Source organism: Vibrio sp. GJ43-1 (assembly GCF_055808835.1).
Map to the genome: position 1 here is coordinate 57,672 of NZ_CM147885.1, position 461,373 is coordinate 519,044.

Below are 461,373 nucleotides of genomic sequence, written 5' to 3' on the forward strand. Positions count from 1 at the left end.
TAGACTACACAAAAATACAATCAAAAACCAAGCAATCGCTTCACGGTGAACCGATCGCTTAGTGATACTACTTTACTGTTGGGTTTAAACACTAAAACCCAATATTGAACTGTTCGCTATTTAAGCGCGTCCCACGTTTTCTGAATGTCGTCCGCCACTTCTTGTGCTAGGTTTGCCACCGCTGTAGTCCACCATACTCGGTCCAGAACGCACCCGCGCCAATCTTACCTGGCATTAAGTCTGAACCATCAAAGCGGAAGGTCGTGGCATCCAGCAAAATTTGCCCCTGCTTCTTCAAGGTATCATTGCCATAAGTCTCAACATTGGCGCCTTTATGAGGCGTTAAGAAACCAGATTGCGCCATCCACACTTCGTGTGCCAATGCTGACTGTAGGTATTCCATGAAGGCACGAGACGCTTTTGAGTCTTTAGTAATACTCCACAACGTACCCGCCCCTAAGACTGGCTTACCTAACTCTTTTGACTCATAAGAAGGGAAATAGAAGAAGTCTGCATCTTCGCCTAACTCTGTTCCTTCAGGGAAAAAGCTTGGGATAAATGAGGCTTGGCGATGCATGTAGCACTTCGCAGGAGACGTAAACAACCCTTTTGGTGAATCACGGAAATCCGTCGCTGCTACCGCACGTGCACCACCATCAACAAACTTGTCATTACGTGTGAACCAGCCATATTCTTCAATTGCCTCTACCACTTTCTTATCGTTAAATTTAAGCTCGTTGGTCGTCCATTTGTCGTAATCCGCTGGAGACTGCGTACGTAACATCATGTCTTCTACCCAGTCTGTCGCTGGCCAGCCAGTCGCGCCACCAGAACCCACGCCAACACACCATGGTGTTTCACCATCATCTACGATTTGTTGAGTTAACGCTTTCAGCTCTTCCATTGTCTCTGGAACGTCATAGCCAGCATCTTCGAAGTTCTCTGGCACATACCAAACCAGCGATTTCAAATCCACTTTGTAGAAGAAGCCAAACAATTGTTCATTGCCCTTTTCGTCTGGGAAAGTACCCAAATCTACCCAAGAAGAACCAGCGGCGTAGTTTTCTTCAATCCATTCACTCGTTTTAGGATCGAGTGGGGACAAAAACCCTTTCGACGCCAGATCGGCGGCAAGGCCCGGTTGCGGGAAGATAACAATGTTAGGTGCGCTGCCAGCCTGAACATCAATGGCGATTTGTTGCTCGAATGAGTCGGAGCCTGAATACTTAACATCAGCTCCCGTCGCGGCTTCAAAATACGCAATTACGCTTTCAACCAACTCTTTATCTTCGGTCAACCACGGACCAAAAATGGTGACAGTTTCGCCCTTGAGATCCAGTTTCTTCAGCTCTTCGTAGTTTTGCCACGTAAAGCGGTCATCATCACCCGGGGTAAATTTAAGATCAGCAGCGAATGCGGAAGAAGCAGAAATCGCAACAGCTACTGCAGTAGCAAGTAGGGAGGTTTTCATCGGTCAGACTCCATGTATTAGATACTCTGGTTTAGTAAGTCAGTGCTTTGACTCTTTTTATAATATGTCGCTTGGTTTAAATCGGATTGCTCTGGCGTTTTACTGTATGCCAAAGAAGCTCAGACATCACCGTTTATATCCACGGTTAATTGGCTAAACCTATAAATCACACATTAAAACCTTATTGATACTTCAACCAGTTCTTATCTGAGTGTTGTGCCTGAGATCATGTTTTACAAACTGCCATCCACCATAGGGTGATGGAGTTCATAATAATAGCCAGCGCCATGAAATTTCATCCGCTTTATGTTGCTTGAACCCCTTAGACTGTTTGATAAAACTTAGATAACCTAGCCATTATTCCAGTGAATTAGATATTAGAATATACCTCTTCTCAACCAAGAATTATCCGTTAGATGTATAGACGTCATTCGATGTCACTCTCTTTTGAAGGAGCATAACAATGAGTATGGAACCAAGATGGTGGCACGACGCTGTCGTTTATCAAATCTATCCACGCAGCTTTAATGATTCAAACGGTGATGGTATTGGCGATATTCCCGGCATTATTGAAAAGCTAGATTATATTCAGTCCCTCGGTAGTAACGTTATTTGGCTTAGTCCTGTCTACCAATCGCCAATGGAAGATAACGGCTACGATATTTCAAGTTACCGTGACATTGCCCCTGAATTTGGAACCATGGCGGATATGGAAAAGCTATTATTCGAAGCTGACAAGCGGCAAATTAAGATCGTGATGGATCTTGTGGTCAACCACACCTCTGATCAACACCCATGGTTCCAAGAGTCTAAAAGCAGTAAAGACAATCCCAAACGAGATTGGTATATATGGAAAGATCCTAAATCAGATGGTACGCCTCCTAACAATTGGGAGTCTTTTTTTGAGCCACAAGCGTGGACCTTAGATGAAGCAACAGGTCAGTACTACTTACATCTGTTTAGCCACCAACAACCCGACTTAAATTGGGCAAACCCAGACGTTCGTCACGCGGTTTATGACATGATGCATTTCTGGCTTAAAAAAGGCTTAGGCGGTTTTAGAATGGACGTCATTAACATGATCGGTAAGCCGTCAGACTTCCCAGATGCGACCATTTTTGATGCTGGCGTCGCGGGCTGGGAGCATTGGTCAAACAACCTACTTGCGCACCAATACCTGCGCGAAATGCATGATCACGTGCTGCAGCACTATGATGTGCTCACCGTTGGTGAAACACCCTTTACCACTACTTTAGATGGACGTTACTACTCACACCCTGATCGCAACGAAATTAGTATGATCTTCCAGTTTGAGCACGTGAGTATCGATCGCGAAGAACATAACGCCGTGAAAAAACCGTTTGACCTAGTGCAGTACAAAGAGATCATGTCACGATGGCAGCAAGACCTTTATCAAAAAGGTTGGAACAGTGTTTACTGGAGCAATCACGACCAACCTAGGGCAGTATCTCGTTATGGTTCAGACTGCCCTCAGTATCGCGTTGTCAGTGCTAAAATGCTCGCCACCACGCTTCATTGCATGAGCGGCACACCTTATATTTACCAAGGTGAAGAGCTTGGGATGACAAATAAGCACTTTGAGTCTATTGAAGAATTTAATGATCTCATGGCGAAATTTCATTATGAAAAAATGATGAAGAAAGGTCTGTCGCCAGAAGAAGGGCTAGCGTTTCTTAATGACTTTTCTCGTGATCATGCCCGTGTGCCAATGCACTGGGACAGTAGCAACAATGCTGGATTTACCAACGGACAACCTTGGCTACCATTAAATAGCAATTATACCGAGATCAATGCGCAACAAGCCGTCGACGACAAAACGTCGATCTATCATCACTACCGCCAACTGATTGAATTGCGCAAAGCATCCCCTTATAGAGATGTGATTGTTTATGGACGTTATGAGCTCATCGAACCGGAAGACGCACACGTTTATGCCTATTTGCGCCGTCATGAGCAACGAGCATTGTTAGTTATAAGCAACTTTACCGACCAACTTCAAACTCGTCATTATTCATTCAACATCGAAAAAATGGTGCTAAACAATTACTCTGATGATGAACTCAATTGGACATCACTCAAGGCGGTGACACTAAAACCGTATCAATCGGTTATTATCGAAGTCGCTTGTTAGCGATTAATTGATTATTTAAAACGCAAATATCAAGATCATGAAAAGCCGTTCACGCCGCGGCTTTCTCTTTTCATTCACTTACAACACCGCAAGGCTCTATCGTCGGTCCTCAAACTATTGTCATCCAGCCGACTAGCCACTCCATTAAAGATACCGATACTTCCCCCCCAAAAAATAACCATTTCCGATACGTCCACGTAGCGTCACATGAGCAATTGTAAGTGAAATGTTATTGTTGATGACAAGTCGTTACCAATAATGACCTTTGTCACCCGATAACAAAGAAAATGGAGTTTACATGTCTCAAAGAGAAGTTGTTGTACTGAGCGGTGTACGTACCGCAATCGCAGATTTTGGTGGAGCATTGAAAGATGTGGCTCCCACTGATCTTGCTGGCCAAGTAATCGCAGAAGCCGTAAAAAGAGCCAATATCGCCCCCGAAGACGTGGGACACTGCGTTATCGGCAGCGTCACGCATAGTGATCGACGTGATATGTATATGAGCCGTGTCGCTGCGCTCAAAGGAGGCTTACCAATAGAAACGCCAGCGCTAACCGTAAATCGACTATGCGGATCCGGGCTTCAGTCTATTATCTCTGCTGCACAAATGATTTTGCTTGGCGATTGTGACGCCGCCGTTGCTGGCGGAGCGGAGTCGATGACGCGCGTCCCTTACTGGTCACCTAGCGCACGATTTGGCTCAAAAATGGGGGATACTCAACTGATCGACCCAATGGTCGGCGCCCTCACCTGCCCAATTAACGATACCCACATGGGGATCACCGCTGAAAACTTAGCCGATCAGTACAATATTAGCCGAGAAGAGCAAGATGCTTGCGCATTAGAAAGCCATCGACGGGCGCAACGCGCCATTGAAGAACAGCGCTTTGGCGACCAAATCCTCCCTATTGCTCTAAAAACTCGTCGCGGAACCACACTCTTTGATACAGACGAACACGTCCGCTTTGATGCCGAAGTAGGGAACTTTTCTAAATTGCGCCCCGCCTTTAAAAAAGAAGGAACCGTCACCGCTGGTAACGCATCAGGAATCAACGATGGCGCAGCGGCACTAGTGCTTATGGAAAAAAGTGCAGCAAAAGCTAAGGGGCTAAAGCCCATGGCAACCATGTTAGGCTACGCTATCGCGGCCGTTGACCCAGCGGTGATGGGCATTGGTCCTGTGCTGAAGCTGTTCGACAATTACTCGATAAAACGGGGGTGAGTGTCGATGACATCGACATCTGGGAAGCCAACGAAGCATTCGCCGCGCAAGCCCTTGCAGTGACCAAAGGACTAAACCTAGATCCTGAAAAAGTGAACCCTAATGGCTCAGGGATCAGCTTAGGCCATCCAATTGGAGCTACGGGGTCACTGATTTCCGTTAAAGCCCTTTACGAGCTTCAACGCACCAACGCTCGCTATGCCGTTGTCACCATGTGTATTGGTGGCGGCCAAGGAATTGCTGCACTTTTTGAGCGATATCAAGACTAGCGCCAAGATTATCATTCTACAGATAGACGCTATTCAGCGTCTATCTCATTCCAGTTCATATGTTTACACGTTTACACACCGTCTCTACCTCGCTGTCGGAAGACAATAAAGATAGATCGTTTTGGTACTATTAAGTTAGACGGGGCTTAGGTGAGCAAAACAGCTCTGCCCCAGAGTTTGTTAGTACTGCTCTTCGTTCAATGAATTTCACGATTTTGAACTAATTGTAGGCAAATGACTGGATCTGCCCCCATTACCTGCGATACGCCTCTAGTTTTAGCGTATGTGATGTTAACATACCAAATACGCATGGAATGACCTCTAATATACTGATTAACTACAATATGACCGTAACTTATCGCGCAATAAAACAAGATGAATTTGCCATGATGGCGCAGCTAGAACAGCAATGCTTTGGCGCTCATGCTCTGCCAGATTTCTTTTTTCGTCAGTCTTACGATTGCTGGCCAAAAGGATGCTTTGCTGCGTTTCAAGAGCAAAAGATGCAGGCTTTTTTGATCCTCGCGCAAAGTGAAACGCAAGATATCGGTTGGATTCTATCTGTGGCAGTGTCGCCTGAACTGCAAGGTCAAGGCATTGGGCGCAAGCTACTGACTCGATTACTGGAGCAACAGAATTACGCTCGTGTGCGCTTAACTGTTGACCCTGCAAATCCCGCGGCGCTGCGTCTATATCAATCACTTGGCTTTAGTAAAATTGCTGAAGAAGCAGATTACTTTGGACCTAACCAAACGCGGTGGGTGATGGAATATAGTCTCAACTTATTAATATGAGAGCTTACTAACACGTGACTTGTGACAGTTAAGGCATTCTAAGTGCAGAGAAGAAAAGGATTCTATTAATGTTAAAAAGCACCAAGCTTGATAACGAAGATAAACTGGTTAAAAAGGCACTAGTGAATAGCCACTAACTTGATAAACGCGATCGAATTAGACTCAGTGCTTCATTTACCCAAAGTCAGCTTATCCGAAAGAAGTCGACTTGAGCGTCAACTCAAAAACGTTTTAAAAACTAATCAATTTTTATTGTTTCTGTTAGCATCAAAAAAAGCTTAGCCTTTACAGACTAAGCTTTTATACAGCGATGAAATTTAGCATTCATCTTAATCAACAAGCATGCCTTAATTTTCGAGCGTAGACTAATTAGGAAGCATAACCGTCGCTTCACCCTGTATTGCCACCTGCCCCTCTTCAGTCAACACTTCCGTGAGCAATGTAACAATCGGTTTATCTTCACGGATGTGTTTTACTTCCACGCGTGCTGTCACCGTTTCTCCAACACGAATTGGGCAAGTAAACTTCAACGTTTGTCCCAGATAAATCGCGCCAGGGCCCGGTAGTTTTGATGCTAATAATCCCGAGACTAAGCTCGATGCCAACATGCCGTGTACAATCGGCACCTCAAACGGCGTCATAGCAGCAAAGGTTTCATCTAAGTGAACGGGGTTGTAATCTTCCGCCAGTGAAGCAAACGCTTCGACAGCGGCTTTATCAAGCGTCTTAGTAAGACTTGTATGTTGACCAACCTCAAGCGACATCTTTCTTTTCCTCATCGTTGGCTAGGACTTCTTCAATACGTTGTTTCACGTAAGTGCCAGGAGCATCAAGATCACCCGTCAGCGTTCTTGGGTCTAACTTTTCAGAGAAATTACGCGTATCCAACCACTCTTGCCAGTGCGGCCACCATGAACCCGTTTGCTTGTCTGCGGCTTCTAACCAAGTATCGGCGTCAGTTTTCACGTTCGGGTTGGTCCAGTAGCCGTATTTAGTTGAGTTAGCATGATTCATAGGACCTAAGCAATATGTCCGCTTTCTGCTAACACAAATGTGCTCTGTCCGCCTAACAGTTCAGTCCCTTTATACGTTCCTTTCCAAAGGGCAATGTGATCCTCTATGGCAGATAAGAAGTAGATTGGGGATTTCACTTTAGACAAATCAATACCCACACCATCAATCTCTATGGCATTAGGTTGGCTCAGTTTATTCTCCAAATAGAACTGACGGAGCATTTGGTTGTGACAAGCCGCAGGAACGTTGGTGTTATCACAGTTCCAATGCAGTAAGTCAAAAGCAATCGACTTCTCACCTTTTAGATAATTCGTCACGTAATAATTCCAGTACAAACTGTTTTCACGTAACAAACTAAATGACACCGCCATCTGGCGACCATCCATATACCCTTTAACGGAATTTTGCGCTTCAATTGCCGAGATCATCGCATCGTTAATGAAGATACCTAGCTCTCCAGGCTGCTTGAAGTCCAAGATAGTGGTGAGTAGCGTTGCGGACTTTATCCGTTGTTTACGCTTTTTCCCTGCCATGTAGGCCATCGTGGCGGTCAATAAGGTGCCACCGATACAGTAACCCAAACCATTAACTTCACGCTCTCCGGTTGCGGCCTCGATTGCATCCAGCGCTGGGATCAGGCCGTCAGTGACGTAAGTACCGAAATCAGTTTCACTGTATGTTGCATCTGGATTAATCCACGACACCATAAAGACGGTGTGTCCTTGATCGACCAACCACTTCACAAATGAACGCTTTTGACTCAGGTCCATAATGTAGTACTTGTTTACAAACGGCGGCACAATCATCATTGGGCGCTTGTAAACATTTTCTGTTGTCGGCTGATATTGAATCAACTCAAACATATGATTCTTAAAGACGACCTTACCCGGTGTCGCAGCAATATTCTCGCCAAGCGTAAAGGCTTCAGCGTCTGTCATACGAATATTTAGCATGTCTACACTACGAGTCATGTCTTCTTGCAGTTGCTCTAGCCCCTTAATCAAATTAGACCCATTGGACTCCAATGTGAGCTTCATAATTTCTGGGTTAGTGGTTACAAAGTTGCTTGGTGACATCGCATTAAGAAACTGACGAGAGAAAAATTCCAAGCGTTCCTTTGCATCAGGGTCGAGATCTTGCGCTTCATCAATGGTTTGTTGTACAGACTGGCAAACGAGTTTGTAGCTTTCTTTGATATAATGATAAAGCGGATTAGATGCCCAGCTTTCATCTTTAAAGCGGGGATCTTTTTCAGGTGCGTTAGGATCGCCAACGCCTAAAATACAGTCATTGAAGAGATTGATTTGTTGATTCCACCAATTCATCTGCTGCTCTAGCACCGTTGTTGGATTTTTAGTGACGGATTGCGCTAATGCACTCCAATCTTCAACCTGTGACTTAAAAATCGTCGATTGAGTTGGTTGTTGGAAGTTGCCGAGCCAGCTCTCACTTGCTTGAAAGTAACTGTTTATAATGTCTTGAAAGGGTGCGTTGTTATTCATCATCTCATCCCTGTACTGTGAATGAAGTGGCGGCCCTGCTCTACGACAAAAGAGTTATAAAATAGCGGAGCTCTACTGCACAATCGCTCAACCTAAATAGCTCGAAGCATAGACCGCCTAAGCATTACTTGCTTTTTGCAGCGTTGATAGACGTTGCTGAAATCTCATCGACTGCAGCTTTGAATTCATTGCCAATTTCGCTAAGTTTTTGACCATCTTCAAGTAGACGCTGGCTAACTTTGCTAATGATTTCTAGTTGCTTGCTGCCGTGATTAGCAAGATCTTGTGGCTGCTTAATTGCCACTAGGCTTTGTAGGTTTTCATTTGACAATTCACTGTATGCCGTTAGCGTTTCCAGTTGCATTTTCGACAATGTTTCCATGTTTTTTGCAACGAGCGAACCAAAGTTAGCAAATGGGTTAATAACAGTTTGTAGCTGTGCGTTTACTGCTTCGAATGCGGCTTGGTTAGACATAATATGTTCCCTTTTAAATGTGGCCAGCGGCGTACCGCGCTAAGCTCTGATTGACTTTACTTATGTTCATTGATCTTCATCAATAAATATTCAAACAAGCGTTTGAATATGTTCATTCTGTACAAACCATCACATGTTGTCACCCAAAATAATCGTGAAAAAATGACAGGAAAACACGATGTTTATAGTTACTTCGTTTGAATAAAAATAGGAAAAAGAATAGAAAATCTTAGTTAACAAAGAACTTACAACCAAATCAATGCGTCATCCCGTTTGAATTTCAACATATGCAACCGATATAAAGTTATAAAAAATAAAACATGCATCACAGTTTCACATCCTGCTCTCATTTTGTTTCATGCGCACAAGCCATGAATTTACAATCTAATATTCGAAAGTTAAATAAAACACACTGCGTGATATTTAAATATCAAATACTAAGGCAGCAATTTATCCACCCAGTAAATACCCAGTATTTACTAGCAGCACAACCCATTCCCCCTGGATATTATGTATTAAACAACAATAACCTAGCGTTATTCAAACAAGAAATTAAAACTTAACCTGCTGATTTAAAACAAAATAAATACAAATTAGAATTTAAAGAACGGTAGTGGAAAATATTTTTACTACGAAAAACACTTATGTTTCATATAGTTAATAGTTAAACAAATTACATACACATTGTTAAATTTAAAAATTTGATGTTAATCACTTGTTGAGTTAATTTTTAACCCGTAGTATTAAAACATATGTTTAATACGAGTGTTTAAATCACATGGAATATAAAACAGAAACAAGAGACAAAATATTAGACGTCGCAGAGACTTTATTTACTAAACATGGTTACAAAGGCACATCCTTACGTACCCTAACCAGTAAAGCAAAGGTTAATGTTGCTTCTGTTAATTATCACTTCGGAGATAAGAAAAGTTTAATTCGTCAGTTGTTGAATCGTTATTTAAGCGAACTAATGCCCGCCATTCACGATTCGCTTGAGCGTTTAAATCAGCAGGCACACTTCACATTGGAAGACGTATTCAAAGCGGTCAAAGGGCCATTATGTTCATTGAATAGCATCAAGCCGAATGGGATGAGTCGCTTCCTGCTGCTACTAAGTAAAGGGTATTCCGATATCCAAGGTCATTTACGCTGGTTCATTCTGACACGATACAAAAAGACATTAGATTTGTTTGTTACATCCGTCCGCGCAAGCTGCGGAGAAATCGATGACGCAGAGCTATTCTGGCGACTTCATTTCTCGCTCGGTACTTTTATTTTTGCTATCGGCTCTAGCAAAGCGCTCACGGAAATCGCATCCAGCACATTTAATCAACATAATGCTGATGCGGAAGCGATTATCGATAGGCTAATCCCCTATTTAGCGGCAGGTATTGTCGCCGAACCGAATGCAACGCTCTCGACCCCTACGCCATCAATATAAATAGAACTTTTACACCGATCACGAGTGACAAAGCTACCGCTCTAATCATTAAACAATGACTCAATTGAACAAAAGGAACAGTACTTATGAGTTTTATCAGCCAAAAATTAATCAGTGAACCTAAGCATTTAGCTTGTTTAAAAAAGTACTTCCTCCGCTGTCTGCGACAGAGCGAGAGGCAATGGAAGCCAGTAGTGTATGGTGGGACGGTGAGCTATTCTCTGGCAACCCTAACTTCAACACACTTCATCAATACCCTACACCGACGTTAACGGAAGAAGAGCAATCTTTTATCGATAATGAACTAGAAACGCTGCTTGCGATGCTTGACGATCATAAAATGGTCAAAGAAGATCGCGACCTTCCAGAGGCAGTCTGGGCCTACCTTCGTAAAGAGCGCTTCTTTTCTTTGATTATTTCCAAAGAATACGGAGGCCGTCATTTCTCTGCACTTGCCAACTCGACCATCGTTGCCAAGATCGCCTCACGTAGCATGAACGCCGCCATCACCGTAATGGTACCTAACTCACTCGGACCCGGTGAACTGCTTTCACACTATGGAACACAAGAACAAAAAGATTATTGGTTGCCACGCCTTGCTGATGGAACCGATACGCCATGTTTTGCTCTAACTGGCCCAGAAGCGGGCTCAGACGCTGGCGGGATACCAGATACCGGTAAGGTTTGCTATGGCATGCACGAAGGCAAAGAAGTGCTGGGTATTCGCTTAAGCTGGAATAAACGCTACATCACCTTAGCACCGATTGCGACGGTGATGGGCCTCGCGTTTAAGCTTGAAGATCCCGACCAACTGCTAGGTGATAAGAAAAATATCGGCATTACGTGCGCCTTAGTACCAAGCGATCACGAGGGCGTCATTATCGGTGAACGCCATGATCCTATGCATCTCGCATTCATGAACGGCACCATTCGCGGCAACGATGTCTTTATCCCTATGGATTGGCTGATTGGTGGTGCCAATTACGCCGGACGTGGTTGGCGTATGCTGGTGGAGTGTTTGTCAGCAGGTCGTGGTATTTCTCTACCCGCGCTGGGGACGGCTGTCGGCCATTTAACCGCGAGAACCACGGGTGCTTATGCTTACGTACGTAAACAATTTGGCATGTCTATTGGTAAATTTGAAGGTGTCGCTGAGGCCATGGGGCGCATTGGAGGCATGACATACTTGCTAGAAGCCAATCGCACACTAACGACTACCTCACTTGATATGGGTGAAACTCCGGGAATCGTCACCGCCATTGCTAAATATCATATGACTGAGATCTCTCGCACTATTCTTAACGACTCAATGGACATTCACGCGGGTCGCGCAATTCAGTGTGGTCCAATGAACTACCTTGCTTCCGCTTACATGTTCATGCCTGTCTCTATTACCGTTGAGGGGGCGAACATTCTAACTCGTAACCTTATGATCTTTGGACAAGGCGCGACCCGCTGTCACCCTTACGTCCTACAAGAGATGGAGGCTGCTGCGAATCCAAATCATGCAGAAGGCGCAAAAGCATTCGACAATTTGTTGTTTAAACATATTGGTCATGCCACAAAGAACTCCATTGGTGGCTTGTTTGCTGCGCTAACGGGTTCAGCCTTTACTTCATCACCGATTTCAGGCGAAACCGCACGTCATTACAAGAGTCTGAAACGTCTGAGTAAAGCACTTGCAGTGAGTGCCGATTTCGCCATGCTCACACTTGGCGGCGAACTTAAGCGCAAAGAATTAATTTCTGCTCGGCTAGGTGATGGACTGGCGTATCTCTACATGGCGTCAGCTGTATTGAAAAAGTTTCATGATGAAGGCCAGCCTGCTGCCGATCTTGATTACGTGCATTACGCCGCCGAGCATTGCTTTTACCACGCGGCAAAGTCTCTCAATGAGGCGTATCGCAACTTCCCAAGTGGCTTTGCTGGGAAAACACTTAAGGCGCTGCTTTTCCCACTAGGCAACCACTTTAAGCAACCGGATGATAGCCTAAGCCTCAGAATTGCCGAAAAACTCATGGTGCCGAGTGAAGACCGCGACCGCCTAACACACCTGTGTTACATCGGAGACCATGACGACGACAATGTCGGCATCATGGAGCGTGCATTCGTCGCCATGTATGACATTCGAGATCTAGAGAAGAAGCTCTTTAAAGGGGTTAAGGCAGGCAAAGTGGCGAAGAAAGGTATTCTTGCAGACCGCCTACAACAAGCCCTAAAAGCGGATGTTTTAACGCAAGCTGAAGTGGATAAGATTGTTGCAGCTGATGCGCTTCGTTATCGTGCAATTCAAGTGGATCATTTTAGCCACGATATGAAAGAGACGTTAACCAACCAACCTGACACGCCAAACCTTACACATGTCGCATAAATAATGTGGTCACGCTCAAGTTAGCTTGAGTAATTACCCCCCTATCCCCAGTGCAGACTCATCGTCTCTCTGGGGATTTTTATGGCACGTTCAAACAAAACCGAGACGACATCCTGGCATTGCTTGCCGAAACCCTTGCACCATTTAGACAAAAAACAACCGCTATCATTTCGGTGACCAATACATGCCTTTATAAAAAACTCGCGCTATTGTGCCGAAACTTTGGCCTATTTCTTTCATTAAAACACAAAAAATATAGAGGTAAGACCAGCTAACGATCTTGAGTCGCGCCAATACCTGATCTTTCCTTGACCACCGTCAGCTCAAGCTTGTGGCGTATTTTTTACTTTTCACTACTCATTTTGTGCTTACACTTAATACGTCGCTTACAAATACGCGGGGATGATTATTTCAATAATCATCATCTGTAATAAAAATAAAAAGTAACACCAAGTGAGTAAATTCAAACAAAAATTATCACTTTAATAAATAGTTCTCTATTTCATACATAGAGACTCAGCCGCTCAATAACAAAAGGAAGCTCCATGAATATTAAAGATTCCGTTGTCGTCATCACAGGTGGCGCCCAAGGCCTCGGTTTTGCCACTGCTAACATGCTCTCCAAAGCAGGTGCTCACATTGCCATCATTGATAGCAATGAAGAACAACTGGTCTCTGCTGCTGCAGACCTGCAAGCGAATGGGACACAAATAGGCACCTACTGCGCGAACATTACCGACGAGACAGCAACAATTAATGTGTTTGAGCAAATAGTAAAAGACTTTAGTAAAGTGAATGTCTTAATCAACAATGCTGGCATCTTAAGAGATGGCTTAATGGTAAAAGCGAAAGATGGCGAGATACTGGATGAAATGTCCTTAGATCAATTTAATGCCGTCATTAACGTCAACCTTAGCGGGACGTTTTTATGTGGTCGAGAAGCCGCAAAAGCTATGATTCGCTCTAACCAACCTGGTGTTATCATCAATATTTCTTCAGTGGCTCGCGACGGGAATATGGGACAAAGTAACTATAGCGCAGCAAAAGCGGGCGTAGCATCTTTAGCGATGGTTTGGGCTAAAGAACTGTCCCGTTACAACATTCGCGCCGCGGCTATCGCGCCTGGCGCTTGTTACAGCGCTATGACTGCGTCTATGAAGCCAGAAGCGCTCAGCAGACTTGAACAAATGGCTCCCGTTAAACGCCTTGGGCAAGATGTCGAAATAGCGAAATCCGCACAATTCATCATCGAGAATGATTTCTATAACGGTAAGGTTTTGGCTGTCGATGGGGGGCTTGTACTGTAATACTTTTAGTAAACAAGCAGAGCCTCATCTGACTTCACAAGGCAAGGTGATCGCGTTTGATTCACCTTGCCTTAGACTCCTCTGAACCACGACCCGACACCGCTACACGGGTTTAATGCTCGTTCAATAGTTAAGCAACCTGCTCACCATTCCATCAAGCACAAATAAAACTAACGCTTTGGATTAGAAATTGTCGTGCTCACACCCCACACAATACGGCCACATCTCAATATGTAACATATCGTGTCTGTTACTCTACAGTCAGTTTTATAAACTAGTTTTCATTAACAGTTAAGGGTTTTATTATGTGGAATAAACTAAATAAGTCCATGATGTTCTGCCAGATGATGTTTGGTCTGTCGTTCTATGGTGTCATGGTTATCCTCACGCGATTTTTCTTAGAAAACTTGGGTTACAGCGAAGCTGACACCATGATGGTAGTTGGGGCATTTTCATCAATTGGCCCTCTCTTTGCTATTGCTTAGGTGGATTTATTGCCGATAAGTTCTTAGGGGCATATCGCTCGCTTAGCATCGCCTATTTCGGGTTTAGTGCTGGTTACGTTCTATTAGTACTTGGCGCGTCTACCATCAACGTTCCAATGAGTTTGGCTGGTATTGCTCTCGCCAGTTATGCACGTGGCTTAATGTCCCCTTCTTATCCAAGCCTTTATAAGCGCACGTTCAAAAGCCAAGAAGATTTTGAGAACGGCTACCCAGTAAACTATTCTGTGAACAATGTTGGTGCACTTCTCGGCCAGTACTTATTCCCTATGTTTGTCCTTGTTATTGGGTTTTACGGTAGCTTCCTATTGTCAGGATTGCTTGCCTTCGCCGCTTTTTGCATGCTTATTCTCTTCCGAAAACAGCTTCAAGGCGTTGGTGCAGACATCGATCAGGCTGCAGTTTCAACTAAAAACTGGATACTTTTTGCCATCACCTCACTTGCCATGATCGGTATGGTATTTTTCATGTTCTCTAACATGGATATTGGTAAAAATATCGTTTATGCCATTGGGCTCGCGGCCATTGGCTACTTCATCTCGTTGATGCTAAAAGCGGAAAAAGCCGACAGTTTGCGTATGGGTACCATTCTTATCGTCACGGCGCTGACTACTGCATTTTTTGTCTATTATGGTCAAATGATGACGTCTATGACCATGGTAACGATCAACACCATGCGTGGCGATTTATTCGGTCTGATCCCAATTGCGCCAGAAGCCTCCATGTCAATGAACCCGCTATGGTGCATCGTCGCAGGCCCAGTGATTGCAGGTACGTTTTCTAGTTTAGAAAAGCGTAACATTCACTTTACCACTGCTACAAAGATAGGGTTTTCCTTTATCTTGACCGCTATCGCCTTTGGTATTCTGGCGTTCGCAGTGAAGAACATTGGCGAGAGTGTCGTCATTCGACCAGAAGTGTTCTTAGTGATTCACTTCTTCCAAGCCTTTGCTGAAGTCATTGTGGGCTCGCTTGTTGTGGCGTTTATCTTATCTGTTGCACCAAAGCACATTGAGAACTTTTCCGTCAGCTTATTTTCAGTTGCGATTGCCTTATCTGGCATTGTTGGCGCAGTATTCTCCACGTCAATTGCAGCGGAGAAAGGACAAGAAATTACTCAAGAGTTTGTACAGCAAGTGTATGGTGGTTACTTTTCATTACTGACTGTATTAGCAGTTGTCATGGTGTTGGTGGCATTTATTGCCTCAATTGCGATTCGCAAAATGTTGGCGGCCGCCGATCAATCAAAACCTCAACAAAACATGGAGCTTAATGACGCTGAAAGCTAACTAATACAGTATTCAACATCATAGACTGCTCAAAAGCCCCCGCGTGAATCACGTAGGGGCTTTATCATTTCAGTTACGCCTCACCTAAATGATGTCAATTAGGCAACGTATTAGGGGGATTGAGTCGCTTACTGCATACGTGCTAGTTTCTAGGTTCTGGTTTCTAGGTTCTACACACTAAATAAACAAACGTTCTGGCCTTTGGGGCTTACTGAATAAATAACCCTGACCGTATTCGCAGCCTTTTTGTTTTAAATATTCAGATTGCTGTGAGCTTTCTACCCCTTCAGCAACGACTGTAAGGCATAGCGCCTGCCCCATTGCTACAATGGCATTTACAATGGCATTACTGTCATTATTGTCTGGCACGTCTTTTACAAATGATTGATCTATTTTAAGTTTGTTAATGGGTAAACCTTTTAAATAAGACAATGACGAATAACCCGTGCCAAAATCATCAAGTGAAATCTCTATCCCCAATGAACTCAACTGCTCCAATGTTGCAATCGCTTTCTCTGGGTTAAACAGTAAAAATGTCTCGGTAATTTCAATATCGAGTCGCTTCGCTGGAAAACCGGTTTCCTCTAATACTGCTTCAAGCACAGGAAAAAAATCTGAATTTTGTAGTTGTAATGCAGACACATTGACAGCGATACGGCCAAAATCCCGACCTTCAGCCAACCAGCGATTGCCCTGAAGGCAAGACTCTCTTAGCACCCAAGCACCAATTTTTTGAATTAAACCTGTTTTCTCGGCAATCGGGATAAAGCTACTCGGCGGGATAAGACCTAAATCAGGATGTTGCCACCGGAGCAGAGCTTCCACGCCAATTAAGCGATTATCCGCAAGTGAGTATTGAGGCTGATAAACCAAGTAGAACTGATTCTTTTCCAACGCCTCATGGAGTGCAGATTGAATCCGAACGTGTAGTACCGAACTTTTCGTCAGATCCGGAGAGTAGAATGCATACCCATTGCGTCCATTCTTTTTCGCAAGGTACATCGCCGTATCGGCATTCTTTAACAAAGTTTCGCTGTCGTGGCCATCTTTAGGATATAAGGCGACTCCGATACTCGCAGAGACTCTTAGTGACTCGTTTTGGTCGAATACAAATGATGAGTTAAACACCCCCATAATACCATCAATCGTATCAAGGAGTTCAGCCTCAGAATTAAAGTCGGATAATACAACGACAAACTCGTCACCACCAAGACGAGCAATATTCGCTCGATGTTCGAGTACTGTATTCAACCTCTGGGCAACCTGCTCTAACAACTGGTCACCGTATAAATGCCCTTTGCTATCATTGATATGCTTAAAGTGGTCTAAGTCTAGAAACAAAGTAGCAAATGACTTGTGATACTTACGCCCTAGGTCAATATGCTGCTCCAATAGACTACTTAGATGAGCACGATTGGGTAAATTGGTCAATGGGTCGTAGAACGCCATTCTTCGCAAGCTCTCTTCATCCGCCTTTTGATCTGAGATATCTTCAAACACACAAATATGATGCATTAACGTATTGTCTTCATCCTTTAGGACACTGATTGTTGTCATTTGAGGATAAATCGAGCCATCTTTTTTGCGGTTGATAAACTCACCCCGCCATTGACCATCCGTCATCAACTTTTCCCATAAACCTTGATAGAACGTGATGTCATGGTGGCCAGATTGAAGAAAACGGGGATTCATGCCAATGACATCCGACAATTCATAGCCCGTAATGCGGACGAAGGCGCTATTGACATCCAAAATGTTGCCGACGTCGTCGGTAATAAACATACCTTCCTGGAAATTATTAAAAATCTCTGATGTCACCGATAGCCAAGTTTCAACAACCTTACGACGAGTGACGTTGCGAGTCATACCCAACACCCCTACCAATGAACCGCTGTTATCTCGGATGGGGGATTTTATTGTCTCCAACCAGATTTTATTTTGCTGTTCATCTAGCACAGGACATTCTTCGATGGTGACTTGTTGATCCGCGTCTATCACGGTTTTATCAGCGGTAATATACTGTTCTGCGCGCTCGGACTCAAATAACTCTTCATCCGTTTTCCCGTGAACTTGAGCGCAACTGTAGTCCCATGCTTTTTCTACACTATGATTGATCATGACATAACGACCATCGGCATTTTTGACCCATGTATGATCGTCTAGTGCATCAATAAATTCCTGTAAGGTGGGGACTCGGCTCGACGCTATCTCGGCATCTATTGAAATGCCTTGCTTCTTCACAGTTACTTCATTGGAACTATTTTTCTGCGCACGAACATACATATCAAAACTGACTTGCCCAGCAACAGACGCCATCAAATGCTGTGGCTTACCATGCTGTGAATTACTATGCTGTGGATCATAGCTATGCGGCAAACAACTATGGTGTGGAGTGGCTGGGGACAGCGCGAGCACCGCTGAAAGCTGATCGTCGCCACCCCATATAGGCGCGAGGTATAGGGTTGTACTAGCTTTGGTTTTAACCAATACGTCAAGGTGAGGAAAGCGAAATTCTCGAAGAGTCGCTAACAACATGTCGTCGTCGACACCATTGTCTGTTGCCGATACGTTACACTCACAAAAACACGACCAGTTCATTGACCTATCTAATATCAATAATCGACCATTAGATTGTGTCGCCAGACAAAGTTGTTCTAAAGAAGATTGCCAACTAATCTTGAGTTCGGGTGATAGCGTCGCACAGTACATGAGTTAATAGACCAAGAGCAGGGCTGCGTATTTGCCCTTTATTCATTTAATGATCGGACTATCCTACTCAATACAACACAAAATGCCAAAGTAACCCGCTCCAATTAGTGAACTAACCGACAGCAATACGGGTTAGTTCTTAGTCAAATAATGGCTCAGCATGCGGTCCACATCGTACCATCATGCCGTTCGTGATCCTCTTTCTTCGTCAGTCGGCTTCAATCAATATTAATTAACATTGATATTTTGATCTCGTTCGTCATACATATCTGGTGTGGTATGCAAACCGCCCGTATAACCCGCCTTTTCAAGCGTCTCTCTTACCTGCCTGACCTGGTCTCGGGTAACCGGTATTTCACGTGCTCCCAAGTGTATTCGCACAAAAGAAATCAACTCAGCTAAAGCTGTATCCGATAAAACATCATTGAAACTCACCATCGGCATAAAGTTACGTTCTTCATCTAGATAGCTTGGCTGCAGTCCCCTCAACGTTACTGCAATAGTGTTGAAAGGGTCACTGTGCATGATGATGCCATTGTTTAATAACGTCGGTGCAATAGGGTCACGCCCTTTACCATCTTCACCATGACAGGCACCACAGGTTTGATTGTAGGTTGCGTAGACTTCATTGGCGTAAGCTGCGTCAGTAAACCCGGTTGGTTCTAGTACAACCGTCTCGTTGTGAATAACGTTATTCGTATCCCCAATTAGTAGATAGTAAGACATGGACTCGATGTCTTCTCGAGTCATTCGGCTCAAACTATTCTTAATAACATCCGCCATACCAGGCAAAGGCCGAACCTTTGTCTGAATGTCCTGTGTGTAAAAAATCTGACAGTGACTTTTCGTCCCAACCATCCATATAGAGCTCGTTAGCACTGATATTAGGAGCATTCCAACCATCAATAAGGTTGCCTTGAAAGATCCTATCCGTGTCCAACGCTTGAGCGATATTTCTCGGTGTATGGCATTCAGAACAGTGCCCGAGCCCTGCGACCCAGTACTTACCTTTCTGCCATTTTTCGAGATCAGAAATGTTACCTTTCAGTTCACTAGGAGGTTGGTAATCAAGTACGGCGGTATCCATAAACACGAGATTCCACCCCAACAAACCAAGACGAATATTGGCAGGAAACATCATTTGATTACGATCATTCTGCCTTGAGACTGCGGCGATAGATTGCATGTATTCCCACAACGCGAGCATGTCTTGATCAGTCATATATTGATAAGACGTGTAAGGCATTGCAGGGTATAGATAGCCATGTAACCCCTTCCCAGCAACTAGGGCGGCTTTGAAGTCTTCATAGTCATACAACCCTATCCCTTCTGACGTATGAGGGGTAATGTTGGTTGAATAGATAGTGCCGAATGGCGTAACAAATGGCAGTCCACCAGCAAAAGGTTCTCCCCCTTCGGCGCTATGGCAAGCCACGCAATCTCCGGCGTAGGCCAAATACTCGCCTTGCTGCACTAACGCAGGATCCAAACTTGCCAATTTCGCATCCTCATCCAATCGAGACTTCGTCATATAGGCGCCAATCGCCAAGATTTCGTCTTGAGAAAGCTGCTGACCGAAGGCCGAGCATTACGTTATTGAGACCATTTCGAATCGTATGTTGAATCTCTTCAATACTACCGCCATGCAACCAGACATGATCAGAAAGGTCTGGCACACCGAGCTGACTATTGGCTACAGAGCCATCGCCATGACAAGAGGCACAATACTGAGTGAATAGCCCCTTTCCCAACGCGACTTTCACGGCTGGCACATCGGTGTGTCGCTGATTTAATGACGCTAAATAGTAGGAAATTTTGGCAATATCATCGGGGTTAATCGCATCTACCCATCCCGGCATCGCGCCATTTCTACCCAGAGTAATAGAGTGAATAATTTCCGCATCACTCCCCCGTAAAGCCATTCATTATCGATTAAATTAGGAAAATGCTTAGCACCTTGGGCATTATTTCGGTGACAAGCCGCGCAATGAGTTTGAAACAGTCCTCGACCCGAACTCACAACGTCAGGATTCATTGCCAAGTTCACTAAGCGTTTATCACTGATGTCCGCTATCTGATTACTCAAGCTCGTGTTCACTTGGCTTAATTTGTCGTCACTTTGCTGCCAGTTGATTAACCCTTGCCAGTTACCCAGTCCAGGGTAGAGAACTAAGTAGCCAAGTGAGAGGCTAAAAGCGATAAAATAAGAGACAAACAGTAGCTTAGGGGGAGGCGCATCGTTTTCATCGATACCGTCAAAGGAGCCAATTGTGTGATGCTCATCTGCATGGTGATTACTGCGCCAATATTTAATCACCACACCTACCATCAGTACAAAGAACACAACAGTTCCTACCACGGCCCATAGATTCCAAAACCATTCAATTCAATTGAATCCATTACAGTGCCTCCTCTGAGGTATCAACACCTAGACTTTGAAGGTATCGAATGAGTGCTTCCCCTTTTGTTTTACCTCGGACCTGTAATCGCGCATCCGCGATGTCTTCAGCTGAGTATGGAACACCAAGATCACGAAGCGTCTCCATTTTTCCAGTGATATCATCACCCGACAGTTTTTGCTCAAACAGCCACGGGTAAGACGGCATGATGGACGTAGGGACAACTTGACGGGGGTTGATAAGGTGGATGGTATGCCATTGGTCTGAATATTTTCTGCCCATATTGGTGAGATCGGGCCCGGTACGCTTCGACCCCCACAAATTGGGAAACTCATAAATGTCATCCGATTCTTTGTTCGCGCGACCATTCCGGGCAATCTCAGGATCAAGCGGACGCACCATTTGCGTGTGGCAGACGTGACAGCCTTCGCTAATATAAATATCTCGCCCAGCGACTTCTATTGCCGTCAACGGCAGTGCCGCGCTTCCGATCGCAATCTCAGGTCCTCTGACAATATTAGGCACAACCCAAACCAGTAAAGAAAAGGAAGCCACGACCACCGTGCTTACAATCAGTATGCCTACAGATTTAGTGAAATCAGCTGTCATCTCAAGCCTCCTTTGCAACAACAGTGGCTACACGAGCGAACCGTTTTGAATAAATTGAATGCCATCAGAAATAAGCCAAGTACAAATAATGCGCCACCGAAGAAACGTAAAAACAGCCAAGGTGCCTTATAATCCATTGCTTCAACAAAGCTATATAACAGTGACCCGTTATCGCTTTGCGCCAACCACATATACCCTTCACCGATGCCAGCGACCCAAAGGGCGATGGCATAAATCGCCACACCAGCATGGGCCAACCAGAAGTGCCATTTTATTAGCCTATTTGACCACAGCGTTTCTTTACCCCACAGCCTCGGAATGAAGTAGTAAAACACCGCAATGCCCGACATCCCCACCCAACCTAGCGCCCCGGAATGCACGTGACCAATGACCCATTCCGTATTGTGCGCCACCATATTGAACCAACGAATCGCAAGCAGAGGCCCTTCAAACGTCGCAAGACAGTAATAGAGAATGGCTGAAAAGAAGAACAGCATGATGTAGTCTGATTTCAATTTTTTCTTATTTTGCAGTAACGTCATCGCACTATTGAAAGCCCCCCCCATGACGGTAGCCAAAGGATAAGAGACATGACTATGCCGATGTTTTGTACCCAGACCTAAGCACCGAAGAGTAAATAAGATGGTGCGTCCCCGCCCAAGTGTAAAATCCCACCAACCCCCAAAAGTGGATCACCGACAGTCGATAGGAATAAATGGGTCTTTCCGACACTTTAGGTATGAAGTAATAATTCATGCCTATGACACCTGCCGTTAGGAGAAAACCAACCGCATTATGACCCCACCACCACTGTACGATGGCATCTTGAGCGCCAGCAAACACCGAATAGGACTTCATAAACGAGGCTGGCATGGCTAAGTTATTCACCACAAAAATCATCGCAACAACAATGATAAATGCCGCAAAAAACCAGTTGGCCACAAAGATATGCTGCACTTTTCGTTGACCGATGGTACCGAAAAACAGTACGGCATAGAGCACCCAAACCAATACAATGAGTAAATCAATCGGCCATTCAAGTTCAGCGTACTCTTTTGATGTGGTATAGCCCATTGGCAGTGTTAACACCGCCAGTAGTAATACTAATTGCCACCCCCAAAAAACCATCCAAGCTAGGCTTTTGTTATAAAGATTGCATTGACCAGTGCGTTGCGCGATGTAGAGTGATGTCCCCATCAAAATATTCACGACAAACCCATAGATAACGCCCGACGTATGCAAAGGACGCAATCGACCGAACTGTATGTATTGTGAGTCAAAATTCAACACTGGCCAATATAACTGCGCCGCCAAAACCACCCCAATAATCATCCCTAAAATGGCCCATATTAGCGAAGCGACAATGAAGTATTTAACGACGTTAATATTGAATTGCGCGGACGTATCTTCCATGTGACGCCCCCTAATCAGATGTGCCAGAAACAGGCAGATTTTCATCGCTATTTGAATGACTCGCCTTATCTGTACTCTCACTGATGGAACCAAGCATTGAGTAGTAGTAAGCAATGTCCGACATGTCTTTGTCTGATAATGCATCGGCCTGTTGCTGCATTAACACAGCCAGTCCAGCGGAGCGTTCTCTCGACTGATAGCTCTTAAGTGAAGTGATGAGATAAGCCATCTTCTGCCCTCTCAAATTGGGATAGGATTCAATACTGGATATACCATTCACACCATGACACGCCATACAGACTTTGGCTTTCTGCTCTCCAAGAGTAAATTTTTCATCCGCACTTGAGAGGCTCGGCGCACCAAAGAGTAATACACACAACACAATGAGCAACAGCTTGTCGCCCATTCTGTTTGCAACCCAATTTTTTCCCATCACACACTTTCTTCCCATGACACAAATCCTTGATAGGTACGTTTTTTGATAGAAACGCTGTGTTGCTGAAGCTACTACGAAGAAATCTGCTTCAATCTATTTACCGACATCCTCTGGTTTCAGCGCAAAAAGCAACCCGACATTAGCATGAAGACGTAACCGCTTAATCCGTCTTACAAGCCTGTTGTACGCACCAAAACACGCGGATGGACAAAAAGTAACTGTGACTAAAACCATAGGAGGGGGAGTGAGGTTTAGCAAATGAACTGCGAATTTCGGCTAAGATGCTCATCATGACGCAAAAATCCCAGCTTATTTTTCAACTTAACATGCCATTTTGCCGCTAAGTAAGGTATAACGATGCGATGAAAATACCTAAACGAATACAGCCCTTGGTTGACGACGGTCTCGTCGACGAGGTGACAAGCCAACTTATGAGTGGCAAAGAAGCGTCCGTGTACATTGTACGCTGTGGCGAAACCATCCGTTGTGCGAAAGTGTACAAGGAAGCAAGTCAGCGCAGCTTTAAAAAAGCGTCTGCTTATCGTGAAGGCCGTAAGGTGCGTAATAGCCGTCGCGCGCGCGCGATGGAAAAAGGATCTGGCTTTGGTCGTGAACAGCAAGAGAAAGTTTGGCAAAATGCGGAAGTCGATGCGTTATACAAATTAGCCGAAGCTGGTGTTCGAGTCCCTTCTCCCTATGGTTGCTTTGATGGGGTTCTACTGATGGAGCTGATCACCGATGATGAAGGCTATGTTGCCCCTCGACTCAACGACGTGACCATGTCCGCCGAGCAAGCCGTTGAGGATCACGATGTAATGATGGGTTATATCGTCAAAATGCTTTGTGTTGGGCTTATTCATGGTGATTTGTCTGAATTTAATGTGTTAGTGGATGAATATGGTCCGGTTATTATCGACTTACCACAAGCAGTCGACGCCTCTGCTAACAACAATGCTGAATGGATGTTAACGCGTGATGTCAACAATATCCGTGATTATTACAGCCAATTCGCACCAGAATTGTCCAAGACAGAGTATGCCAAAGAAATGTGGGCGCTGTACGAAAAAGGCGAACTTACACCGGAAATTGAACTCACCGTAGAAGTGCAAGAGAATACCGTTGAAGCGGATTTGGCAGCCATCATGCAAGAAATCGACGCCGCACGTAACGAAGAACGCTTCCGTCAAGAACGATTGAAAGAAGCAAAAGACGGCGTTGATGAAAGTAAATTTAACTGGAGTGAGAATTAACATCCACAATATAGCGATGTTATCCAATCTAGTCTGAACTCATATAAATAATGGTAGGCGCTGCCACGTCTACCATTATTGAAATACCGCTACACTAACTCACTACACCATCCTCACTATTTTTTCTCATCAAACGTAATAGAGTATTCCCCTAGACCTTCATATTGAATCAATGTCGGCTGGTCAAAATCCACTTCAACAACCCCGCAATACGATCCAGTAATAATCGCCTCACCTGCTGCAAACTCCATCCCGCGACGCGTCATGGTATTGATCAACCAGTAGATAGGGTTTTGCGGTAACGAGTTAGGGTGCTTGCCAGAAAAGACTTGAACCAGATCTTCTTGAGTTATCGAGATGCCCACCTTCGCCGCCAAAAATGCTTTATCTCGTTCAATTTCTGGGCCGATAAACAAACCTTGGTTGACTAAACAATCCGCTAATACTTCATAAAATTCAGCGCCACTGTCCTCTGCAAAGCGAGCTTGAATCAACTCTAAAGCCATATGGCAAGAACCAATCGCATCATTAATTTGCGCTTCAGAGTACCCTGCAGGGTTAGCAGGTAATGACTTAGCTAAAACAAAGGCAATTTCGGGCTCGACCCGTGCCTGGCTATTATCAGCAAAAAGTTCGCACCGTTCGCCTCGCTGTATACTATTGGCAAAAATTGGCGCTACTATAAATTTGTCTTCAGATAACGGAAGTAAACACTTCCACCCGCCCACTTTATCGCTATGCCGCGCAATCATTGCAGACTGAATTTCCAGAGCCTCTTCAAGCGTGTTTGGACGCAACAACTCACTCATTCGTGGTGCTTTCATGCCAGCAACTCGGTGACTTAACAACTCACGAGCGGCCTGATTACTATTACTGTTCATTGTGTACTACCTAAGATCAATTTTTTTGATTGTATCCAAATCTCAACACAATGAATATAAGGTAAATCATAGATATATCTATGTGTTAATAGGAAATTATCATTGGGCGAGATAGCCATTATGAACAGCAGAAGCAGGACATTTAATGACGAAAAATAAGGTAAAAAAAAACCGCGCTTAATAGCGCGGAAACTTGGGCAGTTTACAGGGTAAACGTTTTACTATCTGGACGGCTTCTATCGTGAAGCTCTTTATTGTTGAGCTTTTAGTTTCAAGCGCATTGCATGCAGTACAGGCTCTGTGTACCCACTTGGCTGCCCACAACCTTCAAACACCAACTGACACGCCGCGGAAAAAGCAATGCTCTCTTTATAGTCCGGAGCCATATTTTGATAACTTGGATCATCGGCATTTTGTTCATCGACCACTGCCGCCATACGTTGCATGGTTTCCATTACTTGCGCTTTTCCACAAATGCCATGGCGTAACCAGTTAGCAATATGCTGGCTAGAAATTCTCAGTGTTGCACGGTCTTCCATCAAACCAACATTGTTAATATCCGGTACCTTTGAACACCCCACGCCTTGGTCAATCCAACGCACTACATAGCCAAGAATCCCCTGCGTATTGTTGTCCAATTCATTCTGAATATCTTTTGCTGTTAACTTTTGCTTACCTAACAGTGGAATAGTCAAAATATCATCGACGTTTGCTCGAACACGTTCACGGAGCTCTTTCTGACGACTCGGTACACTTACTTTATGATAGTGAAGGGCGTGTAACGTCGCTGCTGTAGGCGATGGCACCCACGCCGTATTGGCTCCTGCTTGCGGATGACCAATTTTCGCATCCATCATTTTTGCCATGTTATCTGGCTCAGGCCACATGCCCTTACCAATCTGAGCTTTGCCTTGCAACCCACACGCTAAGCCTAAATCCACGTTTTGATCTTCATAGGCTCCGATCCATGTCATTGACTTCAGTTGCACCTTCGGCGCAAATGGACCTAGCTTCCATACTGGTATGAATCTCATCGCCTGTACGATCTAAAAAGCCAGTGTTGATAAAGACCACACGCTCTTTTGCTGCTCGAATACACTCTTTAAGGTTGACTGAAGTTCGACGCTCTTCGTCCATAATGCCCACTTTAATGGTATTACGTTCAAGACCTAGAGCCTCTTCAATGCGACCAAATAATTCATTGGTAAAGGCCACTTCTTCAGGACCATGCATCTTAGGTTTTACAATATTAATACTGTTCGCCGTCGAATTTTGATACGCGCTGTTGCCTCTAAGATCGTGCATCGCGATAAGCGACGTAATCATGCCATCCATAATACCCTCAGGCACTTCATTCCCATCAGCATCAATGATCGCAGGGTTAGTCATTAGATGGCCAACATTACGGATAAACAGCATACTGCGACCTTTTAGCGAAATTTCTCCGCCCGTCACACTGGTATAATGACGGTCCGCATTAAGTCGTCGCACCATGGTTTTACCGTTTTTCTCAAGCGACTCTTGCAAATCACCCTTCATTAAACCGAGCCAGTTTTGGTACGCGAGCGCTTTATCTTCACCATCGACGGCAGCAACGGAATCTTCACAGTCCATAATCGTGGTTAACGCCGCTTCCACAACCACATCCTTAATTCCCGCCGCGTCCACACTGCCAATTGGGGCGCTTGGATCAATCTGAATTTCAATATGCAGGTTATTATGCTTAAGAAGAATGCAAGAAGGCGCGGTTGCCTCACCTTGGTATCCGATAAATTGGGTGCCGTCCATTAACGTCACTTCCTCACCGTTCCCCAGCGTCGCCGTTAAAGTATTACCAATGCTCACGTCTGAAATACTGTATTGCGTGACATCTTTATGTGAAACGCCGTTTAGTGGCGCGGCTTCATCCAAAAATTCTCGTGCATAGGCGACAACTTTGGCGCCACGGACTGGGTTAAAGCTACCGCCTTTTTCAGCGCCATCTTCTTCGCTGATAACATCCGTACCATAGAGCGCATCATACAAACTTCCCCAGCGGGCGTTGGCTGCATTCAGAGCGAATCGAGCATTCATTATCGGTACAACCAATTGCGGTCCCGCTTGAGTGGCAATTTCAGGCTCTACATTCGCGGTTTCGACTTGGAAGTCTTCGCCTTCCGCAACCAGATAACCAATCTGTTGCAAAAACGCTTTATATTCTGCCGCATCAAGGGCATGCCCTGCACGTTCTTGATGCCACACATCTATCTGATGCTGAAGATCATCACGCTTAATGAGTAACGCCCTATTCTTTGGGGCCAAATCATTAAGAATCGTTTCAAACGACTGCCAAAATTCATCAGCATTAATCCCTGTTCCAGGGATAGCTTGTTCATTTACTAACGCGTAAAGGGAGCTATCAATGCTCAAGCTTCCCTGTTGAATACGATTGCTCATAGGATCTCTCTCGAATTTACCGATTACGTATAAAGAAAACTCTACGTAATGGATGATAATTTAGCTAATTTATGCCACTTATAGTGAACATTCATATAATAAATACCCAATTAAGGGGACTATTCCGTCACACCACTCTCTATTTCATTCGCGACGCTTTTAATCAATCGACGCATCCATTGGTGATCAGGATTACTCTGTAATAAAGGGCTCCATGCCATCTTTACTTCAAATGGTTCGATGGCAAAAGGCGCGGGTTTAATCATGAGTTTGGGGTTATTACGCTGTGATTGCGCTGCTTTGCTCGGAATAGTCAGAATAAGATTTTTCTGTTGTGCAAAAAGCACTGCCGACAGGTAATGGCGAGTAAATACGGTAATATTACGCGTCTTACCGATTCGCATTAATGCTTCGTCGATCCAGCCTAGCTTCTGCGCTTCACTCGGGTTTATACCCACGCCTGTCCCCATTCCGGTTTTGCTCACCCAAATATGCTGCGCCTTTAGATAAGAGAAGATATCGAAGTTTTCTGCAATCGGATTATCTCGGCTAAATAAGCAAGAGAAGCCGTCATGCCACAGGCTCATCTGATGGAATGACTGGGGAATGTCATCGAAACGGTTAATAATTATATCGACGGTGCCCTGCTCAACATCTTGATAGCTCACATCACTGGGCGTCATGATATCAAGGCGTATTTTAGGTGCGATTTCACTTAGACGTTCCAATAAAGGCTGAATAAGTGTCGACTCCGCGTAATCACTAGCCATGATCCTAAAAACTCGCTCACTGTCTTCTGCACTAAATTCAGTAGTGGGTTGCAGTGCTTTCTCAACGTTGGCGAGTACATTTCTAATCACAGGCTGTAGCTTTTGCGCCCGCTCGGTTGGAATCATACCCTCGCTCGTTCTCACCAATAAAGGGTCGTCAAATACATCCCTTAATCGACGTAGTCCATTACTCATTGCTGGTTGAGTGATCCCCAACTGATTCGCTGCTCGGGTTACGTTTCGCTCTCTAAGCAAAGTGTCTAAATACACAAGTAAATTAAGGTCTATACGAGCAATATTCATAAAATAAATACCGAATATAATAACTATAAATTAACAAAATTATCACACAATCGCTTACGCTTTGTCCATGGTTAAGATTTAGCCCAGTAGTAGGTTTGGCCACATATCCAACTGAAACTAAGGAAGAGTTATGTCGCAAATCACACAAGATATCGAAATGATCGAAGTTGCTAAACGCACTGCTGGTGCTCCGTGGGATGCTATTAATCCAGAATCTGCGGCTCGTATGCGTGCTCAAAATAAATTCAAGACAGGTCTAGATGTCGCGCAATATACGGCAGATATTATGCGTGCTGATATGGCGGCTTATGACGCAGATAGCTCTCAGTACACACAATCACTAGGTTGCTGGCATGGTTTCATTGGTCAACAAAAAATGATTTCTATTAAGAAGCATTTTGGTGGCAAAACAGACCGACGCTACCTTTACCTTTCTGGTTGGATGGTGGCGGCACTTCGCTCTGACTTCGGCCCACTACCAGACCAATCTATGCATGAAAAAACCTCGGTTGCTGGTCTTGTTGAAGAGCTCTATACCTTCTTGCGCCAAGCCGACGCCCGTGAGCTCGGTGGTCTATTCCGTGCACTAGACGATGCCCGTGAAGCAGGCGACGTGAGTGCACAAGATGCGATTCAAGACCAAATTGACAACCACGTCACACACGTAGTACCAATCATCGCTGATATCGATGCTGGTTTTGGTAACGCTGAAGCGACTTACCTAATGGCAAAACAAATGATTGAAGCGGGCGCGTGTTGTCTACAAATTGAAAACCAAGTTGCGGATGAAAAGCAATGTGGTCACCAAGACGGTAAAGTAACGGTGCCTCACGCCGATTTCCACGCCAAGCTACGTGCGCTTCGTTATGCTTTCCTTGAACTGGGTATCGACAACGGCATCATTGTTGCGCGTACCGATTCACAAGGTGCTGGCCTTACTAAAGAAATCGCGGTAGTTAAAGAGCCAGGTGACCAAGGTGACGTTTACAACTCTTACTTAGATGTAGAAGAAATCGATGTAGCGGACATGGCAGAAGGCGACGTATGCTTTAACCGCGACGGCAAGCTAGTTCGTCCTAAGCGCCTACCTTCTGGTTTGTACCAATTCCGTCAAGGTACCTGGTGAAGACCGCTGTGTATTTGACTGTATCGAAGCAATTAACGCAGGTGCCGACCTACTGTGGATTGAAACTGAAAAACCACACATTGGTCAAATCAAGGAAATGATGGATGGTGTTCGTGCAGTTCACCCTAACGCGAAACTGGTTTACAACAACTCTCCATCGTTCAACTGGACGCTTAACTTCCGCCAACAAGCGTATGACGCAATGGTTGAAGCGGGCGAAGATGTATCAGCCTACGACCGCTCAAACCTAATGAGCGCAGAGTACGATGAAACCGAACTGTCTACTCGTGCTGATGACCGCATTCGCACCTTCCAAGCAGACTCTTCACGTGAAGCAGGTATCTTCCATCACCTAATCACACTGCCAACGTACCACACAGCGGCGTTGTCTACGGACAATCTGGCTAAAGAGTACTTCGGTGACCAAGGTATGCTTGGTTATGTTGCAGGCGTTCAACGTAAAGAAATCCGTCAGGGCATTGCTTGTGTGAAACACCAAAACATGTCTGGCTCAGATATTGGTGATGACCACAAAGAGTACTTTGCTGGCGAAAATGCACTAAAAGCTGGCGGTGCGCTGAATACTTCTAACCAGTTTAACTAATCACTGATTGAACAAATCACTGAGTTAAACAAATTGAAGTAATGGATAAAAGCGGCTTTCGGGTCGCTTTTTTATCTCTAAGACTTTGTTAAAGTGGTAATTACGGCTTTTACTATTCACATTCATTACGACCATTAACATTCATTATTTGTTGAGAATGCCTATGACTGATACGCCTTTCTATCTTCAAGATACAAAACAATTACTGTCTAGCGATGGTTTTGCCACCAGTGACATTTGGTATCACGGCACGTCATCAGCACTGCTCTCTTCCATCCAAGGTCAAGGGCTGAAACGCTCTGGTGACAAAGCGCTAAATAAAGCGGCTAGAAATACCATGGCAACGATCGGCAATAACTATACGGAATCCGTCGAACCAGGTGTTTTTGACGCAGAGTAAAGAGCTGGCTTATTACTGGGCCAAGCAAACCGTAAGAGAGCGAAGTGCACGATTTGAAGGTTCAGAGCAGCCTATTGTACTTGCGGTGAAGTTGTCAGAAAAACAAAATGCCAATGTGAAACCCGACGTGGGTGCAATGAGTCTATTACTTATGGACAGTGGCGAGCAATTTATGGCGCACTTAGTAAGCCTCTATGAGAAAAATGGCTTCTCTGTCCCTAATATAGATTTAAGAAACGCCGATCGCATGGCATTTCTTAAGCAACTTGGTATGGCTTACATCAACCAAGATATTAGCTTAGCGTGTGTGACAGCACTATCAGACCCAAACGCTGAAGCCATAAAGTAACAGCTTTACCTTATCTCGCGGTATAGGTCTCTATCCTACGTACAAATAACAACCCACGCTCACAGAGTCATCTCGACACCGACTCTATGGACGTGGGTTCTGTCTTACTGCAAGCTCCTGTATCTCATACGTAGACTTTGAATGCGCACTATTGAGTTACCCCCCACACTTCAATTTCTTGGAAGTTATTCCAACGAACTAATCCAGTATTAACGGAATCATTATTGCCATTACATGTCAGTCGAATAATTCTCGCTTCATGAGTGCCCAAATCAATATCAACGAACCCCGTATTATCACCGGGAGAGAGATAGCTCAGCAGAGGCGTAAATGTCACGCCATCGCCACTCACCGATATGTCCATCAGATACTGCCGCACATCTCCTTTAGCCTGCGATACTCTGAGAACATTGACCATCGCCAAATTCGTTAACGTAATATCGAACTGTATCCCTAAACCTTTCGCCGTCCATTTAGTCGTAGGATCGCCATCAATCGCCATTTGGGGCGTATGATCCGCTCGCGTCTCTGAAGCGCTCACTTGAGCAATGTCTAAGCGTTGACTTTGTGCTAAGTCACTGCCTAAAAAGCTCAAATAACGACTAGGGAATGGATTGTCATTATCTGGCGACAGCGTCGGGAAAATATAATCAATTCCAGCATCTGATAACCCAAACCAACGACATAGCGTCGCCGCATATTGCTCCGATGCCGTAGTTGGAATAAATTTATTGCCCACAGCATCAGGGCCATCTTTAACAAACGTCGGGTATCGCCCGTAAGCCTTGCCGCCTTTAACACTACCGCCAACCACAAGCTGATTACTACCCCAACCATGATCGGTGCCTTGATTACTGTTGTTCTCGATAGTTCTACCAAAATCGGACATCGTAAATGTGGTCACGCTGTCCTCCAAACCATCGGCTTGCAATGAGGCATAAAAGGCAGACAGTGCATCATCAATCGTGGCGAGTAAGCCATCATGCTTACCGCGTTGATTACTATGATTATCAAAGCCACCCATTGAAATAAAATACACTTGTCTAGATTGGTTCAACCCTTGACTCGCCTGAATCAACCTTTTCACCATCTTAAATTGCCCCCTAAATAGCCAGCAGGGATCGTCGGGTCTTCAGGGTGCTGCTCAAGCATATCTCCGAGCGTGGTTTGAAAATCTAAAATATCTTGAAAACGCTGCAAATACGCCCGACCAAACGCCGAGGCATTATTATCTGCTAGCAATTTACCAATATTGTTGTTCACTGAATTTACCGCCAAGGATGACATGGCACGAATACCCGAAGCACTAACACGTAAGTCTTGTATACCCTGCCCATTCATCAGTTCATTGCCTGAAAAAGACATATTGGGTGAAATGGTCTCAGCGCCAGAGGCGAGAATGTCCATCATCATACCCGCCCACCCATAAGGGTGATATTGTCGTGTGCCCCACCCTCTTTGCCACGCCAATTGTTGCTTATTATGCGCCCCTAAGTTGGGTGAACGTGCCACATTACTGTAATTGGCTTTGGTGGTTGGTTCTAATAACGTCCCCACATTGACAATGCTAGTCGCCACCTTCTCTTCGAATAAAGCCGCAATTTTAGGCATCGAACCATTAAGAACCAGATTATTTTGCTGGTCATCGAGTAGTTTACCCACCGTTGCCTTCTCATGGTCCCACAGCTGTATTGCAGGTCGAGCATTACGATAATTGTCTACATTCTCGCCTGAATCCGGAATTAACATATTAAAAGAATCGTTACCACCGAACAGAAACAAGCAGACCAGCGCTTTATAATCTCCCTCCGTGTTCGCCAAAGCACTTGAAGGCAGTGACAACGTCAACGGAATTGATGTTGCAGCAGAGCCATATACGGCATTTTTTAAAAAATTACGTCTTGATAATTTCATAGCCACTTACTCCTGAATCATAAAGTTAGGGGAAATAAAAGCAAAATAGAGCATGGCGGATATCGCATAGGGCTTATTGCTACTGCTTTTGGCATTCCATAACGCTTCAAGTCTCGGAGCAATATCTAGCGGCATTTCTCCACCATAAAAACGGTCAGAAAACAAACGACTCAGTGCCTCAAAATCCCCCGCGGCAGCAACAAAATCAGATACATCCGGATATATCTCATTAGTACTGTTTGAATTCGTTTTGTATCCGTTATCCGCCACCAGCTTCCATGCAATGTTGCTCATTTTAATCGTTTGATTCCAGTCCATAATGGCCAGCTCCGGTGAAGTTAAACCCAGCCCCTCTAGCTCTCCTGCTGGCATATAGTCGGGAGAATAAAAATTAAATACCGACGGTGAACCGAGTGGATACTGCCCAAACGTTTCTTGATATAACATGGCATTTCGAACGGTAGCGCCCCCACCTCCCGGTCGGCTATCGAGTGCTCGATAAAGAAAACTCATCGCCAAGATCGGCTCACGAACCTTAGCTTGTTGGTTCATCCCCTCGCTTAACAGTGAATCATCAAGTAGAACCGCTTTAATGACTTCAGATAAATCCCCCTGAGTCTGACGAAATACCGTGGCCACTCGCTGGACATAACTAGGTTCTGGATTGGAGGTAACAAAACGCTTGATCAAAAGCGTGGCAATATGAGGCGCAGTACTGGGGTGATCGACTAATACCTGTAGCACATGCTGCAATTCTTCTTCAGCACCAACACCCGGTGGAAATGTGACCCCGAGCACCTGCTTTTCGTCTATATCATGGTAGGCATCATTCGCTACCATTGGCTCCGACATACTGCTATTAGACATAAACCAACCAGTGAAAATTCTCGCCATACTTTCTACGTCATCGTCCTCATAATTCGCTTCTGGTTCACCGAATTCATTAAGATATACCGAACCATCATCATTAAGCCGATTCAATCCAACGGTAAAAAGCTGCATCACTTCGCGAGCATAGTTTTGGTCCGGGTTAACGCCAGTTTGACTCTTTGGTAAGTTACCCACCATTGTCAGGTATGTCCCCATCACAGGCGAACGGGTCACATGATAAAGCAGCGTTTTATAGTCACTAAATGCATGGGCCGTTAGAAGATCATAGTAGTTTGCAAGCTCCAACGGATAAGCGGCCAATTGTGCATCGCGATCCCCCACAACTAAGATTTGGCTCAACGCAAACGACATCCGCTGCCTCAATTGCGCGAGATCCCAAAGCGCCATGTCAAACCAGCCACATACTCTCATTTCCGGCGTGACTGTACTGGCACCCCGCTCTTGCTGTTGAGCTTGGGCTCTTGATACGTGAGTGGTATAAGGTTCTAACATTTGTTTTTCTATCCAATCATGTCGATCATTCGTTAATAAAAACTCACTCACTTCACCTTTTCTTATTCCCATTGTTGAACAATCTAAAAATCGAAATGCCTGCTTATATGACAAACCATCCATAGTTTATTTCCTCACAAGTTTTAGTTACATCGATGACGCACTTATAATCGTAGTATTTCACCCTCTCTAAAACCATTAACAGATAAAAATAAAATCAAATAATAACAATAAGTTAAAAAATAAAACAAACCAATTCAGCAAGTTAATAAACATTAATGTCAGATAAGAAACATAATATTACTTCGATATAAAAATAGAATAATCACTTTATTAATAATTAATTCAACATATCTAACTAAATATTATACATATATTTAAAAGTCATTTTATTGACGAGAGAGCCATTATTATGACACCTACTAACATAGCAATATAAATACGCTAAATAATACAATACATAGCGGTAATTATTCCCCCCCAATACCATCAATGTATCAATCTCAACAAGAGATACGCGTTTAGTCGTACCCTAGGCTTGTATTGCTATCCATTTCGATGTACAAATTTACTAAGGAATATTACTTTGGTGCATGTCCATGGTTACATTAGAGCAACAGCTTTCTCGGTTAGATCTCAATTTGTTAGTTTCGCTGAGTGTGTTACTTAAAGAAAAAAACGTTACCCGAGCCGCGCAGACCTTATACCTATCCCAACCCGCAATGAGCCGCACATTAAGTCGCCTACGAGACTTATTTGATGATCCTCTTTTTTATCGGGAATCGAATGGCCTAGTACCCACACAAAAGGCATTGGAGTTGGAAGCACCACTCGCAGAATTATTGCGTGCCACGCAATCACTCGTTGCAAAATCAGCCTTCGCACCAGAAAAATGTGAGCAAACTTTTGTTGTCTCTATCCCCCCATTGATGAGTAGCTTTCTCTCCGCACCTCTGACTACTGCGCTGATTAAACAGGCACCACGCGCAAGTCTGGTTGAATTCCCTATTACAGCAAATCCAGTACAGCAATTAGCGTCACGCGATGTCGACTTCTCAATACATATTGACGCACCCGCCGATAGCATAGAGTTCCCATACCAAAAGATAGGAACGACTTACCCTGTTTTTTATGTCGCAAAAAACCACCCGCTTGCTCGAGCAGAGTCCGTCGCACTTGAGGATTGTCTAAGCTATCGATTTGTCGACATGAGCTTAGACATTCGTTCCGCTATCGGCATAAGTAACCCCGTTGATGTTCACCTTGCTAAAAAAGGTATTGCTCGTGACATTGTCTTTAAAAGCGCACAATTGTTTACCCTGGTTGAACTCATGCAGCATACTGACACCGTGATGGTCGCTTCTCACAGACTTACGGATTTAAGCCACATTGGCGATCACCTTGTTCCCGTCTTATCGCTTAATAATGAGCCCGAGCTCGCCGTTGACCTTTACCTCATAGAACACAAAAGAACCGCAACAAGTGCGGCTCATCAATGGCTAAAACAATTAATTATCTCTACTACTCAAGACGCAGTGCTTCCCTCAACAAATGATGAGGCATAGCTTACTAGTCAACATCAACTTCGCAGCAGAGCTTAGGTGGCAAGTATCGAGCCGCCTAACGTTAATTTAGCGCGACATAGTGTTTATCAATCATACAGTTACGTAAAACCGTCTTATACGAAGCCTCCGCTTGTTCTTGATTAGCCTTATTCTCTTGGCGAGCTGACAGCCTGCCGCCCACAACACCAATGGCCGCTCCAGTTTTTGCCGCATCTGTGCCACTGTTACCACTGACCGACCCAACGACCGCACCAGCTGCAGCCCCTTTCGCCGCGCCTCTAGCACCTGATCCTCTTGTTTGTGTCGTGGGTTGCGTGCTTGCTTGGGACGCAATAGACACGCATTCATTAAGTTCGGCTTGAGCCACATCCTGAGTCACATTGTCATAGTCAAAAGCTAAGTTGCTGTGGGGATCCACTAACGCGCCTCCATTTGAATAGGATGCCGTAGACCAAGCCATCATTGCCGTGACGAAAAGGGATTGATATCGCAAGTTGTACCACCTCATTAGTTACATTCTGGGCACTCAATAACTCATTGAGTTAAGCCCTACCGATGAGGAAAACATACGTTAATGCGGCACGGGCTGCGAATCGTATTAATGCATAGCACTTATGCGTGTAGGTTATATCGAAGCTATGCCGCTCGGGCCACATTATGTGTCGTGTAACTGTTCGTGAGCCACTTTAACTTTATGATTATTAGAGGATATACACTAAGAACATGACTGATATCCGTGGATATCATTTCAAATCATACTCATTGGCCGTTAATGTCACGACTAGATGACGAACAGCGTACTTATTAAGCGCGATAAGTGATTAGGATTCACACGTAAAGTTTACGTCAACGGACTTGCTGGATTCATCGGACTCATTAGTAAAAAGCGCCCTTTTACTTCAAGTAAAGCCAAACACTGAGAGAACTACTATGAACATTGCCAATATCGCTACGTTAAGCCTAATCGCAAGTGCCTTTATCACAAGCTCGGTTGTTGCTGCCGACACAACGCAGACACACGACACGCAAACCATCAAGATCACTGAACAAAACTTTACCCATGCAGAAACCGCGCGTAACTATCGTAACTGGGCAAGCAAAGGCGCGACTCACGAATTTGTCAAAATGCAAGGGCTGCCTCCACGCGGTAAAGCTGCGCCTACGGTGCAAATGAATGATGACACGTTATACGGCGTAGCCATTGTCAAAGCCATCGATGGCTTTGTGACGTTCTCTATTCCTAAAACGAACAACTACATGGCGGTTCAAGTCGTCACAGAGCGAGGACATGGACAGCACTATGTCGTGGAAGATGGGCACTACAGTGTGAGTGTGGAATCTGAATATGCATTCGTGCTGTACCGTTCGGGAACAGAAAACGGCATCTCACAAGCAAAAGCGGAACTCGATAAAATTGATACTTCCGACTTTAACTTTGCAACAGACTATCAAGTCCAGCCTTATAATTATGATGATGTCGAAGCCTGGGTCAAAAAGTACACTCAGGAAGTGAACAACCTGAAAAACTTCACTTACACGTTCCCAAGAACCAGTGACAAAGTCACCGACCTTCACCAATGGAATCTTGAAAATGCGGCTGGCTGGGGTGGTGCAAGCCCAGAAGCCTTAGTGGGGAACAAATACTCCAACAGCCCAAAACTGAAGGCGAACGTCTGCTACACCACCACATTTGCAGACCCAGAAAACCAATTTTTTACCTCAATCACCGCCTATGATGCAGACAAATATTTAATCGAAGGCGTTCGTCATGTGAGTTCAAATACATGGCAGAAAAACGCTGACGATTCTGTAACGGTTTCTTTCAACTGTGGCGACTCTGCTAAAAATAATATTGATACGAAGGGCAAAGACTTTACCTTTACTTCACGTCACTATGGTGTCACCCCTAAAATCATGGCAGCAAAGCAAGATCCTGTCATTTCAGCGCTTAAAACGTCAGCGCTTACCACTCAATAACCCTTAGCTTACGACTTAGACATTCAACAATAGCGGCTAGTGGCAGAGCTAAATGCTCTGCTCACTATTCACTTATCCTTAATAAAATCAAGCCTTAGTAAAGTAATTAATCGTTCATTGTCGCACCACATCTTTTCATCACAAAATACACACTTACTAACAAAACCTATCCCCCTACAAGGCAATAACCTACCTAAACACCCCCACATACCGCTGCTTTATGAGTACAATAGAACACTACCCTAGCAACGATTGAGGAGAGTCTATGACCGCTAAACACAATGCCAGCCAGTTTGTTTCTATTGTTTCCGTCATCTTAGTGCTTGGTTTAGCCATTTATCTAGGCAACCTTGTAAAGTCGGTTGATACCATCGAAGAAAAGCTCAGCCATCAAGCGCAACAAATTGAAAGGGCTGCGATTGCACCCACGAGTCAAAACACCACAGGTCATGGCACAAAAGGCGCCTATGTGCCCGTTTACTCTCACATTTATACCGATGGTGGTAAAGCGGTCTTACTGGAATCGACGCTCGTAATTCGCAATACCGACCCAGATAACACCATTAACATTCATAGCATTGATTACTACGACACCAGTGGTAAGCGTGTCAGGCAGTTTATTTCCGAAGGATACGAGCTCAACGCGATGTCTAGTGCCGAGTACTTAGTTGAAAAGCGCGAAGTCAGCGGCGGCGCTGGTGCTAACTTCTACATTCAGTGGTCCAACCCAAATAGCGCATCTGCCCCTATTTTCGAAGCGGTCATGATTGGCGCGGGTGAAGGTAACAATATCTCATTCACTAGTCGCGGCGTGAATTAACGACTAGCAATCATCTCGCTCATTCTTATCTCCGCTCTAGGAGCTTAGCGTTCAAATAACCTAACCGTCATTAACCGGTCAGCAGCGCCTAAAAAAGTGTAACGCTGACCGAATGCTTCTTTTTTGCGTTATCGCCCCCACCGCCCCTCTAAACGAATGAACTCAAGATATATTTCACCGTGAGTCACATTCATCTAATTTAGTATGCATGTAATTTGGGAAACGGACTTCTGTCATCCTAATATGATTACAACACACCTAGCACCATAAAATATCGTCTGTTTCATTGCATTGAGCCGTTCTCTACTTCTTAAGGAATACCTATGAGTCGCTATGTTTTTTTAGCTTTGATTGCTTTCACTATCCACGTCCCCGCTAGCACTCTAGTTGTAAACCAATTGGGCTATCAACCTAACACCCATAAAAAAGTTTATGTCCTTGAGCCGACATCCGAGCACATCACTCTCATCTCTATGCCCAGTAATAAGGCGCTGAAAACGTTAACGCTAAAGTACAACAGTAAATTAGCCGACGGGAGAAGTGTCCATGTCGCCGATTTTTCAGCTCTCAATAAGCCTGGTTGGTATTATTTACGGGCGGGTGAAGACACTTCCGTTCCATTCGAAGTCCGCTCAGATGTGTATCACAGCTTAACTCAGGGTCTGGTACACGCTCTTTATTTACAGCGTTCAGGAGAAGCCGTCTACTCACCGATTACCGGTATGGCAAGGCCGCCTAGTCACATGCATGATGGGATCATATTTAGACGTGATGAGATTAACCCACAAGGCACCTATATTAACGCGGCTGGAGGTTGGTATGATGCGGGCGACTTTGGTAAATACATATCCACTGCGACTATCACCATCGCCAGACTGCTAGAAGCGTATCGCCAAGCTCCAGACCTGTTCAGTGCAACTAGCCCTGAGACAATGCCCACCATTCTTCGCGAAGCCCAATATGGATTGCTGTGGATGGAAAAGATGCAACGCTCTGACGGAGCGGTATATCGCAAGCTTTCAGGGCTGGCATGGCTAAGCAAAAATACCACCTTGGTTAGACAATCAAACTCGCTACATTTTTGGCGTCAGCACACCAGACACAGCAAAATACGCCGCCACAATGGCGTTTGCTGCTCGCATTTATCAAAACTATGATGCCAAACTCGCCGCGCGGTGGTTACGCTCTGCACAATCTGCATGGGCGTATTTACAAACTCAGCCTACCCAGTATATCGACTGGCAAAAAGCAGACGATAGTGGCTCTGGTCCCTATATTCGAAATGAACATGACATGGAAGAATCCCTCGCGACCGATATCGACGACAGAATGTGGGCTGCAGCAGAGCTTTACTTAACAACAAACGATACGTCGTTTCTTGACTATTTTGACCACCACTATCACGAGACTATTGGCGCAAACATCGCACTGTTTGACTTTTTTGAATGGAAAAACCCAGCCATTATGGGCATTTGGCATCTGATGCAAGCATTAGATAGCCCGCTCTCACATCTGATGCAAAACGATTTACACGCGCTCGCTGAACGCTACGCGACGCTCGCCACACAGTCGCCATTTTTCGTTGCAAATCAGAATTTTATTTGGGGATCCAATAAAATGGTGGCAGAAGTCGGCATTGTGCTTGCTTGGAGTGACATGATATCAAACAGTACACAACATCGCTGGCTCATCCAATCGCAAATCGATTACCTACTCGGTGCCAATGCCTTCAACATGAGTTTTGTCACGCAGTTTGGGACGCACAGCGTTCGTCACCTTCATCATCTGTATCGGATCGGCACGGGAGTCAGCCTACCCGGCTTTCTAGTAGGCGGACCTAATATCAAAGCGCAAGCTGATATCGCGCCAAAAGACATGGGGATGCTTAGCTATATCGACAGCGAAAAATCGTACGCTGTCAACGAGTTCGCTATCGACTATAATGCTGCGCTAATTGGTTTATTGGCGATTCAATCGACCTATTCAGGCAATAGTGATCATTAGGTTCGTCGCTGTTAACACAGTGTCATCGCTATATAACAGCACCACTACATCGCTAAGCAATCAAAATTTGCTGTAATTGCTGCAATGAATTCACTTCATAGTGAGGCTCAATACCTTGTGGCTTTTCTTGTCCTTGCGTATTTAGCCAGCACGTTTCAATACCAAAATTGAGCCCGCCTAACACGTCTGAATGCGGGTTATCCCCCACCATTAGTACGCGTGTTTTGCATGGATTCCCCATCAGGGTCATGGCGTGAGAGAAAATGCCTTCATCTGGCTTGGCGATGCCCACTTCTTCAGAGATCACCACATGATCGAAGTAATGCGTCATGTCGGTGCGCGCTAATCGAATCGCTTGAAGTTCAGTAAAGCCATTAGTAATGATACCCAGCTTCGCCTTACCCGATAACGCATCCATCAGTTCCCGAGCACCCGGCAGCAAGGTACAAATGTCCGCCATCGCATCTAAAAAGGCGCTATTCAAAACAAGTGGCGTGGTATCAAGCTTCTCTGCCCACCCTTCAAAGCGAATCTGTTTTAGTTGCGCAGCGGTGATTTTTCCATCTTGATAGTCAACCCAAAGCGGCTTATTAACTAACTGATACTCTGCGTAATCATCACGAGTGAAATCCACACCGAGCCTTTCAAACATCAACCTCATGCCAGCAAATGCATCGAAGTTAAAAATGGTTTCATCAGCGTCAAACAAAATCCAATCGTATTTCATCAATCGTGTTCCTTGGGTCATAAGCGGGGGCGATAAGTGCACTGGATTTTGCTACAACAGGAATATTTGTCAATCGGCTATTACAAATATTCCTCCTCTCACTGTCGCCACACATTAACGTTCTGGAGCGTTGTATGACAGAGTTCGATTATTGACGAATCACACGCTACACCACCCTTAGTTTTCTAACGAGACTGACCTACTTTTTCTAATCTTGGCACTTACCAAATACACCTCTGTAGAATTAATGCTTACGTCTCTGCTTCTAAACGGTGCTGCTTAATCGTTTTGTACAACTTATTGAGAAGCTCAATGTCAGAGGGTTCAGCAGCAAGCATCTCATCTAAGAACTTTAAAGAGCTAGCAGGTAATGGCACTAAATTAGGGTGTTTTCGATCCACATCATCGATAGGGAGCAATTGTACAATACTGATATCAAATGACTTAGCGATACGAAACAATTCAATGATGGTGAAATAGCTTTGTTCGTTCTTATCCATCTTCTGATATAGGCTTGTTTTTGGTAGACCAGCGAGTTTCGCCAGTTGGTTTTTAGACAGACTCTGGTGAGCAAGTAAAACCTCAAGCCGTTCAATAAGCTGTTTCCTAAACCACTTTTCACTGTCACCAAAAAACTCAAAACCTCGAGTATCAAATTCATTCATGATTTACACCAATACCATTTCCCAAATACGAACAACATATAGGTTAGCTTACCGCATTTAGGAAATCGAGATGAATATACTTTCTCCCGTTAGCAAATCACTTTCAAATAAATCGAGAGAGGTCATCATGACATTAATTAAACGCAAACTAGCATTAGTACTTGGTACAGCATTGATCACAGGCTCTCTGCAGGCTGCTTCAATAAGTATTGAAAACACTGCACCACTTTCCAATCAATCCATCATTAATATCGACAACTGGCAGCAACAACGCGCCGCTGGCTTAGACAAGCTAGAGAAAATTATGCCCAATGTTATGTCGGTCAATGCCCAAGATGTTTACCCGCTTGAATATCAGGCCACTCACTATGATTTATATGAAATTCCGAGTGTGAAACGTCTGATAGACCATCCGGCGGTTGCTTCTATCGTGGTCACTAAAGGAAACGAAGTGATACTGGAGCACTACAAGAATGGTTATGACCGAGCCTCCGTATTTTCGGCACAGTCTTCAACCAAAACCATCATGTATATGTTACTTAACAAGGCACTAAAAAAGGGGGCTTTGTCAATGGATGACAAAGTGGAACGTTACCTGCCTGATGTAGGGCCGGGTTTTCGAGGCCGCACCATTGGTAACCTAGCTGCAATGGCGGTAAATCATAATGTTGCAGAGCTAGCGGCCTACTTAGGTGACAAGCAAGCCGAAGAGATGTTTGACCGCGATGAACAAGTGATTGGCTTACGTCGAAATGATGATCGCGAAACCACAGCGCAATTTGTAAAAGAGATTGATATTGCGCCAGGTTCAACTTCTAATGAGTGGACTAAAGGCCACGCGAACTACGCGTCCATCAATACCGCAACGCTTGGTTTAATTGTTGAGAAGGCCACTGGCGTTCCATTGCAAACTCAGGTGCGTAATCTGATGCATCGTATTGGTGGCCAGCATACTGTACATATGGGTACCGATTATGCGGGTTACCCTTCAGTGAGCGCATCAATGTTGGCGTCAACGGTGGATTTTGCACGCTATGGCCGCTTGCTCATTGAAGATAAAAAACAGTACGAAAACGATCTTGAAGCAGCCAAGCAGAACGGCGAATTTGTTCCGGCTGAATGGCATTACGTTGATAGCCATTACTACAAATCAGCCATCTTTAATGATTACGGTATCGGCCACGGTGGATGGGCTGGCCAGCTAATCTGGGCTGACCCGCAATCTGACACGGTAGTTGCAATATATAGCCAGATGAATGCCAAACTGCCTAATCCATCGTCTCACCACTATAAGTTAAACAACGCCGTTATCGATGTTGTAAAGCAATTACGTGCAGATCAGGCGCACGGACAAAAATAGAGGACTCCGTTCGCCACTAGTCACCGTTCTCTAGGTCCAAGGAGAGGACCTCGTGTCGAAATCTTGAAGTAAACCGACATCCTATCACCGTTATAGTATGACTGTTCACGCGCCCTAGCCCTACTTGCGATAAAACGACATGATTTATCGCCTAGTAAAAGAACGACTCAATATAAAAGCGCCAAAGGAAGCCTCACAACTTAGAGCAACATAGATAGACGACCGCCGTGCAAGAAATACGTCACTTACCGTCTGGTGTGAAGTAGCCCAACGGCATTAAGAATGGCGTCTTTCGTGCACACATCCACAACCTTGATGTTCTTAAATCGCTCAGGCTCTTGAATGGCGACATCATGCGCCAATATCACCATTCTTGCGTGCTCTACATCTTTCGCTGTTAGCCAATTATTCACCCCATCAATTAAAAGCAATCAAAAGGACATACACCAAAAGTATGGCAATCCGACGAATGAAATGCTAGATGGCATCCCCTTTCGTCTCATCGACTACATTGAGTTAGTAGACTGGACTGCACGTCTATTTCGCGAAGACAAAGCCTGTATGGATGATAATCAACCCGCTATTTTGGCGCGTTTAAATTTCAATCAAAAGAATTGGTTAACGATATGTGCTGCATTAGAAAACACGTTCGACAGCGGTGGGGAGTCTCGTTCATACAACCCAAGCTAAGGCTGCCTTAAAAAGAGAAAGATGCACATCTATCAACTAGAATAAGCCCCTCTTTCACCGCTACTCCTACCCCATAGGCCAGTGATAATTCTGGATACTGTCGTTCGCCCAATTCCTAGCCGTAAGTAACGTCCCTTGAGAAACTAGACAGCTTCACCAAAATATATTGAAGAAAGCTAAAGTATGCAGTTAATTGCCGCTTTGAGTACGGAAGTGCTTTTGATTTCTTTTTAAGTGTGTGTCCTTTTAATCCGTCCTCAAGCTTTAATAGGGTTCAATACTGAATGAGGCTCAGCCCATAAGATACTTAAATAGAACTAACGACCCTACACCACTCGCTACGACCCACACTAAGTTGAATCTAAAGCTCACAAGTGTACACACTATAGCAGCCAGTATCTTTGGGTTTTCTAGGCTAAAATGCATATTTGAACCGCTACCCAAAATCTCAACGGCAATAATTGCAGGCAAGACGGTTACTGGAACGAATCGCAACGTCTTTTTTAGCTTTTCTGGCATTTCAAATGAACCAGCCATGCCTATTACCGAGAATCGAATTAGGTATGTGATTGCTGTCATACCTAATGTAATAAGTAAAAATGTAGACCACTGCATAATTAAGCCCCTTCTACGCCGTGCTGTTGACTTGCTTCAATAGGTTGTGAGGTATTGGCACCAATAGCACTCTGTTCTTTCGCTTCTTTTTCACTCGCGTTGTCCATCATGTAGCCAGCCATTACACCGAGTACTGATGCGACTACTAGGCCCAAAGAGTGAGGCATTCCAGAAAGAAGAACACCTGAAATCGCAGCTACAACAGCAGCAACAATACATTCTCTGCTTTTCACTTGAGGTATAACAATGGCGATAAACGCAGCCACCATGGCAAACTCTAGGCCGTAGTTGGCGATATTCGGGAATGAGCTACCTACGAGCGCACCAAGGAAGTTTGCAATTACCCAGTTCGCCCAAAATCCAAACATTACACCTAAGTAGTAAATGTGTCGATTTGGTTTTTCTTCACGCATTTCCGTAATGCTTGCCGCGTAGACTTCATCCGTTAACCCACAAGCCATCAACATTCTAACTGGTAAAGAGCAATCCTTTGAATATTCTGAAATAGATGCGCTATAAAGGACATGTCGCAGGTTTACAATAAAAGTCGTAAACATAATGACCAAGATACCAGTACCATTTTGCATAAGGCCCAAAGCCACCATTTGGGCAGAGCCCGCAAAAACGGTAAATGACCACAGTGTACTTTGAATGACATCCATGCCCGCTTGAATACTCAAAGCGCCAACAATAAAGGAAAACGGGAATGCTCCGATACATAGAGGGCTTATAGCTTTTAACCCTTTTCTGAAGAGGTAGTTCTTATTCATAGGACCTTACTCAGGTTAATTAATTTTATTGGTTTCCCTGATTCCCCAATCACCGCAATCAGAAAAACGCTATTTGCTTACACGTTTACATTGGAATTTTAATTGTGTGACAATACCTATAAAACACGGCACCAGAACACGCGTAAATCTTCGTTCTTAGAGAGATCTTTTTCAAAACACACTCTGAAACAGTTTAATTACGGTGTGTTGAAAAAAGCATCCTATATTGTCCTATTTATAATCATGCGAATACGATATGGGTAACACTAGGTTATTGTTTCCTTTGTTCTTTCCTCAAAATTGCAGTCAAGGATTAAAATAGAGAATTAAAAGGACACACACCAAAAGTATGAAATTAGTCTGATTTTATTGAATTCGCTAAGCTCACCAACAATTCCATTAAAAGAGAACTGCTAAGTTATTTAAAACCTTCATAGCGGACCTCATTTTGACAACAGCCAGAAAACAGCTTATCTCCGTGGATGCGACGTCGTATTACCACTGCGTATCACGTTGCGTGAGGCGTAGCTTTTTGTGCGGGGAAGACCCGCTCACCAACACTAGCTACGAACATAGAAGAGAGTGGATAGAGCGAAAAATTCACGCTCTAACGCACGTATACAGCATCGATGTTTGCGCCTACGCCATTATGAGTAATCACTATCACTTGGTGCTGCATATCAATAAAGACCGAGCGTTAGCGTTGTCACTGCATGAAGTGGTTGAGCATTGGGGGCGTGAACATAAATTACCCGTACTAATAGAGCGTTGGCAGAATAAGCGACTCACTCACCAAGCAGAAGAAGACAAGTGTATTGAACTGATTGAAATATGGCGAGAAAGGCTGTGGAACTTAAGTTGGTTCATGAAAGAGCTCAATTACGACATAGCGTGTAGGGCGAACAAAGAAGATAACTGCACAGGGCACTTTTGGGAAAGCCGCTTCAAAAGCCAAGCGCTACTAGATGAAAAAGCGCTTGCTGCGGCAATGGCGTATGTCGACTTGAACCCCATTCGAGCAGGTATTGCCAAAACCCCTGAAACGTCCGAGTTTACCTCGATAAAAGCCAGAATCGATGCGCTGGGTAAAAACTTAGCGACAGCCCCATGTTTACACCCTTTTATTGGTAATTCAGCGGATGAAATGCTAGATGGCATCCCCTTTCGTCTCATCGACTACATTGAGTTAGTAGACTGGACTGCTCGTCTATTTCGCGAAGACAAAGCCTGTATGGATGATAATCAACCCGCTATTTTGGCGCGTTTAAATTTCAATCAAAAGAATTGGTTAACGATATGTACTGCATTAGAAAAAACACGTGCGACAGCGGTGGGGAGTCTCGTTCATACAATCCAAGCTAAGGCTGCCTTAAAAAAGAAAAAGATGCACATCTATCAACTAGAATAAGCCCCACTTTCACCGCTACTCCTACCCCATAGGCCAGTGATAATTCTGGATACTGTCGTTTGCCCAATTCCTAGCCGTAAGTAACGTCCCTTGAGAAACTAGACAGCTTCACCAAAATAGATTGAAGAAAGCTAAAGTATGCAGTTAATTGCCGCTTTGAGTACGGAAGTACTTTTGATTTCTTTTTTAGTGTGTGTCCTTTTAATCCCGAGCTCTTTCATGAACCAACTTAAGTTCCACAGCCTTTCTCGCCATATTTCAATAAGGTCAATACACTTGTTTTCCTCTGCTTGGTGAGTCGGCGAATTGGACAAAATCAAACTAATTTCATACTTTTGGTGTGTGTCCTTTTAATCTTCATTAATCTTTTACTTAAATACTATGTTAGCAGACAACCTAAACCGCGAGTTTAAGCCCTTCATGTGTCGCTTTGAATCCAAGTTTCTCATAGAACCTAATTGCATCAGGACGCTGCTTGTCACTTGTTAACTGAACGATTGTACAGCCTTTGTTTTTTGCCAGTTCAATAGCATATTCGAACATTTGCTCACCAAAACCTTGTCCACGATAGTCACTATGGATTCGAACACCTTCGATAAGACAACGCCAACTCCCAATATGCGTCAGGTAAGGAATAAATGTAATTTGAAGCATCCCAACTAGAGAGTTTTCCAGTTCAACAACCAGTAATTCGTTGTTTGGGTCTCGCGCAATTGCTTCGAACGCTTCAAGATACGCACTATTCAACGGAACAGATGCATCTTCTCTTTTACTACCTAGCGGGTCATTTGAAAGCAAAGCAACAAGACTTTCCAAATCTTCAAAATCAGCTGAACGATACTTTAATTCCATTTATAGATCCTTATTACTTCTGACTGCTAACGCTAATTAGACGGCTAACACCCGCCTTTAACTCTCACATAATGCCGTCTTTCACTTACTGACTCAATTACACATCGATACCTTATCAACAATGCAAGGAAGTTAGGTGCTAAGAGGTCCATAATTCCCAGATTAGCGGTGTTCGCATAACTTGCTGTAGTACAAATTTACACTAACAAGATATGAATGAGTATTTACTCTGAATGATTTTGGGGGCAAAAGTGAGTTAAACCGTAACCTTATGCTCTGTGACCTTATGCTCTGTGACCTTATGCTCACACAGTATTCTGTAAATGCTGTAGAGTAGAATCCTGCCGTGTAGGCACACGGCTAGTAGAATGACTATATTTGGTCTTGGGTTCTTTCTGTCAGTAGCTCCGAAACGGGCGGCTCGGTGTCAGAGCAAGCTTGCTCTGACATTACGGGGGTATTCTTAAAGTGTGTGTTCCTTTAAGTACTTAATTATAACTCACGCACCTATTCTTAAGGTGGGCATATACACCTAAAAGTGTTCATCTATTTATGATTTCATCACTATTTAAAAGGTTCACGATATTGGACACCTCAGCGAGTGCTGTTAGATGTACCTGTTGAGCAGGAATCATCTGTTCAAAAATAGATAATGAGCATGTCGTACATGCATCATGAACGATTGTGGCATTCAGGCCGTACTCTACTGTTGCGCGAGCGGTGCTACTGATGCACATGTGCGTCATCATCCCTGCTAGAACTACATCTGTAACTCCTAGTTCGCTTAAAACATTGTTTAGGTTAGTGCCCGCAAATGAATTGGGGTAACGCTTGATAATCAAGATCTCGCCTTCCAGTGGTTTTACACTCGAATGAATTTGCTGTCCTTTTGTTCCCTCTAACATAAACCCAAGTTCTGGTTTAGCGGCTAAATGTTGAATATGAATTATATTTTTTTGGATTTGCGAAAGTGATTCAATAATTTTGCGGCATTTTCTGCCGCCTTTTCTGGATAACTCAAAGGCATAGCGCCGCCTTCGAAGTAATCATTTTGGATATCGATAATAATCAGTGCTTGGCTCATGGTCGTTCTCCTTGATTTGATACTGACTACTTTACACTCAACCTACTGGTTGTATAATGTCCAAAACAGACTAAACCAAGTCATGTATGGACAATCACACAATCAAGGTAACCGTCCTCGCTACCGAGCATGCGATGGCTTCCGCTGTCACTGGTATTGGTGACATTTTATCCATTGCAAATCATGTAACAGACACCCTCCTTTTTGACGTACAAACCGTATCGCCGTCCCAAGTGGATGCTAGCCATATCCCAGATTTAGTTTTTATTCCCCCAGGAAAGCTCGGTTCGTTCAATCAGTATGATGACGAGATACTAGAGATGCTCAAGCGTTGGCACATGCAGGGCTGCACTTTAGCCGCCAATTGCGCCAGCGTATTCTGGTTAGGTCATGCAGGGTTACTTAATCAGCGCGCCGCAACGACACATTGGAAGCTATGCGAGCAGCTCTCCGATGAGTGTCCTTTAATAGTAGAGGTAAAACACCATGAGATGATCGTTGATGAAGGCAGTATTATTACACGGTTCTGGACTATTCGCTTTTCAAGATTTAACACTACATATAATTGCACGCTATGCTGGATTTGAATTAGCCACAGAAGTCGCTGATATTTGCCTGTTAGATTTCTCTGGGCGACTACAGGCCCATTACGAACGATTTATACCTGACTACAGTCATGGTAATTCAATAGTTTTGAAAGCACAAAAGTACTGTGAGCAAACTCCATGGAATGAGCAAAATAACCAAGTTATGGCCAACCTTTGTTGCGTAAGTGAACGGACATTAACTCGTGCATTTAAGAAGGTGTTGCGCTTAACCCCACAGCAATATCGATTGCGTTACAAAATGGATGTCGCTAAACGGGAGATTAATGTCAATAAACGTACAATTGAACAAGTCGCTTTTATGCTTGGATATAATGATGTAAGTAACTTTACACGCGTTTTCAAAAAAGTTGTTGGAATAACCCCTACTCATTACCGTTCACGTTTTTCAGCTGAGTGAACAGTTTAGGTAAAAAAGTTCTACGGAATATTGGGGCTATTGGTTGAACAGGGATAGTTCATATTGAGAGCATGAGGCCAACTTCCCCCGATATTCTACTTCTGATGCATAGATGATACCGCCAGTGATACAATGTTTCGGTTAGAAACCTACACATAATTAGTTGAGAAACAATATGACCGAATTCGAAAAAATGCTTTCAGGTGAGGAGTTTGACGGGGGCGCAGAGAGTGTTATCAATATTCGGCAAAATGCTTCGAATTTGTTGCATGCTATTAACCAAGAATACAGATGACGACCAACGTAGTGAACTGTTTCAACAGTTAATGAGCAATATTTCCGCTTCTAGCATCGTCCGCTCTCCATTTTACTGTGAATTCGGCAAGACGATCTCTATTGGAGAAAAGACCTTCATCAATATGAACGTGACCATGCTAGATGGCGCTAAAATCACTATTGGCAATAATGTGTTGATTGGTCCAAATACGCAACTTTACTGTGCTAGCCACGAACTGAACTATCTCAAACGTCGTAACTGGAAAACAATCTGTGCTCCAATTACCATTGAGGATGATGTGTGGATAGGTGGCAATGTTGTGATCAACCAAGGTGTGACTATTGGCGCTAGATCTGTGATTGCCGCTAACTCGGTCGTCAATTCTGATGTACCACCTGATTCTCTGTATGGTGGGACACCTGCCAAGTTAATTCGGGTGATTCATGAAAATGATCAGGGACATGAAAAACGATTTGCGGAGCAAATAACGAGGTAACCCATGTCATATTCAAAACTAAAACAAGGCGAGTCAATACCATTTAGTGAAACGCTGTCTATTCAGTTAATACAACAGAAAGATCTCGTTGATATCTTCAAGATGCTCGCAGACGAAAACGTTAACCAGTACCTGTTCTTTGCACCAGCAGACGAAAGCGTATACCAAGGCTTTTTTGGTCCTATCGTTGAGAACACTGAAGCAGCACTTAAAGAACAACAGTGGCCAGACAATCCAACATTTGTCATTAGAAATCATCAGGGCCAGTACATGGGAATGACCGCGATTACTCAAGTGATGTTCTTAGACGGCAATCGTGAAGTAGGCTATCAACTTCCAGTTCATGCATGGGGTCAAGGCATCGCTACCCGCGCGTGCCAGCTCATGACTGAATTAGCGTTTAAAGCGCTAGGCTGTCATAAGGTGTGTGCGGACTGCTATGGCTCAAACATAGGCTCGTACACAACACTTGAAAAGTGTGGCTTTGTTCAAGAAGGTGAACATACTGAATATTACAAAACTGCACAAGGGTTTGACTCTAAGCGGTTCTATGGCCTCACTAAGCAGCAGTACTTAAACAACGGTTGATAGCCTTGCCTACCCACTTAGTGAACGTGAAGTGGTTAACATAGTCAAACAAGCTTTTTGCTCTTTAACCACTTCAACCCTTCTCTTTTGGCAAGCCCTTCGATTTTCTCTGTTTCTATAAACCGAACGACAGATTCTGCATCGGTTTTTGAGTACTCTCTTAACACCCATCCAATGGCTTTTTGAATGAAAAACTCTTTGTCTGAGCGATTCTCTCGAATAAGTTCAAATAGTAGATCTTTGTCGGTATCTTGTTTGAATTTAAGCTGATAAAGCAATGTAGCGCGGCGTAACCAAATATTATCCGAAAGGCGCCAGCGCTCAATTACCTCAGCCGTTTTTTCAGGAAAGCGAACAAAGAAGCTCGCAACGATGTGAGTCGCTAACATGTCCACCGTATCCCACCAGGACTTCGTCGTGATCCAACGCTCTAAGCCCTCTAACATAGCTAACGGCAATTGGTTCTTTAGTTTGATAAGCAGGTCTACCGCGACCATTTGAAACTCTCGTTCGGGCTGTGCCCATAACTCATCAATCACGTCAGGAAGCTCATCGAAAGAAGGGCGTTGGCTTTTAGCAAATAACGGCTTCAATGCCGTTCTTCGTGGCATCGACTGAATACCAAAGAACTGATATTGGTCGCGCATGTATGCTTTCATAAAACAGGCATTTTCAACGTTCGCCAGAGGTACTAGCGCCAGTTTTACAGATTGGTTCCATGAATGCATCGCTTAACTCGACCCTTCGATAATACTCTTTAGGTTAGCATGTTAGTCTCGCCATTCTAGGATTTCAAACCCAAGCGTTGATTTAGGTGCGCACCTAGCGCATTAAGAAACTCGGCCGTAGCAACGACTGAGCCCGAGTAATTGACTTACACGATGCAAGAAAACCCTCTTTGTTGCCGTGTCGTAAAATGGCAATTATCCCCCATTGGACAAGGTTATGATCTCTTCATCAGCTAATCGCAGTCCACTGGGGAATCTAATATGAACAAGCTAATTACCAACGCTAATGTCTTTAACGGTACAGATAACAAACTGATTGAAAACGTCTCTATTTTAATTGAAGACAACCTGATTACTAAAATTGGTCACATTGACCCAACGCTCGCAGATGAAATCATTGATGCTCAAGGTGGCACTGTGATGCCGGGTCTTATTGATGCGCATGTACACATTACGCTATCGGGTGGCTTCACCATGATGGATTCGATGACTCACGATGAAATAGCGATTCGATCTGCAAAAATTTCACAAGAAATGCTCATGCGTGGTTTCACCACTTGTCGCGATGTCGGTGGTAATACGCTGGGTCTTAAAAATGCGATTGATAGTGGCTACGCTACTGGCCCACGCATTCTTCCTTCACAAGCGGCCATTTCTCAAACCTGTGGGCATTCGGACTATCGCCAGAATCAAGCTCAAGAGCGTTTAACCAATGGGCATGAAGATTCACCACTCATGAAAACAGGCACCTTTAAAGTGGCAGACGGTCGCTCTGAAGTGCTTAAAGCGGTGCGTGAACAGCTCTTCATGGGCGCGTCTCAAATCAAGATCATGGCAGGTGGAGGGGCATCATCCACATTCGATCCATTAGATACGCTGCAATACACGCTTGATGAAATGAAAGCAGCAGTAGAAGCCGCCTCAGACTACGGCACGTATGTCGCGGCGCATATCCATACGACGCCCGCGATGCACCGCGCAGCAGAAGCTGGCGTGATGTGTTTTGAGCACGCGACCATCATGGATGACGACATTGCCAAGGTCATTAAAGATAAAGGTATTTGGGTTGTCCCGTCTTACTTTACCTCTTCATTGATTGCTGAGCGTAAGATTCCCCTACCCAATGAGGAGACTTACAAAAAAACCGAACGCGTTGGTAAAGCGATGTTCAAATCAGCGGACTTGATTAAGAAATATGGTATTGAAAATCTGGCTTACGGCACAGACTGTGTGGGTACCGCGAATGTTCATGAAACCCAAATGCAAGAGCTCGGTGCGATTGAAAAAACATTCGATACGATTACCGCGCTTCGTATGGCGACGTCGAACTGTGGTCGCTTATTTGAAATGTCGACATACCAACACCCCTACCAAGAAGGCAAGTTAGGTCAAATTGTTGAAGGCGCTTACGCAGACCTTTTAATCATTGATGGTAACCCGTTAGAAGGCGTTGACTGTGTGATGAGTGACGATGCGAAGAAAGTGATCATGAAAGACGGCGAAATCTACAAAAATACTCTATAACCCTAAATACAAAAAGAGTGAATAATCTGAAAGCAAAAAGAGCCTAGTGATAGGCTCTTTTTGTACGCGACAACAATAGACTATTCATGATAGTTAACGACCGATGAAGCACTGAGTTGATAGCCCATCGTCACATCGGTATCCCCATCAACAAGATAGACATTATCTGTCTTTAAGTGAGAGGAAATCACCCCTTCAACCCAAACAGGATACTGCACAGTTTCTACTTCATACCCTTGCGGGTAAGAGACCCTAACAATTTGATTCGCTGGAGGGGGTGGCATATGAATGCACGCCCCAGCGGTAGGAACCAGCAAAAACTCCGTTGCGACTAAAGGCGCGCTAAATTCTATTGGAACGAGAAATCCCGGAATTCTAACATTTTTCCCATCAAAATCAGACGTTACCGCTTCTGCGGCGCGTTGTTGCTTTTCGATATACTCAGCGCGAAGTGTTAATAATCCATCGGCATCTAGCCCGTCAGCTCTTAAGGTTGCTTTTAGTTCAACTAAATCTTTATTGGTCTTAGGAGCATCATACTGGCTAAGCGTGAATATTTGCTGAAGAATCATTTTTTGCTGATAGCTTAACTCTGGCAACACCATTTGATTTTGCGCTTGGGCTGGTTTTAGATCCTGCCAATCTAATTGGGTTGGTTCACCAGAAAAACTACAAAATGAAACTGTCGATAATGAAACAATCGATGCAAAGAGGACAAAGAATCTATTCAATGCTTGGGTTCACTTATTGGTTGGTGGGAGGTCATTTCGAGGACTTCATCGGCTTAATAACAAGCCGATGAAGCATACCATGCGACTTAAAGAGCATTTTTATATATAACGCCATCTTTCATAATCAATGCGATTGATTCTGGAGACTCCGGTCGTTTGTCTGCGCCAAACCATTGATCACCCGTTCCCACAACAGAGAAATCTTCAAACGGGTTACCATCAAGAAGCAAAATATCGGCGTACGCCCCTTTTTCAATCACACCTAACTTAGCGTCTGGGTACGGGTTCATGAAATCACCCGATAGCGTGGCAATTTCACCCCCTACGGAAGTGAGTGTTTTCAAAGACTCATAGGCACCAAAAAAATCATTATTTAGCTTTTTCTCATAAGCAATTTGAATATTACAGGCATCAACTGAGCCTACACAGTCCGTTTGGAAGCCACGAGGCGCTGGACATTTTTTCATGTTTGGAATGTAGTCTTTAAACGCGGCAGAGGCCGATTTTGCTTTAGCCAAACTAGACGGAACGCTTTTCACCGCTGGAATTTCTAAAAGATTAGGGTCAAACGCCGTTAGGTTAGTCGTGATATACGCGCCTTTTTCCTTCATTAAATCTGAAATCTCACAGTCAAACATAAAGCCATGTTCGATTGATTTCACCCCGGCTTCTAGCGCCGCTAAGATGGCTTCTCTTCTGTAAGAGTGAGCCATAACATAGCTTCCATAAGTATTCGCCACCTCTACAGCCGCGCCTACTTCTTCCGGCGAACCCGCTAACAACTGCCAAGGGTCAAAGGCAGAAACGACCCCACCCGACTGCATGTACTTCAGCTGGGTTGCTCCCATGCGAAAGTTATTACGAGCATACTTCTTCACGTCGGCAACACTGTCAACTTCTTGAGCCATGTTTAAACGACTGAAGTTCGTTTCTTGCCCCACAGGCGCTGTGTAGTTTGCAAAATCTGCATGGCCACCACGAGTACCTAAAAATGCACCCGATGGGTAATAACGAGGACCGACAATTTCCCCCGCATCAATCGCTCTTCTTAAACCACCATTAGCACCACCAGCGTCACGAACAGTGGTGAAACCTTGCATCAAGTACATTTCAGCCATGCGTGTGCCATGTATTGCAAAGTCTTCCCACGTCGTATTCGACTCCATGGCGGGTAGCGTCGGCCCCATCAACATTAAATGGGCATGATTTTCTATAAAGCCAGGCGTCAATGTTTTACCGGATCCATCTATGATAACGGCATCATCACGCACTTCGATCGTTTTGGCTGAGATCGATGCGATCTTATTGCCTTCAACTAACACAAAATGATCTTCGTATAACTTGTCTTCAGTACCGTTAAATATGTCCACATTTTGGAATAATGTTTGTGGAAGTTGCGTCTCTTGCGCAGCGCTGCCTTCTTCCGTAGCAAAGCTAAATGACGTCATCAACGCTAAAGATGAGGCGAGTAAAGTCTTCTTCATGATATATCCTTATAGTGAAGTCCTTCGTTATGTTCAGATGATTCCTAACCGCTTCAGGGAATGACTTAAGCTAAAATGACTTAGCTAAATAAACACCCTTGCCCTTATACCCATTACCCACGCCGAACTCTCGCTGGAGAAAGAAGGGTCTTTGATGTATTGAATATCAGGCGTAACTTGCAAGTAATCTCCAAACTGCATGTTGTAGTACAGTTCAGCGGTCCACTGTTGTTCTGAGTTGGCGATTGGTTGCAATATTTCTTCATTTATCTGCGACCAATTCATGGCAAAGCCTAGATTATTGGTTGGCGCACCCAGACCAAAATAGCCAAGCCCCGCGCTCAAAGATTTGTCGTAAAGGGCTACTTGTCCATCAGAGATACCGCCACGAACGAACGGCATTATTTGCGGTGTTATAAACTGACTCCAAGAAATATTGACGCCTTTGCCTCCATCGGTAAAACCCGGTGTTGGATAATTCAAATTGTGTCTTGTACCCTCACCAAAATCCCATAACGTCACATGAAAGTTGTCGGTATAGATCTGCTCTTGTGAAGCCGTCCAACCCAACTCTATTGTAGAGAAGTAAGCCGCGTCATTACCAAAAGCGCTATTAAAGCCGTCAAAAATATCCTCGGACTTACCATTAGCATCGGCGATACCACCGACGACATAAAAGTTATCTCCTAGCATATGACCCACCGACAGTGCCAATATGCCGTCATCAGGCAATCCCATGACACCCGAACCCGTGGAAAATGCGAGGTTAGTAAAGCCAGACCATGGACTCGCTAAGGCATACACGTCGACATAATTGGTGACATCTTGCCAACCTACTATGATGGTGCCTTTACCATCGTTGACTTTTTGCTTCCAATTTAAATCTGTGACTCGAAAGCCTTGGTCGCTAAACGCAGGCGCGATCAAGCCTGCATATCCAAGGCCATCTTGTCCTGAGAAATTGTCGATAAACGCAAAGTTCTTGGGCGAACTGTCGCCATAGGCATGACGATGCTCGACCTTCCAAACCAAACTACCACTTTCATTACTGCCTTTATTCAATAAATGCCAAGAACCATAAACCCGCGCGACGCCAGAAGACGCACTTACCGAGTTACCCTCAGAGCCGTTAGGTGAGGTTAACCCTAATGCAAAATAATCAGCCCCAAAGGTAAAACCATTCTCCGTGAGTTGTTCACGCCAATTGAGCTGCTGTGTTTTTTGTTGTGCGATGGTATTTTCTACCGAATTTGGACCTTCAAAATTGGCACTATTCGCAGAGGTGAGCATAAAAGAGGTAGAAGCCGCTATGCATAGACACGCTATTCTTGTGTGATTAAAGATCGTTGCCATTCAGCCGAGTTCCTTTCGATGAAATAAACGTAACTCTATAAAACTAGCACATTTTCTCCTATGTGCTCCGGCTAACACATAATACTCCCCCTCCCCGTTTAAACACAACTTTGGTCGCGTAAGCGATGAATGATGACTAAAGGAAGGCGTTCTCTTCAAAAATAGCAGAACCTCGAACACCCAAAGTTCTGCCATGTGACAAATTAACGCTCTAGACTCGACGTTTTTTAAACGCATGCCAGCCCGCGCTTAACATCGTTTTCACCACTACGCCAAGCGCACTTAAATGAGGATCGGCATTTTTCCCCGCGGCAATCCGCCACATTTGATGCTCGTACCAAACCAACCCGACCATCGCCATTTTATCCAAGGCGGGTTTACCGGTCGTCGGGGCAATGAGTGGCATACCGTAGTCTGGGTTGTCGATGAGCTTATTGGGGAAATCGGGATCCACCGCCATGGTGCGTGCTAGACCAATAAAATCCGTCACGGAAGTGGATAACGCTTCATTCATTGCGGGCGCCGTGCGAAAACCGCCCGTGACCACTAGCGGTGTGTCTACCAGCTTTCTCACTTTTTCCATGTAATCCAAAAAATACGCTTCGCGTTTTACTGTGCTGGCCTTAACGGGTTTATCTTTATCTTTAGAGCCCATCATGGACGGGCTTTCATAAGTCCCACCTGATATTTCGATGAGATCGATGCCATTTGCACTGAGCGCTTGCACTACCTGCATAGACTCTTCTTCAGTAAAGCCCCCTTCATAAAGTCGGCGCTATTGAGTTTAATACCCACCGGAAAGTCATCACCCACCTCGCGACGGATCGCCTGATACACGTCAACGACAAAACGAAGTCTATTCTCTAGTGTTCCTCCCCATTTATCCTGACGCTGGTTGTGCCTGGCAGATAAAAACTGACTAACCAAATAACCATGCGCACCGTGAATTTGCACCCCTGTAAATCCGGCTTGCTTCGAAAGTTTGGCACTTAATGCAAATTTATTGATAATGTCATAAATTTCAGTTTCACTCAGCTCACGTGGTGTATTGAAGCCTTTTTCTAATCCACGTCCGAGTGAAATAGCAGAAGGAGCAACTAAGCTCATCACATAAAAATTTCGGGATCTGCTTGCCTGGGTGGTTAAGTTGCATCCATATTTGAGTACCACTTTGTTTTCCAGCTTTTGCCCACGCCCTAAAGCGTGCTAAATCACTTTTCTCATCTAACACCACGTTTTTAGGTTCGCCCAACGCACGTCGATCCACCATAACATTACCGTTAATCGCTAAGCCGATACCGCCTTTAGCCCAACGTTGATAAAGGGTTACTAAGCCTAAGCGGTAGGGTTATGTTGCTTGTCAGCGAGCTGTTCACTCATCGCCGATTTAAACAACCTGTTTTTAATCGATTGACCATTAGGTAGGGAGAAAGGTTCGCTGAGATTAATTGAATTCATATGTGCTCTTATCTGCTATCTGGCTTGATTTGGTTGATTGGTTGATTGATTGATTGGTTGGTTGGTCGAGTGCGATAGTGTCGAACCGAGGGTATCGCAAATATTATTATTGAGAAACATCATGGGCGGTGTCGCCCACTTCAGAACATCGACAATCGATACGCTACACTCTTTAACAAAACTCGGTCAACTCATGATGCGTTAATTGAGACACGATCCGCCTCTCTTCATCGCCGACATGAGACCCAGAATGTTCAAATAAGGACACCTTTAACTCTCGTAATGTGGTTGAACAAGAGCAAAGCACGGACCCGATAAAACGCCATGGTCTAAAATATGTCACTGACCTTCGATCAGTGACATCCCCTACTCTCTATGCATGTCCTATGCATGCTTCATTTTGGTAGCAAGCGCAAATCGGTTCCAAGCATTGATCATTATGACTTGCATCATGGCTTGAGCGACGAACTCTTCACCTAAAAGTTCAAGGCACTGCTGATAAGTGGATTCCGATACGCCAGAGTTGGCGATCAGTGTCATTTCATCAGTAAGCGTTAGTAGCGCCTTTTCTGTTTTGCTAAACAATGGTGACTCTTGCCACGCTGCAAGCGCAAATAATTTCTGTTGTTCAATGCCTATCTTCATCGCTTCCGTCGTGTGCATTTGAATACAGTACGCACACTGATTTATTAAGGAAGCTCGTATCTTAATCAGCTCTTTTAGCTGACTGTCTAACTCGGTTTCCGTTAGATAATTTTCTATCGATAGCATTGCGACTAGTGCTTTTGGTTGAACTTCTGCAAGATTTATACGTTTAGCCATTGTTACACCCTCATAGGATTATTTAGCATCGCCTTAATACGATGTTGGTATTGTGCATCATTCGATTTAGTCGCAGAATATGTGATAAAACTGAATCAGTTTTGCATAAAACGCAAAGGTAGGGTCATGTTAGAGTTAATCAAAGTATTTGATCAGGTGGTGGAGTCAGGAAGTTTCTCTCAAGCAAGTAAAGCGCTCAATATGGCGCCCTCCTCTGTTGCACGAAATATTGATAGCCTTGAAGCTAGAATTAAGACCACGCTTTTTAAGCGCAGCACTCGCCAACTCATACTGACTGAGGAAGGGCAATATTTTCACCAACAAGCGTCGCAACTATTACACGATAGCGATAAGCTACTGGCAGAAATGCGCGGGAACCATGGTGTACCAGAAGGCATGCTACGCATTTCGGTTTTTGAGAGCTTTGGGAATTTGTGCCTCACCCCATTGATTCCAGAATTTCTTGAACGCTACCCGAAAATACACATTGAATTAGAGCTAGATAACAACGTCGTAGATTTACACAGTGACAATATCGACATCGCCATCCGCATCGGAACGCCACAAGATAGCCGCCTCAAAGCCCGTCATTTGCTGACCAATTATACGTCCTTGGTCGCGTCACCCTCGTACATAAAGCAGCATGCGCCCATAGAAAAGCCTGATGACCTTCAAGATCATAACTGCTTACTCATAAGCCATGAGCGGCAACGACACTACTGGCACTTCAGTAAAAAATCCGTGAATAAAAAGGTGTCAGTCAAAGGAAACTTAATTTCTAAAGGTGGCTCACCGTTGCTGTATGCGGCATTACAGGGAAGCGGTGTTCTACTACTGTCGGACTGGATGCTAAAACCGTACTTAGAAAATAATCAACTAGTAAAACTGCTACCTGTTTGGACAGCAACCCATGGTGAGCAAAGCAGCGGAGAAATTTTTGCTATCTATAAAAGCACCCAATATCCCAAGCCTCATATTCGCGCCTTCATTGACTTCTTGGTGGAGAAACTGCAATCCATGACACTCTATTATTTAACCTATAGCTAATGACAAGTCGCAAACGGTCATCTACGGCAGGAACGCAGCGCAACTGAACGACTCATTGATAGATTACACGGTGCTGTCCAAAGTGATTTAGGTCGATCTTGGATAGATCGATCTTCTGTTATCGAAAGTATTCAGCAGACACTCTCCACCTCTTTACGTTTAATGTCGATAACATTAGGTCTCACCTTTATACTGTGCTTATTCAGTTCACCTCATACATTTCATCACTGGAAGCGAGGCAAGCTTGCCCGAAGTCGTGTCAACGCTTAGACCCAAACTAGTCTATGCATTTTATGCATAGACTAGTTCACATAATATCATTTGAGTCACCTCTTTCATCTCATTACACTGCGCGCTCTTTTTTATCACCATAACATCACGATTGAGCGCCATGTTTTCACAATCAATTTTGGCTCAACTGTTTAGGATGCTTGCACTGCTTACCGTCACACTGGTTGCTGTGCATCATTCCCCGACATTACTTGAACTGCTTGCTGGGCAAGCCATTAATTCTGGCTGCCACCAACAAAACCCAACGGGTGAACCTCATCATTCACACCAATCAACACACCGCCATCATTAGAGCCTGATTTTTATGAGTATTTTCCGCTTTCCTATTTTAGTTTGGCTCGGTATTGGCATTTTAATTACTAGCCTAGGTATCCGTCAGTCCTTTGGCATTTTTATGATGCCCATTTCTGAGCATTTCCAAACTGGACGCGAATTTTTTAGCTTCGCCATTGCCTTACAAAACCTCATGTTTGGCGTATTTCAGCCGTTTGTTGGCATGGCTGCCGATAAATGGGGGTCGAAGCGCATTATCTTAATGGGGGCTATCGCGTACGCGGCGGGATTATATCTAACGTCTATTGCCACAATTCCTTCGCAACTCTACTTCTCGCTAGGCGCGTTAGTCGGGCTTGGTTTAAGCGCCACTAGCTACGTCATTGTACTCGGCGCAGTCGCCAAGGTTGTCCCAGCACAACACGCAGCGAAGGCCTTTGGGCTGACGACAGCAGCAGGATCCTTTGGTATGTTTGCCATGATCCCCGGTGCACAAATGATGCTAGAAACGATTGGTTGGCAAGGCGCCCTGCAAGCGTTTGCTATGCTTTGTACTATGATGATTGCGTTTGCGTTGTTTATGAAATCCAATAAAGCAACAAGCGCTTCGCAAACACACCAAGTTGAAGAGCCCGAGCAAACACTGGGTCAAGCACTCAAAGAAGCCTTTAACAATAAAAGCTATTGGCTCATTCATGCTGGCTTCTTTGTTTGTGGCTTCCACGTCATGTTTATTGCCACCCACTTACCCAGCTATCTAGCAGACAAACACTTGCCTGCCAGCAGCGCTGCTTTAGCACTGGCATACGTCGGTATTTTCAATATCTTTGGTTCCTACTTTTGGGGCGTGATGGGGGATCGTTTCAGTAAACGTCACGTGATGTCTGCGCTTTATTTAGTTCGCACTGTCGTTATTGCTTGCTTCGTCACGCTGCCCGTCACAGAAAGCACAGCGGCTATTTTTGGGGGGGCCATTGGTTTTTGTTGGTTAGGCACGGTTCCGCTTACATCAGGGCTTGTTCGCCAGATTTTTGGGGCGCGCTACCTCTCAACGCTTTATGGCTTGGTTTTCTTCACTCACCAAATCGGTAGCTTTTTAGGGGCATGGGTTGGTGGCCGTATCTATGATTACTATGGTTCTTATGAGCCTATTTGGTGGTCAACGGTCGTATTGGCCTTCCTAGCGGCGCTAATTCATTTACCTATCAATGACAAACCACTGCGCACCTTCAAACCCTTAGCTGTGGCTTAACCAAGTATCATCCCTTTCTCATAGCCTCTCTTAGGAGAGGCTATCTTTAGAACCTATCCAATCTCTTCTAGCTGACTGTGCAACCAATCCGAAAAAACGCGATACTTCGAACGATGTTGCATGCCTTGCGGGCAAACTAAGTCATAGCCTTTACCTGAGTCAACCTGTGCAAAAGGTGCAATAAGGACACCTTCTTCAATTAATGGTTTAATGAATTCGTATCGACCTAAGGCCACCCCCATCGACCCGCATGCCGCCTCTATTGCCAAGCGATTATCACTGTACAGATCACAACAACGTTGACAGTCAATGCTCCATTCCCCTTCCTGCAACCAATGCTGCCATGACCGACTATCACCACTATGAATAAAATTCGCATCGGCTAGCCGTTCAACCCCAGCCATTAGATCCAATTGATTTGCATATTCAGGCGAACAAACCGGGGTTCGGACACCATTAAATAGCCGCGTGCTGTAATGATTAGGGTAATGACCGTCACTATAAAATATCGCCACATCATAAGGATCAAACTGGAACTCAATTTGGTTCTGTTTTGTCTGCAGCTTAATACTTAAATGCGGGTACAAACGCCGAAACGAGTTAAGTCTTGGCATTAACCACGCCGACGCAAAATAAGGCGAGGTCGCAATATAGATCTCCCCAGTAAGTTCACCGTTTTGGATATCACTTAGCTCATTAAAAATGAGTTCAAACGATGTGTTTAACATCGCAAGGACTCTTTCACCTTCAGGAGTCAATGCCAGCTTACGCGTTTTACGGACAAACAGGCGAAAGTTGAGCTGCTTCTCCAACTTTTTGATTCGGTGACTGACCCCGCCTTGAGTCAGGAATAATTCATCAGCCGCCAAGGTAAAACTTAAATGCTTAGCCGCAATACTGAACGTATGCAATAACGCTAGCAGCTGTTGACGATTTGAGAATGACACAATGCATTACCTCCAGTAATCCATAACAGCAAATTATGAGTTTGTAGAGTATATCCAATCCGATTTAAATTAAACCACGTAATCCAAATAACATTAACTACGAGGTTATTCTATGAATCCTAACCAAACTCTAAAAGTCGTTGTCATCGGTAGTGGCTCAAGCTATACACCTGAACTCGTTGAAGGTTTACTCGCTCGCCACCATGAACTGCCGATTGCGGATCTATGGTTAGTCGATATCGATGCTGGAATGGAAAAAGCCCACATCATCGCCGACCTAACAAAAAGAATGATTGCAAAAGCTGGTTGTGATATTCGAGTTCACCTTACAACTAATCGAAAACAAGCGCTAGAAAATGCCGATTTTGTGTGCTCTCAGTTCAGAGCTGGTCGTATGGAAGCACGCTTAAGAGATGAACGCATCGCTTTGAAATATCGCATGATTGGTCAAGAAACTAATGGTCTTGGCGGGTTTTCAAATGCTTGCCGTACTATTCCCATCGCATTAGACATTGCCAAAGAAATGGAAGTGCTCTGCCCCAATGCGTGGCTACTTAACTTTACCAATCCCTCTGGTATGGTGACCGAAGCACTGTTGAAATACTCCAACATTAAAACCGTTGGTCTTTGTAATGTCCCCGTCAATATGGAGCGCGGCGCGGCCAAAATGCTTGGCGTCGAACGAGAAGATATCACGATGCAAATTGCCGGGCTAAACCACTTAGTCTGGGCTCGACAAATCCTGCACGATGGTCAAGATAAAATCGCCCAAGTCACTCAAGCCTTGCTCGATGGTAATGACCAAATGACGCCCAAAAACATTCCTCCATTTCGCTGGGATCCAGAATTAATTACCAATATGGGTATGGTGCCATGTGCGTATTTACGCTATTACTACCAATCTCGAGACATCATTAACAAAGAGTTCGCGGCATCAGAGTCAAAATCGAATCGTGCTGATCTTGTCGCTGAAGTTGAAGAACAGCTATTAGAAATCTATCGAGATCCGACATTAGACACGAAACCGAAAATACTAGAAGAACGTGGCGGTGCTCACTATTCTGAAGCCGCCTGTGAATTGATGAGCAGTATCTTCAACAATAAGCGAAGCATTATGCACGTAAATACTCGCAACAACGGCGCGATTCAAGGTTTACCTGATGATTGCGCGGTCGAAGTCAGTGCTGTCATCACCAGCAGTGCGATAATACCGCTTAATGTTGCCCCCTTTGATCAAGATACGCTGAGGTTAATACAGCTGATGAAGGAATTCGAAACGCTCACTGTAGAGGCCGCGATTAATGGTGATACCAACGCCGCTAAACGAGCGCTAATTCTTAATCCTATTGTTGACAGTGGCAGCCATATTGACGAAGCGATCAAAGAAACGGTGCAAAAGAATATTGAATTCATGCCTGCATTCGCTCACGTTCTTAATCGATAGACGGAAGGTAATCGTATGAAAATCATTCTCAATGCTGATGACTTCGGTTTAACCGAAAGCGTCAACAACGCTATCGTCGACTGCTTTAAGATGGGCATCGTTAAATCGACGACCATCATGATGAATCAACCTGGTACACAACATGCTGTGGATTTATATCATCAGGGGTTAATTCGCGAAGTAGGGCTGCATTTCACTGTCACGGCAGGAAAACCCATTTTAGATGCGAAGCAGGTATCCACATTGGTTGATGAGCAAGGGTATTTCCTAAAACGACGTGAATTATATCGTAAAACCGACGTCTGCTCAGAGCAAGTCTACCAAGAGATTAAAGCGCAATATCACGCTGCAATCAATGCAGGCTTGGCTATTAACCACCTCGACACACATCACTTTGGCGGTATATTTCCTCGCCTAAAAGCGGCGTTTACCCGCTTTGCAAACGACGTTAACTTACCAGTACGGCGCACTGACAGCATCATCGTCGGGCAAGATGTATTAAAAGTCACGACTCCCGATGCGTTTGATCTCGGTTTTTATGACGAAGGGGCAAACCTAGAGCACCTCAAAGCAATGCTCATCAGCTATCAGCATAAAATGCCAAGCGGTATTGTGGAGTTCATGTGCCACCCGGCAAAGACCGTCACAACCGAGCTTGAACAGCTATCAGGATACACGGATAAACGCGTTAACGAATTCGATATCCTCACTTCTATCGAATTAAAGGATTGGCTAGCCGCGAACAATATCGAGTGCATTGGGTTTGATGCGCTGCACTCGAACTAAAGATTAAAGCGATTACATTCAAACAAACCAAGCACATATACTCTGTTCAACAAGAACATAAGCCCCCTTTTAAAAGGGGCTTATGTATGTTAATAGCTCACTTGAATATTAATAGCTCACTGAGTGTTAATAGTCCACTTGATAATTCAGAGCAAAAGTACGACCTCGCCCTTTGTAGTTATAACGCTCACCACCGCGATATAGGATTTGAGCTTTTTGCCCCCAGACTGTGGTGTAATCCTCATTAAATAAGTTATTAACCGAGAATGCTACGCTGCCAACGGGTAATTGAACCGTTGTTAAGAAGTCAACCGTGGTATAGCCATTGAGCTTGCCGCCTTGATCGTCTTCTCTGTCCAACATCGTTTGGCTTTGTAAGCGAGCAGAGTAACTGTCTTGTGCATATCCAAGCCAAGAGCCGACTTTAGAGGCACTGGAGTACCCTACACCCACTTTCTTCCATTCGCCTATGGGTCTGGTCTTTATCTTCCGTTTCGACAAGGTGACCGTTGGCACCAATACTCCAATTATCATTGATGTAGTAACCCACCGACGCCTCTAGGCCATAGGTTCTCTTATCTTTATTTTCAACGATAACATCGTAGTTTTTCGTCTTAATTGATTTATCCGATAACGCATAGTACGCCGCCGTTTGAATACTCAAGCGATTCATATCTATGCGGTAGCCTATTTCATAGCTATTCGTTTTAACGCCTTCTAAACGAGCGGAGTCAATATCATAGGCTTGAACCAGCTTTCTATGCCCCGGATTCGCCGCGTCATCTTCGTACTTACCTTTACCGTAATATTTAGCGGCATCGGGTAAATCAAAGCCTTGCGAGAAGTTCGCCCAAACCTGACTGTCATCCGTGAGCTTATAAAGAGTGCCTGCGTTAAACAGCCCGATGTTATAGTCCGTCGACCCGCCTTTGACTGCGTCTGCAGACGTGGCTGATCCCATCGCGATATTGACTTGCTCGTTCGCCGCAATGAAGTCATCCACTTTATTGTGCATATATTGGAAGCGATAGCCCCCTTCCACACTCCATTTATCCGTGATCTGGTAGCCCAATTGAGCAAAAGCCGCTACCGATGAGGTTTCCACACCAGGGTAACGCCCTATCGTATGAGCGGTGTTATTCACCATGCCACCAGAAGCAGCGCTCGTCGCCTGATCAAAAATAACCTGATTCGACTCTAACGTGTCCATATAGCCATCCAAGCCATAGTTTAGGCTCAGTTTATCAAAGTCTTTTACTAGTGCTGTTTTAAAGCTAATTACTTGAGTTTTCTGCTGGGAAGCTCTGAGATGATCGTTATTTCTTGAATCTGAATAAAGGTAAGGAGCGAAAGTGTAATCTTCATTTCTAAACGACAATTGAGCTAAGAGTTGCTGTTGCCCAATGAAATCCGTATCGGAGTATTCGGCGTTAAGTAGCACTCTTTTCGTGCCTTGCTGACGATCAGAGGAAAAGCCATCAGAAACCGTTGGATTAGTCTTGTTGGCAAAATTAGGGCCGTAGTTTAAGCCATAAGGGCTGGACTGCTGGTTACTGTAATACTGAGCCAATAAATTAACGGACTTTGAATCAGCAAGGTCAAACGTTAATGAGCCCATGGTGTCGAGCACTTCATTGAACTGCGACGAACCTTGCGTGGTATCCGGCACCACCATTTTGCCATTGGCATCATAAAAGGCTTGGGTTTTACCATAAACGACCGATGCACGGCCTCGTACCTTGTCATTGCCGCCACTCACCGACTGAGCAATTTTAAAGTCTCCATCCTCGCTGGAATTAAATCCAGATTGACCACTCACAAACGACTCAAATTGTAGCGCTTCCGAATCGGCTTTCTTAGTAATGATATTGACCACACCACCTGTCGCGCCCGCCCCATAAATGGCTGTCGCACCAGATAACACCTCAATTCTTTCAATATTAAACGGATCAATCGAATCTAACTGGCGACTCACCGCTCTTGATGAGTTCATAGAGACACCATCAATCATGACAAGCATTGGGCGACCACGAAGGTTTTGTCCGTAGTTGGTTCGGCCTTCCGTTGAAATATCCAGTGAAGGGACTTCCTGAGCTAAAATTTGACCGAGACTTTTACCACTGCGGTTACCACGCTCTATCGCCTCATTGTCTACGTACCAAACTGTAGCTGGGATTTCACTAATACTTTTAGGGGCACGACTCGCCACCACCACTAATTTTTCATCTGTTTTGCGTTCAACACCCGATGTATCCGATTCAGCCTGTGCTGACATGGATACACTAAAACCTGAAGCAACCATCGTTGCCAGAATGCCGTTGAGCGCAAATTTCCTTGAACTGATTTTCATTATTTTCTCTTATTATTTAACCACTAACACTAATGACTACCGGATGTAGCACGCCACAATCCAACCCTCGCAAAATCATAAATGATAAGCATTATTATTTCCATTTATATTTGTACTTTTATTTTCCTTAATTATATAAATGCGAGAGTTGAGTGGATGATTTTTGCTATTCAATTAAGCAAACTGATGATTTTCGTCATGATTCATTGATAAGCTAGTATTACTAGGCGTATTCCAATCGATAAAGTCACCTCGGCTGCTAATATCAAATATCAGCGAATTTGCCACCAAATTAATGATCTTAGCCGCTCGCCACGCCGCCAAGCTTAGTTGTGGTTCAGCGATACCGTGACTATGAATTCCTGCATTAACAACAAAGACCTCGCCGTAATTTTGTTGATCGAATTGAGCAATATTGAATCCTTGACCAAGGCAAATATGCTGGTTGTGATCGCGTTGAAAATGCGCTTCTAGCGGTTTGGCGCAGCTGGGTAAACTCCCTGATAGCTCGGTCGCCAGAATAACAATATCCGTGTCTTCCTGTTCAGCACCGCTAGTTAGACCATTTTGATAATGTAATCTAAAAGCGTCCCCTACTTGGTTCATCTCAACCATCGTCCTATGTGGCAGTAAATGCACCCAACGTTCTTCACCAGCGACATCAAACCTTTGATAGAGCGCTTGGTAAATCTCCAGTAAGCACTTCTGGGTCACCCCATCCGAAGTTAACTTCTGGCTGGCCACCTCTTTTTCCTTAATGGCATGATTTAACTTATAAAAGTTTTCAACGTAGTCTGGAGTAAAGTACTCATTAGTGAAGGAAGCTTCATCCAAGGGTTGATAATTGGCTCGTCTCGAGATCCAGTTAAGTCTCGCTGGTTTACCCCATTTCTCATTAAGAATATTAAGGAAAATATCCGCACCAGATTGACCACCGCCAACAATCGTCACTTTACGCCCCGAAAAGTCTCGGTCACGCAAGGCAATCTCTGCGGCATGAAACACGTTAGCTCCCAAAAACGGCTTAGCTGATTCGGGGAAAAATGGCGTTTTCCCTGTTCCCAAACAAAGGTGTCTTGCTTTAAATATTTGTCCATTAGAGTGAACATGATAAAGACCGTCACGCTTTTCAATCTGCTCGACCGGGTGATTAAACTGTACGTTAGGCATTTCATTACTGGCCCAGTGCAGATAATCGGAAAACTCTTGCCTGCTGATACAGTTTTGCTCTGTACTTAAAAAACGATAATATTTTTTCTTGGTCACTAGATAATTGAGAAATGAATATGGACTCGTCGGACACACCGCACTCACGAGATCTTTCAGAAAGTGAGTTTGCATGTGTGCATTATCTAACAACAGGCCAGGATGCCAAGAGAACTGGCCTCGGGCCTCTAGAAAAAGACTTTTTACCGTGGATGTTTCATTAACCAACGCGGCAACACTTAAATTAAATGGGCCAGCTCCTACGCCAATCAAATCGTATATCTCTTGATGAACTGTGGTGTGTTTCATTTAATGTTCCTTATTGTTCGACAATATAAAGTGGGTTGTCCATATATCGATCCATATCCGGTAGCATGCGATCGCTGCTCTTATCGGTGTTGTGTCGGAATTTAGACAAGTTCAGCCCCAGTCTTAGGATTTTTGGCTTGAATAGATCAAGGCGTTCAAACCGTTCAGCAAGATCAGGGTGTCGATGTTGGTACTGTCTAATAACTCGAGAAAGGCAGCGGTAAAATTCCAGCTCTGACACATCTAAATGATGAAGAAGTGGTGAAATAAACCGCAAAACCGTAACAAAGTGCCCCGTCTGCAAGTCATGAATAATCAATTCTTCAGGAAGGCGAGTTGTCACTTGCCTAACAATATCGGGAAGCCCGTCAAGTTCAGGGATATCGGATTTAACTAATCGCATATCACCTTGAAAGTCTTTCAATAGAATGCGCTGAGGTATATTGTCCCGGCAGATAAGCGTCACATTCTGACCATGAGCAATTAAGGAAATACCGTGCTTCGCTAACAAGTGGTAATAAGGGATCACCACGACTTCAAATAGCTTATTTAGCCATTGTTTTGGCGCAAGCCCTGATCGCTTGATCAACTCAACAATGACCGAGTTACCATGACTGTCCTGCTCAAACAGCATCGCCATGACATACGCATGCTCGCCTTGTTTTATTTGGCTTTCTGCCGACTCCCGCCAAATGACTCCCAGTAATTCATGATAGCGATACGGGGCGTTCGTTAACGGCGAATAACACTGAGCGTTAATGTAGGCACTGGCTGGCTCCTCCAATGCCTGTGTCCCAAGGCGTTGCAATTCACTATCGTTGCTGCACAGTGCCTTAATCCAACTTGACGCATAAGGTCCAGCCTTGATATATCGCCCTGGTATACCGCGATAGCAAGAGGTATTCATTATCGTCAGCGGCAACTTAATATCATAGTGTGGCGCAGTCGTATTCGCGCCGGATGGGTGAACTGATAATGTTCGAATCGATAACTGAGATGAAACGAAAGCCCCCGCTTCACCTAAATAAATCAGTGTGTGGTCGCTCAGTTCCTTGATAAAAGCTAACGATACTTTGTTGCGCCATTGCCATGGGTGCACGGGTAAAATCACGTAGCTGGCAATATCCATACCCAAGGCATGGATTTGTTGGTGAAACTGCGACCATTCTTTGGCAGAAAGCACACTCGAATTCAAGTGTTCATTCCAATCGAGGTGGCAGGCAATACCCTGCTGCAATGTGTCGCGACATACTGCAACCCACATTAGTTGAAACTGGGCTTGATACTCAGGCGCGTAAGCTTGTAAGTCATTAATTCCCCATCCTCGTCGGCCTTTATTGAAAGCAAATTTGGGATGACCATTAACGATGGCTTGCTGCTGTAACAAGGAAATTTCACACAAACGCTCTACCGAGTAATCGGCTCTATTTGCCATCATACGACAGTCCGAATAGAGCGTAGCGTTCATGTCCTCAACATGTTCTGCAACTTGCTCATCGGTCATTGGTAAATGATGTTTTAGATCTTCAAGCAGATGAAGCGCGTCGATAGTGTCGCTTTCCGTGCCATTATCTATCCGGCGGATCGATGCAGGATCAATCTGGATATTGTCCCATATATACCATTGGCCTATAAAAAGATACTTAGACTCACCAACCCACGCGTAATACTCTTGCGTGTTGACGAATGCTTCACTTCTACCAATATCAAATGCGCCTTCATAATAAAATTCACTTAATATTTTTGCGACCATTTGCCGATTCGCGGCCGCCCAATAACAAGAGATAGCGGTCATATCATCCATTGCGCGCCTCCGTAAAAAAGCGATCTCTTCGCATCATCATGAGTGCCGATCTTTTATGAGGAAAATTAAACTCAAAGCGCTTTTCAAAACAGGTGTTCGTTAAGCGATGAAATAACTTTGCATTGTCAACTCTAGGCTCCATGACGATTTGCGTGGTGCGAACATCATCTAGAAAAATATAGTGGCATAGCGCCCATAGCCACGAGTCAAAATGCGCTTTTCCTCGAAAACTATTTTCACCCACTAAAAGGTGTATGCCCCTATCAAAGGTTTGGCAGTCGTAGTAAGGCGCGAGTCGATCCTCTTGAACCCAATAGACTTCAAAATACCCAAAAGGCTGACCATTAAACTCTCCGATTAACGGCAATGTGAAAGAATCAGAGAGTCGCTCAAGAATAAACGCTTCGAGTTTATCTTTGGTCCATGCTTGCTCCCAGAACTCAGCGACTCTGGCATCATTCATCCACTTTTCAAACCTATCCATATCGCGATTTGGATCGAAGGTACGAAACGAAATTACCTTGTCTAGCGTGACGTCAAAACGGCTGTAGACCTCCCCTGTTGGCTTCGCAGGGCGAAGCGGGTTATAGCCCTTTCGTGGATCTCGCTGTTCCAGTATTAAAGGAAAGCGATCAGAGGGTTGATGTTTGTGTCCAGTAGCCGTCAATTGATAAAAGGCGGCTTTAGACAGTTCGTTATTCTCAAGCCAAGATGGACATAGATTTAGGCGACGGCATTCATCGTCAGAAAGTGCAACGCCCTCATTGTTTGTTGAGTAGGTTAACTGCGCTTCTATTTTTTTAACTAATGCATCAGAGTTCATCGACTCACTCCTGTGTTTCGACGAGAGGGTTATTCAAATCAAAGTAAATAATGGACGGATCAGGAATCGAGTTCTCATTAAGTCCATGTAAATAGCAGAAAAAGTTACCTTTACAGCACAAGTTCGGCGAGGTCAGTACGTACTTCAAGCACTCATGATCGGCTGGGTTACTTTCATACAGCGCGAGTAACCGCAATCTTAATATCATGAATAGTTGATCTTCATCCACCAAGCTCGATAGGCTGGCAATGACACCATAAGCGGAGTTAATAATGAGGTAGTAGGGAAAGTAACGATTCACTTTATCGTCATTCCAATAATTATCGGTCTCAGTCGGATTGCCTAAATTAGGGAATAGACTAAACGCCAATTTCGTCAGCCCAACGCCTTGACAGTCTCTAAAGTAGCTCTGAGTTGGCAAGCCCTCTTCCATTTCGACAACGATATTTTGCTGGTGGGCTAATAGCACGATGCCCAGTTGGCTCTGAAGCGTAAAAATAGGCAACACAACCTTGTCACAAAACCGCTCGAACCACTCCAGCGCAACAGACTCAGGGGAAACCTTTTTCCTCTTACTTTGGGTATGAATCATAGATGACAACACAGAGCTATCACTGGAGTAAGGCGTTTGCTGGCACAATGTGGCTAGCACGGCTTGGGAGCGATGAGCGCACTCAAGTGATACCCTAAAAGGGTTCTCACGAATGGTAAGCAGCGATTCGTCAATGATCAGCCCATCGCCATCAGCTAACCCCATATAGGCGGGTTCTTGTAAAATCCTAAGCTCATGGCTGATGAGTTCATTTTGCGATGGAGTGAGATGTTCACAAATAGAAGCCAAAGCAACGCCGCGTTTTACTTCTTTTTCAGAGAGTAAACGAATCGAATTCGTCAGTTTGACACTCAAAGAGTATTTGAGCATGAAAGGAGAGTCTGGATTAAACAGTGCACGTGTTGAGGATGTAGCAGACCAAGATTGTCCAGCAAAACCTAAATCAACTAACTGGCCCGATTTCACATGCGGCTGTATGCTGCTAAGCGCCAACATTTGCTCCGCCTGCCACGGGTGCATTGGAAAGACATTCCATCCCTGATGGTGGTCATACTCATGTATCTCATCTGGCAAACTACTGTCACTTTGTCGCAATTTAAGCAAATAATCTTGCCAGCTTTCAGTCCCAGCTGAATCGCCGACCATAATGTCATCAGAAGCTGCAAACCACCTTAGACAAAATGAAGCTTTCAGTTCTGGTGAAAGTTGCTGGCTTAGCTCGATACTCAGATTCGAGCGACTCTTTGGCGCTGGGTGCATGGAGTGACCAATGAACAAACTTTGTTCAGCTTCAAGAAACTGCCACATTTTACCGTCCTGATGATGGCCATATCGATCCAAGGCAACCCAAGTATTTCTGTGACTTTCCATCACCGCATCCAAAAATGCAGATTTTTGCGGAGCGGAAATATCGCCCACGAGCTCCGCGTTTGAAAGAATACACTCAACCGCACGCTCGAATGTGATGAACTCCCACCACTTACCCTCGCTATCACCTCGAACAATCGTCGATGAATAACAATTCATGCCCGTTTTAGACATTCGTAACACTTTGACTCGTATGTCACTATTGCTGCCTATCGGTATCGTTAAAAACCTAGTCTTCGCCTACCGCAACAATACTCGCTAAGCGAGACTCTCGATAAAGCCCGTTAAAGAAACAATTTGCCGCTACATCCGTAGTACGTGCTTGACTAGGATTCATCTGTCATTACCTCTATAAGTTGAACCACAAACAACAATGCGAATGCTAATTATTATCATAATCAATTACAATAACTTTGTTGTGCGGGTAATTTGAGGAATAAGCCGTATTATCGAGATTGGGACGAACTGATGACGAGAAATGGTCGAAATGTAAACGTAACGTCGGGGAACTGACGTGCAACAGGTTGATAGAACCATCAAAAAGACCAATAAAAAAGGCACGTTTTCGTGCCTTTTTTTGTGACTTTACTCACATGATGATTATTGCTAATTTGAGTTCATAGTACTATTCACTCATCGAGTTACTCTCAAACTCATAGCGAAAAGGACTCACTCCAACCATAGTATTAATTCTTACGCAGCAGCAAAAGAAAGTATCCACCGCCCACGACTGACGCCATCAACCCTGCCGGAAACTGCCAAGGGAACCATACTGTACGGCCAAGCCAGTCAGCTGTAACCATTAAACTCGCGCCCACTAAGCAGCTAACCACCAATTGATGGCGAGCTCGATATTGACCAAGCCCCCTGGCAATGTGCGGAGCAAGTAAGCCAACGAAACTCAGTGGACCTATCACTAATGTGGCTAATGCCGTCAGCAGTGATGCCATGATTAGCAATACTAAACGCGTTCGTTTCGTGTTGATGCCAACGGAAACGGCAGAGGTTTGCCCTAAATTGAGTATGTCTAACCATCGGCAGGACAAATACGCCCCTCCTCCCAGAACCAACACCCCCAACGCTAACGCCAGCACATCTTGATAACTCGCTAAATAAGTAGACCCCGAAAGCCAGGTAAGTAACGCTTGCACATTATCTTGTCCCGATGACAAAGCGACCCTCAAAATGGCGTCAAGCGCTGCGCTAACAGCGATACCCGTCAATAACAACTGGGTGGGTTCATAATTGGATCGCTTGCTAAATTGAAGAATTGCCATCATCACCAACGCCGCGCCAATGCCACCATAAAGAATTTGTTCCGCTCTGGTTGGCGTTAAACCCAACCATGCACATAGAACCAAAGCAAGTGCCGCACCTGAGCTAATACCCATCACTTCCGGGCTTGCCATTGGGTTAACGGTAATCCTCTGCACAATCGTTCCAGCCAGCGCCAGTCCACAACCTGCAAATATCGCCCCCAGTACCCTAGGGAGCCTTAGGTCAATAATGCGCCAATCATAAGAGAGCTGCCATCCTGTTTGAGTTCGCCCTAAAAACACAGCAATACAAAAGAGTGCAACTAATAACAAACAAAGGAGGCTCGATATTCGTAGAAAGGAGCGAGGATGATAGCGCTTCGTCGCGACATTTTCGGCTTTAAAGCTCGCTGAGAACTTGTTGGTTGCGAGCAGCCATAAAAGACAAGGTGCGCCTAGCAACGCGGTTATTGCCCCAGTGGGAAGTAACTCACTAGAGACGCCAGAGAATGGTTGAATCAGTAAATCAGCAAAAAGCAGCAACAACGCGCCAACAAGAGCACTGATGAAAACACGATGGATAAATCGGCGAGCACCCAACATTTTAGCGACCGTTGGTGCAACTAAGCCAATAAAACCAATCACGCCCACCGTTGCAACAACGATAGAGGTAATGAGCACCGATATGGTCAGCCCAAATAATCTGACTCGAGCGACATTCACCCCTGAAGACTCAGCCACCTCACTACCGAGTCCAAGCGCTGCAAGTGGTCGCTGAATCACCACAATCACCACAATAGTAAGCGTAAGAATAGCCAAAACGAGTTGCGTATTTCCCCAACCTTGCTGAGTGAGTGCGCCTGCGCCCCAAACAAACAAACTGGTTAACTGTTGCTCATTTAGCATCACTAGCATCATGTTCGTCGCGCCTAGAAACAGCGTCACAACCATTCCTGCTAATACCATTTGTAGTGGTGCGAAGCCTTTTTTAGCGGTTAGCAAAAACACTAAGCCCGCCGCAAGCAGTCCTCCGGAGAAAGCAAACATATATTGAGTGAGCCCACCAGCGACGGAGCCCACGAGTAAGCTTGCGGTCATACCCAGCTCAGAACCTGCCGCGACACCCAATGTCGTTGGAGAAGCCATGGGGTTTTGCAACAAGTGCTGCATTAAACACCCGGCAACGGCTAATGATGCACCGCAAACCAAGGCCATGGATAAACGTGGGAAGAAGGTAAAATGCAGAATCAGTTGTCTAAAGTCGCTATCGTCACGATGGAACAGAAAGGTCTGCCATTCAGATAACGTTAACTGATAGGGAAGCGCGTGAACCAACAGCCAGCCTAGGACTAACAGCGTCATAAACGCCAATAGATGAAACCTGCTCTGTTGTGTTTTTAATGAGGAAATGGCTAATTGCATCATCAGCCCTATTGCGCATTCAGCGCTGCAACGCGAGTGACCACTTCATCACTCAACCTTTGCATTGCGATTAAACTACCAAACGTCCACACCTTGGGAACAATGGCCACGCGCTGCTCTCGGGTAAATGCCATCGCACCCCATAATGGCGATCCATTGAGCGTCGCTTGTTCCTGCTCACTCAAAGGACCAAAGATCAACACATTACTGTTTTGATGCTTCGCTAACTGTTCAACGCTAGCAGAAGAGAAACCCCAGCTGTTAGTGGGACCTTGCCAGCCGTTGGTCATCGACATCGCCGCTATGGTGTCGTTCATGAGTGAGCCATCACTATGGATCCTAACGTGTTTGTCACCAATGAAACGAATCATGATAAATGAACGACTATCTTGCCACTGCGCCACTTTCTCTCCGTTCGTTGCCAATTTAGCGGCGGTGTCATCAATCAACCTCTGCGCGGCTTGTTGGCGTTCAAAAACATCACCGAATGTCTGGATGACACGCTTGGCATTTTGATACGGCTGTTTGCTATCGTTATAAATAGTGAGGGCCAGCGTGGGCGCGATCGAGTTAAGTTTTTCATAAGCAGGCGCGAGGTGGGCACTCATAATAATCAGATCAGGTTTTAAGCTGGCAATCAGCTCCAAATTTGGTTCTCGACGAGAGCCCACATCCACCGTGTCTGAAGGTAATGTCGGCACCCCTACCCAATCTTGGTAGCCTGGAACATCAGCAACGGCTAGAGGCTGAATGCCTAATGCCAGCACAGATTCCGCCAAAGCCCAATCCAGCACGACAATTCGCTTTGGGATGCCTTTAAGCGCTTGCTCACCTAAATCATGCTGAATCATGCGGGCAAACGTCGACGTTGAAAGTAAAAGACATAGCGTCATAAAAAATGTAGAGATAATTCGAGTTAACACGTTGGCATTCCTAATTCTGTTTCTGTTTCTATTTCTATTTCTATTAACGAACGTAACTGATGAGGTTGCAAGATTCAGGGTCTTTAAAAATACGTAATGGCATGCCGTAAATTTCACTCAGCGATGCCTCTGTCATCACATCATTCGGGGCACCATCAACAACGATTTTGCCTCGCTTGAGTGCCACTAGCCTGTCGCTAAACCGAGCGGCCATATTGACGTCGTGTATCACCATGATCACGGTGAGTCCTAAACTTTGATTAAGCTCGCGGATCAGCTTTAGTAATTCATATTGATGGGTCACATCCAATGCTGACGTAGGTTCATCTAGCAAGATGCACGACGTTTGCTGAGCCAATAGCATAGCGACCCATGCCCGTTGGCGCTCTCCTCCAGAAAGCGTGCTGACAAATCGATCGGCGAATGCCATTAAGCCCACTCGGTCAATCGCTTCTTCAACAATACGATGGTCATCGTGGGTATACCGCCCTAACACTCCTTTCCAAGGATAGCGGCCAAACATCACTAACTCACGAACGGTCACGCCATCCGTGACAGGAGGGTGCTGAGGAAGGTATGCCACTTTTTTTGCAAACTCTTTTGCTGTCAGACCCTCAATATCTTGATCTTCTAGCATGACTTCACCTGAAGACACTTGGTTTTGACGGCTTAACAATTTAATCAGACTTGATTTTCCACTGCCATTGTGTCCAAGCAAAGAGGTCACTTCACCCGCGTTAAAGCTCAAATCAAACGGCGCTAATATTTCATGCGACCCTATGTGGTAACTGGCTTGCCTTAATGAAAACATAATCTAGGAGCTATCTCGCGCTATGCGCAACGTTAATTAATGACGAAATTAATTTGATTGCGAATGAGAAAAATTTGTATCCGCATTATAATTACTTTAAAGTCTGCTGTCATTACCCTATGAAAACTCATTGATATGCTTAACGATACGTCCATTGCTGGTAGTGCACGAGCTTCAAATACATCGCTCTACACTATTTGTTTATTTGCGTCACTTATTGGGTTTGGGCAAAACGCTCTTCTTGTCTCATTGCCAACGCTGGTGGCAACCACAGACATCACCATCGCAAGTTGGTCTGTGCTAATTGCCATTGGAACCGTGTTGTTCATCCCTACCGCACCTTACTGGGGAAAACGCAGTGATCGACGTGGTCCTAAGTCTATTGTCTTAACCGCGCTATTGGGGCTTTCTCTATGCTTTTCAGGTATGGCCGCGATCTTGTATGCCCTCGATAAAGCGTTACTGACAACCACCGCAGCGCTAGTGCTGCTCGCAATGCTAAGAATCGTTTATGGGGTTACTGTCTCTGGGTTGGTCCCAGCATGCCAGCATTGGGCGATATTAACGGTTGGGGAACAACATCGATTATCCGCTATCACTTCCGTCAGCGCATCGCTAAGTATGGGCCGAGTTCTTAGCCCTGTATTGGCCGTTGCTCTGATAAAACTCGACCCTTTGTTCGCCATCACAGTGGTCGGATTCGCCGCTTTAGGGTTGTTCGTTGTCTGCCTCATGACACCAGCATTGACACCAAAACCCATGGCACACACCGTGTTAGATAAGCCAATAACCATGACGATTCCACGCTATCTCATCATTGCACTGTTACTTTGTTCGGCCCTGGGTGTGCTGCATTACTCTCTCACTCCTTTACTAAGCGCAGTCTCTTCCCTTTCGGCTGAATCTCTCTCTGATTGGGTCGGATACTTGTTAACCCTCAGTGCGATCGTCACACTCGCAACCCAGATAGGGGTTGTCAAAAAGAAAAAACTGTCTCTGGAGCAAATGCTATTTTGGGGTGGCCTGTTACTCATGATCGGCTATTCACTATTTCTCTTTGCCAACATCACCGCCTATTTAATCGGCATCAGTATATTGTCTGTGGGCAATGCCATCTTGACCCCGGCCTACACGACCAAAGCCATGAGTAAACAAAGTGGTCATCAGGGACAGATCAGTGGTTTACTGGCCACCAGCCACACCTTAGGCTTTGCTCTCTCGGCGCTCTTTGTCGCCGCAAGCACTTCACTATTCATTAACCCCCTATGGTTTAGCGTATTATTTGCTGTTGCGTTATTTACCACCATCACATCCATGTCCTTTCAGCGAGGGCTAGAAACTAGAAACTAGAAACTAGAAACTAGAAACTAGAAACTAGAAACTAGAAACTAGAAACTAGAAAAAATAATCGCTACCCAAAAAATACCTACTTACAAGACAAAAAAAGCCCCTCATATAGAGGGGCAAAAGTTCCATCGCTTATAGTTATAGTGATTATTTAGCTTGAGTTATCTTAATTTGTGCGCTCATCCGCTCCATCAAGATAACGACAAAAACGTTAAAGTTAACCAAAGTCACCGTTCACGTAACCTTGAGTGCGATCATCGCTAGGGTTAGAGAAGATCACTTGAGTATCGTTATGCTCAACCAACTCACCCATTAAGAAGAAAGCCGTGCGATCTGAAATTCGACGAGCTTGCTGCATCGAGTGAGTCACAATAACAATGGTGTAGTCTTTTTTCAGCTCTTCCATCAACTCTTCGATCTTATGCGTTGCGATAGGATCGAGTGCCGACGTTGGCTCATCCATTAAGATGACATCCGGCTCCATTGCAATAGTACGCGCGATACACAAACGTTGCTGCTGACCGCCAGAAAGACCAAATGCGTGCGACTTAAGACGGTCTTTTACCTCATCCCAAAGCGCCGCGCCGCGTAATGAACGCTCAACGACCATGTCGATGTGCTTCTTGTCTTTAATGCCTTGAGCACGCAAACCAAACGCCACGTTCTCGTAAATACTCATTGGAAATGGGTTTGGTTTTTGGAATACCATGCCCACTCGGATACGTAAATCTGATACATCGATATTGCCGTAGATGTCTGTGCCATCCATTTCAAGCAAACCGTTAATTTTAACGCCTTCAATCAAATCATTCATACGATTCAAGCAACGCAGCAATGTTGACTTGCCACAACCAGAAGGGCCAATCAGCGCCGTCACTTGACGGGTTGGGATAGGCAAGTTGATCGATTTAAGCGCTTGGTTCTCACCATAAAATAGGTTTAGGTTTTCAATGTTAAATTTGTTCATTATCTATAATCTCTTCATTCTTAATGTCGTGGTTTTGCAACGTGCACTCTTTGTGTTCTGGTGACGTTGCAGACGTTCTGCTATTCGAACTGGCGTGTCTATTAATAGGTTGCCGTGTTAAAGCGGCTTGCAATCAACTTGGTTACCATGTTGATTAGTAGCACTAATACGATAAGCACTGTGGCGGTACCGTAAGCTTGGTTCCACTCTTCAATGGTAAACAGCTCAGTCGTGAGTTTGTATAAGTGAACCGTTAAGGTACGGCCTGAATCCAATAGTGAATCTGGGATTCGGGCTACCATGCCTGCTGTTAAGAACACAGGCGCTGACTCACCAATGACACGACCAATACTAAGAATGACCGACGTTAAGATACCTGGCATTGCACTTGGCAAGATTAAGCGCCAGATAGTATAGATTTTTGAGGCACCCAAACCGTAAGACCCTTCACGGTAAGTTTGTGGTACCGACATTAAGGCTTCTTCAGTAGTACGAATAATGACCGGAAGAATCAAAATACTTAATGTAAGCGCACCGGACAAAATCGAGAAGCCAAGGCCTAGAATGGCAACGAAGAACGTCATACCAAACAAGCCAAAGATAATCGATGGAATACCTGCTAGAGACTCGGTACAGAAACGAATCACTTTAACCAATTTACTGCCAACTTTGGCATATTCGGTCAAGTAGATTGCTGTCATGATGCCTAAAGGCGCGGCCACTGCAATAGACGCAATCACCATGTAAATTGTTGAGATGATCATCGGGAAAATGCCGTGCTCATCGCCGGTACGAGTGTAATCGTCGGTAATGAAACTCCAGCTTACATGTTGAAGACCATTGGATAAAATGTACCAAATAATCCAAAACAAAAATCCAACGGTAAGGGCTGCAGACGCCCAAACAAATACACTCAGCAACGTATCTTTATTCTTACGTGCTTGTTTTAGTTTTACAGTATCCATAATCGTTACTTCGCTTTTTCACGGTTCAAGTACAATAGTGCAGCATTGAGCATCATAATGAAGACCAATAACACAACGCCCGTCGCGTACAGTGCATTGGCGTGAATGCCACTTGCATAGGACATTTCAATGGCAATGTTCGCTGTCAGGGTACGAGCAGAGTCTAAAATCCCTTCTGGCATCGCAGGGGCATTACCCATCACCATGATGATTGCCATGGTTTCACCCAATGCACGACCAATACCCAAAATGACGCCCGTCATGATGCCGGAACGCGCCGCATGCGGTACGAGTAGCTTAAAGATAGTGAATATCTTTGAAGCCCCTAACGCTAAAGACCCTTCTTTATACGCATGAGGTACCGCACGAATTGAGGTTTCAGAAACCGTAATAACCGTTGGGAGAATCATAATGCCCAACACGATAATACCGACTAGGATCGTGTTACCTGCTGGTACTTGGAAAACTTGCTGAATCAACGGAACGATAATAACCAGACCGAAGAAGCCGTACACCACTGAAGGGATACCCGCTAACAATTCTACGGCTGGACGAATGATATCCGCCACTCGTTTCGGGGCAATTTCAGCAATAAAGATGGCCGTTAATACGCCAATTGGCACACCAACTACAACGGCACCAAGCGTGGATACAACGGAAGCAACAATCATCGTTGCAACACCGTATAACGCAGGTGGTAACCAGTTTTGACCTAGGACGATTCCAGAAACACCCGCAGCTTGGAACGCTGGAATACTTTCTCGAACAATGAAGTAGGCGATAACGGCAAGGGAAACAATGCCAATCACTGCGCTGGATAAAAACAGTCCGTGGAAAATACGTTCTTTCCAGTCGACTTTTTTCTTGGCCTTCAGGCTACGTGCTGCAGCTTGAGTCGCTTGTTCGCTCATAAGCTTCTCACTATTTGTTGCGATGGTCATAATTAAACTTCTATTTGTCGATAATTCGAAAGATAGAGAAAAGGCCCAGCCCCAAAGTGTGGGCTGAGCAATATTGATTCTTTACTTACAGATTAGTTTACTGAGATGTAACCTTTCTGTTCTACTAGCGCTTGAGCGTCATCTTCAAGCATCCAGTCTAGGAATTTTTGAGTTTCTGCTGAAGGCTTACCTTCTTTGTATAAGACAAGGAATGGACGCGCTACTTTGTAAGAGCCGTTTTTCACGTTGTCTACTGTTGCTGGTGTGCCATCGATTTCTAGAGCATGAACGGATTGGTCAACCGTGCCTAGAGAGATGTAACCGATAGCGTATGGGTTGCTTGCTACCATTGTTTTTAGTGCGCCGTTACCGTTAGCAACTTGAGCACGCTGAGAGATAGCAGTTACTTTCATGCCACTGATTTTTTGCTTAAGGCTCATGATGTCTTCAAATGCACCGCGAGTACCTGACGCTGTGTCACGAGTGATAGCAACGATAGGCTTATCAGCACCGCCAACATCTTTCCAGTTAGTCACATCACCTTTATAGATAGCCGTTACTTGCTCAGCTGTCAGACCCTTTAGGTCGTTCGCTGGGTTAACAACAACCGCGATGCCGTCACGAGCAACAACTTCTTCTACTAGAGTCGACTCTTTTTCTTCCGCTTTAAGGTTACGAGAAGACATGCCTAAATCAGCAGAGCCGTTTTTCGCTGCTTTAACGCCTGCAGAAGAACCCGGTCCTTGGACTTCAATGTAAACGTTTGAGTGTTGCTTCATATATGTTTCTGAGAAAACTTCCATCAGTGGCGTTACGCTGCTAGAACCTACCGCAGAGATAGTTTCTTTAGCTGAAGCTGGAGTCACTGCGAGTGCGCCTAGTAGTGCGATAGCACCGATAACTGTCTTTTTCATCACAATTTCCTTTATTGGCTTGATTGCCTGTTTCATTTCAACGAGGTCAAGATTAGAGGCTAAATATGACAGTTGTGTTTCACTAAATTGAAAGGTGTATGACAGTGCCATTTTTTTTACGCGGAGAAAAAACAGTCATTAACCATAAATTCAGTAAGTTGCAGACAGTACTGATGCTTTTATCGCCAAAAAGATGACTTTCAACTGAGTATAGTTGTCACATTTCTCGACCATTTAACCTGTTGGCTGTCATAAACCAGAGTCGTTGCGTCTCTTTACTGCTTAGGCAACGCAGTCATCATTCAATTGATTTAAATCAACAATAGCTCCGATTTGTTTTTATGGTCGCTTGATAACCAGGATGAATAGAATTTCGGACAAATTGCTTTGTGGCTCTATACTTAAGTAATGATAGTTACGTTAGTTGTAAATCTATGAATATTGATGCGAGATATCATCAATCTTATCCAGCTTATTTAAGACTACGATTTCCGCTTCTATTCTAAACTCGATTTTTTGTGAACAACTACATAGTTACTTTCATCCATTAATCATAAACTACCTGCACTAACACTTCTTAATACAAGAAGTTTGCTTTCTATATTTATATTATTAGTTTCAACGTGGTACTTGATATAACTTAATATATTCTACTGGCGTTCTATTTGGTGGTCACTGGATAGAATAAGGAGAAAGCTATGACTACACAAACGATACCCCAAAAAACCAATAAACGGGGGTTCTTTGCTAATTTCAAGTTCCCATCCGCTTATACCATTCTATTTATCTTAATTGCACTCGTGGCAATGTTGACTTGGATAATTCCTGCTGGGCAATATGACCGAGTAATGAACGATGACCTAGGTCGTGAAGTGCCTGTCACCGGAACGTATCAATCTGTTGAAAGTAATCCACAAGGTGTCATTGATGTCTTACTGGCACCCATTGATGGTTTCTACGACCACAATACCTATGAAGCCGCCGCTATTGATGTCTCTTTATTTATCTTAGTTATTGGTGGTTTTCTAGGGTTGGTGACGAAAACTGGCGCCATTGATGCAGGTATTGAACGTGTCACCGCTCGGCTACATGGCCGAGAAGAGCTCATGATTCCAATCCTGATGGCGTTATTCGCGGCGGGTGGCACAGTGTATGGCATGGCGGAAGAGTCTCTCCCCTTTTATACCTTGTTAGTCCCAGTCATGATGGCGGCTCGCTTCGATCCATTGGTCGCTGCGGCAACCGTACTCCTTGGTGCTGGTATAGGCGTACTAGGCTCAACCATTAACCCATTTGCGACGGTTATTGCTGCCAATGCTTCGGGAATACCCTTTACCGACGGTATAATGCTGCGCGTATTCATGTTGGTTGCCGTACTGGGGGATTTGTGTCGCCTATGTCATGCGCTACGCTAGAATGGTACAAAAAGACCAAACTAAGTCGATCGTATACGACAAATATGAAGAGAACAAAGCACATTTCCTTGGCAATCAAAACGGAGAAAAACTCGAATTTACCATGACACGCAAAGTCATCTTAGCTATCTTCGCGGGTTCTTTTGCTGTCATGATTTATGGTGTATCTGTCGCTTGATTGGTGGATGGCCGAAATATCTGCGATGTTCCTCGCCGCGACTATTCTGGTTGGGCTCGTCGCAAGAATGAGCGAAGAAGATTTTACCAATAGCTTTATTGATGGCGCACGAGACCTTCTTGGCGTTGCACTCATTATTGGTATCGCCCGCGGCATCGTCGTGATTATGGACCGTGGAATGATTACAGATACCATTCTGAATTCAGCAGAGCATATGATTACCTGCATCTGTCTTCAGTCGTATTTATTAATGTGATGTTCTTTTTAGAAATACTGCTGTCATTCCTAGTACCATCAACGTCGGGACTTGCTGTTCTTACCATGCCAATCATGGCGCCATTAGCCGATTTTGCTGGCGTTGGACGTGAGCTCGTGATCACGGCATATCAATCAGCATCGGGACTGGTCAATCTCATCACCCCAACATCCGCCGTGGTTATGGGTGGTCTTGCGATTGCCAAAGTGCCCTATGTTCGATGGGTTAAGTGGGTCGCACCATTACTCGGAATTTTGACCGTATTTTGTGTCATCGTGCTCAGTATCGGTGCGCTAATCGCGTAATGAAACGCAGCTAATACAAATACGCCTAAATACAAGGCTCCTCTATATTGCAATTTTAGTTAACCACTACAAATATATAGCGGACACGACCTAACGCAATACATCGCTCTATCAGGATGTGTTGCGTTTGTATATCGCTAACCTTAGCCCTTCATTACATCTCTCTACTCACATCTAAACGCGAACACACCGTGCTAAACGCTAAATCCTACTAAGGTACAGAAAAAACCTTAAAGCGACCGCGTGCGGCTCACCAGTGCCATAGGCTTAGACCACGCGCTTTTATACGTTCTCTTTCATCACACCAATTAAGCTCATTGGCAAATATATTCGCTTCAACTTTGTCATTTTACTATCGAACTTAATTCGATACTCTATCAATAAAGAATCCTGTTAATATTTTTTTACCTTGGAATTAATATAGGTAAGTCATATTAATTAGAATTTTTAATGACACATCTTAAAAACTGAAACCCCACCAGCATAAAACTGTGATATAAGTAACAAATTACCACACTAAGTTTGTTGCAAAATTATTAATTCACATTGAAAAATAATATATCTAGCGGTTATGAGTGCATAAATACTCTCACAGGTCGCATTTTAGTGATTTTGCAATTGCATGAAATTCTGTCTGCAAACCAAAACAACTCTCAGATTGAATGAAATATGAATATTATTCCACTCAACTAGCCATTAAATTTTAGCAAGCGTAAATCCACGCTGAATACATATTGTTATTTAACAGGTCATTTCAGGTTTTGAGCAATAAAATACATTTGTGATTGAACTCAAATAATCACTTCGAATATTGAGTAATATAAATAACACCACGACAAAGCTAATAAATAAAACGTACCCTAACTATGGTGGTTTATTAACAATCAATAACCGTCATATAATAAGAGAGATAAGATCATGAATAAACTTTATGTCGGTTCAGAAGTTGGTCAACTACGTCGCGTACTCATTCATCGCCCAAGACGCGCTCTTACTCACTTAACGCCTTCTAACTGCCACGATCTGCTGTTCGACGACGTATTGTCCGTAGAGCGCGCTTAGCGATGAGCATGATGTATTTGCACAAACGTTAAGAGACCAAGGCGTTGAAGTCTTACTACTCACTAATTTACTTGCAGAAACACTTGCCGTACCAGAAGCAAAAGAATGGTTATTGAATACACAAATCTCTAATTATCGTTTTGGTCCTACCTTTGCCAATGACGTTCGTTGTTACCTTGGCGATATTCCTAATCTAGAGTTAGCAAAAATTCTGACGGGCGGCTTATCCTTTGGTGAAATGCCAATGAAATCTTCCTCTATATTGCAGTCTATGCACAAGCCAACAGATTTCATTATCGATCCACTGCCTAACCATTTATTCACTCGCGACACATCTTGCTGGGTGTATGGCGGCGTTTCTATCAACCCAATGGCTAAGGTGGCTCGTCAAAGAGAGACCAACCATGTCAGAGCTATCTATCGCTGGCACCCAACCTTTGCTGGCCAAGATTTTGTCAAATATTTCGGAGACGAAGAGAAATCCTATGACCGCTCTACCATTGAAGGTGGCGACGTACTTGTCATCGGCAAGGGCTCAGTATTAATCGGTATGTCTGAAAGAACCACTCCTCAAGGGGTAGAACAACTGGCATCCGGGTTGTTCAAACACGGCCAAGCGAAACAAATTATCGCCCTTGAACTCCCGAAAGATCGCTCATGCATGCATTTAGATACCGTTATGACACACATGCGTGAAGATACCTTCTCCGTTTACCCAAATGTCATTCCTGACGATGTGAAATGCTGGAGTCTAACGGGTGATGAATCCGGTTTTGTCAAAGCCAGACAGCAAGACTCCTACATTCATACGATTGAGAAGGCCCTGCAAGTCGACAAACTCAACCTCATCACAACAGGTGGCGATAACTTCGAAGCAGAGCGTGAACAGTGGAATGACGCGAATAACGTGCTGACGGTGAAGCCGGGTGTGGTTATCGGTTACGAACGTAATACCTATACCAATGAGAAATACGACAAGGCTGGTATCACAGTACTACCAATTCCTGGCGATGAGTTAGGGCGTGGACGTGGTGGTGCTCGCTGCATGAGCTGCCCAATTGAACGAGATGGCATCTAAAAAGCACGAATAGACAAGACTACGTCACTCTCATATATCTCTATGGGCAAAGCGAACCACTTTGCCCTAGTAATAGGAAGTTAAATCATGACTAAACAAACCATTGTTGTTGCCCTTGGTGGAAACGCATTATTGCGCCGAGGCGAGCCACTAGAAGCTGACGTGCAACGTCATAATATAGAAATTGCCGTAAACACCATTTCCAAAATTGCCGAAGAATATAATGTCGTCCTCGTTCATGGCAACGGTCCACAAGTAGGATTACTGGCGCTACAAGGCCTGGAGTACAAGAAAGTCAACCCGTACCCACTTGACGTACTAGGCAGTGAAACCCAAGGCATGATTGGCTACATGCTGATGCAAGAGTTCAAAAATCAAATGCCTGCAGTTAATGTTACATGCATGCTGACACAAATGACGGTTGATCCAAACGATCCCGCTTTTGCTGACCCGACCAAACCGATTGGCCCGGTTTATAGCAAAGAAGAAGCGTGCGAGTTAGCCGAGAAATTCAACTGGACCGTAAAACCCGATGGCGAATTCTTCCGCCGCGTCGTCCCTAGCCCTCAGCCTACTGGCATCGTTGAACATGAGGCAATCACTACGCTCATTGACCAAGGACACTTGGTCATTTGTACTGGCGGTGGTGGTATTCCAGTCAAAAGAGAGAATGGCAAGCTTGTTGGTGTCGAAGCCGTCATCGACAAAGACATGTCAGCGGCGTACCTAGCAAGACAACTCAACGCCGATGCGCTATTGATCCTAACCGACGCCGACGCCGTCTACCTTGATTGGGGTAAACCAACCCAACACGCGCTGCGCTCAACCACACCAAGTGAACTCGCGAAACACCAATTCGATGCAGGCTCAATGGGACCCAAAATTGAAGCCTCATGTGAATTCATCAACCATGGCGGAAAAGTAGTTGGTATCGGTTCACTAGAGCAAGGAATTAAGATCCTAGAAGGGACTGCTGGCACCAATATTGTCAAAGGCTAACCGCCTATTTACAAACAAATCACTAGATAGAGTTCAACATACTCAATACCTAACTGAACTCTATCATCACATAGATAATATCGGTCGCATGCATCGCGACTAATCAAAAAGGAAATCATCATGGCTTTTAATCTTCGTAACCGTAACTTCCTTAAACTACTTGATTTTACTCCACGTGAAATTCAGCACTTTTTAGACTTGTCAGCTGAGCTTAAAAAAGCCAAATACAATGGCTACGAGCAGCCGCGCCTAAAAGGCAAAAATATCGCTCTCATCTTTGAAAAAACATCCACACGTACGCGCTGTGCATTCGAAGTCGCGGCGTTTGACCAAGGCGCTCAAGTTTCTTACCTTGGCCCAACAGGCTCACAAATCGGCCACAAAGAATCCATGAAAGACACAGCTCGCGTTCTAGGCAGAATGTACGATGGCATTGAGTATCGTGGCTTTGGACAAGAAATCGTCGAAGAGCTAGGTGCTTACGCTGGCGTTCCAGTTTGGAATGGTTTGACGGATGAATTCCACCCAACTCAAATCCTCGCTGACTTCTTAACGATGATGGAGCATGGTCGTGGCAAGCAATTGCATGAAATCAAGTTTGCTTACTTGGGTGATGCTCGTAACAACATGGGTAATTCATTGATGGTGGGCGCGGCGAAAATGGGTATGGATATTCGCCTTGTCGCACCAAAGCAGTTCTGGCCTGAAGCTTCTTTAGTGGCTCAATGCCAAGAGATTGCGACGCAGACTGGTGCGAAAATCACGCTGACAGACGACGTAAGCGAAGGCGTTCAAGGCTGTGATTTCCTTTATACTGACGTTTGGGTATCAATGGGAGAAGCAAAAGAAGCGTGGGCTGAGCGCATTAACTTAATGCTTCCGTATCAAGTGAACATGGACATGCTAAAGGCTACGGGTAACCCACACGTGAAGTTTATGCATTGCTTACTGGCTGTTCCATGGCGAAGATACCGTTGTTGGTAAATCTCTTGCTAAAGACTACCCTATCTTGGCGCAAGGGTGTGAAGTCACTGATGAAGTAGTGGAATCTGAGCACTCGATTGTTTTTGATGAGGCAGAAAACAGAATGCACACCATCAAAGCGGTGATGGTTGCAACGCTAGGCGACTAATTATTATCTCGTTTACAAGCCGAGCCTTATTTACAAATATACCATTAAGGTAAGTATGAATAAGGCTCGCATAATTTTTCACTTTCCCTTACTGACATCCCCTTTATTCTATTCATCAATATAGATAAACAAGGCCTCTGGCAGGGATTAAAAAGGATGGCAGTTTGGATAATTATCCAATTTATGGATACTTTACCAAGCATATTGAACGATAGTAATTTCACCGTATAATCTATATAAATTGACGAGAGATTATTCATGAAAAATAAGACCCACCCACTTATCGACTCTAAAAATAAAAACTCAACAAATAATCTCTTTCATTGTTGTTGTACTAAATAGCCTCCTCTTCATAGGAGGCTTTTTTATATCTAATTGGCTATAATTAAGGAGAAATGTGTCATGCCACATTCACTATTTAATAAACACATCATTTCTATACCGGAGCTTAGTCGTAAAGAGTTGGAGCTGATTGTAGAAACCGCTACACGCCTCAAGGCGGAGCCCAATCCGGAGCTGCTTAAAAACAAAGTCATCGCCAGTTGCTTCTTCGAGCCATCAACTCGAACCCGCCTCTCTTTTGAAACTGCTGTCCAGCGCTTAGGAGGAACGGTCATTGGCTTCGATAATGGCGGCAACACCTCCCTAGCTAAAAAAGGCGAAACTCTTGCAGATTCAGTTCAAGTCATCGCTTCTTACGTCGATGCTTTTGTCATGCGTCATCCTCAAGAAGGTGCTGCAAGACTCGCCTCTGAGTTTTCCAATCACGTTCCTATCATTAATGGCGGGGATGGGGCTAACCAGCACCCAACCCAAACCTTGCTCGACCTGTTTTCTATCTATGAAACACAAGGGACGCTTGATAACTTGAACGTAGCTTTTGTCGGGGATCTAAAATACGGACGCACCGTGCACTCACTCACCCAAGCGCTGGCTAAATTTAATAACATTCGCTTTTTCTTTATCGCACCTGATGCTTTAGCGATGCCAGATTATATCTGTGAGGATCTTGACCAAGCCGATATCCGTTACAGCCTGCACTCCAACATAGAAGACGTCGCACCTGAGCTGGATGTACTGTATATGACCCGAGTGCAAAAAGAACGATTTGACGAATCTGAATACGCTCATATTAAGTCTGCCTTTATACTCACAACGGAGACGTTAAAAGGAGCACGGCCTAACTTAAGAGTGCTTCATCCGCTTCCTCGTGTCGATGAAATCACAACCGATGTTGATAAAACACCACACGCCTATTACTTCCAACAAGCAGAGAATGGGGTTTACGCCCGAGAGGCTCTGCTTGCCCTTGTTCTATCTGAATCTCTACACGTGTAAAAGGAGCCGAACTATGACTAAGCAAACCAAACTTCAGGTAGAAGCCATTCGCAATGGTTCAGTTATCGACCATATCCCTGCTAATGTAGGCATAAAAATACTAAAACTGTTCAAGATGCACAAAAGTGAACAGCGGGTCACCATTGGCCTCAATCTTCCGTCATCGGCACTAGGTGCCAAAGATATCATTAAAATAGAGAATATTTATCTGACCGAAGATCAGGCGAATCAGCTTGCACTATATGCTCCTCAAGCTACCGTTAATCAAATAGAAGAGTACAATGTCGTCAATAAGCTCACGCTTGAATTACCCCACCAAATTGAAAGTATATTTCAATGCCCGAACAGTAATTGTATTTCGCATGGCGAACTAGGTTGAGAGCCGCTTTTATGTCGTAAATAAAAACCGTGATATTCAATTAAAATGTCATTATTGTGAAAAAGTATTCTCTCGAAGCATCGTAAAAGAGAAAAAATAATCCAGATGGCTTAATGTTGATTATGGATATTTATCCTAAAAGCTGAATAAATATCCATTTCAACACAAAAACAGAGAATATCAATAATGTTAACTCACCGTCACTTATTAATAACCATTAAGTGTTAGAATACCAGAAGATCTACAAAGTTTAGGAAGCTAAGATCAGATTATACGGTTGCAAAGCACTTTAATTAAAACAGACTATTTGGCTAGCTCTGCATCCGGACTTCTTGGCTTCATATAAAAGATTTTCTCACTCCAAGGGCTTGGAGTGTGTCACGACAAGGAAAGGTTCGTTCATTCCATATAAGAAGGAGTTACTATGAACGAGACTCTTGAATTAACCGAAGCCGATGACAAAACACTCACGGCTGCGTGCAAGAAACTATTACAGCAACAGAGCTTTACGACCCAGAATAAGTTACGAGAAGCCTTAGTCAGTATCGGCTTTGTTGGAATAAGCCAATCCACCGTATCGCGATTGCTTTCCCAACTAGGGGTTATCAAAGTCCAAAATGCATGTGGTAAAAAAGCATACTGCTTAACCGTCGAGAATGCGCCAGTACGCGTTGAATCTTCGATCTCATCGCAGATAGAGTTCATTACCCATAACCAAGCCGTCGTGGTCGTCAAAACTCACCCAGGTAGCGCTCAACTTATCGCTAGATTAGTTGATATCGACCCCCATAATGAAATTCTGGGTACGGTCGGCGGTAATGATACTGTGCTGGTGATCCCTAAAAGCATCGCTGAGATTGATAAATGTGAACAGATCGTGCGAATTCGGTTAGGGGTACAATAGGCTAGATAGAGCAAACATCGATGTAAACACCTTTTATAAACAACCCATAAAAAAAGCCTCTAACGAGGCTCTTTTTATTTATTCAGATTCAGGGGTTGGTTTTGGCTTTTTCTTTGGAATAAAGACCGAATCACCCACTGCTACGTTTTGGTAGAACGCTTTATCACGCTTAACAGGCTTCTTAGTACCCGTTTGTTTTTTCTTCTTCTGAGCTGGTTTTGCTGCAGTGTTCTTAGCAAAGGCAGGCTTACGCGGACGTAACCCTTTAAATTTACCTTTTAAACCTTCGAGTTCAGAGAAGGTAATGTCTTGTTGTAAGAAAGCTTCGACACGCTTCAAGCTGTCCCAGTCTTTTGGACCAACCAATGAAATGGCGTCACCCTTGTTACCCGCTCGACCAGTACGCCCAACACGGTGAACATATTCCTCGGTATGCTTTGGCATATCAAAGTTGATCACGTGCGTAACGGTATTAATATCGATACCACGTGAAGCCACATCCGTGGTCACTAGGATCTTAAAGACATGACGCTCAAACTGACTCATGATGTTATTTCGCTGAGTTTGGTTTAAACCACCACTTAGCGCCACAACTTTCAGTTTTTTCTCATTTAGCCAAGTTGCCAATCGCTCGGTATCTGCACGAGTCGCGGTGAAGATCATGACTTGTGTGTAGTCTGCTTCTTGTAAAACACGCTCTAAAATGGCTTCTTTATGATCTAAATGATCACACAAGTAAAATTTTTGCGTGATGTCTTTGTGCTCTTCGTTAGAAACCCCAACTGAAATGCGCTTAGGAGCATTAAGCATTTCATTCGCGATCTCATTCATTTCCGCATGATCAAGCGTGGCAGAAAACATCAATGTCTGACGACGACGATGCTTCGCTGCGCGATGAATACGCATAAGTTCAGGTGCGAAGCCTAAATCCAGCATGCGGTCTGCTTCATCCAGAATTAATGTTTCTAAGCCATCAAGAAACAATGAACGATGCTCTAAATGGTCAGCAAGTCGTCCTGGTGTCGCAACAATAAATTTAGGATAGCGACGTAGAGCTTTCACTTGGTCATTAAAGTTTTCGCCACCTAAGATCAGGGTCGCGTCGTAAGTTAATCCGCCCAACATCGCTCTTAACTCGCTGTATACCTGCTTTGCCAATTCACGAGTTGGCGCTAAGATAACTGCACGTGGGTCCTTTGCTGAAAACGACTTACTCTTCAAAGACTTGTGAAGCATAGGCAATACAAATGCCAAAGTCTTACCTGAGCCCGTTTTCGAAGAGGCAATCAGATCCTTACCCGCAATCGCGACTGGAATCGCCTGCTTCTGGATATCTGTCGCTTTTTTGAAGTCATAGTGCTTCAGATTCTTCAATAAACGGTTATCAAGACCAAGATCTTTAAATTGCAAAGGTTATACTCCTAACAGGATGGGACGAACTAAAAAATGAGGGGCGCATAATACATGATATTTACCCTTGCCACCAGCATATAGCCAAATGACATCAAGATGCAGGATTAAGCGCATCTAGATGAGTCTACGATAAGAATATTTTCTTCACCTTGATATGGCTTGTATATAATGCATATCAACGCAAATCCCTGAATGACTCCCACTCATGTAGGCTAATTCTGATATACATTACCGTTCCAAGGTTTTATCCTTACAATCGCCTTGTAAACAATGTGTTAACGTCAAGAAGCACCGAGGGCGTGATATGCATCACATTTCGATGATATCTCAGTTTCTCATAAATAAGACAAACCAACTTTAACGTTAAAATCGCGTAATTTTTTGGTTTTTCTGACTTTTAAATAGTTTGCGTTCTTAAAATAAGGCACTAAACTCAAAAATAGCCTTATTGCCTAGATGTAGCAGGGCTGTTTGAAATAATAATCCTCAAGGAGCTTATAATGAATAAAGTGTTAATTGCAGCAGCAGCATCGTCGGTTCTACTACTAGCTGGTTGTGCATCAGGTCCAGACGAAGCAACAACAGCAAAAATGGACGATCTAAACAATCAAGTAAGCCAACTAAGTGCAGACGTACAAGCACTTAAAGATGAAGTTCAAATGGGCAACAAAAACGCTATGGCTGCGCAAGAAGAAGCTTCTCGTGCAAACGAGCGTATCGATAACATCGCTCAGTCTTACACTAAGTAAGTAGAAGTAGATTTAAAATTCGATATTAATCAACAGGTTACATTTAGAATATCAGCCTAATGGCGATAAAGTGGCGACATGATTTCATGTCGCCACTTTTGTTTTTATGTATGTACTACCACATCAGAATCGCAACGCAACAAATCCGGCTTAAGCCTACTTTTTCTTACTAACCAATTTCCATTACGGTGGTTGATAATGTGGTCTTACTGCCCTAGCAAATGAAAATTCCATAAAAACAGGATGTTAACTAAAATAAGACATCAGCTTGTCCCAAAAGTGTCCACACCATAATATGCTATTCTTGTTAACTCCAATTCAGCTTGTAGACAAGATAAGCAACAATTAGCCCAGCAATAACAGCAGCAATGAGCGCTCCAAGCACATTATCCTTTAGCCAATCCAACCACGAGTTCGTATCGCTACCTGATGTCTTAACTTCATTCCCTTTGGCTTTGAATTCATCAACATTCTTGATTTTTGCAATTTGTTCTTTGTCTGTTTTATTGTCTTCTAACTCAGCTGTATTACAGTCTTCTATGTCAAACATCGGCATCTAAGCTCACCTCCCACTTTGACTTTATGAAGTTAATCAGATTTAGGCTTGGTTTCTTTATTACCTTTCGCTTTTAAGGTGTCAACTTCTGATACCTTTATGGATGTCTCTGTATCAACAAATTCCATTTCATTGATTGAAACCTCGCCGCATGATTCCACTTCCAGCGCAGTCTCGAAATTACTCATTTTCCCGCCGTTAATTGTAACCTTATTACAATTACCTATATACCCACCTGCCATACTATCCTCCGTTACAATCATATGTTCATATCAACACATAAAAACACAATATCCCTAATAATCAGGATTTTAGCATTACAATATAAAGCCATGCCGACAAAATATCCACGAGCTAAAAGACCAACCTTGCCACAATTGATTGTAGTTATGCTAAAAAAGATACAAGCCACTTATATAAAGGGAGTAGTGTAAACCGATGCAAAGCTGATACCGAAGCTGCTATAGCAATCACACCTATTGTTAAGTCATTTCTTTCTAAAAAGTTTCTAACCTTAAATTCAACCTTCTTGCTTGAGTTCTTCCACTCCTTTCCATTGTGATAGGTGAAATAATACTCTAACGCATAGTTACCAGGTTTAAGTGATTTTTTTGTTTTTAGGCAATACTTAAATGGTGCTTCTTCCTGCTTCGTTTCTGTAAGTATCATTGGAAGATCACTATCTTTTTCAGTTACATCAAAAAAAGTGTTGATTGGTCCCATCCAGGATGGCGCAAACCGGAGTTTGTCAAAATAAAAGTAATGCCTGTTTCTTGGAAACTCTTTCTCGTTTTACCAAAGCAAAAGTTCCCATCCTCATTTTCATATAAATCTTGTAAAACATAGGATTCCTCAGAACAGAAAACGTCATCACTTGGGTAAAAAGTGAGCTTTGAAGAAGTTATTTGCCCGTATCCTGTGAACAATTGTTCTACTATGACTTGATCTCCCGGATCGACTACAGGAGTAAGCATACGCAATACCATTTCATAGGCTCCTGAGTCGCTGGCGTATTTTCCATTTCTCGGTTTTTCCCAAACTTCTACATGTTTAATTTCAGCGCTCATAACCTACTATCATATTCAACCAATTAATTACTTATCAATATGCCACTATAGTCACACGAAACCAACAACATAAACCCTTAGTTTCAATTTGAATCCCACTTCTTCTCTTCTAATTCTCCATTCCTTCTTTCGAAATTTTTGTTTTTGGTTTTTCCGGCTCTAAGCCTTGTCCTATATGACCTCGACGCCAGCAAGAGAGATCCTCAACTTACACATTAGATCTTCAAAAAACTGACGAAAAACACATCAAATATTTAAAAATCAATAAGTTACAAAAACAAACAAGATCGTTGCAGATCGTTATAATTGCAATTTATCGAAAAAAAACGCAGTTATTGAAATTTTCTTAAGCTCTCTACAAGGCGTTTCTAGCGGCTTTTCATATCACCCGAAACCCTTACAGCAAAAGGCTTTATCGCGTGCTCTACGCTTCACCTAGCCCTGTAAATTTTCACTAAATCAAAATTTCGAAAAAACCAGTTCGAAAACGTCGTAGGTGGGGAGGAGGAGTGCGGATTCCGTCACCAAAAGTTTAATGATGCATGTTGGAGGTCAGGCATAGGGCATAGTTGCGTTGGTGTGTTTTTTTGATAGGTAGGCTAGATACAACAAAGCGCTCTTATTTGAGCGCTCAATATTGCTTTGTTTTTTAGTAATTGACTAGTATTTGGTAAGCTCCTAAAAAACAAGCTACTACGCCAAAAGCGAGGGGTAGGTAGAATTCCGCGAGTTGAACGCGGGTATTTGGACGCGCCACCTTATTAAGTTGATTAAACAGCTTTTGATAAGTATTTATGTTGCTCTGAGCTTGGTGCTCAATGTATACCTTCCATTCTTCATTCGCGCGTATTATGTTATCTAGCCTATCAATAGCATTTTTTTCTAGAGTTCTCTTTAAGTGATCTATTTTTCTTTCCACTTCCTTCTGGAACCTATCAACTCGGTTCTCTATTAGCTCTGATTCTGTAACGTCATATTTATTTATGATACCTCTTGTCTCTTCATCAGTTTCTTGAAGAATCATTGCACTATATTTCAGCTCACCTCGAAATTGCATGTGAGCTTGTGATAGTAATGAGTTAGAACTATCTATCGCTTGTTGAATTGCTTGCATCAAAGCATCACTGTTTTCAAATTCATAAGATATAAGTTCTATTTCTTCAAATTTCTTTAACTCTTTTATTCCATTCTCATCTATCCCTTTTGTTACAGAATCACCAAACCAATGGCTCTCACACAGTTTTTGGTATGAAAACAGCATTATTGTTTCCCAAAAAGAAACCAATGACATAAAACCAATGACTACCGTGAAGGAAATCCCTGTTGATAAGCTATTTACTTCATGACTCTGCTGAGCAGCACTACTATCGACTAACTTAAATCCGAATAATGATGAAAACTCTTTAGCTGGTACAGGAATTATATCTAGGTTAAAAATAGATAGAACCAAAACCACAAAAGACGCATACATCAAGTTTCTTCTGTGCTTTTTTGCGCTATCCGTTAAGTAATCTTCCACACCTGAAGCAAAGTAAATATTGCGTGTGTGACTATTTTTAAACCATCTCATGCAAAAGGCCAAATTTGACAAATTATTCTATATATCAATCATATATAATCACATTTCCTTTGTCGAATTGTTACTTCTAGCTATCTGTTGTGATTTGATCGCTTGTCTCATAGCGTAATACAAAACTATCAAGTAACTTTATACGTCCCGACTGAGCTGCCGCCTGTTACTGGCACTTGGGCATTCTGAGTAATTTCGTCCACTACTGCGTTAGCAATGGCTTCTGCCATCTTCCCTGCCATAGCAAATTCACCTTCAAGAACAAAACCTTGTGCTTTCAGTTCATTTTTTAACTTCTGTTTCAATGATGCTTTGCTTAGTGCCATATTACTTACCTGCAAATACGGTGGTTGATACATCTACATGCGGTTTCCCCATAAACGGGCAAATACTTGCGCCTGTGCATACTCCTTTACCACCATTCATCTTTATTGAATCTGCATTCTCGGTGATATTCTTAGCCGTGATTGCCTTATTACCTTTGACGGTTTCCTTGTGGTCACCACCAATTTCGGCTAAACGGTTTTCCAATACTTTGATGCGTTGGTTAAGACATTCCAGTTTGTCATCTTTATCTGTCTTTCGCTCAAAGTTTCCGTCTTGGTCTACCAACTGGTAAACGCCTTGCCGTTGTTGGTATCGGCTTTCACCTTCTTTGATACCAGGTAACTTGAACCCAAGTGGAAGAACACACCGAATAAAAGGTTTGTCCGGTTGGCCGAACATAAAACCTAACTCTACAATGCAGCCAATAGCAGGCGGCTCTAATCTGCCAGCATGATCACCAAGACCAGGAACCGGAAGCGGTACCGCCTGCAGTGGTGGTTTGTCTTCGTATTCCATGCCCTTTTCATCGAGTAACTGAACATCCACGGCATAGTGAGGATAAAAGCGATCAGACAAATCACCTTCTTCTGGCAATTCTGGCAATGCGACCACCTTGCCCCATCTTGGCAAATGCCACTGACCTGTGAATTCTGGAAACAACCTAAAGATAATGCGCTTAATAACATTCACATCCATGTTAGCTTTGCCTCCGTTCCTTCAAATTCTACACCAACTAAGCGAAGTCCATTCACTACAACACCTGGTTTTAGTTTTGGAATAGTCAGTATCTTTACCGACTTGTTGGCCGTGTGGTTTGTCATAAGTTCATTGGGTATGGTAACGGGCTTATTTGCCCAGAATGAATCCTTCCAACTGCCTACGTAAATTTGCCCGTTGCCCTGTTGCTGCCAGAATAAGCCATCAATGCTGAACGCTTGAGCTAATTCGTCTATGACTCGATAGCCGTTGCCATCGCTATAAAAACAAGGAATGGCCGTTTTGCTGTAGGCTTTCTCTGGTACCACAAATTGAAGGCCCGTTTTATTGGTCACTTCGCTAAGCAGCTGCATAAGTGTTGGGTGGCGCATGATGATGTTAATTGGCTTGTAAAGTATTGCCGCTAATTCGCGGCAAAACACTTTTGACCAACCTTTTTCGGCTGGCTGAACACGTTCGATGTAACCAAGGAAGACCCGATCGATTGAATCACCCCAACCAATATCCACCGCGATAATGGTGTTTACCTCGTGGCTTCCTTCTAATGCCAGCTCACATCGCCCTGGCGTATTTTCACTAAAGACAATTCGGTGGCTTTTTACTTTGGCTTTGTCTTTACCAACATAAGCACGACACAAAAACTTATTGTTCGCTGTCATAATCCACCACTAAGCTAAAGCGTTATCAGCAGCTTTAAGTATTTTCATAAAGCCTGTTAGCTCCACGTCGGTACCTGGCGGTACATCGTCACTTTGCCCAGCTTCAACCGGAGTATTCACACCTTGCACTTTTTGCTGTACCGCAGGTTTGTCTAGTTGGCGTTGCTCGACTCGCTCTGGCACCGATAGATGCTCTACCAATTCAAATGAAACACTCCATTGCCTATGAGAATCTTGCTCATCGGCACGAACTGCGCCTTGGAATTTCACCTGGCGAATTTTCAAGGCTTCTGCCGTTTTATTGCTAATGCGGTAGATTTGGCGAGCATCGTTTTCTTGTGCTTCCGCCATGCTGAACAAATTGGTTAATAGCTGTTTTTTGGTAAAAGGGATCACGCCTTTCACGGTCAGAATTTTACCTTTACTACCTGTTTCCGCTTGGTCGGTTGCCGAGGTCTGGCCGGACATATCCTGTCCGGCCAATTGCTGACGAACGCTAATGCGTAAGTTCTTTAGTGGGAGTTGGGCGCCGTTTAAAGTTAGCATCTAAGTCAAATTCCTTAGGCAGGGAGAGACGATAAATATTCTTTGAAGCTTGATGCCATAACACTGGCAAATCTGACAGTTCCATCCATTTCTCTCCCACCAAAGAAACCGCCATCTCCATTGGCAACCAGAAACTCAATTGGAGACTGGCCATTTCGTCTCAAAATTTTCCACTCTGTTCTGATATTTGCATAATCCATATCAGGGAAACGTAAGCGTACAGGAATCTCTTGCGAGTCAATTCGAACAATATCTACATCACTAGAAACTGAAACATCATAATTTGATTCTTGCTTAAATAGACTACTGTCATAACTACCTGGAGAGGACTCACCTTCCCATTCGTAAAAAACGGAACCCACTTTAACAACCATACCATGATTTAACTGGTTTAGGTTTGCTTGATAATGGGTGTCTCTATCTGAAGCATCTGCATAAGTTGCTTTCGTTCTTGCATCGACAATCTGTATTAATCGATCCTGGATAAGTGAATTCTGTCCATCAGATGTTCTAATAGGAACATTGTTTGTACTGTCGTGATTATTCACTCCTAATTGCAACGTTGTGCCATTACCAGCGCTAATCCAAGGGTTATCACCACATCCCCAACAAGAATTTCCATCTACCCAAACCTTACCGCCACCATTGATTCGAATGGCTCCTGAGTTTTTATCCTTATGGTCATAACTAGTGTTGTTAGATATGGACGTTGCTTTACCGTTAACAAACAACATATACCCGCATTCACGAGTAACCCCGCCAGATACCACGCCATAACCTAACGGATACTCTTCCGTTTCGGGTGGATTACCATCATCACGTAAGTCCACACTAGCGCTAAGCATAGGAACAACCAATCGCAATCCAGTTAGTAATTTTATAATTTCGGCAATTCTTACCTACGGTTGGACCTCGGTTAATATTTAGGAATATTCCACCTTTTTCATGCACCGTATCACACGTATAACAGTTAGACCCTGTCGTAGGAGCTCCTTCAAATGTCCCTCCATCACGGGTAACCTTTCTAAGATCAGAAGCAAAATACAAGCTACCGCGCGAGCCACAGCTTGGAGATGAAACCATGCCAACGAACTCAAACTCACCGACAAAGCGCCAAAACGATCCGGCATCGGCTGCTGGGTCTCTGGCTCCATAAATGTGAGGACCATAATCAGCACGGTCATAATTATGACGTCTCAAATATCCGTAGTCATTTTGTAATGGACCCGTTGAACCACGAATTAATTTACCATCAATGATTTCGGGAAGTTCGACAGAACGAATAACTGTTGGCCCGTTGACGTTAAAAACATTAACGTTAGTGAACTTTGGTAAGTGATTTCGAGAACAAATACCACAGCCATAATCCAACTTAGCCATATCCAAGTCTAACTTTGAGCCATATACTTCTGGTTCTCCAGAAAATACTAAGCCAGCTTGCATTTCCTGTGTTGCTGTTATTTTTGTATCCGAAGTGACGTTCCAGTTTATATCTGATGAGAACTCACATAACTTTGATATTTGATAATCACCTCCATCAACATCAATATATGTTTTTATGACGCGAGAGCCCAACTTAATAAGCAAATCAGAAATATCAGCGCCATTTTTGCAGCCAATACGTTTTAAGCTAGGTTTTCCTACGGCTGAAAATTCACGGCCATTTACATCATAAATAAGAAACTCAGACGCTAAATAATCTGAACTAGCGGCCCTTCCTTCGATAACACTCCCTGTAAATATAAAATCCCATGCACCACCATCACCCTCCACTGCATAGCCATTGGTTTTAAGAGCGCGAGCTAGTCCTGTTTCTTTGACTGTTATAGCCAGTGTACTTTTTTCATTTGGTACATGGTTTTGTGTAACCCAGCTCTTCCCAGCACTCTCACCCTCAGGCCTTAAATCACTAACGCTTCCGTCAGCCAACACTTGAGCAATCTTGCAAACAAAGTGCTTCACGCCATTTGCGTCGATGTAATCGTCTTTCTCTTCTGCAGTTACCACAAAATCAAACAGCGTGACTTGTTCGCCTGTTGGTGTGCCTTCGCGGTGCGCGTCTACGTAGATGAATGAAGGCTTGTTAGGGACTTGAACATTGCGGTCAAATTCTAGAGTGACACGGTTGCCCGACACATAGCCAAGCACCCGCTTTGATATTGAACGCACTCGCTTGAGGTGTAACCAAGAAACCGTCGTCGATAAACCAATCTTTGCCGTTCTGGTCGATGATAGCTTGGGCCACATCATCATCCATTTTCTTCATACGTGGCGTTGCGTTGTACTGCCATGATGAAGCGTCCACCGTGATGTTGGTGATTTCAGCAATGTCTTTGTACTCAAGTACGACAGAGCGCACCAAAGTATTACCTGCAATACCTGGTTCGTCAGCTGACTTTGGTGTTAGTGCATGATGGTCGATAGTGACCAATACGCCATATTCAGAGCAGTACGCACCCGTCCAGTTAAATTCGAACGGGCCAACATCACTGGTCAATGTCGTGCTGTAAATTACCGAGTCTGCAGATAGTCGGCCACGCTGCTCAACACCTTCTTGGTGAACGACATGATCAGTGGGTACCACATCATCTGGCTGTGGGAACTCTGGGCGATTAGGCACATTGGCAAAAATCATCTTGTCGATGATCAGTGGCTTTTCTTCGGCATTAAGTTGCGCCAACAGTGCTTTACCTGCGGCTGTTAAAATTGACTTATCAGTGGTATTTGCCATTTTTATTGATTCCTTAGCCCTTCACTGTGGCTTGGTAATATTCACAATCGACATTGAGCACACTTGGTAACATGCCAACGTTTAGTCGTGTCTTAACGTGTGACGCTGAGTATTGCGCTTCAATGTTCTTGCTTCGCGCTGCCAACGGCATTTCGACATAACTGGTGTATTGATAGCGGCGACAGGTACGCCCGTATTGACGTACTACTGTGTCTAATAACTTCGGGACATTGGTTAAATCACCGTCTCGGATTTTCAGGCTGATCACATCCCAATCGACGTTTACTAACCTTTCATCTTGAGCAATGTGCGGATAACCAAGCTTTACAAACATGTCTTCCCAGCCAGATACCGAACCTGCATCACGGGCAAAACCATAGGCATGAGCTACACGGATACGAAACAGTTCTTCGGGCTCTTGACCGAGCTTTTCCACTCCACGCTGCCAAGCCAAAATATTGATCAAAGCAATTGGGGCGGTCAGTGGGTCATGCTGTTGCAGCGGCATTTCAAATGCGGCTTTCACATGCTCCCAGTAATTACGCATTGCTCGAGCGAACTTGGCGAGTTCGCCTCTACCCATCCAGTAACGCAGGTTTATCTCAGGTATTTTCAATGGATACCTCCAGCGTTTGAATGCGTGGCACCGTTATGTTGTTAATGATGTCGGCGTTATCGAATTCTAGTGATTCAATCTGTACAAACTGGCCATGTAGCTCTTGGCCCAACTTGGAGAAACTAAAGCGCAATACCGGATTGGTTACTGTTGGCGAATAATCGGTGTTCTCGCGGAATGCCGCACCAATGAACTTCTCAACGGCTGCTTTTAACTGGGTGCGCTCATCCATCGTGAGTGAGCGAAGCGGCCACACACGGCAAACAATATCGGTTTGAGTTTCTGGCATTGCCATCACCTGCAAATCATCACCATGACCGTGTTGCCCTTGATTACGAATGTAGGTGTTTAAGTCGGTCAGCATTTCCGGTGATGGTTCACCCGTATCAAGCAAAATATAAGCGTTCGCGGTACCTGGTCCACGTGGAGCGTTATGCTCAAAATACACGTTGTCATCATTGATGCCTGCGCGACTTGTTAGCAGTGAACGGTAAGCCGCATCAATGTGCCATTTAGCCACCGCGCTCCATTGGTTACGGATACGTAAGCGAAGCTCATCGTTGCTTTCTTTGTCTGCGCCTGCAGCGGTTAGCCATTCGGCTGGGTTCGTTGCTGCTGCAATGCCTGGAATCGCAGTAGGCAAAATATGGTAGTAACCTTCGCCAAGGTTGTAGGCAGCACCTTCACTTTCCGCGTCAACATCGACCATGATCATGGTTTCGTTTTCTGCCAGTGTGTTATCAGCGAGCACACGAACACGGTAGATATTGCCGTTAATTGGTTCGGTCTGAATCCATGTATCTTTGGGAATGACTAACGCAGGCCCTTTCGCTGCAGCGCGTTGGAAAGCGATCAGTCCTTTAGCTTTAGTTGCCCCTTTACGAGTAAGCTTGCACTGCCAAGCAAGTAGGTCTAACCATTGGTCGACAGCGGTTGCCACAAACATGTTTGGCAGAACGTAACCCACCAATAAAGTAGTGATGAGCCACAAGGTTACTTTCACCACTGCCGATTCAATCAAGCGCCAGAACGGGGAGAAAGGCGAATCGTTAGAGATAATGCACTCTTCCTTTTCCATTTCCTCTTTAAGCACTTTTTTCCAACTGGCTTCATCGGTAGGGATACCGGATTGCTTGACCAGCTCGGCGTAATCTGGCTTAGGAATCTCAGACATTGGTTGTCTCCGAAGTTTTTATATCAAGTGTGACGTCGCCAAAGTCTGCAGTCGTGGCGAAAACATAAATCGTGCCTTCTGTTGGTTCTTCTAATCGCACAGTACCAGGTACCAAACGAACGTCCTCTTCAACCAACAATTCCAACTTGGTGCGAATATCGGCTTTCTTTGATGGACTGCGCTCTGCAATGAGCTCAACTGCTAAATTACTTTCAATGATGGCGTGTTTAATATCTTGGGCGATCACGGCTCGATCTTGAATCAATACCGGGTTACGGCCTGCATCTAGCACCACATCACCGTTTTCAATCAGCAAGTCTTGGTATTTGAAATTTTCCATTAGCCTGCCGCCATTTCTAGTTCACTCGCCATGTCTTGTGGGTCACTCATGTAGGTGGGATAAATCGCCACGCCACCGTAATTGGTGGAACTGGTTTGATAGTTGGCAATACTCTTGGCCGCGCCACCTTGCGGAATTTGTGCGTAAGGGGTCGCGCTTTGTACTGACTTAGATTTCACTTGAATAGATTCATCGTCACCGCCAAAACCTGGTAGCCAATCAACTAACCCTTTCAGGTTTTCCCAAATACCCGCTAACTTCTGAGTGAACCAACTAAACACGCTTCCAAAAATGTTTCGCATCGATTCGGCCATTTCTCCTATGAAGGCAAAGCCACTGGTATCGGTGAAGCCACTCATCACCCATTGCCAACCTGCTGATAGGAATTGGAATAATTTCTGGAATGGCAAGGTAATGAGCTCAATATACCCTTCTAAAATTTGGAACCACGTTGTGTCACCGAACGATGCTTTAAGATCACCCCAGTAGTAAATCAGAGCACCCACGGCAGCGATGGCAGCAATGACAGCGCCAACAATTAGGATGATTGGGTTCGCGACTATGGCAATATTTGTGGCAAGCATCACTACGCGCAGCCCTGCCATACCTTTAGTCAGTAGAAGATTCACACCTGTAAACAGCTTCATTGTGAGCATGTAAGTTGCCATCGCTTGTTTACCTACGCCCATCATTAACGTAAATGCACCACCCGCTGCCGCTGCGGTTAAAATTCCTATCGCAGCAAAGCCAGTATATTTCGTGAGGTTCGGGAACATCTCGGTCCATTCGATGATTTCCATACCACCATCAGCTAAGCTTGAAATCACTGGTAGCAGTGCAGGGAGTAACGCAGCTCCAAACGCGGTGCGAACCGCAAATACACCTTGCTCAAGTCTTTCCCATTGGTCGGTCATGGTGTGCGCCATATTGACGGCGGTATCTAAATTCGCGGCATTGTTTAGGCTGGATACATTAGACTTTAGATCGTTCGTTTTGCCGATTAAGTCCGTGATAACCAATAGCGCTTGGTCACTACCAAATGCCTTTTTCAGCTTGGCCATCTCCATTGAATCCAGCTCACCGAACTCATTACGAAGCTTGTTCATAATGTCGAACATGGGCAGCATCTTTCCGTTACTGTCAGTAAAGGAAATGCCTAGGTCATCTTGAGCTTTCACTACGCCACTCAAAAACGCTTTGTAACGAGTCCCTGCTTCGCTGCCTGACATCGAGCCCTGCAGCATACCGAGGATAGCCATTTGTTCTTCCATGGCGACGCCGTGAGTTTTACCCAATGCGCCCACCCCTTTGAAAGCATCAGACATGCCTTGCCCGTTGGTTTTAAATAGCTCCACGGACTTCGCGGTTTGCCCTGCGACGCGTTCTGCCCAGTTATCTTTGCCAATGTCATCCGCTTGGTCTTTGAATACCGAGTACATGGTGCCCATGTAGTTGGTAATCGTGGCGGTATCCGCTTTGGTCGCGGCGGCCAAAATAGCAGAGCTTCTTGTTACGCCTGCCAGTTCATCACCGCTCATATTGCCCATCGCCGATTTAATATCGTAAGACGCGGCCACAAAGTCAGTCGCGGACTTACCGTATTCAACCGAAAATTTCATCGCGGTAGACGTAAGAGTTTTCAATTGGTCATCAGCCACACCCAAAGACTTTACTTCGCCTAACGCTCTATCCATTTCAATCGCTGGCATCAACGCTTTTTGCAATGCGAAACCTGCACCCACCATGCCAGCCGCACCCGCCATCATGGTATGGGTACCTTGACGATAGGTATTGGTGACATCATCCAGATGACGTTGAATATTGCCCAGAGGTTTTGAGATCTGGTCAATCAATCCAACTTGAAATCTGAGTGCTTCTGGTAACATTACTGGTCCCTGTTAACAAATAGGCTTAGGCGCCAAACCCTTTCGCTACACCGCTAGCGGTGACGGCTTGCATGTTTTCCCAATGGTTTGTCTCTAACCAAATCGCGTAAGCAAGGTTCTGATCAGTATCCGGCTCATTAGGTAGCCACTTTCGCCGCCACGCATACATCTTTTGCCTGTCGCTGCTTTCTACAGCCGCGACAAGCGCATCTATTTTTTTACTGAGATAGCGAGCTTAGGCGCGTACTCTTTAAGAACGGCGCCATAAATCTGTGTCGCCGCCCCTGCGTTTTTATTAGTAATTTCGCGTAACGCATCTTTTGAATCTTCACTGACACAGCTCATTAAGAAGTTGTGCGCCGCGCTACTCGCATCACCTTGTAGAATGGTGTTTTGCGCTTCATCGTACTCGGCAGGGGTTGGGATAAATTCAATATCGGTATTGCCGACAGTTAGTACAATTGACTTGCTCATTGTTGTGTCTCCTGTTCGTGCATCGCACGCCATTTTAAATATTCATCGGGTTGTTTTGCACACTCTCCGAGTGCGGCTTTTAAATTGGGTATGTCATCGGTCACCACCTCTGGCCATGTACCGAACACTGTGGGTTTATAGCAAGGCTCGATCAAACCAGCAGGTGGCAGCTTCACGATCACTTCGGTTGCTGTCGTCTTAGTAGTGCTCGCGCAAGCGGTCAGTAACAGCGCTAGGAATAACGCATTCAATACCTTCCATCTGTTGTTTGAGCTGCTGTACTTCATCTTCTAGTTCCTGACGCTGAGTAATTTGTCGTTTCTTGCGAGCAACCAACACTTGGTTAATGTGCTGGTTATCCTGTTTAAGCGTGTTAATCGTGCGTTGATTGGTTTGGTTGTCCTGCTCTGCCTTATCTAACTTGATTTGAAGAAGATCTTGCTTGGCGTAACTCGCCTTAAGCGCAAACCCCTGCAGTACCAATAAACCAATGAACAACGCGAGCCCACCCCACTTAATCCACTTCCATGCAGCGAGCATGCTCCGCCCTCCGCCGTTTCACTAAACCAGGTAGCTTCTTCCCTGCACCATAAACCCATCGCGGCAATTGATTGCACGCTTGTTGATAACGACTCGCCAAAAGGTGACTATAAATGCGAGTTTTGGTGCCATTTCGATTACGTTCAAAACGGGGGCATCCCGTGTTAAAAGCAAAAGAGACAAAGGCATCAAATTGGCCCTGAGATAACGCTACCCCCGACTGTTTCTCGGCTCTTGCAATGCAGCGCTCTGCACCTTGCAAGTTCTTCACCCAATCCTTGGCCACTTGGTTCATGGTAATGATGAGATCCGGCACATCGTGCGTATTGCCAATGCCATTGGTTGTTAAACCTGATGGGCAGGTGTATGGGTCTAATCGGCACCCTTCCATATTGCCAACAATCGCTAGCCCTTTCGGACTGATTCGAAGTTCGCCTAGCGCTTCATTAGCAACCACCACTTGCCCTGTAGGTGCCACTGAATGGGTACCTAATGTTGCCCCGCCCGTAATTAAGGCGATGACCACACCAACCGAACACACTATCTTTTTAGCCAGCTTCATTGATGACTACTCCCTTTTCCTTGGCAATGCGCTGCATATTGCGCTTATGCCAAATGTTAACCCCCGCCATAATTACCCCGAGCACGATAGAAGACAGGAAATACCAGTGTTCCATCGTCATTTGGCTGACAGCGATACCGAATACAGAACACAAATACGCTATGCCTGCGGTGATTTTATCTAGCCAGTCGCGCATTCATCACTCCCTTGAGGATTGGCACTGAGTGCAGTATTGACACCCTGGCACTTTTTGACGGCGTTGCTCAGGGATTGGGTCGCCACATTCTTCGCAATCCTGTGCACTTTCCCGTTGTTCATTTTGCTTAGCCCTTGCCAGGTGGTGAGCAAGCGCCACTTGTGTGAATTGGGCTTCAAGGCCACTGGCATGGTCGATAACATCAGACATTACGCCTCCTATCTATTAAGCAAAAAGTTACTGAACCAAGTCTTCGGTTTCATCTGGTCGCAGGTATGGGACACCATTGATTTTGATGAAATCTGGGCTGGTCACTTCAAACGGCAACTTATGAACCAATGCATTCGCACCATTGGAATCCACATCAAGCAGATCAGAGATTTTGATACGACAACCAAAGGCTTCTACTTTCAGTTCGTCTTTATCAATTTTGCCGTAGAACAGCGAATCAAAATCCGGCAGTCCACGCCAAGAGTCGACTTGTTTGGCTGCCTTGCTCATTTGGTTGAACTGCTGAGTGGTCAGCTCCATTTCACCGCTTGCTTCTACATCGCCATCTACCCAACCATCAGGTACACCAGAGGTTTTGTTCACGGCTGAATTGTCGGTAATAGATAGGGTGACTTTTTGCGCTTTTAGCTTGTAGTCGCCCATTGAAAAGTGCATGTTCTTGCCAGAAATACGCATGCTCATTGGTTATGCCTCCACATCGGCAGGGTTAGAGAGATCAAGCCCAATGTTGACCACAATGTGTTTCGGGCAGTTATGAGGGCGAACCATTAAGCCAATGTTGACTTTGGTTTTCGTCATCCACTGAATCGACACATCTTCATCGCGTGGGGGCATGATTTCACCTGGGAACGGAATGCCGCCAATCTCAGTGGTCTTGGACATATCGCGCATGTCTTTACTGAAGTAAGTGCGGTTGAGCTCAATACTTGGTGGAGTCGAATTAAGGATTCGGTCAGCAATACGGCGTATCGCCTTAATACGAACACGGCGATTAAGCTTGTGAACCGGACGAACGTATTCAAGGTATTGGAAGTCGCCACCTTTGGCTTCTAGCGTGCAACCATCCGTCCAGTACACCCCTTCCATATCCGCATACCATTGCGGTAATGAGTAACGGGCATCAGCTAATGCTGAAATAGTGCTCATCTCCAATGGCTTACCCGTACTATCAATCGGCATTGCACCCAAGCCAAGCAAACTGCCTGTTGCGACTCGCATTGGGCTATCGGCCACGGTGACCGCACGGTCACATAAACGGCCACCCAAAACACCCATGTTATTGCCGTTAAGCATTGGTACTGGCGTGACCATGTTTGCCGCCACATCTTTCACTAGGGCTAGCATGGCGGTTTCATAATCCGACCAGGTTTGATCATCGGCATCAATGCCAGGACACGCAGCCAAGAAGAACACCCAACGGCCAAGTTTGCTCGTGAGCTCTGTTGCTTTGTCTTGCATGGCCGTGAACTGCGCTTTATCGGTCACCACATCAACAATGCAAACGCCTTCAAACGAGTCAGTACGGTTGGCAATGTCTACGGCTTCTTGCCAAGTATCATCCACGGCCAAACCGAAGATGGCACCCGTCCAGTTTTGTTTGCCATTAAGCTGCGCGGCTTTGATGTTTGCGCCTAACACATCATCTGCCACCACTTCATCAAGGTTGGTCATGTTGTTTACGCGCGTGACCTTGCCTTGCAGTTCCGCTTTATCGGTGCGCCCGATATAGAGCAAGTGGCGTTCTATTTCTGGTATCCCGCCTTGCCCTAAATTGAGGTTGTTTACCTCTACCTTTCCGGTTGCCATTGGTTGTTTCCTCGCTTATTTTCGCGTCTTGGCCTGCTCAAAAATGGTGATGAGTTGGCGGGTGACTTCGCGTTCTTTACTGCCTAATATTTGGCGTTGTGCTAACGGGATATCCCAAGCGGTCACACTGGGCTGATTGCTCAGCTCTCGAATAATTTTCCCTGCTTGCCCATGGGTAACGGTGTCCATTAACAAACGAAGGCTAGGCTTTTTCCGCCCTTTGCCGCTTTTCCTTGGTACCGTGTAGCCCAGTTCCCTTAGCTTTCTCGCCTGCCCTTTGGAGCAAGGCGCAGAGTAGTCTGGTGTTCCCCATCGCTTTTGCATTTGCCGTGCGGTCATTTTTTGCTTTTGACCCACATGGTGTCTGGCTGCAATTTTTGCGGTGAGTTTGTTATTCCAAGTTAGGTCTAGCCTGTTGGCGTTTCGTACATAAGGGGTTAGTCCTTTCGCCATACGGCGCATCACTTTGCCGCGTTTCTTACCTTTTTGTGGCGCAAGTGCTTTCCCGTGAATGTCTTTTTGTTGCTGAATCCGTTTACGCGTATTGGCTTTTTCCCAGCGCCCTAACGTTTTCAAAATCCAAATGCGCTTTTTAGGTGGAAGGGCTAACATGGCAAGCTTCTCTTGCATGTTGAGCACATCCCTTTTATTCGCACTAACCGTCGGTTTCATTCACCAACTCCGCTTCTTCTGCGGTATAAATTTCTACAGCTTGAACTCGATATTTAATGCCGCGCCAGGTAATCATTCCGGCTTCTGAATCTGGTACCAACTCGATAGGTTCCATCAACTCAAGCTCTATACTCACATCCGCCAGTTCACTACTGATCACATCTACCGACAGCGTTGGGTCTTCTAGTTCCTGTTCGTTTCGGTCTTCTTCATGGTCGCTTAACCAACAGGCAACCAGAGCTAACAAGCAACGTGGGTCTAACTTCTGGTGCGGAAATTCTTCAACCGATACCACGGCGTTGTATTTCCAATAACACGCGATATAACCGTTGTTTCCGCGGTCTTCACCGCTTGGCACTATCGAACCGTTTTCTTGCCAAGCATCAATTTTGTTATTAAGCACATTGCTGTTTAGGTGGCTGACAATGTAACCAGTTAAATGCTCAAGCTTGGTTTTGTTGTAAACCGTGTCACTCATATCGAACCAATCCCATTGGCACTGCGGCCAAGTAGCAAACGCACATCCTGATTACTTTGGGTGATAAAACGAGCCTCTTGCTCTGGTTCATCCGTTGCTACGCTTTCACCTTCCTTTCGGCGGTCCTGCGTGGCGAACTCTGGTAAAAGATCAGCATGGGCCAAACCATAAACTGCGCGCTTATATACGGCTGTTTTTTCTGCGCTTAGCACTGGCGGGTTGGCATCAACCAACAGGCTTTCAAGTCGCTGCTGAATATTCAAAGCCGCAATACTCACGGCTGCAGCCATAGAATCGTTATCAAAGGTGTGGGGAATACGGCGCAATTGGCGGAATTCATCGGTTGATAAATCCGGCCAACCTTCACCTGGTAAGGCGGCATTTACTGCGCTGTTCACTTTCCCACCAAAGCTCATTTCGATTCCTTGCTTTCCAATTACGAAATAGGTGCGCCTCTAGCCACTGGGTCAACGAGTCACAATGAGCGTTTGCTATTGCACTCTTGCCAGCCGAGGCGCGGTGGCGTAGGAGTCTTTTCTATTACTGACTAAAGATTCGTACCGTCTCTAATGGCACGAATGCGTTGTTCGATTTTCTTTATCTGCGTGCCCACACCCACTTTGCAGTGCTTATTGTGTGCGTGTTGAAGTAGGCCCAAAGCCTTTTCCAACGTTTCCAAATTACCAACTGCTGTGGCTTGCGGTTGGCCGTCTTCATTTCGAATCAGATACAAACCCGCGAACTTGAACCACTTGGCTTCCACTTTTTCATGCAGGCGCCACTCTTTCTCAACCTTCTCAAATACTTTGGAGAAGTAAGGTTCAATTGAATTACCACGTTCTGATTCACTTTCAGCCCACGCTAGAACTTCATCGGCACAGAATGTCGGCCAGTTACGACGGAAGTTTTCTGGTGTTGGCAGGTCACGTTCTATGGCCGTCATGCACCAATCAATCGCGGTATCCAACTCTTTAATGTCGAATAGCCAGATCACCAAATTGGTAAAGATTGGGTTTTCAAATTGCTCACCACTTTCCAAATAGGCTTGAACATACGGCTTGTATTTCGGAACCAACACATTGCGTTTATGCTCAACACGGTCAGCAATCGCATTAAAAGTGCGTAAATGCTTGCGGTCTTCTTCGAAGTCAATCAGCTTGATGTGCAAGCTATTAGTGTCTGCACCAGAAACAACCTCCGGTGCAAACTGGCTAGCCTGTTTTTCAAGTAATTGCTTCCGCTGTTTTGCTAATGGGCTAACCATTTTTCACTCCATTAAGCCGCTGGCTCTATAACAGTTACTGATTCAATTGCAGCGAATTTAGATAGTCGGCCAACTGCATAACCTTCCATACGAATATGGTTACTCTCAAATCGCATACGATCAGTGTTGTTCTCTTGCTTACGCCACTGCGTACCCGACTGAGTAAGGATTTGTAGATTCTTCAAACTAGTTACCCAAACCGCATCCGCAGGGAAGAACGGTGGGGTGTATGCTTTTTTGCCAGCAATAGTCTTCGCCAGGGATTGAGCCGCTTTATGCTCAGTCGGTGTGTCTGCTGATTCCAGTAGTCGGTGCTGCTCTGCTGCGACCAAGTTCGAACCGATCACCACAACTAGGTCATCATCTTGGCGAGATTGCTCGGCGATGGTTGTGTTGATTAGATCTTGGACTAGCGAGTCCAAGTTTTTGTAGGCATCTCCCGTTGCACCTGTTGAGTCAAGCTTTGCTGCCGCAAGAACTTGTGCGGGTGCTTTCTCTTTAACAAGCGTAAGCCAGCCCTTGTTAACGTCCTGTCCAAGTGGATTAGCAGCGGGGTCGGTGGTGTTTGCAACACTTGTACCGTTAAAGCCAATACGAAGCATGTCTAGTGCAAAGCGTTTAGTGATGGCACCTTTCATTAGGTTCATCCACTGCCCTTTACTGCCAGAATTAATCCACTGGGTCATAAGTTCCCAAGGGATATGCGCTCCAGAATCCGTTTTTACTAACTGGTAGGTATTACCATCTTGCCCGACTTCCACACTGAAGCGACCAGCCGCACGGCCAGTAGATAGACCGTCGTCACCCACATCAACAACTTGACCTTGGATTTGGTCAACAAGCCCGGTGTGGATCATGCCGAGAAAAGCATGAGAATGTTTTAGTGCTTCACGAAGTTTGGTTTCCATTACTGGTGTAATAGAAAACATCTTCTCGTCTGCCTCGGCACTCGCAGCTTTAAGAGTGCCGCTGATAAATTCTGCTAAGTAGGTTTTAAAATGTGCCTTGCTCATTTAGAAGAACTCCATAGTGGTGTTTGCGCCCTCGCCTTCCGGCTCTTGACCCGGCACTTCTTGTGAAAGGTCGTTGAATTTCTTTTCTAAGCCAGCCACTTTCTCAACGAGTGGATTAAGTTTTTCTTCCAGCGCTGCAGAAAACTGCTCTACTGTTGTGCCTTCTGGTTTAACTTCCGGCTTTGTTTCTGGCTCAGATTCTTGCTTACTAAACTCTTGCTTGAGTTCGTTGGTAAGTTCGGTTTTTAACTCACCTTTAAAAGCACTAAATTGCTTTTGTAGTGCGGCTTGTAGTTGCTCTTCGGTCACGTCGCTATCCTCTGGTTGCGATGAATTCTCTGGCCTATCTTCGCCAGAGGAAAAGAATTGATGGCACATCGAAAAAAATCGCTCACTGCGGGTAAAACATTCATCAAGATTGATTTCTTCAAGGTGACTACATTCAAGGCGAGTGGTTTCGCCCTCTTTACGGGAGAATTGAAGTAGCGAAGTACCAGTGGATGCTGGGGAGTCAGTCGCAGCTAGGCCCATTAAGTAACAACGTCCTTCGCCCTTGTAATCAGGATTTGGCTCAATAGAAGTGAATAATTTTTGCTTTTTACGGTTGGCTTCAAGCATGTAGTCATTAGGCTCTAGCTTGGCAAAAAGACGCATTTTCCCGTCTTTTTCTTCCGCTTTAAGCTCAACAACCTTGCCCCAGTTTTCACCAAACCCATAAAATCTACGGTGCTCTGGCCAAATCAATGCAGGATATTCGTCAAGTGAATAGCACTCCGCCATTTGGGTTAACCATTCACGGGTGATTTTTCGCCCATCTACGGTTGGCCCTTCTGTCGCTACGATTTTCCAGTCACTCGTCTTAGGCATTTACGTACTCAAATTCGTTATTCACATTTTCATTTGAGCCAACAATACGCCTTTGACTTAGTGCTTTCAGCCACTTCAATTCCGAGAAATTCGGATTTTATCCGTATCCGAATTCATCCGAATTTTGGTTAGTCATTTGCGCATTTTCAGCGCGTATGATGCGGCTATGGCATATTCAGATGAAATAAAAGAGGCCGCGAAAAAGCTTTATTTACGCGGAGTACCTCCAAAAGAAATAGCGGCGCAACTTAACTTAAATAGTGACCGCATCATTTATACCTGGGCGGAGAAATTCGGCTGGGCTTTGTTGTTAAACGAACTGTCCGTAGAGGAAATGATTAACCGCCGATTGGCCGTGTTAATTGATAAAGACGAGAAAAGCGATCAGCAGCTTAAAGAGATGGATAAACTCATAGACCATCACGTCAAACTGCTAAAAGCGAATGCCGATGCAAAAGCCAAAGCAGAGCGAATGCTTTCGCAAGGCAGCTCAAAGACAAACAGCTCCGAATCATCTAATAAAAACCGTAATGGTAATGGCGGAAGTAAGAAGAAAGGAAAAGGCAAAAATAACATTGAACACCTTGGCGAAGGTGACTTTGTAGCCTGGCATGAATCATTGTTCGAATACCAACACACCATGCGTAACAACATAAAGCAGCGTATTCGAAACATCCTTAAGTCACGCCAAATCGGGGCCACCTATTACTTCAGTGGTGAAGCACTAGAAGACGCTATCCTAACGGGCGATAACCAAATATTCCTTTCTGCCTCTCGCGCTCAAGCAGAGGTTTTCCGCAGCTACATTATTGCCATTGGCAAAGAGTTTTTAGACATCGAGTTAACCGGCAACCCGATCATTCTTTCAAACGGTGCCGAACTTCGCTTTTTATCAACCAACAGCAAAACCGCCCAGAGTTACCACGGCCATGTTTATGTGGATGAATACTTCTGGATACCCAAATTTGATGAGCTGAACAAACTCGCTTCCGCAATGGCGACACATAAGAAGTGGCGTAAAACCTACTTTTCTACACCGTCGTCAAAAATGCACCAGGCTTACCCATTCTGGACAGGTGACCAATGGCGCAAAGGCAAAGAATCTCGCGAGAAAATTGAATTCCCAACGTTTGAAGAATTTCGCGACGGTGGCCGACTCTGTGACGATAAACAGTGGCGTTATGTAGTCACCATTGAAGATGCCGCCAACGGTGGCTGTGACCTATTCGACATTGACGAACTGCGTGAAGAATATAGTCAAGACGACTTCAACAACCTATTCATGTGCATATTTGTTGATGGGTCACTTTCTGTCTTCAAGTTCTCAGACCTTGAAAAAAGCATGGTGGATGCCGACCACTGGCAGGACTTCAAACCAAACCATAAGCAGCCCTTCGCCCACCGTGAGGTTTGGTTGGGTTATGACCCAAGCCGAACTCGAGACAACGCGTGCTTGGTGGTCATCGCGCCACCTGCCGTCGCAGGGGAAAAATTCCGCGTTCTAGAAAAGCACTACTGGAAAGGGCTCAACTTCCAGTATCACGTGTCTGAAATAGACAAAGTCTTTCAACGTTACAAAGTCACTTACATTGGCGTAGATACCACGGGCATTGGTGGCGGTGTTTGGGACTTAATTTCTAAAAAACACCCACGTGAAGCGCACGCCATTCACTACAGCAACGAAAACAAAAACCGTCTCGTCATGAAGATGATCGACATTATAGAAGCTAAGCGGCTTCAATTCGATGCTGAACACAAAGACATTGCCATGGCATTTATGGCAATTAAACGAGTTCCAACCGCCAGCGGCAATGCAATGACATTCAAAGCAGAGCGTAGCCAAACCACAGGTCACGCCGATGCATTCTGGGCCATCTCTCACGCCATTATTAATGAGCCGTTAGACCATTCATCACCAACTAAATCAACTTGGGCGACTGCAGCATGACCGAGCAAACCGAAACGTTAATCAAACAAGAAGAACAAGCACCCGGATCTGTCTATCACATCGACTCTGCATCAGAAGCCATTGATAGCAATAGTTGGATGACGTCCTACTCAGATTTGTTTTACAACGATTCAGAGAATTACTGGGAACCACCCATTTCGCCAACGGGATTGGCCGATGTTGCCAGAGCCAACTCTTATCATGGTTCTTTGCTAATCGCTCGAGCCAACTACGTAGCAGGACGATTCCAGCAAGGTGGTGCGATTCGCCGTCGACACGTTCAAGCATTTTGTCGTGACTACTTCACTTTTGGTCATGCTGGGTTCTTAAAAATTCGAGACGGCTTTAAGCGGGTGGTGCGGTTACACCCATTGCCAGGTATGTACCTGCGTAAACGTAAAAATGGCAACTTCATCATTCTAGAACGCGACAACCAACAGCGAGAATACCGCAAAGACGATGTGATATTTTTGCCACAGTATGATCCGCAACAGCAGATTTATGGTTTACCCGACTACTTAGGCAGTATCCAAAGCAGCTTATTAAACAAAGATGCCACACTGTTTCGCCGCCGTTATTACAAGAACGGCGCTCACATGGGCTTTATCTTTTACGCAACAGACCCGAGCTTAAGCGAAGCGGATGAAGAGATGATGAAGGAGACCATTGCCAGCTCTAAGGGCGTGGGCAATTTCCGCAGCATGTTTGTGAACATCCCGAACGGTAAAGAGAAAGGTATTCAATTAATTCCGGTTGGCGATATTGCCACTAAAGATGAATTCGAACGAATTAAGAACATTACCGCGCAAGACATCCTAGTAGGCCACCGTTTTCCATTAGGCAAAGCAGGCATTATCCCGCAAGGCACAACCAGTTTAGGTGACCCGATCAAGATTGGCAGCGAGTACGCCAAAGATGAAATCATTCCGGTATGTGAGCTGATAATGGATGAAGTGAACAGTGACCCAGAGATCCCTAGGTCACTGAAGTTGGAGTTTGATAGAACAATGGCCGTCAACACGGATTAACGGTATTTAAGTTATGACCCACTAACGCCTAAACTTCCAATAAGTTCCATCTCCAGTTTGTACTTCGGTCAAACTCGCTCGGTCAGACGCCCTCATACTATGATGAAGAATATTAAAAATGTCAGAAATAACAGGGCGTTCTTCAGCGTAATATGAATGGTCTAGAAATCCGGTACCAACATTAGTCGCATCGATGGTTTCAACTCCATCTAATACCACTAAGTTTTCTCCAGCATCCCCTGCCCTTGGGTAACTCGGCATGCACTTCACGCGATACTTTAAGGGGTATATCTTCGGATGAAGCATATAGCGTTATTGGGGTATTGGACTTAACCATTTCAGGAGCTATATCTCTCTTAAACACATCGGCGTCTATATCTGGTGCCGCAAGGATGACTTCCCGAACCTTGCCTGAAAATTCAGGGTTACTCCTCATCAAATCAACATAAGAGCGGGTGAGAGCCCTATTTCCCATACTATGGGCAATCAAATAGATATTTTCAGCATCAGACTTTTCAACAACATCTTTCAAGAACGCTGTAATATGTGTTTGAGCCCACTGTACATTCACCTCATCTGATGTGTACTTCAACATTTTCCCATGTGAAGGCCAGCTATAAAATACCGCTGCTCCGTCGAAGCTCAGGTCATAAACCATTTGGGCAGTTCTTCTCGCTGCATCTGAAAACGTCACATTGTAGCCATGCACATAAATAAGCAAATCGTTGTCACTTGATACTCCTACTCTGCCCTTTAACTTCTCAAAGTAATTTTCTTTTTCGAACTGCGAGATACGTTGTAAAACGACATGCTTATCTGGATCTTCAGAGAATTCAAACTTCCACCACGTGGGTGATTCCAACGCACCAATTTCATGATCTTGAGGAATGGATACTTCAGCAATACCGTAGGTCACATCCGCGCGCTCGGCACCATAATATTCGTAAACGTCTTGTTCATTTTCGATTGCCCGATCTGTAGCAAAGAAAACATCAACCATAGTATATGACTCGTTATCTACAACAGGTTCACTTGGTAGCGCTTGCTCTGTAGAAGCACACCCAAACATCACCATGGATACTGCCAACACCGCTATTAGCTTAAAATTTTTCATACCTTCAATTCTGATTACTAAACAAGTTGTACATGTTCTTATAGGATAGTTTTCACGACTTTCCTTACCTTTGTATTAATAGTGTGATGTTCAATTACCTAAGACGTCACTCGCAATTATCACCTCTTATCTCATACTAATCTTCCAACTAAATTTGCTTAAATAGCAACATGAACACAAAAACCGAACTGCTCACCCTTCTCAAATTCGTAAAAGCTGAAAAACCAGCTTTAAACGACTTCACTCGATCTCTGGAAATCGCGGTCGGAAAGACACATCATGATGAGATTGATTTTCACAGAATGAATGACCAAAGCCTACCCGATATCCTATTCATTCTGGCGCTGACTAGTGAAGACGTTCTTTCTCAGTATTCCCGTATTTTCATCAATCTCGCCTCACATGAAATCACCAATATTTACCACCCAAAGTTGGGGATTTCACCGCACACACACCCCCATTAAACCTGTACAAACGCACAGTATTTAATCTACTATATCAAGGTCAGTCAGCGAGTTAGGTTAAGTATGCGAGTTTATTGCAAATGCGGTGAACGCGCGATTGTTAGCAGAAGCAAAGCAGCGGATGCGAATTGCGCGGAGTTATCTTGTTCATGTTCAAACCCAGATTGCGGCCACACCTTTGTGAGTGCGCTGGGGTATAAACATTCTTTAAAGCCTTCAAAGCTTCACCTGGGGATTGGTGCAGCCAGCAAGCCTCTGTTTGGTAAAGTATTTGGTACCCGTGTTTTTTGTGGTTGCGGAGAACGGGCGGTAATCAACAAAACCAACCGCCTATCCAATGATTGCGCAGACCTTTATTGTGAATGCAAAAACCCAGCATGTGAACATCAATTTGTTATGTCGTTATACTTTAGCCACACATTAAGCCCATCATCAAAAACAACACATCAACTGGCTAATTCATTGGTAAAGGCTCTGCCCCCAGAAAAGAGGCAGGAGCTTAGTCTTCAGCTATCGATGTTCTAATTACAACCTAAACTCAGGGCTTTCTACCTCATCGGCCATTTCAATTATCGATTGAATGGCTTTTGTTTTTTCAGCATCAATTAAGTGAGGGTACTTCGCCACTAATCCTCTCATCAACAACACTCCCGCTTCAGCACGCCCTTCCGCAGGCATACTCACTGAAACTCCGTCAATGATCACATCAAGCGCCAATTGAAATAGCTTTTTTTCTTCTTTCATATCAATACCCTTACCAACGACCCCATAAATATACTGTATATTCATACAGTATTCTATAGCTGTTTTTTGACTCACTTCACTCATCTTCTTTTTCCTTGGGTTATTTTCCATACACAAGCACTGTAACCAATTCGATTTAGAAACAAGTGATCGCCACTAGACGTATTTTGTTTGCAGAACCAAATATGTTATGGCGCAACTGTGCTTAATAAAAAGCTGAATGAAGGGAGGATTAGGAAGGAGGGTGTATTAATAGTGCCAACTTGATTCAGAGTGTCAATAGCCGGATCACCCCAGTGATTCGTCGCCACCGTCTGAGTAAAACAATGGCGGATTTATCATCAAATAATCAATGAGATAGGTAATCCCCACTCGATTTTTTTATGCTCTATATTTTGATGTCGCTCGCAAAATATTTTCTATCAAAATGGGCTCTTGGCACCATATTTCGCTAACAGCTGATCAATATATTCCCACAATTCATTTAAGTCTCGATGCTCAAAAAAGAAGCTGCTATCAACGAACTGCGAACCACTGGAGAAAAGTTAGGCACGGTATTGGCTTCGACGCCAATGCCTCGTTCCAATGTTCTGTAATAGTTAAAGAGGTATATGCTATATTGGTGTGCATTGATGGATATTGATGGCAAAACATACTGAAATCACATTGACCTCAAGGTCAAAATGATTCAGAATTGGGTTAGTTAAATATGCTATTGCATAGTTCCAATTAAATCCCCCGGCTTAGGACATTAAACATGCCAGCAACTAAACGTCGAGAAGTAAAGCAACCTTTTAGCCAAGAGGAAATGCGCCAAGCATTCACTCCGCTAAGTGCTGCTCGTAGACGTAGGAATGTCGCTAAGTTTTCAACTCCAGCAGGAGAGCGAGTTGTCAAAACCATCTGACGACGTTGTCGTTCACTACGACAGCGAAGAGCTAGACCCCTTATCAAAGCAACAAACCTTCGTACTAAAAGAATTCAAACAGTACAAAATCGACAGCCTAAAAATCACTACTGATAACTTTATCGCCCCAAATGAAGGTATTCAAGAAAGAGAACCTTCCGTCCATTCGTTATTTGGTCGTGACAGAGTATTTGAACAACCTTCAGATCTAATCACCAGTATTCACAAAGAAAACGTTGCTCATATCCATTATAGCGACGGTTCTTGGGCTAGTGATATGAAACAATGGTATTGCACTAGTAACTTAGCACTCGTCTATTCAGGGTTTGAACTGCACAATAAGTTCCATTTTGTCATTCACGAACTATTGTTAAATGAAGATAGTGAACCCAACTTTGATGCTCACGACTCTTATAAACGAGAGGACGTTGAATTCTATATCGAAAATGCAGAGTATTTGCGTAAGACAGTTGAAGAACAATCTAAAAGTGATGACAGCTAAGGTATGCAAAAGTTAACTCTTTACGTAAATAGTTAGCCTTTGCAGACCCTTACCCCAACGGCCATTCCCCTTCCAACTCTGGGAAGTACGAAAGGTCGGGTTGTTGATAGTCATCTTCTTTCGGTTGGGTGAATGTTTCATCCCACCCTTCAAAATCCATCCAACTTAGGTTGTCCGCTTGCGTTCGGCTGACTTCAACCAGCTGCGCTGGGCGTTTATTGCCGCGGTCGTCTACCTCCGCAGGGCGAATTTGAATACTTGTCTCGTTATCTACCTTTAATGAACTGCCTTTTAGCAGTGCGGCCAGTGCTGACTCATCTATATTCGGTGGCGCGTTACTCTTTTTCACCTTCGGTTCGAATAATCTAATTAGCTGATCGCAGACCTGTACTTTATGGGGCTCCGTACAGTTATTGACAGAACTCCGAGAGGAGCCAGAGGCTCCAACAGCAGTCGCTTCGCTCCCAAGAGCACACGCTTCCGCACCGTCTATCACCGTAGATTTCTTGCGAATGGTCCAAACCTTCGTACGGGTTTTCACCGTATCTTGAGGCGTGCTAAAGCCCTCTATCTTGCGTACGTCTTCACCATGGGGTGAAGCAAACGGCAGTACTTCATATGAATTGGTGATCAGCAGGTCATCACGTTTCACAAATGGGCCACCCTGCCCCATGATGTAACCCATCCAATCGCCAGTATCCGCTGCTTTAAGCGTGTTGCTGACGGTAGGTTCATCTTCTGTTTTTAACCTCGCCTGGTAGCTTTTACCAATCGCTTCCATCAGCTCTGGTTTCGAGATCAATCGGCTTGGTTTAATAGGGCCGACCAAATCACGCATTAACATGGAATACAGCGTTAGTAGGTCGACACGTTGCTGCATGTACAAATATTCCATAAAGGCTTTTTTGTTTTGGTTTGCGAAACGGCGCAGCTCTCGGTAAGTGGTCACCAGGTGCACCACCAAAGAATTGATACTGACGAATACACCAACGGCTTTTCCATGCCGTCACGTTTCTAGCCATTTCCTTTACAGGCTTATCCACTTCATCCGACAGATCATCATCCATGGCATAACCATCAATGTTTTTTGAAATGTATTTGGCAATGTAGCCAGTGGCCGTCCCCTTTTCTGGATCGATAAACCCAACATCGCAGCGTGGTTGATAGTCGATATTTAACGTCGTCAAACCCTCTCGCTCTATCGGCCATAGTTGAACCGATTCAGGCAACTCTACCTCTGGCCTAAACTGCTTTAATGAAGATGGAAAGTGATTGGCGTAGATCTTTTTATAGACTCGGAAAGGGTTGGAAAACTCGCGCTCTTCCACATAATTAATGGCCTCTAACGGCAAGCAAGGTTTGGCTTGAGGAAGCTCTTCTTTATCGAACAGCACCGCATAGCGAATGAATATGTCTGTCACTTGCAAAGCATCTGTAGGTTTTACCCAAATCAGCATGTGCCAATGGGGCGTGCCGTCGTGATGTGGTTCGGCAACACGTACCCCAAACCAACGAATCCCCTTACGGCCTAGTTTTGCTCGAATGCGTTGCCATATATTGTTTAGGTAAGCCTGCGTTTCTTTTGGGCTGGCACCATTCCAGTGGTTAATGAAGCCACCTTTTTTATAACTACTATGGTATTTGGACGGCGCTGTTAGCGTTAGAAATAACCCTTGCAAGCCAAGCTCGTTGCCAATGTCTTCGCATCCACGGCAACGGGCCATGAGTTCATGCCGCCGAATCGCAGGGTTTGAGATACTTTTCTTAACCGTATCCCACATTTCCACCACTTCCTCTGTCTCTTCATCAAAGAGCTCAGATTGCTTCATGAATTCGTAATTACGCTTTTGCTGCTCTTGGTGCTCACGAATACAGTTCCAACTCGCATAGGGGGACGCCTTTGCAGACACCTGTCCCATAGCAATAGCTAGATGCTCGCGCATAATTTTACGGATCGCCCACAAACGCCCAAACCACCACTTTTCATCAATGAGTTTAGAGACATCTTGTGCAGCACTTATCGCGGTTTGTTGTACGTATTTACGGGGGATTTTCACCCCAAATTGTTGCGCGAATTGAGCAAGCAATTCATACCCTTCCACCTCAAGAATGAGCGGGTCATTTTTAGGGCGCTGTTCATTAATGGCATCAACATCGAGCTTCGCCAGCTGGTCGCCAATATGCTGCACCTTGGCGATCACAATCTTACCGATTTTGAAGGCCATCTCTTTCACTTCATCCGATTCCAGCTCGGCAAGAATACGGCTTTTCACTGGCTTGCGTGTTTTCTCTGCCTGCTCAAAATCAAACCCCATTTGAGGATGCTGAACATCAAGATCACTTTGCTTAGTGCTGCTCAGTTCTTCACTGAACAAAGCAATCTTTTGTGTGGTGGGAAGTTGTTTGTATTGCTTCAAAACCAGCAATACTCGTTGCTTCGCTGGCATTAGTTTTTTGTTTATAAACGTATTGGCTACCTTACGCCCTTCTTTTTCAAAAATACGCGCATAGCGAGTAGCAAAGTACTTGGTTAAATAGGCAGGGACGTTCTCGAATTGCTGTGACGTCCAGTGATAATCATCTGGGCTTGTGTCGTAAAGAATACGTTGAATAACAGATAAATCGTCTGGCTCTACCTGAACAGGTTGAAAGCCATGAGGAATACAAGCATTCCCCCCATCAATTGGTGAAAGGGGGGAGTTATAGGGAAGGTCGAACCGTTCTATTTCGACAGGTTCCGTTAGGTAACCCACTAACATTCATCCATGAAATCTGCTGGGTTACGGGTGATTTTAAGTTGTACTTGAATCGTGTCTTTTCCTGAAAGCAGCGTTCCAAGTAGTACCTCGTTATCTGGGTGGTGACCTTCCAACATTTCAGTGAGTAAGGTTTGAATATATTCCGGTGCTTCAGCAGCCACTTTGATTGCTTCACTCATAACTGGGCAAACTCCTGTGAGTCGACAATCATAAAACCGCCAGAGTGATTACCTTTCACAATCACACCGTTCATAACATGAGTGCAATTAAACTGCTCACAAGCGTTTTCAATAGCCAGTTCAGCACTATCGTGCTCGCCCAACTGCACGTTCATCACCTCGCCTTCACTATTTTTTACTACTCCGCCGCCACTGTTTAGGTACACCGCTAAGAAATTAAGCATTAGCTCCCCTCCCCAATCGCTGCCAAGCAGTACTGCTCGAACTGGAAAAGTGCTTCATCGTCCCAGTGGCCTAAGTCACGTAGGGCGAGCATTTCAATAAACAGGCGGCGGTTGTTCATATCTAGCTGTGACCAATGGTGTAGCTGTGGTTTCGCGTTCTCACTTTGACAAGAGCGATACCAGCTCACGTAGTGATGCGCAAAGAAGACACAAGCGCGGTCGCCTTGCATGGCTTGTTTGATGTCGGACAACACATCTTCTTGTGGTCGATGGGTTTGAACGGGGGTGAGCTTCTTTGCAATGGCGTCGAGTTGAATGAGCATTTCATGTTGTTGCTCAGTGTTGCTGCTCTCGAACCTTGCCGAAATTTGCTCAAATGACGTGTTGAATAGATGGATTTCAAAATCACTCATGCTTCCACCTCGGCTTCGGCTTCTTCACGGGCTTCAATGATCAACTCAGTTAGCTGACTTTCGATTGAAAGTAATCGCTTCAATGCGTAGTCATGGCTTAACCAAACGTTCTTTTCAAAAAGACGTTCACTGTTGTCACCGTTTTCATAGTCATGCTCTGGGACATAAGCAAAAACAGCTAAACAATTAATATGCGCTGCGTAGTTAACAAAAATATGGATAACGTCACTATTGGTGACGGCTAGTACATTGATAGCGTGAAGAATATCGAGCTTTTCACGTTCTTTGATTACTTCTACATTGTCTCGTGAAACCGTTGCCGTATTTTCAATATCGGCATCATTTAAGTTGAAGTTATTTCTAAGGTATTTAGGCAGTAGCGAACTCACTGCAAATGCGATTCGACGTTGGTTAATATTTGCTTGGTCGTTATAGCGGACTGTTCTATTCAGAAGTTCACGAGACTCACTTAACGCTTCTCTCACTTCATCTCTAAACTGTTTAGATTCTTGGTTTAACTTGATTGCTTGTTTTAGTTCACTCATCTTCTATGCTCCTACGCTAAGACGAAAAAAACGCCCCCTTTCGAGGGCAAAGGACACTGGCTAGGGTGTTAATGGGTACTGCTGAACTGGTAGTGTTTTAGGCGGCGGACATCGCCGAGTTTCTTATCAAAGCCCACCACGATTTCTTTTAGGCACTGCATTCCGGTGCGGATTTTCTGCAGCTCTAAATCATTGAAGGATTCAAAGCGTCGTTGGTAGTCTTTTGCGGGTAAGCCGCCAGCAATCAGCACTAAGCCGCGAGTTTTATCCGGCATATTGTTGAACACCTTTTTCAACTTACGGCGCGTCGCTTCACCGTTAAAAAGGGACTTACAAGCCGCAATGCTTTCCAGTGCATTAGGGGCTTTAGGCTGCGCTATTTGCTGTTGTTTAATTTGTTCTCTTGCTAACTGGGTCATCATGGCTCCTTAGGTTAAACCTGGGATTGCTGCACCGTTGGCAATAAAGTCCACGCCCATGCTTAACATTGGGGAAACGCCTGAAGTGCGGTTTTCGATATCGTTGATAAGAAGCACAAGGTTGCCGATGCCAGCTTGTGCTTTTTTAATGAGTGACTGTTTGTGAGTGCGTGATAAACGTGGGCCATTGCCGTGTTGCAATGCCCAAGTAGACAGTTCGCCAGCATTGGTGCTGTGCGTGAGTACTCTTTCTACAATGCTTTGCGCGTGTTCGGCGCTTTCAATCGGGGCGGTGACAACGTCTAGCCCAAGCAAAAGACTATTGATAAGGGTGTAGTTGCCGCTCACTTTAGAAATGGCGACCAGTTCTACAGGTTTTAGAACATGGGGCTGATCAGGATTCAGCTTATTACGCAGCATGCCGGGCTGCATTTTTAGCTTTCTGGCGATCGCTTCCATGTTCTCTTGTCTCGCGAATGAGAAACAAGCCTCGTCAAATGACTTTTGTTTGGACTCACAGAATCCGCACATTGAGTTGCTTGCGTCCATAGCCAATACTCAAATGAAGAAGAAAGGGACGAAAACGAATAGCCAACCAACGACATTGAGCCAAAGGGGGCATTCGTTTGGATAGCTTTCTTCCCAAGACTCACTTTGCGATTGGTGCAAAGTGGGTTTGGTTTTAAGGGTGGTGAGAAAGCTCATACTTTTTGCTCCGCAGAACGCTCGAACACTTTCACTAAGTTGATGAGCACGGAGCCTTTCTCGCCATGTTTAGGAAGAATTGGGATTTCGCCACGGGCTATTGCTCTATCAAGTGACGATGTAGACCAGCCAGTACGTCTAATAAACTCTTTTTTCGTGCAAAAAGGTGCGTCCAACGCTATTTGAAGACTTGCCATAAGTGGTATCCTACTTAGATAAGTTTATTTTGATGTCGAATGGTGAGATATGACACATCAAAAATCGAAAACAACATAATGGTAGATCGACAATGAGCACTATGCAACCTGTTTTTACGATCCCAGACTATTTATCTGGCAAAGAATTCACAGAAGCCTTAAAGACAGTTAACTCAGTTGACACACTTTATAAGCTAGCGGACGTATATGGCATACCAAGATCAACACTAAACACATGGAACGCACATAACCGCACTTCATTTGAGTTGATTATTCGAACGCACTTAGCGACCGGAGCTTCTGTTAAGTACATGGCACTTGGTGAAGGTGAACCTTTCGAAGGTAATAAGACCGACTCTGCATCCACCGAAAGCATGCAAATATCTAAATTGCAGGATGGCGTGTTGGTAGAAAGTGGCAATATGGCGATAGACCAAGCCACTTTAGAACGCTTTGGCTTAAAAGCGTCACTGACTCAAGTGGTTGAGGATGATGCTGGTATCTATTACATCAACCAAGAATCAACCGACCCTGTAACAGGCGACTACCTAATTGATATTGATGGGCGCTTGTCGATCAACTACCTGCAACGCTTACCAGGCAAAAAGCTGGCAATAGCGTTCGGTGAATCAACCGTCGAAGTTGCAGAAGAAGATATAAAAGTTCTAGGCCGAGTGGCTATGGAAATGAAGAAGAAATAAAACGTCTATTGATTGGCTAGGAATCAAAAATGAAAATTGGATTAAAACTGGCAACAGTTGTTTTACCCGTACCTACCGTTTTCTGGGTTGTAAAAGGACAACATCCAAAATGGGTCAAGGTTGTATCTGTTATATGGGCGATGCTTACACTTCTAATGTGGGTAGGTTTCAGCCAAGCAGATAATGGTTCTAAACTTTTTCTACCTTATGCTTTGTCATCATTAGTTTGGTTCGGGGCATTAAATGGCCTCTTAATTTTAGTTAAGAAAATCATTTCAAAGGCCAAAAATCGAAATAAAAGCTCAGAAGTTAAAGAACAACCAGAGCCAACTCAGGCACCTTTAAGTCGCCACGTAACACAAAAAGGTGCTGCGCCCCAACCTCACGCGGTAAAAAACCTCAACCACAGATGAATTGGTCGCGACTGAAACTCTGACACCGAGACGCGAGAAAGCACTTTATAAACTTGCACTTCAAATTCTCGAAGATGATGAAGTTGATTTGGAGGAATCGAAGAAACTCAGAGCTTGGTTTCGAAGGTACCCTGAATCCAAAGATGACTCTCGAACTAAAGAACTAGCTGAAACTACAGAGCTATATCTAGAAGACAAAGTCTTAGAACACGATGAAGCACTTCATCTTTTTTCACTACTTACGGATTTCTGTGACTCTGTAGAAGCAAGAGAGAAAAATAAAACCACTCGCAAAGTCTCTATCCCTAGCTCTGCGAAACGTATCAACATCGAGCCTAACTCTGGATTTTCATTCTTAAACGATTTAGACCTCGGAAATGAGTATTTCATGAGTTACAAGGACTCTGCCGGGAAGGTATCCGATAGAAACATAGTTCTTAGACAGATAGAGCAAAACTCTCAAGGCGACACTTACATCAAGGGTTATTGTTTGATGCGAAATGCTGTAAGAACATTCAGGGCAGACCGAATCTCTGGGCTATGTTGTGTTGAAACTGGAGAAGCGTTTGTTTGAAGATGTTGCGATGCAAATAAGAAAAAAAATATAACCATATAATTAGCCTAAAGGTAGGAATTAAAACTCATATTCCAACAACTAATTTTCAGATAGAAATGAATATGGTAGAGCTATTTACCTCAATCGAATCGAACTCAGTGGTCATTAACGCATGTCAGAACAACAATATTATAGCCAGTATATTAATAGGTTAAGAGTCCCTACATTTTCTAAGAACGGATTTAAGACCAACCTTCAATTTTGTCAAAAAGGTGCATCAGAAAACCTAAATTGGAACTGGCACCTAGAGAACATTCGACCTATTAACTTTTTCATAGGACCTAATAATTCGGGTAAAAGCCGATTGTTGCGACTTCTTTTTGAAGACGATTTGAGAGCTATGGACTCAGACCAATTGCAAGTTTGGGATATTATCGACTCTTGGGATAACCCCAACATTGAAAATAAAATTGATTTGAAATTGAAAGGCCTAGGTTATAACCATAATTTATGCATAAGATTACGTTCAGACTTTTATAATAATGGCTTCGAGGGTGAAGTTACATTAAACAAACTGGAATCTATAGCTGAAAATATAATCACATCAATTAAACAAACCCGTGGCGACGTAATACACCTTGAACCTATATCGCGGTTCACCAAGGCGATCACGGCTCAAAGACAACCTGCTCTTTATGAATACCTTAAAAAATATAGCGATAAATCCTTTCATAAAACCTATATCCCGCTGCTAAGGGGTCTACGTACTCTTTGTGAAGATGACGTTTACCTAAACCGCACAATGGTTGATTACTTCACTACTCCTACAAAGAAAAGAAATACTGGTGCTGGCGATACCCTTTCAATTTTCACAGGACACACTTTATATCAAGATCTGACTAAAGCTCTGCTCGGGGATCACGCCCAGCGTCGAAGCGTAAAAGATTATGAGCAATTCCTATCAGAGCATTTCTTTGAACATGAAGAAGTCGCGTTAGTCCCGCGACTTTCGTCAGGTGCTAACAACGAAAATAATGTTGTCTACTTAAAACTTGGTAACAAACCAGAGCGCCCAATTTATGAGCTTGGCGATGGTTTACAAACAATAATAATGCTTACTGTCCAAGCTTTCTTAAATGAAGAACCAACAATGTTCTTTATTGAAGAACCAGAACAAAATGTACACGCGGGGCTACAAAGAGCACTAATCAATGCTTTTCGACTTCGTCCTCAGCACATGTATTTCATGACAACTCATTCAAATCACTTTATCGATATGGCTCAAGAACATGAAGATATTTCACTACAACGTGTTCACCAGGAACTTGATGACGATAATGAAGAAATAACCGTAATAGAAAGCAGTGCTCCTAACATGGCCATACTTCAATCTTTAGGGGTTCGAGCTTCCTCTGTACTCACTGCCAATTGTTCTATTTGGGTAGAAGGAGTTACCGACAAACGTTACTTACGCGCCTATTTACAAAAATACCTTCAAGAACTGGAAGAGTCCGGTGAACAAGACGAAGCATTAAAACTAAAACAGTATCACGAAAACCTGCATTACATTTTCACAGAATACCAAGGAAGTAACATTACTCATTGGGAGTTTAGTGATACACCTGACGATTCCTCTAAGACGCCAGCTAGAAAACTCAGTCAAAATATACTGCTTATCGCAGATGCTGACATCCAAGACAAAAGCGATAGGGTTAAATCGTTACGAAAAGAATTAGGAAGCAACTTCTTACTATTGGAGTGGAAAGAAATTGAGAACTACATTCCAGAGAAGATTCTTATTGAAACCGCGAAGAAACGTTGGGAAACCTTCAATGGCAAGGACGGTTGCCAAATCACTCGTTTCAGCAATCTTGAAGGGGAAAATAAATTTCAGTCTTCTAGTGCTGGAATAGGTGAAATCTTAGAGCGATATGTAGATAAACATGGTAGCGAACGAAAGTTCTACAAGGCCGAATCTGGAACCATTAAAGACAAAGTCAAGTTTTGTAACACCGCTGTCGAACTAATGACTGACGAAACAACCAATTGGAAGTTAACTCCCGAACTACGCAAATTATGTGAAGATATTTATAAGCATATTAAGAAATTTAATTAGGGGGATGACACAGCACAAATGGCCGTACGTAAGTTAAATGAAACTAAAAACCCTTGGCTTTGCGAATGTTACCCGCAGGGCCGAAAAGGTAAACGTATTCGCAAGCGCTTCGCCACTAAAGGTGAAGCGCTTGCTTTCGAAAAGTTCACCATGCAGGAAGTGGATGATAAACCTTGGCTAGGTGATAAGAAGGACCTACGCACACTTCATGACTTAGTTGAGCTCTGGTACAAACTTCACGGCCAGCACTTAAAATCTTCGGTTAAGCTTTACCCTCGCCTCTGCACCATTGTTGAAGAACTGGGGAACCCCTTTGCCATCCAGTTCACTGCCAAAGACTTTGTTCACTGGCGTTCTAGCAGAAAAGCAAAACACAGGCACACGGGGGCGGATACAGGCAAATTGATATCCGCACCCACCAATAATCTTGATTTAAGATGCTTGCGTGCTGTTTTCAATGAACTCATCTCCCTTGGCGAGTGGACACAACCCAACCCACTAACTGGCGTTAAACAGATCCCCGTAACGGAATCTGAAATGGGCTTCTTCTCAGATAAGGATATTACTGCGCTTTTTGAGAGGATCACTAAAAGCAAACGCGCCAAAGAATACGAGCTGGTCTGTAAAATTTGCTTATCTACAGGCGCACGAATTTCAGAAGCTAATAATCTTCGTGTATCGCAGGTTACTAAATTCAAAATCACATTTCTGGATACCAAGAGCAAAAAGAACCGTACTGTGCCTATCACAGAAAAGCTCTATAATGAACTGATAGCGTTTGAACCAACGGGCGAAAAGGATAGGTTGTTTAAATGCTGCCATCACGGCGTTGCGTTTTTAATTAACCAAACTTTCCCAGACTTACCGGATGGACAGAATACCCACGTTTTTCGTCATACCTTTGCAAGCCGATTTATGGAGGCAGGAGGAAACATTTTGGTACTGCAAAAAATCCTTGGTCACAGTGACATCAAAATGACGATGCGTTATTCCCATTTCTCGCCTGATCACCTCATTCAGGCAGCGGAATTAAACCCGATTTCCAGCTTGGGACTGTAGCCATAAATTTAACGAAAAATGGCGACAAAATGGCGACAGATTTTCTGAACACTGGTCATTATTGACCAATACTGGCGAAATACGAAAACAGTAACGCATTGAAATACCTACGGAACCCTTGGTTTTACTGGCATCTAAAAATGACTACGCATTACACTAAGTAAGCAACACAGATAAATAAAAAACACCCGCTATATGCGGGTGTTTTTTTCCTTTTAAAATGGAGCGAATAGTAAACGTAAACTTGCTAGCGTTTCATACTAACAATCCTTATAACTATTCAAGCGCTTCCATCGGTGGCACAACTTCAACGGGAACACCATTTTGCGCCAACACGGCGGCTTTAGCGATTCGATCTGAGATACCATACTCATCTAACCACCACTCAAGCTCTTGCGGGATAGACATGGCTTTTTTAGTCCCGTCACTGCGCGTCAACGGCTCGTGCGCTTCAATAAACACACTTCGGTCTGGTTCAAGAGCGACTTTAATTGGTTCATCGATAACGCGAACTTGTAGTCCAACTTTCGCTTCATTAAACAGCCAATCAATATCTTTGGGATCCATACGGATACACCCCGCGCTAACACGTAAGCCGATGCCAAAGTCTTTATTGGTGCCATGAATCAAATATGACCCTGTCCCATACGCTAGGCGCATAGCGTAGTCCCCTAGCGGGTTTTCTGGCCCTGCCGGAACCACGTCAGGAAGTTCTATCCCTTTCTCTAAATAATCCTTACGTATTGATGCAGGTGGGGTCCACGTCGGGTTCTTCCGTAATTGGCTGATTTTGGTCGTCATTTCAGGCGTATCTTGACCGATTCGACCAATACCGACAGGGAAAATGTGGACGATATCTTTATCCGGCTCAAAATAATACAGTCTTAGTTCAGCAAGATTGATGACAATTCCTTTGTATTCAACCTCTGGCAATATCGTCTGACTAGGGATCGTCAAGACATAGTCTTCGGGAGGAAGAAAAGGATCGACGCCTTTGTTCGCTGCCATCAAAGACAAAAACCCTACATCATATTGCTTCGCTATGTCAGACATAGTTTCGCCAGCCACAATGCTATGATAATGGATAGTACCAACAAGATTACTGCCATCTTCGGGAAGCGCATAGGTGGCAGCACTTATCCATTGTGAGAAGCTCAGACAAGCCGCTAAAATCGTCCTACGATACATCAATGTTGATCCTTTGCTTCTTTATATACGCTTAAGGTTATCTCTCTTTGTGTCTTGTGATCAACCATCGGTTCAGGATATTGCAACTTTTGAAACGCTTCCCACTTCCATGGTTGATGAATATAACGCTTTGGTACCTCGGCTAATTCAGGGATCCACTGACGTATAAATTCTCCCTGTGCGTCAAAGCGCTCTCCCTGGCGAATGGGATTAAAAATACGAAAATAGGGCTGTCCATCACATCCTGTCGACGCGCACCACTGCCAACCACCATTATTTGCAGCGAAATCCCCATCCACCAGTTTGGACATAAAATAGGCTTCACCCCAACGCCAATCCACGTGAAGATCCTTAATTAAGAAACTTGCCACAATCATACGTAATCGATTATGCATCCAGCCCGTAGCATTGAGTTGTCGCATTGCCGCATCAACAATGGGGTAGCCAGTCTCGCCTTTAGACCATCGTTTAAAGGCGTCTTCACTCCCCTGCCAAATCACATTTCTCTCCCAACTGAGGTAACCGTGCCGACGGCTTAATTTAGGCTCGAAATAGACTAAATGCTGATAGAACTCTCGCCAAATAAGCTCACTTAACCATACTTCTGCACCTTCTGATAACAGTGACTCTGACCCATCAGATCTCATCGAGTCGAGATAGAGGCGAGCCACACACTGTCTGGCTGAAAGTGCCCCTATCGCTAAATAAGCACTAAGTTGGCTCGTCCCATCCACCGCAGGATAGTCTCGTTCCTGATGATAATGAGCGACCCTATCGCGACTAAATACTCGCAACCTATCGATAATACTGTTGGTGTCCACAGGCAAAGGTGAGCTCGACACTTGTGGGTAGCTAAAGGCAACATTCGACGCGTACCGATAGTGTGCCGGAACATCGGTAGGGACAGACACCATCGGCTTTTGAATGGTGGCCAACGCAAACTGTGCTTTCCAAGCATTTTTGAAAGGGGTAAACACTTTAAAGTTTTTACCCTGTTTATTTAATACACTGCCCGGTCGAAGTATGCATTTGTCATCAAATGACAATACCTTTTTACCGTGCTGTTTAAACTGTGCTGATAGTGCGGCAGTCCTGTCTCTTTCATTGACTTCATAGTCTAGATTCGTAAATAACTCGGTGACTCCTAGCTCCATAGACAACGCTAGCAACCACTCATTAGCCAGTTCGAAATCATCACACTGTCGATAAAGCAAAGGTACATTCAACGCCTCAAGCTCCGCATTCAGCGCTTCTAAGCGTCGGCGAATCAGATCAGCTTGAATCGGCGCTAAGTCATGCTGCGTCCACTGCTGTGGTGTAGTAATAAATACGGCGATCACTGGTGTCTCACCATCAATAGCTTGAATTAGAGCCGTATTGTCGATGGTTCTTAAGTCACGATTAAATAACACTAATCGTTTCATTATTCTCTCCTAATGCGTGCTCACTGCGATTTTCGGTCATATTCGACATCAATTAAATGCTCTATAACAGGTGAAACGTAAACCGGAACAAGATCATTGGATCGCTGCTCTCTGATCACTGAAAGGTGCTTTTCCGATAGCGATTTTTCTGCGAACAAGTGTATTCCGTGATACCCAGCAATCGCCTCTTTATTGAATAAAGCCCCAATATCATCGACACCGTCCAAAAATATCACTCGCCCTCCTTGCTCTACAAGACGGGCATAAAAAAGCCAAGCAAAAAGGTTCCCTACCGTGTCCAAATTGACCAGAAGATATTTACGTTTCCCGCTTTTTTCGATTCTGCTTGAATCATGAGTAATAACTGGTGAATGAGTAAAGTGCGAAATAACGCATATTGCAGGGACCGTTGACCCATTTTGACAAAATCTATTGCTGTCAACACAGGCATGACAAATCGCGTTTCTACGATATCCAAAGGGTACTCTTTCAGAACAAAACGGATGCTCTTTCCCACCGCATCACCATCGAGGACACTTAATGCTTCAAGTAGCTGCTCCGCTTCATCAAGGCGCAGAGACGAGTCATGCTCCGTGGGTAAAGTATTCGACTCCAACAAAGCTTTGACTTTGCCTATGGACACGCCTTTGGCAAGCCAACCTTGAACGCGCTGAATCGTCTCCACATCTCTTTGAGTGTACAAACGATGACCTTTCTCAGTACGCTCAGGTTGAACGAGATTATAACGCCTCTGCCAAGCTCTTAGAGTGACCGGTTTTATCCCTGTCATCTCTGCAACGTCTCGAATAGCGTAGCGAACAGTATTACAACCCATAACGCAGGCGCATCTCTTCTGGATGAGGTTGCAAGAATCGTTGCGATGCAAGGTAGTCATCTGGGTATGCACGAAGATAGTGCTTTAACAACGTGAGCGGTGAAAGCAAAGGCAGTAACCCAGTGCGATAATCGTCTATCACTTGTGCCAGTTCACGCTTTTCATCGGCATCCAATACGCGCTTAAAATAACCTTGAATGTGCATGAGTACATTCGTGACATTCTTACGAGATGCACGGTGCTTCAACCCTTCCATCAATCCAAGTCGATAAGCATGATAAAACTCATCAGGCCCATACTCATTTTGGTGAGCCACCAACCTACCGAGTGTTTTATAAGACGTCGGGTTATGTGCCATCAGTGTCAGTTTATAGCGAGAGTGAAATTCAACAATTTTTCCCGGAGTGGGCTCACCTTCCATCGACTGATAGAAATCATTTAACCCAAACACGCGAGAAATAAAATTCTCTTTAAGCACAGGATCATTAAGCCTGCCGTCTTCCTCTACAGGTAACCATGGCATTTTTTTCATCAAATGCTCGGTATACAAACCAACACCATTCGCCTTAGCATGACCGACTGTATAGACCTTTACTCTCTCCATCCCACAACTTGGAGATTTCGCACACACGATATACCCACACATTTCCGTGTTTTCCAACTCAGCGACTTTTTTGTGGGTAAAGGACAGCATTCCATCGGTATAATCCTTGGTCGCATCCTTCGTTTCCACTAGGCTAATTCGCTCTTCATTCGACATTAAGCGTATTGTTGGTCGAGGCACTGGTAGCCCCATCCCAACCTCGGGACAAACAGAGACAAACGAAAAATAATCCCGCAGCTCTTTGTTCACATAGCTGCTTTGCTTGTGGCCAGAGTCAAATCGAACCTTTTCGCCCAATAAGCAAGAACTGATTCCAATGCTGATAGTTTTTTCATCCATGACATACTCCTTGTGTAAAAAATGCGCTCGCGAACTTACCAAGGCACTTTAAAATAAGTGATACAAAAAATTGTTATGTACAATAGTACGTAGCCTTTGTGTAACAGTTCACTCATGTGGCATTTTTTCTTCAACATCTAGGATTCACCCAATCAATCGATTGCGCCTTCGATTTCAACAGATTTAGTTATCATCACCAGTCACCTTGGAACATTAAAAGAAAAGTGTGATTAAAATCTCATAGAAGCCTTATCATTGGCGCTAAGATTCATTTCAACAAAGAATGATGACATTCAACAGAATTCGTTAAAATATTAGGAGCAATACCATGGCTACCCCTCATATCAATGCAAACCCGGGTGATTTTGCTGAAACAGTCCTGATGCCAGGCGATCCGCTTCGTGCTCAATACATTGCTGATACGTTTTTAGAAGACGTAGAGAAAGTTTGTGATGTACGTAACATGTTTGGTTATACCGGTACCTATAAAGGTCAACGCGTTTCAGTTATGGGTCATGGCATGGGTATCCCATCTTGCTGTATCTACGTTCACGAACTGATCAAAGATTTTGGTGTTAAAAACGTTATTCGTGTAGGCAGCTGTGGGGCAGTACGTGACGATGTTAACCTAATGGACGTGGTTATTGGCATGGGCGCATCAACAGATTCAAAAGTGAACCGTATTCGCTTCAATGACCATGACTTTGCTGCCATTGCTGATTTCGGTCTTCTAGAGGAAGCCGTAAAACAAGCGCGTAGCCAAAACGTTCCTGTTAAAGTCGGCAATATTTTCTCAGCCGACCTTTTCTATACACCAGAAGCCGACATCTTCGACAAAATGAAGCACTTAGGTATTTTAGGTGTTGATATGGAAGCGGCGGGTATCTACGGCGTGGCAGCAGACTTAGGCGCGAAAGCATTGACTATTCTTACGGTTTCCGACCATATTATCCGCGGCGAGAAATTAAGTTCTGAAGACCGTCAAAAATCGTTTAACGAAATGATGACCGTCGCACTAGAAACAGCCATCAACCTATAAGTTTTAAAGCCAGTGTAACGCCTGAAATTACACTGGCTTTTTTTCGAAGCTATTTATATCAAGCCAATTTAAGAAACCCGTTTCTATAAACCTATTTATATAAACCTTAGGGGGTGAACGTGTCCGAAGGCAAATTGCCGCTGGCCGCAAATGGATTACAGCTCAATTTTTGTAAAACATTGGCGTGTGACAATTTTGGAAGAAGTGATGCAAATCTTTATATTTTGCAGCACAGTAATCCTAAGCGACCTGCGATGGTATGCCGAGAATGTGGTGCGTTTCCCCCCTACTTAACAACCAAGAAGTCCTGAGCGAGCTAAAGCGGTTGCGACTTACTCATGATGATGGACTACCTGCATGTAAAGACAGCCAATGTGAAAACTTTGGTCTATCGGTTGATACCCATAAAGAGCGTTATCACGCTTTTGGATTTAGCGGTGATCGCCAACGCTATCGATGTAAATCATGCCAAGGCACATTTGTCGATAAGTGGTCCGGTGCCAATAAAAAGATTGAGTTTCAAGAAGCATTACTGGCTTTCTTATTTACGGGTTATTCAGTCAGAGAAATCTGCCGTAAGCTTGATATCAACCCTAAAACCTTTTACGACAATATCGACCAAATCGCGAGTCGCTGTCGTAGGAAGCTTGCCCATATTGACGCGCGGTGGTTAAACCATGCTCGCCAATATACCCTTGCTTCAAACTACCAAAGCCTGCAACCCAACAGTCACAACGGCGTTTTTTGGTTCGCAACCTGCGACGCTGACTCCGGCTATGTGCTTTGCCAACACACTAATTACACGTTAGAAAATTGTGCGAACAGCGATCTTGACCATGACGCCTATCAAAACCATGCACAATTTTTGTCTAAGCAGTATGTCGCAGAAAACTATGGCAGCACCAATAAGCGTACCGAAAGCGAAAGAAGACCCCAAAGCCACCGAGATAACATATCTTTTGGGACGCCTCCTCCTAACATCAAAGAACGTATTGACATCAATTATCAGAATATTCTGGCGAGAAGTAATGTCGAAGACCCATTAGGTAATTTTTCTAAGTTCCACTATCCGAATACAGGGACACTGATAAGAGCGCCCTACACCTCTTATGCCCATTACCTCCATATCTCTCAGATGATTGGTGAGAAAAAGCCACTCGCTATCTTTATGCCTCAAGATCCGGTTCTACGGTCTGCGGCATTAACCGTATATCTTGAACGTATCAAGAGCAACAACGTCGACCTCCTGTACGTCATGCAAGATCCTAAGTGGGATAATAGTGGACTATCAAAAACGACGGATATTGCTCTTATGGGTTGGTGGCGTGATCGCTGGGCCATTGCGCACCAAGCCAGTGGGGCCAGCAAAGGGTTATGTTACCTATCATCAGCCAATGACACCTTGTCAGGCAGTAACGCTTCCTCAGACAATGTTGACGATACCAACTATTGGTTACAAGTTGCGTCTATTGAGAGCGTTGAATTTTACCAAGCCCGTTTCCAATTGTTGTTTGAAAGCTTTATTAATGAGCCAAGAAGAAAGTTAAGACCGGGCGGTATTATGCCGTTGCTCGACATCTTTCGGGCTTGGCATAATCTTTGTTATCAAGATAAGCAAGGACTCACCGCAGCCCAAAGACTCAACGTTTGTGAAGCTCCTATGACCTTAAAACAGTTATTGGAATGAGTAGATTCCCTCTAGAAGCAACCACTCTTTAAAGAAAGAATAACGATACCCCCAACACTGCGAACAAAGTACCAACAACACTACGGCAGCTAATTTTCTCACCACGAATAGCGTAAATAATTAAGATAAACAACGGGCTAGTTGCAATCAGAGTCTGCGCGATAGCTGGGTTGGCGTATTTTAGCGCCACCTGCTGTAACCATAATGCCAAAAATGTGCCGACAAAAATGGCTGCCAATAACCACATCCAATTATTATTTGTCATAGACAAGCACTGTTTTTTTATCGCATTAAACGGCTTTTTCTCCGCAAACACGACAAACATAGCGACCGCAGCAACCCCAATAGTCAGTCGAATTAGCGCGCCAAGTAATGGCGGTAAATCCCCTTGCACCAGTGCAAAATGGGAAATCACCACGCCTGACGCCTGACAGGTGCTTGCCAACAGGCCAAACGCAATGCCCTTCATATCATAACCGGTTCCGTTGCCATCATTTGGCTGAAACACTACAGAGGTCACCGCAATGGTGGTAATCACAACGCCCAGCCAGCTTTGAAGCTGCAACGCACTGCCTAAAAATACCAATGCTAAAATGCCTGAAAGTGGAGGAGCCAAAGATTCTAGAAGTAAGGTTTTATTCGCACCGATACGTTTAAGAGCCGCGAAATAAGCGCTGTCGCCAATAGCGATGCCGATCACACCGGAAATGCCAAGAATCCATAAATACCTAGGCTCTACACTGACATCAGGCATCTGAGTAAAAGGCAGCACCATCAGCATCATGACCGACGCAATAGACCCTTTTATGATATTCAACTGCATAGAACTAAAATGATGACTGAACTGGCTATAAATCCATGTTGCTATCGCCCAAACCATGGCTGCACCAATTGCAGCCCCCTCACCAATAAATGTCATCAAATTCCTCTTTAAATATCATTTATCTGTTGCGTAATACATAAATATAACAAATACTTAACCAGTTGAACTATTTCAATTCGCTATTTTAACTCTCGCAAGGATGAACTATGTTTCTTGATTACTTTGCTCTTGGACTGCTTGTTTTCGTCGCCCTCGTCATATTTTACGGCATTATTGTTATTCACGATATTCCTTTTGAAATTGCAAAAGAACGTGATCACCCTCATCAAGACGCCATACATGTCGCTGGATGGGTCAGTTTATTCACGCTGCATGCCATTTGGCCATTTCTATGGATTTGGGCAACCCTTTGGCGCAAAGAGCGTGGTTGGGGCTTTCATAAACTGGAAGAAGAGCAACATGATTTGCATCACCGCCTAGAAAAGTTAGTTGATCAAGTCTCTAACATGGAACAAGAGATTAGGTATTTAAAAGGTAAACAAGTGGTACAGCAAGCTCAAGCTGTGGAAGAGGAGAAGTAATTCATGGATCTATTACTCGTACTAACTTACGCCGCGTTGTGTATTGCCATCTTTAAAATTTTCAAGATTCCACTCAATAAATGGACCGTCCCAACCGCGGTGCTTGGTGGCGTAGTACTCATAGGTACACTTATCTTGTTAATGAACTACAACCATCCGTTTACGCAAGTCGGTGGGCAGTTCTACAGCACAACGCCTATTGTTTCGAGTGTTCGGGGCAAAGTCGTTGAAGTCAACGTAGAAGCTAACCAACAGATGAAAAAAGGCGATGTCATGCTAAGAATTGACCCGATTCCTTATGAAGCGGAAGTCATTAAAGCCAGAGCCGCACTCGCCGATGCCAATCAAGATGTGTTACAACTCGAGAGTGATTATAAAGCGGCGCAATCCGATACAATTAAAGCCGCTGCCGAGCGTGACAAAGCAGAGCGCGAATTTGCTCGATATCAAAAAGGCTTCAAACGAGGCGCATTTACTGAGCAACAAGTCGACACACGCCGTCAGTCATTCAAAGCAAGCCAAGCTGCATTTGAAGCCTCTGAAGCGAAAGAAGAAAGCGCGAGACTGGCTTTTGAATCACAAATATTCGGCGAGAATACTACCGTAGCTCAGTTAAAAGCCGCATTGATTCAAGCCGAATTTAACCTAAGAGAAACGGTTGTCCGTGCCCCTACCGACGGCTATGTCACTCAATTAGCGCTGAGACCTGGCATGATGGCAGTACCGCTTCCTTTGGTGCCGCTAATGACCTTTGTCCATAAAGAAGAAGAGTTCTTTGTCGGTGCATTCAGACAGAACTCATTACAACGACTTAAGCCCGGCTTTGAAGCTGAATTCTTATTCCGCGCGCTACCGGGTAAGGTATTCAAAGGTAAAATAGTGGAAGTCTTACCGACGATTGCTGAAGGTCAGATCAGCGCGAGTGGCACACTAAGAAGTACACAAACCTTCAATACTTCAGGTCGTGCTATGGTGAAACTGGTACTCGATGATGATATGAGTGAATACGTGCTTCCTACGGGTTCTAACGCCGAAATTGCCATCTACTCAGATAGCTTCAAACATGTGTCGATTATGCGAAAAGTTTTAATCCGCATGAAAAGTTGGCAAAACTACCTCTACTTAGATCATTAAGCAGAGGTAACCAACCGTTGGTAACGTCGCCGTTCTTAACCATAGTAATGACGAGCACACCTAATGGTTAAACAATGTGCAATAAAAATGGCAACCCAAGGTTGCCATTTTTCTATCTATTATTGGTGTTATCGCCACGAATATCATAGCGACTAATGTTATAGCCACTAGTCTTATAGCTACTAGTCTTATAGCTACTAGCTTGATATCTACGCGTATTATAGCTAGATAACAATTAATCCAATAGTGAGCGTACGTATTGCTCGATTTCTGGTACTTGGCAGTGCTCGAAGAAACATTGCTGGAATCGTTCACCTGTCACGGCTGTTTTCACCAATTCAACATCAATGGCTTTTAGCGTGTCTAAGTAGTTTTCTTTAACCACTGCCGCTTTAACTTCATTTAAAATACCAGCATTGCGTTGTTGTGGCTCAGCACGCTCAAGTGGGTAACCTTGACCACGTTCACCCGTGGTGAAGGCTTTTTCAAAAATATAGCGAACATTCAGTTCCGCACCCCAACCGTAGCCTTTTGCAAAGGCTAAAGACAACGCATTACCGTTGTTAATTTGGTTAAACAAGAACGCGTCTGACGGCTCTAAACAGTAACCACAAACAATGCCAGGGTGGATATTCAGTGACATCATCGCACCTTGACCTGTACCACAACCCGTTACAACAAAATCAACGGCTTTCGAGTTTACTAGAATGCTCGCCATGATACCTAGATGGATGTACGTAAGGTGATGATCATTTTCATCACTCATGCCCACGTTAAACACGGCATGGTCTAGTGGTGCAACCACGTTAGTCAGCTCGTTGTAAACCACTGCGTTTTTACCCGCTTGGCTGTTTTCCATCATCAATGCAATTTTCATTTGTTTCTCCCGCTATATTGCGAATCAAAAATTATAACTAAAATATTTCTTTATCACTTGGTATGAAACTATCAACAATCATACCCGCTTCAATACATGTCACTGTGTGTGGTGTATGTGCCCTATGGATGATGACTTCACCTGCACGAAGTCTTTGGGTCTCTTCTCTTGATACAAATTCAAAGCAACCCGTTAGCACTAATGTGAGCTTCTCATATGAATGGCAGTACTTCTCTACCATCCCTTGCTGAGCTGCGACACCAAAAGTTACGTCGTCACATTTATTAATATCTAAACATGACTCCTTGCGGTATCGCCTTTCAGACGGTTCATACGCCATGATATTGATAAACTAACCTTGAGAGACCGTATCTGAGCTACGTTTATCGCGATACAAACGAGCAATCGTCAACATATTCATCATAATGACCGATGCTTCAAGCAAACTTCCGCCAATTGAGCCAATCGAAAGATTATTGATAAGCCAACACGTCGCGCCAAGTAGGCATCCTAAGCGTAAAGGAATACCCTTTAATAAAAATATCGAAATGGTTCCGATGACAGTGCCAGCGATGGGCCATAATTGCCACGCATCTTGGGCCAAAGCTAATCCAACGACGACACTGATTATCACAAATAAGGCAGCAACCCATAAAGAACGGGTGTAGATCGCCATTCCTGTCCTAAACGTAGACAGCAACGCGCTCGCCGCAGACACCATCGAACCCATTAAAATGAAATGAACAAGATGGTTGAGATTAAGTAACAGCATTAAAATTTTGAGTTTCTTATCGTCTTTTTGATAAAACGTCGACATACCCAGTGCAAAACTGATGAAGCCAAAAAATTGTGCCGTTACCTCTGTCCCCATCTCACTCATTCTCTTTAGGTATTAACGCGCTAACCAACCACCGTCAACAGCAATAGTGTAGCCATTGATGTAATCAGAAGCTGAAGATGCTAGGAATACACATGGTCCAGCAACATCTCGCGGTGTACCCCAACGGTTCGCAGGAATACGCTCTAGGATCGCTTTGTTACGGTCTGCATCTTCACGCAATGCTTGTGTGTTATTCGTTGCCATGTACCCAGGTGCAATAGCATTCACATTAATGTTGTGACTTGCCCATTCATTCGCCATCGCACGTGTGATACCCATAACGGCACTTTTTGATGCTGTGTAAGATGGCACACGAACACCACCTTGGTAAGACAACATGGACGCGATGTTAATGATCTTACCGCCATCGCCTTGAGCAATAAATTGCTTAGACGCCGCTTGAGACATAAAGAAAACCGTCTTCGAGTTAATGTTCATCACATCATCCCAATCCTGCTCTGAGAAATTAATCGCATCTTCACGACGAATAATACCAGCGTTGTTTACTAGCACATCGATTCGGCCAAATTCAGTTACCGCTTTGTCAATAATGGTTGGAATGTCATCTTGCTTAAGCAAGTTTGCACGAACATCTAAGAAAGTATGGCCAGCAGCCTGCATTTTCTCGATCGTTTCCGTTGGTTCAACGTAGTTGACGCCCACAATTTTACAGCCAGCTTCTGCTAAACCAAGCGCCATACCTTGACCTAAGCCTGTATCACAACCAGTAACAATCGCGACCTTACCGCTTAAATTAAATGAATCTAACATCATGTTCCTTTTCCTCAACTTATGATTGTCATCGTCGCGATGGGTATCGCTGACTGAATATGTGATTACAATAAATCAATAAAACACCTTTAGCAATATTTTTAAAACATCATTTCAAAAATAATTTTGATAATCAAAAATAAATGTGAGACAGATCTTAATTGAATCATTTTTTCTAAAAAGGCTTTTTAAAAATAGTGAACAGTGTTAGCTTTCGCATGTAGGACATAATGAGAAAGGAATGATCATGGAGAAATCCACGCAGCCTGAAGCCGTTTCTTCGGTATTAAAAGTATTCAATATTCTAGAGTCATTGGGTGACCAAAAAGAGATCGGCGTTTCCGATCTGTCACAGCGTCTAATGATGTCTAAAGCCACCACTTATCGATTTCTACAAACGATGAAAGGGCTTGGCTATGTCTCCCAGCAAGGTGAGGCTGACAAATATTCATTAACATTGAAGATGTTTGAACTGGGTTCCAAATCGCTAGAATGGGTGGATCTCGTTGAGCTAGCGGAAAAAGAAATGCGTGTGATTTCAGAAGAAACCAATGAAACCATCCACCTTGGCGCGCTGGATCATGGTTCGATCATCTATATCCATAAAATAGACTCGAGTCATGCATTGAGAATGCATTCTAGAGTCGGTCGCCGTAACCCTTTACACACAACCGCAATTGGCAAGGTATTACTGGCAGAGCGTGATGAAGCCTCTATTCGTCATGCATTAGTTGATGCTGAGTTTGTCAAAAGCACACCGAATACACTCGAGAGTATTGAACAACTTCTTCAAGAGCTGAGCCTCGTCAAGCAACAACACTTTGGTGAAGATAACGAAGAGCAAGAACCTGGCCTACGTTGTATTGCAGCGCTCGGTCTACGACCGCTTCGGCACCGTCATCGCTGGCGTATCAATCTCCTTCCCAACCATTCGCTTCGACGAAGATAGGAAAGATCACTACGTGCACCTATTGCATCAAGCTTAGCCGAAATATCTCGGAGCATTTAGGGTTTACCAATTATCCAGTGTAACTAACGCGCATTGTCTCGTTTCCGTTACATCGTCGGTTCATAGCCAGGCACTAAAGTTCATTACACAAAACATAACTTCCACCAACATCACTTACCAACAAAAAAAGCAGCCTGCGTCGATATGACGCGGCTGCGTTTCTTTTTCTATCACCTGGAACCGTTATCAAAAACCGCCCCGTCGGTGCAGCGGATTTGAATTAGTTTACATGAGCTACCGCATCTTTAACTAACGCGCCTAATTCATCCCATCGGCCTTCGTCAATGAGCGCCGTCGGTACCATCCAAGTCCCACCACATGCCAATACGGAAGGAATAGAGAGATAATCATCCACATTGTTAAGGCTAACACCACCTGTCGGCATGAATTTAACAGGGTACACCGCCGTTAGCGCTTTAAGCATTCCCACACCGCCAGATGGCTCTGCAGGGAAGAATTTCAATGTACGCAATCCCATCTCCATTGCTTGCTCAACCAAGCTCGGGTTGTTAACACCCGGAACAATTGGGATATTCTTATCGATACAATATTGAACCGTTCTTGGGTTGAAGCCAGGGCTAACAATGAAGTCAACGCCAGCATTGATAGCCTGATCAACTTGTTCATTGGTTAGCACCGTACCCGCGCCGATTAGCATATCTGGGAACGCTTTACGCATAGCGGCAATCGCGTCCACGGCACAAGCGGTGCGGAAGGTAATTTCAGCACAAGGCATGCCATTTTCAACCAGCGCCTTACCTAGTGGAACGGCATCTTCAACCTTGTTGATAGCAATAACTGGGATGACTTTTAAGTCCGCTAGTTTTTCATTCAATGTTGTCATTTATTTGTCCTACTAATCGAGTTCTGGTGTTTTATTCTTTGGAATTACTGCGCCTTGGTGCTGGATAACTGCGCCCGCGACCTTGTGACCCATAGCAGCAGACGCTACAGCGCTACCACCAGTGAGTCGCTTGGCAAGGTAACCAGCGCTAAACGAATCCCCTGCTGCCGTTGTATCTACAACATGGCTAATCGGTTTTGGTGCCACACTTGTCGTGTCACTATCGCAATATATTAAGCAATCTTCCGCACCACGTTTGATAGCAATTTCTGTAACGCCCGCTTGATAAGTTCGTTCGATACACTGCTCAACAACCTTGTCACCAAATAGGGCTTGATCATCATCAAATGTTAATAACGCCGTGTCTGTGTAACTTAGCATTGTTTTATAAGTGTCTGCAGCAAGCGCTTGATCACGCCACAGTTTCGGGCGGTAATTATTATCGAAAAATACTTTGCCACCGCGCGCTTTGAATGTACTCAAGAATTCAAACAACTTACCACGGCCATGATCCGTTAAAATTGCCAACGTGATTCCGCTTAGATACACTGCATCATAACTTAGCAAGGTCTCTAACAGACTGGCTGACTCAGGTTGGTCAAAAACGTATTTCGCTGCGGCGTCACTACGCCAATAAAAGAAAGTCCGCTCACCTAGTGTGATCCGTTTCAATATGATAAAGACCAGGCATTTTGTCCTTCAGCTTTAAGATTAAATGCGTATCCACCCCTTCTTGCTGCCATGCATTCATCATTTCAGTAGAAAAAGGGTCATCACCCAAAGCCGTCACATAGCTAACGGTAAGATCATGTTGCTGAGTAAGACGCGAAAGATAGAGTGCCGTATTCAAAGTATCGCCACCAAAACTCTGTTTTAGTAGCTCACCTTTACGTTGCAGTTCCACCATGCATTCGCCAATGATGGCAATTTTGTATTGGGTCATAGTTGACTGTCCAGTTGCGTTCCATTCAATAGTAATGTGTTGTTTGTGTGGATGAGCAAGGTAATTCAAGCGCGAAATGTCGCAGAATCTTCATGGGCAAGAACCTTTACCAGTCCTTGTGTTCTTCTCCACTCCCTACCATTCATCATAAATTCGAAAAAATAAATCTATTTTTATGAAATGGCGGTTCATTTTTAATAATCATACCAGTAATCAGAGTGCGGTTGTAGCGTTTATTTCCCTATTGCTTGTGATAGTGATCATCAAAAAAGGCAGCCCAAAGGCTGCCTATGCATAAGAATTAATGAACCCTATCTAAGCTCAATCACACATCGAGTATGATTCAACCCAACCATTCAATCCAACATCAAACAAATAAAAACCAAAACGCATTAGTTCCACTTAAGAACTCGAACTTCGTTTCCTTCTTCTGGGTTTCTTGGAATATTCAGAGACAACACAAGCGATATCATTGCCATCGCCGCACCGATATAGAACACACTCGCTGGCGAGACAAGCCAAATAACGCCAAATGTTACCGGAATCACCACGGCTGCTATATGATTAATGGTAAATGACACCCCTGCGGTCGATGCCATGTCGGCAGGATCGGCAATCTTTTGGAAATAGGTTTTTATTGCCAACGCCAACGCAAAAAACAAGTGATCAACCACATACAGAGCAGCGGCCCACTCCGCGGTTTGTACAAGACCATAACCGACAAAAACAAAAATCAGACCGATATATTCGAAAATAAGGGCTTTACGCTCTCCAACAATACCAATGAAACGACCGATTTTTTTCGCAAACAAAAAGTTGAACAAGTAGTTAATTAAGAAAAGTAGCGTGATATCCGCCACGCTGTAACCAAACTTCTCTACCATTAAAAAACTGAGCAAAAACGGTGAATATTTGTCGTCTTGCACCACTCATAAAGGTCAAGGCGTAGTACAACCAATAACGCTTTCGCAATACCAATTTCTTGTTTTGTGGGGTCTCAGTCTTAAACTGGGGGAACGCAAAGGCAATCACCAAAACCAACACAAAACCAATGCCACCTGAAATGCCATAAACCCAAATGTAATCCAACGCAAATATTTCTAACATTACCCATAACGAGCCATAAGTCAGCAACGACGCCAGAGCACCAATAGAGATGAGTTTACCCAGCATTTCTGGCGCTTCTTCTTTACTCAACCATTGAAGGGATAAAGACTGTTTTAACGTTTCAAAATAATGGAAACCAGTAGACATAATAAATGTCGTGATCAACAGCCCCGTAACAGAGGGGAAGAAACCAGTAATGGCGGTCCCTAACGTTAACATTAGTAGAGAAAGCACCATAAATTTTTGCTCTTTAATGAACAGCAGCACAAACACCACCGTAAAGGCCAAAAATCCCGGAATTTCTCGGACACTTTGTAGCAAACCAATATCAGCACCATCAAAATTCGCCCTTTCAATAACAAAATTATTCAATAACGCCATCCAACTAGAAAATGCGATAGGAACAATAATAGAAATGATAATGAGAAAGTTTTGCGGTGTGCGCCAATCTGATGATTTGTGGCTAGATAGCATGATTATTTTCCTGAAGTACTGATACTATTGATCTGATGGATGCTCGTTCTATTATTCGAGTGATTTTACGAGCCAATGTGGAGTCTAAACCGTTGCAAAATATAAATACAATAAAACTCGCGACTTTTAACTTATGTAACTTCGCCGCTCCTCCATTTGCCTTCTATGAAATGGACAATATCTACACGGCCCAACAATGGACTCAAAAGACTCGCTGGTTAGAACAAACGCTTCGCTTGCTAGATGCCGACATCATCGCATTTCAAGAAGTCTTCTCTGCAGATACGCTACGCATGCACTTAAACAAGCTTGGCTATCACTACTTTTACCTTAACCAAGAGAGCCATATTGAGGCGGATTATATCTATTCAGAGCCTTCACTTGCCTTTGCATCACGCTTTCCATTAACTCAACAAGCTCATCTACCGTTTCTAGCGGCGGCCGTTGGAGAGTTTAGCCGCCCTCCTTTGCATGTCACTCTCGACATTGGTAATGGGCACAATATCGATCTCTATAATGTTCACCTGAAATCTCAGCGTCCTGCATCCGACATTCTTGATCCCTCGCTTGAATCCACTGTTGATCAGTGGCTAAACGAGCTGCATGCTTCCTGCGCCTCGACGCAGTTACGACAAACCGAAGTATTGTCACTTCACAACGCCATTGTCACGCGTAAAAAAGCCACACATAACCCAGCCGTCCTTTTAGGAGACTTCAATAATAATCTTGATGCTATTGAGTTTAGTCCTCTACGATCCAGTCACTTAAGGCGCCACCCCCTATCGGCTAGTGCTATTTTTCCCTATACATTATTAGATAGCTGGGCTGTATTTCAGCAGCAACAAGCTTCACCTGACGCGGCCAGCCCCATCACTCATTACTATGGTGCAAAAGGGAATCGACTCGACCATATTCTACTTTCCCCTGAGTTTGATATTGGTCATGCTCACTCTCTATTTGAGCTTCAAAACTATCAACTGATCGACAAACACATTATCGACCCAAGATTTGGTGATGATGATGTAAGTACCGATCACGCTATTGTCAGTATAACGCTTAAACGTAGGGGCGAGCGTGAATAATGCACAAATCTATTGCATAAACAATTAAAATCAATTAGTTATATCATTACCACCCAATACTAGGACGCGAGCATGAATATCCTTATCCGGCCAACAGAATATAAAGATGCCGAAGGGCTAACGCACCTTTACTCTCAACCTAAAGCACAGCGCGAAACGCTTCAGCTCCCTTTCCCATCTATCACAATGTGGCAAGAGCGGCTAAAAAACATGCCCGTTGGTGTCTACAGTTTTGTCGCCGAACTGGATGGAAAAATTGTTGGTAACATTGGTCTTGAGCATTCACAACGACCAAGAACCGCGCACTGCGCCACTTTTGGCCTAGGTGTTCATGATGACTTTCACGGTATGGGCATCGGCAGCCGATTAATAGAAACCGTCTTAGAGCTTACCGACAATTGGTTAAATGTGCAGCGCGTTCAAATTGAAGTCAATGCCGATAATAAAGCAGCAATAGCCCTGTATACCAAGTACGGTTTTGAAATTGAAGGGGAAGCACTCTGCTCCGTGTTACGTGATGGTGAGTTCATTTCTACTTACTACATGGCACGCCTAAAAGACCAGCTTTAATCGCGACACTGCGTCTAATAATCACAACCAACCTTGTCCCCTTCCTTAATGGGGACTGATCACCCGAACATACCTTCTTGTCACCATGACAAGAATGACCTCAGCCTAGTCAAACAACTCAGTTGCATAAAGTTGGACTAGCCTCACAAACCCATAGTCACTTGGTGGCATACATCAATAAATCCCTTAGTCTTTCTCCCTTTGAAAAGGGCAGCATGTCGTGAAGTCATGCTCACGCTTGTTGCTCCAAAAGGACTGGGCTTACTTGCTCATCACCTTCAGCAAAGATAAGGAGACCGTATGAAAACACGAACAACACACTATCGAGCCCATTTATTGGCTTGCATCACCGTAGGGGCGCTGCTATCCCCACCCATCGTAATGGCATCAGAATGGGGTTATCAAGGCGAACATGGCGTGGATAACTGGGGGGCAATAAGTGCAACCTGTTCTGACGGCAAAAACCAGAGCCCCATAGACATCAATAGCGACGTCACCATAGACGCCTCGCTAGGCAATCTAGTAATGAATTATTCCGGACAAGTTTCTAATATCGTGAACAACGGACATACCGTGCAAGTGAATGTTACCGGAGACAATACGCTCAGTATCGATGGGGATACCTTTGCGCTAAAGCAATTCCACTTCCATACCCCATCAGAAAATACGCTAAATGGCGAACATTCTCCGTTAGAGGCGCATTTTGTTCATGCCAATAGCAATAACGCCTTAGCCGTCATCAGTGTTTTTTACCAAGCAGGGTTAAGAGAAGACAGTGCCTTAAAACAAGTATTGTCTAGTATCCCAAACAATAATCAAACCATACAGCCGTCAACGTCTATTGCACTCGATTCACTCCTTCCTAGAGTACGTAGCTATTATCGCTTTAGTGGCTCCCTGACCACGCCACCGTGCAGCGAAGGCGTTCGTTGGTTTGTGCTCAAAGATAAACAAACTGCAAATCAACAAGAAATCAAACAGCTGAAGACCATCATGGGTAATAACGCAAGGCCTGTGCAACCTATCCACGCGAGAAAAGTACTTCAGTAGCGAGTTACATATGATTTGCCATTTATGGTAAATCATATCTCCTCATGCTTTTCAGCAACGCCACTTGCCGAATTCATCCAACATGTTCATCTGACTTCTTCGCGAATATTCACACCGAGTAATACCGCTACATTCACACGTGCTAGTACACAAATATTGAAATCTCCCTAGCCAATGCATCACAAGACTTATAAATTTCAATCTAATTGGTTAAATCTTGTCAATCAACCTCATTTGCGCGCCTTTTTTTAAGAGGTCTATTCCAAAATTGTCAATTCCAACGGGTGAGGTTAAAGCATTTAGAAGTAATTCAAAGTTTACCGTACGGATTACGCGTAACCTGAACGTTAACGAATATGAGAGCATGTTGCAGTATTGAGAAGCTGACGACGGAAACACAAAACCGCATTCTTCTATTACTTGTTTTGATTTAACGTTAGTGAGTTCACGAAACAAAGTGAGTCCACTAAATAAAGAGGTGGTCCATGAGGCAATGCGAGATTAACGTCTATGACGTAAGAGATGAGCAAGACACCATTGTGCTAAATATCCAATTCTCAGACACCACAAAGGCGGATTTCTTGTGGAGTAATATGCCGTCATCACCTAGGCATGACTATATCTCCCACTTAGTTGTGTCTGGAAACGTGGTAGCCAAAAAATACATCACGGAAGAAGATTTAAGTGAGATGAACAGAACGGAAAAACAAAGGCTATTAATGACGTCTTAAACAGCGATACCCTTGATATCGCTGTTTAAGTCAATCAAACCCACTTAGATCGCGATAGTAACCAGTGACTCTTTCAAGCCTTCTACCACCCCTTTTGCAATCAGCAGCTGACCCTTTTCGTCCTTACCCGCAGCAGACGTTACCATCAGATCACTCATCGTTTCACCACCAAAGCCCACCATGGTAGGATTCTCAGATTCTACGCTAATGACCTGCATAACCTCGCCTTGCGGTGAAATCTGTACTACTGATTGTCCAGCATACATGGCAACCCAATAGTGACCATTTACGTCTACGCTTGCGCCATCTGGACGGCCCGCATAACCTTCAAGATCACAATGCAATTCTTGCTCGCCGTATTCACCCGTTTGTGGATTATAGCTATGTTTATAGACTTTACTTGACCCTGTGTCTGCCCAATATAACCACTGACCATCAGGAGAGAACGCTAGGCCATTACACGTCCACGCAAACATGGGTAATGCTTCAATGCTACCATCAAGATTCAATTGGTGAAACTGACCTTGGTCGCCAACTTTCGCACCATTACGTGTACCCGCAACAAAACGTCCACCGGGTGCACCACGTCCATCGTTGTAACGCATTCTTGGATACTCGGAAACCAGCGGCGCTAGCGAAGTTTTTTCACTGCTCCAACCATCAACAAGGTACATACCTGACTTTAACGCCACGATGAAGCCCTGCTCACCATACAAAGCAAAACAGCCAATCGGCTCACCGAATTCGAGCTTTTCATTTTCACCGTTTTTATTGCGCCATAACTCACCATCGCAGATGTTTACCCACATCCAAGAGTCATTACGCCAATCCCATCGAGGGCATTCGGCAAGGTCAAAATCTAGGTCTACAAATTTTTCGAACTGAATATTGGGTTGCACGCCTATGTCCTTTTGCTATTTTTCAATTGGGAGTTATTGAGTACACGCCAGCTATGCAGATTCGTACGCTAACTATACTAATTAGTACGTTAGCTATGCTGGTTAGCACACAAACGATGCTGCGAAGATAATTTGACGCTGCACTCTCATTTTATCTGCTCTTTTTAACAAAAAGTTAAGACTGGAGCTAGCAGCATTTTCGGTTTCGCTTCAGAAAGCGAGTAATTAACAGGTACAACGCACGCTGTTATATCGTCTTACTTCGTATATCACTGGCTCATATCATTTACGACCTTGCGTGGTATTGTCATTTGAGCCACATCATCATCCATGGTTTCATACGTATTCCTCCAACCCACTCGGCTTGATTGCAAACGAGTAGAAATCCCTATACTTTCTGCCTATTTGTCACGGCATCTTCATTAACTGTGACATCGTACTGATTCAATACAATGCTTATGCGGTACAAACAACATACTGGCAAACGTTCTATGTGATAACTAGGCGTTTTAGATGATAACGAAAAGGAGCCAACGCAGTGTCCATCAAAACCCTAAGTTCAAAAGTCGTCTATCAAAACTCGTGGATGACGGTCAGAGAAGATCAAATTGAAAGAGAAAGTGGCACAAAAGGGATTTACGGTGTGGTAGAAAAGCCAGATTGCGCGGTAATCATCGCGGTAGATGATGGTCAGATACACTTAGTACAGCAATACCGCTACTCCGTTGGATCCCGATACTGGGAACTTCCACAAGGCTCTTGGGAGTCGAGCCCTAAGGTTGATCCATTAACACTTGCAAAAGGTGAACTCCAAGAAGAAACAGGATTAATCGCTGGCAACATGGTGGCGGTCGGGCAACAGCTCATCGCCTACGGTTTTCTAAAACAGACTTGTCATATCTATCTCGCGACGGAATTAACCCAAACACAACGTAAACTTGATATCGAAGAAGAAGATTTAATCACACAATCATTTTCCATCGAAGAGTTTGAGGCAATGATTATCGCTGGTGACATTCAAGACATCGTCACAACTGGCGCTTGGGGGCTGGCAAAGCTTAAAGGGCTCATCGTTTCATAAGCTCAATGAATTCTTCACTTTGCAAGTTACGCGCTATAGATCCATTAACTCCAGCGCACAATATGAAACAAGAGACATTTAATGGGATGTAGATCGCGTAACTTAATTGTTTCCTGCGTGTCAATATTTTATGAACGACACTAGTGTTTATCATTGATAGTTAAACACCTTTTCGTTTCTAACTAGGATAAGTAAAAACATGGATCAGTTGACACTACAAGAACACCTAGTCATCACATTAAAATTACTAGACAAGTACCAACAATATATTTGCCGCACTGAAGACGCTTATGATTTAGAAGTGACGGTAAGAAAACTCGCCGACCAATTAATGAGTTTGCAATTATTAGACTCTATAAAAGGGTCCAATGACGACGTATCGTTTTGCATTCAATTATTAAACAAGGTCGATGAACGCACGAAAGAATCCTTAGAATTAGGGTTTGAACTCGAAGGTGCCGCACAGATTGTTCACTACTCGAATATGGCTTACAACGCGATATCAAAGGTCACATTAGGTGATCTGAGTCTCAGTTAACCATCCGATTCCCTTATACTTGATCGAGCCAACTACCCGACCAACATGACAGCTCGGCTGCAGCCCATTTTAAACTATTGATTTTATTCAATTAATAGAAACCGCTCACTAAATGTTCTGCATTACTCTCATTGACGTAAGTCATAAAATTCAAAAAAACTCCGTGTTAGCTTACGCCATATATTCATCATGACGAATAGCAAGGAGCATTCAAATGAGCAGTACTATTATCCTCCCATCTACAAACTTGTTAGGTAACGGGTGTTTAACACAAGCCATCGATATTATTGAGCAGCAAGGATTTAAGAAAACATTGATCGTCACTGACGCAGTGCTAAACAAAATCGGCGTTGTGGCTCAAATTACCGACCTATTGGCAGCGCGTGATATCTCATTTGCAGTCTATGATGGCACTCAACCAAACCCGACTATCGACAATGTTGAGCAAGGTTTAAGCCACTTAGTCGATAACGACTGTGACCTCATTATTTCTGTCGGCGGTGGTTCTCCTCACGACTGTGCAAAAGGCATTGCATTAGTGGCGACCAACGGCGGTAAAATTCAGGATTACGAAGGCATCAACCAAGCGACTCAAGCGCCATTTCCACTTATCTCAATCAATACGACCGCTGGCACAGCCTCTGAAATGACGATGTTCAGCGTGATCACTGACGAAGCCCGCCAAATCAAAATGGCGATTGTCGATCAAAAAGTCACACCGCTTATCTCAGTCAATGATCCGCAATTGATGCTTGCGATGCCGAAATCTCTGACCGCGGCCACTGGTATGGACGCACTGACTCACGCCATTGAAGCGTATGTTTCTACCGCTGCAAACCCCATCACTAACACCGTCGCATTAAAAGCGATAGAAATGATCCACACCAATTTACCGCTGTGCATCGAAAATGGTGACAACCTAGCAGCTCGTGAACAAATGGCTTACGCACAATTTATGGCGGGTATGGCATTCAATAATGCGTTGTTAGGTTATGTCCATGCGATGGCACACCAACTTGGCGCAACATACCACTTGCCGCACGGCGTTTGTAATGCGGTATTACTGCCGCACGTGCAGCGCTTTAACTATACCGCTTGCCCAGAAAAATTCCGTGATATTGCTGTCGCGATGGGAAGAGACGTATCAGGAATGGCTGTGGAAGAAGCCGCACTCTGTGCTATAGATGCAATGGCTGATTTAGCGACTACCGTCGGTATCCCTGCCAATTTAACGGAAATTGGCGTTAAAGCATCCGATATTTCCGCGTTGGCAGAAAGTGCACTGACCGATGTTTGCTGTATGACGAATCCAAAACAAGCGTCAAAAGAAGAAATCATGGCGATATTCGAAACGGCAATGTAACACTTACTCCAAACCCAGAGATGCATTCTCTAATGCGGAATCATCTTTAGGTTAATTAAGATTTACAATGTAAAATCCAGATATAGCGAACACTGAGAGCATTCTCACCTACGAAGAAAATAAGGGTCGTAACTGTGTTATCCCCTTATTTTCTTACTCTATTCGCACTTACCACAACCTTTCTTCCTTGGCTGAAAGTCCATCAAATTACCATTAACATCAAAAGATAGCTGACAACATTGCTCCAGAGTATGGCGTAAATCACGGCGTCCTTTTTGAATGCGCGACTTCAACGTTGAATAGCTAATGCCCATTTCTTGCGCCAATTGTTTCTGAGATTGTCCATTTAAATCCACGGCGGTAAGCAATACGGCAGAAGCCTCTGGCAATGAGTCGACCAACGGCTGCATACACTGAGCCAGTTGCGCTTTGGCATCTTCTTCATCTTGTTCAAACCAAAGCGAATTATCCTCTAATACTGCACTTCGCCCTTTGCGACGATATAAGTCAATCACCGCTCGATTCGCAATCTGAAATAGCCATGCCTTAACGCTGCTCGGACTTTCAAGCTTTTCCAAATTTTGATAGGTTTTAATCATTACTTCTTGCAACACATCGTCTACATCATCGGAATTCGATAACTTAGTCCACAAGAAGCGTTTCAGGCTAGCTTGATACTCGGCCCATATTTTTTCAATCATAGTTTCGCTTCAGTCATTGTTTCTTTCCAATCATGGTTTCTTCCCAAGAATAGTTTCTTCCCAATAATAGTTTCTTTCCAAGAATCGTGCAGTTCAGTCTCTGACTTGCAAAATGACAGAGGGCTTAACCACGATATCATGGTTAAACCCTCTGTATTAAAACGTCTGAAAATTAAGTATAAATCAAGTTAGCGTATAAACATCACGCCACTGCCAGATGTTATCTCACTCACGAAACCCACTATCGCTTGGCTTTCACCATGCCGTGAGAGCGAGCCCGACGCACACCATCTATAGCCAGTATCATTAACGCCGCCATCACCAATAGATAAGTAGGCAAATCTGCCGTTGCCACTCGCTCACCCAATAGCAACCCTACGACAAAAACTAATACTAGGTTCAACATAGCCCAGCAGGCCAAATAGCGACATAGATAATGACTGCGAGGCGAAGAGGAACAGCAGCATTGGCACGGAGCCTGTAATCGCCAAACCAATGTAATAGCCCATCACAGATAGGTCTAAGTTACGAATAACATCCAACGGTTGCAAATAGAACACGGCACTAAGTGCAAATGGCAACAAAAATACATTGTCTAAAGTAAAACCCACATCACTTTGAATGTTGAGTGAACGACGGTGAACAAAGTAAACGGGATAGCCTAAAGCAATCAACAGGACAATCCAGGATAAACCATCTGCCATCATATAGGCGTACGCTACACCAACCGCTGCAACAATACAGGCTACGGTTTGCAGAGGAGACAGTTGATCTCCATAAACAAACCGCCCCACTAATACCAATACCAGCGGAAGAGAAAAGTATCCCAGCGCAACAGAAAGTGTCTCACCGTACAAAGGAGCCCATACAAATATCCAATATTGAGGACCTACCAGCAAGGCTGAGAACAGATATCGATGCCAACGGTGAGTTTGACGAAACGCGCGCCAAAAAAGGAGAAAGCGCCCACTAATACTGAGCACAATCATCATGAAGAGTGCACTCCATATTACCCTTTGACTGGCAATCCAATGCCCTTCTCCCCCCTCCACAGACCAGTGACTAAACTCCGGCTGAAACTGAACATAGATTGGCATCAGTGCAAACAAGCACGAGGCAATGATAGAAGCAACAACGCCCTTTGTTGATTCGGATGAGCTTAAAAAACGGGTTAACATGGCGATTCTTACTATAAGATGTCAATAATCTCGGACATTATCGTATTTCATACTGCTTGGACATGCCTTTGTCGACATTTTTATATTTTTTTTGAATTAATTTCTCTGGATAAAAACGCGATAACTTTAGCCTTGGCGCTTTCGCCACGAGATAGACCGAAGCAGAGGCTAGAGCAAAGCCTAACATACCAAATTGGTCAAAAGATTCGCCAAATAATAGCCATGCTTGGACAGCGGCAACCGGAGGAACTAAATAGAATACTGAGGCAACTTTAGAAGACTCGCCATGCTTTACCATATAAAGCAGTAATAACACCGCGACACCCGATAACACGACCACCAGCCACAGCATGGTCAATGAAAACGCCCACGTCCAATTCACGTCTCGAGTCTCAGTCATCACCGCCACGGGAATAAATAACAGCGCAGCAGCAATATATTGCGTCATCGCTCCACCAATCATATCGACGCCCTGACAAAATCGCTTTTGATAAAGCGTCCCAAAAGTAATGCCCAACAACGCCGCAAAGACAAAAATAAAGGCGGCAAGCTTGTCACTCCCCTCTTGCCAGTGGATGTTACCCACCAATACGCACCCAATGCCGATAAAACCAATAACTAAACCCAACCACTGAGAAGGCTTTAAAACCTGCTTAGCAAAACTGGTCACAATCATGGCCGTCAACAAAGGCTGAATGCCAACTAATAGCGCACTCAACCCTGCTGGCATCCCATATTTAATGGCTTCATAGGTACCACCTAAATAGAAACCATGAATTAGCATACCAACGACACAAGAATGCAGTAGCGCTTTTCCTGTAGGTATCGAGCGTCTGAGCAAGATGATAAGCACTGAAAACAACACGACGTTACCCAACATACGGATGGTTAATAACGTTGCTGGTTCGGCATACACCAACCCAATTTTTGCGCCCACAAAACCCGATGCCCAAAGTACAACAAAAATAAAAGGAATAGCTTGTTTTAACATGATTTTGCCTAGTCATCCGCTCCATGATGGTGCTAAATTAACAGGGTACAAAATTGACAGTAAGATACAGTTTACTTTTATTTTATGGGTACAGATTAGCGCCGCACAACTCAGAGAGTCCGCGGCCATGTTTTCGCCGCTATGTTAAGGAATGATGATGCCTGCGACTCAAGCCAAAGCCGTCTCTCGCTATAAAGCGGTGGAGGACTATATCGAAAAACTCATACAAAGCGGCGGTTTAAATGTGGGCGATAAGCTTCCGTCACTTCGTGCCACCAGCACTAGATTAGGAGTCGCGAAAAACACCGTCATTCGGGCATACCAAGAGTTAGAAGCCGTTGGTAAAATAACTGCCCGTGACCGTTCGGGATTTGTCGTACACCGCTCATTTTTAAACAGCTCGGCGCCGCTTTCTATTTCAATACCGGTTGAAACAATCCCCACTACGGTCGACTTACTATCAATGACCAAGCAAATCCTTGGTCAATCTCGAGACACATTATTAATGCCAGCAGGTTCAGCTCACCCAAACACGGAAGGCCCCGCAATTAGTAGCCTGTACGCAGAAATTGGTCGCCACAGCCGGGCGCAATCCCATATCCCTAGTCACTATCAACTCCCCCCAGGAAACGAAAAGCTACTCAAGCAAATAGCAAAACTATCCATTGACCAAGGTATTGATCTTCAGGGGGAGTCAGTGTTTGTCACTAACGGTTCGCAACAAGCCATCAGCCAAGCATTACGAGCAGTGACCAAATGTGGAGATACCGTCGCAGTCGAATCACCTTGCTATTTTGGTATCTTATTAATGCTTGAATCACTAGGTCTTAAAGCATTGGAAATCCCAAGTTCACCGGAATTGGGTCTGCATGTTCCTTCGTTGCAATCCGCTCTTGCGCAATGGCCTGTGGCGGCTATCGTCGTGACACCAAACTATACCAATCCAACAGGCGCATTAATGCCGCTAGAGGCTCGTCGACAATTACTCGAAAATAGCGGCAATATTCCTATTATTGAAGACGATGTCTTCGGCGCGCTAGGCAACAATGCTGCTATTCCATCGCTCAAGCAACTCGATACACAAAAGCGAGTGATTTACTGCACCTCACTCTCTAAAACCTTGGACTCTCGCCTTAGGGTCGGCTGGCTTATCGCTGGTCAGTACCGCCATCATATAGAGCGCTCACTCATCAGTGACAACATGGGCAGTCAAAACCTTATTCAATCCGCTGTAGGGGAATTTCTCGCCACTGGAAAATATAAGCAACATGTTCGCCGTATGACACGCCACTACCAAAATAATCTGACGCATTTTATCGCCTTGCTCCGCCAGCACTTAGACAGCCACTTTCTCGATCAGTACACGCTCACGAGTCCCGCAGGTTCCTTTCTATGCTGGTTGACTCTTCCCACTCATTACGACAGTCAGCGAATCTATGAACAATGCTTAACAAAAGGGGTATCGGTACTGCCCGGAACATTATTTGGAAGTAAAGGACAATACTCGCACTGTCTACGTTTTAATGTCGCCAATTTTCATGATAATCAAGCGTGGAGAAGCGGTATTCATCGCTTTGTGGCCATTCTTGAGCAACAGCGAACTCAGAATACAGTCTGAATAATATCGTGACCATGGGCAAGAAAGTCACCATGACAGCGTAGTAAAAAGACGACAAAGTACGATTTGAATGCAACGAATAAATATCAAGTCAGAAACTATTCGTTATGATAATACCCGATACTTGAAGTTGGCGAATAATGAGTGATAATACACGCCACGCTGACTTTAGGATTAAAAGTTACTGTTTATAATAACATTAAATGCAAGGAGCACTTTTCGCCTCACAATTAAGAACATACTTCCTATGAACAAAACCCATACATCATCAATCACCTCTCTGCTCGCTACCGCACTTTTTCCGCTCCTTATGTACACGCAGGTCTAATGGATTCATTCATTGATCCCGACGATGGACGCATAGATGGTAGTCAGTTCATCCTAGATAACGCCGTAGGGTTCTTACCAATCCCACTCACCGTCACCGATCCAGCCGTTGGTTTTGGCGGCGGTGCAGCATTGCTCTTTTTTCATGAATCAGAAGAGCGTAAAGCGAAGCGTCTCAGCTTATGAACATGTGGGTGATATTCCTGCTAGTGTATCGGGTGTTATGGCCTTAGGAACCAGCAATGGCAGTAACATGGTTGGGGGCTTTCATTCTGGAAACTGGCTTAATGATCGCGTGAGGTACTTAGGCGGAATATTTAGTGCAACTTTCAACCTAAAGTTCTATCCCATCCCGGAACTAGGAGCAACGGATCTAAGCCTCAAGGGGAGCTACTTTTTTCAAGATTTAGATGTACGTTTAGGCGACAGTAACTTCTTTGTAGGGGGGCTTACAGCTATATGTCATCTGAGTCGACTATTGCTGGGCAAAAAGATCTAAACATAGACTCTCAAGATGGGCGATTAGGGTGGCGAGTCTCCTACGACAGTCGAAATAATCAGTTTGCTCCGCGTGAAGGCACCAAAGCACAATTTCAAGTTGATCACCATCGAAAAGCGTTTGGTGGGCAATTCAATTATCAGAAATATCATGCCTACGTTCATAATTATCGACGTTTGTCAGAAGAGTGGGGGCTAGGTTTACGCGCTGATGCCAAATCCATCTCAGATAATGTCGACTTTCCTGCGTCTATCTACGCCAAGCCGTTTGTGGAAATGCGAGGCATCGCAGCCATGCGCTACCAAGCAGACAACACCGCGCTTGGTGAAGTGGAACTAAGCTATGATATTGATGACCGTTGGACGGTGCTGGCATTTGCCGGGGCAGGGGCGGCATTCGATCACGATCAGAGTCTCGCTCAAACCAAGTTACACTATATCCGTGGTGGTGGCTTCCGTTACTTGTTAGCCAGGCAGTTAGGGTTAAGAATGGGTGTGGATGTCGCGAAGGGTCCAGAAGAATGGACGACTTATATTCAATTCGGCGGGGCATGGTAGCCAACAGAATTAACTAAGCCTATGTTATAGGCTTAGTTATCTCTAACACTGGGCTGGTGCGCTGCACATCATACGGCTTTAGGCTTTAGGCTTTGTCATCCAATACACTGAGGTAATCACCAGAACCATACCTAAAGCATGGAAAGCCGTAAAAGCCTCTCCTAATATGGTCACGGCTGCGATAGCGGTAATGACAGGACCAATGTTCGCAGTTAGACTAAACTCTGTTGCTGTTAATCTTGCCATCGCAGCTGCCATCAAATATGACGGAATAACTGTACATAACACCCCAAGCACGATACCAAGTGACACAAGTTCAACGCTCCATTGCATGATTTCAGTTTCCGACCATTGCAAATGCAACAAAATAGCCAGACCTACACTGCCCATACCTATACTGGTAAACGCGGTACTCCCTAACTGCGTAATAACGGGTTTACTTAACACTAAGTAACAGGCAAAGATCAACGCCGAACTCACCGCCAATGCACTCCCTCGCCAAACATCACTGCCTAATGAAGACACATCATGTACCACAATAAGTGTAATGCCGGTATACCCAATCACCACAGCTTTTAACACGTTAGCACTGGGTTTCTTCTTTAAGAAAACCCATGAAATAAGCACCACAAAACTTGGAAATAGAAACAATAATAAGCGCTCCAATTGAGCTGAAATATAACTTAGTGCCTCAATATCCAAATAGCTGGCACAGTAATATCCGAGAATACCCAGTGCTGCCGCCATCAAACCGTGATTTTTGACTTTTGTTCGTTGCTGTTTATCACGACATAGCATCACCAACACGACCAAATAGAAAGGCAACGAACTAAATGCACGAAGCGACATTATCGCCGTTGTGTCACCGCCATACTGATAGGCAATTTTTATCAAAATAGGTTTGATTGAAAATAATGCTGCGCCGAGCAAAGCTAGCAGTATTCCCGTTAACAGATTTTTTGAAAGCAACGAATCGCGAGTCGCGTCAGCCATGCAGACTCCCGCGCCTAGCTTAGACACTTCGTCATTTTCTGTATTGCTAACGTTTACTTGGCGAATGTCTGAGTTGCTCTCATTCGCTATGTCGTGGTTGGTCATTCTCATCTCCCTTATGTTTTGGGGCTACGAGAAATTGAGAAGGGCTAACCTAACTACGTCACTCGTAGCCAGGCACAACGTTACCTACCGGACTACAGGTATAAGCAGCAGAAGCCAGAGGTAAGTCATTGTGTGTGTCATTCGATTCTCCATAAATCAACACTGACTACACTACGGACAAATCAGTGATTATGCAACCTCATCAATAACATACTAAAAATGACATTATTCCTAGAGATGATCGGATTGATTCACTATCAACCCTATCCCCGAACAACCTTTTATCGGTCTACCTTCCTTATGATCTACCTACGTTATTATCTATCTACGTTATTATCTATCTACGTTATTATCTATCAGCCCGCGAAGATAATTACATAGCCATTGGATAGAATGGTCATTAATACTGGCTTTGTTCCAAACCAGACTATAACCCAGGCGGCCATAATCAAACGGCGCAGGTTTTGCCACCAGCCCTTTTGCTTGCATTGCAACATCGGCCCACTTTTTGGAGCAAGTAAACAGTAAATCAGACTGATGACACAAAATCGCCGCCGAACCAAAATCTGGTAGCATCACTTTTACATCGCGCGCACGATGGGTTTGACGTAACGTTTGTTCGAAATAAGGACGATTTAACTCAGAATCCGTGATACCGACATGCTGACTGTCTAGGTAGGCTTCAATAGTGAGTTCTTGATTGGCTAGCGGATGCGTTGGCGACATCAAACAGACAAACTCATCTTCTAAAATAGGCTCCCAAATCAGATCCTTCATATTGGTGGGTGACTGGCTCACATCATGAGGCAAAATAATAAAGTCGACCTGTCCGCTCATTAGCGCATCAAACCCATACTTTGCCTTAGTCAGAATATTAAGCTTGCCGTTTGGGATACAGTCATTGGTCAAATGAGCTAATGGTTTCGCGAATAATTCAAAGGTACTTTCACGCATCGACAAAGAAAACCGCCCTTCAAATCGATTAGGAATAAAGTTAGTTTGGTTCAATAACCCGTTCATACTCGCTAGCATTGAGTGCACTAATGGTGCAATTTTTAATGCGTAGCGCGTGGGAGTAAGTTGTGTTCCATCGCGGTAAAACAGCTCATCTCGTAAAATTTCCCGCAGTTGAGCGATCGTCTTACTGACACTTGAGGGTGTCACGGATAAAATTTCTGCTGATTTCGTGACACTATTGGTATCCAACATCACATGCAAAGCGGTTAAGTGTTTAAAGCTGACACGAGACAGTCCGTCAAAGTCCATTATCTATTCCATTAGATTTATCGTTAATTGATCACAAAGGCGCTTGAGTTCAATGGCATCCTTTGTAGAGAGTTTTGCTTTACACGCAATTGCCGATGGTACAGCCTCAGCTTTCTCTTTTAACGCCCAACCTAAGCATCGGTTAAAGAGATCAGTCTTGCACGTTCATCCATTTCACAACGCCGACGTAGCACAAGGCCTTTTTGCTCTAATCGTTTCAACAATGGGGTCAAGGTGCCAGAATCAATATTCAAATCCTGACTAATATTTTTGACATTCATTGGCGACTTTTTCCACAGCACTAACATCGACATATATTGTAAATACGTCAAGTCTAACGCATCCAAAATAGGACGGTATGCGCGTATTAACGTGTTGCTTGCCCTATACAATGCAAAGCAAACCTGCTTATCCAGATCTAAGTTATCGGGGCTATTTACATCCATCATTATGAACCATAAAAAATTAAGTTGTGCACAATATACTTGCAAATGTCATAAACAATCAATATAGTTTGCACACAACTTAATTGATCACAATTAAAATACACTACCATAATGAAAGGAATTGACGATGAGCGCTCTATATACAACTTCTGCAACAGCACTAGCTGGCCGAAATGGACAAGTTAAAACCGATGACGGCATGCTCGATCTTGCACTGTCCTATCCAAAACAACTTGGTGGAACAGGCAATGCAACCAATCCTGAACAACTGTTTGCTGCGGGATATTCCGCTTGCTTTTCTAATGCCATACTGCATGTCGCACAACAGCAAAAAATCCCGCTGAAACAAGCACCGACAACGGCAGTCGTGGCGCTAAAAGCGAGCGAAAATGGTGGGTTTGTTTTGGACGTAGCGTTAGATGTAACACTTGAATTAGACATCTCTGCAGCCGTTGAACTTGTCAAGGTTGCTCACCAGGTTTGTCCGTATTCAAATGCCTTGCGTGGTAATGTTGACGTTAAAGTCACGGCTAATGGCCAAGCTCTATAATCGTTTACAGATAACATTCGTCATCGCGTATAAAAAAGAGCGCACTCAATCTTTGTTGGTGCACTCTTTTTTTGCAAATGTGAGGCGGGACAACACCACACTCAAATCAACAATCTCTACTTAATTGACGTCTTATTTGGGCATCAAAACGGCATCAATGACGTGAATCACACCATTACTAGCCGCAACGTCCGTCGCCACAATATTGGCATCGTTGACCATCACATTTCCGCCATCGACGTTAAAAACGACCGACTGCCCCTCTACTGTCACGGCGCTGTCCAATTTAACAACCTCTGCCGCCATCACTTTACCGGGTACAACATGGTACGTCAGAATGGCGATGAGCTTATCTTTGTTTTCCGGCATTAAGAGCATATCAACCGTACCAGCTGGCAGTTTCGAAAATGCATCATCTGTCGGTGCGAACACAGTGAAGGGCCCTTCCCCCTTCAATGTTTCAACCAGGCCTGCCGCTTTCACTGCCGCAACTAATGTGTTAAATGAACCATTTTCTGAAGCGACATCAACAACGTCTTTTTTCATACCATGGTCGTCGGCTTGTGCTCCACTCATCAAGAGAAAGCTTGCAGCTACAACCGATAAAAGTGTGATCATTTTGTTCAACATGCTGTCTTCCTTTTCCGTCGTTTTGTTAGGTTTCACCGCCTGCTTACGTCACAATCTCACTCAGCGATCATTTTTTATACACCCCCTACTTAAAATTAAGTCCCGTAACAATCCATTCGATTTAGCCCGTCACTTTATTCACTTGCAAAAATTAGCGCCCCAATCGACACCCAGCCAATGCCACACAATGAGAATTTCGCCACATTAGCGATCTCGATCAAGAAAAAACATAAAATTCATAGAAAAGTAATAGCCGACTCGAAAAACTTATTTTATAATGCGAATTAATGTTTCAGCACACACAAATTTTTCTATTAGGGGAAGAACATGAGACTTATTCCATTACAAAAAGCAGAGCAAGTAGGTAAGTGGGCAGCGCGTCATATTGCAGAGCGCATCAACGCTTTCCAACCAACGGCTGACAAGCCATTTGTACTTGGTTTGCCGACTGGTGGTACACCGCTATCTACTTATAAAGCACTGATTGCGCTTTATAATGCTGGAGAAGTGAGTTTCAAACACGTTGTGACGTTTAACATGGATGAGTACGTAGGCATCGACCCTAACCACCCTGAGTCATACCGTTCTTTCATGTACAACAACTTCTTCAACCACGTTGACATCCAAGAAGAAAACATCAACCTTCTTGACGGTCAAGCTGAAGATATCGACGCTCACTGTGCAGCATACGAAGAAAAAATGCGCTCATACGGCAAAATCAATCTATTCATGGGTGGCGTTGGCATTGACGGTCACATCGCATTCAATGAGCCTGGTTCTTCTTTAGCGTCTCGCACTCGTATCAAAACTCTGACTGAAGATACTCGTATTGCGAACTCTCGTTTCTTTGATGGCGACATCAACCAAGTTCCTAAATACGCACTAACCATTGGTGTTGCTACACTACTTGATGCTGAAGAAGTCATGATCCTAACACTAGGTCACAACAAAGCACTTGCACTACAGATGGCCGTTGAAGGCTCTGTTAACCATATGTGGACCGTGACAGCGCTGCAAATGCACCGCAAAGCTATCATCGTTGCTGATGAAGCAGCACAACAAGAGCTAAAAGTGAAGACCGTTAAATACTTCAACGAACTTGAAGTAGAAAACATCAAAGGTCTATAACAAGACTTTTTGACAATAGGTAGCGGAACTTTTCTGTTACCTTTTGTTCTAAAAAGAGGTCACTTGATACAAAAAGTGACTAGCAATGGAGTGCTAGCGTATTCCAAAGCTCCGTAAATGTCGGGCTTACATGCCAAGCTAGGCCCGACACCTCCTCTCTGATAACCTTTTTAAACACCTGCAATTCTATATTCGTTAACTCCATACTTTTACCATGAGCTCCTTGATATTATCAAAGGGTCTCAACATGCTAAAACAACGAACAAAAATCCTTACTCTACTGCTAGCAGGAATCATGGCTATCGGTTGTGCTCAAACCACTGAAGGGCAACAAATACAAAAAGAAACGGCAAAAATGGGCGCCACTCACGGAGCCGTTTTTGGTGGTGTAGCGGGGGCCATTCGTGGCGTATTTAACGGGGACATCATCGGTGGAGCTGCAGAAGGAGCCCTCATTCATGGTGCAGCTGGCGCAGCGGCGGGTTCTGTAGTTGGAGGCATATATGCCGATGAGATTGCAGAAGAAGAAAAACAGCAAAAAATCCAATCACAAAAGCAACAACAAAAAATAAAAGAGCTCGAAAGAAAAGTAGAAGCATTAAGTAATTCGAATACTGATGTATAGCAAAATGACACGAAACCTATTGAGTCGTGCTAATCAGGATAGTCATCGCGACTCTTACAATCTAAAACTTCTCTTTCATTTTTACATAAACGTATCGCGATCAAAATCAAGCCTGTGTGAAGAGGGCTTGAAAAGCACAAGCTAGGTTGAGAAACTACCCTTATCAATCTTTTCTCTCTGACAATAATGACACCAAAACAACTGCTCAAATCTCTTTTTGGTTACGATGACTTTCGTCATCAACAAGCTACGATTATTGACACCTTAATTTCGGGTCAAGATGCATTGACATTAATGCCGACTCGATGGAGGTAAATCCATTTGTTATCAAATCCCCGCCATTCTTCGTGAGGGGGTTGGTATTGTGGTGTCACCACTGATCGCATTGATGCAAGATCAAGTGGATGCGTTGCATCAAATTGGAGTAAAAGCGGCTTATCTCAATTCGTCTCTGAGTCCTTATGATCAGCAAGCGGTCGAACAGCAGCTATTAACGGGAGAGATTCAGATTCTATATGTCGCTCCAGAGCGGCTGTTAATGGAGCGAACATTATCGCTATTAGAGCAAACTCATTTGTCGCTATTCGCTATCGATGAGGCGCACTGTGTAAGCCAATGGGGTCATGATTTCAGGCCAGAATACCAAAAACTCAGCATCCTAAAAGCACGTTTTCCTTCTGTGCCAAGAATTGCACTCACCGCGACGGCAGACAGTCGAACAAAAGATGAGATCATTGAGCAACTTGGGCTGCAAAATGCCCAAATCTTTGTGCATAGTTTTGATAGACCGAATATCCACTATCATGTCTCCGATCTCAGTAACGCTAAGCAAGAGCTGTGGTCTTTTATTGAAACGAACCATGCCTCGGATGCTCGATATCGTCTATTGTTTATCGCGTAAAAAAGTAGAAGAGACCACAAAGTGGCTATGTGACCAAGGAAAACAAGCGCTCGCCTATCATGCGGGCATGTCCAACGAGCAACGCGCCCAAAACCAACAGCGCTTTTTACGTGAAGATGGCATCATCATTGTGGCCACAATCGCATTTGGAATGGGCATCGATAAACCAGATGTTCGTTTTGTTGCCCACCTAAGCTTGCCGAAAAGTATTGAAGCGTACTATCAAGAAACCGGGCGCGCGGGTCGTGATGGCGAACCAGCTAACGCTTGGATGGCGTATGGCATGCAAGACATGGTACTGCAAAGACAGATGGTGCAAAATTCTGAAGCAAATGAGCAATTTAAGTTCACCTCTTTGCAAAAGCTCAATGCTTTATTAGGCTACTGCGATCTGGCTAGCTGTCGCAGACAATCTTTACTTGCCTACTTTGGTGAGACCTTAGAGATGCCATGTGGAAATTGTGACAACTGTGTCTCACCACCAGAAACGTGGGACGGTCTTGAAGCGACGCAAAAAGCCCTGTCTACCGTATTCAGGACCGAACAGCGTTTTGGCGCAAGTTACCTCATCAATATCTTACTTGGCAAATCTGATCAAAGAATAGAACAAAACCAGCACCACACGTTGTCTACTTTTGGTATTGGCACCGATCTGTCGGCGAAACAATGGCAAGGTGTCTTTAGACAGTTACTGGCGATGAATCTACTCGAAGTGCATGGCAGTCATGGCAGCCTAAGACTCACTGAGCTTTGTCGTCCCTTCTTAAAAGGTCAACGTCCTATACAGCTAAGAACATTACGAAATAGCTCGACGAGTAAGAAAACAACAAAGAAACAGAAGCATCTTGGTTTAACATCAGCTGACAGCAAGCAATTCGAGACATTAAGGGAAGTTCGCGCCGCTTTAGCGTCAGAGCAACAGGTCCCGGCGTATATGATTTGTCACGACGCAACCCTTCAAGCGTTAGCAGTAGAGCGTCCAGAATCTAAAGAAGCATTGAGCCAAATATCTGGATTCGGTGACACCAAAATTGAAAAGTATGGTGACCGCTTTTTGGCCGCTATCGTCGCTAAAACACAAGAAGAAAATACGCTCACGGATACCGAACTTGAATCCTTGTCGATGCTAAAGCGTGGATTAACTACTGAGGACATCGCTGCGCAACGCCAAATAAAAACAGCGACGGTGCTCGCACATTTAGCGATTGCAATCGAGAATGGTGTGTGCGACCTAGAGCAAGTACTTGATCTGTCTTCATCAGAGATCGACACCATCATCGTACAAGCCACCACGCTCAATATACTATCAGAAGGAAAACTCAAGCCCTTGTATGAACACTTTGAGCAGCGTTATGATTACGGACAGTTAAAATGCGTACTGGCGAAAATGGTTGCTACATCGCAGAAAACCATTTCGTAACGCACTGTTTCGTTACAAACTATCCAGTTACAAACTGCTCCGTTACAACTAACCGCACCACAATAAGAACATTAACAGTTCCGACAGCGCCATGGTATTGAAGAAAGGTAATGCTCTCTTCAATACCATGCCCGCGTACCAGCGCTCATAACACCATCCACCCATCTACCCATCTACCCACCCAACCACCCAACCAACCAACCAACCAACCAACCAACCAATTATTCAAACTGATTAATCAGATTTGTAGTATTCTTTCTCTCGATATCGGCGTATGATTTCGCCACACTCAAAATGTAAGAGGATATTAATCACCGTGTTAATTACGCCGCCTTAAACGCTCCATCCCCCCTCTATAGCACTCATTGCTAACTTAAGCACTGTACTAGCTTTAGTACCATGCTCACCTTTGCGCTTACTCATAATCAGCCAATTTAGGCTAATTTGTCGCGCCAAAAATTCAGATCAGCAGCACTCACCCCAGATATTATCTGGTGCGTTTTGCCGTGCAAAAATTGAGAACTCAATGTATACAAACTTCAAACTTGACTGGATGTCTAACATCCGTGGCGACCTGCTCGCAGGTATCGTCGTCGCCCTCGCTCTCATCCCTGAAGCCATCGCTTTTTCAATTATTGCGGGAGTCGACCCAAAAGTAGGGTTATATGCCTCCTTCAGTATTTCCGTCGTCATCGCGTTCACCGGTGCACGATCTGGCATGATCTCCGCCGCCACAGGAGCAATGGCGCTCTTAATGGTGACCCTCGTTAAAGAGCATGGCCTAGAGTACCTACTCGCGGTGACCGTTCTAACGGGCCTGCTACAAATTTTAGCTGGCTATCTAAAGCTCGGTAATCTGATGCGTTTTGTCTCTCGTTCCGTCGTCACTGGCTTTGTTAACGCGTTAGCCATTCTCATTTTTATGGCTCAACTCCCTGAACTCACTAATGTCACTTGGCATGTCTACGCTATGACAGGTGCTGGGTTAGCGATTATCTACCTCTTTCCCTACCTTCCTGTTGTCGGAAAATTGCTTCCCTCTCCTTTAGTCTGCATTGTCGCCCTCACCCTATTCTCCATGATGTTTAATATTGATGTTCGAACGGTCGGAGACATGGGCGATTTACCTGACACTTTACCCATTTTCCTTTGGCCAAATGTTCCACTCAACTTGGAGACTCTACTGATCACCTTCCCATATGCCGTGGGACTTGCTGTTGTAGGCCTCTTAGAGTCAATGATGACGGCCACTATTGTGGATGACTTGACGGATACCAACAGTGACAAAAACCAAGAATGCAAAGGCCAAGGAATCGCCAATGTTTGTACCGGATTCTTAGGAGGGATGGCGGGATGCGCCATGATTGGTCAATCGATGATCAATATAAAATCGGGCGGACGAGGCCGTCTATCCACCCTATCAGCCGGAGTATTCCTACTCATTATGGTGGTCTTTCTTGGGCCTTGGCTAAAGCAAATACCCATGGCAGCATTGGTCGCAGTCATGATCATGGTATCAATCGGCACCTTCTCTTGGCGCTCGATTGCCGACCTTAAAAAACACCCTATTTCCACTAATATCGTTATGCTTGCGACCGTCAGCATTGTCGTCGCTACCCATAACTTAGCCATTGGTGTATTGGTTGGTGTCTTACTCGCATCCTTGTTCTTTGCTAATAAGATTAGCCGCATGATGATCATAAAAAATCAGCCTACAGAGGATCATGTTCGCAACTATACCGTGGCAGGACAGATATTTTTCGCATCTTCAGATACATTCATCGAATCCTTTGATTTTAAAGAAGTGATTGAGACCGTCACGATCGACTTATCCTCAGCGCACTTTTGGGATGTCACGTCCGTCTCGGCGTTAGATAAAGTCGTCGTCAAATTTCGCCGCGAAGGGACCCACGTCAATTTAATCGGCATGAACCAAGCAACACGTACCATCGTGGATAAATTTGGCGTACACGATAAACCAGAAGAAGTAGAAAAATTATTGGCCGGACATTAAGGAGAGAAAAATGAAAAACATAATTGCTTGTATTGATGGGTCTCACTCAACCATTTCGACTTGTGAAGCTGCTGCTTGGGTCGCAAAGAAGCTTGCTGCCCCTCTCGTTCTCTTCCATGCGCTGGACAAAACAACGCGTCCTGTTGCAAGTGAGTTTTCTGGTCAAATAGGGCTAGGAAGCCAAGAGGAACTGCTAGAAGAATTGGCGGAGCTTGACGAAACGCGCAGTAAAATCATGCTACAACATAGCCACAAGATGCTCGAATCTGCCTATGAGTGGGCATGCCGAGACGGGGTCAATGACGTCAGTAAGTTACAACGGCATGGCAGCCTAATCGAAAGTCTGTCCGACCTCACCAGCGAATTACGAGTGTTAGTCATTGGCAAGTCGGGAAGACATCGCAACACTGACAATACCATCGGGTCCCAACTAGAGAGCGTGATTCGAGCGGTCCACGAGCATATTCTCGTGGTCAATGACCACTTCACCGCCCCTACCTCTTATATGATTGCTTTTGACGGTAGCCCTATTAGCCAGAAGCTCATTGAAAAAGCCACCCAGACGCCATTGCTAAAGGGACTGCCCTGTCATCTCACAACTATCGATGAATCAGGAAACAAAAGTCAGGCCTTTGCGCAGGCGAAACAACAGCTACAAAGCGCAGGCGTGAAAGTGACTGCAACTCGGCTTAATGGACCCGTTGATGAAGCACTGCTCAACTACCAGCTGCAACATCAGGTTGGTATGATTGTTATGGGAGCCTATGGACATTCCAAGCTAAGACAGGTATTTGTTGGTAGTAATACAACTCAAGTACTGGCAAATAGCAAGGTTCCTTTGCTGCTCATTCGTTAACGAGTGCTAAACCTAAGCAACAATGAATTGGGAACAACAATGAATTGGGAAAGGATACGTTGCAAAGTAACTGTATTTTCTAAGTAACTGTGTTTGCAAAGGGGAGCGAGTAAGGGTAACCGCTCCCCAACAACGCTTAGCCGTTTGAATTCATGACACAAGCATAAGCCACAAGGAAGGCTTGCTCTTGATATTGCTTAAGGCCCGTTTCTTTAAACGGAACCGCAAGTGGGTTTCGTTTCAACTGCTCTTTGATTTCTGTTGCAGGTACAACATCAACGGAAATCCCTTCAATAAGTTGAATCGCCGCTTCCAGTTTAAAACCAACCGCACCACCAGCAAACTTGCCTTTAGTCTGACGTTGGCGAATGACCACCTTTTCAATCTGATAGTCTTGCATTAATTTACCGAACGAAAACTGAAAATCTTTCATTTTTTGAGTGTCGTTTGCATCGCCTATCGATACTTTTGCCACTCGGCAATCAAGAATGGTAAACACCCCATCAGAAAGTGACAACAGACTTACAATCGCGTCATTACCACTAATTTCAACACCACAAATTTTCATTTCATTACCTTGTTTTTGATGAACCTGCCATTATACGGTGGGTTGCCGTTCTGTACCAGCACGAGATTTAACTATGGCTATTTGGAGATTAAGCCCACCCATCCCGACAAGGATCACTCAGTTGTCATTTCCCCCAGTCTGTTGATCGTGAATTCGTTCTAATGCTTCAATTCGACGCAATTGATTACTATCAAATAGAGGCTTTCTCAATGCTTGAATTTCTAATTGTCGCTCGTTTTCATCAAACGATTCATTGTTCAATATATCCGCTCGGGCAACCAAATAAGATTGAACCTGTCGATCAAATGCCGCACGCTTTTCATCAAGTATCACTAATCTTTGTGTCGCCTCACTGCCGACAAGCGCCTCTCTAGCGATAAATTGGTTTTGTTCTTCCATCGAGTTAGTATCATTTAACGCTGTCAGCACGCTCGCATTGTAAAAGCTCTTTTGCAGCTTTGGAGATAACTGTTCAAGTTCACTTTGCCATCGCTGTTGAAACTCCTCACCACTTTGCGCCGACGCTTGTATTACTTTTTTGGTCAGCGCAAGTTGCCGCAGTAAGTTTTCTTCGCCAAACAAACGCTCTTGCTCTGTATCCGTGAAGAACTGCTTCTGAATCAATAGCATCTGCTCATGCAACGCGTGTAAGTCCGTGGTCGATTCCCCAGATCGTTCAAGATTGGCCAATGCCGCTTTGTAGCGCATATATTTTTCAAACAGCTCAAACTCTAACTGCTCCGAATTTGGCAACTGCTGGTTATAGCGTTCAAACCTTTGCGTAATGATCGTCTTATTTTCTTGATCTAACGCTGAAATAAAATACTCAAACGTATCTCGCTCTGATGCATGGTCAATAACGGTACCGCGCTGTGATGGTGCCTGAAGCAAACTTGCTGGCGCATCCGTCAACGTAGACCATGCTGCTATAGCCATGGTCACAACGCTTATGACGGCAATCAACACCTTAACTTCTAACAGCCGTCTCATCACTTACAATCCTTGTCTCTGGAGGCGATTGGCATGTTGTCGATAAACGGTTTTTGGATCAGTTTCAAACAGGTGATGGATACCAAGCAACCCGTTGATTTCATCTAAATGATTCATCTTATAGTCATCACGAATGACTCGGCCTAAATGACTACTGCACTGTCCAACCAATCCGTCATTTGGCTCATCAAAAGTTAAACCCAGAATCAACAGCGCAGGATCGATGGGATCAAGAAGATTGGTATACGTTGAGATACCCGTCCACGAATAATAAAATACGCCATTATCCGCCTGCCATTCACCGTCGCCACATGTAGAAGTGGGCACCCCCTCTGGATAATGCGCATTAAATGCCAACGAACCTTCCGTCGTTAACGCTTGCAATGAACTTAGCCCATCCTGCGGCAAATCGCTTCCTCCTGACAATAGACCAATTAACGTTGTTAATGCATTGGCCAGTTGCACGGCTATTGCTTCGGGGGTTGACCCTTCTGGTATCGTTTTACGAACAAGATCCGCCACCTGAGATCCTTTATTCACCCCACCAACACTGGTCACTGACGCGACCATTTCTGGTGCAACCGACGCCACATATCGCGCAGTTGGGGCACCATGGCTATGCCCAATGAGGTTCACTTTTTTTGCACCAGTCAGTGCCAGCACGTTCTCGACTTGTGCCAGTAATTGTTCACCTCTTACTTCTGAGCTATTCGTCGCCGATATTTGTGCAACGTAAACCTCGGCACCACTTTTCCCTAGCGATTGCGGAATGCCATAAAAATAATCAAAACCTAGCCAATGTATCAAAACCAAATAAACCGTGAACAAGTACAATTGGGTACTTCGTTTCCGTGTAACCTTTGCTCGCCCCAAAACTGATGGCTTGAACATTAAATGCCACCACACTACATAAAATAAGTGAATATAACGCTTTCATTTAACCCCTCCTTGTCAGACCTCTGATGAGTAAGTGAGCGTAGTTTGCTCGCTTTTCAATCGCCAAAGAATGTTAAATAAATGTGATACCGAGCCAAAATATCGTCTTCCCAATACCTCCCATACATAGTGGAGGGTCTAAGAACGGACCCTCACACTCGGTTTTATGGCTTATTTAATTATTAGACATATCAATACCAATGAATAATTTGAACTCAGATCACATCTATTCAACAAAATTCACTATTTAAGTTTGCGCAATTAAAATTTAACGCTTGAGTAACATTTGTAAATCAGACTTATTGCTCTAATACAAACCATGTCGCTAATACCAACTATGTCGCTAATACAAACTATGGCTCTAATACCAACTATGGATAACAAGATGAAATTTTCGCAATGGTGTCTTTTTGTTAAGTGGTTTCGTTGCCATGCCAACTTTGGCAGACACCGATGTTTACTTAACGAACAATTCAGACCAGCCTTTAACAATACAAGTCACACATGAAGGCAGTGACTTACTTCAGTACGGAAATGAGTGGCAACAGCATGTGCAAGAGCTTGGGCCTTGGCAAACCAAATCAGTACTGAGTTTTAATCGCTGGGAAGGCGTGAAATCCAATCAAACGTACCGATTTGAAACCGTCGTTTCCAACCCTCAAGGAGAGAGCGTTTCGTTAAATCAACTGATGGAGGGCCACTGGTACAACTCAACCATTGAGTACGGTATGTCAGCCGTCGATGTTGCCTTAGATTTAAAAGATGACCGAAATATTCACCGTGCTAGTACCGACTCATTTGGTTCGCGAAGCGCAGAGTTGGCGTTTAAATCTACGAGCACAGCACGCTACGACGATCTGCATTACACCATCACACCAACGAAAATCATTGAAAAGGTCGACGACAACGAACAAAATCTTAAGTTGATGACCTACAATATCTGGGCACTGCCAGCCATTGCCTCGCATATTGGCGATCGTTACCAACTGATTCCGGAATACGTCAAAGGTTATGACGTATTAGCACTGCAAGAAGTGTTTGCAAGCGGCCGTGAAGCGTTTTTGCGAGAACTGGCCAAGGAGTATCCATACCAAACAAAAATGCTCGATAAAGACGGCTTCAACATCTATGACGGAGGCGTGATCATCGTCAGTCGCTACCCTATCGTAAACGAAGCACAATACGTCTTCCCAGACTGCACAGGCACCGACTGTTTCGCAGACAAAGGCGTGAATTACGCTGAGGTAATCAAAGGAGGTCAGGCTTACCACGTGTTTGCAACTCACACTGCATCCTTTGATACGGACACGGCGCGTGAGTACCGTCAGCGCCAATTCCAGCAAATAAGAGCACTGGCAACATCACTCAAGATTCCAATCAATGAAGCCGTTATCTACAGTGGTGATTTTAACGTCAATAAACTCAAATTCCCCGGTGATTACCAACAGATGATCGCGAATCTGAGCGCCGTAGAACCTCGCTATTCCGGTTACACCGCTTCCACCTTCGACCCACGTATTAATAACTTTGCTGGTGAAGCCTTATCCGGAGGTGAGAACGTCGAATACTTAGATTACGTCATGGTCAGCAACGAATATGGTAAAAAGTCGTTTAATGATAACCGCGTTGATGTACCGCGTTCGACCGCTGATAGTTTGTGGACACACTACAACCTATCCGATCACTTTCCTGTCACTGCCTTGATTAAACCATGAAACGATTTTCTCTCATCATTGTGTCCGTCGTATTGGCGGGCACAGCTTTGCTGTCGATGAGTTTGTTCTCGACTAAAAAGCAACAAAGTGAAAACCAAATCGTCACTCCCATCATAGCGGATGAACCGCCCCGTCCAGACTATGACGCCCCGGCTTTTTCTACGATAGGGGGCGCGAAGGGGATGAAACAGCCAGTGCACAAGACATCGGCTACGATGCCAACCCTCGCTGAGCAATTGAATACGCTCAAAGGACGAGCATTCGTCAGAGAAATCGACGGTTTTTGGCGTACCTGCATATCTGAGCAAAACTGCGACAACCTGTTATCCGAATTGGAAACATATTTGTCCCACGATCGCTATGAACTGGTTAAGAACTTCCAGCAATTAAACAACCAATGGCAACAGAGCATTGGTAACCTCTTGTTCGATGAACAGCAGACTTTAGCGTCTAGAATTGCGCAATTGAAGGCCGACGCTCACAGGATTTGGGGTCCATTAGCTAGCGTGATTTTAGACGATGAATTTGCACTCTATGATTTTAGTTTACAAGCCGAACAGCTTAACAATGAACCTATCCAAAATTACCTAGCATCATTTGAAGAACTATTGCAAACATGGCAGGGTAAAGAAGAGGCGCTTGGACTAGACAGCAATCAAGCTAAGTTTGAGCGTGCTGTTGCTTTGATTCCAAACGCCATAGACGAAGCAGAACGACAAGCAATAGTAAACAAGCTCAAGCAGACTTATCTAACCCCAGCTGAAAGTGATGCTATCGACACTCGGCAACAGCAAGTCACACAACAACAGTCACTTGTTCGGGATTATCAGAGCGAATTACAGCAACTCGAATCAGAATTATCGCAACAACGAGCGACTATCTACGCGAATTTGTCGGCATTGCAATGGCAGCAGCACCACCAACAGCAGATAGCCAATTTTCGACGAGAGTTCTTTACTAACTAAACACAATAAAGCGCTGCCCGACGATACGGACAGCGCTTTGTTTATCAATGATTAGAGTTACGCGATTTCAGCTTGCTTCACTGGTGCAGGGTTACGAATCAAGAAATCAAACGCCCCTAAACTTGCTTTCGCACCCTCGCCCATCGCAATAATAATTTGTTTGTATGGCACTGTAGTAACATCACCCGCGGCAAATACACCTTTCATACTCGTCGCGCCATGCGCATCAATTTCGATTTCGCCACGAGGTGACAGCTCTACTTTTGATCCTTTTAGCCATTCACTGTTTGGAACCAAACCGATTTGAACAAAAATTCCCGCCAGTTCAATCTGTTTAATTTCATCCGTGTTGCGATCTTTATATTCAAGACCAGTAACCCGCGTGCCATCACCGAGCACTTCTGTGGTTTGAGCCATTGTAATGATATCGATGTTTGGCATGCTATTCGCTTTGTCGATGAGCACTTGGTCAGCGCGAAGTGTATCGGCAAATTCAAGCACCGTTACGTGCTCAACAATACCCGCAAGGTCAATAGCGGCTTCAATACCTGAGTTACCACCACCGATAACCGCAGTACGCTTGCCTTTGAATAACGGACCATCACAGTGAGGGCAGTAAGCCACACCTTTATTACGATACTCTTGCTCACCGGGAACGTTCATTTCACGCCAGCGTGCACCAGTACTGGTAATAACAGATCGAGCTTTGAGTACTGCGCCACTTTCCAATACCACATGCGTGTAGCCGTCTTCGGTATCTTCTGCATCAATAATGGTTGCCGCGCGCTGCTCTGTAATCACTTCAACCCCGTACTCTTTTACATGCTCTTCTAAGCTCGCGACTAAACTCGGGCCGATAGTGGATTTCATTGAGATAAAGTTTTCAATTGCCATGGTATCCATGACTTGACCACCAAAGCGATCGGCAACCACACCTAGGTGCGAATGCCTTTACGCGCCGCATAGATAGCGGCAGATGAACCCGCAGGACCACCACCAACAACCAGAACATCAAAAGGTGCGGTTTCATTAAGTTGGTTGGCTTTCTTTTCAGCGGCACCAGTATCCACTTTATTCAAGATTTCGTTTAGCGACATGCGGCCCTGACCAAATAACTCACCATTAATGAAGACACTTGGCACCGCCATAATATCGCGCTGCTTCACTTCATCTTGGAATGCGGCACCGTCAATCATAGTGACATTAATCAGTGGGTTAATGGCAGCCATCATATTGAAAGATTGCACCACTTCTGGGCAGTTTTGGCATGATAGCGAGATAAAAATCTCCACATCAAGTGGCGAGTTGAGCTGCGCTATTTGCTCAATCGTTTCTGCTTCGAGTTTGATTGGGTGACCACCTGTATGCAGCAGCGCAAGCACAAGTGAGGTAAATTCATGACCCATTGGCAGGCCAGCAAAGCCAATTGCCGTGCCTTTTTCCGGGTTAACAACGCGCATCACAGGCTGTCGCGGACTTGCCGCATCGTCACGAACGACGTCAATTTTGCTGCTTAGTGATGCGATGTCATCGGCAAGAGACTGGATCTTGCTTGCTGTATCACTGTCATCAAGGCTGAGAACCAATTGAACTTGGGTTTTTACGTTTTCTAAATACGCTTTTAGCTGCTGCTTCATTGCTTGATCTAACATAACGATACCTACTCTATAAGACTGCTTAACATCAGAAGGAATGTAAAAAGGGATGAATAAAAAAAGAGACCCTTTTGATGTTGGGTTAATAACTATAGTTTGGTTAATAACTATAGTTTGGTTAATAACTATATTTACTGTTTAAGGGCTGCACGCCCCCACTTTTATCTGCCAATGGTAGAGACAATAAAAGCGACAGCGGGGCGTGCAACACGGACTCGAATTTCTGCTAACGCTCATTGTGGTTAGCGAGTTCTTGGTGGGCTTAAGACGCCTGCTTAGATTTTGCCAACTAGGTCTAAAGACGGAGCAAGTGTCGCTTCACCTTCTTTCCATTTTGCTGGGCAAACTTCACCTGGGTTAGCCGCTACGTATTGCGCTGCTTTTACTTTACGCATTAGGTCTTCAGCATCACGGCCAATACCTTCTGCTGTGATTTCCATTGCTTGAATCACGCCTTCTGGGTCAACTAGGAACGTTGCGCGGTCTGCAAGGCCTTGGCCTTCACGCATCACACCGAAGTTATTGGTGATGTTGCCTGTTTGGTCGCCAACCATGTAGTAATTGATTTTGCCGATTGTGTCTGAGCTGTCGTGCCATGCTTTGTGAGTAAAATGCGTATCTGTTGATACTGAGTACACTTCTACACCACGCGATTGTAGCTCTGCGTAATGGTCTGCCAGGTCACCAAGCTCTGTTGGACATACAAATGTGAAATCGGCTGGGTAGAAGAAGAACACTGCCCACTTACCTTTCACGTCTTGCTCGGTGATTTCTACGAAGTCGCCTTGTTTAAATGCCGTTGCTGAAAATGGCTTGATAGTCGTGTTAATCATAATATCGCTCTCTCTTAACGTGTTCTTTTTTAGAAGGTTAAGCGCTGTTTTGCGCCGATGGAGGTATATTGCAACATCGGAGAGTTTTAAGAAATTCGTCTGTTCCTATCTATTTGATAGGAGTTTCCTATTAAAGGAGTGCGGCTAGAGAGAAGCCCTTACGAAATGGAAAGGCGTAAAGGAATAAAAGAGATAGTCAGATAACTTTGGCATATAAAAGATATGAGTAGCAACAAGCAAAACTTGCTCCCGGTCTTCCGCGTTAGAACAAAAGTCGCGTGCTATTTTTGGGCCTAATTGTGACAAGGTTGATATAACTGTTAGCGAGATCTGACTGAGTGATGAGTCATTTGCTATCTTTATAAAAAACCAAGACACAAGGACAGTGCTATGGAATTTGATTGGGTTGAATGGTTTGGTTATCTGGCATCGCTCGTGGTGCTTATCTCGCTAACGATGACATCAATAGTCAAGCTAAGAGTGATTAACTTCATCGGTTGCTTACTGTTTGCAGCATTTGCTTATTTTATTAACTCTTATCCAACGATGTTGATGAATCTTGGTATTGCTTGCATCAATGTCTACTACCTTTACCAGCTTGCGGGGTCGAAAGATAAATTCAAACTAGTAGCGGCCACCATCGATTCTGAATACTTCGAGCATTTTGTTTCAACCAATGCTAAAGATATCGAAAAACAGACCACCGTAAAGGAATTGAGAGCAGGAAACTCAGCATTTTATCTGCTAAGAAATAACGCCATTGCTTAGGTCTTCTAGTCGGGACTAAGCAAGATAATGGAGTATTCAACGTGTCACTAGATTACGTGACTCCTGAATATCGAGACTTAAAGCTGGCTTACTATTTTTATCAAACCAACCCTGAACTAATAAAAAGTCGAGGAATAAGTGTGCTTAAAGCAACGGCAAGCACCTCTGAGCATAGCGATTATTTAATACAAGTTGGCTTTAATAAATCGGAAGGCAGTGACCATAGCTATGAAAAAAGATTGTAGCTCCATTGTGAGTCACATGCCCAAAGAAAGTCCGTCGCCATTCCCTAGAGAAATGGCATTATATCCAAGCGCGTTGAGTGGCTAAATCTGCATGTAGCGCTAACTCATCTCTGTCCAAAAGTGAGTTTCAATGGGCTTGTTTCCACAGTAAAACCTATGCCCCACCCCCAAAAGACACATGCCGTAACATTTACCACCACTTACACACATAGTTTTACATCTTTCCTCTACCAATATGCACCTGCACACCTATACTTTATCTGCCCAACAAAGGGCAAATACCTTTAGGAGTAATTGGTCATGAAAATTAATATAACGCTATTAGCAACCCTTGCTTCACTATCTACGTCAGCTGCTTTCGCTGACACTATATGGATTGAAGATTATTTAGGTGAAGACATAAAGATATATGATGGCACAAATCATATTAAACCATACACTAATGCAAACGGGCGTATTGGCTACTCATTCAGGCCGACAGCATCAAATGTTAAAATGATTATAGGTCAAGAAGAGTACCAAATGCTTACGTCTCGTGGTACTTACGCACCCTATGGTTGTAATTACACGTTTATGTTTAGTGAGGATGGAAAATATCAATCAAACGGTGGGAATTGCACCTCACTTTTTGACAGCCCACCAGAGAGAATCGTCTTACAGAACGATTCTCTGAATGATATTTACCCAGCTTTTGATGCGGGATGGGGTTATGCTGCCGATTCAATCTTTGGCTTCCTAAAGAAAGAGCAAAGTCAGCTATATACTCCTAATAATAAATTTCTGTCATCAATTGGTATTTCATATGGCAATACAATTAAACAAGTAGGTTTCTACGATCAAACTACTACAGAATACGTGACATGTTCAGAGAATCTTGTATTTTCGGGTGTAACTCAGTTCAAGTATATTTTTGATGAAAAAACACGCCAAGGTCAATGTGAGCAGTTCTAGATAATAATAGGACTTACGCATTGATGGCTCTGACCTATTTTGGTAGTTGGTTATCTTTTTCTTCTTAATAAATTCACAAAAGTACCAACTACCTCTTTAAATAGCTCACGTTGATGCCGTTACGTATTATTAATACTGGACACCAAGTTACGCAACTTTCCATACTAATAGTTATTCATGAATTGCTAATCTAGGAAACTCACGGGTAAATAATAGTCCAAAGGTGTGGTGTGCTAACTCGATCTTAGCTAACGCATTTTTGTACCATTATGAACTACGACCGATTAGCCACTCAGTTCACGGAGGTATAATTTGACCTACATTTAGTCATTCCAAAAATACGGAATTAAAGTCAGATTATACCTCTATCTAAGTGACCAAGTTCAGTCTGTCATTACATAATAGCATCTCGCTCAACTTAACCTCTAAGGTGAGCAAGATAGTATTGTTTACTGATGGTTTGATGGTTGTGTATATGAGCCTGTATTTTGACATAAATCATGTCAACGGCTTACTTAGCTGTTAACGCAACACCATCGAAGCGAATGCCTGCCCAACCGTGTTGGATAAAGTTGCGAATGTTGGCATGGTCGCTGCCGTTTGGATTCTTTAAAACGTCATCACGATAGAATTGACCAAAACAGGCCAGCGTTGATGACTCATCTAACCCCTGTATTTGGGCAAAAGCAAAAATCTTACAAGACCCATTATTTTGGCCGACTTGGTTTTCGGTTTCTCCGTTTACAAAGCTGACTGGATTAAAATCAAAATGTTCGTCAATCACTTGCATCGTCTGCTCAAACATGACTTCATTCGGCTTTGCCGCCAGTAACTCTAGAAATTTATCCATATTATCTTGTCCCTCTCTATTGATAAGAGTTCGCACTATATCATCAGATAAATATAAGGGGGCGATACAAAAGCAGAAAAACTTGTGACGGACAGTTACGATCTCGCCGCTAGCTTATCACTGGGAGCAGCCCCTTTGCTTTGCCACAAAAGCACATGCCCCAATTCGCTAGGCGATATTGGGGCGTGTAACACGGACTCAAACTTCCGTTTAAACTCATGCTTAGTGAGTGGGTATTCGCTAACTTAAGATGCTCGCTTAGATTTTGCCAACTAGATCTAAAGACGGAGCCAATGTCGCTTCACCTTCTTTCCATTTTGCTGGGCAAACTTCACCTGGGTTAGCCGCTACGTATTGCGCTGCTTTGACTTTACGCATTAGGTCTTCTGCGTCGCGGCCAATGCCTTCTGCTGTGATTTCCATGGCTTGAATCACGCCTTCTGGGTCAACTAGGAACGTTGCGCGGTCTGCAAGACCTTGGCCTTCACGCATCACACCGAAGTTATTGGTGATGTTGCCCGTTTGGTCGCCAACCATGTAGTAATTGATTTTGCCGATTGTGTCTGAGCTGTCGTGCCATGCTTTGTGAGTAAAGTGAGTATCTGTGGATACTGAGTACACTTCTACGCCACGCGATTGTAGCTCTGCGTAATGGTCTGCAAGGTCACCAAGCTCTGTTGGACATACAAATGTGAAATCGGCTGGGTAGAAGAAGAACACTGCCCACTTACCTTTCACGTCTTGCTCGGTGATTTCTACGAAGTCGCCTTGTTTAAATGCCGTTGCTGAAAATGGCTTGATAGTCGTGTTAATCATAATATCGCTCTCTCTTAACGTGTTCTTTTTTAGAAGGTTAAGCGCTGTTTTGCGCCGATGGAGGTATATTGCAACATTGGAGAGTTTTAGGAAATTCGTCTGTTCCTATCTATTTGATTGGCAAATCCTATCAAAACATTACCATGCTGTTGTTTGAAATACGTCGACGCCATTCTTTATGGTTTCAAACTCTGACAAACCTGTACAGACGACTAAACAAACCTGTACAGACGGCAACACGAACCTTTGCTAACTTGATTAAAAAAGCAACGGAATGTCAAAATGAAAGCACTCAGCCAATTAATATTGATCACTCTCTCTTTTCCTCTCTTTGCAGGGGCTACAGAACTTCATCTCAATGCAATACCGGAATCCCAACTCAATCGCTATATCCATACCTTCCAACAGAAACAGCAAGAGTTGTGGATTAAATACGACGGACAGCGTTATCCGCTTACTCTCGCAACAATTACCGAAGACGCATTAGTCGCTCGTTACTCAAAAGGATTGGTGTACATATCGTTTAATTTTGAAAGTGGTCCCGGAAAAAACGTAACCTTACTGAAAGGGGCGTTTGATGACGAACACAGTAATGTCGATCCAATGGATAACGCAGACAGTGTATGGGTGTCTTCTCACGTCAGCTTTGATGAATCTGACGATGGTTATCGATACCGCGGCACATTAAGCCATGCTGGCGACCCTAGCACTGAGTTTACACTCAACTTTAATGACTCCCTCATTGATGCAGGCACCAGCCAATTCAAGTTCGATGCTAACGAAGCATTACTGACAGGCGAGCTAGGGACGAAAACCTACTTACAGCTGAAAGATATTGTTCAAAACCACCAACAAGTCGACACTATTGTCATCAAAGCCGTTCGAGGCTCATTGAATGACGATATCAACTTACATACTGGAAACTTACTACGAAATGCAGGCCTGAATACGACGATCCCCGAGAATGGGTTTGCTTATTCAGGAGGCGTCGATCTGTTCAGCGCTGGTGTGATCAGAACGATAGAACCCGGCGCGCGCGTTGGGGTGCACTCTTGGTGTTGTTCGGATGATGGTAAAACAGCCAGTGAATTAAAAACAAGCGATCCTGCGCACCATGACCAACTTACCTATTTCAGTAAGATGTTGGGCAAGGAAACAGGCCCTAAATTCTATTTTTATACCCTTTCTGCGGCGCCATTTGACGGTATACATACAATGAGCCAAAGTGAATTGAAGCAATACGGCTTATTAACCGACCAATAGCGACACCTTCACCACCGTGATCAGATATCAGTCTTAGAGCAAGATCAACGTTGCGTTCTAGGAGAAATAACCCTAAGGACCTAAGCGACTACCTATCAATAATCGTCACATACTTGTTTACACTAAAAGCACACGACAAAGATGCAATCTAAGTTTGTAAGTATCATACTATTTATACCTCTTTAGTCTAATTCTTCAAACTGATGGATCCCGATAAGATCCAAGTACTACTACACAAAGTAGCCGATCATCCTATAGAGAATTCAACCGGAAACTCAGCCCTCTGGTTTTGATTACTATCTTTATATTCCGCAGCGCTAACCCGCTGCGTTTTTTTTTGCTATTGAAAAGTGCTCAAGTGATAAGCTTTACGGAGTGACCCGTATGATTTTGAACGTATCACACGCATTAAAGCGAGCAAATTGCTGTAGTTCCTGCTCAATCGCCTCCATAAAGGCCGCTTTTTCTACTAACTTTGGCTCTAAGGCTAAATGCAGTACTTCAAGCGTTGCGGTTGCTTTATTGACCTTACAATCCGCTCTTGCCACCAGCTCTCCCGCCCACAATATTGGTAAACAAAAATAGCCAAACTGGCGCTTTTCTTTTGGCACATAGCACTCAAGAAGATAATCAAAATTAAATAACATTTTTAGACGCTGACGTTGAATAAGGCAATTGTCGAAGGGGGATAAAATAACGGCCTTCGTTCGTGATATTGGACGCTTCAATTGGTCAATAGCACCGAGGCACGCGACATAATGATGTCCTTCTACCTCAATGGTGACCAGCGTTTGCTCTTCGAGCATGTCATCAATCACGCCGCAGACCGCCGTTTTTAATCCTTTGAGTAAATAGGTCATTTCAGAAACGCGTCCAAGACCGTTAGCCCGCAAATATTGAGTGACCAAAAAGCGCGCATACTCTTGCTCCGATGGGACGCTCACGTCAGTATCTATGGGGATCACTCGTTCCGTCAAATCGTAGACTTTATGAAAATTACGCCGTTCGCTAACCATCAAATCGCCTTGCATAAACAAGCACTCGAGCGCTTGCTTAGTAGGCTTACTCCCCCAACCTTTGCTGTTATTGCTGGCCCCCGAAAAATCCTTTGCCATTAAGGGACCTTCTTCTCTAATTCTCTCCAGTACCTGTTCCATTAACGCTCGGTCGTGGTTATACCAATGGCGCAAACGCCCTTCTTTAAATGCTTGTTTGCGAAATAAGCTGAAACGATAATCACGCATTGGCAGATACGCGGCGGCGTGAGCCCAGTATTCAAAAATCGCGCGTTGTTGGGTGAGTTGGTCAATATGCTCTGGCAAATAGCGGCGATTTCTGTTCCACAAGGTATGGTGATGGGCACGTTGAACTACCGATATGGTATCAATCTGAACATAACCTAGATGTTCAATCGCTGACAGAGTCGCGTCATGCGCTTTACCCTTTTGATATTTAGCAGGCAGCCACTGTGACAGTAGCACCAACTTTTGTGCCTCTGATATCGATAATTTCTCAGAATAAACCACATGTGCTCCTTTCATTGTGGCCGCAAAGTCCAAGGACTCGACGTTAACGTAAATATAATGCGAGTGAGCCCTCCCTCACTCCTGACGACGCCCTGTTGTCAGAAAGTGAACCCAGTCCATACGCCCTTGTTCACGAGCAGCGGCGACGGCCTTCGATACGTCATAAACCACTTTATTCAATGACACATTCCAGCCCCCATCTTCAGCTTGGGTAAGCATTGCGTAAGACGCCATAGAGGAATACGTTTCCATCGCATGAGAAAAGGGCTCATCATCTTCATAAGCAGGCAAACCGACACTTCCCGGATTCACAACGCATTGCCCTGTCGATAATTGAACACATCGTGGCAAATGAGTATGCCCACAAAGAACGATAGGCGCGGTCACACCAGCCAATAGCTCAATAATGTCACCATCATCTCGAACGACGGCACGTCCAGAAGAAGCGTCCTCTAACAAGTAGGTAAGATCATCGCTAGGCGTGCCATGACAGGCATAAATGCCACTGGGCAGGGAGAAGGTATTGGGAGGAGTTGATGTGTCAGGAAAAGCACGTGTATCAAAAGGGAGCTGCTGCATCCACGCTAATGGCTCTGCCCCTAAGTCATCCAAGATAAACTGCATGGTTGGATTGGCTTGCACTTCACTGTCTGTCGCTTGAAAGATCTGACGATCTTGGTTACCGCAAATTGTCAGTGCGTTCAATGTCCGTAAATATTCATACGTTTCACGAGGTGCGATAGGCCCATAAAGTATATCGCCCAAGTTAATAAACTCGCTTATTCCTTTAGCGCGAGCATCAGCGACTACTGCTTTTAAGGCATACACATTACTGTGTATATCTGATATCACTGCAAATTTTTTCAACAACACACTCCTTGTGTTTCTGCGCCTACCTTAGCACGGACTATTCAGCTTGATCAGAACTCAGCATACGACTGACTTTATGTCCGCAAGCAAAGCTCACGACAGCAATGGTGACAAAACTCATCACGGCATAAGCACTGCCTACCCACTTCGACACGCCAAATCCCCAAACAAAACTAAATACCAAGCCATTAAACGCCTCTGGGATCCATTGGTAAATAGGAAACTGAGAGCCCTCTACAATAAAAAAGACACTCAAAAACAGGGCAATCAGTGCAAAAAGCCCACCCACGATATTATGACGATGAATACTCACCTGTTCCCCTTTCGAATCTGTCGTTTTATCAAAAATCTCATAGGAGACAGTCTACTCTGAGATAAGCCATTGCTCAAAAATAACCGTCCGCTTTCGAGAGTCAGAATAATAAAACGGGGCGGGTATGAATAATCCCTTGGTTTGCACCTGACTAACCTGAGACAATCGCTCGTGTAATCCTTATATCAAACGGTTCATTATGAAACTTTTAGTTCGCAATCTTGCGCGCACCACGACAGAGCATGAAATCCGTGTTCTTTTTTCAACTCATGGCTCAGTGGGCGAATGCACACTCGTTCTAGACCAAGAAACGGGTCAATCGAAGGGCTTTGCTTTTGTTGAAATGCCAAACGACGATGAAGCGAAAGCAGCTATCGCGGCACTGAATCTTAGCGACGTAGCCAAAAGCAAAATCCGAGTAAAACGCGCCGAAGGTTAACGTTAAGGTCACCTTGTGCCAGCAAGACAGTTGGCAAGATACCAAACAAAAAAATGCCACGTGTAGAACGTGGCATTTTTTATCAACGTATTGCGGTTACTTTCTTAGAGCATTAAGACGTGCTTGGGCAATTCCAAATACCGTATCGATGGGATAGCTTCCTTCCAGCGATGGCGTGCCCGCTTGCTTACCAGTAAATAGCTCAACGGCTTCTGTCACATGGTCAATGGCCCAAATATGGAACTCACCTTTTTCGACAGCTTTAACAATATCAGCGCGTAACATGAGATTATGGACATTAGAGCGAGGAATGATGACGCCCTGCTCGGAGTGTCGCCCCTTAATCTCACAAACGTCAAAAAAGCCCTCTATTTTCTCATTTACTCCACCTATGGGCTGAGACTCGCCAAACTGATTCATAGAGCCAGTAATGGCAATGTCTTGTCGGTTAGCTTGGCCGGAAAACGCCGACACCACGGCACAAAACTCTGCCATGCTGGCACTATCCCCGTCTACACCGCCGTATGATTGTTCAAACGTAATGGTTGTAGTCAGCGGTACTTTCGCTGTTTTGCCGAATACGGAAGACAAATACGCGGTAAGGATCATCACCCCTTTAGAGTGAATACTGCCGCCAAGATCGACGCTACGTTCTATATCGATCACCTCACCTTCACCATAAGATGTCGTTGCAGTAATGCGATTAGGCGCGCCGAACATATGGTCGCTGGTACTCAATACCGATAAAGCATTGACTTGTCCAACCGCTTCGCCTTGGGTATGAATCAACGTTGTACCGTTGGTAAACCCTTCCATTACGCTATCTTGGAGGCGATTGACTCGCATTTGCTGATAACTCAAGGCTTGCTCAACATGCCCGACACGAATCAGGTTAGACTTGGCATTTCGAGCCACGTAATTTGACTCTCGCAACAGATTGGCGATGTGAGCTGAATGCAACGACAGTTTCTTTTGGTCGCCAGATAAACGAGAGCTGTGCTCAATAATTCGCGCAATCGCTTTTCGATCACAATGCAGCATATTGTTGTCGTGGATAATACTGGAAATAAAACGCGCATAATGCAATTCAGAATCAGCGGTTCGCTTCATCTCATCTTCAAAATCCGCGGTCACTTTAAATAGCTCACTGAACTCTGGATCATAGTGTTGCAGTAGTTGGTAAGTTCGGTAATCACCAAATAAAATGATCTTTACATCAAGAGGAATAGGCTGAGGATCTAATGACACCGCGCCCGTCAACGTGACCTCTTTTTCTAATGAAGTAAAGCTCAGTTGCCTTGAGCGCAATGCTCGCTTCAAACCATCCCAAACATAGGGCTGTTCTAACACTTTTACTGCGTCCATCAACAATACACCACCATTCGCTTTATGTAGGCTACCTGCGCGAATTAGCGAGAAATCGGTGAATACCGTCCCTTTGTACGTTGCGGTTTCAATATACCCAAACAGTGAATGGTAGTTAGGGTTTTCTTCAACGATGATGGGCAGTTCTTCGCTGGTCTGCTTCACTAACACATTCACTTTATAGCGACGAGGGAAGTTTTTATCCAGTGACGCAGTAGCAATTTCACCCTGCTCATTGCCTTCCTCAAGAAAGATATCGACGTTTTCACAAATATCCTTTTGAAGCTCTGTCAGGTACTGTTTGATTTCAGTGTAACCATTGTAGCCTTTTTTCAACTTTTTAATGAGATGAGCAATCACGCCTAGCGTCACCTCGTCATTCAATTTCTGAATGTTATCGGTGTACGTCTCTTCAAGCGCTGTTAATTCACGCGCCATACCACGTAAACTAATTTCTAGCTCGTCGATGTTAGCGCCAAAACGAGTCTGCTCCTCTTCAGGCAGTTCATCGAATGACTCTTCACTATGCAGATCTTCACCATTCAGAGCGACAAATTGGTAATCACCTTGCGGAGTAATAGTTAAGCTAATCCCTTTCGCTTTCGCTTCTTCACTCAACTTCGCGAGTTCGGCTTGTTGCACGCTAGCTAAATCATTCTTTAACTTGTCCGCCCGACCATAATAAAGTTCATTATCAAACGCCATTGGGATCGCTTTCATCAGCTTAGCGATGAGCTTCTCGACGTCTTGCTTCAGGCGCGTCCCGGTACCACTGGGAAGCTTCAATACTTGCGGAATACGAGTATCCGAGAAATTGGCAACATAGCACCAATCAAATAGCGCCTCACTGTCATGCTGATGACGGCTGAGATACCGCAGTATCATGGTTCTTTTCCCTAAACCATTTTGCCCAATCGCATAAATGTTGTATCCCTTCTCTTTGATCGACATAGCGAACTCGACCGCTTTTTGCGCCCGCTCTTGACCAACAATTTCATCAATAGGAGAGAGTTCTTTCGTTGATTTACAAGGCAACTTTTCCAACTCTGCCGCATAGTATAGCGATGTGGATTCTAATCTTTGAATAGCCATAACCCGCTCCTGAACATTCTTGTTATGATTTCAGTTTAGCTGAATTACTTTTAAAATTTAGTGACTTACTCTAAAAACCAGTTTAAGTGTTCATTTTTTACACAATCAAGTAGTTTCCGATTTCGTGCCCAATGCGAGCTCGGTGCTTAAATACACCATCACAATCCGTAGCAGCCAATGCATATGAGCAATGCAACAGTAAACAAAAACAGACAACTTAACTTTTCAATAATGCTCGCACTAATGACAATAATTCGTATTGCATACCGCTAAAATAGGTCTAACATCAGAGATGTGTATTCCTATTGTTTACTGACTACCATGAAAAAAATACTGTTTGCTTTACTGCTCTCTTCCAACGCTCTAATGCCTGCGAGCGCTTGTACTGGGATATCACTCTCCGCTCTTGATAATAGCCACATTCAGGCAAGAACCATTGAGTGGGGGGAAAGTAACCTCAATAGTCGGCTGATTGTTTCCCCTCGAGATTATGCCTTTACCTCAACCATGCCCGACCAACAAGCTGGATTGACATGGCGTAAGCCGGTATGGGTTTGTTGGTATCTCAGTCAGCGATGATCGCTTTATCGGCGAGGGGGTAAATGAAGCAGGCCTAAATGCTGGATTGTTTTACTTTAAGGGTTACGGATCACTCACGCCTTTTGATCCTAACCACGTAAAAAATACTATCACCGACATGGACTTTGTCCGTTGGATGCTTTCTAATTTCAAGACCGTTGAAGAAGTCAAAGCGGCGCTAAATACCATTAATATCGTCACGGTGTATATTGATAAAGATGGCCAACCATCACCGACGGCTCACTGGCGCGTGACGGATAAAAGTGGCAAGAGCATTGTCATTGAGATCATGAACCAAGGTGAAATTAACATCTACGATAACAACGTTGGCGTTCTGACCAATTCACCCACCTTCCCTTGGCACGTCACCAATTTAAATAACTACGTTAATTTGCAGCCAGGCAGCAGTGCGCCTCGTCAATTTGGTGATGCCAAAGCCACTTCCTTTGGTATTGGTACTGGGTTTTTAGGATTACCTGGCGACATCACTCCGACTTCTCGCTTTGTACGTGCCGCATTTTATGTCAGCACGGCGCCCGACGCTAAAACAGCAGAGCAAGCTATCTCGCAAGCATTCCATATTCTAAATAACTTTGATATTCCTATTGGCAGTGAATTTAATAATGAGCATCGAGCGCATATCCCAGACTTACCAAGTGCGACACAATGGACATCTGTGATTGACCAAAACAACGGTTTTCTCTACTACAAAACGATGTATGACAGCCAAATAAAACAAGTCGACGTCAACAACATCGACTTTAATATCGAAAAAGAAAAAGCCTACCCACTAGATAATGGCAAATTTAGCGTTAAAGCTATCAAACTTTAGCCTAACGCCAAGCCAAGCTCACATCCGATCTTTCGGCGCTCTAGACGCACACTAGCGCGCCGATATGTAACCAACTCCCTCTCCCCCCACAAAAAAAATTGCCGAATTTCCCTACTAAGTTGTCGAGCATACTCACAAGGTATACGGTTGCCTTTTACTCTCAGCTCGACATTCGTTATGTTGTAATCTCTATGCATGCTTTATGGACAAACTCACACATGGATAAACTCATCGCGCTATCTCGCTTGTTATTTGCGCTTGCCTTAATCGCACTTGCAGCGTCAATCTATTCCTTTACTCAAGAAGCAAGACAATTGCGTACCGAGCTACCAGCACTGTTGGCGCAAGTAGACACGACAGCACAACGTATCACCCCTGTCATAGAGGAAATCAATAACCTGCAATCCATTGTGCCGTCCATTTTGGCGCAAAGCGCAGAGTACCAAAGATTGGTACCCGAAGTGCTGCAACGTATTGACGACATTAACCAACAACTGCCCATTGTTGTCGGCGAAGTTGCGCAAGTACGTGATGCGATCCCACCTATTCTCGCCCAGAGTGAGGCGTGGCATGGTTCATTACCCAGCGTCCTAAAACAAGTCGACCATACCAACCAAACGGTTCGTCAAACGAATCAACAAATAAATAAAGTGAATCAGCAAATACCTGACATTTTGGCCGAAAGCGCAGCACTTCGAAAAGAGGTACCTGAAATCATTGTTCAAGCCGAAGGGTTGGTCGCTCAAGCTGAACAAGCGGGTCGAGAGGCAAGCAAAGGCGCCGTTTCTGGTGTCATTGGCGGCATTCTCAACTCTCCTTTTCAATTAGTCGACAAAATTACCGACGTGTCTTCAGATACCTTTGGATTAAAGCAAGATAAGAGCTATACCGACGGAGATAGAGATAAACACAAAGCCGCACTAACTAAACTAATGAAAACCCCTAAAAAAGGCCACTCTACTCGTTGGTCCAATTCTCGTTCAGGCAATAGTGGTGAAGTCATCATCCAGTCGGTGAGCCAGGAGAGTGACGCAATCTGTTACAGCATTTTAAGCCGCCTTAACATTGCGACAGGCCCAGATAAAGGCACACATAACGTCATTACAGACAAGTGTGTTGAAGACTAATACGTTCACAACCTGAGGTAAGAAATGACCATAGAGTACATCAAAGATAGCGCCGTTGAGGAAACATTAAATCAGCAATTAATTACCTTGCTGAGCGCTTGTTTCACCAAACCTAGTGACGAGCGATTTAAAACACAACGCTATTACAATGAGATGCCCGCTCATCGCTGGTATATAAAAGACTCTACATCCAATAGGTTAGTGGCTCACCTTGCTGTCCACGAGAAGCATGTTTATCACAATGCCAAACCGATTGTCATTGGCGGCATTGCGGAAGTTTGTGTTCATCCCGAACACAGGGGGCAAGGTTATGTGAAACAACTACTTGAGCACGCGCATATAAAGATGGCGCAACTGGGAATGCAGTATTCGATTCTATTTGGTCGTGATGAAGTCTATTCATCCAGCGGCTACAAACGGGTCACCAATTTTTTCCTAATGGATAAGTCGATGTTAATGCCCGGTACCAATATCTCAGCAATGGTACGCCCCATTCCGCTACAAGGTCGCGCATGGCCAACCAGCCGAGTAGAGCTTAGAGGATTGACATTCTGAGCGGTAAATACAACCGTGCCCTACTCGTTGGCAGGGCACGGTTATATTTACCAGCTATCGGATTCTTCGCGTTCTCAGCTATGGTTTAGCGGGGACATTTTTCATCATTGAACCTATAATTTGCGCCATCTCTGCTCGCTGATCCGGATCTTCTATACGGCGCTCGGTTGGGCCTTGCGCTAAGACTCGCCAACGGGGAAAGTCGCCTAACGGCGCAAAGGCTGCGATATATAAGCTGCCTTTTTCCCCACTTTCGCCCGGTTCGGCCGCGACTTGAATACCTGTCGAAATTTGCGTGCTAGCAAAAATATCATCATCCGTCATCTTCGATTCTGTCGCGATACCAAATTCCATCCACATCTGCGGGGATTGCGAAGGCGCCACTTTGACAAACCCTTTATTAACCAGTTCTTGGTCAATAAGGCTTTGAATCACCGAAATGTATTCTTTAGCATCTATTTCTTCAGAAACATGCGCGACTGCCGCATCTGATTTCCACGAATAGGTATTTGGCTTGCTTGCTGGCAAAAACGAAAAGTCACCTGTGGTGGCGATACCATAAGAAAAATTGGCTTGAGGCGGAGTAACCGTGGTGCAACCCATTATGAATAAGCTACTCATAACGAATACTAATAATGATGACTTCATACTCGTGCTCTTTTTTTACTCAGTTATCGTCTAATACTAATTCACGTTTTTACCAGTGCCTAGTAAAAACAACCACTTTGCTAGTACGCTAATGGCTTATTGTACCTCTAGCACCCACTCTAAGACGTCTCACGCTCTGTAGTAATTACGCTAATTGTAGTAATCACGCTAATGGTGGTAATTACGCTAATCTACGACGCGGTTCGCGTGACTGTTGCTATTACTGATACGGTTGCACACGTTTCTAGCCGTATACGTACGCTTATTGATACACCGCACGGTAAGCAATCCCTTCTAATCGTTTACGCAGCGTTTGAGCATACCCTTGGTCACTATCATAGCGCTCCAGAATCTGTAAGATATCAACATCATCGCCATAGAGCGCTTGATTAAGAGCTTGGTTTAACTTGATTTGAAAGGTATCGATACTGCCACCGAAATACAGCCCTGTATTCTCAGACACCATCATGGCTGAAATGCCACTGGTACCACCCACCACTTTACCACTGACACCTGACCCAAGAGTTAAGTCCGCTGTCCCACCCATTTTGATCGGCTGTTGTACTAGGTCGTCCACAACATCGTCTGACAAAATGACACCGATTCCACCAATTTTTTGCGCCCCAGCCAGTAGACCAAACATAAAGCTCGTAAACTCGACAAAAACTGGCTCACTCCATTGATGTTCATGTCTAGTTAGCAGTATTCCCTCTCCCCACTGTGCGCCCACAAGAAATCCGGCTTGCCCGCCTATAGGAAAAATAACCACTGCTTGGGCGACCCCTGTCAAACGCTTCACCGATTGCCAGTGAGCAGTAGAATCAAACTTATCTATTTCCTCAGCCGCTAGCGCGATAACCTTGGAAGCTCGCTTGGCTTCTTCACTTTGAGAAGGTGCGGCAGGAGTATGAATGCTGGAAGTATTCGCTTGCAACGATTGCGTCTTCAATGCCATTACATCGTCTGAAGCCAACGTTGAAACACTAAGAAGAGAAAGACCGAACACGAGCGCACGGCTTAAAAGAAGAGGTAGGTCGCGCATAACTGACTCCAAAGAGGGATTGGAGCATATAGTATCAAGAAAAAGTGGCGCTGATTACGCCACCTATTAACAATGTTGCCACTTTAACCCAAGTCTGACATTAATCCAGACTAAGAATTCGCGACAACAGTGCAATGACCATAAGCATTGAGTCATGAACATGAACAGTGAGTAATGCGTTACTTACGCCCCACTCCCATCAGTACTGGACGTGTACCTGAGTCAGTTTCAACCTCAAATGGCACCGATACGGTTACACTGTCAAAGCCCGCATTAAGCAATATCGTCTCTGCTCGTTGTGTTGTCATACCGTAATCAAGGTCATCACTATCCACCGCCCAGTCCCAGTGAACAAATAAACCGTATTCGTCGAGCAAGGTATAGATAATATTCGCGGTTTCCTGAGGATTGCCAAGAAAGCCGCATACAGAAGACGCCACCACTAAATCAAATTGATTACGAAATGCTGGATGCTGAGCGACTAAACCGCGTGTCAGGAAGTCAACCACAGGTTCAACATTCACTAACGCTTTTTTGTCCAACTCTTCAATCATTGATTCAGAGCCATCTAATGCGATGATTTGTTTCGTACATGGCGACATTAACTGGCTTAGCAACCCAGTACCACAACCAAAATCTAGCACCGTCTTGCGGGTCAGAGAGGTGATTGCCGTTAACTCTTCAAAACAAGATTGAGCAAAAACTGCCGTCGCTTGATTGTTTTCCCATGTCGCTGCGTACTCATCCCAATCGTTTGACATCGTTCACTCCATTTATTTCATCAGTATTGGTTACAGATCCCACACTGATTTTAATTCCTTAATCTCTGGCCCTAGATTAAACCAGAATACCCGCCAATTCCTAGTGTTATCTTCGTAATCTTTGCGATACATGCTATGATTTTACCCTGCATTTATTGCCGAAATTTTATCATTGGATGACTATGAACTTTACTCAAATTGAAGCGTTTTGTGCCGTCGCCGAAACAGGTTCGGTATCTGCTGCTGCTCGCCAGATCGACTGCAATAGAACCAAACTCAGCATGGCAATTAAAGCGTTAGAGAAAGATCTCGGGACAGAACTCTTTGTTCGCCTCAAGCAACAATGTCACCTTGTCTGAAACTGGAAAAGCCATTTATAAAGACTGTGAGAATTTACTGATCACCTCCGATAGAATTCGCAAAACATGCGCGCAGATCTCCGGAGAATTTGCGACAGAAGTGTGGATCGCTCACGACGACTCGCTTCCAGACACACTATGGCAAGATCTCACCGTACAAATTAACCAAAACTTTCCTGCCATTTCATTTAACGTTGTCTTAGCCTCTTCTGGTGATTTATCCGCTTTGGTCGAAAAAGGTCAAGTGGACTTCGCGTTTGGTGTCGACTACGAACGTATCGATGATCCTAGAATTGTCTATCAACCGCTAGGGAAAATCCGCATGATGTCGGTATGTCGTTCTGACCATAAACTGTCGAAATTACCCCGTGTCTCCGACGACGTTCTCCGCAACTCTATGCAAGTCTCGTTAGCCTATCTCAACGAAAAAGCGAATCCTGAATTGCTGCCTTTTTCCTTGAAATACATTGGGTTTTCAAGCTTTGAATACATGCTCAAAACCATTATCTCTGAAGGCGCATGGGGAGTGCTGCCTGAGCCTCTCATTCGTCAGTATCTTCGCGAGCAGAAACTCTCGGTTATCAAGCACACTTACGGACTCAACCAAGAAGACTTTTGCATGTTTACTGCGGTAGGTATGTCCGAGCACCCTGCGATGACGTGGACAGCGGATCAAATCAGTGATTATCTGTTTGCCTTTTAAGTATCTATACCTTTATCTCTTTTCAACGAACAACCTCAGCTAAATCATAGCTCACCATCTCTGACGGCTGACGTTCCTCGTTATTTCTCTCCCTTATTTCTACCTTCCATCAGTGACCGTCAGTTTTTATGACACCAAGATATATATCACATACCATTGAATTAAAAGAAAAAATTTAAATTCGCTCATATCCACTCTTACTACCGCCTCAACTATTGTTTGAAATAACACCACATAGAGCAAACAATAGACTTAGAAATTAAATAAGGTATATGGTATGCGCCCGAACAATGGAAATAGTGAAACAAGAACGCTAACAGTCTCAGCCTTTATTGCTACAGTCTTTGCTGTTGGTGGTTTAGTGGTAGGATTGGTCATGGGGTCTCTTGTCATTGCTTTTGACGGAGTGTATTCATTAGTCAGCTTGCTGTTAACATTATTGTCACTGGCAGCGGCAAACCAATTAAAAAATAATCATAGCATGCTATCACTGCTTGGTCGTAACCGTGTTGAAGCCATCGTTATTGCCATTAAAGCGTCAGTAATTCTACTGATAGTCAGTGTCTCTTTGTACTCTGCGGTCTCTGCCATGTTCTGCCGGTGGGCGCCCGATTGACACGTCTGTGGCAACCATATTTGGCGTGTTAAACGTACTCGGCTGTGGTTACGCATGGTGGTACATTGAAAACAAAAATAAAGCGCTGGCTTCAAATTTAATTAACGCCGAATCAAAACAGTGGCAAATGGACACCATGCTTAGTGTTGCGGTAACTGCAGGCTTTATTGTGGCTTGGTTTGTCGAGCAAACACCATGGGCAAGTTATAGCATCTACGCAGACCCGATGATGATGATTCTAATGTCGGCCTACTTCATTAAAGTACCCGCTGTAATGTTAAAAGAAGCCTTTACTCAGCTTGCGATTGAAAAAATAAAGCGCGAACGCCAATCACGAACCACACGCACTGCGGCAAGTAAACGAGTTGCTCCAAGTAAACGAGTAGCGACAACAAGCGCGTAATTAAGTGTTAAAAGCCTGTCTTTAGTCAACAATATTAGGGTGAGAGAGATGCTGGTAATGCCGTATCTCTCTTTTTAATCCCTTGAACGTTTCAATCGCCCCATCAATGGCTAACTGATTCACCAACCAGTCGGGGAGTGCTCCCCCTGGATCGGCAAAAGCGGTATACATGATAAATACCTGCCCATCACCTAACTTAGTTAACTCCCAACGAGACTTCACTTGAGTAATACGAATAAACCCAGCTTGCTTGGCAAGATATTCGGATGCGTCTCGTATTTCCAATACAAAACGTTTACCTTGCTGGTAGTAGCGAGAATAGGTCACCATATCACGATCTAACGCGGGCCACGGTGCGGCGAACGTCGTGTAAACAATATTTTCATTGACCGATAGTTGCGACAACACCTTAGTTTGATCGACGTTATGCAGCCACGTCGGTACATGCTCAGTATCTTCGAAAAGGAGCAAGAAACCACTAAAGGTCGTCTCCACATCGGCATGGACTCGAATTTCAACCAGCCCATCCTTATGTTCTCTTTTATACAACGTAATCGCATCTTGGTTGTAGCTCACAAGCCAAGGCTTACGCACCACTTGAGCAGAGTCTGATGTGGTTTCTGATAGCCCAGAGATCGGCAACATAGCCAGCGCCACCAGCGCCGCGCGCATGAGTGGTTGTCGTATATAACGGTGCACTATTCCATCCTTGTCAAAGCTAACTTGTTCTAACTATTACGTTAGTATCTATTACGTTAGTGTATCAAAGGGCATTTCGCGAACCTGCGACAAACGACAAAGTCTTACTCATGACTGAACGTTTGAGTCTTCTCCCGCGTAGCCCAATAGCATGACAATGACCCTACCGTCACCATAACCACGCCTTGCCAAAATGACGCCCCCAAAGCAACGGATAAGTAAAATGAAGAAAAGACACTGGATAACACAGGGGTAAAATAAGAAAACGTTGCTAGCAACATCATATTGCCGCCAATAATAGCGACATTCCAGAGGGCATACCCAGCTCCCATCACCACCCCAGCAAGCAGTAATATCAGCACAGACGGCAACGAAAATGTCATGCCTTGCTCATCACTGAATGCATACTGAATCCAGAGCACGGTCGCGGTCGCAATAAAAAATAGCACTATCGCATTTTTTCCATTACTCATCACTGGCGTAATATTACAATACACAGCCCAAATAAACGCCGCGGATAACGCCATAAAGTAACAAATAGGATTCGAGGCTATATTCTTCATAATAAGTTCCAGTGACAAACCTTCATCATAAGTAATGCACCAAACCACGCCCAAAAATGCCAGTAGTACACTCGGATATACCATAAGACTAATGCGATGCTTACTCATAATAACCGCAAAAAGTACTGTTAATGCAGGCCATAAATAGTTGATGACCGCCATTTCTATTGCCTGATGTCGATCGTTAGCCATTCCCAGGGCAAGGGCGAGAAAAATCTCATAGCATACAAATAACCCTCCACCTATTAACAAATACTTAAGCGAGAAATCTGTTAACTTTGGCCTCCCCATCACAAGCACTAAAGCCAGTGCGCTGACGCTGTACAGTAACGCAGCTCCGCCTATTGGCCCAAAAAGCTCAGCAATATTACGAGTTAATGCCAACAAACAGCTCCAAAGTAATATTGCCCCAATACCAAACAATGTGTATTTATTCGCGCCCAATCCAGCCATCACCTTTCCTAATATCTAAACTCAGCAACCACGCTAAAAGAGTTATAAACAACTCCTATGCAACTTATGTCGTTTCTATTAACCTTTACCAAGCAAGTGTGACAAATATCCGTCAAATCCTTGAAGATAAAGTGCATTTGCATATGGATGTGGCTAAACTCGCCGTGCATTTTTACTAATCTCGTGACCAACACTTTAACTATGCCCAACTTTTTGTCTATAAAAAACCTATTCCCCCTCATGCTAATCGTGATACTGAGTGGCTGTGTTTCCTCAAGCATTGACCCGTCACGGTATGAGAAAATCACCTCCTATACGCTTATTAATGCTGAGCCTACTCGACTGGACCAATATTTTGAACGTGAAGTCGCCTCGCACTCATTAACTAAGGAGACCGGGTTTTATCCACTCGACAAAGGGCATGACGCGTTGCTTGCCCGACTCGCTATCATTGAAACGGCTCAGTCTAGTATTGATGTGCAGTACTATATTTTTCGAGATGACACCGCAGGCAACCTCATCGCCTGGCGTTTATTTGAAGCGGCTGAACGTGGTGTACGTGTGAGGGTACTGCTTGATGACATGCAGAATTATGATGACAAGGACTTACTGCGATTTAGCAGTCATCCCAATATCGATGTTCGCATGTTCAATCCCCATCACCTTCGCACCGCTCGTGGACTTGCCATGTTAAGTGACTTCGAACGTTTAAATCATCGTATGCACAATAAATCTCTGACGGTAGATGGTGTGGTCTCCATCATAGGCGGGAGAAACGTTGGTAACGAATACTACTCCATCGAATCTAACGTGGAGTTTGCCGACTTAGATCTTCTTATGGTCGGCAAATCCGTCAGACAGGTGAAGCTAAGCAATACGATCTTTATTGGAATAGCGACTATTCAATCCCTATTGAGTGGCTAACCGACGACCAACTGCAATATACCGATGCTGATGTGGATGCTTGGGTACAAGCGCTTGGCTTGAAAGAGAAATTTTCCGGTGGCGCGCATGATTTTTCCAAGTTGCCTTTATACAGTGACTTACTCAATGGCACCATTGAGCTGTACTGGGGTGAAGGGGATTTACTTTACGATCTACCCGATAAACCCGACAGCAAGCAAAGTACACTGATCGATAGCCTAGGCGCCGTCATTAACGCAGGTAAAACATCTCTGGTCCTTATCTCACCCTATTTTGTCCCCACAGAATCCGGTGTGAAAGAGTTTGTCAAAGCAGTAGAAGACGGGCGCGAGGTTATTATTATTACTAACTCGCTAGCCTCAAACGATGTTTTTGCGGTACACGGTTGGTATGCCAAATACCGAAAAGATCTTGTCAAGGGTGGGGTGCAACTGTGGGAAGTCAAATCCAACGCCGAAATTAAGAAGAACTGGAGCTTAACCAAGCAGCAGCCGATCAAGCTTACATACTAAGGCCATCGTCATTGATAAACGAAAAATCTTCGTTGGTTCTATGAATTGGGATCCACGCTCTGCTGACCTCAACACAGAGATGGGTGTCGTCATTGAGCAACCCGAGTACGCAAATAAAGTCTACCTAGAAATTATGAAGGAAATACCTTCCACCGCCTATCAAATTGAAGTCGTTGACGGTGATATCATCTGGGTTGACCATTCCACCGGAGAAAGACTCACCACTGAACCTGATGCCAGTATATGGCGAAGATTTGGAGCTTGGTTCAGCGGGATCCTACCGATTGAAGAGCAACTCTAAGACCATAGGTATCAGCTTATAATGCACAACCTTCAACGCCAACCCAAACGGCGGTTAAGCGTTGGAGGTCAATTGCAGCCTGTCATAGCAACAGGGGATAATGCGTGTAAATACAACGATATCGAACCGTCATAAATCGCCTTTTTTTCCTCGTGTTCAATAGTGGTAAACTGCATTGAAAATGCAAAACCATGTAAGTAGTCCGCAAATAAATTCACCGCGTGTCTCTGTGTCTCATCCACTAGGCCAATATCAGAAATCACTTGCTCAAATCTTGTCGTGAATACCTCAGCAGGTCCATTACTGCGCATTTTTAATAGCGTTTCAAGTAAACCGGGATAATCACTAAGCAATGTCAGGTAGCTCCAACCTAATTCGGTCAGTTCTTCTTGCCAGGGTGCTAACCCTGCAGGCTGATAAATGCCTTCAACAAGCGAAATGGCCACCGCCTCCAACAATTCCTCTTTATTGCTAAAGTAGTAATAGATAGCCATAGCATCAACGCCAAGCTCCGCCGCTAGCTTTCGAATACTTGGCACAGACCCTTGTTGCTGCATCAGTGCCTTCGCGGCGTCTACAATCATTTTCTGACTTAGACCGGATCCGGATTTAGAAGGGCGACCACGTTTCTTTGGCTTGACAGTCATATGAGTTCCTAGCTAAACTTATTTTCTACACTGTAGAATTATATATTAAACCACACCTTTTTCAAACTACGGAGTCTACAATAATGGCTAACATCGTTTATATTGCTACCAGCCTAGACGGCTTTATAGCTGATAAAAACAATAACTTAGAGTGGCTTCACGACGTTCCAAATCCCGAAGGGTCTGATTTTGGATTTGCCGACTTTATGGATCGTATTGATGCTCTAGTCATGGGACGTAATACTCTGGACGTCGTGCTCAGTTTTGATTGCGAGTGGCCCTACTCTAAGCCTGTTTTTGTACTCAGTAATACAATGAAAGAAGTGCCAAAAGGGTACGAAGGCAAAGTGTTTTTAATAAACGGTGATCTTAACGACATCGTCAAAGACTTAAACACGCGAGGTTACCACGACCTTTATATTGATGGCGGCGTAACGATTCAAAACTTCTTACAAGAAGACCTGATTGATGAAATGATTATTACCACCATCCCAATTTTGCTTGGGGGAGGGATTTCTCTGTTCGGTTCATTGGATAAACCAATAAAATTTAAGCATCTCTCAGCGCAACGTTACGCCGACTGCATTGTTAAGAATCGATATATTCGAGTTCAAAACATATCAAATAATGAACCGAAACCCTAGGTAATGGTTTGTATCCTCCCTTTCTTATAAAATCGGCTTTCCATAGAAAGCCGATTTAAAATAACCATATTATACCGCTCGAACATGCTAGGGATTATCGCTGATACAAAAACCCAAAGCTTCTGTCATTACTTCTGGGTTTACTATAGATACATTATTTATTGTAGATACATTAACCTGAATATCTGAGGAAACAGAGCTGGTATAAATAACATATGGCGATACTAGTTTTGCATATGTATTTGAAGGCCAGCCTCCTTCCGACACAACGTTCTCATTTAATAACGATGTTGATAGTATGTCGTTATAAGTGGCTAGCCGCCAATTGTCCCGCGACAATTCATTACGATGATTCAAATAACTGCATATTGTAAGCGAAGCATCTTCTTTAAAAGACGTTATGGAGTAAAATTCACCATAGGGAATAGTACTACCGTCCCATTTTTCACCATAAACCGTACTCCGTTGAGTAGTAGGATTAAATGCAGCGTAATTAGCATAAGTTATCGAATAGTCTGGTAAAAAAGGCAAACCGCTGTTTCGATACCAACTAGCTGGGAAAAATCCTGTTAACAGACTAGATTCAGTATACCCAAACACTTTATAACACGCCCCAAGCCCTCCAGCTACAGCGACTTCAGAAAGGCTTGCACATCTGTCTGTCTGTGTAAACTGAACATACTCCGATTCTGATCTAGCTCCTATTCCTAGGCTTACATTCACTGTAGGCGCAATTGAACTACGAGGAACGGTATAGTTTTTCGGTTTTACTTCTATATACCAACTCCCGTCACGCGGCTCCGTCTTTAGTTCAGCTGAATAAAAAAGAGGTTGATCGATGGATACATGGAGCGGTGCATTGACAACAGGTTGACCGTTTTGATCTTCAATATCGACCCTTACAATCGCCGGAGGCGGTTCAATTCCCCCGGTGGGAATAATGAGCCTGTAATCAGAAAGCGGTCTCAAAAGCGTTAAGTGAAACTCACCACTTTGGCGATAATCTAATTGCAACGTAACCTTAAGCCCTGAGTCATCAGTGCTTTCAATTTCAATCAGACGAGAGCTCGCTGAGTTTGAGTCAAAGGTAAATGTTGCATAACCATCACTGTCTGTAATTTCGTTCTCTATTACTTGCCCACCATATAAAGCTTGGACATTCCCTTGCCCCACCCCTACACCGTTTTGTGTTAGACGCACTCGAACGTTAGTAGGGGTGCCTACCCATTGAGTAATATTCGTATGATTTGAACCATCATCGAATAATAATCCATCAGCAAGCTGACCAACACAAGTGACATAATAACTGGCGTCAGTATCTACTGCGTACTCTTGCAATGTCTCCATATCAAGAGCATAAAAACGGCCTCCAGACTTTTGAAATGCCAAATAACGGTGCATCGCAGGCCAATGATGCTGAGGATGGGAAAAATCAGGATGACGCGATAAATTATCTAACATATAGAGTGGAGGTAACTCTTTACCTAGTTGACGGCAATAAGATTGCGCCGAAGTTGTAGAAAATCCAGCTATAAACGAACGTGGGGTAAAACCTGTATCAACTAACCTAGCGTCGTATGCAATGTTAGCTTGCTCGCTTTCATACACGGTTAAAGGCGCTGTATAGTGACGACTTCCAGTGACTATATCTGCCCAATGCGCTGCTACATTAAGGTCACTAACCTCAATTTGTACTAGCCCCATTCCGTAGGTGCCATTATGATCACTAACCGCAAAGCTTACCGTATGCTTACCTAGCATTGATGATTGAAAAATAAACGTTTTATTCGTTGTATCTGTTGGGCTTTTTGAGGTCACCGAAGCATCAAACGCATCGACACTCACCAACTGGTAGTCATCGCTATCAAGTGATGTAATATAGCTCGATAGATCAACTTCGAATAATTCCCCCTGATTAACGATAGTTGGGAACGTAATATGTGGTGTAATTTCAAAGCCTTTGTTCGCTTGACGAGCCACAGCAACATCAAGTACCCCCATTCGCACATTACCAATGGGTGAAGAGAGGCTGAAGAGAATACGGTCTACCCCCTGGAATCCCGCCGCAGGCGTATATGTGATCGTATTATCGTTAAGATTAGCAATTGCACTCGCGTTCTGATTATACGGAAGCGTCAAATCTTGGGACAACGTGAACCCAGTTAAATCAACACCAAATTTCGCAAGTTCTTCAGCTAAATTAACCGAAACCTGTTGGTCTATTAGAGTCACTGCACTGATGGGAATTAACGCCGTACTTTCTGGTGTTGAGCTCACAGCCACCCTTACAATAGCGGCTGTACTAGGCGGCTTCAATTGCTCAGAGGAGGCAGAATGCATCGATTTACCATGCATTGACTCAATATCATCGTTTTCCAAAGCCACAAGATAACGGAAGTTACATACTTTTGGCTCATTAGCCGAAATACTGAAACTGGTACCTTGCATGCTCTCTACGTGACAATCGTCATCTTCGGAAAGTGATGCCACCTCTTTAAGGTTAAAACGACTTCCATCAGACACTTTCACATGTTCAGCAAGATCGACGAAATACTCTTTCGATAGCGCACCTGAAAATGATGCATCCTGAGCAGAGAGTGTTACGCGCTCAGCTTGAAAACGTTGACCAAAAGAATCATCACTTTTAAATGAAATGGGGGAATCTTCTCCTCCGCAGCCCTGTAGACCTAAGGTGAGAGCAAAAAGGCATGCCACTCGCTTAATGCCTATTATATAATTAATATTCATTGTGTTACTCATAATTTACATATGTAAAAAACACCATTTAAACGTTACACTACCGCAATTCCAATAGCAGCCTATCCGTTAAAATGACCTTAACTAGCGCAATATTCATATACAGGTTAAACGCGGATACGTAATTAACTCACCAGGATATATAAGGTCAACATTCCGCTCCACACTAAAATATAAAGGGTTTAACTTCTCAATTTCTTGAAGGGTTATACCCAACAACCGGGAGATGAAAAGCAAATTATCACCTCGTCTAACACTGTATTTTTTGTGTATTTTCCGACAAATAGGCACTTTGGTAACTTCTGAATCTCTGACTGACGGTCCTTCATTTAAGTTATACCTACTGACAACGTTCCCTTCGTGCTTAGATTCAATGACTGAATGTTTGTTACCTAAAGCGTCACGTCCACTAAACGTGTATCTCATCATCAAATTAAGTGAATATATATCTTTATTCACCTCGCCGTAATTTAATATACCTTGGTAGCCGATGTCAGCTGACCATTTGGGACTCAGCTTATAGATAACCCCAATATTGATTAATGGAGAAGGATCTGGAAATTTATACGCCACGCCTCCTCCTGCATATAGCAAAGCGTAGCTACTAACAGGAAGAGAAGCCTTTATTCTACCAAACACTGGGTTAACTCTTGTGTCTTTATCGCTATCTATATTAAAATCCGCATAACCCAACTCTAGAGATAGACTTTTATATAATTGGTAGCCAAATATAGCTTCATATCCTAACGACTCTTTTTGCTTTTCGACTTCCAGACTATAATTTATGCCTGCACCTAAATAAAAGGGCTGTAATTCTTCCGCCCCTTTAGCCAATAAAGATACCCAAAATAGTAAAATACATAAGTATCGTATATTCATAGCTAGACCCCTGGCGATAACATTATAGTGACCGTGTCAGAATAACGCCCAGACAGCAGCGTCGTTCCATCGACGTCGTATTGGAATAGTAAGTCAAAACTAAGCGAATTGCGCTGCCCAGTATTTCTACCTATAGTACTTACCCTCTCACGTAACACACCTTTATCACTAACCAGATTCACAACATCACAACCTGAGCAAGTTACTTTATATGGGATGGAGATAGAACGATCATCCTCGTTTTCCAATTGATAAACTTGAGACGGCATTGTTAATTCTAGACCTTGCGTAAAATGACCATGCACAGTGAAATAATAACTAGCCTGACCAGATACCTCCTTGTTTAGCGTGTCGTATTGTGCCTCCATTACGCCATCTCCACGAACTTCGATCGAACGTATAAGTGACGGTCGATAATCAATATTTACAATCAAAACATCGTTAACATTGCGGTAAGTTAAAATCCCATGATGTCTATAGTAATAGTGCAAGTTAATTGGTACGATTCCGCTGTAAGTACCCTGTGGTTTCCCCAAAAAAGCGCTTCGTAAATTTTGATCTGTCAAATCAAAAACAGGTCTAAAAAACACAAATGGAGCGGTAGGTACCGCTGTGACAATTTTTTTAGATGAAACACAGTTCTGGCCTTTTAACCTTATTACAGGTGGGGAAATCACTTCATCAGTACAAGGATTAGTCGCGATACTGGAATTGGGTAAAACCGTCGTACTAATACCGACAGTATTATATTCAACGCCTAATAGTGAAACCGGTACGGTTACGCGGCTCCCACCATTGCCAATCAACACAAGTTCAGTCGATGAAACGGGCGAGAAAGTAGACGGAACCCACTCAGTTGTCGCTTGAAGTGCGGGCGGTGTTTGCCACATACTAGGGACCATACTGCCTGAAGAAATCCCAACATTGTTCCATTTAACGCCGCTACTATCTAACTCACCGTGAATGTTAAATGCAGCTTCTGCATTAAAGACCATCATGATTACTGCAAAAATAAATGGATTAATTCGTGATCTCATCACCCGCACTCCTGTGCACCATTGTTTCGTTTGAATAACTGTTATCGTGGGACGTTACTGTTACTTTCAAGTTTTCTGACCGCATGCTAATAGGTAACGAGAGAGCCTTCTCGCGTCCCGAAACCACCACAAAACTTTGGCTACAAGAAACGTTATTAGTGTTTGAACAGGCATCAACGACTAAATTTATCAACGTGTTCCCCTCGTTATTAACAAATAAATGGTCACCATTATTGACTAGTTGATAAGATATTTTGGGATTAGGGGTAGGAATAATATATAATGGTGCGAATCCATAGTTTATTTCTATTCCACTAGCAATACTTTCCCCCTCTTGATAGTGTTGTGGCGCGAAAGGCAGCATGAACATAAGATCACTATCCTCATTGCAACTTGTATTGTGGCACAAGCTTCGTATACCAATATCTTTAGATTCACCTGGCTTCAATACCACTTTAGGATGCGTTATCGATATTTTCCATTTGTCAATATTATCACGTTTGTAATCGGTCTTAATAATATCATCCCCATCCTTAATCTTTATTTCCTGAATAGCGCCTTGAACGAACAACGTTCGATTTTCGTCATTGTTAATAGTGATAATCCCATTTCCCTTTTTATCAGCTATTACGTACATCTTGTCGACGTTAAAAGCAAAGCTATTCGCGGACATAAGAAGAACCGAACACATTAAATTAAACCAAATATTGTTATTGCTTTTCATCTTTCTGTACCTTGTTAGACTTCGCGATTGGCGGATAGTATATTGCACTCAACGAATAACTTTTGTTCGCTAACGATTTAAAGCTATCTATTATTTCACCGTGATTAACATATAAGTTTTCGAGAGTATTACTTACTTGAACAATATATATTGCATTGAATTCACCAAACCTCTTCCTAAAAACCCTGTAACCAAGAGACTCGAGTGAACTTATAGATTTCTCAATTTTTTCAGATATTTCATAGACCCCTAAAAAGTGAGTTCTCATGTCCTGACCATCGATACTAACGTAAATATCTTCAGCATTTTCTCGCATGGGTAAACAGTAATTATTTCCAAAATTCATTTGTGACGTTGAGGAAAAATCATAAGGTAATAAACACCTCTCTTTACCAGCGTCTGTCATTGCATAGAGAGAAAAGTTTAACCCTTCTAATACTGTTACACGGTAAACACCATCAGCCATTTGAGTCGTACCTAAGCAACCCTCACCTATACAGGACAAAGTCGACACAGGATCATCATTTAGATTACTGAAAGCCGAGACGAACGAGACTACTTGACTCACTTTTGCATTAAGAGTTGCTACGGTACCAGGGTGTGAAAAAAACTTAACTTGAGTGTCGCCGCTATTAAACATTTCAACACTTTCCGCGTCAAAACTTGCTTGATACTGATGATAATCTTGTAAGGGTATAAGCACATTATCTTTGTAAAGGATGAACTTACTATTCGTATACCCATTTTTTTCAATGAAAAGAAACCTAGTTCATCTGTATCTTCAAGGGCTTTATTTTTATCTACGTTAACTAAGACATACGAAGACGCGCCTTTATTGGTTACACTAAAAGTCTTGTTAGTTATAATCTGAGAGCTGGATAACCCCATACTAACCCCATAGTGTCCATTGGTAGACGAGGATCCGTTTAGGTCTACCGTTGCGTAATCGCTTCGCCCAGACATACTTAACAGCGCTTCTTGCTCCACTTCTTTTTTCGAGTCTCTTTTATAAATATTGCGTAACTCGACAGAACCGTTAATACCATCAACTGCAAATATGTCGTCTTTTTTTAATGAGGTAGAAACCTTACTAACCGAAGAGTCATAAGTTGATGTACCGCTAATAAACTTAATCGTATCAGAAAGAGGAACACTCCACGTCAAATTAAACGATGTGCTATTCAGAGATTTCGAGTAATCAACATTCGCATTTATTCTAGAATCGAGAAAAAATGGTGTGCTATAACCTAACGACAATGTCTCTTGATTGGAAATATCATCATACTTATAGCCATTTAGATAGTTCAACCTCTCGTATTTATTGTAACTATAAACCAAATATAACGAACGAGAACCACCTAAATTATAAGATGTATTAAAAGTCAATCTCGAGTAATCTAAATCTCCATACATAAACGTCGCTAACGGATCCTCATTAACATCGTCAAGCTTCTCGTATGACAAGTTAAACATTCCAAACCCTATGTTAGAATTGAAATGTCTCGCTTCTTCAAATACATTATAAACAGCTTCTGCTCGAATATCATTCTTTACCCAGTTAAACTGTGCCCCCATTGTAATGAAGTTATTTTCTCCAGAGTTTAGAGCTCCAAGCCCAACAAGTAGAGGCGTTGCGGGTCGATAGCTTAATAATGCCTTACCATAAGCGTCACCTTCTAAACTAATTGAGCGTTCCAAACTATCGAGTCTGGGCTGATAATAACTCTCAGATAGCGTGCTTAAGCAGATAAAAGATAATCAAATTTACCTTTAGCTAGGCCGCCTTTCGAATCATTATAGATTTGATAATCTTGAGAGCTTATCACTTGCCCTGAACTTACTACCTCAACTGTTATCTCATAACGACCAATAGGGAGCTCACTATACCGAATATAACTCTGGCCCTCATTGACGTTTTTTTGATAGATGATTCGTTCATCTCTATATATCTGCACTGAACCGCTCGTCGGAGCATAAAAACTAATAACTTGGTCGCTATTTCGGCCACCCATAAATAGCCGCTTTGAAGATGCTACGGTAAATGAGTCTTGTGGCATCCGAGACGTATTATTAAGAAAATTGGTAGAGTTAACATCAGGGTCAAACTCAAAATGCCCTAACTTAAATACATAATCATCAACATCAAGATGGTAACCTGCTTCATAAAGCCTTCCATCATCTGAATTGGATAACGTAAAATCTGCTTTAAGGTAACCATATGGTAACCCTACGGTGATGTCATCGTTAAGCGTAATGCTCGATTCCTGTTTGACATATTGATTTATATACAAGTCGAATGAGTTTATAACGCCGACAAGCTCGCTTTTAGCTGTATGATAGTTTTGTTGTAAAGAGAAATTATCATACTCAAGAATCTTAGCATCAACGAATAAATAGAGTTCGCGATCATTATAGTTGAACACCCATTGATAAGTATCTGGTTTTATTTCACACTCACCTTGCTTACCTTGGCATCCCCGCGTGTCTCTAACTCCATCGACTAAACCATCAAGTATTCTTTCCCTATATGATTTGTCAATAAAGTTTGATTTAAGATACTCATTTACTTGTTCCAACGCAAAGTTATCATTAGCGTCAATTTTGACTTCGTCAAACTTTATAAGAAATGAAACGGGATGAGTAAAGCTGCCGTCTAGGTTACGAATCGCCAATTTTTCCTGTTGAAACTCAAACATATCCTCAAATCCAGAGGGTAGACGTCCAGCAACCGATAAATCAACGTACGAGAAACTAATTACAAGAGTTAATATTAAAACAGGATATTTTAACATTATATATCCACTCCTAAATCAAAAGCGACCTGACCCATACAAGAGCTTATCGGGTGATTGATTGCCACCTGTTGAAATTTCTCGAATTTAAAAGACACTTGATGATGTGCGGTCTTATTGAACCCATTATCGGAGTTGAAGTTTGGTACTCTTACGACACCCCCAACCTGCAAATTATCACCATCTAACGCTACTCTCACGAAATCGGAATCTAAAGGAATGACAGAACCCACTACATCGCTACAAGTTGCTCTATTTTCCGTTAACGTAAGGCTATATGGGATAGCTGAGATAACACCCAGCGGAATATTGGTACTCAAATTTAAAGTAGATGTAGATTCCGAAAACCCTGAATAATCTGATTCCAACGTTAGTTCTAAAACACGAGGTTCGAAATAAACATCCGTAATCGGCTGAACAAATAATCGTTCCACCTGAATACGAGTGGATAATGGTAAAACCTCGACACTAGAAGCACCCGCATTATTAGCTGCCAAACTATACAAACTAGAGGTTAAAACTATAACTGAACTCAAACCATAAGATGAGGTGTGCATCAGGCCATGCCTCCTTGGCTGAAAAAAACGGGCCTCCAACTAGGCCCGCTATAAACACCAGGCTTATACTGGATTAACCATTAAAGTCACGGTTGCAGTCACTGCTTTATTACCTACTTCCTGTGCGGGTAGTTCTGTTGTTTGTCTCACTTGCAGTCCAACCGTGTTTTTCTCTGAGATTGACTCACCTACACTTATTACCTGTCCGTTGTTAAGTACCTCCAACGTCGCTAATTCCATAGCGTTAGAGCCATAAGTCAATGACGTTGAGTGTATTTCCCAGTTAGCATCCTTTAGTGGCCCGATTGTTGGGGCGTCATCGGTACCAGCAACTTCATGCGATTCGAGCATAAGTTCGTTAGAAGTAAACGTACCATCCAATTGAGCGACAATGTCTCCCTTTAGGCCATTCACTCCATTCAAGCCAGTTATCATCAAGCCACCCTTTGCATCATCTCCGGGCACAGTACCTTGCCAAACAGCCACTACTTGTGTAGTCGCGTTTGCGTACGATGAACCCGCAATGATCATTCCGACCATCGTACTCTTTAAAAAACTTTTATTAATTTCGTTCATTTCTCTATTTCCTTTCGAATTAAACTTAAATTATGTTGACGAACTTAATACGTGATGATCACGTGTTATGTTTTTTCTTAGATGCGCAACACTACTTACTAAATTAGCTTACATTTTCACTCCGCCCCTAAGAGTTAAAAATGTTAATATCAAAAAATACAAAAATCCACCAACAGGGAGAAGGTTTAATCCAGTATTAATATTAATAACACTCAATTAAATCAACTTGGGCTCCGCAGAGCCCTACGAGAAAAGGTGCACAGTAAAAATAAATATTAACAACGAGAATGGAATGTAAAAACACAGCAGAATTTAGATGCCATTCGAAGCCCACACTAGGGATACAGTATCGACATAGGTATAAATCAGAATGCTAAGTTAATGAGCGTTCATAAATAAAAGAAGGAAATTGATCGCAAGAGAAACTACCGAAACTATTTGTCCTTGAATAGTAGATAAACAATGAAGTATCACAAATAAAATGATACAAGGTTCCGAAAGTAGAAGGTTAATTACTGTGGTGTATTTTTGAGGATGAATAAACTATCGAATTCTGAACATCCACCATCTTAGCAATACTGTTGTATACTCCTATGTGTTCAGCTATCGCTCTGTGGTGACGAACTTCAACACTTACATTTATATTGTATATATGGCGTGTCCGACTTTTTACGTTACATTTTAATTATGACAATATGATGACAGTCGCTTGCATATTTTTACCTTCGTATCACAACCACATAATACGCCTACACAGCCCCATATTGTTTAGCACATTACAATAAAAACGTCTTCATCTTCATGATTTTAACATCAGCATCACAATCCCACGCATTGACGTGATCTCATTAATATTAATAAGATCACCCAACGAATGAAACTATCAATAGGCGTTGATTTATAAGCCATTTTCTTCGATAACACTTCAAATGAACAAAATGAACAAAATGAACAAAATATAATATTGAATACTAGAGATCATATTAAAATCACGTCCCTCCTTAAGAAGTAAAACAAATTCAACAAATACACTAGATTATATTAACAAATCATTTATACTAGATTGCATTAGCCAAAAAGCCGTAATACTATTACTCGCGACTAAATGATTGTGCAATAAATTAAAATAAGAGATATCTGCATAATTAGGCATTTAATGAGCATACCACTGTTTACACACCGACTCGTTGGTATATTGCTTGTCTATTCAAAAACGATTAAGGAGGTCTAGTATGTCGCTTGATACTAACAACCTAATTTCAACAATTAAAAATCGCCTTAAAATCAACCGGTTTATAGGCGTACTTCCAGGAAACCAACCGCCGTGTAGCAAAAGTTTTGACACTATAGACGTCATAGAGAGCTTCCGTGCCACCATTGAAGAAATTGCATCTGACGGTAGAATAAACACCGTGGAAGCAAGAATATTAAGAATGCTCTTAGAAAACCATGAGCAAGTAGTTCCTAGACAAGAACTTATACAAAAGTGCTGGGAGGGCCGAGTGGTAACCAGCAGTTCATTAAATGTCGCCATTAAAAAAATCAGAGACTCACTTAAAGGGTCAGATTATGAAGACACAATAGTAACGATCCCAAAAACAGGCTATGTACTTAAAGCCACCATGAAAAAAAATTCATCCCTAAGTGACTTATCAGATATCACTTCAAAGGTATTCTTTACCGACTCAATCCAATTAATAATGTTAACTTTTATTATACTGATATTAACCACCATTCTATTGGCATTTTTTTGGTGGCTATAGTGACTGTATCCAACATTAGAAAACTAAGTTTGATTTTCCCTATTTTCATTGTGTTATCTATAATCTTTGGAATAATGAGCGCGTTGTTTCATAAAGAAGATCTTCATCTACACATAAACCCTTCTTGTACACTAGATGACACTATATTGGACTTAAACTTCGATTCGATGAGTATGAAGATAGAAAGTAAGCCGATTACAGAACACAAAGAAGCAATCATCATGTTTAGCGGTTTTTATCTTAAATATTTTCAAAAACTAATCATTATCGGAAAATTAAAATTCAGGAGTGGAGCGAGCTTAAATGTCTTCACAAAAATGAATATCGTCAACGGTATAGACTATACTACATCGACGGATAAGGAAAAGTGTTTCCACCTATCAGATCTCCATTCACATCCGCAATAATTCCACAAGCAATAGCCCACTTATGCGGAGCTATTGCTGCTATTACTTCTAATTTCCTTTGAATCTGCACTCTAATACACGAAGTTAGACCCGGAATATCTAGACATAATAAAATACCGATAGACTTGCCAACATGCGAGCCACTGCATCTAACTTTATCTAACTATATAGTGTAAGCACCCTCACTTAGTGGCACTCGAAATTAGGACTTTCCTGGTTTGATCAACTCCAGTTTAACCTGATTATTCTCCGCCCATTCAGCCAAATTTAGCGAGATCAATCGAGTTCGTAATCCATTCGTATCTTCTTAGAATAGCCACACCACACGACAACTTGCTCATGTATTCGAAGTACACGGACCGTTGGAAAACTGAAATCGCTCACTACATATACTTGACGATTAAAATCACCTAAAAGGTGAAACATAGGAAAGTGTACTCAATACTGTAAAGAGTCGCTCATAACATCCATAGAGCAATATTCATTAGAATGGGATGACGAGTGGAAGTCGATTTTTAGCTCGCAAACTTAACAAGCGATATACACGTAGGATTCGCTTATGGCTCCATTGCATAATCCCACCGCCTTTTGAATCGTATGCTGGATAGAGTTGCCTCTTGAAACGCCTCAATGACCTTATCATCTCGATGTAGATCTGGCTGAATTACATAATAAATTTCGGGGGAATAAATAATTACCTAAGATCTCACTTTGCGCATCTATTGCTACAATAGATGCGCAAAGTGAGATCTTATCCTTGGGACATGGTCTTTTAGCAATAGCAAACAATGTCATGCTATTATTAAATAAATTTATCGAGTCATTACAAAATGATGAATAAGATCCCAGGATCTCCATCCAAGCCATCAGCTTAAAATAATTTTTCCAAATCTATTTTTTGCCCCAAATCAAATACTTTCAAGTCCGCATAACCAAGTCTAACCGCCTCTAGCTCTTGAGCTTTTAATAAGGCAGACGTCTTGGACTCAGCTAAAATGGCAATATTATAGGTTGGCCTCTTTGCACCATTTTTAAATTTTTGTATGTTAATATAAGAAGAGGTCACACTCCCTTCTGTATTCATCGTTATCACCTTTTGTAAGTCTATGCCAATCACTCGATCAATTTCTAGAAGATCTAGATTTATATCATCTTTCCACGAAACGATTATACCAAAGTTATTATATATTGGTGTAGTGTCTAACCACTTTGTACCCAGTTCTGTAACACGATCAATCTCCATTATTTTTTCCTTAACCAATGGAAGAGCTGATAGCTGTTTTTTTATATTGCCAACACTGCTTCCTATTTTTACAAATCTAATTTTCTTAACTCGGTAATTTCCAACACTATAACTCTTAACAAATAGATCTTTGATCGTGTCATCTTCCACCCAAGATGATATAATCCGCTTCTGAGCCAATATAAACTCATGCATGTCATCTATATTACTCGGAGTTAGTTTTAGTGTAAGTTCAACACCATAGCCTTTAGTTTCAGCATGTGCGATACTGGATAGAAAAGTGACTAATATCAACGTACATTTAATTAGGGTATTCATATTATTTTGTCTCATTTTTATACATTAGTAATAGATTTGATAGAGTATCGATTAGATCGCTTTTATTTAAGTGATCCACGAAAAGAATTCCATCTAGATGATCACACTCATGTTGAATACACGCTGATAAACACCCTTCAGCTACCATCGTCATCACTTTACCTTGAATATCCAAATAGTTGACACTGATTTTATCGAACCTTTTTATTCTCGCACCTAAAACACCAATAGAAAGGCACCCTTCTGAACTAAGTTGTGTTGAGTTATCGATAGATGAATAGCTCGGATTAATCAATATTAAAGGACATTCCTTCTGATGACTGACATCGACTACTATAAGCCTAATATTACTTCCAACTTGAGGGGCGGCTAGACCGCAACCACTGTACTCATACATTGTATTTAACATGTTAAATGCGAGCTCTTCAATGTCTTCTCCGATGTTACTAACTGGCTCAGACATCAATCTTAACTTTGGATCTGGCACTTTATTTATGTCTAGAATTTTCATGTTATACACCTTTTGAGTCATTAAATAGATAACCTTGCATTAATGGTTCGTCCCTTAATTTAAGTTTCTTAATTTTCATTAGATCAGCTTTATCTTCTACGTGCTCAAAAACTAACTTCTGCCCGGATGAAAGTGATGACTCAAAGTTTTTAATTGTAATTAGGTCCTCACCTTTACTGTTATACAACGATATATCCAGCTTGATATAATCCACCAGTTTATGTACTAATAACAATTTTCTCCGCCAGGTTTTTTCTTCGATGATATAGTCATCCAGCGCAATTTTTACTCCATGCTCCCTTAAACGTTCTATGTTCTTGTAGGTAAGATCTAAATCAAGAGTCTTACATAGCCTTTCGGTTATTTCTACACATAGCTCTATCTCAAATGACGTTAAATGTTGTCGCAACCAGATCAATTTTATACATAATGCAGTTTCTTGTAGTTGCCATGGCTCGACATTGATAAAAATATACTGCCCTGGAGAAAAGACAATATAATTTTCACCCAGTTTTATCTGACTTTTCGCGATAGACTCTATCTGATTTAGCAATATCCTATTCATCAAATTCCGAAAAGTATAGTTGTCTATTGTCATTGATAAGTCCAAGCCAAGTTCTGTCCCATTTTTTATTAGAACCTCGTAACCAAAAGTTTGTTCTTTTCCCGTAACTATTCTTTCTAGCTTTATTTTTGGATTTAGTTCAATCAATTCCACGATATAAATCCTTTTGCATGGTTTTTAATCAGTTCAAATACTTATCGATACACGCGCAAGATGATAGTTTGATTAGTATTAACACCTTTTGATAGTAAATCGATACTTTCCTTAATTCCATATCAATTTCCATTAATAATATTAAAGTGCAGTTAGTGTTTAATCGTATCTGAGATGCTCCACTTTAGAGGTGAACTTTTCTTTATTACACTATCCAATGGAAGACACTAAATCCGATTGCTAGGGTAAAACTTATTACATAAACACTGCATATTTTTGTATAACTTACAAGTCTTCGCATGATGCTTAGCACATATTAATTATATATTGCTTTATCTTTTCGCCAGACTACCCTTTCACCCTAAATTTGTTTTCGTACACAGCTAGCGTCGTATTTTAATAACTTATTGAACCTATACAAATACAGAGCCATCTCTTCACTGAACCACCAAAGTTGAGAATTATGCGGCAAAAAAGACTATCAGAACTAAGACACATAAATTGAGATTTGACGACATAAAGTCTTTCCAAAAAACTTGCCCCTGAACTAGGAGCAATTTAATGGACAGTTAGTTTTCGATATTTACGTCTATCGTTACTAATTCATACACCTCTCGGCCCGAGTCGTCTTCCCGTGCGGTTAAGGGGTCAATTACATAACTCCCCCTTCATCGTTGGGATAAAACTGTGGGCCATGGCGATAAAATGTAAGTGGAATTACCGACTGATATCGCCCTCCAGGTAAATGGCGACTATCTAATACTGATAGTTTCGTTTTTCTTACCGTGATTCCATCTTCGCAATAACCTGATTCTTCGAACCCCAGTGCGGAGTCATTTTCAGATACGTCAACATCGCCCAGACATCCGTCGTAACGTTGCACATAGACAGGGAGAGGAAAAAGTGAATCATCATGCAAAGAACGTAAGTGAATATAAAATACTTTCCCTTTACCATACTGAATCAACTCTTCGTCACTAGGCGTTCTAACTGACCTAATCCCCGTCACAGAAAATCGACTAGAATGCAAGTTTACAAAGTCACTGCCGTTTAAAGTGCTATCTATAACCAATTCGTCGTGCAGTGTTAGGTGACGATCTACATCATCTTCATCAGGTGGCGTAATACTTAGATAAGCAATAATAGATTCTATAGCTCAGATAATCTCTTGACTCCTCTTCAGACAGTCCAACTGTCACCCCTCTCATTCCACTATTATAACTAAAACTTTTCAATTTTATTTCACCAGTCTCTGAATCGATTTCTGCATATTCCCTTTCTCCACTATTAGCAAAGTAAAACGTCCTTGCACCAATTTTTTCTGGCAATGTTAGCGAATGTTTTTTCTTCGGGTAAAATGCTACCGATTCAGTTACAGTAGTAAAGCCTGGATGGTCAGACTTATTAATCACTCCGTTGAGTGTTATATCTGACTTTCTATAGTTTCTCGATTCCACAGTCGCCACGACTGTATATTCACTCTACATGAAGTACCTCAATCTCACCCGTACTAGGATCGACTAGTTTAACATTTGGATCTTGACTATAGGACAGTTCAAAACTAGTTTCGAACAAGTCAAGTCCAAAATCAAACTCTGGTAATACTCGTCGCGCAACGGAAAAGTCCACTGTCGGATATTCTCCTATTACTGGATTACTCGCCTTTTCTACATTTATACTATATCTTACTTCCTGTGCTTCTGTTTCGTCACTACCGTTATCATTTACAACAATCGTAACCCTACCTGAATTAAGCACTTTTGCTATACCAGTGGTTTCATCAAGCTCGACAACATCTATCGGGGACTCGGGGCTCAATGAAAATCTTAGTTCTCCAGCTACCCCCGTAATTTCCGGTGGAGTTAGGAATATATCCAAGCTTGGTTGCCACATTGTATTAATTTCACTTTGTGATAAATGCAACTGGCTGTTACGCTTTGATATATAAACATGGACATTTTTGGGCTCTGATGCATAGAAGTTCCTAGACTCTATTAAACGTAGTGACAAATCAACGTGTCCATGAGATAGGATATTTACAGCGCTATCACTAATCCTTTCTAAAATACCGTCATTTGATAAAGAGACAATCTCGATGTAATCACCTGGGTCATTTAGATCTTCAAATAATTCATTAAAATCGAACGATGAATTATCATAATATAGATTAATATCTCGAACATTAATCTCTCTATCAGTTGACTTATCTACATCTATATAAATACGTCCGTCTAGTGGCTCGTAGTTTTCGCCACCATCATCTCTCACTAACAACGTATACTGACCTGAGTTTTTGAGAAAGATACTCCCGTTTCTAAGCTCTATATCTCCGTTTAGTTCATTATTGTTCAATAAATATAATTGACCTTTCTGTCCGGCCACGGTAAATGGTATATTTAAACCTTCACGATAGGTAAGATCAATATCGTCATCACTTAGTCCAGGATGAGTGGCCTTTATTATATTAATAGAAAACGTAGTCTGGGAGGAACGAAAATTTCTTGAGATTGGATCGACAGCCTTAATCAGTGCATAGCCCGCATTATTAATTTTCAGTCTATTAGTGTCCTGATCTAACTCTACAGAATGAGAACCTTGTAAAATCTCAAACTCTAACTCACCCTCTAAGTTATTTACAATCAACTCGATCAGCTTCCCTTCATAGAAAGAAGTAGTGACATCGTTAATAATTAAGTTTTCTCTATTCGATTTATAGACCGTTACTGAGAATGATGTGGCCTTTTCAATTATATCTCCGCCTGGCTCTCTATGGTCAGCGACTACCTGTACAATAGCAGTTCCCGAATTCAAGACTAACATAGTTCCATCATCTTGAGACAAAATCTCTACAACATCGTCGTCTGGCGTCGAACTTAATACCCGAAACCTGAGATTTTCAACTTGTAACGTATCTAATCTTCGAGGCTGTATAGTGAGTCCTTCATCATAGTTAACGGTAAGCGATGCAAACGATATTTGGCCTGTTGTACCTTCATTGACGACTACTTTTATGACGACCGAGGCACTATTAAAAAATTGGTTTCCTGAATCGGTAATTTTAATGTCTACCTCTCCCAATCCTCCTCTTGCTGTGACTGAGCCCTCTTCATCTAAGTCTATCACCCCTTCATTTCCGCCGATAATTTCGAATGTTAGATCACCGACATTCCCCCTTACAGATAATCGAACAGGGTTAGTTTGACTTGGATTGATGTATAAGTCAGTAGCTCTAAGTGTTGTATTTTCCCCTCTATCAATTTGTATATTAAACTCTGCCTCTGATGTCTCATACTCATCGCTAACGTCAGTAGCTTTTATAACAGCATGACCCGGGCGAACCACTGATATTTGATTATTTTCTGCGGAGATGATGATGGGTGGAGGTGTTGTTGAAGAAACTATTTCGAACTTTAATTCACCGTAAAGGTCAATACTATCAATGTTAATCACCTCTCCCAACACTCTATATTCCGTGTACACATCAAATACTTCTAATTCGACCCTTGGCTTTTTATCTATAATTTCAACACGGACACTAGGGCTATCAGAATCCCCCCACAACCGCTTAACAGTGCTGCAATGATTAAAATAAGTAATAAACCTGCATACTTTGAAATAAAAATAAATCTGGAGACAACAAGATGCAATAACACAGTTCCATTTGACTTCATTAACTTTATCTTTGACATCACATCAACTCCTTTAAACGCATCATCTCGACTCATTACGAAAACACTTCTCATCACTTTTAAAATTTCGAATTCATCAATGTTTTCACCATCGATAAACAAAACAACACCACCACACATTTGAAATTTACTCTCTTTCCGCAGGTAAATACAGTCACGATAGGTGTTATTAATATTAATAACAAATTAATAAAGGTTCTCGCCTCGCGATAATATTAATAATAATCAGCATGGCTGCTTAACACTTGTCATATCAAATAAAACACGTATAAAATTAAAAAAAACAAAAGGGAGAGAAGAACATGATACCAGATAATCTAGATGTTATATTCTTAGCAACCGTACTCGTGACCGTATGCTACCACTGGAATTACACGTGGAACGACGTATTTCATAAAGTAACCTACTACATTAACTAAATGGCGTATAATCCATAATATGGACCATATAAGAGCCTAAAATTTAGCAAGGATTTACTATGGCAGATGGAAAATCAAAGCCAAACGTCTTCAGTTGGCAGACTATCTTGTTACATTGGGCAGTTGGACTCCTTTTTATCGTAGTGCTCTCTATCGGGAAGTATATGATAGGACTTCCCATTACCCCTGAAAAGGGAGAGTGGATTGCGCGGCATAAATCATTAGGCTCTCTTATTTTAGTAATAGCTTTAACCCGAGTTGCATGGCGTTTTAAGGAAGGACAAATTCAACCAATTTACCAAATTCCACAATGGCAGAGTATAGCTATAATGGTAGTGCATAGCTGTTTATTAGTCACCACTCTTGTTATGCCCTTATCTGGTATTGCCATGACGTTGGCAGGTGGGCATGATTTAAGTATTTTTGGTCAAGTAATAATATCAGGTAGTGATAAACATGAATGGTTAGCGAGTATAAATTATAAAATTCACCACTTTAGTGTAGATATATTTATAGTGGTATTGACGCTACATATATTAGGCTCATTGAAACATCAATTTATCGATAAAGACGGAACTATCGCTCGGATGCTCAGATTTAAATAAAATATTCGGTTAATATTGATCGGTTTGGAAGAAACTATTAGTTTTATTTTATAGTGGTCAAATTTCCTTTAAAGGGCGCTTACCATCGCAAGCGCCTTTTTCTAAATCATATAAAGGGCTACTGCCATGGTTACTCCACCGATGATCTTCCCTCGCAAGCTTGCGATACTGAGTGGGAGTGACACCAATATACGTTTGAAAAGTTTCGTAGAAACGACTACTCGAGTTAAAACCAACGGTCAACGAGACATCGAGTATGGTTCGGTCGGTATCGCTTAATAGCGCACGTGCATGATTAATGCGCATAGCGGTTATGTATTGCTTAATCGTCATCTGCATGGTGCGTTGAAACACGTTCATGGCGTAGTTAGCATGCAGGCCGATATGCTCCGCAATATCTTTAATCGTTAGAGGCTGATTATGATGTGTAGCAATGTATTCCAACATTTGACTCACGTAGAATTGCGAGTGCTTAGATACGCCTTTATTGGTCGATTTATCTTGTCTATTGATAAGCAATTGTTGCCAGCCATCTAGACAAACTCGTTTTAGCATCAACCCGATTTCATCAATCGCCAATTGCTGGCGGCTTTCGGATGGGTGATTCATTTCTTCTGCCCAACGAGCAATCTCAAATTCACTGATCAGCGAAGCTGAATTAGATTGTAATACGCTACCATGAGTGATTTGGTTTACTAAGTCTCGGCTTAGCGTCCAAGACATAAAATGGTGAATAGGAATATTGATGATACCCATGTTATGGCTTTGACCCGGGTTTGTCAGCCGATGCGGGACGGAGGCCCAAAACACACCGATCGTGCCACTTTTGACGACAACAGGACTACCATTAATGATGTATTCCACATCATCCCCAAAAGGAATATTCACCTCTACTTGCCCATGCCAATGGTAACCCGGCATAGAATGGGGTGGCCGCAATTCAATATCAATTTCCTCATAAGAAGAATAAAGCGACAGAGGACTGACTGAAACCGTATCTGAAGAATACTGGTCTTGAGCGATCACTTTAAGGGCATCTTGGTCGTACTGTTGCATTTATCAATCCTTAGGAAGCTGTATAAAAGAATCTTAACCAGTGACTAAAAATAAAACTCTGAAGGTGATCATAGAGCGGAACACCCCTAATTCATAAGATCTTGTTTATGTGATTAAAGTCAGTATGTTAACTGAAAATACACAGCTATTTCACCCGTACTATCCGCAAAAACAACAAAGTTATCCTGTTTCCTAAGATTTTAATTTTTCCACGTTTAAATATTAGTAAATGGGAGAGTGATTGGTTTATCTGAGACGAATTCCCCCTTGCGCAAGGTGTACCTTATCTCCATCGAAACAGAACGTTAAGAGATAGGATTCAACTATGAAAACCCCTAAAATTACCTTCATCGGTGCTGGCTCCACCATTTTCGTTAAAAACATTCTGGGTGATGTCTTTCACAAGCCTGCGCTTAAACAAGCACAAATCGCATTGATGGATATCGATGAACTGCGTCTAGAAGAATCTCACCTAGTCGTTAGTAAGCTCATGGAGTCAGCAGGAGCCACAGGCACCATCACCTGTCACCTTAACCAAAAAGAAGCGCTAAAAAACGCGGACTTTGTAGTGATTGCTTTCCAAATTGGTGGCTATGAACCCTGTACGGTCATCGACTTTGACGTCTGCAAACGCCACGGCTTAGAGCAGACCATTGCCGACACATTAGGCCCTGGCGGCATTATGCGATCGCTACGTACCATTCCCCACCTCTGGAGTGTATGTGAAGACATGACAGAAGTATGTCCAGATGCCACCATGTTGAATTACGTCAACCCAATGGCGATGAATACGTGGGCGATGTATGAAAAGTACCCCCATATTAAGCAAGTTGGTCTGTGCCATTCCGTACAAGGAACCGCCGAAGAGCTTGCCCGTGATTTGGATATCGATTATGCCGATCTGCGCTACACCTGTGCTGGCATTAACCACATGGCTTATTACCTGACTTTAGAGAAAAAAACACCGCAAGGTGACTACGTCGACATCTATCCCGATCTTCTTGAAGCGTTTGAAAGTGGCAAAGCACCAAAACCTGGCCTTCACCACAACGGGCGCTGCACAAACCTCGTTCGCTACGAAATGTTTAAGAAGCTTGGCTACTTTGTCACAGAGTCATCGGAACATTTTTCTGAATACACGCCATATTTTATCAAACCAAATCGCCCAGATTTAATAGAACGTTATAAAGTGCCACTTGATGAATATCCTAAACGTTGTGTAGAACAAATTGCTGATTGGAAACAAGACTTACAAGCCTTTAAGAACGCGGATCAAATTGTGGTTCAAGAATCGCATGAGTACGCGAGCACAATTATGAACTCTATTTTGACAGGTGCACCAAGCGTAATTTACGGCAACGTAAAAAATGAAGCCTTAATCGACAACCTACCTCAAGGCTGTTGTGTTGAAGTCGCGTGTTTGGTGGATGCGAACGGCGTTCAACCACTAAAAGCGGGTCGCCTACCAAACCACTTAGCGGCGTTGATGCAAACCAACATCAATGTTCAAACTCTATTAACAGAAGCGATTCTTACCGAGAATCGCGACCGAATTTACCATGCTGCGCTGCTTGATCCTCACACCGCAACCGTACTTGGGCTAGAAGAGATATATGCACTGGTTGATGACCTCATCGACGCTCATGGCGATTGGTTGCCAAGTTGGGTTCATCAGTAATGTCATTTCAAAAATAATAATTTAACTAATAATAACGTGAACATCAGCGCCCTCTCAAAGAGAGGGCGTAAGGAGCAACAATGAGTATTTCTATGAATACCAAGCTAAGCTACGGCTTTGGCGCATTCGGCAAGGACTTTGCCATCACGATCGTCTACATGTACCTCATGTTCTATTACACTGACGTGGTTGGGATTTCGGCAGCCGCTGTGGGAACCCTCTTCCTTGTGGCCCGGATCTGGGATGCGGTAAATGACCCTATCATGGGCTGGATCGTCAACAACACGCGCAGTCGATGGGGCAAGTTTAAGCCATGGATCTTAATCGGTACTATTGCCAATTCTGTCGTCCTAATTCTGCTATTTAGTGCCCATTACATCGAAGGACCCTGGCTTATTGCCTATGTCGCGGTGACTTATATTCTTTGGGGCATGACCTATACATTAATGGACATTCCTTTCTGGTCTCTCGTACCCACGTTAACGCTCGATAAACGCGAACGTGAAGAACTGGTTCCCTACCCTAGGTTCTTTGCTAGCTTAGCATGGATCGTCACCGCTGCGATTGCGATGCCATTTATTAACTACGTCGGTGGCGACGATAAAGGCTTCGGATTTCAAGTGTTTACCTTCTTACTGATCGCCTGTTTCTTGGTCTCAACTTTTATCACTTTACGTAACGTTAAAGAACGCTACTCAACCGCCAATTTAGACGCTACGCAGCCGGAAGAAAAAGTATCGCTGAAAAAATTGCTCACGCTAATCTACAAAAATGACCAACTCACCAGCGTGCTCTGTATGGCGTTGTCATACAACTTAGCAACCAACATCATTATGGCGTTTGCGGTGTACTACTTCACCTATGTCGTTGGCAATGAAGCCTTATTCCCTTACTACATGGCTTATGCTGGCATCGCCAATCTCATTACTCTGGTGCTATTCCCTAAATTGGCGCAAATGTTTTCACGCCGCGTCTTATGGGCCTGCGCATCTAGCTTTCCAATCCTAGGCAGCGCCGTCCTTATCTATGTCGGCATGTACGACAAACAAAGCATCCTACTAATTTCAACAGCAGGTGTGCTACTGCAAATTGGCACGGCCTTATTTTGGGTATTAAACGTTATTATGGTCGCAGACACTGTTGACTACGGCGAATATAAACTGGGATCGCGCTGCGAAAGTATCGCTTACTCAGTACAAACGTTGGTGGTGAAAGCTGGCTCTGCGTTTGCCGCATTCTTCATCGGTATAGCGCTCACCGCAGTGAATTATATTCCGAACGTAGAGCAAAGCGCTGACACCGTATTCGGCATGCAGTGCATCATGGTAGGGCTACCCGCATTCTTCTTTGCTATCGCGCTCATCATTTACTTCCGCTACTACAAGCTAAACGGCGCTTATCACCAGCAGATTCAAGACCATCTGACTGAAAAATACGATCACGTTACCCATGACCGCTCTGACCACGAAAAACCAACGAAACCAGCAGAGCCCGCTCAAGTGCTATAAACCCTAACAACAAAATCAGTACAGGTTATTCAATCTGTACTGATGCACTAACACGTCAAACACGGCTAATCATTCCACTTCCAATAAAGAGAACAGTATGAAACGTAAAGTCCTTGCATCCGCAATCACTTTTGCCCTCACACTATCTGGCGGGGCAATTGCACAACAAAGCGACAATATAATTGTCAACCCTAGTTTTGAAAACAAAGGCTTAGGCTGGAGTTATTGGTTCGCCAATATCAAAAGCGATCAAACCCACGAGGGGGAATACAGAGGCCGTATCGCACAAGGCCAAAACCATCACATCAGCCAAAAAGTGACCATCCCTGAAAGTGGCTACTACGATTTATCCGCGTTTATCGTCAGCCCAGGGCAAGACGCCACTCTCGCAATAACAAATTTATACGATGAAATATTAGTGCGGGACAAAGTAAAACAAAGCTCGAAATATAAGCGCAATAAGCTTAAGCACATTCCTTTAGAGAAAGGAGAGCAACTGAAAGTCTGGTTCTCCGGTTCTAAGCGTGGTGGCGTGAGTGTGGATAGTGTCGGACTAATTAAAAATAACAAAAATAAACCGCTCAATTTCAATCAGATCATTCAGTTTTCAGCTCACGAACAAGTCGGGGCAACCAACCTCAATAAAAAATCCAAGAAAATAACGTTCTACGTACCTTACGGTACAGATCTAAGCCATATCACCATCGACGAGATACTGATCTCATCAAGCAGTCAACTATCACTAGAAAGTGGCGATACGGTTGATTTTACTCAGCCAGTGCGCGCCATCGTGACAGACAAAAAAGGCAATAAACAGCGATGGACAATCAAAGCCATCGAAAAAGAAAAACAAGTTGTCGTCACCTCTTCCAATCAAAAGCTGCAAGATTCCTTCGAGTGGGCGATGGATAAAACCCGCCGCTTTGTGATGACAGGGCAACATGATTTACTCAACCGTGATGAGTTCAATAACGATGGGGACGGAACCGCTGACTACATTCCTTCTTATTGGGCCGGCTACTTTGATCGAACCGCATTCTATTCACGGGATTTTTTACACCAAGCGAGCGGGGCAAAAATTGCGGGGCTAGATCTCGAAAACTTCTCTATGTTCAAGACCTTTGCTAAACACGCTACCGAATCGAGAAAGTGGTACACATTATGGGCAATTAACTTCGACGGTTCGGCCCACACCATCGACTACAAAGATGACGACTGGTTTGTGCGTGAGGTGCCCGCACAATTTGAGTTTGTAGAGAAAGCGTGGCAGCAGTATCAATGGACGGGTGATACGCGCTACATTGAAGACGAAGACTTATGGCGCTTCTACACCAAGGTGCTTACCGACTATATCGAATTGCATGACGACCAAGATCCCAATGGCATTGCTGAAGGTTACGGCGGTATTTTTGAAGGCTCCGCCACTTACAACGAGCGTGGGGAATTCCCAATTGAAGCTGGAGATGGCATCGGCTCGCAGTATCAAGCTACGGTTGCCTATTCCGCTATGCTAGAAGCAAGAGAAGAATACAGTGAAGCGGCAGTGTGGCGTGAAAAAGCACAACAGCTAAAAACTTACTTTAATGAAGACTGGAGTATTGCCGATCCCGAAAAGCCGCTGGACAACTACGTCAATATTGTTCAAAGAGACGGTTTCCGTATGAACGATTTTGGCAAAGAAAACAGCTGGTTTATGCCGATGAAACGTATCACCGAACCCGGTGAGCGCAACGACAGGTACTTAGACTTTATCGCCGAGAATTTGGGCGATGGTATCGGGACAACACCGGAAGCACCAAATAACATTGAAGCCTACACGTATATCCCTGAAACCTACTTCCCATACAACCGAAATAACGAAGCGTGGAAGTGGATGCAGTACATTATGGATATCAAGGATCAACCGCACGAACGGCCAACGCAAGGCACCAATGGTGACTACCCTGAGATCTCGTTTACCTTTATCTCTAATACTATTGAAGGCTTAATGGGGATAAAACCTGACGCGGCGAACAACCAATTAGTGACGGCATCACATTTGCCGAATGATATTGACTGGTTAGAAGTGACACAACTGCCAATGGGCAGCCATGAGGTGACTATTCGCCATGATGGATTGCACCAATCAACACTCACTAACGATTCAACACAAACATTACAATGGGAGGCCTGGTTCTATGGTAACTATGCATCACTAATCGTAGATGGACAATCCATCAAAGCCGAACAAAAGCAAGTTAACGGGCAAACCGTCAGCTATGTGACGGTTTCTGTTTCAGCCGATGAGACAAGGGTTATACATAAATAACCACGTAAAAAGATCTCGCCCAATATCTCGATATTGGGCGTTTATACTAACGCTATCAGTAGCCCTACCAAAACCAAGCTCACGCCAACGCCACGAGTATAAAACCACTTCTCGTTTAAAAACCAAATACCCATTAGCACACCAAATATGATGCTTACTTGTCTCAATGCCACCACATAACTCACGTTATCCACCATGGTCATGGCAAACAACACCATACCGTAAGTCAACGCCATCATAATACCCGCGGTCGCGGAGCGATAACGGTACTGCCACGTTAAGGCTAACTCATGATGCTTGCCAGTGAGTAACAGCCAAGTAATGAGGACAATGGCGATAGCAGCAAACTGCATCCCTAAAAAAAATATCGCAACCTGATGAGACGATAAACCATCGGTTTCGTATTGTAGCCAGCTTAATGCTTGCTTATCCACAACAGAGTAAATAGTGGTGCCAACCGCCGCGATAAACGCCCAGAAAACACTATGGTTCACGTATGAGCGTAGCCTAAAGTCTTTAAAGTGCCGCATAGGCACTAGCAAACACCCTAACGTGAGTATGGAAAACCCTAGCCATGCGTTAAACGTGAGTGCTTGGCCTATTGCAACAGTGATAACCCCGACCATCAACACTGGAAGGGCTCGAGCGATGGGATATATCACGCCAATATCCCCAAGATTATAGGCTCTTAACAAACCAACTAAATAAACCACCTGCCCCACAGCGCTAAAGAATAACAAGCTCCAAAAAGACAGCGTTAAATTATCGAATCCGATAACAGATAAGCACCATACTAAATAAGGAAGCAATAGGATAAAAGGAGCAAGCGACGCTCCCAAGGTAAAGGAATAACCAGACCCATTATTCGACTTACCTAATACGTTCCAGCCTGCATGGAGCAAAGCTGAGAACACCACTAATAGCACGGCATAAAACGTCAAGGTGAGTTCCTTAAAAAGATGATGGATTGGGATAAAAGACTCAAGCGTGGCATGAAACCACGCTCTATGACACGACGCTAATTAACGCTGGTTTGCCTGCAACTGAGCCACAGACTCAATGCTGATCGCATCGTGGCGCCAATATTCGATATCACAATCAATAAGCTCACCATGTTGATTGTAGTTGATGCGTTCGACCATCATTGTCGGCGTGCCGGACGTTGCTCGTAGAGCCTGCGCCATTTCGCCCAATAAAGAAGTGGTGCTCACTCGATACTTAACCTTGCTGTACACCACGCCATATTGCTCTCGATAAATATCCGTCAAGGATAAAGACAAATCATGGCTAAGTAAGTTAGGAAACTGCTCAGTGCGAATATAATTCGTCACAAAGACAACCTAGTCTATCTTCCAAATACCGGACACGATCAACACGAAAAATATCAGAAAATGGCGGCAGATTAAGTAACTCTGCGGCTTTTTTCGTCGCCATCATCGCTTTTGCTGCGACCAGCGTAGTGTGTGGCTGACGGTTCTGGCTCAACGCCATATTAGTAAAGTTAAGGGTTTCTGTGGGATCGTACTTCAGCGGTTCCGGTGAAATAAACCAACCTCGACGATCTTCTCTAAAAATACGACCTTCAGCTTCTAACAGCGACAGCGCTTCTCGTAACGTTACTCGTGTGGTATCAAACGACTCCGCCAATTTGCGTTCTGCGGGCAATTTCTGTCTTGGCATTAGGGTACCCGACTCTATTTGCTCTACAAGCGCATCTTTTATTTTTACGTATTGCACTTCGTATCCTTATTCTATTCTTTTGCACTGGGTAGGATGAACATGATCAAACCCCACTCTATCGTACACGCCATGCTTGCGTCTTACCTTCAAGCCACTTACCGAGCGCCATGTGCAACAACTTAGCGGCCGCCGCAGAGATCATAATCATCACCGCCATCGCGGCCGCCGATCCCGTCTGCCCTGCATCATCCATATTCAGTACCGATACCGACGCTGGAATTGTTTGGGTTGAATATAAGAATACTACTGCCGATGTCGTTGTTAAAGCGTTGATAAATAAATATATCGCTATATCTAATACCGCAGGCAAACAACAAGGTAATGTGACTTTAAAAAACAACTTATATTGCGGCAATTTCACCGATGCCGCGGTCGATTCAATCTCCGCAGGTAGCTGCTTTAACGCCGTCAATGCTGTCATATGCCCGACGGTATAGTAGTGCACTACCGTATTGATCACTAAAAACGCCATCGTGCCATACAGTACGCCCAGCGGGTTATTGGCATCATTAAAGTAAAAAATATAGCCTAAACCAAGTACCAAACCCGGCACTGCCATTGGGATCACGCTCATCATTTGCATCCACTGTCTCAGTGGAGCAAATGCCCGATCCTTTTTCAATACCATAAGCACCAAGAAAGATGACAATAGAACCCACGATAGCCGTCCACATACCAAGTTTTAAGGAGTTAAAATAAGGATCCCAACCATAGGTACTCATTTCCGCGAAGTTATAGTTGTTTAGTGTCAGTGCTTTATTCCATGGCCAGAACGTAACCAGCGAACCATAAATAGCCATACCTAGTACTACTACAACCGCAAAAGAAATGAACATGCAATACAGCAAGCTGAGGCTATCGCGCAATTTGTTTGGCTCTGGTTGATACGGCACAGAACGTGAATCTAACATGCTCTTTTGTTTCTTTTGCACCCAGCGATCAACGGTAAACGCTAGTATGGCAGGCAGTAACAATAAGATACTGGTGACCGCACCCATTGAAAAATTTTGCTGGCCGACCACCTGCTTAAAAATATCAGTGGCTAACACGTTGTAGCTACCACCAATCACTTTCGGCACACCAAAGTCACAGACAACGAGCGTAAATACCACAATTAACGTACTAATTAGACCGTATTTAGCGGCGGGCAATGTCACCATAAAAAATGTTTTGATCGGAGAAGTATTGAGCGCTCTGGCGGCTTCATACAGACGGGCATCCGAGGTGCGCAGTGACGTCGTTAGAATCATGAGTGCATGCGGAAAGGTCCAGAAAATCAGTCCCAGCGAGATACCAATCACACCGTATACCGAGTTGCCCTGCAGCAACGCTTTAGCGACGCCTTGATTTCCAAACAAGAAGATTAAGCTAATCGCAGGAAGTAACGATGGCGCTAGAATGGGAGCAGCCCCCATAAAGCGAAACAAACCTTTATAGGGCATACACGTTCGTGTTAATGCATAAGCATACCCAAACGCCAATATCCCCACGACGACAGTCACAATCAAACCAACTGTGAAGGTATTGCTCAAAGACACCCAAAGGCTATCCGTTGCGAAATAGGCCAAGAAATTATCCAAGCCAACAAAATCACCATCACTATTTTGAACACTCTTTTTCATCATTGCCCATAGCGGCATGATGATAAACAGCATCATAAAAATAAAGATCAGCGTTAATAAACCCAAGAGAATACAGTTATCTTGGCTCATCTTGGCGCTAGCCATTACCGCGCGTCTTTTCATTGTCTCGCCAAAAGAAAGCGTTGAAGTTGCGTCCATATTGCCTCCTACGCCGCCTGCTCTGAAACATGGCTTGCAGTACTACCCAGCGGAGACGCGAACACTTGTTTTTCTAATGGGTAACCACGTAATCCCGTGTGACCAAATTCAATGTAACGGATATCATTACGACGTAAATTGAAACGCTTAACGTCTTTCACGGGCACATCCATATATAAAGAGGTCGCTAGCGGCGCGTTTTGCATCGCTACCTCAACGCGGTAATAAGCGCCTTGAAACTCTTTCGCGATAATTCGCACCGGAATCGCCTCACTCGCCCGCTCCACAAACTGAATATTTTCTGGTCGAACAGCCAGCTGGAAGATATCCCCCTGCTTTAGCTGCATATTATCTAAGGTCGGTAACGCAAGCATAGACTCGGCAACCCTTAACGATTGACTCGAAGCGACGGACGCCTCTATGAAGTTCATGCTACCGACAAAATCCGCAACAAAACGCGTCGCTGGCGCTTCGTAGATCTCCTGCGGCGTACCAACCTGCTCAATCACACCATGATTCATGACCACAATACGATCGGCCATCGACAGCGCTTCTTCTTGATCGTGGGTCACCATGATAGTAGTGATGCCCAAACGACGCTGCATCTGGCATATTTCATCACGAAGGTGAGTACGCACTTTCGCGTCCAATGCCGACAGAGGTTCATCTAACAACAATAAGCCTGGTGATAATGCCAACGCTCGTGCAAGTGCGACTCGCTGCTGCTGCCCACCGGACAGTTGATTGGGAAACTTGTTGGCTGATGTCGGCAAGCCAATCATGTCTAACCAATGTTCGACTTTCTCCAATGCTTCTTTGTTGGACAGCCCCTGATTCTTTAGTCCTACTGCAATATTTTCTTGCACGGTAAGATTGGGAAACAACGCATAGGATTGAAAGACAATGCCAAAGTCACGCTTTTCTGGTGGGAGGAAGGTGGTGTCTTTATCGTCTTGGAAAATGCGTCCTGAAGTAGGAAGATCCAAGCCCGCAATCGCACGCAGCAACGTGGTTTTACCGCACCCAGAAGGCCCAAGAAAACACACGAACTCACCGCGCTCAATGGATAATGAAATCTCTTTCAATGCCGTGAACTGGCCAAATTTTTTCACTACATTATGAATGTCTAGATAAGGATTGGATACTGTCATCACTTTCTCTCCAAATGGTATATACCAATACTAAGATTGCTATATTTCATTGCAATGACAGCTTTGTTTCAGGTTGATTTCAATTTCATTGTTGTTTGGTTTCGCAAGTAAAAACGACAAAAAGAAGGCCTAATAGCTGCCTTCTTTTATTCGGAGTTTGCCGCTCTATTAGATATTAAAGCCGCTTGGTTATCTTAGGACTTAGGCTCTGACTTTGAATCGAATTTTTGTGACCATGTTTTTAATACTTCTGCTCGGTCTGAACCCATTTTCGCGAAATCCATCTTCGCCATCGCGCCTTCCACTTCAGGGTAGTTTGATACCACGGCTTTGACTTCTTTGTGGGCCACGACAGGGTAAGATTCAACGTAGAGTTCATTCGCCGCTTTTGAAACGGACCAATCCACAACGCGCTTTGCTGCATCCGATTCTTTCACTAGGCCGACGGCTTCAGATTCCCAGCCAATCCCTTTTGGTGTGATCACGGCCAGTGGTGCGCCTTGGTTTTTCAACTTAGCACCACGAACCGCCATCGAAATACCAATCGCGACTTCACCCATCGCCGCTTGAACACAAGGTTTTGAACCTGAATGCGTATAATGGGCAATGTTGTTATCTAGCTTCTTCATGTAATCCCAAGCTTGTGTCTCGCCCATGTTCTGCAACCAAGCAGACACTTGCATGTAACCCGTTCCTGAAGATGCAGGATTTGGCATCGCAATGTGCCCTTGATAAACGGGCTTAGTTAAATCCTCCCAAGACTGAGGCTTTGGCAGGTTTAACTGCTCTGCGACGATTTCATTGAAGCAAACCGCATTAAAGAATGCGTCGTTTCCATACCACGCCTGGCTGGATTGCGGATCATTCAAATTGGCATTCAAGTTTTCTAGACCTTGCGGTGTATACGACTTAAGAATGCCCTCTTCTTTTAGTAGCGCCATGGATGAACCCGCCAATCCCCACACTACGTCTGCGCGAGTATTGTTTTTTTCAGCCAGTAGTTTAGCCGTCATGATGCCTGTCGAATCACGCACCCATTTGATAGCGATATCAGGGTTTTCCTTCTCAAACGCATTCTTATATTTAGCAAGAATATCGGTTTCAAAAGCGGTATACACCGTCACTTCCGTGGCTGCTAAGGCATTCGTTGCCCACAAAGAAACCAACGTTGCGAGTGCCCCTTTCATCAAACGGTTTTTCATTTCCATCTCCAGTTTCATTTTTGTGGCGACTTGCTGTTTATCTGCACGTCGCCTTTAAAGTCATCATTGACGGTCACACCTTAATTGGTATGTACCAGTTTATAATTACACGGTAATTCTCATTTATGACGATTAAATGAACGAAAAATGGCAGTTTTGCGACGATTTATGACTAATTCGATGACAACGATTTTCGCTACATTTCGAACTATGAAGCTTTTATTAAATCTAATTTCTCCCCCTTTACGAACAATAAAAAGGATTGCTAAAGTAGCCACAACAACCTGGTATAGTCCAATATGAGAAGTGATAATGAAAAACGAATACTTACTGCTTACGCCCGGCCCGCTTTCTACCTCTGAAACCGTTCGACAAGCGATGCTTAAAGATTGGTGCACATGGGATGACGACTACAACAAAGACGTCGTTGAGGTCATTCGCTCATCGCTAACACAATTGGCGACCCGCCACCCCGGCTATACCAGTGTGCTCATGCAAGGCAGTGGCACGGCCTCTGTTGAAGCAACAATCGGCAGTGCACTTGGCAAGAATGACAAACTTTTGGTTATCGATAACGGCGCTTACGGTGCTCGCATTGCACAAATTGCGGACTACCTCTCCATTCCTACCTGTGTCATCTCTCTGGGCGAAACGCAGCAACCAAATTTAGAAGCAATAAAAAACGCACTCAAAAGTGATGCTGACATTACTCATATTGCCATTGTGCATTGCGAAACGACAACTGGCATGCTCAATCCTATTGAGTCGGTAATAAAACTCGCAAAGCAGCACGGCAAGGCGGTGATCCTAGATGCGATGTCCAGCTTTGGAGGCATCCCAATGGATATCGGTGACTTAGACATCGACTTTATGATTAGCTCGGCCAACAAATGCATTCAAGGTGTTCCTGGATTTGGCTTTGTCATCGCGAAACAAACTTCGCTTGAAAAGTGCCAAGGACAAGCTCGCTCCCTGACGTTAGATCTCTATGACCAATGGCAATGTATGGAGGCCAACCACGGCAAATGGCGCTTCACTTCGCCAACGCATACCGTGCGAGCATTTTACCAAGCACTACAAGAACTGCAGAACGAAGGCGGAATTGCCGCTCGCCATCAGCGTTATCAGACTAACCAAAAAACCTTAGTCGAAGGCATGCGCTCTTTGGGCTTTGCGCCATTGCTCCATGATGACCTGCACTCACCAATCATCACCTCTTTCTACTCACCAAAGCACAGTGATTACCAATTCAAAGAGTTTTACAACCGACTTAAAGCACAAGCCTTTGTGATTTACCCGGGGAAAGTCTCCAACGCTGACTGTTTCCGTATCGGTAATATTGGTGATGTGCATCCGGCGGATATCTCACGTCTTATCACTGCTGTGAAGAGCTCGATGTATTGGGAAATCAAATAATGTCAGATCAAGCAACTCACTTACGCAGCGAGGGGGATGTGAACAACACACCCGCTCGCCAAACATGGATGTCTGATATTCAAGACGAGGCCACTCAAGTCTTACTTAAACGCGATTCGGATGTGTTTCTACATCAATCGATGTCAACACCTTGTCTTGATTCACTGGAAGCTGCGGAAGGGATTTACCTTCAAGATACGCGTGGCAAGAGATACATGGATTTTCATGGCAACAATGTCCATCAACTTGGTTATGGTCACCCTCACGTCATTAAGCGCGTCACTGAGCAAATGCATTCACTGCCATTTTCTCCCCGTCGCTTTACCAACGAGACGGCGGTCAAATGCGCGGAAAAACTCACCGACATCTGTAGTGGCGACCTAAACCGAGTGCTCTTTGCACCGGGCGGAACCTCCGTTGTCGGCATGGCACTAAAGTTAGCTCGTTACATCACAGGCAGTCACAAAGTCGTGTCACTTTGGGATTCCTTTCATGGTGCTTCCCTTGATGCCATTTCCGTTGGTGGAGAAGCCTGTTTTCGTGAAGGCATGGGGCCATTAATGGCAGGGGTTGAGCGTATTCCACCTGCTATATCTTACCGTGGTGCACTGCCCTCTCAAGACGGCAGCGATGTTCATTACGCGGATTACTTAGAATATGTGATCGAAAAAGAAGGTGGCATAGGCGCATTTATTGCTGAAGGCGTACGCAATACCGATGTACAAGTACCAAGCAAAGCCTATTGGCAACGTATTCGAGAGATTTGTGACAAGCATAATGTCTTATTGATCATCGATGATATTCCTAACGGCATGGGCCGCAGTGGCGAGTGGTTTACGTATCAAGCCTTTGATATTGAACCCGACATCTTATGCATTGGTAAGGGATTAGGGGGAGGACTCGTGCCTATTGCTGCCATGGTGACCAAAGAAAAATATAACACCGCTGCAGAGATATCACTGGGGCACTACACCCATGAAAAAAGCCCCGTAGGATGTGCAGCAGCGTTGGCAACCATGGAAGCCATTGAACACGATCAATTACTAGAAAAAACACGCGCGGATGGTGAGTTTGTTAAAGCTCGCTTAACGCAAATGAAGGCAACCTACCCTGTGATCGGTGACGTACGCGGAATAGGGTTGTTATGGGGCGTTGAACTGGTGACCAATCATGTCTCCAAACAGCGCGCCTATGACGAGGCAGAATCCGTGTTGTATCAATGCCTCAATCAGGGACTGAGCTTTAAGGTCTCGCAAGGTAACGTTATACAGTTGAGCCCACCGCTCATCATCACTCGTGAACAACTGACGCAAGCCCTCGACATTTTCGAGCACGCGATCGCCAAAGTATGCAAGGATTTTAATTATGTCTAATCTCTATTCAGCAACACCAAGTGCCTCCACTAAGTCGCCTGTTCAAGCCATCGTTTTTGACTGGCTAAGCACCATTGTCGACTTTGGTTCATTTGCACCCACCAGTATTTTTGTGGAAGCCTTTAGGCAAGGTTATGACTTTGACATTACGCTTGCCGAAGCACGTGAGCCAATGGGCATTGGTAAGTGGGATCATATTAAAGCGGTCGGTCACCTGCCAGCCGTTGCTCAGCGCTGGGAAAAGCAGTTTGGTCGCACGATGACTGACAGCGATATCGACCAAATTTACGCGACATTTATGCCGCTACAAAAAGCAAAAGTCGCCGATCACGCCGAACCTATTCTCAACGCTATCGATGTGGTCAACGGGCTAAAGCAGCAAGGTATTAAAATAGGTTCTTGCTCAGGTTACCCAAGAGAGGTCATGGATGTCTTGATCCCTGCTGCGAAAGACTATGGCTATGAGCCGGACTATATTGTGGCAACGGATGACCTTTCTCAAGGTGGTCGCCCAGCTCCGTTCATGGCACTAAAAAACATGATTGAGCTAAATGTCACTTGCGTTGGCGCTTGCGTAAAAGTTGACGATGCCGCTCCCGGTATTGAAGAAGGTCACAACGCTGGAATGTGGACAGTCGGACTATTACTATCGGGTAATGAAGCTGGCTTAACCTTAGAAGAATACCAAGCAGCCGATGAAGCCACATTAAATGCGGCTCGCGAAAGAGCACGTGAAAAGCTTGGTAAAGCTTCACCACACTATTTAATAGATACGATTAATGATCTTCCGAGCGTCATTAAAGATATAGAAAAGCGCTTAAGCGCTGGTGAAAGGCCCTAGGCACGCTGTCAATCAAAACTAAAAACCCAGTGCCATAACAGATGGCACTGGGTTTCTTCCTATAGAACAGGTCAGTATTCCAATAATCTCACTTATAGCCGTATTATTAAGAACGAGGTCACGAATAACTGTATCGCCAATAACTGTATTAACTAATAACGAAGCCAACTAAGCGGTAACACAATCAGATTGATTCGGCACAATAACAGCATTTTCTCTGCTAGCTCTTTTATTCCATGACTTTTCATGTAAAAAGTAAGCTACCGTATTAATCGCAGGCTCTAGCAATGCCACGGCTCCACCAGCAACTACACTTCCGGTAAGTGCGTATACCACCGAAAACGCGACACTATAATGAACCACTGCAAATGACGCCGTTTTAATGCGAACATTTTGACTTAATGACTTCAGCCATTGCGATTTTTCCCATAACTTTTCATGGAAATAAAACGCCACTGTATTCACTGCGGGTTCCAGCATGGCGATCATGCTACTCAGAATGATCTCACCAGTAAAAACATACGCCACGCTAAATGCAATGGTAAAGTGAATTGATGCAAACCTAAGTGTTTTCGCCATGATGTTGTCCTGTTGTGTTCAATTGTCTCCACTATACCCAACACTTCACAACGAACAAAACAGATTGAATCTAATTATTCAATAGTTAAAACCTATTAATTAAAAATCGAAATATCAGACATTCACTTTCCTACGATACCGCTCTAACACCTTTTAACACTCTTCGCTGCAACACATGAGCCCGAACATGGTCATAGATAAGGTTAAAAAGAAACGCATAGATGGTGATGAATATCGTCACGCCTAAATCCATTAACAATGCTTGCCACAAACTCACCTTCAGAATAAAAGCCATCACTGGAATAGTGAAAAACAGCAATCCCGCCTCAAATAGTAGGACATGAATGACTCGTAGTGACATTGACCGCTGGGTTTTCTCACCCGGCATTACTCTATCAAACCCCAAATTAAACAAATAATTCCAGATCATCGCCATCGTAGCGATAACTATCATTGTTCCTGATAGCGCTCCGATATCATGATCGGTAAACAACGCCAATCCAAGGATAGACGATGTGACTGCCAACGTTTCAAATAATACCGAATGAAAAACACGCTCTAGTGTTCCCATAATTTGCTCCAACCTGCTTACTTACTCAAAAATGAAGTTGGGATTATGTCAGGGTGAGCGTGCAAATAAAGTTAACAGCCATCACAATTGGTGATAGCTTATTTTGTTATTCACTTAGTAAACATCGCGAATAGAGGCATACCCATGTACAGCTTTGAACAATTAAGAGTCTTCGTCACCGTATGTGAAAATGGCTCATTCTCAGCGGCGGCACGCAAACTAAAGCGTGCTCAATCAGGTGTCAGTCAAGCCGTGGCTAACCTTGAAATTGCCGTTAACCAAGAGTTATTCAACCGAGATAAAAACACACCTACCTTAACAAAAAGTGGTGAGGCCTTACTGCCCATTGCGCGATCTATATTGCAGCAACAGGTTTACTTCGATCAAAAGGCGACGGCGCTCACTAATGCGTACGAACATGAGCTTGTCATCGCTATCGATGAAAGTATGGTCAGCGATGATTTTTTAAGTATATTGACCCCGTTAGCCGACCAGTTTCCCATTACGCACTTTGAAATCATCACGGCTTCTAGCTTCGATATTGAAGATCTAATTCGTACGGGAAAAGCGCACGCGGGTATTGTATTCGCCGATGGGGAGCTAAAAGTCGACATGGACTTTTTTATTATGGGACAGGCGAAGTTTTTGACCATTGCTTCACCGGAGCACCCGTTAGCCGCGCTTCCTATCGTAGAGCATGATGATCTAAAACTTTATCGCCAATGCGTCCACCGTAGTGCGAAACAAAAAGAACTGTGGTTCAGCTACGGAATTAGCTCCAAGCTCTGGTATGCCAATAATCACCAAACCCTTATTGATCTTGTGCGCCAAGGTATTGGTTGGGCGCTCGTTCCTGAGCTACTTATCAAGACATCGTTAGAGCAGAACTCGGTGGTTTCATTACCTGTCGCACATGAATTTAATGGTTGGCTAACGGCGGTGGGCTGCCTAGTATCGCGAAGTCACGCATCAGGACCAGTACTCGTACACGTCCTCGACACCCTTAAACAATACCGATTAACTGAAAATCGCTGGGAGCATACGAGCAAATTTGAACCTTAAGCTTTTTAACTGCCCCTTAGCGTAAACCTTTGCATTAAATAGTATCCAATAAATGGTGCTATTGCACCGTTCGCTTTAGTATCGCAGAGAAATTGTCTGAAGATGAACTGGCAGAAACGAGTACCCAACCTTTCGAGTTTAAAAAATTCACCGCATCAATGGGCGAGTTAAAGGCAACTGTATTGCCTGCCTCATCACGAAGAAGATCTTTATTTCGAATACCAATTTCTACCTCTTGCCCAAAATCTACTTCGACTTTCCATTTCGTCAAACTAAGTAACTTCCCTCGGGCAACAACACGAGCGTATTGCTCGGTTTGACCTGTCACGACACTTGCTTCTGGACTTGATAATGCATGACTCACGGGAGAAAACAGCATGACGATTGCCAGCAATGCCACGCTCGCTAGGGGAAAGGGGAAATTCTCTATTTTCATTACACGCCTCATCTGGATTATGCCAATTAGCTTCACGCTATTTGAGTCAGTATACGCAGTACTGTTTTCATTATTTGAAAACCGCACTATGCGAGTTTCCATAAAATGGATGCCATGATGTCCATAGAGCAAGACGACATTGAATTACTGTATGACCTGTTTTTATCGCTCAAAAAACACAACAAAATCCGCGTATAAACCTTTCCGCCATTGCGGATCTTATATCCGCAAGATTCATAAATTCCATAACGTTAACGCATCTTAAACCGCAAAGGTGTGTTAACCGTCGATCAATCTATACGCCAATATCTGGTTACGAACTTCACTAATTGAAACTAGTTTGAACATTCGTTCAATATTTATTTGAACGATCGTTCAAATAATTCTATAGTGTGGCTTATCACAAGAAGGAAAGGTCTAGTGATGCATCCCAATAGACTTAATTCAAAGGAAAATGACATGCTAAAGTTTTACTTTCACAAGACACCGAACCCAATGAAAGTCGCACTGTATCTCGCTGAAACGGGTCTGCCTTATGAGCTCGTTCCTGTTGATACCTATAAAGGTGAGCAGCACAGCCCTAAATATCGAGCGATCAACCCGAATGGTAAAGCACCAGCGATTGAAGACGGCGGTGTAAGAGTATTTGATTCCAATGCAATTTTACTCTACCTTTCCGAAAAAACAGGGCTGCTAGCAGGAAAGCCTGAAGATCGTGGTGAGATGCTGTCTTGGTTAATGTTTATAGCCTCTGGGCTGGGTCCATTCTCGGGTCAATCGGTTCACTTTCGACACGCATCGCCTGAGAAGATCCCGTATGCGATCAATCGATACTTGCGCGAAGCACAACGTCACTACGAGGTACTCGACACACACTTAAAAGGCCGAGACTACCTTGTTGGGCAAACCTACAGTATTGCCGATATCGCCGCGTGGGGTTGGGTTGACAAAGCTGCGGTTGTGCTGGGAGAAGAGGCGCTTACCCCTTACCCCAACTTGAAGCGTTGGTTTGATGCCATTAGCCAGCGTCCAGCCGTGCAAGTAGCTCGCGATGTTGGCAACGACATTGAGTTCAAAACCGAACAAGATGACGTTACTAAACGTGCTCTGTTCCCACAGAACTACGCGAAAGATTAGACAATCGTCTCGTCGTCATGTTGAATAAATAACAATAAGTTAGCGAGGTTCGCTGACTTATTCGCACATCCATAGCGCAGCCTTCATGGTGAATTTATGGCGATGATTATCATTAATAAAACGCTTTGGATCATGCACGTTGAAATACTGAACTAGAATTAAACATCGTTTAATGTCTTAGTGAGTAACGTGAGCCTCTAGTACTTTAGTTTAAGCCTTCGCGTTTAGCTTAGCCCTTACCGATTTAACTTAGGAGTTAGTATGGAAAATCAATATACACCGCCGAAAATCTGGGTTCACGACACAAAAGGTGGCAATAAATGGGCCAGCATTAATCGCCCTGTGTCTGGGTCTACCCATGATAAAGCACTACTTAGTTGGTGACCACACATTACAGCTGTATTCACTCGGTACTCCTAATGGACAAAAAGTCACCATTCTTCTAGAAGAATTGCTCGCACTTGGCATCAAAGAAGCGGAATACGATGCTTACCTCATTAATATTGGTGAGGGCGATCAATTTTCATCGGGTTTTGTCGGCGTAAACCCTAACTCAAAAATCCCGGCGTTGGTCGACCGTTCCGGTAAAGAAAGCGTTAATGTATTTGAATCCGCTTCGATCCTTGTGCACCTTGCCGAAAAATTTGGGCACTTTCTGCCTAACGAAGGGACGGCGCGAACGCAAACTTTCAATTGGTTATTTTGGGCGCAAGGCTCTGCGCCTTTCTTAGGGGGTGGTTTCGGGCATTTCTATGCGTATGCCGACGAAAAATTCGAATACCCCATCAATCGCTTTGCCATGGAAGCAAAACGCCAGTTGGACGTGTTAGACAAACAACTTGCTGCCAATACCTACGTAGCTTGAGTGAAGAATACACGATTGCAGATATGGCAATTTGGCCTTGGTATGGCAATGTCGTGCTTGGTAACTTGTATGACGCCGCCGAGTTTTTACAAGTTGAAAGTTACACGCATGTCATGCGATGGGCGAAAATGCTAGAAGCTCGAGAGGGGGTACAGCGTGGGCGCATCTTAAACCGCTCGTGGGGTGAAGAGTGGGAGCAAGTACCAGAGCGTCACAGCGCTAAAGACATTGATCACGTACTCTCATTAAAGCCAGAGTAGTGCCTTACTGACATTTAAAAGCGAGGGGATCCTAATGACTTGGATACCCTCGACTTTTTTGTGTTTCAAGCTTTTACTTATGAGCATCTTCTCATGGTGTAAGCAACGCAAACGCTTCCATCATACCAAAGTCATTATTGCTACCGAGAGTGATGTGATTAGCACGCATTTTAAGTTTTGGCGTCGCATTACTTAACGCTACGCCTACGCTTAGCAACATCAATCATAGACACGTCATTATCATTATCGCCAATAGCCATAACCTGGCTCGTCGGGATCGCCATTTCCTCCAGATATCGAGCAAGTAGCCGCCCTTTACTATTACCAAGGTTATTGAAACCAATACGGTTAAACCACGAATGTTCGTAGCAAAATGCACGTTGCAAGTGATCGAGAGCAATCAGAGCGTCGATGGCTTTTGAGTCACCTTCTGTAACAAAGGTCCACACGTGTGTTGATCCCAACAACTCTGAAGCAAGGTCGTCAACTCGTTCAATTTTCGGTCGAATAGAGGCTGGTTGCGTTAAAGCCCACTGTTCTAGCTTACTGATGTAGTTCGCCGGATGCGTGTGCTTAAGAATAATTCGGTCATCCACATAGGCGATAAGATCCAAAGAGTGGCACTGATCCAAGAAAAACTGCACATTCGCTTTAGATATAGGACTCTGATAGCGGTATTGCTCACTATCTGGATAATATAAGTAAGAACCGTTGCAGCAGATAATCGGAGTATCAAGCGCAAGTTGCTTATAGTACGGTAACACTGTCGTATGATGGCGACCCGTAGCAAGAACAATCTGGTAGCGCTGACGTAGCGAAAATAACGCCTCCCGCACTACGGGCATAATCTCGCCACTGGCATTGAGCAATGTGCCATCCATATCAATGGCAATAAGTTTATAGTCCATATTCAATCTCAACATAGTGAGGAGAGATACCAATACTTTGGGCGGTATTTAATAGCGCCTTAATTGTTTTAAATATTCTTGGTTTTAACGTCTTTCCAGTTTCTAAAAAACTATTCACTCCCCATTTTTTACTGACCACTAGTAAATAATAATGGTCACTTTGATTCGATTTAACTGCGATAGCACCTTCAATATCACCACGTTCAAAATGGGTTCTAAATTCTTTCAGCAACATATCGGTATTTCATCCATGGTAGCAACATAAATATTATCTGTTATTTTCTTCATAAAAAAAGGGACGATAAATCGTCCCTTTTGCCATTATAGGAAGGCTCGGTATGGCAGTTCAGGGTCGTTCTTAAAGACATCGGCAAAACCACGGAAATGTTGGTAATGCATACGTCCTTTGTCTGTAGGGTACGTGTATCTGCCCCCTACTTGCCAAAAGAACGGTGCGAAACCATATTGAAGACGCTCTTTCTTCATGTTCCACAGCATTTCAATTTCACGTGGGTCATTTTGGAAGTTTGCCCAAATATCATGATGGAATGGCACCACTACTTCACAATCTAGCGATTCTGCAGCACGTAAGATATCAGAAGACGTCATTTTATCCGTCACGCCACGTGGGTTCTCACCAAATGATAACAACGCGACATCAATCTTATGGTCATTACCGTGCTTAGCGTAGTAGTTTGAGTAGTGAGAATCACCTGAGTGATACACTGACCCACCTGTTGTTTCTACCAAGTAGTTAACGGCGCGATCATCCATGCCATCTAAAATATCTTTATCCGTAGATGATGTGCCTTCTGGCAGTGTCACAAGCGCCGTACGGTCAAAGGCATCTAGCACTTTAATCGTCACATCTTTAATCGTGATCTCGTCGCCCACTTTAGCCACCACACAACGATCTTCTGGCACACCCCATTTCATCCAAAGATCGACACAGGCTTTAGGACCAATAAATTTCACATGGTCACCACAGTTTTGTAGAACCGCCGCTGCAACATTGATGTCAATGTGATCGCCGTGGTCATGAGATGCCATCACCGCATCAATTTCTTTAATCGCAAATGGGTCAAGTGGGAAAATCGCGGTACGTAGGTTAGGTTGTAATGCTTCAACCCCCATACGCATCATTTGGTGTTGGTTCTTCATTTTTTGAACCGCTTGGGTTTTCTTACCTGTACCACACCAAAAGTCCATGGATAGGTTCGCACCGCCTTCAGACTTCAACCAAATACCGAGTACAGCCAAGCCACCACATTGAGAACGTATTCGGTTGAACTTCGGTTTGCTCAATTTCTTCATTTAACCATGTGCCCCACTCTGGAAATGTATTGAGGATCCAAGATTCGCGAGTGATTTCATTTACATTGCTCATGATAATACCTTCTATTTCACAATTTTAATTTTGTTTAGGATGTAGGGAGCCGCGCGCCTTATTTTATTGATAAGGCGCTAAGCTTAAATTTATTATTTTCGATTCGGGATTAATCCCAGAAGTTATTTAACTAAAATTAAACTAATATAACTTTGGTTCCTTGAGCCTCAATGGATTTTACCACCTCAGCGTTTGCATCTTTTCCTGTAATAACAATATCAATATGTTTACTTTCGCAAAATAACATGCTTAGGTTCGTTGACCAATCTTAGAACTATCCACAACAACGACTAGTTTATCGATTTGCTCTAACATTTGTTGTTCGGCGACTGCTGTTAACATATCAGCCTTGTACAAACCCACATCCGTCAAACCTTTACCTGACGTAAACATCCAGTTTCCCGCATACCCTCCCAATGAGTTAGGCGCAGGGTTTAAAAAGATGTTTTGGGCTTTGTTATATTGACCACCAATGATGATGACATCATCGTGATCTTCATTAATTAAGTAACTGGCGAGTGGAAAGTAGTTGGTAACAATCTGCACATCACTACCACACAGTTGCTGACCCAGAAGGAAAGCCGTGGAACCACAGTTGATGACAACGCTGTCACCCGACTGGCAAAGATCAGCCGCGGCTTGCGCAATAGCTGACTTTTCTTCATAAAATTCAGTGCTGTTGATGTTAAGTGGTGACCACTTTCTCTTCTTACTCTCAACGCGTTCTGCGCCATTTCGCACCTTTCTCAGCTTACCTAGCTCATCCAGTTTGGCGATATCGCGCCTTGCCGTTGCCGGAGAAACATTAAAACTATCAATAATGTTCGCGACGTTGATAGTTTGTTTATCTTCTAACAACGACAAGATGCTGTTGTGTCTTTGGACTTCATTCATATCTATCACTCTCTGAGTTGCCATGACAACTTTGTGATTACTTGTGATTTGTTATGATTCTAATAATCACCCGTCTGATTGTCAAACCTGCAGCTTATAAAAATAGGGTATGAATCACACTATTTCATAACTCTTTGTTTTTAATGGAGTTGTTTGTTTTAACGTGATCGCAAGCCCATTTGAATGCATTCACTCAGTCAATAATTGATATAAATCAAAATAATCACAAGTACGCATTGAATGATTACTTGTGATTGTTAAAGTTTATCCCGTGAGCAAAAACAAGATAGCACTACATCCTACACATCATTAAAACTACAAATTATATAAGGGTAAAGATATGGAGTTCTTATACGACATCTTCTATATTTTTTACAGTCAAGTAATGACCAAGGCACCACTGCTACTCGGTCTCGTTACTTGTCTTGGGTACATTCTTTTAAAACGAGACGCGACAACCATTATTTCCGGTTCAATCAAAACCATCGTTGGTTTCATGATTGTACAAGTCGGTGCGGGCACACTGGTCGCTGGCTTCAAACCCGTCATTGAGAAAATGAGTGAAATTCACGGGCTAACCGGCTCAGTGATTGACCCGTACACCTCCATGATGGCAACGATGGAGACCATGGGTGACAACTATTCATGGGTAGGCTACGCGGTGCTACTCGCGCTGGGTCTGAATATTCTCTTAGTCGCCTTCCGCCGCTATACAGGCATTCGCACCATCATGCTGACGGGACACATCATGTTCCAGCAAGCGGGTCTGATTGCGGTATTCTATTTTGTGCTTGGCGCAAGCATGTGGGAAACGATCATTTACTCAGCAATCCTGATGGCATTGTACTGGGGTATCTCGTCTAACATCATGTTTAAGCCGACCCAAGAAGTCACGGGCGGCGCTGGTTTCTCTATTGGTCACCAGCAACAGTTTGCCTCATGGATTGCCACCAAAGTCGCGCCGAAACTCGGTGATAAAAACGACAGCGTTGACCATGTAAAACTGCCAAAATGGCTACACATTTTCCACGATAGTATCGCTGCAACAACCTTAGTCATGACAGCGTTCTTCGGTATTATTCTGCTTTCTTTTGGCCTTGATAATCTTCAAGACATGGCAGGAAAAACGCACTGGTTTATCTATATCTTTGAAACTGGCTTGAAATTCGCGGTGGCGATTCAAGTTATCGTCACTGGCGTACGTATGTTCGTAGCCGAACTGTCCGAAGCCTTCAACGGTATTTCACAACGCCTTATTCCAAACGCGGTTCTCGCCATTGACTGTGCGGCTATTTATGCCTACTCGCCGAATGCGATGGTGTTTGGTTTCATGTGGGGTGCGGTAGGTCAGTTTACCGCTGTGCTTGCTATGCTCGCGTTTGACGCACCAATCATGATTATCCCAGGCTTTATCCCAATGTTCTTCTCCAACGCGACCATTGGCGTCTTTGCTAACCACTTTGGTGGCTGGAAAGCGGTCATGAAGATCTGTTTCGTGATGGGGATTATCGAAGTCGTCGGCTCTGCTTGGGCCATCCATATCTTCGCTCAATCTGGTACTGAGTTTAACGGCTGGATGGGCATGGCTGACTGGGCATTAATCTTCCCGCCTATCATGCAAGGTATCTCTAGCTCTAGCTTGTTCTTCTTCGTCATCGTCGCGCTGTCTGGTGTGTACATGTACTTCGCCTCTAAAACACTACGAGCGGAAGAAGATGCGATGGAAACCGTCACGGCTGTGACACCTGAAGGCATTGAAATTGAGGTCGCTGCGCCAGTTCAATCTACCGCCACTGCCGACGCTCCACAAGCCAGCGGTAGTACGACACAAAAACCCGTTCGTGTCCTCGTGTGCTGCGGCTCAGGTCAAGGCTCATCAATGATGTGCTCTAAGAAAATTAAAGAGTACTTGGACAAGAGAGGCATCCCGAGCTCGACCTTTAACAGCGCGATTACCGACTACAAATCACACTTGGGTTCATTTGACATCATCGTCACCTCTGTTGCTTTGGCAGAAAAGATTACGGGTCTACCAGAAGGTAAACAGCAGTTAGCCGTGAAGAATATGATCATGGTGAAAACATTTGGTGACGAGCTGGTTTCAATTATTGAAAACAACTTCCATAAGTAAGCGACGACGCATCGCTTAATGAAAACATAATTTACATTACTATCTATAACTAAAAATACGACTCGGAGACCTGTTCTCCGAGTCCATAAAAATAAAATATCTATGTGAGGCAAGCAATGAACTTAAAAGAATCTCTTCTTCAGAACAACGCTATTTTACTCAATGCCAAAGCAACAGATTGGCAAGCTGCAATCAAGCTTGGCACCGACGCATTAGTCAACGCGGGCGTTGCTGAAACCCGCTACTACGACGCCATCATTACCGCCATTAAAGACGAAGGTCCTTACATTTGCATTCATGATGCCTTTGCTCTTCCCCACTGCCGCCCTGAAGACGGCGTAATAAAAACGGGTTTTGCTTTAACTGTCTTAGACACTCCGGTCATCTTTGATGGTGTTGACGATCCTGTTGACGTACTTATCACTCTCGCAGGTAAAGACTCTGAGGAGCACATCGAAGGCACCATGCAAGTTGCCAACCTTATCGAATTTGATGAGGATTTTTCCAAACTTCGTGCCTGTAAAACCCCAAATGATGTCGCGCAATTAATTGATGCTGCATTAGCGGCCGCAGAGTAAGGAGTCCTTATGTCGCAATATCAAGCACTAAAACAGAGAGTACTGACCGCTAACCTTCAGCTGCCAAAATATGGCTTAGTCACCTTTACTTGGGGAAATGTTTCCGAGATTGACCGCGAGTTAGGCGTCATTGCCATAAAACCCTCTGGCGTAGAATACGAAGATATGTCCGTTGATGACATTGTGGTCGTTGATTTAGAAGGGAATCGTCTTGAAGGCACACTAAACCCGTCGAGCGATACCGCGACGCATATCGAGCTTTATCATGCGTTTCCTCAGATTGGCGGCGTGGTTCACACGCATTCAAGAAGCGCGACCATTTGGGCGCAAGCTGGCATTGATATTCCAGCATTAGGCACCACACACGCCGACTACTTCTATGGCGACATACCTTGTACTCGTAAGCTATCTAGCCGAGAAATAGCCGGAGAATACGAGAAAAATACCGGGCTTGTTATCGTTGAAGAGTTTCAACAACGTCGTATTCAAGCGATGTCGATTCCAAGCGTGATTGTCGCAGGGCACGCCCCTTTCTCTTGGGGAAAAGACGCGTCAGACGCTGTACATAATGCGGTGGTTCTCGAAGAGATTTCCGCGATGGCATTAGCGACACGCTCACTCAACAGCGGCATCAAAATTCAACCTGAGCTGTCTGATAAACATTACCTAAGAAAGCATGGTGAAAATGCTTACTACGGTCAAAACTAGCCATAGCGTTGGGAGGTTCGATGTCTCAAATAGAAACGGTATCTCAAACCGAGTCTCAAGCCGAAACTAACTATCAAGTACTTGCGCTTGATTTAGACGGGACCGTGTTGACCGATGACCATACCATTCAGCCTGAGGTTAAACAGGCGATTCAAGATGCACAGAAAGTCTGTCATGTCGTCATCGTAACGGGTCGTCATCATACTGCGGCAAAACCCTACTACGATGAACTCGGCTTAACCACGCCGATCATCTGCTGTAATGGCACCTACGTGTACGACTACCAGACAAAACAAGTACTTGAGCACAACGCGATCAACAAAAAAACGCGTTGCGGTTCATCCAACTGGCAAATGACTTTCAAATGAAGCTCGTCATGTATGTCACCGATGCCATGACCTATAGCAGCAACACGCCCATTCAATACATGCAGCAACTGGAATCATGGGCAAGACAATATCCGCAGGGGCAACAACCGAAAATCCGAACCATAGACTCGTTTAACGAGCTCGCCGAACAAACCGACTATGTATGGAAGTTTGTCGTCGAAGGTGACGTCAGTTCGGTTCAACGTCTTGCAGACAACCCTTGGGTGTCACAACACTTTACTGGTGAGCGCTCTTGGTCTAATCGCATCGATTTTGCTGCCAAAGGCAATAACAAAGGCGCACGCCTTGCCCGCTATGTCCAACAACTGGGGTTCACCGCTGAGCAAGTCATTGCCATCGGTGACAACCATAACGATATTTCCATGCTTGAATTCGCAGGCCTGGGCGTTGCAATGAAAAACGCCGACGATACGGTGAAATCCAACGCTCAACTCACCTGCCCCACTGATAACAACCATGACGGACTCGCCCGTCTCATTCGTGAAAAAATTAAAGGATAAGTAAGATGACTAAACCAATGATCCAGATCGCCCTAGACCAAACAGACCTTGAATCGGCTATCGCGGTTGCGAAAAACGTCGAAAGCTTTGTTGACGTCATCGAAGTCGGTACCATTCTCGCGTTTGCTGAAGGCATGAATTCGGTCAAAACACTGCGAGCTAACCACCCAGACCATATCTTAGTCTGTGATATGAAAACCACGGATGGCGGCGCGATTCTCGCTAAAATGGCCTTCGAAGCTGGTGCTGACTGGATTACCGTCTCTGCGGCCGCGCACATCGCCACTATTGGTGCATGCAAAAAAGTAGCAGACGAACTAAACGGTGAAATTCAAATTGAAATCTACGGTAATTGGACCATGCAAGACGCACAAGCTTGGGTTGACCTAGGCATTAGCCAGGCCATCTATCACCGCTCTCGTGATGCAGAATTAGCAGGCGTGGGCTGGACAGAAGAAGACCTCGTGAAAATGCGTCAGCTCTCCGAGCTTGGTATCGAGCTGTCTATTACCGAGCGGCATTGTGCCAGAAGACTTGTACCTATTTGAAGGCATTAAAGCCAAGACCTTTATCGCAGGCCGAGCACTGGCTGGCGACAAAGGCAAAGAAACGGCTGAAGCGCTACGCACTCAAATCGACCGTTTCTGGAACTAGGAGAAGACTGCATGTTTGAGATGTTGCAACGACACCGTGTGGGGTTATATGAAAAGGCACTGCCCGATCATTTCTCATGGGAACAGAAACTCAAAGAAACCAAAAGCCTAGGCTTTGATTTTCTAGAAATCTCTGTGGACGAGTCCGATGAAAGACGCAGTAGGTTGGATTGGGATGATAAGACCATCTATGAGTTAAAGCGGTTGTGTGAAGACAACGCTCTGCCGTTGCAATCCATGTGCTTAAGCGCGCATCGCAAGTTTCCATTTGGTTCCGCCGACGCGACCATTCGCCAAGAAGCCGCGATTCACATGGAAAAAGCCATCACACTGGCCTACAAACTGGGCATCCGGACGATTCAACTAGCAGGTTACGATGTTTACTATGAACCTAGCTAACCAAGAGACGCACCAACGCTTTATTGATGGAATGAAGTTAGCTGCAAAGATGGCAGAACGGGCTGGGGTGATGTTGGCTGTAGAGATTATGGACACCGACTACCTCAACTCACTCAGTAAGTTTGAAATATTGAATAGAGAGGTCAACTCTCCGTATTTTACCGCTTACCCTGATGTGGGGAACATTTCAGGCTGGAATTATGACATTTGCACTGAGCTTGCCTTGAGCGTGCCGCATATTGTACAAATCCACCTAAAAGACACCTACAAGGTCACCCCTACTTATCAAGGTCAGTTTCGAGATCTCGTTATTGGTGAGGGTGACGTCGATTTCAATGCCATTTTTGACACGCTAAAAGCGACACAATGCGTGGTCCCACTGGTCATAGAGATGTGGGCCAAAGATGACAATTGGCGCACCAATATTCAGCAAGCACAGGTTCGTCTTAATGAAGCCTGCAGCCATGCTCAATTGCCGTTGTTATTTAACCAATAACGGTTCGAGCGTGAGTCTTAACACCGGGTGTTATTGGCATTATTTTCATTTAGCGCAGTAACACTACTCCCCTTCAAAGCAGCACTTTTATTGGTGCTGCTTTTTGTCATCTATTGACAACGTAATATCAAAGCCTCAGAGTGAAGCCCCTAAATTATCCGACGAGTAGTTACGTATGAATTCACTTTATTTTCAACTATTTTGGCGTGAAAAACATGGCGTCATGCTTGAAGTAAACGGCGTACCTGATCTCCCTAAAAGATTGGAAGATGAGTTCACTCAGTGGATAAATAACCGTAAAAAAATCATGAGCTTTGAGGTCAATCTACAGTCTTGGGTCAAAGTTAATGAAGATGGCTCCAGCACGCACATCGAATTAAAGCCCAACGGTACATTGACCGAGAAAGCCCTATTTACTGAAAAAAATCTCGTTGGACAGTGGAAGGTCGTGGATGGCGTATTGCTGATGAGAGTCGCCGATAACGCCACCGTCGTTGAGTATCAGGTGGTGGGTAACCGTAGCCACAACATTCACTGTGGCGTGGTACACATCGACGGTGTTGTGAACAACTATTGCAAGTTTGTTCAAGTGAAAAATACGCAATAGACTTAATGATCGCCATGACACATAACAACAATTCATTCCGAGTTGTTAACACTATATATGCAAGAAATAACGAATGCTTAGTTAAGCGACATACCCAGTAAATTAGCACACTCCAATGGACTTTGGGCCGACAACACTATTCGTTCCGGTGTCTGTTTGAGCGTCTTGTAGACAAGCTTATCTGTCTTTCGTTTCCATCTACTTTGCTTAATCCACTCAAGCAACTCAAGCCATGTTAATCAGTTATATAGATCTTACCCGTTTACACGAGAGAATTGCAGAATAAATCCTTGTAGTCGTTTTTGTAGCGGTAATGTCCCTAGTCGCTGACATTGACACAATAACGAACTAAAAACCAACCGAAGAAACCCTATTCGTCATCGGAATTCGCTTGGCGAGCCATGTAGTTTCGAATCACCAAGTCGAGCTGATACACCAGTTCGAACTCTTCTTCTGGGCGGCTTAGGAGATCATCTAATTTCTTGAGCGTGCTTCCCTTGGCAACTGGTCTTCCTGCGGCTTTTCGTTCCATTTCTGTGGTTGGTAATAACTGCAATAAGCTGACATCCAATGCCTTGGCTATCGCACACAAGTCCGAGAACGTCAGCTCGCTGGTGAGTTCTCGATTGAGCTTGGCATAAACACTGCTTTTAGGTAAACCCGACTTCTTAGCAAGATCAACGCGACTCCATTTTGCGGCAGCGAGGGCAAATTCAATTCGCTCAATGAGCATTCCGCGCAATTCAGGATCCGAAAATCCAAAAAACTCATAACCGTCTGAATCCAGTTCCATGTCCAAAATACCAAATTATTATCATTAACATGTCCAGATTTTAGACTGCCAAACCGTTAACTTAAAGCCATAGACAATGAATATGCCGCGTAAATCGCATTAAATCATCCAGTAACTGAGGTATCCCGCATGAAAACAACACTTTTATCGCTTCTGATTGCCAGTGCATCTTTCACCGCCTACGCCAATACCGCAGGCGACAACCTCCCTTATTTTTCTGGAGAACGGGAAGCGGTTCAATCGGGGGCACTGTTACTTGATATGTCTGGTCAGTCTGATCAACAACTGGCGAAAGCCTTATCCGAAATGGAAAGACTGTCACCAAACCCAATCGTTATCGAAGCCGCTGAACGTGCGATTAGCAATAACCGTAAACTCGCGCCTGAATACACCAAAATGATGGAAGCCCAAGCCAAGTTAAAAGGCGTGTCTGTGGCGACCTTGTTTGCTGCCGCCGTCAATACCGATTGGGTTGTGAATGAAAGCATCAAAAAAGGCACGGCTGACACCATTTCAGGCTGTACCACGGTCGCGTTCAATAATGGCATTGTTGGACAAACCAATGATTTGGCGCTCTCTGCACTGACCGACCACACCACTCTAGTAAAAACTGATGACAGCCTATTTGTCGTGGCCGATGGCGCACACTTTCAAGGCATGGGACGTCATGTCGGTATCGTTCTTAACTTCCTTGGTGAACCATCAGGGAAAAGCGGCATCGACGCCGATAACCTCGTGACTCATGACGCGATTTTTGCGGCTGCCGTGCAACAAGAGCGTGTAGAAGATGTCATCAATATGCTGAAACCCTACAGCACTATTGTGGCGCTAAACTTCACGGTGGTCGATGACAAAGGCGCGAGCGCCGCTATCGAGATCAGTGCTGACGGCATAAACGTCATACATGGCGAGCGTGGTGTCGCCCATGCCAACCATAACCAAGATTTTCGCCAACAGATGAGCCAGTTAGAAACCGAATACGAGATGAATACGGCGTTCTTTGACACGTTTGCACGCGAAGATGCCGCCAATCTATTTTTGGATTATTCGCAAGAGTTGAGCGTTGAAGGGATGCAATATCTGTTTAATCAACGTCCAATCAATCTCACGAAATATAACGATAAAGATTTTGTGACCGTTGAAGCGATGGTGTTTGATGTGAAGAACGGCTGTGCGTATGTGTCGGGTGATAATCCTCGATTCAGCGATTATACAAAAGTGTGTTTAGATTAATCACTGAAATAACTAGGCATACCTGAGACAGAAATAGGTTAATGCTGATGCAAAAAATGGCGATGTTGCGTTATCTTCATCGCCATTCTTACCTATCCATCACTGATCTCTTATAGCTTGAAACTTACAACTTACAACTTACAACTTACAGCTTTGTCATATCCAACTTGCGCCCTAAATGTTCAACGTCAACACTGGCATAACCTAGGCGAATGGCTTCAAATTGTTTGCTCATTTCTAACGCTTGCTCAGCATCTTTTGCTAACACGGAAACCAAATACACTGGACGCACAACATTGCCTTCTAGCGCCTGAGTATGGATGTAAGACGAAGACACTGTGCCCACTTGATTAAGGGCGATAACGCGCTGTAAATCAATCCCCAGCACACGGTCAATTTCCATCGGTTCAATCCCCGATTTCCACGTCAACGTTAGGCCATAATGATTATCTTGAGGTGTGGTGTCTAACCACTTATTGCCCATCACTTGCACACGACCAATTTTAACGAGGTTCGCTTGATAAAGCGGCAGTTGCGCAAGTTCAGCACGGATGTCCGCCTCGCTGTCACCTTCCATGACAAAACGTAACAAGGGCGTATTTTCTTCACCTATTTTACTATCTGTCACAAACATATCTTTGACTCGTCCGCTGTCAATAAACGCCTTAAACGCTTGCTTTTGTTTAGGCATCGTTTCCAACACTTGGTAAATATCTTGTGTATTCCACTTTAGTTCGACACCAAAGTCTTGCGCCGTAGCAAGGCTTGGAAACAAGGCAAGAGTCGCGATGCTTACGATGATTTTTTTAAATAGTTTCATAACTTTACTCTCTATAGATTATTGTTTTAATAAGGGTTAAACGCTTACCAACGAGCACGGTAAGAGCGGTGGCAGCTACGACACGTCGACTCTGCAGATTTAATGGCTTGTTTCGCTTTTTTTGCATCTTGATGTTGAGCAGCAGCCAACAAGCTTTGATACCCATCATTCATTTCCAACATCAAACGCTCGAATTTTTCCGGTTTTTCCCAGACGTCAGACTTTGCTTTGCCCCCTTCATCGCTTCCGGCCACAAACGCGTTAGACACCACATCACTGCTTGCCACAAGCTGTTCACTCATTACCAGCAATGCCGCCCAGTCCGTCTCATCGCCATCTATCATTTTCGCTGCGGCTTTAGTGTTTGACTCAATGTCTGAAAACGCAGCTTGTCTTTGTTCAATACTATTTTCTGATGCCATGGCACTCGTTACTGTCACGTTGCTTGCGACTATAACTGCCGCCATTAACCATTGGCTAAATGGTGCAACGCGTGTCGCCTGAACGGATTTCAAGCTTAATTTCTTTATCGTCATCGTCATTCTCCTGTTCATCATGTGAGTTTTCCTCATCGCTTGAACATTAATTTACACAACAATAGTTGCGTAAGCAACTATTGTTGTGTAAATTAATCAAAGTTTTTACGAATGAGATAAAAAAATGAAGAAAATCAAAGTATGGGATTTAGCGACACGCCTCTACCACTGGACCCAAGCAATAGTGTTCATCGGGTTACTGGTCACTGGCTTCTCTGGAAACGGTCCTCACCTACAATTAGGGCTGGTATTGTTTACCCTAATCACTTGGCGAATTAGTTGGGGAATAGTAGGAAGTGAAACCAGTCTGTTTCGTCAGTTTATGGCCTCACCTCGTAAAGTGTGGACGTATCTGAAGACAGGACGCTATTCGCAACCTGGTCATAACCCACTGGGGAGCTGGATGGTATTCACTCTGCTCGCTAGCCTGTTTATACAATGCGTGACGGGCATGATTCTCGCGGGTATGTTTGATGGGCTTGAGGCTGTAGGAATAGAACTACCTGACATCGTTTATGTCGGCGCAGAACAGATACATTTACTGTTAGTGGATCTGCTGCCACTGCTCATTGTATTGCACGTGGGCGCCGTCTTAATTTACAAGCTTCGCGCTAAACCCTTACTGTGGGCGATGCTTTCTGGCTACCAACAGTTCGCAGCCCATCACTTAATCTCACAACCTAACATCGTCAGTAGTCGTCGCGCATTAGTCGTGCTAATCGCGTCATCATTAGTTACTATGGCAATAGTTGCAATTTCAATGGTGTAAATATGGAACATAAATTCGATCGCCAAACGAGCTTTGGCTGGCTGTTAAATGTCGTCGCAAATCACGCGTCGAAAGAGTTTGATAAACGCTTAAAAGAAAAAGGGTTAACACTAGCCCTGTGGCCTACTTTAATGTGCTTGTGGGAAAAAGAAGGGATGACGCAGCGAGAAATCGCGCAAACCTCAAAGGTAGAAAGCTCCACGACAACACGAACACTCGATAAACTTGAAACACTCGGTCTGGTTGAGCGCCAAGCCGATCCAGAAAGCCGCCGTTCGTTTCGGATCTTTCTCACGGCTGAAGGTCGAGCACTAAAAAATGAAGTGATTCATTTGCCTGTTGAAGTCAATCAGCAGATGCTTTCCAGCCTCAATCCTGATGAGCAAAAAACCATCATTGGCCTGCTGCAAAAAATGGTGGCTCAGGTTTAGTAGCTTAGGTTTAGGGGCTAAATTATTGAGATAATACTAATGACATGACCTCCCATATGATGGGAGATCATGTTACGTCAATATGGCGTGTCAATTAGCCTTTAAGCTCAGATAGCTGATCAGAGAACCAAATCTTGCGCTGAAAACGCGGGTTCTTAGAGGACATATCGATCTTATATGGGTTTTCTTCTTCTGAGCGCTGCGGGATCGCTAAAATCTTGCTGAGCTCCTGTGCCAAGTACTTCTCGATTTTTAGCACCACCATCTTCTTACGCAGACGGCCTTGCTCGTCGCGGTTAAGGATAGTTGGCATGGTATTCAGTGTTAAAATCTCACCCAGTGCTGGGTGAGACATACGCTCACGCCCTTCAGTACTGGCGTAGAAGTGTGAAACCGTAAACACCATATTCTCAGGTTTAAGCTGCTGTAGGAACTGACACGATTTCACCACGGTTGAACCCGTACGTACCATGTCGTCAAACAGTACGATGCTCGACTTTTCTAGCCCTTCAAAGGTGTCTTCACTTTCTTTGTGCAGGGTGATTTCCACTTTACGCTCAGCGGTACGCTCTTTATCCAACATGATGAATTTGGCTTTGCTCAAACCAATTCTGTTGTACATCTCTTTGACAAAGTCGCGCGCCCCTTTGTCTGGCGCACAAAGTACCAAACCCTCACCGTCTGGGCCGTAGTTCAACATGTTAGAGTTAAGCAGGTAGTGCGCGTAAATCTGATAAGGAATGAGGTTATAGAAACGTCCACCAAACACATCGCCAAACATCTTCTGTACCGAATCAGAGTGGTTATGTACCGTTACCACATCATCAACGCCAGACAGCTTTAATAACTGCGCATACAGCTGTGCGGTAAACGGCTGACCATCAAATTTCTTAATGTCCGAAGCCGAACGCTCACCACCTGTGTCGCCAAGCCCAGGGCGGGCACCACGATCTTGAGCAGAGAAGAACAGATCAGGCTCCACCAACACCACACGACTGGCACCATTTTCTTTGGCAGCGCGGGCAATAATAAAGTTATGCATCGCCAGCTCTTGACGACTGGTAACCAAGTTGCCAGTACTGACGATGACGACAGTCTTACCGTCTAAACTATTGCCGATATTGTCCATATCGTCTTCATCGGAAATAAAACGCGGGCAAAATTCGGTGTTCATGAAGTGTTTCATACTGATGACATCTGAAATGTCTTCATGCTGCCCCATCGCATAGGCGACATCGATGGCAAATGGGTTATCGGAAGAGTTACTAACAATCACTATATCGCTAGATAGTGTGTTTTGGCTGCTCATGGCATTCCTTATTAATTCGGAAAATGAGTGGGTTGTGATGGGGGTATTCTAGCGGTAAAGCGAGCAAAACGGCAGAGGGAAATCCGAGTTTGTGGTAAAGGCTTGTAAGTAATGGCTTGGTATTGTGGTTAGGGTAACCAGTTAAGAGAGCCTCATTACTTTCATCGGAAGAGCTACCGACGGCTCTTCCGATGAAAGTAACATTACCATTCCGCGCTGGTTACATCAGCCGCTATAGATGGAACTTACCCGGCAAAGCATAGATTTGTGGAATATCCCTATCCCAACTCTCTAAAGGACGGCCCGTACACTGATAAACTCGGTAACCTTGGAAAGTTTCCATATACCGAAACTCAGTGTCCGCCCCTGGACAGGCAACATCCAACGCTTCTCTTTCTGAGGCGTACTCAGTCAACCCTTTTTGTATAGGACCATCGACCAGCCAGTTCTCATTTTGCTTGTCACGCCATAGTACGGCAAACGCTCGACGTTTCTTTTCCTCTACTTTTTTCGATTTACCAGTATCCTTAGAAGTCTTTGCTGAAACACTCTTCGTGCTAGCTGAACTCTTATTATTACGCGCTACCGAATGATTTTTAGTGGTAGACTTTGATGCAGATGAGACGACCACAGGTGTACTTTTCGAACTCGTATTCTTAGATGGAGAACGCGTAGAAGCCACTGAAGTGGACACATTTGATTGCATACCTGTCTTGGTTGATCGTACTTGGGATTTTTGAACTGCATCGTTGAGCAACAGGCGCTGCTCTTGCATCATTTGATCTAAGCTTTTCCCCGCGCCACCTGAAGAGCTAGAAGAATATGACGATGAATTAGCGGCATATGCACTGCCTACCTCTGCAACCATCCCCAAAGCTGTATTTGTCGCTCCCACGACAGAATTATTCAATGTAATTAGGACGTTTTCTCCATCGTACATTTCAGGGTCATTTTGAGAGTATAAGCTATCCAATTTATGCAGGTACGTTGAAGACACCTGTGCATATTTTTGATTATTTCTTTTAGCTACAATGTCGAGATTCTTAATCGCATGATAACGGTAACCGCTTGTATTAATACTCTTACTTTTGTTTTTCGTATGTATAACATAGTCTTTGAGCTGCTTTTCTGACAATGGCGCAAACATATCTTTATGTGCCGTATAATTCCGTGAAATTTCGTATTCTATTCTATCGTCAGCTGGCTCATAATAGATGGTTTTCTGGTTTTTCTTATCGATATACGCATATTCCCAGTTCATTACTGCTTCAACTGTCATTCCAATTTTTACTGTACAATCCTGATTGAACTCTGAGATTCTCGTTATCCTAGCGCCATGAACTCTAGGTCCCAAAATCACTGTAGTATCATGCCACCTTTTCTTTCCGTTATACTCTAACAACGAAGTATAACTTGCTTGGTGAACCCCATTAACGTAGTAATCATTGAGCACAGAAACTAGGCGGTCATAACCGTAGCCAAAATAAATTGATTTTTGATAGGAGGCATCACATAAGTTCCAAGTCTTATATTCGGTAAACTGACAGTCATTAAAACGACTTTTATACTCGAAACAGCTATAGAGTGTATTATCAACCCAGCGTTTTATTTCTTGGTCGTAAGCCTTATAAAGCGATTTGGTTGGTGTCGATGTATTCTGCAAAGGCACGGCCGAAATTGGCATAAATAGCTGCCATTGATAGTCACCTTTAAATAGTTTCCATTCTGGTGTTGGCGCTGCTTTACTACAGCCGCTTATACTACCTACAACCCAAAAGAGACTGGCAAAAGTAACCAATAATTTTATCTTTTTCATCTTCCATATCAGTCATTGCTCATCCTATTTGACGAACAAGACCTGATTCCTACTTAACATTCCATGTGACCCATTAGGCTAGTAGGCGTATGTTGTTTTCGCTTATTTATAGTTAAAAAACACTACATAGCTAACACTTTTATGTTCAGTATCCGCCTTTTTACTCCTACTTTAAACTGGTCACCAATGCCCTGCAATCAGCGAGGAGACCATATATGGCCCTTTAGTCACTTCTCGAAGGCAGAAGAATGAATTCACACTTATCAACTAATCTAAGCCGTACTGGCTTAAGCAAGAGCTGACAGTTTTGCCCTGGGGTTTAACCTTGGTTTATAAGGTACGACAGAATCGCTTGGCGATCACAAGGTATGGCTGATATACCTAAATAATTTTTGGACAAAAGTAAGTTAGGTTAGTGACTCTAATTCATGTTCAGTAGATTAGAATAAGTATCATGAAACCGTCTTTCTCGATACATTCTTGGCTGTTGGTAAATAAGAGATACGGTCGTTGTTCTCATATGACACATCCCAAAAGTCTCTCCTGTTTGTACATTTGGGCATCCCTCCTTCCATAGTGACCAGCAGATCTAGAGAGAACGCTAATATGTGTCAGTAACAGCCTTCAATTTGTTCTTGCAACCCCAATAAAAAGTACATAGATTTTCATCAGGGTTTCCCAAGTTGCTTTCATTTTCAACATCTAATGGCACGACAGAATCAAACTCTAAGCAGTTACTCTTATCAACTGCGTTATATGTCACATTTCTTATAGACTTACTATTACACTGGACTATTAGCAGATACGCCAGAATATTTCGATATATAGCTATTATCACCTTCAATTTCAGATTAAGCACAGCCAATATGACCAATCATTCATTGCACCTAGTTGCATTTGGCTAATTTGATACTTGCAACGGCAACTGTGACTAAGTAGGACATATCACCGATGAAAACGAAATTCCCCTCCAAAGCTTTTGATTTCTAGCAATTTTTCCCTATCGTATCGGTTTTTACCAACGAGGATAAATTTGTCATGCAAATGGAACAATCAAAGGTCAATGATGCTTTTAACACATACCTAAACAGCCTTACAAAACCAGATATCAGCGAGCTGCAAACAAGGTTTGTACAAAACCCTATAGTCTGTCTTGCCGACGTTCTTCCACATGAACTATGGCTGAAGTTATGTGATGATGCGTCTAAGATCGTGAAGCACCACGGCAAACGAAAAAGCCTCACGATAGGCGAAACATCAAATACTGAACGTAAAATGGTTACTGTGGGCAACACGCTATGTCGTGACAACTCCGCCCTCATTGCTGCAATTTACGACTCCAAGCCATTGAGAAAGTTACTGTCAGTAATAGCCAATGAAACCGTTCACCAATGCCCAATTGAAGAAGAGCAGATTGCAATATCTTTATTAGAAAAAAAGGTGATACCCATGGCTGGCACTGGGATGATTTTAGTTTTGGTCTTGTTTGGTTAATAGACATCCCTGAAGCCTCTTGTGGCGGATTTACGCAATGCATTCATAACACTACATGGGACAAGAAAAATCCGGCCGTTTATGACGTTATTACCAACAACGCGATTCAGTCATACCACTTCAACACCGCTGGTTTCTACTTCTTTAGATCTGGAAGTACGCTCCACCGAGTTCACCCGCTAACAAAAGACTCTCGTAGACTAATCGTCAATATGGACTGGGCTTCGACGACAGATCTTCAAAAAAATCATCAATCGAAACAACACTAGATATTTACAGCTAGGGATTTGGCTATGACTCACTCAAACAAAACACGTCAACAGATAATTGGCGAACTAGACACCTACATCTCAGGTGGGGCAAATTCTCCAGGAAGAAAATTTTCAGAAGTAAGCACTCCGATGCTGATAGCAGAAAAAGCAAGTGGCGCTTACATTTGGGACTCTGAGGGTAATCGCTATGTAGACTTCGTTATGGGATTAGGGCCTTGCTTATTAGGACATTCACCAACCTGCGTCACTAAAACTGTAAAAGAACAAATTAGCAAAGGGCTTGTGTTTGGGCTATCACATAGAAGTGAACCAGAACTCGCTAAAATCATAGTCAACTCATCAAAACACATAGATAAAGTTCGCTTCACCTGCAGCGGCACCGAATCCGTCATGACCGCACTGCGTATTGCTAGAGGCATTACCCGAAAGCAGGTTGTAGTTAAATTCTCTGGTGGGTACCACGGGCATTGTGACACGATCTTGAGTGGTGCTAACAAAAAATCGATCTCTGACAACTTTGGTACGGACGGCATACATCCGAGCCTTAAAAACGCAACTATCACCTGTCGATACAACGATGATGATCAAATTAATGCGATTTTTGACCAGTATGTAGATGAAATAGCAGCAGTCATCATTGAACCTGTAGCCACAAATATGGGTCTCGTACCTGCCAAAATCGAATTTCTCAAAACCCTACGTTCTTTGTGTTCGAAACATAACTCACTACTAATATTCGATGAAGTAGTTTCTGGTTACCGCTTTGGGTTCGGACCCGTTTCAAACGAACTAGGCATTTACCCCGACCTGACAACATTTGGAAAAATTATAGGTGGAGGTTTAGCTATCGGCGCTTACGGAGGACCTGAGGGAATAATGGCTCAAGTTAGCAATGAGGGCGGCGTATTCCAGGGCGGTACTTTTGCTGGAAACCCCCTAACCATGCAAACAGGAATTAGTACCCTCAGAGCACTTGAAGACGAATCCATTTACGAAGCGCTTAGCGCGGTAACAGATGTCTTCACCAGAGAATTGCGTTACAGATTTGAAGAGTACGAGCTTCCCTTTGATGTAATTAAGAAAGGACCACTAGTCAGCCTGATACTTGTTGAGTCGTTAACCAATCTGAACTCTCTAGACGATGTCAAAAAACAAGATCAACTCATTTTCTCTGAGTTACACAATAAACTTGCTAATGATGGCTTCTTAATACCACCAACTATAGAAGAGCCAATATTCTTCTGTAGTGAACATACAGAGCAACAAGCTCTAGAGCTTGCACGACTAATTTCTCTACACCTAAACGTAATCTACAAAAAATAATTATGAATTCTAATATTGTACTGGAAAGAATAGAGCGTCAGTCCCAACTAACACCCAATGCTATTGCTATTAAGCACGGTGAGGAGAACTTACGATATTCAGACTTAATCGGCTTTGCACGAAACCTCTCCCTAGACTTACTAGAAGCGGGGGTAGATAAATATCACATTGTTCCAATAATCTCCCAAGGGGGAATAGACTATGCAATCTCCCTCCTCGCCATTTGGATGTCAGGGGCAGCGTTCGCACCCATAGATGCAGATGCACCTGAAGTACGCATTTCAAGCATGTTAAAAACCTTAGGGTCAAAAGTTGTTATCAACACAACAAAGAATCGAATTGTGAGTGGTTCCATGCGTTACTATCATTGTGAGCACACGCAAACAATACTCGGGAATTATGAACCCCCGATTTTCGGTGACACTTCTTATGGTTTTTTCACTTCAGGCACTACAGGCGAACCCAAATGCTGCTTAAATCAACACAAAGGATTAGCAAACAGGTTCGAGGTAATGTCCGAAACCTTTACGCTAAATGTTGGTGATGCAGTTTTACAGAATAGCAAGCACACGTTTGATTCCTCATTATGGCAACTACTATGGCCACTAACTGTTGGAGGAAAAGTAATTATCCCTGAACGAGATGGTATTTTAGACATAAAGTCGACACTAGATACAATTAAGGGAGAGCAAATAGTAATGGCAGACTTTGTACCGTCAGTCTTGAGTGTTTACCTGCAATTTATGTCATCTATGGAAGACGGAGCAAACTACTTTCGATCCTTCCGAAATATTTTGGTTGGTGGAGAAGAAGTAACTCTCAACCTAGTACAAAAAATCCGAACGATGTGCCCTTGGATTCAAGTAACAAATACTTATGGTCCAACGGAAGCATCAATAGGTTTCGTCTTCCACCACTTTACCGGAGCCGAAACAACTGCCGTTCCACTCGGCAAGCCAATAGCCAACACAAATTATATATTACTTGATGAGCGAATGAATGAAATTATTGAACCTGGAGCACTAGGACAAATTGCAGTGTTAGGAGCCGGAGTTGGCCTTGGTTATATTGGCCTTCCTGAATTAACTGCACAAAGGTTTAGACGCATTCAACGTCACTCTGGTCTTAACGAACTAAGCTATTTAACAGGTGACATAGGTAGCATTGATAATGGATTGCTCTACTTTCACGGCAGGGAGGACAATCAAGTTCAGTTAAATGGAGTAAGACTTGAATTAACCGAGATCGAAACAGCGATCGAGTCCATAGAAAATGTAACTTGCGCAAAAGTAACGATTGATGAAAACAATAATGCCAAACGTATCTTGGCTGTCATAACCGCGGACACAATTCTAAGCGAACACGAGATTCGCAGTAAGTTGTCAAGCTTTCTTCCCTCTGAGTTTATACCAAAGAAAATACTCCAAGTGCCTGACTTTCCTAGGAACAATAACGGAAAGATAGATAGGAATAACCTTCTTTCACTCTTCAAAGTAAACGCCCCAACACTCCAAGTAAACGATGAAATCGTAGAATTACTCTCGAATTATTGCGTCGCTTCCGATATTAAACCGGAGATTAATTTCGACTCACTAGGCATTGATTCAATCAACCTGATCTGCATAGCGATAGAGATAGAGAAAAAATTCGGCAAGCGTATCACCTCTAAAGATCTCGCTGAGATTTCTACCATTGCTGAACTCGAGGAGATTGTTACGACAAACTCAGCTAAAACAGATACCGCGAGTGCACCCAAATCATCACCCCAACCCACATCACAAGATACAAACGAACTAAAATTTACCGAATCCATTTTCATCTCTGGGGCAAGTGGTTACTTTGGTATTCACCTTCTTTGCGAGTTGCTTGAAGCTAGTCGATACAAAGCCATCTGCCTAGTCCGAGCAGACTCTGACATAAACGCAGAATTAAGACTAATAGAGTGTGCAAAACAATATAAAGTACACGACCTAATAGATTGGAGTCGCGTAAGCGTTGTCGCGGGAGATATTACGAAACATAAAATGGGCTTGTCTGATGACGACTATGATGAGTTAGCCCTAAAGACAACACATATACTCCACTCCGCAGCAATTGTTAACTTCAATAAGAGCTCAGATTCGTTAAGACTACCAAACGCACAAGGGGTTACAGAAGTCTGTAAATTCGCGCTTCGAGCGCATGCGCGTAAATTTCACTACGTCTCGAGCCTTGCTGTTGAAAAACTTCTTAATAATAACTCCTCTACCAGCGGCTATGCTCAAACCAAATATGAAGGCGAGAAGAGAGTCTCAGAACTCAGCAAGTTCAATGTAGATGTAACTATCTCACGAGTTGGCGATCTAATGCCATCTGATAAATATAAGGTACCTAATAGCAATTCATTGTTGGTTGCGTCACTACGAGTATTCAAGTCCCTCAACCAACTAGTGACCAACTATGGCAACGTATCTTATACACCGATAGACGTGGCTTGCTCGGCGATCGTTTCAATCTTTAACTCAAAGATCGAAGCCTTCGAACACCCCCAAATAGTCCCCCTGTACCCCAAAAGAAAGGTTAGTTTAAAGTGCATCGTTGAAAGCCTAGCCAAAAATGCAAAGGAGATACAATACAAAGAGCCTAAATACATCATTGAACAGATAATTACAAAATCTGAGACATTAAATCTAAATAAAGATGAGATGGTTATCGTTGACACACTAATGAATGCTGACGAGAGCGAGCAATGGCATCTTTTCGATAAATCGGTAGAACACTTTAATACTGGAAAATCAGTCTACTATTGGCCAAGCATTGACCGCGATTATCTACACCGCAACTTAAAGGAAATTTGATAATGAATATTGAATACACAACCAACATTCCCCCCAAACGTGAGGAAGTATTCGAACTTTATCAAGCTGTAGGATGGAGTTCAGCGAACAAGCTTGACGAACTAATGCTTGCACTTAAAGGGGCACATTCACTTAACTGTGCATACTATAACGGGCGTCTGATTGGTCTAGCGAAAACTATCTCAGATGGCGCATTAGTCGTTTACATCAGCCATATATTAATACTCCCCGAGCACCAATCCAAAGGGATAGCTAGCGAACTAATGGACAAAATAATGAAAAGATACGAACACTTCCATCAAAAAGTCTTACTTGGAGATAATAGATCATTCCGATTTTATGAGAAGTTTGGCTTTAAAGAAGCTGACATAAAGCCAATGTGGATTTATTCAGGATCTGATCACTAAAAGGAAGCAGCATGGACATTACAACGATAATTCTATTTACCACTTCAATCACCCTTCTTTCGTTGGTACCAGGACCAAGTGTCTTACTTGTAATGGTGCAAAGCACAGGGGTTGGCTTGAAGTCAGGTTTAATAACAACTTTCGGAATTGTCTTAGGAGCTATGTTATTTTTCAGCATAGCATTCTTTGGTATTAACTCCGCGCTAGATCAGAGCGGTGCTCAAGGATTCTATCATTTGATACAATCTGCTAGCGCACTATACCTAGGGTGGGTGGGTTACAGTTTAATTACGTCGACTGCCCAAAATTCAACCAAAGCAGAGAAATCTGAAGAGAAATTCACAACAAAAGAGTTTGTGGCTGGTCTATCCATTGCAATGGGTAACCCAAAAACCATCCTTTTCTATGCATCCATCCTGCCTAGTTTTGTCGATCTTACAAATAGTAGCACGAGTGATTTTATCATTTGCCTTGCAATTGTTGGGATCTCCACAGCACTAGTCCTCTCACTATACGCATTGGTTGGTCATTGGATGCGCGAACACATTGCTTCAGGTTATCTAGAGCAATGGGGCAATAAGATCGCTGGTGGCTTTTTTATCCTCATGAGCATATATCTTGTTTATTTATCCGCGATCAACACAATACTAAACTAACCACAAGCAATGCGTTAACAAACACACCACTAAGATCTTCAAACACATCGGAAAGGAGCCCTACGCTCCTTTTTCTGAGTATCACAAATATTGTAGCAATGAGTCCTTATTGGCATACATTCTGAATGTATTGCATGGCGTGGGGGAGCGGCCTAGCAGAGATACAAAACGCTAGCCCACCCTAATGTTCAGGGAACCCATCAGTACAAGCCAATAAGTACTTACCCTTTTACTCGCGTCTGTAATCGAATACTCGAACCTATTATTCGGATTACTTTTTATAGGGAAAGGTCCGTTCTCAGGATTTAAATAAGTTTTCAACTTAGCTCTTAATGGGGCAGATCTGAGTTAAGCTGATTCACCCCGTCGGCAAAGGTCTGGAGAGAAGCTTGCCAGCTACTTTCCTAAATTAGCGATGCATGAATAACCACAGGTAGAGCAAAACCTCTAATTAAGTGGCCAAGTTCACTCAGCTACTACAAACCGACCGACCACGGTTCAGAGCTTTTTAGACCTACATAGGTCTAAAAGTCTACAAGTTAGGCCAACCTCACTGGTCGCAATATAGGTCAAAGCAATTGACTGCGATGGTGTTGGGGTAAAGCGTTTTCGCTTGGGTTTCCAGACATGTATTGGTTGCACTCAAGTAGTTATAAGCAAGTTCACTCTTACCCTTCAACTTCTCAATCAATATCGACATATCTGGTCTACAGGCTCCTTCCCAATAACCTTTATGCATGTAATGTGAGTGTGCTCGAACCACTAAGCCACATATAACCAATTCTGGGATTGTTGTAACAATTTCTTTAAGTTTATCATTGGCCTTAATTGTTGGTTCGGTTGAGAGCCATATATCATCAGTATACTCGATTAAGCACATACTCTTATTCGTATCATCATACCAATGTTGGGTCCGGTAACTATCTAATCCCTCAGGATTTTTAACCATATCAAGCAATAGTTTTAGTGTGCTAGATAGATTAACTTTAAATGTGAATGCTGCTTGATTGACAGCATTTGAAGCAATTGCGGAGTGAAAATCAGAGAAGTTATTTTCATTGAGTTTAGAAAAGTAGATTTTTAACTCATCGATATTTTTGATCTTTAAGTATTTCAACCAGTTAGAGTGCTCTGTAAATAGTGGTTGTTGTAAGAAACCACAAAGTCTAACTCCAACATCAACTAAATAACTAAAATCCACCCGATGTTTAGAGAATTTTCTCTCCACAACTAACCACGGAAGTATATCTTCTAAGTGATCAGCCTTTTTATATGTTGATATATCTAGCGGAGTGTTACACATCATCAAGATGTGCTGCATAACGATATGTGGTGAAAAGCTCAACGCCCAATCACTAGATTGAGACATCGGTATGACCAAGTTCATCGCGCTAGCATATTTACCCTTTAAAGCTTTCGCCAACAAGTCTTGTGCTCTGGATTCGTCACCAACCAACTGTAGTACAAATAACTCTCTACAAATTGAATACACTTCAAATAGAGACTGTAAGTTGTAAGCTTCCTTAGTGGGAAAAATTGTATCAGCAGGTGACTGTGAGCTTATATAAGCACGATTCTTGGAGCTGTCATGGTAGTAATCATGGTTCCCACAAAGAGATAAACCACATCTTTCAGCGCACCACTCAAAGACTGTTGACAACATATTTGAAAACTCACCCCGAGGCATATTTTCCTGCGGCAGTTTGTCTCCATACAAGTAGTCGAGTAGAACATTAACCTTATGAAGGTGTTCAAAGACGTGCTCTAAATAAGAAAATGAAACTTCGTCATCTGCAAGAACAACTTTAGCTTTTAAATTTCCATCACGTTCCCACCATTCACGGAGATTCATGCCGCTATCTGGATGTAACCCAAGCTCAGACAGTTTATGGGAAAGCCAACTCACATCACGTGACCATGTCTCGTTTAAGCGCCAATAGAATACACCTGCAATACTGCTGGTCATTAGTTGATGATGGGCGAACTCATGTTGCTCAGTTAAAAATGCCAACTTTTCATCTTCGGATAGGTTCTTCCATATCTCCTTCTTGGATCGTAGCGAACCTTCCATTTTCTTATTGACCTCAACCGAAGTCGAAATTGGAACGTTCACTCCAACCATATCTCCAATTAGTAGATAACTCCCATGGTTACCAGACATAACTATCCTTTGTCTTCGGAGCTTTCGTTAGAAATGATTCCATCTTTATCTTTGACTACATACTCTTGTTTCTTACTCCTTAACTCTGATATTACATAACCCACAATAACACTTACTAGCTCATCTTTTACGGCTTCTAAAATATCGGTTCCAAAAGATAGAACAAAGTTAAAAACTTCGGATTCAGACTTATTCCCAGCAGTAGCCATCGGGTACACTTCTAAATTAGTCACACTGTTTTTGTTTTCATTAATGAAAGCCATCAATTGCGCTTTCACCTCATTGTCAGCACAATTGATAGTCACCTTAACCTGTTGGTTGTTATTTATTCTTTCCAGCTCTATCACATTTACCATGTGGTATACCCCCTTCTCTATTTATACTCTATTAAGTACTTACGACTTCAACCTTCCGCAGAATTTCTTGCACCTCATAGTACCAGCACATTAGCATGTGTTTGCTGTTCACACACAGACATGATCGCATTAGTAATAGTACTGGCAACGAATAATGGGTTATTGATGTTGATTATCCGCTCTAACGCGGAAAGGGGCAAAACCAAGTTACAGCCTATCCAGTTGAATGGCATTTATAAGGCATAGAGCCGAGGGGGGAAATAGGTAGCGCCGTATCGAACGAGAACCCAAAATAGGATACTCAAACGCTACTTATACCACGCTAACCAAACAGTAGCGCTTTTATCAAAAATATTGCCCAGATTTGCAAGGCAATGTATTCCAGTTTTATCAATAACTCCATGTCGTACTCCCTCTTCCTTGGGGTACTTTAGTTATATCAATTTCATTCAGGTATCACAGTGAATTATCTTCATGAACACAATGGGGAGTTTACCTCCCCTCATGATTGTGTCATTAAAGCTTAGCGATATCGTCGCTCTTTATGAGGCGTCAAACGTTCCGGTTGAGATAAAGCTTAGGATAAGGCGAGTCACGTAAGGATCTCGTCTTAGCTTGTCATGTTTAATGTCCACTTCAACAAAATCTTTCATGCCTTCTAATTTGGTCGACTCAACCGACACTAGCCCATCGTTGGAGTTATCAAACATACCGCTAAAAACAGGGTAGCTCTGTGTCCCGGCAATCACACCAAATTCATAGTTTGGTTGCGGCAGGCTATTTGGAAAACTGTTTGGATCCGTGGTCAATGACGTGGCCGTTTCTCCTAATAGTGACAATAAGCCGTTGTTCACAAAAAAATCGGCGACATCGCTACCATGATTAGGCGTTCCTAAAAATACCACCTCTCCCATCTCTTTAGACGACACAAAGTCGGGGTGATTGGCTAGATATGAGCGAATCACAAGCCCACCTAATGAGTGACCCACAAAGTGTGTTTTTGATTGATTAGTGTGAACAAAATCCGCTTCTTCAAACTGGCTAAGACAGTTTGAAATGGCACTGGCACTTTCACCCAGTGTGTTATCAATGGATTGGCGAAGTGTTGGATAATCAACCACGCAAACTTGATAGCCCTGCTTCGAGATTAGGTCTGACATGGTTTGCATTGACCACGCACTGCGACCGAGTCCATGAACAATGACGACCTGCTGGCTTTGATGGTTCGATAATTCACTTTCTGTTGGCTCGGCATCGGGTTTACTGCACCCAAATAAGGTCAATGCAGCGCCTAACATCACAACAACTTTCCACTTCATACTGTACCTCCGCGTTGATCCAAGCATATCAAAGTGGTACTACCACGACTAGATAAACAAGACGCGATCTTAATTCAAAATAATCAGAATTAAGTCAGAAATCTGATATAGCAAAATTTGGTTCAATTTTTAGATAACATTCAGATACATAACCATGACAACCGTTCAGATAAGTCACTTGCCCATTTTCTTGGTCTCTCTACCTCACTTGTGACACCAAACATGAATGCTCACAGCACGCTTTCTATCAATAACATCCTGCCACTTTTTGAGCTTAGCGATATAACTTACTGAGAACATGACTCCATGATTGCAATGTCCTACTAATTCGTCGTTGCCGACAAATGCCACATTACATCAACAAAACATGACATCACTTGCACGACTCATTCACCAAATCAATATGAACATGGTTTGATATTAATTCCATATTCACTACCTTACTCATGAGTGCACTCAATTAATTCACACTTTTGCCGCCTAACAACGTTAATCGTCACAGATAGCCGTGACGTTATCCGCGCGTCATTGCGCGGCTGGAATTAAACGAGGATATGCCATGACACCATTAAAAAATACAAATCGGCTAGCTTCCCTGCTTTACATCGCTGCTGGAACCACCATGATACTTGCCCCTTTAACGGCATCGCTCACCGCGAGCGCGAATGCATTAGATACTGATGGCGACGGCATCATTGACAGTGAGGATGTCTATCCATGGGACCCCGACAAACACGCCTTACCCACTCACTTTCTCCCAGCCATCGTTGAAGCAGAAGACTACGATTTAGGGGGGCAAAACATCGCTTATTTTGAAACCACAGAAGACAATCGTGGTGGCAAGAACTACCGTAATGATGCCATCGATATCTCGAACCATTCAGGCTACTTTCATGTTGGCTGGTTTGCGCGTAGCGAATGGATGAACTACACCGTCGAGGTGCCGAAAGACGCCTATTTTGAGTTCTCTGCCTGGTTAGGGTCCACAGCAAGCACAACAAAAAACCTCGAGCTCGCCGAAGGGAGTAAGGTTCTCGCTCATCTGCCTTTTTTATCTTCCACTCAAGTTGCTCGCGAGTTTGAACCGACTGACCCCCAAACCATCTATCTAACCCAAGGTAAGCACACGCTGACTCTTAGAGCGATAGATGGTTCGGTACGAGTCGATAAACTTCAATTTAATCTCTCGCCTTTATCCAAAGACTCTGACGGAGATGGCATCGTCGATGCCGAAGACGCCTTCCCTAATGATCCCAATGAATGGATCGACACCGATCAAGATGGGATTGGCAACAATCAAGATATTGATGATGATGGCGATGGTGTGAATGACGACATGGATGATTATCCCCTTGACGCGAGTCGCTGGGAAAACCAAGTGACGATGGTTGTGCCGGACTCTTGTGATGGATTAGAAGATAAGCAACTGCTGTGTGATGTGTTAAGTAATGACGTTGACCCAGAGCAAGATGAGTTGCAGATTATCATTGACCAAGCACCTCGTTACGGCACGCTAACCATCACTGCGGAGCATGTTCTGTATACGCCCAACGTAGGCTTTGTTGGACTGGATGACTTTACTTACTCAGTTGACGATGGGTTTAACCGTTCAGAGTCAGCGGTGGTTGATATCCAAGTGAATCGCACCACCCCTATTAATAACGCTGCCCCTATTTACACTGCAGGATGGGAAAATGGCACATTACACTCCGAACTTCCTGGCGAGCTCACGCCGTCTTTTTCTAGTGACCTCGACTCGCTGACTAAAGAGCCCACGAGTTATCACTATTACCAAACGGAAGCAGTGCCATGGGCAAGAACAGGCGAGCGAGTGTTAAAGGTGTTTGGAGAACCACCAGCCTATCGCTCTGAAGCGGCATTTATGAGCAGCATTTACCGATTCTCACCCGGTGAAGAGTCCTATTACAGCGCGAGTATTCGTCCCGACGAGTCGTGGCAAACCGTCACTAAATATTCGGTGATTATTACTCAATGGAAGTCATTTAGTTCAGGTCCCCATGCGGCGATCCGGTTAAGTAACGATGGTAAATTTGCACTGACGTACCATTCAAGTGGTCAGCCCGTCGTCGACCTAGGTACAGCACCACAAGACACATGGACGGATATTCGTGTGTATTTCAAGAAATCACTGGGTGACGATGGTCATGTTAAAGTGTGGGTAAATGGTGAGTTGAAACTTGATCGAGCAGGAAAAACATTACTGGTTGGCAACGACGGTTATATGAAATTTGGCATGTATACCGAAATTCGAAGCCCTAAGACACTCTACTTTGACAATATTTCGGTATCTAAAGCCATTAACCGCTCACTTGCAGAATGGGGGCAAAGTCCAGTAGATGGCATCTATAACGATAGTGATGAAGATGGAATAAGTAACGGGTTAGATCGCTATCCTTTTGATGCGACTCAATAGCCTGAACCCTCGTAGGCTAACAGACCAAAAACATGGATGTTTGGGCGAGTACTTCCTTCGTGACAAAACCAAACAGCAATCCCAAAATAAGGGCTTTGAACACCATCGTCATTGCTCTCTCCTTGGCTGGTTGTGAAATGCAAAGGACATGTCGATATCTGCTTTACTTAAAAAATGATAGGCGAGATAGGAGCCTAAATTTTACTGTAATTTATAAGCATAGCGCCTATTGGCCAATAACGCAGGTCATGAAAAACAAAAAGACAGCCACCGAAAGTTGGCTGTCTTTATCAAATCACACGTAACACATTAAGCGAAAACGAATAAACGCGCCGAATGCACGCTATTGCATCGTCTCTTTAAACTGTTCTAACAAGGAACGTTGTTGATCGCTCAGATCCGTTGGCACTTTGATCTGAATTCTCACCAACAAGTTACCTGTTTCTCCTTTACGACTGGTCACCCCTTTCCCTGTCATTTTGAATTTTCGCCCGTGCTGAGTCCCAGCAGGGATGCGAAGTTTAAAACGACTATCAAGCACGTTGACTTCAATCTCACCACCCAACGCCGCTGTGATCATATCGACGGGGGTATTACAGATGAGGTCATTTTCATCTCGTTCAAGAAACGCGTGTGCTCTGGTGGCGATAATCAATAACAGATCGCCTGCTGGTGCGCCGTATGACCCCGCGCCACCTTTACCGGAGAAACGTATCTTTTCACCGTCTTTAATACCCGCGGGTATTTTAACGTTGATCTTTTTATGCTCACCGTTAATTGGCAGCTCAACGACCTTATCTGCGCCTTGAATCGCGTCGACAAAGTCAACGGTTAGAGTAAACTCGCTATCTTGACCACGCTGAGGTCGAGGTTGACGCCCTCGTCCTTGAGAGAACATATCTTCAAAACCGCCGAAACCGCCGCCAAAACCTTGTCCGCGCTGTCGGAATGCATCACCAAAGATATCATCGAATCCTCCATGGTGACCACCACGTCCGCCATGCCCGCCATTTTCAAATGCCGCGTGACCAAATTGGTCGTATTGACGTCGCTTATCTTTATCCGTCAAGATTTCGTACGCTTCCTTGACTTCCTTAAAGCTCGCTTCCGCCGCCGCATCACCCGGGTTTTTATCTGGGTGGTACTTCATTGCTAGCCGTTTATAGGCTTTTTTAATTTCTTGTTCGGAGGCACCTTTCGAGACCCCTAGCACGCTGTAATAATCTTTTTTAGACATGCTAAAACCTCATTACTCATCATCTAAATCAAAAAAGAGCGTGCTCGCGATCGGTCACGCTCTGAATACCGACAAGTTTATGTATTATTACGGATAACTCAACTCTTTATTACCGTGAGAACTCGGTTTCGCTGCCAGCGATAAACGTCGCCTACCTCACACTCCAACGTTTGAAACACGTCTCGCTACTGATTCCTATCGATGTCATATGAATGTAATGAAGTGCATATACGGTGCATACTGATTACTAGACAGAGCAAAGCGTACGAAACCCGTTACGTTTGAAACACGTTGACAACAATTGTTTCACTATTGATACGGCGTTCTGTGATCTACAACCAAGATCCAATGCTTGTTAATCGCTTTGCCTAATATGACATGGATCGCATAGCGCTTCTCTGTTCTTATAGAGGGGCTATTTATATGACGTTAATGGGTGAACTCAAATAAACACTAACTTACTCACGAGAAGAAAGCACGTTTACACTCCCCCGCACGTCTTTGCGCTTGTAATAAAAGGAGTAATACAATGCCAAAGGAAAACCAATATTCTCATATTTCGAGTAATGCTCGACTACGTAATACAACGGCTATGATCCTCGCAGGAGGAAAAGGAACTCGGCTTAAAGAACTCACCTCTAGCGTTGCAAAACCAGCAGTGTCATTCGGTGGTAAGTTTAAAATCATCGATTTTGCATTATCCAACTGTATCAACTCAGGTATCCGAAAAGTGGGGGTACTTACGCAATATATGGCGCAAGACCTGATCACTCATATCCAAACGGGTTGGCAATCAACGTACTCGGCGCTAAATGAAGGGGTACACATCATTCCTGCCCAGCAACGTGTCGGTGAAGACTGGTACCGCGGTACGGCAGATGCGATTTACCAAAACTTAGACCTCATTAAACGACACGACCAAACAGAACGAATTCTAATTTTGGGTGGCGATCACATCTACAAAATGGACTACTCACGCATGGTCAATTTCCATGTGGAAAGTGGCGCAGACGTTACTGTCGCTTGTATCCAAAAACCAATCGAGGAAGCGTCGGAATTCGGAGTGATGGGGCTTAATCAAGACGGCGACATCATTAATTTCGTAGAAAAGCCAAGTAACCCACCGTCGATGCCAAACGATGAAAGCAAAGCTCTGATCTCTATGGGTATCTATATCTTCAATCTGGATGTACTTGATAACGAATTAAAACAGGCGCTTAACGATCCAAATTACAAGCATGACTTTGGCCATAACATCATTCCAAGCCTTATCGGCCGTAGTAAGTTAAAAGGCTACGTTTTTAGCGAAAAAGGTCACCCTGGTGCCAACGGTTATTGGCGTGATGTGGGTCATGTAGAAGAGTACTACGCTGCAACGATGGATCTACTTGCCCCAACGCCTGAGCTAGATCTCTACGATACCAGCTGGCCAATCATGACCAGCCAGGTACAGCGTCCTGGCGTAAAGTTCTTATTCAATGAACCCGATCGACGTGGTTTTGCTATTGATTCTGTACTGTGTGCTTAGGCGCGATCATTTCCGGCGCGCAGATCAAGCACAGTCTTATTTCATCTGACGTAAGAGTGGAAGACCGTGCAGAAGTCACAGACTCTATCCTTCTGCCCAATGCCACCGTAGGAATGGATTGTAAACTTCAAAAAGTCATTGTTGGTGAGGGCTGTCAAATTCCTGATGGTATGATCATCGGCTTTGATGCTGAGCAAGACAATGCCCGCTTTACCGTATCAGAAAATGGTATCGTGCTAGTGACGAACGAAATGATTGATAAGCTGGTAGAAGGTGTGGTGCTTCCGCTAAAAGGCGAGAGCGAAGCGACGGCCTAAGTATAAATAATCAATGACTCAGCCACACAAAGAGCCGCGATATCGTGGCTCTTTTTTATATTCACACTAAGACCAATCAAACTAAGACAAATCAAACTATCTAACCCGCCTCCTAGTACAAGCGCCTCCACTTTACTTCATATTAGGTTCACGCTAAAATTTGAACATACGTTCAATTAAGAGAAAAGCATTATGGCCAAAACGGCTAAATTCCAACGCGAGGAAGTCATACATAATGCTATGCTGTTGTATTGGGAAAAAGGCTATCACGCCACCTCTATGCGTAGTTTACAAGACGCAATCGATATGCGACCTGGCAGTATCTATGCGGAATTTGGCAGTAAGGAAGGGCTATTCCAAGTGGCATTAGAGCATTACGCAGAGCAAAGCATTAGACGCCTGTCTGACACTATCTGTGCATCTTCTTCTCCTTTGCTAGGTTTAAAGAGCTTTGTCAGCGCTGCGGTCATTCCCAATGAGCAACCAATGCCAAGTCACTTATGCATGCTGGCAAAGACCATTGCAGAACTTACCGAAGACAACGCAGAATTGCTTAACAGTGCCAGGCAAGCTCTGCTTAGAATTGAAAATGAATTTGAGAAGGTAATAAAAGAGGCACAGGAATGTGGCGAAATAGACCCCTCACTCGACGCCCAACGCTTAGGTCAATATGTTCAGATACAAATTATGGGTATTCGAAGCTACGTGCGCGCCAGTCAATCTCGACCAGAACAAAGTCAATTACTCATCGACGATATTTTTGCGTTAATGATTTAGCTCAAGTTCAATCCGTACAAAGTTTTCATCTTCATATTGGAGTTGATACGCAAAAACATCATTCGCATAGATAGTACCAAGGAATAGGTGCTTTTCACGAACTGTCCCACGAAATAGAATAGAGATACTGCTCACCAACTGATTTTTAGTACCAAAGTGACTATTAAGATCATCAGATAACACACACAACAAGCAACTATCTTCATCATGCTTAAGGTCGACGTGTCTTGGGCTAGAAAGTAGTGCGGTGGTACCCAGTTTTTTTTCAATTTCGCGAATGAGCAGCAAATAACTATCTAAATGCGGTTGCATGACTTCAGGTTTTGCCTCAATGCCAATCAACAGTACCTCTTCTAGATCAACTTGAGACTTTTTGGCCTGTAGACTCATCGTCTTAAGCTGCTTACGAATGGCTTTGTATTTATTGCTTTTGAGTTTTGGTTTTAACCAGCGAACCAGCAAATCATTGCATTTATCACGATCAAGGTGCATAGACTTTGCATCGCGTTTTTTGAATTCTAGGTGTAAAAGGGCGTGAAGAGACACCTCAGTCAATAGTTGAATTGAATCTGAGTTAGACGTACTGATGTGCTTTGAACCGATTCCGTTGTTCTGCATGTAGTCTGTGTACTTATGTAGTCTATGTACGAATGTGCTCTGTGTACAATAAGGAAAGGAATGGTGCCGAGAGAGGGACTCGAACCCTCACACCATAGGCACTAGCACCTCATGCTAGCGTGTCTACCAATTTCACCATCTCGGCATCAATGAGTACAAACGTCCGTTTGTTATCATTTTGGTTCCAATTTTCTGGAACAAACGAATGTTAACTGACGATATTTTACTTGTATAGCATTTCATTAGATAAAAGCATAGAAATCCGTTTGTTTGGTGAACAAGTAATCAGTTTGAATAATTTACCAACAACCAATCCTTTCGATTCATCCTCAAATTTGCCAATCACCGACGACAATACATAAATGAAATTGATGTCAGAACCCTAGTTGACCAAATGTATTTCAATGGGCAAATAGAATACGATATTTCCATACACAGAATCGTAGAACAGCGGTTTACTTGCCCAGTATCGACGCGCTATCGATTCACTACAACTACGCTTCTCAATAGATTATAGCCATTGAATGATCGTTTAGAGGTTTACGGTTCGCATTAACGCTAAGGATAGCCTGATATAGGAAAAACTATGCTCAGACTATTTAACCAACATCGCCTTTTAACACCCGACACCACTGGCGTTCATCCTCAAGAAAATTGGCTTATAGCCGTACATACGTTTCAAGTGAAACGACGACTTGCTGCCACTTTGACTCCCGTTTACTTTCGCTCTCTTATCGATACACGGATAACCTAGCATGAAACCATTTCTCATTAAGTCCTTTAGGTTCAGCCTTAAGGCGGTACTCATTATTGGTAGCTTTTTAACCTTGAGCTACGCCTTTTCGTTACTTTCAACCATACATGGGCAAGCGTTGCCTAGCGACCATTTTACCAATGGTCAGCCGACCATCATTGGTCTGCTTAACTCTGAAATGTTCATGGGTATCATTTTTGTCATTACTTTATCGATTGTTGCCTATGTCCTGTATTTACTTTGGCAACTCCACGAAGTGGCCGTACACCGCAGCCAATACATGCAAAGTGCCCATGCTAACTTAGTGTTTGCCCTGTCTCTGTGTGGTTTGTTCATTGATAAGCTGTGGTGGGTACTGGCAATCATCATTGCGTTTACAGATTGGGAAGCCGTTGGTAAAGCAATAAGTCGAGTAATCAACAGCGGTATCTACGGCAATAAGAAGGAAGAAATGAAATGAAAGAGATCATGCTCCCTTACGTCCTGATTATTTGGTTACTGGTTAAACTCGGTGTCATCAAGTGGACACTGAGAAACGCAGTGTTAAGCGTAGGTTTTGGTGCGTTTATCGCATTTCTATTGTTTACCGCGCACCGATTCTGGTCTCCTGCCGATCTGACGGACAGTACAACGGTGAAAGCCCCCCACGCGGTACTTAGCCCACTGTTTGGGCAACAAGTTAAAGACATTTACGTCACTCATAACCAAATTGTTAAAAAAGGCGAACTGCTTTATACGTTAGAGTCAGAAGATACCGATGAAGAAATTAAAAGCCTACGTTCACGACTGATTGCCAGTGAACATAGAATTATCAGCATTGAAGAACAAATCATCATTGATAAAAAGAATCACCAACGCCTCATCAGTTTGGATGAATTCAGCTCAGAGCAAGAGCGTGATGAACTGCATACGCGAATTCAACAAGGCAATGCAGATTTAATGGCTGCCCACTCTGATGCCGACAGCATTAGAGCGCAAATAAACCAAAAGCAATGGCTTAATGACCGCAATCAGGTTAGAGCACCATTTGATGGCGTTGTAGGTGTGATTAACATCGCTAAAGGATCTCGTACTGGTAACTTGTTCTTATATGACACGGGTCGAAAATTTGTCGAAATGCGCGTTAGCGACCAAACATATCGTCATATCAAAGAAGGACAGTTTGCGGAATTTTTTGTCAATTCTCATCCAGGTGAAATTTTTAGAGGACGCGTTCATAGCATCACAAGCAACACTGGTGAAGCAACCGTCTCTGCATTAGGTTCTAGCCAGCAAGTCCGCCAACACGTTGGCAATAATACTCGGTTCACATGGTCGTACCATTGTTATCGAGTTCGAAGAGCCAGAAGGCTATAACGTACCGCTTGGTGCCACGGGTTCTGGCTGGGTATCAGCCGATAAACCATCCTCTAAGCTTGGTTTCATGGATATCATTGGTGGCGCTACTGTCCGATTAAAGGCATTAAAAGCCTACTTAAATGCCATTTAAACCATCACATGCGTTAGATAGCAGATAGCAGATAGCAGATTAACCCATTGGAGCTCATTAAAGACTTGGACTCTACGGAGTTCTGGAACAGGCATTGTGCTCAAAACACCTCACTTTTCGAGGTGTTTTTTTTGCCTATTCCTTGTTAGCTTTTGCTTTTAGGATACCCCCCATTAACGCTCCTTAATGGCTTCAGGGACATTACTATTTTTTTCATTACACCAAAATCAGCCAATAAAAAATGTCAACCACCACCCATTCGAAAACAAGCCAGAAGCCGATTTAAATCTATTCGATATTTTCGTTAACTTAGCGCCGTTCCAAATCAGTGGACTCATAAAATAAGGTAACGAAAATGAAAAAAACAGCAATCGTCCTTGCGCTAACATCGGTTTTTTCTGCAAACATTATGGCAGAAGGCCTATCTGGCGGCGTAGAACTGGACGCGAAGTTTGTAAATGGTGAAAAAGAATATTCAGCGAATAACGGCTCTGGTATCAAAGCATTTGTCGGTTATGAAGGTTTTGGTGCATCAGCAAAACGTAAAGCGAATTTCGAAAATGAGTACAATGTTAACTACAAGCATGACTTCGATGGCTTTTGGCTAAAAGGAGAGTATGAATTTGTAGACAAGAAGAGTGTACAACATGACCCGGCAAAGCCAGTTAATGACCAAAACAAATTTGGTGTAACAGTTGGCGGTAATATTGCCGATCTATTCGATACATCACTTCGATTACGTAAAGATACCGATTTACGCTCTGGCCACAATGCGCCAAGAGGAGACATCTATCGTTTTGATCTCGCCGCGGGTAAGCAAGTCACAGACCGCATGTATTTTAACGCAAAAGTCGTGGGCCAAAAACAGAATAATAAAGATGTGATTGCTTTAGATTCTGGCGCTGACCGAAATAAAGACACAATCTACAATCTAGAGTTGCGTGCCACTTTCACCGACATCCAAAACATGGTGCCTTATGTTGAAGTCGGTAATGAAGGTGTATTTGGCAAAGATACTCGTAACACATACGGTAAGGTTGGTGTGGTATTCCCATTCTGATCAACATAAGAGCTAGGGTTAATGACTAAACCACCCTACCACTTACCTGCATAACATACTGATATTCGAAGGATTGAATATCACCTAACCAAACGTAATCTTCACCGTCCCCTTCCCCCCTTCTTCTCCCCCTTGACCTCGTATTGACCTTGATATATTAATGGATGAGCGGCGATGTCAATACTACGACTCACCTCCCATCGTTCGTGATAAGCCTAGAAAAACTCATGGAGTGCAACACCGTATGGATCTTAATCTACTCATCACATTTCAAGCGATATACAAACACGGCTCGATTACTCGTGCAGCCGATGCTCTGGAGGTCACACAGCCAGCCGTTAGTGCAGCATTAAAAAGACTAGAAGCCGTGGTAGGAAAGGCCTTGTTTGTCCGTTCCGGTCGCAGTATTACTCCTACTGGCGCAGCCGTGGCACTTGCCAATAAGATAGCCGCGCCTCTGGCCGTACTGGAAAGCATCGAACAAAACCAAGATGTTACCAAAGTCTATTGTAACGAAAGTTTGATGCACTTAGTTTGTGATATCGACGGTCTTTCTTTCCAAGAGCCCCCGCTTAGCGAATCACAACTGTTAGCCGATATTGACTCACAAAAAGTCGACTTGGTTATCGATGTTGCTAGCAGCAAAAGTCGTTCTCACGTCGTTGAAGACCTATTCAGTGAACCTGTTGTTTGTGTTTGTCGCAACGATCATCCGAGTATTGGCGACAGTTTGACGTTTGAGCAGTATTTTAAATTGGAACACATTGCACTCAATATTCGCAGAAATGACATGGTCATGCTTGAATTCCTAGCAGAAAGAGCCATGCCACCCCGACGAGTTAAAGCACAGACTGGCTCCCTGTCGAGTATGTTATCGCTTGCTGCAACGACCAATTTAATCGGTGCATCCACCGTGTCTCTTGCTAAACATATGGCACCGCTACTTAACCTCAAGGTTATCGATATCCCCATTCAGTTAAAAGACGTTCAGTTTCGAATGATTTATCACCGTCGCTTCCTCAATGACGAGCAACATAAAGCCACTCGTCAGTTAATTCGCAATACCATTCAGAACCATCAATACCAATAAGACGTCAATGACATCGGATTAAACCATTGCTAGCCCATTCCATGCGACCGACATTGCAATAGAAACGAATTTGTTTGAGGCTCTGCATTGAAATGTTCTATGGTTAAGTTATCAGCGTTAGACGCGCTATTATCTATCAGCCAATCACTGATGATAAGCCAGCTATTGGCGATACATTCGTCATTATTCGTGAGAATGGAAAGCCCGTAAGAGCGACCAAAAGACGGCCAGTCGGAGAGCAATTTTGAAACGAGTGATATTACTTTGTACCCATTTAGCGGCGTTATTTTCCGGCTTTATGCTCGGTATCTATATTTTGCCTATTTTGATACAACCAGACTCCCCGAGTTCAACACAAAAACTCTGCCTACCGAGCAAATCAGTATGGTCGGTGAGTTCTCTAAAGACCGTGAAGACAGTGACTTCTTCCATTGGGGTGAAGGTAAAATAACCGTCACCCATAACAGTGTGATGTTTATCGGCGAACTCGCGCCGGGCCCAGATTACAAGCTGTATTTATCGCCGACTTATATTGAAACAGAAAGTGATTTCAACACTCACAAAGCGGATATGCTTCGTATCGGCGATATCAAGACCTTTGACCGCTTCCTACTCTCTCTACCCGAAAATACCGATTTAGCCCAATACACTACCGCAATTGTTTGGTGCGAAACCTTTGGAGAATTCATTACGTCCGCTCGGTTATTCCCTCCAAGTGACACATAATGAGCTGTGAAACGAAAGAGTCTGCGCATATATAACGATAAATAACGAAACACTCGCTATTTATCGTTCGCTATTAACCTTTACGCCAATTTTCTATATCTATCGGTGTAGAGATTTTCACTATTGCAACCTTATCCTTGCGCATTAATCACAGTTAATTTACACCTCATTCACGAATCTCACCTATAGAGTGACTCATCTTATAGAATTAGATTTCTAGCATAAGTTCAATACGTTATGTGATCTTACATTCAAATAACCATACAATAATAGGGGATAATTGCTTCACTGTTACAAATTGTAAATAAGGAAATAGTGATGTTGTATCTAGAGTTTCTGTTCCTACTCCTCATGCTCTATATTGGCTCGAGGAAAGGCGGGATTGGTCTTGGCGTTGTATCGGGTATCGGCTTAACCATTGAAGTTTTCATTTTCAAGATGCCACCAACCTCTCCGCCAGTCACCGTCATGCTCATTATTTTAGCGGTGGTCACCTGTGCGTCTATTTTAGAAGCCGCTGGCGGTCTAAAATACATGCTTCAAGTCGCGGAGAGACTACTGCGTAAAAACCCAAAACGTGTCACTCTCATTGCGCCATTTGTGACTTACAGCATGACGTTTTTACTTGGCACTGGACACGCGGTTTATTCCATTATGCCTATTATTGGTGATGTCGCACTTAAAAATGGCATCCGTCCAGAGCGACCAATGGCGGCGTCTTCCGTTGCCTCTCAGATTGCCATCACCGCGTCGCCAATTTCTGCTGCCGTTGTCTATTACCTCGCGCAACTCTCACAGATCCAAACCAATATTACCTTACTGTCTATCTTAATGGTGACCGTTCCTGCTACCTTATTTGGTACCTTGCTCATGTCGTTATACAGCATGAAACGCGGCAAGGAGCTTGATGATGATCCTGAGTATCAATCACGCTTAAAAGATCCGGAGTGGCGTGAGCGTATCCTAAATACCACAGCAACATCGCTTGATGAAGTCCTCCCAAGTTCTGCAAGAAACTCGGTATTGATCTTTTTGCTATCAATCGTTGTGATCGTGATAATTGCGATGGTACCTGAGATTCGCACCATTACAGACGGGGGCAAACCCATAAGCATGGCTGTGATCATTCAGATGATGATGCTCTGCTTTGGGGGTATTATTCTGCTTGCCACTAATACCGACCCACGCTTAGTCCCTAACGGCGTTGTGTTTAAATCTGGAATGGTCGCAGCGATTGCCATCTTTGGTATTGCTTGGATGTCTGATACGTATTTCCAATACGCAATGCCACAATTCAAATCGGGTATCGTCGGTATGGTCACGGACTACCCATGGACGTTTGCGCTTGCGCTATTTACGGTTTCTGTTGTCGTCAACTCCCAAGCCGCAACAGCGCGTATGATGCTACCCGTCGGCTTAGGGCTCGGGCTTGAACCCGCACTACTGATTGGTTTAATGCCTGCTGTCTACGGATACTTCTTTATCCCTAACTACCCTTCCGATATTGCTACGGTGAATTTTGACTCGTCTGGCACAACGAAAATTGGCAAGTGGTATTTTAACCACTCATTCATGAGTGTCGGGCTTATCGGTGTGGTTTCAGCCTGTTGCGCAGGCTATGTACTGGGACAAATGGTGATTGGCCAATAGTCATCGACTAACGAAATAACATCGTTGGCTTTGGGTCTCCATCACCCAAAACCAACGATGAAGCATAGTGATAGCACTTAAGTTTGCTCGTGCTTAAGTTTGATGATGTTTAAGCTAAATGGGCAGCTTCGTTTTACGCTTCACCTGACCAAATGCAAAACTGGATTCTATGGCTGCGATGTTCGGCAATCTCGTTAACTCTCTACGAATAAATTGCTCGTAGGTTTTCAAAGAACCACTCACGACATGAAGTAGATAATCGTGGTTTCCCGTCATCAAAAAGCACTCCAACACCTCATCGAGCTGCGCCACATGTTGCTCAAAATGCCGCATCTGTTCCTGCGTCGGCTTTTCTAATTTTACCAACACAAACACCGTTATTGGCAACCCGCACGCTTCTTGGTCAACACTGGCATGATAACCGTTAATTATACCGCGCTTTTCTAATGCCCTGACGCGACGTAAACAAGGGGAAGGTGACAACGATACTCTATCGGCCAGCTCTTGATTAGACAGCCGTGCATTACTTTGCAGCTCACTCAAAATTCTCTTATCTATATCATCCATGACCATTTTCGCAATTATCTATCAATCTTTACCGCTCATACGCAATAATATTGCTTAACATTAGTACTAAGAGTGGAAACTCGCAATCATTCGCCACTGAGAATTTCTAGACTTTAAGGAGAACAGTCAAAAGGAACCAGACATGAACATCGCAACCCAACTGAGCCCACTACGAAAAACCACCAAGCATGAAAAAGCACAAACACTGGCCATTGAGCAAGCCAAACACTTTGGTATTGACCCAAACAGTGAATATGGCACGACTCTGGTCGAACTCGCGACCACGCTCTATCAAGCAAACAGTAAAACTCATGACTTATGGGCTATCACCGTTGATGGACTGTCTGAGCTCGACAAAAGCGACAGGATCGCCTGGTTTAATGCCAAACGCTTCTTATCCTTTCAGATTGCAAAAATTCTCGATAATTTGCAAAACCCTATGCGCTCCACGTACCAATCTATTGCCACCAACAATGGTCATTTTGCGTCGAAAGGAGCCTACCCAATATTCGATAATGTCTCGGCGATATTCTCCGCAAGCCCAGTGATTACTCGTACGGCAACCTACTTATTTGCGTGTACTGAATGGATTGAAGATGCCTTTAATGGTAAAGAGCCATTACATGACATTTACTCACGTTTGCTCAACCCAACGTCTATCGCGTTAGCCAATCATATGGTTGATATTGAAGCGGGCGAGCGAGCGAACGAATACCTAGCTTGGAACTTCAACTCAGGTATGGCTGCCATTGATGGCTTGTTTAGTCACTTGTTGGGTTATGAAGATATCGTGCTTTCTTCTCGTAATATTTATGGCGGATCTTATCAGCTACTAGAAGATTGGTTTGGCAAGTCTTCAAACCTCAATATTGCCGTCGAATGGGTAGATGGTTACGGGGGCGATGATTTCGCAACTCGCCTAGATGACATCACGGAGAAATACGCAGACCGCTTAGCCAAAGGGAAAAAAATCTACGTCTATTTAGAGTCGCCGTGTAACCCGCACGGGTATGTCTTAGATGTAGCCGCCATCAGCTATGAATCCCACCAAAGAGGATGGGACGTCATTGTCGATTCAACCGTCGGAACCCCTCTACTGCACCCGGTATTAAAACGCGATGATGTCATGGAACGTCCTGACTTTGTTGTCCATTCGTACACGAAAGAGTTGGCTGGATCAGGCACCACGACGGCAGGGGTCGTCATAGGACGCAATGAAACCATGTTTGCGCCGAAAGGTGAGGACATTTCGTTTACTAAACCTAATGGCGAAGACGTGATTATTCCTTGGAACGAAACCTTATTCTGGAACGTCTACTACATTAAGGGGGCATTTCTTGATGCCGATAAAGCCTTTGAAGTACTTAACGGCATGAAAACCTATGAGATGAGGGTCATTCAGAAAACCATTAACACGCTAACGTTAGCCAAGTTATTTGACGCACATCCCGACATCAACGTCTCATGCCCAGCCCTTCCTGATAGTGACAATTATGAGCACTGCCAAAACAATATGTACCTAGGCTTGCCTGCTGCACTGTTTACGATTGATATGGAAGGAAGCGGTAATCGCGCCCCTATCAATCGTGATGTATTTAAACAGTTCTTCGACATGCTTGAGCCCGCTATTGGGATGCAAGTGAGTTTAGGGCAAACCAATACCGTTGCGCTGTGCCCGGCCCTCACCACGCATTCCGAGCTCAGTGACGAAGCGCTGGCTGAATCTGGAATAAAGCCTACGACCATGCGAATCTCCATTGGACTGGAAGATCCTCGCATGTTCATTGCGCATATCATCGAGGCTGCAAAGTTGTCTATTGACCGCAAACACATGGACTTTTCTAGCCGCTTTCCTTGCCCCGACACCATTGACGAGATCTATATGCAAACCTACCTAGATGTCCACCAGCGATTTGCACACAGCCTACCTAGATTTACGTCGTTAATCGCGTAACCTTTACCGTAATAGTAGGAGTGTTGACGAGCACTCCTACCGAGCTAATTTACGCTTATCACTCGATAAATTAAGTAATTGAGCATTCTGTCACTCCGTTTCTCCGGGAGGGGCTTCATTGTTTTCCGTAAAAGTCACCAAAGCGTAACAAAATATGTTTATGGTCATCGAGCGCTCTGTTTTTGTTTATGAGCGTTATCCAAAGTTGCATTATTCACGGAGGAAACATGAATCGTCACTACCTTAAACTCACTGCGCTTACCGTCGCGATTACCGCTATGTCAGGCTGCTCAAAGCCTTCAGAAAATCATCAGTCTACTGAAGGTTTTAACGCAATCAACAGCTTCAACATTCAGTGTCAAGAGCAGCAACTCCCTAGCGAAACTGAAGCGACATTCAGCGGGTTATCATTAATCGGTACCTCCATCGCAAACGCCCCGTTTGCGACATCAGCGGCGGAAATTGTCAGTTACGATTCTTGTACCGATAAACTCTATGTCGTCAACGCCCAAGCGAAAAAAATAGATGTGTTATCACTTAATGAACAAAGCCTGCCTGAATCAACGGGTGTCATCGATCTTCAATCTGCCGCCAATCAATCTGGTGTCTCGATTGGCGCTGCAAATAGTGTCTCAGCACATCAAGGCTTAGTGGCTGTCGCTATAGAGAATGCGAACAAACAAGAGAATGGTATTATCGCCCTGTACCGCTCCGATACGCTTGCACTCATCACAACCTATCCCGCGGGTGCACTGCCAGATATGGTCAGCTTTTCAAAAGATGGCCGCTATATCGCAGCAGCGAATGAAGGGGAGCCTAACGCCGATTACTCCATCGACCCAGAAGGCTCAGTGACGTTAGTGGATCTTAATTCTGGCCCGATGAACGCTGTCGTCACTCAAATCAATTTTAGAGATTTCAATATGGGGGGTAGCCGTCATTCTGAGCTCGACGCTCGCACCCGTATTGGGCACCCTAAAGCCAGCGTTGCACAAGACTTAGAGCCTGAATACCTGACATTTACCGACAATGGAAAGATCTTTGTTGCCTTACAAGAGAATAACGCCCTTGGTGCGATTGATGTGGGCTCCGCCACTGTCGACGCTATCTACGGATTAGGGGGCAAATCATGGCAAAGCGCGACACTGGATGCGTCCAACAAAGATAAAATCGTCGGTAACTTACAGCACTACCCCATGCTCGAAGGGCTTTACATGCCAGACAGTATCGTCAGTTACACCATTAACGGCTCAACATATATTGTGACAGCCAACGAGGGCGATGGGCGTGAATACGGATTCGACACGACTCAACAACAATGTGATCAATTAGGTTACCAATGGGATGGTGACGACGATCAAAGCGTCAGTGATTATGCCAATAACAAGGACTTTTGTATCGCTTATAGTGACGAAGTGCGTGGCAAGAAACTCAATGTGGCGGCTGATCATCCTCTCGCTAGTGCACTCAAGGACAACACTCAGCTTGCACGCTTAAAAGTGATTAAGTCTGAAGGCGAGCTAGCCGCTAGCGACAAGGTTCAAGCGTTTGGCGCACGTTCATTTTCTATTTGGAGTGATACGGGAGAGCGAGTATTCGACAGCGGTGACGAGTTTGCGACCGTTGTCCTAAGCCAAGAGAAAGCCCACTTCAACAGCACAAATGACAACAATCACTCTGCCGACGACCGCAGTGATGATAAAGGGGTGGAACCTGAAGCCATCGATGTCGCGACAATCAATGGCCGCGCATACGCGTTCATTGGTTTAGAACGTCACGGAGGCATCATGGTGTACGATGTCACTGAGCCCGCTCAAGCGAAATTTCTAAAGTACGTCAATAATCGTCACTTTGAGGAATCGGTTTGTACCGAAGTCGACGACGGTGACTGTGACAATGACATCTATAATCCGAAAGCGGGCGATTTAGGTCCAGAATCCATTAAATACTTCACTCGCCAAGGTCAACACTTTATTGCCGTTGGCAACGAAGTCAGTGGCACGACCTCGGTCTATCGTATCGAATTATAGAGCTTCATCCTATAACGTTCGGGGTTCTATAATGAACATAAGACGATAAAGCCCTCTCCCCCTTGATGCCCCTATCAAGGGGGTTATCACCCTCTTCTACCGTGACGATAACAAACCTGAATTGATCGCTGTACTCGTTTTCTCTATAAAGCGCCCTCCTGTTTCTGACAACCACGGCGCCAATCATGCAAAAGCTTATCGATACCTTAGACTCCCAAGGTTATTACATCTGGGATGATTTTCTTACTCCAGAACAAGTAGACGCACTGAAAGCGTGCTTGCCTGAGAACTGGAAAAAAGCCTGTATTGGCCGAAATGATGAAGAAGTGCGAGAAAGCGCAATTCGCAGTGATAAGATCTGTTGGCTATCCAAGGATCTTGGTGAGCCTGTGCAACAGTTTTTAAGCAAAATGGAAATTATCCGCCAAGCCGCCAATCAAAACTTCTTTCTGGGGTTGTTTGAATACGAAGCGCATTTCGCAAAATATGAAAAAGGTGACTTTTACCAAAAACATCTAGACTGTTTTCGCGACAATGAAAACCGTCGTCTCACCACCGTGTTTTATATGAATGATGAATGGTCAAAAGAAGATGGCGGTGACTTAGTGGTTTACGATCTTAATGACAACGAGCTCACTCGCATTACCCCGAAATCCGGACGTTTACTGGTTTTCTTCTCAGAGCAATTTCCACATGAAGTTCTCCCAACTCAACGTGAACGCTTTAGCATTGCTGGCTGGTTTAGAACGAATGGCGTGAAAGATAACCAACTCGATATTGCGAACTAGCATTTTTCCTCTCCTTTTCGACCTTCTACCCACAGCGGTCGAATTGGAGGCTAATCCACGGCAAAACAATGTCATGCTTTAATTGTAGGTTCACGTCCACTCTGCTTAACTTTACGCCCAACGCTTTCATATCCTGCGCTTTCCACGCTTTTGATTCTTTGGTCGCGAGCTTCTAACTTAAACCGCTTACTTCTTACTACTTACTACTTACTACTTACTACTTACTACTTACTACTTACTACTAAAACTGGTTACTCCAGGAGCCAGAAACTACCCCCTTCGGGCTATTTTTTCATTGTTATTGAGAAGTGTCCGCTAACGGATATTTCTTGTACTAGGTTGCTTTTATACTACTTGCAACATCAAGGCATGAGTACAAAACCTCGACAACGTAAGCGAAGCGAATACAAGGAGACTATACTTCAATGTAGAGCAGTATACTTCGTTATAAATCAGCCACTAGCGATGGTAGATTGTGATAGAGAAAACAGCGTTGATGAATAGTGGTGAGGAAAGCATGACCGACAATGTAGACAGTCAAAACCTAAGGTGGACGACGGAGCTTTCCTCGGCTTTAAAACAACAATTAGTCACACTTGCTAAGCGAAAACAGGTTGTAGAGCGGGATTTAGATAACTCTCGCCTCATTAATCAAGGCGTTAACTTTCTTGAACAAGGCACATTGGCGGTATGTATTCAAACACCAAACTTAAAAACCGCAAACTGTATTATTATCGGAAAAGGTGGTTGGTTTGGAAACTATATTGATAGTACATCGTCGTTGTCGTCATTTGTTTTTATTGAAATAGAACCATGCACAGTGGTGAACTTTAATAATGAACAATTAAGAAATATTGCCCACAGTAGTCATGAAATATACAAATGGTTTTATTCGCTCACCTTTGAATCACGAGCGAAATGGCTGCAAAGCCAACTTATCAACAGTGAAACCCTTAATATTAGAGTGGTTTATCAACTCATAGAAATTTTAGCGCACTTAGACAAACATCGAACCTGCAATGAAATAGCGCTCTCGCAACAGCAGCTCAGTGAAATGACGGGGATTGCTAGGCAACGAGTCAATGAAGTCATGAAACAACTTGAACGAGAGCACCTTGTCGAGCTTAATCGAAGTAAAATCATCATTAATGATGTTTCGCAATTATCAAACCAACTGGATGGTATTGACCTAAGTATTAGAGACCCTCGCCACTTTCTCTAATCACTAAATGACATTAAAGACGCCTATCAGGATGACACCTGAGGGCTGCGTATAACCATAGGAAAATAACATGCCATATATCTATTCAATCGAAATTAAGACCGATGCACAAGATGACGTAAATAAAAAATTTCGGGATAACCAATTAAAAGGGGAAGTCATTGTTGATGAAGTGGGCAATATTTATATTTGTCCACAAATCAGCAATAAGATCTGGTCTACGTCCCCTAAATCTAGCCAACTTACCACTGCATTTGACTCGCAATGGGATCAAGTAATTGAAGAGACATTAGATTATATGACCAACCATTATTGCGTTACTGCGAACCATTTGACACCAAGATGGCAGCATATTCTCAAGCCATTTCGATGCCCAAGGATGGCTTTATATATCAAAAGCCGCGATTTTTTTCTCACTAAATGATCACGCCTTTGCCTTACCTTACTTTTTGCCTTTTATTAATTCGAGAACAACACTATGCATAACTTTCGTTCATTCGACATTTTTGTACTGCTTACCACTAGTCTCTTTCTTTATGGCTGTGGCGGGGGAGGCAGTGACGGCGGAGTCAACGTGACACCTGACATTGATGGATTCAAGGTGCAACAAGATCTGCATGTCTTCGATTATGTTTATGGCGGAAGTGACTTTTCAGTGACGCATGTCGTTGCCTACAGTAATGAAAACAGTCAGCAACGCCTAACCGAGCCGCACATGTTATTTAGTAGCAGTGCACGCTCAACGATTTCTTACTATTTTGATACGTTAAACAATCAAGAAATCACCATTGCACTGCTTGACCGCAATACACAACTCGTGAAAGCAAGCACGCAAATTATTGCCGACGCAGAACAACCTTATTGGGTCTTTGCTTTCGGCGATAGCAACACTAATAACTATTCACTGTATACCGTCCAAAGACCTGTTGTGACTCAATCTGAACAGACGGTCCCCGTATTTGTCATTGATGCGTCTACGCCTAGTCAAAACACGGCATCGGATCTTTATCTGAATGGAACTCAAATCATCCAAGGGCTTGAGGGAAAAACACTGTCACAACCACTCACTGTGCCAAAGTACGCAGGACGTTTAACACTAGAATTGGAAAGAGAAGGACAGCCAAGTATTCAATGTCTTAATATTCAATCGACTAATTATCAAGCGATTGATAATACCTATGTTAACTGGGAAGAAAGTGCCTGGTTGATTGTCTTTTCACCAGACAGTCATTGCCATATGAAACCCATCAATTGGCAATAAATTCATTATTGGTAAAAGACTATCAGGGGATCTAGCAAAGACTGCCCGACACGAACAGAGTCCATCGGCTCTTGCCGTGTAGCGGTCTCATACCGTAATACCGGGTCAATCAGCTTTAGGTTTGACCTTAAACTCCAACACGCTGAGTGCACAAACATCAATACAGCGCCCACAACTGATGCAGTCCTGACTCATCACACGGCGATCGCCTTCCTTAAGCGGTTGCCTGAGCACATCCGGCTCGGGGCAAACGTTGTAGCAATCCATGCATTTTGTGCACGCTTCTCGGTGGGTTGCTTTTATACGAATGACACTCTTACGGCCAATGACGCCATAAGTCGCACCCAATGGACAAAGGTGCCCACACCAACCATGCTCAACCATGACTAAGTCTAGCAAGAACACTAATACGATAAGTATCCAACCTACCCCCATACCAAACACTAGCCCACGATGCAGCGTCGCAACCGGGTCTACCCACGCCCATAGCAAGGAGCCAGAAACCGCACTGCCAAGTAATATGACGGGAATCAGCCAATAACGAATCTTAGGTGACCATTTATAACTTGCCTTCAAGTTGAGTTTTCTCCTCAACCATGCGGCGAAATCCGTCACTATGTTCAATGGGCAGACCCAGGCACAAAAGGCTCGTGGCGCAATAACCATGTAGAACACCGTAACAATGGTAACGCCAATCAGGGCATTCACTTCCGGCCAATGCCCGGTTGCTAATATTTGCAGGAGCAATAGCGGATCACTAAGCGGAATCGTATCCAATAATAAGCTTGAAGAGAGGTTCCCCTTCAACACGCCCCATGTCGGCCCAATCATAAATAAAGCGATAATAGATAACTGACATACACGTCTTAGCAGCAAGAAACGATGAGCTTTCCACCAGCCCAATTCGCGAATGGCGTCCTTACTAAGCATCTTTAGCGAGATTTTTAGCCATGACTATTTTCTCCCATCATTGATGCGAATATGCTCACTTGGCGCAATCTCTGGGGTTTCAGGAAACGTACCATCACGAAGCTCGACGTTCTCTTCCCAGCCAAGCTGATAATGGTCCCCCATATGCCCTTTCGCGAGCTCAATCGGTACCACTTTGATCACTGGCACTTCCGTAATACAAGCTTGCTCGCACTTACCACACCCAGTACACGCATCTGAATGTACAGTGGGGATAAACTTGGCGTGGTAGCCCGTACGCTGATTCCGTATTGGTTCAAGTGTTATTGCCTCATCAATCAGGGGGCACACCCGGTAACACACATCGCAGCGAAGACCTTGCCAATTAAGACACTCTTCATGATCAATCAATACAGCAAGTCCCATTCGGGAATCATCAATATTGGTCAACGCATGATCAAGTGCCCCACTTGGGCATGCCACGACACAGGGAATGTCATCACACATCTCACAGGGAATATCTCTTGCGGTAAAGTAAGGGGTGCCAGAGGCCACTGGGGAGAGCAATGTTGCCAATTTCAATGTATCGTACGGGCAGGCTTGTACGCACAGTCCACAACGTAAACAAGCTTCATCAAATTGTTGACCTTCCAGTGCGCCCGGTGGACGTATAGGGACGCCACCGCTGGTTTTAGCTTGGCCTTGTTTTGACTGCAAGCCTAGCAATGTGGCAGCCGCACCAACGCCAACCGCCGTTCGGGCGGCATCTCTTAGAAATCGTCGGCGACTTTCCGAAGTTTTCGAACGTGACATCGTATTTGCCTCAACCATGCCCACTCATTTGCGTGAGCTATGCGTTCATCTTATGATATAAATCTAATGTGATTTAATTCGATTAACATTACTCTTTTTAGTAATACGCAAGGTTGCTTGATTTATATCAAAATAGTCGAGCCGCTTCGATCACACTGCCGACTTTTATCCGCAATTTTTCACCACTACGGCACCACGCGACTTACGTGTCACCCCATTTACGCGTCACCCAATTTACGCTCCACCCAATTACAGTCGAATTAGCCATCGCTCAGCTGAGCCACGAAAGTTAGCCCTAATGCGGGGACACAGGACCCGTCGTGTGGTTCACTAGGCGGTTTTCATATTATTGCTGTTTGAAGTTTTCGTATTATTGCCGTTTGAGGCTTTAATGTTATTGTCGTTTGAGGTTTTAATGTTGGTGCCGTTTGAGGTTTTCGTCCTATCAATCACCTTTTTGACACCAAGTTCAACCACTTCATTCTCGGCCAGCCCTGCTGTTTCGCCAAAAAAGCTACCGCCTGGATCAATACTTAGGTTGTTACTCCAGATTTTTCCTTTGACGCTACCATTCGACAATATCTGAATATGATCGGCGTGGCAGTCCCCTTCAAACATCCCATTAATGACAACGTGCTTAGCAAAGACCTCACCTTTCACTCGCCCAGACTCTGCAATAACAATCGCGCCCTCAACATTCACTTGTCCATCGACATAGCCATCAACTTGGATATCATTCTCTAGTTTAAGTTTTCCGCTAATAGTACAGCCTTTGGCAATGAGAGTTGTAGTTGTTGCGCGGCTCGTTGTTCCACTGTTTTTACTAAAGATTCCCATCGTATTCCCCGTTCTTTCTCAAAAATATCTTCAAATTCGTTCACTCCCCAATCCACAAAGGGTTTTGGGTTTAACGCCCTGCCCACAAACCTCACTTCATAATGAAGATGAGGACCAGAAGACAAACCACTATTTCCTGAAAGTGCAATCAATTCGCCTTTATGAACAAACTGACCATTTTTCACCTTAAAACTCTTCAGGTGCGAATAAGAGCTAGAAAAGCCAAATGCGTGCTGAAGGCGTAAGAAGTTGCCTGAACCTTTACTACTTTTCCTTGTAACCTCAACTACACCATCAGCAGGTGCATAGATTTTTGTTCCCGTATTCACCGCAAAATCCAGTCCTCGATGCATCTTGGCTTTTTTGGTCACAGGATGAATACGCTTACCAAACTGCGATGACATACGCTGTTTACCCACTGGCGATCCACTGGGAATTTGCGTCAACATTGTCATACGCACATTAGAATGAATCGCCGCGGTGTTTAATCGAGAATCCAGCTCATGCACGCTACCATCTTGAGCAACACCGAGTACATTTTCTAACTCAGATAGCCTCTCAGACACATAAGTAATCCGCTCCTCACGTTCGGATAGATCTTGCTCTAAGGCCTGTTTTAAATGCTGTAGGTTAGTCAGTGCAGTTTCCATGCTCTGAGATTCATTCGTCAGTTTGGCTTGCTCTAATTGTGCATCATCAACACTATTGTATAAATGCAAAATAAGGAGCATCGCGGACACTACGCCAACAGCGGTGACACTGGCTAAACTTTTAAGGCTGCGCCGCATCCGCTTGCTCAGTTGCCAATGCGTAGAGCCATTGATGGTTGAAATCGATATGGTTAGCTGGTCTTTCATGTATGTAACTGTCTTTTCCATGACTGAGAATAAGAGCACTAACGACGTGCGACATCACGAATAATCGTGATATTGCTCATTAACTTACTCAATCGTTTTGCTGGGTACTAGTCTAAAAAAAGTGGAAAATGTCAGGACGTGATTTGGTGTCAAATAATTAATAAAAATAATAAGTTAACCTTAATATCCACGCCAAAAGAACCGCAACATTCTTCGTTTTGATTATGGCGACAAGCATCCACACTCTCGCTTACTTTACCCGACATCAATCCGCCTAAAATCCGCCTAAGAAACAAGATGGTGGACGCTCGCTGTCATAACCATCCATAATTGATTAATTAAAAAGTAGTCTCACATCATAACTTCATGAAAATTGGCTAGAAAACGACAAAAAGCCTTCTAATATTGATCCTATAACGACATAAAAAGGGCGCAATATGAAGCGGTTATTTCTCATCATTTTTCCATTGATTTTCACACTGTTGGGATGTCAATCTGAAGAGCAAAACAAAGCACTGGGCACACTTGAGCGTGACCGGATCACCTTTTCTGCCACCGCCAGTGAAATTATCCGTGAACTGCCTATTCGCGAAGGAAGCCTAGTCACCACAGGGGATGTGCTCGTCAAACTGGATACGAAACGCCAAGAAGCCATCCTTGCTCATGCTATCGCCGAGCAAGCTAAAGCCACGGCCTACTTACTTCGCTTAACCAATGGAGAACGACCTGAAGACATTGCCGCCGCCCAAGCAAAAGTGGACATGGCACAAGCGCGCTTAACGGAAGCTCAACAAAACTATTCTCGGGCATCAGAGTTGGTACGTAAAAAGCTCGCAAGCCAATCACAAAAAGATCAAGCCGTCGCTAACCGCGATGCCGCTCAGGCAGAGCTAAATTCCAGTCAAGAGGAATACTCTAAACTCACAGCCGGGACACGCCCTGAAGACATTGCCCAAGCGGAAGCCGCACTTGCCGCCGCGACTGCGGAAGTTGCACTGCAAACGCAACAACTCGATGAACTGACCATTGTCGCCACTCGTAATGGCGTTTTAGATAACCTCCCCTATAACCTAGGCGAACGAGTCCCCGTTGGCGCCTTTGTTGCGGTGGTGCTCGCTGATCGTATCCCCTATGCGCGTGTCTACGTTCCCGCATCCGTTCGCGTTAAATTTATTCCAGGTCTTGAGGTTAACGTTTATGTCGACGGGCTCGAGGCTCCCTTACCAGGAAAGGTTCGCTGGGTCGCGACAGATCCTTCTTTTACCCCATACTACGCACTCACAGAAGATGAAAGATCGCGCTTAATGTATCTCGCCGAAGTTGACCTTGGCAGTCAAGCTGAACTCCTACCAAGTGGGGTTCCCGCTCAAGTGGATTTAGAAGGGTTACAGTAGATGTCTGATATTGCCGTTTCAGCTCAAAACATGGTGAAAAAATTTGGTCACTTCACCGCGATCAATAACATTAGCCTATCCATTCCAAAAGGCAGTATTTATGGTTTTCTTGGTCCAAACGGTTGTGGAAAATCCACAACGATTCGCATGCTTACCGGGCTACTTAGACCCACGGCCGGAGAGATTGAGGTTCTCGGTTTGAGTATTCCTGAACAGTCGGAAGCGCTGCGACTAAAAATTGGTTACATGACACAAAAATTCTCACTCTACGACGATCTCACGGTCAACGAAAATCTGCAATTTATCGGGCAGATCTTTGGGATGACTGCGCAGCAACGCAAGCAACGGCTAGACGAACAACTCACGGTCTATGGATTAAGGAACCTTCAAAAACAACGCGTCAGCGGCATGAGCGGGGGACAAAAACAACGGCTCGCCTTAGCGGCTGCCACGATGCACAAACCCGAATTGCTGTTTTTAGATGAACCCACCTCAGCGGTCGATCCTGAGAATCGTCGAGAATTCTGGGAGCAACTGTTTGATCTTAGTGATCAAGGCACCACTATCCTCGTCACGACGCACTACATGGACGAGGCTGAGCGCTGCCATCGGCTCGCTATCATGGAAGCGGGTGAAATGCGCGCCGATGATGAACCAGAAATTCTAATGAGCAATATGGGTGTCAATATTGTCGAAGTCAAAGCCAACCAACTTCGAGCCCTGAAAGATAAAGTACTACAAAGATCCGAGGTACGTTCTGCCGCTCAGTTAGGGATCCGCCTGCGCATTTTGATTAACCAATCCGTTGTGGATCCTATCGGTTGGTTACGTAGCCAGTTTCCTGAACTTCAGCACGCCGAACTGACGCCCGCGAGACCAAGCCTTGAAGACGTCTTTGTCTCGGTAACAGGAGAGGGAAGACAATGAAAAGCCTATCTCGAATAAGCGCCATCATGGTGAAAGAAATTCGTCAGTTATCACGCGACCGAATCACCTTTGGCATGGTTGTCATGATCCCTCTCATTCAATTACTGCTTTTTGGCTTTGCCATGAATACTGATGTCAGAAACATTCCCATCGCGGTTGTCGACCAAAGTGGTTCTGTTCCTGGAAGAATCATTACCGAAGCGATTAAAGTGACTCAAGTCGTCACGGTTAAAACCCACTACGCGACCGTTACTGAAGCAGAAGCCGCCATTAAAAAAGGTGTGGTTCGTGCCGCGCTAATTCTCCCTTCCGATTTAGGACAGCGCATTACCCATCATGACATACTAGGCCAATGGCTGGTCGACGGATCCGACACCATGATCAGCTCAGCATTACTTGCACTTCAGACCATGCCAATTAAGGCTTTTTCTATTGCTGGCTATCAACCAAATCAAGCCAAAACCTTTGAGGCAACGCTACTCTACAACCCCAGTCGTCGCTCCGCTGTAAATATTGTTCCTGGACTTCTTGGCGTCATTTTAACGATGACAATGATTTTATTTACCAGCGCGGCAATCGTTCGAGAACGTGAACGCGGAAACTTAGAGCTGTTGATTACTACGCCTATTCATTCTCTTGAACTAATGGTGGGAAAGATCGTCCCCTATATCTTTATTGGGCTGCTTCAAATCTTTATTATTCTCGGACTTGGTTATGTTATTTTTAACGTCCCAATCAACGGCGCTCTTAGTCAAATTTTGCTCGGCAGCTTACTCTTTATTGCCGCCAGCCTTACCTTGGGGCTGGTCATTTCCACCATCGCACAAACTCAGCTACAAGCGATGCAAATGACCGTGTTCATCTTGCTGCCTTCCATTTTGCTATCCGGTTTTATGTTTCCCTATGAAGCCATGCCAGCCGCCGCTCAGTGGGTCGCAGAAGCGCTCCCTGCCACCCATTTTATGCGCATGATTCGTGGCATCATTTTGCGCGGCGCCGATTTGACCGATGTTTGGAGAGACTCGCTTTGGCTAGCATGCTTTACGTTAGTTGGGATGGCCGTCGCAGCGTCTAGATTTAAGAAAAGCTTGGATTAACCGCTTGTTATATCGCCCTATTTTCAAGCACACTATTTTGCTGACCGCACGAAAAAGGCAGTGCGATATCGCACTGCCTTTAAAATTTTTATCGTCGCGAAGTAAACCGCGATTCAATAACGTTTAGAAGTTAAACGTTACACCCGCACGGATACGGTTTTCTGTTTTAGACTCGAATACGCCGTTGTTTAGAGCGCCGTAAGTCTTGTCAAGAATTTGGTAATCAATATATGGTGCCCAAGATTCGAAACCAGTGTATTTAACTTGGAACGTGTGCTCCCACTTAGTATCTGCTTTGTCACCATTATTGCCCGTGTATGCGCCGCCATCTTTTTGGTTGATGTACGCTGGGTTATATTCTAGGTTGAAGTCAGAAACGTTGTAACCAATCCAAGCGTCAACTTGGTTAGTATCGTTCGTTGTGCCACCAGAAACGCTGTTTGTCGCCGCTTGGTAACGGTAACGTGCTGCCGTGTAGAAGTTACCTGTTGCGTACGTCGCTTTTAGGTAAGGACGGTATTCTGTGTGGTCTGAACCATTCCAGTATACGAAACCAGGAGTCAACGTAACGTTGTCGTTGATTGCCCAGTTATAGTTAAGCTCTGTTTCAAATGCTGCAACGTTTTTGCCAGAGTTGCTGAACAGTTTATCACCTTGAGCTTGTGTACCTTCAAGGTGGATCTGCCAATCTTCTGCAAAATCAAAGCCCGCACGTACACGAGTTTCGTATGTTTTTGCTTCTGTCTTGTATGCGCCACGAACATCAACATAAGTTGCGCTTGCAGGAAGAGCAACAGCGGCAACAAGTGTTGCTGCTAGAGTCAGTTTTAAAGTTTTCATGATAAAGCTCCGTATAGAACAGGAATGCCAACGGCATCAGATTTAACGTGCTAACAAGTAAGGCCACTGCCAAGCATCCTTAATTGCAACACTGAACGGAGGTCAGAATATGATTTTGTTCCGCTGAAATGTCATAGCAGTGTCAACAGAAAAGTTTAAGTGATAAGCGTCACAAGAAAAGCATCGAAAGGTGATTATGCAAACACAAATTAACCCCAAAAAATAACAATATCACAATAATGAATCACAAATGATTATTTTAGTGAGGAAATGAAAGCATTTATTTCATTTATGATTCAAAGCCGAGCCATTTAATCGATTAACGCTAACCAGCTTATGAAAACTATCATTTCACAAAGGTTTGTTGGTAGTTCGAATAGTGCCCTGGGGAGCTCGACGCTATCGAATCGCGATGGGATTCACTCGCTAACGTCGAGGCCGAGCTTGTTGAGTCGCTGGAAGAGTGCTGATCGGTAGACATCTGCGTTTGCGTATCTTGCGCCTTATGCGCTGAACTCTCGTCAACAGGGCCCCGCTCAGAGTCCTTCAAACTATCCTCGTCATTACTTAATCTATCTTCTAGTTCAAATAACGGCAATTGACGTTTATATAATTTGTTTAGCGCCTTAATGAGTGAATGCTTAACCATTGAGCTCAACTGCAGCTTTTTTAGCACTGGCTTTGCTAATGATTGCAACCCAACCACCGAATCCACTCCGAGTGTCGAACCCACACTATCACGCACCGCTTTAGCGGGTTCATACCCTAAATGTGCCGACATAAACAGCCATATATAAGCAATGGCCGCACCGTTAGGCGCAATATCTCGCCACGCTTCGCTTAAGCAAAAACATCGCTTCCACGCTGCCTTTTTCCGCCGCTCGTTCTAACCAATAACAGCCACGCTCGGTACTTTGTTCTACGCCCACCCCTTTTAGGTAGTTAAGCCCAAGCTTGGTCATGGCTTCTGTATTTTGTTTCTCTGCGCCTTGTGCGAACCATTGCGTCGATTGTTTGGGTGACGGCAGCGGGTTGTCAGGTGATACGCTCCAATCGCCCATGAAAAGCATCGCTTCTAGGTTGCCCTCTTGCGCCACCTCCTCAATCACCGCAATACCTTTAGGAATATTGCACTCCACACCTCGTCCATGAACTAAGGCTTTCGCTGCCTCAAACTTCGCGTGTAAATCGCCTTCTGCTCCAGCAATGCACAAACGCCAGTAATTGGCTTGCTCACGAAGCACCATATCTTCGCGTTTAGACTCACTTAAACGAACCATGCCATACATGCCAGTGATATTGTCTAACTGCGCGGCTTTTTGATACCAATACAAGGCTTCTTGGATGTTTTTCCGTTCGGCTTCTTTCGCTAAAAACAGCATGGTTGGTGTAGTGACCGTAGTTTCAGCTTTGAAAATTCGATCTTTTCGCTCTTGCTGTCGAGCCTTTTCAATCGTCCGCCGATACGCTGCTTCTCGTGCAATGCGTTCTTGCTCCAATCGCTTTTTTCGAATAGATAAGGAAAACATCCAAACAAACGCCAAAATGAGCGAAAGGCTTGTTGCACCGATAGCGATAGAAAGTGTCGACATAAAATAGAAAGCTCATTAAGTGTAATTACTTAGTTATAGTAACGGCAGGTTTACCATTAAATGAAGCATCTTTGACGATCCGCCACACGGTTTTACATCTTTTCCCCTGTAATTGCTCAATCCAAAGCCAAAACGACACTTTCACCCTTTCCCGGCGACAAATTCGAGACCCTGTAAATAATTCTAAGCAATAAAAACCCCGGAGCACCAGTCGCTTTGGCGCAACATGTGTTATCCAGGGTTTAAAAACTGTACCGCGATATTATTTCTTACGGTTAATGGCCTTCACAAACACTGCTTGTGCCCCTTCGATATTTAAGGCTTTGGCTTCATCAAGTAAGCTTAGTGCTTTAGGGATGTTGTCTTCTGAAACGGCTTTTTGGATGGCGGTATGGTAGTAATTTTTTGTTTCTGGCTGAACCGTCACCGAAGTGGTAGCTACTACTGCGCCAGTTATTACCCCAGAGTTAGCTCCTAAATCAGACACTACTTTTCTTGAGCCAAGGCTTAGTGTTTCTAATTCTAGGGTTAGCTCACCAGTATAACTATGTACAAATTTTGGATCAGTAACAATAGGACGAGGTTCACCCGCTTCTTCAGCTCTAACTCTCGCTGGATGCGGCACTGTTATCATCTTACCTACATCTGACGCCTGTGTATAAATAATCATATAAGGCATCTTTTGTGCGTCAACTTCGAAGCTAGCAATATAGCGGTTGGCATCGAACATATCAGAGAATCGGATATTAAACTCATCCAAACTTATCGTACGAGCAACATTATATTCTTTATCAAGCAACTGGACTGTCGGCGCAAACACTTCTTTTCCTAGCATTTTACTGCTTAACGTAAGCTTCACTTTTCCAGAACGAGGAGAAAACTCAAACGCATTGAAAAAACTCTTCCCCGATACAAAATTCCAAACAGGCGCAGAATCATCAATAATAAATCCAACATTTTCCACTTTGTCCAATTCGACCCAAGCAAAGTCTTTTTTACTAATACAGCATACATCCTCAGCACTCATTTGCGAGGTGGATATGGTGGGTTTAATAACAGAATTACTCGCACACCCTACGACACTCAACCCAAGTAGCAGTGCTAAAATATTTTTATTCATAATATCCACCATTAAGAGTAAAAAGGAGGTAGTCCTTAGACTACCTCAGTAACGCTTAGATTTATCCTATAAGTTTAAATCTCATTGATTAGAACCAGATTTCAGCTTCAACACCAAAGCGAGTCTCTGAACTATCTGAAGCACCATTACTCCACTTATAGTTGCTATCACTCGATGACATATATGCAACGTATGGTTTTATCTGAGGACGTCCCCAATAGTCAGCGTTAACCGTAAACACTGGTGCTAAAGTCGCAGAATAGAAACTCGTGTTCTTATCTTCACGACCCCAAGCAGGAACGCCACCATCTTCACCTAACGCTTCTATTGCATACGTTAGCGTTGCTTCCCAACGGAAGTTCTCATTCACTTTATAAGTTGGGGTTGCACCAACAATAAATCTAGATAAACCGTCTTTAGAGCCCCAAACTTGATCTGTTTCCGAATTGGTCAAATTCCAATATGTCAGTTCAGTGCCTAACTGGATTTTATCTGTAATATTTGCAACACCGTATGATGTAAAGAAAATAGATTGGTCGTCTTTCTGCCAGTTGCCACTCCACTGACCAAAGTTAACGCCACGGTTTGCCGCAACACCCTTACCATAAGTAATCGCTGATGTTGTCCAGCCATCAAAGCCATAGTAATCACGAGAATAAGTAACAGCGAGACCATAACCATCTTTTGCCGTGTTGTCTTCTTCTACGTTAGCACGTGTCATTAATTTAGCATCGAAATCAAAACGACCACCTAATGCTTCAACACCATAAAAATAAAGATCGACTGAAGTCATTGTTGTACTACGTTGCTTATCATCTAAACCATTATTCTTACAGCTAGAGTTATCACCAGTATTAGTATCGAAACAGCTGCCTTCACCAGAGTCTGCAGACATCACCGCAATACCCATATCGTTATATTGAATACCGCCACCAACACCTGACGATTGTTTCCAGAATTCTTTAGTAATAATACCCGCTTGACGGTTCAGATAACGCTTACCAGTCCAGATGCTTGTCCCCTCTTTAAAATAGGATAAGTCACCAAGCTCAACGTAGGCTTCTTTAAATTCTAATTGTCCCGTTTCCAAATGACCTTCATTACCTGAAGAAGAACCATAGAATCCACGACCATTGCCACCCTCGTTATTACCATACTCGGTTTTAAGTACGTACTTAGACCATGCACCACTCTCGTAGTTATTCCCTTTGGTTACGGTGAACTCTACTTGATTTGGATTACCTGAAAATGGCGCACCTGCAGCACGATAATCACGGCGATGTTCCCATGTTTCATTCAATGCCAAAGATTGTCCGACATTATAAAGCATGTGACCATAACCATTCACTTGCCAACCTTCTTGTACTTTGTCGTCGGCCATTACAGTTCCCGACGCTAGCACACCAACCACTGCAGCAGCTATTACACTTACTTTTTTCATTAGAAAACTCCGTTTAACTTATTGTTATATTCATTCTTGTTGAGCGCTATGGAGGCAGTACCACGCCCTCAACACTTGAAATATCGGTTTTAGGGTCCCGAGTTCATTGAACGAAATGAACATTAACGAAGTCATAGGTGAAACACGTCCTCCACCTTGCTTTTATAAAGGGGGGATGAGAAAGGATGAGAAAAATAACCGTACGCCATTTCTTTTGCCCTGATCACAGATTTAGGGGGAGTAGTATGGATATTGATAATGGATTGACGCGCAAAGTACGCTTTATGTCACTTTTCTTAACGAATTGGTAAAATTAGTGAAATAAAATTACATTTAAATTTCTGTGATCTAGGCTTGACCTAAAGTTGACAAACCTATTAACTATTAAAAACAAATACTGTCAGCAACAACTAAAAAGTAAAATAACGCTTATGACAAAAATTCAGCCGAGTCCCTACCCTTTAGGGGCTTCTTTAGATAGCAAGGGATGTAATTTTGCTATCCATGCGCCAGATTGTGAACAAATCAAACTGGCGATATTTAATGACGATGATTCCTATCAACTCGTCTCGCTCGATGAAGAGTACGCAAGTATTAAATACACTCGCGTTGAGGGGATAAATGCGGGTCAACGTTACAATTTCGTTATCGAGAAGTCAGACTCACTTCAGTTTATCTCCGATCCTTATGCAAAAGCATTGGATAAGCCCCTGCATTACATTCCTCCTTTCGATGATTCCAAGAGCTCGCTATTGCCGAAATGTGTCATCGTTGACGATGACTTTGATTGGCAAGGCTCAACGTCACCGCGAATCCCTCGTGAAGAGATGATTTTGTTTGAAACCCACGTAAAAGGGCTAACCAAACTCAATGAACGCGTACCAAAAGAACATCAGGGTAAGTATTTAGGACTCGTTAGTGACGATATGCTGGCGTTTTATCGCGAGCAAAATATTACCTCACTGCAATTATTACCTGTTGCGGCATGCATGCATGAACCGCACCTGCTCGATATGGATAAGGTCAATTACTGGGGCTACAACCCTTACGTATTTATGGCGCCTGATCCGAGATATGCAGACAATGATGCCGTTATTGAGCTAAAAACGGCCATTCGAACGCTTCACCAACACGGCATTGAAGTTATTTTGGATGTAGTTTACAACCACACTGCGGAAAGTGGCGATAATGGCCCAGTCTTCAACCTGAAAGCACTGGACCAGCAATTTTACCTTAGACATGGTGAATACTTCGCCAACTTTACTGGCTGTGGCAACACCGTTGATCTTAACTATCAACCAGCACTTAACCTGGTGATGGACACGCTTCGATATTGGGTAGAAGAATTTAAAGTTGACGGCTTCCGCTTCGATCTTGCAGCGACATTGGGGCGAAATGGTGACAACTTTAACCAAGATGCGGCATTTTTTAGGGCCGTCGCTCAAGACCCAACTCTGAAACAAACAAAACTCATCGCCGAACCGTGGGACATCGGACCAAATGGTTATCAAGTGGGCAACTTTCCATTTGGGTGGAACGAATGTAACGACCGCCTACGTGATATCACGCGTAGCTTTTGGCGTGGGGATCAAGGGTATTTGAAAGAGTTTGCGACGCGTATTATGGGCTCTCGCGACTTATACAGCGCTGCTAACTGGCCCTATAAACTTACCGTCAACTATATTACCTATCATGATGGTTTTACGATGCAAGACCTTGTGTCTTATAAGCATAAACACAACGAAGCCAACGGAGAAAACAACCGTGATGGTCACGGTGACAACCGCTCTGACAATTACGGGGTCGAAGGTGAAACAGATAACCCTGTAATTCTTGCAACCAGAGAAAAGCAAAAGCGAAACTTTATGGCAACGCTGTTATTTTCTTTTGGCATCCCGCATATTTTGACAGCCGATGTTCTCTCTCATTCTCAAAAAGGAAATAATAACGCTTACTGTCAAGACAACGAGTTAAGCTGGTTAAATTGGGAACAAAGCGCCGCCAAACAGCACTTTAAAACTTGGTTGGCCGATATGATTACCGCTCGTCAACAATATATGGTGCCATTCATTCAAGCTTTCAGTGGTGAAAACCGCAACAATAACCGGATCTTCTGGAGCCGCGTTGATGGAAAGCTAATGAGTATGGAAGATTGGAATCGACTAAGCAGTGTCGCACTGCACCTTGGTATTGGTGAAGATGGCGATGAAATGCTTTATTTGATTAACCAAACTAAAGCACCCGCACGCTTTTCACTGCCTAACGACAGAAAACAATGCTGGAAAACCATTTGTGATACTCACATCGCTGACGCAGAAGTGGGTCATGCTGAGGGCGAAATTCTGCAAGCGCCAATGTCTATGGCGATATTGCATTTTTCTCCAAATCAATAAACATCTTCTATAACACCAAAAAGAGCCGACTATTTAGGCTCTTTTTTTACCGATTGTCGCCAAAATAAAAATCTCACCGGATAATGTAATAATTCTTTGAAAAATACTGACTAGCAATAGTAATATCAGACACTTGCTCAATCAGTTGAATAGTTTATGTCTCTGCCAAAATTTTTATTGCGTATATTTCGTCCATTTACTTTTGGGCTCATCGCAACCCTTATTTTTATCTCATATCAACAGTATCAGCGCTCGCAAGAACTGGCGATGGAACAATCTCAATCTAATGTAAAAATGGCGTCAGCGTTAGTTTGGGCACAAATTGAAGCCACATTTGGTAAAGTCGACTTACTGCAAAACCATTCCAATTCAACTCATTTTGACACATTGTCCAAAGATGTGTTGTCCAACACCTACTTATATAAGAATGTGGCTCGTTTTAACCCAACGACTCACGAGTATCAGCCTGTGAATGGCGCACCTATTTCCAAACAAGTTATTGATGCGATTCAGTGGCATCAATATCAGGCAACATCTAAAACTTACGCAGTTTCTAGCATCTATCAAAAAGCCAATGGCTTTTGGGTTTTCGCGATAAAACAAGTTAACCAGGCCAATGAAAAAGAAGTCTGGATTGAATTTGATGTTCAGCATACCACTCAATACTTGGCAAACTTAAAAACCCTGAAAGCAGGCTACGTGTTTGTCATTGACGCGGAGACGGGGCGACTGGTCTTTCACCCTAATCCGTTACGAATAGGAACACCGTCAATTAGTTTTGCTGGCGGACTGAAAGAGAGAATAAACCAAGAAGAAAAGCGTGGCACCTACGAGTACTATTATAATGGGCAATATAAAGTGAGTGTTTTTGATAGTCATAATCCCATGAATTGGGTTTTTGTGTCAGGCACAAACCGCTCAGATATTCTCTTTGCGTCTTATCAAATATCATTAACAGCGGTCATCATATTATCACTGGTCGTTTTATTACTTTCTATTAACTATATTACCTTCCAGCTTAATAAGTCGCTTGCCAAGCTCAATGTATCACCCGACATCTCTCATTTTAAGCATGAACTTAAGTCGATATTCAACCAATTTACCTTTCATAAAGGGATGCAACTTTGCCTTTATGACAATGACTCCGGTCATTTCAGAACCATCGATTTTCATGGCAATACGCAAGTGATTCATCATGCCGATACTTTGCCTTCAGTTCTCACTCGCCGGGAGCTGAACTACTCATACAATACGCAATCTGATGCTTTAGCAAGAAAACTGCAAATGAAAGGGCGTCACTACACAATGCCTCTGTATCAAAGAGATACGCTTATTGGCGTTATTTACCTTAAGAGTTCCTTTTTCGCTTTTGAAGGGGTTATGCGCGCTATTCGTGATTTTTCTGAGGTAGCACTGTCTAATTTACTGCTCATTCAAGCACTGCACAGCAAAGACCCGTTGACAGGGTTGGATAATAAACAAACCATGCGTGAATCACTATGCCAGCAGCTGCGGAATCGTCACGCGGTGTTTGCACTCATTGATATTAATGGATTAGGTAACATCAACACCCAGCATGGCGATATGTTAGGTGACACCATCATTTTATATGTCGCCGACACCATTAAACGAAACTTCAAAAAGCCCAATGCAATGTGTATATCCCGTGACGAGTCAGGGGGTTCGCCGTTCTTTTTGAAGCAGCGAGTAGTGATGAAGCAGAAAAGCAGCTGGACTGGTTACGACAACTCATCCAAAAGCAGCCCCTCAATATGCATGATAAATGGATTTCAACATCTGTGACCATTGGAGCCACGAGCATTGGCGACACGCCTGATGCGGTGATTAGCCGCGCTAAGCAAAGTCTCCAGCAAGCAAAGTTAAAAGGTCGAAATACTGTCTGTTTCTACCGCTAATCAAGGCTGTTGACTGTACTATAAAAAGATTTAATGGTGAGGTGAATATTAGGTTCTAGCAGAAGATACCCTACCGACTGTACAATTCACAATAACAAAAAAAGGCTTACCCGAATGCTCGGATAAGCCTTTTTTAAATAATCAGTTGGCAAAATGTGGTACTAGAACACGCCTAACACTTCACACAAGTACTTAGCGGCAGGTCCTAATCGTGCATTTGACTTCCAAAGCACATCCGCGGAGTTTAGCATTTCATAGCGTTGGAATTCGGGTCTAAAGTCGATTAATGTGCCTAATGCTTGCTTTTCAACAATGAAGTCTTTCGGCACAATAGCCCAGCCAATTCCCTGCTCAACCAGCTTAATCACGTCTTCTTGATCGTCTGCTTGCCAAATATCTTGCGAAAATGCACCTTGCGCGTTCAGCACTGGGTTTTGCATCATGCTACGACAAACAATCTGTCTTTCACCAATTAAGGTTTCATTGCTCACTTGCGCCATATCGGCAAAAATTGAGTCTGGGCTACAAATACATACCCATTCAATGTTAGCAATAGAGACAAAATCTAACCCCTCCGGCACCGCGTCAGCAGCAATATTAAATCCAAGTTCTATATCATCATTGGAGATGGCTGCCGTGAGATAATGAGCACCAAGTCGTGATACATCCACATGAGTGAATGGAAACCGTTGTGACATTTTCTCAATCGCAGATTCCAGTAAACTAAATGGTAGCAACGGATCAATGGCAATTCTCAATGTATCTTCGACATTCTCAACACTTGCTCGGGAATAATTGCGGATTCGCTCGGCTTGTCGCAACAGTACCTTTGCCTGTGAAAGCATCCGTTCACCCTGAGGGGTGAGCTTGGGGTACTTAGTACTTCTATCGAACAGCGTAATACCGAGATCAACCTCGAGATTATTCACACCAATACTTACCGAGCTTTGGCTTTTTCCGAGGTGCCTTGCTGCTGCAGAAAAGGAACCTTGCTCTGCTGCTGCGACAAATGCCACTAGCTGCTCAATATTCAGCATATTCAACCCTTTGAATCACTTATTAATAACCATGTCATCGTAAAACAATAGCACAATAATTGCACCAACTCATAACCCCAACCAATACAAGCACCAAGGCAAATCAACCAGGGGGATAGATCAATTAAAAACGCTTCACCAAATCGAATATAGAAACTCGTGTTGCCCATTTTAGAGACCGCCACATCAGCACCTATCGAAAATCGTTCTTTTGCGTTCAACAAATAGCGAACGCCCACCCCTGCACTCGGAATAACGTCTGATTTCACACTATACGATGCACCTTTATACTCATTCTTAACCATTGCCACGCCAGCAAAAGCCACACCACTCCATAATGTTGAGAACTTACGGCGGTATTCAACTTCAGCCTGATACATCGCACTACCACGATATTTATTCCAATCAGCGCCTCGTAAATCCGGTGTGACGAATTCATATTCCGGCGTGTCTCCAAGCATTTCTTTACCAATAACACGATAAGCGAGCACATCTTCACCCACTGGAAAGTACTGACTGATTTCTGCGTCTAATCTATCAAATCGCTTACCTGTACGGCTATCTTTAGAGTAATGTAATGTGCTCAAGTCGACATTTAAGCCCTGACTTGCACCCATCATGTTGTCACGAGAGTCGTAAGTCATTAGAAAACCAACGGCACTATTGTTGCCGCTCATTTGACGCTCAAATTCGCGCTTTTCTTCCGCCGTCGCTTTTTCTTTTAAGTCTGCATTACCGCCACTCCATAGCCCTTGAACACCAAAATACAAGTCATCGATAATCTGCTTACGCACCTCACCATAGACAAAATTCGAGTAGCTTGAATATTTTGCAGCTTTTGGTAATTGCATCCCAACGCGGCCAGTGTATTTTAAATTCAAACTAAAATGCCCCGCCCAAAATCCAGCACGCCATGCATCATGCGCAAAAACATGTTCATGCCCAACAATCGCCATGCCACTGCCAGAATCCGTATACTGACCATAAAACATACTGGTAGACGGGTTTGTTGCCCCTTCCGCTCGGTCATGCAAATACATCGCATTAACTCCAAGACCAACCCCCAATGCATCATCAGTAATCGGAACAGGAAATGCTGCAAACTTTCTATCTGGTAGGGTTTCTTCACCTGCTACCTGAGGCTGATGGCTAGCAAGTTCTTGCGAAGGCGTGCTACTTGCACCTGCATTTTGTGGTGTGGGCTCTCGACTCTCGGCAGCATGATTTTCAACCTTTGCGGCATCTTCTGCTAAGACAGAAGTCGCAACAGTAATGAGAGAGAGGGATAACAGTGAAGTCTTGATAAGGGATGTATGCACAGAAATCTCAATTAGTCGTGTTCGTTACGTACCACACTGAGATTCCTTTCTTCATGGTACTCGTATCTAAAGCCGTACCTTGTGTGTGCCCAAGCGATAGGCGATGGTGATGCTACTAAAATACCATTCGTAGATAAAGCCGACCCATTCGAATTTAAGATAGTTAACATAGATAAACGCCACTAAACCGTCAAAAATCTAGCTCATCATATCTGCACGAGACACCTCACTCTTTTTATGAAAACCATAAAAACAATAAATATTGTTACTATACAATTAGATAAGATCGCCACCGCCAATAATCATACCCAACAACAACCCATTCGAAATTAAGGTGCGTAATTCACGCTATACTAGAAAAAACATATGAAGTTTGTAATGTTTGTCGGTTTGCTATATTGGGTAACCATAAAGCCTCTCTCTAGCGCTCACATGAAGTTTCGTCAAATTTGATGGGTTCGCTCAGTAACTCGTTGCATTCATTATGCAATATAGGCAAGCTAGGATGCGCTAAACTACTGAGAATAATCCTTGAAGGACAAGCATAATGAAAGCACTTAAAATTCTTACCTGCGCTCTTTTAGCGAGTAGCAGCACATTCGCAGTCGCTGACGTTACGATTAACATCCCTGAATCCGTTGACTTGCTATCCGTCAACGCTGGTGAAGCTAACTCAAAATCAAACGGGTTTTTCTCGTCTGGCGAAACCGCAACACTACCCGATGGTACCAATCAAATCGTATTTCGCTTTGAGCCCTACTTTGATCTTAATCGCGAGGAGCGCGTGAGTGTTCCAAGTAAAGCCGTAATTGCCCGATTTGACGCAAGCAATACCACACTGACGTTAGAAGTTCCAAGTTATCAAAACGAGCGACAGGCGAAAAAAGACATCGATACCTTTGCGTGGTCATTAAAAGATGAACAAGGCAACGTGATAGCGGTAGAGCAAGACGTACTCATTAAAGATGGCATGCAAATTGGTCGTGATTACAGCCGTGAAGCAGAAGATTACAACCGTAAAGGTGGCGTCGCGGCCATTGCGGCCATCGGAGCTGTCGCAGCAACGGCGACCCCCGTCACTTTACCCGCCAATGTCAATGCCCCCGCTAGCGATACCACTGCGGAAGAGATGCTCATTTTCTGGTACAACAAAGCCGATGATGCAACGAAAGCACGCTTTAAAGACTACGTGAGTCAACACTAACTCCAACACCACTTAGTCAAGCCCAAGAGCCGCTTAATAAAGCGGCTTTTAAAATCCAGACTTTTCCACTGCACCTCCCCAATAGTATCGAATAGACCGCTATCGAAACCACGAAACAATAGGACATAATTCATGAAACAAATAGCCTTACTTGGCGATAGCCTAACCGCAGGTTGGGGGCTAGAAAAAGGACAAAACTGGTCCGATGCTCTGGCGTCTACATTTGCCGGGAGCCAATTCATCAACCTCGGAATTCCGGGTGATACAACAACTGGGATGATGTCACGATTTCAACAACAAGTGATAGACCAGCAACCCGATGTGGTTGTGATTTTCGGTGGTCTAAACGATCTAAACTGGGATGCGCCAATTAATGAGATTGCCTGCAATTACAACGCAATGATTGCACAAGCACAGCACCATCAGATCCAACCGGTCGTCATCATTACCTCGCCTATTGACCCTGTTGGGTCATTACCGCTATTTGCTCATCAACAGGCAACGGTAACCCGTATTCGAGATGCGATCGAAGCATTAAGTACAGAACACAGCAAACGGTTAGTCACAATGTATGGGCACGGCCCGTTCGGCATGGAAGTGGTCGATATTTATCAAGCGTTTGAAGCCTATGCACGAGAGCATGGCCATACGGCGCTCTATCAAAATGATGGCATTCACTTATCTGCTATTGGTGCTAACGTCATTTTCGAACAGCTCCAAGGTGTTATTGCCAAGCTAATAAGCTAATAAGCTAATAAGCTAATAAGCTAATAAGCTAATAAGCTAATAAGCTAATAAGCTAATAAGCTAATTTTCAAGACCATTGGGAAAAATATCAAAGCGACTAACGTCAAGCACAATATCCGAAACAATAGTATCTATAACAATAGTATCTATAACAATAGTGCCAATAGTCAGTCGCTTTCCCTCTTACTGGCTGACCAATAAGAGGGAGATCGAGCCCCTACGCCCAGAACATCATGACAATGACCGTTAAGGCCATAATACAAGCGATGTTTAACAAAATACCGATCTTCATCATTTCCTGTTGCTTGATGTGGCCAGAAGCGAAAACTATCGCATTAGGAGGCGTGGCAACGGGCAGCATAAATGCACACGACGCTGCGACGGCGATCAGTACAGATAGGACAACAGGTGATAACCCAAAGGCTTCAGCCACACCCGCAAAGACAGGGATAAGCAATGCCGCACTGGCTGTATTGCTGGCGAATTCAGTCAAGAACACCACAAATGCTGCGATGACAAAAATAATCAACACTAGGCCGAACTGAGAAATAAGCGCACTTAACTCATTGGCTAGAAATACACTGGTTCCCGTCGCCTTCAGTACATTGCTGAGACAGATACCACCACCAAATAGTAATAAAACGCCCCAGTCAGCCGTTTTTTCGATATCTTTCCAGTGGACAACACGGGCAAAATTCACCGCGACGATCGCTCCGAGCGCTACAATAGTGTCAAATTTTGCGTAGCCGCCAATCATGGCATTAATTGGCTTACTAAAGATCCAAAAGAACACCGTTAAAGCAAAAATAAGTAAGGTGACAATTTTACCTTTATCCCACTCTACCGCTTGATGATTAATTTCGAATTCACCGTCTAGCTTTGGCTTCAACACGGCAAAGAGTACCGCCAGCGCAATTGGTAATAAGATCATCGCCGTAGGCAAGCCAAACTTCATCCAATCGGTAAACGTTAACCCGACTTCAGCTGCAGCAATCGCGTTAGGCGGACTGCCGACCATGGTTGCAATACCACCAATACTGGCACTGTAAGCAATACCTAATAAAACAAATACATAAGTGTTGTGACCACTTTCTTCATTTACTTTACTGAGTACACCTAATACCAGTGGCAACATCATCGCCGCTGTCGCCGTATTACTGATCCACATAGACAGCACAGCAGTCACACCAAATAGCATAAAGACCGCGACGCTCATCCGCCCTTTGGCAAGGACCAATACTTTATCGGCGATCACTTTGTCTAATCCCTGTCGGTGCATCGCCGCGGCTAACGCAAAGCCACCTAAGAACAAGAATATGATGGAGTTAGCAAAGTTATTTAGCGCGGTCTGAGTATCAAACACGCCAAACAAGACCGCGATGATAGGGACGAGTATTGCAGTGACGGTCACATGCAGTGCTTCCGTCAGCCAGAGCACAGCAATGAAGGCAAGGATACTGATTCCAAGCACCACATTAGGGTCAAATGGTAGCGTTTTATAAAGGACAAAAAACAGCGCGATATCCGCAAGAATAATCAGACTGTTGCGGTTTAAAAACCATTCTCGGGTGTTAGAGGGCAAAGGGACACTATCGTTTCTATTCATTATTATGGCTTCCTTTTGTTAACTGGGGTGGAGTCCCCCGGGGTGAATTCCCCAAAACCACAAGTTCTCAATAAAACTGGCATCTAAGTGCGATCATTTACGCTAACCATGCCCATTATAAAAATTAAAATCGGAGCAAAGCGCTGATTCTCGATTGTTAAGACTTGCGGAACCAAATCATGATCCCACATAGCCAATCAAGCGCATAATACAAATTTATCAATCTGTTAACCACATCAACAATATGGATATAATTGCAACAACTTACCCTAAGGCACTATCCCGTGCATTTTTATGAGCACGAGTCTATTCGGGTTCACGACATATGCGCAGGCATATTAATCAGTAATCGGTTGAAGCTATCTTTTGCTTCCTGGCATTGCATCACTCGACCATGCCCCTGCCCTTGAGTCGTCACCAAAGTGACTCGTTCCATTTCTTTTGACGCCTTTTCTGACACGTCGTACTTAGTAAACTTGTCCTTCTCATCATGAACAATGATGGTCTCGGCTTGACGGCGTGACAACTTTTGAAAGGGGTCAATGGACTGAATTGGATAGCGATACTGATCTTCTATATCCCCGACAACTGCTTCAAAAAGGCGCATTGAGTAACCCGAACGAGCAACACTACCAAATAAATTATCGACATAATCCAGCACAGGGGCAATGAGTAACAAAGGCTTATCCACCAGCTTGGCATGTTTGCACTCTAGCGCCGCAGCGGTCCCCATACTATGCCCAACTAAACCAGCAACGTCGTCTTCACTATCCAAGAGTCCTTCTAAGCCACCAACGAACGCAGGAATGTGCCCATACTGTCCTTCACTTTCCCCATGGGCTGGATGATCATACGCCAACGCTGTAAAGCCTTGCTGGGCAATATGCGCCATCAAAGGGAAAAACTGGCTGGCCGTACCAGACCAGCCATGCGTCAAAATCCACACAGGTCCCTGACCCAAACGATACGTTTTTAGAACCCCTTCAGGCGTGACAACATCCGCGACAACCAACCCATCAGGTTGAGTATTTTTTGGCTTAGATCGCACTGGCGTTAACAACAACTTTTTCGCGATATTTTTCGCATGGTTTGGTGCCAATTTATGATGCGTGCGAGTGGTAAGATTGACCAGTCGCTTCTTAAAACTAAATTTTTTTGATGTGTTGAAATAGATTTTGTCGCTCATGACTCACTTCCTTTCTCTCGATTCGTACGATCGTGCTTTTTTGTGGTAAATGTTTTTCCGTGAATGATTAACCTCTGAACCATTTAATTTCTCGAATCATCCATCCAAGAATCCATCAGACGTTCAACGCTTTTACTAAAACGCTGGCTGCTCTCCTGCTCACCGACAAGTGAATAAAACACATGAGCACTCAGGTACTGCCCGTAGAGTTCAAACGTTGCCTGCTTTGGATCCAAATCCGCTTTAAATTCACCGCTTACCATTCCTTTTTCAATTTGAATCGTTAAGTAGTTTATCCAGCGATGAATCGTACTACGCAATGCCGATTGCAAATCATCCTGCTGGCTATCACGCCATGCATCAATAAACATGCAGCTTCCTTGAAACGACTGGTTCCAGCTTATCCAATTATCAATTAAGTGATTAATTTTCAGCCGAATGTGTTGGTATTCGCAGGCTCTAACCGGACCAATCACACGCGACTGAAACGTAACTTCAGCGTATTCTACTACGGCAACTTGTAGATTCGTCTTCGAGTTAAAATGCGAAAACAAACCACTTTTTGACAGGCCACACTGCTTGGCAAGCTCGCCAATAGTTAGGCTCTCTAATCCCTCTCGGCTTGCCAATTCAAAAGCCTGACAAAGAATATGTTCTTTGGTTAGTTTGCCCTTACTCATTTTTACCTCATGTCGAATCATTGCCTTTAATTTAGCACGGTCGTGCTATTTATCAACAGACCGTTATTATATTTATCAACACACGTTTAATTGTCGGTCTACCTATGGGACACTATTACCTCTTAAATAGCCGCTTAGAATAGCCGCACCAACGTCCCTTACCTAACATGGATTGAGTTATGAACGTTCTTATGGAGCAGCTGCATTTTCCTTATCAATAACCGGACCAATTTGTTTGATGCTTATTCTTGGTGTCATCTTCAAGCGCATTGGTTTGATCAACGAAAATTTTATCGATGTTGCTTCAAAGCTGGTTTTTCAAGTCACACTGCCTGCCATGTTATTTCTCAGCATAGTGACCGCTAAGCATGACTTTTCTGCCGCTAGCCAATTTGTTGGCTTTGGGCTCATTGCCAGCATCTTGTTTTTTGTTTTTACGACACTCTCTGTTAATTATTGGTTTCGAAACTCACCTGACAAAGGCGTGATTATTCAAGGTGGATTTCGCTCTAACACCGCTATTATTGGGCTAGCCTACGTGGCAAATGCCTACGGTGACCAAGGAGTTGCTCTCGCCGCGCTATATGTTGCCGCCACTACATTTCTATATAACGTCCAAGCCGTTATCTGCCTGACACCTCGCTCAGAAGCATCTGGAACAAAAGCGGGAAAAGTCATGCTTAGAACACTCACCAAAAACCCGCTCATCATCGCCATTGTATTTGGCATCGTATTCTATAGTCTCTCCATACCAGTGCCTGAGATAGCAGTGGATGCCGGAAACTACTTCGCCCGTATGACGTTACCATTGGCTCTACTGTGTACAGGGGGATCGCTAAACCTTAACTCAATGAAAAATGAACAAGCTGCGTCATGGTTTGCGACCAGTTATAAGCTTCTATTGGCGCCAATCAGCATTACCCTTGCCGCCTATCTAATGGGCTTTAAGGGCATCGAAATGGGGATTATCTTCTTCATGAACGCGTCTCCTGTTGCTGCCGCTAGCTATGTCATGGCACGAGCAATGGGGAATAATTCTGCACTCGCCGCTAATATCATTGCCTTCACAACGGTGTTATCGGCCATCACATGTACGTTAGGTATTGTAATTTTATCGTCGTTCGGTCTGCTTTAATACCAACCATCAATACAACAAAACAGCTCTCCAGCAACCATACCGGATTCAACTAAATTGCATAGCAAACCAACCGCACTCTGCTAGAATACTTGCCACCTCATACCATAAAAAATGACGAATAATGAACAAAAGCAAAATTGTCGAGTACCTACAACAAGTGCGTGAAAATAAACCGCTTGTGGTTAACATTACTAATTTCGTTGCTATGAACAACACTGCCAATGCACTTCTTGCTGTCGGTGCTTCTCCTATCATGGCGCATTCTAAGCAAGAGATGGCTGAGATGATGGCGTTTGCTGGCGCACTGGTCATCAATATTGGCACCATTGACAGTGTATGGCGACCGGGTATGTTTTTTGCTGTCGAACAGGCCAATTTACACGACAAAACGGTTGTCCTCGATCCGGTTGGCTGCGGGGCAAGCCAGTTAAGAACGTCCACAGCTCGTCAACTTGCAGAAGCGGCAAAATATCTCATCATTCGCGGCAATGCGTCAGAAATCATTGCCATGGCGGGTGAGCAAGGTCACAACAAGGGTGTTGACGCATTGGATAGTAGTGAGGCTGCACTTAATGCCGCTAAATCCCTAGTTGATGCCTACCAATGCAGTGTGGTGATTTCAGGCAAAACGGATTACATCGTTAGCCCTAATTCCACCATCGCTTTGAACAATGGCCATGAAATGATGCCTTACGTGACTGCTATGGGTTGTTCACTCTCTGCTGTAACAGGCGCTTTTGCTGCGGTTGGTGATCACACTGGTGCTGCTGCTGCCGCCGTATTTGGTGTGGCAGGCGAGATCGCAGCCGAGCAATCAAATGGTCCAGGTTCGCTGCAACTCAATTTACTCGATGCCTTGTATCAACTTGATGCCAAGACACTCTCTGAACGATTAAGTATCAACGAAATCTAGGAATAAACATGCCGCTAAATCCTTATCGTCTCTACCTCGTCACTGATGAGCAGCAGGATCTTCAAACTCAGCTCAAGGTTGTTGAACAAGCGGTTCAAGGTGGCGTAACCATGGTGCAAGTACGAGAAAAGCATCATGATATACGCGCCTTTATCAACAAGGCGGCGGCGATAAAGCAAGTGTTAGAAGGCTCGAACGTGCCTTTAATCATTAACGACCGCGTTGATGTCGCGTTAGCGATTAACGCCGATGGGGTTCACTTGGGGCAGTCCGATATGCCTGTCGAACTCGCACGTCAGTTACTCGGACCAAACAAACTACTCGGGCTATCTATTGAAAATGAGCAGCAGCTTAAACACGCTAACAACCTACCGATTGATTATATTGGGTTAAGCGCAATCTTTGCGACCGCGACCAAAAGTAATATTAAAAAACAATGGGGACTAGTTGGCCTCGAAAATGCCCTCAACCAAACGACACTACCGATTGTCGCCATTGGTGGTATTAACAAGACAAACATCTCTGCCATCGCCCAAACTGGCGTTCATGGTATTGCTCTGGTGTCTGCCATTAGCCATGCGAGCTCTCCGCAACAAGCTGCCCGTGAGTTAACACGGTTATTGGCTCATCCACCACAACTCTAGGATCACAATGAACGATAAACTCTCCACATCCGCATTAGCGAAACACCGAGACATGGTTGCCAAAGATCTATTCACAACCTTAAAGCAAGCGGGCTACCTCTCTTGGCATGAGTCGAAGTGGCTACTTACTGACATTGGCTTTCGCTTTGGTGGAGAGTACAGAGAGAGTGAAAAATACGGTCGTTTTATTGTCTGGCCAACAAACCTCATTATTGATGACACTCTCATTTCAGACGCCCACTTAAGCGCGACTCAAATTGGCGAGTACTTTTCAATGCCAGCCAAAAAAATCAACTTGCTGCTAAGCGAATTAGGTTGGATTAAGCGAGAAGGGCAGCAATGGCTGGTAACACAGAGCGGATTAAGAGCGGGCGCATTTCAGCGTATCGACTCGGTGAAAGATGCCACATTTGTCCTTTGGCACCCTAGCCTGCTTCGCAATAAGCGGCTGAAGCAATCGGTGGGGGAATTCAAAGGCAGTGACGCAGATAATCAATCAACCGACCGTTCTTTTTCTCGGTTTAAACAAAAGTTCTCAGCCAAACACCGCACTTTAGATGGCCATTATGTTCAATCCAAAGGCGAACTCATCATTGATAACTGGCTTTATATGGGCAGCGTTCTACACGCCTATCAGCGCCAACTTCCGATCGACACCGATGTAATTAGCGACTTCTACCTACCACAGGGCAAAGTTTACATTCAGTTTTGGGGCACCGATAACGGCCCTGTCGATACTAAGACGATTGAAAAAACTCGCCAGCTCTATCACGACCATGAGTTTGATCTTATTGAAATTTTCCCTGAAGAGTTAGAGCAGCTCGATACAATACTACCGCTAAAACTTAGACCGTTTGGGATCCGTGCTTACTAGTGTAATGGTGTCCATCCCAACACTACATTGCATCGCTATTTTTTAAAAAAAGCACAAGCAATCTTGCCGAGCATGCTCACCAGCGATCATATAAGGTGTGGTCATTTGCCACTTTGCATTCGCTGGCGGAGTCTCGTATTTTCTATCAGGCGATAGTGGTTTACTGGAGTGCACCGTTTTAACACTAATACCTTGAGGTAAAGCTCGCAGAAATGCATCTTTGTAGCCAGGTAGAGCCTGTACTGCAGATTGCCCCACTTTAGCTTGGCTATAACCATCGTATGGTCCAATTAAACAGCGCAAGCCTTCTTTTTCTGGCTTAACCCATACAGGTTTATCAAGTCGTTGCTGCAGCTGCTTCCAGTCGTCTACGCTAATAGAAGAGCGAAAGAAGCCACACTGAATCCAATATGTCTGCAGTTCAGGTTGTATTTTTGCACCTCCCCAAATCCCTTTCCCAATCGGGCACTCAGCATTTAGCGTAGGAACAGCAGATTGGCCGGATTCGTCCGCATTAGTGACAACATAGCAGTCCTTAGCGTCCGCGCTAGCTGTGTTGGTAACAAACAATAATAGAAGCAGTATCAATCCTTTAGGTGACATATTCTCTCCTTATTCTTTAAGAGACTAGATGAGAAGAGAAGGTTGTCAAAAAATGAGCAGCGTTTTCTTTAGATAAGAGTTAGCTCACAACGATTTTGTTGATTTCATTTTAAAATATCGTGTAATTAATGTTAATGACTGATTTTATTTGCTTTTGAAGGATCAAAACATGATTAAGACGCGTCAACGACCCTTTTGTTTTCTACTCTTTTTAGTTGCCAGCACTCTTTTTTCTACCTCCGCCCTTGCTTCCGCTACCACCTCCACTGCGCCACTAAACCTGACCCAATCGACCATGCGGCTACGCCGCACTTATTATTTTTGGGCTCGCCTATACCTTGGTGATGATGGAGGAATACCTGCAACTACGAAAATCCAAACCCGTCTTGCTCGCCGCAGGTCTTATTTGGATCATCATCGGATTTGTTTACAAAGAATTCGATCAAGTCGAAATCGCGAAAGCGGCTTTAGAGCACAACCTGCTTGAATACGCAGAGCTGCTATTGTTCCTATTGGTCGCCATGACTTACATATCGGCAATGGAAGAAAGGCGATTGTTCGATGCCCTTCAGTCTTGGATGGTGGGAAAAGGATTCAATTTTCGAACGTTGTTTTGGTTAATAAGCATCCTATCTTTTTTTATCTCCCCTATTGCCGATAACTTAACTACCGCTCTATTGATGTGCGCCGTCGTGCTTAAAGTGGGCGGAAGTAATCTAAAATTTGTCAACATTGCTTGTATCAACATTGTTATCGCCGCCAACGCTGGCGGAGCGTTTAGCCCATTTGGCGATATAACCACGTTAATGGTGTGGCAAGCAGGGCATGTCTCCTTTTCTGAGTTTATGCCACTCTTTCTACCTTCTGTTGTTAACTATCTTATCCCCGCTATCATTATGTCTTTCTTTGTTCCCAAGACTCAACCCGACGCGGTGCACGAACGTATCGAGCTAAAACGTGGTGCACTAAGGATTGTCGGTCTGTTTGTACTCACCATCGCGACCGCTGTCGCGTTCCACGCAGTACTGCATTTTCCACCAGTGATGGGAATGATGATGGGACTTGCCTATTTACAGTTTTTTGGGTTTTTCCTACGCCGAACTCTGCCCCGCTCGATTGCTAAAAAGAAAGCAATGGCCATAGCCAATAATGATGAAATGGCACTTAAGCGCTTAGGTTCAATTGTGCCTTTTGATGTATTTCGCCGAGTATCCCATGCCGAGTGGGATACCTTGCTATTTTTCTATGGCGTGGTGATGTGTGTTGGAGGATTGAGCCTACTTGGTTACCTAGGTGTGGTGTCTGAAATCATGTACACCCAATGGGATCCTATCTGGGCTAACGTCATGGTAGGTATACTCTCTGCCATTGTCGACAACATTCCTGTGATGTTTGCCGTACTGACAATGAGCCCAGAGCTTTCAATGGGCAACTGGTTATTAGTCACCTTAACAGCCGGGGTAGGCGGCAGCTTACTCTCTATTGGATCGGCGGCTGGGGTTGCCTTAATGGGCGCAGCTCATGGAAAATATACCTTCTTTGGCCATTTAAAATGGGCTCCCGTTATTGCTCTTGGTTATGCGGCAAGTATCTTGCTCCACCTTAGTTTAAATGGCCATTTATTCTAACAGAACAGGGCGAGAACGATGAAAATCGTTCTCGCTTTTATTTATTAATCATCAGAATATTAACTTACACACTATTTTATAAACGCGAATATAATCACGTTCTGTATACCCTTCATTAATATAATATTTCTTTCCTATGAAAATATAAACCTACCAATATAGAGTAGGTGTAACTCCCCCTTCGCGATCTGAAACGGCTATTAATAGCATTAATTTTATTAGTCCTTTCAAATTTAAAAACTTATATATCAATATTGGATACAAGAATGAATATTAACGCTTATATTTTCGCATCAATCGCAGTGAGCGTACTTACCGCCTGTGGTGGCGGAGGAAGCAATGATGCAAGCACAAGTCACAGCCAAAGTTTTCCATCCTTAAACACAGCGCCAATCTACCAAGGTAATATGGATCAGGCCAAAAAAATTACACCGGAAAAACTGTCTGCTACGCTCAGTAATACATTACTTTTCAACAATTCATCATGGACACCTAATGTCACCACCTATGCTTCGCAACGTGCTATCGCCCCTTTAAATCAAGTAGACCAAGCACTTAACTGTGCCACTGGCACAGGTACAACTACGACGCATATTAACTCTCTCACTCAAACGGGTTATCACATTCAACACTATCAGCAATGTGACCTTGATGGGAGCGGTGTTATCTTCGATGGCACATTACAAATCAATGTGTATGAATCCAATATACAGCTCATGCAACCAGTCACCATGAGCACCTCATACGCCAACTTTAAAATCACCCAACCTGATGGTCGTTATACTCAAATTGATGGCACCATCAAGGAGAACAATTTAGGTTCTTGTCAGCATACCAAAGAAAGTAATATCAGCGTTAATACGAATACTAAGCGAAGAGTCCATATTGGTTGATGTTAAGAGTTCGGCATATTGTCCTGATTCAAGTAATATTTTCTTTACCAATTATACTAACCACTCTGGTAAGGTCTTTTTGTCTGACACTGGATACATTGATATTTCATCGAAAGATTTAAAGTATTTTCAACAAGACTCAAATTTACCCAACGTGTTAGGGACCCCACTCGTGCTTGCGGGAGGAACGCTACAATTTACAGCTATCGATAATATTATGCTGCTCACCGCGCAATATCATGAGACAGAGTCCAACGCTGATATGCCAGATCAATTTGAAATGACCAGTCATATTGTTATCAAAAATAATAACGATAATACACTCTCTTTTGACAAAATAATGCCATCTTGGCTACTCAGCAATCCGAAATTGATTAACTTTAGTGATCAAGATGGTGACAAGCTGTGGGATGGCTACGAAGCGTTTTTCGGTCTCAACCCTCTGATTGATGACAGTGCTGAGGATTTAGATAACGACCAATTCTCAAACCTTAGTGAATTTCTCGGTTTTTCAGACCCTAGTAATGTTGACGATATACCGACCGCTCACGTGACATTAACTTGGTGGGACTCCATGCAAGGTAACGTTCAGCTAGAAGGCGTCGTTTCCCCCTATTATGCTGCCTCTCTTCAACCATTTTCAATCACAGTACAACTCGCAACGCCCGCTCGCTTGTGGCAATGGCAACCCATTGACGGCATTGACTGTACCCTCAACGACTTAGGAAACAACAATAGTAAGATTCAATGCCAGAACCTATCAGCCGAACCTTTGCTGTCCTACCTTGACCCCATCGATTCTGGCGAGCAGTTAACGTCGGTGCTAGGGCACCTTACTTGGCAAGGCGATAATTCAGGTTTTAACCAACCTAGCTATCTTTCGGTACAAACTAGCGGGAATTCGTTGCTGGATTACCATGACACTTTGGTTCAGTAATCGTTAAAGTGTTGGCCTCGATATCAGCGAGGCCAACTTCGTTCATTGACGATTCTGATTAAACATTCCTGTCGAATCTGATGCTAAACCTTATTTTTGGCGAAATACCCAAATCGGCCCAATAAGCAAAAACTGAATATCATCAAAAAACGAGGGCTTTTTACCTTCAATATGGTGACCTAAAAACTGCAGAATCCATAATGCAATAAAGAGGATAATCGATAGAGAAAAATCGGCGCTTGATACAAAGCCAAAAACGATATAACGGCTAAACATGCGAGAGTGAAAAGCAGCATCTGCACCAACACTTGTTTAGACAAACTGGCATAAAACATCATCACAGGTATCATCACGAACCATATCCAGTTAATTTGCACCACACCTAAAGACAACACAGGTAAGGACCAAATAATCCCAACGATTGATAAATAGATCCCAGGCACTGCCACCTTATGAATCTTTCGATTTGTGTTGTTTTGGTGGCTTTCTCCATAAGCATCCAACCATTGCTGTAGCGATCTCATACTCTTCCTTGGTCTCGTCACTTTTATTGACTTATTACTCTAGATCATAATTTCACTCTACGCCAACTGGCTACCTGTTAACGTAACTTACAGGTGATAATTTAACCTAATGACAACGACGGCCTATTATGACCTCACAAAGTACGCAACCTAAGCAAACACTTATGAGGTTCTCATGAAAAAAATAGCATTAACATTCGCACTTACCGCAACATTATCTTCAGGCATGGTTGCCACCAGCCAGGCTTGTACGTCGGCAATATACAATCACGGCTCAGCAAGCCTTTCAGTGCGCACCATGGACTGGTTTGGGCATGATGATGCCGTCGTTGTAGGTGTAGGAAGCGGTATTGAAACTCGCTATGCCGATACGAAGGAGGGGTTAACTGCTCACTCAAAATATGCCGCATTAAAAATTAAGTCCTTTGGCCCACAAATTGTTGCTGAAGCCATGAACGATCAAGGTCTCGTTGCTCGAATTCTTTATCTTGGGTTAGATTACACAAAAATGGCGCCGGAGCGAGAAGGCATTCCTGATGTTGCAGCATCTAAGTTTCCAAGCTATGCCGTCGATAACTTCGCGTCCGTAAAAGACGTTATCGACGACCTGTCAGGTATCGATGTCATTCAGGATTTAGTGTGTGATTTACCTAACCACGAAGGTGAATGTATCCCCGCTCCAGTTCATTACCACTTAACTGATGCGCATGGTGATAGTGCTGTCATTGAGTTCATTGACGGTGAAATTAAGATTTACCACGGTGACGTAAACACCGCACCTAGCGCACAGTACCTTTCAAATGATCCAGAGTTCTCATTTCATATGAATTTAGACAAAGAACAAACCGAAGCAGGATCAACCATTCGCGCCTACGATCGTCGCCTTAGAGCAAAAGCGATATTAGACGACATGTACGCTCGAGATGTCTCAGATAACACACAAGCCTTAAATAGCATGAAGGCGGCAGGCGCCTCCGTTTTTGCTGGCTACAGTCAGCTTGACCCCTATGCTAACGATGTTTTTCCAACACTTTGGACTATCTACACGGATCAAAATGCTAAAGAGATCGTTGTTGACCGCTATGATACTTGGCAAATAGAACGCTATAACTTTGATATGTTCAATAATGAACAACCAAAAGAAGTCATTTTGGGCTCACACCCTAGAGCAAAATTAAACAAATAAGTTTACAGTATAAACTTTAAGCGCATTCTCTCGCCTAGGATTATCATGCTATTAACGACTGAACGGCTACACTATTTGGTAACAATTGCGGAGCTCGGCTCCTTCTCCGCCGCCGCACGAGAGCTGGGCGTTAGTGCGTCCGCTGTCAATCAAGCCGTCCAATCTATGGAGCTGGACCTAGGCGTTATACTTTTTGAACGAGTTGCAGGGAAAAGCCCATCTTTGACGACCGCGGGGCGATCCCTGTACTTCCAAGCACTCGATATTATTCCCCGAATCACTGCAATTGAACAAAAAGCGCGCTCACTACAGCGAGGTGAAGAAACCCAGCTGACCATCGCGACTCACAGTATGACGCTTTATCCTAGCTTTGTGGAGATCATCTCGCAAATGCTAAAACGGTTTCCCGATGTTGACTTAAACCTTATCGATGCTGAAACCCAAGGGTTAGCCGAGGACTCAGAAACACCTGGCGCAGATATCATGATCGCACCAGCTCAACTTCATCCAATAAGAGGCACCGATAACGCCGTTGTCGATGCTATCGAATGGTGCTTTTTAGTCTCGCCGAACCACCCTCTTGCTGCGCTAAAAGGAGAAGTGACACCACAAGATTTAGAACAATATCCACAGATCCTCACCAATGAAGGGGAAATCGCCACGACCGAGTTGGTTGAATCATTACGATTCAGCCCTAAAATAATTCGCTACCAAAGCAGTTACCAGCTGCATGATCTGCTCATGCTTGGGGTCGGTTTTACGTTATACCCAGAACAGTTAGCTAAACCTTACCTAGACCTTGGTCTAGTTAAAAAACTGGATGTCGGGCGTTATGATAATGCGATGGTTTGGTAGGTCGAGATGTCTTGGCGAAGTGGACTAGGTCAAGCTGGACATTGGTTAATTGAAGCCATATTGGATCGAGACAACAAAGAATAGAGGTAAGCATGTTAGAGCAAAACCACACACAATTAATGATTATCGATGTACAAGGCAAACTTGCTCAAATCATGCACGATAAGGACGCCCTCTTTAGCCATTTAAATACCATGACCAAAGCCGCTCTGCTTATGGATCTGCCAATTGTGTGGATAGAGCAGATTCCGGATAAATTAGGAGGAACAATCAACGAGATAAGCCAAGAACTCCCCGACAGAAAGCCCATCGCCAAAACCAGCTTCAGCGCTTGGGGAAGTACCGCTGTTCGCCGTGCAATCGACCCAACGAAAAAACACATTCTACTTGTAGGCATTGAAGCACACATTTGTGTGTATCAAAGCGCAATGGATCTAATGTCTCAAGGGTTTAACGTCCACCTTGTCACGGATGCCATCTCCTCACGCACGCCAGAAAACAAAGCCCTCGCTATTCAGCGGTTAGCGCAAGCTGGCGCGATATTGACCTCCACCGAAATGGCACTTTTTGAACTTCAAAAGTCGGCAGAAGGTGAACAATTTAGAGCCTTACTCAAGCTCATCAAGTAAGTCATAATACAATTTTGATAGCCGTTCCACGCTTGGGGCAATGTCATCCATCGAAGCATTGCCAAATCCAAGCACAATCGCACTGTTACGCGGCTCTCGTGACAGCATGATCTTGTTTTGTGCGGGCTGATAAAAACGCATTGGCCGAACCACGATTCCTACCTGCTCCGCTTGGGTTGATAGTAACACCTCATCTACATTTGAACGCCATTCGACAGTAATATGCAGCCCAGCGCCTTGAGATATCACTACCCAATCCCTGCCGAAATATTGTTGAATCGATGCTGTCATTACCTGAAACTTAGCTTCATACACACGACGCATTTTACGAATATGCCGAACTAATCCGCCCTCGGTAATGAAATCAGCCAACGCTGCTTGAACGTGAGATGGCGTATCACCCGACAGTGCATCTTTAACTTCTAAGCATCTCGCCGCCAAATGTTTTGGTACCACCATATAGCCAATTCGCAACGCATTGAACATGACTTTGCTTGTCGAACCAATATAGATGACTTGGTCAGCCGCGTTTGCTTGAGCCGCCAGCCCTTGCATACTTCGAAAAGGGCGACTGTCAAACTGGAACTCACTGTCATAGTCATCTTCAATGATCCACCGCTTACCACGTTTCGCCCACTCTATAAGCTGCAGTCTCTGGTCGGTATTGAGTGAACACCCCATCGGGTATTGATTACTCGGCGTCAAATAAACCCCAGTTGCCGAACGAGATACAACGGTGTCTACATCAAGCCCCGAACCACCAGACACCTTCACATAGTCATGCTTAATATTGAACAACTCCAGCACTTTGACCACTTGTCGGTATCCAGGGTACTCAACTAAAAAAGGCGCGGTAGCATTTGAAGATTGTGTCACCAGCAACGCAATGGCGATGGATTGCTGGGCACCCGACGTGACAATGATTTGGTCGGCACAACACTCAACAGAGCGACTACTGGTTAAGTAAGTCGCCAGAGCTTCTCTTAGCGCTAATAGCCCTTGTAAATCCTGATTCCCCAATAACGAAGACCGTCCGACATGACGCTGCAAATATCGGTTCCATTGCTTAATTGGAAACTGCGCAAGATCCGCGATACCCGGTGAAAACAAACGGTTACTTGGTGAGTTATTCGTCCCTTGAGGCGTTGGTGAGATAGGCGAGACCGTCGTCAAAAACTGATCCGGTGGCGTCACCGCAACAAAAAAGCCAGATTTAGCTTTCGATACCAAATAACCTTCAGCCAGAAGCTGTTCATAAGTGTATATGACGGTATTCCGGCTCACTTTTAATTCCGAAGCTAACGCTCGCGTTGAAGGTAACCGTGCTCCCGCCAGCCATGAACCACACAAAATTTTTTCTCTAATCTGCTCAAATAGTGCTTGTTGAAGTGTATGCCCTTCATTCACTAAAACTAGGTTCGCCGTATCGATGTCAGCCATTTTGGATCCACAGTTATTTATCAATTGGCACTCTTAACAGTACCAGATATTCATTACTTTTACGGTATCACATTGATTAGGGAGCGAAATTAGATGTTGTCACAAACTAAGCGTACTGAGATAAAAAAAGGCAGTCATAAAGCCGTGCTAGAGCAACAAGCACTGTACGATATCATTGATGAATCATTGATTGCCCATGTCGCCATCACGAATGAGCACGGCCCCGTGATCATTCCCATGTTAGCCTGGCGGCTGAACAACCATGTGTACATTCACGGCGCGAAAAACAGTCAACTACTGCGAACATTAAAATCCGGCCAAGCGACCTGTTTAACCTTTACACTTTTTGACGGCTGGGTATTAGCTCGCTCTGCTTTTCACCATAGCGCTCACTACCGTAGCGCCATGGTTTTTGGCAACTTCACGGCGATTGAAAACAACAATGAGAAAGATAGAATCTTAAACCACTTCATTGAACATATTGCCCCTGGTCGAACACAAGAAGTGAGATTGAGTAGCGAAAAAGAACTCGCCGCCACAGATTTATTAGCGATTGAATTGAATGAAGCTTCAGTAAAAATCGGTCGTCACGGCGTAAACGATGATGCTTCAGATATGAATATCAAAGCATGGGCGGGCGTTTTACCGTATCGAACCGTAATTGGACCACTTGAAGCGTGTGAAGCATTAGATCCACAGATTGATGAGCCAGACTATAGTCATGCCTATCGTGGCCGTTGGCATAACGATTAAATTACAGGAAGTAAATGTGTCTGTTGACCATTTTAGCAATGAGTGGCTCACTAGCTAAATCAGTCAACAGACATAGTGTCGTTTTTTTAATTCCGCTTATTTGTTCGACGACAAAATCCACCACTTTATTCGCTGATAACACGGAACAGTGCAATGACCGTCGCACTCGCTAAAATAAGAAGAAATACAATCAATTCGAACCACCATTCTTTGTCATCCCAACCCAGCATCTCTATATCTGAATCATCGATTTCAAACATCAAATCTTCATAGCCTTCATCCAACTTACACATATGCATCTCCTCGCGTTATGGTTCATTGAATGCTAACCCAGCCTTAACGTTCATAATATCAAGCTTTTTATAATAAACGTTCAAATTAACTAAACGATTATGCTGTTTGGCTGCCTATTATCGAGCTAACCCAAAAAAAATCGCCGTTTGTGCCTCGTTGAAATTACGTAAATATGCGGTCTACACCTAATTGTTACACTTAGTTGCAAGCTAACTCGATAACGATTGATATAACGCATGAGATAATCGAGTCGAGACGCGTTAACGTTTCGTTGTCATTATTTACAAGGGGCTTATGTGTCGAATAATAAAATCGTGAGTAGTTTTGAGTTGGCGAGAATTGTTGCATTGATAGCGGTGATCTCTATTCATTGTCAGCTGTTTTTAACCCACAGCTTGGTGAATGACGAACCTTGGTTCAACTATCTCACTAACCAGGCTGCTCGTTTCGCTGTCCCTTTATTTTTTATCATTGCTGGTTATTTGATACAGCCAAAACTTAACGAGAGTCCCTACCGAACGGTACGGGCCTACAGCTACCCGATTATGGTCATTTGGGCAATATGGAGCGTAACCTATCTGGTTATCCCTTTTAACCTTGCCACTGTCAGTGAATTTGGCTACCTTGCTGAACGCCAGCAATATTGGGACTACCTGATGCAGAACCCACTCAACTCCCTTTTTGAGGGTGGATTAGTGCACTTATGGTTTTTGCCTTCGTTATGTTTAGCCGTATTAATGATCGCATGGTTTGTGGATAACCATTGCCGAACCTTGCTTATTCCTTTTGCTGCCATCATTTACACCTACGGCCTCATCGCTGGTAGCTATCAGGTCATTACTCACGACGAAACCGCGATTTTCACGCGAAATGGTCCGTTTATTAGTTTCTTAATGGTCTCCATAGGATTTGAGATCCGACGTCATCATTGGAAGTTATCAGCCTCAAAGTCGATACTTTTAGCGGTTTTCGGTATCGCTCTACACTATTCCGAAGCCTTTTATTTGCATCAGTTAGGTCACGAATTTAATAGTAACGACTTCTTGATTGGGACTGTTTTTTGGGCGACAGGCCTGTTTTTATGGCTACAAAGTCAACCACAGCTTGGAAATTACCCTATTGTCCATACGTTGGCGAAACTGGTGCTTCCTATGTATGTGGTGCACTTACTCGTCATCATTGGGTTAAATAACGTAGCAGGGTTACTAGGTGTTGAGTTTATGGCTCGAGATGCATTGGTGTTCATTGGTACGCTACTTATCACTCCAGTGATCGTCATCCTCTTAGAAAAGACCCCTTTGTCAACAGCATCGTTTAGAAAGCTTAAACCACCTTCCTCTAAGCAACTTGTATAGACCATCAATAACTGATAGAAAGTGACCAAACTTCCCGTATGGTCACTTTATTATGATTCAGCCCGCATCTCTAGAAGACATCCTTAACGCTCGACGTTCAGTGCGTAAATACGACACCCAAGCCCAGTTTGACCACGACGCGGTAAAGAAAGCGCTAGAACTTGCGACACTCAGCCCAAACAGTAGCAACATGCAAATGTGGGCATTTCATCGTGTTATCAGTGAAGACAAACGACGCCAATTGGCTGACATCTGCATGGGACAAAATGCGGCGAAAACTGCAAATGAACTTATTGTGGTGACAGTAACGCCTAATATTTGGCAGCAACGTGCAAAGATGAACGCGGAAACAGTCCGCGCCGCTTTTGCTGGTCGCGAAGACAGCACTACCAAACGTGCGCTGAAATATTACGACTCGCTCATACCTACGTTGTACAACAACGATAAACTCGGTCTTAGGGGCGTTGCTCGTAAGCTGTTTAGTTTTTGGATTGGGCGCAACAAGCCTATGGTAAGAGAGGTGAGTAAGGAAGATGTTCGTGTGTGCTTACACAAAAGTGCCGCATTGGCGGCCATGACTTTTATGCTCTCTATGCGTGAGCAAGGCTATGACACCTGCCCAATGGAAGGCTTTGATTCACATCGTGCCAAACAATTACTTGGGATGGATCCACGCCATGAAATCACTATGATCATCAGCTGCGGTGTACGTGCTGATGACGGTGTCTATGGTGAGCGCCACCGCGTATCAATGACTGAGGTTGTGTTTGAGCATTGATAATTAATCGTAGCCATATAGCCTTCAGCACTGACAACAAACTTAATCAAAAAAGTGCCAACGCAGGTGTATCAATCAGGCGCATCATAGCGCCTTTTGGGTCTTGATATCATCAGTAATTACGAACTTCATTCAGTGTTTTCCCACAACGCTGAAACAGCGCTTTCCAGTACCTAACGTGTGACTGAGTGGCGATGGTAAATTGTTGGTAGATGGCATGCGTCGGATAATGGCTCATGTCATGATTACCCGCGAGCAACGCTGAATCAATAACACTAATATCCCGTGCAATCACTTGATACTCGGAGCTTATGAACGCCAAATAGGGCTGAACTCTCGCGATGAACTGTTGGTTAAAAACATTAACCAAATAACGAAATCGAGTCATATCTCTACCGGGTCCACAAACAATTCCTGAGTCATGTTCTTTCAGCTGTAAGGTGATTGCATTTAGCCACGCCGTGCTGGCTTTCAATGAAAACAACAGATTGCCAACCACGCGCTGCTTCTCTAGAACTTCTTGATACGCCATCAATGGCTCTGGCATCTCTAGTGCTGATGAGGTTCCCGCTTGGACGCCAAGTATGTAATCCGACACTTGATTCAGTTTTTCTAATGCTGGTTGAACATAAACCGCTGTTCGGCTAGCGTTTAACACCACCCACCCATCGCTATTCAATTGAGACCTCATTGCGTCACTGGACAACACAAGGTTAGAGAAATAGTACGGCAGGTAGTGATATTTACTATCAAGTATCGCTTGTAGTTCCGACTTCAAATCACTGTCAATACTGTCTGACGCTAGGCATGCCTCTAATCCTACAATAAGCTGTAGTTGATAGTCGAAATACCGAAATTCATCTTGCACCTTACCAAGCGACGAGTTCTTTTCTGCAACCAACCCAAACAGTCCACATTTGCGAAGCTGATAAGTTTGTACGATGCCTAATGTGGTAACAGGGATAGTCAGAAAGATGTCCCGTTTATCGGGCAGGCTTACCAAGCTAACGTCAGGGACAATGGCAACAGGTTGCTGCTGCACCGAGGCAATACGATGTTGATAATCACTAAAGAGGTCTCCTTGAGCATTCGATTGAAAGCACCCAGCGACACTGACCGTACTCACAATAAGCAACGCGCAGCGCTTTATCGATATCAAAGACATTAAATTTGGCAACAACACCATGTTTCACTCAAGGGTCTACATATCAATTATTACGTAAGACTAGCCCACTATCGCTCATAATCGCTCACAATTTTTTTGCTTGGTGTGTTCCACATGTCCTCCAAGATATAGAGTGTATACTCCAACGAACATCAAAATTAATCGCTCGTTAATACAATACATTGACTATCTTTTCGCAGCCTACCTAAGCGTCATTGAGCACTGCCCAAACATAAAACGTTTATTTAAATCAAACACATAAATTCAAATAACCAACAAAAAACATGAGATCCTGCATTAACGCCAGAAAATATAGTGAAATATATTTCGAAAAAACCAAAATAACGCTTTACTTACCACAGGGGTCGGGTATGATTTGTCTCGCTCTGTTGAACAGAGTTATTAATGAAACATCAAGTAAAAGTAAAGCCTTAGAATGCCCACGTTAGTGTTGTTATCCTCAGTGTTTCCCTTGCTTCATCGTAACATTAAATAATTCCGAGCTATCAGCGCATCGCAATTTCGCGATAACTTTATGAAATTAAATATATTAAGGGGCTCTCATGTCTAACAAAACTACTGGCATCGTAAAATGGTTTAACGAAGAGAAAGGTTTCGGTTTCATTACTCAAGACAACGGCGGTGCTGACGTATTCGTTCACTTCCGTGCTATCGCTTCTGAAGGTTTCAAAACTCTTGCTGAAGGCCAAAAAGTGTCTTTTGAAGTAGAGCAAGGCCAAAAAGGCCCACAAGCTGCAAACGTAGTAGCTATCTAATTTAAGAGCGGCGCAAACAGTCTACTGTTTGCGCCACTTTTTATCCCCCCTAGCACCACCCCTTCTGTTATCTCTAAGACCTCCAGCAGTTAACTCATTACTTAAAACCAGACAAACCAAGAACGTTCGCTTTCTTTTTTAATTTCGCCTTTTATTTCTATATTTCTGGAATTTAAGTTTAATTAAACCAACATGACTAATTGCTCTTCAATCGCTTTGATACACACATTTACTGACATTGGTACGCTCTGACTAAATGGATTAAGTGCGTAAATTGAATTTGGCGGCAGATGATGATTCGGTAATACAGGCACGAGCTTGGGACTTACCAATGGTAAATAAAAATCAGGTACGAGACCGATCCCTGCCCCCTGAGTGACTAATGATAAGCTACTATGAAATGAATTTGTCATGCAGCGAGCCTCTTTACGGTATTCCTGATTTGCCTCTTTCTTACTGGTAAAAACATGATGAATTTGCCTACCTTGCCAATGATTAGAGATATAATTAAGGTCATCCAACGCCGTGCTGGACACCAACGATGCTTCCCCACATAACACATCTCGAAACTGGCCCAAACGTCGCTGTTTTAAATTGCTGCTTTTCGACGGTCCTACCCGAATCGCCAGATCGATGTCATGCTCATAAAAATCAATATGTTGATCACTACTTATCAGCTCCGGTTCCAAACGTGGGTATTGCTGCATTAAATCACCAATAATCGGCGTTATGAGAGTCTCCATGAGGGCATTTGGCGCTGTTATCCTGACTCTTCCTGTTGGCTCTGCTACCAACTCTTGAGCCTCAGCCCAAGCCGAATCGATAATGCAGTTAAGATCCTTGCAACGAGAATAAAAGCTTCGACCTGCCTCTGTGAGTGCCTGTCGTCGGGTCGTTCGCTTAAGTAGCGTTAGACCTAATTCTGTTTCAAGCGCTTTTAGGTGCTGACTCACGACCGACTTTGATAGCTCTAATGTATCTGCAGCCGCTGAAATAGAGCCCGCTTCAACAATATGCGCGAAGATTGACATTTGTCTTAGACGATTCATTTTATTGTTCTGTTTTATTAAACATTCCTTTTTAATATAACTATTTTTCAATGCTAATCATAGCGCTATGCTGGACCCGTATTCAGTTATTTAAGTAAGGGCTCCTTATGTCAAACCATCAAACACTCAACGCCTGCAAACAAGGTATCGCTGCATGGCAAGACGCATTTAACAACCAAGATGCTCAAGGTTGTGCTGCGCAATATAACGAAAACTGTACCATGCATGCTCGCCCCTTTGGGACGTTCGAAGGTCGAGACGCCATACAAGCGTTTTGGCAAAATATAATGGACCAAGGTTTCAAAGAAGTTGAATACACCGATACTCAGTGGCAAGCTCATGGAGAAAAGGGCTATATATTGACATCAAGCTGGACAATGAATAAAGCCTTTGGCGTCGTTCATCGTGAATTGTGGGCAGTAGAAGATGACGGTAAAGCGCGACTTATTAGCGATGACTTCGAAGTTCAGGGAGAACGGTAGCCCAACTTCGCTAAGGTTCAAACAGCTGGGTGAGGTCTTCACTCAGCTCTTCAAAAACAAGATGACTTTCAAGCACTTTGTCGACGACATACTCATAACGCTCTATGTCGAGGACATCATTCACTTCTTTGTTGTATTTTGCGCCAACCACCAGCCCCGCAAGCACAGATACCACCGCTATTACTTTCAGCATACAATTCCTTTTGAATGGTTTCCTTACCAATCTTGTTTCAGTATAAACTTCATCACTAGAAAATAAAGAATTGATCTAAATCAAAAGTAAAGAATGGCTGAGGCGCGTATAGCAATAATGTGAATGATTGATGTGCTAGAACGGAGCCGCTCTTTAGTAGCGAGTATTCACCACCAACTCCGACTCTAATTTACTACCCGATATAAAAAATGCCCGGGATAGTACCCGGGCATTTCTATCGAAGTCAGATTTACAAGGCAGTAACCACGTTAACAAGAGCAGTACTGACGCTGCATAGACGTTTTCACCACTCGATTGTCAATGGAAAAAAAGACATGATCCAGCTGAAATACTCTCTCCAACCATGTCATTGCTAACCCTCCACTTCAGCCATATCGATATTCAAAGCAGCAGCCAGACCTTCCGCGTAATCACGATCAGCTTGCAATGCGTGCCAAATATGCTTGAGCTGGATAGGTTTAGACGCCGCGCCTACCGAACGAGCCGTATTTTCAAACAAGCGTTGTTGCTCTTCTTTAGTCATTAGGCGGAAGAGATCACCTGCTTGTGTGAAGTAATCACTATCTTCACGGTGATCCCAATGCCCCGCATCTCCCTCGATGGCTAACGCTGGCTCAGCATATTCAGATTGCTCTGCCCACTCCCCATACTGATTAGGTTCATAACCTTTTGTTGAGCCATAGTTACCATCAATACGCATTGCCCCATCTCGGTGATAACTGTGTACTGGACAACGTGGTGCATTGACTGGGATCTGATGATGGTTTACGCCTAAACGATAGCGTTGGGCATCACCATAAGCAAACAAACGACCTTGCAGCATTCTATCTGGAGAAAACCCTACTCCTGGGACAATAGCAGCTGGATTAAATGCCGATTGCTCCACTTCAGCAAAGAAGTTTTCAGGGTTGCGGTTTAATTCAAACTCACCGACTTCGATCAGTGGGAAATCACCATGAGGCCATACTTTAGTAAGATCAAACGGATTAAACTCACTCGCATTAGCCTGTGCTTCCGTCATAACTTGAATCTGCATCGTCCATTTTGGAAACTCACCATTTTCAATACTTTCGTATAGATCACGGTGGTGACTTTCGCGGTCACGTCCTACTAACGCTTCTGCTTCTTGGTCCGTTAAGTTCTTGATCCCTTGCTGTGTTTGGAAATGAAATTTCACCCAAACACGTTCGTTGTCAGCATTAATTAAACTAAAGGTATGGCTACCAAAACCGTTCATATGACGGTAGGTGGCAGGAATACCACGGTCACTCATGACAATGGTGACTTGATGAAATGCTTCAGGTAATGACGTCCAAAAATCCCAGTTATTTTCTGCGCTACGCATATTGGTGCGAGGATCGCGTTTAACCGCATGATTTAGGTCTGGAAATTTGAGTGGGTCGCGCAAAAAGAATACCGGCGTATTATTACCGACTAGATCCCAGTTTCCTTCTTCCGTATAAAATTTTAACGCAAAGCCACGAATATCGCGCTCAGCATCCGCCGCGCCGCGCTCACCTGCCACCGTGGTAAAGCGAGCAAACAACTCGGTCGTTTTACCCACCTCTGAAAAAATTGCCGCTTTGGTGTACTGAGTAATGTCATTAGTAACGGTAAACTTGCCGTAAGCCCCAGAGCCTTTGGCATGCATACGACGCTCAGGGATCACTTCGCGGTCAAAATGCGCCATCTTTTCTAAAAACCAGACATCTTGCAGCAACATCGGGCCACGCTTACCAGCAGTCGCCACGTTTTGGTTATGTGCAACAGGACAACCTGCCGCTGTCGTTAATTTCTTAGTCATAGTAGATCCTTAGTGATCAAATCATCGCCGATTGAATACACTTACTATAAATGCGGACAATAAAAATAGACAACGGGATCTAACTATCAATTCGATAAGCAATAGCTATCGAACCACCAAACGTTATTTGCGCGGCAAATTCAAATACATGCTCATTCAAAGTCGCCCTTACAACGATTTCACTCGCGATGGCAGAAAGATTTCACCCAGCATACAACGCACGCTTCCACCACCAACGGTCTCAATGGTAGAGACGTCGAAAGGGAGTAGCTTTCCATGCGTGCTCAATTGCTGCCGTTGTGAAGGCGTAAAGGCATCATACGCCGATTGTGACATGGCAATGACTTTGTCGCCATTCACCGTTTCCAGCTGAAGAATATTGCCACAAAAATGATTCATCTGAGGCTCACTGATGGTGATCACTTGCTTGGACTTAGCCAAAGATTTAATCACAAATCGGCGCTCATATTCCGGAATAAGGTCTGCACAAATCACCGCAAAATTTTCTCCAATCGCCATCATCACATTGGTGTGATAAATCGGTAGTCCCGATGGAAGTGCCGTTTGAAAAGAGACCACGCGATGATAACCAATACGCTTGGCATAATCCTCCAGCGCCTCTCTTTCACAACGCTGAGACAAAGCCGCATAGATAGTTCGGTTAACATGGTCTTTAACCATCACACCAGTGCTTTCTAAATAAGCACCTCGCTTAGCGTAGCTTTCCATGGAATCAGTTGCGATAATCACTCGCCCAGCAGCGCGTAAGGATTTCATTAGCGCTTCAGGGCGCACTTCATGCTGGCGGTTATTACATGCCATTGGAAACGTATAAAACGCCCCATCTTGCGTAGTACTAAACCAATTATTTGGAAAGACAGCATCGGGGGTTTCTTGCTCTGATTTCGGGTAATCAAACTCGACGACTTGCACGCCAACCTTGCGCAGCGCCGCTACCATAGTATTGAACTCGCCCATGGCAGCAGCACGTACAGCAACCGAGTCCATCGTCACTGGCTGTTGAAATTCATTATCTTTTGCTGTTTCAGCATTAAAACCGAACTCTTTAGGGGGCACCATCACCACACAATTCGCATTTTGAACCGAGCATTGTAACTTTGATTGACGGGGCCATTTTAGATGTAAAGCTGTTCCTTGATTCATATTGAGTCCACTCATTCTACAAACTTCATCAACGATTTTTGAATTGTAAGCAAAATGTTAATTGTCAATTAACTGAATTCAACCCTATTTGACATCAAAGACTCCACTCATTAACTGCATTATTCACTTTATTCAGACGTATTTACTGAATATCCAAGCAAGTCAGTAAAATCGTCAACTATTTTGCACCGATTCCGCCATTTTTCTTTGATATGCCTACAACAAAGTAACAATATTGTTTCATATTCAAACTAATCTAATGACACAACTTGAGCCAGTTGATTGAAAGTTATACACTTAATTTCGTAGCCCTTTGAATCTTGTCATACTATCCGTTTCGTTGGCGTTGCAATTTCGTCATAAATTTAATGCACTCCACTGTGCTCTTCAGCGAAATGGAACCTTCGCCATGTAAAATAAAAACGGCTTAAAAACAAATTCTTACTAAAGACTTCTCTCTGCCTATTGTGGCGAGAGTTCGTCATTTTATTCTGAATGCAGTCGAGCATTCATAGCACCTAGGTGAATCATGTTTAAACGCTTTGAATCTTTCACAAAAGCTTTTCCAAAGCAGGAGCCCGAGCAACCGCCAGAGGGCATCTTTGCTTTTTGTCGACACTTTACTCGTGGATTCGAAAAGCCATTAATTCTAATGGCACTACTCAGTACCACTGTCGCGATTATAGAAGTGGCGCTATTTAGCTTCATGGGTGAACTGGTCGATTTACTAACCGCCAGCACACCCGAAACCTTTATGGCAGAAAACGGAAGCACTCTCTTTTGGATCGGGCTCGTAATTCTGCTCGTCATGCCAGCCCTTATTTTGGTGTACTCTTTATTGACGCACCAAACCTTGCTTGGCAACTACCCCATGTCTATCCGATGGCAAATGCATCGCTACTTGTTAAAGCAAAGTTTGTCCTTTTACCAAGATGATTTTGCGGGAAGAGTCGCGACTAAAGTGATGCAAACGGCATTAGCGGTTCGCGAAACGGTGATGAAAACCGCTGACGTTTTTGTCTATGTCATGGTGTATTTTACCTCCATGCTGTTTATCTTGGCACAGGCCGATCTTTGGCTAATGCTGCCAATGCTTTTGTGGCTATTCGCTTATATTGGTATCCAGCTTTATTTTGTCCCAAAGCTGAAAAAAGTAGCAGCAGAGCAAGCGGATTCTCGCTCTTTGATGACAGGACGAATAGTAGACAGCTACACCAACATCTCTACCGTCAAACTCTTTTCACACAGTAAAAGAGAGACAGAATATGCCAAAGAAGGCATGGACGGATTTCTCGATACCGTTCACAGGCAAATGCGCCTAGTGACAGGGTTTGATGTCTGTGTACAGCTTGCTAACTACATTTTATTGTTCTCTATCGCTGGCATTTCCATCTATTTATGGATGCAGAGCGCCATCACCATTGGTGCCATCGCCATCGCGATTAGTTTGGCGCTGCGAATCAATGGCATGTCGATGTGGATCATGTGGGAAGTGGGGGCGTTATTTGAAAACATGGGTACCGTGGTCGATGGCATCAAAACGATGTCTAAGCCTATCGCTATCCAAGATAAACCTGATGCTAAGCCGATTGTCGTCGACCAAGGCGGTATTGAGTTTGATAACGTCAGCTTCCACTATGGTGAGAATAAAGGCGTGATTAGTAACCTCAACCTCAACATTAAACCGGGAGAGAAAGTTGGCCTAGTTGGTCGCTCTGGTGCAGGGAAGTCTACACTTGTGAACCTGCTGCTTCGTTTCCATGACGTCGAGGGCGGTCAGATCCGAATCGATGGTCAAACAATTTCAGAGGTCACACAAGATTCTCTACGCAGCAAAATTGGCATGGTCACACAAGATACCTCGCTGCTGCACCGCTCTATCCGAGAAAACATCATGTATGGTCGTCCGGATGCCACTGAAGACGATCTCCTCTCGGCCACTAAACAAGCCCATGCCAATGAGTTTGTCGAAACCCTTACCGACCCGTTTGGTAACGTGGGCTACGATGCGCAAGTCGGTGAGCGAGGCGTGAAACTTTCTGGGGGACAAAGACAACGTATTGCTATCTCACGAGTCCTGCTTAAAAATGCGCCGATCTTGATCCTCGATGAAGCAACATCCGCGCTTGATTCTGAAGTTGAAGCAGCAATTCAAGAAAGCCTGAATGAACTTATGGAAGGCAAAACCGTGATTGCTATTGCGCATCGCCTATCAACTATTGCTGCGATGGACCGCTTGATTGTTTTAGATCAGGGTCAAGTTCTTGAAGAAGGCACACACCAAGAGTTGATTGAACAAAAAGGCGTTTACGCGCAGCTTTGGGCGCATCAGACTGGTGGGTTTATTTGCGGTGAGGACAACGTAGAACAGGAAGGAGTAGCGTAGTCCACCTAGGCTCGAACAATATGTTGTAAGGTAAATAACCATCAAACAAAGCCACTTAGTTTAGCTGCCAGTCACGGATTTTAGCTAAACATGGGTGGCTTTCTTTTTATGTAGCGAAGCAGGTTCCCAATTCACTACACGCACACAGCACAAGGCACTCACACTATTTAAATGACCAATTGCAACAAATTCACCACCGCGACCAGCAAAATCGATAATGCGATAAACTTCTTAATTCCAGCCTCACTATTCGATGTTTGATGCTGCTCATAGTGAAACCTTCTAGCACGCCAATGACCACATCCAAATAACAACAGACTCAACACCGCTAAAGCAACGCTGCCAATCATTAAAGAAAGTTGCTGATTAGTGATTGCATATTTCATCATTACCATCGCTAGTAACAGGCTCAACCACATCGTTCGAAACCATGCTAATACTGTTCTCTCTAGCTGTAGTCCAGGATCTTTTATCCTCATCGCTACCTCTGCCTCACGGCAACCACATCATGGCAATAACCAACATAGCGACCAGAAAGATGATAATACTGATGACCTTAATCGCGACCGAATACGACAGTTCCCGACCGTTGCGCATGGCGCGCTCATTGGATGCCCAGCGTATATAAGCCAACAACGGTAGTGCTGCCGCCATCACGCAAAGTATCGCCGACAACAACAACCTCATGTTCGAAGCCGCAAACTCGGGTACTAGATGTTCAATTCCAACCGCGCCAGCAAGCAACGCCAAAGAAGTACGAATCCATGATAAGTACGTGCGTTCATTGGCCAAAGAAAACCGATAATCAGGTGCCTGCCCTTCGCTTCTCCAGTTCGATGATTTAGTGTATTTCAATGGTTATCCTTGCTCAGTATTAGCGGTTAAAAATAAAGACAAAGCGAATCGTAAATTCCTGACTCATCATGGTGGGTTGTCACAATATTGGCGATTTCTTTGACTTCTAACGGGCTATTTCCCATTGCAATTCCCAATCCAGCACTGACCAATAACTCTATGTCATTGCTGTAATTCCCAAAGGCAACCGTATCAACTACATCATAGGACTTAGCTTGTAATAACTGGCTCAAGGCCTGCGCTTTATTCGTGCCAAGGGTTGTAATGTCCGCCATCGTTTGGCTCGATTGAGTGAAATTCAATTCATGGTCATCGCAATACGTTTGTAATGCTTTAAGTACCGCAAGGTCTTTTGTTTCAACCACGGCTTTATAGATGGTCAATGATTGCGCGAATGAGACGAACTGCTCTTCGTGCACCTGCTGATAGGTAGGTACACCATTTGGTTCGCGCGTTCTCTCCCACTCAGACATTTGTTGAAAGCTGGGCGCCGCTTGATATAAGTAAATGTGCTTAGGGCTGATGATCCTCACGGCAACATCCAGCGGTTTACAGAACGTAAGTAACGCACTAAGGCTATTTCTATCTAATGGGCGGCCATGAATAATGTCCTTGGACTTTGCGTCAAAGCAATACGCCCCATTACAGCAAATTAATGGCGTCTCTAACCCAAGTTCATTAGCATAAGGCAACATCAGTTGATGGGGTCGACCACTTGCAAGATAAATATCAACCTTCGTTGATTGTAAATTTTGGATAACGGCTTTATTTTCGGTCAGAATCTGATGGCGGCTATTAAGTAGTGTTCCATCTAGGTCGAACACAACAGACTGATAGTTGTACATAGCGCTTTCCCTATAATTACGACCACACGATTATATTTGGTCCATTTTAGAGTGGGTATGACTGCGATCATAAGCTAAACATTGCTAGCAATAAGTGCGATATTGTCGGCTAATTCTGATTACAAGAAACTCAATAAAGCGCGCAAAGTCACATCTTTGATTGGTTAGCCCCTCACTTATGACGGCTGTCATATCGGTAATTTTTCACTTTGAAATACTACGTAACAACCAAGACCTATAACTAGAAAATATTGCGTAGAAAGACATTATTTTAATGTCAGGACTTTATCGAATAATGAATGGAACTGGAGGTTCTTATGAAACAAATACTCTCCGGCATACTCAATCAGCTACAGCGAGTTGGGGCATCATTGATGCTGCCAATAGCCGTACTGCCCGTTGCCGCATTACTACTGCGATTTGGATCGCCGGATTTACTCGATCTTCCTTTTGTGAAAGCTTCGGGGGGCGCCATCTTTGGCGGACTACCTATGCTGTTTGCGGTTGGAATTGCGGTTGGTTTAGCAAAAGATCATAACGGTACCGCTGGGGTCGCTGGCGTTATCGCACACCTTATTATTTTAGAAGGTGCGAAAACCATCACACCCGATCTAAAAATGGGTGTGTTGTCAGGGATTATCGCAGGCCTCATGGCGGGTTATCTTTATAACAACTTTAAAGACACCAAACTGCCTGATTGGCTTGGCTTCTTTGGTGGTAAGCGATTTGTACCGATCGTAACGGCATTATGCTCAATCGTCATGGCGTTCATTGTCGGTCACGGTTTCCCTGCTATTGGCGCAATGATCAACAACTTTGGTATGTGGATGATTGAAAGTGGCGAACCTGGACTGTTTGTTTACGGTGCAATGAACCGTCTTCTTATCCCGTTTGGCTTGCATCATATCCTCAATAGTATTGTTCGCTTTATGTTTGGTTCGTATACCGATCCATCAGGGACTGAAATCATTGGCGATCAATTGCGCTTCTTTGCTGGTGACCCAGAAGCTGGCGCATTCATGACAGGTTGCTACGTCGTGATGATGTTTGGTCTACCTGCAGTTTGTTTAGCCTTTTACACTACAGCGAAAAAAGAGCGTCGCAAAGCACTTGTCGGCATGCTGGTCTCTATTTCACTGACCAGTTTCCTAACTGGTATTACGGAACCCATTGAATTCCTATTCATGTTCACCGCACCGATTTTGTTTGCGCTGCACGCTATCTTAATGGGCATGTCCTATGTCATTTCAGACCTATTGAACATCAAACATGGATTCGGTTTCTCCGGAGGCTTCATAGACTATGTGCTCAACTGGAACCTTGCTACGAACCCTATTCGTATCATCCCATTAGGATTAGCATACTTCGCCATTTACTTCGTCACCTTTACGGCTGCAATCAAGTACTTCAACTTAAAAACGCCAGGACGTGAAGATGAAGAAGAAGCCGTTGAATCGGCAAAAACGACCACCAACAATGACGAACTGGCAGGCGCATACTACGCCGCTGCTGGAGGCTACACCAACATTCAAAACATCAACTGCTGTATGACACGCTTGCGTCTTACGCTAGAAAATAGTGACCTTGTGGATGACGTCGCGTGCAAACGCCTTGGGGCTGCGGGTGTCATTCGCCCTACGCCAACCACTGTACAAATCATTGTTGGCACATCAGCAGAAATGATCGCGGAAGATATGAGAGCAAAACATCTTCAAGAAGCGGAAAAAGAGGCAGAGAGCTTGAACAAAGCCGCCACTTAAGTGTCAGCTCAAAGTAGATAGCTGCACCAAAGCCTCCTCTAGGAGGCTTTTTTCTACACGCCATTTTTGATTACGATGGTGACACTTTGATTACACAATGCTGCCTTTCGCACATCACCATTCTTTAACGCCTTCTGTGTAACATCGAACCCTCTTTCAATCACTGGTTCCTTCCAGTTAGCAACGTATTCGTAATCTCGTTAACCCTAGGATCAACCTATCAGTATACTAAGGGAAAAGATGGGAACCGACACAGACAGCACACCAATAATATGTAAACATCAACCCTGTAAACCATAAGGAATAATAGGAGCACGTAAATGGATTTTGATTTGGTTTCTTGCGAGTTTCGAAAAGTCACATTTTCTAAGGGTGAAGACATTTATCTTCAACATGACAACGCCGACTGCTTCTATTTCATCGACAACGGCTTGATCGCGCTAAATCGACTATTGCTTAACGGCAAAGAAGTCCTCAGCCGAGTCTACTCATGTGAACAGTATTTTGGTTACCGTACGCTTCTTTCCGGTCAAACCTACCACGTCGGTGCGAAAGCATTAACGGATGTCACCCTGACGAAAATTCACATCGTCAATCTTGATGCCTTTTTTCAAAACAATATCAACTTCATCCGTTTTCTAATGAGCGAAATGGCAACCGAGCTGCGCCATGCCGAAATTCGTTTGTCAAAAATGCCGAGTCACAGCGTAGAACTCAGGGTCATCGACAGTATGATCGATCTGGTCAAAGTCGACGCTACGTACAATTGGACATACCGAGAAATTGCGTCTCACTGTGGTTGCTCGACAGAAACCGTTATTCGTGTGAGTAAAAAATTGAAAACCAGCCATCTTATGGAAGGTAAAAACACCCAAAAATCTTTTGATATTGAAAAGCTGTATCACGAAAGAATGCGCCTTGCCATGCTATAAACTGCACGGGCTTATAAAGATCTAACTTTCTCCTACAACGCAATTAGCTTTATAAAAATCCATCAATTATTTCGTATTTTTGGAGTGACCGCACGGCGGTCATTTCAGATTATGTTACGATGCGCCTACGAATTTCTTCTGGGTTGATAACAACTTGAACAACAAAGTAAAGTTTTTATTTATCGCGCTTGCACTCGGTGCGGGTTTTCTTCTGCCTAATTTACTCAATAAAGCTAAGACCATGCACGTCGATTTAAGTGAATACTGCATGCTATCAACCAAGCTTTGTGAGCAGGATGGCGTCAAAATTCAACTCAATAAAGACCGTGCTCATCCATTAATGCCCGTGGAGATACAAGTGTTCTGGCCCAATGCTGAAGCCGAGCAGCTACTGGTGTCTTTACAAGGTAAAGAGATGGATATGGGTGTGGTAAAATACCAACTCGATATGATCAAACCGAATGTTTATCAAGGTGAAATCATTCTCCCAGTCTGTACTGAAGATAGCATGACATGGTATGGCACTATCGCCGAAGGTGAGAATTCAGTACAAGCGGCAGTAAGGATGACACGATGAAAAAAAATGGTTACTGCTACTGATTGGTGCTTTTGCTGTCGGTATCGCAACGAATATCACCCTACAACATAAAAAAGACTCCGACCAGCAAGCCGACGCTAAACGTCAGATAGAGGAAACATCAAGTGCGGTGTTGTTTGGCGAAAATGATAACCCTATCGCTATCTTTGACCAACAAGATTCCCGAACCCGTATCGTCTATTTCGGCTTTACACGTTGCCCTGATGTTTGTCCAACGTCACTGGCGATGCTGGCTGGTGCGCTCAATCAGATTGATGAATCAAGTAAAACAACCATTCGTCCTCTATTTATCTCTCTCGATCCTGAACGCGACGCTGCCGCAGCATCAGCGGAATATGCCCACTATTTTCACCCAATGATCGAAGGTTTGTCCGCACCGCTTGATGTAACTACCCCACTGGCCCATCGCTATGGCGTGATATTTCGTAAAACCGAACTAGAGGGATCCAAACTTGGTTATACCCTCGACCATAGCTCTTACTTCTATTTTCTTAAACCCGATGGCACATTGATTGAGAAGGTGCCTCACACCCTAACTCCAGCTCCTATTATTGAGGCGATCAAGCGACTGAATAATCAGGGATAGATACCACGACAACAAGAATCGGAATCCACATGAAGCTCAACAAAACACTCTTATCTCTTCTTGCACTTGCACCATTATCATTTGCCAATGCGGCCATTGATGTTCACGATGCCTACGCGCGCGCGACTGCGCCGAATGCAACGACCAGTGCGGTATTTGCCACCATTGAAAACACCAGTGATAATGTTAGAACCCTAGTCAAAGCACACTCGCAAGCCGCTGCTGTGGTCGAGCTTCATGATGTAGTAATGGATGGTGAGGTGATGCAAATGCGCCAAGTCCAGAACATTGAGATCCCAGCGAACGGTCATGTCATGTTAAAGCCTGGCAGCCTGCACATCATGCTACTGGATATCAATGAGCCGTTAAAAGAAACCCAAACGATTGATGTCGAACTAACGTTTGCCAATGGTGAAGTACAAGTGGTTACCGTGCCAGTGAAAAAAGTCATGTCAGGCATGAGTAAAATGAACCACGATCACCATTAAAATAACCCACTATTTCTAAGATTACTGACACTTAGCGTTAGTAATCGCTAAGTATCAAATAATGAAAAAGCGCATCATCGATGCGCTTTTTCATTGCTAAGATAGCCCGCCATAACCTACGATGCGGCGTACTCACCGTCCCATACGATACGACGGTAACGATCTGGATTGGTGTCCCCTTCGGTACTAAACAGCAAAACCACTGACTCTGCATTTAGACCCACTTGCTCATCCAAACCCTGCGTATGCAGTTCACGTAATGCACCTAACGTGATCGCCCCTGACTCGCCACTGATGATCTTCGGATCATCACTCAGTGGGTTACCCAAAATGCGCATACCATTCGCGGACACACTGTCCTCTACCGACACAAAATAACGACTACAATCACGCAGAACAGGCCACGTCACCGGGTTCGGCTCACCGCATGCAAGCCCTGCCATAATGGAGTTCAAATCACCGCTCACGTTCACCATATCGCCTTCTGCGCTGGTGCCTGAGCGATAAATACAATCCGCAGCCGCAGGCTCTGCAATAATAGTATCAAAGGTATCGGCGCCTAACTTATCCGCTAAATAGCCCAAAACGCCACCTGCCATTGCGCCAACACCCGCTTGTAATACCACATGCGTCGGCATACCAAATTCAAGTGCCGCCGTTTGCTCAATCGCTTCATCCGCCATGGTCATGTAGCCTTGAGAAATCCACGTTGGGATTTCTTCATACCCTTCCCACGCCGTATCTTGTACCAGCATCCAATCATTAGCTTGCGCAGTTTCATTGGCAAGGCGCACGGTATCATCATAATTGACGTCGGTCACAATGCACTCCGCCCCTAAACCTTTAATGCGATCAACGCTGGCTTGCGCCGAGCCTTTTGGCATGTACACCACTGCATTTTGACCCATTTCACGCGCTGCCCACGCCACACCAGTGCCGTGGTTTCCTGCGGTCGCCGTCGCAAACGTTAAAGGCGCCTCAAGCTTTGATGACACGGTTTTTAAGTCGATGTCAGCAATATCCACATTCAAATGTTTCGCTAATTGACGACCTAATGCGTAGGAGCCACCCAACACTTTAAACGCGTTAAGACCAAAACGCTTGGACTCATCTTTCACCAATACCGCTTTCACACCTAGCTGCTGCGCAAGGGCGGGTAAAGACACTAACGGTGTGGGTTTGTAACCTTCAATTTTTTGGTGAAACTGACGCGCTTGACGCGCTTGGTCGGTTGAAAATAGTGGGCTGGCTTTTCCAGAATAAAATGCATTATTGGCTAGCTTGAGCATGGTGAATACCTAAAGAGAACAGAGTGAAAAGAACAAGCCACGCAATGAATGATCAGAGTATGAAGTGGTGGACGATAACTACTTAGGTGGCTTGTGATAACAAAGAGCGACTATTTATTTGATATACGCGATCGCTTCAACTTCAACCAACGCGTCTTTCGGCAATCTTGCGGCTTCTACACAAGAGCGTGATGGTGCATTTTCAGTACCAAACACTTCCGTATAGACCTCGTTGAATGCGACAAAGTTTTCCATATCCGATAGGAAACACGTGGTTTTCACTACGCTATCAATAGACGCGCCAGCCGCCTCCAATACGGCTTGTAAGTTAGACAGCGATTGGCGAGCTTGCTCGGTAATGCCCCCTTCAACAAAAGCCATCGTCGTTGGATCTAGCGGTAACTGACCGGACGTAAAAACCAGCTCTTTAAATGCCGTTCCTTGTGAATAAGGACCGATAGCGGCAGGTGCTGACTCTGTGTGTATGGTTGTTTTCATCTTATTGACCTTTATTGTGCTTAAGCTTTGAACTCACGAATGTATTTGTAAATAGCATGGCGAGTAATTCCAAGGCGGTCGGATACGAGTCCTGTTGCCTCTTTCAATTCAAAAATGCCGTTCTCAAATAAGAGTTTGGTAATCGTCTTATTGCGGCTTTTCAAGTTGACGGATGCATCACTTTCGACTTCTTGGATCGCATGTTCCAGAGCTTGTTCAATGACGTCAGTCGCTGAAGCGCTAAAGTTTTCGTGTACGCCAACATGCGGCAAAGCGCTGTCGGGCATCAGAGTCTTCATGATTTCAGGGAACGGGTGAGACAGATTCATGTTGATACAAAACAAGCCGATTGGCTTCCCACCCTCACCAGCAAGAACACATGTCGTTGATTTTAATAAAGAGCCATCTTTACTATTGGTAAAGTAGCATTTAGGGGTCACTTCACCCGTTCTCTCAAATGCGCTTAACATTCTAAGCCCCATATCGGTGATCGGCGATCCCACTTCACGCCCGGTATGGTGACCATTGACAATCTTAACCACTGACTTTTCAAAACTCTCAAAGGAGTGAATCACCACTTCACAATGAGGCCCAATAAAATCAGCCATGGTATCGGCTAGGCGGAAATTGGAGGCTAAATATTCTCTATCTGAATCAGTAAATTCGACACTGAATGACTTATATGCTGCTGCGTTCATCTTAGACCACTACTGTTAACTTCAACTCAAGACACATTGTCCCTTCCTATAGAAGTGATTGCAATAGCAAACTCAACTTTATGTAACTATATAACTACAAACGTTCATAGCCATCAACACAAAAGTTAACAATCCAGACCTAAAGTTTGTTATTTTTGACTAAAATCAAGTTTAAACACAAAATAACCCCAACTCCGTACACTAAAGTTAACCATAAGACTTAGGTCACATTATTTAACTTAAATATAAGTAATATGCTCAACATCAAATACATGAATCAAACAATATAGGATGAGCTTGCTCCACAGGCCCATACCAATAATAAAAACAGGGGTAACACTTGATGACTAACTACTTAAACCGAGGCTTTGAACTGGCGGAGTTTGAAAACAGAACATTACGTGCTCAAAAAGTCATGCATGACAAACAACTCGATGCCATGATTTTCACCACCGAGCCTAATGTTCGTTACTTCATAAGCTTTCATACCCAGTTTTGGCACAGCCCAACACGCCCTTGGTTTGTCATCGTGCCTGCCGAAGGCAAACCTATTGCCATCATCCCTGAAATCGGTGCAAGCGGTATGGCCGGTACGTGGATTGATAACATCATTACTTGGCCATCTCCAAGACCTGAAGATGACGGCATTAGCCTCGTCGCCAGCGCATTGAACTCTCTACCGTGTAAGCATGGCCGCGTAGGCGCAACGTTAGGGATTGAATCTCACCTGCGTATGCCAGTGAATAACTACTTAAAACTCACCACCATGGTGAAAAAAGACTTCGTGGATGTCTCTCTAGAAATGCACGGTCTTCGCCAGATTAAATCTCAAGCCGAAATCGAAAAAACACGTGAAATATGCCGCATCACTAACGTCGCCTTCGACAAAATCCCTACTTACGCTAAAGCAGGTATGTCTGAGCGCGAAATCTGTAAGCAGTTCCGCATTGATATGTTGCTAGAAGGTGCCGATGAGTGTCCGTACATCATTGCTGGCTCCGGTCCTGACGGCTATGACAGCATCATTATGGGCCCGACCGACCGCATTATTGAACCGGGCGATGTGCTGATTATCGATACGGGCGCGGTGCGTGATGGTTACTTCTCTGATTTCGACCGCAACTGGGCATTTGGTCACGCCAGTGAACAAACCAAAGCCGCGTATCGCGCCACCTATGAAGCCACCACTAAAGGTTTTGAAGCGGCGAAACCGGGCGCCACCACCACTGATATTTATAACGCCATGTGGAAAGTGCTAGAAGCCAACGGCGCACTAGGGAACGACGTCGGTCGTCTTGGTCATGGTCTGGGCATGGAGCTTACCGAGCGTCCATCTAACACCGCTACCGACAACACCATCCTAGAGCCAGGCATGGTGATGACGCTTGAACCGGGCATGGTTTACGCACCGGGCAAATCTATGGTGCATGAAGAAAATATCGTCATCACCGAAAACGGCGCGGAATGGTTGTCTGAACGCGCGGCACCTGAACTGATCATCATCGACTAATTCAACTAATCATAACAATAAGCCAACGCATGATATCCATGACGTTGGCGCCCTACTAAGGACTGGAAAATGAACACAACAAAGAAAAATGTATTTTTAGGCTGGGTTGCCGCCATTGCGGTTGCCTGTATATGGGGTGTTACTGGTGTCGTATCCAAACCACTCTCTATGGCCGTCGACCCAATGACATTAGTTTTCTTCCGCTACGTCACTGCTGTGATTGGCCTCTCTATTATCTACATGTTTACGTCTCGTAGTAAAAGTCTAAGTGTTGACCTAGGGAAGTCTCTTAAAATCGAGAAAAAAGATTTTGCACGAATCGCACTGTGCGGCATTGTTGGTCAAGGCGTATTCTCGCTATTTAACTTTCTTTCGCTAGCGCACATCGGCGCAACGGAAAACGGGGTAATCCAAGGCATGCAGCCGTTTGCGACCGTTTTCTTTGGCATGATGTTCATGAACTTTAGAATGAACAAAATTCAATGGGGTGCCTTCATTGCATCGGCGCTTTGTATTTACGCAATGAGTGTAGGGCCAACCAATTCTATCGAAGGTGGTACCGCGTTATTAGGTTATGTCTATGTGACATGCTCAATGCTTGCACTGGCATGGACAGCACACCTTCGTGCCAGCCTTGCAGACAAGTATGGTTCTGTTGTTTCTATGCTTTACCAATACATTTCTGTCGCGGTGATGGGCGTGTTTGTTGTCATTGCGATGGGACTCGACTTGTCGCAAATTTACATCATTTTCTCTAGCCCGCTACTGATTGGCCTGCTTATTTTCTTAGGTACTGGTATTTCAGGCGGTAGCTACCTAGTGCAACTCTACTCGTTCAAACAAATTGGCGTAGAAAAATCAACAATGGCATTAAACCTCATGCCACTGGTCGGCTACTTGGTTGCGGTTCTCACTCTAGGAGAAGAAATGGTTCTTAGTAAAACCATCATTGTTTCTCTTATTGTAGTTGCGCTTTACATCTTCACGAAATACGAAACAAAAGACACACCTGAAGAAACAATCACTCTTAAGACCCAAGAAGCAAAATAATTCATTACTTAACCAATGTTATACCGCAGGTGATTGATGACCAATCACCTGCAAATAGGAGAATGTAAATGTCTGTAGAATCTTCCGCAATTGAATGGCGCCGCCACCTACATCAGTACCCTGAGTTCGGTACTGAAGAGTTTAAAACCGCGGAGTTCGTTGCAAACAAACTAGAGGAATTTGGCCTAGAGGTGCACCGTAACATTGGTGGCACTGGCGTGTTAGGTATCCTTAAAAACGGTGATAGCACACGTTCAATCGGATTAAGAGCCGATATGGATGCCCTACGTATCCAAGAGCAAAATACCTTCTGTCACGCCTCTAAACATGAAGGCGCTATGCACGCCTGTGGCCATGACGGCCACACTGCCATGCTTTTAGGCGCGGCATGTGAGTTGGCACAATCGAAAAGCTTTGATGGCACGGTGTATTTTATTTTTCAGCCTGATGAAGAGCGAGGCACGGGCGCTAAAGCGATGATTGACGATGGTCTCTTTACTCGCTGGAATATGGACTCTATCTACGCCATGCATAATTTACCTGGTATTCCTGCTGGTAAATTTGTCACTCGTCCTAGCTCCATTATGGCTAGCGAAAGTAGTTTTGAAATTGTCGTCAAAGCAACTAGGATGGTCACGCCGCACTTCCTCACATGGGCACCGACCCTATCGTTGTAGGCGCGCAAATTGTCACAGCACTGCAAACCATTGTGTCTAGAAACCTCAGCGCAATTAATGAAACAGCGGTAATTTCAGTCACCAACTTCGAAACCAATGGCACCGTGAATGTTATTCCTTCACAAGTCACGATCAGTGGTGATACGCGTAGCTTCACTGATGAAGCGTTACATAAGATTGAAGCGGCTATTGAACGTATTGTCGCAGGTCAATGTATGGCAGCAGGCGTTGACTATCAGTACACATTTAACAACAGCTTCCTTTCTACCATCAATTCGCCGGAAGAAACCGAGTATGCCATTAAGGCCGCTCAACAGGTGGTAGGCATAGAAAACGTCGATGGCGCTTGTGAACCATTCACCATCAGCGAAGACTTCTCGTTTATGCTTCGTGAAGTTAAGGGCTGCTACATTTTAGTGGGCAACGGAACTGGTGAATGCGGCGGAACCGCATTACACAATCCGCTTTACGACTTTAATGACGAGATTTTGGGTCATGGTATCCAATATTGGAAAGCACTCGTAGAAGGGCAGTTAAACGCGTAGTTACCCCCAAAAACACCAACTTCGCAAAGCTAACTTGCCCAATTAACAAACAAAAGAGTACGTCACGGCGTGCTCTTTTTTGCTTAATAATAACTAGAGACATGAACAAAACAGCTCAATACTCACTATAGATTCAACATCTAAACTTAGAACCTTAAACTCAAGACGTTAACCTCAAGACGTTAAGGCTTTTACTGCTTTTACTGCTTTTACTGCTTTTTAGCAGCCTAGCCAGTTTCCAATTCATCTACTTCGCGGCTTCAAACGTTCCGGTAGACGACAACACAATCGTGACCAGTCACACCACCAGTGCGCTTTCTTCTTTCTTCTTTCTTCTTTCTAGTAAACAGTATGAAATGAAGATAAAGCGCCTTTCCTAAGCGCGTCGTCATACTCCTATTTATTTACCAGTAACCACTCACAGATAGAAGCTTCCTCAGCGCCTTTACATGTACTTGCTAATATCCCGTTGCTTTATGCAGACACAAAAAAAGCGCATCATCGATGCGCTTTTCATTGCTAAGATAGCCCGCCATAACCTACGATGCGGCGTACTCACCTTCCCATACGATACGACGGTAACGATCTGGATTGGTGTCCCCTTCGGTACTAAACAGCAAAACCACTGACTCTGCATTTAGACCCACTTGCTCATCCAAACCCTGCGTATGCAGTTCACGTAATGCACCCAGCGTGATCGCCCCTGACTCGCCACTGATGATTTTAGGATCATCGCTAAGAGGGTTACCCAAAATGCGCATACCATTCGCGGACACACTGTCCTCTACCGAGACAAAATAACGGCTGCAATCACGCAGAACAGGCCACGTCACCGGGTTCGGCTCACCACACGCAAGACCTGCCATAATGGAGTTCAAATCACCACTCACGTTCACCATATCGCCTTCTGCGCTAGTGCCTGAGCGATAAATACAATCTGCTGCTGCAGGCTCTGCAATAATAGTATCAAAGGTATCGGCGCCTAACTTATCCGCTAAATAGCCCAAAACACCACCTGCCATTGCGCCAACACCCGCTTGTAATACCACATGCGTCGGCATACCAAATTCAAGTGCCGCCGTTTGCTCAATCGCTTCATCCGCCATGGTCATGTAGCCTTGAGAAATCCACGTTGGGATTTCTTCATACCCTTCCCACGCCGTATCTTGTACTAGCATCCAATCATTTGCTTGCGCAGTTTCATTGGCAAGGCGCACGGTATCATCATAATTGACGTCGGTCACAATGCACTCCGCCCCTAAACCTTTAATGCGATCAACGCTGGCTTGTGCCGAGCCTTTTGGCATGTACACCACTGCATTTTGACCCATTTCACGCGCAGCCCACGCCACGCCAGTGCCGTGGTTTCCTGCGGTCGCCGTCGCAAACGTTAATGGTGCCTCAAGCTTTGATGACACGGTTTTTAAGTCGATGTCAGCAATATCCACATTCAAGTGCTTGGCCAATTGACGACCTAGTGCGTAGGAGCCACCCAATACTTTGAACGCATTAAGACCAAAACGCTTGGACTCATCTTTCACCAACACCGCTTTCACGCCTAACTGTTGCGCTAGGGCAGGTAAAGACACTAACGGTGTCGGCACGTAACCTTCAATTTTTTGGTGAAATTGACGCGCTTGAAGCGCTTGGTCAGCAGAAAACAGGGCGCTGGTTTTTCCAGAATAGAATTTATTGTTGGCGAGTTTGAGCATGGGAGGTACCTAAAAGAAACAAAATGAGAAGAATAAAACAAGCCATCCAACGATTTATCAAAATATGAGAGGAGGTGATAAATGCCGATGGCTCGTAGTTACTATGAATGACTATTTGATATACGCGATCGCTTCAACTTCAACCAAGGCGTCTTTCGGCAATCTTGCGGCTTCTACACAAGAGCGTGATGGTGCATTTTCAGTACCAAACACTTCCGTATAGACCTCGTTGAATGCGACAAAGTTTTCCATATCCGATAGGAAACACGTGGTTTTCACTACGCTATCAATAGACGCGCCAGCCGCCTCTAATACTGCTTTTAAGTTAGACAGCGATTGGCGAGCTTGCTCGGTAATGCCCCCTTCAACAAAAGCCATCGTCGTTGGATCTAGCGGTAACTGACCGGATGTAAAAACCAGCTCTTTAAATGCCGTTCCTTGTGAATAAGGACCGATAGCGGCAGGTGCTGACTCTGTATGAATCGTTGTTTTCATCTTAATTTACTCTTAAATAGTGTTTCAAAACATTACGACCGTAAAGGCATCTTATGCCCACTATGAGTCGCTCAAAAATACTCGAACTCGGGTTCGAGTATCCATAAAAATAACGATAAAACAATGCCTTAAAAGCCACGTCTAAAAAACAATAGTCAATAAAGCATTTCTAATAATGACCTAATTCTCTGGCAGTGCATCAGCACCCCCACAAAGGTCATTAATGTTAACTTTGATCACCATCACACATTCGAAGGAATTATCAAACAGCCCCGGCAATCAATTAACTTTATGTAACTATATAACTATAAATCTCTGCATCCATCAAGACTAAAGTTAAACTTTTTTATCGCAAACCCATCAAAATTGACAAATATCAATAAATTATTCGATTCAAGGCACTTTCAGTGCACTATAGTGAACCGCAAGACTTAGGTCACATTATTTGACTGAAATATCATTAATATCCTTCCCATAAAGTTCACAAATATGAACTATTCAGTGACGTTGATACACAACCTCACACCAATAACATTACGGGAACAGGGGTAACACTTGATGACTAACTACTTAAACCGAGGCTTTGAACTGGCGGAGTTTGAAAACAGAACGTTACGTGCTCAAAAAGTCATGCATGACAAACAACTCGATGCCATGATTTTCACCACCGAGCCTAATGTTCGTTACTTCACTAAGCTTTCATACCCAGTTTTGGCACAGCCCAACACGCCCTTGGTTTGTCATCGTGCCTGCCGAAGGCAAACCTATTGCCATCATCCCTGAAATCGGTGCAAGCGGTATGGCTAGGTACGTGGATTGATAACATCATTACTTGGCCATCTCCAAGACCTGAAGATGACGGCATTAGCCTCGTCGCCAGCGCATTGAACTCTCTACCGTGTAAGCATGGCCGCGTAGGCGCAACGTTAGGGATTGAATCTCACCTGCGTATGCCAGTGAATAACTACTTAAAACTCACCACCATGGTGAAAAAAGACTTCGTGGATGTCTCTCTAGAAATGCACGGTCTTCGCCAGATTAAATCTCAAGCCGAAATCGAAAAAACACGTGAAATATGCCGCATCACTAACGTCGCCTTCGACAAAATCCCTACTTACGCTAAAGCAGGTATGTCTGAGCGCGAAATCTGTAAGCAGTTCCGCATTGATATGTTGCTAGAAGGTGCCGATGAGTGTCCGTACATCATTGCTGGCTCCGGTCCTGACGGCTATGACAGCATCATTATGGGCCCGACCGACCGCATTATTGAACCGGGCGATGTGCTGATTATCGATACGGGCGCGGTGCGTGATGGTTACTTCTCTGATTTCGACCGCAACTGGGCATTTGGTCACGCCAGTGAACAAACCAAAGCCGCGTATCGCGCCACCTATGAAGCCACCACTAAAGGTTTTGAAGCGGCGAAACCGGGCGCCGCCACCACTGATATTTATAACGCCATGTGGAAAGTGCTAGAAGCCAACGGCGCACTAGGGAACGACGTCGGTCGTCTTGGTCATGGTCTGGGCATGGAGCTTACCGAGCGTCCATCTAACACCGCTACCGACAACACCATCCTAGAGCCAGGCATGGTGATGACGCTTGAACCGGGCATGGTTTACGCACCGGGCAAATCTATGGTGCATGAAGAAAACATCGTCATCACCGAAAACGGCGCGGAATGGTTGTCTGAACGCGCGGCACCTGAACTGATCATCATCGACTAATTCAACTAATCATAACAATAAGCCAAGGCACGCCCTGCCAAATGCGGGGCACTTTGCAGGATCTCATAATGAACACTATCGAAGAATTCAAAAACTGGGAAATCAACCTTCCACACACCCAAGCTCCGCGCATTGGTCGCGTCCATATTGGTTTGGTACAACTAAGTACGGATCATTCACTGGAAATGGATTGGGCAAAACTGCTGGGTACGCAAGCGGGTATTTTTAGTTCACGAGTTTACTACAGCAGTGAAATGACGCCTGAAGCGCTCGATAAAATAGCAAGCGGAATCAGCGAAGCGTCCGATCTGATTGCCTATGGCTTGCCCATGGATGTGATGGCGTTCGGTTGTACTTCCGCTTCCATCATTATCGGTGAAGAAAAAGTCGCGAAACTGCTCACGAAAAATAGAGGTGATATTCCAGCAACTAACCCTTGGACTGCGGCGCAAGCGGCGTTCAAGCACTTAGGCGCAAAGAAAATCGCCGTGTTTTCACCCTACCCAACTGAGGTCAACTTCCCACTCTATAACCAACTTACCGCTGCTGAAGCTTTGAAGTCTGCACGCTTGGTTCATTAGGGATAGAAAAAGATACCGATATCACCAAGATCTCGAAAGAATCCATGATGTCAGCGCTTGACCAAATCTTGCCGGACTCAGGGGCTGATCTCGTATTCATGTCTTGCACCAACTTACGTGTACTCGACCACATTCAAGAAATTGAAAACAAATTCAATATCCCTGTTGTCTGCAGCAACTCCGCGATGTTTTGGCATGCCATGCACTTAACAGGTCACACAGCACACTGCCCAGGTTACGGCAAACTTTTAAATCTATAAGGAAATAACCATGAGTAATACAACTAAAGGCTGGATAGCCGCGATTTTTATTGGTCTTCTTTGGGGCATCCCTTGGATCGTGGGCACACCAATCCTTGAAGTCATGGATGCGCAAGTCTTGGTATGGGTACGATATACCGTTGCTTTCATTACCTTATTTGTCATTATCCAAGTCAGCAATGCCATGGGTAAACCGCAAAAGAAAGTAGACTTCAAACTTAACTGGGAGAACCGTCATGATATCTTTTGGGCTGCTTGTTGTGGCATTATTGGTCAAGGCGCATTCAGTTTCCTTTCGTTTCTTTCTCTTGACTATATCACTGCATCTGAAAACGGCGTTATTCAAGGGTTAATCCCGATCATCATTCTATGTGTGGGCTTTATTCGCCACGGTGAGCGCTTCACTCCTTTACAAATCCTCGCAGCTGGCGGTGCTTTTGTCGGCGTTGCTATCCTTGTTATGGACCCATCTGTAGAAGGCAGTGGCTTTAACATTGGACACCTAATCTGCTTTGGTAGTGCCGCTAGCTTCTCAACTATGGCCTACGCTCGCGCTAAGCTCGCCGAAAAATACGGCTCTGTCGCCACCATGTACCACCAATTTGTCTTTGCTGCTATCGGCTTTGGTCTTTACTTATTGGTCGTTGGCGCTGATTTCTCATCTGCACTTGGTATCTTTAGCTCGCCGCTACGTGTGCTCTGCATTACCATCCTTGGTGTCGGCATCTCTGGTATTAGCTACCTTATCTACATCTACGCAATGGAGCGTGTTGGCGTAGATGGCACTGGTATGGCGCTTAACCTCATGCCTCTATCTTCTTTCGTCCTTGCTGTGTTTGCTTTGGGCGAAGCCGTAACACCTATCCGTTTGTTGGCCATTGCCGTCGTTATTGGCTCAATGATGATGTTTATGAAGTTTGCTAACAAAAAGAAAGCCGAGTCAGCACCAACAGCAAAACTGGCTGAAAGTAACTAACCGTGAACACGACGACTAAGGGATGGATAGCTGCAATTGGTGTCGCTTTACTCTGGGGAACAGAAGGATCGCTAGCGACAATGCCATTGCAGACTATCGACGCAAAAGTACTTGTTTGGCTTCGTTATTTGATTGCCTTTAGCGTCCTTTGCGTGGTCTTAGTCGTCGCCTCTTTTGCTAAACAGCAAACTCTCACCAAGAACCAGAGTTTAACCAAAAAACCGCCCCTTACTTTTCGCTGGGAACATCGCCAAGATATTCTAAAGCTTGCAGTATGTGGCATTGTCGGTCAGGGCTTGTTTAGCTTTTTCTCATTCCAATCTCTCGATTACATCACTATTTCTGAAAATGGTGTGATTCAAGGTCTGGTTCCCATCGCTATTTTATTCGTTGGATACCTTTGTTACGGCGAACGCTTTAGCGCATTACAAATACTCGCTGTTGGGGTTGCGCTATGCGGCGTAACGCTGCTTGTTTTTGCCCCCTCAACCGACGCTTCAGGGCTCAATATTGGTCACTTCTATTGTTTGATGAGTGTGATGAGTTTTGCGTCTGTCACTCACATTCGAGCTCAGCTAGCCGATAAGTACGGTGCAGCCTGTACGATGTGCTACCAATTTGGTTTTGCCGCCATCGGATTTTTAGCTTACCTCTTGTCTACCGACGTTAATATTCAGACCGCATTACTGCTTGCTCACCAACCTTTTGCCCTCACTTGCGTGATGATCCTTGGCTTATTTGTGTCTGGTATCGGTTATCTCGTCTATATCTATGGGATTGAACAAGTGGGTGTAGACAGCAGCAGCATGGCATTGAACCTTATGCCAATGTCCGCCTTTTTTATTGCAACTACGTTTTTTGATGAACCAGTCACGCCGCTTCGACTTTTCGCTATTTGCCTAATCATTGGCGCCATGATGTTATTTGCCAAACCTAGCCGTACATTGGCTCGCTCCTCACAAAGAGTCGTCAGCGACTCGTAAGTAACGCCAATCGTATGTGATTACTCACGCTAGTGATGCCAATTGTTAATGTGCTACCATAACCTAGACTTCACTAATAAGGGGAATTTCATGATTGTGTTACACACCTACCCGGCAACATTGGTCGCGACAAAATAATCTCTCACTTTCTTGATTACTTAACGACTTATTGCCCGGTATTAATAACCCGGGGTTATGTGTCTACTGCACACGTTTACATTTGTAAGTACCTAACCCTATTAAAATTATTCAAATCGTGTAAAACGTTTAGGTACCAACAATGACTTCTATTTTTACTCATCCAATTTCTATCAATGAACTTGGCTGGAAATCGTACTTCCAACAACAACTCACACTTGATGACTATGACAACACGGTAGTCGGTCGTATTATTGCCCATCATCGCAGTGGTTATATCGTCTGTACTGAGGAGCAAGAATTTCATTTAGAGCACCATGCTCAGCACCCTTCCATGACTGTCGGGGATTGGATCTTGCTAGACAACGAGCAGGCTTTTGTTCGCCTACTTGAACGTAAATCTTTATTTAGTCGTAAAGCGCCAGGTTCAAAAGTAGAAGAGCAGTTTATTGCCGCAAATGTCGACTGTGTGTTTATCGTTTGTTCACTCAATGACGATTTTAATCTCAGCCGAATTGAGCGATATCTAACGCTGGTTAACGAATCTCAAGCCGAGGCGGTCATTGTGCTCACCAAGTCTGATTTATGTCTTGATGCCGATGAAAAACGCCAACAAGTACAGAACCTCGATCCTTTCTTAATCATCGAAATGGTTAACGCACTGGACGCCGATACACTAAGCGGACTCGCCTCTTGGTGCCATCAAGGTCAGACTGTGGCGTTTATGGGTTCATCTGGTGTCGGCAAATCAACCTTAGTGAACAGCCTAATGGCATCCGAAATCCAAGCCATACGGTGGTATTCGCGAAGACGACAGCAAAGGACGTCACACCACGACGTCTCGCTCTATGCACAAGATGTCGCAAGGTGGACTGTTGCTAGATACACCCGGCATGCGTGAAATACAGCTTACGGCAAGTGAAGATGGACTAGCAGAAACCTTTAGCGACATTGAAGCGTTAATCGCGCAATGCCGCTTTAGTGATTGCCAGCATAGTAATGAACCAGGCTGTGCGGTGAGAGCCGCATTGGACACTGGAAGTGTGGATTCAAGACGGTTAGATAATTACTACAAACTGCTAAGAGAACAAGCGCATAACAGTGCTTCATTGGCTGAAAAACGCAGCAATGATAAGCAGTTTGGTAAATTTATCCGTTCTGTTCAAACCGAAAGTCGCAGTCGAAAGAAAGGCTACTAGGCTTATCGAACATAGCGGTTACACGCACTTATCCTAGCAATAATTTAGCCCTCTCCTTTCAAAGGCCCTAATCAATAGGGCCTTTTTTATATATCAAATTAATACAAACCATTAACATATAACACCACAAAAGCGCACATAAGGCATAATTTCATACTACATATGAATTAAAACTGGACACATATATTCGCAACTATATTATAACAACCGCAAACACACATTCTTACAATACAATTATAAAGGTACAAAAATGCAGAACTCTAGCTTGTTGGCTCGATATGCCAATGGCAATCTGGTTCTCCAGATTCTTGCGGGTATCGTCTTTGGTGTCATCCTGGCGATCGCTTCACCTTCAACAGCACAAAGCTTCGGAATGCTGGGTAGCTTGTTCGTTGGTGCGTTAAAAGCCGTTGCGCCCATTTTAGTTTTCATTTTGGTCGCGGCCTCAATTGCAAACCAAAAGAAAAATCAAACGACGCACATGCGTCCAATCATTATTCTTTACCTGATCGGCACCTTTACCGCGGCATTGACTGCTGTATTAATGAGCTTCCTTTTCCCAACCGAGCTTACTTTGGTGGCGGGAGCAGAAGGGGCAACACCACCACAAGGTATCGCAGAAGTTCTTCACACCTTACTCTTTAAGCTCGTCGACAACCCAGTCAGCGCACTGATGAATGCCAACTACATCGGTATTCTAGCGTGGGCTATCGGTCTTGGTCTCGCCTTACACCATGCCTCAGATACAACGAAAGCCGTTTTCGAGGACCTAAGCCATGGTGTTTCACAGATCGTACGTTTCATCATCCGCTTAGCGCCTTTTGGTATCTTTGGCTTGGTTGCGGCTACCTTTGCAACGACTGGTTTCTCAGCACTCGCTGGCTACGCGAAATTACTTTTTGTGTTACTGACTTCAATGGCGATCATCGCGCTTGTGGTTAATCCAATCATTGTTTACGTCAAAACCAAACAAAACCCATACCCATTGATTTTTCAATGTCTTCGTGAAAGTGGCGTGACAGCCTTCTTCACTCGTTCAAGCGCTGCTAATATTCCTGTGAATATGAATCTATGTGAAAAGCTTAAGTTAGATGAAGATACGTACTCAGTTTCGATTCCCCTAGGCGCAACCATCAACATGGCTGGCGCTGCGATTACTATCACTGTACTCACGTTAGCTGCTGTACACACAATGGGTATCGAAGTAGATTTATTAACGGCGCTGCTATTGAGCATTGTTGCGGCAGTCTCGGCGTGTGGTGCCTCAGGTGTCGCAGGTGGATCACTACTACTCATACCCCTAGCATGTGGGCTATTTGGGATTTCCAACGACGTTGCTATGCAGGTTGTTGCGGTAGGCTTTATTATTGGTGTTATTCAAGATTCTGCTGAAACCGCGCTGAACAGTTCGACAGACGTCGTCTTCACCGCTGCGGTATGTAAAGCAGAACAAGCCAAGTTAAGCTAGTTCACTCATGATAAGATTACAAAGGGCAGCGACTTTCGCTGCCCTTTTTATTATAAAGAACCAATCAGTTACGCGATAAATCTCGAGCCAGAATTAATGCTAAGCCAAACACTTGTAAAAACAACGCGATGTCTTTGAATAATGCCATCTCTTTTTCGGTCGCTTGCATCTCTTCAACAAGAGTTAAATTATCCAGATACAAGTCATCAATGATATCCCGTTGAGCTTGTTGCGATTGATTGATAACGCGCATCAACTCAGAAAGATTCTGCGTGGAAATCGCTGGAACGGGCCTCGTCGTCCAAGCAGTCAGTTCCTTAACCAGTTGCTCTTTGATTTTCGTATTCACTAGAGCGCCACCCGCCAGTGACATATCTAAATGCAGTAACAGCCCTTCACGTTTCCTTTCCAGTGTTTCCACCTGATTCCAAGCAAGCTGAATGGAATACAGATTCGACGCTTTTTTATCGGCAAACACGGTCAAATCCGCTGTCATCTTATCGAGTACTTGGCTTGATAGTACAATGGCCATCACATTAAGCATCAGCCCGATAGACACTGTCACCCATGTTGGGGGGAATTTGAACGTCATCGCCTAGAAAAGTCTATCGAAAGGTAAATAGTATAAATTGGAGACAATTAAGCCCAACATCACCACCAAGGTGAGTTGCATTCCCCATACCCGTCCCTTAAATTTTTTGAATAAAATGCCATGAGCATGCAGTACTCGCCCAACAATGAACGTACAGCCCAAGGCATGAATCCACAACAGTGGCGCGCCGTTAAATTCGACTAATGCCATTAAGATAAGCGTGATAGGTATATAGTCGACAGCATTGCCGTGCGCACTTCGGGCGATTTGCAACCCTTCTACGCCGCCATCGGCATAAGCGACTTGATTACTCCTGCGCTGTTTGATGACTTGCACTGACAACCAAATCATCAGTACCGCTAATAACGAAGCATACAAAGCTGTGACCATTAATAATCCTTATTTCTTAATGTGTTATTTATCGTGTTAACGCATAATGTTTGAGTGTAGAACACTCTTTCGTTTTCTCCAGATAAAACAAAGCCCAGCATTTGCTGGGCTTAATCGTTATTTAATTGTGTTCTCTTGGTAAACTAACCTTTGTATTTATAGAATACGGTGGATAGTGGTGGTAGGCGTAATGCCAGTGATTGCGGCTGTGACTCGCTTTCTATCCCTTCACTATTCACAGAGCTAATCACCTCAAACCCACTACCCGCGTATTTCTCATCGTCCGTATTAAGCAGTAATTCATAGCTTCCTGCTAGAGGCACCCCTAAGCGGAATGCTTCGTGCGGTACAGGGGTAAAGTTTGATACCACCAAAATACGTTCGCCATTGTCACTAATACGCTCGTGAGCAAGAATACTGGCTTCTGCCGCATCTTGAAGACGCCACTCAAAACCTTTCGGTTCTGAATCTAACTCAAACAAGGCTTTTTCAGCTTGGTACAATTTATTGAGATCACGCGTAACGGCTTGAACACCTTGGTGGCGCTCAAACTCCAACAAAAACCACTGCAATTGGTCATCATGATTCCATTCACCTGTTTGACCAAATTCCGCCCCCATGAAGTTTAACTTCTTACCTGGTTGCGCGTACATGTAACCTAAGTAGGCTCTTAGGTTAGCCGTTTGCTGCCACTCATCACCGGGCATTTTGTTGTGAATAGAATGCTTACCGTAGACCACTTCATCATGGGATAGCGACAGAACATAATTTTCACTGTGTGCGTAAACCAACGGGAAAGTAATCGTATCATGGTGATATTTGCGGTTAATTGGATCTTCTTGGATGTAGGAGAGGCTATCGTGCATCCACCCCATGTTCCATTTAAAGCCAAACCCTAAGCCACCCATAAAGGTGGGTGCAGAAACACCAGGGAACGCGGTCGATTCTTCTGCAATCGTCATGGCATTAGGGAAGTGCTTGTACACTTCTTCATTCATCCACTTCATGGTAGCGATCGCATCATAGTTTTCGCGGCCACCGTCAGCGTTTGGAATCCATTGATCGTGACTACGTGAATAATCGAGATACAACATCGACGCAACCGCATCAACACGAATACCATCAATATGGAACTGCTCAAACCAATACAGTGCATTCGACACTAAGAACTAGGCGCACATGTTCACGACCTAAGTCATAAATATACGAATTCCAATCTTGATGCCACCCACGGCGTGGATCAGGATCATGGAACAATGGCGTCCCATCAAAGTTTGCTAAGCCATGATCATCAGAAGGGAAATGTGCAGGAACCCAATCAAGTACCACACCCAATCCGGCTAAATGGCATTGTTCGACAAAATATTTAAAGTCATCTGGCGAACCAAAGCGACTGGTTGGCGCAAACAAACCCACAGGTTGATAGCCCCATGAACCGTAAAACGGATGCTCAGACACTGGCATCAACTCAACATGCGTATAACCCATGTCGGTAAGGTATGGAATTAACTCGCTCGCCAATTCACGGTAGTTAAGAAACTCACCTTGGGCATTGCGCTTCCATGATCCTGCATGCAGCTCGTAGAACGACAGTGCTTCTTTTCGTTTTTCCGTTACTAGGTCGGTTTTGCCATGCATCATCCTGCCATTGATAACGGCTATGATCATAGGTCACCGACGAGAACGATGGGTACTGTTCTGAATAGAAACCCCACGGGTCGGCTTTATGAGGCAAGCCTTCTCCATTTGGCCCTTTCATTTCAAATTTATATTGTGCCCCTTCGGCAAGCTCAGGAATAAAGATCCCCCACACGCCATAGTCAAGACGCTGCATTGGGTTGCGACGCCCATCCCACTCATTAAAGCTTCCGACTAAGCTCACCGCCGTTGCATGAGGGGCATAAACAAGAAAACGCGTACCTTGAACCTGCTGACCATCGCGTTCCAAAGACACAAATTGCGACCCCATATGGTGATACATCGCCTTTGGGGTATGCAACTCTTCGTATTCTGCGTACAAACCGTGATATTGATATGGGTCATCAATAACTTGTTCAGTACCACTCCAATCAACAGCCAACTGATAATGGGTGTATCTCAAATCGAGGTCTGATTCTAAGACAAAACCGGATGCCGCCTCTCGAACAAGCGGTAGGCGTTCGCCCGATGCTAAAACAACGGCCACATTATCCGCACCGGGAATCCAAGTGCGAAGTGCAATACCATCATCTTGTAAATAGGGACCTAAGAACGAAAACGGATCTGCAAATGCAGCATTCGACAATCGCTCGTATGCCTGATCTTGTCTTTTAAGCCTTGTTTTATTCAACGTTCATCTCCCTCGACCAAATCTGTCTCCTAATTGTAATTTTGTAGCATTAGAGACATCATAAAAAAGCCCGCGCAAGGCGGGTTACCAGCAATCTTTCATTGTACTTAAATCCCGTTATACAGGAAGTGATTCATTCGTGATTTTCGGGTGTAAGCGATTATAAAACACAGGATTTACACTATAAACTCATCACTACAAACTCATCCTAAAAAATGACCTTTATTGCATATAAATACAAAAAAGCACAGCCTTCAGAAACACAAGTCATTTGCTCTGAATCATGCTGTGCTTTTACCGTCTGGTGGACGATTATTCGCTAGCGCCACGTCTTACGTGCGACAGGTTTTTTGCAATTCTGTTAACACTTTCTTTTGCAAAAACTTCATCTAAGTTCATCGATAATTTACGACGCCAGTTAGGATATTCGTTAACGGTGCCCGGAATGTTAACCAAGCTTATCCATTTCCAACCAATCTTCAAGCTGAACACTCAATAGTGTGGATGAACCCGCGCCAAGATGTAATTGCAACGCTTCACTTAAATAGGTGTCCATAGGCACCATACTTGCGTCACGTCCTACCCCTTCCGGCAAGTAACCATGCCACGCAACACTATCCAAAATACCCTGTTTACATTCTAAGCGATCGTTAAACAATTCCTTTAGCTGTGCTTCATCTGGATACAAACCAATTTCTTGGCCCATTTTCAAATCATCGCAATGCCAGAAACCGCGTAATGTCGGCATATCGTGAGTACACAGAGCTGACATCGACTGTTCTGCATAATGCTTGGGTGAAATAAAACCACCATCTTCTGCGGTTTCAAAGAAGAACACCTTGTACGAATGCACACCCGCTTCACGCAAAATATCCACAATCTCGTCCGGCACGGTTCCTAAATCTTCACCAATCACACTACACTGATGACGGTGTGATTCTAGCGCTAAAATAGCCAGCATATCTGCCACAGGGTAGTAGATGTAAGCCCCTTTCGTCGCATTTTCACCTTTCGGGATCCACCACAAACGCAATAGGCCTAAAACATGATCAATACGTAACGAGCCACAATGTTTCATGTTAGCGCGTAATAACTTGATGTAGGCATCATAAGAAGTAGCATGCAACGCTTGCGGATTCAGTGGCGGTAAGCCCCAATTTTGACCTAAAGGACCCAAAATATCGGGTGGAGCACCAATGCTCGCGTCCATGACAAGATCACCATTATCGGCCCATGTCTCAGAGCCAGAATCTGCCACACCCACTGCAAGGTCACGATACAGCCCCACCGCCATGCCTTTTTCTTCGGCTAGCGCTTGAGCTTCATTAATCTGTGTATCAGCAACCCACTGTAAGTACATGTATAGATGAACTTTATCTAGATTTTCTGCGATAAATTTCTGCGTTCCAACATTTTCAAATCGACGGTATTTCTCAGGGAAAATCCAGGCCATCCCCAAACATTTGCATCCGCCGCATGAAGTTCCGCATGAATTGCATCAAATGCTGCTTGATGCATTAAGCTCTCACCACCTTGCTCGACAAAGTCTAAGAACATCGCCGCGCGTTCCGTTTGTTTATCAAGGTGACGCTGTTTAAATTGGTCAAACAGTAATGGCAAAACGCTCATTTTAAGCGCCGCAACTTCGGTGTAATTCACCCAATGAGAATCACGCGCTTTTTGCAAGCGAGCTTGGAACTCCGAGCTGCCTACTTTTTGCTGGGCATCGGCACTTAACGCAAACTCAGGTACTGAACTCACATCAATATATAAAACATTCAACCAACGACGTGAAGAAGGGCTGTAAGGGCTAGCGCCCTCTGGGTTTGCAGGGAACAACGAATGAATTGGGTTTAAACCCACAAAATCACCGCCTCGAGCAGCAATATCATTCACTAACTGTTTTAGATCACCAAAATCACCAATACCCCAGTTGTGCTGAGTGCGAAGCGTATACAGTTGAACACTTGGGCCCCAAAGCTTTTTACCTTGTTCAATCTGCGACTGCTTAAAACATGCCTTTGGCGTACGAATAAGAGTCATTTCATACGGTGTCTTACGACGTTTTCTTTCCAAATAGAGTTTGTGGTAACCCCAAGCTAAATCATTTGGTAACGAAAATACTAAAGGGCCACCCTCAGCGCGCTCATCACGAACGATTTGAGACTGAAGATAGCCTTCAAGTACTTCTCCCTGCTCCGTTTCTAGACGCCAACTAAAATCACTCTCTCGAGCACTCGCGCCAAGGTTAAGTTCCACCTCTATAGCATCGCCGTCTTTCACGACAAGTACCTAGGCTCAAGTACTTCTTTTTTGTGTTTTCTCTCTGCTGATTTCAGCAAAGTCTCATCGTTGGTCGTGTCATAGCCTAAAGACGCAAGCAGACGAAGAATAATATCATCTTCAACTTTCGCTTCACTGCCCCACGCACTCACGTAGCTGTCGGCTATTTTTGCCATCTCAGCAACTTGCTTTAATGCTGTTTGTTCTGTCATCGCTCTCTCCGAAGGACATCTATTACCTTCAAATCGGTAGGGTAATTAATTTATAAAAAGGGAAAAGCCAAGGCACGAGGCCTTGGCTAAGCTTGCTTAGCGAGATACCGCTTCAAGCTTCCAGATGTTGTTCACATAATCGCGAATAGAGCGGTCTGATGTGAATTTACCCACTAAGGCCGTATTCAAAATCGCCTTCTTCGCCCACCCAGCTTGATCTTGATATTGTTTGCTCATATCTTCATGCGCTTGTACGTAAGACGCAAAGTCTGCCAAACATAGGTAAGGGTCACCACCATCTAGCAAGCTATCGTAGGTCGCACGAAGTAAACCTGGTTGACCTGGTGAGAACTCGTCACCTAACAGTAAATCTAGCGACGCTTTTAGTAGTGGGTCGGCATTGTAGTAATCGTAAGGGTTATAGCCTTGCGCTTTCACCGCTTGAACACCATCTACATCCAAACCAAAAATGTAAATATTCTCATCACCGACTTCTTCACGGATTTCAACGTTAGCACCATCCATCGTACCAATCGTTAATGCGCCGTTTAGGGCCATCTTCATGTTACCCGTACCTGACGCTTCTTTACAAGCAAGAGAAATTTGCTGAGAAACATCAGCAGCTGGAATGATGATCTCAGCCATACTGACACGGTAATCAGGGATAAAGACCACTTTAAGCTTGTTACCGATACGAGAATCGTTATTGATCTTCTCAGCAATCTTGTTAACCGCGAAGATGATTTCTTTCGCTAGGTGGTAACCCGGTGCTGCTTTCGCCGCAAAGAAACAGACACGTGGCTCACATTCGAAACCCGGTTCATTCAGAATACGGTGGTACAGAGAAAGAATATGTAGCAAGTCTAGGTGCTGACGCTTGTATTCGTGTAGACGCTTAATTTGAACGTCGAAGATGGCGTTAGTATCGAGATCAATCCCCATATTTTCTTGAACCCAATCAGCAAGTCGCTGTTTGTTTTCTTTCTTAACCGCCATGAATTCTTTTTGGAATTTCGCGTCTGTCGCGAACTGAGCAATGCCTTCTAGCTGCTCAAGTTTTGCTGGCCACTCAGAACCAATTTTGCCCGTAATTAGGTTCGATAAACCTGGGTTACAGAATTTCAACCAACGACGTGGCGTAATGCCGTTCGTGACGTTCGTCAATTTACCTGGGAAGATTTCGTTGAACTCAGGGAACAAGTCTTTCTTAACCAGTTGCGAGTGAAGCGCTGCCACACCGTTGACTTTATAAGAACCAATCACACATAGGTTGGCCATGCGAACCATACGGTGGAAACCTTCTTGGATGATAGAAAGCTTCGCTTGCTTCTCACCGTCACCAGGCCACATCTTGCGAACTTCTTGCATGAAGCGATGGTTGATTTCAAAAATGATTTCCATGTGACGTGGAAGAAGACGGTTGATCAATGACTCAGACCAAGTCTCTAGTGCTTCTGGAAGCAATGTATGGTTCGTGTAGGCGAACGTGTGTGCACTGATTTCCCATGCTTCATCCCAAGAGAGACCCTTCTCATCAATCAGGATGCGCATCAACTCAGGAATTGCGATAGTTGGGTGCGTATCGTTAAGTTGAATCGTCTCCTGCTTAGGAAGATCGGCAAGAGCAAAACCTGCCGCTTCATGGCGACGTAGAATATCGCGAACTGACGCTGCTGAGTGGAAGTACTGCTGCATTAAACGCAGAGTCTTACCTTTCTCATGGTTATCGTTCGGGTAGAGCACTTTAGTGATGTTACCTGCATCGATGAGCGAGTGTTGCGCTTCGAAGTAATCACCGTTGTTAAAGCTTGCTAGTGAGAATGGTGCAATTGCCTGACATTCCCAAAGACGCAGTGGATAAACGGTGCTTGATTCGTAACCTACGATAGGAAGATCCCAAGGCATTGCTTTTACTTCCATGCCCGGTACCCAAGTACGTACTTCTTTACCGTCAATGAATTCAACGTCTACATGACCGTAAAAACCAATCTGTTGCGCAAGTTCTGGACGAGCGACTTCCCACGGATACCCTTCCACACCTCGCCATGCATCCGGTGCTTCTTTTTGGCGACAGTCTTGGAAAGACTGCTTAAATAGACCGTACTCATAGTGAAGACCGTAGCCCACCGTTGGGTATTCTTGAGCAGCACAAGAATCCATGAAACAAGCGGCAAGACGACCTAGACCACCGTTACCAAGTGATGGGTCACGCTCTTCTTCAAGCAGGTCTGTTAGGTTATGGCCCAACTCTTCCATGGCTTGAGTGATTTGCTCATATAGCCCCATGCTGATCAAGTTGTTACCTGTCAGGCGGCCAATTAGAAATTCTAAGGATAGGTAGTTAACGCTTTTTGCGTTTTTAATGCGGTCATCCGCTTCTGTTGCAAGTAAGTCAAAAGTGGTGAGTTCTGCCAAAGCGCGACCCATAGCCAAATACCATTGGCGCTCGGTTGCGGTTTCTACTGTCGTTGCATAAGTAGCAGATAGGTGTTTTTTAACACTTTCTTGGAAAGAAGCTTTATTGAATTTTTTCTGTTGCGCAGGTTTCATTAAGAAATCTCACTTTAAGTTTTATCCATCTGTCACATATCGTGCATGGTGACGTCTCCTTAAACATCCTCCTATCTCCGACTCCGTGGAGGATGAGTGACGAGGGCGTAGAGGGCGTACTCCCCCCATTAAGTGATCAATATCTCATTGCGCTCGAGCTTTAGCTTTTATCCGGTGATACCGATCACGCCAACGTCACTTTTACTGTAATCGCTAACTAAGTCGTTACCGTGAATTAGATGCATATCAAATTCAATATTTGAGTCTGAGATCACAATTGCATTCAAATTTTCACCTAATCAGGCCAATTTTTTGTATACATGACGCGAAATGCAGACCGTAAACAACCAATCATATGTGATTTAAATCACAAAAATGCGGCGTAGTTGGTGTAAAAAACGTTTTATGAACAAAATCTAGCCATTGATCAAACATTGTAGAGCTAGACCTCGCCTACCATCGGAATGGCATCGTTAAATCGGTTAATTTATCACCAAACTTCTTCATGAAAGACGCTAACGGTTAGCACATACTCTAACTATAAAAATGACAGGAAATATCTATGTGGATTCCTTCAAAATTAACTCGCCCTGGACGCTTACATAACGCGATCGTTCGCCCACGAGTTTTGGATCTGCTTTCGCAGGCCCCTTTTACAAGCTTGTTCTTTTTCGCTCTCCAGCTGGCTACGGTAAAACCACCATGGCAGCTCAGTGGCTATCAGACAAACCACATGTTGGCTGGTATAGTATTGATGAAAGTGACAATGACTCCTTTCGCTTCGTCAATTACCTCCTTCAAGCGATTAATAAAGCCACCAGCAATAGTTGTCCAAACGCCCAAAAACTAGCAGAACGTCGACAGTTTTCATCCTTGCACTCACTGCTTGGGGAGGTATTTTCCGAACTCACCTGTTACCACCATGAATGCTATGTTGTTCTTGATGATTATCACCTCATCCATGATGAAGATATTCATGAAGCGATGCGTTTTTTCCTCAAACATATGCCAGATAATATTACGCTTGTTGTCACCAGTCGCGGCAACCCACCACTGGGTACTGCCAATTTGCGCGTACGTGATCTTATGATCGAAATTGGTAACGAATTACTCGCGTTTGACACCGAAGAAACCACACGATTCTTTAATCTTCGTCTAGCCGACGATATTGATGATGAAACCGCAAATTCTCTTAGAACCTATGTCGAAGGGTGGCCGTCTGCGTTGCAATTGTTTGCGCTGCAAGCTCAGCATCAAAAACGCACATTGGCGCAATCCGTGGAAACAATATCGCAGTTTAACCACGCCCACCTTTGGGATTATCTAATTGAGGAAGTCTTTGATTTACTAGATAAAGACACCAGAAAATTCCTGATGCAATGTTCTGTTTTAGACCATTTTAATGATGACCTTGTTACCGCATTAACCAAAAGAAATGACGCGCTGAGCATGATTGAGTCGCTCAACCGATTCGGATTGTTTATCTACCCGCTTGAAGGCGAAAACAACTGGTTTAGATTCCATAATCTGTTTGCTGAATTCCTCTCGCATGAACGTAAAGCACGCATTCCCCAACAAGAGCTGGATCTTCATCTTGCCGCGGCCAACGCTTGGCTCGAACAAAGTGTTCCTCACCAAGCACTTAGACACGCTAGATTGGCAGCCAATAGTGAGCTGGTTGTGACCATTCTCAATGAGTTTGGTTGGAAAATGTTTAACCAAGGTGAACTTGAGACTCTCGAAGAAGCGATTAAAGTCCTAAACGACAACCAACTCTATAGCCACCCTCGCTTATGTATGTTGCAAGCATGGCTTGCTCAAAGTCAACATCGCTACAATGAAGTGGGTGAGCTGATCGCTAAGTCAGATGAGGAAATGGCCGCTCGCAGTATCGAGCGCTCTCAAAAGGAGGATGGGGAATTTAACGCACTTCGAGCGCAGGTTGCCATTAACCAAAACTCTCCGCAAACCGCATTAGAGTTGGCGGAGTTGGCACTCGGTGAGCTGGACCATTCGGTTTATCGCAGCCGTATTGTTGCCACCTCTGTTGTCGGAGAGGTCAACCATGTCACGGGACAACTCAGTCGAGCGCTACCTATGATGCAGCAAACTGAAAAGCTGGCTCGTCAATATCATGTTTACCACCAAGCGCTATGGGCGCAGTTGCAACAAAGTGAGATATTAATTGCACAAGGTTATGTCCAAGCGGCATACGAAGTACAAGAAAGCGCGTTCCGTTTAATAGAAGAGCAGCAGTTGCATCAAGTTCCTATGCACGAGTTCTTGTTGCGAGTCAGAGCGCAAATCCTATGGTGCTGGAACCGTCTTGATGAAGCCGAAGAGTGCGCGTACAAAGGGTTAGATATCCTTGGCAAACACGAACCAAGTAAGCATCTGCACAGCTACTCTATGATTGCGCGAATCGCCATTGGACGCGGTGAGCTAGATAAAGCCTCGAAGATCATCGAACAAATACAGCACCTAATGAAAGAGTCTACCTATCACGTTGACTGGACGGCCAATGCTTCGTTATCTCTACTGCTCTATTGGCAGGCAAGAGGAGACGTAGAAGCGATTGAGCAATGGCTTGAAACCGCGATTAGACCGGATAACGCATGCAATCATTTTCTGCAACTTCAATGGCGTAACATTGCCCGCGCCCAAATTGGCCTTGGACAATTTGATGCAGCAAAGGAAACACTCGCGTTTTTGGCCAAAGAAGCAGACAACTATCAATTGGTCACTGACACCAATCGAAACCTGATAGTAGAAGCGATTCTTTGGGTTCAACTGGGTGATGATGAAGCGGCAAAAGTGCGCCTAAAAGAAGCGCTCGTGCTCACCAACCAAACTGGCATGATTGGCAATTTTCTTATCGATGGTGGCACGATTGGTCACTTGCTTGAAAAGCTTGCTTCTCGCTCCGAACTTGGCGATCTAGAGCGCCACCGTGCGCAGTTGTTGATGAAAAATATCAACACCACGCAACGCAGTCGCTCTGTGCACTTTAATGAAGAGTTCGTAGAGAAGTTAGTCAATCACCCTAATATTCCTGAGTTAGTACGTACTAGCCCGCTAACCCAGCGTGAATGGCAGGTTCTGGGACTCATTTACTCAGGCTTTAGCAATGAGCAAATTGCACAAGAGCTCGATGTCGCGGGGACCACAATAAAAACGCACATTCGTAACCTTTACCAAAAACTTAATATTGCTAACCGTAAAGAGGCCATCAGCACCGCAGAGAATTTGCTGCAATTGATGGGGTATTAAGCGTCTGACCTATATCGGATCGATTACTTACCGTTAGGCCTTTTACTGCCATTAGACCTACTATTTATCCTCATACCCCCTAGCACCACGCTAATCACTGACATAGTGCGGCGCTAGGGTTTAAGCATAAAAAAACGCTCACAGAAGAGAGCGCTTGGGAAAATGAGTCGTATCCATCAATAGACATTGGAAGCCCTCCCGGACGAAAAACCTCCATCTCAACCCCAATTATTCTCTAATGCCCCTTAACCGCATGTTACGGCGGCGCAGATACTCAAGCGTAATAAGCAAGAGCACTGACATCAGAATTAATAGCGATGCGACTGCCAGTATTGTCGGGCTGATTTGCTCTCGAATACCCGACCACATTTGTCTTGGTACGGTGCGCTGCTCCGCTCCTGTCAAAAACAGCGCCACGACCACCTCATCAAATGACGTGCCAAACGCAAACAAGCCACCCGATATCATACCGGGACGAATCAAAGGAAAGGTCACCTTCCTAAAGGCATAAACCGGATTCGCACCTAAACTGGCCGCTGCTTTCGTGAGAGTATGATCAAAACCACTCAGCGTCGCACTCACGGTAATGACAACAAAAGGCGTACCGAGAGCGGCATGGGCCAGAATAATCCCAGGCATGGTTTGAGCAAGACCAAAACGGGTATAAAAGAAGTACATGGCCGCCGCAGAAATAATGACAGGCACAATCATCGGAGAGATAAGCAGCGCCAAAATCACATTACGAAACGGCAACTTTGAATTCGATAACCCTAATGCCGCTAATGTCCCTAGCAGCGTCGCCAACAACGCCGCCATCGAAGCGATAAACGTACTGTTTTTCAATGCTTGCAACCATTGCTGATTAGTAAACATCTCCTGATACCAACGTAGCGAATAAGCGGCGGGATCAAGATTAAGCATACCTTCTGTAAAGGTAAAATACGGCGTCGCATTAAACGATAACGGTACAATAATCATAATCGGCGCAATTAAAAACAATAAGACCATGCTGCAAAACATCAAGTACGCCCAATAGCCTGATCGTTCTATCCGAGATGCGTAGATAGGTAGAGCCATAACGTTAACCTCCCACTCGAAGATTGTTGATACCAACCACACGGTTGAATAAGTAAAACAGCCCGAGAACAAGTACTAATAACAACCCACCGAGCGCGCCAGCCATTCCCCAATTCAATGAGGTTTGCATGTGATACGCGATCATATTAGAAATCATTTGCCCGCTGCGACCGCCTACCAGCGCAGGAGTAATGTAAAAACCAATCGACAAAATAAAGGTCAGCAAACATCCGGCCCCTACGCCGGGTAATGTTAACGGCATATAGACTTGAGTAAACGCGATGCGTGGCGTCGCACCTAATGAGCGCGCCGCTCTAAAATACGTAGGGCTAATACCCTTCATCACGCTGTATAGTGGCAATATCATAAACGGCAGTAAAATATGCACCATGGCAACCACGGTACCAAAGGTGTTGTGGATCAATGACAAGCGCTCATCAATCACCCCCAACCAGACTAATAGGTCATTCACCACCCCCTGATTTTGTAACAACACAATCCAAGACGTTGTCCGCACAAGGAGCGAGGTCCAAAACGGCAATAAGACCACAATCAATAACAAGTTCGCACGTTTATCCGGTAAATTTGCTAACAAATACGCCAACGGATACGCCAAAATCAAACACACTACCGTGATGACCAAAGACATCCAAATCGTCTTATAAAATAACCCCAAATAAATTCGTCTCGACTCCACTTGCTGGACAATCGATCCAGACTCGTCCACTTTGAGATCAAGGGCTGAGAGGTAAAAGTGGCTGGTATAAGAGGAATTAAGGTTTTTTATCGCGCCCCAATACTTCGCTTTTGCCCAACGCTTATCGATCGCCACTAGCTGTGCATAGGAGACCGCCTCCCCATCGAGCTTGCTCAGTTTTCGACTAGGTTTTCATCAGCAGACTACGCATTCCCGCCATTTCGATATTCAGTCGGTTGGCCAATTTAGGCAGCGTCTTAGCTAAATAGAGCGCTTTAATCTCCTGAGCGAAGAGATTGCTAACGTGATCGCTGGGTTTGGAGCCAGCTTGCCACTCCACAATCGCCACCGAGGTTTGAGGAAGCGCATTGACCACGGAAGAATTATCAACACTTCGATGCAACATTTCTAAAATCGGAAAAGCAAACGTCAACAAGATGAAACAAACCAAAGGAAGGGTTAGGAAAAGGGATCGCGTTTGTTTCCGTCGCTCTGCTTTCGCTAATTGCTGCGATAAATCTAGCTCTTCGTTTGTGAGTTGCTTGTGTAAGGTCGTGACCGATTCAAGGGAAGACAATTCGCGACTCATACCATCATCTCCTCTTTCTCGGAAGATAGCGACTGCGAAGAAACACAATCAAGCGCGTGGCAATCTTCCATTCGCCAGCCAAGTTCAACCTCTTCACCGAGTTGTACGCCCAGCCCTTGCTCTGAACTGTTTGGTACTTTAACCACCAAGCGCGCCAACCCCGCAACATCAATGATCAATCGAAAGTGATCGCCGTGATAAATCATCTCTTCCACCCTTCCCGCCACTCGGTTCGGAATGTCGGGTCCATAAGGATGCAATATAATTTTTTCAGGCCGCACCGATAACATAGTGTCGCTTTGCGCACCGCCAATAAGCACCGGTTTTGCCTGCAACTGGTGAGGACCAACGCGCACCTGGCAGCGGCTTTGCTCCACTGATTGAACCTGCCCTTTTATCTGATTATTTTCACCGATAAATTGCGCAACAAACGTGTTACTCGGCGATTCATACAACTCACTGGGCGGCGCTAATTGTTGTACCGCGCCATCGTTAAAGACCGCAATACGATCCGACATCGTTAGCGCTTCATCTTGATCATGGGTCACGTATAAAATCGTAATGCCAAGCTTTTCATGTAGATGCTTAATTTCCATCTGCATGGTTTCTCTGAGCTTCTTATCCAGCGCCCCCAAGGGCTCATCCATCAACACGAGCTTGGGTTCAAAGACTAAGGCTCTGGCTAACGCTACCCTTTGCTGTTGACCACCCGACAATTGCTTAGGGTACCGATTGGCAACGTGTGATAATTCAACCATCTCAAGCACATCCGCCACTCTTAGCTTCACTTCTGCCACCGACATCTTTCGAACTTTAAGTGGGAAAGCTAAGTTCTCAGCGATCGTCATATGCGGAAACAAGGCATAGTTTTGAAACACCATGCCGATGTCTCGTTTATGCGGCGCTAAATTATTCACGGGCGTGCCATCGATATAGATCTCGCCATTGGTCGCGGTCTCAAACCCAGCTAACATCATCAAGCAGGTCGTTTTTCCCGAACCAGAAGGTCCAAGCATGGTGACAAACTCTCCGGGAGCGATATTTAAGTTAAAGTCTTTAACAACCAGGTTTTTTCCGTCATAGGTTTTCTTCACATGCTGAAAACTCACATAATCCGTATTATTCGCTTTCATTTCTCTGCCTTCATCCATTTGAAAACAGAGCACCCCAAAGGGTGCTCACCGATAGTGTTGCTTACAACTTGTACTTAGATAGGTCAGGTCTGGAAGCGAGTGATGCTTCAACAAGACTAATTACCGCTTGACGTTCCTCGCCTTGAAGCAGCTGACGAGGTGGACGAACTTGCTCTGATCCGCGACCGCAAACTTGCTCAGCGAGCTTGATGCATTGCACTAGAGTTGGAATGGTGTCGAGTTTAAGTAGTGGTAAGAACCAACGATAGATTTCCAGCGCTTCGGCATAGCGCCCTTGGCTGGCTAGTTTATAAATGGCCACCGACTCAGCTGGAAAGGCATTCGTCAGTCCCGAAATCCACCCCGTCGCACCCAGCATTAATGATTCTAATGCGATGTCATCCACACCGCTGAAAACCGTAAAGCGGGAATCAAACTCATTGAACAATTCGGTGATTCTACGGGTATCGGTTGTGGACTCCTTTATCGCAACAATATTGTCGAACTGCGCCAGTTTTGCCATGATTTCAAGATTCACATCCACACCATAAGAGACTGGGTTGTTGTAAATCATCATTGGCATTTCGGGAGTCGCTTCCGCTAACGTGCGGTAATACTCGTACGTTTCTGAGTCTGACGTTCGATACACCATCGCTGGCATCACCATACAACCATCAACGCCTATCTTTTTTGCATCTTGCATATAATCAACGGCCGCCGAGGTAATCGACTCCGCCGTTCCAGCGATTAATGGCACCCGACCTGCTACCACCTCTTGAGCCGCTTGCAATACTTGACGCTTCTCTTCTGGATACAGCGCGCAGTTCTCACCAACTGTGCCTAAGCATATGATGCCATTTACCCCATCATTGATCTGATTATCAATCACTGACTGTGTGGCATCTAAGTCGATCGTCAGGTCGCGTCTAAACTGAGTACTTACTGCTGGGTATACCCCTTTCCAATCAATATTCATTCAATTCCTTCCATTTGTATATTGTATGCAATTTTAAGTTCGAGCAAAAAGCCCATCATGCCCCAACCTCAAGTTGGGATGAATTTTCAAGTACTGCATGCGCAGCTGCTAGATCGGCTAGCGCACTACCCACTGATTTATATAGTGTTATTTCCTGTTCGCTATTAAGCCCTTTCCTGTAACCAGAGACCTTACCGCGACCCAAAACTTTACCGCTGCATAGCTCTGGTAACTCAGCGATGATCTGTTCCGGTGAAAACTCGCCCTCTGCAATGGGGATGAGTAACTCGCCAGCTTCAGATAAAACATTGATACGACTGTCAACATACACCTTAGATCGCAACACCAATGGTGTATCGCACTCACGCCTATCGCGATGATGATTACCCACCAAGTCCACATGCGTCCCCGCCCTTACCTGTTCGCCCTTAAAAATCGGCGCTGGCGAGCCCGTCACACAAGACACCATATCGGCGCACTGCAGACCTTGCTCAACCTCACTGACAATACTCACTTGGTATTGCCGCTCTCTCGGTAGCGCCTGGTATTCCGCACCATGAACAATTTTTTCGGCTGTCATCGCGGATTTTTGTTGGTTTCTGCCCCATATCATTACGCGCTTCAAAGGTCTGATAGCGGCATACGCCCAAGCAAAATAAGCCGCCAAATGACCATTACCACAGATCAGAAGTGTATCTGCGTCCGAGCGCGCCAAATAATCGGCAGCCAATGCCGACGCCGCTGCCGTACGCCAGTACGTCAATACTTTCGCATCCATAGAAGCCAATGGCGCACCGTCCTGACGGCGAAAAGCCAACAATCTTGATGACAACACGTCTTTACCATCTGAGATGTTGCTTGGAAAATACGTGAATGTTTTAACGGCAATCAGCGCTTCATTCCAAGCTAGGTAATAACGCTAATGCATCATCACTTTCTTTTGACAGGTGCATCACATTCCGCTGCGGCACCGTTGCCGGTTGTGCGTACACTGTTCTCATTACGCTAATCAGCGAACTCATATTTAGCACGCGCGCTATCTGGTCCGACTCAAAGGTATCCATGATTTCTCCGTTGTTCATGCTGAGACACCAGAATTAACTCGCGCCTCAGCTTTTAAGGATGAGTTCTAGTTCAACAGCCAAGTATTAAACTCTTCATTGAGTTCATCGGCATAATCTGACCACCACTCATCGTTAATCAGGAATGCGGTGTCAAAATTGCCTGGCGCTGTCGGTAAACTGGCGAGAATTTCAGGGCTGACTACCGCTGATGAAGACTTTCTTGTCGGCCCATAGGCGACGTATTTCGCCTGCTCTGCCAGTGGCGTGGTGCCAGATGAGAAAACGATAAAGTCCATCGCCTTTTGAAGGTTCTTACTGCCTTTCGGAATCGCCCAACCGTTCATATAGCCGATTTGACGATCCCAAATAATCTTAAATGGCTGCCCTTCATCTTTCGCCGCATTGTGAATACGCCCATTGAATGCAGACGCGATCACCACCTCTTTATCCGCTAGCATTTGTGGCGGTTGTGCGCCCGTCGTCCACCATAAAACTTCAGGTTTAATCGTATCGAGCTTCGCAAACGCTCGCGCTCGACCTTCTTCCGTTTCAAGTTGGCTGTACACCTCTTCTGGCTTAACACCATCGGCTAGCAGCGCCCACTCAAGGTTTCCTTGCGGCTGCTTTTGTAGTGCGCGACGACCAGGAAAATTCTGCAAATCAAAGAGATCAACCAATTTGCTAGGCACTGGCTTACCAGAGAAAGCCTCCTCATTCACCGCCAAAATAGTGGAAACAACAATAGTGTTGACCGCGCACTCATGAATCGCGCCATCAATAAAGTCATTCTCCGCAGGGGTTCCATCGCTTCCTTTTGGTAAGATGCTCGGATCAAACGGTTCTAATAAACCTTCTGCACAACCTCGTACGATGTCTGGCTTATCAAGGGAAACTAAATCCCAACGGACATTATTCGCCTCAACTTGTGCCTTAATCTCCGCCAAGCCACCGCTAAAGTCCTCTGAAACAATGGTCGTTCCTGTACTGGCAATAAATGGCTTATGATAAGCCTCTACTTGGCTCTTCGTAAAAGCGCCCCCCACGACACAACGGTTAATTTATCTTCTGCTGATGCATTAAACGACGCCGCCGCAGTGATTGCAGACAGCATTATTGTCATCGGCACCAAGTTCACTCTAGACATATTCCTTTCCTTTTTTGTCTTTTCCATTAAGGCATCTTGGTACGACTATTTGACGCCATTTTTGTTAACTGTTTATTAACATAATTGTTAAGTATATTTTATACAATATTTAATATTAAAAAATTTTAACTAAATCGGCGTAGTGTGAAAGGCGCCACATTTAGCGACGTTGGCTGCTTGGCGATCATCTGCCCTAGCAACTCAGCCGTAATCGCGGCATGAGTTAGCCCTAAATGTTGATGTCCAAATGCCAACAAAATATTGTCATCACAGATGGCATCAATCACTGGCAGTGAGTCACTAATTGTCGGGCGACTGCCCATCCATTCTTCGCTCAACATCGCTTTATCAATGCCGTCTTGAAGCATGATGTCACCTTGCTCAGCCAGTAGCCGAGTACGGTGTTTATTGAAAGGGGCGTGACTCCCTGCATACTCCACTGTCCCTGCTAATCTCAAGCCATATTTCATAGGCGTCATAATAAATTTTCGATCCGCACTGCTGACCAGGTATTGACAGGCGATCTTGATGATTATCGACCATCACGTGATACCCTCTCTCCGCCTGAATCGGCACTTTAATGCCCGTTAACGACTCAACAAAGTGACCGGAATGAACCCCCGCAGCCACCACAACTTTATCAAAAGACAAGATACTACTGGTACTGTGAACTTCAGCGTTTGACGTGATCTCTTCCACCTCTTCTTGGATGAACTCACCACCGAGGGAAGAATACGATTTTTCTATTGCAAGGCACATTTCATAAGGCTCTAAGGTATGCCCAGTGTTGGGGAAAAACACCCCATGACGTACTTGTAACCCAATCTTAGGCACCCTTTTTCGTACCTGTTTTTCATCCCAAATCTCGTACTCTACTTTGCAATTCTCAAGTGAAGGGAGGGTCTCTTGATACGCTTGAAACAAGGCTTCATTTTCAAACACTAATAAAGACCCATCCATTTTAATTAGCCCTTGTTGATGGGATGGCTCAAGTAACCGAAACCAACTATCCACTGCCGCCAGATTCAAACTACTTAGCGCCTTAGTCGACACTTGATATGTTTTTTTCGTGCGCTCAATAGGAAGCGAATCATCCATGGAAGCGTAGTAAAAACGTCTCTCCAGCGAATCGACAATGGGCTTTGAGGCGAAAACAACATACTCGGGATTTGCAGCAAAGTACTGGGGCTTGCCAAAGGAAAAACTTGCTCTGTGGCGATGTGCCCAGCATTGCCTTTCGAGCACCCCTCAGCAGGGCCTTGTTTATCGAATATTGTCACTTGATGGCCTTGCTGTTGAAGGTGTAGCCCAATCGTAAGACCAATGACTCCCCCTCCAACCACCGCAACTTTCTGCATTTCAGATCCTCTCTATTTATTCATGATCTTGCTTAGCATCACACTTCACACTATAAATTGTATAAAATATACTTAACATTAAGTTAACATTGATTGCGCATAATTCAACCACTTTGTTATCAGAGGATCTGAAAATGAGACAAGGCACCTTTTTTTGTATCGATGCTCATACCTGTGGCAACCCCGTACGATTGGTTGCTGGCGGTGTACCGCCATTAGAAGGCAAGACCATGAGTGAAAAACGTCAGTACTTTCTCACTCACTATGATTGGATTCGTCAGGCACTGATGTTTGAACCACGCGGTCATTCGATAATGTCAGGTTCTGTGGTGCTGCCTCCTTGCAGCAGTAATGCGGATGCTTCCATCTTATTTATTGAAACAAGCGGCTGCTTACCGATGTGCGGACATGGCACGATTGGCACGGTCACCGCCGCCATCGAGAACAAACTCATTCACCCTAAGGTTCCTGGGCAACTTATTCTCGACGTGCCTGCGGGGCAAATTACCGTCCACTATCAGATGGACGACGACAAAGTGACATCAGTAAAAATCTTTAATGTCCCCGCTTACCTCGCCCATCGAGATGTCAAAGTCTATGTCGAGGGAATGGGCGAAATCAGTGTGGATGTCTCCTATGGAGGAAACTACTACGTCATTGTTGACCCCCAAGAAAATTACTTAGGTTTAGAGCATTACTCACCCGATGAAATCTTGATCCTTAGCCCTAAAGTGCGCCAAGCCGTGTCTGATGCAGTGCAGTGCGTGCACCCCGACGACCCCACCGTCAAAGGTGTCTCACATGTTCTGTGGACAGGCACACCAACGCAACCGGGAGCGACTGCGAAAAATGCGGTTTTCTACGGTGATAAAGCATTGGACCGCTCACCTTGTGGAACGGGCACCAGCGCTCGCATGGCGCAATGGCATGCCAAAGGCCGACTTGCCCAAGGAGAAGACTTTATCCATGAGAGTATCATTGGCAGTGTATTCCATGGTCGTATTGAGTCAGAGACCAGCGTCAATGGCAAAGCGGCGATCTTGCCAAGTATCGAAGGATGGGCGCAAGTGTATGGCCACAACACCATTTGGGTCGACGACAACGACCCTTATGCCTACGGATTTGAAGTAAAATAATCAACAAAGGACAACACAACCATGCTTAAGCCCGATACTTTTCAAGCCATTAACGCCTTTACTGGGGAGCCCATCATCGGCTCATTTCCAATACAAGGCAAAGATGACGTAGATGCAGCATGCATGCGCGCCCATAAGATTGCGCGAGAATACCGATACACCTCCAGTGAACAACGTGCTCAACTGCTTGACACCATCGCAGAAAAACTGCTGCTGCGTACCGATGAAATTGCGGCGCGCGCGCATTTGGAAACCGCACTGCCCCTTGCTCGACTCAACGGGGAAATGGGCAGGACCGCCAATCAATTACGATTATTTGCCAACGTCTTACGCCAAGGTTATTGGCACCGAGCGACATTTGACACCCCAGATCCACAAAGACAGCCACTCGCAAAGCCCGATATTCGTCAGCAGCATATTGCTTTAGGTCCTGTCGCCGTATTTGGCGCCTCCAACTTTCCACTGGCCTTTTCTACCGCTGGTGGCGACACCGCCTCTGCACTTGCCGCTGGTTGCCCAGTGATTGTCAAGGGCCACAGCGCGCACCCGGGAACCAGTGAACTGGTCGCACAATGTATTCAACAAGCGCTATCCGAATGCGAATTACCACAAGCGGTTTTCACCTTGCTACAAGGGAACAAACGCGAATTAGGGACATCACTGGTTTCTCATCCACTTGTTCAAGCGGTTGGATTTACCGGGTCAGTCAGCGGTGGACGCGCTCTGTTTGATTTAGCTCAGCAGCGCCCCATTCCTATTCCGTTTTATGGGGAATTAGGTGCCATCAACCCAACGTTTATTTTCCCGAATGCCCTAACTGACTATCAAAGCCTTGCCGAGCAATTCGTTCAATCCATGACGCTAGGCTGTGGGCAGTTTTGTACTAAGCCAGGTGTTGTATTTGTGGTTGATGACGCTAACTCCAGTGCGTTTATTGAGACGGCTCAACACCTCATCAGCCAGCAAAATGGCCATGTGCTATTAACCCCAAGCATTCGTGATGCGTATTGCCAACACACCCAGCTACGAGCAAAAGATGCTTAGGTTTATTGCATAGCCGAAATCAAAATATTAGTGAAGGCGTCGCCAGTACACTATTTGTCACCGATAGCCAAGCATGGCGCAATAACCCGCAGTGGGAAGAGGAGATTTTTGGCCCCCAATCCATGATTGTCCTTTGCCGTGATATCGACGATATGCAAGCATTAAGTGAGCAATTAGCTGGATCACTCACCGCCACCATTCATGCCGATAGCAAAGACTATCCGCAAGTCACGCGGTTATTACCTCGGTTAGAAGAAATGGCCGGGCGAATCGTCTTTAATGGCTGGCCAACGGGTGTAGAAGTCAGTTATGCCATGATACATGGCGGCCCCTATCCTGCGTCCACTCATGCGGCGTCGACATCCGTCGGGGCAAGCGCTATCGAGCGCTGGCTTAGACCTGTCGCCTATCAATCGCTCCCTGAAGCCTTACTGCCACCAGCATTAAGTTCATTAAACCCATTATCAGTACCGACATTAGTTGATGGCAAACGGGGATGATAAAAGATTGATGGCAAAATAAGTCACCGACTAAAAAGGCACCAATTGGTGCCTTTCTTCTCGCATACGTCTCAAAAAATCGCCATCAAAACCAGAACCGTCGCAAAAATCACTACACTCAGTGTATATTGGATAAAATATCGTTTTCCCGGAGACTTGGATGTCACAAAAACCCGTATTTAAAACCCGTACTCAACTGGTTGAAGAGGCCATTCGTACCCAGATCCTCAAAGGTGAGTTCAAAGCTAGGTCAACCATTGCGACAAGATGCGCTGGCTCAAGAATTCAACGTCAGTCGCATTCCAGTACGTGAAGCGCTCGTGCAATTGGAGGCGCAAGGGTTAGTAAGTTTTGAAGCACACAAAGGGGCTACCGTTACTGAACTTTCTCCCGACAAAATTGATGAACTTTTTGAACTCAGGGCCGTCATAGAATGCCATATCTTAGAACGCGCAATTCAAAACATGACCGAAGCTGATTTAAATCGAGCTCAACAAGTGCGCGAGCGATTTGAAAGTATTGTTAATAGTGGTGATGAGGTAGAGGAGTGGAGCAACTATAACTACGAATTTCACAAAGCACTATACAGCCCAGCTAACATGCCTGAAACCATGGATATTATTAGCAACCTTAACACCAAATGTGACCGCTATATTCGACTGCAGCTACTTTTTACTACTGGCATTAAGAAAGCGGAAGACGAACACCTAGCCCTATTTGAAATGTGCAAAAATAGAGACATCGACGGCGCTAAATACCTACTCAAAAAGCATATTATCGAAGCAGGCACTGCGATTAGAGACTTACTACTCGAACGGCAAAACCCTGAAAAATAGCCAGCTTAAGCTAGACGGGTCATGAACCCGTCGATAACCTAAGGAGTAGAGCAAGGATGCACGTAGGACCACGATTTATACTCGCTGCGATACGGAAAAAAATAAAGGATGAGGGGCTTGGTTATAGTGAGCTATCCAATAAAACCGGGATCCCTCTCTCTACGATAAAACGCCATCTACACAGCCCAACTCTGGGGCTAGACAAAATTCTAATGTACGTAAACTACCTCAATACCGATTTAGTCGAACTGTCTAAAATCGCCAATCAAATTCAGCACGAGAATGCGCAAATCATCTGTGGGGATTTGAGTGATTTGTTTTTGGATCATCCGTATTTGCTTGATTTTATTTATATGCTAACCGCACGTAACCTCACTCCAGAGGCCATTGCTGAGGCCCACAACCTCGACGATACCAGCCTTAGATTCTATCTTAGAATTGCAGAGATATTGGGCTATATTGAAGACTATGGCGACGGCGTCATTTACCGTTCAGGTAGTCGTTTCCTAACTGAAGAGGGTTCAAAACTGGATGGGTTATTTAGACAACGTTTTCAAGATGAATCTCTATCGCACCCTATCCCTGCCAATTTTTGTATTGGTCGAATTCGCCTAACGCAGCCCCAAATCGAGCAACTTGAACAGGATTTTTATGCCAAACTCATTGAACTTAACGCGATGAATACATCGAGAGACGAAGGTGACCTAATCAATATTTTGATGCGATTTACTCCTGGAAAACAGATCCTTTTCTCAGAAGGGTTACCTAACATCGATGGTACACTGCTCAAACAAATTTCAGAGCGTTTCAATCAAATAAAAACCCAATCTCAATAACGATTAGTCCTCACTATCTCACCACACTTGCCACTACACCAAGTTCACTAAAGCGCAAATTTCCCTGCCACTATTTATCTTGGTCTCACTTTCTGAGACCAATGAGCTCTTTGAATGACGTCTCGTTAATAAAATGTTAACAACTTATTGCGCGGGAATTTTATACAATATACCTTTTCCTTGTTGGATAACCATAATGACACAACGAGGAAGTGATGAATAAAAGTAAACTGTTGATATTAAGCGCTATCGTTGCAAGCGCGCTCGCCGGAACCGCGGTTGCAAAACCGTATCCACAAGGTACTCAACTCGCGAAAGAGCAAGCGATTACACTCAATAATGGCGCGGAAGTCACCTCAATCGACCCTGCAAAACAAGCTGCAGAGCCTGCCTTTAATCTCGGTCGAGATTTGTTCGAAGGGCTCACCGTGCAAGATAAAGCCAGGTAAAACCATACCCGGTATTGCCACCGCTTGGCACGCCAGTCATAACAATACCGTCTATACCTTTCAGCTTCGCCAATCTAAATGGTCTAACGGCGAGCCGCTCACTGCTCATGATTTTGTGTACAGCTGGCAACGACTGCTCGACCCTAACACAGCCTCCCCTTATGCATGGTTTGCCGCGATACCAAAAATCAAAAACTCCGCCGCTATCATGAAAGGAAAAATGGCGCCAGATACGCTAGGTGTTCGCGCAATCGATGATTATACCTTTGAAGTCACCCTTGAGCAGTCCGTGCCCTTCTTTATCAAACTACTGGGACATCCTGTCTTAGCGCCAGTGCATCAAGCGACCATAGAGAAACACGGCAGTAATTGGACTCAACCAGAGAATATCGTCACTAACGGCGCGTTCACCGTATCTAGCTGGAAGGTCAATGAAAAAATGGTGATGACCAAAAACCCGCACTATTGGGACGCTGACAATGTGGTCTTAGATAAGGTGACGTGGCTTCCGATTGGAGATGCCAATGTGGCACTTAATCGCTACCTTGCGGGTGATATTGACCAAGCACTATCTATTCCATCCGCTCAAAAGAAAAAACTGTTAAAACAATACCCTGAGCAAGTCGCCGATACCAGTGCATCTCTTGGCTCCACATTTTACTACCTCAATACTGAAAAGGGACCAACCAAAGACATTCGAGTCAGAACGGCTCTCTCCTACGCTATTGATCGTACTATCCTCACCAAAGCGATCTTGAAAAATGGCGGCATCCCTATGTTCACACTGGTGCCACCTCAAACCGATGGCTTCAAAAGCCATACGCCCGACTATGCGACTTGGACTCAAAAACAGCGTAACGAACAAGCTAAATTGCTGCTCAAAAATGCGGGTTACGACAAAGAAAATCCGTTAACACTCACCTTCACCGTGCCGACCTTTTCTAACGACGTAAAGATGGCAACGGCGATGGCAGGTATGTGGAAAAGTGTCTTAGGTGTGCAAATCGACATTCAGCAACTCGAACCTAAAGTATTTTACGCCCTAAAAGATCCCGGTAACGTCAGCCGAGGGGGTTGGACAGCCGACTACAATGAAGCGTCAACGTGGCTGGATATTTTTGTCTCTAACGGCGAATACAACGACTCAAAATACACTAACGCCGCCTACGACAAGCTAATGAGCGAATCTAAAGTACTGGCAGACCCCTCGCAGGCCTACATCCAAGCAGAAACCCTGTTGATTGATGAAATGGCAATTATTCCCGTGTACCGTCCTGGCAATGACCAATACTTGGTCAAACCCCACATTGGCGGGTATGAGCGTACCAATCCTGAATCTTCTTATTACCGAAAGAATGTCTACGTCCTAGCGCAATAAAGGCATAACGCTTGGGCCTACCTGACAGCAACGTCTCTAATCACGAAATGAGCGACGTGGGTGGGCCCCTTTTTCACTTTATATGGAGATGATTATGTTGTGGTACATCTTACGGCGAGTCTGCATCGCTATTCCAACCCTACTTTTTATTGCACTGGTTTCATTTTGGCTGATGCATATCGCCCCCGGCGGACCCTTCGATATGGAACGACCGATGCCCGAAATTGTTCGCGCTAATATTGAAGCGAAGTTTCATCTTAACGAACCGTTTCTGGTGCAGTACTTCATCTACATTAAGAACTTCGTTCAGGGTGATTTAGGCCCAAGCTTCGTCTACCATGACTTTACAGTCACCCAACTGGTGGCTCAATCTTGGCCAGTTTCCGCCGTCCTTGGCGTACTTTCTTTTTGTATTTCCGTACCAATTGGCATGTTACTCGGCACGATTGCAGCATTAAATCGTAATAGCCGCCTCGACTACTTGCTTATGTCACTTTCCATGACTGGCGTGGTGATCCCAGCATTTGTTCTCGCCCCCGTGTTAGTCACGGTGTTTTCCATTCATTTAGGGTGGCTGCCTGCGGGAGGGTGGGAAAACGGCTCGGCGGCATTTTTAGTTCTACCAGTACTGAGCTTAGCTATTGGGTCAGTGGCAAGTATTGCGCGTGTTATGCGCGGCGCCATGATAGAAACCCTGAATCAGCCGTATATTCGCACCGCGCAAGCCAAAGGGGCTCTCAACGGCTTACCTGTTATTTCACCATGCTCTTCGCCCATCACTCATTCCTGTGATTGCCATGTTAGGTCCGGCCTTTGTCGCTGTCGTCACGGGTTCAGTGATCATCGATATCTTCTTTGGCACAGGAGGGATGGGACAACACTTTGTCTCTGGCGCACTTAACCGAGACTACGGATTAGTCATGGGGATTACCTTGATTGTCGCCACTCTCACGATCTTTTTTAATTTAGTTGTCGATCTGCTTTACACCGTGATTGACCCAAGAATCCAAGTTTAGGTGGCACGATGATAACCACTAAAAAACTCGACGCTTCTCAATTTTCAGAGCAAGTTGTCAGCAATATCGACGCCGTTGAAGGGCGCAGCTTATGGCAAGATGCATGGGGGCGATTTAGAAAAAACCGCGCCGCGATGACTTCCGTTTATTTACTGGGTTTTATCGTTCTATGTATTACGCTTGGCCCTTACCTCACCCCATTTAGTCATGACGAGATTGACTGGAATGTCGTTAGTGACCCTTATGAACTTGGTAAGCCATCCGTCACGACCAAGCACTATTTTGGCACTGATGATTTAGGCCAGGACTTGTTTGCGCGCACCATGAAAGGCGGTCAACTCTCCATCATGGTCGGCTTTATGGGGGCGCTGGTTGCCGTTGTCATCGGCACTATCTGGGGCAGTATTTCTGGCTACCTTGGTGGCGCGGTTGATGGCGCAATGATGAGAGTTATCGAAATCCTCGACTCCGTCCCATTCATGTTTATGGTAATACTTTTTGTCACCCTGTTTGGCAACAATATTTATTTGATCTTCGTGGTCATTGGCATGGTGTCTTGGCTTGGCATCGCCCGCGTGGTTCGTGGTGTGACATTTAGCATCAAAAAGCGAGAATTTATTGAAGCCGCGCACTCGATTGGCGTGTCAAAACTCACCATCGTTCGCCGCCACATTCTACCGAATGTGCTGGGAATTGTGATGGTGTACTCCTCCCTAATGGTGCCTGGTTTTATCATGTTTGAGTCTTTTCTTAGCTTTCTAGGTTTAGGCGTACAACCACCTGATACCAGCTGGGGCATTCTCATTGCAGAAGGCGCAAAAACCATCGATGTGGCACTTTGGTTGCTATTGTTCCCATCAACATTTTTGGTCGCGACCCTATTCTGTTTCAACTTTATTGGTGACGGGCTGCGAGATGCGCTTGACCCCAAAGACCGCTAGGAAGGCACTGCTATGACAATACTGACCATTAACAATATGAGTGTCGACTTTGCAACGGCCGACGGCAATGTGAAAGCCGTTAATAACCTTAATTACAGCATTAGCGCAGGTGAAACCCTCGGTATCGTTGGCGAGTCTGGTTCAGGGAAAAGCCAGTCCGTATTCGCGCTAATGGGGTTAACCGCTCATAACGGTAAAGTGTCTGGAGAAGCGAATTTGCACGGTGAAAACTTGCTCACCATGTCTAAAGCTCAGCTCAATCACATTCGTGCAGAAAAAATCAGCATGATTTTTCAAGATCCAATGACGTCACTCAATCCGTTTATGAAGATTGGCAAGCAACTATGTGAAGTGCTGATAATACATAAAGGCCTCACGAAAAGGGAGGCGAGGCACGAGTCTATAAAAATGTTAGATGCCGTGCGTATCCCCTCTCCAGAAACACGACTAAACCAATACCCTCATGAACTTTCTGGAGGCATGAGGCAACGGGTCATGATCGCGATGGCGCTGCTTTGTCGCCCTGAACTGCTCATCGCAGATGAACCTACGACTGCGCTTGATGTGACCGTACAAGCGCAAATACTCACGCTGCTTAAAGAGCTGCAACAAGAGTTCAACACCGCCATTTTGCTGATTACTCATGATATGGGTGTCGTCGCGGAAATGTGCGATCGCGTATTGGTGATGTATGGGGGGAACCGTATGGAGCAAGCCGATACTGAAAGCCTTTTTAACACGCCCTCTCATCCCTATACACAAGGTTTATTGCGCGCTATCCCTTCCGTAACCGAAGATATGGATCGCCTCCCAACTATCCCCGGTAGCCCACCAAGCGCACTCATTAATCATAAAGGCTGCCCGTTTAAAGAACGTTGTGAACACTACAAACCAGAATGCAGCGTCGCGATGCCAGCATTTTTACCAGTAAGACCTAATCAATCCATTGCTTGTCATGTCTTTGGTCAGCCAACCGTTACGCCTATTCTACAGACCGCTTAAGGAGGCAATATGAATCGCAAAGAAATACTGCTCGCGGCGCAAGATCTCCACGTGCATTTCAATGTCAAAAAACATCTCTTGCCCAGCAAGCGTAAAGTGGTCAAAGCCGTAAATGGTATCGACCTTGATGTCTACCGAGGCGAAACCCTTGGTATTGTGGGGGAGTCTGGTTGCGGCAAATCCACATTGGCAAGAGCATTGCTTCGCCTGATTGAACCGACAAGTGGCGCACTGGTCTGGAAAGGCGAAGACATGCGTGCATATGGGCGCAATGAGCTCACCCAAAAACGTCGCGAGTTCCAAATGATCTTTCAAGACCCTTCAGCAAGCTTAAACCCAAGGATGACCATTGCCGATTGCATTGCCGAGCCTCTCTTCACTCACGCGCCTCAACTCAAGCGACAAGAAATAGAAGCACGCGTGATCGCAATGATGGACAAAGTTGGCCTGTTGGCCAGCCAGAGAAATCGTTACCCTCACGAGTTCTCTGGCGGCCAATGTCAGCGCGTAGGGATAGCTCGAGCACTGATACTTAACCCAGAGTTAGTGGTGTGCGATGAACCCGTTAGTGCGCTTGATGTTTCCGTTCAGGCGCAAGTGATTAACCTACTTGACGATCTTAAAAAAGAGATGGGGCTGACCTTAGTCATGATTGCCCATGATCTCAGTGTCGTGCGGCATATCAGTGACCGTGTCATGGTGATGTATTTAGGAAAACCAATGGAAGTAGGTCATTACCAACATGTTTTTGATCGGGCGCAGCACCCTTATACCAAAGCACTGCTCTCTGCGGTACCCATTGCCAATCCTGCACAGGCTAAAAACCGTAACGTCCAACTGCTGAGCGGTGACTTACCTTCGCCATTAAACCCACCCAGTGGTTGCGTATTTCGCACCCGTTGCCCAGAAGCAACGGCAATATGCGCAGAGCAAGCGCCGACCAAAACTGGTCTCAATGATCACCATATTTTTTGTACTCATTCAACATTAGGAAGCCTCCCTCTATGAAGACAACCTCCGTTAGTGAACGTTTAGCCTCACTTCGCTGTTCAATGAACGAGCATGGATACAGCGCGGTTATCGTGACAAATAACGATCCACATAGCAGCGAATATTCTGCTTCCCATTGGCTAGCGAGAAGCTGGGTTTCCGGTTTCTGCCGGTTCGGCAGGCAATGCCGTCGTGACAGCCGATGCTGGCGGAGTATGGACTGACGGACGTTACTATATTCAAGCCGAAGAACAACTGACAGGCTCGTCTCTATCACTATTTAAAGCCAAAGAATCCTCAACCCCCAGTATTGCGCAGTGGCTTGCACAAACCTTGCCTGCACAGTCCGTTGTTGGTGTAGATGGTCGCTCAATTAGTGCGGCGCTTCATCAAGAGCTTATCAGTGCATTAACACCGAAAGGGATCACACTGGAGTTAAAGGACCTCATCACCGCTAACTGGCAAGACCGTCCTAGCCGCCCGGACACCGCTATTTTCGAGCATGAGTTGCAGTTTTGCGGCGAGTCTATCGCTGAGAAACTGTCTCGATTACGTTGCTACCTTAACGATAAAGGCAGTGATGGATTGCTGGTTTCGACACTAGATGACGTGATGTGGACACTGAATATTCGCGGCGGAGATACACCGTATTGCCCAATATCTGAGTCGTACTTATTACTGACCGCCGATACGTGCCACCTGTTTATTGACCGATTCAAACTTAATGCCTCGCTGGAAAAACAGCTATTAGAACAAGGTATCGTCACACTAGAGTATGACAACGTGGCAGACAGTATCAATCAACTACCACATCAGGCTGTGATGCATTACTCCGCCACACACACCGACAGCTTGTTGGTGAGTAGCATTCATTCCAGCCTTACCTTGGTCGACGAACCTTGTATCGTGACCCAAATGAAAGCACAAAAAAATGCGACTGAGTTACGTTCAATGGAACACACCTTGATTCAAGATGGCGTGGCCATGACAGCGTTTATGTATTGGCTAGAGCAACAAGTACCTGGCGGGCAAGTCACAGAATTAGCGGCTGAACAAACCCTCCAATCCTTCCGAAAATCCATTCCCCTTTATATTTCAGACAGCTTTCGAACCATTGCCGAGCTTTGCAGAGCATGGGGCGAAAATGCACTACGCTGCCGATACAGCAAGCAACGCGCTCGTTGATGAAAGCAACTTTTTTTTAGTTGATTCCGGCGGCCAGTATCATGGCGGGACAACAGACATCACTCGTACTTTTCATTTTGGAACCCCGACCTTACAGCAGCGCCGAGATTATACCTTGGTGCTTAAAGCGGTGATTCGCCTCACCCAAGCCAAGTTTCTCAAGGGAACCACGGGAGCCAATCTTGATATTTTGGCACGAGGCATACTGTGGCAGCATGGCATCGACTACAAATGCGGAACAGGACATGGTGTGGGTATTGGCTTAAACGTGCATGAAGGACCACAAAACTTCTCGCAAAACCTCAAAGAAGTCGCTCTACAAACGGGCATGGTCATCACCAATGAACCGGGCGTGTACCGAGAGGGGGAGTATGGGGTTCGTATTGAAAATATTATGAAGGTCGTTGAGGTCGAGACGAATGAGTTCGGTGAATTCTACGGATTTGAGACCATTACCATCGCCCCTATTGCAACCAATGCTCTTGAACTATCCATGCTAGACAACACCGACAAGGTTTGGCTTAACCAATATCATCAGCGTGTCTTCCAGTTACTTTCGCCTCATTTAGATACGCCGCTGTCGCAATGGCTACACGTCGCCACTCAAGCGATTTAACCGATTTCCTCTCCCACCTTTGCCAGCGAAAGCTGGCTTTTTTATTGATGTACTAATAATTGATATACTAAAAATCTATGCACTAAAAAGCCCAACCGAAGTTGGGCTCATTCATTTCACCGTCCGCTTTAGCGACGGCATGTCGTCGCATCAAAATCCACCACTAGCGTAGCATCACTGTATTCACCCGCGACCTTAATATAACCCCAGTAGTCACTTTGAGCGCTAAGTACAATACACTCGCCATTGCCGATATTGCTAGACACGACATCACTCGCATCCCCTGTCGGCCATCCGCCATTGCTGTATGACAGCGTTAAATCCCCACTACCATGTGCGGTAGAGATCGCGATGTTAGATACCGCATTCACCCCTTCGATACTCAACCATAATGGCGCAGAGGAGGATAAACAAATAGGCTCACCAGCCGTAACACGGCCATCACTGACTGCATTACTACCATCACACACTTGTGGTAATAACATGCCGCCGACTAACTGCTGTGTCCACTGTTCAAATTCAGATTGATATTGGGTGGCCCATTGCTCTGTGTGCGCTTTGTAGGCTGCCCAGTCCCCACGACGCGTTTCAACTAGCATGTTTGCCAGTTCCGCCTCATGTTTTTCAAACATAAACCTTACGGCTAAATAGCCCCAACGATAAATTCGGTCAACGTCAAAGCCATCATACGTCGTCTCGAATATCTCTTTTAGGGTGAAATGTGTCCCATCCTCAATGGTATCCAGCGCGGCTTGGTTATCATTTTCCTTAGAGATATATTCCGCCACCCCTTCACTCCACCACACCACTTTTTCTGTTGGAGTAGTAAAGTTGCCGTACATATCAAAACGGCCATCTAGATAGTGAACATACTCATGTTCCAAGTTCCAAATAAAGTGATCCGGATTGGCATAACTTGCCTCGTAGGCTACGAAATTTGGCACATTACCAACGATAGACGGGTCACCTTCTAGGTACATACCACCATTATTGGTATCGATATCAAAAATAGGCCCCGCGTATTTTCGATAATCATCACTAGAATTAAAGATATTCACTTGAAGCTGCGTATTGTGGTCATCCGCCACTGGCTGATTACCCGTCTGTAACTCACCATGAAAATAGGTTTCTTCAAAGCCCATTTTGTCACAGGCTGCCTGCTGTTGAATGGCCGTAAGATCTTGAGACAATATTCGAATCGTATCGCTACACGTATAGGTCTGACTCAGTACCAAGCCCTTCAGTTCTGCCTCAAAGCCGCAAATCCCAAAGTTGGCACAATCCGAATAATAGCTCGCAACATCGGCGGCAGCTAACCACACCGCATCTCCCGTGCCGTACATAGAGTACTGAGTAAATAAGGTCGATAGTTCCGTTGTGACAAGTGGTTCAATCTGAGTATTGGTATACTGGGTCATACGCGCGAGCTCTCTTCCCGCATTCACCGCCATAAACTCTGAATTTGACCCCAGCTTTGTGGCGTCTTTGGCAAACGCGCTTAAATTTTTAACTAAGTCATCACGTTTTGCGATGGCCACTTTAAACCCGTTGTTCCACTGCCCACGATACAAAAGCGTAAAGATACCGTTGACCGCACCACGCATATTCCAGTGCTGCTCATAGTCGCCATTCCAGCGCAACAGCCATTGGTTGATCACATCTAAATACTCGTGTTGCAACGTTGCACTGTCCATGGTGGTAATGACCTCACCAAGCACTTTGCCGTGCGCGTCATTACTATCATAAAAATGCTCATTCGCCACAAAGGTATCCACCGCCTCTTTCACTGCGCTTGTGACCCATGAAAGCAAGCTCACACCGTCATTGTAAAACTCCGCATAATAGCCCGCACGTAAGTAAAGGAATAACGCTTCCAGTTCATCGCTGCCGCCACCTTGATAGGCTCGAGACAACTCTGTCGCATGTTTTGCAACGTAGTACATGTTATTAGAATCAAAGGCGGTGACTTGAGTGGCGCTGTCGGCGGCGAACAAATCATTGACACACTCCGCCCCTTGCGAGGTGATTTGAGAAATCAGGGTATTAGTATTGGTCGTAGCAAACCCAGAAACATCACACTCTACCACGGCTTGCTGACTAAACGTCATGACCCTGGGCGATGCGTCTAAGGCCGGAGTGAGATCGTTCGATTCCGACCGTTTTGGCGAAGGCCCTACGTCTACGGAAGCGTCTTGTGAATGAGTTTCTTGCGAATGAGATTCATGGGAGTGATAGGGGTTAATCTCGACCGTTTGAGAAATTGGCGCACTATCCGCCTGTGCGTAGAACCCTGTGCAGGATGCTACCAGTGCCACTGTGAGTTTATTTAGTTCCATCTATTGGTTTCTCTTGTTTATATTGATGTTATCGCCATGCCATCATGCATCGCGGTTCCCATCTCAAATTAGAGTCTTCAATAGAAGGATGAAACATTTAATTAACAAATCAGAGTATAGGTTCATATTCTGAGCCCAACCGACCCAATTGCTGATTTTATAAAATATAAAATTATGTGGGCCGTGTTTTGAACTATCGATTCAATGCCCTCATTTGTCATGACTTCCCACCCCATATTTTACGCACTTAATCGCCAACAAAACCACGCAATCATCGTGTCAGTCTCTCTCATCATTTTCATTTTACCCCTCAGAACCGATACACATAAATGATGCGTAGTCACGCTAAGATAAGAAAGATTGCTTTTTTTCATGGTTAGCAGTACATATAAGCAGATTCCCTTATTAGGCGCTTAGCGTGCAACGACGACTCGAGACATTCCCTTTTATCTTGGCACTTTTTACAGTATCGCTATGCACGACGATAGTGTTATTTAGCTATATTGCCGATATCAGTGAACCTAGGGTTTCTTTGCATCCAATCACGACTGTCAGCCCTGAGCGCGCGCCTCATATCGACAACAATACCCAACTGCTGCGTAGCTCAACTCTTCGCGTTGCACAGCAAAAAGCACAACCGCATACCAAAGCAACGCTTCCGTGGCCAATGATGATGTCAGCGATAGCTCTATTTGCTGCGAGTTATCGATTCACTCACTTAACCCCACGCAGTTATCTTTTTTTGAAAACAGCCGACTCGCGGGCTGGCAAGATACCAACCTACAATTTCGTTTTATTCATTCACGTTAACCGCTTCATTTTTCTACTATAACCCTTAATTTTATTGTCGGTTCATTGGAGCAACTATGTTTGAAGCTACCCAAGACGTCTTGATTGCCCTTTGGCATCAAGACTTTAACGCGTTACTCGCGCCAGAAAGCGCGATCCTTATTTACGTTCTCGTGACTTTTTTTATCGCACTAGAAAGCAGCTTTTTGCCCGCAGCGCCTCTGCCATGTGACAGCGTGGTGGTCTTGGTTGGAACGCTCTCTGCTGTGGGGGTACTCAATCCTGTTACGGCGTTTTCGCTACTCATTATCGCGGCAGCGGTAGGCAGCTGGTTAGCCTACTTGCAAGGACGTTGGCTAAACAAACTGCCTATCGTAAAAGGTTGGTTGGCAAAAGTGCCAGAAAGCAATATGCAAATGGTCGACAACCTACTCTGTCGGCATGGTTTAGTGGCGTTATTTAGTGCTCGCTTTATTCCTTGCGTGCGTTCATTGGTTCCTATGGTCATGGGAATGCGCGTCCAAGAAACACCACGATTCCATTACTTTTCCTGGCTCAGTGCCACCTTGTGGGTTGGGCTATTAGCTAGGTGTAGGATTTCTCTTACCCTCATTACCAGAACCCATCAGCCGTTTCACAACCATGGCACTAATGGCAGCCCCTATCATTACCTTGTGCGCTGCCATTTTTACCTTTCTCACTTGGCGAGCTCGTCACGCAATTCGCGGGTTCAAGCAAGCGATGAAAAAAAATTAGTGTAGTGAGACAAAACCAATGCGCAGACTATTCGCTTACTTATACCGTTAACTCGTGAGGCCAATAGCAGCCTCACGATAACTCCCCTAAACCGTAAACCGTAAATGAATCAGCCTAACCCAAAGTCGACTGATTCAATACTCAACTTGATAGTTGTGGCCATATTCTGCGCCACTTCACCGGGCAATAAATTGAAAAAGTACCTGTTCCCTCAGCTTGATTTATCCATTGTAATGGCCATTTTGGCGCTCATGCTACTTAGCACCATCACCATATGGAGCGCCAGTGGATTCAGTGAGTCTGTGATTACTAACCACCTCATTCGATGCGTTATTTCGTTAGCGTGTATTGTCATTATGTCGGCCATCCCCGCGAAACAATATCGTCGCTTTTCACCTTACTTATATTTAGTCACCGTGAGCTTGCTCGTAGCGGTGGTGTTCGCTGGCGACAGCACAAATGGCTCTCAGCGCTGGCTGTCTATCGCAGGCTTTCGCTTCCAGCCCTCCGAATTAGTTAAGCTGGCCATCCCTATGATGGTGGCTTGGTTTATACAAAGAGATGGTGAGCGCCCAACTGGCGCCAGAATTTGCTACGCACTGTTACTTACCGCCATCCCGACCGGATTGATCTTTGTTCAACCGGATCTCGACGGCGCCATTTTTGGCGTCATTTACATGCTGTTTGTGCTGTATTTTGCAGGCATGAGTTGGAAGATTATTGGCGGCTTTGTTGGCTTAATTGCCACTCTCATTCCACTGCTATGGTTCTTCGTCATTGAGACCTATCAGAAGAAAAGAATCCTGCAATTTCTGAATCCAGAAAGTGACCCTTTGGGGGCGGGTTATCAAATCATCCAATCCCATATTGCCATTGGATCTGGTGGGATAACAGGTAAGGGTTGGGCGAATGCCACGCAAAGCGCACTGGGGTTTATTCCCGAAAGCCATACCGACTTTATTTTTTCTTCCTATGCGGAAGAGTGGGGATTCGTCGGCTGCGTACTACTGTTGTCTTTGTATCTCTTTATTACGCTGCGCACACTGTGGATCTCGTGCCACTGTCATCATGCCTTTGGCAGACTGGTTTGTGGCTCGTTAGCGTTAAGCTTTTTTCTCTACGCTTTTATTAACACTGGTATGGTTAGTGGCTTACTCCCCGTCATGGGCAGTCCACTGCCTTTCTTTAGTTATGGTGGCACCGCTATGATCACGCAGGGCATCTGCTTTGGCATCATCATGTCCCTGTGTCGTGCACCCTCGCGATTCGCTTAGCATGATAGCGGTCAGTACAACCGTGTTGACCGTTATAACTAGCCCCCATTACCTCGTTTATTTTTCAAATTTATAATCCCACTCCGAAGACAAACACGCCGCAACCGCATGTGCTGGCCTATTGTAGTAAGACACTAACCCACTTGATTACGAATAGTTTCCACATCTTGCTGGTGTTGCTGTGCTCTTGCTTCCATCTGTTGCAGTTCGCTTGAGATGTTATGGCTATTTTCGAGCAGTCGGTTGGTATCACGGGCTAGGCCATCGATGTCTTGAATAGCCCCCGCGATCGATTCGGTTTTTTCTGTCGCGTCGTGCATATGCTTGCCTACGGTCTTTACCACATCGGCAATAGTGTCCATTTGCTCAAATAGAGCATTGACGCTTGAGCGAGAATTATCCAATGACTGCTGGGTGCTTTTCGCCAAATTACGCACTTCATCGGCAACCACGGCAAAGCCACGACCATACTCACCAGCCCTTGCGGCCTCAATACTGGCATTAAGCGCTAACAGGTTAGTCTGATCGGCAATTTTATCAATGATCGACAATACACTGCGCAGACTTTCTGCTTCTTTCTCCACTGACATAATATTTTGTTGCAACGCAGACACTTCGCTTTCTAGTGATCGCACGGTGCCACTAAATTGATTGGTATCGGCCGACAGCGCCGAAGAATTACTACCAATGTGGTCAATGTAACTAATGGAGTTTTGAGTCAGTTCGCTGGATTTATTCGCCACACTCATCGCCTTGATGGAATCTGTGAGTGAGCGTTCTTGAATGCGCATCATCAGTTCATTGGAGCGTAACTTAAGTTGTGAGAAGTAATTGGCGTAAGAGGCATAATCGGTAACAAACTGACCGTGAGCTTGCTCCACGTCTTCCCTGCGCCGACTAAAGAAAATGGCACTCAAGGTTTCATTAATATTTACCCCAAACAGCTCACCAAAGGTAGAAAAGCCCGCAACAGGAAGCCTGTTAAAGTTACTGAGGTCATTCAGTTCCTGGCTATTATTTAATCGCCTCAGGATACAGTCGAATAAAATACCACCCACCAACTTATCTTCATTAATTAACTGTCTAACAAAATCTTTATTCGTTTGTTCAACAAACGCTGTCTTTCGCATTAAGTGCAGTTCCGTTCCTAATGGTGTATCACAATAAAAATGTACTTTGCCTTCCGATACATCAATATTAGCAACCGAACGTACAAAATACTCACCCTGCACTTTTACCGCAAAGGTATAATCCGATAAAGACTGTTCAACCTGATCGACACGACAACGAAAATGAGTCGCGAGCTCGTTGAGAAAACCTTGTATTTCCATAGTTGTCGCAGACAATACACCAGTCACGTAACGCAAAGACGGATTAGCATCACCAATTAACCAAGAGCGCCCTACTGGCTCAAAGTTTTGTGTTTTAAATAACTGGAATTGATACTCAGGGTTGAGCTTAATAAAGCACAACAAAGCGTGCTGATGACGCACTGATGTTCCATCATGAAAAGGCGCACTATCAAAGTTCAAGCTTCCTGCGGAGGTGCCACCAACAAAGGGGACTGGGAATTTCCCCGATTGATACACCGCTTCCATAAGCCAATTTTCACTGTTTGTCAGCCCATTTACGAGCGTCATTGAAAAACAATCTCGAGGATCCAGTGGAAACGCTAGCTGAAGGCTGTCTAAATGCTTTCCGATTTCCAGAACACGAGCTGATGGCTGCGCATGGCTAATGCCACGTTGAATATCATCACAAGGTAGTGGCACGGTATGGGTATCAACCGTATCAACAAGATCTGCTGAAAAAAGTTGAAGTACCATTGTTTTGGTCTGACCTGTGTCTAAATACAAGTTATCATGACTAGAAGATAATTCGCCCGCCGTTGAGGTAAGAATCAAAGGTCCATCCACGATCCGACTGAGCGCACGATGGAGATGACCAAGATCATGGCCATGAGGAACAAAGCCAACGCCTAAAACCGGCTTGTTACCATTAAACAAAAAATCACTTACATCCAATGACGACAACGATACCACATCAAGATTAACAACTTTTATTACTTCGTCGTTCATGGATTTATCCATATCCATGTTTTTTTCCGAAACTTGAACAACATTCGATTCCCTAAAATATAGAACAGCAAATAGACAACAAGATATATTGACACATTTAATATTAAGCACTTGGCCTTATAAAGCAAGAAGTATAATAATAATTCTATTTACCGTACGGATCGTACTTCCTCACTAATAATAAACATATCATTCTATATATCCGCCTGTTTAATTTAATTAAACACACCGATATACAAACGACAGAATAATAAATCCCTTTAATAACACTCTGTTACTTTAACTGTTTTTTAATAAAAACTAACAACAGACAAGCAAAATACATTACCGAAATCAATTAAATTGAATTACACATTTACACTGGCTATTTCTTTTCAGTCGTTTTTCTAGCTTCCAGTTCATCAAGGCGATATCTGCGGCTTACACTATCGATCGTATCGTTTCTAGAATCGAACCTTAACCGTTTCATGAATGCTTTATTAACTGGATGTCGAGTACATACTCTTACAAACGGTGAAGTTGTCGGCATTGATGATAAAACACTTTGAGGTTCCTATAATCACAAGAACCGAACCAGTGATATCCAAATGATTAACACATACGCTTCTGCTAATAAACAGGGACTTGATAAACTCAACGTGAAGCAGAAAAGCCATCGTAGAACAAGATGGGAATTACCTACTTATCGGCATGGTAGAGCACTGTTATTATGAGAATAATCGTTCAATGCGTTTGAATATAAGCATTACATTAGACCTAATAATCTTGGCAAAAAGTAGGCAGAATCAATTAGTACGTATCTCGTCAAAATCCCTCTGTAATGATAATTTTCGCTCGTATCCCAATTATAACTAGCCACGTCGTCTAGTTTATTTTTTCTTGGAATCTCACACCGAAAACAAACACGCAAGCCAACCGAGTTGCAAACATGCCTCTACACCTTTTTCGCTGCACTTTTACTTCCATTTTCTACGTTTCGATTAAGAGGTGGTGGCGATTTGCGATCAGCCAGTTGCTATCCCAGACTAGGCTATCTATTGAATGAGATAAAAATGACCGTATTCAGGTCATTCATCTTTACTATCCTTCTACATCACTCGCGATTAGCGTTTTCACGCCACACCCTTGAATCACCAATTGCGTTAAAAATGAGGCAGCTTGTTCATAGTCTTCATCACTGAGCGTCGGCTTATCCATAACACTGCCGATTTGCCAGCTAAAGTCCGCGTACGTTTGCGTGGCAGCCCATATGGTGAACATTAGGTGATGAGGAGGGACGCGCTCCATTAGACCTTGCTCGGTCCAAGCGGAGAATTTATTGATGATCATCTGTGATTGTTTGAAAAGCTGATCTCGAATACCTTCTGGTAACACTTTTGCACCAGACATCACCTCACTGGCAAAGACGCGTGAAGCGTGTGAATGATCGCGTGAAATGGTTAACTTAGTTCGAATGTATTGGCTTAATGCTTCAACAGGATTATCTAACTCTTCAATAGGACGAGAAGCTTCCAACAAGGGCTGGGTGACGGTTTCTAATACCGCACAATACAATTTGTCTTTAGAGCTAAAATAATAGAAAACATTGGGCTTAGGAATGTCGGCAGCTTTGGCAATATCTGCCATCGTGGTTGCAGCATAGCCATGTGTGGCAAACTGCTCACTGGCAACTTCGATGATCAAATCTTGATTCTTTCGTCTTATCCGTGACATTGCTTTTCCTGCATACCGATTATTCATGTTTCATGGTAATGATTTAGTCGCAGAAATCCAAGAGATATAAACCGTATCCTCTACATCAACGCGCCGTAGCATTTGCCATCAAATTATCACCAACACCGATTCAAGTAAGAAAATAGACACCTAGATGGGTGAACGAAAAAATCCCGTCACCACTCAAATCAATGCCTGTTGACGTAAATGCCTTTGCATTAAAGGCATGTCACTATTGATTAAGCAGTAACGGGAACGCGTATAAAAGGAGACGAAACTACGCGATTGAAACCCTTATACTCAAACTCTACTAAGAGATAAGGGCGCGTGCGGAACGGATGTGTCGTTACTCTTAACGACGAATATCATGGTCAGAGCGTTGCTCTATCGCCTTAATCAGCGCGGAGTGATCCCATTCCTCTCCCCCCATGGCAGCGCATTCATCAAACAATGTTAACGCGGTCTGAGTGTTTGGCAATGCCACCTGCAGCTCTTCTGCTCCTGTTAGAGCAAGGTTAAGGTCTTTTTGGTGTAGCGCAATTTTGAAACCTGGATTAAAGGTGCCTTCCACCATTCGCTCACCATGCACCTCTAAAATTTTGGAGCTAGCAAAACCACCAAGTAGAGCTTGGCGCACTCGCGCTGGATCCGCGCCAGCTTTAGATGCAAACACCAACGCTTCAGAGACCGCTTCAATGTTAAGTGCGACAATAATTTGGTTGGCGACTTTGCATGTTTGGCCTGCCCCATTATCCCCAACCAAGGTAATATTTTTTCCCATCACTTCAAACAGCGGGCGTGCGGCATCAAATGCGGCTTGTTCGCCGCCAACCATAATGCTTAACGTACCATTGATTGCGCCCACTTCTCCGCCAGACACGGGCGCATCCAAATATTGCGCGCCACTTTCTTTAACGCGCTTAGCTATGGATTTGGTCGCCATTGGCGAGATGGAGCTCATATCAATAACCAGTTTTTTATCACGACTTTGTGCCAGACCCTGCTCCACGCCATCATCATCAAACAGTACGGCTTCCACTTGCGGCGTATTGGGCACCATAATGATGACCACATCGGCCAATAGCGTCGCTTCTTTTGGGGAGTGACAAACTTGTGCACCTGCGGCAACAAGCTCTGCAGGCGGCGCATTGAAGTGATCAGAAAAAATCAATTTGTACCCTGCTTTTTGCAGATTTTCGGCCATGGGTTTACCCATGATTCCTGTTCCAATAAATGCAACTTTCATACTATGTTCTCCTTAACGTCGTCGTATTCTCTAATTCCAACCTAGCGATATTCATTCAGCCAATTTAAGCCTGCTTGGGTAGTGGTTTGAGGTTTATATTCACAACCAACCCAGCCTTGATAACCAATGTCATCAAGATAATTGAGTAAGTAGGTGTAGTTGATTTCACCTGTACCCGGCTCGTGTCGGCCTGGGTTATCTGCAAGCTGAATATGAGCAATCTGCCCTAGATTCTTCTGAATTGTCGGCGCTAAATCCCCTTCCATAATCTGCATATGATAAATGTCATATTGCAAATTAAGGTTATCACTACCGACTTCTTCTATAATGGCGTTAGCTTGCGCTGTCGTAGTTAAGAAAAAACCGGGAATGTCACGAGTATTAATCGCTTCTATAACCAAGGAGATACCTTCCTTTTCTAACGCGTGTGCAGCAAAGCGTAAATTGCTCACAAACGTGGCTTGCGCCTGCTCTGTCGTCACGCCATCAGGCACAATACTCGGCTAAACAATTCACTTGTTTACAACCCAATACTTTGGCGTACTCTATTGCAGTTGGCACGCCTTCTCGAAACTCAGCGATTCGACTCGGGTCAACCGCGACTCCTCTATCACCCGCATCCCAGTGACCTGCTAAGCAGATTAAATAGCACTTGCTCTAAGTGGTTCTTATCAAGCTGATGCTTAATATCGTTGGCAGACTCTGCGTAAGGGAATAAGTATTCAACCCCGTGAAATCCAGCGTCAGATGCGGCAGAAAAACGCGCCATAAAATCCAATTCGGTAAACAGCATTGATAAGTTGGCAGCAAATTTTGGCATTCTCTTGTCCTCAAAGATTGTTAATTAATTGCCACCATATTATTGGTGGCGTGGCAATGCTGTTGGTGCATCTTCAATGGATTCAGATAGCGCTTCAAACTCATTAATGGCGTTAATTTCTACGCCCATCGCAATATTGGTAACACGCTCTAATATCACCTCAACCACCACCGGAACCTTATGCGTTTTCATCAGTTCTTTCGCTTGCAAAAATGCGTCTTGCATTTGTTCTGGGTCAGTGACTCGTATCGCCTTACAGCCAAGCCCTTGAACCACAGTGACATGATCCACACCATAGCCATTCAGCTCTGGCGCATTCTGGTTCTCAAAAGCCAGCTGGACACAGTAATCAATATCGAATTGTCGCTGTGCTTGACGAATTAGCCCTAAATACGAGTTGTTCACCAACACATGGATGTAAGGCAAGTTGAACTGCGCTCCTACCGCTAACTCCTCCATCATGAACTGAAAGTCATAGTCGCCCGAAATAGCCACAACATCTCGATTCGGATCCGCCGCTTTGACACCCAGAGCCGCTGGTGCAGTCCAGCCTAGAGGACCCGCTTGCCCACAATTAATCCAATGACGCGGTTTATACACATGCAGAAACTGAGTCGCAGCAATCTGCGACAAACCGATGGTACTGACGTAGCAGGTGTCACGACCAAACACCTTATTCATCTCTTCATAAACTCGCATGGGTTTGATGGGAACTTCGGTATAATGCGTTTTACGTAATAGGGTTGCTTTGCGCTGCTGGCACTCACTTACCCATTGATTTCGATCTGGCAATCTTCCGGCGTCGCGCCATTCGCGTGCCACTTCCACCATCAGCTCAAGTGCAGCTTTAGCATCGGAGACAATACCTAGATCCGGACAAAACACTCGGCCGATTTGGGTTGGCTCTATATCAACATGAACAAACTTTCGGCCTTCGGTATAGACATCAACTGATCCAGTGTGACGGTTAGCAAATCGGTTACCGACACCAAAGACAAAATCCGAAGCCAGCATGGTTTCGTTGCCGTAACGGTGGGCGGTTTGCAAGCCCACCATGCCTGCCATTAACTCATGATCATCCGGAATAGACCCCCATCCCATTAGCGTTGGAATAACAGGTACTCCGGTAATTTCAGCAAACTGTTGCAGCAACTCAGAAGCGCCCGCATTGATAACACCACCGCCTGACACAATCAGAGGATTGGATGATGCACACATCATCTCCATGGCTTTTTCAATCTGCGGACGGGTCGCGACGGGTTTATAAGGTGTCAAAGGCTCGTAAGTATCAATATCAAATTCGATTTCAGCCAACTGAACATCCAATGGTAAGTCAATTAATACCGGACCCGGTCTCCCTGACCGCATTAAATGAAAAGCTTGCTGGAAAGCACGGGGAACCTGCGCTGGTTCGAGAACCGTTGTACACCACTTGGTGACAGGTTTCGCTATCGACTCAATATCAACCGCCTGAAAATCTTCTTTGTGTAGACGCGCTCGCGGGGCTTGCCCAGTAATACACAAAATAGGAATGGAATCTGCAGACGCGGAATAGAGCCCGGTGATCATATCGGTACCTGCGGGGCCAGATGTACCAATACAAACACCAATATTACCTTGTTCAGTTCGCGTATAACCCTCAGCCATATGAGACGCTCCCTCTACGTGTCGCGCCAAGATATGATCAATACCACCAAGTTTGTTCATTGCTGCATACATAGGGTTTATTGCTGCACCCGGAACACCAAAGGCGATGTTTACCCCTTCTCGTCTTAATACTTCTACCGCCGCTTCAATTGCTTTCATCTTCGCCATGTTGCTCTCCAATTCGGATTGTATACAATTCAACTTCGTTTTGTGTACTATGAATCATATTGGAGATATCGCAAGCTAAAATTGTACATTTTTGCAACATAGAGCTTGCGCACTAAGTAACCACTAACTCCATACCCCACACCAGTACTAGCTTCACATTAAATATCTTTACATAAAAATATTTTTACTGATTTTTTAATGAAAAATAATTGTTAAATACCCTTTGATTGTTCACAAAAATTAAAATATAAGTAGATTAATTAATGTACTTTTGTATACAAAATCAAAAGACATTGTTTAAAGGAGACGAGCAATGACAATGAATGACGCGAAGGAAGAAATAACAATGCACAGTATCCAAATCGTTGGTACGACCCAACCACAAGGATATAAAGATATTTTGTCGGATGAAGCGTTGTGCTTCTTATCCTCGTTAGTCGATAAATTTGGCCAACGACGTGATGCGCTACTTCAGCAGCGAGACGCTATACAAGCGCAATATGATCAAGGGGCTACGCCTGATTTTCGAACTGACACCAAGGCCATTCGTGATGATAAAACTTGGCAGATCGCTCCGCCACCTCAGGATTTGCTTGATCGTCGCGTTGAAATTACCGGACCCGTTGAGCGAAAAATGGTGATCAATGCCCTTAACTCAGGCGCCAAAGTCTTTATGTGCTGCTTTGAAGATGCGTCGTCACCCACATGGGAAAATATGGTTGAGGGCCAAATCAATCTGCGTGACGCCAATTTAGGAACAATCAATTATTACGATCAAAGTAAAGCAAAAAACTACACATTGGACGCCGACCCAGCTTTGCTCATTGCTCGCCCTCGAGGTTTGCATTTACCTGAGAAATCGATTCAATTTAAGCACCAAGCGATCCCAGGCTGCTTAATGGATTTTGCCCTGTATTTCTTCCATAACTATCAAGCACGCGCAGCAAAAGGCCAAGGTGTGTATTACTATCTTCCTAAGCTAGAGACCATGGAAGAAGCTCAGTGGTGGGAGGACATATGTTGCTTCACAGAGCGTTATTTTAATGTACCTACAGGGACCATTCGCGCCACAGTACTTATTGAAACCTTACCAGCGGTATTCCAAATGGATGAAATACTCTATGTCATGCGCCAACATATTGTTGCGATGAACTGTGGACGTTGGGACTACATCTTTAGCTATATCAAAACACTTAAAAACCATGCAGACAGAATTCTACCCGACCGACATGGCATTGGAATGGATCAATCCTTTCTTAAAGCCTATAGCCAACTATTAGTGCGAACTTGCCACACCAGAGGTGCGCTCGCCATGGGCGGTATGTCCGCCTTTATCCCATCAAAAGATCCATTAGAGATGGCAAACGTCACTCGCAAAGTGATTGATGATAAACAGCGGGAAGCGCTCAATGGTCATGATGGTACTTGGGTCGCGCATCCAGCCCTAGTTGATTTAGCGATGTCGACATTTAACGAGCACCTGAAAGGGCAAGTGAACCAACTTAATTTCCCGAGTCCAACGCATACGATTGATGCCGAGCAGCTGCTTGCCCCTTGTCCCGGAACCCGAGATGAGGCTGGCGTTAGAAAAAACATTCGAATTGCGGTGTATTACATTGAGGCATGGATCCAAGGGCATGGTTGCGTCCCTATCTACGGGCTGATGGAAGATGCCGCAACCGCTGAAATTTCAAGGGCTAACCTTTGGCAATGGATCCATCACGCTATAGAGCTAGATGACGGACAAGTATTCACCAAAACACTATTCCATCGCTGGCTCTATGAAGAACTCAACACTATCAAACAGGAAGTTGGCGAGACGCGCTATGCTGCTGGCCGCTTTGTTGAAACAGCTGACCTTTTTTATGAGCTATCAACAGCAAAGACATTCGCGAGCTTCCTGACCCTTCCAAGCTATCAACTACTGTAGGAGTCGTCCGTATTTAATGGTCGGCAAGGTCATAGACATCGCAAGATAATATCGACATTAAGGCCAGTCAAAAGCAGGCATGTGATACCGCTTCTACAACATGCCGCTTTCTTGATGCCATCTTTCAATAGTTAGTAGCACCACGATAAACGCGATAAAACTAGGAGATTAACATGGGAAGTTTAACGCTCAAGCAAGCACTGACCATTACAGATGGCACCTTTGGCGCTGGGGAGGAAAGTCACAGTGCACCGCTCACTGTTGCGGTACTCGACAGTGGCGGAAAACTCATTACGCTACAACGACAGGATGGGTCCAGCATGATGCGCCCTGATATCGCCATTGCCAAAGCATGGGGAGCACTCGCGCTTGGTTGCTCTTCTCGAAAATTGGCACAAGATGCCGACGCAAGACCCGCCTTTATTTCAGCCATTAACGTACTGGCGCATGGCAATATGGTGCCAGTTCCTGGTGGACTATTAATTAGGGATGCCGAAAAAACCGTTTTGGGCGCGATTGGCGTAAGCGGTGATCTCTCCGACCTTGATGAAAGTTGCGCATTAATGGGTATTGACCACGCCAACTTATTCAGTGATGAATAAGTCTATTGAAACGCAATGTTTCACAACGCGTCATTGCTGCGACGACAGGCCGCTTAATGTTTACTTGTCGTGATGGTCACTAACCAAAAGTCGATCCCTGCCTTCGCAGGGATGGCGATTTTTCCGACACTCTCAACAATCCAAAAGCATAGCTTTCTATTCAAACTGCCCTAGCCACTGTTTCAACAACTGATTAAGATTTTTCTTTTGAGGCTTGGACAAAGACTGGACCAGTTTCTGTTGCACATCCACGTGCTCTTCCATCATCTTATCGATCAGCACAAGTCCTTCATCCGTCAGCTTGACTCTTACGCTGCGTCGGTCTTCTTTGCTATGCGTTCGTGAGATGTATCCCTTAGACTCTAACTTGTCCATACGATTCGTCATAGCACCAGAAGTTAGCATCATAGAATCAATCAGCTCTGATGGGGTCAATTGATAAGGGCTACCGCTGCGTCTGAGCGTTGCAAGAACATCAAACTCCCCCATCTTTAAGTCATATTTTTTATGGACTTCAGCAACTTGGGTTTCCATATATTTAGCAAGGCGCATCATTCGCCCCATCATGGCCATTGGCTCAGTTTCAAGCTCAGGCTTCTCTTTTGCCCATTGCGTGACTACGCGATCCACTGCATCCATTGTTGTTCTTACTCCATTATGTTAACGCTCGTCTAGAACCACGACGGACGTTAAAATTACTTTAACGTTAAGATACTTTACATTGTAAACTTTTGCTAGTACATTTAGGGCAAATATCTTAACGTAAAGATAAGTAACTATGAATATATTACTCGCAATGATACCTGCTTTTTTCTGGGGAACGACATACGCCGTCACCAAGTTCTCCCTGCCCGATTGGCCACCCATTCTACTTGGTGCATTGCGAGCGTTACCTGCTGGTTTACTATTACTCGCCGTTAAACCCACTTTGCCGAAAAAGGGTGATTGGCAAATTCTGTTTAGCCTTGGCTTAATCAACATCGCCACGTTCTTTGGTCTCATTTTTGTCATGGCACAAACACTCCCATCCGCGATTTCTGGTGTTGGAATGGTCTCTGTTCCTGTGTTTGCCATGTTATATCACTGGCTAATCGGTAAGCGTAAGCCTAGCTGGATTCAAGCAATTAGCGGGTTGGTACTGGTTATTCTAGCGTACTTTTTGTTTTCACCTGGCTCTATGAGTCTTAATCCTATTGGGCTAGGAGCGATGCTTGCCGCCATTATGTGTATCGTCGTCGGTAGCAGTATTACTAAGTCTCTAGGTAACCGAATGCACTGGTGGACAGTGCTTACGTGGCAGTTAATTTTAGGCGGTATCATGCTGTCTATCGCCGCCAGTATTCATATGACGGTTGCACCATCGCTCTATTTGGATGTATATCATCACTTTAATAGCAAAAACCTGATGGGCTTACTGTGGGTGATCGGCCTTAATACCGCATTAGGCTACGGCATGTATGTTTGGCTATTGCAGCGAATGACCGTCGTCGATTTTACCTTCGGCGGTATTGCGAACCCAATCGCTCGGTATCGTATGTGGCCTTATCTTACTTGGGGAATCTTTCACCCTACCACAGTATTTACTCATGTCGGGTATGATCGCCACATCGTTACTGCCGCAAGTTATTCTTGCCATTAGACAAAACAAGCCGAACCCCTTACTCAGCAGTAAGGCGACACGCCCTTAATTAAGTCTGTTCAAACAAAAAAAGGCGGTACATCACATGATGTACCGCCTTTTTTATTACACCACTCTCGTCTACAAATCGACCTTAATGATGTTCAAGCTATCAAGCTGACTAATGAGGTCAACCTGATGCCCAGCAGGGTCATTGATGACATTTGCATCCGATATTCCCAACTCACTCCAACCTACACCATCTAAGGTGATATCCGTTTGCTCGTTTCCTTTTGTCACGCTGATAACCGTACTGGTCGCATCGTTCGCGTCGTTCACATCATCATTAACCGTCACTGATATATTGCCAAGCAATTCACCAAGATTATTATGTTCTGGCAATAAATCCGAAATATCCAGAAGGTCATCACCGACACTGAAATCAGTTACCGTCGAGGTTGCGGGATTCAAGGTTGTTCCTGCTGAGTTTTCCGTGAATAAGAACAAATCATGCCCATCCCCCCCGGTTAAGATATCATTACCACCGCCTCCAAAAATGATGTCACTCTCCGCGCTGCCTAGCAGGGTTTCAGATGAACTATCACCCACCACTATTTGATCAGGCAAGGTAAGTTGCTCGGATTGGTGCAGAGCAATAATGACGTCGGCAGGCGTCATATCGTCTAAGTCAAGTTGAGTCACACCTAGCAAAGAAGTGAGTGTCACACCTTCTAACACAATAGATTGAAGCAGAACGCCACTATCGCTAATTTCAATCACTGTATCGCCAGATTGCTCTTGGATACTCAGCTGATCGGTCAGTAACTCGTCGGCTTTAAAGTCAACCGACGTTAAGTCAACGACATCATGGGTCACCGTTGGATCATTGCTCGTGAAATCGCGAACATCAAAGTCTTTCACCGTATCGGTGCCCGCCAGTGCTGCCGTTTCCCACTTAAAGGTATCTTGAGAGTCATTGTCAGTGCTGACACCGCCAGAAAGCGGTATGTCGTTACCAAATAGCCATTCATCATCAGCAGTACCGACAAGAATGTCGTTGGTTGCACTATCCCCTCTTAATCCCTGATTACCCGTTACCGTAATCGTAATCGGTTGTTCTGAATCACCATTAAGCCCACCATCGCTGGCATCAATATAGAACGTATCATCGGCCGTTTGATTGGCTTCTAAGGCATTACTGCTGCCCGCAAGCAGAACATACGCCCATACTCCCGTCATGACATTAAAGGTCAAGGTTCCGTACGTGCCGACTTTGGTATACGTGTCTCCAACTAACGAACCACCTCGTAGGCTTCTGGAAATTGGTGTTGCGGTATCTACATCTGAAACCGTGATATTACCACTGGTCGTGTCTGTTACACCTTCTTGTACGCCTGCGGTGAAGTCTCCATCAATGGTCGGTGCATCATTGGTACCTTGGATGGTCACTTTCACCGTTGATACCGTGCCATCAATAGACTGAACATTAAATTGATCATCCACGAAATCACCCACGTTTAAACTGTCGAATGACTCATCAGCGGTGTAATTCCAGTTGCCATTCTCATCAATGGAGAACGTACCATGGTTCCCTGCAACATTCGTTTGTTCGATGAATTTATTGTCATCGTTATCAACATCCGTCGCGGTCAAGGTGCCACCTAGTAGACAGCGGTGCATCGGTTTCTTGCAATATCACATCGGCAGAACTGACTGTCGCAATATCGTTCGTTCCGTTAATAACGATATTCACCTGTGATGTTGTGCCATCTAAAGACGTAACGGTGAAAGACTCTTCAGCTGTTTGACCAACATTGAGGCTATTAAAATCACTGTTCGCCGTGAAATCCCATACGCCGTTTTCGTCAATACTGAACGTACCAATTGATCCCACAAAATCGGTTTGAGCAATGAACTTATCATCATCATTATCGGCATCCGTTGCGGTAAGGGTGCCATTGGCCGTTAGCGTGCTATCCGTTTCATCCAAATTTTTCGTTGCAGCGCTAATATCCGCGGCATCGTTCGTCCCGTTGATTTTCACACTCACTGACGACACCGTGCCATCCACCGATGTCACGGCGAATGATTCACTCACACTTTGGTTCTCATTAAGATAATCAAAGGATTGGTTGGCAATAAATGTCCATGTACCGCCAGCATCAATGGAGAATGCACCGTGGGTGCCGACAACGCCAGTTTGCGGCGTAAACGTATTGTTTGGATTATCAACATCGTCCGATGTCAGGGTATCGGTAATAGTCAGTGGCGCATCCGTTTCGTCTCGCTCAACATCCGCAGAGCTCACGGTTGCGGCATCATTGGTACTGGTAATTTTCACTGTCACGGTTGATGGCGTACCATCCACACTGGTGACATTGAACACTTCTTGGATCTCTTGCCCTTCACTCAGTTCATCAAACGCACTGTTCGCAGTGAAGTTCCAAACACCATTTGCGTTAATTGAGAACGTCCCATAAGAGCCACTCACATTCGATTGAGGTGTAAACGTATTGTCCGGGTTATCAACATCGGTAGAGGTCAATGTTCCTGTCGCGGTAAGAGCTGCGTCAGTTTCAATAAGATCGACACTGCCCGTCGTCACAACCGCGGCGTCATTATTGCCTTCCACCGTGACATCAATGGTCTGACTAATGGTATCCCCTTGACCGACACCACCCACTAAGCTTTCAATATACACCTCAAATTGCTCTGTTTGAGGGCCTTCATTCAATGCATTGGCTTTCGCTTGATCCAGTTCGTAAACCCATTTGACGCTGTCAGGTGTATCGCCTGCGACCAATGTTAACGTACCGTAGGTGCCTTCAATTTCCGTCACCACCCCTGTGCTACTCAGACTGTAACGATGCGTATCACTTTGATCGACATCATCAATAGCCACGACACCGTTAGCCGTATCCACCTGCCCGCCAGTAGGGTCTTCGTACACGGTACCTGTCGCAGTCGTGTCGCCAGCCACAATCGTTGGCGCATCGTTGGTACCGATTACTTGGAATTCAATCACGCGCTCTGACGATAAACCAAACTCATCCGTGACTTTTACTGTGTATTGCAGTGGCGTAGCCAGCGTTTCTCCTTCAGATAACTCCTCAAAGGGGTCAACTAAATTAAACGTCCAAGCGCCCGTTGAAGGATTAACGGTTAATTCACCTCGAGCATCACCAGAAACCACTTGCCAAGTCTGAGTATCCGCATCAGTGCCATCCACGAGACTACCGCCAGTCCCATCTGCATTATTATCTGGGTCACCACTATCAAAGGTTCCTGATAGAGACGTTAGGGTATTTTCAGTCACATCTTGGACACCAATATCCTGAATTTCAGGCGCGTCATTGGTACCAACAATGGTGATCACAATCTCTTTTTGTTCACTCGACAAACCAGAGCCATTCATGTCCGTTGCGGTGACAAAAATTGAGGTTTGCATCGTCTCGCCTTTTGGCAAGTGATTGATATCAGGATCGTCACTGTTGATGGTATAGGTCCAGTTACCGTCTGAATCAATCGCGAAGGTGCCCATATTCGGGTTAGCTTCAGTGAAACTAAACACTGAGGAATCGCCAATATCTGGGTCAGCGACAATAAGTTGCCCTTCTGCGCTATCACTTGGGGTATCTACCACCGTGCCGACGACCTTACCTTCCAATACTGGTTTGTCATTGCTACCGATGACTTTCACTTCTACCGTTGTCATCACTTCGGCACCGGATTCATCTTTTGCTCTTATAACAAATGTTTCCGTTACTTCCGTCCCTTCCGCTAACGCATTAATATGCGCGTCATCGTACAGGGTGTAACTCCACTGATTCGTTGCCGGGTCAACATTAAAGAGTCCATACGTACCGTTTAACGTTGAGGCTTGAAGGGTAACGTTGTCCCCAAGATCGCCTGGGGCATCTCTATCGGTAAGAACAATATCTCGGGTGATGGTTGGCGTTTGATCAACATCATCTGGAAGCGCTTCTACAATCTCATTGTCATCAGCCAATTCCAGAGTTTCAATCACTGGCACCTCGTTGGTACCAACAATATTGATCGATATTGGTTGAGTAACGGGGGCACTGTTGTTATCGGTGACATTCACTTGCCACTGCAGCGTTTTGGTTTCACCCTGGTTGAGTGCCACAATGTCAGGATGAGGTTCATCTCCATTGACGCCATAGGTCGTATTGAGTTCAAAGTCCCAACTACCATCGGAATTCACCGTCAAAGTACCGTACGCTGGGTTGGCATCGATCGTGGTTAAGTTAGACCATTCTAATACGTCGCTGTGATATCAATATCATTAGCAGTACTACTCAAATTACCGCTAAGCTGCTGAGGCTGACTTGAGTTGGTATCCGCCGTTAGCGTGTCAACATACGACGTCGCGGTTGGCGCATCATTAAGTCCCGTAATATCAACGACAATTTCCAATGTTTGAGGGAAACCGTTGTCATCAACGATGGTTTTACCATATTGATCAATGGCGTAAACCTCGAACGTTTCGGTAACCACATCGCCATCAGCAAGCTTTTGTACAGCAGGGCTGTCGTTGTCGAGCGTAAACGTCCAATCACCAGACTCTGTGACAGTCATCGAACCATAAGGGCTCGAACCATCAATCAAGGTCCAGGCGATTGTGTCACCAAGGTTTAAGTTGTCGACTGGCGTTCCATCTTGTTCAGTAACATTGTCTAAAGAAAGCGAACCTGAACTCACTACAACTGCAGGTTCGGTATTATTGGCATCAGCACTAGGGTCATTATTGTCTTCCACGGTAGAAACCGTCTGTACAATTAATGCCACATCTTGATCACTAGGGTTATGAGCGTTTTCAGCGGTGCCGACAATCTTGATTCGAACTTCATGTGTATCGCTGGTGGTGGAAGAGTCTTCAGTTCCACCAAACGCCGCATCATCCTTATCGGTGACCTTAACAGTAAAGGTGTCATAAACCACCTCGCCCGGCGCCAACTCCGTCGAAGGAGAAAGCTCGTAAGTCCACTCGCCAGTATCAGGATCTATTGTAATTTCACCTAAGCTACTGGTTGAAGAAGTCCCTCCGTCAATGGTCCAATTAAACTGTTCATCTGAATCAGGATCTTCGGCACTTAAACGTCCAGTTGTGGATGGGATAGCATCTTCCGTTACTTCGCCAATAACGTCGTTATCAACCACTTCAGTATCACCCAGGTAAATTTCGGGGTTATCTGCGGTACCATGAATCGTCACATTGACGACATAAGTGTTGCCATCATCTGCGGTAAAGCGCCATTTTTCGGTTACGACGTCGCCCTCTTCCAGCATTTGAACTAAATCTGAATCATTGTCCAGCTCATAAAGCCACTTCGTACTGTCATTAGGATCGACAACCAACTCTCCAAAGACTCCGCCAGAGATTGGCGTAATGCTATTTTCATTAATATCGGCACCGACTGTCCCGGTATCGGTTAGCATCACGTCTTCGGTCACATCAGCGGTGACTTCAATGGCACCACCGCCTCCACCACCTCCACCGTCGGTTTCGTCTTGACCGACAACATTGATGACAATCGTAAATTCTTGCGAAATACCAGGAGTATTCGTTTCTACATCAGTGATGTTATCACTCACCACTACCTTAAAGGTTTCGGTTGGGTTCTCACCAAAATCTAAACCCTGAACAGCAGGACTATCGTTATCGAGGGTGTAAATCCATTGGCCGGTATTGTCTAATGTCAGGGTGCCGTATAAGCCTTCCCCATCTCCGTTAGGTCCACCGACAATACTCCAGTTACGACCAGGACTATTATTGTCAACATCGGTTGCAAAAAGCTGCCCTTCAACACGAGTGAGATCCGTACCAAATACATCCGCCGTACCATCTTCAACCACCGTCCCAGAGTTATCTCCTTCGACGATTGGACGATCATTATTACCTGTGATGTGAATATTGATCTCTTCAGTAACCGTTGCGCCATTGGTATCGCGGGCAAGCACAACAAATCGTTCGGTTTTTTCTTCACCTTCAGCTAACGTCTGCAAACTCGACTCTACCGGAGTATAAGTCCATTCACCTGCAGCATTGATCGTTAAGCTGCCATACAATCCGGTATACAATCGCTCAGTTGCACCATCTGGTACGAGGAACTCAGCCGAGTCATTATTATCAATATCTGTTGCGATCAATTGCCCAGTGACCGCTAAACCACTGTCTTCAACATACGAGCCTGTCACATCACCAGAGATGACTGGAACATCGTTTTCAGCCGTAATGGTGACGGTCACGGTTTGAGTCACAGTTTCACCTGTGCCTCCCATATCGGTCACTTGAACATCAAATGTGTCGACTAAGGTACGGTCAGCAACCGTGGAGTCTGTTGGATTGAGCTTTTGAATTTCTTCGAACTTATCTGGGTTCACCAAATAGGTCCAAGACCCATCACTTTGCAGCAAGAAGGTGCCGTATTGACCCATGTTCGGTGTACCGGAATCTAAACTCCAGACATGCGTATCATTGGTATCGACATCGCCATCTTGTAGTTGACCCGACGTGGAGTAAATATTGTTATCCAGATTCCCTTCAGCAAACGTGTTATTAAGACCGCTAATCACTGGGGCATCATTGGCGCCAACAATATCAATGTTCAATACTTCAGTCGTAGTGCGACCGAACTCATCTGTCACTCGCAACTCGACAGAATCACCATTGGTGAGCGTATCGCCTTCTGCCAATGCATTGACGGTATTGTAGGCATCGCGTTTACTCGGATCAGCAGCGACGTCTGCTGGTGTAAATAAGGTGTACGTCCATTCACCAGAAACCTGGTCAATGCTAAATGTTCCGTATTGACCATTAGACACTACTTGCCAAACCGCACCGTCACCACTATCGGGGTCACCGGAACCAATATCGCCCTGTGCTAACTCCTCTGGGGTTGGTGTCCCTTTAACAAACTGACCTTGCAAGGCTGCGCCATCTTCAACGACTTGGTATGAACCAGCAGAGATGATCAATGGGTCTGTGTTGGTGCCCGCCACTGAAATAGTCACCGGAATTGAACTGGTTTCACCCAGTTCGTCAGTAACAATAACGTTAAATACGTCAAGCTCGGTCGTGCCAGGTGGGATCGCTTTAGTATGCTCCGAGAGGTTATCTAAGGTATACGTCCATACGCCATTGCTATCCACAGATAATGTGCCGTACTCACCATAGAAGGTACTGGTATTTGTCGTGTTGCTATCGTTGTTGTCAATGGTAAACGTATGCGAGTCGGTCGTATCTTTATCGGAAACCGCTAGGGCGCCTGTCGCAGTAATATCAAAAGTTTCATCCTTGTGGCCTGGCTCCACCACGCTCCCCGTGACATCACCACTAAGTATCGGCGCGTCGTTTGCTCCCTCAATGCGAACGGTAATCTGTTGAGTATCCACTCTATCGGCACTAGGGTTGCCTCCTTTGGAGTCATCGACAACCGTAACCGTAAAGGTTTCCTCTAATGCGGTATCGCCAGGGCGAAGAGCTTGCACTGCTGGGTTATTATTGTTGAGTGTATAGGTCCATACCGCTTCTCCCGTCACAGGATCAGAGGTAATAACAATCGTCCCGTAGTCACCGGTATTGGTATCGATAGACCACGTATGCTTGTCGTTAGTATCTACATCGCCGGGTTGCAAAGTCCCTGACGTAACAATATCCGCTGACGTATCGCCATTCGGGAAATCATCTTCCGTCACCGTGCCTTCAACCGTGCCTTCAATCTGCGGCTGATCATTGGTACCTGGTCACGCGAACTTGTAATACTTGAGTATCCGTGGCGCCGTATTTGTCTGTGACTTGAACAGTAAAGTTTTCAAAAACTTTTTGACCCCGTTCTAGCGCTTGTGTATTCGCTAATTGCTCGGATGTCAGCGTCGTATCCGTGGTTGACTCTAGATCATAGCGCCATTGCCCTGTCGACTCGTCGAGTGATAGGTTGCCGTAAGTACCAATCGCAACACCATCAACAACCGATAGCGCATTACCATTGGCATCTAAAATAACCCAACTGTGTACTTCATTCTCATCAGGGTCTTGATCATTTAAGGTACCTTGCTTAAATTGAGTTCCCGCATCTTCTTTAATCCGTATTTGGTTTACGTTACGGATGTCGGGGGCATCATTATTGCCTTCAACATTAACGTTGACGACGTAGCTATCTGTGCCACCAAAGCCATCGTCAACCGTTATAGTGAATGGGTCTTCAGCATAAATCACCCCCTCTTCCATAAAGTTGGCTTTGGCTTGATCTAACGTGTACGTCCATTCACCATCATCGTTAACGGTTAACGTACCATAGAGTCCGTCACCATCGACAACCGCCCAGTCATGGGTATCTTTAATATCATCATCCGCGACTTCAAGGTTGCCCTTAGCAACACTCAATACGCCACCATCTTCGATGACTAACCCTGAATTATCACCCGAGATGGAAGGATCATCATTCGTCCCTTCAATCTCCACTGTAACGGTATCAAAGCCAACTCCGCCTTTACCATCTGATACTTGGATTTGGAAATACTCATAGACCTTTTCACCAGTTTGCAAATGGTTGACTGAGTCATTCACTAAGGAATAAGTCCATACCCCCGAATTGGAGTCTAAAACTAGGCTACCGTAATCACCACTTGTGGCACCTACAACCGCCCATGTATGGCTATCATTTACATCAACATCGCTAGGTACTAAGGTGCCTGTCGCCGTTGGTATCGGGTCGGAATCTTCAAATACTTTACCCGTTAGTTCACTGCTTGCAGAAACCGTTGGCAGATCGTTGGTGCCATGAATCGTCACCACAATTTCTTGCGTCGCAGTGCCATCAACCGATGTAACTTGGAAACGTTCAGTTCGTGTTTCGCCTAATCCCAGTGCCTGAACGGTGACGTTGTCTTTATCAACAAGGTAAGTCCAGTTACCTTCAGGGGTAATAGTGATACTGCCTAACGGTAGTCCATCGGTAACATCTGCCACAGTCGTAACAGTCGTGGAGAAAATATTCTCCCCACTATCAATATCACTAACTTGCAAGGTTCCGGACTCTTGCAAATCACTTCCAACCACCGTGATGTCTTCTGTCACAGAACCCGATGCAACACCGGATATTGACGCACCATCATTAGTCCCATTGACCACCACTTCAACAATCTGAGAAGTACTACCATCAATGGAATAAACTCGGAAACGCTCAGTAAAGCTATCTCCAGCTCCGAGTTGTTGTACCGATGCTAAGTTATTGTCTATGGTGTACGTCCACGTACCGGAAGACGTAATTGAAACACTGCCTAAAGACGAAATGCCATTGCTGTTGTTCAATGTGTCAACGCGCGTCGGATCAAACTGATTCTCACCAGCGTCCACATCTGTCACAGTTAGATTACCAACATGAGAAAGTGTGGTTGTCTCGTCATCTTCCGTCACACTTCCTTGCACATAGTCAGTGATAAATGTTTGGTCTTCCGCCCCGTTGATTTTGACTTCAATTTCAATAGGCGTACCGTCTTCACTAAGAACGGTGAATTTTTCAGTGACCGAATCTCCCACATCCAAAGACTGAATCGCGGTCTGCTGATTGTCTACCAAATAGGTCCAGCTTCCATCGGCAGCAACGACTAACGAGCCACCTAAAGTATTGGCAGCATCAGCGCTCCCCGCTCCTACTTGGAATGTGTTCTCGTTTGCATCAGGATCATCAATAACAAGATTGCCTTCCACCTTGATGTTGTTACCGTCTAGACCCTGATCCTCTAAGCCCTCTGCGAATGTACCACTGACAATCGAAGGCACATCGTTGGTACCTTCAATGGTAATAACAACGGTATGTTCAGTACCATCTTCAGATCGCACAGTGAAGGTTTCTGTCGCGGTATCCCCTTCACCAAGGTATTCAACGTACGCATTCGCAATCGAATAATCCCACTCACCTTGAGCGTTAATTGTTAAAGTACCAACCGCATCGGTCGCTCCATTCAGTGTGCTTGTTGATGTAATTGAGCTAGGGTCCGTTTGGAATACTTCCTCATCGCTTCCATCTGTATCTTGAAGCTCAAGTACGCCACTATCCGTGAGTTCAATCAGGCTATCATTTTCTTTGACATCCCCTACCGCTTGGCTTGGATCACTGATCAGCACAGAGTCATCATTGACCCCGACAATATCGACAACAATGGTATGTTCTGTGCCATCAATGGTTTGCACCGTAAAGGTTTGTGTCGCGCGTTCACCTTCTGCTAGCCCTTGAACATTACTGCTACCATTTGGAATCTCGTATGACCAATTCCCGGCCGCATCTATGGTTAAGGCACCATCAACAAAATTACCGACGGCTGACGCAACGGAAGCAGGGATAAACGCCCCTTCACCATCATCGGCATCGCTAATAGTAGCTTGGCTACTGAAGAATAAATTGCCATCAGTATCTATTTGTGTCGCATTGTCTTCCGTTGCTTCACCATAAGATGTACCACCGATGACTGGCTCATCATCGGTACCGGTAATCGTGATGACGATGTTATGAGTAGTACCGTCTTCACTGAGTACTTGGAACGTCTCGGTACGGGTTTCGCCTTCTGAGAGTGATTGCACCGAGCTGTCGGTGTTGTCGATCTCGTAATTCCACGCGCCAGTCGCATCAATGGTCAGAGTGCCCACCGAGTGTGAGGCCGTTGCCATCATCGACTTTAGTGACGCTGGTTTGGAATTGGCTCTCGCCTTGGTCGGTGTCGCTAATCGTCAGCTGGCCGCTTTCTTTAAGCAGATCACCCGCTTGAATGTCGGTATCTTCAATGACGCCACCGATGTCAGTACCCGCTATCACGGGCGCGTCGTCAGTACCTTCAATGGTTACTTCGATGATTTGTGTTTTGCTGCCGTCAATCGAAGCGACTTCAAAGCGCTCAATACGTGTATCACCCGCACCCAGTTCTTGCACGCCAGTGAGGCTATTATCGACTTTGTAGGTCCACGTGCCGTCCGCCAAGATGGTCAGCGTGCCGAGAGGCGACTGACCTTGATCATTGTTTAGACTTGTCACAGTAGTATTGAATGCCGCTTCATCCGCATCCAAATCGGCAATGTCCAGCTTACCGCCGCCAAGTAGCTCACCCGCCACTTCGTCGGTGTCTTCTTTGACACTGTCTGGTGCGTAGTTGGTGATAAAAGTTTCATCTTCCGCGCCATTCACCGTCACACTAATCGTGTGCTCGGTGCCATCGGCTGAGGTGACGATAAAGGACTCAACTAAAGTGTCACCCACATCGAGGGCTTGCACCTGCGTTAAGGTGTTATCAATGGTGTAGGTCCAGGTGCCATCAGCTAAAATAGACAGGCTACCCAACGTGGTACCAACTGACGTCCCCGCGCCTGCGTTAAAGACATTTTCACCTAGGCGTCTTCATCGCTAATCACCAGTTGCTCAGAGGCGATAAGGTTATTGCCCACCGCACCCACATCTTCGGTCAGTTCAGCGGATTCACCACTGACGATAGTTGGCGCACCGTCCACCCCTTGAATGGTCACAACAATATCTTGATAGCTGCTGCCATCAATGGAGTACACGCGGAACACTTCGTCACGGCTATCGCCGTCACCCAGCCCCTGCACACCCGTTAACGAGTTATCGACTTGGTAACGCCATTGCCCATCGGCGGTAATGGTTAAGCTGCCTAATGGAGATTCGCCATTACCATTTTGTTGGCCTTCGACACGCGTAATATCAAATTGTGCTTCGCCACTGTCGGCATCAGCAATGTCCAAATCCCCACTGTCAGTCAAAATACCCGCGGTGTCTTCCGTCACTGAGCCGGGCTCGTAACTGCTGATGATGCTTGGATCTTCGGTACCATTCACGGTCACCGTAATGGTGTGCTCCGTGCCGTCGGCGCTTTTCACGATAAAGGATTCGGTCAGGGTATCGCCCACATCCAAGGATTGGATTGGCGTTGAGCTGTTGTCGACTTTGTAGGTCCACTGACCGTCAGTATCAATCGTCAACGTACCATTCGTGGTGCCTACTGGGACACCAGCACCTGCGATAAAGGTCTCTTCATTGGCGTCGGTATCGCTGATCACCAAGGTATTGCTGGCGACTAAGTTACCGTCAGTATCTAAGTCGACCGCCGCGTCTTCAGTGGCGTCATCACTGGCGCCACTGGCAATGCTTGGTAAATCGTTGACACTCGGTAATGGTAATCACGATGTTGTGCGTGGTGCCATCTTCACTGAGTACTTGGAACGTCTCGGTACGGGTTTCGCCTTCTGAGAGTGATTGCACCGAGCTGTCGGTGTTGTCGATTTCGTAATTCCACGCGCCAGTCGCATCGATGGTCAAGGTGCCCACCGGTGTGAGGCCGTTGCCATCATCGACTTTAGTGACGCTGGTTTGGAATTGGCTCTCGCCTTGATCGGTATCGCTAATCGTCAGCTGGCCGCTTTCTTTAAGAAGATCGCCCGCTTGAATATCGGTATCTTCAATGACGCCACCGATGTCAGTACCCGCTATCACGGGTGCGTCGTCAGTACCTTCAATGGTTACTTCGATGATTTGGGTTTTGCTGCCGTCAATCGAGGCGACTTCAAAGCGCTCAATACGTGTATCACCCGCACCCAGTTCTTGCACGCCAGTGAGGCTGTTATCGACTTTGTAGGTCCACGTGCCGTCCGCCAAGATGGTCAGCGTGCCGAGAGGCGACTGACCTTGATCATTGTTTAGACTTGTCACAGTAGTATTGAATGCCGCTTCATCCGCATCCAAATCGGCAATGTCCAGCTTACCGCCGCCAAGTAGCTCACCCGCCACTTCGTCGGTGTCTTCTTTGACACTGTCTGGTGCGTAGTTGGTGATAAAAGTTTCATCTTCCGCGCCGTTCACCGTCACACTAATCATGTGCTCGGTACCGTCAGCAGAGGTCACAATAAAGGACTCAACCAAGGTGTCACCCACATCGAGGGCTTGCACCTGCGTTAAGGTGTTATCAATGGTGTACGTCCAGGTACCGTCTGCTAGGATAGACAGGCTACCCAACGTGGTGCCCACAGACGTCCCCGCGCCTGCGTTAAAGACATTTTCACCTAAGCATCTTCATCGCTAATCACGAGCTGCTCGGTCGCAATGAGATTATTGCCGACGACCGCGACATCTTCTGTCAGTTCGTCACTGTCACCACTGATGATGGTCGGCGCGCCGTCCACCCCTTGAATGGTCACAACAATATCTTGATAGCTGCTGCCATCAATGGAGTACACGCGGAACACTTCGTCACGGCTGTCGCCGTCACCCAGCTCTTGGACACCCGTTAACGAGTTATCCACGCTGTAGCTCCACTGGCCATCGGCGGTAATGGTTAAGCTGCCTAATGGAGATTCGCCATTACCATTTTGTTGCCCTTCGACACGCGTGATATCAAATTGTGCTTCGCTACTGTCGGCATCAGCAATGTCCAAATCCCCACTGTCGGTCAAAATACCCGCGGTGTCTTCCGTCACTGAGCCCGGCTCGTAACTGCTGATAATGCTTGGATCTTCGGTACCATTCACGGTCACCGTAATGGTGTGCTCCGTGCCGTCGGCACTTTTCACGATAAAGGATTCGGTTAGGGTATCGCCCACATCCAAAGATTGAATTGGCGCTGAGCTGTTGTCGACTTTATAGGTCCATTGACCATCCGTGCCGATGGTGAGGGCACCATAAGTCGTGCCCACAGGTGTCCCAGCGCCCGCAATGAAGGTCTCTTCATTGGCGTCGGTATCACTGATCACTAAAGTATTGCTGGCGACTAAGTTGCCGTCAGTATCTAAGTCGACCACCGCGTCTTCGGTGGCGTCATCACTGGCGCCACTAACAATGCTTGGTAAATCGTTAACGCCGGTAATGGTGATGACGATGTTATGGGTCGTGCCGTCCTCACTGAGTACTTGGAACGTCTCGGTACGGGTTTCGCCTTCTGAGAGTGATTGCACCGAGCTGTCGGTGTTGTCTATCTCGTAATTCCACGCGCCAGTGGCATCAATGGTCAAGGTGCCCACTGGTGTAAGGCCGTTGCCATCATCGACTTTAGTGACGCTGGTTTGGAACTGGCTTTCGTCTTGGTCGGTATCGCTAATCGTCAACTGACCACTTTCTTTAAGTAAGTCACCACTTTGGACCTCAAAGTCTTCGGTGACACCACCAATGTCAGTACCCGCTATCACGGGTGCGTCGTCAGTGCCTTCAATGGTCACTTCGATGATTTGGGTTTTACTGCCGTCAATCGAGGTGACTTCAAAGCGCTCAATACGCGTATCACCCACACCGAGCTCTTGCACGCCTTCTAGGCTATTGACAACTTTGTAGGTCCACGTGCCGTCGGCCAAGATGGTCAGCGTGCCGAGAGGGGACTGACCTTGGTCGTTAGTTAAGTTCGTCACCGTGGTGTTAAACGCCGCTTCTCCGGCATCCAAATCAGCAATATCGAGTTTACCGCCACCTAATAGCTCACCCGCCACTTCGTCGGTGTCTTCTTTAACACTGTCTGGTGCGTAGTTGGTGATAAAAGTTTCATCTTCCGCGCCATTCACGGTCACGCTAATCGTGTGCTCGGTGCCATCGGCGGAGGTGACGATAAAGGACTCGACCAAGGTGTCACCCACATCGAGGGCTTGCACCTGCGTTAAGGTGTTATCAATGGTGTAGGTCCACGTACCGTCAGCAAGAATAGAGAGGCTACCTAATGTGGTACCCACAGACGTCCCTGCGCCAAGCATTAAAGACATTTTCACTGCTAGCGTCTTCATCGCTAATCACCAGTTGCTCAGAGGCGATAAGGTTATTGCCCACCGCACCCACATCTTCGGTCAGTTCATCGCTATCACCACTGACGATGGTCGGCGCGCCGTCCACCCCTTGAATGGTCACAACAATATCTTGATAGCTGCTGCCATCAATCGAGTACACGCGGAATACTTCGTCACGGCTATCGCCGTCACCCAGCTCCTGCACACCCGTTAACGAGTTATCGACTTGGTAACGCCATTGCCCATCGGCGGTAATGGTTAAGCTGCCTAATGGAGATTCGCCATTACCATTTTGTTGCCCTTCGACACGCGTAATATCAAATTGTGCTTCGCCACTGTCGGCATCAGCAATGTCCAAATCCCCACTGTTAGTCAAAATACCCGCGGTGTCTTCCGTCACTGAGCCGGGCTCGTAACTGCTGATGATGCTTGGATCTTCGGTACCATTCACGGTCACCGTAATGGTGTGCTCCGTGCCGTCGGCGCTTTTCACGATAAAGGATTCGGTCAGGGTATCGCCCACATCCAAGGATTGGATTGGCGTTGAGCTGTTGTCGACTTTATAGGTCCACTGACCATCCGCGCCGATGGTAAGCGCGCCGTAAGTCGAGCCTACTGGCGTGCCTGCGCCAAGCAATGAAGGTCTCTTCATTGGCGTCGGTATCGCTGATCACTAAAGTATTGCTGGCGACTAAGTTACCGTCAGTATCTAAGTCGACCACCGCGTCTTCGGTGGCGTCATCACTGGCGCCACTGACAATGCTCGGTAAATCGTTAACGCCGGTAATGGTGATGACGATGTTATGGGTCGTGCCGTCCTCACTGAGTACTTGGAACGTCTCGGTACGGGTTTCGCCTTCTGAGAGTGATTGCACCGAGCTGTCGGTGTTGTCGATTTCGTAATTCCACGCGCCAGTCGCATCGATGGTCAAGGTACCCACTGGTGTGAGGCCGTTGCCGTCGTCCACTTTAGTGACGCTGGTTTGGAATTGGCTCTCGCCTTGATCGGTATCGCTAATCGTCAGCTGGCCGCTTTCTTTAAGAAGATCACCCGCTTGAATATCGGTATCTTCAATGACGCCACCGATGTCAGTACCTGGCTATCACGGGCGCATCGTCGGTACCTTCAATGGTCACTTCGATGATTTGTGTTTTGCTGCCATCAATCGAGGCGACTTCAAAGCGCTCAACGCGTGTATCGCCGTCGCCGAGCTCTTGCACGCCAGTGAGGCTGTTATCGACGTTGTACGTCCACGTGCCGTCGGCCAAGATGGTCAGCGTGCCCAATGGCGACTGACCTTGATCATTGTTTAGACTCGTCACAGTAGTATTGAACGCCGCTTCATCCGCATCCAAATCGGCAATGTCGAGCTTACCGCCGCCAAGTAGCTCACCCGCCACTTCGTCGGTGTCTTCTTTGACGCTGTCTGGGGAATAATTAGTGATGAAGGTTTCATCTTCCGCGCCGTTCACGGTCACACTAATCGTGTGCTCGGTGCCATCGGCGGAGGTGACGATAAAGGACTCAACTAAAGTGTCACCCACATCGAGGGCTTGCACCTGCGTTAAGGTGTTATCGATGGTGTAGGTCCACGTACCGTCAGCAAGAATAGAGAGGCTACCTAATGTGGTACCCACAGACGTCCCTGCGCCGAGCATTAAAGACGTTTTCACCCGCATCTTCGTCACTGATGACCAGCTGCTCAGACGCGATGAGGTTGTTACCCACCACGCCGACATCTTCGGTCAGTTCATCGCTATCACCACTGACGATGGTCGGCGCGCCGTCCACCCCTTGAATGGTCACAACAATATCTTGATAGCTGCTGCCATCAATCGAGTACACGCGGAATACTTCGTCACGGCTATCGCCGTCACCCAGCTCCTGCACACCCGTTAACGAGTTATCGACTTGGTAACGCCATTGCCCATCGGCGGTAATGGTTAAGCTGCCTAATGGAGATTCGCCATTACCATTTTGTTGCCCTTCGACACGCGTAATATCAAATTGTGCTTCGCCACTGTCGGCATCAGCAATGTCCAAATCCCCACTGTCAGTCAAAACACCCGCGGTGTCTTCTGTCACTGAGCCCGGCTCGTAACTGCTGATGATGCTTGGATCTTCGGTACCATTCACGGTCACCGTAATGGTGTGCTCCGTGCCGTCGGCACTTTTTACAATAAAGGATTCGGTTAGGGTATCGCCCACATCCAAGGATTGGATTGGCGCTGAGCTGTTGTCGACTTTATAGGTCCACTGACCATCCGCGCCGATGGTAAGCGCGCCGTAAGTCGAGCCTACTGGCGTGCCTGCGCTAGCAATGAAGGTCTCTTCATTGGCGTCGGTATCGCTGATCACTAAAGTATTGCTGGCGACTAAGTTACCGTCGCTATCGAGATCCACCGCGGCGTCTTCGGTGGCGTCATCACTGGCACCACTGACAATGCTTGGTAAATCGTTAACGCCGGTAATAGTGATGACGATGTTGTGCATCGTGCCATCTTCACTGAGTACTTGGAACGTCTCGGTACGGGTTTCGCCTTCTGAGAGTGATTGCACCGAGCTGTCGGTGTTGTCGATCTCGTAATTCCACGCGCCAGTCGCATCAATGGTCAGAGTGCCCACCGGTGTGAGGCCGTTGCCATCATCAACTTTAGTGACGCTGGTTTGGAATTGGCTCTCGCCTTGATCGGTATCGCTAATCGTCAGCTGGCCGCTTTCTTTAAGAAGATCACCCGCTTGAATATCGGTATCTTCAATGACGCCACCGATGTCAGTACCCGCTATCACGGGCGCGTCGTCAGTACCTTCAATGGTCACTTCGATGATTTGGGTTTTGCTGCCATCAATCGAGGCGACTTCAAAGCGCTCAACGCGTGTATCGCCGTCGCCGAGTTCTTGCACGCCAGTGAGGCTGTTATCGACGTTGTACGTCCACGTGCCGTCCGCCAAGATGGTCAGCGTGCCCAATGGCGACTGACCTTCATCGTTATTTAAGCTTGTCACCGTGGTGTTAAACGCCGCTTCACCGGCATCTAAATCGGCGATGTCGAGTTTGCCGCCACCGATAAGCTCACCCGCCACTTCGTCGGTGTCTTCTTTGACGCTGTCTGGGGAATAATTAGTGATGAAAGTTTCATCTTCCGCGCCGTTCACCGTCACACTAATCGTGTGCTCTGTACCGTCAGCAGAGGTCACAATAAAGGACTCAACGAAGGTGTCACCCACATCGAGGGCTTGCACCTGCGTTAAGGTGTTATCGATGGTGTAGGTCCAGGTACCGTCAGCAAGAATAGACAGGCTACCTAACGTGGTGCCCACAGACGTCCCCGCGCCTGCATTAAAGACGTTTTCACCCGCGTCTTCGTCGCTGATAATCAGTTGCTCAGTCGCAGTTAGATTATTGCCCACAACCGCAACGTCTTCGGTGAGTTCCGCAGATTCACCACTGACGATGGTTGCTGAATCATTGCTACCCGTAATCGTAATCACGACGTCTTGGCTAGTGACGGCTCCTTTATCATCCGTCACGCTAACCGTATAAGTAACGTCCTGAACTTGTCCGTCTTTCAAGGCTTGAGTCGCATCAGAATCGTTATCTAGTGTAAATGTCCAGTTGCCAGACACGGGATCAATCACAAACGTCCCAAAGTCACTATCACCGCTGTATGAGAAACTGGCTACTGAGTCCGCATCAACGTCAGTTGCAACAATGTTACCCGTGGCAATATCAACACCAGAAACATTGTCATCACCCGCTTCGATGACAGAACCAGTTACGACACTGGAATCTTCAATCACTGGAACATCATTCGTACCCGTAATGGTAATGGTGACTGTTTCGGTATTCACCGCACCAAACTCATCGGTGACTTTGACCGAAAAGTTAACGTCTTGCTTCTGTCCTTCTTTTAAGGCTTGAGTCTGTACTGAATCATTATTGAGTGTGAATAACCACGTACCATCAGAAGCCACGCTGAGGTCACCGTAATCACTGCTGCCATCATCGGTTGAAAACGTTAGCAATGCATCGCTATCAACGTCAGAGCCAAATAGAGTCCCTGACGCAGTCGGGGTTCCGGCGACTTCGGTTCCGTCATCATTATGACCGGCTTCTGTCACTTCACCAGTAAACGTGCTACTGGAGGTAAATACTGGCTGATCGTTGGTGCCTGTGATAGCGACCGTGATTGTTTCCGTATTCACGGCGCCAAACTCGTCACGCACCGTTACGGTGAAGGTCTCGTTATGCACCTCACCCTCTTTGAGAGCCTGAGATTGGGCGGTATCGTTATCTAACGTAAATACCCATGCACCATCAGGGTCAACCGTCATCGAACCATAGTCGCTACTGCCATCTTCAATAAAGAATGTCAGATTTGCACTGGCATCTACGTCCGAGCCAACAAGCGTACCTGTCGCGGTAGCAACGCCATCCACCAACGTGCCATCATCAAGATGGCCGGACTCTGTCACGGAACCTTGTAAATCACTACTTGATAAAATGGTGGGCTGATCATTGGTGCCAACAATCGTAATTGTCACGGGTTGGGTGACTGACGCACCGACTTCATCCGTCGCAATAACATCAAACACCACAGAGGTTTCTTGTCCCTCACGCAATGCTTGGGTAGCAGCAGAAGCATTGTCGAGCTGGAAACTCCAAACTCCAGTTTGAGCATCTATTTCAAAAGAGCCAAAATCACTTTGTCCTTGGTAGGTAAACGTAACGGTACCGTCAACGTCTGATGCGTTAATGGTGTCACTCGCTGTCGAAGTTCCAGTGACCACCGTGCCATCATCTAAATGACCAGCCTCAGTCACTAGCCCCGTTGTCCCGGTCAAATCATCAATAACAGGCGTATCATTGGTGCCTGTAATCGTAATCGAGACGACTTCTCGGCTTACCGCGCCAAACTCGTCAGTAACCGTGACGACAAAATCCAGTTGCTTGGTTTCGCCTTCCGTTAACGCTTGAGTCGCATTCGATTCATTATCGAGGGTAAACGTCCATTTACCTTCACCATCAAACGTCATTTCTCCAAAATCAGTAATGCCATCGATAACTTGATAATCTAATATCGCATCGGCATCGACATCCGTCGCGACTAAAGTACCCGTCGCGACTGAATTACTTGCTGCACCATCACCAGATTCAGTGACCATTCCCGTTGTATCGCCACTCGCACCAAACGTTGGCACGTCATTTGTACCTTCAATAGTGATAGGCAGCGTTTGAGTAACCTGCGCGCCTTTATCATCAGTAACCGTAATGGTGAAGGTTGTATCAACAGAATCCCCTTCTTTAAGGGCTTGTGTTGCAGGAGCACTATTGTCTAAGGTAAACAGCCATTCACCCGTCAACTCATCAACCGTTAATGTGCCGTATTCGTTACTCGCGTCTTGGACACCATACGTAAGCACAGCATCGGTATCATTGTCGGTTGCTATAATTTGACCTTCGGCTGTCGCAAGACCATCGACATTAGTGCCGTCATCCAAACTGCCCGCTTCCACAACATCAGCAGAGCCTACATCGATAATATCGGGGATATCGTTGATTGGGTTGATTGTCAGTAGAACACCGCCCGTCTGAACTGAGTTTTCGGCACCTCGTCCATCGTCCACGGTATATAAAATCTGACCCGCGTCATCGCCGGAAGTGTATTCTTGGGGCGCATCATATTGAAGGGATTCGAACTCAGTTTCAGTGAGCACTTGACCCACTTTTACTGGTGTGCCATCGGCAAGGGTGAGCACACCAAGCTTAGGTAGCTCGGTAATAATAAGCGTTAACGTGTCATTGTTAGCATCAGTGGGAAAGCTTAGATTTAGATCGCCATCTAGTGATTCTTCGTCAAAATTACGAGCATCAAAAACGGTAACAGGTGCGGAGTTTGCGAGAATATCGAGTAACGTATCAGTTTGAGGTTGATTGAGGTCTTGACTATTCAGTCCAGTAGTTTCAAAAAAGGTTGCCGCTAAAACTTGCTCTTGAGTTGCTTCTACCGTTGTTGCCTCAGAAATACTTGAACTGACAGCGTCGCCTGCCGCAGTGGCTTGGTCTTCATTTTGGGTTGGATCTTGGCCCGTTTCAATTTGCGAAATAATATCCGCAATCTCTTGATTATCCGATGAGTTCAACCGCGTTGATTTAACAACTTGCCCATTTTCTCCGATGACATCAATGCCAGCAAGCTCACTAGAATCTTGACCGTCGACGACTGACAGAACCGCTTCACCAGGCTGAGGTTCACCCCCCTCGGCCAAGACCTTTAGCTGACCTTTTTTATCAAGAACTAAGGTTCCCGTAACACTTGCAAGCCCCAAAAATACCGCAAAACCCATAGCGCGCTCCTTTACACCAAACTCTCGGACAAGAGATCATCGGACAATCAATAACAAAGCAATTAATCAGCTGAAAAACAACGATTTGCCCATGTCGAACTACATGTTAGTTAGTATAGGTAGATCGAATGTCATTTCTAATATATATAACCTTAAATACCAGATTTAGTTACAAATATGAATCAAAGAGTCAGGCTTTCTTATAGGATTCTCAAAAAAGAAATACTGAGTAGCGATAGGCGGAAAAAAGATCGCGTCCTAATAATTACAAGCGGAGAGAGGTATGGATTTGTATGGACTATGTATTGAGCGTATCAAGTAATTCTGGGTTAACACCAAAACCTGTTTTATGTTCTTCAATCACCACTTCACTGCGTGTTTGAATGACACCGGGCAGCGTTCCCAGCTTAGTCGACATAAAGGATTGATAGGATTTCATATCTTTTGTTCGCACTTTAATCATGGTGTCGAAGTCACCAGAAAGAGAATAGCATTCTTCTATTTCAGGCATTAAATCTACAGCTTTAGCGAATTTATCAAAAATAGAGAAACTGGTCTGATCGAGACGAATATGGATAAAAACTTGGACATCCAACCCTAATTTCTCGGGGTTCAATTCAGCATGATACCCCTGGATAAAGCCTTCTTTTTCAAGTCGCTTTACACGGTCGGAGCATGGGGAGGTAGTGAGATTGACTTGCTTTGCCAATTCCACGATCGGCATACGACCTTTGAGGGTCAATATCCTAAGTATTTCTAAATCAATTTTATCTAAAGCAAGCTGAGCCACGATAACATCTCAAGTAAGTAATTGTTACTTGATTGTAAATCAAATGCTAGCAGGTTAAAAACACCACGGATCACACTCTGCGACTAATCCAATTTAACTACGCTTATTTTTGACAAACGCAGATAGTCGCAAAAGTATGATTGATTTTACAAATACCTTAGCCGTTAACGCTACGCAAGGTTAGCTTGTTGGTTCATCACAGGTTTAGCTTCCACCTGATTTTCTTGGTTGCATACTCGGCAAATAATGCGACGTTCCAATTTGTAATATCCACTGCCATTCACTAGTTGTGACATCAGCTGCTGAAAACTTTGTAAGATAGAGGCACTGTCATTTGGGCTACGTTTCATCACCGCTTTATGTGCCGTTTTCTTTTTGCACGCCGCACAGTAGTTCGTTGGCATTTTGCTGTTCTCCTAGAAGTCTGATCATTTGCTGACCATATTGTGTTCAAGGTCAGCGTGTATAGAAAACGATCATTGCAGAAAATGAGGCATACATTCAAAATTCATGTCATTTATTTGCGAATTTTTGATCAAGATGCCGAAACTTACTTACATATTGCCCGATCTCAACGCTCAACTCTCGAGATAGACGACCAAGTGCGGTGTCGGATCCTGAATCATTCACGCGCTAAATAGCAAAGAAAACAGCTAACCGCCCATCATGTATGATCTGAGAACATAAAAAAGCCCGCGACATGCGGGCTTTGGAATCCAGACAATATTAATACATCATCAATTTTACTGAATCGGCTTAATGTTGAAGAAAATGGCAAAAAGCACTGGGACAACAATCAATGTCAATATGGTCGCAAAACCAAGCCCAGCCATGATCGTCACTGCCATTGAACCAAAAAATGCATCAAAGACTAATGGGATCATACCTAATATGGTCGTTAGAGCAGCCATACTCACTGGCCGCACGCGACTTACCGCGCTATCGACGATGGCCTGATACGGATCCTTACCCGTTGCTAACTCCAAATTTATTTGGTCCATCAAGACGATCCCATTTTTTAGGATCATTCCGCTTAGACTTAACAAACCCAGTAATGCTGTGAAACTAAACGGCATCCCAGAAAGCAGTAAACCAAATGCCACACCAATAATGGATAATGGCACGGTCAACCAAATCACCAGTGGCTTCTTAAATGAGTTAAATAGCAACATCGTGATGATAAACATCAGTAAGTAACCCATAGGTAGAGATTTAAACATGCCTTCTTGCGCATCTTTTGATGACTCGTATTCGCCGCCCCATTCTAATGAATAACCTTCTGGCAGCACAATGGCTTCAACTTGTGGTTGAATACGAGCAAACAATGTCGCCGCCGTTTCATCACCCAATACGTCATGATCAGCAAGAACGGTAAGCGTACGCTTTCTATCACGACGTTGAATCAAAGGCTCGCTCCAATCTAACGTGACATTATCCACCACCTGCTCAACCGGAACGTACGTCTGAAGCATCGGACTCCAGATAGAGATATTTTGTAGGGACGAATAATCCACCCGTTCTTCTTCCGTCAAACGGGTAACAATCGGCAGGCGCTGCGTACCATCTCGAAACACACCAATGGCGTTGCCACCAAACGCTAACTGTAAGGTATTCGAGAGATCTTCTTTTGAAATACCAAGCCGACGAGCTTTTGATTCGTTAAATTGAGGCACGAGTTCTTTCGTGCGCTCTCGCCAGTCATGACGAATATTACGCGCCCCTGAATCAGCAAGAAGAATATCTTCAACTTGAACGGCAACATCACGCAATATTTGTGGATCGGGCCCGATGATTCTCGCTTCTATTTTGGAAGCAGGAGAAGGTCCAAATTCCATTAAACGCAGCTGGAACGATGGCGCGGTAAACTCACTCGATAGGGTTTGATCCAGCTTGTCCAATAACGTAAACATATCGTCGCGATTCGTGGCTCGAACCTGCAACTGAGCATACGCTTCGTAGCTCTTTTCTGGCTGATAGGTCAACATGAATCGCTGTAAGCCTTGCCCAACCGATGTCGACACAAAATTCACATCTTCTTGCGATCGAATATAGGCTTCCACTTTTTCAGTTTGCTTCAATGTTTGTCTGATATCCGTGCCTTCTGGCATCCACATATCAACAAAAAACATAGGCGTATTGGAGGCTGGGAAAAACGACTGTTTCACCATGCCAAACGCCATAACAGCAGAAATAAGTAACGCGACCATTCCTATAACGGTCAACCAACGCAGTTTTAACGCCAGCTCCAATGACCAACGAAATACGGTAAATAAAATACCTTTATACGGTTCTACTCAGCTCTGAGCCGACCATGACAGTCTCCTCTTTAAGCATTAGGCTTGCTAGAAAAGGCGTTAGTGTCAGTGCTGTAATCCAACTTAAAAATAGTGAAAAGCAGAGCACCCAAAACAATGAGCCCATAAACTCACCCGTTGCATCTTGAGAAAGCCCAATCGGTGCAAATGCGGTAATAGCAATAACGGTTGCGCCGAGTAGTGGCCACTGCGTTTGCTTGGCTATCGCTTTCGCTGCTTCTGTTTTCGTTTTGCCCTGTTTTAACCCAACTAGTATCCCCTCGACCACAACGATGGCGTTATCCACCAGCATCCCCAAAGCAATAATCAAAGCGCCAAGGGAAATTCGATGCAGTTCGATATTATTAATACTCATCAAAATGAAAGTACCAAATACCGTCAAGAGCAATACGATTCCAATAATCAGACCGCTGCGTACCCCCATGGCAAACAGTAGTACAACAATGACAATGGCCACGGCTTGCGCCAAACTGACGACAAAATCTTTTACCGATTTATCGACTTCCGTCGATTGGTTGTAAAAATAATCTAAATTTACGCCCGCTGGTTTAATATTCTCAAGCTCGCTCAATTTCGTATCAATCACGTGACCAACGTCTACAACGTTCACCCCAGATGTAAACGAAATTGCTAAATTAATCGCAGGTTTACCATTAAAGGTAATCACGTTTGATGGCTTTTCTTGGATACCTTTCGATATCTTTGCGACGTCTTTTAATCGAATCAAATTGCTAGTATCTCGGCCATGAATAATGAGGTTTTCCAGCGATTCTACTGAGTTAAGGCTCCCGTTCGGACGAATGGCTAGGTTGTCACCATTAATCATGATTTCCCCAGCAGACTGAACGCTGTTTTGTTGATTAAGCAATCCCGCTACGGTGTTCATGTCAAGGTTAAGCGCCGACAAGCGATTAAGTGAAAGCTCAACAAACAACATTTCTTGCTGATCACCAGAAATCGCGACTTTACCCACGCCATCAACGAGCTCGATTTCTCGGCTTAAATAATCCGCATAACGTTTAAGCTCTACGTAATCATAGCCGTCTCCCGTCAACATAATCATCACGCCGAACACATCGCCAAAGTCATCAATGATTTGCACCGAGTTCACACCACTTGGCAAGTTCGGCTTTAAATCGTTAATCTTGCGGCGCATTTCATCCCAAATTTGTGGCAGCTCATCTGGGCCATAATCCATCCGCATACTGACCATGATTTGCGACATTCCGTCTGAGGATGTGGACTTAATATTATCGATGTATGGCAACTGTCGAATCTGTTTCTCTAATGGATACGTCAGTTCTTCTTCAACTTCCGTTGAAGTGGCGCCTGGGTAGGTAGAAATAATCATGGCATCTTTAATCGTAAATGCCGGGTCTTCAAGACGCCCCAGATCCATAAACGATGTGATACCACCGACGGTTAAAATAACGATGAAAAGCCAGCTAATCACTCGGTTCTTAATTGAATATTCCGTAAGACTCATTTCTCTTCACTCCCTTTAAGCGTCACTAACTCACCATCACGAAGCTTTCTCAAACTCGAAATAATCAATACATCCCCTTCCATCACGCCCGAATCGACAATGACACCAAAGCTATTAACCTGATCCACATGCACCAAACTGCGCATTGCCTTGCCATCAATGTGCTTCCACACATAAAACTCAGAAGCAGACGTGCCAGGCTCAAGTGCCGTCATCGGCAATTGATAACCTTGAATTGAACTCAAGCCAGCGGCCACCATGTCAACATGCACACTCACGCTTGCGCCAGGCAATATGGTTTGTTTAGGTTGCGGCATTTGCAGCCAAAGCTCATAGGCTCGAGACTGTGCATCGGGCTCACTCGAGTGCTCTAGATATTGCATCGTAAAGCCATTGTCTCGGTCGGGGAAAAAAGCCAACGGTTGATAGTTATTGCGTTGAGCGTCTGGCGTAATAGACGCCAAGATGTAATCAGAGAGACTTATTTTCACGTAGACTTTGTCAGCCTGGTACACGGACACGATGGTTTCACCCGGGCTGGTATTTTCAAAGCGCTCTTTCAATACATCCGCTACAACGCCAGTAAAAGGCGCTCGTAAGCTGGTGTATTGCAGCTGATGCTGCATATTCTGATACTTTGCTTTGGCTAATTGTTTATTTGATGTCAACTCATCAAGTTCAGAGTTGGAAATCATATCTTTAGCAAACAACTCTGTCCCTCGACGCAGTTGCTTCGTCGCCAATTCAAATTGAGCTTGAGCATCTCGATATTGTTGCTGCAGTTTTTTATCATCTAATTTAGCAACAACCTGTCCTTTCTTAACGGATTGACCGGGTTTAACGAGAAGGTGAGATATTTCACCACGAATACGAAAAGCCAGATTGGTTTGCTCTGCCGTCACAACTTGACCACGAAACTCCCGAAACTGCTTCGACACTGGTTGAGAGACATGGAAAGACGCCACCATTGTCTCCGCGGCATTGCGTGTCGTCACATCGGAGTTGCAGCCTTGTAGCGCAAGTAACGCTAAACCCAGTGTAATGAAAAATACCTTTCTCATTAGATGCCACCCTCGCGAGTCCATAGTTTAACTTGCTGACCTTCCATCAAATTTCCAGCGCCAGCGATCACAACCTGATCACCATGTTGAAGGCCTGCGGTAATTTCACCCAGCTCATTAAGCACCAATTTAATTTGGTGGACCTCTTGCGTCGCAGGTTCAAATATCCAAACTTGGCCTTCACCCTCTTGTTGCGTTATCCAGGCACTTTTAGGAAGCGATATAGCACGGTGAGTGAGTTCACTTTGAATATGAACCTGTCCAGACATCCCGGATAAAATATTAATATTTACTGGCTTGCGTATCGAAACCGACGCCGTATAACTGTTGGTATCTACATCCGGCTGCATCGCAATTTCACGAAATGAGGCTTCAATCTGTTGATTACGGTGACTGTCTAACGTTACAAAGAATCTCTGCTGCTGCAGTTCATCAAATGACATCGATTTCACAACAGGAACGGGAATTGAAAACGTGACATCCAACTCATCACTACTGATTAAATTGAGGATTGGCTGTTTTTCTCCAACCACCTCGTACGCTTTGTGGTAAGTCATTGAAACAACACCATCAAACGGAGCAATAATCTGGGTATAGCCAAGATCAGATTTGGCTTGCTCAAGTGCCGCTTCCGCCGCCTTATATTGAGTTTCTTGCTGATCAAATCTATCGGCGCTAATCAGCTTTTTCTCGACCAGTTGCTGTGCTCGTTTGAGCTGTGAATTAGCCAAGTCAAACTCTGCCTGACGAGCGTCTAGCGCGACTTGGTAATCGGTAGGATCCAGTGTTGCAAGAATTTCTCCCGCTTTCACCGACTCGCCCATTTTGACATCAATTGACGCCACTTGACCGCCTACTTGGAACGATAACTGTGCGCGATCGGTTGCATCAACTTGCGCTAAATAACTATTGATTGGAGCAAAGTTTAGCGCTGGAACCTCAAGCACCTTAACAGGCTTAATGATCGGTTCATGGATTTCAGATTGAGCTTGGTTACATCCCGACAGACTCATGGCTGCCAATACAGGTAACGCAATCAAGGCACTTCGTTTGAATAGACGATAAGTGTTCATAGTATTTATCTCTGATATTGTAATTATACTTTACAGTTGTGCAGTATATGTATAATTTACATCAGATCAACAGTTACTGCACAGTCGTATAGTATAATTTTTTATCGCAGTATCATTCACTTTGGTTATATGAGCATCGTCACCCACGCTCATTAATCATCAGCGTTCATTTATGAACACCTTGTCGGTGAACAGGAAAGTGCAGTACCCTATACCAGTACATCGAAAATAAAAAAGGTATCGAGTGGAGAAGAAAAAAGGGCGTCGTAGTGCCATGGCGGCGGAAGAGACAAAGAATTTAATCATGACCGTTGCCGCAGAAATGTTCTGTGAATTAGGATATGAACGCGTGTCTATTCGCAACATCAGTGAAAAGGCTGGGGTGTCACATAGCCTAATTCGTCACCACTTTGGCAGCAAAGAGAAAATTTGGTATTGCATCAGTGACCATTTGCACGCCTATATGCAAAAATACATCCTACATCTACTCGATGAACTACCAGAAAATACGCCTGCCAACGTTAAGCTTTACCGCTTTTCCGTCGAAATGCTGGCCCATATCATCGTCATAAGACAGCCAATCCAGCTCATTGCTGACGCCATGCGACAAGAAAATGAGTTCTTCGACTATTTTATCGATAGTCATGGAGAAATTGAGAGTGTTGTCAATAAGTTAGTCGATGCTTATAACGTCAGCCATTCTGAAACACCGCTCAACATGGTTGAGTTAAAATGGCAGATGATGATGTACGCCCACGGCGCCGCCTGCATGCTACCCATGCTTAAAGCGACATGGGCTGAAGAAACCCAAGATTTGGATGCATGTTTGGTGAAGCACTGGTCGATGTTTGAAAATCAAGTCGCCTGTCGGTTTGACATCGCTGCGGCCGATCGTCTCACGCCGAGTAAATTGGAAGACCTAGTGCACAAAGTAGAATGTGGCTGGAAAGAAACCCCACTTTAAGCGTTGTTGGTTTAGAACTCCCACATCAATACACTAGATACGATCAAAAAAGGCTCCTCTCATTCTGCGATGAGTAGGAGCCTTTTTGTAGAAAGAACGGTTAGTCTAGTTCAACTAAGTTCTTTTCAAAGACATCATGTTGATCTTGTACGTCTTTCGAAGGACCACCTGTTAGCGCACTCACTACGACGATGGCGATTGCTGACAAGATAAATCCTGGAACAATTTCATAAACGTCGAAGATGCCACTAGGTGATTTGTTTCCAAACCACGATGGTAATACCACCAACCAAAATACCTAAGCAATCGCACCATTACGGTTCATACCCGCCCAATACAGGCTTAGCAGTACTGCAGGGCCAAACGCTGCACCAAAACCTGCCCATGCATAAGAGACAAGACCAAGAACCGAGCTATCTGGCGTCATGGCTAGCACCAAAGCAACAATCGAGATAACCACAACCCCAACACGACCAACCGTAACCACTTGCTCTGAAGTGGCTTCTTTATTGATCACTTGCTTGTAGAAATCTTCCGCTAGTGCTGAAGATGACACCAATAACTGAGAATCGGCTGTACTCATGATGGCAGCCAAAATAGCCGCTAGTAAGATACCGGCAATCACAGGGTGGAACATCGCGTTCACTAGCAGCATGAAGATTTTTTCACCATCAGCGAGCACATCCCCACCCGAATTTGTCACATACAGCAGGCCAATCACACCAACCAGCATTGCACCGACCATAGACAGAGCCGACCACACCACAGCAATACGACGAGCCGTTGTTAAGTCTTTATTACTGCGTGTCGCTTTAAAACGGGCAAGAATGTGTGGTTGACCAAAGTAACCCAGACCCCAAGCCACAAGCGAAATAATTGCGATTGCAGATAACGGCTGACCTTTGGTGTCGTTCCATAGGGTAAGTAGTTCAGGATTGATCGCTCTAAGATCGCTGACTACTTGCCCAAATCCACCTTGCATCGCAGCAACTGGGACAATCATTAACGCCGCAGCCATGAGCAGGCCCTGTACTAGATCCGTCCAAGACACCGCAAGGAAGCCACCAAATAGCGTATAAGACACAACACATACCGTGCCAATAATGACCGCTGTGGTGTAGTCCAAACCAAAGACCGTCTCAAACAGTTTACCGCCCGCCACTAAACCAGAGCTGGTATAGAAAAGGAAGAAAAGCAAAATAAAGAACGCAGAAATTACCTGAATCATTTTCGAGTTGTCATTAAAACGACGAGAAAAATATTCCGGTAAGGTTAGCGCGTCAGTAGTAATACTGTAAGTACGAAGGCGTTTAGCACACAGTAGCCAGTTCAGCCATGTGCCTAACAGCAAGCCACCAGCTAGCCAGAATGCTTCAATACCAGCGGCATAAGCGTAACCTGGCAGACCCAGCAATAGCCAGCCACTCATGTCAGACGCACCTGCCGACAAAGCCGCAGGCCATGGTCCTAATGAACGTCCGCCCAAAAAGTAGTCACTTGAGTTTGATGTGCGCTTATAGGCAATCACACCAATGGCAAGCATCATCGCTAAATACGCGATAAAAGTTGTGGTAATAGCAAAGCTATTTTGAATCATTATTATTTCCTCATCCTAGAATTCAGCCTTCACTCTGAATAGTCAAAGTGAAGGCCGATAGGGGGCATTAGCAAAAATACCGTTTAACTACCGAGTTCTAACAAGGTAGCGTTCCCCCCACTGCTGTAATATTGATCGTTCGGGTTCTTTCTGTAATGAACTTCAATACTAAGTTTGGATCGTGTGACGTTGGCATTGACGTCAGATCCGTTTCAGACACCAACAAACCAATCGCACTAGTACGACTTGCCAATTGATGATTGACCTGCCATAACGTGTCTTCAGAGCCGACCAATCCTACGACTCGAACATCTAAGTCGATAAAGGCATTGGCTTCTTCTAAAGGAACGATATGAACAAGCTGTGATGGCAATTGAGAACGCTCAACCGCCGAAACTAAAAGTTGATTAAAGGTCGTATTGTTTGAGCTAACAATAACGCCATTACCTGCAATTAACGCGGCTGTGATCTGAGCAATGGCCGCAATACTCGCTTGTGCATCTTCGCTTTCAACAATAATAAGCACCACACCACGACCCGCCGCATAGAGCTCATTGGTTTCACCCGTTGGTCCCGGCATTAAATGAGGCGCGCCCAATAGTACATTCGCCTGCTGGATGTGGTACGCCATGACACTCGCTAACGTCCCATTCACTTCATTCATATTACGTTGCAGTGACAGTACGCACTCTCGCTGCTCGGCAAACTCAGTGATGTTCCATTGCTCCCAAGCACTAAAAACATCAGAGAAAATTGTTGTGTTATTGACCATGATTTTTCTCCTTATTTCGATACTTGAATAGCATCAGTAAAACGGTACAAATAGTGTGGTCCACCCGCTTTAGGCCCGGTTCCAGATAAACCTTGACCACCAAATGGTTGCACGCCCACCACCGCACCTACTTGGTCACGGTTGATGTAACTGTTTCCGACACGAGTATGTTTTTCTATCCAACGGTAAGTGGATTCGTTTCGACTGTGGATACCCAAGGTGAGTCCAAAGCCAGTCGCATTAATGCGCTCAACAACACTGGGTAACTCGGCGGCTTTAAAGCGAACAATATGCAGAATTGGACCAAATTGCTCTTCTTTCAAAATAGAAATATCATCAATTTCAAAAGCACTTGGTGCCACAAAGTCCCCTTCCGCACACTCACTGTCTAACGACAATTGCGCCACTTTTTTGCCATGGATTTGCATCGATTCAATATGACTAAGAAGCTTTTCCTTCGCTTTTGTATCGATGACAGGTCCCACATCGGTTGCATGTAAGTAAGGCAGTCCGACCTTTAGCTCCGCCATCGCACCTTGAATCAGGTTAACAACACGGTCGGCAATATCGTCTTGCACGAACAGCACACGTAGGGCTGAACAACGTTGCCCCGCAGAGGCAAACGCGCTGCGTACCACATCACGTACCACTTGTTCCGGTAGCGCGGTAGAATCAACAATCATGGCATTTTGGCCACCGGTTTCCGCAATAAAAGGAACCGGGGCAACTTGACGAGCAGCGAGCGTACTGTTGATACGTTGCGCCGTCGGTGTTGAGCCCGTAAATGCCACACCCGCAATCGCATCGTGAGAGGTCAATGCATGACCAACATCTGCGCCATAGCTCGGTAATAAGCTGAATCGTATTCGCGGGGAAGCCCGCTTCAAGCATCAACTCAACAGCTTTAACTGCAATCAAAGACGTCTGCTCAGCAGGTTTCGCGACCACCGTATTACCGCACGACTAATGCCGCTGAAATCTGACCTAAGAAAATCGCCAATGGGAAGTTCCAAGGGCTAATACAAACGAAAACACCACGTCCCTGACGAGTAAAGGTTTTCGATTCACCGTCAAAGCCAAGTAATGATTGAGGCTCAAAGACCTGCGGCTGTTTCGCGTAATAGCGACAAAAATCGACCGCTTCACGCACTTCATCAATAGAGTCGTGAATGGTCTTACCCGCTTCTTGGTGACAAAGTGCAACCAACTCATGCAGGTTATCTTCCAGTGCATCCGCAAGCTTCAACAAACACGCGCTGCGTTCTTGATAACTCACCTTAGACCATGAGGCATAACCTTGATCAGCGATCCGGATCGCTTCGGAAACATGATCATGGTTTGCCATCGCCACCTGACCCACGACAATACGACGATCATAAGGCGCCGTGATCGTATCCAGTGTCGCGCCTTCCTTGATCATGCTTTCGTATAATGAGACGCCATTGATGATCGGCGCCCCTTTCCAGTGCTTACTCAAGAAGGCTTCAACTTTGTGTTCGTACTCTTTCGCTTCCGATTCGATATCGACATTGACGCCTAGGGAGTTCTTGCGATCGGCAAAAATACGCGGCGGCAACTCAATCTGATCATTATGTAGGGTAGTATTGGCATTCAACGCATCGACAGGATGAACCGTTAACGTTTCTACTGGGCAGCGGGCATCCACTAAACGATGAACAAAGCTGCTGTTCGCGCCATTTTCCAACAAACGACGAACTAGATAAGGGAGAAGATCTTTATGGCTGCCAACCGGGGCGTAAATACGAACCGACTGTTTATGCGTTTCCATGACGTGATCATAAAGGGAGTCCCCCATGCCATGCAGACGCTGGAACTCATAGTCGGTGTGCGGTGCCATCGTGGCAATCGCTGTCACCGTATGCGCATTGTGGCTAGCAAATTGCGGGAAGATATTGCCGCGGACATTGTCGCTTAAAAGAAACCTTGCACAGGCAAGATACGCCACATCTGTCGCTTCTTTACGAGTGAACACCGGGTAAGCATCGTAGCCCGCTTGTTGAGACCACTTCACTTCGCTGTCCCAGTACGCGCCTTTAACTAGACGTAAGGGAACAAGGTCTCCTTGCTGCTTCGCCAATGCGTTAATCCACACCAGTACTGGCAAAGCACGCTTTGAGTAGGCCTGAATCACTACGCCAAATTTTCCCCAACCTTTCGCGACATCACTGCGATAAACTTTTTCAAACAGTTTTAACGACAATTCCAGACGATCGGCTTCTTCTGCGTCGATGGTAATCGCCACATCAAGCTCACGTGCTCGTGTTAGCAATTGCGTGAGCGTGTCACACAACTCGGTCAATACTCGTGCTTCATTCGCCACTTCATAACGCGGATGTAGCGCCGATAACTTAATAGAGACTGACGGCGCTGGGCTAGTATCAAGTCCATACTTATCGCCGCCTACGGCCTCAATCGCCATGAGGTAGTCTTTAAAATACTTGTCTGCATCGGCTTTGGTTAGCGCCGCTTCACCCAACATGTCATAAGAATAGGTAAAACCGCGATCACGCATCTTCTTACCGTTCTTTTGCGCTTCACTAATACTGCGCCCAAGCACAAACTGATGACCCATGATCTTCATCGCTTGGTACATCGCCTTACGAATCACTGGCTCAGAGAATTTATTCACCAGTTTATTCATTGCTTTAGCAGGGCTTTGTGACTCCTGATCACCCAGTCCTACCACTTTACCTGTGAGCATTAAGCCCCACGTCGAGGCGTTCACAAACACGGAGTCTGAACTTTTCAGGTGTGACTTCCAATCTGCCACACTAAGTTTGTCACGAATCAGCGCATCGGCAGTGGCTGAGTCTGGAATACGCATGAGCGCTTCCGCCAAACACATCAACAAGATCCCTTCTTGGGTATCTAGGCTGTATTCCAATAACAACGCATCAATCATTTGAATAGCATTTTTGTCGGCGCGAATCGCCTTGATCAATTGCGTGGTTTTCAACGGTATTTGTGCGGCTTCGTCACCGGAGGGTGTCGCCAAAGGTAAAAGCTGTTGTAACCATTGTGATTCATCCACCATGTATAGTGGAGAGATCAGTGACCAAAGTTGCTCGAGCGGTTGCTCGGCAAACTCTTTTTTAAGCACATCAGTTGCTGTAAACATGCGTCATCCTCAATCTCGCTCCAACCGCAATAGGCGGTAGGCGTACTACAATGGCAGGGAGTGTATTGTGAGTGCACGACGATTACTTGTCAAAAACTCCGAGCTTTTTGCTGTTTTCTACGCTTATTAACAAAACTAATACAATGTCACATCTCAAAAAACAATATGAGGCGTTATTTTCTGCAATCAAATTAACATATTGTTTCGTTACGAATCTGAGTGTTTACTTTAAGGTTGTCGTTGCTCACAAAAAATAACGAATGAAAAATAGTGCTTTTAAGACAACGCTATAGCCTCTGCGGTAATATCTATTAACACTTAATACCGCAACATTTGCCCATTTTGAGACCTCCATCCGGTATACTGCCAGCGAATAAATCGATGCCAAAAACAAGAGTACCGACTGACTTTGCTTAAACGTTGCTATCACCTCTTTATCGCGATAATAATTACAGTGTGCACTTACACTGTGAGCGCGACAGAGTACGCATCATTTGAGACGTCCCCTCACTCTACTGCCAGTGCATCCCTTGCCCTAGATTCGATTCAACTAAATTCGACTCAACTCGCCAACGATACATTAGATTCACTGGATACTGATGACGATGGTTCGGCATTGAATGACAACATTAGTCCTTATTTTATTTCGGTCTCTCGCCGAGCGCTCAGTGACACCAATTGCGCTAAACACGGCACCGCACCAGATTACTTATTACTCATCGCTTTTTTACCACCACCTCTTTTAGAGATGGCAACCAAACCCACCACAATCCTTTCAACTCAAATGCACTGGACAAGCCGCGTAAGCGCCTCACCTTCGCGTTTGTCGGGCTGGAAAGACGCCAACACACTTTATTCTCACCAACACGCTAGATTTAGCTAATTCTCTCATGCTCAGCATCACCTGAGCCGTACTACCTGCACCCAAGACCCATCGACACCGTTCTCTTTATATCGTGTTGTTAATTCTTTTTAAGACGACACGTTAGAGATTGCCCTACGTGGCAGCTTTGCTTGGTCTTGTGTGTTCATATCAAAAATGAATGAGAGAATTTTCTTTTGAAAAAACACACCCAACGTTCCATTAATCGCTTGGCGAAATGGAAGTACCTCGTGCTCGTCATGACGTTATTAGTAATGTTACTGAGCGCATTGCCATCCGTGTTTGGTGAAAACACAGCCTTGCATATTAGTCATCGTGGTCACGCAACGGATGCCACGTTACTATCGCACACGCTAAAGCAAGCCAACATTACCCCGATGAGTATCGAGCAAAACGGCGATACCACCGTCATGATTTTTAATGACGCAACCCAACAAGCTCAAGCTCAGGTTTTACTAAAAGAGCACCTACCAGAATCGACGACCGTCGCATTAGCCATGGAGCCAGCGGCGCCAAAGTGGCTGCTTAATGCCGGATTTTCACCCATAGCACTCGGTTTAGACTTACGCGGTGGCGTGCAGTTTTTACTGGAAGTCGACATGGAGCTTGGTGTATCAAGCTCATCGCCAAATGGTGATTGATGAATTTTCTCGTGAGATACGAGCGAGCCGTGGGCGAGACGTTAACGAGTCGGTTCAAATAAGCCTCTATAACGAGCATGATGTCACCTCGGCACGGGCTTTACTTCGTAGTCAATTTGCGAACTGGGACAGCCGTGTCAGTGGCAGCACTATCACGCTCTCTTTGTCCGATGATGAGAAAGTGTCGCTGCGAAATCTCACCGTCCAACAGAACTTGCAAATCATGCGAGGTCGCATCGCCGAGTTAGGCATTACAGAAGCCTCAGTGCAACGCCAAGGTGAAAACCGCATACGCATTGAACTGCCTGGCGTTCAAGACCCCGCTGCCGCCAAAGACGTGATCGGTGCTACTGCCTCTTTGGCCTTTCACTCGATGCCCACAACACAAACCAGACAAACCCTATCACTTCTCGACCGTGACGGTCATCCGGTCAATGTCCATCGACGCGCCATTTTAGCGGGTGAGCATATTATCGATGCCAGAGCGGGCATTAGCGACATGGGAACCGCAGAAGTCAATATTTCGCTCGACTCTGCTGGCGGCCGAAAAATGTCGCAATTTTCGCGGGCCAACATTGGTCAGCCTATGGCGACGCTCTACAACGAGTACAGTCGTGATGCCAAAGGCGAAAGCCAACAGGTAAGTGAAGTGATTAGTGTTGCCACTATTCAATCTCAACTCGGCAGCCGATTCAGAATCACAGGGGTTGGGAGCATGCAAGATGCTCAAGAGCTCGCGCTACTGCTAAGGGCAGGATCGCTGACCGCCCCTGTCACCATTATTGAAGAAAGAACCATCGGTCCGTCACTGGGGGCTGAAAATGTCCAAAATGGCTTTGCTGCACTTGCTCTTGGGTTGGCGCTCACACTGAGCTTTATTGCTTTGTGGTATCGCCGGATGGGCTGGGTTGCTAACTTCGCTTTGCTGGCCAATATGGTGTGCTTATTTGGACTCATTGCGCTTGTTCCAGGTGCTGTCCTCACGCTGCCTGGCATCGCAGGTATGGTATTAACCGTTGGAATGGCCGTTGATACAAACGTGTTAATTTTTGAACGTATCAAGGACAAGATGCGAGAAGGGAGAACCTTTGCACAAAGCATCGATAAAGGCTTCCACAGTGCCTTTAGCTCAATTTTCGACGCAAACTTAACCACCATGATTGTTGCCATCGCGCTTTACACCATCGGTAACGGGCCAATTCAAGGATTTGCCATCACGCTAGGTCTTGGGCTACTGACTAGTCTTTTCACTGGGGTATTTTTGTCCCGTGCCATCATCAATCTCATTTGGGGGCGTGATCAGCGCCGTGACGTAAGGGTTTAGTCATGAATGTATCTCAATATTCACTCACTCATGTTCGCTACAGTATGTCGGCCGTTTCAGCGCTGCTTTTTGTTGTCGCAACGCTGTTTATTACCACTCAAGGCTTTAACTGGGGTTTGGATTTTACTGGCGGTATTGTCGCCGAAGTTCGCCTTGACGAAGCATTACATTTAACCGAAATAAAATCCCATCTAGAACAAGCGTTAATGCAAGACGTTCAAGTCGTGAGCTCTACAGAGCCTGGACGATGGATTCTTCGCTATAACCAACTTGGCGATCAAGCACTCGCCTTATCGCCCATACTGGAGTCAGTCAGCCACAATGTGGAAGTGCTCAATAGCAGTATTGTTGGCCCGCAAGTCGGACAAGATATGGTCGAACAGGGCGGCGTTGCGATCTTAGCGTGCTTTGTCTTGACCATGTTATACCTGAGCTATCGCTTTGAATGGCGACTTGCGCTAGGTGCGTTGGTGGCATTGGTGTATGACGTCGTTCTTGTTTTAGGGCTTTTCTCCGTGACTCAAATGGAGTTCAACCTGACCATCCTCGCCGCGGTTTTAGCGGTATTAGGGTACTCTTTGAATGACTCCATCATCATTGCAGACCGAGCGCGTGAACTCTTTAAATCCAAACCCGCGGAGTCAGCCAATACCCTCATTAATCAGGCCGTAAAAGCCACTTTTTCAAGAACACTCATCACGTCAGGCACCACGCTTGTCACCGTATCCAGCCTATGGTTACTGGGTGGAGCGGCTCTTGAAGGTTTTGCAATTGCCTTGTGCTTGGGCATCGCCAGCGGGACATGGTCGTCAATATCGATAGGCGTTACTTTGCCTCAGCTCATCGGTATTAGCCCATTACACTATCGCGTCGAAAAGCCCACACCTGAGGAGGTTCTGCCATGACTCGATTTATCAAGCAGGAGTTGGTTTTCATACTGGGTCTCCTCACTGTCGTGCTGTTCCAGTTTGGCGGAGAGGGCATACTTCAAACACAAATGCGATCGACAATGGGCTTGGTGCTCACAGCGGGTCTGTTTATAGTCGTCATGGCGGCGATATTTGCAGTCGTGCGTCATTCGGATGCACTAGCGATTAAGCTTGGTGACCCTTATGGGACGCTCATCCTAACCATCTCTGTTATTTTGCTCGAAGTCGTGATGATTTCATCGGTCATGCTCACAGGAGACGCCAACCCAGTATTGGCACGTGACACCATGTTTGCGGTGATCATGACAGTATTAAATGGACTGGTCGGGATTACGTTGTTAATAGGAGGACTCAAATATCACACGCAAAAGTATAACTTGGATGGCCTAAAGTCGTACTTAGTCGCTATCGTGCCGTTAGCGTTGTTGTGTCTTGTACTACCCAACTTCACCAGCGTGGATGAGCTTGGTTCGATGTCGAGTACGCTCACCGTAACGTTAGTACTGGTCTCCATCGTTTTATACGCAGTATTTTTATTCATACAAACCAGCAGCCATACTCACTTTTTTATGGATGAAGATCATCAGGATGAGCATGAGTTCCACGGTCCGCTAGGCAGCAATCTTTATCACTCCCTCATGCTCGTTGGTTACCTGCTGGTGGTGATCTTGCTTGCGAAGAGCTTAGCCATTCCTATTGATGGTACTGTCGGTTTACTCGGCGCTCCTCCAGCCTTAGGCGGTTTAATTGTCGCCATTTTGATATTAGCTCCGGAAGCTGTCGGCGCGGCAAAAGCAGCGCTCAATAATCAACTACAACGTGCCATGAATCTGTTTTTTGGTTCAGTACTTGCGACCATTGCGTTAACGGTGCCAGCGGTTTTGCTTATTTCCAGCCTCATCCAACAGCCAATTCAACTGGGGCTCGCGCCTAAGCAGAAATGGTATTACTTGCCACAACACTCGTGATGACAAGTGTCAGTTTTAGCAGCGGACGAACCAATTCCCTTAATGGTGTTGCTCACCTCGTCTTGTTTATTGCCTACATCATCTTGATGTTTGAGTAGTTCCACCCAACACTCTTGTGCTGCCTCAGCACAAGAGTGTTCATATTACGGAGGGGATCCCAATGTTGGATATTTTTATCGCCATATGGCACCACGATTTCGAAACCTTGCAGCAAGTCAGTTCGTTAAACGGTTTTTTACTTCTGCTCGCTTTGATCTTGCTACTCGAATCAAGCTTTGTCTTCTTACCCCTGCCCGGCGATAGTCTAGTGCTATTCGTCGGTGGATTAGTCGGCCTTGGCATCGTTGATTTTTACCCGGCTGCCAGCGCACTGTGTTTGGCGGCTTCAATCGGTAGTGTTAACGCCTATTTACAAGGCAGAGTTCTCCACAAAACACGACTTGTTCCCTTTTTGGATCGCGTCTTACCCCATGATGCCTTGCCCAGAGCAAGGGAGTTGCTGCATCACTATGGATTCTTATCACTGTTCATCTCACGTTTCATTCCCTTTGTCAGAGTTCTGACCCCAATGTTAATGGGCTTATCTAAATTAAGTATTTTCCGAACAGTGATCATAAGTATTACCAGCTCAGTCATTTGGTGTTTGGTATTAATGCTATCAGGGAAGTGGTTAATGATTCATCCAAAGCTCAGTAACTATCAAGAATTCATATCTAAAGGGCTACTCGTCATGAGCTTCATGTTAGTTTTGGCGGCTATCTTTGGGCTGTTATATCGTTATATAACGTCAAAAAGCGAACGCGTTAATCTCTAGACATCGCTTTATCTCAGATCCAATTAAATAAGATGGCAGTGGCAATTCTTATCTTTCAGCCCTAATAACGCTAGGGCTGTAGCGTGCCCATTCACGTTCATCCAAACTCTCTTTGTCAGGTTTCAAAAGCCAAAAGTGCATTTCTCTAATTCATCGTCAAGGCCACCCACTCACTTTAAAGTAGCCTTATTCGAAACTACACACATACGACGGATTGCTAAGCACTTCATGGATGAAAGAAAGACTTAACATTCAGAGAAGAACAATGAACAAAGCATTCACAATCACCGCAATTCTAACCACTCTTTTTTCCACGACGGTATTAGCGAACAAACATATCGACTTATCCAACCCGCACGGTCTATACAACAAGTTTTCTGTTGGCTATGGCAGTCATGATTTTGATGTCAATGCTCAATTTTCTAGCCAGGTTAACGACGATTGGAGTTTATTGGGGACTTATCATAGCGACGACAATTTTGCTAACCATGACCTAAGGCTAAATGTCATTAATAAGTCAGGCGTCGGCTACTTCGTTGGCTATGATTATGACGCAAATTACGACAACAGAAATATCAGGGCCAACACTGTAGAAGCAGGGTTACACGTTAATGTCCCACTCAACAAAAATGTTCGCTTAGTACCAGGGATGTCATTGGGTTCATTCGAACATCAGAACATGACGAATAAAGCCTACTATACCCAATTGTCCTTTGGCATGATTTATAACACAGCAAGCAACCTATGGTTTAGTTTCACACCAGAGTATACCTTCAACCTAAACGATATTAAGGAAGACAACGGTCGTCGTGACAATTTGCGAGCATGGGACGTCACCGCGGATGTAGGATACAACATTAACCGTAATCAAGCCGCAGTGTATACCTATCAATACGACGCAGGAGATCACCTTTCACGCTTTACCTATAAAGTGGGTTTCTAAACACCGTAACGAAAACCGTTCCCCTAACGCAGGTAAACGGTACTCATCCTGTCCGTCAGTTATCACTGTCATCTGGGCACTTACCCGTTTTAGGATCGACTCCAATCCAGTACTTTCCAGTGCTCTTTATGGCTCAAGCGCTGTAATTGACGACAAGGGTTAACCAAATACACAAAGTCAGCATACTGACATAAAGGCAGATCGTTAATCGAATCGGTAAAAAAATGAATAGCCTTATAGGTCCGGTTTTGCTCAACAAGCCATTGCTTTAAACGAATGACCTTGCCGTCACGATAGGTTGGAACACCCTCTATCTCTGACGTATAAGTGTTCTTTTCTTTAACCAAATCAATCCCCATCGCCACATCAATACCAATGCGTTGAGCGATGGCGTTAACTAAAAAGCTCACCGATGCAGAAATCATAACGGTATCAACCTCATCGCGCTTAAGGCTAGCAAGCAAAGCTTTAGCCTGAGGATAAAAACGCGGCATAATTTTTTCATCGATACACTGCTCGACCCATAATCCAACCTCTCGATCAGAAATGCCTTTTAATGGTGCTATCGAGAAGCTCAGGTAGTCCTTCATATCTAACTCGCCTTGAGCATAGAGGGCCATTAAGCGAGCATCTTCTTCACGAAAATTAGCGGTTGTCGTGATTTCTTTCTCAACCAAAAACTCATGCCATAGTACCGCACAGTCGACATCAAAAAGCGTTTCGTCCATATCAAAAACATACAAGTCTTGAAGCATTATTCGTTCCATTATCTTCCCGCGAGTGTGACGACATTAGCAACATTGGCGCTAACGAATATTGAACGTAATGCTAATCAATCATTATGACAGCTTGATGTTACCTAGATTTACGTGACTGGAGTGAGGAACATTGAAAAGGGCGAAGGGATAAGTGTTAAGTGTTAAGTGTTAAAGAGAGCAATGTCGAAAAGATGAACGCTATCGTCGACTTAAAGAAATCGCTTCTTAAACTGAGAAGGGGAGATCCCCTGTAAACGCGAAAAAGCATGAGTAAAAGTGCTTTGACCAGAAAACCCCGTTAACTCGGCCACTTGACCTAAGTTCAAATGCCCTTGCTCAATCAGGCGCTTGGCGGCATCAACCCTTTTATTTAACACATATTGGTGCGGTGTAATGCCAATCTGCTCTTTGAATAACATATGAAATTGGCTTTCCCCCAAGAATACACTTCCCGCTAACTGCGATACCGATATTTTGTGGGAAAGATGCTGATCGATATAGCGATCAATCTGTTCAAGATCAAAACGAGAATCTCGTAGCGCAGTTTTAAACGCGGAAATATGACGTTGTAGCAAGGCAACAACCGTATCATTGCAAGCGCGGCTCAATAACAGATCATCGGGACTATTCTTCATTTCGGCGACCAGCAGCTGTATCAGCTTTTGGATCTGTGTATCGAGTTGGAAATACGTTTTATTCTTAGATAACTCATTGATACGATGTAGTAATTCAGGGTCGTCGTCATTAGGTATAGGTAAATTCAGCACCAAAATATCGGGTTGATCAACCACGCCACCGAAAGCATGATCAAGGCCTGATGTGACAACGCACCCCTGACCCGGCCCAACTAAGTTACCCACGCCACCCACTTCAAATTCAGCCTGACCTTTTAAACCAATCACTACCTGCGAATAATGGTGATCATGAGAGTCCATATGAGAAGGTAAACGGACTATTTCTGCTTGGCTTTGGGGAAGCATGATCAAGAGGTAAGTTTGATTTATTAGGCATGGTTCAAGGCGCCAGTCATCGCGAGGAAGAAAACGAGAGTATAGCGATTTCACTCGATTTTTGAAAAGGTATTCATAGTCGAATGCCAAAATTGACCACCACAAGTGCTAAATTCAAGCAGTTATGGAACACAACAAAGGATCCTTACTTGATCAAGCTTCCGGAACCATGATCATGAAGCCATAAGTTACGGTGGTTGTAATTTGAACTATTTCACGATTTTGATATAAAAAAGCCGCAATAATTGCGGCTAGATATAAAAACAGTTAATGCTCAGCGGAAATAATTAAGGCGCTAAACGCTCGATGTCCCACTGACCCACACCATCTTCTGTAAACAAAAAGCGATCGTGTAAGCGATTTTCTCCGCCTTGCCAGAACTCTATGGACTCGGGTCGAATACGATAGCCGCCCCAAAATGATGGCACTGGAATTTCACCTTTTTCAAACTTCTTCTTTAACTCAAGGTACTTTCCTTCAAGGACACCACGAGCTGAAATTCGGCTACTTTGCTTACTGGCAATGGCGGCAAGTTGGCTCTCTTTAGGGCGCGAAGAAAAATACTTCATATTCTCTAACGTGCTGAGTTTTTCCGCCACTCCAGTAATATGCACCTGTCGCTCCAAAGGATGCCACGGAAAATGTAAACTGACTTTGCTATTGACGGCAATATGCTGTGCTTTGCGGCTACCCAAATTGGTATAAAAAACAAAGCCGTTTTTATCGACATTTTTAAGCAACACAATACGCTGAAATGGTTGGCCTGTTTCATCAACCGTTGCCACTGTCATCGCAGTCGGATCCGTTAACTTAGCTTCAACAGCCTGCTCTAACCATGCGTTAAATTGATCGATAGGATCTGCGAGTAAATCCTGACGACGTAACCCACCCTTTGAATATTCACGGCGGATATCTTCGAGTTCCATAACCATTCCTCAACGTTTTTTAGAATTTTGCGCTTATCGCCAGCAGAAAACAACCCTGTATGCGACAACTCATCATCGATTTTTGCTGGTTATCTTCTAGTTTGTCTATATCCGTCATTATAACGGGACAAAACAGACAATATTTCGATATATCATTACTTTGCATTCACAAAAGTAGTACTAAACTCTAGTATGTAGGCTAGTTTAATAAGAAGACTAATTAAATGACACTCAATAACGCTCATCGTTATTGCAAAGTAGATCGAGTCTTCAGTGTACGCCAGTTACAATTTGACAACAGTAGTAATAGTATTAAACGATCGGATAACGTCATCTGATATCAATCGCGGATAGGACATGAATAAAAACGAATACAATAAAGTTTCTAACGCCGAAATCGACTATATAGACGATAAAACCGCCGCGCTGCTACTCAATACACCCACCAGCGCACGGATCATGCTGTGGGTCGTAGTGCTCTTTTTCATTTGCGCTGGTGTTTGGGCATCTTGGGCTGAAATAGATAAAGTGACGGTTGGTCAAGGCAAAGTGATCCCCTCCTCTCAAATCCAAGTCATCCAAAATTTGGAAGGTGGCTTAGTTAAGCAAATTTTAGTCAAGGAAGGGGATACGGTTAAAGAAGGTCAGCAACTGTTGCTGATTGATGATACTCGTTTTCGCTCTGACTTTAGAGAAAGAGAACAGCAAGTCCTTAACCTGACGGCGAATGTACTGCAACTATCCGCATCACTGACCAGTGTAGTCATTAACGAGGACGTGGATAATAAAAACTGGCAGCAGTCGGTCACTTTACAAACCGATAAACTCGCCTTCCCCCTACGTTTGAATCTGACTACCCAAAGCTTGTTAGCCGTCAACGAGCGGAATATAGACAAGATTTAAATGAGCTGCGTAACCAACTTTCCGTTCTTGACTACCAAGTACGCCAAAAACAGCAAGATCTTATCGAAATACAAGCCCGTGTTCGCAACCTAAGACAAGGCTACAACCTAGCAAAAGATGAACTTAACATTACTAAGCCTTTAGCCGATGAGGGGGTCGTCCCTAAAATTGAGCTGCTTAAACTTCAGCGTCAAGTGAACGATACCCGACGCGAGTTAACGTCAACAGAACTCAAGGTTCCGGCGCTAAAATCGGCGATTCAAGAATCCATGCTCAGCCGAATCGATATCGCGCAAAAATTTCGCTCCGAGCAGCAGGAAAAACTCAATCAGGCGCAAGATAAACTCTCTTCAATGACCGAGTCAGCGGTTGGTTTAGAAGACCGAGTAAACCGAACGACGGTAGTTTCACCCGTTAACGGCACTGTAAAAACGCTCAACGTCAACACCGTTGGTGGCGTCATTCAGCCCGGTATGGATTTAGTTGAAATCGTCCCGACCGAAGACACTCTATTAGTGGAAGCAAAAATCGCCCCACAAGATATTGCATTTTTGCGTCCCGATTTGCATGCCATTGTTAAGTTCAGCGCTTATGACTTTACTAAGTATGGCGGTCTCGATGGCGTACTTGAACACATAAGTGCTGACACCACACAAGATGAAGAAGGGAATAGTTTCTATATTGTTAGAGTAAGAACCGAAATCACAAATTTTGGTCAAGGTGAATCGCTACCCATCATTCCGGGGATGACGGCATCTGTTGACATCATTACAGGAAAACGAACGGTTCTCGATTATCTATTAAAGCCGTTAATCAGCGCCCAGAACAACGCATTGAAAGAGTAAAGCGGACTGTGTTAACGGATAAGCGGACAGGAAGTCTGCCAATCAAAATTAAGCACTACCTACTCAGTATCGCAGTGGCGGCGGGGCTATTGCTTGCGGGTCATTCCGGCGCCTATACCAAACAAGAACAAACTTGGATCAACACGGTCTCAAACGTATATGGTGAACGAGCAGGTAAACGCGTCGAAACATGGCGAGCGATCATTGCGGAGTTACAAGGCCAGTCAGAGCAAAAGCAGTTAGCGGGAATTAATCAGTTTTTCAATCAGCTGAATTTTGTGGATGATATCGACTTATGGGGAAAAAAAGACTATTGGGCTACACCTTTGGAGTTTTTAGGTAGTAATGCAGGTGATTGTGAAGACTTTACCATTGCAAAGTATTTTTCATTATTGGAGCTCGGTATTTCAGACAAAAAGCTCCGACTGGTTTACGTTAAAGCCATTGAGCTTAATCAGTTCCATATGGTACTTGCCTACTACGAAACACCTCGCGCTCAACCATTAATTTTGGACAACTTAATTGGTGAGATTAAGCCCGCCTCGAAACGAAATGATCTACTCCCGATATACAGCTTTAACGGTCGAAACCTTTGGGTGATGAAAACCACACAAGGAAAATTGGCTGGCAAGTCGTCGAGACTGAAATTATGGAATGATTTGCGCTCTAGAGAGCGCTCATTGAAGTTAAGGAAACCCAAGGTAAATTACGACGAGTAAACAATTATGACACTATACAGACAGCTAGTGGTTAGCATGATAGCGGTATTTATTCTGCTCTTAACGTCGGTGTTTATCATCGAGTTTAACACCACAAAAAACTTCCTTGAGCAGCAGCAACGTTCAGAGGTACACAATACTATCAATACCGTTGGTCTAGCACTTGCTCCGTATTTGAAATCGCAAGATACCGTTGCCGTCGAGTCCGTCATCAATGCTTTATTTGATGGCAGTACCTACTCGACCGTCCGTTTGGTCTTCCTAGAGAATGAACAGGAAATCGTTCGCAGCTATCCGATTCAGCCCAACGGTGTCCCTGAATGGTTCACTAACCTAGGGATCTTCAATCCCATCCACGACTCTAGAGTTGTCACCAGTGGCTGGCTGCAGCTCGCTGAGGTGGAAATAATCAGTCATCCTGGTAACGCCTACGCAGAGCTTTGGGGGGCGCTAAAACATCTCGTCATCGCTTTCATTGTTATTTTCATCTTCGGAATTGTGGCAATATCCTTCATTTTGCGACGAGCACTAACCCCTCTAAGAGCCATTGTTCAAAAGATGGAGCAGGTTGCCCACAAACAATTTGGAGCGCCTCTGAAGCGCCCTAACACCAAAGACCTTATCGCTGTGGTCGATGGTATTAACAGTATGTCATCGCACGTAGAAGAGTCATTTAAACAGCAAGCTAAAGAAGCGCAAAAGCTCCGAGAGCGCGCCTATATGGACCCGGTCTCACAGCTGGGTAACCGAGCGTTTTATATGGGTCAGCTTAACCAATGGCTATCTGAATCCTCTCTTGGTGGCGTCGCTATTCTTCATGCTGAATTCATTAAACGAACGTACAAATCTGCTTAGCTACGAAGCCGGAGATGGTCAAGTGAAAGAACTCGCCGACTTACTATCTCTGAGTATTAATATTCCCAACGCTGTGATCGCTCGGATATCCACGGATGAATTTGGTTTTGTCTTCCCCAATATTGATGAAAGTGAACTCAAATTAGTCGCCAGCAGCATAGTGAGTTGCGTGCAAGACCTCAACTCCGACCCGACTGGGCTGAGCAAAGCAAAATCGGCATTAGGGGTTGTGTTTAATGAGGAGCGTAAAAACTCAACGCAATTGCTGTCGGTGTTAGACAATGCGTTGACGAAAGCCAAAGCGGACCCGGCGTTAGATTATGGCTATGTCACCACAGAAACGACTGGCGCGATTCTTGGTAAGCAGCAATGGCGCAATATGGTTGAAGAAGCGATTAGTAATGATTGGGTCACCTTCCGTTTTCAGGCTGCGAATAGCAGCTGGGGCGAGACCTATCACCGAGAAGTCTTCTCTGCGATTGAAAAAGACGGTGAGCGTTTTACCGCTAATCAATATCTGCTTGCCCTTGAACAGCTTAATGCTAGCCACATTTTTGATGAACACGTTATTGTTTCGGTAATCGATAAGCTAGAGAAACAAGAGATGCCGGATCCTATCGCCATCAATATCGCGCCAACCAGTATTGCCGAGCCTAGCTTTATACGCTGGATATCTCAAACGCTGGCCAAGCATCGTAGCATTAATGACAAGCTTCATTTTGAGATCCCAGAGACGTGTTTCATCAATAACCCTCACCATACGGCCTTGTTCTGTAATGCTCTACGCAATGAAGGCGCTAAATTTGGGGTTGATAACTATGGCCGAAATTTCCATTCATTAGAATACATTAGTGAGTTTAGACCTGATTACGTCAAACTCGATTATCTCTATACACATCAATTGGATGATGAGAAACAGAAATTCACACTCACGTCAATTTCTCGAACCGCACACAATTTAGGTATAAAAACTATCGCCTCTCGAGTGGAAACGCAAACTCAGTTAGATTTCCTATCTGAACATTTTGTGGATGTATTCCAAGGCTTTATCGTCGATAAATAACAAGGTGCCGATAGCATGAAAGACCCAATACTGAATTCGCTGATCTACATCAGCCGATACTATGGGCTTGCCAACTCTCCCGAAGCGCTGGTGAATGGCTTACCACTGTCAGAAGGTAAATTAACGCCATTCCTACTCCCTAGAGCCGCCGAGCGGGCTGGGCTAGTCGCGAAAGAAAATCGTTCAACACTCGACGGTATTCCGTCCATTGTTTTTCCCGTCATTTTATTGCTAAAAGGCGGTGATGCTTGTGTCTTGAACAGCATTGATTCTGAGAACAACGAAGCAGAAGTGATCACTCTCGAATCAGGATTAGTCCCCATATCGGTTCCCCTAGACGATCTGATTGAACAGTTTATTGGTCGATACTTTCTGGTAAAAAAGCAGTTTCGCTACGACGAACGCTCACCAGAAGTACTTAAAACCCGTGAAGGGCACTGGTTCTGGGGCACGATATGGGAATCAAAACACATCTACCGCGATGTCTTAATGGCATCGCTAGTCATCAATATATTCGCCGTTGCCGCCCCGCTTTTTACCCGCTTGGTTTATGACAAAGTGGTTCCCAACCTTGCATTTGAAACCTTGTGGGTACTCGCAGCCGGGATTTTTATCGTCTTTGGTTTTGATCTTGTCCTCAAATTAATGCGAAGCTATTTTATTGATGTAGCAGGAAAAAAGTCCGATATTCTTATTTCATCGAAGCTCTTTAGTAAGGTGATGGGGATTCGAATGGAGTCGCGACCGCCATCTGTTGGTGCTTTTGCTCGTCATCTACAAGAGTTTGAATCCATCCGAGAATTCTTTACCTCAGCCACCATCGCTTCACTGATTGATCTGCCCTTTGCGCTGCTGTTTTTAGTGCTCATTTGGTTAATGGCTGGTAACTTAGTGATTATTCCCATTATTGGCGTCGTCATTTTAATTATTTATTCGTTACTTATTCAAGCACCGCTACGACGAGCTATTGAAGAGGGCTCGCGCCTTGCTTCACAAAAATACGCCAACCTTATCGAAAGCTTAGCAGGCTTAGAGACAGTTAAAATCTTCGGTGCTCAAAGCCAGTATCAATACCGCTGGGAAGAAGCCGTCGCGCATATGGCGAACTGGAATATTAAGAGCAAACGTATTACCGATGGCATCCAAAATACCGCAGGATTTGTCCAACAATCGAGCAACGTCGGCATGGTGATTCTTGGTGTCTATCTTATTTCAGATGGCAATCTCACTATGGGGGGGCTTATCGCCGCAACCATGCTGAGTAGCCGCGCTATTGGTCCTTTGGTTCAGCTCTCATTGCTTTCGACTCGCTACAATCAGGCTAAATCGTCAATGACGATTATCGAGCAAGTCATGGCAATGCCTGATGAACAAGAGGAAGGTAAACGCTATATCCACCGCCCAATTATTCATGGAAAAATCGAACTGGATCGCGTGACATTCCACTACCCAGATTCACCTATGGCGTCTATCCGAGATTTAAGTCTAACGATAGAGCCGGGAGAAAAAGTGGCGATCATTGGTCGTATTGGTTCAGGTAAAACCACCCTAGAACGGCTCATTATGGGGCTTTACCAACCCACAGAAGGCCACGTTCGAATTGATGACACAGACATTGCACAGCTTCACCATGTTGACGTGAGACGCAACATTGGCTGTGTTCCTCAGGACTGTAACTTATTCTTTGGGTCTATCCGTGACAATATTACCCTAGGCCGCCCTCTGGTCGACGACAGAGACGTTATGGATGCGGCAAACCGAGCTGGTGTGACCGTATTCACCCAGCAAGATCCTGCAGGCTTAGAGCGACAAGTTGGCGAAGGGGGGTTATTGCTGTCTGGAGGACAACGACAAGCGGTCGCTATTTCACGTGCGTTCCTTGCTCGCCCCCCTATTTTGATCATGGATGAACCCACTAGTGCAATGGATAACCGCTCTGAATTGCACATTAAAACGCAGCTCAAGCAACTCAAACCAACAGAAACACTGGTGCTCATTACCCATAAAACCTCAATGCTTGATGTCGTTGACCGGGTGATTGTTATGGAAAAAGGCGCCATTATTGCTGATGGGCCGAAAGCGCAAGTTCTCAACGATTTAAGACAAGGTAAAGTGAAAGCCGTCAGTTAAAATAATCAACTCTGCATCGAGTAAATGGTATCCATAAAAAGCCGCAGTCAAACTGCGGCTTTTTATTACT

359 protein-coding genes, 1 tRNA gene and 70 pseudogenes are annotated in these 461,373 nt (G+C 44.6%); 195 read left to right on the forward strand and 235 right to left on the reverse strand.

The window, feature by feature from the left end; genetic code table 11:
• Positions 1–166: 166 nt before the first annotated feature.
• Positions 167–1,471: an ABC transporter substrate-binding protein gene (locus AC0L66_RS17435; protein WP_473570111.1), complete on the reverse strand. Its 1,305-nt coding sequence runs from the start codon at positions 1,469–1,471 to the stop codon at positions 167–169.
• A gap of 469 nt (positions 1,472–1,940) precedes the next feature.
• Here AC0L66_RS17435 and AC0L66_RS17440 point away from each other — a divergent pair, with 469 nt between their 5' ends.
• The 4 genes from AC0L66_RS17440 to AC0L66_RS17455 all read left to right on the forward strand — a co-directional run bounded on the left by AC0L66_RS17440 (position 1,941) and on the right by AC0L66_RS17455 (position 5,908).
• Positions 1,941–3,623 (forward strand): glycoside hydrolase family 13 protein, encoded by a 1,683-nt coding sequence (locus AC0L66_RS17440; RefSeq protein ID WP_390902929.1) that lies wholly within the window; start codon positions 1,941–1,943, stop codon positions 3,621–3,623.
• A gap of 298 nt (positions 3,624–3,921) precedes the next feature.
• Positions 3,922–4,845: an acetyl-CoA C-acyltransferase gene (locus tag AC0L66_RS17445; RefSeq protein WP_473570112.1), complete on the forward strand. Its 924-nt coding sequence runs from the start codon at positions 3,922–3,924 to the stop codon at positions 4,843–4,845.
• Positions 4,842–5,114, forward strand: a complete 273-nt coding sequence (locus AC0L66_RS17450) for a hypothetical protein (RefSeq protein ID WP_473570114.1) — start codon at positions 4,842–4,844, stop codon at positions 5,112–5,114. The genes AC0L66_RS17445 and AC0L66_RS17450 overlap by 4 nt, the downstream gene beginning before the upstream one ends.
• A 314-nt stretch (positions 5,115–5,428) precedes the next feature.
• Positions 5,429–5,908: a GNAT family N-acetyltransferase gene (locus AC0L66_RS17455; RefSeq protein ID WP_473570115.1), complete on the forward strand. Its 480-nt coding sequence runs from the start codon at positions 5,429–5,431 to the stop codon at positions 5,906–5,908.
• Positions 5,909–6,273: 365 nt separating this feature from the next.
• Here the strand turns inward: AC0L66_RS17455 and AC0L66_RS17460 are convergent, their stop codons facing one another.
• From AC0L66_RS17460 to AC0L66_RS17470, 3 genes and pseudogenes are all read right to left on the reverse strand, one after another.
• A complete protein-coding gene (locus AC0L66_RS17460) occupies positions 6,274–6,672 on the reverse strand; it encodes a MaoC family dehydratase (protein ID WP_473570117.1) in 399 nt (132 codons plus the stop codon).
• Positions 6,662–8,424, reverse strand: a pseudogene (phaC, locus tag AC0L66_RS17465) (class I poly(R)-hydroxyalkanoic acid synthase). Before phaC ends, AC0L66_RS17460 begins: the two are co-directional and overlap by 11 nt.
• A gap of 124 nt (positions 8,425–8,548) precedes the next feature.
• Entirely contained in the window at positions 8,549–8,899 is a 351-nt protein-coding gene (locus AC0L66_RS17470) for a phasin family protein (RefSeq protein ID WP_265675339.1), read from the reverse strand.
• A gap of 778 nt (positions 8,900–9,677) precedes the next feature.
• On the opposite strand from AC0L66_RS17470, the gene AC0L66_RS17475 reads away from it, so the two are divergent.
• The 4 genes and pseudogenes from AC0L66_RS17475 (at position 9,678) to AC0L66_RS17490 (ending at position 15,813) form a co-directional block, all read left to right on the forward strand.
• On the forward strand, positions 9,678–10,343 hold the full coding sequence (locus AC0L66_RS17475) for a TetR/AcrR family transcriptional regulator (RefSeq protein ID WP_265675340.1): 666 nt from the start codon (positions 9,678–9,680) through the stop codon (positions 10,341–10,343).
• 86 nt (positions 10,344–10,429) lie between these two features.
• Positions 10,430–12,714, forward strand: a pseudogene (locus AC0L66_RS17480) (acyl-CoA dehydrogenase).
• Positions 12,715–13,259: 545 nt separating this feature from the next.
• Positions 13,260–14,021 (forward strand): SDR family NAD(P)-dependent oxidoreductase, encoded by a 762-nt coding sequence (locus AC0L66_RS17485; protein ID WP_265675342.1) that lies wholly within the window; start codon positions 13,260–13,262, stop codon positions 14,019–14,021.
• 305 nt (positions 14,022–14,326) lie between these two features.
• Positions 14,327–15,813, forward strand: a pseudogene (locus AC0L66_RS17490) (peptide MFS transporter).
• A 177-nt stretch (positions 15,814–15,990) separates the two neighbouring features.
• On the opposite strand, the gene AC0L66_RS17495 reads toward AC0L66_RS17490, so the two are convergent.
• The 5 genes and pseudogenes from AC0L66_RS17495 to AC0L66_RS17515 form a co-directional block, all read right to left on the reverse strand.
• Entirely contained in the window at positions 15,991–18,522 is a 2,532-nt protein-coding gene (locus AC0L66_RS17495; protein ID WP_473570119.1) for a sensor domain-containing protein, read from the reverse strand.
• A gap of 228 nt (positions 18,523–18,750) precedes the next feature.
• A pseudogene (locus AC0L66_RS17500) lies at positions 18,751–20,908 on the reverse strand (c-type cytochrome).
• 13 nt (positions 20,909–20,921) lie between these two features.
• Positions 20,922–21,530 carry a cbb3-type cytochrome c oxidase subunit II gene (locus tag AC0L66_RS17505; RefSeq protein ID WP_265675345.1) on the reverse strand — a complete coding sequence of 203 codons (609 nt, stop codon included), beginning with the start codon at positions 21,528–21,530 and terminating at the stop codon, positions 20,922–20,924.
• Positions 21,527–22,943, reverse strand: a pseudogene (locus tag AC0L66_RS17510) (cbb3-type cytochrome c oxidase subunit I). The gene AC0L66_RS17505 and the pseudogene AC0L66_RS17510 overlap by 4 nt, the downstream one beginning before the upstream one ends.
• A 10-nt stretch (positions 22,944–22,953) precedes the next feature.
• Positions 22,954–23,394: a c-type cytochrome gene (locus AC0L66_RS17515; RefSeq protein ID WP_313897276.1), complete on the reverse strand. Its 441-nt coding sequence runs from the start codon at positions 23,392–23,394 to the stop codon at positions 22,954–22,956.
• 347 nt (positions 23,395–23,741) lie between these two features.
• Here AC0L66_RS17515 and AC0L66_RS17520 point away from each other — a divergent pair, with 347 nt between their 5' ends.
• Positions 23,742–24,629: a PA4780 family RIO1-like protein kinase gene (locus AC0L66_RS17520; RefSeq protein WP_473570121.1), complete on the forward strand. Its 888-nt coding sequence runs from the start codon at positions 23,742–23,744 to the stop codon at positions 24,627–24,629.
• A 116-nt stretch (positions 24,630–24,745) separates the two neighbouring features.
• Here the strand turns inward: AC0L66_RS17520 and AC0L66_RS17525 are convergent, their stop codons facing one another.
• The 3 genes and pseudogenes from AC0L66_RS17525 to AC0L66_RS17535 all read right to left on the reverse strand — a co-directional run bounded on the left by AC0L66_RS17525 (position 24,746) and on the right by AC0L66_RS17535 (position 29,019).
• Complete coding sequence (locus AC0L66_RS17525) at positions 24,746–25,510, reverse strand: hydratase (protein WP_473570123.1); 765 nt, start codon at positions 25,508–25,510, stop codon at positions 24,746–24,748.
• A gap of 251 nt (positions 25,511–25,761) precedes the next feature.
• A pseudogene (locus AC0L66_RS17530) lies at positions 25,762–27,946 on the reverse strand (malate synthase G).
• A 119-nt stretch (positions 27,947–28,065) separates the two neighbouring features.
• Positions 28,066–29,019 (reverse strand): LysR family transcriptional regulator, encoded by a 954-nt coding sequence (locus AC0L66_RS17535; RefSeq protein WP_265675350.1) that lies wholly within the window; start codon positions 29,017–29,019, stop codon positions 28,066–28,068.
• A gap of 130 nt (positions 29,020–29,149) precedes the next feature.
• On the opposite strand from AC0L66_RS17535, the pseudogene AC0L66_RS17540 reads away from it, so the two are divergent.
• Together AC0L66_RS17540 and AC0L66_RS17545 are read left to right on the forward strand one after the other, a co-directional pair.
• Positions 29,150–30,749: pseudogene (locus AC0L66_RS17540) on the forward strand (isocitrate lyase).
• A 163-nt stretch (positions 30,750–30,912) separates the two neighbouring features.
• Positions 30,913–31,498 (forward strand): annotated as a pseudogene (locus tag AC0L66_RS17545) (hypothetical protein).
• Positions 31,499–31,646: 148 nt separating this feature from the next.
• Here AC0L66_RS17545 and AC0L66_RS17550 read toward each other — a convergent pair.
• From AC0L66_RS17550 to AC0L66_RS17560, 3 genes are read right to left on the reverse strand one after another with little or no spacing between them, the layout of a single operon-like run.
• Positions 31,647–32,576, reverse strand: coding sequence for a DUF1501 domain-containing protein (locus AC0L66_RS17550; protein WP_473570125.1), 930 nt, complete (start codon positions 32,574–32,576; stop codon positions 31,647–31,649).
• A gap of 5 nt (positions 32,577–32,581) precedes the next feature.
• Positions 32,582–33,412, reverse strand: coding sequence for a DUF1501 domain-containing protein (locus AC0L66_RS17555; RefSeq protein WP_473570127.1), 831 nt, complete (start codon positions 33,410–33,412; stop codon positions 32,582–32,584).
• 6 nt (positions 33,413–33,418) lie between these two features.
• Positions 33,419–34,918: a DUF1800 domain-containing protein gene (locus AC0L66_RS17560; RefSeq protein WP_473570129.1), complete on the reverse strand. Its 1,500-nt coding sequence runs from the start codon at positions 34,916–34,918 to the stop codon at positions 33,419–33,421.
• A gap of 476 nt (positions 34,919–35,394) precedes the next feature.
• Between AC0L66_RS17560 and AC0L66_RS17565 the strand changes: the two genes are divergently transcribed.
• Positions 35,395–36,360 (forward strand): LysR family transcriptional regulator, encoded by a 966-nt coding sequence (locus AC0L66_RS17565; RefSeq protein WP_473570903.1) that lies wholly within the window; start codon positions 35,395–35,397, stop codon positions 36,358–36,360.
• Positions 36,361–36,421: 61 nt separating this feature from the next.
• Here AC0L66_RS17565 and AC0L66_RS17570 read toward each other — a convergent pair whose 3' ends face one another.
• Positions 36,422–36,853: a hypothetical protein gene (locus AC0L66_RS17570; RefSeq protein ID WP_265675356.1), complete on the reverse strand. Its 432-nt coding sequence runs from the start codon at positions 36,851–36,853 to the stop codon at positions 36,422–36,424.
• Between the two features lie 437 nt (positions 36,854–37,290).
• Between AC0L66_RS17570 and AC0L66_RS17575 the strand changes: the two genes are divergently transcribed.
• The 4 genes from AC0L66_RS17575 (at position 37,291) to AC0L66_RS17590 (ending at position 41,161) form a co-directional block, all read left to right on the forward strand.
• Positions 37,291–38,337 carry a hypothetical protein gene (locus tag AC0L66_RS17575; RefSeq protein WP_473570130.1) on the forward strand — a complete coding sequence of 349 codons (1,047 nt, stop codon included), beginning with the start codon at positions 37,291–37,293 and terminating at the stop codon, positions 38,335–38,337.
• Positions 38,338–38,602: 265 nt separating this feature from the next.
• Positions 38,603–39,157, forward strand: a complete 555-nt coding sequence (locus tag AC0L66_RS17580) for a DUF3124 domain-containing protein (protein ID WP_473570132.1) — start codon at positions 38,603–38,605, stop codon at positions 39,155–39,157.
• 323 nt (positions 39,158–39,480) lie between these two features.
• Entirely contained in the window at positions 39,481–40,314 is an 834-nt protein-coding gene (locus AC0L66_RS17585; protein WP_473570133.1) for a glycoside hydrolase family 9 protein, read from the forward strand.
• Positions 40,280–41,161, forward strand: coding sequence for a glycoside hydrolase family 9 protein (locus tag AC0L66_RS17590; protein WP_473570134.1), 882 nt, complete (start codon positions 40,280–40,282; stop codon positions 41,159–41,161). Before AC0L66_RS17585 ends, AC0L66_RS17590 begins: the two co-directional genes overlap by 35 nt.
• A 52-nt stretch (positions 41,162–41,213) precedes the next feature.
• Here the strand turns inward: AC0L66_RS17590 and yjjG are convergent, their stop codons facing one another.
• Positions 41,214–41,888, reverse strand: coding sequence for a pyrimidine 5'-nucleotidase (gene yjjG / locus AC0L66_RS17595; RefSeq protein WP_265675360.1), 675 nt, complete (start codon positions 41,886–41,888; stop codon positions 41,214–41,216).
• A 251-nt stretch (positions 41,889–42,139) separates the two neighbouring features.
• Positions 42,140–42,553 carry a helix-turn-helix domain-containing protein gene (locus tag AC0L66_RS17600; RefSeq protein WP_265675361.1) on the reverse strand — a complete coding sequence of 138 codons (414 nt, stop codon included), beginning with the start codon at positions 42,551–42,553 and terminating at the stop codon, positions 42,140–42,142.
• A gap of 70 nt (positions 42,554–42,623) precedes the next feature.
• On the opposite strand from AC0L66_RS17600, the gene AC0L66_RS17605 reads away from it, so the two are divergent.
• Positions 42,624–43,913 carry a serine hydrolase domain-containing protein gene (locus AC0L66_RS17605; protein WP_473570135.1) on the forward strand — a complete coding sequence of 430 codons (1,290 nt, stop codon included), beginning with the start codon at positions 42,624–42,626 and terminating at the stop codon, positions 43,911–43,913.
• Positions 43,914–44,158: 245 nt separating this feature from the next.
• Here AC0L66_RS17605 and AC0L66_RS17610 read toward each other — a convergent pair whose 3' ends face one another.
• Entirely contained in the window at positions 44,159–44,344 is a 186-nt protein-coding gene (locus AC0L66_RS17610; protein ID WP_473570938.1) for a hypothetical protein, read from the reverse strand.
• 43 nt (positions 44,345–44,387) lie between these two features.
• On the opposite strand from AC0L66_RS17610, the gene AC0L66_RS17615 reads away from it, so the two are divergent.
• Entirely contained in the window at positions 44,388–44,603 is a 216-nt protein-coding gene (locus tag AC0L66_RS17615) for a hypothetical protein (RefSeq protein ID WP_473570137.1), read from the forward strand.
• A 291-nt stretch (positions 44,604–44,894) separates the two neighbouring features.
• On the opposite strand, the gene AC0L66_RS17620 is transcribed toward AC0L66_RS17615, so the two are convergent.
• Positions 44,895–45,218, reverse strand: coding sequence for an AzlD domain-containing protein (locus tag AC0L66_RS17620; protein ID WP_473570139.1), 324 nt, complete (start codon positions 45,216–45,218; stop codon positions 44,895–44,897).
• Between the two features lie 2 nt (positions 45,219–45,220).
• Positions 45,221–45,988, reverse strand: coding sequence for an AzlC family ABC transporter permease (locus tag AC0L66_RS17625; protein WP_473570141.1), 768 nt, complete (start codon positions 45,986–45,988; stop codon positions 45,221–45,223).
• Between the two features lie 448 nt (positions 45,989–46,436).
• Between AC0L66_RS17625 and AC0L66_RS17630 the strand changes: the two genes are divergently transcribed.
• The gene (locus tag AC0L66_RS17630) at positions 46,437–47,396 is read left to right on the forward strand and encodes a transposase (RefSeq protein WP_473570143.1); all 960 of its coding nucleotides are present in this window, start codon (positions 46,437–46,439) and stop codon (positions 47,394–47,396) included.
• 396 nt (positions 47,397–47,792) lie between these two features.
• On the opposite strand, the gene AC0L66_RS17635 is transcribed toward AC0L66_RS17630, so the two are convergent.
• The 3 genes from AC0L66_RS17635 to AC0L66_RS17645 all read right to left on the reverse strand — a co-directional run bounded on the left by AC0L66_RS17635 (position 47,793) and on the right by AC0L66_RS17645 (position 49,332).
• A complete protein-coding gene (locus AC0L66_RS17635) occupies positions 47,793–48,248 on the reverse strand; it encodes a GNAT family N-acetyltransferase (protein WP_473570145.1) in 456 nt (151 codons plus the stop codon).
• Positions 48,249–48,790: 542 nt separating this feature from the next.
• Positions 48,791–49,231, reverse strand: coding sequence for an isochorismatase family protein (locus tag AC0L66_RS17640; protein ID WP_473570905.1), 441 nt, complete (start codon positions 49,229–49,231; stop codon positions 48,791–48,793).
• Positions 49,195–49,332: a hypothetical protein gene (locus tag AC0L66_RS17645; RefSeq protein WP_473570146.1), complete on the reverse strand. Its 138-nt coding sequence runs from the start codon at positions 49,330–49,332 to the stop codon at positions 49,195–49,197. Before AC0L66_RS17645 ends, AC0L66_RS17640 begins: the two co-directional genes overlap by 37 nt.
• A gap of 86 nt (positions 49,333–49,418) precedes the next feature.
• On the opposite strand from AC0L66_RS17645, the gene AC0L66_RS17650 reads away from it, so the two are divergent.
• The 4 genes and pseudogenes from AC0L66_RS17650 (at position 49,419) to AC0L66_RS17665 (ending at position 51,698) form a co-directional block, all read left to right on the forward strand.
• Positions 49,419–49,919 carry a DJ-1/PfpI family protein gene (locus tag AC0L66_RS17650; protein ID WP_473570148.1) on the forward strand — a complete coding sequence of 167 codons (501 nt, stop codon included), beginning with the start codon at positions 49,419–49,421 and terminating at the stop codon, positions 49,917–49,919.
• Positions 49,834–50,337 (forward strand): helix-turn-helix domain-containing protein, encoded by a 504-nt coding sequence (locus AC0L66_RS17655; protein WP_473570150.1) that lies wholly within the window; start codon positions 49,834–49,836, stop codon positions 50,335–50,337. The genes AC0L66_RS17650 and AC0L66_RS17655 overlap by 86 nt, the downstream gene beginning before the upstream one ends.
• A gap of 175 nt (positions 50,338–50,512) precedes the next feature.
• A pseudogene (locus AC0L66_RS17660) lies at positions 50,513–51,110 on the forward strand (sugar O-acetyltransferase).
• Positions 51,111–51,113: 3 nt separating this feature from the next.
• The gene (locus AC0L66_RS17665) at positions 51,114–51,698 is read left to right on the forward strand and encodes a GNAT family N-acetyltransferase (protein WP_473570151.1); all 585 of its coding nucleotides are present in this window, start codon (positions 51,114–51,116) and stop codon (positions 51,696–51,698) included.
• A 44-nt stretch (positions 51,699–51,742) separates the two neighbouring features.
• Here the strand turns inward: AC0L66_RS17665 and AC0L66_RS17670 are convergent, their stop codons facing one another.
• A complete protein-coding gene (locus AC0L66_RS17670; RefSeq protein ID WP_265675379.1) occupies positions 51,743–52,426 on the reverse strand; it encodes a DNA alkylation repair protein in 684 nt (227 codons plus the stop codon).
• A 261-nt stretch (positions 52,427–52,687) separates the two neighbouring features.
• Here AC0L66_RS17670 and AC0L66_RS17675 point away from each other — a divergent pair, with 261 nt between their 5' ends.
• Entirely contained in the window at positions 52,688–53,950 is a 1,263-nt protein-coding gene (locus AC0L66_RS17675) for a metal-dependent hydrolase family protein (protein ID WP_265675380.1), read from the forward strand.
• Positions 53,951–54,030: 80 nt separating this feature from the next.
• Here the strand turns inward: AC0L66_RS17675 and AC0L66_RS17680 are convergent, their stop codons facing one another.
• The 5 genes and pseudogenes from AC0L66_RS17680 to AC0L66_RS17700 all read right to left on the reverse strand — a co-directional run bounded on the left by AC0L66_RS17680 (position 54,031) and on the right by AC0L66_RS17700 (position 59,798).
• Positions 54,031–54,681 carry a DUF3299 domain-containing protein gene (locus tag AC0L66_RS17680; RefSeq protein WP_473570153.1) on the reverse strand — a complete coding sequence of 217 codons (651 nt, stop codon included), beginning with the start codon at positions 54,679–54,681 and terminating at the stop codon, positions 54,031–54,033.
• Between the two features lie 86 nt (positions 54,682–54,767).
• The gene (locus AC0L66_RS17685; protein WP_265675382.1) at positions 54,768–56,165 is read right to left on the reverse strand and encodes a metal-dependent hydrolase family protein; all 1,398 of its coding nucleotides are present in this window, start codon (positions 56,163–56,165) and stop codon (positions 54,768–54,770) included.
• Positions 56,166–56,249: 84 nt separating this feature from the next.
• Complete coding sequence (locus AC0L66_RS17690) at positions 56,250–57,455, reverse strand: carbohydrate porin (RefSeq protein ID WP_473570906.1); 1,206 nt, start codon at positions 57,453–57,455, stop codon at positions 56,250–56,252.
• 274 nt (positions 57,456–57,729) lie between these two features.
• Positions 57,730–58,976, reverse strand: a pseudogene (locus AC0L66_RS17695) (NADH:flavin oxidoreductase/NADH oxidase family protein).
• A 384-nt stretch (positions 58,977–59,360) separates the two neighbouring features.
• Positions 59,361–59,798, reverse strand: coding sequence for a carboxymuconolactone decarboxylase family protein (locus tag AC0L66_RS17700; RefSeq protein ID WP_473570155.1), 438 nt, complete (start codon positions 59,796–59,798; stop codon positions 59,361–59,363).
• Between the two features lie 126 nt (positions 59,799–59,924).
• Here AC0L66_RS17700 and AC0L66_RS17705 point away from each other — a divergent pair, with 126 nt between their 5' ends.
• The 3 genes from AC0L66_RS17705 to AC0L66_RS17715 all read left to right on the forward strand — a co-directional run bounded on the left by AC0L66_RS17705 (position 59,925) and on the right by AC0L66_RS17715 (position 62,661).
• Entirely contained in the window at positions 59,925–60,845 is a 921-nt protein-coding gene (locus AC0L66_RS17705) for a LysR family transcriptional regulator (protein ID WP_473570157.1), read from the forward strand.
• Between the two features lie 391 nt (positions 60,846–61,236).
• Positions 61,237–61,428 carry a hypothetical protein gene (locus tag AC0L66_RS17710; protein ID WP_473570159.1) on the forward strand — a complete coding sequence of 64 codons (192 nt, stop codon included), beginning with the start codon at positions 61,237–61,239 and terminating at the stop codon, positions 61,426–61,428.
• Between the two features lie 12 nt (positions 61,429–61,440).
• Positions 61,441–62,661, forward strand: coding sequence for an MFS transporter (locus AC0L66_RS17715; protein WP_265675387.1), 1,221 nt, complete (start codon positions 61,441–61,443; stop codon positions 62,659–62,661).
• A gap of 53 nt (positions 62,662–62,714) precedes the next feature.
• Here the strand turns inward: AC0L66_RS17715 and AC0L66_RS17720 are convergent, their stop codons facing one another.
• Complete coding sequence (locus AC0L66_RS17720) at positions 62,715–63,611, reverse strand: LysR substrate-binding domain-containing protein (RefSeq protein WP_473570908.1); 897 nt, start codon at positions 63,609–63,611, stop codon at positions 62,715–62,717.
• 109 nt (positions 63,612–63,720) lie between these two features.
• Here AC0L66_RS17720 and AC0L66_RS17725 point away from each other — a divergent pair, with 109 nt between their 5' ends.
• The gene (locus tag AC0L66_RS17725; protein ID WP_473570161.1) at positions 63,721–65,052 is read left to right on the forward strand and encodes a 6-phospho-beta-glucosidase; all 1,332 of its coding nucleotides are present in this window, start codon (positions 63,721–63,723) and stop codon (positions 65,050–65,052) included.
• A gap of 15 nt (positions 65,053–65,067) precedes the next feature.
• On the forward strand, positions 65,068–65,838 hold the full coding sequence (locus tag AC0L66_RS17730; RefSeq protein WP_265675389.1) for a carbohydrate deacetylase: 771 nt from the start codon (positions 65,068–65,070) through the stop codon (positions 65,836–65,838).
• Between the two features lie 126 nt (positions 65,839–65,964).
• Here the strand turns inward: AC0L66_RS17730 and AC0L66_RS17735 are convergent.
• The 8 genes and pseudogenes from AC0L66_RS17735 to AC0L66_RS17770 all read right to left on the reverse strand — a co-directional run bounded on the left by AC0L66_RS17735 (position 65,965) and on the right by AC0L66_RS17770 (position 78,162).
• Positions 65,965–68,188, reverse strand: a pseudogene (locus AC0L66_RS17735) (TonB-dependent receptor).
• Between the two features lie 174 nt (positions 68,189–68,362).
• Positions 68,363–69,703, reverse strand: a complete 1,341-nt coding sequence (locus tag AC0L66_RS17740) for a lysine N(6)-hydroxylase/L-ornithine N(5)-oxygenase family protein (protein WP_473570163.1) — start codon at positions 69,701–69,703, stop codon at positions 68,363–68,365.
• Between the two features lie 10 nt (positions 69,704–69,713).
• The gene (locus AC0L66_RS17745; RefSeq protein WP_473570165.1) at positions 69,714–71,507 is read right to left on the reverse strand and encodes an IucA/IucC family protein; all 1,794 of its coding nucleotides are present in this window, start codon (positions 71,505–71,507) and stop codon (positions 69,714–69,716) included.
• Entirely contained in the window at positions 71,500–72,330 is an 831-nt protein-coding gene (locus AC0L66_RS17750; RefSeq protein ID WP_473570167.1) for a GNAT family N-acetyltransferase, read from the reverse strand. The genes AC0L66_RS17745 and AC0L66_RS17750 overlap by 8 nt, the downstream gene beginning before the upstream one ends.
• 4 nt (positions 72,331–72,334) lie before the next feature.
• A complete protein-coding gene (locus AC0L66_RS17755; RefSeq protein ID WP_473570168.1) occupies positions 72,335–73,924 on the reverse strand; it encodes an IucA/IucC family protein in 1,590 nt (529 codons plus the stop codon).
• A 512-nt stretch (positions 73,925–74,436) separates the two neighbouring features.
• On the reverse strand, positions 74,437–76,368 hold the full coding sequence (gene fhuB, locus AC0L66_RS17760) for a Fe(3+)-hydroxamate ABC transporter permease FhuB (RefSeq protein ID WP_473570170.1): 1,932 nt from the start codon (positions 76,366–76,368) through the stop codon (positions 74,437–74,439).
• Positions 76,369–76,436: 68 nt separating this feature from the next.
• Positions 76,437–77,351: an ABC transporter substrate-binding protein gene (locus tag AC0L66_RS17765; protein WP_473570171.1), complete on the reverse strand. Its 915-nt coding sequence runs from the start codon at positions 77,349–77,351 to the stop codon at positions 76,437–76,439.
• Between the two features lie 43 nt (positions 77,352–77,394).
• Entirely contained in the window at positions 77,395–78,162 is a 768-nt protein-coding gene (locus tag AC0L66_RS17770) for an ABC transporter ATP-binding protein (protein WP_473570173.1), read from the reverse strand.
• Between the two features lie 135 nt (positions 78,163–78,297).
• Here AC0L66_RS17770 and AC0L66_RS17775 point away from each other — a divergent pair, with 135 nt between their 5' ends.
• Complete coding sequence (locus tag AC0L66_RS17775) at positions 78,298–79,512, forward strand: MFS transporter (RefSeq protein WP_473570174.1); 1,215 nt, start codon at positions 78,298–78,300, stop codon at positions 79,510–79,512.
• Between the two features lie 214 nt (positions 79,513–79,726).
• On the opposite strand, the gene pstB is transcribed toward AC0L66_RS17775, so the two are convergent.
• From pstB to AC0L66_RS17795, 4 genes are all read right to left on the reverse strand, one after another.
• Positions 79,727–80,476 carry a phosphate ABC transporter ATP-binding protein PstB gene (gene pstB / locus AC0L66_RS17780; RefSeq protein ID WP_265675398.1) on the reverse strand — a complete coding sequence of 250 codons (750 nt, stop codon included), beginning with the start codon at positions 80,474–80,476 and terminating at the stop codon, positions 79,727–79,729.
• Between the two features lie 101 nt (positions 80,477–80,577).
• Complete coding sequence (gene pstA, locus AC0L66_RS17785; protein ID WP_265675399.1) at positions 80,578–81,441, reverse strand: phosphate ABC transporter permease PstA; 864 nt, start codon at positions 81,439–81,441, stop codon at positions 80,578–80,580.
• A 5-nt stretch (positions 81,442–81,446) separates the two neighbouring features.
• The gene (gene pstC, locus AC0L66_RS17790) at positions 81,447–82,382 is read right to left on the reverse strand and encodes a phosphate ABC transporter permease subunit PstC (protein ID WP_473570176.1); all 936 of its coding nucleotides are present in this window, start codon (positions 82,380–82,382) and stop codon (positions 81,447–81,449) included.
• 92 nt (positions 82,383–82,474) lie between these two features.
• On the reverse strand, positions 82,475–83,296 hold the full coding sequence (locus tag AC0L66_RS17795) for a phosphate ABC transporter substrate-binding protein (protein ID WP_265675401.1): 822 nt from the start codon (positions 83,294–83,296) through the stop codon (positions 82,475–82,477).
• A gap of 698 nt (positions 83,297–83,994) precedes the next feature.
• On the opposite strand from AC0L66_RS17795, the pseudogene AC0L66_RS17800 reads away from it, so the two are divergent.
• The 7 genes and pseudogenes from AC0L66_RS17800 to AC0L66_RS17830 all read left to right on the forward strand — a co-directional run bounded on the left by AC0L66_RS17800 (position 83,995) and on the right by AC0L66_RS17830 (position 92,342).
• A pseudogene (locus tag AC0L66_RS17800) lies at positions 83,995–85,450 on the forward strand (YfcC family protein).
• 918 nt (positions 85,451–86,368) lie between these two features.
• Positions 86,369–87,590, forward strand: a pseudogene (arcA, locus tag AC0L66_RS17805) (arginine deiminase).
• Between the two features lie 87 nt (positions 87,591–87,677).
• Entirely contained in the window at positions 87,678–88,589 is a 912-nt protein-coding gene (arcC, locus tag AC0L66_RS17810; protein ID WP_265675404.1) for a carbamate kinase, read from the forward strand.
• A gap of 120 nt (positions 88,590–88,709) precedes the next feature.
• Positions 88,710–89,721: pseudogene (locus tag AC0L66_RS17815) on the forward strand (ornithine carbamoyltransferase).
• Between the two features lie 402 nt (positions 89,722–90,123).
• On the forward strand, positions 90,124–91,059 hold the full coding sequence (gene pyrB / locus AC0L66_RS17820; RefSeq protein ID WP_428793922.1) for an aspartate carbamoyltransferase: 936 nt from the start codon (positions 90,124–90,126) through the stop codon (positions 91,057–91,059).
• A gap of 13 nt (positions 91,060–91,072) precedes the next feature.
• Positions 91,073–91,538, forward strand: a pseudogene (pyrI, locus tag AC0L66_RS17825) (aspartate carbamoyltransferase regulatory subunit).
• A 324-nt stretch (positions 91,539–91,862) separates the two neighbouring features.
• Entirely contained in the window at positions 91,863–92,342 is a 480-nt protein-coding gene (locus tag AC0L66_RS17830) for an arginine repressor (protein ID WP_265675408.1), read from the forward strand.
• Positions 92,343–92,420: 78 nt separating this feature from the next.
• Here the strand turns inward: AC0L66_RS17830 and AC0L66_RS17835 are convergent, their stop codons facing one another.
• Positions 92,421–93,752, reverse strand: a complete 1,332-nt coding sequence (locus AC0L66_RS17835; protein ID WP_265677972.1) for a DEAD/DEAH box helicase — start codon at positions 93,750–93,752, stop codon at positions 92,421–92,423.
• A 503-nt stretch (positions 93,753–94,255) separates the two neighbouring features.
• On the opposite strand from AC0L66_RS17835, the gene AC0L66_RS17840 reads away from it, so the two are divergent.
• Positions 94,256–94,504 (forward strand): Lpp/OprI family alanine-zipper lipoprotein, encoded by a 249-nt coding sequence (locus AC0L66_RS17840; RefSeq protein WP_265677971.1) that lies wholly within the window; start codon positions 94,256–94,258, stop codon positions 94,502–94,504.
• 307 nt (positions 94,505–94,811) lie between these two features.
• Here AC0L66_RS17840 and AC0L66_RS17845 read toward each other — a convergent pair whose 3' ends face one another.
• From AC0L66_RS17845 to AC0L66_RS17995, 31 genes are all read right to left on the reverse strand, one after another.
• Positions 94,812–95,060: a hypothetical protein gene (locus AC0L66_RS17845; RefSeq protein ID WP_280532020.1), complete on the reverse strand. Its 249-nt coding sequence runs from the start codon at positions 95,058–95,060 to the stop codon at positions 94,812–94,814.
• 32 nt (positions 95,061–95,092) lie between these two features.
• A complete protein-coding gene (locus AC0L66_RS17850) occupies positions 95,093–95,302 on the reverse strand; it encodes a hypothetical protein (protein ID WP_473570179.1) in 210 nt (69 codons plus the stop codon).
• Positions 95,303–95,447: 145 nt separating this feature from the next.
• Entirely contained in the window at positions 95,448–95,783 is a 336-nt protein-coding gene (locus AC0L66_RS17855) for a DUF8164 family protein (protein ID WP_473570181.1), read from the reverse strand.
• Positions 95,753–96,127, reverse strand: coding sequence for a hypothetical protein (locus AC0L66_RS17860; protein ID WP_280532022.1), 375 nt, complete (start codon positions 96,125–96,127; stop codon positions 95,753–95,755). The genes AC0L66_RS17855 and AC0L66_RS17860 overlap by 31 nt, the downstream gene beginning before the upstream one ends.
• Before the next feature lie 649 nt (positions 96,128–96,776).
• Positions 96,777–97,697 carry a hypothetical protein gene (locus AC0L66_RS17865; RefSeq protein ID WP_473570183.1) on the reverse strand — a complete coding sequence of 307 codons (921 nt, stop codon included), beginning with the start codon at positions 97,695–97,697 and terminating at the stop codon, positions 96,777–96,779.
• A gap of 128 nt (positions 97,698–97,825) precedes the next feature.
• Positions 97,826–98,023 (reverse strand): hypothetical protein, encoded by a 198-nt coding sequence (locus AC0L66_RS17870; RefSeq protein WP_280532024.1) that lies wholly within the window; start codon positions 98,021–98,023, stop codon positions 97,826–97,828.
• A gap of 1 nt (position 98,024) precedes the next feature.
• On the reverse strand, positions 98,025–98,720 hold the full coding sequence (locus tag AC0L66_RS17875; RefSeq protein ID WP_280532025.1) for a hypothetical protein: 696 nt from the start codon (positions 98,718–98,720) through the stop codon (positions 98,025–98,027).
• The gene (locus AC0L66_RS17880; protein ID WP_473570185.1) at positions 98,711–99,400 is read right to left on the reverse strand and encodes a hypothetical protein; all 690 of its coding nucleotides are present in this window, start codon (positions 99,398–99,400) and stop codon (positions 98,711–98,713) included. Before AC0L66_RS17880 ends, AC0L66_RS17875 begins: the two co-directional genes overlap by 10 nt.
• Before the next feature lie 9 nt (positions 99,401–99,409).
• Positions 99,410–99,946 carry a baseplate complex protein gene (locus AC0L66_RS17885; protein WP_473570187.1) on the reverse strand — a complete coding sequence of 179 codons (537 nt, stop codon included), beginning with the start codon at positions 99,944–99,946 and terminating at the stop codon, positions 99,410–99,412.
• A gap of 14 nt (positions 99,947–99,960) precedes the next feature.
• Positions 99,961–100,791 carry a hypothetical protein gene (locus AC0L66_RS17890; protein ID WP_473570189.1) on the reverse strand — a complete coding sequence of 277 codons (831 nt, stop codon included), beginning with the start codon at positions 100,789–100,791 and terminating at the stop codon, positions 99,961–99,963.
• Positions 100,784–102,082, reverse strand: a complete 1,299-nt coding sequence (locus AC0L66_RS17895) for a hypothetical protein (protein ID WP_473570191.1) — start codon at positions 102,080–102,082, stop codon at positions 100,784–100,786. The genes AC0L66_RS17890 and AC0L66_RS17895 overlap by 8 nt, the downstream gene beginning before the upstream one ends.
• Entirely contained in the window at positions 102,051–102,677 is a 627-nt protein-coding gene (locus AC0L66_RS17900) for a phage tail-collar fiber domain-containing protein (RefSeq protein ID WP_473570192.1), read from the reverse strand. The genes AC0L66_RS17895 and AC0L66_RS17900 overlap by 32 nt, the downstream gene beginning before the upstream one ends.
• Positions 102,678–102,690: 13 nt before the next feature.
• Entirely contained in the window at positions 102,691–103,293 is a 603-nt protein-coding gene (locus tag AC0L66_RS17905; RefSeq protein WP_473570194.1) for a phage tail protein, read from the reverse strand.
• Positions 103,280–104,467, reverse strand: a complete 1,188-nt coding sequence (locus AC0L66_RS17910) for a baseplate J/gp47 family protein (RefSeq protein WP_473570196.1) — start codon at positions 104,465–104,467, stop codon at positions 103,280–103,282. Before AC0L66_RS17910 ends, AC0L66_RS17905 begins: the two co-directional genes overlap by 14 nt.
• Positions 104,460–104,807, reverse strand: coding sequence for a DUF2590 family protein (locus AC0L66_RS17915; RefSeq protein ID WP_473570198.1), 348 nt, complete (start codon positions 104,805–104,807; stop codon positions 104,460–104,462). The genes AC0L66_RS17910 and AC0L66_RS17915 overlap by 8 nt, the downstream gene beginning before the upstream one ends.
• Complete coding sequence (locus AC0L66_RS17920) at positions 104,807–106,693, reverse strand: phage tail tape measure protein (protein ID WP_473570199.1); 1,887 nt, start codon at positions 106,691–106,693, stop codon at positions 104,807–104,809. The genes AC0L66_RS17915 and AC0L66_RS17920 overlap by 1 nt, the downstream gene beginning before the upstream one ends.
• 25 nt (positions 106,694–106,718) lie before the next feature.
• Positions 106,719–106,862, reverse strand: a complete 144-nt coding sequence (locus AC0L66_RS17925) for a DUF6890 family protein (protein WP_372060123.1) — start codon at positions 106,860–106,862, stop codon at positions 106,719–106,721.
• A 41-nt stretch (positions 106,863–106,903) separates the two neighbouring features.
• Positions 106,904–107,167, reverse strand: coding sequence for a putative phage tail assembly chaperone (locus AC0L66_RS17930; RefSeq protein ID WP_473570202.1), 264 nt, complete (start codon positions 107,165–107,167; stop codon positions 106,904–106,906).
• On the reverse strand, positions 107,164–107,343 hold the full coding sequence (gene lysC, locus AC0L66_RS17935; protein WP_473570204.1) for an Rz1-like lysis system protein LysC: 180 nt from the start codon (positions 107,341–107,343) through the stop codon (positions 107,164–107,166). Before lysC ends, AC0L66_RS17930 begins: the two co-directional genes overlap by 4 nt.
• Before the next feature lie 22 nt (positions 107,344–107,365).
• Positions 107,366–107,707, reverse strand: a complete 342-nt coding sequence (locus AC0L66_RS17940; RefSeq protein ID WP_372060126.1) for a hypothetical protein — start codon at positions 107,705–107,707, stop codon at positions 107,366–107,368.
• Positions 107,682–108,269 (reverse strand): lysozyme, encoded by a 588-nt coding sequence (locus AC0L66_RS17945; RefSeq protein ID WP_473570205.1) that lies wholly within the window; start codon positions 108,267–108,269, stop codon positions 107,682–107,684. The genes AC0L66_RS17940 and AC0L66_RS17945 overlap by 26 nt, the downstream gene beginning before the upstream one ends.
• The gene (locus AC0L66_RS17950) at positions 108,256–108,465 is read right to left on the reverse strand and encodes a phage holin family protein (RefSeq protein WP_250618020.1); all 210 of its coding nucleotides are present in this window, start codon (positions 108,463–108,465) and stop codon (positions 108,256–108,258) included. Before AC0L66_RS17950 ends, AC0L66_RS17945 begins: the two co-directional genes overlap by 14 nt.
• A gap of 3 nt (positions 108,466–108,468) precedes the next feature.
• Positions 108,469–108,675, reverse strand: coding sequence for a TraR/DksA C4-type zinc finger protein (locus AC0L66_RS17955; protein WP_372060128.1), 207 nt, complete (start codon positions 108,673–108,675; stop codon positions 108,469–108,471).
• A gap of 27 nt (positions 108,676–108,702) precedes the next feature.
• Positions 108,703–109,158: a phage protein gene (locus AC0L66_RS17960; RefSeq protein WP_473570207.1), complete on the reverse strand. Its 456-nt coding sequence runs from the start codon at positions 109,156–109,158 to the stop codon at positions 108,703–108,705.
• A 3-nt stretch (positions 109,159–109,161) separates the two neighbouring features.
• A complete protein-coding gene (locus AC0L66_RS17965) occupies positions 109,162–110,283 on the reverse strand; it encodes a DUF2586 domain-containing protein (protein ID WP_473570208.1) in 1,122 nt (373 codons plus the stop codon).
• A 15-nt stretch (positions 110,284–110,298) separates the two neighbouring features.
• On the reverse strand, positions 110,299–110,955 hold the full coding sequence (locus tag AC0L66_RS17970) for a virion morphogenesis protein (RefSeq protein ID WP_473570210.1): 657 nt from the start codon (positions 110,953–110,955) through the stop codon (positions 110,299–110,301).
• The gene (locus AC0L66_RS17975) at positions 110,939–111,433 is read right to left on the reverse strand and encodes a phage tail protein (RefSeq protein WP_428751131.1); all 495 of its coding nucleotides are present in this window, start codon (positions 111,431–111,433) and stop codon (positions 110,939–110,941) included. The genes AC0L66_RS17970 and AC0L66_RS17975 overlap by 17 nt, the downstream gene beginning before the upstream one ends.
• Positions 111,430–111,849, reverse strand: a complete 420-nt coding sequence (locus AC0L66_RS17980) for a head completion/stabilization protein (RefSeq protein ID WP_473570212.1) — start codon at positions 111,847–111,849, stop codon at positions 111,430–111,432. The genes AC0L66_RS17975 and AC0L66_RS17980 overlap by 4 nt, the downstream gene beginning before the upstream one ends.
• Before the next feature lie 131 nt (positions 111,850–111,980).
• Positions 111,981–112,697 carry a phage terminase small subunit gene (gene gpM / locus AC0L66_RS17985; protein ID WP_372060133.1) on the reverse strand — a complete coding sequence of 239 codons (717 nt, stop codon included), beginning with the start codon at positions 112,695–112,697 and terminating at the stop codon, positions 111,981–111,983.
• 11 nt (positions 112,698–112,708) lie between these two features.
• Positions 112,709–113,710, reverse strand: coding sequence for a phage major capsid protein, P2 family (locus AC0L66_RS17990; RefSeq protein WP_473570213.1), 1,002 nt, complete (start codon positions 113,708–113,710; stop codon positions 112,709–112,711).
• A complete protein-coding gene (locus AC0L66_RS17995) occupies positions 113,711–114,577 on the reverse strand; it encodes a GPO family capsid scaffolding protein (RefSeq protein WP_473570215.1) in 867 nt (288 codons plus the stop codon).
• A 166-nt stretch (positions 114,578–114,743) separates the two neighbouring features.
• On the opposite strand from AC0L66_RS17995, the gene AC0L66_RS18000 reads away from it, so the two are divergent.
• Positions 114,744–116,525, forward strand: a complete 1,782-nt coding sequence (locus tag AC0L66_RS18000) for a terminase large subunit domain-containing protein (RefSeq protein ID WP_473570217.1) — start codon at positions 114,744–114,746, stop codon at positions 116,523–116,525.
• The gene (locus tag AC0L66_RS18005) at positions 116,522–117,553 is read left to right on the forward strand and encodes a phage portal protein (RefSeq protein WP_473570218.1); all 1,032 of its coding nucleotides are present in this window, start codon (positions 116,522–116,524) and stop codon (positions 117,551–117,553) included. Before AC0L66_RS18000 ends, AC0L66_RS18005 begins: the two co-directional genes overlap by 4 nt.
• 199 nt (positions 117,554–117,752) lie before the next feature.
• Here AC0L66_RS18005 and AC0L66_RS18010 read toward each other — a convergent pair whose 3' ends face one another.
• Positions 117,753–118,667 carry an alpha/beta hydrolase gene (locus AC0L66_RS18010; protein WP_473570219.1) on the reverse strand — a complete coding sequence of 305 codons (915 nt, stop codon included), beginning with the start codon at positions 118,665–118,667 and terminating at the stop codon, positions 117,753–117,755.
• Positions 118,668–118,837: 170 nt separating this feature from the next.
• On the opposite strand from AC0L66_RS18010, the gene AC0L66_RS18015 reads away from it, so the two are divergent.
• Together AC0L66_RS18015 and AC0L66_RS18020 are read left to right on the forward strand one after the other, a co-directional pair.
• Entirely contained in the window at positions 118,838–119,131 is a 294-nt protein-coding gene (locus AC0L66_RS18015) for a hypothetical protein (RefSeq protein ID WP_473570220.1), read from the forward strand.
• Between the two features lie 63 nt (positions 119,132–119,194).
• Positions 119,195–119,656 carry an ogr/Delta-like zinc finger family protein gene (locus tag AC0L66_RS18020; protein WP_428751140.1) on the forward strand — a complete coding sequence of 154 codons (462 nt, stop codon included), beginning with the start codon at positions 119,195–119,197 and terminating at the stop codon, positions 119,654–119,656.
• Here the strand turns inward: AC0L66_RS18020 and AC0L66_RS18025 are convergent, their stop codons facing one another.
• Entirely contained in the window at positions 119,657–119,986 is a 330-nt protein-coding gene (locus tag AC0L66_RS18025; RefSeq protein WP_473570222.1) for a hypothetical protein, read from the reverse strand.
• Positions 119,987–120,632: 646 nt separating this feature from the next.
• Here AC0L66_RS18025 and AC0L66_RS18030 point away from each other — a divergent pair.
• Positions 120,633–120,782, forward strand: coding sequence for a hypothetical protein (locus tag AC0L66_RS18030; RefSeq protein WP_473570224.1), 150 nt, complete (start codon positions 120,633–120,635; stop codon positions 120,780–120,782).
• Positions 120,766–121,284, forward strand: a complete 519-nt coding sequence (locus AC0L66_RS18035) for a type II toxin-antitoxin system YafO family toxin (RefSeq protein ID WP_473570226.1) — start codon at positions 120,766–120,768, stop codon at positions 121,282–121,284. The genes AC0L66_RS18030 and AC0L66_RS18035 overlap by 17 nt, the downstream gene beginning before the upstream one ends.
• A gap of 49 nt (positions 121,285–121,333) precedes the next feature.
• On the opposite strand, the pseudogene AC0L66_RS18040 reads toward AC0L66_RS18035, so the two are convergent.
• The 8 genes and pseudogenes from AC0L66_RS18040 to AC0L66_RS18075 form a co-directional block, all read right to left on the reverse strand.
• Positions 121,334–124,043 (reverse strand): annotated as a pseudogene (locus AC0L66_RS18040) (replication endonuclease).
• Positions 124,037–124,222 (reverse strand): hypothetical protein, encoded by a 186-nt coding sequence (locus tag AC0L66_RS18045; protein WP_372060146.1) that lies wholly within the window; start codon positions 124,220–124,222, stop codon positions 124,037–124,039. The pseudogene AC0L66_RS18040 and the gene AC0L66_RS18045 overlap by 7 nt, the downstream one beginning before the upstream one ends.
• The gene (locus tag AC0L66_RS18050) at positions 124,219–124,446 is read right to left on the reverse strand and encodes a hypothetical protein (protein WP_473570228.1); all 228 of its coding nucleotides are present in this window, start codon (positions 124,444–124,446) and stop codon (positions 124,219–124,221) included. Before AC0L66_RS18050 ends, AC0L66_RS18045 begins: the two co-directional genes overlap by 4 nt.
• Positions 124,446–124,859, reverse strand: a complete 414-nt coding sequence (locus tag AC0L66_RS18055; RefSeq protein ID WP_473570230.1) for a hypothetical protein — start codon at positions 124,857–124,859, stop codon at positions 124,446–124,448. The genes AC0L66_RS18050 and AC0L66_RS18055 overlap by 1 nt, the downstream gene beginning before the upstream one ends.
• The gene (locus AC0L66_RS18060; protein ID WP_473570232.1) at positions 124,856–125,404 is read right to left on the reverse strand and encodes a hypothetical protein; all 549 of its coding nucleotides are present in this window, start codon (positions 125,402–125,404) and stop codon (positions 124,856–124,858) included. The genes AC0L66_RS18055 and AC0L66_RS18060 overlap by 4 nt, the downstream gene beginning before the upstream one ends.
• Positions 125,405–125,472: 68 nt before the next feature.
• On the reverse strand, positions 125,473–125,823 hold the full coding sequence (locus tag AC0L66_RS18065) for a hypothetical protein (protein WP_473570909.1): 351 nt from the start codon (positions 125,821–125,823) through the stop codon (positions 125,473–125,475).
• Positions 125,824–125,832: 9 nt separating this feature from the next.
• The gene (locus AC0L66_RS18070; protein WP_473570234.1) at positions 125,833–126,372 is read right to left on the reverse strand and encodes a phage regulatory CII family protein; all 540 of its coding nucleotides are present in this window, start codon (positions 126,370–126,372) and stop codon (positions 125,833–125,835) included.
• A 152-nt stretch (positions 126,373–126,524) separates the two neighbouring features.
• Positions 126,525–126,725, reverse strand: a complete 201-nt coding sequence (locus AC0L66_RS18075; protein ID WP_428751150.1) for a Rha family transcriptional regulator — start codon at positions 126,723–126,725, stop codon at positions 126,525–126,527.
• Between the two features lie 92 nt (positions 126,726–126,817).
• Between AC0L66_RS18075 and AC0L66_RS18080 the strand changes: the two genes are divergently transcribed.
• From AC0L66_RS18080 to AC0L66_RS18100, 5 genes are all read left to right on the forward strand, one after another.
• Positions 126,818–127,426 carry a helix-turn-helix domain-containing protein gene (locus AC0L66_RS18080; protein WP_473570236.1) on the forward strand — a complete coding sequence of 203 codons (609 nt, stop codon included), beginning with the start codon at positions 126,818–126,820 and terminating at the stop codon, positions 127,424–127,426.
• Between the two features lie 29 nt (positions 127,427–127,455).
• On the forward strand, positions 127,456–127,839 hold the full coding sequence (locus tag AC0L66_RS18085) for a hypothetical protein (RefSeq protein WP_473570237.1): 384 nt from the start codon (positions 127,456–127,458) through the stop codon (positions 127,837–127,839).
• 1 nt (position 127,840) lies between these two features.
• On the forward strand, positions 127,841–128,413 hold the full coding sequence (locus AC0L66_RS18090) for a WYL domain-containing protein (RefSeq protein WP_473570239.1): 573 nt from the start codon (positions 127,841–127,843) through the stop codon (positions 128,411–128,413).
• Between the two features lie 154 nt (positions 128,414–128,567).
• Positions 128,568–130,511, forward strand: a complete 1,944-nt coding sequence (locus tag AC0L66_RS18095; RefSeq protein ID WP_473570240.1) for an AAA family ATPase — start codon at positions 128,568–128,570, stop codon at positions 130,509–130,511.
• Between the two features lie 18 nt (positions 130,512–130,529).
• Complete coding sequence (locus tag AC0L66_RS18100) at positions 130,530–131,570, forward strand: phage integrase (protein WP_473570242.1); 1,041 nt, start codon at positions 130,530–130,532, stop codon at positions 131,568–131,570.
• A gap of 276 nt (positions 131,571–131,846) precedes the next feature.
• On the opposite strand, the gene AC0L66_RS18105 is transcribed toward AC0L66_RS18100, so the two are convergent.
• Genes AC0L66_RS18105 through AC0L66_RS18125 form a run of 5 tightly spaced genes read right to left on the reverse strand, consistent with a single transcriptional unit; the run spans position 131,847 to position 135,960 of the window.
• Positions 131,847–132,758 carry a L,D-transpeptidase family protein gene (locus tag AC0L66_RS18105; protein ID WP_265675516.1) on the reverse strand — a complete coding sequence of 304 codons (912 nt, stop codon included), beginning with the start codon at positions 132,756–132,758 and terminating at the stop codon, positions 131,847–131,849.
• Complete coding sequence (phrB, locus tag AC0L66_RS18110) at positions 132,758–134,182, reverse strand: deoxyribodipyrimidine photo-lyase (protein ID WP_473570243.1); 1,425 nt, start codon at positions 134,180–134,182, stop codon at positions 132,758–132,760. The genes AC0L66_RS18105 and phrB overlap by 1 nt, the downstream gene beginning before the upstream one ends.
• Before the next feature lie 20 nt (positions 134,183–134,202).
• The gene (locus AC0L66_RS18115; RefSeq protein WP_473570245.1) at positions 134,203–134,418 is read right to left on the reverse strand and encodes a hypothetical protein; all 216 of its coding nucleotides are present in this window, start codon (positions 134,416–134,418) and stop codon (positions 134,203–134,205) included.
• Between the two features lie 53 nt (positions 134,419–134,471).
• Positions 134,472–135,017: a MerR family transcriptional regulator gene (locus AC0L66_RS18120; protein ID WP_473570247.1), complete on the reverse strand. Its 546-nt coding sequence runs from the start codon at positions 135,015–135,017 to the stop codon at positions 134,472–134,474.
• Positions 135,007–135,960: a YbgA family protein gene (locus tag AC0L66_RS18125; protein WP_473570249.1), complete on the reverse strand. Its 954-nt coding sequence runs from the start codon at positions 135,958–135,960 to the stop codon at positions 135,007–135,009. The genes AC0L66_RS18120 and AC0L66_RS18125 overlap by 11 nt, the downstream gene beginning before the upstream one ends.
• A gap of 328 nt (positions 135,961–136,288) precedes the next feature.
• Here AC0L66_RS18125 and deoD point away from each other — a divergent pair, with 328 nt between their 5' ends.
• Together deoD and AC0L66_RS18135 are read left to right on the forward strand one after the other, a co-directional pair.
• The gene (gene deoD, locus AC0L66_RS18130) at positions 136,289–136,999 is read left to right on the forward strand and encodes a purine-nucleoside phosphorylase (RefSeq protein WP_250618054.1); all 711 of its coding nucleotides are present in this window, start codon (positions 136,289–136,291) and stop codon (positions 136,997–136,999) included.
• Between the two features lie 119 nt (positions 137,000–137,118).
• A pseudogene (locus AC0L66_RS18135) lies at positions 137,119–138,686 on the forward strand (transposase).
• A gap of 28 nt (positions 138,687–138,714) precedes the next feature.
• Here AC0L66_RS18135 and AC0L66_RS18140 read toward each other — a convergent pair.
• Positions 138,715–139,605: a DMT family transporter gene (locus AC0L66_RS18140; protein WP_473570250.1), complete on the reverse strand. Its 891-nt coding sequence runs from the start codon at positions 139,603–139,605 to the stop codon at positions 138,715–138,717.
• Between the two features lie 110 nt (positions 139,606–139,715).
• Between AC0L66_RS18140 and AC0L66_RS18145 the strand changes: the two genes are divergently transcribed.
• Both AC0L66_RS18145 and AC0L66_RS18150 read left to right on the forward strand, forming a co-directional pair.
• A complete protein-coding gene (locus tag AC0L66_RS18145) occupies positions 139,716–140,090 on the forward strand; it encodes a DUF3302 domain-containing protein (RefSeq protein WP_473570252.1) in 375 nt (124 codons plus the stop codon).
• A gap of 3 nt (positions 140,091–140,093) precedes the next feature.
• Positions 140,094–141,224 carry an HlyD family secretion protein gene (locus AC0L66_RS18150; RefSeq protein WP_265675509.1) on the forward strand — a complete coding sequence of 377 codons (1,131 nt, stop codon included), beginning with the start codon at positions 140,094–140,096 and terminating at the stop codon, positions 141,222–141,224.
• Between the two features lie 235 nt (positions 141,225–141,459).
• On the opposite strand, the gene AC0L66_RS18155 is transcribed toward AC0L66_RS18150, so the two are convergent.
• From AC0L66_RS18155 to kduD, 4 genes are read right to left on the reverse strand one after another with little or no spacing between them, the layout of a single operon-like run.
• The gene (locus AC0L66_RS18155) at positions 141,460–142,101 is read right to left on the reverse strand and encodes an RpiB/LacA/LacB family sugar-phosphate isomerase (protein ID WP_265675508.1); all 642 of its coding nucleotides are present in this window, start codon (positions 142,099–142,101) and stop codon (positions 141,460–141,462) included.
• Between the two features lie 37 nt (positions 142,102–142,138).
• Entirely contained in the window at positions 142,139–142,441 is a 303-nt protein-coding gene (locus AC0L66_RS18160; RefSeq protein ID WP_473570255.1) for a cupin domain-containing protein, read from the reverse strand.
• A 12-nt stretch (positions 142,442–142,453) separates the two neighbouring features.
• Positions 142,454–142,972, reverse strand: a complete 519-nt coding sequence (locus tag AC0L66_RS18165) for a YgjV family protein (RefSeq protein ID WP_473570257.1) — start codon at positions 142,970–142,972, stop codon at positions 142,454–142,456.
• 21 nt (positions 142,973–142,993) lie between these two features.
• On the reverse strand, positions 142,994–143,755 hold the full coding sequence (kduD, locus tag AC0L66_RS18170) for a 2-dehydro-3-deoxy-D-gluconate 5-dehydrogenase KduD (protein WP_265675506.1): 762 nt from the start codon (positions 143,753–143,755) through the stop codon (positions 142,994–142,996).
• 244 nt (positions 143,756–143,999) lie between these two features.
• On the opposite strand from kduD, the pseudogene kdgR reads away from it, so the two are divergent.
• Positions 144,000–144,784 (forward strand): annotated as a pseudogene (gene kdgR / locus AC0L66_RS18175) (DNA-binding transcriptional regulator KdgR).
• Between the two features lie 197 nt (positions 144,785–144,981).
• Here kdgR and AC0L66_RS18180 read toward each other — a convergent pair.
• From AC0L66_RS18180 to AC0L66_RS18190, 3 genes and pseudogenes are all read right to left on the reverse strand, one after another.
• The gene (locus tag AC0L66_RS18180; protein WP_265675504.1) at positions 144,982–145,605 is read right to left on the reverse strand and encodes a bifunctional 4-hydroxy-2-oxoglutarate aldolase/2-dehydro-3-deoxy-phosphogluconate aldolase; all 624 of its coding nucleotides are present in this window, start codon (positions 145,603–145,605) and stop codon (positions 144,982–144,984) included.
• Positions 145,606–145,617: 12 nt separating this feature from the next.
• Positions 145,618–146,548: pseudogene (gene kdgK / locus AC0L66_RS18185) on the reverse strand (2-dehydro-3-deoxygluconokinase).
• Positions 146,549–146,940: 392 nt separating this feature from the next.
• Positions 146,941–148,129, reverse strand: a pseudogene (locus AC0L66_RS18190) (MFS transporter).
• Between the two features lie 92 nt (positions 148,130–148,221).
• On the opposite strand from AC0L66_RS18190, the gene AC0L66_RS18195 reads away from it, so the two are divergent.
• The 4 genes from AC0L66_RS18195 to AC0L66_RS18210 all read left to right on the forward strand — a co-directional run bounded on the left by AC0L66_RS18195 (position 148,222) and on the right by AC0L66_RS18210 (position 151,562).
• The gene (locus AC0L66_RS18195) at positions 148,222–149,211 is read left to right on the forward strand and encodes an endonuclease/exonuclease/phosphatase family protein (protein ID WP_473570258.1); all 990 of its coding nucleotides are present in this window, start codon (positions 148,222–148,224) and stop codon (positions 149,209–149,211) included.
• 72 nt (positions 149,212–149,283) lie between these two features.
• Positions 149,284–149,781: a GNAT family N-acetyltransferase gene (locus AC0L66_RS18200; protein ID WP_265675500.1), complete on the forward strand. Its 498-nt coding sequence runs from the start codon at positions 149,284–149,286 to the stop codon at positions 149,779–149,781.
• Positions 149,782–150,162: 381 nt separating this feature from the next.
• The gene (locus AC0L66_RS18205) at positions 150,163–150,831 is read left to right on the forward strand and encodes a carbonic anhydrase (RefSeq protein WP_265675522.1); all 669 of its coding nucleotides are present in this window, start codon (positions 150,163–150,165) and stop codon (positions 150,829–150,831) included.
• Positions 150,832–151,316: 485 nt separating this feature from the next.
• On the forward strand, positions 151,317–151,562 hold the full coding sequence (locus tag AC0L66_RS18210; RefSeq protein ID WP_265675499.1) for a hypothetical protein: 246 nt from the start codon (positions 151,317–151,319) through the stop codon (positions 151,560–151,562).
• A 44-nt stretch (positions 151,563–151,606) separates the two neighbouring features.
• Here the strand turns inward: AC0L66_RS18210 and AC0L66_RS18215 are convergent, their stop codons facing one another.
• Positions 151,607–152,461 (reverse strand): SMP-30/gluconolactonase/LRE family protein, encoded by an 855-nt coding sequence (locus AC0L66_RS18215; RefSeq protein WP_265675498.1) that lies wholly within the window; start codon positions 152,459–152,461, stop codon positions 151,607–151,609.
• Positions 152,462–153,047: 586 nt separating this feature from the next.
• Between AC0L66_RS18215 and AC0L66_RS18220 the strand changes: the two genes are divergently transcribed.
• The 3 genes from AC0L66_RS18220 (at position 153,048) to AC0L66_RS18230 (ending at position 155,443) form a co-directional block, all read left to right on the forward strand.
• On the forward strand, positions 153,048–153,542 hold the full coding sequence (locus tag AC0L66_RS18220; protein WP_473570911.1) for an NUDIX domain-containing protein: 495 nt from the start codon (positions 153,048–153,050) through the stop codon (positions 153,540–153,542).
• A gap of 199 nt (positions 153,543–153,741) precedes the next feature.
• Positions 153,742–154,080: a hypothetical protein gene (locus tag AC0L66_RS18225; RefSeq protein WP_265675497.1), complete on the forward strand. Its 339-nt coding sequence runs from the start codon at positions 153,742–153,744 to the stop codon at positions 154,078–154,080.
• Positions 154,081–154,294: 214 nt separating this feature from the next.
• Positions 154,295–155,443 carry an iron-containing alcohol dehydrogenase gene (locus AC0L66_RS18230; protein WP_265675496.1) on the forward strand — a complete coding sequence of 383 codons (1,149 nt, stop codon included), beginning with the start codon at positions 154,295–154,297 and terminating at the stop codon, positions 155,441–155,443.
• A 158-nt stretch (positions 155,444–155,601) separates the two neighbouring features.
• On the opposite strand, the gene sigZ is transcribed toward AC0L66_RS18230, so the two are convergent.
• The 3 genes from sigZ to AC0L66_RS18245 form a co-directional block, all read right to left on the reverse strand.
• Positions 155,602–156,144, reverse strand: a complete 543-nt coding sequence (gene sigZ, locus AC0L66_RS18235) for an RNA polymerase sigma factor SigZ (RefSeq protein ID WP_265675495.1) — start codon at positions 156,142–156,144, stop codon at positions 155,602–155,604.
• A gap of 359 nt (positions 156,145–156,503) precedes the next feature.
• On the reverse strand, positions 156,504–157,322 hold the full coding sequence (rarD, locus tag AC0L66_RS18240) for an EamA family transporter RarD (protein ID WP_473570261.1): 819 nt from the start codon (positions 157,320–157,322) through the stop codon (positions 156,504–156,506).
• 37 nt (positions 157,323–157,359) lie between these two features.
• Complete coding sequence (locus tag AC0L66_RS18245; protein ID WP_265675493.1) at positions 157,360–158,313, reverse strand: DMT family transporter; 954 nt, start codon at positions 158,311–158,313, stop codon at positions 157,360–157,362.
• A gap of 151 nt (positions 158,314–158,464) precedes the next feature.
• On the opposite strand from AC0L66_RS18245, the gene AC0L66_RS18250 reads away from it, so the two are divergent.
• The 3 genes from AC0L66_RS18250 to AC0L66_RS18260 all read left to right on the forward strand — a co-directional run bounded on the left by AC0L66_RS18250 (position 158,465) and on the right by AC0L66_RS18260 (position 161,314).
• The gene (locus AC0L66_RS18250; protein ID WP_473570263.1) at positions 158,465–159,931 is read left to right on the forward strand and encodes an aminotransferase-like domain-containing protein; all 1,467 of its coding nucleotides are present in this window, start codon (positions 158,465–158,467) and stop codon (positions 159,929–159,931) included.
• A gap of 327 nt (positions 159,932–160,258) precedes the next feature.
• Complete coding sequence (locus AC0L66_RS18255; RefSeq protein ID WP_473570265.1) at positions 160,259–160,444, forward strand: hypothetical protein; 186 nt, start codon at positions 160,259–160,261, stop codon at positions 160,442–160,444.
• A 273-nt stretch (positions 160,445–160,717) separates the two neighbouring features.
• Positions 160,718–161,314, forward strand: a complete 597-nt coding sequence (locus AC0L66_RS18260; protein ID WP_473570266.1) for a BamA/TamA family outer membrane protein — start codon at positions 160,718–160,720, stop codon at positions 161,312–161,314.
• Between the two features lie 78 nt (positions 161,315–161,392).
• Here the strand turns inward: AC0L66_RS18260 and AC0L66_RS18265 are convergent, their stop codons facing one another.
• The 3 genes and pseudogenes from AC0L66_RS18265 to AC0L66_RS18275 form a co-directional block, all read right to left on the reverse strand.
• The gene (locus AC0L66_RS18265) at positions 161,393–162,307 is read right to left on the reverse strand and encodes a DMT family transporter (protein ID WP_473570912.1); all 915 of its coding nucleotides are present in this window, start codon (positions 162,305–162,307) and stop codon (positions 161,393–161,395) included.
• A 438-nt stretch (positions 162,308–162,745) separates the two neighbouring features.
• Positions 162,746–163,678, reverse strand: a complete 933-nt coding sequence (locus AC0L66_RS18270; protein ID WP_473570268.1) for a LysR family transcriptional regulator — start codon at positions 163,676–163,678, stop codon at positions 162,746–162,748.
• A gap of 3 nt (positions 163,679–163,681) precedes the next feature.
• Positions 163,682–164,127 (reverse strand): annotated as a pseudogene (locus tag AC0L66_RS18275) (MarR family winged helix-turn-helix transcriptional regulator).
• Between the two features lie 124 nt (positions 164,128–164,251).
• Between AC0L66_RS18275 and ohr the strand changes: the two are divergent.
• Positions 164,252–164,674, forward strand: a complete 423-nt coding sequence (gene ohr, locus AC0L66_RS18280) for an organic hydroperoxide reductase Ohr (protein ID WP_473570270.1) — start codon at positions 164,252–164,254, stop codon at positions 164,672–164,674.
• Positions 164,675–164,806: 132 nt separating this feature from the next.
• Here the strand turns inward: ohr and AC0L66_RS18285 are convergent, their stop codons facing one another.
• Positions 164,807–165,304, reverse strand: a complete 498-nt coding sequence (locus AC0L66_RS18285) for a fasciclin domain-containing protein (protein ID WP_265675487.1) — start codon at positions 165,302–165,304, stop codon at positions 164,807–164,809.
• 327 nt (positions 165,305–165,631) lie between these two features.
• Here AC0L66_RS18285 and nagB point away from each other — a divergent pair, with 327 nt between their 5' ends.
• The 6 genes from nagB to AC0L66_RS18315 all read left to right on the forward strand — a co-directional run bounded on the left by nagB (position 165,632) and on the right by AC0L66_RS18315 (position 172,248).
• Positions 165,632–166,432, forward strand: a complete 801-nt coding sequence (nagB, locus tag AC0L66_RS18290) for a glucosamine-6-phosphate deaminase (RefSeq protein WP_265675486.1) — start codon at positions 165,632–165,634, stop codon at positions 166,430–166,432.
• Between the two features lie 247 nt (positions 166,433–166,679).
• Complete coding sequence (locus AC0L66_RS18295; protein WP_265675485.1) at positions 166,680–167,057, forward strand: hypothetical protein; 378 nt, start codon at positions 166,680–166,682, stop codon at positions 167,055–167,057.
• 367 nt (positions 167,058–167,424) lie between these two features.
• Positions 167,425–167,958 carry a DEAD/DEAH box helicase gene (locus AC0L66_RS18300; RefSeq protein WP_473570272.1) on the forward strand — a complete coding sequence of 178 codons (534 nt, stop codon included), beginning with the start codon at positions 167,425–167,427 and terminating at the stop codon, positions 167,956–167,958.
• Positions 167,918–169,378 (forward strand): RecQ family ATP-dependent DNA helicase, encoded by a 1,461-nt coding sequence (locus AC0L66_RS18305; RefSeq protein WP_473570274.1) that lies wholly within the window; start codon positions 167,918–167,920, stop codon positions 169,376–169,378. The genes AC0L66_RS18300 and AC0L66_RS18305 overlap by 41 nt, the downstream gene beginning before the upstream one ends.
• A 526-nt stretch (positions 169,379–169,904) precedes the next feature.
• Positions 169,905–171,392, forward strand: coding sequence for a SulP family inorganic anion transporter (locus tag AC0L66_RS18310; protein WP_473570276.1), 1,488 nt, complete (start codon positions 169,905–169,907; stop codon positions 171,390–171,392).
• Positions 171,393–171,402: 10 nt separating this feature from the next.
• Entirely contained in the window at positions 171,403–172,248 is an 846-nt protein-coding gene (locus AC0L66_RS18315) for a universal stress protein (protein ID WP_473570278.1), read from the forward strand.
• 136 nt (positions 172,249–172,384) lie between these two features.
• Here AC0L66_RS18315 and AC0L66_RS18320 read toward each other — a convergent pair whose 3' ends face one another.
• The 3 genes and pseudogenes from AC0L66_RS18320 to AC0L66_RS18330 form a co-directional block, all read right to left on the reverse strand.
• Positions 172,385–172,816, reverse strand: coding sequence for a DUF3010 family protein (locus AC0L66_RS18320; protein ID WP_265675481.1), 432 nt, complete (start codon positions 172,814–172,816; stop codon positions 172,385–172,387).
• A 117-nt stretch (positions 172,817–172,933) separates the two neighbouring features.
• The gene (locus AC0L66_RS18325; RefSeq protein ID WP_265675519.1) at positions 172,934–173,806 is read right to left on the reverse strand and encodes a lipase secretion chaperone; all 873 of its coding nucleotides are present in this window, start codon (positions 173,804–173,806) and stop codon (positions 172,934–172,936) included.
• Between the two features lie 3 nt (positions 173,807–173,809).
• A pseudogene (locus AC0L66_RS18330) lies at positions 173,810–174,743 on the reverse strand (lipase family alpha/beta hydrolase).
• A gap of 384 nt (positions 174,744–175,127) precedes the next feature.
• Here AC0L66_RS18330 and AC0L66_RS18335 point away from each other — a divergent pair.
• Both AC0L66_RS18335 and AC0L66_RS18340 read left to right on the forward strand, forming a co-directional pair.
• Positions 175,128–176,457, forward strand: a pseudogene (locus AC0L66_RS18335) (sphingomyelin phosphodiesterase).
• Complete coding sequence (locus AC0L66_RS18340) at positions 176,454–177,422, forward strand: chromosome partitioning protein ParA (protein ID WP_473570280.1); 969 nt, start codon at positions 176,454–176,456, stop codon at positions 177,420–177,422. Before AC0L66_RS18335 ends, AC0L66_RS18340 begins: the two are co-directional and overlap by 4 nt.
• 57 nt (positions 177,423–177,479) lie before the next feature.
• On the opposite strand, the pseudogene ahpF reads toward AC0L66_RS18340, so the two are convergent.
• A pseudogene (gene ahpF, locus AC0L66_RS18345) lies at positions 177,480–179,074 on the reverse strand (alkyl hydroperoxide reductase subunit F).
• Positions 179,075–179,352: 278 nt separating this feature from the next.
• Positions 179,353–179,910 carry an alkyl hydroperoxide reductase subunit C gene (gene ahpC, locus AC0L66_RS18350; RefSeq protein WP_265675474.1) on the reverse strand — a complete coding sequence of 186 codons (558 nt, stop codon included), beginning with the start codon at positions 179,908–179,910 and terminating at the stop codon, positions 179,353–179,355.
• Between the two features lie 390 nt (positions 179,911–180,300).
• On the opposite strand from ahpC (AC0L66_RS18350), the gene AC0L66_RS18355 reads away from it, so the two are divergent.
• From AC0L66_RS18355 to AC0L66_RS18365, 3 genes are all read left to right on the forward strand, one after another.
• Positions 180,301–180,678: a hypothetical protein gene (locus AC0L66_RS18355; protein ID WP_473570282.1), complete on the forward strand. Its 378-nt coding sequence runs from the start codon at positions 180,301–180,303 to the stop codon at positions 180,676–180,678.
• Between the two features lie 41 nt (positions 180,679–180,719).
• Positions 180,720–180,923, forward strand: a complete 204-nt coding sequence (locus AC0L66_RS18360; protein ID WP_473570283.1) for a hypothetical protein — start codon at positions 180,720–180,722, stop codon at positions 180,921–180,923.
• A gap of 300 nt (positions 180,924–181,223) precedes the next feature.
• Positions 181,224–181,874 (forward strand): hypothetical protein, encoded by a 651-nt coding sequence (locus AC0L66_RS18365; RefSeq protein ID WP_473570285.1) that lies wholly within the window; start codon positions 181,224–181,226, stop codon positions 181,872–181,874.
• Between the two features lie 511 nt (positions 181,875–182,385).
• Here AC0L66_RS18365 and AC0L66_RS18370 read toward each other — a convergent pair.
• Positions 182,386–182,724, reverse strand: coding sequence for a HopJ type III effector protein (locus AC0L66_RS18370; protein WP_473570286.1), 339 nt, complete (start codon positions 182,722–182,724; stop codon positions 182,386–182,388).
• Between the two features lie 258 nt (positions 182,725–182,982).
• The gene (ahpC, locus tag AC0L66_RS18375) at positions 182,983–183,540 is read right to left on the reverse strand and encodes an alkyl hydroperoxide reductase subunit C (RefSeq protein WP_265675474.1); all 558 of its coding nucleotides are present in this window, start codon (positions 183,538–183,540) and stop codon (positions 182,983–182,985) included.
• A 282-nt stretch (positions 183,541–183,822) separates the two neighbouring features.
• Between ahpC (AC0L66_RS18375) and AC0L66_RS18380 the strand changes: the two genes are divergently transcribed.
• Positions 183,823–184,803 carry a hypothetical protein gene (locus AC0L66_RS18380; RefSeq protein ID WP_265675473.1) on the forward strand — a complete coding sequence of 327 codons (981 nt, stop codon included), beginning with the start codon at positions 183,823–183,825 and terminating at the stop codon, positions 184,801–184,803.
• A gap of 368 nt (positions 184,804–185,171) precedes the next feature.
• On the opposite strand, the gene AC0L66_RS18385 is transcribed toward AC0L66_RS18380, so the two are convergent.
• The 3 genes from AC0L66_RS18385 to AC0L66_RS18395 form a co-directional block, all read right to left on the reverse strand.
• The gene (locus AC0L66_RS18385) at positions 185,172–186,329 is read right to left on the reverse strand and encodes a winged helix-turn-helix domain-containing protein (RefSeq protein ID WP_473570289.1); all 1,158 of its coding nucleotides are present in this window, start codon (positions 186,327–186,329) and stop codon (positions 185,172–185,174) included.
• 75 nt (positions 186,330–186,404) lie between these two features.
• Positions 186,405–187,196 carry a metallophosphoesterase family protein gene (locus AC0L66_RS18390; protein ID WP_473570291.1) on the reverse strand — a complete coding sequence of 264 codons (792 nt, stop codon included), beginning with the start codon at positions 187,194–187,196 and terminating at the stop codon, positions 186,405–186,407.
• A 40-nt stretch (positions 187,197–187,236) separates the two neighbouring features.
• Entirely contained in the window at positions 187,237–187,512 is a 276-nt protein-coding gene (locus AC0L66_RS18395) for a hypothetical protein (protein WP_473570293.1), read from the reverse strand.
• 199 nt (positions 187,513–187,711) lie between these two features.
• Between AC0L66_RS18395 and AC0L66_RS18400 the strand changes: the two genes are divergently transcribed.
• On the forward strand, positions 187,712–187,951 hold the full coding sequence (locus tag AC0L66_RS18400; RefSeq protein WP_265675469.1) for an RNA recognition motif domain-containing protein: 240 nt from the start codon (positions 187,712–187,714) through the stop codon (positions 187,949–187,951).
• Between the two features lie 96 nt (positions 187,952–188,047).
• Here AC0L66_RS18400 and AC0L66_RS18405 read toward each other — a convergent pair whose 3' ends face one another.
• Positions 188,048–190,408 carry a Lon protease family protein gene (locus AC0L66_RS18405; protein ID WP_473570295.1) on the reverse strand — a complete coding sequence of 787 codons (2,361 nt, stop codon included), beginning with the start codon at positions 190,406–190,408 and terminating at the stop codon, positions 188,048–188,050.
• Between the two features lie 321 nt (positions 190,409–190,729).
• Here AC0L66_RS18405 and AC0L66_RS18410 point away from each other — a divergent pair.
• The 3 genes and pseudogenes from AC0L66_RS18410 to AC0L66_RS18420 all read left to right on the forward strand — a co-directional run bounded on the left by AC0L66_RS18410 (position 190,730) and on the right by AC0L66_RS18420 (position 193,501).
• Positions 190,730–191,819, forward strand: a pseudogene (locus tag AC0L66_RS18410) (linear amide C-N hydrolase).
• 218 nt (positions 191,820–192,037) lie between these two features.
• Positions 192,038–192,946: a hypothetical protein gene (locus tag AC0L66_RS18415; RefSeq protein ID WP_473570296.1), complete on the forward strand. Its 909-nt coding sequence runs from the start codon at positions 192,038–192,040 to the stop codon at positions 192,944–192,946.
• A 24-nt stretch (positions 192,947–192,970) separates the two neighbouring features.
• Positions 192,971–193,501, forward strand: a complete 531-nt coding sequence (locus AC0L66_RS18420) for a GNAT family N-acetyltransferase (RefSeq protein WP_265675465.1) — start codon at positions 192,971–192,973, stop codon at positions 193,499–193,501.
• Positions 193,502–193,579: 78 nt separating this feature from the next.
• Here the strand turns inward: AC0L66_RS18420 and AC0L66_RS18425 are convergent, their stop codons facing one another.
• The 3 genes from AC0L66_RS18425 to AC0L66_RS18435 form a co-directional block, all read right to left on the reverse strand.
• On the reverse strand, positions 193,580–194,149 hold the full coding sequence (locus tag AC0L66_RS18425; protein WP_265675464.1) for a DUF4136 domain-containing protein: 570 nt from the start codon (positions 194,147–194,149) through the stop codon (positions 193,580–193,582).
• 262 nt (positions 194,150–194,411) lie between these two features.
• Complete coding sequence (locus AC0L66_RS18430) at positions 194,412–195,191, reverse strand: lipid-binding SYLF domain-containing protein (protein ID WP_265675463.1); 780 nt, start codon at positions 195,189–195,191, stop codon at positions 194,412–194,414.
• 179 nt (positions 195,192–195,370) lie between these two features.
• Complete coding sequence (locus tag AC0L66_RS18435; RefSeq protein WP_265675462.1) at positions 195,371–195,952, reverse strand: class I SAM-dependent DNA methyltransferase; 582 nt, start codon at positions 195,950–195,952, stop codon at positions 195,371–195,373.
• Positions 195,953–196,134: 182 nt separating this feature from the next.
• On the opposite strand from AC0L66_RS18435, the pseudogene AC0L66_RS18440 reads away from it, so the two are divergent.
• Together AC0L66_RS18440 and AC0L66_RS18445 are read left to right on the forward strand one after the other, a co-directional pair.
• Positions 196,135–197,014: pseudogene (locus tag AC0L66_RS18440) on the forward strand (LysR family transcriptional regulator).
• 277 nt (positions 197,015–197,291) lie between these two features.
• Positions 197,292–197,931: pseudogene (locus AC0L66_RS18445) on the forward strand (cation efflux transmembrane domain-containing protein); the annotation flags it as partial.
• Between the two features lie 123 nt (positions 197,932–198,054).
• Here AC0L66_RS18445 and AC0L66_RS18450 read toward each other — a convergent pair.
• Together AC0L66_RS18450 and yddG are read right to left on the reverse strand one after the other, a co-directional pair.
• Positions 198,055–198,732, reverse strand: a complete 678-nt coding sequence (locus tag AC0L66_RS18450; protein ID WP_265675460.1) for an START domain-containing protein — start codon at positions 198,730–198,732, stop codon at positions 198,055–198,057.
• Positions 198,733–198,836: 104 nt separating this feature from the next.
• A complete protein-coding gene (gene yddG / locus AC0L66_RS18455) occupies positions 198,837–199,748 on the reverse strand; it encodes an aromatic amino acid DMT transporter YddG (protein WP_473570299.1) in 912 nt (303 codons plus the stop codon).
• Between the two features lie 201 nt (positions 199,749–199,949).
• Here yddG and AC0L66_RS18460 point away from each other — a divergent pair.
• Positions 199,950–201,485: pseudogene (locus tag AC0L66_RS18460) on the forward strand (phospholipase D family protein).
• A gap of 68 nt (positions 201,486–201,553) precedes the next feature.
• On the opposite strand, the gene AC0L66_RS18465 reads toward AC0L66_RS18460, so the two are convergent.
• A complete protein-coding gene (locus AC0L66_RS18465) occupies positions 201,554–202,132 on the reverse strand; it encodes a TetR/AcrR family transcriptional regulator (RefSeq protein ID WP_265675457.1) in 579 nt (192 codons plus the stop codon).
• Positions 202,133–202,215: 83 nt separating this feature from the next.
• Here AC0L66_RS18465 and AC0L66_RS18470 point away from each other — a divergent pair, with 83 nt between their 5' ends.
• Positions 202,216–202,776, forward strand: coding sequence for a dihydrofolate reductase family protein (locus tag AC0L66_RS18470; RefSeq protein WP_473570300.1), 561 nt, complete (start codon positions 202,216–202,218; stop codon positions 202,774–202,776).
• Positions 202,777–202,863: 87 nt separating this feature from the next.
• Here the strand turns inward: AC0L66_RS18470 and AC0L66_RS18475 are convergent, their stop codons facing one another.
• The 9 genes from AC0L66_RS18475 to AC0L66_RS18515 all read right to left on the reverse strand — a co-directional run bounded on the left by AC0L66_RS18475 (position 202,864) and on the right by AC0L66_RS18515 (position 212,098).
• Positions 202,864–205,536 carry a hypothetical protein gene (locus tag AC0L66_RS18475; protein WP_473570302.1) on the reverse strand — a complete coding sequence of 891 codons (2,673 nt, stop codon included), beginning with the start codon at positions 205,534–205,536 and terminating at the stop codon, positions 202,864–202,866.
• Positions 205,537–205,629: 93 nt separating this feature from the next.
• On the reverse strand, positions 205,630–206,412 hold the full coding sequence (locus AC0L66_RS18480) for an outer membrane beta-barrel protein (RefSeq protein WP_473570304.1): 783 nt from the start codon (positions 206,410–206,412) through the stop codon (positions 205,630–205,632).
• Between the two features lie 2 nt (positions 206,413–206,414).
• A complete protein-coding gene (locus AC0L66_RS18485; protein WP_473570306.1) occupies positions 206,415–207,449 on the reverse strand; it encodes a hypothetical protein in 1,035 nt (344 codons plus the stop codon).
• Positions 207,433–208,173: a fimbrial biogenesis chaperone gene (locus AC0L66_RS18490; protein ID WP_473570307.1), complete on the reverse strand. Its 741-nt coding sequence runs from the start codon at positions 208,171–208,173 to the stop codon at positions 207,433–207,435. The genes AC0L66_RS18485 and AC0L66_RS18490 overlap by 17 nt, the downstream gene beginning before the upstream one ends.
• Entirely contained in the window at positions 208,160–208,813 is a 654-nt protein-coding gene (locus AC0L66_RS18495; protein WP_473570309.1) for a CS1-pili formation C-terminal domain-containing protein, read from the reverse strand. The genes AC0L66_RS18490 and AC0L66_RS18495 overlap by 14 nt, the downstream gene beginning before the upstream one ends.
• Positions 208,759–209,871: a hypothetical protein gene (locus tag AC0L66_RS18500; protein WP_473570311.1), complete on the reverse strand. Its 1,113-nt coding sequence runs from the start codon at positions 209,869–209,871 to the stop codon at positions 208,759–208,761. Before AC0L66_RS18500 ends, AC0L66_RS18495 begins: the two co-directional genes overlap by 55 nt.
• Before the next feature lie 41 nt (positions 209,872–209,912).
• A complete protein-coding gene (locus AC0L66_RS18505) occupies positions 209,913–210,965 on the reverse strand; it encodes a TcfC E-set like domain-containing protein (RefSeq protein ID WP_473570312.1) in 1,053 nt (350 codons plus the stop codon).
• The gene (locus AC0L66_RS18510) at positions 210,965–211,522 is read right to left on the reverse strand and encodes a hypothetical protein (protein ID WP_473570313.1); all 558 of its coding nucleotides are present in this window, start codon (positions 211,520–211,522) and stop codon (positions 210,965–210,967) included. The genes AC0L66_RS18505 and AC0L66_RS18510 overlap by 1 nt, the downstream gene beginning before the upstream one ends.
• Before the next feature lie 63 nt (positions 211,523–211,585).
• Positions 211,586–212,098 (reverse strand): hypothetical protein, encoded by a 513-nt coding sequence (locus tag AC0L66_RS18515; RefSeq protein WP_473570314.1) that lies wholly within the window; start codon positions 212,096–212,098, stop codon positions 211,586–211,588.
• 1,232 nt (positions 212,099–213,330) lie between these two features.
• On the opposite strand from AC0L66_RS18515, the gene AC0L66_RS18520 reads away from it, so the two are divergent.
• On the forward strand, positions 213,331–213,861 hold the full coding sequence (locus tag AC0L66_RS18520) for a winged helix-turn-helix domain-containing protein (protein WP_473570316.1): 531 nt from the start codon (positions 213,331–213,333) through the stop codon (positions 213,859–213,861).
• A 1,278-nt stretch (positions 213,862–215,139) separates the two neighbouring features.
• Here the strand turns inward: AC0L66_RS18520 and AC0L66_RS18525 are convergent.
• The 6 genes from AC0L66_RS18525 to AC0L66_RS18550 form a co-directional block, all read right to left on the reverse strand.
• Entirely contained in the window at positions 215,140–215,829 is a 690-nt protein-coding gene (locus AC0L66_RS18525; RefSeq protein WP_473570317.1) for a hypothetical protein, read from the reverse strand.
• Position 215,830: 1 nt separating this feature from the next.
• Entirely contained in the window at positions 215,831–216,340 is a 510-nt protein-coding gene (gene def, locus AC0L66_RS18530) for a peptide deformylase (RefSeq protein WP_473570319.1), read from the reverse strand.
• 1 nt (position 216,341) lies between these two features.
• Positions 216,342–217,058 carry an EAL domain-containing protein gene (locus AC0L66_RS18535; protein WP_473570321.1) on the reverse strand — a complete coding sequence of 239 codons (717 nt, stop codon included), beginning with the start codon at positions 217,056–217,058 and terminating at the stop codon, positions 216,342–216,344.
• A gap of 652 nt (positions 217,059–217,710) precedes the next feature.
• Positions 217,711–218,067 (reverse strand): hypothetical protein, encoded by a 357-nt coding sequence (locus AC0L66_RS18540; RefSeq protein ID WP_473570323.1) that lies wholly within the window; start codon positions 218,065–218,067, stop codon positions 217,711–217,713.
• A 467-nt stretch (positions 218,068–218,534) separates the two neighbouring features.
• The gene (locus tag AC0L66_RS18545) at positions 218,535–220,508 is read right to left on the reverse strand and encodes a hypothetical protein (RefSeq protein ID WP_473570324.1); all 1,974 of its coding nucleotides are present in this window, start codon (positions 220,506–220,508) and stop codon (positions 218,535–218,537) included.
• A gap of 65 nt (positions 220,509–220,573) precedes the next feature.
• A complete protein-coding gene (locus AC0L66_RS18550; RefSeq protein ID WP_473570326.1) occupies positions 220,574–220,867 on the reverse strand; it encodes a hypothetical protein in 294 nt (97 codons plus the stop codon).
• Positions 220,868–221,225: 358 nt separating this feature from the next.
• Between AC0L66_RS18550 and AC0L66_RS18555 the strand changes: the two genes are divergently transcribed.
• Positions 221,226–221,771, forward strand: a complete 546-nt coding sequence (locus AC0L66_RS18555; RefSeq protein WP_473570328.1) for a cytochrome b — start codon at positions 221,226–221,228, stop codon at positions 221,769–221,771.
• A 57-nt stretch (positions 221,772–221,828) separates the two neighbouring features.
• Here AC0L66_RS18555 and melR read toward each other — a convergent pair whose 3' ends face one another.
• Entirely contained in the window at positions 221,829–222,827 is a 999-nt protein-coding gene (gene melR, locus AC0L66_RS18560; protein ID WP_473570330.1) for a transcriptional regulator MelR, read from the reverse strand.
• Between the two features lie 325 nt (positions 222,828–223,152).
• Between melR and melA the strand changes: the two genes are divergently transcribed.
• From melA to AC0L66_RS18575, 3 genes are all read left to right on the forward strand, one after another.
• Positions 223,153–224,505 carry an alpha-galactosidase gene (gene melA / locus AC0L66_RS18565; RefSeq protein ID WP_473570332.1) on the forward strand — a complete coding sequence of 451 codons (1,353 nt, stop codon included), beginning with the start codon at positions 223,153–223,155 and terminating at the stop codon, positions 224,503–224,505.
• Between the two features lie 80 nt (positions 224,506–224,585).
• Positions 224,586–226,013 (forward strand): melibiose:sodium transporter MelB, encoded by a 1,428-nt coding sequence (gene melB / locus AC0L66_RS18570; protein WP_473570334.1) that lies wholly within the window; start codon positions 224,586–224,588, stop codon positions 226,011–226,013.
• Between the two features lie 97 nt (positions 226,014–226,110).
• Positions 226,111–228,321 (forward strand): hypothetical protein, encoded by a 2,211-nt coding sequence (locus AC0L66_RS18575; RefSeq protein ID WP_473570336.1) that lies wholly within the window; start codon positions 226,111–226,113, stop codon positions 228,319–228,321.
• A gap of 41 nt (positions 228,322–228,362) precedes the next feature.
• On the opposite strand, the gene AC0L66_RS18580 is transcribed toward AC0L66_RS18575, so the two are convergent.
• The 5 genes and pseudogenes from AC0L66_RS18580 to AC0L66_RS18600 form a co-directional block, all read right to left on the reverse strand.
• Positions 228,363–229,262 (reverse strand): EamA family transporter, encoded by a 900-nt coding sequence (locus AC0L66_RS18580; protein WP_473570338.1) that lies wholly within the window; start codon positions 229,260–229,262, stop codon positions 228,363–228,365.
• Positions 229,263–229,343: 81 nt separating this feature from the next.
• Positions 229,344–230,058: pseudogene (phnR, locus tag AC0L66_RS18585) on the reverse strand (phosphonate utilization transcriptional regulator PhnR).
• A 58-nt stretch (positions 230,059–230,116) separates the two neighbouring features.
• A pseudogene (locus AC0L66_RS18590) lies at positions 230,117–231,770 on the reverse strand (putative 2-aminoethylphosphonate ABC transporter permease subunit); the annotation flags it as partial.
• A gap of 80 nt (positions 231,771–231,850) precedes the next feature.
• Positions 231,851–232,993 carry a putative 2-aminoethylphosphonate ABC transporter ATP-binding protein gene (locus AC0L66_RS18595; RefSeq protein WP_265675453.1) on the reverse strand — a complete coding sequence of 381 codons (1,143 nt, stop codon included), beginning with the start codon at positions 232,991–232,993 and terminating at the stop codon, positions 231,851–231,853.
• Positions 232,994–233,187: 194 nt separating this feature from the next.
• On the reverse strand, positions 233,188–234,195 hold the full coding sequence (locus AC0L66_RS18600) for a putative 2-aminoethylphosphonate ABC transporter substrate-binding protein (RefSeq protein ID WP_265675452.1): 1,008 nt from the start codon (positions 234,193–234,195) through the stop codon (positions 233,188–233,190).
• Positions 234,196–234,507: 312 nt separating this feature from the next.
• Between AC0L66_RS18600 and phnW the strand changes: the two genes are divergently transcribed.
• Genes phnW through phnX form a run of 3 tightly spaced genes read left to right on the forward strand, consistent with a single transcriptional unit; the run spans position 234,508 to position 237,825 of the window.
• On the forward strand, positions 234,508–235,611 hold the full coding sequence (gene phnW, locus AC0L66_RS18605) for a 2-aminoethylphosphonate--pyruvate transaminase (protein ID WP_473570340.1): 1,104 nt from the start codon (positions 234,508–234,510) through the stop codon (positions 235,609–235,611).
• Positions 235,611–236,984 (forward strand): aspartate aminotransferase family protein, encoded by a 1,374-nt coding sequence (locus tag AC0L66_RS18610; protein WP_473570342.1) that lies wholly within the window; start codon positions 235,611–235,613, stop codon positions 236,982–236,984. The genes phnW and AC0L66_RS18610 overlap by 1 nt, the downstream gene beginning before the upstream one ends.
• A complete protein-coding gene (gene phnX / locus AC0L66_RS18615) occupies positions 236,977–237,825 on the forward strand; it encodes a phosphonoacetaldehyde hydrolase (RefSeq protein WP_473570344.1) in 849 nt (282 codons plus the stop codon). The genes AC0L66_RS18610 and phnX overlap by 8 nt, the downstream gene beginning before the upstream one ends.
• 168 nt (positions 237,826–237,993) lie before the next feature.
• Here the strand turns inward: phnX and AC0L66_RS18620 are convergent, their stop codons facing one another.
• Together AC0L66_RS18620 and AC0L66_RS18625 are read right to left on the reverse strand one after the other, a co-directional pair.
• Complete coding sequence (locus AC0L66_RS18620) at positions 237,994–238,404, reverse strand: DUF2061 domain-containing protein (protein ID WP_473570346.1); 411 nt, start codon at positions 238,402–238,404, stop codon at positions 237,994–237,996.
• Between the two features lie 130 nt (positions 238,405–238,534).
• On the reverse strand, positions 238,535–238,975 hold the full coding sequence (locus AC0L66_RS18625; protein WP_265675446.1) for a PACE efflux transporter: 441 nt from the start codon (positions 238,973–238,975) through the stop codon (positions 238,535–238,537).
• Between the two features lie 144 nt (positions 238,976–239,119).
• Between AC0L66_RS18625 and AC0L66_RS18630 the strand changes: the two genes are divergently transcribed.
• Complete coding sequence (locus AC0L66_RS18630) at positions 239,120–240,037, forward strand: LysR family transcriptional regulator (RefSeq protein ID WP_473570349.1); 918 nt, start codon at positions 239,120–239,122, stop codon at positions 240,035–240,037.
• A 58-nt stretch (positions 240,038–240,095) separates the two neighbouring features.
• Here AC0L66_RS18630 and AC0L66_RS18635 read toward each other — a convergent pair whose 3' ends face one another.
• Entirely contained in the window at positions 240,096–240,473 is a 378-nt protein-coding gene (locus tag AC0L66_RS18635; protein ID WP_473570351.1) for a hypothetical protein, read from the reverse strand.
• Positions 240,474–240,932: 459 nt separating this feature from the next.
• On the opposite strand from AC0L66_RS18635, the gene AC0L66_RS18640 reads away from it, so the two are divergent.
• Both AC0L66_RS18640 and yghU read left to right on the forward strand, forming a co-directional pair.
• On the forward strand, positions 240,933–241,610 hold the full coding sequence (locus AC0L66_RS18640; protein ID WP_265675437.1) for a glutathione S-transferase family protein: 678 nt from the start codon (positions 240,933–240,935) through the stop codon (positions 241,608–241,610).
• A 261-nt stretch (positions 241,611–241,871) separates the two neighbouring features.
• A pseudogene (gene yghU / locus AC0L66_RS18645) lies at positions 241,872–242,735 on the forward strand (glutathione-dependent disulfide-bond oxidoreductase).
• 188 nt (positions 242,736–242,923) lie between these two features.
• On the opposite strand, the gene AC0L66_RS18650 reads toward yghU, so the two are convergent.
• From AC0L66_RS18650 to ulaR, 4 genes and pseudogenes are all read right to left on the reverse strand, one after another.
• On the reverse strand, positions 242,924–243,643 hold the full coding sequence (locus tag AC0L66_RS18650; RefSeq protein WP_473570353.1) for an HAD-IIB family hydrolase: 720 nt from the start codon (positions 243,641–243,643) through the stop codon (positions 242,924–242,926).
• Complete coding sequence (locus AC0L66_RS18655) at positions 243,633–243,878, reverse strand: hypothetical protein (RefSeq protein ID WP_265675434.1); 246 nt, start codon at positions 243,876–243,878, stop codon at positions 243,633–243,635. Before AC0L66_RS18655 ends, AC0L66_RS18650 begins: the two co-directional genes overlap by 11 nt.
• Positions 243,879–243,964: 86 nt before the next feature.
• Positions 243,965–245,030 (reverse strand): annotated as a pseudogene (ulaG, locus tag AC0L66_RS18660) (L-ascorbate 6-phosphate lactonase).
• Positions 245,031–245,166: 136 nt separating this feature from the next.
• Positions 245,167–245,924: pseudogene (ulaR, locus tag AC0L66_RS18665) on the reverse strand (HTH-type transcriptional regulator UlaR).
• 340 nt (positions 245,925–246,264) lie between these two features.
• Here ulaR and AC0L66_RS18670 point away from each other — a divergent pair.
• From AC0L66_RS18670 to AC0L66_RS18700, 7 genes and pseudogenes are all read left to right on the forward strand, one after another.
• Positions 246,265–248,055 carry a PTS ascorbate-specific subunit IIBC gene (locus tag AC0L66_RS18670; protein ID WP_265675431.1) on the forward strand — a complete coding sequence of 597 codons (1,791 nt, stop codon included), beginning with the start codon at positions 246,265–246,267 and terminating at the stop codon, positions 248,053–248,055.
• 116 nt (positions 248,056–248,171) lie between these two features.
• Positions 248,172–248,633, forward strand: coding sequence for a PTS sugar transporter subunit IIA (locus tag AC0L66_RS18675; RefSeq protein ID WP_265675430.1), 462 nt, complete (start codon positions 248,172–248,174; stop codon positions 248,631–248,633).
• A 9-nt stretch (positions 248,634–248,642) separates the two neighbouring features.
• Positions 248,643–249,341 (forward strand): L-ribulose-5-phosphate 4-epimerase, encoded by a 699-nt coding sequence (locus tag AC0L66_RS18680; protein WP_265675429.1) that lies wholly within the window; start codon positions 248,643–248,645, stop codon positions 249,339–249,341.
• Between the two features lie 20 nt (positions 249,342–249,361).
• Positions 249,362–250,230: pseudogene (locus AC0L66_RS18685) on the forward strand (pyridoxal phosphatase).
• A gap of 5 nt (positions 250,231–250,235) precedes the next feature.
• Positions 250,236–250,884 (forward strand): annotated as a pseudogene (locus AC0L66_RS18690) (3-keto-L-gulonate-6-phosphate decarboxylase UlaD).
• A gap of 11 nt (positions 250,885–250,895) precedes the next feature.
• A pseudogene (locus tag AC0L66_RS18695) lies at positions 250,896–251,778 on the forward strand (L-ribulose-5-phosphate 3-epimerase).
• Positions 251,779–251,953: 175 nt separating this feature from the next.
• Positions 251,954–252,385: a hypothetical protein gene (locus AC0L66_RS18700; RefSeq protein ID WP_473570356.1), complete on the forward strand. Its 432-nt coding sequence runs from the start codon at positions 251,954–251,956 to the stop codon at positions 252,383–252,385.
• Positions 252,386–252,755: 370 nt separating this feature from the next.
• Here AC0L66_RS18700 and AC0L66_RS18705 read toward each other — a convergent pair whose 3' ends face one another.
• Positions 252,756–253,178 carry a helix-turn-helix domain-containing protein gene (locus AC0L66_RS18705; protein WP_473570358.1) on the reverse strand — a complete coding sequence of 141 codons (423 nt, stop codon included), beginning with the start codon at positions 253,176–253,178 and terminating at the stop codon, positions 252,756–252,758.
• A 129-nt stretch (positions 253,179–253,307) separates the two neighbouring features.
• On the opposite strand from AC0L66_RS18705, the gene AC0L66_RS18710 reads away from it, so the two are divergent.
• Positions 253,308–254,411 (forward strand): carcinine hydrolase/isopenicillin-N N-acyltransferase family protein, encoded by a 1,104-nt coding sequence (locus AC0L66_RS18710; protein WP_473570360.1) that lies wholly within the window; start codon positions 253,308–253,310, stop codon positions 254,409–254,411.
• A gap of 145 nt (positions 254,412–254,556) precedes the next feature.
• Here the strand turns inward: AC0L66_RS18710 and AC0L66_RS18715 are convergent, their stop codons facing one another.
• Together AC0L66_RS18715 and AC0L66_RS18720 are read right to left on the reverse strand one after the other, a co-directional pair.
• Positions 254,557–255,231, reverse strand: a complete 675-nt coding sequence (locus tag AC0L66_RS18715) for a hypothetical protein (protein ID WP_473570361.1) — start codon at positions 255,229–255,231, stop codon at positions 254,557–254,559.
• A gap of 44 nt (positions 255,232–255,275) precedes the next feature.
• Complete coding sequence (locus AC0L66_RS18720; protein ID WP_473570363.1) at positions 255,276–255,788, reverse strand: c-type cytochrome; 513 nt, start codon at positions 255,786–255,788, stop codon at positions 255,276–255,278.
• A gap of 112 nt (positions 255,789–255,900) precedes the next feature.
• Between AC0L66_RS18720 and AC0L66_RS18725 the strand changes: the two genes are divergently transcribed.
• Both AC0L66_RS18725 and AC0L66_RS18730 read left to right on the forward strand, forming a co-directional pair.
• Entirely contained in the window at positions 255,901–256,536 is a 636-nt protein-coding gene (locus AC0L66_RS18725) for a cytochrome b/b6 domain-containing protein (RefSeq protein ID WP_265675517.1), read from the forward strand.
• Between the two features lie 2 nt (positions 256,537–256,538).
• On the forward strand, positions 256,539–256,967 hold the full coding sequence (locus AC0L66_RS18730; RefSeq protein WP_265675418.1) for a MarR family winged helix-turn-helix transcriptional regulator: 429 nt from the start codon (positions 256,539–256,541) through the stop codon (positions 256,965–256,967).
• 94 nt (positions 256,968–257,061) lie between these two features.
• On the opposite strand, the gene AC0L66_RS18735 is transcribed toward AC0L66_RS18730, so the two are convergent.
• On the reverse strand, positions 257,062–258,276 hold the full coding sequence (locus AC0L66_RS18735) for a phosphoribosyltransferase family protein (protein WP_265675417.1): 1,215 nt from the start codon (positions 258,274–258,276) through the stop codon (positions 257,062–257,064).
• Positions 258,277–258,508: 232 nt separating this feature from the next.
• The gene (locus tag AC0L66_RS18740; protein WP_473570365.1) at positions 258,509–260,092 is read right to left on the reverse strand and encodes a hypothetical protein; all 1,584 of its coding nucleotides are present in this window, start codon (positions 260,090–260,092) and stop codon (positions 258,509–258,511) included.
• Positions 260,093–261,136: 1,044 nt separating this feature from the next.
• On the opposite strand from AC0L66_RS18740, the pseudogene AC0L66_RS18745 reads away from it, so the two are divergent.
• From AC0L66_RS18745 to AC0L66_RS18765, 5 genes and pseudogenes are all read left to right on the forward strand, one after another.
• Positions 261,137–261,855, forward strand: a pseudogene (locus AC0L66_RS18745) (HalD/BesD family halogenase).
• A 24-nt stretch (positions 261,856–261,879) separates the two neighbouring features.
• Positions 261,880–263,181: an aspartate aminotransferase family protein gene (locus AC0L66_RS18750; protein ID WP_473570367.1), complete on the forward strand. Its 1,302-nt coding sequence runs from the start codon at positions 261,880–261,882 to the stop codon at positions 263,179–263,181.
• A 2-nt stretch (positions 263,182–263,183) separates the two neighbouring features.
• Positions 263,184–266,018 carry a non-ribosomal peptide synthetase gene (locus AC0L66_RS18755; protein WP_473570369.1) on the forward strand — a complete coding sequence of 945 codons (2,835 nt, stop codon included), beginning with the start codon at positions 263,184–263,186 and terminating at the stop codon, positions 266,016–266,018.
• 2 nt (positions 266,019–266,020) lie between these two features.
• The gene (locus tag AC0L66_RS18760; protein WP_473570371.1) at positions 266,021–266,425 is read left to right on the forward strand and encodes a GNAT family N-acetyltransferase; all 405 of its coding nucleotides are present in this window, start codon (positions 266,021–266,023) and stop codon (positions 266,423–266,425) included.
• Between the two features lie 11 nt (positions 266,426–266,436).
• Positions 266,437–267,081 (forward strand): LysE family translocator, encoded by a 645-nt coding sequence (locus tag AC0L66_RS18765; RefSeq protein WP_473570373.1) that lies wholly within the window; start codon positions 266,437–266,439, stop codon positions 267,079–267,081.
• A 550-nt stretch (positions 267,082–267,631) separates the two neighbouring features.
• On the opposite strand, the gene AC0L66_RS18770 is transcribed toward AC0L66_RS18765, so the two are convergent.
• The 3 genes from AC0L66_RS18770 to AC0L66_RS18780 form a co-directional block, all read right to left on the reverse strand.
• Entirely contained in the window at positions 267,632–269,242 is a 1,611-nt protein-coding gene (locus tag AC0L66_RS18770) for a hypothetical protein (protein ID WP_473570374.1), read from the reverse strand.
• Positions 269,243–269,244: 2 nt separating this feature from the next.
• A complete protein-coding gene (locus AC0L66_RS18775; protein ID WP_473570376.1) occupies positions 269,245–269,598 on the reverse strand; it encodes a hypothetical protein in 354 nt (117 codons plus the stop codon).
• A gap of 542 nt (positions 269,599–270,140) precedes the next feature.
• Positions 270,141–270,917: an alpha/beta fold hydrolase gene (locus AC0L66_RS18780; RefSeq protein WP_473570377.1), complete on the reverse strand. Its 777-nt coding sequence runs from the start codon at positions 270,915–270,917 to the stop codon at positions 270,141–270,143.
• A 559-nt stretch (positions 270,918–271,476) separates the two neighbouring features.
• Here AC0L66_RS18780 and AC0L66_RS18785 point away from each other — a divergent pair.
• Positions 271,477–273,351, forward strand: coding sequence for a heparin lyase I family protein (locus tag AC0L66_RS18785; RefSeq protein ID WP_473570379.1), 1,875 nt, complete (start codon positions 271,477–271,479; stop codon positions 273,349–273,351).
• A gap of 343 nt (positions 273,352–273,694) precedes the next feature.
• Here AC0L66_RS18785 and AC0L66_RS18790 read toward each other — a convergent pair whose 3' ends face one another.
• Entirely contained in the window at positions 273,695–274,588 is an 894-nt protein-coding gene (locus AC0L66_RS18790; RefSeq protein ID WP_265675960.1) for a DnaJ C-terminal domain-containing protein, read from the reverse strand.
• Between the two features lie 529 nt (positions 274,589–275,117).
• Here AC0L66_RS18790 and AC0L66_RS18795 point away from each other — a divergent pair.
• From AC0L66_RS18795 to AC0L66_RS18805, 3 genes are all read left to right on the forward strand, one after another.
• Complete coding sequence (locus AC0L66_RS18795) at positions 275,118–276,116, forward strand: sugar phosphate nucleotidyltransferase (protein ID WP_473570380.1); 999 nt, start codon at positions 275,118–275,120, stop codon at positions 276,114–276,116.
• On the forward strand, positions 276,107–276,433 hold the full coding sequence (locus AC0L66_RS18800) for a GlgC family sugar phosphate nucleotidyltransferase (protein ID WP_473570381.1): 327 nt from the start codon (positions 276,107–276,109) through the stop codon (positions 276,431–276,433). The genes AC0L66_RS18795 and AC0L66_RS18800 overlap by 10 nt, the downstream gene beginning before the upstream one ends.
• A 192-nt stretch (positions 276,434–276,625) precedes the next feature.
• A complete protein-coding gene (locus AC0L66_RS18805; RefSeq protein ID WP_473570383.1) occupies positions 276,626–277,210 on the forward strand; it encodes a TetR/AcrR family transcriptional regulator in 585 nt (194 codons plus the stop codon).
• Here AC0L66_RS18805 and AC0L66_RS18810 read toward each other — a convergent pair.
• Complete coding sequence (locus tag AC0L66_RS18810; protein WP_390902946.1) at positions 277,199–277,813, reverse strand: DUF2913 family protein; 615 nt, start codon at positions 277,811–277,813, stop codon at positions 277,199–277,201. The genes AC0L66_RS18805 and AC0L66_RS18810 overlap by 12 nt on opposite strands.
• A 76-nt stretch (positions 277,814–277,889) precedes the next feature.
• A tRNA-Leu gene (locus AC0L66_RS18815) sits at positions 277,890–277,973 on the reverse strand.
• Positions 277,974–278,583: 610 nt separating this feature from the next.
• On the opposite strand from AC0L66_RS18815, the gene AC0L66_RS18820 reads away from it, so the two are divergent.
• The 6 genes and pseudogenes from AC0L66_RS18820 to AC0L66_RS18845 all read left to right on the forward strand — a co-directional run bounded on the left by AC0L66_RS18820 (position 278,584) and on the right by AC0L66_RS18845 (position 284,597).
• A complete protein-coding gene (locus AC0L66_RS18820) occupies positions 278,584–279,042 on the forward strand; it encodes a magnesium transporter (protein WP_265675965.1) in 459 nt (152 codons plus the stop codon).
• Positions 279,039–280,071: pseudogene (locus tag AC0L66_RS18825) on the forward strand (HlyD family secretion protein). Before AC0L66_RS18820 ends, AC0L66_RS18825 begins: the two are co-directional and overlap by 4 nt.
• A gap of 355 nt (positions 280,072–280,426) precedes the next feature.
• On the forward strand, positions 280,427–281,131 hold the full coding sequence (locus AC0L66_RS18830) for a hypothetical protein (protein WP_265675967.1): 705 nt from the start codon (positions 280,427–280,429) through the stop codon (positions 281,129–281,131).
• Positions 281,132–281,375: 244 nt separating this feature from the next.
• Positions 281,376–282,221: a LysR family transcriptional regulator gene (locus AC0L66_RS18835; protein WP_473570384.1), complete on the forward strand. Its 846-nt coding sequence runs from the start codon at positions 281,376–281,378 to the stop codon at positions 282,219–282,221.
• A gap of 244 nt (positions 282,222–282,465) precedes the next feature.
• Positions 282,466–282,947, forward strand: a pseudogene (locus AC0L66_RS18840) (DM13 domain-containing protein).
• Positions 282,948–283,265: 318 nt separating this feature from the next.
• Positions 283,266–284,597, forward strand: a complete 1,332-nt coding sequence (locus tag AC0L66_RS18845; protein ID WP_473570385.1) for an anaerobic C4-dicarboxylate transporter — start codon at positions 283,266–283,268, stop codon at positions 284,595–284,597.
• 114 nt (positions 284,598–284,711) lie between these two features.
• On the opposite strand, the gene AC0L66_RS18850 is transcribed toward AC0L66_RS18845, so the two are convergent.
• On the reverse strand, positions 284,712–285,164 hold the full coding sequence (locus tag AC0L66_RS18850) for an Lrp/AsnC family transcriptional regulator (protein ID WP_265675972.1): 453 nt from the start codon (positions 285,162–285,164) through the stop codon (positions 284,712–284,714).
• Between the two features lie 142 nt (positions 285,165–285,306).
• Here AC0L66_RS18850 and AC0L66_RS18855 point away from each other — a divergent pair, with 142 nt between their 5' ends.
• From AC0L66_RS18855 to AC0L66_RS18880, 6 genes are all read left to right on the forward strand, one after another.
• Entirely contained in the window at positions 285,307–287,118 is a 1,812-nt protein-coding gene (locus tag AC0L66_RS18855; protein WP_473570387.1) for a trans-sulfuration enzyme family protein, read from the forward strand.
• Between the two features lie 227 nt (positions 287,119–287,345).
• Positions 287,346–289,148 carry a choice-of-anchor I family protein gene (locus AC0L66_RS18860; RefSeq protein WP_473570389.1) on the forward strand — a complete coding sequence of 601 codons (1,803 nt, stop codon included), beginning with the start codon at positions 287,346–287,348 and terminating at the stop codon, positions 289,146–289,148.
• Between the two features lie 185 nt (positions 289,149–289,333).
• Positions 289,334–289,936 (forward strand): 2OG-Fe(II) oxygenase, encoded by a 603-nt coding sequence (locus AC0L66_RS18865; protein WP_473570391.1) that lies wholly within the window; start codon positions 289,334–289,336, stop codon positions 289,934–289,936.
• A gap of 475 nt (positions 289,937–290,411) precedes the next feature.
• Positions 290,412–291,158, forward strand: coding sequence for a Crp/Fnr family transcriptional regulator (locus AC0L66_RS18870; protein ID WP_265675976.1), 747 nt, complete (start codon positions 290,412–290,414; stop codon positions 291,156–291,158).
• A gap of 70 nt (positions 291,159–291,228) precedes the next feature.
• Positions 291,229–291,582: a hypothetical protein gene (locus tag AC0L66_RS18875; RefSeq protein WP_265675977.1), complete on the forward strand. Its 354-nt coding sequence runs from the start codon at positions 291,229–291,231 to the stop codon at positions 291,580–291,582.
• Positions 291,583–291,636: 54 nt separating this feature from the next.
• Positions 291,637–292,419: a hypothetical protein gene (locus tag AC0L66_RS18880; protein WP_473570393.1), complete on the forward strand. Its 783-nt coding sequence runs from the start codon at positions 291,637–291,639 to the stop codon at positions 292,417–292,419.
• Between the two features lie 105 nt (positions 292,420–292,524).
• Here AC0L66_RS18880 and napH read toward each other — a convergent pair.
• The 4 genes and pseudogenes from napH to AC0L66_RS18900 form a co-directional block, all read right to left on the reverse strand.
• Positions 292,525–293,371, reverse strand: a pseudogene (napH, locus tag AC0L66_RS18885) (quinol dehydrogenase ferredoxin subunit NapH).
• Positions 293,372–293,373: 2 nt separating this feature from the next.
• Positions 293,374–294,141: a ferredoxin-type protein NapG gene (gene napG, locus AC0L66_RS18890; protein ID WP_473570395.1), complete on the reverse strand. Its 768-nt coding sequence runs from the start codon at positions 294,139–294,141 to the stop codon at positions 293,374–293,376.
• 330 nt (positions 294,142–294,471) lie between these two features.
• On the reverse strand, positions 294,472–294,978 hold the full coding sequence (locus AC0L66_RS18895) for a bactofilin family protein (RefSeq protein WP_265675981.1): 507 nt from the start codon (positions 294,976–294,978) through the stop codon (positions 294,472–294,474).
• Positions 294,882–295,835 carry a M23 family metallopeptidase gene (locus tag AC0L66_RS18900; protein ID WP_473570396.1) on the reverse strand — a complete coding sequence of 318 codons (954 nt, stop codon included), beginning with the start codon at positions 295,833–295,835 and terminating at the stop codon, positions 294,882–294,884. The genes AC0L66_RS18895 and AC0L66_RS18900 overlap by 97 nt, the downstream gene beginning before the upstream one ends.
• A 437-nt stretch (positions 295,836–296,272) precedes the next feature.
• On the opposite strand from AC0L66_RS18900, the gene AC0L66_RS18905 reads away from it, so the two are divergent.
• The 3 genes from AC0L66_RS18905 to AC0L66_RS18915 are packed head-to-tail and all read left to right on the forward strand — an operon-like array spanning position 296,273 to position 299,253.
• Positions 296,273–297,229 (forward strand): HlyD family secretion protein, encoded by a 957-nt coding sequence (locus AC0L66_RS18905; protein ID WP_265675984.1) that lies wholly within the window; start codon positions 296,273–296,275, stop codon positions 297,227–297,229.
• Entirely contained in the window at positions 297,230–298,156 is a 927-nt protein-coding gene (locus AC0L66_RS18910; RefSeq protein ID WP_265675985.1) for an ABC transporter ATP-binding protein, read from the forward strand. It begins immediately after the preceding gene.
• Complete coding sequence (locus tag AC0L66_RS18915) at positions 298,153–299,253, forward strand: ABC transporter permease (RefSeq protein ID WP_265675986.1); 1,101 nt, start codon at positions 298,153–298,155, stop codon at positions 299,251–299,253. The genes AC0L66_RS18910 and AC0L66_RS18915 overlap by 4 nt, the downstream gene beginning before the upstream one ends.
• 123 nt (positions 299,254–299,376) lie before the next feature.
• Here AC0L66_RS18915 and AC0L66_RS18920 read toward each other — a convergent pair whose 3' ends face one another.
• The 4 genes and pseudogenes from AC0L66_RS18920 to AC0L66_RS18935 form a co-directional block, all read right to left on the reverse strand.
• Complete coding sequence (locus AC0L66_RS18920; protein WP_265675987.1) at positions 299,377–300,093, reverse strand: oligogalacturonate-specific porin KdgM family protein; 717 nt, start codon at positions 300,091–300,093, stop codon at positions 299,377–299,379.
• A gap of 346 nt (positions 300,094–300,439) precedes the next feature.
• Positions 300,440–301,685: pseudogene (locus AC0L66_RS18925) on the reverse strand (tetratricopeptide repeat protein).
• A 262-nt stretch (positions 301,686–301,947) separates the two neighbouring features.
• Positions 301,948–302,805, reverse strand: a complete 858-nt coding sequence (locus tag AC0L66_RS18930; RefSeq protein ID WP_265675989.1) for a MalM family protein — start codon at positions 302,803–302,805, stop codon at positions 301,948–301,950.
• 88 nt (positions 302,806–302,893) lie between these two features.
• Positions 302,894–304,246, reverse strand: a complete 1,353-nt coding sequence (locus AC0L66_RS18935) for a carbohydrate porin (RefSeq protein WP_265675990.1) — start codon at positions 304,244–304,246, stop codon at positions 302,894–302,896.
• Between the two features lie 431 nt (positions 304,247–304,677).
• Between AC0L66_RS18935 and glgX the strand changes: the two genes are divergently transcribed.
• From glgX to AC0L66_RS18950, 3 genes are all read left to right on the forward strand, one after another.
• Positions 304,678–306,639, forward strand: a complete 1,962-nt coding sequence (glgX, locus tag AC0L66_RS18940) for a glycogen debranching protein GlgX (protein WP_265675991.1) — start codon at positions 304,678–304,680, stop codon at positions 306,637–306,639.
• Between the two features lie 156 nt (positions 306,640–306,795).
• Positions 306,796–308,442, forward strand: a complete 1,647-nt coding sequence (locus AC0L66_RS18945) for a diguanylate cyclase domain-containing protein (protein WP_473570399.1) — start codon at positions 306,796–306,798, stop codon at positions 308,440–308,442.
• Entirely contained in the window at positions 308,370–308,555 is a 186-nt protein-coding gene (locus tag AC0L66_RS18950; protein WP_473570914.1) for a GGDEF domain-containing protein, read from the forward strand. Before AC0L66_RS18945 ends, AC0L66_RS18950 begins: the two co-directional genes overlap by 73 nt.
• 161 nt (positions 308,556–308,716) lie before the next feature.
• Here the strand turns inward: AC0L66_RS18950 and AC0L66_RS18955 are convergent, their stop codons facing one another.
• Both AC0L66_RS18955 and AC0L66_RS18960 read right to left on the reverse strand, forming a co-directional pair.
• The gene (locus AC0L66_RS18955; protein ID WP_265675993.1) at positions 308,717–309,592 is read right to left on the reverse strand and encodes a LysR family transcriptional regulator; all 876 of its coding nucleotides are present in this window, start codon (positions 309,590–309,592) and stop codon (positions 308,717–308,719) included.
• Between the two features lie 2 nt (positions 309,593–309,594).
• On the reverse strand, positions 309,595–310,911 hold the full coding sequence (locus AC0L66_RS18960) for a hypothetical protein (RefSeq protein WP_473570401.1): 1,317 nt from the start codon (positions 310,909–310,911) through the stop codon (positions 309,595–309,597).
• Between the two features lie 547 nt (positions 310,912–311,458).
• On the opposite strand from AC0L66_RS18960, the gene AC0L66_RS18965 reads away from it, so the two are divergent.
• Both AC0L66_RS18965 and AC0L66_RS18970 read left to right on the forward strand, forming a co-directional pair.
• Entirely contained in the window at positions 311,459–312,115 is a 657-nt protein-coding gene (locus AC0L66_RS18965; RefSeq protein WP_473570403.1) for a DUF2057 family protein, read from the forward strand.
• 132 nt (positions 312,116–312,247) lie between these two features.
• Complete coding sequence (locus tag AC0L66_RS18970) at positions 312,248–312,862, forward strand: SGNH/GDSL hydrolase family protein (RefSeq protein WP_265675996.1); 615 nt, start codon at positions 312,248–312,250, stop codon at positions 312,860–312,862.
• Between the two features lie 217 nt (positions 312,863–313,079).
• Here the strand turns inward: AC0L66_RS18970 and AC0L66_RS18975 are convergent, their stop codons facing one another.
• The 3 genes from AC0L66_RS18975 to AC0L66_RS18985 all read right to left on the reverse strand — a co-directional run bounded on the left by AC0L66_RS18975 (position 313,080) and on the right by AC0L66_RS18985 (position 316,334).
• Positions 313,080–314,468, reverse strand: coding sequence for an SLC13 family permease (locus tag AC0L66_RS18975; RefSeq protein WP_265675997.1), 1,389 nt, complete (start codon positions 314,466–314,468; stop codon positions 313,080–313,082).
• Between the two features lie 316 nt (positions 314,469–314,784).
• Positions 314,785–315,654, reverse strand: a complete 870-nt coding sequence (locus AC0L66_RS18980; protein ID WP_473570406.1) for an alpha/beta fold hydrolase — start codon at positions 315,652–315,654, stop codon at positions 314,785–314,787.
• A gap of 83 nt (positions 315,655–315,737) precedes the next feature.
• Complete coding sequence (locus tag AC0L66_RS18985) at positions 315,738–316,334, reverse strand: TetR/AcrR family transcriptional regulator (protein ID WP_265675999.1); 597 nt, start codon at positions 316,332–316,334, stop codon at positions 315,738–315,740.
• A 238-nt stretch (positions 316,335–316,572) separates the two neighbouring features.
• Here AC0L66_RS18985 and AC0L66_RS18990 point away from each other — a divergent pair, with 238 nt between their 5' ends.
• From AC0L66_RS18990 to AC0L66_RS19005, 4 genes are all read left to right on the forward strand, one after another.
• Positions 316,573–317,469 carry an AEC family transporter gene (locus AC0L66_RS18990; RefSeq protein ID WP_473570916.1) on the forward strand — a complete coding sequence of 299 codons (897 nt, stop codon included), beginning with the start codon at positions 316,573–316,575 and terminating at the stop codon, positions 317,467–317,469.
• A gap of 124 nt (positions 317,470–317,593) precedes the next feature.
• The gene (thiM, locus tag AC0L66_RS18995; protein ID WP_473570408.1) at positions 317,594–318,385 is read left to right on the forward strand and encodes a hydroxyethylthiazole kinase; all 792 of its coding nucleotides are present in this window, start codon (positions 317,594–317,596) and stop codon (positions 318,383–318,385) included.
• 8 nt (positions 318,386–318,393) lie between these two features.
• Complete coding sequence (thiE, locus tag AC0L66_RS19000; protein WP_265676002.1) at positions 318,394–319,029, forward strand: thiamine phosphate synthase; 636 nt, start codon at positions 318,394–318,396, stop codon at positions 319,027–319,029.
• A 7-nt stretch (positions 319,030–319,036) separates the two neighbouring features.
• The gene (locus AC0L66_RS19005) at positions 319,037–319,903 is read left to right on the forward strand and encodes a glycerol kinase (protein WP_265676003.1); all 867 of its coding nucleotides are present in this window, start codon (positions 319,037–319,039) and stop codon (positions 319,901–319,903) included.
• 42 nt (positions 319,904–319,945) lie between these two features.
• Here AC0L66_RS19005 and AC0L66_RS19010 read toward each other — a convergent pair whose 3' ends face one another.
• Positions 319,946–320,506 carry an SPOR domain-containing protein gene (locus tag AC0L66_RS19010; protein WP_473570411.1) on the reverse strand — a complete coding sequence of 187 codons (561 nt, stop codon included), beginning with the start codon at positions 320,504–320,506 and terminating at the stop codon, positions 319,946–319,948.
• Between the two features lie 169 nt (positions 320,507–320,675).
• Here AC0L66_RS19010 and nhaD point away from each other — a divergent pair.
• The 3 genes and pseudogenes from nhaD to AC0L66_RS19025 all read left to right on the forward strand — a co-directional run bounded on the left by nhaD (position 320,676) and on the right by AC0L66_RS19025 (position 323,964).
• Positions 320,676–322,134 (forward strand): annotated as a pseudogene (gene nhaD, locus AC0L66_RS19015) (sodium:proton antiporter NhaD).
• Between the two features lie 266 nt (positions 322,135–322,400).
• Complete coding sequence (locus AC0L66_RS19020; RefSeq protein ID WP_473570413.1) at positions 322,401–323,027, forward strand: hypothetical protein; 627 nt, start codon at positions 322,401–322,403, stop codon at positions 323,025–323,027.
• The gene (locus tag AC0L66_RS19025) at positions 323,020–323,964 is read left to right on the forward strand and encodes a hypothetical protein (protein ID WP_473570415.1); all 945 of its coding nucleotides are present in this window, start codon (positions 323,020–323,022) and stop codon (positions 323,962–323,964) included. Before AC0L66_RS19020 ends, AC0L66_RS19025 begins: the two co-directional genes overlap by 8 nt.
• A gap of 90 nt (positions 323,965–324,054) precedes the next feature.
• On the opposite strand, the pseudogene AC0L66_RS19030 reads toward AC0L66_RS19025, so the two are convergent.
• Positions 324,055–324,488, reverse strand: a pseudogene (locus AC0L66_RS19030) (Mpo1 family 2-hydroxy fatty acid dioxygenase).
• Positions 324,489–324,663: 175 nt separating this feature from the next.
• Here AC0L66_RS19030 and AC0L66_RS19035 point away from each other — a divergent pair.
• From AC0L66_RS19035 to AC0L66_RS19045, 3 genes are all read left to right on the forward strand, one after another.
• Positions 324,664–325,674: a linear amide C-N hydrolase gene (locus tag AC0L66_RS19035; protein ID WP_473570417.1), complete on the forward strand. Its 1,011-nt coding sequence runs from the start codon at positions 324,664–324,666 to the stop codon at positions 325,672–325,674.
• 45 nt (positions 325,675–325,719) lie between these two features.
• Positions 325,720–326,529, forward strand: coding sequence for a LysR family transcriptional regulator (locus tag AC0L66_RS19040; protein WP_473570418.1), 810 nt, complete (start codon positions 325,720–325,722; stop codon positions 326,527–326,529).
• Positions 326,530–326,621: 92 nt separating this feature from the next.
• Entirely contained in the window at positions 326,622–327,158 is a 537-nt protein-coding gene (locus AC0L66_RS19045; RefSeq protein ID WP_265676010.1) for a hydrolase, read from the forward strand.
• On the opposite strand, the gene pdxR is transcribed toward AC0L66_RS19045, so the two are convergent.
• Complete coding sequence (gene pdxR, locus AC0L66_RS19050; RefSeq protein ID WP_473570419.1) at positions 327,138–328,598, reverse strand: MocR-like pyridoxine biosynthesis transcription factor PdxR; 1,461 nt, start codon at positions 328,596–328,598, stop codon at positions 327,138–327,140. The genes AC0L66_RS19045 and pdxR overlap by 21 nt on opposite strands.
• Before the next feature lie 93 nt (positions 328,599–328,691).
• On the opposite strand from pdxR, the gene AC0L66_RS19055 reads away from it, so the two are divergent.
• On the forward strand, positions 328,692–329,351 hold the full coding sequence (locus AC0L66_RS19055; RefSeq protein ID WP_473570421.1) for a pyridoxamine 5'-phosphate oxidase family protein: 660 nt from the start codon (positions 328,692–328,694) through the stop codon (positions 329,349–329,351).
• Positions 329,352–329,476: 125 nt separating this feature from the next.
• Here the strand turns inward: AC0L66_RS19055 and AC0L66_RS19060 are convergent, their stop codons facing one another.
• Entirely contained in the window at positions 329,477–329,644 is a 168-nt protein-coding gene (locus AC0L66_RS19060; protein ID WP_265676013.1) for a hypothetical protein, read from the reverse strand.
• 297 nt (positions 329,645–329,941) lie between these two features.
• On the opposite strand from AC0L66_RS19060, the gene AC0L66_RS19065 reads away from it, so the two are divergent.
• The gene (locus AC0L66_RS19065) at positions 329,942–331,000 is read left to right on the forward strand and encodes an acyltransferase (RefSeq protein WP_265676014.1); all 1,059 of its coding nucleotides are present in this window, start codon (positions 329,942–329,944) and stop codon (positions 330,998–331,000) included.
• Positions 331,001–331,052: 52 nt separating this feature from the next.
• On the forward strand, positions 331,053–331,778 hold the full coding sequence (locus AC0L66_RS19070; protein WP_473570422.1) for a nitroreductase family protein: 726 nt from the start codon (positions 331,053–331,055) through the stop codon (positions 331,776–331,778).
• A gap of 112 nt (positions 331,779–331,890) precedes the next feature.
• Here AC0L66_RS19070 and AC0L66_RS19075 read toward each other — a convergent pair whose 3' ends face one another.
• On the reverse strand, positions 331,891–332,964 hold the full coding sequence (locus AC0L66_RS19075) for a DUF3080 family protein (protein ID WP_473570423.1): 1,074 nt from the start codon (positions 332,962–332,964) through the stop codon (positions 331,891–331,893).
• 542 nt (positions 332,965–333,506) lie between these two features.
• Here AC0L66_RS19075 and cspE point away from each other — a divergent pair.
• Complete coding sequence (cspE, locus tag AC0L66_RS19080; protein ID WP_102468123.1) at positions 333,507–333,719, forward strand: transcription antiterminator/RNA stability regulator CspE; 213 nt, start codon at positions 333,507–333,509, stop codon at positions 333,717–333,719.
• A 182-nt stretch (positions 333,720–333,901) separates the two neighbouring features.
• Here cspE and AC0L66_RS19085 read toward each other — a convergent pair whose 3' ends face one another.
• Positions 333,902–334,768, reverse strand: coding sequence for a LysR family transcriptional regulator (locus AC0L66_RS19085; RefSeq protein WP_265676027.1), 867 nt, complete (start codon positions 334,766–334,768; stop codon positions 333,902–333,904).
• Positions 334,769–334,875: 107 nt separating this feature from the next.
• Between AC0L66_RS19085 and AC0L66_RS19090 the strand changes: the two genes are divergently transcribed.
• Entirely contained in the window at positions 334,876–335,250 is a 375-nt protein-coding gene (locus AC0L66_RS19090) for a YybH family protein (RefSeq protein WP_265676028.1), read from the forward strand.
• Between the two features lie 10 nt (positions 335,251–335,260).
• Here the strand turns inward: AC0L66_RS19090 and AC0L66_RS19095 are convergent, their stop codons facing one another.
• The 3 genes from AC0L66_RS19095 to AC0L66_RS19105 all read right to left on the reverse strand — a co-directional run bounded on the left by AC0L66_RS19095 (position 335,261) and on the right by AC0L66_RS19105 (position 338,432).
• Complete coding sequence (locus tag AC0L66_RS19095; protein ID WP_473570425.1) at positions 335,261–335,443, reverse strand: hypothetical protein; 183 nt, start codon at positions 335,441–335,443, stop codon at positions 335,261–335,263.
• A gap of 373 nt (positions 335,444–335,816) precedes the next feature.
• Entirely contained in the window at positions 335,817–337,268 is a 1,452-nt protein-coding gene (katE2, locus tag AC0L66_RS19100; RefSeq protein WP_265676030.1) for a catalase KatE2, read from the reverse strand.
• Between the two features lie 168 nt (positions 337,269–337,436).
• On the reverse strand, positions 337,437–338,432 hold the full coding sequence (locus tag AC0L66_RS19105) for an arginine deiminase-related protein (protein ID WP_473570427.1): 996 nt from the start codon (positions 338,430–338,432) through the stop codon (positions 337,437–337,439).
• Positions 338,433–338,961: 529 nt separating this feature from the next.
• Here AC0L66_RS19105 and AC0L66_RS19110 point away from each other — a divergent pair.
• Entirely contained in the window at positions 338,962–340,818 is a 1,857-nt protein-coding gene (locus tag AC0L66_RS19110; RefSeq protein ID WP_265676032.1) for an ABC transporter ATP-binding protein, read from the forward strand.
• Between the two features lie 167 nt (positions 340,819–340,985).
• Here AC0L66_RS19110 and AC0L66_RS19115 read toward each other — a convergent pair whose 3' ends face one another.
• Genes AC0L66_RS19115 through AC0L66_RS19125 form a run of 3 tightly spaced genes read right to left on the reverse strand, consistent with a single transcriptional unit; the run spans position 340,986 to position 342,518 of the window.
• On the reverse strand, positions 340,986–341,297 hold the full coding sequence (locus AC0L66_RS19115; protein ID WP_265676033.1) for a DUF202 domain-containing protein: 312 nt from the start codon (positions 341,295–341,297) through the stop codon (positions 340,986–340,988).
• A gap of 13 nt (positions 341,298–341,310) precedes the next feature.
• A complete protein-coding gene (locus AC0L66_RS19120) occupies positions 341,311–341,673 on the reverse strand; it encodes a YidH family protein (protein WP_265676034.1) in 363 nt (120 codons plus the stop codon).
• A gap of 26 nt (positions 341,674–341,699) precedes the next feature.
• Complete coding sequence (locus AC0L66_RS19125; RefSeq protein WP_265676035.1) at positions 341,700–342,518, reverse strand: HAD family hydrolase; 819 nt, start codon at positions 342,516–342,518, stop codon at positions 341,700–341,702.
• A 317-nt stretch (positions 342,519–342,835) separates the two neighbouring features.
• Here AC0L66_RS19125 and AC0L66_RS19130 point away from each other — a divergent pair, with 317 nt between their 5' ends.
• From AC0L66_RS19130 to AC0L66_RS19150, 5 genes are all read left to right on the forward strand, one after another.
• The gene (locus AC0L66_RS19130) at positions 342,836–344,278 is read left to right on the forward strand and encodes a PTS transporter subunit EIIC (protein ID WP_473570428.1); all 1,443 of its coding nucleotides are present in this window, start codon (positions 342,836–342,838) and stop codon (positions 344,276–344,278) included.
• Positions 344,279–344,598: 320 nt separating this feature from the next.
• Positions 344,599–345,210: a Crp/Fnr family transcriptional regulator gene (locus tag AC0L66_RS19135; protein WP_265676037.1), complete on the forward strand. Its 612-nt coding sequence runs from the start codon at positions 344,599–344,601 to the stop codon at positions 345,208–345,210.
• 154 nt (positions 345,211–345,364) lie between these two features.
• Positions 345,365–345,787 carry a hypothetical protein gene (locus AC0L66_RS19140; RefSeq protein ID WP_265676038.1) on the forward strand — a complete coding sequence of 141 codons (423 nt, stop codon included), beginning with the start codon at positions 345,365–345,367 and terminating at the stop codon, positions 345,785–345,787.
• A gap of 13 nt (positions 345,788–345,800) precedes the next feature.
• A complete protein-coding gene (locus AC0L66_RS19145) occupies positions 345,801–346,394 on the forward strand; it encodes an SCO family protein (RefSeq protein ID WP_473570917.1) in 594 nt (197 codons plus the stop codon).
• A gap of 29 nt (positions 346,395–346,423) precedes the next feature.
• Positions 346,424–346,882 carry a copper chaperone PCu(A)C gene (locus AC0L66_RS19150; RefSeq protein ID WP_265676040.1) on the forward strand — a complete coding sequence of 153 codons (459 nt, stop codon included), beginning with the start codon at positions 346,424–346,426 and terminating at the stop codon, positions 346,880–346,882.
• Between the two features lie 116 nt (positions 346,883–346,998).
• Here the strand turns inward: AC0L66_RS19150 and dpaL (AC0L66_RS19155) are convergent, their stop codons facing one another.
• The 3 genes from dpaL (AC0L66_RS19155) to AC0L66_RS19165 form a co-directional block, all read right to left on the reverse strand.
• A complete protein-coding gene (gene dpaL, locus AC0L66_RS19155) occupies positions 346,999–348,171 on the reverse strand; it encodes a diaminopropionate ammonia-lyase (protein WP_473570430.1) in 1,173 nt (390 codons plus the stop codon).
• Between the two features lie 114 nt (positions 348,172–348,285).
• Positions 348,286–348,669 carry a RidA family protein gene (locus AC0L66_RS19160; protein WP_265676042.1) on the reverse strand — a complete coding sequence of 128 codons (384 nt, stop codon included), beginning with the start codon at positions 348,667–348,669 and terminating at the stop codon, positions 348,286–348,288.
• Between the two features lie 20 nt (positions 348,670–348,689).
• Positions 348,690–349,367, reverse strand: a complete 678-nt coding sequence (locus AC0L66_RS19165; protein ID WP_265676043.1) for a helix-turn-helix transcriptional regulator — start codon at positions 349,365–349,367, stop codon at positions 348,690–348,692.
• 343 nt (positions 349,368–349,710) lie between these two features.
• On the opposite strand from AC0L66_RS19165, the gene AC0L66_RS19170 reads away from it, so the two are divergent.
• From AC0L66_RS19170 to AC0L66_RS19180, 3 genes and pseudogenes are all read left to right on the forward strand, one after another.
• A complete protein-coding gene (locus tag AC0L66_RS19170; RefSeq protein WP_473570431.1) occupies positions 349,711–350,877 on the forward strand; it encodes a M24 family metallopeptidase in 1,167 nt (388 codons plus the stop codon).
• Positions 350,878–350,946: 69 nt separating this feature from the next.
• Positions 350,947–351,927, forward strand: coding sequence for a DMT family transporter (locus tag AC0L66_RS19175; protein ID WP_265677981.1), 981 nt, complete (start codon positions 350,947–350,949; stop codon positions 351,925–351,927).
• A 68-nt stretch (positions 351,928–351,995) separates the two neighbouring features.
• Positions 351,996–353,149, forward strand: a pseudogene (locus AC0L66_RS19180) (M20 aminoacylase family protein).
• Positions 353,150–353,688: 539 nt separating this feature from the next.
• On the opposite strand, the gene dpaL (AC0L66_RS19185) reads toward AC0L66_RS19180, so the two are convergent.
• Together dpaL (AC0L66_RS19185) and AC0L66_RS19190 are read right to left on the reverse strand one after the other, a co-directional pair.
• Complete coding sequence (dpaL, locus tag AC0L66_RS19185; protein WP_473570433.1) at positions 353,689–354,861, reverse strand: diaminopropionate ammonia-lyase; 1,173 nt, start codon at positions 354,859–354,861, stop codon at positions 353,689–353,691.
• A 111-nt stretch (positions 354,862–354,972) separates the two neighbouring features.
• The gene (locus AC0L66_RS19190) at positions 354,973–355,356 is read right to left on the reverse strand and encodes a RidA family protein (RefSeq protein WP_428754500.1); all 384 of its coding nucleotides are present in this window, start codon (positions 355,354–355,356) and stop codon (positions 354,973–354,975) included.
• Between the two features lie 558 nt (positions 355,357–355,914).
• Here AC0L66_RS19190 and AC0L66_RS19195 point away from each other — a divergent pair.
• The 7 genes and pseudogenes from AC0L66_RS19195 (at position 355,915) to sstT (ending at position 362,688) form a co-directional block, all read left to right on the forward strand.
• Positions 355,915–357,083, forward strand: a pseudogene (locus tag AC0L66_RS19195) (M24 family metallopeptidase).
• Between the two features lie 68 nt (positions 357,084–357,151).
• Positions 357,152–357,664 carry a hypothetical protein gene (locus AC0L66_RS19200; protein ID WP_473570435.1) on the forward strand — a complete coding sequence of 171 codons (513 nt, stop codon included), beginning with the start codon at positions 357,152–357,154 and terminating at the stop codon, positions 357,662–357,664.
• Positions 357,665–357,693: 29 nt separating this feature from the next.
• Positions 357,694–357,924, forward strand: coding sequence for an aspartate racemase/maleate isomerase family protein (locus AC0L66_RS19205; RefSeq protein ID WP_473570919.1), 231 nt, complete (start codon positions 357,694–357,696; stop codon positions 357,922–357,924).
• A gap of 10 nt (positions 357,925–357,934) precedes the next feature.
• Positions 357,935–358,900 carry a DMT family transporter gene (locus tag AC0L66_RS19210; protein WP_265676453.1) on the forward strand — a complete coding sequence of 322 codons (966 nt, stop codon included), beginning with the start codon at positions 357,935–357,937 and terminating at the stop codon, positions 358,898–358,900.
• Positions 358,901–358,902: 2 nt separating this feature from the next.
• Positions 358,903–359,883: a DMT family transporter gene (locus tag AC0L66_RS19215; protein ID WP_473570436.1), complete on the forward strand. Its 981-nt coding sequence runs from the start codon at positions 358,903–358,905 to the stop codon at positions 359,881–359,883.
• A gap of 280 nt (positions 359,884–360,163) precedes the next feature.
• Positions 360,164–361,220: pseudogene (gene rsgA, locus AC0L66_RS19220) on the forward strand (ribosome small subunit-dependent GTPase A).
• A gap of 250 nt (positions 361,221–361,470) precedes the next feature.
• A complete protein-coding gene (gene sstT, locus AC0L66_RS19225) occupies positions 361,471–362,688 on the forward strand; it encodes a serine/threonine transporter SstT (protein ID WP_473570438.1) in 1,218 nt (405 codons plus the stop codon).
• Between the two features lie 64 nt (positions 362,689–362,752).
• Here the strand turns inward: sstT and AC0L66_RS19230 are convergent, their stop codons facing one another.
• From AC0L66_RS19230 to AC0L66_RS19250, 5 genes and pseudogenes are all read right to left on the reverse strand, one after another.
• Positions 362,753–363,280, reverse strand: coding sequence for a DNA mismatch repair protein (locus AC0L66_RS19230; RefSeq protein ID WP_265676458.1), 528 nt, complete (start codon positions 363,278–363,280; stop codon positions 362,753–362,755).
• Positions 363,281–363,283: 3 nt separating this feature from the next.
• Positions 363,284–363,670 (reverse strand): MAPEG family protein, encoded by a 387-nt coding sequence (locus tag AC0L66_RS19235; protein WP_265676459.1) that lies wholly within the window; start codon positions 363,668–363,670, stop codon positions 363,284–363,286.
• A 143-nt stretch (positions 363,671–363,813) separates the two neighbouring features.
• Positions 363,814–365,999 (reverse strand): annotated as a pseudogene (gene glgB, locus AC0L66_RS19240) (1,4-alpha-glucan branching protein GlgB).
• 312 nt (positions 366,000–366,311) lie between these two features.
• A pseudogene (malQ, locus tag AC0L66_RS19245) lies at positions 366,312–368,494 on the reverse strand (4-alpha-glucanotransferase).
• Positions 368,495–368,590: 96 nt separating this feature from the next.
• On the reverse strand, positions 368,591–371,044 hold the full coding sequence (locus AC0L66_RS19250) for a glycogen/starch/alpha-glucan phosphorylase (RefSeq protein ID WP_473570440.1): 2,454 nt from the start codon (positions 371,042–371,044) through the stop codon (positions 368,591–368,593).
• A gap of 562 nt (positions 371,045–371,606) precedes the next feature.
• Here AC0L66_RS19250 and malT point away from each other — a divergent pair.
• A pseudogene (gene malT, locus AC0L66_RS19255) lies at positions 371,607–374,314 on the forward strand (HTH-type transcriptional regulator MalT).
• Between the two features lie 228 nt (positions 374,315–374,542).
• Here malT and AC0L66_RS19260 read toward each other — a convergent pair.
• The 7 genes and pseudogenes from AC0L66_RS19260 to AC0L66_RS19290 form a co-directional block, all read right to left on the reverse strand.
• A complete protein-coding gene (locus AC0L66_RS19260) occupies positions 374,543–375,391 on the reverse strand; it encodes an ABC transporter permease (RefSeq protein ID WP_265676475.1) in 849 nt (282 codons plus the stop codon).
• Positions 375,392–375,395: 4 nt separating this feature from the next.
• A pseudogene (locus AC0L66_RS19265) lies at positions 375,396–376,677 on the reverse strand (ABC transporter permease).
• Positions 376,674–377,810, reverse strand: a complete 1,137-nt coding sequence (locus tag AC0L66_RS19270) for an ABC transporter ATP-binding protein (RefSeq protein WP_428794089.1) — start codon at positions 377,808–377,810, stop codon at positions 376,674–376,676. The pseudogene AC0L66_RS19265 and the gene AC0L66_RS19270 overlap by 4 nt, the downstream one beginning before the upstream one ends.
• A 61-nt stretch (positions 377,811–377,871) precedes the next feature.
• The gene (locus AC0L66_RS19275; RefSeq protein ID WP_428794088.1) at positions 377,872–378,786 is read right to left on the reverse strand and encodes a dihydrodipicolinate synthase family protein; all 915 of its coding nucleotides are present in this window, start codon (positions 378,784–378,786) and stop codon (positions 377,872–377,874) included.
• 55 nt (positions 378,787–378,841) lie between these two features.
• Positions 378,842–379,850 (reverse strand): annotated as a pseudogene (lhpI, locus tag AC0L66_RS19280) (bifunctional Delta(1)-pyrroline-2-carboxylate/Delta(1)-piperideine-2-carboxylate reductase).
• 65 nt (positions 379,851–379,915) lie between these two features.
• Positions 379,916–380,970, reverse strand: a pseudogene (locus AC0L66_RS19285) (ABC transporter substrate-binding protein).
• Positions 380,971–381,119: 149 nt separating this feature from the next.
• Positions 381,120–382,352, reverse strand: a pseudogene (locus AC0L66_RS19290) (NAD(P)/FAD-dependent oxidoreductase).
• Between the two features lie 134 nt (positions 382,353–382,486).
• Here AC0L66_RS19290 and AC0L66_RS19295 point away from each other — a divergent pair.
• The 10 genes and pseudogenes from AC0L66_RS19295 to AC0L66_RS19340 all read left to right on the forward strand — a co-directional run bounded on the left by AC0L66_RS19295 (position 382,487) and on the right by AC0L66_RS19340 (position 394,281).
• Positions 382,487–383,488: a 4-hydroxyproline epimerase gene (locus AC0L66_RS19295; RefSeq protein WP_473570441.1), complete on the forward strand. Its 1,002-nt coding sequence runs from the start codon at positions 382,487–382,489 to the stop codon at positions 383,486–383,488.
• A 21-nt stretch (positions 383,489–383,509) separates the two neighbouring features.
• Positions 383,510–385,032, forward strand: a pseudogene (locus AC0L66_RS19300) (aldehyde dehydrogenase (NADP(+))).
• A gap of 160 nt (positions 385,033–385,192) precedes the next feature.
• Positions 385,193–385,868: pseudogene (locus AC0L66_RS19305) on the forward strand (GntR family transcriptional regulator).
• Between the two features lie 56 nt (positions 385,869–385,924).
• A complete protein-coding gene (locus AC0L66_RS19310; protein WP_473570442.1) occupies positions 385,925–386,704 on the forward strand; it encodes a transcriptional regulator in 780 nt (259 codons plus the stop codon).
• Positions 386,705–386,919: 215 nt separating this feature from the next.
• Positions 386,920–388,531: pseudogene (locus AC0L66_RS19315) on the forward strand (peptide ABC transporter substrate-binding protein).
• 94 nt (positions 388,532–388,625) lie between these two features.
• Positions 388,626–389,547: pseudogene (gene oppB, locus AC0L66_RS19320) on the forward strand (oligopeptide ABC transporter permease OppB).
• An 8-nt stretch (positions 389,548–389,555) separates the two neighbouring features.
• Positions 389,556–390,488, forward strand: coding sequence for an ABC transporter permease subunit (locus AC0L66_RS19325; protein WP_265676491.1), 933 nt, complete (start codon positions 389,556–389,558; stop codon positions 390,486–390,488).
• Between the two features lie 12 nt (positions 390,489–390,500).
• Positions 390,501–391,490, forward strand: a complete 990-nt coding sequence (locus AC0L66_RS19330) for an ABC transporter ATP-binding protein (RefSeq protein ID WP_473570444.1) — start codon at positions 390,501–390,503, stop codon at positions 391,488–391,490.
• A 9-nt stretch (positions 391,491–391,499) separates the two neighbouring features.
• Positions 391,500–392,498: an ABC transporter ATP-binding protein gene (locus AC0L66_RS19335; protein WP_473570446.1), complete on the forward strand. Its 999-nt coding sequence runs from the start codon at positions 391,500–391,502 to the stop codon at positions 392,496–392,498.
• Positions 392,495–394,281: pseudogene (locus AC0L66_RS19340) on the forward strand (aminopeptidase P family protein). The gene AC0L66_RS19335 and the pseudogene AC0L66_RS19340 overlap by 4 nt, the downstream one beginning before the upstream one ends.
• Before the next feature lie 128 nt (positions 394,282–394,409).
• Here AC0L66_RS19340 and AC0L66_RS19345 read toward each other — a convergent pair.
• Positions 394,410–396,617, reverse strand: coding sequence for a collagenase (locus tag AC0L66_RS19345; RefSeq protein ID WP_265676496.1), 2,208 nt, complete (start codon positions 396,615–396,617; stop codon positions 394,410–394,412).
• Positions 396,618–397,035: 418 nt separating this feature from the next.
• Between AC0L66_RS19345 and AC0L66_RS19350 the strand changes: the two genes are divergently transcribed.
• The 3 genes and pseudogenes from AC0L66_RS19350 (at position 397,036) to rodA (ending at position 399,436) form a co-directional block, all read left to right on the forward strand.
• Positions 397,036–397,449 carry a hypothetical protein gene (locus AC0L66_RS19350; protein WP_473570448.1) on the forward strand — a complete coding sequence of 138 codons (414 nt, stop codon included), beginning with the start codon at positions 397,036–397,038 and terminating at the stop codon, positions 397,447–397,449.
• 34 nt (positions 397,450–397,483) lie between these two features.
• A pseudogene (locus AC0L66_RS19355) lies at positions 397,484–398,162 on the forward strand (DedA family protein).
• 191 nt (positions 398,163–398,353) lie between these two features.
• Complete coding sequence (rodA, locus tag AC0L66_RS19360; protein WP_265676512.1) at positions 398,354–399,436, forward strand: rod shape-determining protein RodA; 1,083 nt, start codon at positions 398,354–398,356, stop codon at positions 399,434–399,436.
• A 209-nt stretch (positions 399,437–399,645) separates the two neighbouring features.
• Here rodA and AC0L66_RS19365 read toward each other — a convergent pair.
• The 5 genes and pseudogenes from AC0L66_RS19365 to gcl all read right to left on the reverse strand — a co-directional run.
• Positions 399,646–401,532: pseudogene (locus tag AC0L66_RS19365) on the reverse strand (methyl-accepting chemotaxis protein); the annotation flags it as partial.
• A 1,062-nt stretch (positions 401,533–402,594) separates the two neighbouring features.
• On the reverse strand, positions 402,595–403,227 hold the full coding sequence (locus AC0L66_RS19370; protein WP_265676500.1) for a TetR/AcrR family transcriptional regulator: 633 nt from the start codon (positions 403,225–403,227) through the stop codon (positions 402,595–402,597).
• A 352-nt stretch (positions 403,228–403,579) separates the two neighbouring features.
• On the reverse strand, positions 403,580–404,473 hold the full coding sequence (locus tag AC0L66_RS19375; protein ID WP_428794607.1) for a 2-hydroxy-3-oxopropionate reductase: 894 nt from the start codon (positions 404,471–404,473) through the stop codon (positions 403,580–403,582).
• 41 nt (positions 404,474–404,514) lie between these two features.
• Positions 404,515–405,293 (reverse strand): annotated as a pseudogene (hyi, locus tag AC0L66_RS19380) (hydroxypyruvate isomerase).
• A gap of 39 nt (positions 405,294–405,332) precedes the next feature.
• Positions 405,333–407,108: a glyoxylate carboligase gene (gene gcl / locus AC0L66_RS19385; RefSeq protein WP_473570450.1), complete on the reverse strand. Its 1,776-nt coding sequence runs from the start codon at positions 407,106–407,108 to the stop codon at positions 405,333–405,335.
• 313 nt (positions 407,109–407,421) lie between these two features.
• On the opposite strand from gcl, the gene aceB reads away from it, so the two are divergent.
• Together aceB and AC0L66_RS19395 are read left to right on the forward strand one after the other, a co-directional pair.
• Positions 407,422–409,038: a malate synthase A gene (gene aceB / locus AC0L66_RS19390; RefSeq protein WP_473570452.1), complete on the forward strand. Its 1,617-nt coding sequence runs from the start codon at positions 407,422–407,424 to the stop codon at positions 409,036–409,038.
• Positions 409,039–409,211: 173 nt separating this feature from the next.
• Positions 409,212–409,640, forward strand: a complete 429-nt coding sequence (locus AC0L66_RS19395) for a GlcG/HbpS family heme-binding protein (protein ID WP_473570454.1) — start codon at positions 409,212–409,214, stop codon at positions 409,638–409,640.
• Positions 409,641–409,796: 156 nt separating this feature from the next.
• Here the strand turns inward: AC0L66_RS19395 and AC0L66_RS19400 are convergent, their stop codons facing one another.
• A complete protein-coding gene (locus AC0L66_RS19400) occupies positions 409,797–410,279 on the reverse strand; it encodes a MarR family winged helix-turn-helix transcriptional regulator (protein ID WP_473570456.1) in 483 nt (160 codons plus the stop codon).
• A 139-nt stretch (positions 410,280–410,418) separates the two neighbouring features.
• Here AC0L66_RS19400 and AC0L66_RS19405 point away from each other — a divergent pair.
• Positions 410,419–411,328: pseudogene (locus tag AC0L66_RS19405) on the forward strand (DMT family transporter).
• A gap of 71 nt (positions 411,329–411,399) precedes the next feature.
• Here AC0L66_RS19405 and AC0L66_RS19410 read toward each other — a convergent pair.
• From AC0L66_RS19410 to AC0L66_RS19490, 17 genes and pseudogenes are all read right to left on the reverse strand, one after another.
• Positions 411,400–412,911, reverse strand: coding sequence for a VCBS domain-containing protein (locus AC0L66_RS19410; protein WP_473570458.1), 1,512 nt, complete (start codon positions 412,909–412,911; stop codon positions 411,400–411,402).
• Entirely contained in the window at positions 412,892–415,483 is a 2,592-nt protein-coding gene (locus tag AC0L66_RS19415; protein ID WP_473570459.1) for a VCBS domain-containing protein, read from the reverse strand. The genes AC0L66_RS19410 and AC0L66_RS19415 overlap by 20 nt, the downstream gene beginning before the upstream one ends.
• Before the next feature lie 53 nt (positions 415,484–415,536).
• Positions 415,537–418,977 (reverse strand): VCBS domain-containing protein, encoded by a 3,441-nt coding sequence (locus tag AC0L66_RS19420; protein WP_473570460.1) that lies wholly within the window; start codon positions 418,975–418,977, stop codon positions 415,537–415,539.
• A 34-nt stretch (positions 418,978–419,011) separates the two neighbouring features.
• Positions 419,012–421,927: a VCBS domain-containing protein gene (locus AC0L66_RS19425; protein ID WP_473570462.1), complete on the reverse strand. Its 2,916-nt coding sequence runs from the start codon at positions 421,925–421,927 to the stop codon at positions 419,012–419,014.
• Positions 421,908–422,612 carry a VCBS domain-containing protein gene (locus tag AC0L66_RS19430; protein WP_473570463.1) on the reverse strand — a complete coding sequence of 235 codons (705 nt, stop codon included), beginning with the start codon at positions 422,610–422,612 and terminating at the stop codon, positions 421,908–421,910. Before AC0L66_RS19430 ends, AC0L66_RS19425 begins: the two co-directional genes overlap by 20 nt.
• A 47-nt stretch (positions 422,613–422,659) precedes the next feature.
• Complete coding sequence (locus tag AC0L66_RS19435) at positions 422,660–423,433, reverse strand: VCBS domain-containing protein (RefSeq protein ID WP_473570920.1); 774 nt, start codon at positions 423,431–423,433, stop codon at positions 422,660–422,662.
• A complete protein-coding gene (locus tag AC0L66_RS19440) occupies positions 423,414–424,310 on the reverse strand; it encodes a VCBS domain-containing protein (RefSeq protein WP_473570464.1) in 897 nt (298 codons plus the stop codon). Before AC0L66_RS19440 ends, AC0L66_RS19435 begins: the two co-directional genes overlap by 20 nt.
• A 35-nt stretch (positions 424,311–424,345) precedes the next feature.
• On the reverse strand, positions 424,346–426,046 hold the full coding sequence (locus AC0L66_RS19445; RefSeq protein WP_473570465.1) for a VCBS domain-containing protein: 1,701 nt from the start codon (positions 426,044–426,046) through the stop codon (positions 424,346–424,348).
• Positions 425,976–426,698 carry a VCBS domain-containing protein gene (locus tag AC0L66_RS19450; protein WP_473570467.1) on the reverse strand — a complete coding sequence of 241 codons (723 nt, stop codon included), beginning with the start codon at positions 426,696–426,698 and terminating at the stop codon, positions 425,976–425,978. Before AC0L66_RS19450 ends, AC0L66_RS19445 begins: the two co-directional genes overlap by 71 nt.
• Positions 426,607–427,134 (reverse strand): VCBS domain-containing protein, encoded by a 528-nt coding sequence (locus AC0L66_RS19455; protein WP_473570921.1) that lies wholly within the window; start codon positions 427,132–427,134, stop codon positions 426,607–426,609. Before AC0L66_RS19455 ends, AC0L66_RS19450 begins: the two co-directional genes overlap by 92 nt.
• A 1-nt stretch (position 427,135) precedes the next feature.
• Positions 427,136–427,720: a VCBS domain-containing protein gene (locus tag AC0L66_RS19460; RefSeq protein WP_473570468.1), complete on the reverse strand. Its 585-nt coding sequence runs from the start codon at positions 427,718–427,720 to the stop codon at positions 427,136–427,138.
• Entirely contained in the window at positions 427,665–432,395 is a 4,731-nt protein-coding gene (locus AC0L66_RS19465; protein ID WP_473570470.1) for a VCBS domain-containing protein, read from the reverse strand. The genes AC0L66_RS19460 and AC0L66_RS19465 overlap by 56 nt, the downstream gene beginning before the upstream one ends.
• Before the next feature lie 298 nt (positions 432,396–432,693).
• Positions 432,694–433,185, reverse strand: a complete 492-nt coding sequence (locus AC0L66_RS19470; protein ID WP_265677241.1) for an Lrp/AsnC family transcriptional regulator — start codon at positions 433,183–433,185, stop codon at positions 432,694–432,696.
• 170 nt (positions 433,186–433,355) lie between these two features.
• Positions 433,356–433,589: a hypothetical protein gene (locus AC0L66_RS19475; protein WP_265677242.1), complete on the reverse strand. Its 234-nt coding sequence runs from the start codon at positions 433,587–433,589 to the stop codon at positions 433,356–433,358.
• 339 nt (positions 433,590–433,928) lie between these two features.
• Positions 433,929–436,986, reverse strand: a pseudogene (locus tag AC0L66_RS19480) (efflux RND transporter permease subunit).
• On the reverse strand, positions 436,983–438,047 hold the full coding sequence (locus AC0L66_RS19485; RefSeq protein ID WP_473570472.1) for an efflux RND transporter periplasmic adaptor subunit: 1,065 nt from the start codon (positions 438,045–438,047) through the stop codon (positions 436,983–436,985). The pseudogene AC0L66_RS19480 and the gene AC0L66_RS19485 overlap by 4 nt, the downstream one beginning before the upstream one ends.
• On the reverse strand, positions 438,047–439,120 hold the full coding sequence (locus AC0L66_RS19490) for an efflux RND transporter periplasmic adaptor subunit (protein WP_473570474.1): 1,074 nt from the start codon (positions 439,118–439,120) through the stop codon (positions 438,047–438,049). Before AC0L66_RS19490 ends, AC0L66_RS19485 begins: the two co-directional genes overlap by 1 nt.
• A 244-nt stretch (positions 439,121–439,364) precedes the next feature.
• Here AC0L66_RS19490 and AC0L66_RS19495 point away from each other — a divergent pair, with 244 nt between their 5' ends.
• Positions 439,365–440,084: a TetR/AcrR family transcriptional regulator gene (locus tag AC0L66_RS19495; RefSeq protein ID WP_313897284.1), complete on the forward strand. Its 720-nt coding sequence runs from the start codon at positions 439,365–439,367 to the stop codon at positions 440,082–440,084.
• A gap of 100 nt (positions 440,085–440,184) precedes the next feature.
• Here AC0L66_RS19495 and putP read toward each other — a convergent pair.
• From putP to putA, 3 pseudogenes are all read right to left on the reverse strand, one after another.
• Positions 440,185–441,681, reverse strand: a pseudogene (gene putP, locus AC0L66_RS19500) (sodium/proline symporter PutP).
• A gap of 83 nt (positions 441,682–441,764) precedes the next feature.
• A pseudogene (locus AC0L66_RS19505) lies at positions 441,765–442,453 on the reverse strand (aldehyde dehydrogenase family protein).
• Between the two features lie 11 nt (positions 442,454–442,464).
• Positions 442,465–445,592, reverse strand: a pseudogene (putA, locus tag AC0L66_RS19510) (bifunctional proline dehydrogenase/L-glutamate gamma-semialdehyde dehydrogenase PutA).
• 469 nt (positions 445,593–446,061) lie between these two features.
• Between putA and AC0L66_RS19515 the strand changes: the two are divergent.
• The 7 genes and pseudogenes from AC0L66_RS19515 to AC0L66_RS19545 all read left to right on the forward strand — a co-directional run bounded on the left by AC0L66_RS19515 (position 446,062) and on the right by AC0L66_RS19545 (position 452,094).
• Positions 446,062–446,475, forward strand: a complete 414-nt coding sequence (locus AC0L66_RS19515; protein WP_473570476.1) for a hypothetical protein — start codon at positions 446,062–446,064, stop codon at positions 446,473–446,475.
• A gap of 176 nt (positions 446,476–446,651) precedes the next feature.
• A complete protein-coding gene (locus AC0L66_RS19520; RefSeq protein WP_473570478.1) occupies positions 446,652–447,116 on the forward strand; it encodes a hypothetical protein in 465 nt (154 codons plus the stop codon).
• Positions 447,106–448,440 carry a protein translocase subunit SecD gene (gene secD, locus AC0L66_RS19525; protein WP_473570922.1) on the forward strand — a complete coding sequence of 445 codons (1,335 nt, stop codon included), beginning with the start codon at positions 447,106–447,108 and terminating at the stop codon, positions 448,438–448,440. The genes AC0L66_RS19520 and secD overlap by 11 nt, the downstream gene beginning before the upstream one ends.
• Before the next feature lie 2 nt (positions 448,441–448,442).
• Positions 448,443–449,345, forward strand: coding sequence for a protein translocase subunit SecF (gene secF, locus AC0L66_RS19530; RefSeq protein WP_473570480.1), 903 nt, complete (start codon positions 448,443–448,445; stop codon positions 449,343–449,345).
• Positions 449,342–450,435 (forward strand): annotated as a pseudogene (locus tag AC0L66_RS19535) (calcium:cation antiporter). The gene secF and the pseudogene AC0L66_RS19535 overlap by 4 nt, the downstream one beginning before the upstream one ends.
• 62 nt (positions 450,436–450,497) lie before the next feature.
• On the forward strand, positions 450,498–451,151 hold the full coding sequence (locus AC0L66_RS19540) for a DedA family protein (protein WP_473570482.1): 654 nt from the start codon (positions 450,498–450,500) through the stop codon (positions 451,149–451,151).
• 265 nt (positions 451,152–451,416) lie between these two features.
• Positions 451,417–452,094 (forward strand): hypothetical protein, encoded by a 678-nt coding sequence (locus AC0L66_RS19545; protein WP_473570483.1) that lies wholly within the window; start codon positions 451,417–451,419, stop codon positions 452,092–452,094.
• A gap of 89 nt (positions 452,095–452,183) precedes the next feature.
• Here AC0L66_RS19545 and AC0L66_RS19550 read toward each other — a convergent pair whose 3' ends face one another.
• The 3 genes and pseudogenes from AC0L66_RS19550 to pdxH form a co-directional block, all read right to left on the reverse strand.
• Positions 452,184–452,849, reverse strand: a complete 666-nt coding sequence (locus tag AC0L66_RS19550) for an HAD family hydrolase (protein ID WP_473570484.1) — start codon at positions 452,847–452,849, stop codon at positions 452,184–452,186.
• A 212-nt stretch (positions 452,850–453,061) separates the two neighbouring features.
• Positions 453,062–453,863: pseudogene (locus AC0L66_RS19555) on the reverse strand (AraC family transcriptional regulator).
• A 286-nt stretch (positions 453,864–454,149) separates the two neighbouring features.
• Positions 454,150–454,788 carry a pyridoxamine 5'-phosphate oxidase gene (pdxH, locus tag AC0L66_RS19560; RefSeq protein ID WP_473570486.1) on the reverse strand — a complete coding sequence of 213 codons (639 nt, stop codon included), beginning with the start codon at positions 454,786–454,788 and terminating at the stop codon, positions 454,150–454,152.
• 357 nt (positions 454,789–455,145) lie between these two features.
• On the opposite strand from pdxH, the pseudogene AC0L66_RS19565 reads away from it, so the two are divergent.
• The 4 genes and pseudogenes from AC0L66_RS19565 to AC0L66_RS19580 all read left to right on the forward strand — a co-directional run bounded on the left by AC0L66_RS19565 (position 455,146) and on the right by AC0L66_RS19580 (position 461,303).
• Positions 455,146–456,536 (forward strand): annotated as a pseudogene (locus tag AC0L66_RS19565) (HlyD family type I secretion periplasmic adaptor subunit).
• A gap of 47 nt (positions 456,537–456,583) precedes the next feature.
• Positions 456,584–457,255 carry a transglutaminase-like cysteine peptidase gene (locus AC0L66_RS19570; RefSeq protein ID WP_265677270.1) on the forward strand — a complete coding sequence of 224 codons (672 nt, stop codon included), beginning with the start codon at positions 456,584–456,586 and terminating at the stop codon, positions 457,253–457,255.
• A gap of 6 nt (positions 457,256–457,261) precedes the next feature.
• Positions 457,262–459,173: pseudogene (locus AC0L66_RS19575) on the forward strand (bifunctional diguanylate cyclase/phosphodiesterase).
• 15 nt (positions 459,174–459,188) lie between these two features.
• The gene (locus tag AC0L66_RS19580) at positions 459,189–461,303 is read left to right on the forward strand and encodes a type I secretion system permease/ATPase (RefSeq protein ID WP_473570487.1); all 2,115 of its coding nucleotides are present in this window, start codon (positions 459,189–459,191) and stop codon (positions 461,301–461,303) included.
• Positions 461,304–461,373 lie beyond the last annotated feature (70 nt).

Excerpts from the sequence above, each read along its gene's own strand:
- AC0L66_RS17435 (WP_473570111.1), bottom strand. The coding sequence starts at position 1,471 with ATGAAAACCTCCCTACTTGCTACTGCAGTAGCTGTTGCGATTTCTGCT.
- AC0L66_RS17440 (WP_390902929.1), top strand. The coding sequence starts at position 1,941 with ATGGAACCAAGATGGTGGCACGACGCTGTCGTTTATCAAATCTATCCA.
- AC0L66_RS17445 (WP_473570112.1), top strand. The coding sequence starts at position 3,922 with ATGTCTCAAAGAGAAGTTGTTGTACTGAGCGGTGTACGTACCGCAATC.
- AC0L66_RS17455 (WP_473570115.1), top strand. The coding sequence starts at position 5,429 with ATGACCTCTAATATACTGATTAACTACAATATGACCGTAACTTATCGC.
- AC0L66_RS17460 (WP_473570117.1), bottom strand. The coding sequence starts at position 6,672 with ATGTCGCTTGAGGTTGGTCAACATACAAGTCTTACTAAGACGCTTGAT.
- AC0L66_RS17470 (WP_265675339.1), bottom strand. The coding sequence starts at position 8,899 with ATGTCTAACCAAGCCGCATTCGAAGCAGTAAACGCACAGCTACAAACT.
- AC0L66_RS17475 (WP_265675340.1), top strand. The coding sequence starts at position 9,678 with ATGGAATATAAAACAGAAACAAGAGACAAAATATTAGACGTCGCAGAG.
- AC0L66_RS17485 (WP_265675342.1), top strand. The coding sequence starts at position 13,260 with ATGAATATTAAAGATTCCGTTGTCGTCATCACAGGTGGCGCCCAAGGC.
- AC0L66_RS17495 (WP_473570119.1), bottom strand. The coding sequence starts at position 18,522 with ATGTACTGTGCGACGCTATCACCCGAACTCAAGATTAGTTGGCAATCT.
- AC0L66_RS17505 (WP_265675345.1), bottom strand. The coding sequence starts at position 21,530 with ATGACAGCTGATTTCACTAAATCTGTAGGCATACTGATTGTAAGCACG.
- AC0L66_RS17515 (WP_313897276.1), bottom strand. The coding sequence starts at position 23,394 with ATGGGAAGAAAGTGTGTGATGGGAAAAAATTGGGTTGCAAACAGAATG.
- AC0L66_RS17520 (WP_473570121.1), top strand. The coding sequence starts at position 23,742 with ATGAAAATACCTAAACGAATACAGCCCTTGGTTGACGACGGTCTCGTC.
- AC0L66_RS17525 (WP_473570123.1), bottom strand. The coding sequence starts at position 25,510 with ATGAACAGTAATAGTAATCAGGCCGCTCGTGAGTTGTTAAGTCACCGA.
- AC0L66_RS17535 (WP_265675350.1), bottom strand. The coding sequence starts at position 29,019 with ATGAATATTGCTCGTATAGACCTTAATTTACTTGTGTATTTAGACACT.
- AC0L66_RS17555 (WP_473570127.1), bottom strand. The coding sequence starts at position 33,412 with ATGAAATTATCAAGACGTAATTTTTTAAAAAATGCCGTATATGGCTCT.
- AC0L66_RS17560 (WP_473570129.1), bottom strand. The coding sequence starts at position 34,918 with ATGGATGGTTTGTCATATAAGCAGGCATTTCGATTTTTAGATTGTTCA.
- AC0L66_RS17565 (WP_473570903.1), top strand. The coding sequence starts at position 35,395 with ATGGTTACATTAGAGCAACAGCTTTCTCGGTTAGATCTCAATTTGTTA.
- AC0L66_RS17575 (WP_473570130.1), top strand. The coding sequence starts at position 37,291 with ATGAACATTGCCAATATCGCTACGTTAAGCCTAATCGCAAGTGCCTTT.
- AC0L66_RS17580 (WP_473570132.1), top strand. The coding sequence starts at position 38,603 with ATGACCGCTAAACACAATGCCAGCCAGTTTGTTTCTATTGTTTCCGTC.
- AC0L66_RS17585 (WP_473570133.1), top strand. The coding sequence starts at position 39,481 with ATGAGTCGCTATGTTTTTTTAGCTTTGATTGCTTTCACTATCCACGTC.
- AC0L66_RS17590 (WP_473570134.1), top strand. The coding sequence starts at position 40,280 with ATGGCGTTTGCTGCTCGCATTTATCAAAACTATGATGCCAAACTCGCC.
- yjjG (WP_265675360.1), bottom strand. The coding sequence starts at position 41,888 with ATGAAATACGATTGGATTTTGTTTGACGCTGATGAAACCATTTTTAAC.
- AC0L66_RS17600 (WP_265675361.1), bottom strand. The coding sequence starts at position 42,553 with ATGAATGAATTTGATACTCGAGGTTTTGAGTTTTTTGGTGACAGTGAA.
- AC0L66_RS17605 (WP_473570135.1), top strand. The coding sequence starts at position 42,624 with ATGAATATACTTTCTCCCGTTAGCAAATCACTTTCAAATAAATCGAGA.
- AC0L66_RS17615 (WP_473570137.1), top strand. The coding sequence starts at position 44,388 with ATGCTAGATGGCATCCCCTTTCGTCTCATCGACTACATTGAGTTAGTA.
- AC0L66_RS17620 (WP_473570139.1), bottom strand. The coding sequence starts at position 45,218 with ATGCAGTGGTCTACATTTTTACTTATTACATTAGGTATGACAGCAATC.
- AC0L66_RS17625 (WP_473570141.1), bottom strand. The coding sequence starts at position 45,988 with ATGAATAAGAACTACCTCTTCAGAAAAGGGTTAAAAGCTATAAGCCCT.
- AC0L66_RS17635 (WP_473570145.1), bottom strand. The coding sequence starts at position 48,248 with ATGGAATTAAAGTATCGTTCAGCTGATTTTGAAGATTTGGAAAGTCTT.
- AC0L66_RS17645 (WP_473570146.1), bottom strand. The coding sequence starts at position 49,332 with ATGAGCCAAGCACTGATTATTATCGATATCCAAAATGATTACTTCGAA.
- AC0L66_RS17650 (WP_473570148.1), top strand. The coding sequence starts at position 49,419 with ATGGACAATCACACAATCAAGGTAACCGTCCTCGCTACCGAGCATGCG.
- AC0L66_RS17655 (WP_473570150.1), top strand. The coding sequence starts at position 49,834 with ATGAAGGCAGTATTATTACACGGTTCTGGACTATTCGCTTTTCAAGAT.
- AC0L66_RS17665 (WP_473570151.1), top strand. The coding sequence starts at position 51,114 with ATGTCATATTCAAAACTAAAACAAGGCGAGTCAATACCATTTAGTGAA.
- AC0L66_RS17670 (WP_265675379.1), bottom strand. The coding sequence starts at position 52,426 with ATGCATTCATGGAACCAATCTGTAAAACTGGCGCTAGTACCTCTGGCG.
- AC0L66_RS17675 (WP_265675380.1), top strand. The coding sequence starts at position 52,688 with ATGAACAAGCTAATTACCAACGCTAATGTCTTTAACGGTACAGATAAC.
- AC0L66_RS17685 (WP_265675382.1), bottom strand. The coding sequence starts at position 56,165 with ATGAAGAAGACTTTACTCGCCTCATCTTTAGCGTTGATGACGTCATTT.
- AC0L66_RS17690 (WP_473570906.1), bottom strand. The coding sequence starts at position 57,455 with ATGCTCACCTCTGCGAATAGTGCCAATTTTGAAGGTCCAAATTCGGTA.
- AC0L66_RS17700 (WP_473570155.1), bottom strand. The coding sequence starts at position 59,798 with ATGGCTAAACGTATAAATCTTGCAGAAGTTCAACCAAAAGCACTAGTC.
- AC0L66_RS17705 (WP_473570157.1), top strand. The coding sequence starts at position 59,925 with ATGTTAGAGTTAATCAAAGTATTTGATCAGGTGGTGGAGTCAGGAAGT.
- AC0L66_RS17710 (WP_473570159.1), top strand. The coding sequence starts at position 61,237 with ATGTTTTCACAATCAATTTTGGCTCAACTGTTTAGGATGCTTGCACTG.
- AC0L66_RS17715 (WP_265675387.1), top strand. The coding sequence starts at position 61,441 with ATGAGTATTTTCCGCTTTCCTATTTTAGTTTGGCTCGGTATTGGCATT.
- AC0L66_RS17725 (WP_473570161.1), top strand. The coding sequence starts at position 63,721 with ATGAATCCTAACCAAACTCTAAAAGTCGTTGTCATCGGTAGTGGCTCA.
- AC0L66_RS17730 (WP_265675389.1), top strand. The coding sequence starts at position 65,068 with ATGAAAATCATTCTCAATGCTGATGACTTCGGTTTAACCGAAAGCGTC.
- AC0L66_RS17740 (WP_473570163.1), bottom strand. The coding sequence starts at position 69,703 with ATGAAACACACCACAGTTCATCAAGAGATATACGATTTGATTGGCGTA.
- AC0L66_RS17745 (WP_473570165.1), bottom strand. The coding sequence starts at position 71,507 with ATGGATGATATGACCGCTATCTCTTGTTATTGGGCGGCCGCGAATCGG.
- AC0L66_RS17750 (WP_473570167.1), bottom strand. The coding sequence starts at position 72,330 with ATGAACTCTGATGCATTAGTTAAAAAAATAGAAGCGCAGTTAACCTAC.
- AC0L66_RS17755 (WP_473570168.1), bottom strand. The coding sequence starts at position 73,924 with ATGTCTAAAACGGGCATGAATTGTTATTCATCGACGATTGTTCGAGGT.
- fhuB (WP_473570170.1), bottom strand. The coding sequence starts at position 76,368 with ATGACGCTGTTAGTCCTAGGCTGGCTGTTGGTTCACGCGCTTCCCTAT.
- AC0L66_RS17770 (WP_473570173.1), bottom strand. The coding sequence starts at position 78,162 with ATGTTTTCATTAAGGCAAGCCAGTTACCACATAGGGTCGCATGAAATA.
- AC0L66_RS17775 (WP_473570174.1), top strand. The coding sequence starts at position 78,298 with ATGCTTAACGATACGTCCATTGCTGGTAGTGCACGAGCTTCAAATACA.
- pstB (WP_265675398.1), bottom strand. The coding sequence starts at position 80,476 with ATGAACAAATTTAACATTGAAAACCTAAACCTATTTTATGGTGAGAAC.
- pstA (WP_265675399.1), bottom strand. The coding sequence starts at position 81,441 with ATGGATACTGTAAAACTAAAACAAGCACGTAAGAATAAAGATACGTTG.
- pstC (WP_473570176.1), bottom strand. The coding sequence starts at position 82,382 with ATGACCATCGCAACAAATAGTGAGAAGCTTATGAGCGAACAAGCGACT.
- AC0L66_RS17795 (WP_265675401.1), bottom strand. The coding sequence starts at position 83,296 with ATGAAAAAGACAGTTATCGGTGCTATCGCACTACTAGGCGCACTCGCA.
- arcC (WP_265675404.1), top strand. The coding sequence starts at position 87,678 with ATGACTAAACAAACCATTGTTGTTGCCCTTGGTGGAAACGCATTATTG.
- pyrB (WP_428793922.1), top strand. The coding sequence starts at position 90,124 with ATGCCACATTCACTATTTAATAAACACATCATTTCTATACCGGAGCTT.
- AC0L66_RS17830 (WP_265675408.1), top strand. The coding sequence starts at position 91,863 with ATGAACGAGACTCTTGAATTAACCGAAGCCGATGACAAAACACTCACG.
- AC0L66_RS17840 (WP_265677971.1), top strand. The coding sequence starts at position 94,256 with ATGAATAAAGTGTTAATTGCAGCAGCAGCATCGTCGGTTCTACTACTA.
- AC0L66_RS17845 (WP_280532020.1), bottom strand. The coding sequence starts at position 95,060 with ATGCCGATGTTTGACATAGAAGACTGTAATACAGCTGAGTTAGAAGAC.
- AC0L66_RS17850 (WP_473570179.1), bottom strand. The coding sequence starts at position 95,302 with ATGGCAGGTGGGTATATAGGTAATTGTAATAAGGTTACAATTAACGGC.
- AC0L66_RS17855 (WP_473570181.1), bottom strand. The coding sequence starts at position 95,783 with ATGGGACCAATCAACACTTTTTTTGATGTAACTGAAAAAGATAGTGAT.
- AC0L66_RS17860 (WP_280532022.1), bottom strand. The coding sequence starts at position 96,127 with ATGAGCGCTGAAATTAAACATGTAGAAGTTTGGGAAAAACCGAGAAAT.
- AC0L66_RS17865 (WP_473570183.1), bottom strand. The coding sequence starts at position 97,697 with ATGAGATGGTTTAAAAATAGTCACACACGCAATATTTACTTTGCTTCA.
- AC0L66_RS17870 (WP_280532024.1), bottom strand. The coding sequence starts at position 98,023 with ATGGCACTAAGCAAAGCATCATTGAAACAGAAGTTAAAAAATGAACTG.
- AC0L66_RS17875 (WP_280532025.1), bottom strand. The coding sequence starts at position 98,720 with ATGGATGTGAATGTTATTAAGCGCATTATCTTTAGGTTGTTTCCAGAA.
- AC0L66_RS17880 (WP_473570185.1), bottom strand. The coding sequence starts at position 99,400 with ATGACAGCGAACAATAAGTTTTTGTGTCGTGCTTATGTTGGTAAAGAC.
- AC0L66_RS17885 (WP_473570187.1), bottom strand. The coding sequence starts at position 99,946 with ATGCTAACTTTAAACGGCGCCCAACTCCCACTAAAGAACTTACGCATT.
- AC0L66_RS17890 (WP_473570189.1), bottom strand. The coding sequence starts at position 100,791 with ATGCTTAGCGCTAGTGTGGACTTACGTGATGATGGTAATCCACCCGAA.
- AC0L66_RS17900 (WP_473570192.1), bottom strand. The coding sequence starts at position 102,677 with ATGGCAAATACCACTGATAAGTCAATTTTAACAGCCGCAGGTAAAGCA.
- AC0L66_RS17910 (WP_473570196.1), bottom strand. The coding sequence starts at position 104,467 with ATGTCTGAGATTCCTAAGCCAGATTACGCCGAGCTGGTCAAGCAATCC.
- AC0L66_RS17915 (WP_473570198.1), bottom strand. The coding sequence starts at position 104,807 with ATGGAAAATTTCAAATACCAAGACTTGCTGATTGAAAACGGTGATGTG.
- AC0L66_RS17920 (WP_473570199.1), bottom strand. The coding sequence starts at position 106,693 with ATGTTACCAGAAGCACTCAGATTTCAAGTTGGATTGATTGACCAGATC.
- AC0L66_RS17925 (WP_372060123.1), bottom strand. The coding sequence starts at position 106,862 with ATGTATGCGTGGCGGCGAAAGTGGCTACCTAATGAGCCGGATACTGAT.
- AC0L66_RS17930 (WP_473570202.1), bottom strand. The coding sequence starts at position 107,167 with ATGAGCAAGTCAATTGTACTAACTGTCGGCAATACCGATATTGAATTT.
- AC0L66_RS17940 (WP_372060126.1), bottom strand. The coding sequence starts at position 107,707 with ATGCTCGCTGCATGGAAGTGGATTAAGTGGGGTGGGCTCGCGTTGTTC.
- AC0L66_RS17945 (WP_473570205.1), bottom strand. The coding sequence starts at position 108,269 with ATGAAGCTGGCTAAAAAGATAGTGTGTTCGGTTGGTGTGGTCATCGCC.
- AC0L66_RS17950 (WP_250618020.1), bottom strand. The coding sequence starts at position 108,465 with ATGCGCGACTGGCTAGATAAAATCACCGCAGGCATAGCGTATTTGTGT.
- AC0L66_RS17955 (WP_372060128.1), bottom strand. The coding sequence starts at position 108,675 with ATGTCTGATGTTATCGACCATGCCAGTGGCCTTGAAGCCCAATTCACA.
- AC0L66_RS17960 (WP_473570207.1), bottom strand. The coding sequence starts at position 109,158 with ATGAGCATGCGTATTTCTGGCAAGAACATGCACTTTTCAATGGGCGAC.
- AC0L66_RS17965 (WP_473570208.1), bottom strand. The coding sequence starts at position 110,283 with ATGGCAACCGGAAAGGTAGAGGTAAACAACCTCAATTTAGGGCAAGGC.
- AC0L66_RS17970 (WP_473570210.1), bottom strand. The coding sequence starts at position 110,955 with ATGAAACCGACGGTTAGTGCGAATAAAAGGGATGTGCTCAACATGCAA.
- AC0L66_RS17975 (WP_428751131.1), bottom strand. The coding sequence starts at position 111,433 with ATGAGTGACACGGTTTACAACAAAACCAAGCTTGAGCATTTAACTGGT.
- AC0L66_RS17980 (WP_473570212.1), bottom strand. The coding sequence starts at position 111,849 with ATGAGCTTTGGTGGGAAAGTGAACAGCGCAGTAAATGCCGCCTTACCA.
- gpM (WP_372060133.1), bottom strand. The coding sequence starts at position 112,697 with ATGGTTAGCCCATTAGCAAAACAGCGGAAGCAATTACTTGAAAAACAG.
- AC0L66_RS17990 (WP_473570213.1), bottom strand. The coding sequence starts at position 113,710 with ATGAGCAAGGCACATTTTAAAACCTACTTAGCAGAATTTATCAGCGGC.
- AC0L66_RS17995 (WP_473570215.1), bottom strand. The coding sequence starts at position 114,577 with ATGCCTAAGACGAGTGACTGGAAAATCGTAGCGACAGAAGGGCCAACC.
- AC0L66_RS18000 (WP_473570217.1), top strand. The coding sequence starts at position 114,744 with ATGGCATATTCAGATGAAATAAAAGAGGCCGCGAAAAAGCTTTATTTA.
- AC0L66_RS18005 (WP_473570218.1), top strand. The coding sequence starts at position 116,522 with ATGACCGAGCAAACCGAAACGTTAATCAAACAAGAAGAACAAGCACCC.
- AC0L66_RS18010 (WP_473570219.1), bottom strand. The coding sequence starts at position 118,667 with ATGAAAAATTTTAAGCTAATAGCGGTGTTGGCAGTATCCATGGTGATG.
- AC0L66_RS18015 (WP_473570220.1), top strand. The coding sequence starts at position 118,838 with ATGAACACAAAAACCGAACTGCTCACCCTTCTCAAATTCGTAAAAGCT.
- AC0L66_RS18020 (WP_428751140.1), top strand. The coding sequence starts at position 119,195 with ATGCGAGTTTATTGCAAATGCGGTGAACGCGCGATTGTTAGCAGAAGC.
- AC0L66_RS18025 (WP_473570222.1), bottom strand. The coding sequence starts at position 119,986 with ATGGAAAATAACCCAAGGAAAAAGAAGATGAGTGAAGTGAGTCAAAAA.
- AC0L66_RS18030 (WP_473570224.1), top strand. The coding sequence starts at position 120,633 with ATGCCAGCAACTAAACGTCGAGAAGTAAAGCAACCTTTTAGCCAAGAG.
- AC0L66_RS18045 (WP_372060146.1), bottom strand. The coding sequence starts at position 124,222 with ATGAGTGAAGCAATCAAAGTGGCTGCTGAAGCACCGGAATATATTCAA.
- AC0L66_RS18050 (WP_473570228.1), bottom strand. The coding sequence starts at position 124,446 with ATGCTTAATTTCTTAGCGGTGTACCTAAACAGTGGCGGCGGAGTAGTA.
- AC0L66_RS18055 (WP_473570230.1), bottom strand. The coding sequence starts at position 124,859 with ATGAGTGATTTTGAAATCCATCTATTCAACACGTCATTTGAGCAAATT.
- AC0L66_RS18060 (WP_473570232.1), bottom strand. The coding sequence starts at position 125,404 with ATGAGTGAACTAAAACAAGCAATCAAGTTAAACCAAGAATCTAAACAG.
- AC0L66_RS18065 (WP_473570909.1), bottom strand. The coding sequence starts at position 125,823 with ATGACCCAGTTAGCAAGAGAACAAATTAAACAACAGCAAATAGCGCAG.
- AC0L66_RS18070 (WP_473570234.1), bottom strand. The coding sequence starts at position 126,372 with ATGGACGCAAGCAACTCAATGTGCGGATTCTGTGAGTCCAAACAAAAG.
- AC0L66_RS18075 (WP_428751150.1), bottom strand. The coding sequence starts at position 126,725 with ATGGCAAGTCTTCAAATAGCGTTGGACGCACCTTTTTGCACGAAAAAA.
- AC0L66_RS18080 (WP_473570236.1), top strand. The coding sequence starts at position 126,818 with ATGAGCACTATGCAACCTGTTTTTACGATCCCAGACTATTTATCTGGC.
- AC0L66_RS18085 (WP_473570237.1), top strand. The coding sequence starts at position 127,456 with ATGAAAATTGGATTAAAACTGGCAACAGTTGTTTTACCCGTACCTACC.
- AC0L66_RS18095 (WP_473570240.1), top strand. The coding sequence starts at position 128,568 with ATGTCAGAACAACAATATTATAGCCAGTATATTAATAGGTTAAGAGTC.
- AC0L66_RS18100 (WP_473570242.1), top strand. The coding sequence starts at position 130,530 with ATGGCCGTACGTAAGTTAAATGAAACTAAAAACCCTTGGCTTTGCGAA.
- AC0L66_RS18105 (WP_265675516.1), bottom strand. The coding sequence starts at position 132,758 with ATGTATCGTAGGACGATTTTAGCGGCTTGTCTGAGCTTCTCACAATGG.
- phrB (WP_473570243.1), bottom strand. The coding sequence starts at position 134,182 with ATGAAACGATTAGTGTTATTTAATCGTGACTTAAGAACCATCGACAAT.
- AC0L66_RS18120 (WP_473570247.1), bottom strand. The coding sequence starts at position 135,017 with ATGGGTTGTAATACTGTTCGCTACGCTATTCGAGACGTTGCAGAGATG.
- AC0L66_RS18125 (WP_473570249.1), bottom strand. The coding sequence starts at position 135,960 with ATGGATGAAAAAACTATCAGCATTGGAATCAGTTCTTGCTTATTGGGC.
- deoD (WP_250618054.1), top strand. The coding sequence starts at position 136,289 with ATGGCTACCCCTCATATCAATGCAAACCCGGGTGATTTTGCTGAAACA.
- AC0L66_RS18140 (WP_473570250.1), bottom strand. The coding sequence starts at position 139,605 with ATGACATTTATTGGTGAGGGGGCTGCAATTGGTGCAGCCATGGTTTGG.
- AC0L66_RS18145 (WP_473570252.1), top strand. The coding sequence starts at position 139,716 with ATGTTTCTTGATTACTTTGCTCTTGGACTGCTTGTTTTCGTCGCCCTC.
- AC0L66_RS18150 (WP_265675509.1), top strand. The coding sequence starts at position 140,094 with ATGGATCTATTACTCGTACTAACTTACGCCGCGTTGTGTATTGCCATC.
- AC0L66_RS18155 (WP_265675508.1), bottom strand. The coding sequence starts at position 142,101 with ATGAAAATTGCATTGATGATGGAAAACAGCCAAGCGGGTAAAAACGCA.
- AC0L66_RS18160 (WP_473570255.1), bottom strand. The coding sequence starts at position 142,441 with ATGGCGTATGAACCGTCTGAAAGGCGATACCGCAAGGAGTCATGTTTA.
- AC0L66_RS18165 (WP_473570257.1), bottom strand. The coding sequence starts at position 142,972 with ATGGGGACAGAGGTAACGGCACAATTTTTTGGCTTCATCAGTTTTGCA.
- kduD (WP_265675506.1), bottom strand. The coding sequence starts at position 143,755 with ATGATGTTAGATTCATTTAATTTAAGCGGTAAGGTCGCGATTGTTACT.
- AC0L66_RS18180 (WP_265675504.1), bottom strand. The coding sequence starts at position 145,605 with ATGACAACATTGAATGAAAAACTAGCGGACTTAAAAGTCATCCCAGTT.
- AC0L66_RS18200 (WP_265675500.1), top strand. The coding sequence starts at position 149,284 with ATGAATATCCTTATCCGGCCAACAGAATATAAAGATGCCGAAGGGCTA.
- AC0L66_RS18205 (WP_265675522.1), top strand. The coding sequence starts at position 150,163 with ATGGCATCAGAATGGGGTTATCAAGGCGAACATGGCGTGGATAACTGG.
- AC0L66_RS18210 (WP_265675499.1), top strand. The coding sequence starts at position 151,317 with ATGAGGCAATGCGAGATTAACGTCTATGACGTAAGAGATGAGCAAGAC.
- AC0L66_RS18220 (WP_473570911.1), top strand. The coding sequence starts at position 153,048 with ATGACGGTCAGAGAAGATCAAATTGAAAGAGAAAGTGGCACAAAAGGG.
- AC0L66_RS18225 (WP_265675497.1), top strand. The coding sequence starts at position 153,742 with ATGGATCAGTTGACACTACAAGAACACCTAGTCATCACATTAAAATTA.
- AC0L66_RS18230 (WP_265675496.1), top strand. The coding sequence starts at position 154,295 with ATGAGCAGTACTATTATCCTCCCATCTACAAACTTGTTAGGTAACGGG.
- sigZ (WP_265675495.1), bottom strand. The coding sequence starts at position 156,144 with ATGATTGAAAAAATATGGGCCGAGTATCAAGCTAGCCTGAAACGCTTC.
- rarD (WP_473570261.1), bottom strand. The coding sequence starts at position 157,322 with ATGTTAACCCGTTTTTTAAGCTCATCCGAATCAACAAAGGGCGTTGTT.
- AC0L66_RS18245 (WP_265675493.1), bottom strand. The coding sequence starts at position 158,313 with ATGTTAAAACAAGCTATTCCTTTTATTTTTGTTGTACTTTGGGCATCG.
- AC0L66_RS18250 (WP_473570263.1), top strand. The coding sequence starts at position 158,465 with ATGATGATGCCTGCGACTCAAGCCAAAGCCGTCTCTCGCTATAAAGCG.
- AC0L66_RS18255 (WP_473570265.1), top strand. The coding sequence starts at position 160,259 with ATGGATTCATTCATTGATCCCGACGATGGACGCATAGATGGTAGTCAG.
- AC0L66_RS18260 (WP_473570266.1), top strand. The coding sequence starts at position 160,718 with ATGTCATCTGAGTCGACTATTGCTGGGCAAAAAGATCTAAACATAGAC.
- AC0L66_RS18265 (WP_473570912.1), bottom strand. The coding sequence starts at position 162,307 with ATGGCTGACGCGACTCGCGATTCGTTGCTTTCAAAAAATCTGTTAACG.
- AC0L66_RS18270 (WP_473570268.1), bottom strand. The coding sequence starts at position 163,678 with ATGGACTTTGACGGACTGTCTCGTGTCAGCTTTAAACACTTAACCGCT.
- ohr (WP_473570270.1), top strand. The coding sequence starts at position 164,252 with ATGAGCGCTCTATATACAACTTCTGCAACAGCACTAGCTGGCCGAAAT.
- AC0L66_RS18285 (WP_265675487.1), bottom strand. The coding sequence starts at position 165,304 with ATGTTGAACAAAATGATCACACTTTTATCGGTTGTAGCTGCAAGCTTT.
- nagB (WP_265675486.1), top strand. The coding sequence starts at position 165,632 with ATGAGACTTATTCCATTACAAAAAGCAGAGCAAGTAGGTAAGTGGGCA.
- AC0L66_RS18295 (WP_265675485.1), top strand. The coding sequence starts at position 166,680 with ATGCTAAAACAACGAACAAAAATCCTTACTCTACTGCTAGCAGGAATC.
- AC0L66_RS18305 (WP_473570274.1), top strand. The coding sequence starts at position 167,918 with ATGCCTCGGATGCTCGATATCGTCTATTGTTTATCGCGTAAAAAAGTA.
- AC0L66_RS18310 (WP_473570276.1), top strand. The coding sequence starts at position 169,905 with ATGTATACAAACTTCAAACTTGACTGGATGTCTAACATCCGTGGCGAC.
- AC0L66_RS18315 (WP_473570278.1), top strand. The coding sequence starts at position 171,403 with ATGAAAAACATAATTGCTTGTATTGATGGGTCTCACTCAACCATTTCG.
- AC0L66_RS18320 (WP_265675481.1), bottom strand. The coding sequence starts at position 172,816 with ATGAAAATTTGTGGTGTTGAAATTAGTGGTAATGACGCGATTGTAAGT.
- AC0L66_RS18325 (WP_265675519.1), bottom strand. The coding sequence starts at position 173,806 with ATGAGACGGCTGTTAGAAGTTAAGGTGTTGATTGCCGTCATAAGCGTT.
- AC0L66_RS18340 (WP_473570280.1), top strand. The coding sequence starts at position 176,454 with ATGAAACGATTTTCTCTCATCATTGTGTCCGTCGTATTGGCGGGCACA.
- ahpC (WP_265675474.1), bottom strand. The coding sequence starts at position 179,910 with ATGATTAACACGACTATCAAGCCATTTTCAGCAACGGCATTTAAACAA.
- AC0L66_RS18355 (WP_473570282.1), top strand. The coding sequence starts at position 180,301 with ATGGAATTTGATTGGGTTGAATGGTTTGGTTATCTGGCATCGCTCGTG.
- AC0L66_RS18365 (WP_473570285.1), top strand. The coding sequence starts at position 181,224 with ATGAAAATTAATATAACGCTATTAGCAACCCTTGCTTCACTATCTACG.
- AC0L66_RS18370 (WP_473570286.1), bottom strand. The coding sequence starts at position 182,724 with ATGGATAAATTTCTAGAGTTACTGGCGGCAAAGCCGAATGAAGTCATG.
- ahpC (WP_265675474.1), bottom strand. The coding sequence starts at position 183,540 with ATGATTAACACGACTATCAAGCCATTTTCAGCAACGGCATTTAAACAA.
- AC0L66_RS18380 (WP_265675473.1), top strand. The coding sequence starts at position 183,823 with ATGAAAGCACTCAGCCAATTAATATTGATCACTCTCTCTTTTCCTCTC.
- AC0L66_RS18400 (WP_265675469.1), top strand. The coding sequence starts at position 187,712 with ATGAAACTTTTAGTTCGCAATCTTGCGCGCACCACGACAGAGCATGAA.
- AC0L66_RS18405 (WP_473570295.1), bottom strand. The coding sequence starts at position 190,408 with ATGGCTATTCAAAGATTAGAATCCACATCGCTATACTATGCGGCAGAG.
- AC0L66_RS18415 (WP_473570296.1), top strand. The coding sequence starts at position 192,038 with ATGGATAAACTCATCGCGCTATCTCGCTTGTTATTTGCGCTTGCCTTA.
- AC0L66_RS18420 (WP_265675465.1), top strand. The coding sequence starts at position 192,971 with ATGACCATAGAGTACATCAAAGATAGCGCCGTTGAGGAAACATTAAAT.
- AC0L66_RS18425 (WP_265675464.1), bottom strand. The coding sequence starts at position 194,149 with ATGAAGTCATCATTATTAGTATTCGTTATGAGTAGCTTATTCATAATG.
- AC0L66_RS18430 (WP_265675463.1), bottom strand. The coding sequence starts at position 195,191 with ATGCGCGACCTACCTCTTCTTTTAAGCCGTGCGCTCGTGTTCGGTCTT.
- AC0L66_RS18435 (WP_265675462.1), bottom strand. The coding sequence starts at position 195,952 with ATGTCAAACGATTGGGATGAGTACGCAGCGACATGGGAAAACAATCAA.
- yddG (WP_473570299.1), bottom strand. The coding sequence starts at position 199,748 with ATGGCTGGATTGGGCGCGAATAAATACACATTGTTTGGTATTGGGGCA.
- AC0L66_RS18465 (WP_265675457.1), bottom strand. The coding sequence starts at position 202,132 with ATGACTGTCAAGCCAAAGAAACGTGGTCGCCCTTCTAAATCCGGATCC.
- AC0L66_RS18470 (WP_473570300.1), top strand. The coding sequence starts at position 202,216 with ATGGCTAACATCGTTTATATTGCTACCAGCCTAGACGGCTTTATAGCT.
- AC0L66_RS18475 (WP_473570302.1), bottom strand. The coding sequence starts at position 205,536 with ATGAGTAACACAATGAATATTAATTATATAATAGGCATTAAGCGAGTG.
- AC0L66_RS18480 (WP_473570304.1), bottom strand. The coding sequence starts at position 206,412 with ATGAATATACGATACTTATGTATTTTACTATTTTGGGTATCTTTATTG.
- AC0L66_RS18485 (WP_473570306.1), bottom strand. The coding sequence starts at position 207,449 with ATGAGATCACGAATTAATCCATTTATTTTTGCAGTAATCATGATGGTC.
- AC0L66_RS18490 (WP_473570307.1), bottom strand. The coding sequence starts at position 208,173 with ATGAAAAGCAATAACAATATTTGGTTTAATTTAATGTGTTCGGTTCTT.
- AC0L66_RS18495 (WP_473570309.1), bottom strand. The coding sequence starts at position 208,813 with ATGTTTAATAGCGGCGACACTCAAGTTAAGTTTTTTTCACACCCTGGT.
- AC0L66_RS18505 (WP_473570312.1), bottom strand. The coding sequence starts at position 210,965 with ATGTTAAAATATCCTGTTTTAATATTAACTCTTGTAATTAGTTTCTCG.
- AC0L66_RS18510 (WP_473570313.1), bottom strand. The coding sequence starts at position 211,522 with ATGCACACCTCATCTTATGGTTTGAGTTCAGTTATAGTTTTAACCTCT.
- AC0L66_RS18515 (WP_473570314.1), bottom strand. The coding sequence starts at position 212,098 with ATGAACGAAATTAATAAAAGTTTTTTAAAGAGTACGATGGTCGGAATG.
- AC0L66_RS18520 (WP_473570316.1), top strand. The coding sequence starts at position 213,331 with ATGTCGCTTGATACTAACAACCTAATTTCAACAATTAAAAATCGCCTT.
- AC0L66_RS18525 (WP_473570317.1), bottom strand. The coding sequence starts at position 215,829 with ATGAATACCCTAATTAAATGTACGTTGATATTAGTCACTTTTCTATCC.
- def (WP_473570319.1), bottom strand. The coding sequence starts at position 216,340 with ATGAAAATTCTAGACATAAATAAAGTGCCAGATCCAAAGTTAAGATTG.
- AC0L66_RS18550 (WP_473570326.1), bottom strand. The coding sequence starts at position 220,867 with ATGTGTGGTGGTGTTGTTTTGTTTATCGATGGTGAAAACATTGATGAA.
- AC0L66_RS18555 (WP_473570328.1), top strand. The coding sequence starts at position 221,226 with ATGGCAGATGGAAAATCAAAGCCAAACGTCTTCAGTTGGCAGACTATC.
- melR (WP_473570330.1), bottom strand. The coding sequence starts at position 222,827 with ATGCAACAGTACGACCAAGATGCCCTTAAAGTGATCGCTCAAGACCAG.
- melA (WP_473570332.1), top strand. The coding sequence starts at position 223,153 with ATGAAAACCCCTAAAATTACCTTCATCGGTGCTGGCTCCACCATTTTC.
- melB (WP_473570334.1), top strand. The coding sequence starts at position 224,586 with ATGAGTATTTCTATGAATACCAAGCTAAGCTACGGCTTTGGCGCATTC.
- AC0L66_RS18575 (WP_473570336.1), top strand. The coding sequence starts at position 226,111 with ATGAAACGTAAAGTCCTTGCATCCGCAATCACTTTTGCCCTCACACTA.
- AC0L66_RS18595 (WP_265675453.1), bottom strand. The coding sequence starts at position 232,993 with ATGACAGTATCCAATCCTTATCTAGACATTCATAATGTAGTGAAAAAA.
- AC0L66_RS18600 (WP_265675452.1), bottom strand. The coding sequence starts at position 234,195 with ATGAAAAACCGTTTGATGAAAGGGGCACTCGCAACGTTGGTTTCTTTG.
- phnW (WP_473570340.1), top strand. The coding sequence starts at position 234,508 with ATGAAAAACGAATACTTACTGCTTACGCCCGGCCCGCTTTCTACCTCT.
- AC0L66_RS18610 (WP_473570342.1), top strand. The coding sequence starts at position 235,611 with ATGTCAGATCAAGCAACTCACTTACGCAGCGAGGGGGATGTGAACAAC.
- phnX (WP_473570344.1), top strand. The coding sequence starts at position 236,977 with ATGTCTAATCTCTATTCAGCAACACCAAGTGCCTCCACTAAGTCGCCT.
- AC0L66_RS18620 (WP_473570346.1), bottom strand. The coding sequence starts at position 238,404 with ATGGCGAAAACACTTAGGTTTGCATCAATTCACTTTACCATTGCATTT.
- AC0L66_RS18625 (WP_265675446.1), bottom strand. The coding sequence starts at position 238,975 with ATGGGAACACTAGAGCGTGTTTTTCATTCGGTATTATTTGAAACGTTG.
- AC0L66_RS18630 (WP_473570349.1), top strand. The coding sequence starts at position 239,120 with ATGTACAGCTTTGAACAATTAAGAGTCTTCGTCACCGTATGTGAAAAT.
- AC0L66_RS18635 (WP_473570351.1), bottom strand. The coding sequence starts at position 240,473 with ATGAAAATAGAGAATTTCCCCTTTCCCCTAGCGAGCGTGGCATTGCTG.
- AC0L66_RS18640 (WP_265675437.1), top strand. The coding sequence starts at position 240,933 with ATGCTAAAGTTTTACTTTCACAAGACACCGAACCCAATGAAAGTCGCA.
- AC0L66_RS18650 (WP_473570353.1), bottom strand. The coding sequence starts at position 243,643 with ATGGACTATAAACTTATTGCCATTGATATGGATGGCACATTGCTCAAT.
- AC0L66_RS18655 (WP_265675434.1), bottom strand. The coding sequence starts at position 243,878 with ATGTTGCTGAAAGAATTTAGAACCCATTTTGAACGTGGTGATATTGAA.
- AC0L66_RS18670 (WP_265675431.1), top strand. The coding sequence starts at position 246,265 with ATGGAGTTCTTATACGACATCTTCTATATTTTTTACAGTCAAGTAATG.
- AC0L66_RS18675 (WP_265675430.1), top strand. The coding sequence starts at position 248,172 with ATGAACTTAAAAGAATCTCTTCTTCAGAACAACGCTATTTTACTCAAT.
- AC0L66_RS18680 (WP_265675429.1), top strand. The coding sequence starts at position 248,643 with ATGTCGCAATATCAAGCACTAAAACAGAGAGTACTGACCGCTAACCTT.
- AC0L66_RS18700 (WP_473570356.1), top strand. The coding sequence starts at position 251,954 with ATGAATTCACTTTATTTTCAACTATTTTGGCGTGAAAAACATGGCGTC.
- AC0L66_RS18705 (WP_473570358.1), bottom strand. The coding sequence starts at position 253,178 with ATGGAACTGGATTCAGACGGTTATGAGTTTTTTGGATTTTCGGATCCT.
- AC0L66_RS18710 (WP_473570360.1), top strand. The coding sequence starts at position 253,308 with ATGAAAACAACACTTTTATCGCTTCTGATTGCCAGTGCATCTTTCACC.
- AC0L66_RS18715 (WP_473570361.1), bottom strand. The coding sequence starts at position 255,231 with ATGAAACTATTTAAAAAAATCATCGTAAGCATCGCGACTCTTGCCTTG.
- AC0L66_RS18720 (WP_473570363.1), bottom strand. The coding sequence starts at position 255,788 with ATGATGAACAGGAGAATGACGATGACGATAAAGAAATTAAGCTTGAAA.
- AC0L66_RS18730 (WP_265675418.1), top strand. The coding sequence starts at position 256,539 with ATGGAACATAAATTCGATCGCCAAACGAGCTTTGGCTGGCTGTTAAAT.
- AC0L66_RS18735 (WP_265675417.1), bottom strand. The coding sequence starts at position 258,276 with ATGAGCAGCCAAAACACACTATCTAGCGATATAGTGATTGTTAGTAAC.
- AC0L66_RS18740 (WP_473570365.1), bottom strand. The coding sequence starts at position 260,092 with ATGAAAAAGATAAAATTATTGGTTACTTTTGCCAGTCTCTTTTGGGTT.
- AC0L66_RS18750 (WP_473570367.1), top strand. The coding sequence starts at position 261,880 with ATGACTCACTCAAACAAAACACGTCAACAGATAATTGGCGAACTAGAC.
- AC0L66_RS18755 (WP_473570369.1), top strand. The coding sequence starts at position 263,184 with ATGAATTCTAATATTGTACTGGAAAGAATAGAGCGTCAGTCCCAACTA.
- AC0L66_RS18760 (WP_473570371.1), top strand. The coding sequence starts at position 266,021 with ATGAATATTGAATACACAACCAACATTCCCCCCAAACGTGAGGAAGTA.
- AC0L66_RS18765 (WP_473570373.1), top strand. The coding sequence starts at position 266,437 with ATGGACATTACAACGATAATTCTATTTACCACTTCAATCACCCTTCTT.
- AC0L66_RS18770 (WP_473570374.1), bottom strand. The coding sequence starts at position 269,242 with ATGTCTGGTAACCATGGGAGTTATCTACTAATTGGAGATATGGTTGGA.
- AC0L66_RS18775 (WP_473570376.1), bottom strand. The coding sequence starts at position 269,598 with ATGGTAAATGTGATAGAGCTGGAAAGAATAAATAACAACCAACAGGTT.
- AC0L66_RS18780 (WP_473570377.1), bottom strand. The coding sequence starts at position 270,917 with ATGAAGTGGAAAGTTGTTGTGATGTTAGGCGCTGCATTGACCTTATTT.
- AC0L66_RS18785 (WP_473570379.1), top strand. The coding sequence starts at position 271,477 with ATGACACCATTAAAAAATACAAATCGGCTAGCTTCCCTGCTTTACATC.
- AC0L66_RS18790 (WP_265675960.1), bottom strand. The coding sequence starts at position 274,588 with ATGTCTAAAAAAGATTATTACAGCGTGCTAGGGGTCTCGAAAGGTGCC.
- AC0L66_RS18795 (WP_473570380.1), top strand. The coding sequence starts at position 275,118 with ATGCCAAAGGAAAACCAATATTCTCATATTTCGAGTAATGCTCGACTA.
- AC0L66_RS18805 (WP_473570383.1), top strand. The coding sequence starts at position 276,626 with ATGGCCAAAACGGCTAAATTCCAACGCGAGGAAGTCATACATAATGCT.
- AC0L66_RS18820 (WP_265675965.1), top strand. The coding sequence starts at position 278,584 with ATGAAACCATTTCTCATTAAGTCCTTTAGGTTCAGCCTTAAGGCGGTA.
- AC0L66_RS18830 (WP_265675967.1), top strand. The coding sequence starts at position 280,427 with ATGAAAAAAACAGCAATCGTCCTTGCGCTAACATCGGTTTTTTCTGCA.
- AC0L66_RS18835 (WP_473570384.1), top strand. The coding sequence starts at position 281,376 with ATGGATCTTAATCTACTCATCACATTTCAAGCGATATACAAACACGGC.
- AC0L66_RS18845 (WP_473570385.1), top strand. The coding sequence starts at position 283,266 with ATGTTGTATCTAGAGTTTCTGTTCCTACTCCTCATGCTCTATATTGGC.
- AC0L66_RS18850 (WP_265675972.1), bottom strand. The coding sequence starts at position 285,164 with ATGGATGATATAGATAAGAGAATTTTGAGTGAGCTGCAAAGTAATGCA.
- AC0L66_RS18855 (WP_473570387.1), top strand. The coding sequence starts at position 285,307 with ATGAACATCGCAACCCAACTGAGCCCACTACGAAAAACCACCAAGCAT.
- AC0L66_RS18860 (WP_473570389.1), top strand. The coding sequence starts at position 287,346 with ATGAATCGTCACTACCTTAAACTCACTGCGCTTACCGTCGCGATTACC.
- AC0L66_RS18865 (WP_473570391.1), top strand. The coding sequence starts at position 289,334 with ATGCAAAAGCTTATCGATACCTTAGACTCCCAAGGTTATTACATCTGG.
- AC0L66_RS18875 (WP_265675977.1), top strand. The coding sequence starts at position 291,229 with ATGCCATATATCTATTCAATCGAAATTAAGACCGATGCACAAGATGAC.
- AC0L66_RS18880 (WP_473570393.1), top strand. The coding sequence starts at position 291,637 with ATGCATAACTTTCGTTCATTCGACATTTTTGTACTGCTTACCACTAGT.
- napG (WP_473570395.1), bottom strand. The coding sequence starts at position 294,141 with ATGTCACGTTCGAAAACTTCGGAAAGTCGCCGACGATTTCTAAGAGAT.
- AC0L66_RS18895 (WP_265675981.1), bottom strand. The coding sequence starts at position 294,978 with ATGGGAATCTTTAGTAAAAACAGTGGAACAACGAGCCGCGCAACAACT.
- AC0L66_RS18900 (WP_473570396.1), bottom strand. The coding sequence starts at position 295,835 with ATGAAAGACCAGCTAACCATATCGATTTCAACCATCAATGGCTCTACG.
- AC0L66_RS18905 (WP_265675984.1), top strand. The coding sequence starts at position 296,273 with ATGAAGCGGTTATTTCTCATCATTTTTCCATTGATTTTCACACTGTTG.
- AC0L66_RS18910 (WP_265675985.1), top strand. The coding sequence starts at position 297,230 with ATGTCTGATATTGCCGTTTCAGCTCAAAACATGGTGAAAAAATTTGGT.
- AC0L66_RS18915 (WP_265675986.1), top strand. The coding sequence starts at position 298,153 with ATGAAAAGCCTATCTCGAATAAGCGCCATCATGGTGAAAGAAATTCGT.
- AC0L66_RS18920 (WP_265675987.1), bottom strand. The coding sequence starts at position 300,093 with ATGAAAACTTTAAAACTGACTCTAGCAGCAACACTTGTTGCCGCTGTT.
- AC0L66_RS18930 (WP_265675989.1), bottom strand. The coding sequence starts at position 302,805 with ATGAATAAAAATATTTTAGCACTGCTACTTGGGTTGAGTGTCGTAGGG.
- AC0L66_RS18935 (WP_265675990.1), bottom strand. The coding sequence starts at position 304,246 with ATGAAAAAAGTAAGTGTAATAGCTGCTGCAGTGGTTGGTGTGCTAGCG.
- glgX (WP_265675991.1), top strand. The coding sequence starts at position 304,678 with ATGACAAAAATTCAGCCGAGTCCCTACCCTTTAGGGGCTTCTTTAGAT.
- AC0L66_RS18945 (WP_473570399.1), top strand. The coding sequence starts at position 306,796 with ATGTCTCTGCCAAAATTTTTATTGCGTATATTTCGTCCATTTACTTTT.
- AC0L66_RS18955 (WP_265675993.1), bottom strand. The coding sequence starts at position 309,592 with ATGCTGAATATTGAGCAGCTAGTGGCATTTGTCGCAGCAGCAGAGCAA.
- AC0L66_RS18965 (WP_473570403.1), top strand. The coding sequence starts at position 311,459 with ATGAAAGCACTTAAAATTCTTACCTGCGCTCTTTTAGCGAGTAGCAGC.
- AC0L66_RS18970 (WP_265675996.1), top strand. The coding sequence starts at position 312,248 with ATGAAACAAATAGCCTTACTTGGCGATAGCCTAACCGCAGGTTGGGGG.
- AC0L66_RS18975 (WP_265675997.1), bottom strand. The coding sequence starts at position 314,468 with ATGAATAGAAACGATAGTGTCCCTTTGCCCTCTAACACCCGAGAATGG.
- AC0L66_RS18980 (WP_473570406.1), bottom strand. The coding sequence starts at position 315,654 with ATGAGCGACAAAATCTATTTCAACACATCAAAAAAATTTAGTTTTAAG.
- AC0L66_RS18985 (WP_265675999.1), bottom strand. The coding sequence starts at position 316,334 with ATGAGTAAGGGCAAACTAACCAAAGAACATATTCTTTGTCAGGCTTTT.
- AC0L66_RS18990 (WP_473570916.1), top strand. The coding sequence starts at position 316,573 with ATGCTTATTCTTGGTGTCATCTTCAAGCGCATTGGTTTGATCAACGAA.
- thiM (WP_473570408.1), top strand. The coding sequence starts at position 317,594 with ATGAACAAAAGCAAAATTGTCGAGTACCTACAACAAGTGCGTGAAAAT.
- thiE (WP_265676002.1), top strand. The coding sequence starts at position 318,394 with ATGCCGCTAAATCCTTATCGTCTCTACCTCGTCACTGATGAGCAGCAG.
- AC0L66_RS19005 (WP_265676003.1), top strand. The coding sequence starts at position 319,037 with ATGAACGATAAACTCTCCACATCCGCATTAGCGAAACACCGAGACATG.
- AC0L66_RS19010 (WP_473570411.1), bottom strand. The coding sequence starts at position 320,506 with ATGTCACCTAAAGGATTGATACTGCTTCTATTATTGTTTGTTACCAAC.
- AC0L66_RS19020 (WP_473570413.1), top strand. The coding sequence starts at position 322,401 with ATGAATATTAACGCTTATATTTTCGCATCAATCGCAGTGAGCGTACTT.
- AC0L66_RS19035 (WP_473570417.1), top strand. The coding sequence starts at position 324,664 with ATGAAAAAAATAGCATTAACATTCGCACTTACCGCAACATTATCTTCA.
- AC0L66_RS19040 (WP_473570418.1), top strand. The coding sequence starts at position 325,720 with ATGCTATTAACGACTGAACGGCTACACTATTTGGTAACAATTGCGGAG.
- AC0L66_RS19045 (WP_265676010.1), top strand. The coding sequence starts at position 326,622 with ATGTTAGAGCAAAACCACACACAATTAATGATTATCGATGTACAAGGC.
- pdxR (WP_473570419.1), bottom strand. The coding sequence starts at position 328,598 with ATGGCTGACATCGATACGGCGAACCTAGTTTTAGTGAATGAAGGGCAT.
- AC0L66_RS19055 (WP_473570421.1), top strand. The coding sequence starts at position 328,692 with ATGTTGTCACAAACTAAGCGTACTGAGATAAAAAAAGGCAGTCATAAA.
- AC0L66_RS19060 (WP_265676013.1), bottom strand. The coding sequence starts at position 329,644 with ATGTGTAAGTTGGATGAAGGCTATGAAGATTTGATGTTTGAAATCGAT.
- AC0L66_RS19070 (WP_473570422.1), top strand. The coding sequence starts at position 331,053 with ATGATTCAGCCCGCATCTCTAGAAGACATCCTTAACGCTCGACGTTCA.
- AC0L66_RS19075 (WP_473570423.1), bottom strand. The coding sequence starts at position 332,964 with ATGGTGTTGTTGCCAAATTTAATGTCTTTGATATCGATAAAGCGCTGC.
- cspE (WP_102468123.1), top strand. The coding sequence starts at position 333,507 with ATGTCTAACAAAACTACTGGCATCGTAAAATGGTTTAACGAAGAGAAA.
- AC0L66_RS19085 (WP_265676027.1), bottom strand. The coding sequence starts at position 334,768 with ATGAATCGTCTAAGACAAATGTCAATCTTCGCGCATATTGTTGAAGCG.
- AC0L66_RS19090 (WP_265676028.1), top strand. The coding sequence starts at position 334,876 with ATGTCAAACCATCAAACACTCAACGCCTGCAAACAAGGTATCGCTGCA.
- AC0L66_RS19095 (WP_473570425.1), bottom strand. The coding sequence starts at position 335,443 with ATGCTGAAAGTAATAGCGGTGGTATCTGTGCTTGCGGGGCTGGTGGTT.
- katE2 (WP_265676030.1), bottom strand. The coding sequence starts at position 337,268 with ATGACTAAGAAATTAACGACAGCGGCAGGTTGTCCTGTTGCACATAAC.
- AC0L66_RS19105 (WP_473570427.1), bottom strand. The coding sequence starts at position 338,432 with ATGAATCAAGGAACAGCTTTACATCTAAAATGGCCCCGTCAATCAAAG.
- AC0L66_RS19110 (WP_265676032.1), top strand. The coding sequence starts at position 338,962 with ATGTTTAAACGCTTTGAATCTTTCACAAAAGCTTTTCCAAAGCAGGAG.
- AC0L66_RS19115 (WP_265676033.1), bottom strand. The coding sequence starts at position 341,297 with ATGAGGATAAAAGATCCTGGACTACAGCTAGAGAGAACAGTATTAGCA.
- AC0L66_RS19125 (WP_265676035.1), bottom strand. The coding sequence starts at position 342,518 with ATGTACAACTATCAGTCTGTTGTGTTCGACCTAGATGGAACACTACTT.
- AC0L66_RS19130 (WP_473570428.1), top strand. The coding sequence starts at position 342,836 with ATGAAACAAATACTCTCCGGCATACTCAATCAGCTACAGCGAGTTGGG.
- AC0L66_RS19135 (WP_265676037.1), top strand. The coding sequence starts at position 344,599 with ATGGATTTTGATTTGGTTTCTTGCGAGTTTCGAAAAGTCACATTTTCT.
- AC0L66_RS19150 (WP_265676040.1), top strand. The coding sequence starts at position 346,424 with ATGAAGCTCAACAAAACACTCTTATCTCTTCTTGCACTTGCACCATTA.
- dpaL (WP_473570430.1), bottom strand. The coding sequence starts at position 348,171 with ATGCTCAAGCTAGCCAATAATGCATTTTATTCTGGAAAAGCCAGCCCA.
- AC0L66_RS19160 (WP_265676042.1), bottom strand. The coding sequence starts at position 348,669 with ATGAAAACAACCATACACACAGAGTCAGCACCTGCCGCTATCGGTCCT.
- AC0L66_RS19165 (WP_265676043.1), bottom strand. The coding sequence starts at position 349,367 with ATGAACGCAGCAGCATATAAGTCATTCAGTGTCGAATTTACTGATTCA.
- AC0L66_RS19170 (WP_473570431.1), top strand. The coding sequence starts at position 349,711 with ATGACTAACTACTTAAACCGAGGCTTTGAACTGGCGGAGTTTGAAAAC.
- AC0L66_RS19175 (WP_265677981.1), top strand. The coding sequence starts at position 350,947 with ATGAACACAACAAAGAAAAATGTATTTTTAGGCTGGGTTGCCGCCATT.
- dpaL (WP_473570433.1), bottom strand. The coding sequence starts at position 354,861 with ATGCTCAAACTCGCCAACAATAAATTCTATTCTGGAAAAACCAGCGCC.
- AC0L66_RS19190 (WP_428754500.1), bottom strand. The coding sequence starts at position 355,356 with ATGAAAACAACGATTCATACAGAGTCAGCACCTGCCGCTATCGGTCCT.
- AC0L66_RS19200 (WP_473570435.1), top strand. The coding sequence starts at position 357,152 with ATGAACACTATCGAAGAATTCAAAAACTGGGAAATCAACCTTCCACAC.
- AC0L66_RS19210 (WP_265676453.1), top strand. The coding sequence starts at position 357,935 with ATGAGTAATACAACTAAAGGCTGGATAGCCGCGATTTTTATTGGTCTT.
- sstT (WP_473570438.1), top strand. The coding sequence starts at position 361,471 with ATGCAGAACTCTAGCTTGTTGGCTCGATATGCCAATGGCAATCTGGTT.
- AC0L66_RS19230 (WP_265676458.1), bottom strand. The coding sequence starts at position 363,280 with ATGACGTTCAAATTCCCCCCAACATGGGTGACAGTGTCTATCGGGCTG.
- AC0L66_RS19235 (WP_265676459.1), bottom strand. The coding sequence starts at position 363,670 with ATGGTCACAGCTTTGTATGCTTCGTTATTAGCGGTACTGATGATTTGG.
- AC0L66_RS19250 (WP_473570440.1), bottom strand. The coding sequence starts at position 371,044 with ATGAAACCTGCGCAACAGAAAAAATTCAATAAAGCTTCTTTCCAAGAA.
- AC0L66_RS19260 (WP_265676475.1), bottom strand. The coding sequence starts at position 375,391 with ATGGCTCTACCTATCTACGCATCTCGGATAGAACGATCAGGCTATTGG.
- AC0L66_RS19270 (WP_428794089.1), bottom strand. The coding sequence starts at position 377,810 with ATGAAAGCGAATAATACGGATTATGTGAGTTTTCAGCATGTGAAGAAA.
- AC0L66_RS19275 (WP_428794088.1), bottom strand. The coding sequence starts at position 378,786 with ATGAATATTGATTGGAAAGGGGTATACCCAGCAGTAAGTACTCAGTTT.
- AC0L66_RS19295 (WP_473570441.1), top strand. The coding sequence starts at position 382,487 with ATGAGACAAGGCACCTTTTTTTGTATCGATGCTCATACCTGTGGCAAC.
- AC0L66_RS19310 (WP_473570442.1), top strand. The coding sequence starts at position 385,925 with ATGCACGTAGGACCACGATTTATACTCGCTGCGATACGGAAAAAAATA.
- AC0L66_RS19325 (WP_265676491.1), top strand. The coding sequence starts at position 389,556 with ATGATAACCACTAAAAAACTCGACGCTTCTCAATTTTCAGAGCAAGTT.
- AC0L66_RS19330 (WP_473570444.1), top strand. The coding sequence starts at position 390,501 with ATGACAATACTGACCATTAACAATATGAGTGTCGACTTTGCAACGGCC.
- AC0L66_RS19335 (WP_473570446.1), top strand. The coding sequence starts at position 391,500 with ATGAATCGCAAAGAAATACTGCTCGCGGCGCAAGATCTCCACGTGCAT.
- AC0L66_RS19345 (WP_265676496.1), bottom strand. The coding sequence starts at position 396,617 with ATGGAACTAAATAAACTCACAGTGGCACTGGTAGCATCCTGCACAGGG.
- AC0L66_RS19370 (WP_265676500.1), bottom strand. The coding sequence starts at position 403,227 with ATGTCACGGATAAGACGAAAGAATCAAGATTTGATCATCGAAGTTGCC.
- AC0L66_RS19375 (WP_428794607.1), bottom strand. The coding sequence starts at position 404,473 with ATGAAAGTTGCATTTATTGGAACAGGAATCATGGGTAAACCCATGGCC.
- gcl (WP_473570450.1), bottom strand. The coding sequence starts at position 407,108 with ATGGCGAAGATGAAAGCAATTGAAGCGGCGGTAGAAGTATTAAGACGA.
- aceB (WP_473570452.1), top strand. The coding sequence starts at position 407,422 with ATGACAATGAATGACGCGAAGGAAGAAATAACAATGCACAGTATCCAA.
- AC0L66_RS19395 (WP_473570454.1), top strand. The coding sequence starts at position 409,212 with ATGGGAAGTTTAACGCTCAAGCAAGCACTGACCATTACAGATGGCACC.
- AC0L66_RS19400 (WP_473570456.1), bottom strand. The coding sequence starts at position 410,279 with ATGGATGCAGTGGATCGCGTAGTCACGCAATGGGCAAAAGAGAAGCCT.
- AC0L66_RS19445 (WP_473570465.1), bottom strand. The coding sequence starts at position 426,046 with ATGAAGACGCTAGCAGTGAAAATGTCTTTAATGCTTGGCGCAGGGACG.
- AC0L66_RS19450 (WP_473570467.1), bottom strand. The coding sequence starts at position 426,698 with ATGAAGAGACCTTCATTGCTTGGCGCAGGCACGCCAGTAGGCTCGACT.
- AC0L66_RS19465 (WP_473570470.1), bottom strand. The coding sequence starts at position 432,395 with ATGGGTTTTGCGGTATTTTTGGGGCTTGCAAGTGTTACGGGAACCTTA.
- AC0L66_RS19475 (WP_265677242.1), bottom strand. The coding sequence starts at position 433,589 with ATGCCAACGAACTACTGTGCGGCGTGCAAAAAGAAAACGGCACATAAA.
- AC0L66_RS19485 (WP_473570472.1), bottom strand. The coding sequence starts at position 438,047 with ATGAGAAAGGTATTTTTCATTACACTGGGTTTAGCGTTACTTGCGCTA.
- AC0L66_RS19490 (WP_473570474.1), bottom strand. The coding sequence starts at position 439,120 with ATGAACACTTATCGTCTATTCAAACGAAGTGCCTTGATTGCGTTACCT.
- secD (WP_473570922.1), top strand. The coding sequence starts at position 447,106 with ATGGTGATTGATGAATTTTCTCGTGAGATACGAGCGAGCCGTGGGCGA.
- secF (WP_473570480.1), top strand. The coding sequence starts at position 448,443 with ATGAATGTATCTCAATATTCACTCACTCATGTTCGCTACAGTATGTCG.
- AC0L66_RS19540 (WP_473570482.1), top strand. The coding sequence starts at position 450,498 with ATGTTGGATATTTTTATCGCCATATGGCACCACGATTTCGAAACCTTG.
- AC0L66_RS19545 (WP_473570483.1), top strand. The coding sequence starts at position 451,417 with ATGAACAAAGCATTCACAATCACCGCAATTCTAACCACTCTTTTTTCC.
- AC0L66_RS19550 (WP_473570484.1), bottom strand. The coding sequence starts at position 452,849 with ATGCTTCAAGACTTGTATGTTTTTGATATGGACGAAACGCTTTTTGAT.
- pdxH (WP_473570486.1), bottom strand. The coding sequence starts at position 454,788 with ATGGAACTCGAAGATATCCGCCGTGAATATTCAAAGGGTGGGTTACGT.
- AC0L66_RS19580 (WP_473570487.1), top strand. The coding sequence starts at position 459,189 with ATGAAAGACCCAATACTGAATTCGCTGATCTACATCAGCCGATACTAT.